Genomic DNA, 431402 nt, shown 5'->3' with positions numbered 1-431402 from the left:
CCATCACTCGGAAGATCATTTTTATTGAAAGATTCGTTTGAGTATCTAATTCTTGCGTAATGCCCAGTAGCGATCTTCTCGATATTTTTATTTTCTTTAACCCATTTGAGCATTTCTGAGAATTTGACTGATTTGTTGCAGCGCGAGCAGGGCAAAGGGGTGATTCCCTCCTCATATCCTTTGACGACATTATTGATGATTTCTTTTTGAAAGATTTCTTTCGAATCAACTATGTGATGTTTGATTCCAAGTTGATCGCATATCCCTGAAGCATCAATTAATCCATCAGAACAGCAAGAACCTTTCCCTTTCATTAGCCACAAGGTTAATCCCACTACATCCCAGCCAGCTTCACAGAGAAGAGCCGCCGTTAAGGAGCTATCTACCCCTCCGGAAAGCCCTACTACAACCGAATGATTTCCAGAAAATGTTTGCAGTCTTTTTAATGTTTTCTCGACTGTTTCTTCTGAAGTCAAATGATTTAAAACTTTTTTTGTTTCTCTTGTTTCCACATTCATGGGCATTGATAGTAGCTTTTATTCATAGTTGATTGGTTTCTTTTTGATTTTGAATTGGCCTCAATCTGATTCGGAGCATTTGATGGTTTCTTCAGAACAGATGAAAAACATAGAAAAACAAATGTTTTCTATGGGTATGCCTGTTGAAGCTCTTATGGAAAAAGTAGGGATTGGTATCTCTTCATGGATATTAGACAGACAAGGATTGATTGAAAATGGTGCCATAGTTTTAGTGGGGCCAGGTCACAACGGAGGCGATGGACTCGTTGTCGCAAGAGAACTTTATATTGCAGGAGTAAATATCTCTATTTGGAGTCCATTCCCATTAAAAAAAGAATTAACACAAAAACATTTCGATTATGCAATGCAGATTGGGATTGAAAACTTGGAGCGTAAACCAGATGCGAATTCGAATTTATTATGGATTGAGGCATTATTTGGATTAGGACAATCAAGAATTATTTCTGAAGAAATAGTTTATTTATTGAATTCGAAGAAGACATTTAGTCCTGATAAATTGATTAGTATTGATGTCCCCGCAGGATTGGACTCAGATAATGGAAATATAATATCAAATACTTCATGTAAAGCCAGCCACACATTGTCTTTGGGACTATTTAAGTCTGGGTTAATTCAAGATTCAGCTATTGATTATGTAGGTAGTTTAGAGAGAGTAGATATCGGGATTCCGGATAAGATCTTAGATGATTTGCCTGAAACCCAGCCTCTAAGGATTTCTTTTTCAGATTTGTCTACTTTTGTTTGGCCTATGCCAAGTAAAAGTAAGAGTAAATACCAGAGAGGAAGAGTTCTCGTGATTGCAGGAAGTGAGAAATATAAAGGAGCATCATCGCTTGCTTTGAATGGAGCTTTAGCAAGTGGAGCAGGTAGTGTTAGCGCTATATTGCCAAATTCAGTTTCATCTGGGCTTTGGGCTACTCACCCTGAAGTCTTATTGCTTGGAGATCTAAATACTTTTCAGAACGGTTCTTCAGATTTTTCCAAAGTTTTCAATGATGTTGATTTAAATAAGTATGACTCGATTTTGCTTGGGCCTGGATTAGGGATTGCAGAAGAAAAAGATTGTTTTGGATCTGACTTAAAGGATTTCAAAGGATTACTTGTTCTTGATGCTGATGCAATAAATCGTCTGTCGCTAACTTCGATAGGTTGGAAATGGCTAAACGATAGAGAAGGTCCTACTTGGCTTACCCCTCATCTTGGTGAATTTAAAAGGTTATTTCCTTTAATTGATTGCTCGAATCCATTGAAGGCTGGAATTGAAGCTGCAAGGATATGCGGTTCTTCGGTCTTATTGAAATGTGCTCATAGTGTCATTTGTGATCCACAAGGGAAAAGCTGGCAAATAGGACAAGTCAATTCAAGTGTTGCAAGAACTGGACTTGGCGATGTTTTGGCTGGTTTCGTTTCGGGGATGGGAGCCTCTGGGCTAGCAAGTGCTAAGCGATTGGATACTAATTTGCTTGCGGCATCAGCATTGATGCATGCATATGCAGGAGCATCTTGCTCAAGAGGGAGCACTGCAAGTGCTATTTGCACTTTTCTTGCTGAATTAATAAAAAAGGAAAGCTCTTGAAATGTTTTGAAACAAACATTTACAGGGCCTTAAACCGCCAATTTGGTGTCATTTGTTAACTAATCGTCAACAGAATCTGAAGCCTTCTTGAAACCCAGGGCCTTTTTGCAATTTATGTAGGAAAGTCTTATCACTTTGAAGTAACGGGGTCAAGAAACAATGGTTTCATCTGCACCCAAGCCTGCTGAATCTCAAAAACGACGCAGCAGTGATCCAATTAGTTGGTACCTTTCTTCCATAGGAAGAGTTCCTCTTTTAACTCCTGCTGAGGAAATTGAACTTGGTAATCAGGTTCAAACTCTTATGAGTCTCACTGAAGACGGTCAGATTAAAGAGCAGAGCAAAGAATTTACTTCTCATCAAAAAAGATTGATTCGAATTGGAAGAAGGGCAAAGGAAAGAATGATGAAAGCCAATCTTCGATTGGTTGTGAGTGTTGCGAAGAAATATCAGGGCAAAGGTCTTGAACTTTTAGATTTAGTTCAGGAAGGTTCTCTTGGATTAGAAAGAGCGGTCGAAAAATTTGACCCTACTCGTGGATATAAGTTTTCTACTTATGCCTTTTGGTGGATAAGGCAAAGCATGACTAGAGCTATTGCTTGTCAGTCAAGAACAATTCGATTACCTGTTCATTTAAGTGAGAGATTGGCGACCATTAGAAAAGTCAGCTTAGATTTAGCTCATAAGCTTGGTGCAATGCCTAGCCGAATTGAAATAGCTGAGGCAATGGAAATTGAGTTAGAAGAACTTGATTCGATTTTGAGACAAGCTCTTACTACAAGCAGTCTTGATGCACCTGTTAATGGTGATGAGGGCCGTAGCTTTTTAGGTGATCTAATAGCTGACGGCTCGGGAGAAGAACCACTTGATAAAGTTGAACAAAAAATTCATCAAGAGCAACTTGGAAGGTGGCTCAGCCATCTAAGCGAACAAGAGCAGCACGTTATTAGGCTTAGGTTTGGCTTAGAAGGTAATGAAAGACATACTCTCGCAGAGATAGGCAGATTGTTGCAGGTTACACGTGAGAGGGTTAGGCAAGTTGAGTTAAAAGCTTTAAGAAAATTGAGAAATCTCACGAGAAAACTTCCAAGTGGAATTTGAAATTTAGCTACTATAGTTTTAGTTTTCCGCCCAAATATATTTAGTTAACTCACTAGGGTCAGGCTCTGGAGCGTTTAGAGCAAATTCAACAGCATCGTTAACTTCAAGATCTATTTCTTTCTCAATATTTTTTAATTCTTCATCAGAGATTAATCCAGAGCTAGTTAAATCATTTTTTAGCTTTTTAATTGGATCTCTTTTAGCCCAGAAATCCTTCTCTTTCTCTGATCTAAGTTCATCTGGATCAGCCAAAGAATGGCCTCTGAATCTGTAAGTGAGGCACTCTATTAAAGTTGGCCCTTCTCCAGCTCTCGCTCGCTCTAAGGCTCTTTGAGTGGCTCCTCTAACTGCTAAAACGTCCATACCATCAATTTCTTCTCCAGGCATGCCAAATGCTGAGGCTTTTCTCCATATTTCAGTCTCACTGGTTGCTCTGTCATGGGCCATTCCAATTGCCCATTTATTATTTTCAACTACAAATATGATGGGTAATTTCCATAGCTGGGCCATATTTAAACATTCATAAAACTGACCTATATTGCAAGTACCATCTCCAAAAAATGCTGCAGTTACAGAATCACTATCTTCTTTAAGAGCCTCCCTTTTGTATTTGCTGCTAAATGCTGCCCCAAGGGCAACTGGAATACCTTCACCAATAAATGCATAACCTCCAAGCAGATGATGTTCTTTTGAAAAAAGGTGCATAGATCCACCTCTACCTTTACTGCAGCCTGTCTCTTTACCAAATAGCTCGCTCATAACCTCTTTTGCTGGCACTCCAGCACTTAAAGCATGAACATGATCTCTATAGGTGCTGCAAAACCAGTCATGTTTGCGTTTCATTGCTCCAATAACACCTGTACTTATTGCTTCTTGCCCGTTGTAAAGATGAACAAACCCAAACATCTTCCCTCTGTAATACATTTCAGCGCATTTATCTTCAAAACGTCTTCCTAAAGTCATATCTTTGAAAAGATTTAAACCAATTTCTCTGTTGATTTGAGCTGGTTTCGTGTTACCAAGATTGCTTAGTCTGTCAGCGTGTTCCCTTTGCTGCATAGGGTTTTGCCTGGTTTCGTCCTGGTTGTGAGACATGACTTCGTTCATATTCACTTATCAATCCTTTTTAGACTTTAAGCGTCAATGGATGCAAAATGGATAAAACCCCTTACGATGCCTAGAGCTTTTTTTCTGATTACCTAGTAGCGATTGGAATTACCTATTGATCATTTTCGCTTATTGGGGGTTAGCCCTTCTGCAAATGCTGAAGAAGTCCTCAGGGCTTTTCAGCTAAGGCTAGATCGTCCTCCCAAGCAAGGCTTTACTTATGAGGTTTTAGCTCAGAGATCTGAGTTGCTAAGACTTTCTGCTGATCTTTTATCCAATCCTGCCGAACGACAATCCTACGAACTTGCTCTTATTGAGGGTTCCTCGGGGCTTGAACTATCTTCAAATAGAGAAGTTGCTGGCTTACTTCTCTTGTGGGAATCAAATTCTTCGTTTCAAGCTTTTAAACTTGCAAAAAAAGCATTGCAACCTCCACAAGCTCCAGCCTTGGGAAGTGGTAGAGAATCGGATTTAACACTCATAGCAGCTTTATCTTGTAGAGACGCTTCTATTGAGGAACAGGCTTGCAGAAGGTACGCTTCAGGAGCTGATTTGCTTCAGGAAGGTATACAGTTATTGCAAAGGATGGGAAAGCTTGTTGAAGAAAGAAAGACCCTTGAAAGTGATTTAAAGACTTTACTTCCATACAGAATTCTTGATTTATTAAGTAGAGAGAAAGAAGACGATAAATCTCATCAGGAAGGTTTGATTCTTTTAGAAGACTTTGTGAACAAAAGAGGCGGACTCGAAGGAAAAAGAAATTCAGAAAAAATAGCAGGATTAAATCAAAATGATTTTGAGTTATTCTTTCTACAGATTAGAAAATTTTTAACTGCAAAAGAACAGTCAAAAATTTACGTAAATTGGTTTAGAAGGGGTTCGGAAGATGCTGGTTTCCTTGCCGCTTTTTCCTTGATAGCTTCTGGCTTTTCTTACAGGAAACCAGAACTCTTGCAAGAAGCTCGTAAATATCTTAGGAATATCAATGTTAATGGTTTTGACCCAATGCCATTAATTGGATGCCTAGATCTTTTGCTAGGGGATGTAAATCAAGCAGAGTCTCGTTTCAGAAGTAGTTCTGATGAGAAATTAAAAGACTGGTTAGATAATTATCCAGGTGAGACTTTGGGTGCTCTTTGTGACTACTGTAGAAATTGGTTAAAAAAAGATGTTTTAGTAGGTTTTAGGGATATTGAATTTCAAACGGTAAATCTTGATGATTGGTTCGATAGTAAAGAAGTACAAATTTATGTAGAGCAATTGGAAACAAAAGGAGCTTTAGGAATTGCAAAAGCGGGATTTTCATTCTTATCTTCATTAGCTCCTGAACAACAAATTGAGAATGATTTTTCAAAAAGCCCAGAGGAACAAGCTGACTTGCCAATGCCAGGTGGGGCTTTGGATGAAATATTGAAAGAAAAGTCTTTTAAATCACTATTACAACGTAAAGAAGGTTTCTTAATACCTGGTTTAGTTAAAAAGTTAATTGCAAAATATGATTCAACAATTGAATTGATTAAACATTCAGATTTTAAATCTTTCATATTAAAACGACCTATTTATACAAGTTCTTTAGCATTTATTTTGTTATTTATTTTTGGAATAAGCTTTGGAATCCTTACACAGAGAAAACCATCAGCAAATAATGATCTAAATAATATATCTGAGTCTAAATTTGCTAAACCCGATGATAATAAAAATAAAGATAATGGGTCAAGTGAAATAGTTAATAGTGAAGAATCATTAGATTTAAGTCAATTAATTCCTCTTACTTCACTAGCCCCCTCAAATCAAGAAATTAAATCTCTTGTTGAATCATGGCTAGCAGGTAAAGCTGATATTTTAAATGGTTCAGAAAGTCAATTTCTTTCCACTGTTGCTAGACCCTCACTGTTTAATAGAGTTATTGAACAGAGAAAGAAAGATAAATTGTTAGGACAAAAACAGATTATTGATGCAAATATAACTTCAATAAATATTGTTCAAAGATCTGACAGAAGAATTGAAGCAGATGTTGAATTAAATTATCAAGATAAAAGTATTAGTTCATCTGGTGAAATTTTATCAGAAACTGTAATTCCTTCTTTGAAGGTAAAATATATAATAGGCAAGAATAAAAAAAACTGGCTAGTAGTTGACTATATTAGTGGAAATTAAAAAATAATTTTTAAAAAATTATTTCTGTAACTCTAAGAAAATGTTTGAGGAACTGTCTAATCAATTTGAAGATGCCGTTAAGGCCTTTAAAGGTGAAGCTAAAATTTCAGAAGAAAATGTTGATGAAGCGCTTAAACAGGTTAGACGAGCTCTATTAGAGGCTGACGTTAGTTTGTCGGTTGTAAAAGAGTTTATCGAAGAAGTAAGAGTCAAGGCTATTGGTACAGAGGTTGTCAGAGGTATAAACCCTGGGCAGAAATTTATTCAAGTAGTTCATGAGCAACTAGTAAATGTCATGGGGGGTGAGAATAATCCCTTGGCAAATTCAGAGGAAAAACCAACCGTAGTTTTAATGGCTGGACTTCAGGGGGCTGGAAAGACTACCGCTACAGCAAAACTTGGATTGCTTCTTAAAGAAAAAAATCAAAAGCCATTACTTGTTGCTGCTGACACATATAGACCAGCGGCTATTGATCAATTGGTAACTCTTGGGAACCAAATAGGTGTAGAGGTTTTTAATTTAAGTTCAAATTTAAAACCGGAGGAGATTGCAAGAAAAGGCTTGGAAAAAGCTATAGAAGAAGGATTTGACACGGTTCTTGTCGACACTGCTGGGCGGCTTCAAATTGATACCGAAATGATGGGAGAGATGGTTCGGATTAAAGAGGCTGTTAGACCCCATGAAGTTTTGTTGGTAGTTGATTCAATGATTGGTCAAGAGGCTGCAGACATAACCAGAAGTTTTCATGAAAAAGTAGGAATAACAGGAGCTGTTCTTACAAAGCTAGATGGAGATTCGAGAGGGGGAGCGGCTCTTTCTATTAGAAGAATCAGTGGAAAACCAATTAAATTTATAGGTACTGGAGAAAAGGTTGAGGCATTGCAACCTTTTTATCCTGAGAGGATGGCCAGCAGAATCTTAGGGATGGGCGATGTTTTAACTCTTGTTGAAAAAGCACAGAAAGAAGTTGAAATTGCTGATGCAGAAATCATGCAAAAGAAGCTTCAGGAAGCAACTTTTGATTTTTCAGATTTTGTAAAGCAGATGAGGATGATAAAGCGAATGGGCTCGTTAGGGGGACTGTTGAAAATGATTCCTGGGATGAATAAAATTGATGATGGAATGATTAAAAGTGGAGAAGATCAACTTAGAAAAATCGAGGCAATGATTGGTTCAATGTCATTAGAGGAAAGGAATAAACCTGAATTATTGGCAGCGCAACCATCAAGACGTCGGAGGGTAGCAAGTGGCAGTGGATATAAGCCAGCTGACGTTGATAAGGTTCTGGCGGATTTCCAGAGGATGAGAGGCTTAATGAAGCAGATGTCTTCTGGAGGAGGACTACCTGGGATGGACGGAGGACTTCCTGGGATGGGAGGACTACCTGGGATGCCTTCATCCGGTGCTAATCCACATCAGTCAAGAAAAGGAAGAGGAGGGCCCGGTTCGCCCCCCCGAAGACAGCGACCAATTAAGAAAAAGAAAGGTTTTGGTGATCTCTAGAGATATCAAAAGACTAAATCAATCTCTGTGCAGTATTATTTAAATGAAGAACTTTTGAGTTCAATCCACCTACAAGTAAATCGAAGATGATCAAGCTCCGCCTTAAGCGGTTTGGTAAAAAGCGTGAATCCAGTTTTCGTCTAGTTGCCTGTAATAGCACTTCAAGGCGAGATGGTCGCCCCCTACAAGAACTAGGCTTTTACAATCCAAGAACCAAAGAAACTAGATTAGATACAGAGGCTTTAAGAACTCGACTAGGACAAGGTGCTCAGCCTACTGATGCAGTAAGAACTTTATTAGAAAAAGGAGGACTTCTTGAAAAGAAAGTTCGACCAGCTGAAGTTATAGGTAAGCAAAAACAAGAAAAAGAAAGATCAGCAAAGAAAAAAGATGCAGCAGCATCGGAAACTTCTGATTAAGAAGTTTTGATGAATATCAATAATTTCAAGAAAATTTATGTCTGAAGCAACCACTGAAGGTCGCTTTTGTATAGATCTGCCTGATCCCGACGCTGCTACTGCTTTATCAGGGACAGGTCAGTCAACACTTAACAGATTAGGAACCCTTACAGGGGCTTCATTTGCATTAAGGGGGTTGCAACTAGAAATAAAAGGAAATTCCTATCAATTGGAAAGAGCTGCAGCAATTGTTGAATTAGTAAGACCAATCTGGGAAGAAGGACAAATTGTGAATGCGGTTGATTTACATGCTGCGGCTAAAGCGTTGGATAATGGTAAAAAAAATGATCACGCCAAATCAACAAAGAAAGTTTTAGCAAGAAGTCAAAGAGGAAATCTTTTAAGACCAAGAACGATTAGACAAAAATATTATGTAGAGGCCATGGAAAATAGTGATCTTACTTTTGCGCTAGGCCCAGCTGGAACAGGCAAAACATTCTTAGCAACTGTACTAGCTGTACGAATGCTTACTGAGAGAAAAATTGAGAAAATTATTTTGACAAGACCTGCTGTTGAAGCTGGAGAGCAATTGGGCTTTTTACCTGGCGACTTGCAGCAAAAGGTTGATCCTTATTTAAGACCTTTGTATGATTCTCTCCACTCTTTACTTGGACAAGATAAAACTAATTTACTTATAGAAAAAAATGTGATTGAAGTCGCTCCTTTGGCTTACATGCGAGGGAGGACTTTAGAAGAATCTTTTGTGATACTTGATGAAGCTCAAAATACTACTCCAGCTCAAATGAGAATGGTTCTTACCAGGTTGGGTGAGAGATCTCGGATGGTAGTAACTGGCGATATAACCCAAATAGACTTGCCATGTGGACAAATGAGTGGACTTATTGAGGCGGCAGATTTACTCGAAAAGGTTGATGGGATTTCAGTTTGCAGACTTACCTCTTCAGATGTAGTAAGACATCCACTTGTTCAAAGCGTTGTTGATGCTTATGCAGAGCTAGACAAAAAAAAACGATAGGGTGATCCGCATTCACATTCATGAAGACATATTTTTTTTGTGTCAAAATAAGTATTAATAATTATCTGGTGCGTTATGCCAGCAAACAGCAATTTTCAACAGGCTATTCGTGAAGCACAATCAAGTGCACTTATTGGTCCAAATGTAGTAAACAAAGCTTTGCCTTATGTAGGCGGAGGAATGGCATTAACTGGATTAGGTGTTTTAGGGGGACTTTCTTTACAAGCAACTAGCAATCCTTTATTCGGTCCGCTATTCATAGTCGCATTCATTGCAGAGATAGTTCTATTTTTCATGGCAAGCAGCGCTGCCAATAATGCCAACAACTCTAAAGCGCTTCCACTCTTGACGGGATTTAGTTTATTAACTGGTTTTACCCTAAGTGGGATTGTTGGGTTAGCAATTCAAGTTGCAGGGATGGGTGCTATAGGTACAGCTGTGTTCGCGACTGGAATTACTTTCGTGATTGCATCTTCTGTCGGCAGAAAAATGAGTGATAACGTTGGTCAAGCTTTGCAAGGGGCAGTAGGCCTTGGATTGCTTGGCCTTATTATTGCAATGGTTTTCCAGTTTATTGGTGGTTTATTTGCTCCAGGGATGTTCGGAGGAAGTGGTTTTGAATTAATGATTGCGGGCTTCGGAACTGTACTTTTTGTAGCAATGTCTTTTGTAGATTTCTATACAATGCCAAGAAGATATAACGATGAACAGTATTTAGCGGGGGCATTGGGGATGTACCTAACTTATATAAATTTATTTGTTTTTGTTCTTCGTCTTATTATTGCTCTTCAGGGCGGTGGAAGAAGAGATTAAGTCATTTAAATTGAAATAAAAAAAGAGCCCCAGGGCTCTTTTTTTATGTCGCAACTTCAAAAATACTTTCTGATATTGCCCTGATTTGTTCTTCGTTATACTTCCATTTGTCTAGAAACTTCAAGTCCGTTCCATTCCCTTTTGTTGCTTCTAGTAAAATATCTAATCGTTTTTTTACCTGATTCGAATCTAATAGTTTTAGTAATTCAATACACCTAATCTTTATTCTCTCTGATTGGATTTCTTGTGGATCATTATTATTGCGATGTGTAATTATCATTGCTGAACTCATAGCAAGATTCTTTACGGTTAAGTCAACAACAATTTCTCCAGAACTTCTTAATTGAAAAATCAATGCATCTGGAAATCTGTCCATTAAAGCGCAATCTATAGAGAGACTCACAACAAAAAATCCTCTTGCACCCTCCACCGTTTTAATAAGCTCGCCTATTCGATCAGAAATAACTTCGTCACTTATTTCATCATTTTCCCAACTTTTGCACCAAAGCATTGATGCTTGCATAGCCTCTTTAAAAGTTGGTTTCTGTTCATTCATGGTTTTATTGCTCTTTTAGAGTAAGGCTATAGATAATCGTAGAGAAATAAAATGTCTTTGGGAGATTTAAATCAACAGGATTTTAAGTCAGGATTTATTGCTTTAATAGGTAGACCCAATGTTGGTAAATCAACTTTCATAAACAAATTTATTGGCGAAAAAATAGCAATTACATCACCCATTGCTCAAACCACTAGAAACAGATTAAAAGTAATACTTACGAATAAAAAGTCTCAAATTATATTTGTAGACACTCCTGGTATTCATAAACCCCATCATTTATTAGGTGAAAGGCTTGTTCAGAGTGCCAAGAGATCTATTGGAGAAGTAGATGCAGTTCTAGTTATTTTTGAAGCCAATCATTCTCCAGGGAGAGGAGATGCATTTATTTTGAATTTGATTAGAAATTTACAAATTCCAGTGATTGTTGCCTTGAATAAATGGGATCTTGTTCAGTCAAGTCAATTTAAAGAACGAAAGAAAGAATATTTAGACTTTTTTGAGGGCACATATTGGCCAGTTTTTTGTTGTAGCGCTCTTACAGGAGAGGGATGTAATGACTTGATTAATGAAATAGAAGAAAAACTACCTTTGGGACCACAGTTGTATCCAAGTCATATGACTTGTGACCATCCTGAGAAGTTTTTGATGGCCGAATTCATAAGAGAACAAGTTTTAATAAATACACGCGAAGAGGTTCCTCATAGTGTGGCAGTTTCTATTGATAAAATTGAAGATATGCCTTCGAAGAAAAAATCTAAAGAGAAGGAAAGAACAGGAATTCTTGCAACTATTTGTGTTGAGAAAAAAAGTCAGAAAGGAATCTTAATTGGTAAAGGGGGAAGTATGTTGAAGAAAATTGGCCAGGAATCAAGACTGCAAATTCAAACTTTAATTAATGGAAATGTCTATTTAGAGTTGTTTGTTAAAGTTGTTCCTGACTGGAGAAGTAAATCTTCTCGTTTGAATGAGTTTGGTTATGACGGGGTCTAATTTATATGAGTAAATTGAGGTTCGATGTAATAAGCCTTTTCCCAGAAGCGTTTAAAAATTTTTTTAGTCATGGACTGATAAAAAAGGCATTTGACGAGAAGATTGCATCAATTCAAATACACAATCCTCGTGACCATGCAATAGATAATTATCGAAAAGTTGATGATGAACCATATGGTGGAGGGGCAGGAATGGTCTTAAAGCCTGAACCTTATTTTTCTGTATTTGATCAAATTCCAAAGCTGAATAAAAAGAGGGTTCTTTTGATGACTCCACAAGGTAGAAAAACATCTCAATCTGATTTTTCTAGATGGTCAAAAGAAGATCAACTCATTTTGATATGCGGTAGCTATGAGGGATTTGATGAGAGAATACGTTCTTTAGCTGATGAAGAAATTTCAATTGGAGACTTTGTTCTTACCGGTGGAGAAATCCCAGCAATAACTGTTATTAATGGAGTAGTACGTCTATTGCCTGGAACTTTAGGCAGTGCAGAATCATTAGAAGAGGAAAGTCATAATGAGTTTCTTTTAGAACATCCCCAATACACACGACCCTCTGAATTCAAGGGCATGAAAGTTCCTGACCTTCTTCTAAGTGGTAATCATAAATTAATTAAAGAATGGAGGCAGAAGCAAAGAGAAATTAGGACGCAGTCCCGAAGGCCCGATTTGTTTGAGCTTTGGAAGCTCGACCAATTATCATTCGACAGGAGAATTTCATCATTAAAACCTGAAGTGAGCTTAAGAATAGGCAATGGTTATGACATGCACCGATTGGTTCCTGGTCGGCCTTTAATACTTGGAGGTGTCAAGTTAAACCATCCTGAAGGTTTAGGTCTTGATGGTCACAGTGATGCAGACGTTCTTACTCATGCAATTATGGATGCCATATTAGGGGCATTATCCTTGGGTGATATTGGAAAGTATTTCCCTCCAGATGACCCGAAATGGAAAAATGCAGATAGTTTGATTCTTCTTGAACAGGTCATGGAATTGATTGAGAAGAAAGGTTGGCAAATTCAAAATATTGATTCAGTTATTGTTGCTGAAAGACCAAAATTAAAACCTTATATTGGATCGATGAAGGAGAAAATATCTAAGAAAATAGGAGTTAACGCTGATGATGTAGGAGTTAAGGCAACTACAAATGAGAAATTAGGTGCTGAGGGAAGAGAGGAAGGCATATGTTGTCATGCAGTTGTTTTGATGAAAAAAAATGAAAAATAGTAGGAGAAAAATTTTTATCAAAAAAATACTTAGGTTTATTTTTATTAATCTGATTTTTCTTTCTACTATTTTGGGAAACGTGAAAAATATTCAAGCTGAGTCTTTATTGAAAGTGAATTTTCCAAAAGAATCTATTGTTGAACACCTTAAGCTTGATGTCCCAAAAAAATTTAAAAATGCTTGGTTAAAAGCCGAAGAAGGAAGTTGGGAGCCTTGGTTATTGAAGCAAGATGGCTTTTTAGGACGTCAACTTTTTTGGGATCCTAAAGTTGAGGAGGCAACCTTATTGATTGGTTGGGAGTCAAAAGCAGTTTGGAAAAAGATCCCTCAAGCAGAAATAAATCTTGTCCAGCAGGATTTTGAAAAGATTGCAAGAAAGGAAACAGGTGAAACAATTGGAAATCCTTTCCCATTAATTTTTGAAGGGGAATTAAATCCAGAGTAAAAATGAATCAATCAATTATTGATTTTCAGAGGCGAAGTCGACTTGGTGTCATTGAGGCCATATGGGGACAACATAAAACAATTGAACAAATTTCTGAAATATTGAAAAAATATCAACTTCAGTCTGAAACTGCTTTAGTGACAAGACTTTCTAAAGAAAAGGGAGAAAAACTTTTAGTTGAATTTCCTTCTGCAAAATTTTATGAAGTATCAGGTTGTTTAACTTTGGGGGCATTTAAGGAATCTACTTCTTCTAAGGAAGAAGTAATTATTTTGACTGGAGGAACAAGTGATGTAGGGGTTGCTTCAGAAGCTGAAATAGCTTTGAATTTGCATGGAATAAAAACTAAATTGTTGATTGATGTTGGTGTGGCAGGACTTCACAGGCTGTTAGACCGACTGGAAGAAATAAAATTAGCTAAAATAGTTATTGCTTGTGCAGGAATGGAGGGGGCTTTACCTACGGTACTTGCAGGATTAATTCCTCAGCCAATTATTGGAATTCCTGTTTCAGTTGGATATGGGATTAGTGGTGGTGGTAAAACTGCCTTGGAAGGAATGCTGGCTAGTTGTGCTCCAGGATTGATGGTAGTTAATATTGATAATGGTTATGGTGCAGCAATGGCTGCTATGCGAATTTTATTCAACTAATTTAAATTATTTTTTTCAATAGACTTTTCTGATTTTATTTCTAAAACCTGCTCTAACCATAATTTCATTGAATTAGGTAATAGCCCTTTCTCGTAACGGAATATAGCTTCAGTAAGTACGGGTGTATTTATCCATTGAATAGACTTTCTTCTCATTAAAATTCATTTCTTTATCTTAAGTTGAACTATGAAATTAAGGAGCGCAAGGGGGTGATTTGCAGTCTTAAGATTCTTCGTCATATTTGTTACCAAGTCTTGTTAGCTCATCACTATTGTTACTGGATTCAACATCTAGAAGACGAGTGACTAATTCTGATAAATCTCTTTGAGCAAGCTCTCCCGAGCTTTCCCATTTCATTGAGCGAGGTTCTGGTTGCGAAGAAGCCGACACTTCTGTAATTTAAAAATCTGTGAGGGAATCCTAACTGTTATTCGCGTGAAAAATGACCGTTGTTTACGTAAATAAGATGAAAAAAATATAAAGAAATCAGGTTTTTTGTTATTTTGATTACTGACTTTATAAATGTTTAAGATTTGGATATTGAATTATTAGCTCTTCTTCTCTCAAGGTCTCTCCTTCTCCGTCGGGTTGCCAGATAACTTCTAAGGCGATTAAGTCATTTGATGATATTGAACCTAAAACTCTCAATGCATCTTTGATGAGCTCGCTGCTTGCGGAGTTTTGTAGTTTTAAGTCATTTTTGGTCGCTACAAGAATTGTAATCGCAATGTATTCATTTGTTGAATCAGATTCTCCAGGTTTGGATTCAGTATTTGTTGATGTAGATATTTGACCAGAATAGTTTGATGTGAGTTCTGCCGTTAATTTGCTTCTTTCAATTATTGATATCCGATTAAATGTTGATTCTGCGGAGGCATATGGAACAGAACCAGTTTCTATATTTGAATAGACCCATAGTTCAGGTTTCCTAAGTAAGGAGAGTGTTGTGTCTTGAAGGACTCTTTGAAGGCCAGATGAAGTTGAGGTATTGGAAGAGGCAGCAAGATCCCTAAGGTTCACTTGTATTTCTTTTGCACTTGCAAGTAAGCCAATCTGAAACTGTATTAAAGAAACTTTTGATGGGTTTGCTGATTTCGAAACTATCGAGTTGTTACTTGAATTGGAAAAACTTGAAGAGTTTTTAAATGAATTGACAATTACACCAACGATTGACATAAGTATTAAAAATCCAAAAATCCCACCACCACCAAAGCCAAATACTGGTAATAAAAAAGGAAAACCAATACCACCACCTCTGTAGCCACTTCCATAGCCTCGAAAGTTATTGCCTCCATATCCTCCGTAATTTTGGCTTCGTGGTGAAGAAGGTGCCTGAAAACTTCCACCACCAATGCGTCCTCCACTGGCAGCTGACGCAGTGTTGGGATTAATAAATAAAAAAGAGGAAATTATTACAGAACTAATCAGGAAAGAAAAAAATCTTTTTCTTTTAAACCAGCTCAAGCGCGTAAATTTGAACACCTATTTATGTCGGGATTTATTAACTGTAGGAACCTCCACCAACAATTGTCACAACCTCTAAGCAATCGCCATTATTTATTTTTGTACTTATCCAAACTTTTGGGTTGATAATTTCACCATTCAACTCAACTACTACTAATTGAGGCTTGTAACCTAAGTTCTCAAGCAAAGGTTCCAATAGTAATTCTTCACTGGTGTTTTTAATAGTTTTAATTTCACCGTTGATTTTTAGTTGCATCTTAGTAATTTGATAAGCTCTTCAGTCTTTGAAAATGGGTCATTTGAATTAATGATTGCATTTGAAACAGCTATGCGAAGATTATTAATTTTGTTTAATTTTCTGATATTTAAGTTGTTGATCCCTCCAATAGCAAAAGCAGGTAGGAGAGTTTCACTTAATCCCTTTTTAAGGTAGTCAATTCCAATAGGATTTAGTTGTTTTTTTGTTTTGGAGGAAAATATTGGACCTATGCCAATATAGTCGCAGCATTCTTTTTCGGCATTTTTGATGTCTTCAAGGCAGTGAGTGCTTCTGCCAATGATCTTTTCAGTACCTAGGAGCTCTCTCGCGATTTTTGTTGGTATATCATCTTGCCCTAAATGAATCCCATCGGCGTCAACAGCAAGTGCGATATCGATACGGTCATTGACAATAAATAATGAATTAAATTTTTTACAAAGAGAGGCTAAGCATTTAGCTTGTGAGATTTTTTCATTATCATGTAAAAATTTTTCTCTGTATTGAACTATTTTTACACCAGCTTTTAGAGACTGAAGAACAATGTCTTCGAGATTTCTTGTGTTTGTGGTTACCAAATATACTGAACAATCTCTTAAGGTTTGTCTTTTATTTATGCCTTCTGTCGTATTAAGAACCTTTATCTCGATCTCATAAGTTTCGTATCTAATTTTGCTGGCTATTTCACAAAGATTCGGATCTGTTATTCGAGTAAATTCCTCTATTACTCTTAAAGCTTCTTGCACTCTAGATGAGTTTGCAATAAATACAGCCTCTGGGGTTGATCTTACTGCTTGTAACGGATGTGAAATTCCCATCGCTGGGTCGTTGGATGTAAGCCTTGCTTTTCGATAAATGTTGTGGTGATGTACTCCTAATTGTTGCCTCCAATCTTTGATTTGAATCGAAAAATCACTTCTTTTTAGACCAAACCTGCACCAATCTTCCATCACTCGAAGACCCTCTCTAGCTCGATCAAGGTTCGCGTCAATCAATTGAGCAATACGATTATCAGATGGAGGGGTGACAGGCATTGATTTCATGTCATCCTTTATTAGATAATATGTATTTAAATTTTATTGTGGAAAATGATTCTGAGAACAATATGACTGTGCTTATTTGGGGTGTTTTTTTGTTAGGTGGCATAGGTTTATTTGTTGTTTGGGGACTGTCTAACGCTTATCCCACAATTACTTGAATTTAGTTTTTTTTTGTCAAAATTTCTTTTGCAAAAATTGCATCTAAACTTATTTGTTTGCTAAGTTCTTCAATGTTCTTAAATTTCTTTTGAAGTCTAATTCTATGCACAGGTTCAATAATTAATTCATGCCCTAATAGGTTGATTTCTTTGTCTAGAAGATGAACTTCTACGGCTGATGAGGAGTTTGGATCAATAGTAGGCTGAGGGCCCATATTCATAACAGCTGAGAAACGTTCATTTTTGTTCCCTATGTAAGCCCATGCTGCATAAACTCCAATTGATGGAAGAAACTTTCGGCCATCTATTTTTAAATTTGCTGTTGCCCAGCCAATTTTTTTACCTAAACCTCTGCCTTTCTCAACAGTCCCTCTAAAGGTGTAAGGACGCTTTAAAAGATATTGTGCATGTTTTAAATCACCATCATTGAGTGCTTTTCGTACTCTGCTACTACTGAGTCGACCATGATTGTCTTCAAGGATTGGAATAATAGAAATTTTTATTCCTAGTGATGCACCTATCTTTTTTAAAGTAGAAATGTCACCTTCCCTATTGCGTCCAAACCTAAAATTTTCTCCAACTGCTATGTGTTTAGCATGAAGGGTTTTAACTAGAATTTCATCTATAAATGTCTCTGCACTTTTGGAAGCAAGAGTTTTATTAAAAGGAACCAAAACTAATTGTTCTATTCCTAATGGCTCGAGCAGGAATGTTTTTTCATTTGGTAAATCTAATCTTAATCTAGATTCACCAAAGAGAACCTCACGGGGGTGAGGCCAGAAACTTACAACTGTTGGTACACCAATTGGCTCTTTTAAGATAGCTTTTATTACTTTTTTATGACCTAAGTGAAGACCATCGAAACTACCTAACGCCAGCGCTGTAGGTAGTTTCGCGTTTTCAGGAGCACAGAGAGGAATCAAGATAAACGTGCAATTTTTGTGCTTAGATGGCAAATTTGTTTTATCACCTTATTCATCGTGATGGCAGATCAACGCGACTTTCAATTGCTTTCTCTAGGAATGAGAAGAATTGGTTGGCTTCGGTTCTGGATTCAAACAATTTTAGGTGTAGTGGTAGTGGGTGTTTTGTTGTTCAACAATGTTGGAAGTAGTTTAGCTAGAAACTCAGAGAGAGCATTGGGCTTAGGGCCAGGTTTGTCTCTCACGACATTGGCATTCATTTTATTGCTATTTAGCCTTTGGCAAGGGTGGTTGATAGTAAAGACTGGTAGAGCTTTAGGTAGCGAGGCTCGCCCAAGTAGAGGAGAAACAAGTCGATTACTAAAGAGAGGCTTGATTGTCGATTTGGTCGGATTGGTTTTTTCATCGGTTGGATATCAATCTTTAGCAGGAGCTTTGTTCGTGCAGGCTTCAATGCAAGCCCCTGGGATTTCCATTGGAACAGGTATGAGAGCAATGGAAAATTATCCAATTACTTCTTTGGAAATGCTTTCTGTCTTGAGTAATACCCAAGTTTTGTTTGCACATTTGATTGGTCTGATTTTTTCTTTATGGTTACTGCAAAGGATTTTTAGAAAAAGCTAATTTTTATATTAAGTTTGGCAAATCATCAAGATTCCCTCTCCAAAAAAGATCAGGTTGAATGGGGGTTAATGAGGGAGAGCATAAAGCTATTTGAGAAACATCACTTGGCCATTCTTTAGGTCCTTCTCCAGCTGATTGAAGATCTTTTACAGCTTCTCCTGCCATCCAAAAATAAGTGTTACCTCTTGGATCGACCCTGCGTATGAATTGCTCCTCATATTGTCTGATTGAAAGTCTTGTCCAAACCAAATCGCCCATTTCTTTTTCTTCACAAGGGGGAATATTTAAATTTAGGAGTAAGTTCTTTGGCCAACTTTGTTGGATTGATTTCTCTGCAATATCCAAAGCAAGTTTCCCAGCAAAACCAAAACTTTTCCATTGAAAACTGGCAATGCTTACTGCAATAGATGGGATTCCATCCAAAGTCCCCTCAAGCGCAGCAGCAACAGTGCCTGAGCAAAAAATATCAGTTCCAAGATTGGGGCCATGATTTATTCCCGAAAGGATTAGGTCTGGCTTTTGATCAAGAAGTTCATTAAGTGCGAGTTTTACGCAATCAGCGGGTGTACCACTACAGCCCCAGGCTTTAATGCCTTTCCCAAATAATTCGTCTGCTTTTTCAGCTCGTATAGGGGAATGTAAAGTTAATCCATGACCGGTTGCGGATCTTTCTTGATCTGGACAAACAACAGTAACCTTATGTCCTCTGCTCGCTGCTGATGTGGCAAGTGTTCTTATCCCTTCTGCAAAAACCCCATCATCATTACTAATTAAAATTCTCAAAGGTTTCATTTTTTAGCTATGAGTTTTTTGAACTTGGATAGGTTGCCGATTAAACTAGTACTCGAGATTGGAATTCATTGAGTTCAGCATTAACCCTAAAACAGCTCATGAATGAGCTTGAAATTCTAGAAAGCAAAGCAGCAAAAGATATATCTGCTGCTGAAAATTCTGAATCAATAGAGAAATTAAGGTTGGGTTTCCTGGGAAAGAAAGGAAAACTCTCACTTCTATTAGGAGAAATGAAAAGTCTTTCTAATGAGGAAAGACCTTTAATTGGTCAAAGAGCGAACGTTTTAAAAACTCAATTACAAGAATTAATAAAGGAAAAGCTTGAAATTTTAAAAGCTCAAGCTTTAAATCAGATATTAATAAAAGAAACTATAGATGTTACAGCGCCTCCAACAGGTATTTCTCAAGGACATCGGCACCCTTTAATAACAACTACTGAGCAAATAATTGATCTTTTCTTAGGCCTTGGTTACCAAGTCTCTGAAGGACCTGAGATAGAGAATGATTATTACAATTTCGAGGCACTAAACATTCCACCTGACCATCCGGCAAGAGATATGCAAGATACTTTTTATTTGGGAGGTGAATACCTTTTGAGAACTCATACTTCGCCTGTTCAAATTCGAAGCCTTGAAAGTAAAAAGCCTCCCGTAAGAATTGTCTCTCCTGGTCGTGTCTATCGAAGAGATGCCGTTGATGCTACTCATTCGCCTGTTTTTCATCAGATTGAAGTCTTAGCAATTGATGAAAAACTTGACTTTAGTCATTTAAGAGGAACAGTAATGGCTTTTTTAAAAGCCTTTTTTGGAGATCTTCCTATTCGATTCAGAGCTAGTTATTTCCCATTTACAGAGCCATCAGCAGAAGTTGATGTTCAATGGAGGGGAAAATGGTTAGAAGTTATGGGTTGTGGGATGGTAGATCCTGCCGTTCTAGAAGAATTAGGGATTGATCCAGAAAAATATAGTGGATTTGCTGCAGGACTTGGCGTGGAAAGATTTTGCATGGTTCGTCATGGCGTAGATGACATTAGAAAGTTATATACAAGTGATCTCAGATTTTTAGAACAATTTTAAAGTTAAATATTTTTGAATTAATTTTTAATTGTATTAAATAAATATTATTGACATTTAATTGCTAATATTGACCAATAGTTTGTGAAGCATGATCGGTGCCCCGAGTAGGACTGATCGTTAATGACGGGAAAGAGCTTGCTGTGGAGACAGCAAAAACTTTTCAAAAGAAACTAGAAGATTCTGGTTTTGAAGTTGTCAGAGTTAGTAGCGTAGGTGGATTATTAGGTTTTACAAATCCTGATCAATATATGAGTTCACAAGGATACAACTCATGTATTCCAGATGGCTTTGATTCTTCAATTTTGTTTGCCGTTGTATTAGGAGGGGATGGGACGGTATTGTCTGCAGCAAGACAAACTGCACCATTGGGTATACCTATACTCACAATAAATACAGGACATTTAGGGTTTTTAGCTGAGGCATATCTTTCAGATATAGATAAGATTTTCAAACATTTAATTGCAAGGCAATGGAATATTGAAGAGAGAACAAGCCTAGTGGTAAGTGTTATGAGAGGTGATCAATGTAGATGGGAAGCTCTTTGCCTTAATGAAATGGCATTACATAGAGAACCTATGACAAGTATGTGTCATTTTGAGATCTCTGTTGGCCGGCATGCGCCCGTAGATATTTCTGCAGATGGAGTAATTCTCTCAACTCCCACAGGCTCAACAGCTTATTCACTAAGTGCTGGAGGCCCAGTAATTACTCCTGATTGTCCGGTTTTGCAGCTTACCCCTGTATCTCCTCATTCCTTGGCATCAAGAGCTCTTGTCTTTAGTAATGAAGAGCCAGTAACAGTTTTTCCTGCCACACCAGAAAGATTAATGATGGTGGTAGATGGAAGTGCCGGCTGTTATGTCTGGCCAGAGGATAGAGTTTTAATTAGAAAAAGTGATCATCCAGTTAAGTTCATTAGACTTTCAGATCATGAGTTCTTTCAAGTTCTAAGAAATAAATTAGGTTGGGGACTACCCCACGTTGCGAAACCTGATAAAACATAAAAACTATTGAATTTCACCTTTTAAAATAAAGACAGGATTTAAAGGGGATAATCTTATATCTTCTCCAATACTTACACCTCTATATGATTGATGTTGACTAATAGATAGCTTATGTACTTTAGGCTTTAAAATCGACTCTAATTTTGATATTGATTTTAATGATATCAGTGGTATGACTATTATACAGGGACTATTTATTAGCCTCAATACTTTTTCAAGAATTAAATTTGAGTTTGAGCCACCACCTCCGATAATAACTCTATCTGGATGTAAAAGATTAGGTGTTATTTTGTTTTCTTTGAATATATTTAATGCTTCGTCTTCAATTATCAATGATGGTCTAACACCAATTCTTATTGCATTCTCTTTAATTATATTTTTACTTCCAACCCTTTTATCAATGGATAATAATTTAAGATTTGGAGATATTCTTAAGGCTTCCAAACCAATACTCCCAACGCCACTACCTATGTCCCAAATTACTCCTTGCTTTGGGAGATTAAGCTCGGAAAGAAGTTGAACTCTAATTTCTCTTTTTGTCATTAACCCAGGGCAGTCTGAATATTGAAGAAAAATAGAATCATCAATTCCAAATAAAGGTAAATCTTTTGATTTTATTAGAGGCTTTTCTTTTTCAAAAAGAATAACAAGATGCAATGGATCTAAATCTATTGGAAAATCCTGAATTGAATTAATTTTTATGATTCTTTCATTTTGGTATCCAAGTCTTTCAAAAGTCCAAAAATCATATTTCCCTTCAAGCCTAAGTGAATGCAGTAATTCATAAACCTCTTTAGCCCCCCCTCTATTTGAGTCAGTTAAAACCACAAGTGAAGAAGGCAGCTTTTTAATGACTTTTTCAAATGAAATTGGGTCTCTTCCATGAAGACTGATCCATTGTGTGTTTTGCCAAGGTTTGCCAAGTCTGGAAAAAGCTAGTTGGAAAGAGGTGGCTGCAGGCTCAAAATAAAGTTTTGATAAAGGAAAATTTTGAATTAGTAATCTACCAATTCCAAACCAAAGAGGATCACCACCAGAAAATACAATTGTTTTTTTCTTTCTTTTTTTAATAGATCTATAAATTCATTTAGTTTGTCAGTTGCAATGAACTCAAACTTTTGATTTTTTATATCTTTATTTTTTAACCAAGTTTTGAATGAATCTAAAATTCTTTGTGGTCCTGCGACTCTCTCAGCTTTAAAAATTTGTTTTTTTTTAGCTTCAAAAAAACTTTCAGCACATGAAGTATCAATTCCTATTACGTGTATCTGCTTTGACTCATTAGGCATGGTTTAAATAAATTTACGTAGAAAAATTTCTTTTTTATAGCTTTACTATTTTTTTGATGAAAATCAACTAAAACTTCAATAGTTAGTTTGAAAGTTTTGTGAATCTTAAAAAAAATGAAGCTGAGGAACACTTGGTCAGAAGATCACGACTGCATGAAATTTTGATAGCTCTGATTAAGCAACAAAAAGATTTAGAATTGATGGACGATGGTGTTCAAGCCTTTGAAAATCATATTAATCATTCAGATAAATATGACCCTTCCAAAATAATTGAACATAATCAACGTATCATTAAGAAATATCAGTCACTAGTTCGTTCTGCAATAGCATTAGATGCACTACTTGAATCAGAAGATTACGATATTAGTGATGGAAGGATTTCGTAATTTATTTCGCCTAATAATTTTTTTGCTTTTGATTTTTTGTTGTTTATTTTCTAGTGTAAATGAAATCTATGCAGATTCAAAAGTTAATTTAAATGATCAGAAAAAAGAGATTAAAAGGAGCTTAGAGAGCCTCAAGGACTTGGATTACCAAACTTGGCAAATTATCGTCTATCCAAGTTCCAAAGATTCCAAAAAATTGATTTTAAGAATTGTGGGTTATCCAGGTTCATTAAGGATTGATCATCCAACTGACTTGATAGTTAACTCCGGGCGGAAGACTTGGGATCTAAAAGACATATCAAAAAACAGTAAATTCAAAGTTGAAACTTTGAATGATTCAGCTGCAGAATTTGACCTAAGCAATTTGATAGCTCAGTTGGATAAAAATAGACCATTGAGACTCAGATTGCCTGGCTTGATAAATGATTTACCAATCCCGCCATACTTAGTAAGTGAATGGAGATCATTAGCTGAATAAAAATGATTAATTTGCCTGAGGATCAAAAAATATGGATTCCGTGGATGAGACGGTCAATCCAATTAGCTTTATTAGCAGCAGGTAAGACAAGTCCAAATCCCCTTGTAGGATCAATTGTTTTGGATTCGGGTGGAAGACTTGTTGGGGAGGGATTCCATACAGGAGCAGGGAACCCTCATGCTGAAATAGAAGCACTTTCTCAAGCGGGAAAAAAGTCGGCTAATGGAACAATCGTTGTAACTTTAGAACCCTGCTGTCATCAAGGTTTAACACCTCCTTGCACAGAAGCAATAATTAAAGCAGGTTTAAAAAGAGTTGTTGTTGGGATGGTCGATCCTGATCCTAGAGTTTCAGGAAATGGAATTTCAAGATTAAAAGACTCTGGACTTGAAGTTATTGAGGGGGTTTTGAGTCAAGAATGTGAATTAATTAATCGCGAATTTAGTTTTCGAGTTCGTAATGGACGTCCTTGGGGAATTCTTAAATGGGCAATGAGCCTAGATGGAAGAATTGGACTGCCAAATGGTAATAGCAAGTGGATAACAGATGTCCCTGCGAGGAACTCGGTTCATCAAATTAGATCTAATTGTGATGCCGTTATAGTTGGAGGCGGCACAGTACGTTTCGATAATCCTCTTTTGACTTCAAGAGGATTATCAAATCCTGAACCTTTAAGGGTCATTTTCTCAAGATCATTAAATTTACCTAAAGATGCAAAACTTTGGGATACAAAAATTGCGAGAACAATAATTGCTTATGGGCCAGAGGGTGATGAATCTTTCTTTTCTGATTTACCAGATGGTCCAGAGAAATTAAGACTAAATACGAATGATCCAGCTGAATTGCTAAATTCTCTAGCGAAAAAAGGCTGCAATAAAATTCTTTGGGAATGTGGCCCTCAATTAGCTACAAGTGCAATTAAGGCGAATTGTGTTCAGGAATTAGTTGTTTTTGTTGCACCAAAACTCTTGGGAGGAAAGTCTGCAATGAGTCCTCTGAACAGTTTTGGATTTGAATCAATCAGTTCTACCTACAAATTGCAACATTCTTTTTTAGATCGAAAAGTAGAAGATCTTTGTTGGCGACTACTTTTTTAGTGGGTTTATTTTTTAGTATTAGATATTCGTTCGGATCTCCCTCCAGTTAAACAAGTCGATTTGGCATGAAAGTTGATTAACTTAGGGGCAATTAAATTTTTGCTAATGCCAATACGACAGGACGAAAATCAACCAAATAGACGTTTTGGAATAATTAATTTAGTTCTCATAGGTTTTGGAGCGCTTCTTCTCTTTAGTAGCTTTTTCCCAAGTCAAAATACACAAGTTCCAAGAGTTCCTTATTCACTTTTTATAAATCAAGTAGATGATGGTGAAGTTAAGCGTGCATACATAACTCAAGATCAGATCAGGTACGAACTTTCCACAGTTGAAGAAGGTGCACCATCTGTTTTAGCAACAACTCCAATTTTTGATATGGAGCTACCTCAAAGGTTAGAGAAGAAAGGAGTTGAGTTTGCAGCTGCTCCTCCTAAGAAACCAAATATATTTACCACTATCCTTAGTTGGGTTGTACCACCGCTGATTTTCATACTTGTCTTACAGTTTTTTGCTCGTAGAAGTATGGGTGGTGGTGGAGCTCAAGGAGCGCTTAGTTTCACGAAAAGCAAAGCTAAAGTCTATGTTCCAGATGACGAATCAAAGGTAACTTTTGAAGATGTTGCAGGCGTAGATGAAGCAAAAGACGAATTAACTGAAATTGTAGATTTTCTCAAAAAGCCACAAAGATACACAGATATAGGTGCAAGGATTCCTAAAGGTGTTCTTCTGGTGGGACCTCCAGGTACAGGTAAAACTCTTTTATCTAAAGCAGTTGCAGGTGAGGCTGAAGTACCTTTCTTCATTATCTCTGGTTCTGAATTTGTAGAACTATTTGTTGGTGCAGGTGCTGCAAGAGTTAGGGATCTGTTTGAACAAGCTAAGAAAAAAGCTCCTTGCATAATATTTATTGATGAACTTGACGCTATAGGCAAAAGTAGATCAGGGTCTATGGGTGTTGTGGGTGGAAATGATGAGAGAGAGCAAACTCTTAATCAACTTCTTACTGAAATGGATGGTTTTGCTTCAACTGATAAACCTGTTATCGTTCTTGCCGCAACTAACCAACCTGAAGTTTTAGATGCAGCCCTATTGCGTCCAGGCAGATTTGATAGACAAGTACTTGTTGATAGACCTGACCTTTCTGGTAGAAAGACGATTTTAGAAATTTATACAAAAAAAGTTAAACTTTCTAATGAAATTGATTTAGATCGCATTGCTCAAGCAACTAGTGGCTTTGCTGGTGCTGACTTGGCTAATATGGTTAACGAAGCAGCTCTTCTTGCTGCCCGAGGCAAAAGAACTTCTGTTGAGCAAAAAGATTTAAACGAAGCAATTGAAAGGGTTGTAGCTGGATTAGAGAAAAAAAGTAGAGTTCTTCAAGATGATGAGAAAAAGATTGTTGCTTATCATGAGGTTGGTCATGCAATTGTTGGTCACTTGATGCCAGGTGGTAGCAAAGTTGCAAAAATTTCAATTGTTCCTAGAGGAATGAGTGCGTTGGGTTATACCCTTCAATTGCCAACTGAGGAAAGATTTTTAAATTCTAAAGAAGATTTACAAGGCCAAATAGCTACTCTTTTAGGTGGTAGATCTGCAGAAGAAATCATTTTTGGAAAAATTACCACTGGAGCATCAAACGATTTACAAAGAGCTACTGATCTAGCAGAACAAATGGTAGGTACATATGGAATGAGTGATATTTTGGGCCCATTAGCATATGACAAGCAGGGAGGTGGACAATTCCTCGGTGGTAACAACAATCCAAGAAGAGAATTAAGTGATGCAACTGCACAGGCAATTGATAAAGAAGTCAGAAGTTTGGTAGATGATGCACATGAAAGTGCCTTAAACATTCTTAAGAATAATCTTTCATTATTAGAAGATATTTCCCAAAAAATCCTTGAGAAGGAAGTAATAGAGGGAGATGAACTTAAAGAAATGCTTTCAAGTAGCGTCATGCCTGAAAAAGTTTTGAATTAAAACACTTGACTTTTATATCCTTTATCTCCGATAAAGGATATTTGAGGCTTATTTATGGCTTCAGTATCTTCTGGCTTAGCTTCTAAATTAACCACTTTTAGTAAGAAGAACTTTCTTTCTTCATCTGATTTAAATAGTGATCAGATTTTATCTTTATTTGAATTAGCGAAACAGCTAAAAATAGGTAATAGAAGAATAGACCTAGGGAATAGGGTTCTTGGATTGATATTCAAAAAAGCCTCCACTAGGACAAGAGTGAGTTTTCAAGTTGCAATGGCAAGGTTGGGAGGTCAGACTGTTGATTTGAATCCTCAAATCACACAACTTGGCAGAGGTGAACCGATAAAAGACACCGCAAGGGTTTTGAGTCGATATTGTGATGTTCTTGCAATTCGTACTTTTTCTCATGAAGAACTAGAAGAATATGCAGAGTGGGCAACTATCCCTGTTATTAATGCTCTAACTGATCTCGAACATCCTTGTCAGGCACTAGCCGATTATTTAACAATTCAGGAGAAATTTGGCAAGCTTAAAGGAATAAACCTTTCTTACATCGGAGATGGGAATAATGTCGCAAACTCATTGATGATATGCGGAGCAATATTGGGAGTTAATGTGAAAATTTGCTCTCCAAAAGGTTTTGAACCAGATTCTCAAATTGTAGAGAAGGCGAAATTACTCTCGGAATTTGGTTCGCAAATATCTATCTCTAATGAACCTTCAACGGCGGTAAAAGGAGCTCAAGTAATTTATACAGATGTTTGGGCTTCTATGGGGCAAGAGGAAGAGCATTTAAAGAGGAAAGAAATTTTTGAAAATTATAAAGTTGATGAGAAATTAATAGGCCTTGCAGATGAGGAAGTAATGATTTTGCATTGCTTGCCTGCTCATAGAGGAGAAGAAATAACAGAGGATGCATTAGAGAGCCGAAGTAGTCAAGTCTTTGATCAAGCTGAGAACCGTCTTCACGTTCAGCAAGCCTTGCTTGCCGTCCAGCTTGGAGGGCTTTAGGGTTGCGATACCGAGAGATCTTAGGTACATATGTATTGAAGGACATATGTACTCAATCTATTCGGATGCCAGAAGAAGCCCTAACAGCTGCCCAGCAAGAACTTTATGACTGGCTAGTAGATTTTATTGGAGATCATCATCACAGTCCTTCAATTAGGCAGATGATGCAAGCTATGGGCCTTAGATCTCCAGCACCAATCCAAAGTCGTTTAAGACATCTACAACAAAAAGGTTGGATAAAATGGCAAGAAGGTCAGGCAAGAACACTGCAATTAATAGAGGAGAGTATTTCGGGTGTTCCTGTTTTGGGTGCAATAGCTGCAGGTGGGTTAGTTGAAACTTTTGATGATGTACAGGAAACTTTAGATTTAAATTCAGTTCTTCAATTAAAGGGACTTTTCGCTTTGACGGTAAATGGAGATTCAATGATTGATTCTTTTATCGCAGACGGGGATATGGTTTTGATGGAACCTGTTTATGAACCCTCTCGCTTGAGAGACGGGACTATTGTAAGTGCAATGGTTCCTGGTTTAGGAACTACTTTGAAGCATTTTTTTCGCGATGGAAGTTTAGTTCGTTTAGAAGCTGCAAATACATCCTACGAACCTATAGAAATTGAAGCTGAACAAGTACATGTTCAGGGTAAATTAGCAGCCGTGTGGAGGAAAACGTAACTCTATTTTAAAACTAATTAAAACTATGAATGTTTTTTGACTTCCAAGAGTTGAATAAAGATGTTCTATTTTTATCTTCTCCATGAACTAAATTATCTGCTGCAGTAAATGGGCTCTCATTTGCTTGTAAAGGCTTCCTAATTAGAGCACCCAATCCTTTTGCTTCAATGTAAGTACCACCTTCCATATGTACTATTTGAAAGGTCCAGTTTTTATTCCAATATATGGAGAAAGGATTATGCATAAAAACTACTATGACTCTAAATTATCTTTTGATGGCTTTAAAGTCAGCAAAATAAATTAATTAATTAGTTAACCGGCTTATTTAAAACTTACTTTCAACATAAATTATTGCAGTTATTGCCTGATTATTTTTTATTGAAAAATTAGGACAATGAGAAAATTCTCTGGGAAATGAAACTATTGAAGTTTTAAGTTCTAAACTTTGATGCAATTGAAAAGGAATTAGATTTGCCAACTAAGAATGCAGAAGAGAAGAAGACTTGCTTAAGGTATAAAAACTAGTTTAGCTAGAAAACAGCTAGTTTCTTTGGCTGAATTGTTTTGTTTTGATCTTAAAGAGATTCATGTTTGGGATAAAATATTTTCTATTTTTTTTTTAGATCAAAACAATTCTAGAAGTATTAAAAATGGGTTTTTCCACTTTTCCACAAATTTCATAATTTAAAAAAAATCTCAACAGGGTTCATGTCAATTGAATAAGTGGATTAATTACAAAATAAAGAGTCAGCAATTAAAGCTTAGTTGCTGCAGTTGTTTTCCATGATTTTGTATCTCTTGATACATTGGAAAGTTCTTGTTAAAATTCTCGGACAAAACTTTTTGTAATATGAGGGAAACAGAAAAATGTGGAAAAGTATCATAATGTACAACTATCTCCTTAAAGAGAACTTTTTGCGTTGAAAAACGATAGATGCATCCCTTTTTATTTATAAAATCGTCTCTATTTCTTTGGTGAATTTTTGTTATGAATAATTTTTTTTAGACAACTCTTTAAAAAGTCATTAAATTTTTTATCAACGAGAAAATTTAATTCACTCAATGAAGGACCCCTTAAAATCAAGAAAAACAAAATCGACTTATGAAATTAATTGGAAGATTCGGGAAATTTTTTCAGAATCTGCTTTGACTAACTTTTGTGATGAGATGAATAATAAATACCTTTCTGTAGAAAAAAGAATGTAGCTCTTTTAACTCTTTTTTTATTTAAACTATTAAAAATAATTTATTTGTAATTAAGTTTTAATTAAATTGTATTTCTTCTCTACAAGCTTACCCATCTCCTCCAATCTAAAAAAAGATAAAGAATTAAGACTAGGCTTATAGTATAGATTAAATTTTGTTATCAAGATATATTATTTATTGAGGTTCTTACATGATAACCAGTTGGTTTGATATTAATTGAAAATCACTTTCCCTTTCTATTATTATCTCTAATGTTGGAACTTAAATCAACTATTTAAAAGTAGATAAACTTTACTCTTTTTTCAAGAAATGCCTTCCTTTTCTAAATAAGTCTTTTTAGTATTGCAAAAACGATGATAACCTTATCTTGGTTATAGATGTTCCATTCTTTTGGTAAAGAAGAAAAAGACTTTTCAAGTCTCATTTCAAGAACTCTTTGCAAGAGATTATTAATCCTTTTTCTAGACTCTCATTCCTTTTACTAAGATTTGAACATCTATCTTTTTTAAGGGCTTCATGGTCTAGCAGAAGTTTCTGCTAGAAAGCATTAAAAGCCCTTCTGTGATTAGCAATCCATTAAGCACTTTATTGTGAAAAAATTGCTATTTATCCACTATCAAGTGATTTTGACTTTATGTCTAAATCCTTGAGAAGTAGAAAACACAGTTTTCAAAACGATCTTGGGGCCATAGCTCAGTTGGTAGAGCACCTGCATGGCATGCAGGGGGTCAGCGGTTCGAGTCCGCTTGGCTCCATTCTTAATTTGAAACAATTTTGACTCAGGAAAAAGTACTTATGCACACATTCTATTTTTCTAGATCTTTGAATCTTTTGATAAATAATAATTTTTGAATTCCAGAATACCTTTTTCTCCAGATAGGTTTATTGGATAGCCACATTTTTCAATAACTGATATGGCTATTTCTTCGGCAAGTAATTCTTTATTAATATCATTAAAACCTTTTTTCTTTTTGAAAACTTGTTTGTTTTCTGCTAAAGAAAAGTCCATTGCGCTTTCCTTAGAAAGTCCAAAGCCAATAGCATTGCAAAATTTTTTTGTATATGATTGCGAAACTTTATTTATTAATTTATTATCAATACCTTCTGCAGCGGATAAGCTTTCTGTTTGAAGTAAAATTAACATTGAATATATTGTAAAAATTAAAGTAAATAGTCTAAAAAATACTTTCTTTAATGTATCTATCATGATCTATTTGGAAAATAGTAAAATAGTCTATTAAATAACATTTAGCTTTATTTTTAAAATATTTGTAATAGCCTCTAAGCCATTGGTAGAAAAAATTAACTTATAATACTTGAAATCAAATTTCTTTGAAATTGACATTTGAGAATGCTTTATTCGTTTTCAGTCCGATTCTGGTTTCTTGGTAATGAGTTTCACTACGAACCCTCTGTAATTTATGCTCTTTGCTAGTGTATAAATTGATAAAAACAAGCAACTGTGTTCGGTTTCATTTTGCCAGCTGATTTATTGAAATCAGCTTCCGTCGCTTACATACATTATTTAAGTTTTATGCTTTGCTTTGGAGCTTTGATATTTGAACGAATATCATTAAAGCCTAGTCCAAACAGAAAAGAAGCAATATCTATGGTCGTAGCCGATATTATTTATGGAATTGCTGGGGTTGCTCTTTTGGTAAGTGGGATTTATAGAGTTATAAAGTTTGGTCAGGGTTCAGAATTTTATACTCAAAATCCTATCTTTTGGACAAAGATTATTGTTTTTGCTTCTGTTGGCTCTTTATCACTTTATCCAACAATCACCTATGTTTTATGGGCAATTCCCCTTAGCAAAGGAACTCTGCCTGTAGTAACTGAAACTTTGGTCTCAAGATTAAGGTTGATAATTAATGTTGAATTGGTAGGATTTGCCTCTATTCCTTTTTTAGCAACACTTATGGCAAGAGGAGTAGGGTTAGGTTGAAAGAATTGATCTTTGAAACCTAATACAATCAATATTTAGAGATAAAAGTCTAGTTATTACATCTTCACAGAAGTACTTTTATAAGTTGTTATGGTTTGATATTGAATACGCTCTATGCTTAATCAGAACTAGACCAAAATGGCTGAGAAGTAACTCTTTTTGGAGTTAAAAATATATATTAGAATTAGGACCTTTTATTGAATTTAATTAAGTTGGTGCAATAAGTAAGGCTTTTTTTATCTCAACAATTTATCTCAACTCATCAAAATAAAGATGTATTTATCTATATCTTCCCCATGGAAATTCCAAATTAATAGTTTAGAGGAGAATTTTATCCCAATTTTTCATTATTATTTCAATCACTAAGAACTCTTGGGTTTTTTATTGGAAAATATTTCCATATCTGGAATTATCACCTCATATGATTGGTGCTTAGAGAGTTTAAATTAATTATAAAAGTAGATTTAAATTTCAAATTTTATTTGAATTTATCATCTATATTAAAAACAGGTACGTTTTTTCATAAGAGTGTTAAAAAAATTATGGTTTAAGCCTTGGAAAGGTTATTTTAATTCTTTAGCTTCTGAGAATGATATTAAATATTGTTTTCGTTTGATTTTAGGAAGGAATCCAAACAAAGAGGAATGGCCAGGTCACTCCTCTTTCGTAGGATCTGAACTTGAGCAAGTGGTAAGAGGATATTTAAATTCTTTAGAATTTAAATCTAGAGAACTTCTTAATTATGATCAGAACATAATTAATTATAAAACTAAATTTGGATTTGATATTTATTTGAATTTGCAAGATTCACTTATTGGTCAGCCAATAAGTCAAGGAGTCATTTATGAGGAAAATGTAACGCATTTTTTCACAAAAAAATTAACAGAGAATATGACATTTTTGGATATAGGAGCAAATATTGGATGGTATTCACTTCTGGCTGCTAAATTATTAAAAGATAATTGTAAAATATATGCGTTTGAACCTTTTTCTGAAAATGCAAAATTGCTTCTTGCTAGTAAATCAAAGAATAATTTTAATAGTATAAATGTTATTCAGGCTGCGGCTGGTAATCAATTTGGAACAGTAGCCTTTGGTGCATCAGGGAGTAATGGACAATGTAAGGAGTTAGCAGATCAGCCAGAGTCAGTACTTACAAGTGATACTGTCAATATGGTAAGAATTGATAATATTGTAAGAGAAAAAGTTGATCTTATAAAAATAGATATTGAAGGTGCTGAATATAATGCAATGCTGGGATCTATTGATACTATAAAGAATAGCTTGCCAATAATTTTCTCAGAATTTACACCTACTGCAATGCCTTCTATTTGTGGAATAAAATGGGATGAATACCTAAAATTTATTGTTAATTTAGGCTATAAAATATTAGTAATTGATGAGGAATTAATTCAATGTGATCATGATATAGACAAAGTATATAAGATCTTCATCAACAAAGGTACTGATCATTTAGATCTAATTTTCTATATAAATTAATTTATTTTGCTTACTTATGAGTTCAATTGATTTTTATGAAGTTAATAGATTAATCAACTATAGTTTAATTCGCAGTGCATTAATTATTAAAAAATAATATGCTAGTTTCACCTAGAAGTTGAGCTTGAGTTTCATGCAAGACTTGCACTAATTGGTGGCTTTTTACTTAATTTATATCAGGCATATTGGACTTAGATTGCTTTCCCTGAGCGTTTCTAAATCCTAAACGATGATAGAGCTTTCCCTCTTATTCTTAGGATGCATTAAAAAATTTCTAACGGCGAAGAAAATCATCATATTTCTCTTATTTTTTAATTATGCGTAGATGTTTATTCTAGTTTGGTTCCATTAAAGATTCTGAATGGTTTTAGCTTGCGCAAATCTTTATGCATATTAAGAATATTTAGTCATATCTAGAAGACATAGCACGATGGGCAGTTGCTCTTATGAGAATAGAGTAGTCTGTTGGTCTCTCTGTCGCTTGAGTACGCTCCCTGCAAGATTCGAACTTGCGGCCCACTGCTTAGAAGGCAGTTGCTCTATCCAGCTGAGCTAAGGGAGCTAGAGTAGATTTTAAGAAAAAGACAAGAAATAAAGTCTCTCTCGGAAAACCAACTATTTAAGACTACATACTGATGTAGCTAGTCACAAGGAGAATTAAGCAGACCAACAACAGTTTGGTTAGCCTCTTCCGACAATTGAATTTATTTCACATATAAAATAAAGTTCATTTCGTAAAAATTAGGCATTTGTAGATTCTTATTGGTAAATTTTTTTCTAGCTTTTTTTTATTTTTATAGGTTGAGAAATCTTTTTACTACTTCTGTTGATTAGGACTTATCTTGGATATATAGAAATAATAGAGATGATTTCAAGAAGATTAACCAAGACGCAAAAAGCTGAGATTTTAGAGGCATATAGGGCTGGAGATAATACCAATCTCATAGCAAATAACTATAATTGCACTCCTAACACAATAAATAGAACAGTTAAAACCTTATTATCAGAGACAGAATATACACTTTTAAAGAAAAACAGGGCAAAAAATAGCAGTAAAAATGAAAATATGCTTAATAATAAAACTGTAAAGGTGCAAAAGGAAGATTTAGAAAAGGCAAATTCATTAATTTCATTTAAAGAAAAAGTTGAAGAAGAAGATTTGAATATAAAAAATAATGAAGGAACTCATGTTTCTGATTTTGATGAAGTTGCTTCTTCAGGGTTTACCGATACTGAAGATTCAGACTCTGAAGATCTAAGACCTGAAAATTATGATAACGATGACAATAATCAAAATACTGATAATAACTTTGAGGAAATAGCCCCTCTGCTTTCTGGTTTTGATTTTAATTTAGAGAAGCAAAAATCAGATTATGAGATTCTTAACTACGAAAGCCTTCCTGAGAGCGTTTATATGATTGTTGATAAAAAAGTTGAGCTTGACTTACAACCTATTTCTGAGTTACCAGAATGGAGCTTTTTACCCGAGAATGAATTACAAAGAAATGCAATTTTATTATTTTCTAATCAACGTTCTGCGAAAAGAATTTGTTCAAGAAATCAAAGAGTTATTAAGGTTCCAAATACAAGCATTTTTAAACTTTCAAAATCATATTTAATTTCCAAGGGTATTACTAGATTAATACTTGAAGATTCAATAATTGGATTAGAAGATTAGTTATTATCAAAGTTAATTATCTTCATCATTAATCATTAAAACTGAAGTTAAGCCTCCAGACATTAATCCTAAAGTAAATGATGTGCCAATTAAGAAACCAATTGGAAGAGATACAGTTTTATTAATTAGAAAATCTAAACTATATTTCTTACCTAGGTTTTGTGATCCAAGGCAAAGAAAGAAAATTAATAATATTGATGTTGCAAAATTTAGAGTTAAAAGTTTTAATCTAAAAAACATTTTGAAAATTTCTCTTATTAAAATTTATATTTTAATAAGCTTTAGGTGAAACAGTTTATTTGTCAAGCTTCTTGTGTAATTTGGAATAAAGCCATTTTTTTTCATAACCTGATTCCTCTGCGATTTTGCGAGCTGCAACATTAGATTTTTCTCCTTGTTTAATTAATATATTTAGTTTAATTAATGCGTCTGATTCACTCATTCTATTTTTTTTCTTATTACTTTTTCCTCCTAGAACTATTGTAAATTCTCCTTTTGGCTTGTTTTCAAGAAAATATTTTGTTACCTGCTCAATTGTCTTCCCGATTGACTCTTCATATCTTTTTGTAAGTTCTCTCGCTATTTGGATAGGGCGTTCTTTCCCACATGACATAGACAAATCTTCTAAGAGTTTTATTAATTGATGTGGTGATTCATAGATTACTGTCGTTCTATGTTCTTGGGAAATATCCTCCAAACGTTTCTTCCTAAGGCTTTGTTTCTTTGGTAAAAATCCTTCAAAGCAAAATCTATCTGAAGGTAATCCACTTATTACTAATGCTGTAGTTGCTGCGCAAGGTCCAGGTATGCAAATCACTTCATAATTATTTGACCTGGCAGCATGAACAAGCTCTTCCCCTGGATCATTTATCCCCGGTAAGCCAGCATCACTAATTAAAGCAATACTCCCACTACTTTCAAGGATTTTTAATAATTGAGATTGACGGCTCTTAAAATTGTGTTTGTGATAGCTGAGGAGTGGAACTTTAGATTTTATTATTTTCAATAATTGTCCACTTCTACGTGTATCCTCACAGGCTATTAGTGAAACATTCTTGAGGATGGACTTTGCCCTTGGAGATAAATCGCCTAAGTTACCTATTGGCGTTCCTACTATGTAAAGAGTTCCCGGACAAGGTTCTGATCTTTCTTGTTGAAGCTGGTGATCATCGATTAAATCCATTATGACAATTGATCTTGTTGTGCCAGAAGAGGTCGAATTAACGACTTTATTGGATGAACTTAGAAAGCTTAGCTGGGCTTCAGCTGATGTTTTGATGGCATATGCGAGAGGGGAAGAACCTCCCTATGGCTTTCAAAAATCGTTAACTGTAGAAGAAGGAGGTGACGGTCCAGTATCAGCAGCTGACATGGCAGTGAATGAATTATTGATCTCTGGATTGAAGAATAATCTCTCTTTTAAAGATTGGGATATTTTAAGTGAAGAAACCTCTAAGGAAGAAACTTTTCAGCGAGACAAACATAAAAAAGATTGGTGTTGGATTCTTGACCCACTTGATGGGACAAAGGATTTTCTTCAAGGTTCTGAAAACTATGCAGTTCATATCGCTTTGATTTACAAACAAAAACCAAAAATTGGGATAGTTTTAATACCTGAAAAGAATGAATTATGGATTGGAATTATTGGGACTGGTGCATGGTTTGAAAATCGTGATGGCATTAAAAACCACTTTTCTTTTAGTGAAAGACTTGATATCACTAAATTGGTTTTAGTTTCAAGCAAAAACCATCAACAATCAATACTTAAGAATCTCCTCTCAACTTTGTGTTTTGGCGAGACAAAAAAAATAGGAAGTGTCGGTTGCAAGGTCGCCTCAATTTTGAGAGGAGAAGCGGATGTTTATATCTCTCTATCTGGAAAAACTTCACCCAAGGATTGGGATATGGCTGCCCCACATGCCCTTATTGAGGCGGCTGGTGGTATTTTTACTCATGCTGATGGAACAAATTTAATTTACAAAGATACCAACTATTCTCAGTCTGGTTGTTTAATTGCAAGTCATGGTAAATGTCATCAAAAGATTTGCCAAAAAGCTATGGAGTTTTTCTCTCTTGAAGAACCTGAATACTTGGTCTAATTATTAAGTCAGAGGGGCAACAGGAGTAGGCGTTGGCTCAGGGTAGTTGCTCATACCACCATTTTGAGAGACTCCTCTTAAAGTTAGATTAATACGTCCACGATTATCTATTTCTCTTACCCTTACGGTTACTTGGTCTCCAACTTTTACAACATCTTCAACTTTTTCAACTCTTGCTTCAGACAATTGAGAAATATGAATCATTCCTTCTTTACCAGGAAGGATTTCAACAAAGGCACCAATTGGAATGATTCTTGTAATGGAGCCAGGGAAAATCTCTCCCTCATGTACTTTTCTAGTTAAACCTTCAATAATTCTCTGAGCTTCTTCTGCGGCTGCTCCATCGTGAGATGCAATAGTGACAATTCCTCCATCTTCAATATCGATTTTTGTGTTAGTTCTTTCTGTGATCCCTTTTATTGTTCTTCCACCAGGACCAATAACCGTACCTATTAGCTCTGGATCAATTCTAAAGCTTAAAAGTCTTGGGGCGTGAGGAGAAAGGTTGTCTTTTGGAGTTTCAATTGCCTCGAGCATTTTTCCTAATATGTGAGTCCTCGCAGGAAGTGCTTGGTTAATTGCTTCCCCAATTGTCTCAATTGGAAGTCCAGTTATCTTCATATCCATTTGCAAGGCTGTGATTCCTTTTTCTGTCCCTGCAACTTTGAAATCCATGTCTCCAAGAAAATCTTCAATTCCTTGAATATCAGTTAAAATCCTTACTTCTTTTCCTTCTTTGATTAGTCCCATAGCAGCTCCACCTACAGGGGCTTTTAATGGAACTCCTGCATCCATTAGTGCAAGGGTACTTCCACATACTGAGGCCATAGAAGTAGATCCGTTTGAACTCAATACTTCGCTAACAACTCTTAAAACATAAGGGAAGGTATCTTTGGCTGGTAGTACAGGTATTAAAGCTCTTTCGGCTAAAGCTCCATGTCCAACTTCTCTCCTTCCAGGAGTTCTCATCGGCCGAGTCTCTCCTACTGAATAAGGCGGGAAGTTGTAATGATGAATGTAGGTCTTATCAGTATTAGGGTTTAAATCGTCCATTTCTTGTGCATCGCTTGGAGTTCCCAATGTTGCAGTAGAGAGAACTTGAGTTAAACCTCTTTGAAATAAAGCTGATCCATGAACTCTGTTAGGTAAAACTGCAGCATCAGCATCAATTGCTCTTACTTCGTTTAATTCTCGCCCGTCTACCCTTTTCCCTTCCTTAATTATCTGATCTCTCATTAATTTTTTCGTTAAAGCTTTATAACCATTTTCTAATAATTTGTTATTTAAGGAAAGAGATTTTCTTACAGCGTTATCTTCTTTTAACCCATCGATTTTCGCAGAAATATTTATTTTTATTTCTTCGATTTTATTATCTCTCTCTTCTTTTGTTTGATCGAAGTTTTTGAGGACTTCACTAATTGATTTTGAGCAGTTTTTATCTAAATAATTTGATACTGTTTCATCAGTCTCAGGAGCTTCAGGCATCTCTTGTTTTATGCCTGATTCTTTTAAAACTTCTTTCTGAGCATTGATTAGTTCGGTTATGGCTTCGTATCCAAAATCAATAGCTTCAATAACGTCTTGTTCTGTAAGTTGATTTGCCCCTGCTTCAACCATTACTACGCCATCTTGAGTTCCAGCAACTACAAGATCAAGATCACCTCTTTCGATTTCTCGGTAACTTGGATTAAGAACAAAATCATCTCCTAAGAGCCCAACGCGGACAGCAGCCATAGGTCCTTGGAATGGGATACCTGCTATTAATGTTGCCATTGAAGCTCCAGTTACAGCCAAAACATCTGCTGGAACTCTTTCATCTAATGAGAGACATGTTGCAACTATCTGTATATCGTCTCTCATCCAACCAGGGAAGAGAGGTCTCATTGGACGATCAATCAGTCTTGAGATCAAAGTCGCCCTCTCTGGAGGACGACCTTCGCGACGCATAAAACTCCCTGGAATCCTTCCTGCTGCGTATAACCTCTCTTCGTAATCACACATTAAAGGTAGGAAATCAACACCTTCTCGTCCTGTCGATTTTGTAGCTGTTACTAGAACTGAGGTGTCCCCACACTCAATCATTACTGAACCACCAGCCTGTGGAGCAAATCTCCCTGTAGTGAGCTTTATCTCTCTACCATCGAAGGAAACGGATTTTGTCTGACCTTGCACGTTACTTTATAGCTTTTTGTCTTTAGACATTCTTACACTTAATGGGACTAATTGAGTAAAAATCTCGATAGATTTGTTTCCTATAGGAAATATTTACGACAATTACTGAAACTATAAAACTAAAAAAAAAGTGGGAGATATGATCTTTCCCACTTAATGGTATAAATCAAATTTCTGTTAGTTTTTACCAACTTGATTTTACTACTCCAGGCAATTCTCCGTTATGAGCTCTCGATCTAAGTTGATTTCTGCATAGGCCGAAATCTCTATAAACTCCTCTAGGTTTCCCAGTCGCCCAACAACGATTCCTAATTCTATTTGGGGCACAATTTCTTGGCAAAGCTTGAATCTTCCTATGGATTTCTAGTCTTTCCATGGGGTCTTTTGCTGATTTGAACGAATCAATAAGAGTTTTACGCTTAGCTGCGTACCTTTCTACAAGTTTTTTGCGCTTTACATCACGCGCTATCATTGACTTTTTGGCCATTAAGGGGCTTATTTAACTCATTTCATACACATTTTAACTCCTTGTCTGATTGTTTTAAGGAATTGCAAGATATTTATTTTCAAATTATTTTTTTAACTTTTAATCTTCAATTGTTTTAGGTTATTGCCTGTGAACAAACTGTTGAACCAAAGATAGCTGAGTTGTATCACGGATTATCAAAACAACACTTAGTCCTACAAGTAAAACAAATCCAGATTGCATAAAAGCTAATTGAATTTTTTCAGGAACAGGCTTCCCACGGATACTCTCTAGAATTAGAAGAACAAGTTGTCCTCCATCAAGAAGCGGCAATGGTAACGAGTTTAGAACTGCAAGATTAATTGAAACCAAGGCAGAAAATAGTACTAGACCTGAACCCCCTTGCTCTGAAAGCTGAGCACCAATTTCAACAATTTTGACTGGCCCACTTAACTGCTGAGCAGTTGAAGAAAAATTAGTAATTAAACTTTTATAACCAATAACTGTTCGACTAAGTAATTCATAAAATTGTGAATTTGAGCTATTAAGTATTTCACCGATATTTTTTGCTTTCGATACTTCATTTGGAAGATTTGGTTGCAGTTGAGCTCCTATTCTTCCATTGCCTTCGTTTTCGATTGGGATAATAGAAACGGTCTCACTTTCTCCTTCATTAACTCTTTCAAAAAGTAATTCTTCACCAGATGATTTTTGAATAATATTAACTAAATTCATAATCCCCTCTTTTCCGCTTCCTAACTCTTGACCGTTCACTCTCATTATTCGATCTCCAGCAACTAATCCTGAATTAAAAGCTGGTTCATCTGGCTGTATACCCATTATTATTACACCTGGCTCAGGTTGATTAGGAATTCCTACAAAGCTTGCTTGACCAACAAGTACTATCCAAGCAAGTAATAAATTTGCTATTACACCCGCTGAAATAACAATTGCCCTTTGGTGAATTGGTCTATTTTTTAAAAGATCTGGATCATTGGGTTGAACTAGTGAATCAGATTCTTCATCAGGAAAGGACACGAATCCACCTAAAGGAAGAGATCTAAGTGAATAAGTAATTCCATTTATTTCCTTTTTCATAAGAGCCGGTCCAAAGCCAATTGAAAACCCACTGACTTTGATTTTTTGAAACACTGCTGCTAAAAAATGACCAGATTCATGAAAAAAAATCAGAAGGCCAAGTACAGCTATAGATAAGAGAACGTTCATTAATTAGATTTTGATTGAGTTATTCTGGCTGTAATTTGTTCGAACCGAAGTAAGGTATTAAGGCTTTTGGTAAATTGATACTTCCATCAGATTGTTGACCATTTTCCAAAATCGCAGCCATAGTGCGCCCTATCGCCAATCCACTTCCATTTAAAGTATGCAAAAGTATATTTTTTTTATTGTTATCTTTTGTTCGTATTGAGGAACGTCTAGCTTGAAAATCTCCACAATTACTACAACTTGATATTTCTCTAAAAGTATTTGCACCTGGAAGCCAGACCTCCAAATCATAAGTTTTTTTTGCTGAGAAACCTAAGTCTCCCGTGCAAAGCTCAACTACTCGGTAAGGTAGTTCAAGCGCTTGTAAAACAGATTCTGCATCAGATGTTATTTGCTCTAAAGCTTCTTCAGATTTTTCCGGAATAGAAAACCAATATAGTTCTACTTTATTGAATTGATGAAGTCTGATTAGACCTCTCGTATCCCTACCGTAACTACCAGCTTCTCTTCTGAAACATGGACTATAAGCCACATATCTTAATGGCAGCAAATCTTTCGAGATGATCTCGCCACGATGGAGAGATGTTATTGGAACTTCAGCAGTTGGAGTCAGCCATAAATCATCATCAGCACATCGAAAACTTTCCTCAGCAAATTTGGGTAACTGTCCAGACCCAGTAAGACTAGCTTTGTTTACAAGAGCTGGAGGAAGAACTTCTATATATCCTTTTTTGACATGTAAATCAAGCATGAAATTTATAAGAGATCTCTCAAGTTTTGCTGCTTGTTTGAAAAGGGTTACAAATCGACTTTTTGCTATTACCGAAGATCTTTCACTATCCCAAAGGTTTAATTGATTAGCAATTTCCCAATGTTCTTTTGAATTATTTTCTGAAATTGGTTCTCCCCATCTTCTTATTTCCTTATTATCTTTCTCGCTGTTTCCTTTAAGAGAATTCTTTGCAGGAAGGTTTGGTAAGCAAAGGATTTGTTCATTTAATTTATTTGAAATCGATTTTTCTTCCTCTTCAATAATTCCAACTTGTTTTTTGATTTGATTTCCCTTAATTCTAAGATTTGAAATCTCTTCAGAATCTTGAGAAAGACCTTGTTTTATCTTTTGACCAACCTCTTTCCCAATGGAATTCCCCTGAGCTTGTAAAGAACTTCTTTTCTCTTCAAGCTCTTTAAGATCTTTGCAGAATTTTTGAAGAGGTGCTAGATCAACATCCATTCCTCTTGATTTAAGCCCTTCTGAAATTAAATTAGGATTTTCTCTTAATAGTCTCTGGTCTATCACTATCTAAATTTTAAAAGTCATTTTAGCCTAATCGTTAATTGTTCCTAAAAAAAATCACGCTAGTTAAACTCAACTAAATAAAGGGCTTTTTTGATTAAATTAAATAAAAACAACAGAAAAATTCTAAAAAAGTTTTGGAGAAGAAGATCTTGCTCTTCCGCTAGATGCCCATTCTCTTAAAGATTCAAGTTGTTCTCTTGCTGTTCTAGATAAGGGCACTAGTTGACTTGTAGCGAGAATTAAATCACCTTCAACAAGTTCTCTTCCCTCTGCAAATGCAAAGTACATTGCCTCAATAACAGATTGTTCTAATTCGGCACCAGAAAATCCCTCTGTTCTATCGACAGCAGCATTTAAATCAATATTTAAATTAGGTCTTCGTTTTTGAATATGTAGTTCAAGAATGGTATGTCTTTCGTTTCTAGAGGGTAATTCCAACATGAAAATTTCATCAAATCTTCCTTTCCTCATTAGCTCAGCAGGAAGTTTATCTATTCCATTTGCAGTTGCCACAAGAAAAACAGAAGAAGTTTTCTCTGACATCCAAGTAAGAATATTTGCAAGTACTCTTTGACTCGTTCCTCCGTCACTTCTACCATCTCCACCAAAAGCTTTGTCAATTTCGTCAATCCACAATATGCAAGGGGCCATAGCTTCAGCTCTCTGAATGGTTTCTCTTGTCCGTGCTTCACTGGCTCCGACTAAGCCTGCAAATAATCTCCCTACATCAAGTCTTAGTAAGGGCATAGACCAACTATTTGCTATTGCTTTCGCTACCAGAGTTTTTCCTGTACCTTGAGGGCCTACAAGTAAAACCCCTTTAGGTAAAGGCAATCCAAAATCTTTTGCTTCTTCGGAGAAGGCTTGTTTCCTTTGGTTCAACCAATCTTTCAATATTTGTAAACCACCAACATCATTTGGAGATTTATTTGTTTTGCAATATTCCAGTACTTCGCTACGAGCAATAGATTGGCGTTTCTCTTCAAGTACTTCTATTAAATCTTCTCTGCCAATTTGACCTCTTTGGGCAAGAGCCCTAGCGGCTACTTTACGGATCCTGGCTTCACTTAACCCCCCGCATGCATTTGTAAGTTCCTTTAAAACGATTTCGTCTAATTGAGAATTACTAGCGTCAGAAATATTTGATAAAAGTGTCTTGATTTCATGTTCCTTTGGTAGTGGTAGATCAAGAATCGTTAGGTCTTCTTCTAAATCATTTGATGGGCTCCATAACCCAGAACTAATAATTATTGAATGAGGCTTTGAACGAAGATTTATGGTTAAATTTTTTAGCATTCTTAGAATTCCGGGATCTTCACAGAAATGATGGAAATCTTTTAACAAAAGGATGGTTGGAGAACTTTCATCCAGTTTTTTGAGCCATTCAAGTACTGCCATTGGTTGTCTAGAACCAATATTATTGGAATTTAGAATATTACTAATTCCTTCTATGTAATCCCAAGTTGCAAGTCTTCTTGGAGAAAGCCTTTTTGTAGAATTTCTTAAAAGGGTTTCAACTCTTTCTTCTTCATTACTTCTTATCCAAATAATTGGAGTTCTTGCTCGAATTAGTAAATCAAGTTGTTCGTCCCAATTAGACATCAGTTATAGATTTGATCTGGATAAGTCTGAATTCACATAATAAGTTGTTCCAAAATTATTTATTGCTTTTTGGTTCAAAGGGTAATCTGTCGGAATCAGAGATTAACTCTGAAGTGACAGAAACAGCAGGTTTATCTTGCTGTTTAAGTTGATCGTCAAGTATCTTTTGTAAATTGTCTGGTAGAGATTCTCTGCTAAGCAGAAATGTTTGTAACCCTTGAAAAATATTTGCTATGACCATGTATAGCAAAACACCAGCAGGCAAAGGGAAGAATAAAAACATTCCAGTAATCATTACCGGTGTGATTTTATTTGCAGTTGATTGTTGCTTGTTTACAGGCATTCCTCTTCCAGAGAGAACCTGAGAAATCACAAGTGTTAGTCCGAAACCTGCTACTAGAATGGCAATATCCCAATGAATTGCTCCATCTACATAAAAGCCAACATTACCTAATGCTTTTATAAACAAGAAACCGCTTTTAGCTGCTAGTCCAGGGATCTTTGCTTCAACAGTAGCGTCGCCAGGATTAAGAGCACTCACAGTCCCATCAGAGGATACTTTTACAAATTCTTCGCCTTTAGTGACTTTCCAAGAAGGAGAAAATTTTGATCCATTCTCATATTTCTGTAATTCGTTGACATATGAATCTCCACTCATCGTTTGTAAATTAATTTTTACTGAATCACCCGAACCGATTTTTGTGCCACCTGGAAGAGATGCAATAACAGGGAAATGATTTTTTTCAGTTATAAATATGGAGTGCTTGGCCGTTTTAAAGGGTTTAGGTTCAACAGCAGCTATTTGATCTGACGGTAAAACTTTTATGTTGACTAGATAAGGTACATCAGCAAAAGGTGATCCTCTCAAAGTTGCGAATAATGCAAAAAGTATAGGCATTTGAACAAGAAGAGGAAGGCAACCAGCCAAGGGACTTCCAAATTCACCCATTAATTTGCCTAATTCTTCCTGTTGTTTTTGAGGGTTACTTGCATAGCGGCTTTTGATCTCAGCCTGTCTTTTTTGCATTACAGGTTGAGCTATCTTCATTCTTCTCGCGCTTCTGATAGAACCAGCACTAAGAGGGAAAAGTGCTAAGCGGATAACGATTGTTAACGCGACAATGGCTAATCCATAACTTGGAACTAATCCGTAGAAAAAATCTAGGATCGGGATAAGTAGATTGTCGGAGATGTACCCGATCACGGTTATTAAGGAAGAAGGTTTGAGTTTGTTAGGCCAGTTTGCCTTAGAAGATGTGATCTTGTCTCACATTTTTGTATGGGCTCATTAGTTTGAAAAGCCTTGAACCTCTTTATCGAGTTTATTTGCAGGTGATTTTTCTATTTTTTCTAGAATGTAAGTTTCAGTTTCTCGAAAGTTTGGAAGTGATCTCATCTCAAGTCGAGCGCCATCTTTAAGAACTAAAACCATATCACCGTAAGATCCTAATCCTCTTGGAATGGCTCTGATCTCAGAAATTTGACTATAAACAACTTGAGTCTTATCACGGCCTAACCATCCACCTGTAACAGATATTCTACGAGTAGTTATCTTGTATCTAACCCACAATGCTCTAACTAAGGCTCCGAAAGTAAAAGGTAACCCAATAAGTGTTATCCCAGCCATTAAATTAATTATTAGATCACCGCTTGCGGGACCACCTTCGTAAAAAATGTCTTCGTTGAGACTATTTGTCATTTTGTTATTCCAGCCTTAATGAGTAGTTTGTCACATTCTTTCAACAGATCTCTGTTGGAGTTTTTTATGCAGGAGGGTTTCAAGGAGATAAAAGCCCAAACTTCATCCACACATTCTATTTTAGAAAGTCTGCATGACAAATGATGGTGGAATAACCGTCGAAGCTTATTCCTTATAACTGATCTTTTGCTTACTTTATTGCTAATTGATATGGCACATTTTATAGAGGGACTTAAATTTGAGTTAATTCCTCTAACTTGAAGTTTTGTATTTGCCTTTGTAACTCTTAAAACCATTGAAGGGCTGTAGAACCTTTCCCCTTCTCTATAGATGAAGTCAAAACATCTATGACCCTTGAGTCGCATGTGTTTTGGCAAAACCATTAGAAGAAACTTTTGGTGTAAGTGTCTTTTTATTTGAGAGCCTTTTGTTAGACAGTCAAACGAGCTCTTCCACGTTTTCTACGGGTTCTTACAACTCTCCTTCCAGTATGAGATCTCATTCTCACTCTGAAACCAGAAACTCTTTTCCTTTTTCTACTAGTTCCTCCAAAGGTCCTTTTTGTCATTTCTATTTATGCTCGTATTGGAGTTAGATATAAAGGTTAATTTATCAGTTCACTGTACATCTATGTTCCAAGTTCCTAAATATGTTGAGATAGGAATGTCACCACCTTTTTGAGATAGAGCTTGGATTTGAAACATACCTCTTTTTCTGGGATTGAATACTTTCATTACTACAGCGTAATTATCCTTGTTGTTTGGAATGGCTTTTTCTGGGTAGATTTCAATAATAGTTTGTTTATCATTAACTTTAATTAGAGAAGGAATGTTCTTTAAACATCGAGTCCTCGCGGTATATCCACCAACTTTTACTTTACAGAGGCTTAAATTTTTTGTTTTGATTTTTGCTTCAAAATAATCAGGGACTGCAATCGTTAATTTTTCAATGTCTTCTTTTCTTTCTATCCCCCTTAGGAAGAAGTAATAAGTCGATCTTTCATTCCTTTTAGAGGAGGATTGATAATATTTAAGTCTTTTATATCCTGGCTCAGGATCCCATTGGTATTCAAAGAATCCTGGCGATGCTGAAGCTTTTGGAGCTAAAATATAAGCCCCTGTTCCAAATAAAAAAGCTGAAAATCCAATAAAAAAACTTTTCTTGAAGGTTGAAAACAATTTTTTCTTGAACATAACTTGAATTTTTAAGTAATTTTAAGTACTTGAATATATTCAAGTACTTTTGAGATATTGAATGAATATAAGCGGTCTTTGGAAAAAAATCTGAATTTATCGATCAGGACGCAAATTTTTTGCTTTACCAAGATAAGGATTTTGGGGTATTTGATCGTTTGGTAAAAAAACGTAAGCAAGGAGGCGAATACATTTTGATAAGTCGTCTTTAACAAACATTTGCTGGCAATCTAAAAGTGCAACTTTTCCCCAGCCTGTTTTTTTTCTGGCAATAGAAGCGGGGAAACAAGCATCTAAATCTGATGTTACGGAGAAAGTAACAGAAATAATTTGATCTGGGATCAAATTATTTCTTGAAACTAATTCAACTAGTAATGCCTCAACTGCCAAAGTGATTGACTCAACAGAGTTGTTTTCACAAGTCGTTGCTCCTCTCAATGCACAAAGACAGGTGAATTCATTTTGAAAATTCATGGCTTGAATAGCCAAAGTATCTGTCCATTTCCTTCCAACTCAAGATTTAATAAATTTATAAGGTTGTGGATTAATTTCCCTCCTGGTAAAAAACCTAATAATTTCTTTTTGGTTTTACCAAAGGTTATAGGCTTTGTTTTTTTATCTAGGTTTGCAATTTTAATAGCAAGTAACTTTGCATCATTTTCGTCACCAATTTCATCTACAAGTCCAAACTCTTTAGCTTGCTCTCCAGTGAAAACTCTTCCATCCGCAAAACTTTTAACATCTTCTGGTGATAAATTTCTTCCTTTTGAAACTGCTAAAACAAATTGTTCATAACTGCTATCAATAAGGGATTGAAGTAGTTCTCTCTCTTCAGCTGATAATGGGCGATCAGGTGAAAGGATGTCTTTATAAATTCCACTTTTTACAGTTTCAAATTTAATACCAACCTTTTCTAATAATTTGGATAGGTTGTTCCCTCTTAAAATGACACCAATAGAGCCTGTTATTGTTCCAGGGTTGGCAACAATTTTTTCAGCACCTACTCCTATATAGACCCCTCCAGAGGCTGAGATATTGCCAAAACTAGCTACAACATGACAACCTTTTTCTCTTAGTCTCAAGAGGGCACTATGGATTTCTTGGCTATCACCAACTGTTCCACCAGGACTATCAATGCGAAGTAGCAAGGCTGGGAACTCTCTTTCCTCGATTTGCTTTAATGCTTTTAGAACATTTTTTCGAGTTTCTGAATTGATAGGACCTTCAATACAGATTCGTGCCATCCTCTTTTTGGATTTGCGTCTCAAGGGCCAAATCATTCAAATCATGCATAACTTTATTGATCTTAAAAAGGAGATTGCTTTCTGACCTTATGTTTGTCATTTGGAATTGGTTTTTGATGATTTTGCCGTTCGCTCTTTGGGGAACCTCAATGGCGGCGATGGCACCTTTGGTCAATGCTGCGGGACCTGAGATAGTTGCCTCACTAAGGCTTTTGCCTGCAGGCCTAGTTGTATTGGCTTCGGTACCTTTCTTGAAGAGGAGTTGGAATATTTCAAAAGATGATTTGGTGTGGTTTTTAGTATTTACTTTGATTGATGCAACCCTTTTTCAGATTTTTCTAGCTAAAGGTTTAATGGAAACTGGTGCAGGCTTGGGTTCTGTTCTTATTGATTCACAACCTTTGATGGTTGCTTTATTAGCAAGAATTCTCTTTGGCGATGCAATAAATCCAATTGGATGGATTGGATTGGTGCTTGGCTTGGTTGGCATAATTTGTCTTGGAGTCCCTACAGAGTTGCTAGGGAATTGGTTTTTGCTTGGCAAATTTGAATCAGGAAGTAATTTTTTAAGTCATGGAGAAGTGTGGATGATATGCGCAGCTACCTCGATGGCTTTAGGAACGGTGTTGATTCGATTTGCTTGTAGAAACAGTGATCCTGTTGCTGTAACTGGATGGCATATGGTTTTGGGAAGTGTTCCTCTTCTCTTCTGGCATGTGTTCGATAAGAATTGGCCGTTAGTTCCAGATTGGTCTGTTTTTGAATGGACTTTGATGTCTTATTCAAGTTTGTTTGGTAGCGCACTTGCCTATGGATTGTTTTTTTGGTTTGCAAGCCGAAAAGAATTAACAAGCTTTAGTACCCTTGCCTTTTTAACTCCTGTATTTGCCTTGATTACCGGAGGGATTTGGTTAGGCGAGAGACTTTTCCTTCTCCAGTGGATTGGAGTGGTTTTGGTTTTAATTTCCGTACTATTTGTAAGTCAGAGGAGAAGATTCTGGGGGGATAAAAACATTAATGAACAAATAAAAGAGGCTTAACTTAAGTGATAAATAATCAATTAAAACTTATTCTAGTAAGTACACCTATAGGTTATTTGGGAAGTGGCAAAGGTGGAGGAGTTGAACTTACTATTATTTCTCTGATTAAAGGATTAATTTTATTAGGCCATAAAATTACTTTAATTGCACCAAAAGGATCCAAATTACCTTTTGAAAGTGAATTACTTAAAATAAGATTAATCGATGGAATTGATCAACCTAGTTGGCAACATCAGAAGAAAACAGATCCAGTTGTAATTCCATCTAATTCAGTTTTACCAAGGTTATGGGAAGAGGTTTTAGATATATCTAATCAATTTGATGCAGTTATTAACTTTTCATATGATTGGCTTCCTTTATGGTTGACAAAAACTCAATCAACTAAAATATTTCATTTAATTAGCATGGGTTCTGAATCACTAATAATGAAAGAAATAATCAGTGAAATAAGTCAACTTTTTCCTTCTCAGTTAGCTTTTCATACGAAACGACAATCTAAAGACTATTTATTAAAAAATGATCCAATTATTGTTGGCAATGGATTTGATAAGGAAAATTATTTATTCAATGAAAATATGAATGGACCATTAGGTTGGGCTGGAAGAATTGCGCCAGAAAAAGGTTTAGAAGATGCAGTAAAAGTTGCGAATCACTTAAGTGAAAAATTATTAGTTTGGGGACTTATTGAAGATAAAGAATATGCATCAAAAATTGAAAATACTTTCGAAATAGAAATTATTGACTGGAGAGGATTTCTTCCAACGAATAAATTTCAGGAGGAATTAGGAAGATGTAGAGCGTTGATAAATACTCCTAAATGGAATGAAGCTTACGGTAACGTTATTGTTGAAGCGATGGCTTGTGGTGTTCCCGTAATTGCATATGATCTGGGAGGACCTGGGGAATTGATTGAAGATGGTTTCAATGGTTTTTTGGTTAGGCCCAATGATATTGAAGGATTGATAAAAGCAACAAAATTAATCTCAGAAATCAAAAGAAAAAACTGTAGAGATTGGTTTGAAAAAAAAGCCACTAACAAAGTTTTTGCAAAACGAGTGGAGAATTGGCTTAATAAAGGCTTAAATAAAAAAATCTCTGCAGACGTACAAGATTAGTTGAAAAGTTTAACAAACTCTTTTTCCCCAACTTTAAAACAAAGAAGACGAGGTCTTCTTTGTATTTTGTTTTTTGGATTAATAATTTTTGTTTGGCAATTAGGCTCAACAGGTTTGGTTGATGAAACACCACCATTGTTTGCAGCAGCCAGTAGAGCTATGGCAGAAACGGGCAATTGGTTCACTCCTCAAGTAAATGGGTTACCTCGATTTGATAAGCCTCCTTTGGTTTATTGGTTGATGGGGATGGGATTTTCGATCCCAGGGAATACTTCTTGGGATCCTTTAGGGACCTGGGCTGCCAGACTCCCTTCTGCTTTATCAACAATTTTTTTGATGATTGTTTTAGGGGACACAATGATGAAATACCCCCAAGAAGAAAACAATTTCAATAGAAGAACAGCAGTCGTTACTTCTCTAGTATTTGCGTTATCGCCTTTAGTAATAATTTGGGGAAGAATTGCTGTGAGTGATGCACTCCTTTGCAGCACTCTTGGAATTAGCTTGCTTTTCAAATGGAGAAGATTTGCTAATCCAGAAGGAGAAGTTTGGTGGTTGTCTTGGATCTTTTTATCATTAGCAGTTTTAACGAAAGGTCCTGTCGCCTTGGTTTTATCAGGATTAATAATTTTATTTTTTGCCTTATTTCAAAATAATTTTCTTGGAATTTTAAAAATTTTGAGGGTAATTCCAGGACTTTTTATTGTTTTTATTATTAGTTTTCCTTGGTACTTAATTGAATTATTAATAGAGGGAAAACCATTCTTAGATAGTTTTTTTGGTTACCATAATCTTCAAAGATTTACCTCAGTAGTAAATTCTCACGGGGAACCTTGGTGGTTTTTTTTAATAGTATTATGCATAGCTTCTATACCTTTTACGCCATTTTTATTGATAAGTATTTGGAGGAATGTATGCAATATATCTAATTGGTCTAGAAGGCTTATTAAAAAACCAGAGAAGTCTTTATTTGAGTTTTCATTTTTTTGGTTAATCGCTGTATTTATCTTCTTTACAATTTCAGCTACAAAGCTTCCAAGCTATTGGCTTCCTGCTACTCCTGCAGCATCGGTTTTAATATCACTTTCCTTAACGAATAATATTACAGAGGAGTTTTTAAAAACTTTGGCTTGGAAATTTACAATATTTTTATCATTAATATTTTCCATATTTCTTTTTTCTTCAAAAAGATGGATTCTGCTTATTAATGATCCTGAGATTCCCAATTTCAAAGAAGAATTATCCAATAGCTTTTTAGTTGAAAAAGCTGGATTTATTTTCCTTTTAATTGCTTTTCTAGGAATCATATTTTTTTCAAGAAAAATATATGGAAAACTATTGATTTTACAAATCCCTATAGTTGTAGCCAATTTTTTGGTTGTATTACCAACTTTTGATTTAGCAGATAGGTTAAGACAACTCCCCTTAAGGCAAGCTTCAGAATTACTTTTAAATTCTCAAAACAAAAATGAGCCTTTAGTAATGGTAGGAGCTATGAAACCCTCAATTCATTTTTATACAAATCAGGTCATCGTTTTTGAAGGTCGATCTAAAAATGCTTTCTTAAATGTTTCGGATCGACTTAAAAATGAAAATCGAAGAGGTTGGAAAGGAAGACCAATATATGGATCAAATGGATCAGAAACTGCTCTTTTACTTATTGATAAAAGATCAGTGGCAAAATATTATTGGCAAGGGCTTAATCCAAAAGTCTTAGGGTCTTTTGGTGTTTATAGCATTTGGAGACTTAAAAGAGAAGCTCTTGAAAGACGCGCTAAATCTTTGAAAATGGAGGGTGTTATTACTAATTGGAAAAATCCTAGACCCGAGAGGTTTTAAAAAACTTCAAAAATCTATTAAATAGAATTTATTAAATCTTGTTTGCTACATTTTTCAGGAATAATAACAATGCCAAGATCATCCTGAAGTCTCTCTAAATCAATTACGGAGTCTTCAGTGATTGAGCTTATTACTTCTTCAAGACTTGATCCCATATCAGTTGCCATCTCTATCAATATACGCAAAGTCTCATCTTTTAAAGAGAGATTTACGTTTATGGAAACGTTTTGGCCAGAAGAATTATTTGAGTTCATAAAGAAAACATTAAGATGCCGTCGAGCCGTTTGGGTTGGTTTCTTAAATATCTTCAGAAAATGACGTTTTTGGGGGATATTTATAATTTATTTTTTTGGAATTTTTACTCTCATCAAAAATCGACAAAAAAAGATCTTCCTAAGTAAGTACTTAGGAAGATCTTTAAGTAGTTTTTGTTTAAGGCTTAAAACATCTCGCCTTTTAGCTTCTCAGCCCATCCTGCAAGCCTTTCATCAGTCATGTCTGATTCACTGTCTTCGTCAAGAGGTAATCCGCAGAATTCTTCTCCAACAACACTTTTTGACTCATCAAAGGTGTAATCACCCTTAGAAGTGTAACCAACCATTGAAGCACCTGCTTGCTTGAAGTACCTATGAAGCTCTTCCATTGCATCGCAATAGTTTTCCGTGTAAGTAGAAGAATCACCTAAACCAAAAATCGCAACTTTCTTGCCACTGAGACTTAGTTCTCCAATGTCTTCAAGGATTGAGTCCCAAGCAGTTCCTGATCTCTCAGAGTCTGCACCAGTATTCCAAGTAGGGATTCCACAAATAACCCCATCATGTCCGGCTAGTTCACTAAGGTCATCGACGTCTGAAATATCCTTAGGAGCTTCAGCAGAGTCAAGTAAGCCGTGCAGCCTTTCCGCTATATCTTCGGTTTTACCTGTTGTTGTAGCGAAGTAGATTCCTACAGTCATGGAGCAATTTAAAATCAAGAATATTTTAAAGCAGCTTTGCACATTTAGAGTGAATTTGGTTTTTTTTAAATTTTCTTTTCCATTGAATATTGATTTTTGATACATGAAAAAGTCAAGAATTGTTTGCCTATTTATCAGGAAACTCATTTTCCATTTTGCTTTTCATGATCATCTTCATTCTTGAACCAAGTGATTCAAAGGGTTTGAAGAGAAAATGATTGAAAATTTTTAAGAAAAAAAATAAAAAACTAGATATTCTTAATCAAATAGATTCAAAATATTCAAAAATTACACAAAGTCTTATTTACAAAAGATCTTTATCTGAAAACATTTGTGGTCAAGAAATTTCAGGTCACTAAAAAAGTCAAACCCAAAAATATAGAGTTTGACTTTAGGAAGGTTTGAATTGGTTTAAATTATTTTGATTGTTGTTTATTTCTTAGTTTCAAATTGAATCTATTTATAAGTTTGGTCCCATCATTCCAAATCCACTTTGAAGTCCAAAGGAAATTATTACAAATGTGCTTATAGCTAAACCAATCAAAATAGATGTGTAAAGCCTATTTACCCCATAACCAGCTTCAACAGGGTTGAAATCAGCAACTACAAAAGATTTTTTGCTGTATTTTCCTCTATCACTAAGACCGATAGCACCAAGTGCTGAATTAGGAGTGAGTGTTCCACCTTCATCATCAATGAACCATGGTTTATTCGAGCCATTTGCATTAGTTTCTGACTGAGAAGAACCTACTGGAGATGCACTATTAATTCGACTGGAATCTTCTTTGAAAAATGTTGGAAACATATAGGTATGCCATAGACCAATAACTCCGGCCCAAGCAATCATGCTGACCCCAGCAAGTCCAAAAAGAATTTCTTTAAAACCAAATTCCATAAATAAAAACCAATAATTTATAGGCCTGCCAAAAGGCAATAAAACTACCTTATCAGAAGTAAAGCTAGAGGCATAAAGGAGTCTTTAAAGCTTCTGAAATTGGATTAATTTGTTACAGAATCCTTAGGGTCTTGTTCTTGATCAGCCTTTTTGGCTCTCATATGCCAGGATTTGTCACATAAATATCCTAGATGGATGAACACACTTAAATTATTACTGGTTCTTTCTCCAGTTATTTTTACTCTTGCCTTTGCTGATTATTGGTTGCGTAGGTGGGGAGTATTTGTCTGGGATAATGGCCCAACTATTAAAAATGAACAAGTTTGGGAAGATACTGCAATTGTTGCTGATAAAGGAAGACCAGCAGGTGGCTACCCAGTTTTCACTGTTAGAACTTTGGCCGTCAATGCATTGGGTATCCCAACTGTATTTTTCCTTGGTGCAATTTTTGCAATGCAATTTATTCGCCGCGGTGTAATAAACGCTTAACAAGTAAATTGTTATACGGTTAAACTTTTTTTTTAAAATTGAAAGCTTAAAAAGACCTAAATAAATTTAGGTCTTTTTTTATTGTTTTTCGATTTTTGGATATTTGTTACCAATAAATATTAAATTATTTCTTCAATACAAAAATAAGGAATTAATCTTATAATTATTCAAAATTTCAGTTCTTGATGGATTCAGCAAATACTGTAGTTGATTACACAACTGATCAAGAAGCAATAGCTTCGATAATTGAAGATTCATTTCCAAAAGACAGCACTAATCAGGATTTAGGAAATCCACAATCTGATGCTAATAGATTGGGATCTCGTATCTTTTTTTTATGGGTTTGGCCAATAGTCGCTATTAATAAAATTAGAAATTTATTCAATAGGATGGATTTTGTTAAACCTTATGAATCAGGTCTTAATGATTCGTATGAGGTAACTGATACAGAGACTGTTTATACAATGACCAAAGATGCTTTTGCCGGTGAAGGTGGAATGAAGTTCATGGGACTAAGATTTATGTCTATATGGGTTTTTCCTATGGCAATATTAGGAACTGTTATTGAATTCCTTTTCGTAGGACCTCTTAAGGGATCTAATCCTTTTGGTTGAGATTTAAATTAAAAAAAAAAACTATCTTTATTTAACAATAGAGATAGTTTTTTTTATCTTAATATTTTCAAACGTTTCTAAAAGGGAAAAAAGGAGTAACTTTTTTTGTTGGGTTGCTGCTTGCAATAGCTTTACCTCTAATATACATAAATAAGCCAAGAGTAATTATCATTACAGGAGGGTGCAAAGCTAAAGATTTTCCAATCAGTTGCAGTTCTTCTACAGGCATTAAATTTGTTCAATTCTTTAATAACTATAGCTTCTATATGAACACAAGAAAAATAATTTAATATATATAAAAGAATCTTTTTCTTATTTGTTTTTTATATATGAAATTTTTAAAACTAATATAGAAAAATTAAAAATAAAGGTGATTATATTGGCAACTAAAATAGGAATGGAATTGATCTTTAAGCCGTAAATAATCCAACAAAAAAGACCTGTTATGAAAAGAATTAACATAACTAACGAAACATCATCTGCCGATTTCGTTTGCCATGTTTTATATAACTGAGGCAAAAAGGCAATAGTAGTAAGTAAAGCAGCTAAAAATCCAAATAAATCTATATAATTTAAATGATTCATTTTTCTTTAGTAATTGATCAAATAATTTTGATAATAAATAAATCATCATTTAGAATTATTTTACATGAGTAGGTTTAGAATAAAAAAATTATGAATGATCAGTCTAATCTTATTTATGATCTTTTAAAGGATGAATTGGAAACTTTATTAGATGAAGATAATGAAATTAAAGAATGGAATGAAGGCCTATTAATAAAATCACTTATTCTTTTGCCAATAATAATCTTTTTAGTGGGTTTATTTATTGTGAATAGACCAGAAAAATTAACAGATATATTATTTACACTCTTTTACCCTTTAGCCCTAATATTGATTGGGTTGATACTTCTGTTTGTTATGACAAGGAAATTGAAGTAGAAGATAATAATAGAATCTTTTTACTTTAAATCTTGGTTTTTTTGTGGCCAATAAGGTAGTCCCACTGTAAGCTATTAGTAATTAAACATTAATATCCAATGGCAGGCGGACCATTATTACAACTTTGGGAAAACCTACTACCATTTGCTAAGGATCTAAGAATTCGCTTTGCAATAGCAATGCTAGGTAATATTTTAGCAATATTATTTATTTTCTCCCTATGTAAAATGTTTATTCCAGGCTTGGAAGAACAACTATTTAATTGATTTTCTAACCCAGAATTGATACATCTCCCTAAAAGAATTAGGATTTAATTTTTCAAATTTATCCCATAATTCTAAATCTTTTAAAGAGTTTTTGTCTTTATTATCTTTCTGATATTTATCTTTTATATCTTTGGAAAGAGTAAAACCTAGGAATTCCAGGTTGGATACCTTTAACATATTTTTAATTTCAATTAGTGAGTAACAATTTTCGTGACTATGAAAGCAGAGATCTCTACACATTGAGGTTGAGTAGAAATCTGACCAATTAATTATTTCATTAAACTGTTTTATTTTTCCATTAAGAAGATCATTTCGGAAGCTTCTTATTCCAGCAAGGCTTGGTTTAATATCTTTTTCTTTGATTAGTTCTCTCGCTTTTAGTATTTCTTCTCTTGCATACTTGCTATACAAACCTAACTTTAAAAAACCTTTTGGTTTTAATACATTAAATAGATTTGATAATCCCTTCGTTGGATCATTCATATGATGTAGAACACCAGAGCATTCTATTAAATCAAATCTTTTATGTAGTGCTGTCAATTCAAGTAAATCCATTTCTATAAAATCTACATTCTTCAATCCATATTCGTCGACCTTTCTCTTTGCATAGGAGATACTTGAATTACTTAAATCGATTGCTGTTATTTCACAATTACTATATCGAGATGCTTCAAGTATTTGAATCCCCGTACCACAACCAGCTATAAGTATATTTGTTTTTTTATTATTTAATTCATCTGAAATAGATTTAATTGTATTTGGATAAATCTCAGAATTAATAACTGATAAAAAGTTTAATTTGTTTTCTTTAGCATATGAATTATATCTCCATCTAGGATATGGGTTTAATTCATACTGAACTTTCACCTCCTTAGATATAAAATCTTTTATATCACCTATCTTTTTAATCCCTTTTGAAATCTTTTTTTCATCATTTAACTCTTTAATTTGTAAATTAAGCAGATGGTTAAATTCTTTGTTATTTGATCTATAAGTATTTAAATTAATTATTTTATCATTTATTGAAGATAGAGATTGGTAGCAAGAGATTATTGCTAATTTATATTCTCTATTTTTATTAATATTGATTGTCTTTTTAAGTTCTTTTAGTTTATCATTTTCTTCGGTAGATATGTAATAGACATACTCATTTAAGAAGCATTGTGATCCAAGCCCTATTATAAAGTTAAAAATACTATTACTTATTTTATCTTTGTCTGAATAGTTTAATAGAATATTCTTGCGTATATTTCCTAAAACCTTTTCCCATAATGGAGAGCAAAATATTAGTAAAGAAAGTGCTTTTACTAATTCCTTATCCTTAATTAAAATATTAAATTTATTATTCTCATACAACTTCGATTCTAAAATAGATAATTCTTCTAATATCTCTTTGGAGATAAGGCTGTTTATATTCCCAAATATTTCTCGATGAGATATATCTTTTCTATTTAATAAATTTTTAAGTAATTCTCTATTATCTTTCTCTGATATGTTTAATAATTCACCTTTTTTGATTAATTCACTTATAAGTTGATAACTTAACTCGCTATTCTTATATAATAAAAGCTCTTTTTTTGTAAGTATTAGTGATTTTTTATAATCACCAATTTGGTTGTATATTGTAGCTAGATTCAAATAACAGTTTTCTAATTTACTATCTAACTCTATTGCTATCTTTGTATGCAAAATTGCTTTTTCAAGATCTTGTTTCTCTTTGTAGCATGCGCCTAGATTTAAATGAGCGATAGCAGATTTATTATCTATTTCTAAGGCTTTTAAATAATATTCTTCTGCTTCATTATATTTATTAGAATCTTTGTTTAATAACCCTAGATTGATATAAGCATCAAAGTAATTTTTATCCAGTTCGATTGCTTTCTCAAGTGATAATTTTGACTCATCATATTTATCTAAACTTTTTAAAATCAATCCTCTAATACAATGCCCATTTGGCAGGCTTGGCTTTAATTTAATTGCTTCTTCAATTATTATTTCTGCTTTTTCTAAATGATTTAACTTATAATATAAAAAAGATAAATTTAATCTTGAGTAAATATGATTTGGAAAATTTTTAGCACATTTTTCGTATAATTTTATTGCTTTGTCATTTTCTTCTTTTTCTTCACATATGAGTGCATAATTTGAAATTATATCTGCATCAGAATAACCATTTTTTAAAAAAGCTATATACCCTTTTTCTGCTTCATCTAAATTCCCTTTAATATGATTATTGATCGATTTTGCTTTCAGATCCTTTTCTGAAAGCTTTTGGAGTTTTTTAGAAGAGCCTTTATTCTCTTTTTTCTTTTCCCCGAAACCACTCAATGATTTTTACTTAATTAATATTATTATACAAAAAGTCAATAATCTAATTATTTTAGCTTAATAATTCTATAGTTTCCAAACTGTAGTTAATAGCAATTTATTTATAGATTATGGAGTTAATACACTTTTATTAACTCTTATTACCTCCAATAAGCCCTAATTTTTTATATAATATTTTTCATATATTTTAGGATGCAAATGCCTTTAAAGTTAGGTGATCAAATACCTGATTTCTCACTCTCTGATCAACTAGGAGTTTCTAGGACGAATAAGCAAGCAAAAGGCAGGCCACTGGTTCTATTTTTTTATCCCAAAGATGATACACCTGGTTGTACGGCTGAAAATTGCGGCTTTAGAGATAAATACGATCTTTTTAAACTGTTTGGTGCTGAAGTTTGGGGGGTAAGTGGTGATGATGAAGCAAGTCATAGATCTTTTGCAGACAAAAATAAACTTCCATTTCCATTATTGTGTGACACAGAAAATTCTCTGAGAAGAGCTTTTGGAGTTCCTAAAGTTCTTGGTTTACTTGATGGTCGAGTAACTTATATTATTGATTCAAAAGGTGTTATTAGGCATATTTTTAATGATCTTTTAAATGGTCCTGCTCATGTTAATGAGGCACTTAGAGTATTAGGCGAGATAAGAAATTAATTTTTAAAATTGTTGAGTAGTTTTGTCGTAGTAATTATCTAAAAATAATCAAGATATTAGTTTACTGCTAACTTTTTTTGCTTGTAGTTTTTCTAATACAGTTTCAGAAGAGATTTTTGCAACGTCATTTAATCCGTTTGCATCAAACCAAGGAGCTGTTGCCCAATCAAAGCCTTTCCCAAAAGTATTATCTGGAGAAACAATGTACCAATGACATGCCGTGTCGGGGACGTCCACGGCGCATTTTGACCAATTATCACTCCATTGAGGTACTTGAACCCAAAGGAGAGTGGAGAAAAACAATGAAAATATTGAACTAAACATTTCTTTAGATTTTTTTTATATTAGCGCTATTTAAGCATGAATGAGGATTTTAATACTCTTTTTTTTTGCAAGATAATCAAATAATAATTATAAGTTAAACTAATTAGTCTTTCTATCATTTTTTAAGTACCTCAGGCACAGGATTTCCTGGCTCTCTTCATTCTCTCCAGAATTTAAAATCCATTCTTTGAACTCTTGATAAAGAACTGATCTATCTATTTTATTTATTTCAGTCATCCTAATTAAGGTACAGCTAAGAGTTACTGAAACAATTTCTTCAATAGAAGGGCTATTTTTCAATTTTCTTTTTTTATATTATTTAGTTAATTTACTTAAAAATCCATTCTGCCGAGTCTTTTGGTCCATGATTTTATATTCAATTTATCTATTGAATATAAATATGGAGAAATCTAAGGCATTTAATAAATATTATTTTGAAACTTTTTATTGTTCATATAGACTACGTTTCTAATCTAATGTTCAATGGAAAGAGACAGTAGAAATAAATCTTTCTTTATTTGGATAGAAGAGATTTGGGAAGAAATAGAGGTTCAATTTTATGGAATAATAGGTGCAATATTCTTCTTCGTTCTAATTTATTTTATTTTTCAACCTCTTTGGATGAGACCTGTAATTGATCTTTTTCGATAATTAAGTTACTTGTAGGGTAAATCCTCAACTAATAGAGAATTTATTACCAATTAATTTCCATACTGGCTTATCTTTCTAAACTTTTCTCTTTGGCGACTAATTCTATAAATTTCCATACAAGGGCATGTTTGTAGTCATCCTTATTAGGACAAGCCGATACTACTTCTTGCCATGAGAAATTATCTTTAACTTGATTGTCTTTTAGTGGTGAACCAAAGTCTCTTGCAAGATTAGAAAGGAAAGAGTAGCCGAGTCTTTCTGATGTGTATTTGATAATCTCATCTGAGTAACTCATATAGAGCAAGAGAGTGTCAGCTTGATAGTTATGTCTTGTGCATGCTCCTTCAGAACATCCACTACTGGCAATCTCTAAACAAGCTTTATGGTCGTAGGTTTCCTTGATTAAATCAACTAATTTTCCCATTTGATCCTTTCAGTCCACTTGTGTTATAGCTACTAAAAAAATTAATTAGGTAAACAACCAAATAATCAAACAAAATTTAGAAAATGACTAAATATTATTTTTGCTTGGATTGCGATTAGCTAAATTTACTAGTTCTTTTATAGTTTCTCAAACGAAAGCAAAAAATGAAAATGCTTAGATTCTGGTTAGGGAATAAAGCAAACTCTTATGAAAGATAATCAAAGCAAGAGAAATGATTGGAAATTTCTCTATAATTTTTAAAAATAATAATTATTTTAATCAACAAATCTTGAATATAACCATCTAAGAAATGCCCCTATGACTGGGACATTTCCAAATGTTCCAGAACAAAAATCAAAATAATCTCTATGTTCTTTAACCTTACCTTCTTCATCAAATATCAATCTGGTTGTCCCATCGTATAAAAATTCGAGACCTTTTATTTTTAACCCCATTGTCCATTCAACAAAAGCAATATTCTTATTGATGGCAATTGAGTGTGATTCTAGATAAATATCATCACATCTTTTGATTAATCCATCTTGGGCTTTGATATATGCATCAATTCCATTTTTTTCTTGGGTAGGATCTATAAATTTAACTTGCTTATTGTATAAGGACTCCCATTCTTCCCTAGATGGAGCTTTCTCTCCATAAGATAAATTGAAGAATTTTTTTAATTCTTTCTCTTTGATGAGCATTTAATTTAATGTTAATAGTTGTAATTTAGATTATTTAAATAGACATCGCGTTAAAGGAATGTGATGTAGATAACTCAGAAATAGCTTAGATTTAGAACCTATTCAATTAACTCATATGAACAAGAAGAACATTCTTATTTCTATTGGTGTCCTAGGTATAGGAATAATCCTCTATAAATTGCTTTTAGGACTTGTCCTCCCAATAGCTTTGTTTGTCTCTCTTGGATATGTTTTGAAATTTTTACTTAAGGACTCCGAGTCTGATTCGGTTAAGGAGGTTTCTCAGATTTTTACAAGCAGCGACTCCTCTTCTTCAATCGACAATATAGTTGAAATTAAACCGATTGAAGAAGATAAACCTGTTGAAGAAGATAAACCTGTTGAAGAAGATAAACCTGTTGAAGAAGATAAACCTGTTGAAGAAGATAAACCTGTTGAAGAAGATAAACCTGTTGAAGAAGATAAACCTGTTGAGGAAGATAAACCTGTTGAAGAAGATAAACCTGTTGAGGAAGATAAACCTGTTGAAGAAGATAAACCTGTTGAGGAAGATAAACTTGTTGAAGAAGATAAGCCTGTTGAAGAAGATAAGCCTTGGTAAGCCGTTAGTATTGGATAGCTTTAATCATTTCTTAAGTTTCTTTCATGGATACAAATGCAAAAAAAAGTTTTTGGGATTCAAAGCCTAATTGGTGTCAACCTTGGTCAATTATTAGCTTTGGAGTTTTAGTTCTTATTTTCAGTTTTAAACTTTTAAATAACACTATAATAACTTCTATTTTAGCTTTTTTTATTCTTGTTTGGTGGATAGTATTTTTAATACTTGCTCCGAATTCGTATCAAGTAAATAATGATAAATGATAACCATTATTTATTAATTTGTTTTTTGTAATAGCCTTAATAATAAATTATCTACTTAGATCGAAAAACAAAAAAAAGGAAATTTTAAGTTCAGTCTTTATTTCTCCTGATCACTATTTATTTTTGAAGGGAAGCCTAAGTAACCTCCTGAAAATCGCTTCCGATTTGTCCAGTAAAATTCAACTAACTCTCTTGTGGAGCTTGTTATAGGTGCTTCTCTTCCAATTTCTAGTCCGCTTGAAAGCTTTAGGCTCTTTGTCGATTCCCAGCTTGAAGTGCTTGAAGATTCCATTAGATACTCCAGTTGATTGGTTGATTAAATATGAGAAGATCGCCCTACCTCTGTAGACTGTTTCATTAATCATGCTCAGTAAATTAAATGATTTCGTAAGAGTGGGTGAAAGAAAATCGAGATTTTTCGATACGATCGAAACGCCTTCTTATAGTACATTAGTACCAATTAATGTCAATTTTTCCCCTTGATTGCTTAAAATTAACTTGGGAATTTGATTAATTTATACATATAATTTTATTACAAATTAGTGAAAATAATATCTAAAAGTAAATACAAATATGCTTTTAAAGGATGATTTAGTTATAAATATATAGATATACTATATATTTATAGAATTTATAATCAGAATAAAATATAGATTCTAGGTAAATGTAAACTTATCTATTACTAGAATCTCTTGCTCTGAGAAATCACTAGCAGATATGCAATTTATCCATTCTTTATACTCTTGTGCAATTGCTAATTGATCCCTCGGGCCGACCTCTACTGTTCTTTTTAAAATATGAGATAAACCTTTAACTAATAAATCCTCTACTCTTTTTGGATCCACTTGCATTTACTTTTTGCATGTATACTAGACTAACTTTTATTAACTTGTTTGTAAAGAGATAAAAGGCTTTGTAAGGAGAACTATTTAGGAAATATATTTATATATTAAAAATACATTATGCTGCATTAGAATTATTTTTCTTATCTATTGATGGTATAAATCCAAATTCTTCTATTTCTTCAACTAATGTAAGCTTGGTTTCTTCTTTGGTAGATTTTATATTAATAGCATTTGAATTGTTTTCTTTATTATTTTTATTAGAATCTTTGGATTCATTTTTTATACCAAAATTTTTATTCATAGATTTTTTTAGATTATTAATCATATTAATATTTATTGAATACAATGAAAATGTAATACCAATCAGTACTAGAAAAATATTATGAATAAAAAAATATGAGAAAACCAATGTCGGGGATAAATACTCTATAACCTGATTTATTTTAATCTTTTTCATAATTAGGCGACATCCTGTTGAGTTCTCTTATTTTGTCTTTCTATTAAGGTGAGATCATAGGAAGATTGTATTTGATTATTATAATCTAAATCATCAATGAATCTTGATAAAGATTTTTTATTTTGCATCCATTTACGCCGTATTCTTTTAGGTAAATCAGGCAGGTCTACTTCTTTCTTGTTAAGAGACTTTATGTATCGTTTTCTTTGTCCACTATCTATTTGCGAGCTGTAGCTCTCATTGTATTGAGAGACATGCCTTTGGCTCTCTCTTGACTCTGTAATAGCCATTAGCTCTGAAAGACTTCTGATAAATGGAATCATGCTGCATACCTCTCATTATCAAGTTTATTTAGATTATTTTTTAAACATTTTTCTTTTTTGTAGGCATTTATATAGTGTACGTCGTAAGATCCTAACCCCTCTTTCTTGGGGTTGTATAAATGGATTAATCCATTCCTAGACTTTGAATTCTTATTCATAATCTTAAGCTACTCTCCTTTGTACTTTCTTTTTGTTCGAGTTCTCTATTTTGTACAGAACTTTTGGCTTATATTTCTCTAGTAATGCCTTATTAATTCCTTTCTCTAAGTTGTGGGTCTCTTCATTTTTAGATTTAATTTGTTTAGAGATCCCAGAGCTAAAGTTGGTGCTTTTCATTTTTAATAATAGTAGTGGAGGTTTGCTTTCTTGTAACACTTCCTAGACAAGGGACTCAATTTTTTCTCTATTTGATAGTAATTTACTAAGTTTTTTATTTTCATCTTGAAGGTTATTAATGACTTTTTTGTAAGTCTCGATCTTTTCTTTCAGTGATTTAATCTTTTCACTTTCACTTTTTTGTGAGGCTTTGCTGGCTTTTTTCTTGTTCCCTTTCACCAGGATTCTTACAGTCGCTTCTGTCATTCTTTCGCCGTTCCCAACGGCATCAAATACCTTTTGCCGCTCCTTGTCAGTCACGCCTTTGCTTCCCATCAATGCTAACGATCTGGGCGTTAGTGAAGCAAGCATGTTGTCGTCTATATCAGAGCCACCTAACCAGTTTGTGTATGCACTTACGAGGTCAATAGCAAAACGTTCTGAGCAGTTGATCGCTCCTGACTTCAAGAAGGCTCTCCAGTTCCCAGGCTTGATGTTGCTCTTTATGTCGGAGAGGTTGGCCGCCACGGCTCTTAGTGATTGCCCAACGCAGCTCAGTTCTTCGTTTATTTCTGCGACAGATTCTTTGACGTACTCTACTTGTGCGGGCACCAGCCCCTTGGTGACTTCGCTGTTGAGCGGAATATTCGCTAAGTCAACCACCTCCGTGGGCGATAATTCCATGGGTTTAGCTAAATACGCATTTAATATACGCCTTGTGACGAATCGGAACAATGGATACTAATGTACTATCTTTTTGTTCTTGGCTGCACAATATTTGATTTTGCTTAAATATTTTTGATTTAGCAGAAAGTTTTTCTAATTGATAATAATTTAATTCTTTATTTTTTGTAAATAGATTTTTAAAACTTTATTACATAAGAATTACTATTGATGTTAATTCTTATGTATATCAATTTTTAAAAAAAAGTATGTAATTACAAACTATAATTCCAGCTAACAAGCTAATTACACTTGCTTCTGTTTCTCTGGCTATGTAAATGCATTTTTCTTTTTTCTCTAATGAGTAAATATACTTATTTTTAGGTTTGTCCTCATCTAAATACTCAGCTTTAAATGCTCGATAGTTGATTTAGAATCTAACTGATTTTCTTGGTTGAGCTATTTGAAAACGAGGGGTACTGGAGTTACTTCTTTGTTGTAAGCCCTGCCAAGTTAAGCTGATTACCTCTAACTCCAGTCATATCAACACTAATGTACTTTCAGGACAGCAGTACATAACACAGTCATAGCAAGGGATCTCAAACGTTGTTCTCCCTTTGTTCTCCTATTAGGTATAGTATAACTAGATCAGTTCTCCCTCATCTATATGAGCAAGGTAGCACGAGATGAAAATGGTGCACCTTTAGCCCGCGATGTCTTGGGTGGTAGATGCAAGATATATATGTTTGAAGGGCGTCCAACTTCTTGGTATTTCAAGTATCGAGTAAACAATAAAGCGAAGGGTAGTAAGTATATAGTTAGATGCTTAGATGAACTCGATGAGAAGAGAGCAATACTTAAAGCAGAGGATTTATATTTAGCATTTCAGGGAGATATAGATGAAGAGGGTGTACCAGTAAGAAGGTATAAGGTAGTTGATCTAATTAAGGAATGGATACTTTTGAATGAAGAGCGGAATAGAGCAGGGAGTATGGCTTTAACTACTCTTAGAGCTAAGGTTAGTTCACTTCAGAATGCTGGAATACTCTTTATAACCAAAGAGAAGAAGATCACATATGTAGATCAGATAAAGAGAGATACCTTTGAGAGTTTCAGTAGATGGAGAAAGAATGAAGGGTTCAAACTAATCCCTAACTCAAGAGGTAAAACCATAATTCCAAAGGATTCAACAGTTAAGAGAGATATAGTTCATCTTGCTGAATGGTTTAAATATCTAAACGATAAGGAGTACATAGATCTAAAACCTACCTTTGAAATCATTAAACAAAGGAAAGATGAATTAGATGCAAACCCACCAATACCTTTAGATCAATGGGGACATGTTCATCGTTACTTAAAGCAATGGAGTGATGAAGCAGTAAAGGAGGAAACTAAAACTAATAACTGGAGAAGGAATCACTATTGGAGAGAATTATTCAGAACACTAATTCTTGTCTTATACAATACTGGTGCTCGTCCTAGTGAATTAGTAGGGAAAGAAGAGAAGATAAGAGAAGCACAGAGTGATGGATCATACGTAATTAAAAGAGTTCTTAAAGGAGGATTACGTTGGGAGGATATAGAGATACAGGATTCATTCAATATGAATGCAGCGACAGGGAAGTATATAGATATCGTTATCACTAATCTCTTTATTCGTTATTCCAAGACAGGAGAAACACGTGATATACCTTGCAACTGTACAGAATTCCTAAGCAGATGGAGAAGACACGTTAATGAATATAGAAGACAAGTGGGATTGAGAAAGGTAACTCCAAAAGATTATGTATTCTTCAATCCTCATACTGATAAACCTTATCCCTATTCACAGTTCTCTCTAGCTTGGAGTGATCTTAGAACTAACTTATCTTTAGTATTATCTCCTGTTAGATCAGATAAGAAATACACTCTCTACTCTTTGCGCTCCTCTTACATAACTAATCAGATTGATGAAGGTAAAGACATCTACTTAATTAAGAAGATCACAGGACATAGCTTAGAGATGTTGCAACGTCACTATGATCGCTCTGATGTAAGGAAGAGAACAGCAGAAGCAGTATCTAGAACAATAGGTAAGAAGAAAGAAAAGAAAGTAATAATGTCTTTAGAGAATGTAGATGATTGGGATAAGTTAGCTTTAGATGGAACTAAACTCTCTGATAAACCGAAGGAATCACTGAAGCAAAGTAAAAATAAATCTAATCCGCTTAAGATTAAGTAGTAGACACTTAGCAATCTGAATATATTGGTTAGCAATGTGGACACAATCACGCTTTTATTTAATTGAACCCATTTAATGTGAGGATTAATGGTTACTCTTTTCACTCTCATCGCACTTCAAGTCATTCTTATTACGGTAACTAACGTCTAGATCATTCACCACAATCGAATAACTCCCTAAGCACTCAGTAATGGGTGCTTTTTCAATGTTTATATGCTATATTAGTAATGCTTAACTCACCGATACGCTCTGAGATTAAGCAAAAGGTTTAGGAAAGAAGGTTAATACATCCAATTCAAACGAGTAAGAGACAGCTCTGGTTTTAGTTCATCCACTAATTGCTCGTATTCCCAAGCTTCGCGCTTGGAACTCATTCACACACTCACTTCAAATGACTTCATCAACTCGTGTCTTATCTAAAATGCTCAAACCTGAGCTACTTAAAACCGCTGAGGGATTAGACAAGCGACTTCAAGCACAAGAGAAAGCAACTATGACTCTCTTCTATCTAAGTGCTACTGCTATTATCTCAGCATTTGTCTTTTAATAAACTCTAACCCTGCTGTCATAAGCGGGGTTTTTAATTGTCATTGATAACGCAAGACACTATTCCATATCAATAAATATAAGGTAATTTAATCGTATGAATAACAGACAAGTAAATCATGAGATAACGCTAAGTAGATTAGCGACAGATAAATTAAGAAAGGATTTAAGACAAGCACAAGATAAGAACTACGGTTCAAGCACAGGATTTGCTAATGACTTTGTTAGACAATATGTTCAACCCTTTGGACAAGAGTTAGTAAAAGCAACAGGTAAGAAAGCAAGAGGAAGAGCAACAACTAGCGCGCTCTCCTTAGGTTTCAGGAAGATGCAAGAATTATTTGAATACTTAGTTGATCCTGATTTAGTTTCTTATATCTCACTAATTACTATCTTCGATTCTTTCTATACATGTGAAGGTAGTAAACCAAAAGTACAGGAAGGATTCAAGAAGATAGGGAGAAGACTAGAAGATGAGATGCGTAATGAGTTCTACTATCAGCGCGCTCCAGACGAGGTTGTAGCAGCGATACACAAGCAGAACAACACAAAGGGTTCAACACCCAGTTACAGACGACAGGGAGCGAAACAGACAGCACAGAAGTTGCTTACTAATAAGCATGACTGGAGTAAAGAAGAACTATTCCAAGACTGGAAAGACAGCGATAGATTTCATGTTGGAGCGTTTGTCTTACACGTTGCTGAATCATTTGGAATCGTTGAATCATATCCACTTAGAACAGGTAAGAAACAACAGACTTACTACCGACTAAGCGAGCAAGTCAAAGCACAGTCAATCAAATATCAAACAGCATTAGAAGAAAGAGAAGTATTTAAGTATCCACTAATTGATATTCCTAAAGAATGGGAGTCGCAAACAGGAGCATCAAGACATAACAACTCAGGAGGATATTACCAAGAATGGTTTAGAACAAACTTAAATCTATGTAGGAGTTTCTATTCAGATACTAAGTTTGGAACTGATGCAATTAATCTACTCAACACACTAAGTAGAACTGCTTGGAATGTAGATCATACTGTCTTCAATCTTGCTTACCGCTGCTTAGAAAAGGGTTACACTATCGGTTCTTTTAATGCTGTCTTTGATCATCCTAGATTGCATGAAAGAATGCCTTCCTATCTATCAAGCAAAGATAAAAGCGATCCACTTAGAAAAGCATGGGTAGATGAAACTCATCAAATACATGTAGCGCATAGAGAAGCAATCGCTAAGAGTAGGAATACAAGACTAGCTCTTACTGTTGCTAAGCAGTTCATGAGTGAATCGCGCTTCTATTTAAGTTGGAGCTGCGATTACAGAGGTAGGATGTATCCTCAACAATCATTTCTACATGAGGATTCTTCAGACTTTGAGCGCTCTCTTATAACCTTCTCAGATGGATGCAAGTTAGATAAAAGCGGTGAAGAATATGCAGCGCAAGCAGTAGGGGAAGCATTCATAGGAAGTAAAGTTAACTATGAAGATAGAAGTAAATGGACTTATCAGAATAAAGAACTCTTACAAGCAATAGCTAATACTCCTTTAGGTTTAATAGATGAATGGAGTCAAGCAGATAAACCGTGGCAATTTCTACAACTCGCTCTGGAATGGAATCAAGTTGTATTAACTAAGCAGAAACCTTTATGGGATGTCCCAATAGGAGCAGATGCTACTAGCTCAGGGTTGCAACTTCTAAGCGCTATGAGACGCGATCCTAAGGGTATGGAATTTTCTAATCTATTTGCACCTAAGGATATAAACGATCCACCTAGAGACGCATACAAAGAGGTATTAAAGATTGCTAGACACATTGCTTACCGATCTCACAGTCATAGATGGTTAGCGGATTACTTAGAAGACAGAGCATTAGGTAAGATCATCCTGATGAAAGTTATCTATGGAGCAACGCTTCAGACTAATAGAAGAGAGATAAAAGAATATTTCATAGCTCAAGGTTTATTCCCTAACAAGATTGATTATCAAGCGGTATCAGATATTTGTTCAATACTTAGAGAAGCAAGTAAGCAAGTATTCCCAGATGCGTTTGAAGCGCTTGACTGGATTAAAGATTTATATCGGATAGCACAGAAGAATGGTAATACCTCATTTACTTGGAATACTCCTAACCTTGACTCAATCAACTTATTAAAGGTTGAGCAAGTAACTAAGAGAATCACTTCAACATATCTAGGTAAGATCACTATCCCACTAACAGAGATTAAAGAACCTGCATACAACAGAATGAAGACAAGTCTAGCTCCTGATTTTGTACATAGCTATGACTCTTGTGTTCTTAAGTCTGCTTTCCAAGATTGGAGTAAACCTTTAGTAGTAGTGCATGATTGTTTTAAAGTTCTACCTAATGATTTAGATCTAGCTAAGAAGAGAATCAGACATGGGTTTCATAATGTATGCAGCGGTGATCCATTAGCGCGCTTAGCGGATGACTTAGGAGTCACAGAGGAGCAACTACCACGCTTAGAGCAGGGTACAGGGGTGTTAGAAGAGGTTCTAAACTCTACTTATATGTTCAATTAATATATTCTCTAACGTATTTACTGGGATCTCAGCGACTAACTAGACAGTCTAATAGAGAAAGAAGCGTGAAGCGCTGCTTTTACAGGTTGATACCCTGTCTAAATAAATGAAGTCAATACTAAAACCAGTTAGGAATAGTTTGACTTGGTTGCTGAGAGCTCTAGGAACTTGAATTATATGCAAAGGGATTCAAGGTAGATCCATAATTCTCAGACTGTTAACTGACGAAATGAACAGCGTCGGTTCACCTCTACAAGATCAAGGTTTAACAGTATGTACTAAGGGGATTGCCGTCTTAACAGACGACAGAACTACTTATACATACAAGATCAAGACTATATACACCACAAGCAAAGCATTAAACTATTCAACGTTGAATAAATGACATCCGATTTAATTAATACATTTACCCCTAAGAATGATCTAGGTGATAATGATTTCAGATATGAAACTGATCTACATAACATCTTTGATACTGTACGTCCTGAAGTCTTAAAAGGTTTGGAGGAATTCAAACAGAAGACAACAGAACTAGAGATTAGGTATGGATCATTAGCATTAGAGTTTGCTGTTAACTGGTTTAACTACACAGACAAACTGACAGCAGATGAAACATATAACCAATTCAACTACAGAGCTAAGCGCTTAAGAAAACAGTTGATAGAAGGATTAAAGGAAAGAGGATTTAAACCAAGTAATGTCTATAAACTTATAGCCGCTGCAGAATTCCAAAAGCGGTTACAAGAGGGATTATATAAAGGTAGAAAGTATGGAGTTAACCAAAGGATCGCTAAGATCTATGAGTTTGTCTTAACTCTACCTATCTCTTCTCAATACCTTCTTAGCGGTATGACTGATCAAGGTATCGCTAAAGCGATGAGGTATCAGGAAGACACAAAGCAATGGGATTCAAAGACTGATTCCTTTATAGGTAAACCTTTAACGTACAAAGCATTAGAGCAACTTAAAAAGGAATACCCACTAAACACAAAAGAGACAAGAGGTAGAAAGAAGAATCCATTATCTCAACTTCATCTAGTCCCAGACAATCAAGAAGCAATTACCATTGAATCTACTGAGGTTAAAGAAGTAACTCAGGAATCTATAGCTAGAGAACTTGTGTCTCTTGCTAAGCAGTTAGATCGTGAAGTATGGAAGGATCAAAAGATTATCTCAATACTTAAAGAAGCACAGTCTGATCTATGGAACATTGCACATATAGCATCGCAACCAACAAAAGAACTAACTACTAACTAATTACTGCACCACCCACCCAATAAGTATATGAATCATTCTCAACATAGAGAGACAGTTCCACATACAGACAACATCCGCTTTTGGACAGAAGGGAAGATTACCGAGTCTGCTTACAGACAGATATCAAGACACCAAAGCGCGCGCAATCATCCCTACGCACAAGCGATGCTTGAAGAGTGGATATGTAAACCTCAATAAATTAACATTTTAATTTGCACAAACAATGAAATACACTACCAAGTCACTTAAGATTAGCAGCGCTGCACCTGCTAAGCACTTGAATCAATACCTAAAAGCTAAAGCTCCTAGAGATGATAGACATCTCTTTGCAAATAAACCCTATACAAAGCAATCTCTACTTATAAGCGCTCATGAATAACATGGATTATGTAGAACAAACCATGAGAGACGTTAGAGCGTTTGACATGGGTATGAGTTCCGATCAATACAAGAAACTAATAGATGAGGTATTTGACAGAAAGAACAATGACAAAGAAAGACAGGGAAAAAGTAAAGGAAGCATTCAGTCTTAAAGCGGATCTATCAGATCAGCAGATAAGAATGATCAGAGCTAATACAATGGGTGTCTCTTTATATGAATACGAGAAGACACTTAGAGATATAGGTATGGATGACTTTTAACGTCTTAACCTCTTTTGGTTAAGCGCTCTCGCTCACTCCGTTCGCTCGGATAACTCGCAAGCTTTAGCCGCTTGCTCGTGTTTGCGACTGTTGTCTTAGCAGCTCCCTCGCTTTAGCCGCTTCGGGGAAAGATTAATTAATGCGTAGCTCGTCCAATGAGGTTAAGACGTTAAAAGATCCTCAGACATTAAAAAAGCCGCGTCCTAAGTCCTTCGGGATATGGACGGCACGAGAAGTATGTGTTAAGGGAGAGAGGGATGGGTGTCCCAAAACCTACTAAGTGGTATTAGCTCTCCATATGGTTTTAATCTCTCCCTTAATCTTTTACGCTGCGTTATCTATATCGTCTATAGATCTCAAGAATCTTTTACGCTGAGGATTTGTTTCTGTATTCTTATTGAATGTATGTCTATTGATTTTGTTCTTAGTGAATAGACTCATCTGATCTCTATTCTCTTCCTTCATAGGTTGTATCTCTGCTACAGGTTTAGACATATAACTCCAGATAAACAGCATTACTGCTCCAGACACAATGAAGGTTAGAAGCGCTGTATGTATTGAATTAACTATTAGAAACGTAACTGCACCGAGCAAAGCATATACAACCCAATTAGGAATACTGCTCTCTACTTTCTTATCTCGATCACGAGAAGAGTATGACATGGTATTTAGTTGTAGGTGTGAGAAGTTATATCCGAATGGGTACTAACCCACTCTCATCAAGCTTTAGCTTTTGCTAACTGTGCTTCTAGCTCAACTACCTTTGCTTTGAGTTTTATATTTTCTAGCATGATGTCTGTAAATCTACCGATCTTATCTTCATCGCTTGTCTTCTTAGATACTAGCTCTGCTTTAGCTAGTAGTTCTTCCATAGTTACTGTTACTTTGCTTCTCTTCTTAAGAATCTTGTTGAGATCACCTTCAGAGAATCCATCACCTTTCTTGATCTTATTGATTGCGTGTACTCTCTGTCCTGCTTCTGCTTTGCCTATCTTCGCTAGCGTTCTTGCTGATACTTGAGATAGTGCATCTTCTGGGATGTCTGAAGCGGACAACCAAGTTTCATAAGCGTTTGCTAGATCTCTTGCGTTTCTACCGCTCATCTTCAAAGCACCTGAGTCTGTAAGTGCTACCCAATTCTTTTTCTTTACATCCTTCTTAATTTCTACCAGCGCTTTTGCTGCTGCGTATATAGCATTACCCGCTGTCGCTAGCGCTTCATTAGCACTCAGCACTCTTGTCTTTACGAAACGAATTTGACTAGCTGGTAATCCTTTTGTAGTAGCGCTGTTTAAATCCACGCTCTCCAATTCATCAATGGAGTAATCGTCTACGTATTGAGGAGTTTCTATTGCTGATGAAGTCAAGACATTAAAGTGACTGATAAAGTTCTAGCAGTTTTGGACGAGCTCGTCAAAAGAAGAACAGTTGTACTATTAGTTATGTGCTGAATTGGTTACCCTCTAAAAAAATTCCAAAAAAATAATATTATAAATCTCTGAACCCTTATATCGTATAAGCAGCGACGCAGATGTCCCCATAGTGGGGTGTTCAGATTCATATATAGGGTGTTTGATGTCCTTTTTTGTGTCCAATTCGTGTCCAGTTCTGTCCATTTCGTGTCCTAACAGCGCTCATTTGAAACTCTTTTATAACCCGATTAAGCTATAACTACGTTTTGATAGGGTGATTTATGGTTTGCGTAACTGTCATATAAGCAGTTATGCAGGTTTTTGGACACAGATTAGCGCTATTCCCATTGAGGATTAACGCGCTTCCAACCAGACGCTAATAGATCCTTCCATAAAACAATCGCTAGGTTTCTTCTCATTCTCTTTCTTGATTTAAGTAAGGGAATACCATTAGACATCAACCTTCCTCTATCTATTAATACCTTCGGATTCTGTTCCCAGCTCTCCCAATCGTAGCGAAACCTTAATATCCATCTTCCATTTGCTTCTTTAATCCAACCATCACGCTTCATCAGAGAACACGGTAGTACATATATACTAATAAATTAATGACTCAATGTGGATCGATCTGTTTGATTGTTCATGGATATTTGCGTGTCATTGATTACACAAATAGATAGGATTAGTTGAGTGAAAGAAAAGGGAGAACAAATTGAAAAACGCGATTTCGTTCTCCTTCTGTTCTTTTGACACATTGCACATCTGTTCTCCTAAGTTTGTTTTGAATCGCTGTTCTCCCCTTGTTCTCCTAAATCTGAGCTTCAAAAACATTGGGAGGACTGTATAGTGTATTTTCAGGACATAATTTCTAGCCTCAATAATTTCTGGAGTGAGAAAGGTTGTTTGCTGCTTCAGCCATATGATTTGGAGAAGGGCGCAGGGACGATGAGCCCTCATTCTTTTTTAAGAGCGATAGGTCCTGAGCCTTGGGCTGTCGCTTACCCAGAGCCCTGTCGACGTCCGACTGATGGTAGGTATGGAGACAATCCAAATAGAGCACAGCATTATTTTCAATATCAAGTTCTTATCAAGCCCTCTTTAGACGCAATACAAGAAATTTATTTATCTTCTCTTGAAGCCTTGGGGATTTCAGCTAAGGACCACGATATTAGATTCGTTGAAGATAATTGGGAATCTCCAACTTTAGGCGCATGGGGAGTGGGTTGGGAAGTTTGGCTTGATGGGATGGAAGTTACCCAATTTACTTATTTTCAACAATGTGGAGGTCTTGATTGCAAGCCTGTTTCAATTGAGATCACTTATGGCTTGGAGAGATTGGCAATGTATCTACAAAATGTTGAAAGTATTTGGGATCTTTCCTGGAATAAAAAGACTAAATATGGGGATATTTGGCTTCCTTTCGAAAAAGGTCAATGCAAGTATAATTTTGAAGAATCTAATCCAGCTAATTTAAGGAAGCTTTTTGAGATTTACGAGGATGAAGCTCATCAACTAATTGCTAAAAAGCTACCTTCTCCATGCCTTGATTATGTTCTGAAATGTAGCCATACATTTAATTTATTAGAAGCAAGAGGAGTTATATCTGTTACTGAAAGAACTAAAATTATTGCAAGAATTAGATCTTTGGCTCGTAAAGTTGCTGAAGCTTGGTTGGAAGAACGAAAGGTCTTAGGGTTCCCTCTTTGTTCAAATTAGTTATTAATACAAATTAATATGTTTGGCTTTTTAAGTAAAAAATAGTTCGTTTAATATCCAGCCGCGTATAAAAAGATACTTTCATGGGTTCTGCCTCTGGAATGTCTTAATGAATACACTAATATTAAATTGACATATTTGTGTGAGGACACAATGAAGCTTTTTCAGCGTTTGCTGGTAGCTCCTGCTGCTTTAGGCCTAATGGCACCATTAGCAGCAAATGCCGATGTTACTCCGGTATCTAACGAATCAGATCTTAGGTCTGAAGTCATTCAAGCTCGTGTTGATGGCGTTGAAGCACAACTCGGCGAAATCATGGCTGGTCAGTTCTCTTCATCTACAAAGATGAGTGGAAAGGCTGCTTTTATCACTGGTTACGTTGATGATGATGCAGAGACTAATACAGATGAGATCACTATGGAATACATGTATCAGTTAAATCTGAATACAAGTTTCACTGGTGAAGACAATCTTTATACACGTATTAAGACTGGTAACGTATCTGATCATTTCAAAGACAAAGGTCAAGGTACTTACTTAAGTGCAGCTAATGGAAACGGTAGTGTTCTTAAAGTTGATAAGCTTTGGTATCAATTCCCTGTAGGAGATTCTTTACAAGTTTGGGTTGGACCAAGGATTGAGAACTACTACATGCTAGCTAGTGCTCCATCTATTTATAAGCCAGTAACAAAGCAGTTTGCGTTAGGTGGTAATGGTTCAGCATATGGTTCTAGTACAAGTCCTGGATTTGGAATTGCATGGACACAAAATGTCGAAGATCCTTCTGAAGCAAGATTTGCTATAAGTGCTAATTACACTTCTAAAGATGGAGCAAGTTCTACAAGTGGTTTGTCCAATGATGATTCAAGAAGTTTCTTGTTAACTAAGGTTGAGTACGGCTCACCTACTTGGCAGGTTTCTGCGGCAATGGCTAACAAAAGTGCACCGACAGCTAGTTGCAATGGATATGACGCCTACTTCCATACAGCTATGGTTGGTGACAATGGTAAAACCACTGACACAACATGTACTGGTGGAGATATGACTGCTTATGGCCTAAGAGGTTATTGGAGGCCACAAGAAACAGGAGCTATTCCTGAAGTTCAAGTTGGTTATGATTTTGCTTCTTACGATGAAGCAACAGCTGGTGAGGCTGAAGACACTGCAGGATGGATGGTAGGTCTTGGTTGGAAAGACTTATTCATCGATGGGAACAGAGCCGGTGTCGCTTTTGGTTCAGCACAGGCTGCAACTTCTGTGAAAAGTGGTGGATCAGTCACTGAAGATCCTGAAGAAGACAACACACGTTGGGAAGCTTATTACACATTTAAAGTTAATGATGGTGTAAGTGTTACCCCTGCGATCTTCGGTGGATCAGATACTGGTGCTGCAAACCAGGATGTAAATGGTGCAGTTCTTCTAACTGAATTCAGGTTCTAAATTCTTAGTTAGGACTTTTTAAAACGCCCCTCTTGGGGCGTTTTTTTGTGTTTATTTATGTGCAATAAAAAAGCCCATTAAACGGGCTTTTTATATATTTTAAGCCTTTTACCAGCAATTTTCTCCCTCTCCAATAGGAATGCAAATATCAGCTTTTTTAGCTTTATCAGCAGCTTTTTGAGCTGCTTCATCAAGTTTTCCATCCTCGTCTACTTCTTGATCTGTAGTCCATTCCTTTAACCCACCCAGATCACCATGTTTTTCCCCAGCTCTTGAATTGTCAGGAATAATTGCGTTAGTCGCTAAAGCAGCTGCTGCAGCAAGGAATATTCCGATAGGTGTTTTACTTGGCATGCCATGTTTGATTTGTGTTTATTTTGGTAGGTCAAACCTTCTAAGGGAAGTTCTTTTTTTACCTCTTACTGTATAAAGTGATCGGTTTAATCTCCTAATCTTCTTAGGAGATTACTGTATGCCTGGAAAACTAAATCCAGTTCCTCGGATCTTCCATGTTTTGCGAGTAGTCCTTTTGCTCCAGCATCAAGTCCGAATAAGAAATTCCTATCGTCATTGTTTTGTACATAGCTTTGAATCCAGCCTACACATACATGACGTTCACCATCTTTGACTTCAGCAACCGAATGTAGTTGTGTACTGGGATAAATGATCATCTCTCCTGCAGATAGTTTGATTTTTTCAGTTTTATTGATCGTCTGAATACATAATTCACCACCTCTGTAATCTTCTGGCGCGTTTAGAAATAACGTAAAAGATAAATCACTTCTTCCTGAGGGCATATAAGGATTATCAATATGTGACCCATAGCTATGTCCAACTAGTGATTGAGTAAACATGACTCCATGGATAAGACTTGGTAATGTAAAACTTTTTAGAAGCGGATTTGAAATTATTTTATTAACAATAAGATCTCTAAGCTCAATTGATAATTTGGAATTTTTATCTAATTGAAAATTTGATTTGATTTTTGCGGCATGGCTTCCTGCAGTTTTTTTGCCATCTTGCCATGATGATTTCTCTGCCTTGAGGTTATTAACTATTTGAAGAGCTTCTGATTGATCGATTAGCGAATGAATTAAATATTCCATGTTTATTATCTAGATTAAATAACTATCCTAAAGTATCAACAAGATATCAATTTATACCTTAGTACGTATCAAAGTTGCGAAGCTGTATTTAGCTGTGTCTTCTTGTCTAGTCTAGGGAAAGATATTAATCCCTTCCCTAGATAGATTAATGAATTTAATTAAGCGTCTTTTTACTTCAGTAATAGCAGGAACTATATTAGCTTCTTCAAGTTTTAATCATGTAAAGGCTTCTGATAGAGAAGTAAGGATTTATTCAGGCAGACATTACAATACAGATAAGCAGATATACAAAAAATTTGCCGAAGAGACTGGGATAAAAATTCGATTAATTGAGGCTACAGGAATTTCTCTAGTTGAAAGATTGAAAAGGGAAGGTGCAAATTCTAAAGCTGATGTCATTCTTCTTGTTGATGCAGCCCGAATTAGTAATGCTGCAAAAAGTGGTCTTCTTCAGTCATATAGATCAGATCAATTAGATAAAAATGTTCCCGTCGCATATCGAGATCCTCAAGCAAGGTGGTATGCCTTAACTAGAAGGGTGAGGGTTATGGTCGCTAATCCTAAAAAAGTTGATGTTAATTTAATCAAAGATTATTCAGATCTTGCCAACCCTTCTTTGAAGGGTTTTGTTTGTGTGAGAAAAAGGAGTAGTCCATACAATCAATCTTTAGTTGCCAATCAAATTGTCAATAAAGGAGAAGCAAAAACTAAAGAATGGTTAAAAGGTATGATTTCAAATATTTCTCAGCCTTTTTTCCCTGGAGATATCGGAGTTATTAGAGCTGTGGCTCAAGGTAAGTGTGGTGTAGGGATAGTTAATCACTACTATGTTTCAAGGATGCTCGCAGGTGTTAATGGAAGAAAAGATCAAAGGTTGGCTAAAAAAGTAAAAGTTCTTATTCCCAATCCTGCTCATGTAAATGTTAGTGCAGGTGGCATTGCCAAATATGCTGAAAATAAAGAAGAAGCTATTCAGCTCCTTGAGTATCTTGCTTCTCCTAATGGGAGTAGTGGATTAGCTGGCCCAACATTTGAACATCCTTTAGTTGGTTTTAATACAACGGATGAAGTGACACAGTTTGGAGAATTTACTCCTGACAGCGTGACAATTGATCAATTAGGAGCAAATAATAAAAAAGCAATTAATCTTATGAGAAAGGCAGGTTGGGATTGAGGAATTAAGAATTAGTTTTTAATTCTGTTTATTCTTAAGAGAAAATAGAAGCTTGCCTTAAACTTATTTGAATGGAGAGGTGGCTGAGTGGTCGAAAGCGAACGACTCGAAATCGTTTGATAGATAAAACTATCCGTGGGTTCGAATCCCACCCTCTCCGCTTTTTTTATATGAACTCAATAACTTAAAAAAGAATTTAGTGAAATAATTAAAGTATTCTCTTCCTTAATTCATTTTTTTGCACCACTTACCATCTCGTGAATTTAACCATTCACTTCTTTCTTCATCTCCTAAAGACGCTGCTAATTTGTAATCTTTGCAAGCACCTTCTTCGTCTCCAATTTCATATTTAATATCCCCACGACTACTAAACCAAAAATATTTTTCTTCAGTAGGAAAATTTATTTTAATTGCTTTATTATAATTATCAAGTGCTCCTTTTAGATCGTCTAGATTTTCTTTTGCCCAACCAAGATCGTAATAGTACCAGGAATCCATTTGGCAATGAACTAAATTCTTATTCTTTGGGCATTCTGCATACCCACTTGTTCTATTTTTATATTTTAAATACAGTTCACCTGCTTTCTCATAGTCTTTTACTGCTTGGTCGAAATTTTCTAATTCTAAATTATATGAACCTCGATTCATAAAGTATAGTCCATCTTTTGGATATGCTTTTATTGCTAAATTAATATATTTAATAGCATTTTTGTAGTCTCCTAATGCATCATATTCTATTGAAATATTATTATAAGCATATTGATTCCCTGTCTCGCTATCTAATTCAATTGACTTTAGATAGTCTTTAATCGCTTCTTCACTTTTTCCTAGTTCACTATATGCATTGCCCCTGTTGTAGTACGCTGCTCCTTCTCTTGAGTACTGTTTAATCGCCTTGTTGAAATATTCTATTGCTTTTTCATATTCACCTTTATTAAGCATTCTATAACCATTTTCAAAGTTTAATTTGTATGTATTCCAATTGGTTGCTTTTACCTCTTTTGTTAATAATGCAATATCACTTGATAGAGAGAAAAAAGTGATGCCTAAATTTGAAGAAAAAGGTATAATTAAAAATGAAATTAGAAAAGCATATAAGTTTTTAGTTTTCATTGTTTAATAAATATTTCATTTGAGAATAATACCGAAATTGTTTTTTGTATATATCTTTAATGTTTTCATAGATTGAATATGGAAGATTGATTTGTTGTTAGATTTCTTGGAAGGCATTGTCATGACTTTATTCTTATGGATTGAGAACGGACTTAATTGGCAGAAACAAAATGTTGTTGGATTTTCCCTCCGATCTCGATTGATTGTTCCTCTCTATGCCTTCATCGTCTATCTTGAAAACAAATCGACAAACACCTTCTCCGTATTGATTAGAAGTTACTTCCCTCTTACATATTTTCTTGAAGACATTTAAGCTGATTTTCTTAAATGTGATTAAAATCAAGAGGATTAAGAAATGATTTGAAAAAATTAGAGGAGTCTTTATCTTTTTATGATGAAGCAATTAACTTGATTGATTTAAATGAGTATGATTGGGCCATTAAATCCATTAAAAGGAATATTGATCTTCTTGAAAGTAAAGATGAAATTGCTTTGGCATATTTAAATTGTGCTTTTTTAAGTGATAAACTGGGAGATAATCTATCCGCTATAGATGACTTCTCAAGGTCAATTTCTTTTGAAGCTGAAATAGATATTATTCATAAAAGATCTAAAGATATTTCATTTAGTGGAAGAAGTAATTCTAGATATAAAAATGGAGATTACCATGGCGCAATAGAGGATAAAAGGCAAGCAAAAAAAATTCGATTATTAGAAATTGATCAATCATTAGGATTAAATAATACTAAAATAGATTACAGAAATATTTTGTTAGGCACTTTTGTTGGAATTGATCTAGGATCCAACTATAATGCCCTAATTAAAGGTTCAAAAATACGTAGAAGTAAATATGATTTAATTTCAGATTATAAAAAAGTAATTAGTGATAAAAGAAAAGAGGAGGTGATAAAAAAACTTGAGCTTCTTAGTGATTCAAAATATAAAATCGGAGATTATAAAGGTTCTATCAAAGCTATTAGAAGGTCAGAGAAATATTATTGATTATTAATAAGTTTGATATTTTTTATTGCCAATAAGGATCACTAAAAAAATCAACATCAAGTTCTTTTTTATCTGGAACTGTTGCAATACATGCTCGTATGACTTCTCCATTAACTTCTATCTCGCATGCCCCACAGCTTCCTCCTAGGCATCCCGTAGGAATCTCCACATCTGCACAATATGCGGCTTTTAACCATTCAACTCCAGGCGCGCAATAGCTTGATTTTTTGTTAGGCCAGTTTATTTTTACATTTTTCATTTTTTAAATCAATTGATTAAAGTATCTATATTGATATTTTTTTCAAAGGCATCAGTTAGCAAATCTAATAACTTTTCTCTTTTATTACTATTATTTTCTTCGTTAATTTTCAAACTATTTAATCCTTTTTTCTTCCTTACGTTATTGATCCATTGCCTTCGCCATTCATCATTTTCGAAAATTCCATGTAAATAAGTTCCTCCAATAAAGCTTTTATCTTTTTTTTCAATTACCCACCCTAAGTTACTATTTTTAAATAAAGAAATAATATTGGAATTTTTATTGTTGATCAAATAACTTTCTCCATAATGCATCTCAAATCCTTTGATATTTTGTGAATTAGGCCATGAAATTCTTTCTTCTCTTTGAGAAGTGTGCTTGATTTCTCCAAACGTTGTTTTTATTGGAAGAAGTTTCATTCCGATATTTGAAAATGTACTTAGTTCTTTAATGCTTTCCTGCTTATATGGGTCATCTAACGATTCTCCTAGCATTTGTAATCCTCCACATATACCAAAAATATTTCCCCCATTTTTGGCATAATTTTTTATTTGATTGCTTAAACCAGTTTTATTTAAACTCTCTAAATCTTTAATTGTTTGCTTGCTTCCAGGAATTATTAATACATCTGGCTTACCTATGTCTTGCCCGGGTTCTATCCATCGTGTTTGAATAGTTGAATCGCTTAAGAAAGGGTCTAAATCAGAAAAATTACTAATTCTAGGTAATTTTATTATTGCTATTTCTATTTCTGCATTTTGATTTGTTTGTTTCCTTTCAAGTAAGTCAAGGGAATCTTCAGGAGGAAAAATCTCATTTAGCCAAGGCAAGATTCCTAAAACTGCGATTCCAGTTTCTTTTTCTATCCATGTAACTCCTTTATCGAATAAGGCTTTATCACCTCTGAACCTATTAATAATTATTCCTTTAATTAATTTTTTTTCATCAGGTTTCATTAATGCAATCGTTCCTATGATTTGAGCAAATACGCCTCCTCTTTCAATATCTGCTACTAAAATACAATTTGCATTTAAAAATTTTGCTAATTTCAAATTTGTAAGATCTTTATGTTGTAAGTTCACCTCTACAGGACTCCCAGCCCCCTCAAGAATGAGTCTTCCATCTTTTTTACTATTCAACAATATTGATAGGCCTTTTTTGATGGCTTCCCATCCTGAATCAAACCAATCTTCGTAATAATTTATCGCTTTACTAGTTCCAACACTTTTGCCAAGGTGAATTACTTCACTTGTACAATCTCCCTTTGGTTTTAAAAGCACAGGATTCATTTCGGCACTTGGCTCTAATCCTGCAGACCAAGATTGAAGCGCTTGAGAATATGCCATCTCTCTTCCTTGTGTATCAACCCAAGCGTTATTGCTCATGTTTTGGCCCTTAAAAGGTATTGGCTGTTCCCCTTTCCTTTTTAAACATCTACAAATAGCAGTAGCTATAAGAGTTTTCCCGGCACCACTAGAGGTCCCTAAAACCATTAATGGAGTATGTTTGATTTCTATGATCATCTTGGCGTTAATTGGTATTTTAGGCATGTAATTAATCTTTTTATAATCGATACTTTTTTAGTAAATAAATTTGAACTGCTTTCTATAACTTTTCTTCCTATTGGTGTAATACGAACTTTTGAAGTAAGACCTTGGCCGTCAACCTCCCTTCTTAAAACACCTATTTTAATTAATTGAAGAAATTCATTCTCTATAAATAAAGAACTATTGATAAACATAAATTCTTGATTCAAATATTTTGATTTATTCAAGAAAACATTTTGAGCACTGAGGCTCCCTTTTTGAAGGCTTTGAAAAAGAAAAAAATTAAATGGACAATTTCTTATCCCTTTCTTTGCTCTTCTAAAGATTTTTTGATCAATCAGCAACATTTAATTAAATGGATTTATTTTTAAATAGAAGATCAAAAATGATCCTAAGTATTTAAAAAATTAGTTTTCTATGTTTGTGCTTGCCTCAGCATCCAAAGCACGTCAAAAATTACTTAATCAAATAGCTTTGAAACACAGAGTTATTGTAAGTGATTTTGATGAGACACAGCTTAAGGAATTAGATCCAATTTTAAAGGTCAAGTTTTTAGCTAAGGGTAAAGCTGAAAGTGCTTTGAAAAAGTTGATAAAAGAAAATCAAGCATTGAATACTTTTGAAGCTTTATTAGGTTGTGATTCTTTGTTTGAGTTTGATGGGGAAATTTTCGAAAAGCCAATTAATAAAGAGCAATTGATATCTAGATGGCAAAGGATGTCTGGTCAATCTGGTTTTTTACATACTGGGCACTATTTAATTTCTTTAGATAATTCGAAATCTAATATAGAAAGGATTTCACAAAATAATAGTTGCGAAGGAGTTGTGAGCACAAAAATTGAATTTATGTCTTTATCAAATATTGAGATAATAAAATATGCTTCAATTCAAGAACCATATAATTGTGCAGGTGGATTTGCTATTGAAGGTTATGGAGGACTATTCATAAAAAAAATTGAGGGATGTTTTAGTAATGTTGTTGGCCTTAGCTTGCCTTGGTTGAAAACTAATTTAGAAAAATTAGGTTTATCTCAGTTGCTTTTAAATAGATAAAAAATAATAAGATTAAATATTCTTAAGCATAAAAAAAGCCCTCTATTAAGAGGACTTTTTTTATTTATTGAGGAATTTAATCCAGATCAGGCATTGAAAGAGCAGGTTCTTGTGAACGACTGATACCTTTTTCAAATCCCGCTGCAGCGGCTCTCGCACGACCAGCATGCCAAAGATGACCTACAAAAGTAAACCAACCAAGGAAAAACTGAGCGCCTGCAAGCCATTGACGCAAGTTAACGAAGTTAACTGCATTAGGCTCAGTAATGATTCCACCAACTGAATTGATAGAAGCGTTAGGAGCATGTGTCATGTATTCAGCAGCTCGGCGAACCTGCCAAGGCTGAATATCATTTTGTATTTTATCAAGACTTAATCCATTAGGACCTCTAAGAGGCTCTAACCAAGGACCTCTGAAGTCCCAAAAACGCATAGTCTCTCCACCAAAGATGATTTCTCCTGTAGGAGAGCGCATTAGGTACTTACCTAAACCAGTTGGTCCCATAGTTGAACCCACATTTGCGCCAATTCGTTGGTCACGAACTAGGAATGTGAAACTTTGGGCCTGAGATGCTTCTGCGTTTGTTGGACCGTAGAACTCAGATGGATAAGCAGTGTTGTTGAACCAGATGAAGCATGAAGCTACAAAACTAGCAACACAGATTCCACCAAGTGCATAACTTAGAAGACCTTCGCCGTTCCAGATAAAGGCTCTTCTTGCCCATCCATATGGACCAGTAAAGATATGGAAAAGTCCACCTATTATCTCAATCACACCCAGGTAAACATGTCCTCCGACAATATCTTCCATTGAGTTGACACCAACTATCCAACCTTGTCCACCCCAAGGGGTTGAAACTAGGTATCCAAAAATAACTCTTGGATCGAGAGTTGGATTAATTAGCCTAACTTCTCCTCCACCAGGAGCCCATGTGTCATATGCACCGCCTATGTACATCCAGTTAATGGACCATAGAAGAGCACCAACTCCAAGTACAACCAAATGGAAACCAAGAATGTTGGTCATTTGATTTTTGTCTCTCCAATCAGTGGAGAAAAATGGGAAATCTTCTTCAAGTTTCTCTGGCCCAGCTAGGGAGTGGAAAACTCCTCCAAAGCCAAGAATTCCAGATGCAACTAGGTGAATAACACCAGCAATGAAGAATGGCCAAACATCTGTGACTTCTCCTCCAGGACCAATGCCGTATCCAAACATGGCTACGTGAGGCATACAAATTAAGCCTTGTTCCCACATGGGTTTATCCATGGTGAAGTGACTTACTTCGAAAAGCATCATTGCACCAGCCCAGAAGACTATCAGTCCAGCGTGAGCGATGTGAGCACCTAACAGTCTTCCAGAAAGGTTGATTAGCCTTGCATTTCCTACATACCAGGCGTAACCAGTCTCCTCGAGACTTTGATTAGGGGCTTTAAGTAAACTATTAAAGGGCGTTTCCACGTGGGAGTACCTCCTCAGGGAATACAAAGTTTTCGTGTGGTTGGTCTACAGAAGACATCCATGCACGCATACCTTCATTAAGAAGGATGTTTTTAGTGTAGAAAGTTTCGAATTCGGGATCTTCAGCAGCTCTGATTTCTTGGCTAACAAAGTCGTAAGCACGAAGGTTTAGAGCTAATCCAACAATTCCAATTGATGCGGCCCACATACCTGTTACAGGAACGAAGAGCATCAAGAAGTGAAGGAAACGCTTATTTGAGAATGCAATACCGAAAATCTGACTCCAGAAACGGTTTGCAGTAATAAATGAGTAAGTCTCTTCTTCTTGAACTGGGTCGAAACCTCTGAAAGTAGTACTCTGATTTTTACCGTCAGAATAAATACTCGAATCTTCATAAAGAGTGTTCTGAACAGTTGCACCATGAATAGCGCAAAGTAGAGCACCTCCAAGAATTCCTGCTACTCCCATCATGTGGAATGGGTTAAGCGTAATGTTGTGGAATCCTTGAATAAAAAGAATGAATCGGAATATTGCTGCAACTCCAAAAGAAGGAGCGAAAAACCAACTGTGCTGACCTAAAGGGTAAATAAGGAAGCAAGCAGTAAATACTGCAATAACTGCTGAGAAAGCAAGGGCGTTATAAGGTCGGATACCAACTAGTCTTGCAATTTCGAACTGACGAAGCATAAAGCCTATAAGACTAAATGCACCGTGAAGAGCAACGAAATTCCATAGGCCACCAAGTTGGAACCAACGTGTTAAATCGCCTTGAGCTTCTGGTCCCCATAGGAATAGAAGACTGTGACCCATGGCATCGCCAGGAGTACTAACAGCAGCAGTGAGGAAATTACATCCCTCTAAATATGAACTGGCTACACCATGGGTGTACCAGGAAGAAACGAAGGTTGTACCTGTAAACCATCCACCAATAGCTAGGAAAGCTGTAGGGAAGAGAAGTAGTCCAGACCAACCAACAAATACGAATCGGTCGCGCTTTAACCAGTCATCCAGGTTGTCAAACCAACCTCGTTCTGTTGCGCTTCCAACAGCGATCGTCATGGGAGGAGCGTTGCTGAGCTTTTGTATACGTCGGAGACTTTAACAACGATGACGGGGTTTGTGGGTAAATCTTTAACCTGATGAAATCCCTTGTATTGAAATGAGATAATATAAAAGTTTTTTATTTCTATGTTGTAGGTGTTAAAAACTTAGTCTCTATAATGATTTGAAAGGTATGTGGTCCCCAATTTTACAAGCTTATGTCGACTGAATCCAATTTAAATCAATCAGAAAAAGAGTTATCTGATTTAGTTCTAGAACAAGAAATTAAAGGTTCCCGTAAGGTTTCGAACTATTTAGTTGCTGCAATGCTCAGTATTGGTGGCGTTGGATTTTTGCTGGCTTCGTTATCTAGTTATTTTGGTAGAGATCTTTTGCCTTTGGGTAATCCTTCTACTTTGATTTTTGTTCCTCAAGGCTTGGTTATGGGACTTTATGGTGTTGCAGCTTTTTTATTGGCCCTTTATTTTTGGAGATTAATTAGTATTGATTATGGTTCTGGAATAAATAGATTTGACAAAAAGAAAGGGGTTTTATCCTTATCTCGAAGAGGATTATTAAAAAACATCGAAATTGAAATACCTATTAATGAAATCAAAGCCGTTAAATTAGAAGTTAGAGAAGGTTTTAATCCACGAAGAAGAGTTTCTTTAAGAATTAAAGGAAGGAAAGATTTACCAATATCCAGAGTTGGATCTCCGAAACCTTTATTAGAATTAGAGAACGAGGGAGCTGAAATCGCTAGATTTTTAGAGGTTAACCTTGAAGGAACTTAAAAATATAATAATTAAGATTTCAGATAATTCTACTTTAAGTTATAAATTTTTCAAATCAATTTATGTCTTTTTAGTTATCAATTTTATTTTATTATCTGGATGTTCAAACTTAAAGAGAAATGAAGATTTAAACATATGTTCTTCGACTAAGTTTCCCTGCCTAACATCAAATGAATATGTCTTGTTAATTACCAATAAAGGTAAGATAAAACTAGAGCTTTTTGGGAAAACAGCTCCAATAACTGTTGGGAACTTTGTAGATTTAGTCGAAAAGGGTTCATATAATAAAACAATTTTCAATAGGGTCATTAAAAAACCTTACCCTTTCATAGTTAGAGGGGGAGGCAATAGTTTGATAGGAGATGAAAAAAAGTTTATAGATATTAAAAAAGGAAAAATAAGATATATTCCCTTGGAAATTAAATTAAAAAAGAACAATTTGCCAACATACGGAAGAGTAATTGATTCGTCTAGTCAAATAAATAATATTGAACTTAAGCATAAAAGATCATATTTATCTATGGCGAGATCTCAAGCAGTTAATTCAGCAAATTTACAATTTTATATTTTACTAAAATCCTTACCAGAACTTGATGGAAGATTTGCTGTTTTTGGAAAAGTTATAAGTGGAATGGATATTGTTGATTTAATTGAAGAAGAAGATTTTATCATTGAAGCAAAAAGAGTCGATTCTTGAAAAGAAAAATATTATTTTTTAGCTTTTAACATTTCTGTATTTACTCCCGAAGCCCTTTTAAGAGCAACTTTTCCCGTCCTGGCAATTTCTAATATTCCATAGGGCTTCAATAAGTTTTCTAGAGCAACAAGTTTGCCAGGATCTCCAACAACTTCAAGTGTAAGAGCGTTATCTGAAACATCTACAACTTTTGCTCTGAAAACTTGAACAAGATCTAAAATTTTTCCTCTATTTTCAGATGATGCAGAAACTTTTAATAGCATTAACTCTCTTTCTACAGCTGGTAGAGTCGTTAAATCAAGGACTTCTAAAACATTTATTAATTTGTTGAGTTGTTTGCTCATTTGTTGAAGTGTTGATTCGTCACCTTGAACGACCATTGTTAATCTCGATATTCCTTTGGCTTCTGCAGGGCCAACAGCCAAACTATCAATATTAAATCCTCTTCGTGCAAAAAGGCCTGCAATCCTGCTTAATGCCCCAGACTCATCTTCAACTAAAACTGAAAGTGTGTGCTTCATATCTTTTACTTAGAATTTTTTAAGTTCTTCAGCCATTTCAGAACAATTTGATTGAAATGTTTGGGTAATTCATCGTGTAGGCAATGGCCTGCTTCATTAATTACAGTTAATTTAAGCCAAGGATGGAGCTTTATTAGTTTTTTTGCTAAAAATATAGGTATCAATTTATCCTGCTTTCCCCAAATTAATAAAATTGGTGGGCGATTGGGAAGATTTTGAATCTTTTCGATAATAGATGGACCTTTTGCAGAATCTGGTCTAATGCTCATTCCAATGCACATTGCCCTGAGAGCTTTTGAGGCGTTTACTCTCCTGGCGGGGACTGTAACTATCCTCTTTAATGGAGTGTCATTTGAAATTGAGCTAAAATAGGCGCTTTGAAGAGCAATAGTAATTAATTTTGTTCTTGATATTAAATTTACTAAGCTCTTAAGTGGAAATAAATGAAAAACAATTTTTATCAGAAAACTTTTAACTCTTACAAGCCAAGTTGGAAAATAAAATTTAATTGGAGTAACAAAAACTGGCTCGGGTAGTGGTGCTGCAATAATGGTTTTTATTAACTCTGGTCTTTCAGAGAGGGTTGTAATTGCGGTTAAAGCACCTAATGAATTTCCAATCAATATAACCTTTCCGTTCTTTTTAATATCTACAACTTCATCCAGAAAAGAAGATAATTGATTTGCCCAAAATTGATTATCTAAGTGCTTTATTTTTCTTCGAAGATTTTGTGCTGATTTGCCAAAACCTATTAAATCTAGTCCAAAGACCCTAAACCCTTCTGATGCAAATATTTCTGCATTATTTCTCCAGTGATCACTACTAGCTCCAAAGCCATGAATTAGAATAATCGATGGGTTTGATTCCTTTCCAGTCACTCTGTAGTGAACCTTAAGATCTTTGTAGCTCCAATATTTAGACTCACCCCAATCTGGGGATCCAAGAAAAGTCTCTTTACTAGAAATATTTGGCTGCATTAAGTTCAGTATCCACTTTGACTTTGATTTTGATTTTGAGTTTTATTTTTAATTTCATTTTAAGTTTATTTTAAAAATTTGCTTATGCCTTTCGATTGTTGTCTGAATGTCAGGGCTTTAGGTTTTAATGGTAAATGAGTTAAATTATCTGAATGGCATCAGAAATTTTTGGAATCGCTGCAGTCTTTTGGGTTTTAATTCCCGTTGGGCTTTTAGGAGGAGTCCTTCTTTTGAAACTTCAAGGTGATTAATTTCCACAATCCTTAGTTTGTCCATTTAGGCTCCACTCTTGTAATGAATTCAACTATGCAAGTTCTGGTGATTGGTGGCACAGGAACCCTTGGTCGCCAAATAGCCAAAAACGCCATAGATGCAGGGTATCAAGTGCGCTGCATGGTTAGGAAACCAAAAGCTGCTTCATTTCTTCAAGAGTGGGGTTGTGAATTAACTCGTGGCAATTTAATCAACAAAGAAGATATTGAGTACGCTCTTGATGGTGTTGATGCTGTTATTGATGCAGCAACAAGCCGACCTGATGATCCTCGCAGCGTTTACGAAATAGATTGGGATGGGAAATTAAATCTATACAACTCTTGTGAAGAAAAAAATGTTAAAAGAGTAGTCTTTTTATCTTTGTTAGCAGCAGAAAAATATAGAAAAATACCATTAATGGATATTAAATTTTGTACTGAAGAATTATTGGCCAGTTCATCTTTGGACTACACCATCCTTCAAGGTGTTGCTTTCATGCAAGGCGTAATAGGTCAATTTGCTATTCCTATTTTAAATAATGAACCGGTTTGGATAAGTGGAAATCCTACTGATATTGCTTATATGAATACGCAGGATATAGCACGTTTTGCCGTTGCAGCTTTAGATAGGCCTCAAACAATAAAAGGAAGATTCCCTATAGTTGGCCCCAAAGCATGGAGTGCTAGAGAATTGGTGAGTTTATGTGAGAAGTTCAGTGAAAAAAGAGCAAGAGTATTAAAAGTTTCTCCAACAATAATTTCTATTGCCCAATCAGTTGTTTCTTTTTTTGAACCAACCCTAAATGTTGCAGAGAGGCTCTCTTTCTCTGAATTAAGTGGTAGCGGAGGGTTGCTAGATGCTCCTATGGAGGATACTTACACTGCTTTTGGCTTGGATCAAGCTGATTCAACGACCATGGAGGGTTATATAAAAGAGTACTACGGAGTAATATTAAAAAGGCTTAAAGATATTGGTGTTGATTTGGACATTGAAGAAAAAAAGAAATTCCCCATTTGAGCTATTGCAAAAATATAGTTAATATGTACTATTGAGGATATTCGTTTTTTGTGATGTCTATTAGTCAAATTAAGAACCTTAATAGAAGATTGGAAAATCTATCTAAGGAAGCTTCTTCTGAACTTGATAAGTTATGTGGTAATGAGTTATGGAAAAGTATTGGATTTGAAGCCTTTGATGGTTTAGCTGATGCAGGCCTAAGAGCTTCTGCGAATTATTATTATGGACAATTTCAAACTGCTCGAGAGTTGCAAGACGTTTTTAGTTAAATATACATTTATTGTTTAATTAAAGACTTTGTAGAATACAATCATTTTAGTTAATTAGTGATGCAAAAAAAAACACATGATTGAAACATCCGGCGTTATTGAAAAAGAGCAAGGCAATGGATTCTATCTTGTAACTCTTGAACAGCCCGCTGGACATCAATGCTTGTGTAGGGCCGCAGGAAAATTGACAAAATTTAGAATAAAATTGCTTGCCGGAGATAAGGTTCTTGTTGAAATTAGTCCCTATGATTTAACACGAGGTCGAATTACATATAGAGAAAGAAACGTAGGCCCTGGAGGAGGAAGACAGGGTGGAAATAGACCAGGAGGCCCAAGAAAAAGATAAACCCTTAATAGCTAGCTAATAAACTAGTTCCTCCAATGCGGATTTATATTCACTTCTGGCTTTAACCCCTTTCCATTGTTTTTTTAACTCCTTGTTTTTAAACAGATGTACAGTTGGAGTACCGCTAATTTCAGCTTGTTTAGCAATGACTTGGTCTATTTCAATATCAATTTCAACACCTATAGCTTTACCCTTTGATTCGTTAAGGACTCTGTGAAGTTGGGGCTTGAGAATGTGACAAGGTCCACAGCTACTTGATGTATATATTACGAAAAGAGGTTTATCTGTCTCATGATACAACTTTCTTAGTGCATAACTTCCCTTATGCCATGTGTTGTCTGGGTTGAAATTTTCCTCGTTACTAGTTTCTAAAGTTTTTGTTGTCTCTGCCTTTGATGGTTCTAATTCATCTCGTTTGATAAGGGTTGCTAGTTTATTTTTTGCTAGCCATCTTTCAGCTGCCAGAGCAGCTTTGCAACCACTGCCTGCAGCGGTAACACCTTGACGCCATTCAGAATCGGCAACATCTCCTGCAGCGTAAACACCTTCCAAAGAGGTCTCTGGCCTTCCAGGTTCTGTTATTAAATAACCTTTTGAGTCTGTATTTAACTGGTTGGCGAACAAAGACGTGTTGGGAGTATGTCCTATTGCATAAAAAAGACCCTTAGCTGCAATTTCATCTTCCTGGTTAGTAACTTTTCGTTTAACTTTTAATTTTTCTAGCCATTCATTGCCTAAAACATCTAAAAGCTCAGTCTCCCAATGAATAGTAATATTTGAGTTTGCTTTCACTCTATCGGCCATTGCAGCTGATGCCTTTAACTTCTTTGATCTGACTAATAAATGTACATGGCTACCATATTTGGTGAGATATTCAGCTTCTTCACATGCTGAGTCTCCTCCCCCGACTACTGCAAGTTCTTCATTCCTAAATTGAGGAGTTGCCCCATCGCAAATTGCACAGGCGCTAATACCTTTACTCCAGAATGAATTCTCGTTCTTAAGACCTAACCGATTTGCGCTTGCTCCCGTAGAGATAATTAAGGAATTAGATTTAATATTTTGAGTTGATGTCACAATAGAAAATGGTCTTTTGCTTAAGTCAATTGATATGGCATCTTCTTCAATTAGCTTTGTCCCCCATCTCAGAGCTTGAGCTTTTATTAAATCCATTAATTCTGGTCCTTGAACTCCATTTGGAAAACCTGGGAAATTTTCAACAAATGTTGTTGTCATTAATTGACCACCGGGGATTCCACCTTTTTCAAAACCAGTAATAAGCAAAGGTTGAAGATTTGCTCTTGCCGCATATATTGCTGCTGTGTATCCAGCGGGTCCTGAACCTACGATTACTAAATTCTCTGTTTTTAATTCTTTTTTCTCGGCTGGCATGCCAAAGCAAAATTAAACGTATTTATACGATATAAGAAAAAATCTTGAAAGTGTATTTAAAGAAAAAGATTGGATCATTTTTAGATTTTAAATTTATTTAAAACTAAAGTTCTAAAAGTTCATCAGCGTCAAAATTCTCTTTTTGAAAATTAGGAACTTGTAAGGTTGAGGCTTCTAGCCCCTCTGGGTAAGTGTTTATACAAGTGATCCACTCACAGAATTCTTGACTGATAGCGTAACTATCTTCATATCTTTCTACGCTATCAAGTATAGCTATTCGGCTTGCTGCCCAACAGCTTGCAATACTTATTCTCTTGTTGAAAGCAGCATTCATAATTAATCCCCAACGAGCTCACCTTGACATGCCAATGGGAGATTAACTTGTGTTTTTTGGTACAAATTTGCGTTTTGTCTGGAAAACGAAATTATCACTTAAGATTTTAGATTTCCTTTATATTTGGAACAGAAGCAATATTCTTTTGAATTTATGTTATTAGCTTTAATCGATTTAAGTTTTTATGTCAATATCTAGTGGGGTATTATTATACCGCCTCTGTATGATTTATTAACAGTTTTTCAACATCATTTATACCTTCAACTGCTGCATTCTTCGCTAATTCAAAATCTCCATTTGCTTCTTCTTCCAATGCTTTAGCAATCTTATTAGTTAACTCTTCTTTCCTTCCTTCGATCATTACTATTATTTCATTTTCTATTACTTTTCTGACAGCTTTAGATGGCAATTTGTCATCTTTTGCTTCGGCAAACGTTCCTTGTACAAGTTCTTGAATGAATAATCGATGAACCTCGCTACTTTTTAAAAAACTCTCAGTAGCGTTGATGATCCCCTCAACCAAAGCTTCGTCTGGTTCAGATTCATTATTGGCAAGTTTGAACTCCCAGTCAAGATGTTTCCGCTGCCATCCGGAGGAATGAAGACTTGGCATAACTGTCTGAGAAAAAGTGTCTACTGACATTTCGTAAATTCGTTCTGCTAGTCTTTCGCACCATTCTTTTCCGTGACTTTGTAGATTTTTTTGCATGGCTGTTCTTGGTACAGCATGCCCACCGTGATGGCTATGACAAACACCATCTGGACATTCGATCGCGGTGAGGCTCATTTTTTCTTGATCGATAACATTTTCTCATTTCCTTCATAGCCAAGAAAAACTATTAGGAAAACCTTTCTTAACTAAAAATGCTGGTATTCAAACGTTTCCTCTCCTAATCTTAAAGAGGATCAATATTTTTACTTTGGTTAGTTTCTTAATTCCCTTCGAATCAGCTTTGGGGGAAACACGCGTTTCAGCCACTCCAGAGACTGTTAAAAAGTTTTTGGGCTTGGGCTGTAAAGTATTTTTTGAAAAAGGGGCAGGAGAGGCCGCTGGTTTCTTAGATAATTCTTATTTGGATGCTGGCGCCGAATTAATTGAAAAGGAAAATAATGAGGTAAAAAAAAATGTTGACATTGTTCTTTGCGTTCAGCCTCCGGAAGAAAAATTTCTTTCACATTTAAAACCGGGCTGCTTACTCGTGGGATTATTAGATCCTTACGGGAATCAATCATTAGCCGAAATATTAAAATCCCATGAAATTTCGGCAATATCTTTGGAGTTACTTCCGAGAATTAGCAGAGCTCAATCATCAGATGCCTTATCTTCTCAGGCGAATATAGCTGGATACAAATCTGTACTTTTAGCAGCTAGTGCTCTTGATCGATATTTTCCAATGTTGATGACTGCTGCTGGTACTATTCAACCTTCAAAAGTTGTTGTTTTAGGAGCTGGGGTAGCAGGATTGCAAGCTATTGCAACAGCAAAAAGACTTGGCGCTGTTGTTTATGTGAGTGATATTCGAGAGGCGGTAAAGGAGCAAGTTGAATCATTAGGAGCAAGATTCATTGAGCTTCCAAAGATTGATGAAACCCCATCAGAATCAGGTGGATATGCAAAACAAGTCTCCAATGAATTTCTTGTCAAGCAAAGACAAGAATTAGCAAAGCAATTGTCTGAGGCTGATGTTGCTATTTGTACTGCTCAGGTGCCGGGCAAAAAAGCCCCAAAACTTATTGATGAAACGATGTTGGATGATATGCGACCTGGTTCGGTAGTGATTGATCTTGCTGTGCTTAGTGGTGGTAATTGCGCATGTTCAATGCCAGGTGAAACCATCGTTAGGAATGGGGTCAAGATTGTTGGTGCTTCAAACCTTCCTTGTTCAATACCAAATCATGCCAGTTCTTTATATTCAAGAAATTTATTGTCTCTTCTTCAACCAATGATTAAAGAGGGTAAGTTTTTAATTGATAACGATGATGAGCTTATTGTCGGTTCTTTGATTAGTAAGGATGGAGTAATACTTAAATCTGAGATTATTGAGAATGGAGGAACTAAATCATGAGTTTTTTTAGTGAAGCTCTTTGGGTGCTTCTACTTGGGAGCCTTTTGGGATTGGAGCTTATAGGCAAGGTCCCACCAACTTTGCACACTCCACTAATGAGTGGAGCTAATGCAATTTCAGGCATAACGATGCTTGCAGCTTTAACATTAATAATAAAATCAGGAGACAATTTACCTTTACTAATAATTGGATCAATATCTCTTGGATTCGCTTTATTTAATGTGATTGGTGGCTTCCTGGTTACAGACAGGATGCTTGCAATGTTTAGTCGTAAAAAAACTCGTAAATAGGATTATTTCTTATGACTTTTATTGCTCCCGTTAAGTTTGCTATTGATCTGCTGGCAGTTTTATTGCTTGCTTTAGGTATTAAAGGCCTTTCAAAAGTTAGATCAGCAAGAGAGGCAAATAGGCTTGCTGCCATTGCAATGATATTGGCTGCTTTTGGAGTTTTGCTTAACTCTCAAGGAACCATAGGCATTTCTATTAACTCTTGGATTTGGATAATTTGTGGAACTTTGGTTGGAGGCCTCTTAGGGGCTTTAACAGCAAAAAGGGTTCCAATGACTGCGATGCCTGAGATAGTGGCTTTGTTTAATGGTTGTGGTGGAATGTCATCGTTATTGGTGGCGCTCGGTGTAGCTTTGTTCCCCTCTTCAGACGGCTCAGTTAGTGCAGTGGGTGAACTTGTTAGAAATTTTTCAATAGTCGTTTCACTCTTTGTTGGATCCATTACATTCTCTGGATCAATAGTTGCAATGGCCAAGCTTCAAGGTTGGCTTTCTACACCTTCTTGGACTCAGAGTAACGCCAGGCATTTCTTTAATATTATTTGTGCGGTTCTTGCTTTGATAGGTGGTATCTATCTTTCAATCGATGGACAAAATGGTCTTTTTCTTATTGTAGTTGCTTCATCTTTGCTTGGTATCGGAGTGACTCTTCCTATCGGAGGGGCAGATATGCCAGTAGTTATATCCTTGTTAAATAGCTACTCAGGAGTTGCCGCCGCCGCCGCGGGTTTTGTTGTTGGCAGTCAACTTTTGATTGTAGCTGGCGCAATGGTTGGCGCTGCTGGATTAATACTTACTCAAGTGATGTGTGATGGCATGAACAGATCTTTGGTTTCTGTATTATTTGGAGGTGCACTTGGTGCTAGTTCTGTTGCCTCAGGAGGTGGAGGGGGAGAATATACAAATATCACTAGTTGTAGCCCAGAAGAATGTGCTCTCACCCTTGAGGCAGCAGAGAAAGTCGTGATTGTTCCTGGTTATGGTCTTGCGGTGGCTCAAGCTCAGCACACGCTAAGAGAGGTTACCAGGGTTTTAGAGACTGCCGATATTGAAGTCACATATGCTATTCATCCTGTCGCTGGAAGAATGCCTGGTCATATGAACGTTCTTTTGGCGGAAGCAGATGTTCCTTATGAGCAATTAAAAGAAATGGATGTTATTAATCCTGAATTTCCTGCTACGGATGTTGTATTAGTTCTAGGAGCTAATGATGTGGTTAACCCTCAGGCCAAGAATGATCAGACATCCCCCTTGTATGGGATGCCAGTTTTAGATGTACAAGAGGCCAGAACCGTATTTGTTGTTAAGAGAGGAATGAGTGCTGGATATTCAGGAATTAAAAATGATCTTTTTGATTTGCAAAATACTTCCATGGTTTTTGGCGATGCAAAAAAAGTTCTTGGAGATCTTTTGTTGGAATTAAAGGAGCTTGGAGTTGGAAGTAAAGGATAATTTTAAAAGAGAAGATTTACTTTCTGATTTAGGAATAAGGCCTTTTAAAGAGCGTTTACCTTGGATTGGACCTGACCTTCAGACACTACGAGATACATTTGCCTCCGATGCATTGCCTGATGTCAATTCATCGGAAATTCGTATAAATGTTCCACCTCTTAAAAGTAGAAAAACAGGAGGAGGTTCATTAGTTGCCTATTTGGATAGACCATCAAGTGTATTGAGCATTAATGGTTTAGTTCTGCTTCTGCATGGACTTGGTGGGTCCACTCGTAGAAGAGGTTTGACTAGAATGGCGAGTGCTTTGGTGCAATCAAACTTCGCTGTTCTGAAACTTAATTTGAGAGGTTCAGATCCTTGTAGGAATTTTGTCGATGGTACCTATGCTGCTGAGTGCAATAGCGATTTAATCCCTGTCTTAAAGCGAGCCAGAGAAATTTCATATCAACTAACTTCTGAGTACAAATCTGTAAAAAGGATTCCTCTTTTTGGTGCTGGGATCTCTTTAGGTGGAACTATTCTTTTAAATGCTTGTATGTGTGATGAGTCTTTATTAGATGGACTGGTATGTATTAGTAGTCCTTTGGATTTGAATGAATGTAGTACTTCTATTGAAAGACCAAGAAATTTTATTTATCAAAAATGGTTGTTAAATCGTTTGATTAGGCAAACTTTAGAAGATCCTTTTGGGATAGAAGAAAGAGAAAAGAAAGCATTATTAATAAATAAAAGAGATAAAAAAAGAAAAATAAATAACATTAGATCTTTTGATGATTTGATAACTGCTCCAAGGTGGGGATATAAAGATGTTGATGAATATTATTCGAAGGCATCCCCTTTTTTCTCTCTTATAAAAAATAAAAAATCTCTTCCTAAAACATTATTTATTCAATCCAAAGATGATCCCTGGGTTCCTTTTTTAGCTGCTAAAAAACTCATGGAAAAAATGAAATTTTATAATAATCAAAAAGCTAATAAATTTATTTTTACTCAGAAAGGTGGACATAATGGCTTTCATGGAGTTCATGGTTGTTGGGGGGATCAAGTTGTTTCAAAATGGTTTTTATCTTTGAAAACTATTTAATCTGAAAATGCAATTTTTGTAATATTTTTTTCTGAATAATCTAAGACTTCTTTTCTTGCCCAGCTGTCAATTTCAAGAATTTCTCGAAGGCTTGGATTTAGATTAAGGTCGCATTTATGTTTCTCGCAAATCGCTTCAATTACTTTTGGAATATCGATAAATTTAAATCTTTCTTCTAGGAAAAGTTCTACTGCTTTTTCATTAGCGGCATTAAGCACTGCTGGCATGGTTCCTCCTGATCTACCTGCGCAGTATGCAAGTTCCATGCATGGATATTTCTTAGTATCAGGTTCCTTGAAAGTTAAATTACCTACCTCAGTAAGCTTTAATCTTGGCCATGGCGTTTTAAGCCGATTAGGCCAACTTAAACAATACAAAATAGGGAGCTTCATATCTGGCCATCCCAATTGAGCTAAAACTGATGAATCATCCAATTCAACCATCGAATGAATGATGCTTTGTGGATGAATAATGATTTCGATTTGATCATATGAAAGACCAAAAAGATAATGCGCTTCAATAACTTCTAGTCCCTTATTCATAAGGGTTGCAGAATCTACAGTTATTTTCTTTCCCATGCTCCAATTAGGATGGCTAGTCGCATCCTCGACAGTTGCTTTTGCTAAATCTTCTGCTTTCCAATCTCGAAAAGCTCCACCTGATGCAGTTAATTGTATGGATTTAAATCCAGGAGTTGGTATTCCTGTTGAGAGCCTTGCATTGTCAGCCCATGGCGTTCCTTGTAGACATTGAAATATCGCTGAGTGTTCAGAATCAGCTGGTAAGAGCCGACTTCCACTTTTTTTTAAAGCAGGAATGACAACTGGTCCTGCTGCAATAAGAGTTTCTTTATTTGCTAAAGCCAGGTCCTTCCCTGCTTCAATAGCGGCAAGTGTTGGTAAGAGGCCAGCACAGCCAACTATTCCAGTTACAACAAGATCTGCACTTTTCCAGGCTGCTGCAGTATTAAGTCCTTCAGCTCCCGCCATCAATAAGGGCTTCTTGAATATTTTTGAATTTTTATTGAGACTATTTATTCGCCTAGTGAGTTCTGGCAAAAGCGATTCATCGGCTAGTGAAACAACTTCAGGTTGATGAGTTTCAATTTGTTTGATTATTAAATCAAGGTTCTTTCCTGCTGTTAGTGCAACAATTTTGAATTGATCAGGAAACTCTTCTGCAATTTGAAGGGTTTGAGTTCCAATAGATCCTGTTGAGCCTAAAACGCTTATGGCTTTCACATTGTGAAGTCAAGTATGACCAGTCTCCCATTTAAAGGTATAACCCAGTTATATATTTACCAGTTTCTTCTGGATTTTAATAGAGATTTATTATGCAAGAAAGGGAACAATGGAGATCAGGACTGGGATTCGCACTCGCCGCGGCCGGTAGTGCTGTAGGCCTTGGAAATCTTTGGGGCTTTGCTTATAGGTCATCTCAAGGCGGTGGACTTGCTTTTCTTATTCTTTATGTATTGGTTGTTTTAGTTGTTTGCCTACCTGTCTTAGTTGCAGAGATGGTCTTGGGGAGAAGCACTGCAAGTAGTCCTTTCCTTGCTCCAATCAAAGCTGCTGGAGAGAATTGGAAGCCTCTAGGCTGGTTATTTGCAATAGCTTCTTGTGGAATTCTTTCTTATTACGCAGTGATAATGGGATGGACAATTGATACTTTCTTCCATTCCTTATTTATCGGCCTACCCTCAGATATGACTGAGGCGGGAGAATTTTTTGGTAAAATTAGCAGTGGTAATAGTGTATTTGTAGGTCAAATAATCAGCTTATTGTTAACTGCTTTTGTTGTTGTTGCAGGCGTTCGTGGAGGTATAGAAAAACTAACAAAATGGGCAATGCCATTTTTATTTGGACTCCTTTTGTTGTTAGCTATATGGGCTGCAACTTTATCTGGGTCATGGGAAGGATATACATCATTTTTACTTAAATGGGATTCATCTCAACTTTTTGATAAAAACACAATAAGTAATGCATTTAAACAAGCTTTCTTTTCTTTAAGTTTGGGTATTGGAATTATGGTTGCCTATTCTTCATATCTAAACCGTAAAAATCATCTTCCTAAAGAAGCTTTGAGAGTTGCAACTTTGGATACTGCTGTGGGCTTACTTGCCGGGCTTATTACATTCCCTGTCGTTATGAGTTTTGGTTTGAAAGATGTTATCAGTGAATCAACTGTTGGGACTTTATTTATTGCTCTTCCAACTGGATTTGCAAATCTTGGATTGTTTGGGAGATTGATTGCTGCCGTTTTCTTCGGATTGGCCTTTATAGCTGCTATTACTTCTTCTATTTCATTAATGGAAGTACCAGTATCTTCTTTAATGGACAGGCTGAATTGGAGTAGGAAAAAGGCCGTTTGGACTTCAACATTATTGATCTTTTTGATTGGAATACCATCTGCTATTTCTACAGACTTTTTAGGCAAGTCCGATGCTATCTGTAATACACTCTTGATATTAGGTGGTCTTCTGATTTCAATTCTTTTGGGTTGGATTGTTCCAAATCGTTATGATGAGGATCTTGCAAATTCTAATTCTAATTTAAGAGTTAGAAGGTATCTAAAGTTTATGCTGCGCTGGGTGTCTCCACCAGTTATTGCTATAGGACTTTATTTAACAGTCTTATCTACAATAGATACATTTGCTTAATCTGAAATTTGTTTCCATTCAGTAACCCCTTTAGGTTTATCAATTAAATCAATTCCAATATTTTTCAAATCAGCTCTTATTTTATCAGCGAGTAAAAAGTCTTTATTAGCTTTTGCTAAGGATCTTTTCTTGATAAGTTGTTCAATTTTATTAGTGTCAAATTCAGTCTTGTTTTTTGGTTTCTCTTGATTTAAATCTACTTTTAAGCCCAGAACTCCTGCCAACTCAGAGAGTAATTCCCATTTATTAAAAACTTGATTTAAAATATCTTCGTCAACTTCATTGATATTTTTTCCTTTTAATAAATTTATACACTTTCTAATAGGTTGAGACAATTCAAAAAGTATAGATAAAGCTCCAGATGTATTTAGATCGTCATCCATATAGTTTTCAAAGTCTGATAATAATTTAAATGATTCTTTATCAAGTTTATTGTTGGCAGATCTTTTTATAGGTTGATCTAGGTTGATTTCTTTTTTAGCTTGATACTTAATTTTATAAATATAACCAAAAGAAAGGCAATTATTTAATCTTTCCCATCCTTTTGAAGCAGCTTTTAGAGCTTCTTCAGTAAAATCTAAGGGCTTTCGATAGTTAGTTTGTAAGACAAAAAATCTCAAAGTCATAGGTGAAATACCTTCCTCTAATAAAGATCTTATGGTTGTGAAATTCCCTAGTGATTTACTCATCTTTTCACCCCCAACGTTAACCATTCCATTGTGAAGCCAGTATTTTGCTAACTCTTTTCCATTACATGCTTCAGATTGAGCTATTTCATTCTCATGGTGAGGAAATATCAGGTCTGATCCACCAAGATGAATATCAATACTTTCTCCTAATTCTTCTTTAACCATTGCTGAACACTCAATATGCCATCCTGGCCTGCCATGCCCCCAAGGAGAAGAGTAACTAATCTCCCCTGGTTTGGACTTTTTCCAGAGAGCAAAATCAAGTGAATTCTTTTTACTTACTTCTTGATTTACTTTTAATCGACCTGCGGCATTATCTATCTGATTTTCAATTTCTCTACCACTAAGTTTCCCATAATTTTTATGTTTACCTACTGAAAAATAAACATCACCATTTGATGAGTAAGCTACTTTCTTTTGTTCTAATTCTTCTATGAAATTAATGATTTGATGTAGGCATTTTGTTGCTCTTGGCATGCTGCTTGGTCTAAGAATGGAAAGAGTATCCATATCTTTGTGAAATTCATCAATATTTCTTTCACTTAATTCATCAGTAGAACACCCTTCTTTCTCTGCTCGATTAATAATTTTGTCATCAATATCAGTGAAGTTTTGCACAAATTTAACTTCAAATCCTTTCCAAATTAAAAACCGTCTCAATACATCCCAATTGAGATAACTTCTTGCATGTCCAAGATGACAAAGATCATAAACAGTTACACCACAACAATATATCTTAACTTGATTAGGATTTATAGTAGTAAAATCCTCTTTCTTTTTGGATAAGGTGTTTGTGAATTTTAAGGACAATTTCTTAGATAAAAATGTGAGCAAATATTGAATTTGTCAGCAACTATTTTGCCTCCATCCAATTTACTCCAACGCCTGTTTCAACGATAAGAGGGACGCTAAGTTTTACAGCATTCTCCATAGTGTTTTGGACAAGTAGTTTTGTTTCTTTTAAATCTTTGGGATCAACTTCTAGCACGAGTTCATCATGTACTTGAAGTAGAATTTTCGCTGCTAATCCAGTTTTTCTCAAAGCGGTATGCAATTGAATCATTGCAAGCTTAATTATGTCTGCACTAGATCCTTGAATAGGTGCGTTTGCCGCGGCTCTTAATTGTTGGGCTTCCATACCTGCTCTTCTAGCAGTAGTTAAATCAATTTCATTTGGTGGGGTTCCAAGAAGTCTTCCAAGCCCATTTTTATTGAAATGAAAATACCGTCTTCTTCCAAGCAATGTTTCAACAAACCCTTGGCTTAGAGCAAGTCTTTCTTGATATTCTAAAAATTTAAAAACGGCTGGATAACGTTCTTTGAATTTGCTTAAAAAATATTTTGCTTCTATTAATGAAACACCTGTTGATCTTGCGAACCTTTGAGCCCCCATACCATAAATAACACCAAAATTAATTGTTTTTCCTATTCTTCTTTCATCGGCGTCAATAGCATCTTTTTCAAATAAAATTTTTGCTGTTAAAGAGTGAACATCTTCGTTTTTTAAATAAGCATTTTTTAGTACTTCTTCACCTGAAAGGTGTGTGAGTATACGAAGTTCAATTTGTGAATAGTCTGCGCTTAGAAGTTTCCAATCTTTTTGCGGAAGAAAAGCTTTTCTTATTCGTCTACTAAATTCAGTTCTAATAGGGATGTTTTGGAGATTTGGATTGCTACTACTTAATCTTCCAGTAGCGGTTACGGCTTGATTGAAGTCTGTATGTACTCTTCCCGTTTCTTTTTCAATAAGCTGAGGTAAAGCATCTACATAAGTATTAAGCAACTTACTTATAGTGCGATGTTCAATGATCATTTTTACTATTGGATGGTCTGATTCCAGTTTTTCCAATACACCTGCATCTGTGCTCCATCCAGTTTTTGTTTTTCTTGATTTTTTCCTATTTAAATCAAGTTTCTCAAAAAGTAATTCACCTAATTGTTTAGGTGATGAAAGGTTAAACTCACTTCCTGCAATCTTATAAACTTCTTCCTCGATGGTATCTAATGTTTTTGTTAACTCTAAAGATAAATCTTTTAGATAAGGTATATCAATAATGATGCCTGTGGATTCTATTTCTGCTAGGATCTGCTCAAGAGGTTGTTCAACTTCTTTGAGTAATTTTATTAATTTTGTACTTGTTCCTTTTAATCTATTAATATAAATAATTGCTAATTTTCTTGTTAAATAAACGTCCATCCCGCAGTACATACTCGCAGACTTAATGTCCACATAAGAGAAGTCTTCTCCTTTTTTGACAACATCAGAAAAACTTTTGGGCTTAAATCCAAATTCTCTATAAGCAATTTCGTCTAAACTATGTTTAAGAGTCGCATCAAATATGTAATCTGCAAGTAAAGTATCAATTACTACGCCATTTAATATGATTCCATGTCTCAGTAAAATCAGTCTGTCGTATTTTGCATTCTGTAGTGTTTTAGGATTTTCATTGCTAGAGAACCAATCCTGAAGTGCATATATAACTTCTTCAATCTTTAATTGATTTCTATGATTAATTTCTATTAAATCTTCTTTATTTTGATGTCCTATTGGTATATAAACTATATCTTTTAATGATTCACCAAAACAAAACCCTAAGCCTACAAGTTCAGCTTTAAAAGGATTCAAATTGGTTGTTTCGGTATCGATTGCTATTGGTTTCATCTCATCTTTATGTTTCATTATTTTCTCAACAAAATTATTAAGTTCTGCCAGATTATTTATAATCTTAGGCTCTATCTGAGGAATCTCTGTTATTTTATTAAGCCTAGTTAGTTGAATATTATCGCTCTTACTATTAGCAATCTTACTTTCTTTTGGTAAGTTTATGTTGTCTTTTTCTGATAAACCTTCTTTAGAAAATAGAGCTTTAAAAGTTGAAACTTGTTTTAATAAACTATGTAACTCAAGTTTTTCAAGGCTTTCATTTAGTTTTGATTCATTAATACCTTTTAAGTTATGTTCTATTTTTGGACTTATAGGAATTTTAATTAATATTTCTGCAAGTTTTCTTGAGAGATATGCATTATCTTTGTCTGCTTTTAGCTTTAATCTTACTGCTCCTTTTATGGCGCCTCTTTTAGCTTTTTCCCCTTCTTTCTCTAGCTCCTGGAGTGATTTATAGACTCCATCAAGATCATTGTTTTCGTTTAAAAGATTTATTGCTGTTTTTGGACCTACTCCTTTGACGCCAGGAATATTATCTGAGCTATCCCCAGTTAAGGCTTTCAGATCTATTACTTTGTTTGGATTGACGCCAAGTTTCTCCTTCACACCCTCTTCATTAATCAGTCTAGGATTTCCGCTTTTTGCATAAGGACCACCACCCATGTACAAGACTGCGATATCTCTTTTGTCATCCACTAATTGAAATAGGTCTCTATCTCCAGAAAGGATTCTGACACTCCATCCTTTATCAGCGGCATCATTGGCGAGTGTTCCTAAGACATCATCAGCCTCATATCCTGGGGCTTTGCATATAGATAGATTCAGACTTTCTTTGAGAATCTCCTCTAGTTGATCTAAATCTTGAAAAAATACATCTGGTGCTACATCTCGATTGGCTTTGTAGTTTGGATCTTCCTTGTGGCGAAATGTTGGCTCAGCAGTATCAAAAGCAATTGTGATTCCTTTAGGCTCGATAGATTTGCAATTATCTAAAAGGCTTTTTAGAAAACCATAGGTCACACTTGTAGGCAATCCTTCCTTTGTGGTAAGACCTCCTTCACCTCCTTTGCTAAAAGCATAAAAACTTCTAAAAGCTAAAGAATGGCCATCAACCAATAATAAAGTTGGCTTTTTTATTTCTTTCATGAAACATTCATTATGAGATTAAGTTATTAATTTTTCCTTTTTTTAGCCCAAGGAGGAAGATCAATGAAAATTTTGTCTCCTGGTTCTAATCCAGATATTATTGCAGTCTTGCTACCGCTGCTTATTCCTAATTCAACTTTTTTAAATTCTGGTTGATTGTTTTTGCCAACTATAAGAACTCCAGTTTTCCCCTCTTCCGTGACAATTGCAACAGTTGGGATAAGAGTGTTGATTTTGGTCGCTCCTGTTTGAAAGTTGATATCAGATGTCATTCCTAACCGTAAATCTTTAGGCCTATTGCCCAACAACAACGTAACTTCAAATGAAGTTACGTTGTTGTTTTTGATTGCACTCGGAGAAATTTTGGAAACAACGGCTTTAAAGCGCTTATCAGGAAAAGCATCTACTCTGATACTTGCTTCTTGACCTGTTTTGATTCTTCCAATATCACTCTCAGGAACTTTCGCAACTATTTCAAGCCCTTGAGAAAGTTTGACTATTGATGAACTAGTAGCCCCACCCTCTCTTGATGAAGAAGCAGAGGTAGTAGGAGTTACGAAAGCTCCAGGAACTGCGTATCTGCTAGTTATTACTCCTCTAAATGGTGCTCGTATGTTTGTCTCATTCTCTTCGACTTCTATTTGTTTGAATTTAGCTTCGCTGCTTAAAAATTTATTTTTATATTCTTCATACTCTTCTGCACTAATAGCCCCTTCATTGAAGAGCATCTTCCTTCTTAGGTAACTCGATTTTTGAGTCTCATAATTAGCCTTTATCTCGTCAATTCTAAATTCCAAGTCTCCAAAATCCATTTTTGCAATTAGATCTCCTTTCTTAACCTGATCTCCCTCCTCCACGAAAATCTCATCAAGTATTCCTTGTCTTTTTGGACTTACATTTACGCTTTTATTTGCTTTTAATTCACCACTTGCTGTTATCAGTCCAGGCAAGCTGCCGCTTTTCGCTGAAATTGTAAATTCAGTTATGTCTTTATTAGATCCATTCCCTTGTGAAAGTTTAAAACTAATTCCACCAACACTTAAGACTGAAAGTGCAATGAGGCCTAAAAATTTTTTCTTTTTGATGTTTTTCCAGATCATTTTGTGAAAATCAAGTTCTCAAGAGTTTTAGAAGTTTTGATGATGTAAAGAAAAAGTTTAAAAACTTTCCTTTGGAGATTTATAACTATATTTTCGCTGTTAAAGGGCACTATTGGGTTTAATTTAGTCAAATTAATCAGCTGGCTTCTTTCAAAGACCAATTTCAATGCTTAAGGCCGGAATTGTAGGACTCCCAAATGTTGGAAAGTCCACTTTATTTAATGCTCTTGTCGCGAATGCTCAAGCTCAAGCAGCAAACTTTCCTTTTTGTACGATTGAACCCAATGTAGGTTCTGTTTCTGTACCCGATCAACGTTTGAATTTGCTTGGTGAACTCAGTAACAGTAAACAAATTATTCCAACTAGGATAGAATTTGTCGATATTGCTGGTCTTGTTAAGGGAGCTAGTAAAGGGGAAGGATTGGGCAACAAATTCTTAGCAAACATAAGGGAGGTGGATGCAATAGTTCATGTGATTAGATGTTTTAGAGATAATGATGTTATTCATGTTTCTGGATCAGTAGACCCATTAAGAGATATTGAGATAATAAATTTAGAATTAGCGTTATCAGATTTGAATCAGATAGAAAAACGCAGAACTAGATTAAAAAAACAAATAGGTACCAATAAGGAAGCTAAGCTAGAAGATGAGGTTTTGGAAAAATTAAGCGAAGCCCTTGAAAATGAAAATGCAGTTAGGAGTGTTTCATTAACTGATGAAGAAAAAAAATTAATTAAACCATTAGGCTTGTTAACGGAAAAACCAATTATTTATGCAACTAATCTTGGTGAGGATGAACTTGCGAAGGGTAATTCCTTTTCAGAAGAAGTAAATATACTTGCAACCAAAGAGGGTTCTGAATGCGTGAAGATTTCAGCTCAGGTTGAGTCTGAGCTGATTGAATTGGGTGAGGAGGAAAGAGATGATTATTTAAATGGTTTAGGAGTTGAAGAAGGAGGTTTAATTAGTCTTATTAAAGCTACATATCGATTGCTGGGGTTAAGCACGTATTTCACTACTGGAGAAAAAGAAACTAAAGCTTGGACTATTTCTGATGGGATGACAGCTCCTCAAGCAGCTGGGGTAATTCATACAGATTTTGAAAAGGGATTTATTCGAGCTCAAACAATTTCATATAAAAAACTACTTGACGCAGGATCTTTGGCGGAAGCTCGTAACAAAGGTTGGTTAAGAAGTGAAGGGAAAGAATATGTAGTGAATGAAGGCGACGTGATGGAGTTTTTATTCAACGTATAGAAGACTATTTATACCAAGGCTTCTAAAAGGTTAGACAAAACGCTTGTCTAACCTTTTGTCTAACTTTTTGAGACGGGGAAGGTTGTTTTTTTGAGACAGGGTGTCTAAATAATCAAATATCTAGGTAATAAAACAATAATGATTATCGTTTTCATGTTCAGTGTATATTCTTATACATTGATTTATGTGCTGTATGGGCAGCAATTCGTGGCTGATTTCAGGACCGCCAGGCTGTGGCAAAACGAATTGGATTCTTAATAATCTCAAGTCACACAAAGGTCGTTGTGGTTTTTTACGTCTATCTGGTTACGGAGATATTGATCTACAGCAAGTAGCTTCTACAGATATTGACTATGCCTTTCTTAAAGATCAAATTCCTCAATTAATAGATTTATCAAGGTCCAGTTCAGACTCTATTTCGCATCAAGATGATTCTTTTATATTTATTGAGCTTCCTCAGTTTCGAATTCCTAAAGAGCTTGGTTTGGCTGGAATTGACCCGCGCGTAATCAAACAACTTGCAACTTTAAATCTCGAACCAGATAAATATCTTCATTTTGGACTTGATAGGGAATTACCCATTAATGACACATTGAATTTTAATCAAATTGAATCATGCAGGTTCAAGCTTCATCGGAATGTTTGGGATCCACCTAGTCTGAATACCTTTTGGTTCGAGCTGGTTAATGGTGCTTATGGAGATGTTTATAGAGCTAAAGCCTTGATGAATATCCCCGATGGTAGATCTATGTTTTTTAACTGGATTGTTAGCCAAAAAGGTTCGCAATTTTTACCTCTTAATACTGTCTCACCTCCTAGTGGTAGACCTACAAGAATATCTGAACTTGTTGTTCAAGGGAAAAATCTTGACTCCGTACAAATTGAATCAACTATTCAGCTTTGTCTCTTGAATGATTCAGTTTTGGAGCTTCATCAAGCCCCTCTTAGAGATACACAAATGCAGCCTAGTTATTCAACTTGACGATATGAAACACGCAGTAATTTCTTGTTTACATGCCAATCTCTCAGCAGTAGAAGCTGTGCTAGGTGATATTGATCGGCAAGGAATTGAGACGATTACATGTCTTGGCGATCTTGTTGGCTATGGTCCTCAGCCAAATGAAGTTGTTGATCTTATTAGAGATAGGAAGATAGAAACCTGTCAGGGTTGCTGGGATGAAGACATAATTGATGGTCTTGATGCTTGTGATTGCAGCTATCCATCTCAGCTTGCAGAAAGGCGAGGTCATATAGCTCATCAATGGACAACGGAGAAGTTGACTGATGAAAACAAAGAATTTCTAGCTAGTCTCCCAACCTCGATTAGAAGAGGTAGATCATTATTCGTACATGGAAGTCCCAACAGTCAGCATGAGTATCTGCTTCCAGAAATGGATGCATTCGCAGCATTAGAACGAGTTGAGATGAGTGGAGCCGATACTTTGTTTTGCGGTCATACTCATCTCCCATATGTACGTGAATTAGGGAATGGATCAATTCGCGTACATATTAAAAATGCTTCCGATCGTGAAAGAGAAGATAAAAAAATGACTTTACCTATTAGAAGAATTGTAAATGCTGGATCTGTCGGAGAACCTCGTCATGGAGGAGTAAATGCTACCTATGTTATTCATGACGATATAAAGAATAATGTTGAGATTAGAGAAGTTGCTTACGACATTGATCGAACATGTGAGGCAATTATTGAGGCTGGTCTACCCCATGTGTTTGCATGGCGTTTGAGCAACGGTTTTGAATTTGCTGAACTGGCTGAAGATGCTAGCCACGTGTGCGAACGATGATTGAACGTTGGGCACTTTTAAGTGGTCTTATGGGTGATCTTGAGACCTATGAATTGATTCAAAAAGATTTAAAAAATACTCGCGGAGATATAACTCTTTTTGTTTTAGGAGACGTTGTAGGACCAGATAAGAATTGTGATGCACTTTTAAATAGATTAGTAAATCCTCATCGTGGTGATTTGAAACCTCACTGTATCTATGGCTGGTGGGAGGAACAATTATTGGCAGAATCAGGTTACCGTGGGGAGAGAAAGGCAGATGCTTTACGACTCAATAAAGGAGACGATGCTGTCAATGCTCTTATGAATGCTGTAGATCCATATTATTTGGGATGGATATCATCACTACAATTTGGATTTGTAGAACTTGATTGTGGTTTGATTCATGGAAGTTCAAAAGATGTAGGAGACATTCTGACAATGCAAACACCTCCACTTACTCTTCTTGATCGAATTACTCGCCTTAATGTGAATAGATTATTCACAGCTAGAAGTAAACAGCAATTTCATCTTGAGTTGACTGATGCTGTAGTTGACTCAAAAGTAAAAGATTTAAATGGAAAACGAAACCAGGAACATACTCTTCCTAAACGTGCAGTGATAGGAATTGGAGCAGGGGCTAATTACACCCTTTATGACGTTGGCAGTGATCAGACTCACTTCTTAACGGTGGGTGATGTCACTAAATCCAGAGGGCGAGGGTTCGCGTAACCATTCTTTCCGAAAGAATTTTAAGGATAGTTCAGTTCAAAGACTTATTGGAATCTAAAGATGGCTCGTCTGGTTGTCTAACTTTTTAGCGTTTATGTCTAACCCTATTTTTTGACTGTAACCAACTGGTATGTTTGACGTAATGGAGTTTTTATTCAACGTCTAAGGCACAATTGTTACTAAATATTCTTGGATATTTAGTTAGAAAAAATTTTCAAATTTTTATTAATTGAATGCATAAAAAAGCTGCAAAATATTTGCAGCTTAGATTAAGAATTTTGATTTATTTGAATTATGCAAAAATCGATGGATTTTGATTCTTAACCAAATAAAGCTGAAGCTACACCAGCAACGGCTATTACAATTCCACCCCATTTAATTACAGACTGATCCTTGTCATAGGTATTTGAGACAAGAATTGCAGCGAGGAGGATTTCTACAAGGTTTTCATTGATCATGGGTCGAAGCCAGGATTGTAGTAGTTGATACTTTTTTTAGCTGGTCTTTGTTCGGCGGGCAACAAATATTAAGTACTTGTATTTTTAGATACCAGGCTAATTAATAACTTGATTCATATTCTATAAAGTTATTTGGAGTTGATATGTTTAAAAATTATCAGCCCAAAAAAGGATATGACGAGTACTTTTCTTCTGACGATTTTTTACCTAGATCATCTCTAGAGCCATTACTTTCCTCTTTAGGAGAGATGGGGTTAGATCAGTTGAACATAAGTCATGAAGTCGCAAGAAAACTTCTTCTTCGCCATGGAGCAACTTTCCGTCTAAATGATTCTGGTAACAAAGGTTCTGAAAGGATTCTGCCTTTTGACCCTCTTCCTAGAGTTATTGGTGCTTCAGAATGGTTAGATTTAGAGATAGGACTAATACAAAGACTCGAAGCAATAGATTTATTTTTAGCAGACGTATATGGAAAACAGCAGATAATTAAAGATGGGATTATTCCAAGAGATCTCATTGAGAGTTCTGATGGATGGCGACCTGAGATGAAGGGCTTTGTTCTTCCACTAGGGAAATGGTGCCATGTCTCTGGTCTTGATCTTATTAGAGATGGCAAAGGGGAGTGGTTGGTTTTAGAGGATAATCTTCGCTGCCCTTCAGGTGTTGCTTATTTCTTAGAAAATAGATTAGTTATGAAAAGGATTTTTCCAAGCCTTTTTAATGGAAGAGTTGTTAGGCCTATTGATGATTATCCTTCATATTTACTGAAATCACTTCAGGAATTAGCAGTGTGGACGGATACCCCAAAAGTTGTTCTGCTAACTCCTGGAGTTTTTAATAGTGCATATTTTGAGCACAGTTACTTAGCTCAACAAATGGGGGTTCAATTAGTAGAAGGAAATGATTTAGTTTGTCAGAACCAAAATGTTTATTTGAAAACTACTTCTGGCATTAAAAAAGTTGATGTAATTTATCGTCGAATAGATGATGATTACTTAGATCCTAAGTTCTTTAGAAAAGATTCAATGCTAGGTGTTCCAGGTCTTATTGAGGTTTTGAGAAAAGGTAGAGTCGCTATTGCAAATGCTCCTGGGACAGGGCTGGCAGATGATAAATTAATTTATACTTTCGTTCCTGAAATGATTAGGTATTATTTAAAAGAGGAACCAAGAATTAATAATGTTAAAACATATGTTTGTGCAAGAAGAAATGATCTGAACTTTGTATTAGAAAACCTTGAAAAATTAGTTGTAAAAAGTGTATCTGAAGCGGGCGGATATGGAATGTTAATTGGCCCACACTCCTCTCAAATAGATATAGATAAATTTTCAGCAAAAATAAAAGCTAATCCAAGAAATTATATAGCTCAGCCAACATTAGATTTATCTACAGTTCCATCACTTAGTGAAGGCGTAGTTTACCCCTGCCATGTTGACTTAAGACCCTATGTCCTCAGAGGCAAGAATACTTGGGTAAGCCCTGGAGGATTAACAAGAGTAGCCTTGAAAAGAGATTCTTTAATTGTTAATTCATCTCAAGGAGGTGGCTGTAAGGACACTTGGGTTGTGAGTAAATAATTAAAATGTTACTTAGTAGAGTCGCTGAATCACTTTATTGGATTAACAGATATCTCGAACGTGCAGAGAATATTTCTAGATTTGTTGAGGTAAGTGAGTCAATGGCGCTAGATTGTCCTCCTGGAAGTGCTGAACCTTGGCTACCTCTTGTCGACGCAAGTGGAGATAGAAATAAGTTTGATGAAAGTTATCTAAATAAAACTCCTAGCGATGTAACTAATTTTCTTATTAAAGACAGAGAGAATCCTAATAGTATTTTCAGTTGTGTTTGTATGGCAAGAGAAAATGCTCGTCAAATAAGAGATGTTATTACTTCTGAGATGTGGGAACAAATTAATAGTTTATATTGGAGTATTCAAGAAGGGGAGGTTATTTGGCATCAACCTGCTCAAGAACAATTATTTGAAATTAGAAGAGGTTGTCAACTATTTTATGGAGTTACTGATGCTACTTTTAGTCATGATATTGCATGGGATTTTAGTAAATTAGGAAGGTTAATTGAGAGAGCTGATAAAACTTCTAGAATATTAGATGTAAAATATTTTTTACTTTTACCAAATCTAAAAGAACTTGGAGGCGCCTTGGATGAGCTTCAGTGGATTTCCTTATTACGATCAGCGGGAGCTTATCAGATGTTTAGGATTTCTCAGCAAGGATCAATAACGCCAAATGCAATAGCTAGTTTTTTGTTGTTGGACCCTATTTTTCCAAGATCAGTTAGATTTTGCCTTGAAGGTATTAAAGAATCTTTGGGAAAGATTCAAAATTCGCCTATTTCTCAAAAGCCAAATGATCTTGAATGTTTAATCGGCTTGTTACTTTCAAAATGGAGCTTTGTAAGAATAGATCACTTGATTAAAGATGGTTTGCATGAGGCTATTGATAGTCTTCAAATTGATTTAAATAAGTTGCATGATCTTATACATGGAATTTATTTTACAAATGATAAAAGATTTGATATTGAATCTTTATAAGAATGAAAAAGAAAATAACCCATACATTGGTTTATACGTATGAAATTCCTGTATCACTTGATGAGCATTTAATTTGTCTTAAACCAAGATCTAATGGGTTTCAGAAATTATGTAATTACGAGCTTGAAATCTTCCCATCTTCACATTCTATTTTCCCTATGCTCTCAGAAAATGGAGATGATATTTTTAAAGTGGTTTTTTCTGGGTCTACAAATTCTCTTACAATAAAATCTAAAAGTGAAATAGAAACAAAGGTTCACCCAGACTTATTTCAGTTGGAAAATAACTATGACTTAAGTTTACCTTTGAAGATTGAATCCAATAATACATTGATTGGATTTATTAAAGGATGGTTCCCTAATGGTCAGCATGATCCTGCCGCTATTAAAATTGCCCAAGAAGCTTTGGCAGGAATAAATAATAATGTATTGGATTTTTTATATCAATTAATTGAATTAATTAAAGATAGAGTTAAGTATACTCCCAGGCATCTTGGACCAGCATGGACTTCTGGAAGGACTCTGAGCGAGAGGGTTGGTTCTTGTAGAGATTTAGCAATATTGTTAATGGAAACTTGTAGATGCGTAGGCATACCAAGCCGTTTCGTTAGTGGATATCAATTTATGGATCAACCTCCTAATAAATATGAACTTCATGCATGGACAGAGGTTTTTATACCTGGTTTGGGATGGAGAGGTTTTGACCCAAGTGGTTGCGGACTTATTAATCAAAATTATGTTGCTTTGGCTTCTTCTTCAATGTCTGAACTAGTAGCACCAGTGAGAGGGACTTTTGTTGGACCTTCTAAATTAAAAAGTGAACTAAATTGGAATATCGAAATTACTTAATTTATAAAACTAAAGTAACTATTTAATCTATTTTTACTAGTAAAAATAGATTAAATAGTTACTTTGTTCCTTGTTCGAAAAGGATCCTTTTCTCTTAAATTTATTGTTATTAGTAAAGAAATGATTATAGTTAGCCCAGTCATGTCTGAGGGAAAATGACTAAAAGTCAGTTTAATATAAAAATTTCAAAAGACTTATTGATTAGAGTTAAGCGTCAAGCAATGATGTCAGGCAAAAGTCTAACTGAACATGTTACTGAGTTAGTTACTAATTCCCTAAATGATAATGGTTCCCAAAATACAAATTCGTCTTCAGTTGATAAGATTAGGGATTTAGAAAAAAGGGTATTGTCTCTAGAATCAATAGTTAGGAATCGGGAATACTTAAGTCAAAAGTTAAAACCATTTACTAATTCAGAAGCCATTAATTGTACAAATTTTATGAGAGGTGTTTTTGATAAAGAATTAGAAAAAAGAAATTTTGACAATAAATCCGAGGCATTTGATGATTTTCTTAAATCAGTACAAGTTTATGAAAATCTAAACCAGTCGTTTTCTGATCGATTGAAAGAAATAATGATTAGCGATAAACCATCTCCTTGGACCGGTAAAGAACTTAATGAATTAACTGGTGATGATAAATGTAATTGCTCAATAAGAAAAGGCTTAATCAATTGGACTGGAATAACAGCATGCCCTTCACAACAAGAAATATGTGATAGAGGGGAAGAATTAATTTCTTATCTTTGAGAGGATATCAAACAGCTTTTATAAGCATTTCGCTTGTCTCCCACAATCTTTTTCTTGAAGTCTGATTTAATGCTTTTGGTGCATTTCTACATATTTTTGGAAAACCTCTGAAGTTAAATCTAGGCCCATATTGTTCTCCTCCTTTAGCAGTAGGTAATGTAGCGGCTGATATTTGAGGCAATGCACCCATTTTCGCGCTTTGAAACATTGGATCCATCAACTTATAAGCAAGTCCTTCTTGCCATGATTTATTAGCCTCAACCGACTTTGGTTGTAAATTTGTTCGTGCAAATCCTGGATGAGCAAGTAGTGAAGATGTTTGTGAATTTCTTTTTTTAAGTTTTGAATTGAGCTCCAATCCAAACATTACGTTTGCAAGCTTGCTCTGTGCATATGAAGCCCAACGATCGTATTTAAGATTCCCTTGAAGATCGTCCCATTGAATTTTTCCAAAATATTGAACTCCCGAGGTTACCGTGACTACCCTAGAATTATTATTTTTTTCAAGCATGGGTAGTAATTCCAACGTTAAACTCATATGAGCAAGATGATTAACCGCAAACTGTATTTCTAAACCTTGCTTACTCACAGTCTTAGGTGGAGCCATTATTCCAGCATTATTGATTAGCACATCTAAATAATCAAATTTATTGTTGATATATTCGGCAAATTTCTTAACGTTTTTTAAATCGGATAAATCTAATTCAACTAGTTCAATCTTTCCTGAGAAATTATATTTTAAAAGTGCTTGTTTTGATTTCTCTCCTTTATTTAAGTCTCTGCAACACATGATTACTGTTGCACCCCTTTCTAGAAGGAATCTTGAAGTTTCATAACCAAGACCGCTATTTGCGCCAGTGATTATGAATACTTTTTCGTCTTGCCTTTTGATTTCACTTAATCTAACCATAGTCTTTAAATATTTACATTATACTATAATTACCATTTTATTTAATTGTGGTAAATGAGGCTTATTTTGTTTTTATTGATTTAATATAACATAATAAGAAGTTATTTCTTATTATGCCTATAAAATGATGTCTTAAATTTGTAAAATCCTGAACTTGCATAATTCCAATATTTAAGATCTTCTTCTCTATATATATAATTAATAATTATTTTATTTTGGTTGGCATGATTATTTATCAAATCTAGATTATGTCCAACTCCTGGGTAAATAACATCAATACACCTATAACCGCGCAAAGAGCTTGCCATATAGTTTGATTTTAATATTTCTGAGTTTGGGATTAAGTTATTTATATTTTTTATTATGTCTAATTTGAATTGATGTACTTTCTCACTTAGTTCAAATCCATTATTTATAATTCCATTACTCAATATATAAACTTTTGAGTATGAATTAAATAACTTAGATCTGTTCATAATATTCATATCGTTGTCGAACATTAGAAGGATATTACTATTAGGGAAATTTCTTTGAATAGGAAGTTTATTAGAATGATGTTGATTATTTTTTATTATATTTATTTTATTCGATAAGCTAATTGGATTTTTTCTGAATCGATTAACTGTGTACTTATTGATGTTTTCTATAGATGCTAAGTAGGGCTTCTTATTTGTATGCATACCAGCTACCCATCTCCAGCTAAGGGTGTTTGATGCAGCATCCCCGTCAAATAGATGTTTCAGAAAAAGCCTTGCCCCTAGTTGCCATGGAAGCCCTAAAGTGAAAATCCAGATACTCGCAAACCACATCCTTGAGTGATTATGTAAATAGTTATTTTCTCTAAGTTCCTCTATCCATGTGTCAAAGCAATCTAAACCTGTCTTACCATTTACCGCAGAACTAATTAAGTTTGAATTACATGAGCTCTCTTTAAAATTTATATACTCAACCCATATTGATTTGTAATTTTCAAGGTAACCCTTCCAATAACTTCTCCAGAGAATTTCATCAGTATACTTTTTTTTCTTGTCAAACTTTTTTAATTTTTCAATGATATCGTATTCGTAAAGTATTCTATGAGATGTATATTTAGAAATCTGAGAAACATTAGTTCTATTTTCTACTCCGTAATCATAATTCCTTTGCTGATGATATGAACCAAGGTGATTGATAATAAAATTATCTAATAAATAATTGGCTTCTTTAAAAATATTCATCTGAGTATTAATATTGATTATTAGCTTATTATTGGAGTTTCTTTAATGCTTTTATGGCCTCTTTTATATGAGCTGGACCATTTAAAAGATCCTCAAAAATATGAATGATTATTCCATCGGAGTTGATTATATATGTTACTCTTCCTTCAATTAATCCTAACTTCTTGGGTACACCAAATTTTTTTCTAAGAATATTATTTTGGTCGCAAAGTAATGGATACTGAAGCTTATTTTTATTTGCAAATCCAAGATGACTTTGACTACTACCATTGCTTATTCCCCATACCTCAGCCCCTAGAATTTTGAAAAGATCATATTTATCTCGGAAACCACAAGCTTCTATAGTGCAACCAGGAGTATCGTCTTTTGGGTAAAAAAACAAAACTAGGGACTTACTCACTTTATTAGATGTTCTTATGTTTCCATTTTGATCTTTTAAGGAAAAAGATGGAATCTGATCACCAATTTTCAGCTTCACTATGTAAAAACCAAAATCAAATTATAGTTAATTCTTTTTTTTTCGAGAGCTTTCCTTTGGCGTAAAAACATCACCTAGACAAATATAATTGAAATTGACCAACTCTTAACATGTTAGTTGAAATTATTATGTTAGTTTAGATAAGAAATCATTAGCATTTTTTCTGTGATTCATTTTCTTATTAGGATCCATTTTTTCTAGAGTTCTTAAAATCATAGATAATCGATATTGGTCTTTGAACTTATTTTTATAGTCATCTATAAATGTCCAAAAAAGACTGTCCCAAGTCAAGCACCAATCTTCAGATTTATAGTTAGACATTTTTCGAATATAATTAGAACCAGAAATATATGGTTTAGTTGTAAATAGTCCTCCATTTGAAAATTGACTCATTCCATAAACATTTGGAACCATAACCCAATCATATGAATCTATAAATAATTCCATAAACCACTTGTAGACTTGATTTGGATGGAATCTGCATAAAAGCATTAAATTTCCAATTATCATTAGTCTTTCTATATGGTGTGTATATCCGGTTTCTAAAATATTTTGTATTGAGTCATCTAAAGGCCTTATTCCTGTTTGACCAGTGTAAAAACTAGATGGTATTGGCTTATCTTCGAAATTCCAGAAATTCCCATTTCTGAGCTCTAAACTATTTCGTTTATAAATTAATAAGATAAATTCACGCCAGCCAATAATTTGTCTAACAAATCCTTCATAAGAATTAATCCCAATATTATTGGATTGGTAAAAGTCCCAAGATTTATCTATTATTTGTCTTGGAGTAAGTAATCCAGAATTAATTAAGGGAGAAAGAATACTATGCCAAAGTGTTCTATGATTTGAATGTATTGCATCTTCGTAATCTCCAAATAAATTAAATCTTTCAATTAAAAAATTATCCAACCATTCTTCTGCATCTTTGTGAGTTATGGGATAATTAAAATTTTCATGGTTTCCATAATATTCCCCATAGTTAATAGAAACATCTTTGTTAGCTTTAGCTACAAATTTGTTTGTTTTTAAATTTGGTATTTTTGGGACTTTGATTGAACTTGGTAATTTTTTTCTATTTAGTTTGTCATAACTCCAATCTCCTCCGGTTGGAGAACCATTTTTTTCAATAAGAATATCTAGATTTTTTCTTTGATTTCTATAGAATTTCTGCATACCATAAATTTTCTTTTGATTAATTATTTCCTCAGATATACTTTTGCATGTTAAAAACATTTCACTTGTTATAATCTCTAGCTTTACATTATTTTTTAAAGAGAAATCTTTAACTCTTTTTTCTAGTGACCAATCAAAAGGTTCATAAGTAATGAAATGATTAAAACCTTTTTTTAGTAAATCATTAAGGTAATCTTCTGTTCTATTTTCCCATCTATGTTTTATATAAATTACACTATGACCTTTTCTTTTAAGCTCTTCTTCGTAATAATCCATAGTTGCTTTATGGAAAATGATTTTTTGACAATGAAATTTTTGTTTCCATTGAGAATCGCTACCGAAAAATAAGTTATCTTGGATTAAAGCAATATTTTTAATATCAGAAAATTGATTTTCTAATTTGAATAATTGGTTTGGAAAAATCAAGAATATTTTTCTCACTTTTTTTGATAATGAATTTGTTACTTCTTTTAGAATATTTAAGAAGTTAGATAATTAAAATAACTGGAATCTTTGTTAAGTGGGAGAATTATTCATTATGATTTTTTGATTTCTTCTTCTTCTTCTACATCTTTCTGAGCAATAAATGACATTTTCCCAGTTTTTAGTCCATTTTTTTCTCCATTGAAAATCTCTTAGACAAGTTGGACATTTTTTTGACAATTTAATTTTCACTTTTGGTTCGCTGACTTGAACCTGGTCTTTTGTTTAGGAAAGCCATGCTTTGATTTTCTTCCGCTAACTCTTTTTCTCCATATTTTGAAAGAAGATATTTTTAAATTCGATCGCATTAACTGAATAACTTCTTTCTCCTTTAGGTTGAATTGAAAATCGATCGCTTCAAAAGGGGTCCTATCCTCCCATGCCATTTCAATGATGCGATCAACTTCGGCTATATCAAAATGTTTAGTTATGATTTTCAATAACAATTAAGAAAATCCTACAAGGAATATTTTTAATCCATGTGTACGCATATCTCTAATGTTTTTGTTGAATTTATAAAATCCCTTTTAATCAATTTGTTTTGGATGTTTGAAATGAATTATTTGTTCTCGCACTAAGGATTGATTTTTGTTATGACAGTTCATGTTGATAGGAATTGAAGTCGAAGTTCGTTTCCCTGTCAACACTGGGAGAGTGCTTGCGCTTTCCCAGTAATCAAAAAAACTTTGTTTATAGTTAAGCATATCTTATCTGTTGTCTCGTTTTAAAACAGTGAGCTTATCTTACAGATTTTAATTGTATAGATTGTTACCATTTTCATTGTTAAGTTTTACTTATGTACGAGTATAAAATGATATTAGATTATTAATCATTGCCCGTTTCTTTGGGTTTTAGATAGTTAAAAAGTCGACTAACTTGTAGTCTGTAAAATATATATTCCCCCCTGTTTTTATATGCAGACCTATGGAAATCCAGATGTCACTTATGGGTGGTGGGCTGGTAATTCAAGGGTTACTAACCGCGCTGGAAAATTTATTGCAGCTCATGCAGGTCATACGGGCCTAATCTCATTTGCAGCGGGAGCCAGCACTCTTTGGGAGTTGGCTAGGTTTGATCCTTCAATAGCCATGGGGCATCAAAGTTCTATCTTTCTTGCTCATCTTGCATCGATTGGAATTGGATTTGACGATGCAGGTGTTTGGACTGGAGCGAATGTTGCTTCAGTAGCAATTGTCCATATTATTGCTTCGCTTGTTTATGCAGGAGGAGCTCTTTCTCATTCTCTTCTCTTTGATGGCGATTTAGCTGATGGCCCAGGACCTACTACTCAAAAATTCAAGCTTGAATGGGACAATCCCGATAATTTGACATTTATTTTGGGACACCATTTGATTTTCTTTGGGGTTGCTTGTATTGCATTCGTTGAATGGGCCAGAGTTCATGGAATTTACGATCCTGCAATAGGAGCTGTTCGACAGGTCGAGTACAACCTAAATCTAACCAATATTTGGAATCATCAATTTGATTTCTTGGCTATTGATAATCTCGAAGACGTCCTTGGTGGACATGCATTCTTAGCATTTGTTGAAATTACAGGTGGTGCTTTCCATATCGCTACGAAGCAGGTAGGCGAATACACAGAATTCAAAGGCAAGAGTATCCTCTCTGCCGAGGCTGTTTTATCTTTCTCATTGGCGGGTATTGGTTGGATGGCAATTGTTGCAGCTTTTTGGTGCGCAACAAACACAACTGTTTATCCCGAGGCTTGGTATGGAGAGCCCTTGGCTCTGAAGTTTGGTATTTCTCCTTATTGGATCGATACTGTTGATGTGAGTGATAGCACTGCATTTGCAGGTCACACCACACGAGCTGCATTGACAAATGTCCATTATTATTTTGGGTTCTTCTTCCTACAAGGTCATTTATGGCATGCAATCCGTGCATTAGGCTTTGACTTTAGGAGAGTTACAAATGCTGTAGCCGGTTTGGATAGAGCGCAAATCACTCTAAATGACTAACTAAATTTAACTCTTTTGAGACTCCAAAAAGCCCCATAAATCTTTTATGGGGCTTTTTTTTATGCATTAAAAAATAGTCTGATCTTGCACGAGGATTTTTAAAATTTGATTTGCGAGCTTCTTTAGTAAGGAAAATAAATCAATAATCGCAGCTCTTCTATTGATTAGCTGTGGCAATAAATAAAGACCTTTTACGATTTCAAGCAAATTTATTGCACTAAATGTAAGGTAGGTCGAATTTCGACTTCAATTTCCTCAATTATGCAGTCCTACGGAAACCCAGACGTCACCTACGGGTGGTGGGTTGGTAATTCTGTCGTAACAAATAAGTCAAGCCGATTTATTGGCTCGCATGTTGCTCATACAGGATTGATTTGTTTCGCAGCTGGTGCTAACACACTTTGGGAGCTAGCTAGATACAACCCAGATATTCCAATGGGACATCAAGGAATGGTGAGCATCCCACATCTTGCTTCTATTGGTATTGGATTTGATCCAACTGGAACAGTATTCGACGGAACATCAATTGCTTTTATCGGCGTATTCCATCTGATTTGTTCAATGGTTTATGCGGGTGCAGGTCTATTGCACTCTTTGATTTTTAGCGAAGATACCCAAAATAGTTCAGGTTTGTTTGCTGATGATCGTCCTGAACATCGTCAGGCAGCAAGATACAAGCTTGAATGGGATAATCCAGATAATCAGACTTTTATTCTTGGTCACCATTTAATTTTCTTTGGTGTTGCATGTATTTGGTTTGTTGAGTGGGCTCGAATTCATGGGATTTACGATCCTGCAATAGGAGCTGTTCGACAAGTCGAGTACAACTTAAACTTGACCAACATTTGGAACCATCAGTTTGATTTCTTGGCTATTGATAGTCTTGAGGATGTTATGGGTGGTCATGCATTCTTAGCATTTGTTGAAATTACAGGTGGTGCTTTCCATATCGCTACGAAGCAGGTAGGAGAATACACAGAATTCAAAGGAAAGAATATTCTTTCTGCTGAAGCAGTTCTTTCATGGTCTCTTGCTGGTATTGGTTGGATGGCAATTATTGCCGCTTTCTGGTGTGCAACCAATACAACTGTTTACCCAGAGGCTTGGTACGGAGAAACATTAGCTCTTAAGTTTGGAATCTCTCCATATTGGATTGATACTGCTGATATGACTGGTGTAGTTAGTGGACATACTTCAAGAGCTTGGCTTGCGAATGTTCATTACTATCTTGGTTTCTTCTTTATTCAGGGACATCTATGGCATGCAATACGTGCTTTAGGCTTTGATTTTAAAAAAGTTACTGATGCAATTAGTAATCTTGATGGGGCAAGAGTTACTCTCTCTGATTGATTATCTGATTCTTTCAGCATTAAAAAAGAGTCTCGTCATTTGACGAGACTCTTTTTTTTTGTGAAAAATTAAAAAACTTTTAACTTTCTTTACTTTCTTTAGTTTTTGTAGTTTTCAGGCTTAGCCCAAGGATCGATCCTTTTTGAATCATCAGAATAGTAGAAGAATTGAGAAGCTCCAAAAACTGCTCCAAGTCCACAAAGAGCTGCGGCGATATTAAATCCACCGGATGGTTTGATTAAACCAATATCTGATGGGTGTGGAAGCTGAGTGGCAAAATCAAGAAGGTGAGAAAAATCAATCATTGAGTAAGAAAATTGTTTTTATAGTTAACCCAGGTGGCCACTATGCCAAACCCGTGTTTGAAGATATTACATTAATTTGAGAACTAACATTGAAAAACAAAATTTTCTTAGTCATTTAAAACCCTTTTGCTCGAGATTTCTTCTTAGAAGGAGAAATCTCATCAACTTTTTCTTTGGATGAGGAATTTTTCTGAAAAAGATAAAAAATCACTGCTAAAAGAGAAATTCCAAGCAGAACAAACCAAATTATTGTTGCGATATAGGGAAGTCCATGAAGGTCTTGTAATTCAAGTTGTAAAGCAGATTTCATTTTTGATATTTAAATTTTTCTTGAGTATTTCCATGAAAACCTAGTTTAGTTGGGGTTTAAGCCAATTTGAAGAAAAAAAACTTTACTACTTGTTTATACGCCTTATGACTATTGGTAGTTTTTGAATTCAGCTGCCTGTAAGGTGTGCTCACCGTATTACGCCAAAAATCTTAAATCATGCAGACCTACGGAAACCCGGATGTCACCTATGGTTGGTGGGCTGGAAATGCTGGGGTTACAAACAAATCAGGTAAATTCATTGCTGCTCACATTGCTCATACTGGGCTAATTGCCTTTGCAGCAGGTGGAAGTACTCTTTGGGAACTAGCGAGATACAACCCTGAGATCCCAATGGGACATCAGAGTTCGATCTTTCTTGCTCATTTAGCTTCAATTGGTATCGGCTTTGATGAGGCTGGTGCTTGGACAGGTGCAGGAGTCGCCTCTATTGCCATCGTACATTTGGTTCTTTCCATGGTTTATGGAGCCGGAGGTTTATTGCATTCAGTGCTATTCGTTGGCGATATGCAAGATTCAGAGGTTCCTCAAGCTAGAAAGTTCAAACTTGAGTGGGACAACCCAGATAATCAGACTTTCATACTTGGCCACCATTTGCTTTTCTTTGGTGTTGCATGTATTTGGTTTGTTGAATGGGCCAGAATCCACGGAATTTATGACCCTGCAATAGGTGCTGTTCGACAAGTCGAATACAACCTTAACTTGACAAATATTTGGAACCATCAGTTTGATTTCTTGGCTATAGATAGTCTTGAAGATGTCTTAGGTGGTCATGCATTCTTAGCATTTATTGAGATCACAGGTGGAGCTTTCCACATCGCTACTAAACAAGTTGGTGAATACACCAAATTCAAAGGAGCTGGTTTACTTTCAGCAGAATCAATTCTTTCTTTCTCTCTAGCAGGCATTGGCTGGATGGCTGTAGTTGCAGCTTTCTGGTGTGCACAAAATACAACTGTTTACCCTGAAGCTTGGTATGGAGAAGCATTGATCTTGAAATTTGGTATCGCTCCTTATTGGATTGATAGTGTTGATCTATCAGGAGGTCCAGCTTTCTTTGGCCATACAACTAGAGCGGCTTTGGCAAACGTACATTATTACTTTGGATTCTTCTTCATCCAAGGTCATCTATGGCATGCTTTGAGGGCTATGGGATTTGACTTTAAGAAAGTTCTTAAAGAACCACTTCCTGCTCAACTCTATTGATTTTTTAAAAAAATCTATTTTTAAGAGAGAGGATATTTAATCCTCTCTTTTTTTTTTGCATATTTTTATCTTCTAATTTTACGGTTTTCAAAAAAATTAATTGGCTCATACAAGGTTGAAAAATTTTTGTCAAATATTGGTTAGATCTTGTGTATTTAGCTTATTTGAAAAATTAGTCGAGAATTATTCGTTTCTAAATTAAGCTATAACTAGACTTACGAAGATTGTTACTACTTCTTGGAGATTATTTCTCAGCTTAATAAAAATCGTTTTTATTATTTAAAAGGGCAAAAATAGTCAAACTAAATAACGACCTCTAACTATTTTGCACATATCATTTCAGCAGCGTGTAATCTGCACGCATATTTCGCCTGTATCGCTTAAAAATTATGCAGAGCTATGGAAATCCAGATGTTACCTATGATTGGTGGGCTGGTAATTCTGTGGTCACCAACCGCTCAGGCCGATTTATTTCCTCCCATATTGGGCATACAGGATTAATCGCATTTGCGGCTGGTGGAAGCACTCTTTGGGAACTTGCCCGCTATAACCCTGAGATCCCAATGGGACATCAGAGTTCCTTGTTTTTGGCTCATTTAGCCTCTATAGGCATTGGCTTTGACGAAGCTGGTGTTTGGACAGGAGTAGGTGTAGCTGCAATAGCTATTGTTCATTTAATCTTGTCAATGGTTTATGGAGGAGGAGCTCTTCTGCATGCCGTCTACTTTGATGCTGATCTAGAAGAAAGCGAAGTTCCTCGCGCTAGAAAATTCAAACTTGAATGGGAAAACCCAGATAATCAAACTTTCATACTTGGCCACCATTTATTTTTCTTTGGTGTTGCATGTATATGGTTTGTTGAATGGGCAAGGATACATGGCATTTACGATCCTGCTATAGGAGCAGTTAGACAAGTTAATTACAACTTGGATCTAACAATGATTTGGAATCGTCAATTTGATTTTATTGAAATTGATAGCCTTGAAGATGTAATGGGCGGTCATGCTTTCCTTGCTTTTGCTGAATTAACAGGTGCCACAATTCATATGGTTGCAGGTTCAACTCAGTGGGAAAATAAGCGATTAGGCGAATGGAGTAAGTTTAAAGGTGCTGAATTGCTCTCAGCAGAAGCAGTACTTTCATGGTCTCTTGCAGGTATTGGTTGGATGGCAATTGTTGCTGCTTTCTGGGCTGCTACTAATACAACCGTATATCCAACAGAGTGGTTTGGAGAGCCATTGAAATTACAGTTTTCTGTAGCCCCGTATTGGGTGGATACTGGTGATCTTTCTGATTCAACAGCTTTCTTTGGTCACTCAACCCGAGCTGCTTTAGTAAATGTTCATTACTACTTCGGTTTCTTCTTTTTACAAGGTCATTTTTGGCATGCTCTAAGAGCTTTGGGATTTGACTTCAAGAAAGTTGCCGATGCTATTGGTAACAGTCAAGGAGCAACTGTTAGAGTTGAAGGTGCAGGTTTTAACGGACGAGCACCAAGATAAATTCATTTTAAAATTTTAAAGATACCTCCCTTGTGGGGGGTATTTTTTTTGTCTTTTTTTAGGAAAAAAAGCTCTTTTTTGGTAAAAATTGATATAGACCATAAAGACCTCTAACTATTCTGGTAAAAACAATTCCAAAAAGTGTAATGTAGCCAAAATTTCGACTTCATTTCCTTAATTATGCAGACCTACGGAAACCCAGACGTCACCTACGGGTGGTGGGTTGGCAATTCTGTGGTGACCAATCGCGCAGGTCGATTCATAGGGTCACATATCGGACACACAGGTTTAATTTGCTTTGCGGCTGGAGGAAGTACCCTATGGGAGCTTGCTCGCTACAATCCAGAAATACCAATGGGACACCAAAGTTCCATATTCCTTGCTCATTTAGCTTCTCTTGGAATTGGCTTTGATGAGGCAGGTGTATGGACTGGAGCTGGTGTAGCAACAATTGCTATTTTTCATTTGATTTTTTCAGCTGTATACGGAACGGCTGGATTAGCTCATTCACTCTTATTTGATCCGGACTTAAAAGATGGTCCTATCCCAACCACTAAGAAATTCAAACTTGAATGGGACAACCCAGATAATTTGACATTTATTCTTGGACATCATTTGATTTTCTTTGGTGTAGCTAATATTTGGTTTGTTGAGTGGGCAAGATGGCATGGGATTTACGACCCAGCCATAGGTGAAATCAGAACAATCTTCCCTGGATATGGTGATTTTGGAATGGTTTACGGTCACCAGTTCGACTTCCTAACCATTGACAGCCTTGAAGAAGTAATGAGCGGCCATGCATTCTTGGCATTCGTTCAAATAAGTGGTGGTGCATGGCACATAGCAACAAAACAGCTAGGTGAATACACTGAATTTAAAGGTAAAGGATTGCTATCAGCAGAAGCAGTTCTCTCGTGGTCTCTTGCTGGAATTGGCTGGATGGCAATTGTTGCTGCATTCTGGTGCGCACAAAATACAACTGTTTATCCAATTGATTGGTACGGAGAGCCTTTAGCTTTGAAATTTGGAATTTCTCCTTATTGGGTAGATACAGGAGATGTTTCAGATAGCACTGCGTTTTTAGGCCATACAACTAGAGCAGCCTTGTCAAATGTTCACTATTACTTTGGATTTTTCTTTATTCAAGGTCATATCTGGCATGCTCTTAGAGCTATGGGCTTTGATTTCCGTCGTGTTGTTGGATCAGTAGCTTCTCTAGCAACAACTGAGAGTTAGTTGATTTAATCAAATTTCAATCAAAAAGCCTCATCAAATTTGATGAGGCTTTTTATTGGAAAAATATTTAATTAAAAATTACTCCGTTTTTATATCAATATTTTCGTCATCAATTGAATCTTCATCAGAAGTTTCTACTTCGCTAGTCTGGATATTTTCAGGAAAAGCAGTTACTTCGGGCTCAGCAGTTACTTCGGGCTCAGCAGTTACTTCGGGCTCAGCAGTTACTTCGGGCTCAGCAGTTACTTCGGGCTCAGCAGTTACTTCGGGCTCAGCAGTTACTTCAGGTTCAGCAGTTACTACGGGCTCAGCAGTTACTACGGGCTCAGCAGTTACTACGGGCTCAGCAGTTACTACGGGCTCAGCAGTTACTTCAGGTTCAGCAGTTACTTCGGGCTCAGCAGTTACTTCAGGTTCAGCAGTTACTTCGGGCTCAGCAGTTACCTCAGGAACAGCAGTTACTTCGGGTTCAGAGAGCACGTCAGACTGCGAGACTATTGACTCATCTTTCAGTTGAGTTGGTTCTTGATCTAATTTTGATTGAATGAGCTCATTAACTATCGAAAAAAGCTTTTTAAAATTTGAGAAAAGTTCTTTGAAATTTTCGAATATGTCCTTGAGAGTGCTTTTGATCTCTTGCGCCTTATCCCCTTTATTGAAGAAAAGCAAGGCGGAAACTACTGCTACTGAGATTAATATGAAAATAAATAGTACACCCATTTTTTTTATCAGTTAGATATCATTAAGATCGCTCTTATTTAAGTTGCTAACAAGTCTTTATTTACATTGAACAACGAAGATAGGATTTTCTTTCTTAAATCAAGCTCCTATGAGCATTGAAATTTCTTATGAATACAGCCAAGCTTACTATTTTTTTTGATGGAGGATGTCCTTTGTGTAAAAGAGAGGTTGATTTCTTGCAATCAAGAAATCAAAAGGGGGACCTAAGTTTTATTGATATAAATACTTCTGATTTTTATTTACATCTTAAATATGGAATTACCTATAAACAAGCCATGGAGAGAATCCATGCTTTGAGAAGTGATGGTTCAGTAATTAAGGATATTAAGGTTTTTCAAGAGGCTTATACTTTGATTGGATTAGGTTGGATTTATGCCCCAACAAAAATCCCCATTTTTGATAAATTTATTGAGTTTATTTATAGGATATGGGCAAAATATAGATTAATACTAACTTTTCGACCTTCTATAGAGAAATTATGTGCTGAAAAGGATTGTGAACTCTCTTAGTTATACAAATAGTTGTTTGATTTAATTAAAATTTTTTCAGCATTAATTACACAAGTTAATAAAATTACTATCCAAATGTTGAACCATTGAATCCCCAATTTGAGGCTTCAACGTCGAAAAATTCAATATAAATCCTATTTTTATTTATATTTGTTTTAGATGCAATTAACTCGCACAAAGACTTGCTCATCGAGGAAGGGTTCAATGAGCCAATTGATTTAAACTTGACAAAACAGCATGGTTCATCGGATCCAGCAAATGTCATCTTTGCATCTCTTTGGATCATCGTCATTACATAATTTTCAGGTTTTCCGGTTAAATCAGCAACCATTTTTGAAATATCTTTTTGTAGCAAATCATCATTTTCTACAACACTTTTTGAGGATGTGTTTATTTGAATGAATGGCATGAGGGAATAAGTATTTGAAAGATATTAATACTCGAATGGGAGATTGATTTTTAAAAATTTAGAAAGTTCCAAGAAGCCCTCTGCCAAAGTCATCGATAGAAATATTTTTCAAATCTTAAAAAAATAGAAAGATCTCGTTAATTCTCCTGTTAGAGCCTCAATATTCTTGATTTTCTAGTAACTTAGATTGGTCATATTGTGAAAAATGAACCAGAATTTTCAAGCCATTCTTCAAAAAACAACAGATGATAATACTTCAAATGACCAGACCTTTTTACTTGGTGGGGCTTTGATATTTTTTAATTTGTTTGTCATGTTATTTGTAGGTTTATATTGGATGAACCCTGTAATGCACGAATTTATCTCTGGAAGACCTCTTTTGTAAGAAGCATTACGTAATTCTTCTTACATTAATTTGTTTTATCAATGTACTTAAAATTGTTTGATAGGAGAGATAATTGCACTAATCAGGTGGATTATCACTTTTACTCATGAATTCTGATCATCTTTTTTCAAAACTAATCAGATACTCACTTAGTTTTTTAATAATATTTTTTTGTGTGAATCCAGTTTTTGCTGGAGCTAATGTGGCAGTTAAGGGAGAGGGTGACGAAGTTCCAAGTTATGTTCGATCTGACATCACTGGATTCGATTTTCACGGTGAAGACTTACACCTTTCCTCCATCGCTGGCGCAATGGCAAGGGATGCTGATTTCAGCAACGTTGATCTTCATGGAACAACATTAACTTTGTCAGACCTCAAAGGTTCTAATCTCAATGGTGTAGACCTAACCGATACTCTTTCGGATAGAGTTAATTTTCAGAAAACAGACCTTAGGAACTCTATTTTAATAAATATGATTGCATCTGGTAGCAGCTTTGCTGGTGCTCAAATTGAGGGAGCTGATTTCTCATTTGCGATTCTTGATAGTGAAGACCAAAGAAACCTCTGTAAAATTGCAGACGGTGTTAATCCCACTACAGGGGTATCTACTAGGGCTAGTCTTGAATGTAAGGGAGATAAACCTTCTCTGCCGGCTGCTTAATATCTAGGAATGGATTGAAAAATATTTGTTATAAAAAATAGAATTAGTTGCTATTTTATTTTTTTTTAGTTTTCTTAAGAAAAGATATTGAATTTATCGTGAAGAATTTTTGGCCACATCGATCTAAAGCAAATGGGTTTTCAATTCAAAAACTTGCTCGTAATTATCGTTTAAAGATATCCAACTCTAGAGTGTCTTCAAATGAAATTTCAGATCAACTTTTAGATGATATAAATATAATATCTATGAAAGAAGAAGGTGAAAAGATTTCGATTGCGAATCTATCTATTAAAAGAATACATTGGGCGAATAGAGATTTTTCAGAATACAAGGAGGCTGCTTGAATTTTATTTTTTTGAAGAAATATTTTTTGCATCTTGTATATTTTTAGTAAGAGGAATTGTTGATAAAACAAAAGACACGACAAATAGCAATGTAATACCAACTAGGCTCCAAAAAGTTAAGTTAGATAGCTCTAACTCTCCAAATGAGACCGTTAGATATAAATTCAATTTTAATCGACTGAAAAATTCTTATGTGATTTTAGCAATAATTATTTTTTTTTTAATGATTGCTTTTTGTCTTTTAAGATTTACACATATTTTTTCTTTCCATCATCACCTATTTTGTAAATACCTCCTTTTGGACCAACAAATAGCATTTCGCCATTAATTTTTGATTTACCAAATTTAGTTAATCTAGATCTATGAATACCTGCTTTTTCTCTAAGCTCATCCTCTGAATACCATGTACCTAATGGAATGTTTTTACAAGGGTCAAGTAAAAGAGAGTTTGTAAATTCCTCTGAAATTCTTTTTCTACGAACATTTATATTTTTGAACCTGTTCTTAAATCTCTCCATCAAACTCTTTTTATTAGAAAAATTTTTTCTCTTATTTAAAATTAATAATATATATAAAAAAAATATTATTAAAAATATTGGAATTAATTTCACTATTGATAATTATAATCTTTTCTAATTAAAGCAACTTCTAGGAATAAAGCCAGTTGATTACATATTATTTAATTGATTTCTCTTTATTTTCTTTTGATTATCAAGTCAAAGCCTAGATCAGTTTTTTTTGAAAGTATTTCTTTTTTTACAATACCTTTTTTAAATACACTGATAATTATTATTATTGATTCAAAAAAAGAGAAATAATTGAAAATATTAGTATTATAAAATTACTAGTAATAGAATTTTTATTGTTTGGTTTTGTATTTTTATTTTCTTTCTTTTTCATTTTAGTAAGGTCCGTAATGGGTTGAGCATTCAGCGCCGCAATATGCACCTATATTAATTGCTTGCTCTAAATTAAGTTTCGCTGAGAGAGCTGTCGTTACAGCTCCTGCGAAGCAGTCTCCACATCCATAGCTGTCGATCTCTTTTGAACTAGGCTTAATGGATTTGTATTTAATATTTTCAGGAAAAATTGTGCCACCTAATTTACCTTTTGTTGAAATGTATATGTCTGGTTTAGGTTCAAGTTCTTCTAGATTTATTTTTTCACCAGGATCAAGACCGCTACCAATTAAAGCGTTGATTTTTACTTTGGAATTCTTTAAGGTTTGTTCACCTGTTCGGGGTGTGGCAGAGAGGAATTTCGCTCCCCTTGCAAGTCTTATTCCTTCTTTATCTGTTGCTGTAACAAATATCCCATCGTAATTTTTCATATCACCCCAAGGTAGATTGTCAGAAGCAATTGGCTGTAATCTCTCTCCAATAACTGTAATTGCTCTTTCTCCATCTTTACTAATCAAGCTAATACCTTTTCTAGTTGGTTTCTCGCGCCAAGCTACTTTTAAATTTAAACCAAGTTTTGTAAGTCTTTCATAGCATTTTTTACCGTAATTGTCTTTGCCCAATGATGTGATTAAGTCGACAGGTCCATTTGTCAATCTTGCCATCTGAACAGCGGCGACTGCTGCACCACCTGCGGCTTCTTCAAAGGAATCTTTTGCATGCGAAATTTGTCCCGCCAATGGCAGCTGATCAACTTTTAAGAATGTTACCCATTCGACATGACCAATCACAGCTAATTTAAGTTTAGGTAGACTAAGTATTTGTTTAGGTACATCAATTTTCATTCTTAACTAACTATATTATTTCTAATATAGTTAGTTAGCTTCATGGGTAAACTATGATATTTTTTTATTCATAAAATACACGAACTTTATAATAGTTCTGATATATTATTTTTTATTAAATAAAAATTTACTATGATAAGACAGATCAACTGGTTGAAATGGGTTTATTTGTTTTTGGCTATATTAGGAGGTGTTTTACCTACACTTGCAAATATTGAATTTGCAAAAAGTTATGGACCTGCTTTTGATATTCAATTATTTATAGAGTTGGCTAATAATAATCCAGCTTCCCAGTCCTTATCTAGAGATCTTTTTATAGGCTCAACAGCAGTATTTGTTTGGATAATTTCAGAATCAAAGAGACTAGAGATGAAAAATCTATGGATTGTTGTATTAACTACATTTACAATCGCATTTGCTTTTTCAGCTCCTCTCTTCTTGTATCTAAGGGAATTAAGAATTGAAGAAATGAATAGAAATTAATTATATATAACGAGTATTTATTTTATATTCTTACAATTAGTTATTAAAATCATACAAATGAGACTAACAATTAACCATAATTGAAAGGCTGTATCGAAATTATCAATTAACTTACCAGCCAGCCATGGGACAGTTAAAGCACTAATTCCAAAACACTGAGAATATAAAGCTATTGCCGTTCCTTGAGATTTAATAGGAGAAGATTTTATAATCGCATTTGAAGCAGACGGTAAGAATATGCATAGAGCAATTGTTAGAGGTAAAAAAGCTATAAGTACTAATAAATATCCATCATTTAAGAAATTAGAAACTGTTAAAAAAATAAAACCTATTAGTAGAGAAAACAAGCATAATCTAAATTTAAAAGGTGAATTTTTATTCCTTAAAATATAACCAACTGGCCATTGAAAGATTGCAAGTAAAATAAGTTTGATTGTTACTAAAGTAGCTACTCTTTCCTCTGTAAATGGTGGCCTTATTATTCCTCCGTTTGCTAAATCTAATGGTAGGATAACTTGCAATAAACTCATTACTCCTGTCACGAATAGAGTTATTAATAATAAAGGAAATAACTTGATTATCCATTTTATATTAAATTTATTCTCTGTATTTTTATATTTGATTTCTATAGTATCTTTCATGACTAATTGATTGTTGCTTTTGCCTCTATCTATCTTCTCTCTTAGAAGATAAAAGATATATAACATGCAAATAATATCTATTAAATATATTATTTTTGTCATTTTAAAGTATGTTCCAAGAGTACCTATAAATACCCCCAAAGTTACACCAATTGCATCCGCACTTCTTGCAAGAGAATAACCTTCACTTGATTGAATTGTACTATTACAATTCAATGGCACTGCCAATTCTGCAGAAGGCCAATAAATTCCAGCTGCTGCTCCTAAAAAAAACTGACCTGAGAGATAAGATAAATAAGTTTGTGAATAAAAAAGAATAAAATCAGATAATATTGCAAGTACGCATGCAAATTTAATTGCTTTTCCATAACTAAATTTCTTGTCAAGAAAATATCCTGTACCCAGCCTTGTTGTGATACCAGCAAATGCAGCGGTAGTTATTCCACTTCCGATTTGTTCAGCTGAAAAGCCAAGATTGTTAAAGATTATCGGACTTAAATACAATACTCCTCCGGCTCCTATCGCTGTCCATAGCCGAGCCTTTATGATCAATCTTAGGGATACTGGGAATCTTTCCCAATAATTGCTAACACTAGAAGTTGAGAACAAATTCATTCATTAAAAAATTAGTTGTTCTTGGAACAGTTGGAAGCTTACTAGCACCTTCTTGTATTTATCCAAAACTTCAAGCAGCAGAGAGATTTGAGATTCATTTTGATGGAATGTCTATTCCAATTTCAATAAAAGAATTGATTGATTGGAGTAATGGTGAAGATGAAACAAATTCAGAATTAGCCAGCTGGCTTAATTTACTTGGTTTTAAAGAAAGGAAAGGTTTAGCAAAGTTTTTAAGTACCCCTTTGGTAAAAGATAAAAGTATGGCAAGACAAATTTTGAGAAGTTGGTCTGGTCGAAAACTACTTGATGAAGTAAGTGATCTGATACTTATGGATGAAGACAGCTCTGGCGAAAGGGTTTTAGATACTTTGGAAAATCTTTTAAACGAAAAGGATGAGGTGACAACTTTTGATCTTCTAAATTCACTTTCTGTTAAAGCAATTCATATTGATTTGGATGGGTGGATTGAAGTCGCAAATAATTGGAGAAGTGAATTAAATAAACAACAAAAACTCTTGTCTAACTTGGCGTCAATTAATGAAATATTAGTAAAGAGAAGTAAAAGAAATATTTTACCTTTTGAGATTAAAGAAAATGAATATGAAATGATTTCTTTAGTTGTTTCTCATAGAAATGAGCCTTTGAATCTAGAGGTTTGGAATCCTTCCTCTAGGGAGAAAACTAGGACAAATTGGGTTTTGCTAATGACAGGTTTAGGAGGCGATCGTAATCATTTTAATTGGCTTGCAAGAAGTCTTAGTCATAATGGTTGGCCTGTTGTTGTGATGGATCATCCAGGTAGTGATTCATTAGCATTAGAGGCCTTGGTGAAAGGAAGACTTCCTCTCCCTGGTGCAGAAGTTTTAACTGATCGACTTAATGATTTAGAGAGTGTCCTTAAAGCGAAAAAATCAGGAAAGATTGATATTTCAGCAGAGAATGTTGTCTTGATGGGGCATTCTTTAGGAGCGCTTACTGCTATTTTGGCATCAGGAATAGAAATAGATGATCAGCTTGAAAATAGATGTCAAAAGGTGCTTGATAATCTTTCTCTTACTAATTTATCCTCACTTTTGCAATGTCAGCTAACAGATATAACCTTGACCGAAAGAGAAAATATAGAAAACCTTTCAGCCATCGTTGGTATGAATAGCTTTGGTAGTTTTTTATGGAAGAAGAACTTAGACAATCAAATAAATATTCCTCTGTTCCTCACTGGAGGAACTTTCGATTTGGTTACACCAGCTATGAGTGAACAACTTGGACTATTGCTTGCGGTTAGCTCGAGTCCATATAGCAGAGTTCTTTTGATTGAGGGTGCTAGTCATTTTTCTCCTATTAGAGTAGAGGGGCAGATGTATCAGTCTGAGGGTAAAGATTTATTTAATTTAGGTGAATCAATTGTGGGATTTCATCCACTTTCTGTACAGAGCTTATTAGCTTTTGAGATAACTAGCTTCTTAGAGAAATTAGAAGAAAAAAAATCAATTCCTTCAAATACTAATCTAACTAAAGGTGAGCTTAAATTTCATATTTTAGATAGGGCTAAAATTGAAAAACTTCTAATTATTCAATAGCTGACCCTTGGATCAATGTATGCAATAGCAATATCTATTCCCACACTAATCATGACAACAAGGCTAGATATAATAATAACTATTCCTTGTACGACAGGATAATCTCTTTGGCTAATAGCTTCTTTAAGTCCTAGGGCAATTCCAGGCCATGAGAATGTTATTTCAATTAAAAGTGCTCCACCAATTAAAGAAGAAACAGTTAATCCAGTAATTGTCAATATTGGGAGCAGTGTATTTGGTAAAGCATGTTTAAATAATATTCTGGAGTCATTTATACCTCTACTTCTTGCAGCCTCAATATAATCTTTTTTTAAAACTTCCTCTAAATTTAATCTTAAAGACCTACTAAATATCCCACTTAATAATATCCCTAGAGTGACTGAAGGTAAAATCAGATGCTTAATAGAACTAAAAATTAATTCAATATTTTTATTTAAAATGCTATCTAAAAGTAAGAATCCAGTGACTGGGGGTGGAGGACTTTCTCCAGGGGGTAATCTTCCACCAATGGGAAACCAACCTAGTAATACAGCGAAAATAATTTGAATTAGCATCGCGGCCCAAAAAGGAGGTAGAGCATAAGTACCAATACCAAAAATTCTTCCCCAAAAATCTATTTTGCTTTCAGGTTTAACTGCTCCTAAAAAACCAATCAAATAACCCAATAGTGATGCGATTAAGATTGCAAATATTGCCAATTCGATACTTGCTGGTAGAGATTTGGAAATAATTTCTTTTACAGGTTCTTGTGTGTTTAAGGAATTTCCTAAATTTCCATGTATTAAATGATTTAAATATTCAAGATATTGATTAATTAGAGGTTTATTTAATCCAAGTTTTATTCTTAGACTTTCTCGTGCCAATTCATTAGCTCGAGTGCCTAGAATTGCATCTACCGGGTCGCCTGGTGCGATTCTCAATAATATAAAAACTAAGCTCGAAATGATCCAAAGCATAATTGGCAATAGAGCTAATCTTGCAAGGATATATTTGAAAAGTTCTTTTTTAGATGACAAAACTAGTCTCTTTTTAAGTTTTTTAGAATAATTAATCCATCTCCTGAAAATTCTGGTTTACTTATATCTTTTAACGACCAAGCTTTAGGTCTGATTAGCCAAACTGGCAAGTAGGAACTTCCTTCTTCTGCAAGTTGTTCGATTTTTAAAAAAGTATTTAATCTATTTTCCCCCTCTAATACTTCACTTTTTTCTAATTTTTCTTGTACTTTTTTATCACCCCAAAAACTTCCACTGAAAACAGCTTCTCCCTTGAGACAAGTACTATTATTTATCTGAGTACAACTTAATAAAGGAGCTAAATATGCAATCGGATCAGAAAAATCTCCAGTCCAATCTAATATAACTGCTTCAAAAGAACCTTTTGATAGCTGATCATATACTGTTGTTGATTCCACTCCATTTAAAGTGATTTGTAAACAATCAGATAAATCTCTTTTGATTTGCTCTTGCCATATAAGTGCTAGATTTTTATCAGCAGGTACGGTTGATCTGAATGTTAATGGAATATTTAAAATATTGTTTTCGCAATAGCCTTCTTTCTTTAATAATGTTCTTGCAATTTTAGGGTCGTAAGATGGCCATGGTGAAAATTCTTTCTTATAAAATTGCGGAGGAGCTATGGAATATAATGGCTCTCTAGTTCCAAAACTTACTCTCTCAGTAATTAAGTCTCTATCAATTGTATATGAAAGAGCTTTTCTTAACTTTTGATTTGATAATGGTAAATTGTTGCTTTTAAAAGTAATGTATCCAATTGATGTTGGTGCACCTTCTCCTGAATTAAGCTTATCTTTATTAGCCATGTTATTTAATGACAAACGATGCATATCAGCTATAGAATTTGATATTAAAACATCAACTTGATTGGTTTTAATAGCGCCAAAAAGAGTACTTGAATTATTGAAATTTACAAAGTCAATACCTTTGTTGAGTGGTTTACTACCCCAATATTTATTGAATGGCTTAATTATTTGTTGACTAGAACTAAAACTTTCTAAGAAATATGGACCAGTCCCTATAAAGCTTTTATTATTGAATTTATCTTTGTAATCTGAATATGAATTAGGCGATACAGGAGTTAAATTTACTGAAGTTAGAAGAGTTTTTATTGAACTTGATGGTTTTTTTAATTTTATCCTTAGAAGAAATTCATCTATGACTTCAATAGCTTCTATTTTGTCATTTAATAGATACTTTAAGGTTCCTATTTTCATAAAGCGGTCGAGACTAAACTTCATCGCTTTAGCATCGAAGATACTTCCATCGTGAAAAGTAATATTTTCTCTGAGTGGAATATCTATTAGCAAACCATTCTTGCTTACTTTTGGTATATCTATAGCTAGACTTGGGGAAAGAGTTCCTTCCTTATTTATTTTGTATAAAGTATCTCCAAGAGCGCTTAATATTTGTAGTGTCCTAAGAGTATTTGCCTGAGCAGGATCAAGGGATTCAATTTTACCTGCACTTGCAACAATAATATTTTCTCTTTTCTTATTTTGAACGCATGATAACTGGAAGATAATTAATGTAATACTTAAGACTTTTAAAATGTTTCTTATATAATTCATTTTTAACATTTATTTTATAATTATATATTAATTTCTATCTCAATTAAATCTTTATTGATTCGTAGTTACTTGTTTGATTGATATCTCGAAAACTGGAGATCCATTTGGATTAAGTGGCCATTCTCTAACCCAGCATTTTTCATAAGCATTGTCTATTCCTAATACTTGAAAAAGTTTTTCTTGATTCTTTAAATAAACACAATCTCCTTGATTAATATTTTTTTCTGTTTCCTTTCTGATTTTTTCAATTACGTTTTTAGATGTTGTCATGGTTTGGAATCGAAAAAGAAATTTAAATTAAAATTTCCTTTGTTCTTTTATATGAATAGCAACTTAATTTTGATTTGACTAGTTTTCGTGAGCTAAAGGCAACCCATGGTTGCTGCAATTCTTTTAACTTGTGACATTTTTTTTATATCTATTAGAGCCTCTTCAAGTTCTCCTTGCCTGATTTTGTGAGTAATAACTACTATCTCAGCTTCTTTATCTGTTGCGTCAAATTGAACAATTGATTCAATAGATATTTTTTTCTGTCCAAAAATAGTGCCTATTTCCCCAATTACGCCTGGACTATCTTCGGCGATTAGCCGTATGTAATTCTTTTTAGTTATTTGTTCCTTTTTTGAAACGTGACAACTTCTCCAACTTTTTGCAGATAGAAGTGGGTCTAGGTTGGATATTTTGTCTTCATTTGTAGAAAGAATACCTGCGATGTTAAGTATGTCTGCAACTACAGCTGAGGCTGTTGGACCGGATCCAGCACCTGGCCCAAAAAACATTACTTGGCCAATAGGATTTCCTTCTACAAGTATTGCATTGTTTACTCCACTTACGCCTGCTAATGGATTTTCTTCTGGAACCAATGTGGGCTCAACCCAAATAGATAATGGTTGACTCTTTGGAGGAGGTGATTGAGTTTTGTCTTTCTCTGATATTGCCAAAAGCTTAATTCCATAACCTAACTTTCTAGCGTAATTAACATCTATGGCTTGTAGTAGGTTTATGCCAGTAGTTGGGATTTCAGCTCGATTAATTGCTCCACCAAAAGCAAGGCCACTAAGAATTGCAATTTTGTCAGCTGCGTCTGATCCCTCTACATCAGCCGCAGGATCACTTTCTGCATATCCAAGCGCTTGGGCATCTTTTAAAACTTCAGCATAGTCAACTCCCTCTTTATCCATTCTGGAGAGTATGTAATTAGTTGTTCCATTGATAATGCCGCTTACTTTGGTTATCTGATTACCTCCTAAAGATTGTTTTAAAGGCTCAATTATTGGAATCCCTCCTCCTACTGCTGCTTCAATGAGGACATAAACCCCAGCGGCCTTCGCCTCATTTGAGATTTCTTCACCATGTCTTGCAATTACTGCTTTATTAGCAGTAACAACAGATTTGCCTGCTCTAAGGGCTTGGATAATTAATGATTTTGCTGGTTCTATACCGCCCATTACTTCAACAACTATTTGAATATTGGGATTATTTACTATTTCCTTTGGGTTTGTCGTAAGTATTGAATCATTGATAGATATATCTCTTTTCTTGTTGATATTTCTGACTGCAATACCAATAAGTTCAAGTTCTCCAACCAAAGGATGTCTATCTTTTGGTTGATTAATGATATTTGCAACACCCTGACCAACAGTCCCTAGGCCAAGTAAACCGATTCCAACTTTTTTCATGTTTTTTTGAGCGATGATTTTGTTTAAAGCTTATTTATTCATTGTCAGAGCTTGATATTGAGAGGTTTTTTGCTTGAGCTTTCATTTTTAGGAATATGTTGAGAAAACCATTCGCTCTCGATGGCGTTAAGCTTTTACTTAGTCCTGTCATCTCAATAAATTTCTCACTTATAGAGAGTACTTCATAAGGTGTTAGATCATTCAAACCTTTTATTAGAAAAGCTAGCAATCCTTTTGTTATGAGCGCATCCGAATATCCTTTCCATTGAATTTTTCCATTTAATAGAATTCCAAGAACATATACTTCTGAAATGCAACCTTTTACCTTAGTAGTTTCTAGGTGAAGATCTTCATCTAGCAAAGGCAAACTTTTTGCTAGCCATAATATATATTCGTATCGCCTTTTGGGATCTGAAGTTGATTGTAGACGCTCTATAAGATTATCTAATGAATCACTCCCGTAAGTATTGATGAAGGATTTTTCTTTGATTTCAATCACCTCTGCATGTCAATAATTGTACTTATCTTACTAAAGCCTAACTAATTATTTAGTTGCTTCAATTTGATGAAGACCTTTTTCACTAATCCAACCATTAAATGGCACGTCCCATCTTTCTCTAGGTAATGGTTTTTTAGATATGCAATTATTACTGATGACTACAAATGATGGAATTGAAAACCACAAATCTTTTTGTCGAAGACGATCAAAGTATCCTCCTCCGTAACCTAATCTGTAACCTTCTTGATCTATAGCTATTGCGGGCACAAATAAAATAGAAATATTATTGGGGTTAATTGCCTCTTCTCCTATTGGTGCAGGAATGCTGTTTGAATCTATCTCTAGTTGATTATTTGACCAGTGATGATAGGTGATACCTTTTGTTTTTGAACTCGAAGGTAAGGCAACTTTTTGATTGTTAATTTCTTTAATAAATCTTATGTCTACCTCGCCTTTTAATGGCCAATAAATTCCTATATATTTTCCTTCATCATGATATTTGTTTAAAAGTATATTTAATGCTGATTTGACATTTGATTTTATTTTTTCATGTATTAAAGATGAATTTGAGTTACGGATTAAATTATATTTATTTCTTTTGATTTCTTTTATTGATTTTATAGCGTCATATTTATTTTTCATAAAATATAAATTTTAAATATTGATTAAATTATTTAAGATAGATTCCAGTAAGTGCAATTGCTAGTGCATCTGCAGCATCGTCTGGCTTTGGCGGTGAAGTAAGACTGAGTTCATGCATTACAGATCTTAATACTTCATCTTTATCTGAATGACCGTAACCAGTCATAGCAAGTTTGATTTGCATTGGTGGGAATTCTTGAATTGGAAGATTGTGCTTTCCTAAAGTCATTATTATCACTCCGCGAGCCTGAACGACACTAATTGTCGTACTCGAGCGATAAAAAAAATACTTTTCTACTGCAGCATTATTTGGATTCCATTTGTTTATTATTGAGGTTAAATCATTTGAAATTTCTAAAAGCCTAGCTTCCTCTTTTTGTGTTGATTCCGTCTCTATAATCCCGCAATCAAGCATTATTTTTTTTCCTTCTATTTCATCAACGATTCCATAACCTACTCTTGCTAACCCTGGATCTATTCCTATTATTCTCACTTAGTTTATTGTTGCTAGTTCAAATTCAGATACATCATTACTTTCATTTCTTTCAAATACTTTGCAAAAAGCTTTTATTACTCTATCTCCAGAATCAACTTGTTCAAGAGGATCTTTTCGAAGTCTGTGCCTTAATGCTGTCGAAACGACACGAGCAATATCTTCTTCAGTTACCTCTTTTCTCCCTTCAAAGGCTGCAAGGGCTCTAGCTGCTCTATTTGTAACAATATCTCCTCTAAGTCCATCAACATCAAGTTCACCGCAAACTGCTGAAATTCTTAGTCTGAGATCTTCATCAATAGAAACCTCGTTAAGTAAATTTTGGGCATCAACCACTTTTTGTTGGAGCGCGTCTTGGTTCCCCTGAACCGAATCATTAAAAGATTCAGGATCATTGTCAAAGGCTGTGCGTTGGTCAACAACTTGAACGCGAAGTTTTGCTTCTCTTACTGTTCTTACTTCCACACTCATTCCAAAACGATCAAGTAACTGTGGCCTTAATTCTCCTTCTTCAGGGTTTCCTGAACCAATAAGTACGAACCTCGCTGGATGTCGAACCGAAATACCTTCACGTTCAACTGTATTCCAACCTGAGGCGGCTGAGTCTAAAAGTACGTCGACAAGGTGATCATCTAGCAAATTAACTTCGTCAACATAAAGCAACCCTCTGTTTGCTTTGGCTAGCAGTCCAGGTTCAAAAGCTCTAACACCTTCACTAAGAGCCTTTTCAATATCAATAGTTCCACAAAGCCTATCCTCAGTTGCACCTAACGGTAGATCAATCATTGGAACTTGTTTCTCGCCTTTTCGAATTTCATTACCACTGTCAATTCTCTCTCTAACATCATTGCTTTGAAGATCTGGATCATCAAGAGAGCTGTTATAGGGATCTCCTTCAACAACTTCAATAGCAGGTAATAGATCAGCAAGTGCTCTTATGGTAGTGGACTTCCCAGTGCCTCTATCACCCATTATCATTACTCCGCCAATTCTCGGATCAATAACATTTAAAAGAAGCGCTAGCTTCATTTCTTCTTGTCCAATCACTGAAGTGAATGGAAAAACTCTGCGTTTTCTAGTTGAACTCACTTTCTTAGTACTGGTATCAAGATTGTTTCATAACCAGGCCACTTTAGATTGATATGGTTCAAAAAAAAAATGATAATGAGAAGCAAAAGTTTATTAAATCAGTAAAAAATCTAATTTAGATTTGATGTTTTTTGATCTGGCGATAGAAAAGGGACCAATTCTGCCGATAAATTTCTTATCAACTCGGGTGCTCTTGGATCGTTAAAAGGACCTTGGACTATAAAACTTGCGAATACCCTAGAGTTATGAGGAGTTTGAATTAAAGCAGTATCCGAATAAGAAATTCCAATATCACCAGTTTTGTTGTGAACTAAATAACCTTTTAATGAAAGATGATAGTCAGTGTCTTTAGATTCCTTCCCTAGACCTTTTAAAATCCCTGCAGGTATTAATGTGTTTGTTTTTGATTTGCTCATTATTTCTCTGAAAATATCTCTAGAATTAACATCAAGTAGATAACCATTATCGACAAGGGCCATGGCTAAAGATAAATCTTTAGTTGACGTCATATTTGTTCCATCTAGATCAGGAAGATAGTTATTTATTTGTGTATTTTTTAATCCAATTTCTTTGAACTTTTGATTGACTATGTTGATTCCTCCTAAGCGTTTTATTAGTAAATTAGTTGCTGTATTATCACTAACTCTAACCATTTCTGTGGCTACTTCAAACACAGGAAAAATCTCACCAATATCTTGATATGCCATCCAGCCTGAACCACTTCCAATTATATCTTTTGAAAGTTGCAACTTTTCATTCCAATGTATTTCTTTTTTCTCAAGCATTCTAAGTAAAACTATAAGAATAGGGACCTTGATACTGCTTGCTGCAGATAGTTTTTTATCAGATTGTATTTCTGCATAGACTTTTTTATCTAATGATAAGAAAAAAGCACTAACATCAAGATCTGGATTTTTTATTATTAGCCTTTCCCATTGAGTAATTAATTTTTCTAGTTTTTCGAATTTATCATTGTAAAATAATGTCAAATTAGATTTTCTGGCTTTTAATTCTTTTTCAATTGACCTACTTGAGTTCGCTACTTTATTAATTTTTTTATTTAAGTTATAATTTTGATTTATTGGGCCAAAAAACCTTAGAAAACTACCAAGTAAAACTGATAAGCCTATGCTTGTTAAAAATATATTTGTTATAACTTTGAGGTGACTTTTCACTTTGAAATGAAAAAATATAAACCTGCTGCTATTTATTGTAGCTTGTTATTTTAATTAATCACTTTTATTTTTAATTTTCCATCTCGTTTGGCTAATTATTCCTCTAATTAGTGCAACTTCATCATCTTTTATCTCACCTCTTAAAAGCAATTTTTTGATTTTAGTCATTTTAGCTTTATATGTATGTTTCATTAAGAAACCAATATCAAATAGAAGACTACCTGCATCGTTAATACAATCTTCTAATTTAATTAAATTTGCAGGAGAGCTTGTTTTTGTATGTGATTTTAAAAAATCAAGCTCATTAAATTGATTGAATTGATGAAGAACAATTGCTACTGCATGTGAAAGATTTAATGATGGATAATGCTCGCTTGTATTAAGACTAATCACTTTATTTGCTTTTAGAAGCTCTTCGTTAGACAAACCTCGGTCTTCTCTACCGAAAACTAAAGCTATTGTCTCTTCTCTTTCTGATCTGAAAGCCCAGCTTAAAGCATCTTTATTTGAGTTAAGTGGAATTTCACCATGTTCTTTTCTTCCGCAAGTAGCAATAATTCTTGAACAGTCTGAAAGTGAAGAATTTAGATCCTTATATACTTTTGCTTTTTCTAATATCTTCGCACCTCTGACAGCCATCTTTTTTGCTTCAAGACCTAAATAATCGCATTTAGGAGAAACTAGTCTTAATTCATGAACACTAAAGTTTTCACATAGTCTTGCAACGCTCCCAACATTGATTGGCCCCGCAGGTTCAACAAGTACAACTTTTAGAGTTTTTTTAGTAGACACTATTTAGTTGAGTGAATGCATATATGCCAATAGATCCGCCATTGATTGAGGTTCAATTTCAAAACTTGGCATTGGGGGAGTCAATCCCCGAATAACTTGATTGATGATTTTTTTATCACTCATCTCTTGAGTCGCTTCGTGGAGGTCCGGTCCTACAAAACCTTGAGCTGAAATCCCATGGCAACCAACACAGTTTATTTTAAATAATTTGCTTCCTGATAAAGCTTCACCTTGAATAGATAAAGTTTCAGTTATGAAAGGATCTTGCTTAAAGTCTTCCATTCTCCAAAAAAGGATAAGGCATGCGACAGTGGCTATGGATAATAAGAATATTCGCCAAGAGCTAATCTTTTGGTCCTTATTAATTAATGCTTTTGATGACGGAGTATTCACGAAAACCTCTTTGACATGAAAGAATTGATACTAGTAATGATGAAAAATGCGAGCCAATGATTGAGCCTCTGCTATGTGGGATTGTTCTTGGACTAGTTCCCATAACACTATTAGGCCTTTTTGTTAGTGCATGGAATCAGTATCGTCGAAGCAGTTCAATGCCTGATTGGGAATAAGAAAAAGAAGAGAGGTGTTTCCATAAAATTTCTTTTTATTTAATTCCCAACCATTATGTATTCTTGGCATTGATTTTGACGAGCATTCACATATCAAAGTTGATGTTTTTTTAATCCATTGTTTAGTCAATAAAAGTTCTTGAGAAAGTTCATATAACCTTGATTCATATGGAGGGTCAAGAAAAACAAAATCAAATTTTTCTTCAGAGTTAGAAAAATCATTGATAAAATCAATTCTTATGTTTTTTGGTCCTTTTTTTAGAAATGAGATCAATTCACTGCATATGACTTGAATATGTATTGTCTGATCAATGGTATTTGATACATCCATAAGGTTTTTTTTGCATATTTTTACTACTCTCCTGTCTTTTTCTATTGAAAGTACCCTTTTTACCCCTCTTTGTAGCACCTCACATGCCATGGCTCCACTTCCACTGCAAAGATCTAGCCAGCTTGCTCCGTTGATTTCGGTTCCAAGAATATTAATTATTGCCTCTCTCACTTTTGAGGAGGTAGGTCTTGTCTTTTGGCTTAAAGGACTTTCTATCCTTTTTCCAGAAATAAGTTTCAATTTCCCTTTCAAGCTAAAATTTACTTTTTTTTAACCAATTAATCCAATTAAAAATAAGTTTTTGTCCTGCGACTCCTGATTTTTCAGGATGAAACTGACAGGCCCCAGTATTTTTGTACCAAACAACAGATGTAACGTCAGTTTTACCAAATTTTGTTGTGGCTACGATGTTTTCTGGTTCAAGAGGACATGCTGAGTATGAATGGACGAAATACATCCAATTTGAATCAGGATGATTTTCAAGAATAGGACATTCGTTTGTTTTGTATATTGGAGACCAACCAATGTGTGGGATTCTTTCATTTCTTTCTTGAGGCAATTTGCGAATATGACCTTTGATGACGCCTAAACCTTCTGAAGTACCTTCATCACTAGTCTCAAATAAAAGCTGCAATCCTAAACAAATTCCAAAAAGTGGTTTACCGTTATTTATCCAGTCAATTATTGAAGGTACTAGTTCCGTTTGTCTTAAATTCATCATTGCGGGATCAAAAGCACCTACTCCTGGGAGAATTAGGGCATCACATGACCTGAGTGTTTTGATATCACAAATAATATCTAAAGGTTGATTAAGCCTTTTAAATGCTTGTTGAACGGAAAAAAGATTACCCATTCCATAATCTATTAATCCAATTTTTGCCAAAAGGGTTACCTTTGAATCACTTGTATTGGGCTTTAAATTTAAATTTTATAATTTGAGATTAGAGATGTTTGGAGATTGTTCCAGAAAGAGTGGCTTTAGGAACTGCTCCAACAACAGTATCTACTTTTTGACCGCCCTTAAAGATCATCAAGGTTGGTATGCTTCTGATTCCATACTGACTAGCAACATTTGGGTTCTCATCAGTGTTTAATTTGAATACTTTTATTTTGCCTTCGAAATCTTTTGAGATCTCTTCAACAATTGGAGCAACCATTCTGCATGGTCCGCACCAAGGTGCCCAAAAATCAACCAAAACAGGCACGTCACTCTGGAGGACTTCTTGTTCGAAAGAGGAATCAGTTACTGCAGAAGCTGTGGACATACCTTGGAAGTCTTAAGAACTCAATCATAACAATTGTATTTTGCCTATAAAAAGTTTTTCTGCCATTTTTAAACGAAGTTTGAATATTTATTTGCGTTTTTTGAATAAGAAAAGCCCGAACAAGTCGGGCATTTTGTGTGTGAGGAGTGTGAGAGCAAAGGCTCTCACTACTCAATTCTAGCCCTTGTATTAAATTCTGAAATCTTTCAGTAGCTTTATTTTCCCATTCCAAGTTGCTGTGCTTTTTGATAAACCTTTCCTTCTGTTAACAAAGAAGGTGCAACAACAACTTCAACTTTTTGCATTTCTTTGAGGTCGGTAGCACCCAAAGTCCCCATAGAGGTTTTTATTGCTCCTAACAAATTGTGGGTTCCATCATCAAGTATTGCAGGACCACAAAGAATGCTTTTTAAGCTACCGGTCGTTCCAACTTTAATCCTTGTGCCTCTAGGGAGAACAGGACTTGGGGTAGCCATGCCCCAATGAAAACCCTTGCCAGGAGCTTCTTGAGATCTTGCAATTGGGGATCCAATCATAACTGAGTCAGCACCACAGGCGATGCATTTGCAAATATCACCACCAGTGATAATTCCACCATCAGCAATAATTGGGATATATTTTCCACTTTCTTTTTGAAAATCATTCCTTGCAGCAGAGCAATCAGAAATAGCAGTTGCTTGAGGAATACCAACTCCTAATACGCCTCTTGATGTGCAAGCTGCTCCAGGTCCAATGCCAACCATTACGGCTGCGGCTCCTGCTCTCATAAGTTTTAAAGCAACTTCATAGGTAACGCAATTACCAACTGCAACAGGGATGCCAATGTTTTCGCAAAGATCATTAAGGTCAAGCTTTTGACTACCCTCCTTGCCCAAGTGTTCTGTTGAAACAACTGTTGCCTGAAGAAAAAATAAGTCTGCATCTGAGTCTTTGACTAAATCTTTATATTTAATTGCAGCTAATGGTGTGCCGCTTACAGCAGCAATCCCTCCACTATTTTTTATCTCTTCAATTCTTTTTAAAATTAATTCTTCCTTTATTGGTTCCTTATATATTTCTTGCATCAAAGGAACAAATCCCTCTTTCCCAATTGATTGGATTTTGGCGAGGACTTTTTCTGGATCTTCGTATCTAGTTTGGACTCCTTCAAGATTTAAAACACCTAGGGCCCCCAGCTTAGAAAGAGCGACTGCCATTTTTACATCTACAACACCATCCATCGCACTTGCGATTATGGGAATATCTCTTTCAATCCCACCTATTTCCCAATTGGTTTTTGTGATTTCAGGGTCAACTGTTCTTCCTCCCGGTACTAATGCGATTTCATCAATCCCGTAGGCTCTTCGAACGGTTTTGGTGCGTCCTAGTTGAATATTCACACCTAAATTTTGTAAGTTCTCGTCAAACTACCAACTGAAGTGCCAAATTGAGCAAATGTTGGGAATAGATAATCAAGATTTTGCTTATTTTTCCTTTTTGATTAGATGATTTAGGAATGCTTTGAGCGAAATTTATATCATGTTTTTGTAATTGTTGATTTTGTTAGAGGTGATTTACTTTCAGATATATGGTTATTTACTTTAAAAAGTTTATTAATGCTCAGATGTTCTTATAATTGGTAAAACCCTTATATATGGCTGATCCATTGGGACCTAATAGTACTGGTCCCGGGGAATCCGATGATCGGATCATCCAGACTGATTTAAGAAACGAAATGTCGCGTTCCTACTTGGAATACGCGATGAGTGTGATTGTTGGAAGAGCTTTGCCTGATTCGAGGGATGGACTTAAACCAGTTCATCGAAGAATTCTCTATGCGATGTATGAACTTGGACTAACTAGTGATAGGCCATACAGAAAATGCGCACGTGTTGTTGGAGAAGTTTTAGGTAAATTCCATCCACATGGTGATACCGCCGTTTATGACGCTTTGGTCAGAATGGCCCAAGATTTTTCTATGCAGATGCCTTTAATTGATGGGCATGGGAATTTTGGATCTGTTGATAATGATCCTCCTGCTGCAATGAGATATACAGAATCCAGATTGCAATCTTTAACGACTGATAGCTTGCTTGAAGATATTGAATCTGAAACAGTTGATTTCGCCGATAACTTTGATGGCTCTGTGCAAGAACCAACAGTATTGCCTGCAAGAATTCCTCAATTGTTATTAAATGGTTCTTCTGGAATAGCTGTTGGTATGGCAACCAACATACCTCCACATAATTTGGGTGAATTGATTGATGGATTGATGGCTTTAATTTCTAATCCCAATTTAGAAGAATTAGAGTTGATGAATATAATTAAAGGTCCAGATTTTCCTACTGGTGGACAAATACTTGGAAGAAGTGGAATTAAGGAAACATATCTTTCTGGTAGAGGTTCAATCACAATGCGTGGAGTCGCTGAAATAGAAACTATTGAAAATCCAGGTAGACCAGATAGGGATGCAGTTATAATTACTGAGCTTCCTTACCAAACAAATAAAGCTGGATTAATAGAACGAATAGCTGATATGGTCAACGATAAAAAACTTGAAGGTATTGCAGATATTAGAGATGAAAGTGATAGAGATGGAATGAGAATTGTTGTTGAATTAAGAAGAGATTCATATCCTCAAGTTGTTTTAAATAATTTATTTAAACTTACTCCTTTACAGACTAATTTCAGTGCAAATATGCTTGCATTAGTAAATGGTGAGCCTGTTATATTGTCACTTCGAAAAATGTTGCAAGTATTTTTAGATTTTAGAGTAGAAACCATTGAAAAAAGAACTAAATATCTATTAAAGAAGGCAGAGGCTAGAGATCACATATTATTGGGATTATTACTAGCATTAGATCAGTTAGATGAAATAATTAGTCTTATCAGATCAGCTTCTGACTCGGCAACTGCTAAAAGAAAATTACAAGAATTGCATGGCTTAACAGATATTCAGTCTGATGCTATTTTGCAGATGCAGTTAAGAAGGCTAACCGCTTTAGAAGCTGATAAGATTAGACTTGAACATGAGGACTTGGTTAGAAAAATAAAAGATTTGAAAGATATTTTAAATAAGAAAGAAAGGGTATTTGAAATAACAAAAATAGAATTAAATGAAATAAAAGAAAAATACAATACTCCAAGAAGAACAAAAATTCTTGACCTTGGTGGAGGCCTTGAGGATATTGATTTAATTGCAAATGAAAGATCAGTCGTTTTATTGACCGAGACAGGATATTTAAAGAGGATGCCTGTTAATGAATTTGAAGCAACAAGTCGAGGTACTAGAGGCAAAGCAGGAACGCGAAGCCAAGGAGAGGAAGAGGTGAAAAAATTTATTAGTTGTAATGACCATGACAGCCTTCTTCTTTTTAGTGATAGAGGCGTTGCTTATGCTCTTCCTGCTTACAGAGTTCCTCAATGTAGTAGAACTGCAAAAGGTACACCTATTGTTCAATTGCTTCCAATTCCACGGGAAGAAGCCATTACTTCATTGCTTTCCGTGAGTTCTTTTGATGATGAAAACTATTTATTGATGCTTACTAGGGGGGGGTATATAAAGAGAACACCTCTTTCAGCTTTCAGCAAGATTAGAGCAAATGGATTAATTGCAATAGGATTAGAAGATGGTGATGCTTTGACTTGGGTTCGATTGGCTGAGTCTGGAGATAGTGTTTTGATTGGTTCCAAAAATGGAATGACAATTCATTTTAGATTAAATGATTCTGAATTACGCCCTTTAGGCAGATCAGCAAGAGGAGTTAAGTCAATGAATCTTAAGTCTGGAGATTCTCTTGTGAGCATGGATGTTTTATCTACTGAGTTGGCTGATCATGTCGATAAAAGTGAAGAAGAAGAACTACAGGATGAATCATCAGAGTCTGAAGGCCCTTGGGTGCTTGTTGCATCTGGAAGCGGACTGGGAAAAAGAGTCCCTGTGACACAATTTCGATTGCAAAAAAGAGCAGGAATGGGCTTAAGAGCAATAAAATTCAGAAAAGATGGAGATGAACTTGTAGGTTTAAGGGTCCTAGGTAAAGGAGAAGAATTATTATTAGTAAGTGAAAGAGGGGTAATTGTTCGAACTAGTGCAGATAAAATCTCTCAACAATCTAGAGCTGCAACTGGTGTAAGAATTCAGAAGCTTGATAATGGTGATAAGTTGTCGGAAGTTGTGTTGGTTCCTCCAGAACAAATTAATGATGATGAAGAAAAAGAATCACCCACAAGGAGAGAATCAATAAATACTGATCAAACTTCAAAAAATTGAAATTGAATAACTCTGCTGATGTATTAGTTATGGGAGCAGGACCAGCTGCTCTTTGCATCACTGCTGAGCTGGTTCAACAAGGACTGAATGTTCAGGCAATAGCTTCTAAGTCTCCTTTAGAACCTTGGCCAAATACTTATGGGATTTGGGCATCTGAACTTGAGTCTTTAAATATGCAGGAATTATTGAAATATAGATGGAAAGATACTGTTAGTTTTTTTGGAGATGGATTAAGTAAAAAGGGTAATAATTTTACAAATCATTCTCTTGACTATGGCCTTTTCAATTCTATTAATTTTCAGGAGGCTCTTCTTAAGAGATGCAATGGACTTTCTTGGCAAGTAGAAACTGTCAAAAATATTGATTTTGGTGAAAAAGAAACCGTTGTTATTTGTTCTTCAGGGGAAAAATATTTCGCTAGGATCGTTATTGATGCCAGTGGTTACAAAACTCCTTTTATTAAAAGACCTAAACATGATCACATAGCTAAGCAGGCGGCGTATGGAGTAGTTGGAAAATTTAGTGCGCCCCCCGTTGAGAAGAATCGTTTCGTATTGATGGATTTTAGATCAGACCATTTAAATGCCAACGAATTGGAAGAGCCACCTTCTTTCCTTTATGCTATGGACTTGGGAGATGGGAGTTATTTTGTAGAAGAAACCTCTTTAGCATGTGCGCCTCCAGTTTCATTTGAATCATTAAAAGCAAGGTTGAATTCACGACTATCCAATAAAGGCATTCAAATTGAGGAAATTATCCATGAAGAGCATTGTCTTTTCCCCATGAACTTGCCATTGCCTTATAGAGATCAACCTCTTTTGGCCTTTGGGGGCTCTGCAAGCATGGTTCATCCTGCTTCAGGATATCTTGTTGGATCCCTTTTAAGGAGAGCACCCTCATTAGCAAGGGAGTTAGCGAAAGTTATAAAAAAAGATCCTCTTATGCCAACATCTTATATAGCCCGAAGAGGATGGAAAACCTTATGGACATCTGAATTGGTTCAAAGACATCGTCTTTATCAGTTTGGTCTTCAAAGACTAATGAGCTTTGATGAATGTTTATTAAGATCCTTTTTTGATACTTTTTTTAAATTACCCAAGAAAGATTGGTACGGATATCTAACTAATACTCTTCCTTTGCCAAGATTATTTATTGTTATGCTCAGATTGTTTTATATTGCCCCATCTAAAGTTAGATTAGGAATGATTGGCTTGCTAATAAAAAAAATTGAAAAAACTTAGGTTTTCTTTTTCCAATCCATAGGCGAAACTAAAGGAAATATACAATCCTCTTTTTCTATTCCTTCTAAAATTTTGTTATCTATAATTTCATTGTTTTTTATTGCATTTATTAACATCCAGAATCTACTTAAATGCAAATTTATTCTTTCTCTTGCAAGTCCAGTAGTGGTTCCTGCCTTGAGAATGAAACTCCAATCTGAAGATTGACATAGTAAAAGCTCTCTTCCCGCTTGTTTAATGATTTTAATATTTGACTCTTCTATTAAACTTTCAGAACAAATACTTACCATCTCTCCCCCGGCTTTACTCCATTCATGAACAATCCATGCATTTGTCTTGTTTAACCAATAATTATGAAAACCACCTTGTCCCCAACTTGATGGAGAAGGATTGCATAATTGGATTTTGGGTGTTACTTGAAGAGCCTCTTTTAAAGTAATAAATTTAATACCCTCTTCTTTTGACTTGATAAATAAATGGGAGAGGAATTGCGGACCTTCAAACCACCAATGACCAAAAAGTTCTGCATCAAAAGGTGCGATTAATAACGGATCTATTTGCATTGATTTCTCAAGTTTTATAAGTTGTTTCTTTCTATCCTTTAAATAATTTTCTGCATCTTTTTCAACACTTTCTTTTGCTAATTGCGGGTCATATTCTTTTTTATTTTCTAAAGATGTATTTTTAGATGAAATCTTAAATAATTTTATCCCTAATGGACGTTTCTCCTTGATTCCTATCTTTTTTAGACTCTCTATTGATAAATCCCATCCCAAGTCCCTATGAAATTCTCTATAGTTTGGCTTGCCTGGATACCCATCTATTGCTGACCAAACTGGAAGAGTTGATTCACTATCTCTTCCAAAGAAAGCAACTCCTCTTCTTGTGCAAATGGGGGCATATAGACCATATCTTGGCCTAGGATCTGCATTCAACAATCCATGACCATCAAGAACAGCATATCTTAGTCCTGATTCAGCCATTAATTCATCTAAGCCTTCGTAATAGGCACATTCAGGCAACCAAATCCCCAATGGAGCACTCATAAAAAGGCGCTCATGTTCTGTTACGGCTGTTTTTAATTGAGCCCTAACGGCCTCAGGATTTTCTCTTAAAAGCGGAAGATATCCATGTGTGGCTGCACAAGTGAGAATATCAATAACATCTAATGTTTGTAATTTCTTAAATCTTCCTATCAGATCACCTTGACAGTTCTTCCAGCTATTTAGCTGGCGTTTTAAGTGCTCTTTTAAATGAAGAACTGCTTTTAGGCAGTCTTTTTCTAGGGTATTAAGAACTTCTAATCTTATGGTTACCCATTTTTCAAATCGATTTTTTAATAAATGATCTTCAAAAAGGGAAAGCAAAGTAGGCGATAAACCAATTGTGATTTTAGGTGCTTGATCTTTTGCTCTGGCGGCATTCTCTAAGGTTTCTAAAAGTGGCAAATAACATTCCACTAGAGCTTGAAAGAACCAGTCTTCCTCTAAGGAGCCAGGTTCCTCTGATCGCACGTAAGGTAGGTGGGCATGCAGGACTATGGCGAGATTGCCTTTAGTCATTAAAACTCCCAGATTGTTGGATTGGATCCATGGATACTTATACTCTTTAGCCGTACAAAAAAAGATGAACTTTAAGTTATAATCTAAAATCAGTAAAATAAGATACTCAAAAATAATTTTTTATTTGTTATTTAGTTTAATTAAAATGTGATATTCAATCTCTATCTTTTGCTATTCCATAAATAAAAAATATAAGAATATCAACTAAATAATTAGAAAATTAATAGTATTTGTAGAAATATGAGATATGTAGACTACAATTAAAACAATTCTTATAGATCTTGAAAGGTCTAATTATCTTTATATATTTCATGCTATGGCCAAGGATCCCGGCCGAGTTTTAATCTTCGATACGACTTTAAGGGATGGAGAGCAATCCCCTGGTGCGAGTCTTAATTTAGAAGAAAAGTTAGCTATCGCTCAACAATTAGCAAGATTAGGAGTTGATGTTATCGAGGCAGGATTCCCTTTCGCTAGCCCTGGTGATTTTGCTGCAGTTCAGAAAATTGCTGAAAATGTAGGGGGAGAAGAAGGTCCTATTATTTGTGGACTATCTAGAGCCTCAAAACCTGATATAAAAGCTTGTGCTGATGCAATTGCTCCAGCCCCAAGAAAAAGAATTCATACTTTCATTGCAACCAGCGACATTCATCTTGAACATAAATTAAGGAAATCCAGAAAAGAAGTTCTTGATATTGTGCCTGATATGGTTGGATATGCTAAAAGTTTTGTAGAAGATGTTGAATTTTCCTGTGAAGATGCTGCAAGAAGTGATTTAGATTTTCTTTATGAAGTGATTGAATTAGCTATATCTTCAGGTGCAAATACTATAAATATTCCAGATACAGTTGGTTATACAACCCCTTCTGAATTTGGAGATTTAATATTAAATATCAATAAAAATGTTCCAAATATAAATGAAGCGGTTCTTTCCGTTCATGGTCACAATGACTTAGGTCTTGCAGTCGCCAACTTCCTTGAGGCTGTTAAGAGTGGAGCTAGACAGCTTGAATGTACTATTAACGGGATAGGAGAGAGAGCAGGTAATGCTGCTTTAGAAGAATTGATTATGGCTCTTCATGTAAGAAGATCATATTTTAATCCATTTTTTGGCAGGCCTCCTGAATCTCCTACTCCTTTAACAGCAGTTAGAACAGAGGAAATAACTAAGTCCTCTCGTTTGGTCTCTAATTTGACTGGGATGGTAGTACAACCGAATAAAGCAATTGTTGGAGCAAACGCTTTTGCGCATGAATCAGGCATACATCAAGATGGTGTTTTGAAAAATAGGCTTACGTATGAAATTATCGATGCAAAAACAGTTGGGTTGTCCGATAATAAAATTTCTTTAGGAAAATTAAGTGGTAGGAGTGCTGTTCGAGCTAGATTAGAGGACCTTGGATATGATTTGAATAGAGAAGATCTCAATGATGCTTTCGCTAGATTTAAAGACTTAGCAGATAGGAAAAGAGAGATAACAGATCGTGATCTAGAGGCAATTGTTAGTGAACAAGTTCAGCTACCAGAAGCTTTGTTCCAGTTGAAATTGGTTCAAGTTAGTTGTGGTACTTCCCTAAGGCCTACTGCAACCGTAACTGTTATTGGAGAAGAGGGAGAGGAAAAAACCGCTGTCTCTCTCGGAACAGGTCCTGTTGATGCAGTCGTCCGTGCTTTGAATTCTTTAACTGAAGAACCTAATGAGTTGATTGAATTCTCAGTAAAGTCAGTTACTGAAGGAATAGATGCTTTAGGAGAAGTTACTATTCGAATAAGAAGGGATGGGAACCTCTTCTCTGGTCATTCTGCTGATACTGATGTTGTTGTTGCGGCAGCGCAAGCATACATAAATGCGCTTAATAGGTTAGTTGCTGCTCAGGGAAGGAAATCAATTCATCCACAACATGATTTGGCTCAGATAGATAAAAAAGGGGTTTAATAACTTAGCTTTTTAAAAAATTATCATTAAAATTTTTAAAGGTTCCGTAAATTTTTTCCAGATAAATACTGATAATCTATTAATTAAAGATTAATATGTATTGTGACGATTTGATATGTGCACATAAATGGTTTTTAAAAGAAATTTGTATCGACTTGTAGGGCTTGATGGAGCGCCTCACCATGTTCTAGATGCTCCTTATGAAAGTATTGATGCAGCACTCAAGGCTGCAAAAGTGTGGTGCAATGGTCAGGGCTTGAGTTGCAAAATCAAAGATAAAGGTATTGGTGTGCAGGTGCTTGCAGGAAATGGAACTTGGAGGACTGTTTGTTACCCATCCAATTGTTTGCAACTATCTCATGCATAAATAAATTGTTAATGCGACTCTTATGATTTTATTTAAGAGAAAAAATTTTTAAAATGGGTTTAGGAATGCGCGGATACTGGACTCTTACTTGGTTTGGTTTGATCTCAAATACACTTGCAATTCCTTTTATTGCTTATGTAGTTGGATCAGGTCCTCCTCTTCAAACTGCCAATATTACTCTTGCTATTAGTCTTGCTTGGCCAGCTGCAATAACTGGAATTGTAGCTTCAGCAGGTCTATTTGCTCAAAGAGGATGGGGTGTGATTTTATCAATAGTTGCTTTATCAATGACTCTTTCAGGAACCTTGCCTTATGGAATAATCAGATTAATTAAAGTAAATGATTTCTTTGGGATAAGTGGTTTAACTTTGTTAATAGCTTTGCTTAATTTATTAGCTTTACTCTATTGGTGCAGAAGAGGTCATAGAAGAATAAGGCTTTAACTTGTATTTGATATTTCAATAGATCTTGAAGTTGTTACCTTGAATTAAAGCTTGGATATTTTAATCTTCTGTGACGCATTCTTCTCCACACTGAGACAAAAGCTCGAAGTATTATTTCTATTTCTGCTCTCGTTAAACTACTTTCTTTTAATTGACCATCAATCTGACGAGATTGAATTATTTTTCTAACTGTTTTGCATGCATCTTTGTCTGAGGAAGAGGCGTCAAGAGCTCTTAATGCTGCTTCACACCCATCTGCAAGCATAAGTATTCCTGTTTCTTTTGAATGAGGAATAGGCCCTCTATATCTGAAACGTTTTTCAGAGGCAGAAGGATCACTCTCTCTAGCTTTATGAAGAAAATATCCCATTTTTAAAGTACCTTGATGTTCTGGGATGAAATCAGCAATAGGTGATGGAAGTCGATATCTCCTGGCAAGCTTCAATCCTTCGTCTACATGGGCTTGAAGAATATCTGCACTTTTATAGGGGTTTTTTATTTCTTCATGTGGGTTTACTCCATCTTTTTGATTTTCAATAAACCAATTAGGAGCGTGTAATTTACCTACATCATGGTAAAGAGCTCCAGTTCTTATTAAATCAACATCAGCTCCAATGACTCTTGCGCCTTCCTCTGCAAGACTTAAGATTGTTAAAGTATGTTCAAATGTGCCTGGTGCTTCTCTAGATAAACGACGAAGTAAAGGACGTTCTTGATCAGCAAGTTCCATTAATCGTGCTCTAGTAAGCAATCCAAATGTATTTTCTAATATTGGAATAATTAATATTGTTACCATTAGTATTGCACTGATAATAAGTGTCTCATTAAAAAGAGAATTAGGGTCAAAAGATAGACTATTAAAATTTAAGTTTTTCGATTTAATTACTTGATTAAAAACAAACCATTGCCCTAACAATGCGCCAAAAGGTATAAATACCGCTATTTGAAGAACTTGTGCTCGGCTTCTCATTCTTCTACCTAAAAATGCAATAAAGGCACCAGCTATACAAGCAATTATTAGTCTAACTTCACTTAATTCATTAGGAGATGATGGCCATGTCAAACTAGCAGCCGCCATCCATGCTAATGATGTAGTCGTACCTATTCCTTGAGAAAGAAGTAGTGTAGGAGGTAATATTAACTGCATAGGACTTGCTAGCGGCCCAAGCCAGTTTTTTGTTAATTGAACTACGAATAATAAAGTTAAAGATAGTAATCCATGCCTAGCCTTAAGTCTTGGCTTTTCTCTTCTCATAATCATAAGAAGTAATCCACAACTTCCCATAGATTCTGAGAAAGTAATTAACCACTTTAAGGGCCTAGGACTTCTACTTACTTTATTAAAATGTTCTAGAATATCAAATTCTTGTGAGCTTATTGGCTCTCCTTTAATAGATATAATATTGCCTTTTTTTACTTTTATAGTATTTATACCATCTTTATTAATTAGATTTTCAAGTAATATATTTGTTTTTAATTCATCAACTTTTAAATTACTTTTTTGATAAAAACTACTTGATAATATTTTTGAACCTAATGATCTGTTTGGAGAATCTTTTTCACCTAGATCGATTAACTGAAGAGAAGAAGCTTGATTAAGTTGATCATATGCGAGTGTATTAATAATTCCTTGAGAAAGCATTTTTTTTGAAGCATTTTTTATCTCTTCTTTCCATTCCTCCCATTCACTCTCTGAGACATTATCTAGCCAGATTTTCTCTGAATCTGTTGGATTGATTTTATTTAAATCTACTTCTAGATTACGATCTTTTAAAGTACGAAGTTTTTTGATTTTCTGAAAAACACTCTTTTCTAAATTATTTGATTGATTTTTATCTATCACTTGTATAAAACGTTCTTTTAATCTTTGTCTTTTTTCTTTTAAATCTTTTGAGTCTATTACCTTTGCATCTCTGGGAGCTATTTCATTGGATTGAGCAATATCTCCTGGTTTGAGATCGGGAACAGCAAGTAACTTATAACTTGAAAATATTGCTACTAATAGGCAGACCATTAGTAGAACTAACTTATCAGTTGGTGACCAAAGAAGTATTGGACGCCTGGGAGATTGACTCCCTAACCATATCCTCCAAATTTTTTTTGGACTGGGTAGTTTAGCCAAAGAATTTCTCACCTAACGCTAGGTTTAATGCGTTGATTAATTAAAACTTCATTCATTTTATTTATGCCCAAAATTTTAGATGGAAAAAAACTTGCTCAGGAGATTGAACTCATACTTCAACAGGCTATCGAATCTGGGTTGGAAGTTGCGGAACGTCCTCCTGGCCTTGCTGTCCTTAGGGTTGGTAATGATCCTGCAAGTGGAGTTTATGTCAATTACAAGGAAAAAGCATGCGATCGAATAGGTGTTAGAAGTTTTGCAAAGCATTTAAAAGAAGATATTTCATTGGAGGAACTTACAGAAACTATTGAAAGCTTGAATCAAGATAGGAATGTTGATGGAATTTTATTGCAACTTCCGTTACCTGCGCACCTTGATGAGTCTATCTTGCTTAGGAGTATTGATCCTGATAAGGATGCTGATGGTCTACATCCTTTGAACCTAGGAAGATTAATTAAGGGAGAAAAAGGCCCAAGATCATGTACACCTGCGGGTGTTATGTCTCTGCTTAAGCGAAATCAAATAAAAATTGAAGGTAAAAGAGCAGTAGTTGTTGGTCGTAGCATCCTTGTTGGTAAGCCAATGGCTTTAATGCTTGAAGCTGCAAATGCCACTGTCACTGTGGCTCATTCAAGAACTAAAGATTTACCTTCTTTGACTAGGGAGGCCGATTTACTTGTAGTAGCAGCTGGCAAGCCTCATCTGATTGGGAAAAACCATGTCAGCAAGGATTGTGTTGTTATTGATGTAGGTATACATAGACTTCCACCTGATCATGAAAATATGAAAGAGATTAAAAAGACTAAACTTTGTGGAGATGTAAAGATATTTGAAATTGAAGATAAATTAGCTGCTTATTCTCCTGTACCTGGCGGTGTAGGCCCTATGACAGTAACAATGCTATTGGCAAATACGGTTGATAGGTGGCAGAAACATTGTGGATTACCTTTAACTATTAGTCATTTACTTCCATGAATCACAATGTCCTGAGAGAATTGGGAAGAATCGATTTTTTGCATGCAGGAAGCAACCGCTTCTTTTGACTTCGCCGAGTATCTAGAGAAATCTAGAGCTCGCGTTGAAGATGCGCTAGATGCGTCTCTAGGCCCTGAAAAGCCAGAAAAATTAAGAGAATCTATGCGTTACTCTCTTTTGGCTGGAGGCAAGAGATTAAGACCAATACTTTGTCTTGCCGCTTGCGAACTTGCTGGAGGCGAAGTTGAAAAAGCACTGCCTACAGCAGTTGCTCTGGAAATGATACATACAATGTCCCTTATCCATGACGATCTGCCTTCAATGGATAATGACGATCTTCGTCGCGGGCGTCCTACCAATCACAAAGTTTATGGAGATGCGGTAGCAATACTTGCTGGAGATGCTCTATTGACCAGGGCTTTTGAGATGGTATCAATCCGTACAGAGGGAATACCACCAGAGAGACTATTGAAAATAGTAGGTGAGCTTTCTTTAGTGGCAGGGGCTCCTGGGCTGGTGGGAGGACAAGTAGTTGATCTCGATTGTGAAGGGAAAGAAGTGGATTTGGAAACCTTAGAGTACATTCATCTCCACAAAACAGGAGCTCTGCTCAAGGCATGTGTCACTTGCGGAGCATTGATTGGCGGTGCTGATGAAAAGCTTCTTGAAGCATTAAGTGTCTATGCGAAGGGGATTGGCTTGGCATTTCAAATAATTGATGACATTCTTGATGTAACAGCAAGTAGTGAAGTATTAGGTAAAACAGCAGGAAAGGATTTAATTGCTGATAAGACTACTTACCCGAAATTACTCGGTCTTGATGAATCAAGGAAGAGAGCAGATCTTTTAGTCGCCAAAGCAAAAAATGCTCTTGATCCTTGGCTTGAAAAATCAAAACCTCTTCTTGCATTGGCTGATTACATAACAAGCAGAGATAGATGAATATTAATTCAGGTGGAGAATTTCAATTTGTTTTTATTCTTGATAATGCCGTATTGGCCTGGGGATTAGCCGCATGTGGCCTTGCTCAATTTTCTAAATTATTATTTGAATTAATTTTTAAGCAAAGGTGGAGGCCGTCAGTACTCATAGAAACAGGTGGTATGCCTTCAAGTCATTCTGCTCTAGTAACAGGAACCGCTGCAGGAGTTGGACTTCAGCTTGGTTTTGATGACCCAGTATTCGCTTTGGCTTCAACAATTGCTTTTATCGTGATGTATGACGCTTCGGGAATAAGAAGATCTGCAGGCTTAACAGCAGCAAAAGTTAATCAAATTTCAAAAGAAAATTCCAACGAATTGTCTTCAGAAACTACTTTGAAAGAATCTTTGGGGCATACAAAACTCGAGGTTTTGGTCGGAAGTGTCTTTGGGCCAATTGTGGCTTTACCAGGTATTTTCTTCATTGGTTCCCCTTTGCATATTTTGCAAATGATTGGATTAGTTTCTTTGTGAAAGAAGTAAAAGCAATAGAAGATTGTGTTGTTTTAACTAAGGATCAAGAGAAATCTCTTGAATTATTCTGTGAATGGCTTAAGACCCCATATTCTTATAACCCCTTTGTAATGAAAGGCTTTGCGGGAAGTGGAAAAACATATTTATCGATGAAATTATTAAAAAAAGTAGATGAGTTAGGTTTGTGTTGGACCGTAGTAGCACCAACTCATAAAGCTGTAGGTGTATTAAGGGAGGGGTTGAAAAATGAATCTATTAAACCCACATGGTTCCCTTCAACCATTCACCGCTTGCTTCGACTTAAGTTGAAAAGACAGGCGGATGTAGAAATATGTGAAAGAACAGATCAAACCGAGAACTCTTTGGAGAATTTAGGACTCGTTTTAATTGATGAAGCATCAATGATTGATTCCAAATTATTGGAGATAACTCTTGAATGTGGAAGGTTTAACTCGACTCGTTTGGTTTTTGTTGGTGATCCTGCTCAACTCCCACCAGTGGGAGAAACTTCTAGCTCAGTTTTTTTAATGAAAAGATCTGTAAGCACTGAGCTTAGGGAAGTTGTTCGTCATCAAGGACCTGTTCTGAAATTGGCAAAAATAATTAGAGATGGGCAAATCCCTTGTAAGCAGCCACCAATAGTTCCAATTGTTAATTCTGAGAAAGGTAATGTTGGAATATTAGATAGATCAAGTTGGCTTGAAAGAGCCAAATCATCATTGAGGTTATCTTCCTTGGAGGATGATCACGATAGAGCAAGAATTTTGTGCTATACGAATCGTGTCGTTGATAATCTGGTTCCTCATGCAAGAAGAGCTATTCATGGTGAAATGGCAGATCAATATCAGGTTTTACCTGGGGAGGTTTTAATAAGCCGTAAAGCGGTAATGGTAAATGCGTCATTAAATGAGGATGAGCTTGGAGAAGAACCAGATATTTTGATTAGTTCCAATAGAGAGATGGTGGTAGAAGATGTGATTCCAAATAGTTTTGACTTGGCTTCTTTAGGAATACATCAAGATTTTGAAAATCCTTTACCTGTTATTGAGACTCAGATAGCTAAAGTTAGTTGTGATCAAAAAGAATTTTCTTTAAGGTTAATGCCTCAAATAGGTTCTAAGTCTCGTATTGATCTAGACCTTACCCTGAATGAATTGAGCAATCTTGCAAGAGTCAGAGGAAAAAAAAATAGTGCTTCGATTTGGAAACTTTTCTTTTTTATCAGAGATTCATTCGCATCTTTAGGTCCTGCCTCTGTCCTTACAATTCACAGGAGTCAAGGAAGTACTTTTGGAGAAGTGTTCATAACTTCTGACGTATTTTGGCCAAAAGATCTTGAATTTAGAAGAAGGCTTGTATACGTTGCTGTAAGCAGAGCGAGCAAAGGTGTATGGATCGTTGGTGATAATACAAGCAAGACAAATCAAGCTCTTTTAAAGAAATTATTAATCGATTAATTTAGAAAATGCTATTAAAAAAAAATAGATTTTTTTATGCATTACTTATAACACTTCTTTTCCAATTATCTAGAATAAGAGGCGAACTTGCCCAATGTAGATGTATCCAACTTGCATGAATTAAATGATTACAAAAACCTTCATTTTTAATCTCCATATTCCATCCATTGATATCCCATAGTCGATTTATTTTTGAATTATACCTTTCATTCATTATTTCCCAGCGATGAAACTCATGTCCTATTAGTTTATTGCCAGGATTAGTAATAGGACTTTTATTTTTAGTTGTTGTCTCTCTATAACCAATTTTTAAATTACCTTTTTTAGCCTTAAAAGGTAATATACCGGCCATTGAATATTCTTTCCCTTCAAGATCAAATATACTTTTACCCAAAAGCATCATTCCGCCACATTCCGCATAGATAGGAAATTTCTTTGAAAACATTCTTATTGAGTCCAGGCTTTTTTTTGAATTACTTAATTCGATTGCATATCGTTCAGGAAAACCACCAGGAATTATTAATCCTCTAGCTTCTTTTGGAATCTGTTCGTTTTCAATCGGTTTCCAAGTAATAGTTGGCATACCGTTTTCTTCTAATAATTCTTTTGTTTCTTGATATCTAAAATGGAAAGCATCATCTTCAGCGATAGCAACTGGTTGAATAAATACGGAGTCTTTCTTTGGCCGTAAGTTAATTATTTTGCTTTTATATTGTGGAGGTAATAAAAGCTTTCTAAAACTTTTGATATCTAGATAATCTTTGGCTATTGATGCCCACTTTTTAACTTTAAGTTCTAAGTCTAGAATTTCATGGGCTGGAACTAAACCTAAATCCCTTGAGGGAAGATATAAGTCTTTGCATGAAGGAATAGAACCTAATGATTTTATATTGATTTGATCAAGAACCTCCAATAATATTTTTTCATGTCTCTCAGTTTGAACATTATTAAGAACAACGCCTGCAATGTTTAATTCCGTATCGTGTTCTCTAAATCCTTTTATTAAGGCTGCTAGTGATGCAGCCTTCCCCCTAGCATCAACAATAAGGACTACTGGCAGATTTAAAACCTTAGCTAATTCGGCTGTACTACCTCTTGAACTACTGCCAATCCCATCGAATAACCCCATGACCCCTTCAACAAACGAATAATCAGTTAATCCTGCGAAATGAATAAAATTTTCTTTAACCCAAATTTCACCGGAGAGAATTAAATCAAGATTTCGACAAGCTTTGCTTGAGGCCGCGGTAAGTTGTTGAGGGTCTAAATAATCAGGCCCAACTTTAAAAGTCTGAACTGTTTTATCTATACTTTTTAACCAAGAAATTAAAAGAAGACTTAAAAGTGTTTTCCCACTATTACTTGATATCGCAGAGATAACGCATGCCATCTAATGACTAAATTTAGTTAGCTTGATTAACTAAATCAAGCATTTCTTTTGCTATTGGTGTCGCACTCGCAAGTAAAGGACTCGTATTGCCTCTACTGCTGGAAAGTAAACGAGCAACATCATTTTCTAAAGAGTTTTTTTGAATAGGAACGACTTGTTCAATAAGTTCCATTCTTGCCATACCTCCAGCTTCTAATCTCATACACTCGCCGGATTCTGAAGCAAGGATTACACAAATATCGTTTTTTTGTTTGTTTTTAGCTTTTGCAATTAATCTCAAACCAACGATCTGTCCAGGATTTATGCTTGGTTTTCCAATTGGTAGAGAGGTAATACCAACTTCAACAAGAGTTTTGTCAGGACGAAGAAAATTAACTTTCAGCTGATCTTTTTTGAGAAGATGCAATTTTCAAGTTTCCAGTTAAGACGATCGGCAATCCATGCAGCAAGTAAAAGACCTTGAACTGTCTGAGAACCCTCGATATCGATGTCAATTTTTTGTAAATTATCAAGAGAATTTCTTCTTTGAAGTGGATCAAATACCATTGCTAAGGTTTCTCTCCAACCTCTAAGACGAAGCCAATTCAGGTCATTAACAGCCTGTCCAGATTGAATTCTTTGAAGCAATAAATTTAAGCAGACCATTGGTTCTCCTAGAGCAGTATCAATAATTAATCTCCGATTAGGCAGCGCCAGAGCATTTAGGAATTTAGGGGCTTCATCAATTCTTCCATTCCACCACAACCAAGAGGGCAGTTCATCAGGGACAAGACTCTCAACTATTTCAAGACCATCATTGATTGCGGTTTTATTACCTCTTAAAACGATTACGTCGCCACAAGCTGTTTTACCTCCCCCTTCTTCAGGCAGAGGACAATATGCTGCCACCAAAGTTTCTAAATTATTTTCTTTCTCAATTGTTGGTGCAATAGTTATTAATCTTCGAGGTTGCAAATTACTAATTGAGGTGTCAATGTGTTGGCCCCTGAGGTCTTCTACATTTGTAATTAACTCTTCACATTGAATTGACGATTGAACTCTGAAGTCAAGTGGTGAAGTGCTATTAGGAAGATCTCCTTTTAAGATTATTTCTCTAGCAGCCTCTATAAGATCATTCCTTTGACTTCCTACTACGGGACCAGATATTTTTCCAGTTTTGACTAATTTTTGTTCAATCCAAGCCGGTTGCCAGACAATTAAACAAAAGGTATTGGCTCCTTTATCTCCTCGCTCATCATGTGACCAGAGTTGCTCAAGATAAGTAGGAATTTCAGCTGGTGGAAGCTGAAGAGGTGTTTGAAGCGTTAGTTGAGGAGACATTAATTTGTTTCGAATAAAAGATTTAGATTTAATTTCTTTAAGGTCTTCTCCATAGAAGCTGATCTTTCCCAATAAGTAAGTCCGATTCAGTAGGCCCCCATGTCCTTGATTCATATTGATAAACAGGTAATTCCCAGGGAGAATCCTCAATCTTCTCTAGTAGAGGGGTATAAAGACGCCAAGCAGCCTCTACTTCATCGCTTCGAGTAAACAATGTTGGATCTCCAAGCATTGCATCAGCAAGGAGTCTTACATAACCTTCATCAGATGGCTCGCCAAAGGATTCGTCATAAGAAAACTCCATATTTACAGGTCTACTTCTCATCCCAGACCCTGGTGATTTAACCTCAAAACTAAATTCAGCTCCTTCGTTTGGTTGAATCCTAAGAATTAATTGGTTTGACGTTGGACATCCTCCTGCTGCATCAAATAGGTGAACAGGAGCTTCTCTAAATGTTAGAACAACCTCGCTAAGTCTTTTGGCTAATCGTTTCCCTGTCCTTACGTAAAAAGGCACTCCTTGCCATCTCCAATTATCTATGAAAAGTTTCATAGCTACATATGTTTCGGTTGTGCTGTTTGGATTAACACCTGGTTCTTCTCTATATCCAAGTAGTGGATCTTCCTCGCTACCTCCTTTTGAGTACTGTCCCCTAACGCAACATTCCCAAGGTTTTTCTTCATTAGCAAGCTTTACTGCCTGAAGAACTTTGGCTTTCTCATTCCTTATGGCTTCTGGATCAAAATGTCCAGGTGGTTCCATTGCTGTTAGAGCAAGCATTTGAGTCAGGTGGTTTTGAACCATATCTCTTAATGCTCCAGAGGATTCGTAGTATCCAGCTCTATCTTCAACTCCAACTGTTTCAGAACTGGTAATTTGAACACTGGATATATAATTTCTATTCCAAATAGGCTCAAAAATAGTGTTTGCAAATCTGAGAACAAGAATATTTTGAACGGTTTCTTTTCCTAAATAATGATCTATTCGAAATATTTGAGTTTCTTGAGCACAACCTTGAACGAGAGAATTAAGAGACTGAGCGCTATTGAAGTCTCTTCCAAATGGTTTTTCAATTACAACTCTGCTACGTTTTGGATCTTTTAATAATCCTGCGGCAGCTAAAGCTCTACATCCACTTCCATAGAATTTGGGAGATACTGAAAGGTAAAAGGTTCGGTGGCCATGAGTTGCTCTTGACTTATCAATTATTTCAAGTCTCTCCCCAAGCTTTACGAGGTGTTCTGGTTGCTGCAGGTCTACAGGTTCATAGAAAAGATTTTGAGAAAATAGTTCCCATTCCTTTGGACTTTCTGCTATTTGAGAAGAAAGAGCTTCTTCCATTTTTTCTTTAAATATTTCATCTGTCCATGCTCTTCTTGCACAGCCTAAAACTGCAAATTCACTTGGTAATCTTCTTTGCTTAAAAAGCTCAAATAACGCAGGAACAAGTTTCCTGTGCGTTAGATCCCCTGAGGCACCAAAAATAACCAGACATTGAGGAGGAACTACTCTCTCTTGGCGAAGACCTACCCTCAATGGGTTTGTTACTGGCATGCTCATTGATAAATTCCTTGCCAATTAGATGAAAAATATAATCCAAATTGCTTCTGATCATTCCGCCTTTATCTGGTCGTATGTCAAAAACAAAGTTGAAATTTATTCTTTAAATATAGAAAAATTTTTTCTAAATTAATTAATAATTATCGCTTTCCAGACTTTCTTGTTTTTTTAATAAGTCTCAGCATGCCATCTACCAGCTTTTCTAAGTTTAGGTCTAAGTTCTGACCAGTCTAGACCTTTCGCAGCTGCTGCAGTTGTCATTGCTTCATCTATACCTGGCTCCATTCCTTTTAAGCCACATAAATAAATATGAGTTTTAGGATTTTCAATCATATTGAATATTTCTTCCGCGTGTTCAAGAACCCTGTCTTGAATATACATTCTTCCTCCCTTTGAATTCTGTTGTTCTCTGCTGATTGCTTTAGTGTATCTAAGATTCTCAGGGAATTTAGATTTGTAGTGTTCAAAATCTGCATCGTAGAGAAGATTGGCTGTTTTTGGTGCACCCATGAATAGCCAAGCTTTGCCTTTGAAATTCCACTTATGTTTTTCAATTTCAGTAGGTTCAAACATCCTTCTTAAATAAGCTCTCATTGGAGCTATCCCAGTACCTGTAGCAAGCATTATTATGTTTGAATCTTCTTCCTCTGGAAGAAGCATCTCTTTCCCTACAGGTCCACTAATTTTGACTTTATCTCCCGGGGATAAATTGCACAAATAGGTAGAGCAAACACCATTTATTGTTTCACCATCTTTTTCGTACTGAAGTTGGCGAACACATAATGAGAGTGTGTTACCTGCAAAGTTATCGCCATATCTTGTGCTTGCGATTGAATAAAGTCTTGGTCTGTGTGGCTTACCTTTTGCGTCTTCACCTGCTGCAAGTATTCCGCAACTTTGACCTTCAACATATTTGAAATCAGGATCTCCTCCAGATAAATCAAAAGTTATGTGTTGAACTTTCCCTATAGCTCCTTCTTTGAGTGCTGAATAATTTTCAGTTACTGTCCCTGTGAAAGGTGCTTTTGGTTTGTAGGTATTAACTGGTACATCTGCATGAGGTTTCTTTGCAGGTACAGCAGCTTTAGCAGGTGCGGCAGCTTTAGCAGGTGGGGCAGCTTTAGCAGGTGCGGCAGCTTTAGCAGGTGCAGCGGTTTTTTTAGAAGTAGCTGTAACTTTTTCGCTAAAAGCATTCTTGCCAGTCCTCAGCATTGCACCAAAAGAATATTGCCTGCGTATTAGGTAGAAAAAACCAATTATGATAGGAATATGTGCAAGACCACCAATAACTACCTTTGTCTCTGAGTAAGCCATAAAAACTTAAATTAGAACGTGAGATTACCAAGAAGAGGTTACATTTAGCTCTTTTATCTTGATATTGCTAATTTATTAGTTCATCTTTTTAGACCGTCACAAGATAATTCTTTACTCAGATCGAGTTATCTAAAGGGGTTTTTAGTGTTTGTGCTTTTTTTATTAACTGAATATTTTTTTTCTATGTTTGTCTTATTTGATGTTCCATTGGTCAAACATTTATATAAAGACGTGATTACCAGTAAATTAAAGCTGTAAAAAAAACTTCAATAGGGAATTGCCCAATAAGTAAGGTTTAAATACATTTTATTTATAGCCCCAAGGGGATTCGAACCCCTGTCGCCTCCGTGAAAGGGAGGTGTCCTAGGCCTCTAGACGATGGGGCCGGGTGAAGTGATAAATCACTCAATAAGTAATTGTTATCACATTTGAAAGTTACGGGCCAACCTTGCCACTCGTCAAGGCTTCTTGATCCTTATTTTGGCCACGCCATACGGGAACGGTGAAGTAGAAACATGCGCCTTCAGTTGGTTTAGAAACCACCCAGATCTTTCCACCATGGACTTCAACAATTCTTCTGCAAACTGAAAGACCAATGCCAAAGCCGATTGTCTCTTGAGAAGTTTGTGGAAGTCTGACTCGATCAACAAATATTCTTTGTTGTTCTTCTGGGGGAATTCCAGGTCCATTATCTCGAACTATTACTTCAACCCATTGATTTGTTCTGTGAAGCATTGTTATAAAAATTTCACCTTTGTCTTCGGAAAATTTCAAAGCATTTTCTATGAGGTTTAACAAAACTTGCATCATTCTTCGTTGATCTGCGAAAACAGAGGGTAAATCAGATGGTATGTCTGTATTTATTTTTATTTTGCGGTTGAGCCATAGCTTCTCAAGCTCGAGTATTGCTTCAGCAGCAATATTAGCGAGATCAACTTTTTGAGGGTTAAACAAAGTTTCCCATCTAGTACTTCCAACTTCTAACAAGTCTTTTGAGAGTAGTTCAATTTCTTCTAGCCTTCTTTTTAAGACCTCTTGAAATTTAGACATAGTGATTTGTCCGAGTTTTTGACTTTGAAGAGCTAAGCCAGCTGCCGTTAATGGAGTCCTTAATTCATGAGCAACCATTCTTAGGAGACTTTCTTGCGAATGTATTTTTTTTGTGAGTGCTTCGTTTTCTTGTCGAAGAACTAGAAGATCATCCTCAAGAAGAAGTTCTCTTTGGGTTTGATCTGATTCAATCGTTTTAGCTCTAAGATTTATTCCTACTCCGTTAATTAGCCCTTCATGTTGCCATCTTGGAACCCAAGTTTTAACCTGTGAAAAGATAGAAGTCCCAGCAAAAATCTGTTTAGGTGAAGGTTCTAATTTTATTAGTGCAGGAAGAGCTACTAATCTATATAGCTCTAGTAATTCAGGGTTATCAGAAGGATCTGAGAATTCTAAAACAACGTCAAACCCACAATCTTCTTTTTCCAAAAATTCTATTAACGAAAGAATATCTCTCCTTGTGAGATGGTGGCGAGATGCCACAAGCAACAGTTTTAACTGCCGTCTATCGTTAGCTTCGGCACTATCCACAGTGTCGAGCAATCTAAATAATTACGCATACCTTAAGGTAATGAGACTCGTTTTAGGTATTAGCTAATAATTAAGTGAATACTTCTTAAATCTCTTAGTTCCAGGAAATGGCTATTTCTCATTCATCTGGTATTGGAAGAAATAGAAGTTCTTCAGTAGGTATTGATAGACTTAGGATTGACTTTGATAGTAATTTAAGGCGATGGTTTGGTCGTAATATTGGTATTTGGCATTCTAAAAGACAATATTTTTTTGATGAAGAAAAGGCTATTAACTTGGAGATGTACATAAATGTCAGCAGGTTAATTCAAAGTGATTCGGAATTTGAAAGTTATCGGTTTAAGTGGTGGTGCGAGGATGAAAATGATTTTTTTATCAAAAGACCAACCTATAAAAGCGAAGGAGAAATAACTGCTCGACTTCAAGGTCATCAACTAATACGTGATTGTTCTTATTTATCTGATTCCTCAGCTATTTCCAACATTAGGCAAGTTGATGAACACGAATTGATATTTGAGTCAAATTACGATAATTGGCACGTATTAGAACACACTCGCTTAATAGACCAAGATAAATTTAGATCTAGAACTATTTATAGTTGGTTTAATGATAAGTTGAAAATAGTCGAAAATCACCATGAAATAAGGATTAAGAATCCCAACTGACAAGTTTAGAAAATCTATTTTGATGGACCTTAATGTATATTATATATTTAATTTGCAAGTGAAGAATTTTTAGTAAATTTTTTGCTGAATAAGATTTTTTTTATTGGCTAAAATCACTTGAGAAAAATGAAAAAATCTCCAAGAAAAACAATCTTGGCTATGTCTTTTTTTGTCGCTTCAATACTTTTATCAAGCTGTAGTTCCTCCATAAAGTCAGAATCTAACCCCATTAAAACTAGCTCTGATAAAAAGGAAGTTAATTTTAAACCTGCTAGTGATGAAGATATCTTTTTATACAGACAAATAGGAATTAGCTATCTGTGTATGGCAAGACAGATTGAAGTTGAATTTCCTAAAGCTATTTCCTTGGCAGCAAAAAATTATGCATTGCTTATTTCAAGTCGACATGGGGGACTTATTAAAGAATTAGGAAAAGAAAAAATACCAGAGAAAAATATTTATAATGGAGCGATTTTACAACTTCTTGATGGTGCAATTAAAAATTGTCCCGATATGGTACCAGAAGAGGATAAGAAGAAATTCTTAAAAACGGTTGAACAATTAAACCAAAAAAAATAGATTTAATTTTTAAATAAATTATTTAATATGTCAGCTCAGAAATCTATTAAATTATCAGACTATACTGAATATCCTTATTTAATACCAAGTATATATCTGGACTTTGATATTGGCGATGAGTATGTCGTTGTTCAATCTTCAATGATAATCAAGCCAAAGCAAAAAGTATCTTCAAAGCTTATTCTTCAGGGTAATCAAATTAAATTGTTATCAATATCAATAAATGGAAAAGAATTGAAGTTAGAAGAATATTCAATTTCTGATGAAAGTTTGATTATAGATACTCCTCCTGTGTCAGAATTTCAATTAAAAATTAGATCTCAAATAGACCCTTTTAGCAATACATCACTTGAAGGGTTGTACTTAAGCTCAGGAATGCTAACAACACAATGTGAGGCTGAAGGGTTTAGAAGTATTTGTTATCATCCTGATAGGCCAGATATCTTAAGTAGGTATACAGTAAGAATTGAGGCAGACAGGGAGTTATATCCTGTTTTATTATCTAATGGTAATGAAAAGAATTCAGGTAATTTAAAGAATAATCAGCGTAGACATGAAATTATATGGGAAGATCCTTTCCCAAAACCATGCTATTTATTTGCTTTAGTTGCTGGCAAATTAAATTCAGTATCAGATATATATTTTACAAATACGGGAAGATCGATTGATATTAAAATATATGTGGAACCAGGAGATGAAAAATATACAAAACATGCCGTAATATCTCTAAAAAAAGCAATGAAATGGGATGAGGATAATTATGGCCTTGAATATGATTTAGATGAATATAAAATTGTTGCCGTTAGGCATTTTAATATGGGAGCAATGGAAAATAAGGGACTAAACATTTTCAATTCAAAGTTGGTATTGGCTGACTCAAAGACCGCGACTGATGATGAATTAGAGAGAATAGAAAGTGTAATAGCACACGAATATTTTCATAATTGGACTGGGAATAGAATTACATGTCGAGATTGGTTTCAGCTTTCATTAAAAGAAGGCTTGACAGTTTTTAGAGATCAATCTTTCACTTCAGATCTTCATAGTGCAGGACTTAAAAGAATAGAAGATGTCTCATTTCTTAGGAATTTTCAATTTGCTGAAGATAAGAGTCCTACTTCACATGCGGTGAAGCCTAAAGAGTATATAGATATTGATAATTTCTATACAACAACAATCTATGAAAAAGGTGCTGAGTTGATAAGAATGCTTCAGCTATTGCTAGGCAAAGAAAAATTTTTTAAAGGTATTAATCTCTATATTAAAACTTTTGATGGTAGCGCTGCTACTACAGAGGATTTCATTAATTCATTAATAAAAGGAGCTTATTTAGAAGAAATAAATTGTCCTTTTGATTTAACAAAATTTCTTAATTGGTATTATAAAGCAGGTACTCCAAAAGTTTATATAAGTCAATCTTGGGATTCAAAAAATTCAATTTTGAATGTTTCTTTTGAGCAGAAAATAGATTGTGATACAACTAATAAAAATATTGAAATGGTTATACCAATTCTTTATTCTTGTTATAGTAGAAAAAAAGGTTCTATACCTATAGCTGAGGATAATTTATTTGTTTTAGATAAAAATAAAATGAGTCTACAAATTAAGACTCCCCCAGGTGAGAAAGAGGCTCCAGTTTTATCACTTTTTAGAGGTTTTTCTTCACCTGTCCTTTGGGAATCTGATTTAACTATAGATGATTATCTTTACCTTTTCTTAAATGATAATGATTATTTTTCTAGGTGGGACTCCGGTCAGTATTTGATGCGCGAAATAATTAGAACTAGGCTTTTTAATAAAGCAAATCAATCATTGGAAGATAGGTTTATTTCTGCAATTAAACAATCCATAAACTCTTTAGAAATTAATGATCCTTTTTTCTTGGCAACTCTATTAACAATACCTGGCTTCGCAGAATTGGAATCTTTACTGAATAAAGTGGATCCAATAAATATTTATAGAGAGTCATTAAAATTTCAAATTTTAATTGGTAATGAAATTCTTCAGCAGCTGAGAATACTAGCTAAAAATTTATTTGTTAAGGTTGGCCATGAATGGCCAATGGGTAAAGGAGAAAGAAAACTTTTAGGAATTGCTTGGTCTTATTTAACGCTTGCAGGCGATAAAAACGTTCAGAAGACTTGTGTTGAATCAATAAGTCATTATTCAATGACTATTTCAAGGACAGCTTTGAGTGCATTAAAGCCACTTGATAACGTTAATACTGAAAAAGCTTCTAATTTGTTTTATAACCTTTGGAAAGATAATCCAGTAGTTTTAGATTCATGGTTTGCTTATGAGGCTTCAAGACCTAATAAGCAAGGAATTGATGGTATTGAAAAATTACTATCACATTCTAAATTTGATTGGAAGGCCCCAAATTCAATAAGAGCTGTTCTAGGAGGATTTAGTAAAAACATTGAGTTATTTCATTCTCTTGATGGAGAAGGTTATTTATTTATGGCTGAGAAATTAATACAGGTAGATAAAATCAATCCAATAACGGCTTCAAGAATGGTCAAAATTTTTAGTAAATGGAAAACTTATGTAGAAAAGAATAAGGAAGGAATGTATAAATCTATATTAAAACTAAATCAAGCGAATATATCTTCAAATACAAGAGAAGTAGTGGAACTAATTTTGAAGTAAATTTAGTTAATTATCTGAACATTGAGCTAACAGAACTTTCTTCATGAATTCTCCAAATAGCTTCACCAAGCATATTTGCAACTGATAAGACCTTTAATTGTGGAAAATTTAAATTATTCGGTACTGGAATACTATTAGTCACAATAACTTGTTCAAAAAGACCTTCTTTTGAAAGTCTCTCATATGCAGGTGGAGAGAAAACCGCATGAGATGCACATGCAATAACTTTTTTTGCACCCTCTTTCCTAAGTAATTCAGCTCCGGCACAAATCGTACCTCCAGTGTCAATCATGTCATCAATCAATATTGCAGTTTTACCTGAGACTTCCCCAATCACTGTGAGGCTTTCGGCAACATTATGCCCGGACCTACGCTTGTCAATAATGGCTAGAGGTGAGTCTTCCATTTGCTTAGCAAAAGCTCTTGCTCTGGCTACACCCCCTACATCCGGTGAGACGACTACGATCTCATCAAGTTTCATTGTTGATAGATAATCAACTAAAACAGGTGAACCATATATGTGATCGCAGGGGATATCGAAATAACCTTGGATTTGCGCCGAATGCAAATCCATTGCAAGTACTCTATCTACGCCTGATTTGACAAGAATATTTGCGGTTAGTTTCGCAGTTATTGACTCTCTACCTGCAGTCTTTCTGTCCGCTCTGGCGTAACCAAAGTAAGGAATTACAGCTGTAATTTGCCTAGCAGATGCTCTCTTGCAGGCATCCACCATGATCATCAGCTCCATTAAGCTGTCATTAACAGGAGCACATGTTGGCTGTATAAGAAAAACATCACATCCTCTAATTGATTGCTGGATTTGAACATAAAGCTCCCCATCCGCAAACCTTTTTGAAACTAGAGGAACATTAGTTACCCCCATATAAGTCGCAATTTCTTTGGCTAATGCTGTATTGGATGTCCCGCTAATTAATCTGAGTCTATTAGTGTCATGCTTGAGATTAGTAGACTCAGGTTGTACTGCAGTAATAAAACTGGTCACGGTTCCACCGCAAGCAAGAAATAATATTACTAATCTACTTTATGTTGATACATGATCATCTAAAAGCTCTTTTTTATTTTTTCTTATAAAACTTGATTCTCTTCTTTGAAATGTTGAAACATTGCCCTGTCTTATGTTTTGGGTGGTTGAGTAAAAGAGATCTCATCTGAAGAATTTCCTTTTGAAAACATTAATAAGTTGTCCTCAAGTAAAGGCTTAAAGTTTATTAAGGGTGATTTTGCTAAGAATCAAGGCTAAAGAAAGCTTGATTTAGGTATATTAGGCATTTAAAGAGTTGGAATCGTTTTGAATTAAAAAATATAAATCCTAAGTTATAGTCTTCGCTTTTGTTGATGGCTAACTCTAAGTCATATTAAGCCTTTCAACTAAATAATGCTATTTGCCTCAAATATATTCACTATTTTGTTTTAACTATTGAAAAATTTTAGTTTTTCTCAAATAAATGTTTAAATTATTAATAGGTTTGTTAATATAAAATTACTAAAAATATTTTTTTGATATTTAAGAAAAAGATTTCCCATTTCACAATGGAATCCATTTTAAAATTAATAAAAAAATAGCATTATTAGTATTTATTTACTATTTTTTTGAGATAACAAAAAGTGAAATTGGAAAGAACTTCAGGAATCCTTCTTCATCCAACCTCGTTACCTGAGAGTCCAATCTGTGGTGGTTTTGGTAACTCCGCTCGGGTATGGCTTAATGAACTTGCTTCATCTGGGGTAGGCGTTTGGCAGTTTTTACCACTTGCTCCTACTGATTCATTTGGATCGCCTTATAGTTCTCCATCAAGCTTTGCTTTTAACCCATGGTTCCTTGATCAAAATGATCTATTGAAAGAAGGTTTTTTGAATAATAATATAGAAAAATATTCTTCCAAAAATGACTCTTTTGATAAGAGAGTTGATTTTCAATTAGCTAATGCAAAAGTTAAGTTCTTACGCTCTTCTTTGGTTGATTGTTGGGACAATCAAAATAGAACTATTCAAGAAGAATTTGAAAAATGGTGTTCAAGTCAATTTTGGTTAGATGATCATTCCATATTTATGGAACTTAAGATTCAAAATAATGATCTTCCATGGTGGGAATGGCCAGATAAATATGCACTTCGGGATAAGAAAGAATTAGCAATTTGGAAAAAAGATAACCAAAAAGAATTGTTAGGACATAATTTGCTTCAATGGCATTTAGACAGACAGTGGAAATTAATTAGAAGACTTGCAAAAAATCTTGGGATTTTATTGTTTGGAGACGTTCCTTTTTATGTATCAAAAGATAGTGCGGATGTATGGAGTAATCGATCGTTATTTTCTATTTTAACTAATTCAGCTACATACCTTCAAAGCGGCGTGCCGCCTGATTATTTCTCTGAGACTGGGCAGCTTTGGGGAACCCCTGTATATCGTTGGAGTAGGCACAAAGCTAGTAAATATAGATGGTGGAGAAAAAGGATTTCAAGGCATCTAGAACAGGTTGATTTTTTACGTCTTGATCATTTTCGTGCTCTTGAAGCTTTTTGGGCAGTTCCAGGTAAAGATAAAACAGCTGAGAATGGTTTTTGGTTGCCTTCCCCTGGAAAAGAAATACTTGGTTTGATCAAAAAAGATTGTAGTGGTTTGCTTCCTTTGGTGGCTGAAGATTTGGGTCTCATAACTTCAAAAGTTGAAAAGTTACGTGATGATTATGAATTAGCAGGAATGAAGATACTTCAATTTGCTTTTGATGGGAATTTAGATAATCCTTATTTGCCGGAAAACATTAAAGATGAAAATTGGATTGTTTATACCGGGACACACGATAATGCAACTTCTCTAGGTTGGTGGAGAGAAATGGATCAAGATAGAAAAGAGCAAATCAGACAAAGGTTTGGTGATTATGAGAATTTCTCTTCTTGGGAATTGATTCGAATTGGTATGGAAACTAAAGCCAAATTATTTGTAGCTCCTATGCAAGATTTATTAAATCTTGATGATAGCTCTAGATTAAATAAACCTGGCACAATAGAAAATAATTGGTCATGGAGATTATCTAGAAATGATTTGAATATTAAAGAATCTTTAAGAAGGTATGGTGATTTGGCTAAGGCAAATAAAAGATAAACTTACTGATCTTTTTGATTGTTAATTATAGCTCTATTTTTTATGATTATCTTTTCTGTAATGATCGGTTCAGTCGAAACGCTATTAATTTTTATAAGGTATCTTTGTTGACTATTAAGAGCCAATATCGATAAAAGCATAAATAAAATATATAATAAGCTTCCAATCCAGCTATTGAGAAAGTCTATATTTATAAAATTAAATTTAAATCTAGATATAGAAATAAAACTATCTCTTTGTATTAATAAACCATTTAAACTTCCTACTTCTAAATTGAGTTTTCTCTCAATACTTTTAATCATTGCAATCAAGTAGATTGTTTCTGGTAAATTTTTTTTTGATCCATTCTCAATAGCTATTAGTACATTTCTTGAGATTTTTGTCTCTCTCGATAGTTGCTCTAATGAAATCCCAGCTTTCTTTCTTTGAGTTTTAAATAAGTTAATTGCATCATGAAAATTTTTATCAGAACAAGTATTGTCTGGCTCAGATAATAAACTAGATGAGTGTTTCTTAAAGAGGAAATTTAAAGCCATAAAATGCAAATATTTTTAATTAACAATTAAATCCATTCCTTATTTAAATTATTCACATTAGAAGAATTCATCTATTTCTTTAACTGTTCCAGCTTCAACTTGATTTAATAAATCTTTGATGGCCTTCCACATGCTTGTGCCAAAAAGTATTGAGATTAATGAAGAAAATATTAGAGATTTAATAATAGAAAAGTTTAGTATGGTTAAGGCACTTATAAAAATAATGGTAAGACCCGTGAAGAATGAAAACCAACTTGATATTGTTGTAGGGTTCTCTAGTGGTATGGGAGATATCTTTTTTGTTGTCCAATTATTGAGTTTTGATTTCATAATATCTGCAAAAATTAATCCAGACATAAGACATATAAATGCACCACAAGATAGCCAAAAAATAGGATCTTCAATTGGCTTTATTTGTTGATATTCAGATATGTATTCATCTATATTTTGTAGATATGCGTCATCTAAATTAACTGCAATAAATGTGATTAAAGTTTGAATATTGATGTTTATCATGTTTTAAATTTTTATTAAATTTTTGTTATTATATTTTATAAAAATCATCTATGCAACTTGTGTGTTGTTTTGTTTTGTTAGACCTGCAGCCATCCTTAAGGGATTGAATGTTTTTCGTACTAGCTTGATTAATTGTTTCATATCTTTTGTGTCTATTCTTTCATCTTTAATTATACTCATCAGTAAGTTTTTCCTTATTAGAGAGCCCCTTGAGCTTGTTAAGAGCTTAAGACCTGCTCCTGCTACTGGAATTAATTCTTTTGCCGGGGTTTTTGAATCTTGTACTATCACATCAAATAAATTTTCTATTCTTTCAACCCTTAGATGACCATTTTGATCAAATATAACATCTAATAATATATTTATCATTTCATTTGTATCTGAAGTAAGTAATCTTTTAGCTACATAAGGATAGGCTAAGTCTATAATTTTAAAATCAGGATCTAAGCGAAGAGCAAGTCCTTCTTGGCTAATTACTGCTCTGATAATTAAAGCAAATCTTGCTGGGACTCTAAAAGGATAATCAAACATTAATTCGGAGAATTTATTGGTGATTTCTTTGAAATTAAAAGATGCAACATCTTTACCAATTGCACTTCCAAGTACTTCTTTTAATACAGGTATTAGAGGTTTGAGATCTTGTTCTTTATTGAGAAAACCTAAACTTTGAAAGTCTTTTGCTACGGAATGAAAATCATTATTGATCAAATGAACAATTGCACCAGTAAGAGTTAATCTATCTTCCTCTGAAATTGAGTCCATCATTCCGAAATCAACGTAGGCTATATTTCCTAAATCACCATTATGTCCTTGAAGAGCAAACATGTTGCCTGGATGAGGGTCTGCATGAAAGTATCCGAACTCTAATAATTGTTGTATTCCACTGATAACACCAGTTCTAATAATTTTTGATGGATTTAAATTATTTACCAACAATTCATTTCTATCTTTTAACTTTGTTCCATCAACCCAGCTTGTAGTTAGTACTTTTACTGATGATAAATGTCTTTCTACTTTTGGTATGGTAACTGACTTATTATTATGAAAGAGGGTAGAAAATTTTTCAGCATTATTAGCTTCTTTTTTATAATCAACTTCATCAAATAAACTTCTCCCAAACTCATCTATTATTTCACCTAATCCAAACCCAAGATTTAATGGAAGTATCGGGGCACTAAGAACACCAAGAATTTTTATAATAACAATATCTCTTCTAATGTTAAATATCAGAAGAGGTCTCTGAACTTTTACTGCTACCCAATAATTCATAGTTAGTTTTGCTTTATAAACCTGTCCAAGACTTGCTGAGGCTATTGGTTTAGATGGAAATTCTTCAAAAAGTTCATTAGCTGGTCTCCCTAACTCATTTTCGATAATTTCAAGTGCCTTTTCATGAGAAAAAGAAGGTAAGTTATCTTGTAAGTTTGTTAATTCTTCAAGCCAATCCTTTCTTATTAGATCTGGCCTGGTTGAAAGTGCTTGACCTACTTTTATAAAACAGGGACCCAGACCAATAAGTGTCTTAAGTAGAAATTTAGCTAGATTCTTCTGAATCTTTTCATCATTGCTTGAACCTTGAAAAATAAGTCTTGCTAACAGTAGTGATATTGCACCAACTATCTGAACAAATCTAGGCACTAATATCCACGGCCTTGAAATTAACCAGATTAAATCTCTTTTGAAATCGTATTTCATGAATCCATCATAAGTTCTTTTAGCCTCACCTCTATGAAGTTCTTTTGGTTTGCTTACTGACTAATTTAACTACATTGATTTTAGGTATTCCTTTTATTCTATGGGGCTTTTTAACTTGCTTTCTGCTGATAGAAGCGAAAATCTTTTCTTGCCAGCCCATGGAAGAGGGAAAGCACTCCCCAAAAAGGTACGAAACCTATTGAAGCTAAGACCAGGTATTTGGGATTTACCAGAGCTCTTTGAGATTGGTGGTCCGTTGATTAGAGAAGGAGCAATAGCAGAAAGTCAAAAGTCTTCTGCCTTCGAAGTTGGTGTTGATAGATGTTGGTATGGAGTTAATGGTGCGACGGGTTTACTTCAAAGCTCATTGCTTGCTCTAGCTCGTCCTGGTCAAGCTATTCTCATGCCCAGGAACATTCATAAAAGTTGTATTCAAGCATGTTTGTTTGGAGGCTTGATACCAATACTTTTTGATATCCCTTTTTTAACTGATCGAGGTCATGCAGCTGTTTTTGATAGGAAATGGCTTCAGAGGGTTTTTCAAAAAGCCAAAGAACTTAAAGAAGATATAGCGGCTGTAGTTTTAGTTAACCCCACATATCAAGGTTATTCTGCAGATATTGAATCTCTGATTAAGGAGATTCATTCACATTCTCTGCCAGTATTGGTTGATGAGGCTCATGGCGCTTATTTAATAAGCCAAATCAGGTCAGATTTACCTAAGTCAGCCATCTTTCTTGGTGCAGATCTTGTTGTTCACTCTCTTCATAAATCTGCACCAGGATTAGTTCAATCCGCAGTTTTATGGTCGCAAGGCGACAAGGTTGACCCATTTAAAATCGAAAGAAGTATTGAATTGCTTCAAACTTCAAGCCCAAGCTCTTTGTTATTAGCTTCCTGTGAAAGCTCAATAAAGGAACTTATTGAAACTAAAGGGCTAAGGAAATTGAAATACCGTTTGGAAGAAGCTGAGTTATTGAAAGATTTTTTGATTAATAAGGAGGTGCCTCTCCTTAAAAACAGTGATCCACTAAAAATCATTCTTCACACATCAAAATTCGGATTGAGTGGTATTCAAGTTGATAAAAGGTTTATTAAAAAAAGAATAATTGGTGAATTGGCTGAGCCGGGAACACTTACTTTTTGTCTTGGACTTTCTTCTCACAAGAGATTAGGAAAAAGATTTGTAAGAATTTGGAATGAAATCCTTACATCTTTTGGCCAACAAAAATCTTATTTTTTTAAAAGACCACCTTTTAGTGTGGTTTCTAAGCCATACAAGCCTTGCTCTCATTCCTGGGGGTCGAATTTTGAGAAGGTGAATTTGCACGATGCTATAGGAAGAATTTCGGTTGAGATGGTTTGCCCTTATCCTCCTGGGATACCTTTATTAATTCCAGGTGAGATTTTGGACGAAGCTCGTGTCGATTGGTTGATAGAGCAAAAATGCTTTTGGCCAGAGCAAATCTCTGATTTTGTAAGAGTTATTTCTTGATTAATAATATCTACTTATCAGCTATAATGAAATTTACTATTATTAGCGCCTTTTAAGTATGTTTTATAAAAGAAAGCTATATTTTTTTATTTGAATTAATGTTTTTAGCTGTTTCGAAAAAGAGATTATTAAGTGGACTTTTAGTTGGTGCTTTTGGCTTTTTAATAGTTTCTCTTGGTGATTGGTGGTTTTCTATCGCAATAAGTTTGATTGTTCATTTGGCTCTTCTAGAGTTCTTTCGAATGGCAGAGTTTACTGGGATAAGACCAGCTACTAAGACAACATTATTAGCCTGTCAAATATTACTTTTCTTCACTCAATTATCTTCTCTTGGATATGTTTCTATTGAAATATCAGATGCTATTTTGCCATTGTCTGGTGCCGCAATTTGTGGTTGGTTATTGTTGCAACCTGTTACTGGCTCCATTGCGGATGTAGCAGCATCAATATTCGGATTATTTTATTTAGGTTTCTTGCCAAGTCATTGGATTAAGTTAAGAAATATTTTAGAAACTGATTTAACAAATAACGTCAACTTGATTCCCACTGATTGGTCATCATCTATTACATTTGGAATGCTGATAACTTTCTCTACATGTTTTATGATTGTTGGATTTGATATAGGCTCTTATTTCGTAGGCAAGAAGTTTGGTAATCATTCATTGTCTCCAATTTCTCCTTCTAAAACTGTTGAAGGTGTTTTTGGAGGATTAATATTTTCAATATTAATAGGAGCTTTTTGTGGATATCTACTTAAATGGGAATTTGGAATATTTATTGGAATATTTATTGGCATTTTAGTAGCATTGTTTTCTCTAGTAGGAGACTTAACTGAATCCATGTTGAAAAGGAATGCAGGGTTAAAAGATTCGGGTGATTTTTTACCTGGTCATGGAGGGATACTTGATAGAATAGATAGTTATTTATTTACTCCAGCAATTGTATTTTACATAGTAATTTTATTATCACCATTAATTATTTCCTGAAACATTTAAAAACTTATAGATGCATTTGCAAAAATATTAATTAAATTATTTTCTATATGTATTTTTTCAACATATATTTTATCTTCAAGAGGGATCTGAATGATTTTAGTATAAGTTTTATTTCCTAAATAGACCTTACCTTTTTCTGTTTTAATATTAATAGCTTCTTCTTTCTTTATATTGATATTTTTATTAGAAACTTTCATTGATAATTGACCATCCCTTATTATTATATCTTCATATTTCTCTTGGTTTAATATTTTTTTGCTAATCATATTGCCAATCCAATTCCAACTCTTGGATAATAAAATTGTTCTGAGTGAATTTTGAGTTAATGAAATTTTGAAATTTATTATGGGATTATTTTCAAAATATAATTCCTTATTGCTTAAATTTAATTTTATTTTCAGTTGATTAGCTACCAACTCGAATTCATCGAATAGAAGCTCTTTATAATTTATATCTTGTGCAATGATATTAATTTTATTTATTTCACCTTTAATAATTTGAAAAGAACTGGAGACAACGTCAATTTTAAGATTACTAATCTTTTTACACTCTTTTATAACTAATATTCTTATGCCGTTTTCTAATAATTTAACAAGAATTCCTTTCTCTTGAATAAGTTTTGCAGCCATTTTATATTTTAAACTTTTCCCAAGCCTCAGCGACTAGTTTTGGTTCTTCTAAATGTGGAAGATGTCCTGAATTTGTTGCTATTTCTATGTTGGAATTATAGCTCCTGTTTATTTCATTCTTTTCATTCTTAGGAATAATTCTGTCATATTTCCCTAATATGATTTTCAGAGGTTGAGTTGGTTTTGGGAGTCCGCAATCAGATACTCCTCCATCTGCCGCAAAATCTGCCAAGGATGATTGCCAACCAGGAACTTTTAAATGTAAGGAGGCTATTTGCTCTTCTGCAGGACCAACACTATTTGTCGGATCAGCGAAGGCCTGTCTACATAAGCCTCTTCGAACAAAAGGTTGACTAAGGAAAAAGGCCCCCAAATGATTAAAGGGCCAAGGGATTTTTGGGTTTTTGCCTGCTAAACCTGCTGGTGATAAAAGCAGTAATTTATTGACTTTCTTTGGGTTTCGTCTTGCGAGTTCTAGAGCTAACGCCCCACCCATTGAGGCACCTATTAGTCCTATGGGTTGATTCTTTGAAAAATAGTTCAAAACAGAATTAAGATGCTTCATCAAATATTTAAATCCATATTTATTACCACTAGATCTAGGACAAAAGCCAAATCCATATAGGTCTGGAATTATTAATTTATTATTTTTTGCTAGAAGAGGTGTGAGACGTCTAAATTCAAGAAAACAACTATCAAAACCATGTATGAGAAGAATTTGTTTTCCTTTGCCTGTTAATACTGTTGGAAATAAATCAGATTTATTTGGTGAAATACCTTCCAGTTTAATCCATTTAAGATATTCAAATAGTTTAGTTGCTTGGTTGTCAATGATTTGATCTTGTATCTCATTAATGTATGCCTTAGTAGCATTTATTGTATCTATATTTTTATTTACATTCTGATTCAAAGCTCTTAAGTATTATTTATTTTTATTTTGGAGTTTGTATGCACTGATTGAAAACTTTGAATTGATTCTAAAAGATCTTTCTCAGTTATTGGGAAAGGTAATTGATGTATATCAGAGTTAGTATTGCATGCAAATTTACAGGCTTTACGTAGTTCATCCGAGGTCGTATTTCTAAGACAAATAGACTCAATTGAAATAGGAAGATTTAGTTGGGAGAAGAAATCTATAAGTTGTGACTTGGCTTGTTTTGGTAATTGACTGTGTGAATTTTTCTCTTCTAGGTGTAGTTGAACTAGTAAACCAAATCCAACAAGTTCCCCATGAAGTGGCTTGTTGGTATATTCAAGCTGAGTGAAGCCATTGTGGATAGGATGCGCTGCTGCTGTTCTGCATTGAGCACCTCCAAGCCCTCCAATCATTCCAGCAGTCAGTGCACATCCTTCTGCAACAGTTTCCCAAGAATTGCTTAGTGGATCTAAGAAAGCCTGAAAACCGTTTAAAAACAATTGATCTCGTAAAACACGAGCCATCTGAACTGCTTGTTGCACAAAACCGTCCTTGCTTGTACTGCTGGTTAATGATGACTCATACCATTTTGCTACAGCATCTGCCATTCCACTAGCAAGTGTTCTTGGTGGCGCGGCTCTAACAATTTTGTGATCAAAGATCAGTAAGTTTGGACAGCTTCTTAAAGTCACATCTTTTACGAACTTGCCATCGGGGGTATATACATTGGATAAAGAAGTCCATCCAGCACATGTTGAAGCACTTAGTGGAACAGTTATGCAATTAAGTCGAAGTAAATCAGCAATCAATTTCCCCGCATCAAGTACTTTCCCTCCTCCTGCTGCAATAATTCCATCACAGTTGTTGTTTTTTGAAATTAGGTATGCATTTTGGACATCTAATTCACAACAATCATGATTTAATTCGAAAGAGATTGGTTGAATACCTTTTAAAAGAAGATCTTTTTTGAATGAAGCTCTTATTCTCTTTGTAGAACTACTTCTACCTATTATTAAAGGCCTTTTGCATAATTTGGCTATTAGATCCAACGATTTAATCCAAGCTCCATCTCCCCTAACAATCTTTGAAGGTGAAATGCTGTGATTATTTATAGACATTTAACTGTTCTATTGAAAGTTATACAGAGGCACTAGCTAATTCAGGCGTTGAACTATCTTTTCCAAGATGTTTAACAATTACTTTTTTACTTTCATCAATATCAACCTCTGCTTTATCTCCGTCTTTTATCCTTCCAGATAAAACTTCTTCAGCAAGACTATCTTCCAATAGCCTCATCACTGCTCTTCTTAAAGGTCGTGCCCCATAAGAAGGATTGTATCCTTCTTCGACTAATCTTTCTTTGAAATCATCTGACACTGTTAAAGATATTCCTTTCTCTTTTATTCTCAAGAATACTTCCTTTAACATAATTTCTGCTATGTCTTTAACTTCGTCTCTAGAAAGTTGTCTGAATACAATTATTTCATCCAATCTATTGAGAAATTCAGGACGGAAATATTGCTTTAGTTCTTCATTGACTAGAGATTTTATTCGATTGTATTGAGAATCTTCTACATTCTCTCCTGAGAATTCAAAGCCTAGTCCACCGCCGCCTTTCTCTATAACTTTAGATCCAATATTAGAAGTCATTATTATTAATGTATTTTTGAAATCAACAGTTCTTCCTTTTGAATCGGTTAATCTACCTTCTTCTAATAATTGAAGGAGCAGGTTAAATACATCAGGATGTGCTTTCTCTATTTCATCGAATAAAACAACTGTATAAGGTCTTCTTCTTACAGCTTCCGTTAATTGTCCACCTTCATTGAAACCTACGTATCCAGGAGGAGAACCTATTAATTTACTGACAGTATGTCTTTCCATAAATTCGGACATATCTAGACGTATCATTGCTTCTTCACTACCAAAGAAGTAGGCCGCTAACGCTTTGGTAAGTTCAGTTTTTCCTACTCCAGTTGGACCAGAAAAAATGAAACTAGCAATTGGTCTATTTGGATTTTTGAGGCCAACTCTTGCTCTCCTGATTGCTTTTGAAACAGCTTTAACTGCTTCGTCTTGACCAATCAGTCTTTGATGTAAAGTCTCTTCCATGTTGAGAAGTTTTACTGATTCACTCTCAGTTAATTTCTGGACAGGCACACCAGTCCATGAGGCGACGATATGAGCAATATCTTCTTCATTAACAATAGGTTGGGCAATTTTTAATTCATCAGACTGAGCAGTAACTTGTTCAGAATTCTCATTGTTTCTCTCCGAAATATTATTAGGTTCAGAATTTTCATTTGATGATGTTTTTTGTCTTATGTTCTGTAAAAGATTTCTAATTTTATCTCTAAGTTCAACTTCTTTTTCCCTAAGCTCTCCAGCTTGAGTGAAATCTTGATCTCTTACTGCTTCTTCTTTACTCTTTTGTATTTTCCTTAATTCTTTATCAACTTCTTTAGCCTCTGGAGGCAATTTGGAGTTAAGTAGTCTGACCCTACTTCCTGCTTCATCTATTAGGTCTATAGCTTTATCAGGTAAAAAACGATCTGAGATATACCTATCCCCAAGATTTGCAGCAGCATCAAGAGCTTCATCGGTGATTTTTAATCTATGATGTTGCTCATATCTTTCTCGTAATCCTTTAAGGATTTCGATTGTATCTTTGATTGAGGGTTCTCCAATCATTACAGGTTGGAACCTTCGCTCTAATGCGGCATCTCTTTCAATGTGTTTGCGATATTCATCTAGAGTTGTAGCTCCAATACATTGAAGTTCTCCTCTTGCTAAAGCAGGTTTTAATATATTTGCAGCGTCAATTGCTCCTTCAGCAGCACCTGCTCCTATTAAAGTGTGAACTTCATCAATAACGAGAATCACGTTTCCAGCAGACTTAATTTCTTCCATTATTTTTTTTAGTCTTTCTTCAAACTCACCTCTATATTTTGTTCCAGCTACTAGTAAACCAATATCAAGAGTTAATACTCTTTTTTCTTCGAGTATGTCAGGAATATTTCCTTGTTGGATTCTTTGAGCAAGTCCTTCAGCTATGGCTGTTTTACCAACTCCTGGCTCCCCTATTAAGACGGGATTGTTTTTTGTTCTTCTACCCAATATTTGAATTACACGATCAATCTCTGAATGCCTTCCAACTACTGGGTCTAGCTTTGATTCACTAGCTAACTGAGTAAGATTTGTTCCAAACTCGTCAAGTGTTGAGGTTTTAGCTGATCCTTTAGAAGAACCTGCTCCTGTTGTAACTTCTGCAGTTTCACCAAGCATTCTTACAACTTGTGTTCTGACTTTTGTTAGATCAACTCCTAAATTTTCAAGAACTCTTGCAGCAACTCCTTCGCCTTCTCTAATCAGCCCAAGCAATAGATGTTCGGTTCCAATGTAATTATGACCTAGCTGACGGGCTTCTTCCAATGAAAGTTCAAGTACTCTTTTGGCTCTTGGTGTGAAGGGTATTTCTACAGCAACGAATCCTGACCCTCTTCCTATTATTTTTTCAACTTCTACCCTGGAATCTTTTAAGTTGACCCCCATCGATTTAAGAACTTTAGCAGCTACTCCAGTTCCTTCACCTATTAGTCCTAGAAGGATTTGCTCAGTTCCAACGAAATTGTGCCCAAGGCGTCTTGCCTCCTCTTGAGCGAGCATGATCACTTTTATAGCCTTTTCTGTAAACCTCTCAAACATTTAGCTTTTGCCTTTAACTATTTAACCTAATTTATCAGGGTTAAGTGTGAAATGTGTACGGTTAGGTTTTTTTTTATAAAGGGTAAATATTAAATGTTCGTTGAAAAATAATTAAAAGTATTAATTGATGCAAAGGAGTGACTATTTATTTGTTTTTTGATTTCGGTAAACCGTACTTAATTGTTGAATTTATGATTTGTTAAGAGTTTCTTTGTAGAGAATAAGAGCATCACTTCCATCTTTATAAAAATTAGATCTATTTCCTACTGTTTTGAAGCCCATCGATTTATAAAAAGCAATCGCTGGCTCGTTATTGTTTTTAACTTCTAAATACATGTGATTTGTTTGAAGTGATTTTGATCGTTTGATTAATTCTGACAATAGAAATCTTCCTAGTCCTTTCCTTTGATGCCTTGGATGAACAGCTAAAAAAGTAATTTGTAATTCATCTATTACTAACCAAGCGGAACATAGGCCTAAAAGTTTTTTTGTTCCCAAATCTATAATTCCTAGGCAAATCCTTTTAGGGTCAGTGAGTTCTCTTAACCATTGAGATTTTGACCAAAGACCATTTAAAGATTTTTGATCTAAATCAAGGCATTCATTTAAATGCATTATGTCAAGTTGAATTATTGAGAGATTCATATCTAACTATTAATTATTTAATCCCTTGTTCTTTAAAAAGAATACTAATTGGTTGATTGATCTCTAGATTGGTTAAATATTAAATAAAAATTCTATGCACGGATCAAAGGCTTTTGAACCTAAAGTGGATATAGATAGTCCAAATCGAAACATAGCTCCTATTTCTTCAGAAATTAATGAGAATGAAAAATTAGTTGTTGGTGGTTGTCAGCTTAGTGAACTCGCAAAAAAATATGGCACACCTCTATATGTCTTTGATGAGTTGTCACTTAGGACTGCATGCAAAACTTATATTTCTTCTTTGAAAAAACATTATCCTGGAGAATCACTTCCTCTATATGCTTCAAAAGCAAATAGCTCACTAGCTATTTGTGCAGTTATTGCTTCTGAGGGGTTTGGACTTGATGCAGTATCAGAAGGTGAATTACTTACTGCTTTAAAGGGCGGTGTGAAAGGGCAAGATATTGTTTTTCATGGAAATAACAAATCTCATGATGAATTGAATCTTGCCTATAAAAATAATGTCACGATTGTTTTAGATAATTATCACGATATTGAGCTGCTAAAGAATATTGCCTCTGATAACAGCCCAGCAAAGTTAATGTTGAGGTTTACTCCTGGCATTGAATGTCATACACATGAATATATTAAGACTGGACATTTGGATAGTAAATTCGGTTTTGACCCCGATGAGCTTAAGTCAGTTCTAGAAGAATTAAAAACATATAACTGGGCAAATTTATCTGGTTTACATGCACACATAGGGTCTCAAATTTTTGAGGTTCAACCCCATATTGATCTTGCTGATGTTATGGCTGATGCTTTAAAGCTTGCGGAGGAAATTGGTCACTCAATAACTGATTTAAATCTAGGTGGCGGTCTAGGAATAAAATATGTACAAGAAGATAATCCTCCTTCAATTGAAGAATGGGTTGAAGTTATTTCTCATGCTGTTGTTAAAGCTTGTAGGGAAAGAAATTTAAATTTGCCAAGATTAATGTGCGAACCTGGCAGATCTCTTGTAGCTAATTCAGGACTCACTCTTTACAAAATTGGAGCTAAAAAAATTGTTCCTGGCGTTAGAACTTATTTATCTATTGATGGAGGGATGAGTGATAATCCGCGTCCAATAACATATCAGTCTCTATATAGTGCCTGTTTAGTAGATAAACCATTAAATAAAAATCTTGAAAAAGTTACTATCGCTGGTAAGCATTGTGAGTCTGGAGATATTTTATTGAAAGATTTTCTTCTTCCGTCTTGTGAAAGTGGAGAGTTTCTTGCTGTGTTTGGAACAGGTGCATACAATTATTCAATGAGTTCCAATTACAATAGAATACCAAGACCTGCAACAATTATGGTTGGGAAAGGTTCGGCCGAATTGACTCAAAGGAGAGAACTTCCTGAAGATCTATTGCAATTAGATGTATTACCTGATCGCTTTATTCCCAAGAGTTAGGTAAGTTGAAATAACGTTGGAGTGTAGGAGTGAATTTCTGGTGGTTTATAAACTTGCGTGTTCTCCTTGATGTCTTATTTGCTTCTTCTCTTGGAGTTCTTCTTTTTACAAGAGTAAAAGAACAAAGAACATTATGGCTTTTAAGAGGCTATCTCTTCCTGGTCTCATTAGCGTGGTTCGTTCAAAGATTTGCAAATTTACCAATTACATCAAAACTTGTAGATGCTTTGGTATTAGCTTGTTCATTATCTTTGGCAATTTTATGGCAAGGAGAATTAAGGAGATTAATGGAATTATTAGGCACTGGACGATTGGCTGTGATCCTTGGAAATACTCAAAAAGAATTTAGGGCAAGTTCTAATACTTTCGCTCAATTAACTGAAGCTGCAGGTCGCTTATCACAAAATAGAAAAGGAGCATTGATTGTTGTTGATATGGGTAGTGACTTACGTCCTGAAGATTTCCTTTTCCCTGGAGTTCCCATTGACGCGCAATTGTCATCTGAATTGTTATTGAATCTTTTTGCAACTGACACCCCTCTTCATGATGGAGCGGTTTTAGTAAAGGGAAATAGAATTATTTCAGCAGGTGTGATTTTGCCCCTTTCAAGGCAAGGAATTAGTAGGTACGGAACTAGACATTTGGCGGCTCTAGGCATAACTGAAAGATTTGATCGATGTATTTGTGTTGTAGTTTCAGAAGAATCGGGTACCTTATCTTTAGCTAGTCAAGGAAGACTAGAAAGACCTATTACTAGCAGTCGATTACTTGACCTTTTGAAGGAATTGTTGGATCCTTCAAACGTGTCTGGATCTAAGTCCACCAGCATTAATTCTTCTGTGAAAACAACTTCCTCTAATATTGAATCCAAAGTTGCTAAATCAAGAGTTAATCTTGGGCAAATTAATGACAGCAAGGAGTCTTTGAATTGACTTACCCTTCTGTAATAAGCACAGATAATTCTAGAAAGGTATCCCCATTACCTAAAGATTTAGATCGTCTTCGTATGCCCAATCATATTGCGGTTATTATGGATGGAAATGGGAGGTGGGCAAAAGCAAAGGGTTTGCCAAGAACGATTGGACATACAGCTGGGGTTGAGGCTCTAAAAACTACTTTGCACTTGTGTAGTAATTGGGGCATAGGAGCACTAACTGTTTATGCTTTCTCAACTGAAAATTGGTCTAGACCTAGTGAAGAGGTGAATTTCTTAATGACTCTTTTTGAAAGTGCTCTTAAGCGTGAATTGACTAATTTAAAAGCTGAGGAAGTAAAAATCAATTTTTTGGGTGATCTTGATCCACTTCCTATTGCTTTAAAGGACTTAATAAAAGAGTCGGTTGAATCAACCTCCAACAATAAAGGTATTCATTTTAATGTGTGCACTAATTATGGGGGACGACGAGAATTAGTACGGGCTGCCCAAAAGTTGGCAGAACGTTCTGTTAAAGGTGAATTAGATCCTTCTTTAATAGATGAAAATGTATTTGCCTCTGAATTATTTACAGCTAGTGAGGTGGATCCAGACTTACTTATTAGAACTAGTGGTGAAAAAAGAATAAGTAATTTTCTTCTATGGCAATTAGCTTATGCTGAAATTCATGTTACAGATGTATTATGGCCAGATTTTAACTCCGATACTCTTACAAAGGCACTACTTGACTATCAATCTAGAAGAAGGAGATTTGGAGGTGTATAACTAATATAATTTAATATCTTTAGTTCTATGATTTTTTGTAGATTATCAGCTAAAACTATATAGCAATTAAATTTTAATATTCAAATCCTTTTATGACTCTAATCAATCCTAATATTCAGGCATCTAATAAATTCACTTTCAAAGATGAATCATACTTAGATTTTAATTCCATAAAAGGTGGAGATATTAGACATGATTGGTCGTTAAAGGAAGTAAAACAAATACTTGATCTGCCATTAATGGATTTATTGTGGAGAGCTCAAATAGTTCATAGGTCTTACAACCCAGGTTACAAAGTTCAACTTGCTTCTCTACTAAGTGTGAAGACAGGTGGGTGCTCAGAAGACTGCTCATATTGCCCCCAATCTGTGCACAACGAAACTAGTGTTGAACCTATCCCTGCTCTTCAAGTTAAGTCAGTCCTTAATAGAGCAAGGGCGGCTAAAGATGCGGGCGCAGACAGATTTTGTATGGGTTGGGCTTGGCGTGAGATCAAAGACGGAAAAGCGTTCGATTCAATGCTTGAAATGATTAGAGGTGTTAGAGAGCTTGGTCTTGAAGCATGCGTTACCGCTGGGATGATTACTGATTCACAAGCCTCGAGATTGGCAGAAGCAGGTTTAACAGCTTATAACCACAATTTAGATACAAGTCCTGAGCATTATTCGAACATTATTTCAACAAGAACATATCAAGATCGACTCGAAACATTAAAAAGAGTACGTATGGCTGGAATTACAGTTTGTTGTGGTGGGATTATTGGGATGGGCGAATCTGTCTCTGATAGAGCCTCTTTACTCAAAGTTTTAGCAACTTTAGACCCACATCCAGAGAGTGTCCCTATTAACGCTTTGGTTTCTGTAGAGGGAACACCAATGGAAGACATGTCTTCCATTGATCCTTTGGAGATGGTTCGTATGGTTGCAACAGCAAGGATTATCATGCCTAAGAGTCGAATAAGACTTAGCGCAGGAAGACAACAATTAGGTAGAGAAGCTCAGATACTATGTCTACAATCTGGAGCTGATTCTATTTTTTATGGAGATACGCTTTTGACAACTAGTAACCCTGAGGTTGAGGCTGACCGAAAGCTTTTGGCTGATGCTGGAATTAATGCGAATTTCTCTCTAGAAAAGTAGGTATGAAAACAGAGGAGAGTCTCAAGAAAGTTGAATACCAAGTCGCAGCGTTCTACAAATTTTTGTCGTTACTTGATGAAGATATTGTTTTAATTAAAGAAGAATTGTCGGAATTAGCAAAGAATAAAGAAATAAAAGGAACAACCTTAATAGCTTCTGAAGGAATTAATGGTACAGTTTGTGCTAGTGAAAATGCTATTAAGCAATTTATTGAAAGATTAAAACAATTATTAAAGATATCTGATATTGACGTTAAATATAGTTGGACTGAGAAACAGGCCTTTAGACGCTTCAAGGCTCGTAAGAAAAAAGAAATCGTCACGATTGGGCTAAAACAAATTAATCCGACTAAATCTGTGGGTAAATATATAAAAGCTGGTGAATGGAATGAGTTTTTAGAAGATCCAAATAGTGTCGTTATTGATACCCGCAATGAGTATGAAATTAAAATTGGAAACTTTGCAGGAGCTTTAAATCCTCACACAAGCTCATTTCGTGAATTTCCCGCATGGGTACAAAAGCATTTAAAACCTTTAATCGAAGAGAATCCCTCTTTAAAAATAGGAATGTATTGTACAGGTGGAATAAGATGCGAAAAAGCCACTTCGTATTTAATAGAAGAAGGCTTTTCAGATGTTCATCATCTTGAGGGTGGGATTCTTAAATATCTTGAAAATGTTTCTCCAGAAAAGAGTTTATGGGATGGTGAGTGCTTTGTTTTTGATCAACGTGTCTCTTTAGATCATGAACTATCACCGGGTTCACACACTATGTGTCATGCTTGTGGATTACCTATCTCCCCTGAGGATTTGAAAAAACCAACGTATATTAAAGGCTTACAATGCGAGGCTTGTGTCAATAAATATACAGATAGCGATAGAGCTAGATTTGCTGAAAGACAACGTCAAATTGATGAGATAATGAAACGTCTACCAGAGAATTCTATCTGGCCATCTTCATGACTATACCCAATTTAACTCTACTAGAAAAAGAAGCATATGATAGGGGCTTGTTGCTTCGAATACAAGTTAGGAGACCTCTCAATATTTGGTCGTTTAGGCTGGTCGTGGGCGAAATAATTAATAAGGATAAAATTCAACTATTGGGTGAAATGAAAGGCTGGGCATATCAAAATCCTAAAGGACTTCAGCTTGATACAATGAAGGTTGGCAAAAATGCCAACTCTAAAATAGGTGATTTGATTTGGACTGCAACTATGTCTTGGGCTTTAGAAGAAACTCCATGTAGAAGTGCGAGATTACTGGCTATTTATGATGAAAATAATCAACATAAGGTTTTACAACGTTACTTTCGTAGGCGTGGATTTAATAATGTACGTAAAGTTGGATCTTCTCCCTTGGACTTACCTTTAAGACTTGTATGGGGAGGTGCAGGTGCCTTTATGGTAGGTAATTGTGAGACAGTACTTGAAAGAAGTTATCGGAGTTGGTTGGATTAATTAAAAAATTATTATGAGACTAATGTAAGGTTTCATTTGCATGGTAACTGCTTCTTACTAATGGACCACTGTTTACTTTCTTGAAACCTAATCCCTTTGCGATGTCTGCAAAATCACTAAATTTTCTTGGTGCCCAATAATGAGAAACTGGAATATGGGCAAGTGAAGGTCGTAAATATTGACCGATGGTCAGATATTGACAGTCTACTTCTCTAAGGTCTTTTAGAGTTTGAATGATTTCATGAAATTTTTCTCCAAGACCAAGCATTATTCCTGATTTTGTGGGGATCTGGGGAGCAATTTCCCTGGCAGATTTGAGAAGATTGAGTGAGTGTTCGTAAGTAGCTCCTCGTCTGACTTCTCTTTGAAGTCTTTTAACAGTCTCAAGATTATGGTTAAAGCAAATAGGATCAGCAGAGAGAACTAGCTTAAGTCGCTCTCTTTGCTTCTTGTTATTATCCTTGTTGTCTCCACCCCAGAAATCTGGTGTTAGTACCTCTATCGCAACACTAGGATTCAATGATCTAATTGCATCCATTGTTGTCGTGAATAGACTTGCACCGTGATCAGGTAAATCATCTCTTGCGACTGCGGTTAGTACCACATATTTGAGATTCAAAACTTGAACAGCATTCGCAACTTTTTCTGCCTCAAAGATATTTATTTTTTCGGGTGACTTCCCCTTCTCTACCTGGCAAAATGCACAGCTCCTTGTACAGATTGAGCCACCTAATAAAAAAGTAGCTGTACCGGCGGCGTAACATTCGCCTCTGTTCGGACACCTTCCTTCCTCGCAAATTGTATGTAATCTGTTTTCCTTTACAAGTTTTTGAACTTTTTCTAATTGAGATGCATTGCCAATGGATGGTTTGATCCAATTAGGTAAACGTTCTTCTGGGAAGAAGCTACTGTATTTAGTGGTTTTTCGTATGGTTGTAGTCATTTTTGTTTGATGATTAATCTAAATCTCTACGTCCTTCTAAAGCACGCGAAAGTGTTACTTCATCGGCATATTCCAACTCACTTCCAACAGGAAGTCCATAAGCAATACGAGTAACTTTTGTGAAAGGTTTTAATAATCTTCCAACATAAAGACTAGTAGTATCTCCCTCAATACTTGGTGTTAAGGCAAGGATGACTTCTTTGATATCTTCTTTATCCACTCTTCTTATAAGACTTGATATTTCAAGCATTTCTGGCCCAATACCATCCATCGGAGAAATTAGACCACCAATTACATGATAAAGACCTTTGTATTCGCGAGTTCGCTCTAATGCAAGTAAATCTCTGGACTCGGCGACGACGCAAATGAGATCTTGAGTTCTTTGTTTATTTAGACAGATTTCGCATTTTTCTCCTGAAGTTAAATGATAACACTTCTTACATTGACCAACTTGACTCTTCGCATTAACTAGAGCTTCAGAAAATAGTCTTATTTTTTCTTCTGGTTGACGCAATAGATGCAAAGCTAATCTTTGAGCAGTTCTAGGGCCTATTCCAGGCAATTGCTCAAATTGATCAATTAATTTTGATAATGGTTTTGTGAATCCGTTCAGAGTTCAGAAGCAATTAACTTAAATTTAGACAGAGTTTTATCTGGGTTGCACTAATTTAAAGAAGATTACCGTCAGTTAAGTTAGAAATGTATCAAAATAGTGATGCTTGAGTCTCTTAAAATGATCAAATTTCTACGAACATCTTTTAAATCTCTTTTGGCTATGGCTCTAGTCTTGACCCTCGGAGCATGCTCTACGGGGGGAGCGGCAGGGTTGGAACCTTTTAAAAGTCAAGATGGACGTTATGGTTTCCTTTTCCCAACAGGGTGGACGAGAGTTGCTGTGGATAATGGTCCAGAGGTTGTTTATCATGACTTGATAAACTCCGATGAAACTCTTAGTCTTGTTATTTCTAAATTGGAGAATGAAGTAGATTTAGATGATTTGGGTGGAGCGGATGCGGTAGGGGAAAGACTCTTTGGTGAAAAAAATAGTAATAATCCTATTCAATTAATAGATGCCACAGAGAGAGAAGTGGATGAACGCAAATTCTATGATCTTGAATACTCTGTTGATTTAGAAGAAAATAGTAGGCACGAAATAGCTACTGTCGTTATAGATAGAGGTTATTTATATACGCTTGCTGCTAGCACCAAAGAACAACGCTGGTCAAAGATGCAAGATACTTTTAAAAGAGTAGTCAGTTCTTTTACTTTTTTCATCTAATTTAAGTATTATTTTCACCGGCTTGAATTTTCCAAAGGTAGTAATAGAAACCTTTATTTTTTAGAAGGCAAATATGTGTTCCTTTCTCGATGATTTTACCTTTATCTAAAACTATAATTTCGTCAGCATCTATTACTGTGCTTAAACGATGTGCAATAACAATTGTAGTACAACTATTTGTTATCTTCTTTAAAGATCTTTGAATCGCGGCTTCAGTTTCATTATCCACAGATGCTGTTGCTTCATCTAGTACTAATATTGGGGAGTTTTTTAAGATTGCCCTTGCGATAGCAATTCTTTGTCTTTGTCCGCCAGATAACCTTTGTCCTCTCTCTCCAACTATTGTTTTTAGGCCTTGTGGTAGTTGATTGATAAATTCAGTTGCTTCGGCAATGTCTGCCGCATTTTTAATTTTAGAATTATCAACATTATGTGATCCATAAGAAATATTTTCTTCAATTGTGCCTTGGAATAAATATGTTTCCTGGCTTACTAATGAAATGCATCGTCTTAGACTTTTTAAATCCAATGATTCAATTGAGTTTCCATCAATTTCTATTGAACCTTTACTGATTTTATAAAGCCTTAATAGCAGTTTTACAAGTGTACTTTTACCAGAACCAGTAGCTCCTACAATACCTATTTTTTTTCCAGGACTAATATCTAAATTAAAGTTGTTTATAATTTGAGATCGGCCTTGATAGGTAAAATCTACTTTTATAAATTTTATTGAACCCTGAACATTCTTAGGATCTAATTTGATTTTTCCAGGTTTAATTTTAATTGGAGTATCTATTAAATCTAAAACTCTATTTGTTGAGGCCATTGATCTTTGATAATCATCCAAAATATGCCCTAATGTTGTCAAAGGCCACAATAATCTTTGAGTAATAAATACTAAAAAACTATATGTTCCCACTGGCATTAATCCTTTCCAAGTTTGGAAGCCTCCAGCAATTAATATTGCAAGGAAAGCAAATAATATTGCGAATCTAATTAACGGTATAAATGCTGCCGATAATTTAATTGCTTTTCTATTACTTTCTTGATATAAATTACTATCCAACCTTAATCTTTCTAGTTCCCAATCCTCAGTAGCGAAACTTTTAATAGTAAGCATTCCACTTAGGTTGTTATTCAGTCTTGAGGCAAGGTCTCCAGCTCTATCTCTGACTTCACGATAACGAGGAGCAAGGTTTTTCTGAAAATTAATCGAACCCCAAAGAATAAATGGAATAGGGATGAATGCTAGAAATGCAATTCCTGGCGCTAATAAAATCATTGCACCACCAACAATAAAAACAGTAATTATTAATTGAATAATTTTATTAGCGCCTTCATCTAAGAATCTTTCTAGTTGGTTGATATCGTCATTCAGCACAGTCATAAGTCTTCCTGTATTGTCTGATTCAAAAAATGTCATTTCTAATTTTTGTAAATGATCATATGCTTTTATTCTTAAAAAGTGCTGTGTCTTTTGAGCTAAATTTCTCCACATTAATCCATATAAATATTCAAAGAATGATTCAGCTGTCCAAATCAAAAATGAAATTATTGCAAGTGCAATTAACTGAGCTGGGACAGTATTAAACCCAATAGAGCCAAGCCAAGAACTTTCTTTCCTTACTACTACATCAACAGATATACCAATTAATACAGGCGGTGCAAGATCAAAAAATTTATTTAATATAGAGCAAGCAACAGCTGAATAAATTAGAAGCTTTTGACTTTTAAGATTACTTAAAAGTCTAGTTAAGGGGTTTTTTCTTTTTGAATTTGAAGTATACATTTTATTTAGATTACTATTCTTTAGAGATTATATTTCTCAGAAGCCTTATCTCTACAGTAAATACGTGAGCTTTTTAATGAATTTCCAGAATTATATTTTTTAAAAAAGCAATCACATGTAAAATCACTAATTTCATTTATATTCTTTTTGTTCTTGTTATTAAGTTTTGATTTTAATGTTGCAATACAGAATTTATTAATAAGACTATTTTTAGTACTAATTTTTCTTTCCTGAGCCACCAAATTGATACTCATATCTATAATAAGGAACGTGATCATGCTGCTGAATAATAATTTGCTAAGCATTTTATTGATTGTTTTTTCTATTAGTCCGCTCTGTTTATTTGTAATTCCCTATTCATTACTTTGACTTTCTTTAGAGCTTGAAAAATTTTATCAGGCATTTGTTTTGGCAAGTCTACTAGGCTGTAATTTTCAAATATTCTTATTCTGCCTATAGATCTTCCTTTTAGTCCGGCTTCGTTTGCAATTGCTCCAACTAGATTTCCAGGCTTAACTCTATCTCGGTGCCCAACTTCAACCCTGAATCTGTCCATATCATCTTCAAGCCTGCTGTTATCAAAATCACCTCTTCGACGTTGTTTAAATTTATTGTCTCTTCGATCATTTCTTGTATTCCTTTGAGCTGATTGCCTGATCCAATCCTCATTCCCATTCTCAAGTAGTGCATTAAAACCGATTGCTAAATTTAATGCGGCAAGTGTTAAGTCTTTTGGATCTATATCTAATTCTTTTTCAACATTTTTTATTAATTCTTCTAAAATATTAGCCTCTTCAGGGTTATCTCTCTGTGTTGTGGCAGCTTTTACTAATTTTTCTTGTAGCTTCTTAATTCGGTTCCTATTGATTAGTTCATTGTCTGGAATATCCATTTTCTCAATTGGTTGACCTACAGCTCTTTCAAGATTATTTAAGAATGATCTTTCTCTTGGGTTAACAAAAAGAATTGCTTCACCATTTCTTCCTGCACGACCAGTTCTGCCAATTCTATGAACATATGCTTCGCGATCAAATGGCATGTCATAATTAATTACTAAACCAATTCGATCTACGTCGAGTCCCCTTGCTGCAACATCTGTAGCTACTAAGATATTTATAGAACCCTGTCTTAATCTTTCAACTGTTCGTTCCCTTTGATTTTGAGGAATATCTCCATTTAAAACGGCTACATTATATCCAAATGATTCTAATTTTTCAGCTACTACAATTGTAATAGCTTTTGTTCTAGCAAATATTATTACTCCTTCTTCTGATACAGCTTCAAGTACTCTTTGAAGTGCATTAACTTTATAAACATTTTGAACACTTATATACCTTTGCCTAATAAGTCTTTCCTTTAATTCAGTTGCTTTTATAGTTATTTCCGCAGGACTATTTAAATATTTTTTTGATAATCTTCTTATCTCAGATGGCATCGTCGCAGAGAATAAAACTAGCTGTCTTTCTTCTGGCAATTGCTCTAAAATCCACTCAACATCATCAATGAATCCCATCCTTAACATTTCATCAGCTTCATCTAGAACTAAACAACTTAAATGGCTAGTATTGAGAGTCTTTTGGCGCATATGATCCATTACTCGCCCCGGAGTCCCTACGACTACATCAACTCCCCTCCTAAGAGTGTTAATTTGATTTCGGAAATCTGAGCCTCCATATATTGCAAGTACTTTAAAATGAGGATGACCAGCTGAATATGTACGAAATGATTCAGCTACCTGCATAGCCAACTCGCGAGTTGGAGCTAGAACTAAAACTTGTGGGTGTCCAATATTTTTTTTCAGTCTTTCAAGGATTGGCAACGCAAATGCAGCTGTTTTTCCTGTACCTGTTTGAGCTTGTCCTACTAAATCTCTACCAAGAAGTAATTCAGGAATTGCAGCTTTTTGTATCGGAGTGGGTGATGAGTATCCTTGATCAGAGATTGTTTGAATTAGTTCTTCACTAAAATTAAATTCAGAAAATCCATTTTCTGGATTTTGATCACCTTCATCCAATATTTCCTCAGTAGATTCTGTGAGATCATCTTGATCTTCTGGACATGAGGAATCCTCATGTAAATCTTTATTTGTCATCTAATAATGGTTGCCTTTTTGTCCTTCAAATTAGGCAGGCAACTTCCGATCGGTTTATAACCGTGCTTTGCTGACTCGCCTTGTTAAAGGGATTATATTGTTCATTTTATCATCTCAAAAATCCTTTTAGGAATAAGTTGATCACATCATTAAAAGTCATCTTCTTTATTGGTAATTACCAGTAATTGTTTTTTTGCACGAGTTATTGCTGTATAAAGCATTCTCTTTTCATTATCATCAGAATAAAAATTTTTTAGGGTATTCTTTTCTGAAATTTTTGAGGTGCTTGGCCAAAGTAAAAGAACTTGATCAGCTTCACTTCCCTGCGCTTTATGAATTGTCATTGCATATGCGGCATCATACATATTTAATCTTGATGGGTTTATCAATCGAGTTACTAGTCTTTGCTCCTCAGAAAAAACATTAAATAAAAAACGTCTTGCCTTCCCTTTGCCAATAATCACCCCGACGTCTCCATTCGCTAAACCTATTTCAGATTGATTACTTCTAGCCATGATTGGTGTTCCCTGCTCCCAATTGTGTACTTCCTCTTCAAATGTTTTTCCTAAAAGGAATTCGTGTATTTTTTTTACACCCCAGGGCCCATATCTTTGCGGACAAAGTATAAGCAGATTATCTATGAATCTAAAGAGTTTTAGTATCTCAACTGATTGTTCTACCTCAATCATGCTTGATTGCCATGCCTCATTAGGAATATAAGTAATACAATTTTCTGTTAACTCTTTAAGTTTCTTTCTATAGTTAAAAAGAGTACTTAGTACGGGATCAGGAATACTTTTTAGGGATGAAAGGTGTTGCCTTGTATTTGATGAATGTTCTTTCATTGAAAGTAGATTCCAAAAGGCATCTACTCCTTCATCTTTTAATGTATTTCTTAATAAAGCAATATCTCCTTGGTTTCGGTATGACTTTGTTAGTTTGACTGAGTTTGATTGAAAATTTGATGTTGTTTCTTTGTCGTGCAAAATTTGCCATATACCAGCACTTCCTATTGGTAATAATTGGTTAGGATCACCTACCAAGATTATCTGACAAGATTTTGGCAATGAATCGAGCAAACCATTGATAGTTGATAAGTCAACCATTGACATCTCATCTACGACTATTAAATCTAATTTCAGGAGACGTTTAGAGTTTCTTTTGAAGCCATTTGGACTTGCTTCCAACCATTTATGCAATGTTTTAGAAGGAATATTAGAAAGCTTATCCTTTATAGGATTATCAAAATTTTTGATACCGGCTTGTATAGTATCTTTTAGTTTTTTTGCTGCTTTCCCTGTTGGAGCAGCCATTGCGATATCAAGAGTCGGATTTCTTTTTAGTGCTTGTAAAAGCATTTGCAGGATGGTACTAGTCTTGCCTGTGCCTGGGCCACCACTTAATAAGATGATTTTCTCATTCTCAACAAGGTTAACAGCTTCTATTTGTTGCATATTTAGATGTTCTAAATTCTTCGAATTAATTCGAACAGATGATTCTTTAGATAGGGGTTTAATAGGTTTATTCCTTATAAGTAACTTATGAATGGTCTCAACTATCTCATCATGTGTTCGACGCCAACTTATCAAATCTCCATTTAAAACTATTGGGGAGTTATCTCCTTTAGTCCAACCGCTTTTTAATAAGGCTTTCTTATGATAGCTGGGCCAGTCTTTATATTTAAGTTCAACATTCTTAGGGATTTCTCTCATGTCTATATAAACATCACCTCTTGATAATGCCTCCATTAATACATTTACAACATCAATTAAAGCTTCGTTAAACTCTATCGGTGGAAAATAGCGAGCCAGAGTAGTTAATAATGATTTGCTTAAGTCAGGTGAAAACTTTTTTTTAAATTGTTCTTTCATTTATGTGGTCTTTTAATCAATAAATCTAATTTTTTAATTCTTGCAAGAGGAGCAGATTCGATGATTAAGCCTGGAGTCCTTTGAGGATAATTATTTTTTTCTAAATCTCCTTTATCTGGGATTCCTCTTAAAAAAACGTAAATATAACCTCCAAGATGTTTTTGAGGTGAATACTTGGGGAGTCTCCAATTTAAAAATCTATGTAATGCAAGTAAATATATATGAGCTTGAAGTGGGTAGTGATGATGGTACATTTCTTCATCCATGTGGGACATCAAATAATTTGAGGGGCCACAAGAGAAACCATCCTCTTTTGATAGCGGACTTCCTAGCCAGTTACTTTTCCAATCTAAAACCCACCATTTAGCAATTTCATGATTTGTGTTGTCTGCAAAAACTTGGTCTATGGATCCGGTTAAGAAACCGCTGCTATAGATATTTAGATTCATTAGTTTATTTATATAATCAGGGCCATATTTTTTTTGGACATCTTCTCTAAATATTGATGATAGTTCGAGAGTATTAATTGGATTTGTTTCATGACAAATTGGAATGTCAAATTTTAATTCTTTGATTGAGCTTTTAGGGGGTAGATTTTTCAGTTTAAATTTACCTAAAGGACCTCCAAGGGGGATGGTTGCAAGTCTTTGTAATAAAATATTAATTGGTTCAATAAATGAATTACTTATATTAGCTATATTTAATTCTTCTTCTATTATAGATGAAATTTTTGGTTGATTTTTAATATCATTTAAATCTATTCTTTCAAGTATTTTATGAAGACAAGTTCCTGCTATAGGACCTCTTGGAAAACTTCCAATAGGACTCTCTTTTGACCATATTTGATCTTCTGATTTGTCAATACCATGGTTTTTATCGGTCAATAATTTATCAATTTTTTTTAGAGATAAATACTCAACATCATCTTTAAATTCAAGATCTTCATTTAACTCATCAGATAAGTATATTTGAATTGATTCATCATTTTTTTGTGATATCCATTTTGAAAAACTATACCGTCCCCAACTATTCTCAAACGTATGGTTAGGACTTACTCCAAGTGATAATTTGACCTCACTTTTAGGTTGAGTCCATGTTTTATTATTTTCTATTGATTTTACATCTTGAACATCAGCTTTTAGGCCCCTTTCCTTGAAGGACTTTTCCATCATTTCTTTTGTGTAGTCTTCTATATTGAGATTTATTAATTTAGATCCAAATAAAAATCCTGAAAGAGGGTTCCCTTCTTGACCAGCAGCCTTTGCCCAAAGGATTATTAATTGTTTTTTAGCTCTTGTAAGAGCAACGTAAGCTAACCGCTCTGCTTCATTTAATGATTCTTTTCTAATTAACTCTTGATATGAACAATATTTTTTATGCCATTTATACTTTTTAGAAATGAGTAGATTCTGTTTGTCTTTCCATAAATGACTTTTTTTGTCTGGAGGTTTTTGCCACAAGTATGGACAGATTACTATTTTAAATTGAAGTCCTTTACTCTTGTGAATTGTAATTATATTGACGGAGCTATTACTAATGGCGCTGTTTGGTTGATATTCTTCAGGTACTGGCTCAAAGGACTGGAACCGTTGACCACTAAGCCATTGAGATGCTCTTAGTGCATTGAATTCCTGTCGATTGATCTGCTCGTCTAATATCTGAGCGCTTTGATAAAGATCACCTAATAAAGTCCCTCTATCAGAAAGGTCGGCGATTGATTTTCCTTCTAGAAAGTTTGATAAACAGCCTTGTAATCCAATCTTTGGAAATGATTTAGCAAGTTCATAGAACTTCGAAGATAATGAATCAAAATCACCATTAATTTTTGATTCATTAAGTTCTTCCTTTGTCCATTGCATTAGCTCAGAACAAGCGAGTAGGGCAAGCTTTTGTTGATTATGTGGACTGACTATGCAGTTAATGAAAATCTGAAGGATTTGGGCACCCTCTCTAGTGAATATGTTTTCATTGCTTAGAAGTTGTGAAGGGATTTTTATTTTTGATAAATAGCTATGGATGTTTTTAGCTTGATCGTGTCTATTGACTAGTATGCAAATATCTGAGGGGGTTATATCTTTGGCATTATTGCTTAAAAGTTCTAACAGATACGATCCAATAACTTTCGGAATTTTATCTTCTATTTTGCTTTTTGATTCTAATTTTATTCTTTGTATGTTTTCTTTTTGATTATCATCTATTAAGTTTATTATTTTCAATGGTTCTTTTATTCCATTCAGTTTTAGTCGATCTTCTTTTGAACAAGGATTAAGTTCTTGTGTTGATAGCTTTGATTTAGTTAAACCATCAAGAAATAATTTATTGAGTACTAGAATTAGAGATTTTGTACTTCTATAATTCGCATTCATTAAATCAATTCGATCACAAGCTTCTCTGGCCTTCATATATGTATTTAAGCTTCCTCCTCTGAAACTATAGATTGCTTGCTTTGGATCTCCAATCATTAGCAATAAATGTGTTGATCGATTACCAAAGGCTTCCTTTAGTAATCTTAACTGGACTGGATCTGTATCTTGGAACTCATCGATTAATGCTACTTTATATCTTAGCTTTAGGTTTTTATAGATATTATTAGGATTGCCTTTATAATTATTACTATTTAATTTTTTTGGATCTAGTAATTTAAGTAAATCAGAGTAATTTATCAGACCTTTTTTAGATTTTCTTTTTTCAAGCTCTTTTTTGGTCCATAACAAAGCATGTTCCCAAACAAATTCACCCGGACTATCATATAAATCTCCTATAATATCAAGTATTGAATTCATTTGTTTTGAACAAGAATTAATTCCATACTTAAAATCTATTTGGTAAATATTTTTAGGATGATAATATTTACTTATAAGACTTTGATTTTGAATATCCTCATACGATGGTCTTTCTATTGATTTATACTTTTTAATCCAGTTACTTAAAAGTTCATAACGATTTTTCCTAGGCTTGGATGAGTATGGCTTTGTATCTGTAATACCTTGAGATTTTAGATCTTTTGCAATATCTATGAGACTATCTTCTAGTTGTTTTCCCTTCTCTTGCCAAATAGTTTTAAAATCTTTCCATAAGGATCCAATATAAAAGCTTAATTGATTTGAAAGACTTCCCTCTATTTTAAGTTCATTAAATGTTTGCTTGAAATTATTATTCGGATCATTATCTAATGTACTTAGAACTTGAATTAAATTATTACGATTGAAATTAGTTTTAAATATTCCTTTTAATTCTGAAATTTCTATTTCTAGTATTTGTGTTTTCCAATATTCCTCAACAATTTCATTTATTAGTGAATGTGAATCTTTTTCGATGGTTGGATTTAAATTATTACCATTTTCAATAGCTTCTCTACGAAGAGTTTTACTGCAAAATCCATGAATTGTTGTTATATCTGCATTGTCAATTCTCTCTAATGCCTCTAGTAATAGGGAGGCTATGTATAAACCTCTATCTTTAGAATTTATATTTAATTCTACCCATTCTTCTAAAACGTTGTCAATCTCATATGATTCCAAGTTTGTATTCTTTGATTCAATTATTTTTAATGCTAAAATCAGTCTTTCAATGATTTTTGCTTTAATTTCTGATGCAGTCGCGTCTGTAAAGCTAACAACTAGTATTTCGTTTATCGAATATTCTTTTTCAGTCAACAACCTTAAAACAAGGTGAGCAAGAGAGAATGTTTTACCTGTTCCCGCACTTGCTTCAATAAGACGCATCCCATTTTCTAAGGGATATTTATTAGCCTCAAATATCTTTATATTATCCATAATTATCTCATCAACATAATAATTAGTTCGAAACTTAGACTTATTTTCTCTATCAGTAATTTATTCTTATAATTTAAACGATTTATGACTAACATCTTATGATCTCCAATCTAAATAACTAATATTTTTTATAATAGCTGGTACCTCTTTGATATATTCTTTGTATTCTAGGAATTTAACTTTTAGACTTTCTTCTTCTTTTAAGGCTTTTATTTTTAAAACGTAAGCCAATGATATTAATAGAATTAGATGTATTAGACTCAATGAAAAAATACATATTCCTAACGAAATAAATAATAAACCCTTATATAGAGGATGTCGAACATCTCGGTACGAATTACTTTTTATTAGACTCGATTCACTCATCGGATAGGGCAGTGGTGTAAGATTTTCTCCTAAATCTATGAATGCCTTAATCACAATGATTAGACCTTGAACTGAAATTAGTAATCCAATAATGATTAAAGTTGTGTTTATTGAAAATGCTATGTTCTCTACCTTTGGGTAGGGAGGTAATAAATGTAGAAGGATGAGTAATATTTGGAAAAATAAATACCACTCTCCTTTTGTATTTTTAAATATACCCTGCTTGGTAAATCCCCATTTTGATAGGATAGTTTTACTATTCATTAGTAGATTGATTTTATTTCGTTTCATTTTAGTAACTAGATTATTTGCTATTTTTCAGAAGTGGTTCATAAAGACTCATTAACACTTCGTTAAATGATTCAAAATCTAAAAAGGTAGAAGCTTTACATTCTTTGCCAAAGCAAAGTTCCATTGTTAATTGTTCTCTTTCTCCTTGCATATATAAATGACCTTCCCATTTTTTTCGGAATAAATCTATCTCATTCTTATTCTGTTCGTTTTTGGCAAAGGCATAGGCCATTCCACTCTCTGGTGGTATGGGCCAACAATTCTTTCTACCTGCGGTAGCTAATTGATTTATTTTTCTGATAATTTCAGTAGCTTCTTTGGTCTGAACAGGTAATAGTTGCTTGGTTACTTCGAATTTATAATTTTTACTATAATCTATTTTTTTTGAAATTATCAGTGTTTTAGAATTAAATGAACTATTTGCAGATAAATATAAATGATTTAGCCATCCTTTCATAAGATTTTTATATTTTAAACTACCAAGTTCAATTTGTATTAAATTCCCCCCTCCAAAGTAAAATTCACCCTCTAACTCTGGCATCTCTATACTCCTCTTTGTGAGTTCTCCCGTAGAATATATTGCGGATATTAAATTATTCCATCGCTCCTCAAGAAGATCTTCCTCTATTAATCCAGAGCCTTTTGGAGGGAAGACACCTTTGCCTGAAAAGTTCTCTTCCCAATAATTTGTATTATGTTTTATGCCGTTAATCTTTCCAATATCACTATTTTCTAGTCGATATTTCAGAAGTTTATATCTTTCTAATTCTGAGAGTTCGAATAGATCATTTTCTTCAATAAGATTGGAAAACTCTTTTGATTGGATTTCATTATCTTTTAACCATGTTATTTGTGGATTGAGTAACCATTCTTTTACTTTTTCGAAGGAATTAGGTTTTAAGTTGCTTCCGTTTGGTTCTTTCCAATTTATTGGTAATGCTAGTGAGATCTTTTTGGTCGGTATTCCTTTTTCAATCCATTCTCTAGCTTCTAGATTCTTTCTATCACAACTCAAGATTTGTGAACTTTCTGTTTTTATAAAGTTTAAAGGATCAAGAGGATTTGCCGGTGGCTCAATGAGAATATCTTGAAAGGTATTAGCTCCTAATTTGATTTTTAAGTAATTAAGCCATTGTTGAATAGGACTTGGAGGGTCTATGTCTTCTCCTGTCTTTTCATCTTTGGAATTCCAAGAAAGTAAAAGATTTTGACGAGATGATATTAAAGCTTCTAACAATGAATAGCGGTCTTTGTCATATTGGTTAGGGTCCCCAAGTTCTCTTTTCCTGTCTAGAAGATTAAAACTTCTTCTATTATCTATTCTTGGAAAGGTTCTACTTTCTAGTCCCATGACGATGATGATTTGATGTGGAATTGCTCTCATCGGTTCTAAGGCACTGATCGTAATTTTTCCTGTCCTATGACCAAATTTTCCATTTGTAGAACTCAATGCTTTGGTAATAATGTCTTTGACTACCAAACAATCAACTTCTAGTTCACAATTATTTGTTATGAGACCCCAATTATTAACAATATTTAGTAGTTGTTGCTCCTCCCATGCCCATTCACCACCATCCCCAAATAAATCCTTTACGAGAGATGTTATAAGTTTTATCCATTCTTTACATGAACGCTTACTGCGAATCGCATCGATATAATTACAAAGTTTTGAGAGTATACCCCAATTTTTTATAAACTCTGCATTTGAAAGGTTCTCTGAATAAGGTGAGATATTTCTTATCCCATAAATTGGATCATCTGGTAAAACAAGTCCAAGTAGAAATCTTTCTAGACACCAACATAGGCTATGAGCTTCTTCCCCAAACCTTTCTGAGGAATCAAGTCCCCAAGTAAATCCTGCGGACTGAAGGCTTTTAGTTATGTTGTTCACTTCTTCAAAACTTACATGTTGTTGTTTTTGTAAGGCTGGATTAGTTAATAAGCTTTCAAAAACTGATGCGGTTAGACGTGATGTAGAAATCTCTAACAGATTTAACAGGAAATGTATTATACCTACTTTATCCTCTTGACTTTTATCTGTGATTACCCAGGGCAGCTGAGTAGCGTTGTGATCGATATTGTTAAATATTGAGGCAAAAATTGTAGCATAGCTATCAATTTGAGGTGTCATTATTAGAACATCTCTAGGTTCTAGCTTTTTGTCATTGGCAAAGAGCTGCAATATATGGTCTCGTATTAATTCTACTTGCCTATACCTTCCTGGAGATTTAAGGAAAAGTAGCGATTTGTCAGATTTTTCTTTAGTTAAAATATTGTCACTTTTTGTGTATAACAATTCTTGTTGCAGTTGTTCTAAGATGTTGGGCTTATTTCCTTTCTTGGCAGCGATATCTGCAGTAAGAGAATAAATATCTTCCTCATTTCTCTCTCCCAATTGATATTCTCCACTTCCCTCTAGTAACTGTTGAAATTCAGCCCCCATCCTTCCAAGGAAAGCCTCAAGTCTTGGAGATTCTAGTAACCATTGCTTGTCAGGAGGCGTATTCCATTCGTTTCTAAATTGTAGTCTTCTGGTTTCACATCTTTGCCAAAGATCATTACAAGGGGAAATCAGATAAATTTTTATATTAATTACTTTTGAGAATGCCTGAATCAGATCTATTTGCAATGGTGCTAGACTGCTAAGTCCATAAATGTATAAATTTTTTGGGTAATCTAGTTTAGAAATATTATCATTCTTTAAAAAATTGATAGCTTTTTCTGCTTGGATGCAGAAAGGATCTTTATTTATCTTTTTATATAATAAATTGAAAAGTTTTTCTTGCCAAAGGATATTTTTATTAACATTAAACCCTACCGAAACACTCTTTTTATTGTTCCCTAACCATTGTTTAATAATGTCAGGTCTGTAAAGGATGTAGTCATCAAATACTTCTGCAATGTTACTCGCTATATCCCATAATTTTATATTAATTTGCTCATTTTCTTTTTCGTTAATATTTAGCCAGGTACTAATTCCGCCTGCTTCTTTTTCTTTAATTAAGTCTGGTAATAATTCTAATATATTCCAAACAAGATGATTCTTTTCCCATGGATCATTTTCATTTGGATCAATCCCAATAATTCTCTTAACTAACCTTTTAAAATATGTTCCAGGGAAAGGGAATTTAACTAATGCATTAATATTATTAATTATAGAAAGTTTTTCACTTAGCCATCTGCTCGATGGCCATGTACTTACAATTATGTTAACTTCCTCTGTTATTTCAGGAGGATTCAATCGGAGTTCCTGTCCTAGTATATCTGCTAACCATTCAGCTTTATTACTTCGATAAATTGTTAGCAAGAGTAAGGAAGCGATTTGAACATACTTTTAAATTAGGAAGTTGTCTTTCCTTGGATTGATAATTAGGTTTTTCATTTCTTTTACAGCTTGAGATAGTCCAACTGATAGGGCCCTGGAAATAATTGTATGACCAATATTTAATTCTTCAATCCCTTCAATAGCTGCAATTGGTTCAACGTTTTGATATGTCAATCCATGGCCTGCGTTTACTCTCAAACCATATGATTTTGCTTTGGCGGTGCTTTCTTTAAGATTGGAAAATTCTAGTTTTCTTGCTTGGTTTTTTGTGACTGCATATTTGCCTGTATGCAATTCAATCCAGGCTGCCTTTACTTCGGCACAATTTTCTAACTGTGCTTCGACTGGATCTACAAAAATACTTACTGGAATATCTGCATCTGAAAGAAGTTGAATTATTTCTTTTAATTTATTTTTGTGTTTAAGAACATCAAGTCCTCCTTCTGTCGTAACCTCATCCCTGTTTTCTGGAACTAACGTAACCAAATCTGGCTTTACATTAAGTGCTATTGAAGTCATTTCTTCAGTGGCAGCCATTTCTAGATTTAGTCGAGTATGAACAGTTTCTTTTAGAAGATTTAGATCTCTATCTTGAATATGTCTTCTATCTTCTCTTAGATGAACTGTTATACCATCAGCTCCTCCTAACTCCGCTAAAAGAGCCATTGTTACTGGATCAGGTTCAAAGGTCTTACGAGCTTCTCGAACATTTGCTATGTGATCAATGTTGACACCAAGACTTGCCATGATAATTAAAAATATACTTTGATTGTATTCATCAAAATAAGGTTTAGCCGCTGGAGTAACTGCCCAGTAGGAGCATTAATAATAAAGCTTTCGGAGTTAACTTCATTACATAGCTTATCAATGAGGGTTTTTTGCCCCTTCTTCAGAGAGAAAAAAAAATATGCCTTGGAGTTGATCCTTTTTGGAGTCGCTTAGCGATGGTTGCAACGCAAGATATTGCTTTGAACAATTTTTTTCGAAGAAAAATAGTTATTGGTGGTGAGAATTTACCTTTAAGTGGCTCTGTTGTACTTGCTCCTACTCATAGATCTAGATGGGATGCTTTGATGCTGACCATGGCAGCTGGGAGAAGAATTACCAATAGAGATTGTAGATATATGGTTACGCGCTCAGAAATGAAAGGTTTACAAGGATGGTTCTTAAACAGATTGGGATGTTTTCCAATTGATCAAGGAAGACCATCTTTAACTACTCTTAGATATGCAGTGGATTTATTGATTTCAAGTCAGCAATTAGTTGTTTTCCCAGAAGGAAAGATAAATCGATTTGGCGAACCTGTAAAACTAAAAAACGGCTTGATTAGACTGGCACAACTAGCCTCTAACAAAGGTTTAGAAGTTAAAATTGTTCCAGTTGGTTTGGCTTATAGCAATGCTATTCCTAAATTTTATGGATCGACCTCAATTTGTTTCTCTAAACCAATAACTGTTTCAAGAGATTTTAAGCAATCTGCAAATGATTTTAATATTGCCCTTTATAAAAGCATGCGAAGTGCTGAACAATCGGCTTTGTTAGCTGTTGGTAGAGGGTAAGAATAATTTTTGATTTACTTAATTGATTCTAGAGCAGTTACATTGACTTTATATTCTCCTTATTCACTTTAAATTTCTTATTTGAAAATGATTACTGCAAAAGAAGTTACAATTCTAATTAAGCAATCACTTCCTGACGCTCAAATTGATGTGAAAGATATGGGAGGCGGTGATCATCTTGAAGTTAATGTCGTATCTGAGGAATTCTCTGGTTTATCTCTTGTGCAACAACATCAACTTGTTTATGGTGCGTTAAAAAATGAATTGAAAACCGAAACAATTCATGCTTTAGCTTTGAAAACCTCAACTCCTAAATAACTTTTCAGATATGGATTCCACTACTCGTTCAAAAATTGAACTCTTAATTAATTCAAAACCAATATTTGTTTTCATGAAAGGTAATAAGTTGATGCCGCAATGTGGTTTTTCAAACAATGTTGTTCAAATTCTTAATTCATTGGGAATGAGCTTTGATACTTTTGATGTACTTTCAGATATGGAAATTAGAGAAGGAATTAAAGAATATTCAAATTGGCCAACAATACCCCAAGTTTATGTAAAGGGAGAATTTATTGGAGGATCTGACATTTTGATAAGCATGTATAACTCTGGAGAATTGAAAGAAAAATTAGAAGTTGCCCTAGCCTCTTAACTTTTTGCTTTTTTGATTCTTACTTACCTAGGCTTCTTTTTGAAAAAAAAGATTATTAATATCACCATCAGGACCAATAAAGCTTGAAGGATCCATGATCCATCTATCAATTAGTGCTTCTAACTTCTCTTGATCCCTAGAGCCTAATCTGTTGCAATTCCTGAGAGAATGCAAATATCCATCTGCATATATCCTTAGTTCAGATGGACTGTGGTATCGACTTGTTAGCTCTTGACAGGCATCACAAATTGATTGGAAGTGTTTTATTGCTTCTGGAGCATCAAAAGATGTCATGGTTTGCTAAGACACAGACTATTCTTGGTAGTCAGCGTTCGGTTTGCTTTAATATCTTTTCTAGTCTAAGGGTACACTTTTCTGACTTGTGACATTAATACCTGCAGATCAACTTGCTACTGAGCAAATTCAAGGATCTTCATCAGGTTCTTCTCCTATTCAAGGAACCACCCAATCACCCTCCAAGGTGCTTGTCGTAGAACCACATCCAACTCTTAGAACTGTTCTGGTTCAAAGGCTCCGCCAAGATGGACAACTGGCCGCAGCAGTGGGTTCTGCTGAGGAGGCAGTTGACCTTTGTCGCGATCAATCGCCAGACTTATTAGTTAGTGCTGAGCTGTTGGAAAAAAGTTCAGCACTTCGACTTGCACAACAATTAGGATGTTCAGTGATTGTCCTAACTGCAAGAACAGGAGTTGAACCAGTTGTAGGTCTTTTAGATGATGGGGCTGATGATGTTTTGAGGAAACCTTTTGGCCTTGAAGAATTAGCGGCTAGGTGCAGGACTCTGCTTAAAAGAGGGAGAATTGGTTTACAAGAACGCGTCACGGTTGGTCCTCTTGAGGTTCATCTCCTTCTGAGACAAGTCACCTTGCGAGAAAAACCAGTAGAACTTAGTCCCAGGGAATTTGCCTTGTTGTGTGCCTTGTTGATGCCCCCTGGAATGGTACGAAGTCGCCATGAGCTACTTAGAATGGCTTGGCCTCCATTTAGTGGAGGACCTCGTTCGGTTGATACTCAGGTTTTAACACTTAGAAGAAAATTAGAACAAGCAGGTCTTGGTGATGGCGGTGGTATTACAACTGTTCGCCAGCAAGGATATAGGTTTAGTCTTGATAACCTACCGTCATAAATTTATTTAGATTTCATTAAGTTACTTTGGAAGTTTCCAATTGTTTATTCCCAGCTTTGTTCCAATTATGTGAGCACACGCATACCCGCTAAAAGCCACTGCATTTAACCCTTGGCCAGGAAAACAAGAATCACCAACACAATAGAGTCCTTTTATCTTTGTAGTATTAAATGTCATGGGAAGAAGACCAGGCAATCTCATTGAAGGAATTGGCCCATAACTTCCTTTATTTCTGGAAAGAAATCTTTTATGTGTTCTTGGACTCCCTATTTCCTTGTGTAAGATATTTTGACTAATGTTTGGAAATAAATTTTCTAACTTTGAAATAAGTTTATCTCCATCTTCCTTTTTCTTATCAAGATATTCTTGGTTGCTTAATCCCTCCCAACAATTCATTGAAGAAGGAGTAAATGCATGAACAATATGGCTATCTGGAGGAGCTAAAGACGGATCTAATAGAGTTGGGATAGATAGAAAAGTAACTCCTTGTTCTTGTTCCATCTCTTTCCATGCATCTAGTATCAAGTGATGACAATGTGTATTCGGAGGAATAGAATCTTTACTTACACCTAAATGTAGAGATAAAAATGAAGGAGAAGGAATATATCTATTTTTCCATTTTTTCTCGGCTGGTGGAGTTTTAGCTGTCTCTACAAGTGGTTTATCGATTCCCTGTCCACCAAATGTATCCCATCTAGTTGCATTAGAGACTATTGTTTTACCAAAAATTTCTTCACCATTATCAAGTGAAACACCTATTGCTCTTCCGTTCTCGAAAAGTATTTTTTGGACCTTAGCTTTATATCTGATTTCGCCCTTGTGATTTTCAATTCCTTTCACTAGCTTTTCTGCAATAATACCAACACCTCCTTTTGGATAGTTAATACCTCCATAATGTCTATCAGAAAAGACCATTCCAGCATTTATCATAGGTGTTAAGTCGGCGGGCATAACTGACCAGCAAAAACATTCAATATCTATAAATTTTAGAAGAGCCGGATCTTTGATATATCGTCTGGCCACGTCTCCAGCGTTAACTGGCAACCATCTCGCAAGACCCAGGCATGACAGGGGTGATTTAAAAAAAACTTTCATTAAATATCTAGGATCCTCTATAGAAAGTAAAGGCATCGAATCTAGACAATTAAATACATCCCAACAGGTTTCGTAGAAATGATTTATCCCTTTCTCTTCATGAGGAAATAAATTAATTAGCTTGGTGATAAATTTTTTATAATCTCTATCTACTGTAATTTCTAACTGATTAGGTAGATGATATGCCAATTGTGTTGGGTCAGGAATCGTTTCACATTCCTGTCCAACATCTTTTAGAGCTCGCGTTAGTAAATTCGTGTACCCTTTATCACCAAACCCAAAAATCATAGAGGCTCCAACATCAAAAGTGAATCCTTTTCTTTTAAATGAGCCACCACTTCCACCAGGGATTTTATATTGTTCCAGTACAAGAACTTTTGCACCTTTACTTGCTAGTTGACTTGCGGTTACTAATCCACCAAGACCGGAACCAATAACTATCGAATCCCAGTTGCAAGAAGCTTTATTTTTATTTGTTAATTGAGTCATAATGTGCAAGAAATTTTAAATGGTCGTGTAAGAAGAGGTTTTATCTAATAATGTTTCACTTGACTTTTTTATTTGACTTAGAGCCCTATCTCTATATTTTTTGTATCTTTCACGTTTGTTGTGAACTCTATTATCGAGTTCAGGTAGTAATCCAAAATTTGCTGGCATAGGTTGAAAGTTTTTTTTATTTTGAACTCGTAAGCTTGCTTGACTATTGCTGACAAAGTTTGTCAATGCTCCAATCATGGTAGACGATGGCAAAGTAATTGTATTTAATCCCTTTGCCAATAATGCTGCGTTAGTTCCAGCCAACCAACCTCCAGCAATAGCAGCAGCATAGCCCTCTGTCCCAGTGAGTTGTCCAGCAGCAAATAATGTTTTTCTATTAATGAACTGAAGTGTTGGCTCTAATAACTTTGGAGATTCAAGAAAAGTATTTCTATGCATTACTCCCAATCGAATAAATTCTGCATTGGACAAGCCAGGTATCATCCTGAATACACGTTTTTGCTCGCCCCATTTTAAATTTGTTTGAAAACCAACGAGATTCCATAATTGACCTGCCTTATCTTCTTGTCTTAATTGAACGACAGCATGAGCTCTTTTAAGCCTTCTGAGACTTTTGTCGTTTACATCTCCCCATCTGGGGTCCCAAAGCCCTATTGGCTTTAATGGCCCAAAACGCATAGTATCTAAACCTCTTTTCGCAAGCTCTTCTATAGGAAGGCAGCCTTCAAAAAAAGAGCTGATTCTTTTTCAAAATCCTTTAATTCAGCTTGTTCAGCTTTGATTAACTCAGAATGAAATTTCAAATATGACTCTTCATTCATTGGACAATTAACGTAATCAGCATCACCTTTGTCGTATCTACTTGCCCGAAATGCTGTTGAAAAATCAATGCTTTCACCAGTAATTATCGGACTAGCAGCATCAAAAAAATGACATTCATTTTCTCCTGTAAATCTTTTGATGTCTTCAGCTAGCGATTCGCTTGTTAAAGGACCTGTGGCCAAAATTGTTATTTGTTGAGCATTTGGTAGACACGGACATTCATCTCGAATGACTCTTATTAGGGGGTGAGAGGAAAGTTGATTTGTTATTGATAGACTGAATTTACTTCTGTCTACTGCAAGTGCTCCTCCCGCAGGAACAGAGTGTTGATCAGCTTTTGAAATAACAATAGATTTTAATTTTCTCAATTCTTCGTGTAAAAGCCCTGCAGCTCTATCACTACTGAGTGCTCCAAAACTATTACTACAAACAAGTTCTGCGAATTCGGGTGAGTGGTGAGCAGGAGATTTTTTCTTTGGTCGCATTTCAAAGAGATTTACTTTGACTCCAGCTTTGGCTATTTGCCATGCTGCTTCTGAGCCTGCGAGGCCAGCCCCTATTACTGTTACCGATGGATCTTCTGTCAAACTTTCGTTTTTTCTTTTTAAAGCTTAATTCCATAGTATTCTCATTTTCCTCAACTATTTATTAAGACTTAAAAAAAACCAAGAAAATCAATGAGGAAGGAAAAAAATTCTCTTTCAATTGTTTTTTAGTCCTCAAAAAGGAACATTAAGTCCGTTAATGCTTCTACAACGTGATATTTTTCATATTGGACTATTAGTATTGGTCTATCAGGGGTCGCTAGCTCAGTGGTAGAGCATCCGGCTTTTAACCGGCTGGTCCTGAGTTCGAATCTCAGGCGACCCATTTTTGTTAAAGACTATTATTAGATAACCTGAAGTTATTATCACTTCTTGATTTTTGAAGAATTATTTTTTTTGCACCTTTTTGATTTCCAGTTTTACATCAGTAAACGCTGGGTTGAATAGTTTTACGAATTTGATTTTTGTAGAAGATTGGCTTATCGAGAGGAAGGTTGATTTAACTATTAATGAGACAAAATGCAGAGCATCAATACCTTCACATGCAAGTTGGTTTGGAGCTAGGGTAAGACTTGGACCCAATGATGAATTGATAAAACCCATTTGGATCTCTGTAAAGACTGAACAATTACTTGAATCAAAATTAGCTAAAATCAAAGAAATTCTTTCTGATTGCAGGTCAGGACTTCTTTTCATTCCTGAAAATCTATAAAAGCCAAGTACATATGTGTTGATGAGAATATAAATACTTTCTAAAAAGAAATTTTTTTGCTGAATTAAAAAATATGTAAGTTTAATCTAGTATGAAGAAACTAACAGTGGGGGCAGCGATTGCATTGAATATATCTTTGTATGTTTGGGCTTTAATGGACTTACCATTTAAATTTTAATCAGTAAACAAAGTACATTAATTTTATTTAGATCGCTGACTTATTAAATTTCTAGGTTAAGAATAAAAAAATTTTGATTTTTTTATTCTTAAGCACTTTTTTAACTTTCATTTTTATTTGCACTATCAATCCTTTTTTTTTACCTGTAGCGGTTAAGGTCTTTATGAGGTAGTGAATGCCTCTCCGTCTCATTGAAATGGGGGTATGGTTAAGAAATCTTCTTCGATTACAAAATCAAATTCTAATTGGTTGTGGAGGTGGGCAGAACCCGAAAGCGAACTCTCAGTAATTCCAAAATCAAAAACTAAACGTTTGGCCCAGCAGGCAAAGTTGGCAAATGTTGATGCGGAGAGAGCCGTTAGTAGGGCATACCAAATTGAATTATCAAGAACTAAGGCAATTGGAGAAGCAATGTTTAAGTCTGGCAAAGCATTAAGGTTTACGCTATCAAGTTCTGGAAGGCAGCTAATTCTCAGAACACAGGCTGCGCGAAGACAATTTGAGCCTGGTTTTAGGAACAAAAAATAATTCTCAGATAGAATATAAACCTTACGAAAAATAAAAAATGCAGCTTTATGTAGTTACTTGGAAATTTGAATCATCTGAGGATCAGAATTATTCCTCGGAAGCATTTGTAGAGTATGTAGAAAGTGGAAAATCTGACGATCTTATTGATGGCTATGAGAGAATTTCATGGGCTCATACGCCACAAGATGGAACAGGAGTGATCATTTGCAGAGCTTCAAATGCATCAATTTTATTTAAGGTTTTTGGATCATGGAGAGATAAATTTGGAATGACTTGGGAGTATAAACCTGCCTTAACTACTGAAGAGTTTGTTACTTTAATAAAAGAAAAATAGATATAATTTTTTTGTATTTCTTAGATTTAACTTATTTAATAAATAAACTTCTGTCTAAAAAACTTTCAGGATCGTGCTATACAACTTAGTCTTTTAAAAGTATTTTTTGTTTTAATGATAGCTCATTTTTTATTTGCGTTGACTGCTAGTGAAATGGGTATTAGTCCGACAATTCTAGCTTTAATAGTAGTTTCATCTATCGTTTTTATTGTCGGCTTTGCAAAAAGCTCAAGAGAGAATGAATACAAGAAATTAATGGATTCATTTATTGAAAGGAAAGAGGAATCAGAGTGATTTTTGATTTATGCAAATTTAGTAAGAAGATCTTCTTACTAAATATGAATTCTCATGTCTAATAAGGCAGGATGGTAGAAGCGTAGTTTTGAAATTGGACAATTTATTATCTAAGGAGAGAATTATCTCTCCTTCTCGCGATGTTCTTGCAGGTCTTGTTGTTGCATTCGCAATGATTCCAGAGGCAATAGCTTTTTCTGGTATTGCGGGTGTTGATCCAAGAGTTGGTTTGTTTGGTGCTTTTTTACTTTCTGTAACCCTAGCAATTTTTGGTGGCAGGATGGCCATGATCACCTCAGTGACTGGTTCAACTGCTCTTTTGATGACTGGGATTGTTCAACAAGGCGAAAATATTAGCCCTGGACTCGGTCTGCAATATCTTTTGGCGGCTGGATTACTTACGGGAGCTCTTCAGATCGCTTGGGGGTATTTAAGACTTGCTCATCAGATGAGATTTGTCCCCCAACCTGTTATGGATGGGTTTGTGAACGGTTTGGCTATTTTGATCTTCCTTGCTCAATTGCCTCATTTGGGGATTGACTTGGCGCATTCTGCAAAAGTAGTTACTGCAGTTCAATTACCTGCGGTTTGGGGATTGACCATACTTACGTTGATAATTATCTATTTGCTCCCAAAAGTTACCAAGCTTCTGCCTTCAGCCTTAGTTGCAATTTTTATTTGTACTGCAATTTCTATTGGATTTAAATTAAATGTTCCAACTGTATCCAATTTAGGAATTCTTCCAAATGGATTGCCAAGCTTTGGCTTTCCAAAAGTTCCGTTTAATTTTGAAACTCTTGGTTTGATACTTCCAACAGCTCTAGCAATTTCTTTGGTAGGTCTTATGGAGACATTCTTAACTCAAGATATTCTTGATGATATGACCGATAAAAGTACAAACAAAAATGTTGAGGCTCGAGGCCAAGGTATAGGAAATATTGTTAGTTCTCTTTTTGGAGGTATGGCAGGGTGCGCTTTGGTTGGACAATCAGTTATGAATGTGGGCTATGGGGGAAGAACTCGCCTTTCAACATTAAGTTCTGGGATTTGTTTGATAGCAATGATTCTTGCTGCTAAAGATTGGGTGAATCAAATACCAATGGCAACATTGGTCGGTGTAATGATAATGATTGCAATTAATACTGCTAATTGGATCTCAATTAAAGATATACGCCGTATTCCTCGAAGTGATAGCTCAGTTATGATTTTAACTGTATTCGTAACTGTTATTACGCACAATCTAGCCCTTGGACTCTTGTCAGGTGTTGGACTTGCCGCAATATTATTTAGTAGAAAGGTTGCAAAAGTTATCAGGGTTGAGTCATCCTTAAATGGTGAAGATCACAGGGTTTATAAAGTTAAAGGCCAATTATTTTTTGTTAGTAGTATTTACTTTAGACAAGGGTTTGAACTACATGAACACCCTAAAAAAATCACAATTGATATGGCTGAAGCACATATTTGGGATCAAAGTGGTGTCACGGTTCTTGATCAAGTAATCAGGAGAATAAAACTAGGTGGCTCTAAGGTTGAAGTGATTAATTTAAATGATGAAAGCTTGAATTTATTTTCTCGAATAGGACAGGCTTCAGAAGCTGGAGGAAGAGGCGGAGAATTTAAATCTGCTCATTAAAACTCCCATTCTTATATTATTTGAAGTTTTTGTATATTTTTTGAAAAGCTTGTATCAAAGGCTTATAAGGATTCATTTCCATTTGACTAAACTTTGTAAATTTTATACTTAAGAATGTATAAGTCAGAGTATCAACTAATCAAGCCTCATAGTGGATATTCATATAAGCCATAAGTTTTACTTATGTTTAGAGTTCACTCCGCCCTCTCGGCACATTTTTATTTTAGGGAAATTGTTAAGAGAACTGGTTGTGGATTTTGAACTATTTTATGTTCTTTGTATTTGAAATTAAAGAAAAAAAATTCCACCTAGTATAAAATACCTGATGGAATTAGTTTTGGTTAAATAATCTGATTCCTTAGATAGATGTTGATTTTTTTAAAATCTAAACATTTTCTAGGTAGGAAGTTTTAGCTAATAAAGCTAAAAGACTTTTATTAATAGCTATCTTCCTAAGCTTCAGAATCAAATTTAGAAAGATTTGGCCCAGCAATTACACCAACAAGTCCAAAAAGAACAAGGGAAAATACACCGACGATTGTTGCTGAGAGACTTCCTCCTCCCAAAGCAAAGGTTAAGAATGGCAAATGAAGCATTTTTTTTTAGATGCAGGTATATATATAAACCTAAAATTGCCCAAATTTAATGAAGTTGTAGCACCTTGATAAATTCAGACATTTTTAAAAGGTTTTTTAAAGAGTTAAGCGGTAGGGAAATTGTTTGGAAACATTGAAGTTAATTCGTCTTTAGTTGCCTTGGATTCCCATTTTAACCAGTCCTTGACTCCGTTTGGCTTGACGGTCTGAGCACTTCGAGCAGCAAAAATAATTACATGAAATGGAATTACAATGGCAAAGAAGAAAAAATGGAGTAAGTACAAATCCCAAGGGATCCCCTGGTAACCGTAATCAGGGAAAAATATTGCAGTAAGAAAAGGAAGCGTCATGTTGTTCATATTTTTACTGTATTAATCATTATCCATAAAGCATAAATTCTTTCGACAAGGCAGAATATTTTAACTTCTAGAAATGCTACGGATTTTTTAAATGCATAAGATTAGGAGCTACTCCTAGCTTTTTTAAACATAGTTTCGGAATTGTAAGTTTCCTAGGAGTTATCTGAAACTATTTTATTTCCCGTTTAATTACTATTAATAAATAAATAAATTATTCTACATATATTATTCCTAAATCATATCTATGAATGCTGTAAATATTTAATCAATAAGGCTTTCTATTAATTTAACCAGTCTGAAACTAAAATATATACTTACTATTATCCATGTAGGAAGAATTATATTCCATGCCTTTTGATGTTTTAAAAGGATAATCTTGTCTAGAAGATAAGCTCCAGAGACGGGAATTAATATTAATAACGTCATCTTAAAAAAAATCTCAAGAAAAGCTAGGGCTGCTATTGGATTTATTAGCCATGCTATTAATATTCCACTAAGTAAGTAGCCCCCATATTGTCCTAGCTTCCTTATCATCATCAACAGATTCTCTCTTTTGTTAGATTTACTCATTATATCTAAATAATACTTCTAATACTACAGATATTTATTTGATGACTTATTTTTTATATTTAAGTAACAGTGTTGAGTGGTTAGAAAATTATGAATATAATCGATATGTTTATATATAATATGGTTAGATTTAATAAATCAAATTAATGCAATAGGTTAATTAGAGGGATCATTGGAATTTGGATATAATTTTTTTATAGCTTCTGCTTGATTTTTTTTCTGTTGCTTTATACGTTTTAATTCATTAATCCTTCTAACTAAAATTCCTGGAATAAACCAAATAACTATTATAACTACAAAAATGAAAATAGGATTGTTTATAGTCATATCAAGTAAAATATTCTTTACTGAAAGAAAATACATATTATTAATGAAAAATAATTGATAGTTCATTTTTATTCGATTAAATACTTTCTGGTTTATTTTTTTATGATAAGTTAATTGTTGTCACTCTTCCACTTCCCTATATTCATTCTCTAAATACAATTTTGATTCGTCAGCAATTATTTTTAGATAGTTATGATTTTTCTTTAATTCTGTAGTGTCTTTTGATTTGCTATAGTTTATTTTTATATCTTTGTTAGACCACGCCGCTTGATCTTTGAAAAGATTTCTTTTAGCAGAATATAAAACTTTTTTTAATACAAAAAAAATTGTTAAAAGAAGTATAGAAAGAAGCAGAAATATTTTCATTTTATTAGTTCTTTTTCATTAATAATAACTTCTTTCAAGGCTTTGGATGATATATGCAAAAAAAATATATAATAATATATCAGGCCATTTTTAATTACCTCTGTAAGAGGTTTGTTTTGCCTTTTTAACAGGCTAGTTTTTTAGTTTATTGATTTTTTTCTTTTATTAATTTTGACATATAAATTGCCATCACCTTAATTATTTGCTAAATATAAATATATATATTTATATTAGAAAATGTTATCTTGGCTAAATCATAGCAAAGTTATATATATATTATCTAATTTACTTGTTTTGCCTGCTACATTTATTCCAGCAATTGACTTTATTGCAAATATTTCTTTTATTATTGCCTTTATTTTTTTAGTGAATACTAATATGTTTCTATCTTTAGCATTATGTGCAGCTCTTATTATTAAAAATAATTCAAATTATAGATTTAATCTTTTATTGAAACAAAAAGGAGAGGAGCTCTCAAAGTCAGATTATGAATGTGTCTATTTATATGCTTGGTGCACGTTACTAAGATATTTTTTAATTGGACTAGCATTAAACCGAATATTTCTATTATTTAAATAACATTAACGTTTATTATTTCTTAAAAGGGTTTAAAAAACTTTTCTTAACTTGTTTTTTAGGCGGTTTAATCATTCCAGTATCTGCATTTAGTCTTCTTTTAATATCTTGAATTGTTTTTTGATGCTGCACTTCATCTCTGTCTGGATCTAAAGAGGCAAACCAATTTTGTAGATCCCAAGATTGATTACCATCTTTATCTACTTCAACTTTTACAAATCCCTCTTGACCTGAAAAGAAATAAGCACCTTCAGGAAGCTTGTTGAAATCAAATTCTCCTTCATTTTCCTTTTTGATGTTCCCCATTCTTGTCTAAAAAGCTTTTATTATTTAGATCCTATAACAGATTTTCAATAGAAGTCATTTCTTACTTTTGTGATCAATTCTTCTCTCTAAATATTTAGGAATTATAATGTTTAGTTGCTTTTAACCTTATTAGTGTGAATGATTGAAAAAATACATAATCTCTATGTGCCCTTTTAGTAAGGAATTCTCCCTTCTTGCCAAAACATTTGAGTATTCAGATTACCTCGAAGATTCTGATTGGAAATTTCAAAAGTATAATTTGGTAAATGCCTCTTGCTACTCTGATCTTTTGGAAGATACTGAGTGGGGAACAAGATCTGACGATTTAACTATTGCTTGAACTAGCTTTTATGAAGATTTTTATTCTGCGAATGTTAGTTCTGAAATGAATTCTTCGCATATCCATTCAAGTTGATGATCTTCATTTGGGTTTCTTGCTAAAACAATAATTGGTATTCGAACTTCATTGCTTTCAATGATTTTTCTATATCCAATTAAAAGTTCAGCGTATTTTTTAAATGTCCATCCGTTGTTTCCTTTGGATTTCCATTCGGAAGAATTTCTAAGAGATCGATGGAAATCTTCAATTCCGAATTCGTTCCAGCATTCTTGAATTGCAAGTAAATGATCGTGTCCTTCCTTGAGTAATTGTTGATATTGAATTATTTCAGGAGCTTCTTGAGAGTTGTCTGGCTGAAGTTCTTTTGCTAAATCATAAAGGGTAATTTTTTTGAGCTTGAACCAATCTCTATCGAAAAGAAAAACCGGAAAATTTAATGACCATATTTTCCCTCGTAAACTTTTGTATGTTTTGATGAATTCATTCATATGCTTTTGTAGAAACTTATATCGCTTTTTCATAAATACCTCCTATTATGTAATTACTTTTGGTTTTTAACTTTTGGAATTAAGTTAAAGCTTTAGAAGCATAGAGTCAAACCTTATATTTAATAAGTATAATATAGTTAGGACATATTTATTAATGTTAATGACTACAGGTAATAAGAGACCAGCCTGGCTTAACTGGCTTTACTTGGGAATATTTTTATATTCTTCTTATTTTTTATTTAATTTTTGGTCTTCAATTTTAGATAAATAATATCAAAATATATACTTGGATTTATTAAATATATTAATATTAATCTCAAACGATAAAAAATTATATATATAATTTGTTTCTATAGTTGAAAGAGACAAATAATTAAACGCAGTTTTTTTTTGATTTTGTTTAAATCATCCAGCAAATACAGGTAATCCAATTGTAGCTGTGCTGACTAGTGCTCCCGCAAAAATAAGGAAAGGAAGCAATGGATACTTTTCAATCATGTCTTTTTAAATCCTTGATTTGTTATAGGTAATTATACCATACTAAGTATTTATACCCCAGCCTGGGCTGAAGATGGTCATAATTGCTTGTCCGTTCATTCGAGGAGTGGTCCTTCTTTTTACATCTTCAATTGCCTTTTTGTAGTATCGATACTTTTTTTGATGATCGCTAAAAATTTTTATAACACGCCATTGGTCTACAGGAAATCTCTTTTTTACTTCTTCAGCAAGTCGTCTTTCCTCTTGATTTAAATCTTTTTTCTTGAGTTTGTACTCGACGTTGATCCAATCAAAGAGTTTTTCCAAATCACATGTTATTTCACCATCTCTTATCCATTTGTTGATGTACTTTTCATCACCAGCTTCAATAAAAAAGCATTTTTCGGGAACTGGTAATTTGATCTCATGTAGTAACTCAGCAAAATTTGGTATCAGTTTCACTGAATATTTAGATGTGTGTATTTGAATTATGAAAGATTTTTTCCTTTTCTGCGAAGACAACTTGGAAGATTTATATATTATTTTTTAATTCTTTTTTAGGGGTCTATTAAATTTTCCTATGAAATTTTAGAAAGAAGACAGTTTGAAATCAAATAAAAAAACTGCCTTTACTGCGCTTATTGATAGAGCAATTGAAATAAACGTTTCTTTTGCTCTTCATCTATTATAAATAACATTTTTGGAATCTTTTAGTCACTAGCTATTTATTCTTATTATTTATCACCTTATATTATATAAGGTGATAAATAATAAGAATAAATATCAATAACCTTAGATCGAATGAAAGTCAGATACAAATAATTTTATTTTTTAGTTGATTAAGTAAGGAAAAATATATAGATTTTTTTCATTCGCATCATGTCTTCATTAGATTTTAATTATTATTAGTGATTTGTCCGTAAGCCATAATGAGGCTAGGAACTACTATTGATACAAAAAATATATTTTTTAAATTAAACCTAAGCTCCCTGCGGTAAATCCAACGGCGCAAAAGAAAATAAATTCAAATAGGTCTCTGCAACCTGAGGGGATAGAATTTAATGCAACGTTAATTCGTTGAGCCATTTGACCTTGTACTCGCAGGTAAAAGAGAAACTTAAAAGATAATCTTCTTTGTTGCGACTTATTTTGAGGGGACAAACCGTATTTTTATGATTTCTATTGATTTGGACTTGATATAGGTGTAAGTAATTTGGCATTAAATGATGATTGATTAGCTTTGTTTATCATCTTCCAGTAAAACATTAAATTTTCTTGAGTTAATTCATATCGCTTTAGAATTAGTTTCTCTATTGTTTGGCTTTCAGCCAAATATTCTACCTCTAATTTGATCTAAAGATGGACCTCTCTTCTTCTCCTCCTTAGTCAGTGGAATCCAGTTCCAGTCACAACTAACAGTAAGAAGGTACCCAACAATTAAGTGCCAAATCAATATTAAAAAGGGGTGATCTAGATGAGGGGTCAAAGGACTCAATGTAAATAGATTTATCTTAGCCTTTTGAAAGAATTCCCACGAGTTTATCAACTAATACTGCTGATAAATGTTGTTTCCCTCCGCTTTAGCTTTTAAATAAAAAAAAAGGACATTACTTTCCTTGTTGGTTGTATTATTACCTTTTAATGATGATTAGTACTTTATGACTTCTAGAGTAGAGAAGTTTTATGGTTGCTAGTCAAGCTTTTTTTTGTATATATGACTAAGCTTTAGATTATTTCATGAATTTTTTGATTATATAGATCAAGATTTACCATTAAATACTTGCAGTTAAAATTCAGTGATTTTTATGCTTTAAATTACAAGGATCAATAGTAATTTATGCAATTGATCAAATTTAAAAATTAGAAATTTCCCTTTATTACTGAATTTTTCTCTGTAAATAATTTGTAAGCTGTGCTTTCTAATTATATTCAGGCATTAACTGGTACTTAGTTTAACCAAGAGTTAATTTCATTAATAAATTTTAGTTTACTTTCTCTTTGACTGAGAAATTTGGTCTAGTTTTTTAAGATCAATTTATAAGCATACAAATAGCTTGATTGGTGTTGTCCTTAAGGGTGGATTTGGAAATATTTTTGTATTCCACGTAATTAAGCACCTTTGAAGCTTTAATATTAAAGAGTTGCGGGGCGTGGCGCAGCTTGGTAGCGCGGGTGCTTTGGGAGCACTAGGTCGCAGGTTCGAATCCTGTCGCCCCGATCAGTCAGAGACAGGTTTCCCAGCCTGTCTTTTTTTAATGGGTAAATGAGACTGGGATCTCAGCGGGATCTCCCGAGTAGTTACTTGTCTTTAGTAGCAATGGTTTTGACCTCTCTTTGCTGGTTAGCCCTACCTGAACCGGCCTAGAGGAATAATGAATTTCTAGTTATGTTCCTTGAACATTGGTTATCAGTGAGCATTGATCCAATGAGAGTTAAGGAAGGTGTACTGCATAGCAACTTCCTTTTCTCGCTAAACCTTTTCTCTAATTAGAAATGACTTCAAGTGATAAGGCTGATAATCATTGGTCTGATTATTCCAGAGGCTCAAGATTTGGAAAGATAATTGCTTATGGCATTGGTGCCAAGCTCACCATTCTTGCAGGATTTCTTTTTTATATGATGGCTAATTAAAAGAAAAGGACTGAGCTAAGTCAGTCCTGAGTATTCATCTAAAAATGATTTGAACTATAGATAAGTCAATTACTTAAGATGCGTAGATTTTTTTTGCAGTAGTAACAAATTGCTCGTCTGAGAACACAGCCTCTACTTCGCACATACATCCAAAACCTTTAATCCAAGGAGCAGCGTGCTCCCACATCTTGCTGATATCAGTAGCTTCAGCGACGAAGCTACCTGTTCCATTAAGTGGGTTAGTCACACGCCAAAGAATTTTAAAACCTTCAGTTTCGTCAGCTGGGCCACCAGCTTCAAGATATTCAAGAAATTTTTCTCCTCCTGCAAATGATGATTCCTGAGTTGGAAATGCCCAGTCAAGTTTAAAAAGAGCCATTGAAGAAAAATATATTTGAATTTGATTTTTATCGAAAATCGATTGGAAAGATGCAAAAAGTCTTCCAATTAACATCAAGTAACTTTTGAGGTAGCCTTCCGACGGATAAATTTGTGTAGTATTTTCCGTCAACTATATTCTTATTTTCTATGAGAATATTTAGTGAAATTTTTAGTGATAAGTATGGATGCTCCCGTTCAACACATAAATTTATTCAATGCAATGCTTGCTTTATATGTAATTGGTTATCAAATAACCATTTGCGTTGATTGGAGTTGGATTCCTATGAATAAAGAGGATTACCAACTTCCTTATCAAGATAAATGGAGTGTTAATCAATAATGACTCCTGATATTTTTAATCAAGCAGCAGCTGAATCAAAACAATTTGGCCTTTGGCTTCCGGTAATAGGAGTCATCATTGTTTTTTTAGGAATGAATATGAGAGTTGAAATTAAAATCCAGAAAGAAGATGAATTTGAAAATAAGGATTAACTAAGTTATTTCATTCCTGTGTTTTTGATAACAATCGGCGGTCAAACGGTGGAGGACTAATCTAATTTGGGTCGTTTTCTAATCCCAAGCATCTCAGCCATTTTCCCAGTTAAAGCAAAATATCCAATCGCTCAAAGAAACAAGCTAAAAGCAATCAGATTTGGAACGATGCCACCAATAATTTCGAACTTATCAAAGAATTCCATTTATATGATCAGCTATTGAGCGAGAAACCCCACTGTAAAACTAATAAAAACAAAGCAGTGGTTACAAAGGGTGCAGCCGGGTATTGACTCTTTAATTTGTTAATCGAAAATTGTGACCATGAGAACTGACTTTCGTTAGTTCTTGTTCCCTTTTCTTTTTTGGCTTTTGGAGGTAAACCAAGTTCTCTTCTTCTTTTTGCTTCACCCATTCTGATCTAGTAAAAGCAAGATAATAAAAGATGCTTTTTCTTACTGTGACTTTAATAGATCATTCTTTTTTTAAGGGCTGTGCTGAGTTTCCCCCCTTTTAACTTCGACTGCAATCAGCAACGACAATAGTAAATACTTTAGTGGTCTCCATATAGATTTTTAATAGCTTCGGGAGTAGAAATGAATTATGGATCTTTAGGAGGTTTAGTTATGACCTGCGGAAACCCCTTCAACCATATGCTTAAAAATATTATGGTTGAAATGTTCGATTCACCTTATTTGTGGAAGATCAGGGACGATAAAGAGTTGGAGTGCCTAACGTATGGTTTTTGTTCTAAGCCTGAATCCTTCCCACGGCCTAGAAGAGTAGTCCTTTAGGAGGTTTAAATGAAATTTACTGAACTGCTTTTGATTTTCTCATCATTGTCTTTGACGTTCTTAGGCTTTTCATTCTTATAGACTAAAAGCTCGGTTGACAGTCGATTTATTTATCTTGGGGACATTAGTCCCCCTTTTTTAATGTCTAAATATAGGTATGAAACCAAAATGGTTCCAACAGATTTTTCTGCTGCAGTTGAGGGATTGCCTTTGACTACGATGCAAATTGAGCAACAAAATAAGGAAATAAGAAGAGCAGAAGAATTAATTACATCTGTAATTAATCAATTAGATGCGGAGAAGGGGATGAAGTTATTTAGTCACTCAGTACATTCAGTAACCCTTTACAGACAAATGCATACGTTGATTTTCAGGAAAAAGACTAGTACATAAAAGTAGTAGGCCTGATTTCAACAATTTCAGTCCTTTTATCAACTCCACTCAAATATATCTAGCTTTTAATTTTTAATGTCTACAAATTGGTTGATAACTGCTTTAAAACTAGAAATCCATCTATCGATTCTTGATGAAGAGGCAAGAGATTTAGTTAGTAAGTCTATTTGTTCTTCTCTCTCTTTGTATTTAAGTTCAAGTTCATTTATTGCAAAATCAAGTTTGCTGAGTTGGAGAGAGCAATCACTCTTTTCTTCCAAGTCGATTATATTTTTTTTTAATTCTTCGATATCCATAGCCCTGTAATTACTAACAATTGTTTGTAGATCATTAGCTTCTAAACTCATTTAAACAAATTTATCATCTGAATTATTCTCAAACAATATTATGAAAATGTCTATAGGGTTTTACTATGAATCCATGTAGTGATAACACGTAAAAGTATAGTTTTGATCTTTCTAATTGGCCTTTATTTTAATCATGAATTGATACTTATGTTTAATCTCTTTCTAGTATTATTCTTTGTTTAAAACGATTGAATCATTATCAAATTTCACTGCTATATCTATCTAAGCCTAAAGGTCTAATCTATGAGTTATTTCTATTTAACTGAATTAATTGAAGCGATATAATTAGTTGCTTCTTTTACATCATTTTTAAAAAGACAAAAAAAAGCCCTCTAAAAGAGGGCTTTAAAAAAATCAAGTTAAAGACTTAACCGATTGCAGGTGCAACAAGAGCTACAGAAGTAGACTCAGCAGCTGCTAGGTCAAGTGGGAAGTTGTGAGCATTACGCTCGTGCATTACTTCCATACCAAGGTTTGCACGGTTAAGTACGTCACCCCAGGTTGGTACAACCTTGCCTGAAGTATCAACTACAGACTGGTTGAAGTTAAAGCCGTTCAAGTTGAACGCCATGGTGCAGATGCCCATAGATGTCAACCAAACACAAATCACTGGCCATGAAGCCAAGAAGAAGTGAAGGCTGCGGCTGTTGTTGAAGCTTGCATATTGGAAGATCAAACGACCGAAGTAGCCATGAGCTGCAACGATGTTGTATGTCTCTTCTTCTTGTCCAAACTTGTAACCGTAGTTCTGTGAATCAAGTCCTGTGGTCTCACGGATAAGTGATGAAGTAACCAAAGAACCGTGCATTGCAGAGAACAAAGCACCACCGAACATACCTGCTACACCAGCCATATGGAATGGGTGCATCAAGATGTTGTGCTCAGCCTGGAAAACGAACATGAAGTTGAATGTTCCAGAGATTCCTAGAGGCATACCATCAGAGAATGAACCCTGACCGAATGGGTAAACAAGGAATACAGCGAAAGCTGCTGATACAGGAGCTGAGTAAGCAACACAGATCCATGGGCGCATACCTAAACGGTATGAAAGCTCCCACTGACGTCCCATGTATGCAGAGATACCAATAAGGAAGTGGAAGATTACAAGCTGGTAAGGGCCGCCGTTATATAGCCACTCATCAAGAGTTGCTGCTTCCCAGATTGGGTAGAAGTGAAGGCCGATAGCGTTACTTGAAGGAACAACAGCACCAGAAATGATGTTGTTTCCATACATGAATGAACCAGCTACTGGCTCACGGATACCGTCGATATCAACTGGAGGAGCAGCGATAAAAGCAACGATGAAACAAGTTGTTGCCGCAAGAAGGCAAGGGATCATCAATACACCGAACCAACCGACATAAATACGGTTGTTAGTGGAAGTAACCCACTCGCAGAATTGTGGCCAACCTTTGAGCAACGAAGAACGCTGCTGCTGAATGGTGGTCATGAATAAGAGCGTTAAGTATTTGCTCGGGAGAGCAATAAGAAAGATCAGAAAAAATCTGACAGACGGAATTTAGCTTCTAAATCAGATATCTAGGATGGGTAAACTCACCAGAATTTTGCCAATAGCAATTAGTAAATCTATTGGTATGAATAAAACCCTCTTATCCAATCATTGATTTTTCTTTTCTTGAGCTAATTGATAAGATTCACCTATATTAGTCATCCTTATCATTTTTGTATGAAGTATCTAATACTTCGAGAATAATAGGAGATTTTCTATTAACTTTGGATTAAGTATTGATTTCTAGTGTTACTTTTTTCTTTTTATAACCACACAGCTTTATTTACTTGGTTAGATTTTAAAATTAGCAAGTAATCAATATTCAATTGGATGTATAAAATAGGTATTTATATAAAGTAGTGAAGTGCAAATAAGACGAACATTGGTGCTAAATAGTTGTAAGTTCTATGCATGAGGTGAGATATGTCTTCTAGTTCTTCCGATAATAGTCAAAGCATAGAAGAAAGAGATGCAATTGAATTGTACTTCGCCTGTGTGACGGCTTGCTCACTTGATGATGAGGGGGTTGAATGTACAACAAGATGTGTTGAAGTTCATCTCAAGAATGAGAATTAGTAATGGTTATAAAAAATATTTCTTGCATGCTTAGCTAGTTGTAGGTATTTACTTTTAAATTAGATTATGCAAATCAAGAATTATTATGATCTAATCAATCGGCTTAGCCTTGCCAAGTTGCAGGCCATCATTTTTGCAATCGATAGAATTAAATGGATCTTGGTAAAAAGATACTATTCCCTCTTTCTCGAAAGGAAATGAATTGAAATTACTAGTTATTGGCTTTGCTTTTTCTTGTGCATGTTTTAACGGTTTTCCGCAAGACATAAATAATCCTACTTATGAATATTGTTTTTTACTCCTATCTTAATGAAAAAAAAATAGGGATTAATACGGGATTAGTTTTACTTATTTTATTTTTATCCTTATTGAATTTATTTGATATTAAGTATTTATCTTCTATATATTTTTTCAAGTTGATTCCTTTCTTATTGCAGATTAAAAATGTATTTGTAACACTCGTTGCTCTTTCTTGTAATTGGAACAATCCACCAGACGTGTAAACCTATAAAAAAAGTCCAAATAGTATTAGATCAATACTTGCCGGCTGCATTTTTTGCCTAGATAGTAGTCATGTAAGCAAGAAAGCCAACAGGAACGAAGAGTAAGGCAGCAATGGTAAAGCGAACAAATTTGCCTGTACCTGAATCTCTTGAATAATCAGTAAAATGCTTTGTGTTGTTCCACTCGGACCAATTCTTTGGGCTGTTATCAGATGATGTCATTGTTAGTTAAGCAAATACGGTAGTAACAACTTCATAAGCACCAACCAATAAAAGAAGTGCTGGAAGATTCCAGAGAACGATTAGTTTCGCAGCAGTAGTTTTGTTGATTGCAAGCATGACTAAAAGTTGGTTCTGGTTGGTTTTTAAAAAGATGAGTGAAATATAAATGGATGCTCTCAATTGGAGTGGGACGGTAGAAGTAGGGCTAACCAGTTCGGGCTATTTATACTTATGAGGGTTATCAATAGATCTAATCATTGGATCAATATCTCTCTAATTAGTTGTTGTATTTAGTGTTTGAGATTAAGAGCTCTTAAGTATTAGAAGAAGCCGTACCCGACCGTATCTTTCATTTAGAAAACTCATACTTTACATTTATTCACATCAACGCAATTCCAGTAATGACAACTTCTTCCAGTACTGCTTCTTCTCAGGTAATAACTGAGTACGGCAAGCAAAACATCTTTGGCCGTGAAACACAGCCTCAGCTTGTAGAGGACTACACCAGCTACCCAGAAGAAGCAGAAAAGACAAATGGCCGTTGGGCAATGATCGGAATGGTCAGTCTTTTGGTTTCATACTTCTCAACTGGTCAAATCATTCCTGGAATTTTCTAAACCAATAACTACTAATAAGTAACTACTAAAACAATGCAACCATCTAACAAAACAATTCTAGAAAGAAGCATCGGCAGACCAGCCATGATGGCATTCGTTCTTCTAACAGGTATCTACCTCACAACCGGTCAACTTATCCCAGGTGTCGTTTAATGACTACTCAAAACAACAACAACAGAAACATCGATCCTGAAAAGGTAACTGCAGAAAGACTTAACGGCTATGCAGCTTTGTTTGGATGCATTGCTCTAGTCGGTGCTTATGCAACAACAGGCCAAATCATTCCAGGTTTCGTGTAATGGATAAAACAAATAACTACTGGAAAACAGCCGAGCAAATGAACGGCCGTCTTGCGATGATGGGCTTCTTTGCAGCTGTGATTAACTACGGAATAACAGGCTGGATCATTCCAGGAATTGTTTAACTCTGATTTTTAAAATCTAAGAAAAAAGGTCTCTTCTCTGTCATTACGGAAGAGGCTTTTTTTATTGCTTTGGGTGCACTAGGTCGCAGGTTCGAATCCTGTCGCCCCGATCAGTCAGAGACAGGTTTCCCAGCCTGTCTTTTTTAATGCCAATTTTTGGTTGAACCCAAAGCTGAACCCAAAAGTTAGATGGAATAAGGGAAGTTAACTTGATTTAACGGACTTAGGCATAATGGAAGAATGGATCAGCTTATAAATGGCAAACTCTAATTGGCTTTCAAGGTGGGAGGAGGAACCAGTAAATTCAGATCCTCCCGAAATTGTAGAAAAAGAAGAGGAGGAGAATTGGCAAGAGACACGAGAAGCGTACGAACTTTTCAAGGTAAATCCAATTCAAAAAGAAGGAGAGTCAGAGGAGGAGTTTGCCTATCGTCGTAAATCTTGGGAATTTCAAAAAGAGGAATACCAGCAATATTGGAAAGACAAAATAAAAAATTATCCAGACGCACGAAAAATTAAAGAAGATAAGGAAAAAAGAGAGAGATTAGAAAAAGAAGAAGATGAACGACTAATGGGGCAATGTCCAACTACTCCCGAGATCCATTACGGGCCTAGAGGTGGTACATACACAAAAGAAACTAATAGTGATGGCAAGCCTTATCGGAATTATTTCTAATGAGCGGATTCGTTTACCTGATAAGAAATAAGGATCTTTATAAGATCGGTATCACTCAAAATCTTCAGCAACGTATGAAGGCTCTTAAGCCAGATGAAATTATTTCGACGTTAGCAACAGACGATTATGAGCAATTAGAAAAAGACTTACACAAAAAATATAAAGATGTACGAATACCCCAGACTGAATATTTTCGACTTACTCCCTCTCAGATAAAAGACTGCAAATATTCTTTAAAAGGTAACTTTGTTACTTCAGCAAATTTTGTCACTTCTACAGATGAAACAGACATAACAATTCTTTTATGCACTTCATTAGCAATTCTTTGGGGACCGATATTTTTTATTGGTGGTTTTTTTGACTTATTTAATTCTGGAGATTGGAAATCTGTTTACGAATGGCCAGCAGTTGCTTGGAGCCTATTTTGCGCAGCAATATTCTTTTTTCTGGGGATAGCATCATTTTTCTCCAAGGAAGAGGAGGAGGGGAAGTCGGATGTAATTAAAGGCTTCTTTCTAACTTCTGTAATAGCAATAGTTCAGTTGCTACTACTTGCTGATACTTGGACTAGCCCATTTGCTTAAGCCATAGACCACCGCCTAGCAGTAGTTGGACTTACCCCATAAATATCAGCAATCTTTTTCCAAGTCCAGCCGTAACTTCTATACCTGTTAATTCTGGTTTTCTTAGTGTCTAATGCCCAGATAATCAGCATTACTGTTAGCAAAAATAAATCAATTAGAGAAGTAAAAAGGAGCCTTTTTAGACTCCTTTAAAACAATATTTTTATAGATCTTCTACCAAACAATAGATTTAAGGTTGTTGTTCTTGCGCTAGTAAATTAGTTGCTCCACGAAAGGGCCGGAAGGATGATGCATTATCTCTCTGCGGCATCGCCGACTGTGCGCAATAAACCTCTACGAGCTATTGGACCAACAATAAAACCTCTACTAGTTAAAGAGTTCATAGCCCCTTGATGCATGCTTCCACCGTTTACGTCAGCTAGTTGATCAAGAGTGAGTTCAGTGTTTTTCATGGCTATTAAAAGAAGAAAGGTTTAGAGCAATAGGACGGAGGTGTCGGTGGGTCCGTGTCCATGTACTTACTATCTCTCCAATCAATGACTGAGGTATTGATCTGGTTCAGCTAGTCCTGTGAGGTTGGTCACAAGTGATATTTCAAGCTTTTACCTTCCTCAGACAGCAATAATGACCACTGCTACAAAGTAAAGACCATATAGGAAACATCTAATGTCAGAAGAAGAACTAAATCAAGAACTCTCTACTGATGAACTCAAAGATGTTGCTGGTGGAGCAAAGACAAAGATAAATGCCGAACAGCTTCTTGAAATTGGTTCAGGGACTTCAGTAAAGAAAGGATTAGAGGACCTAGATACTCAAGCTAAGTTTGACATCAACAATGACCAAAAGTAGCCAATCAAAGGTTCTTTCCATAGAGTTGATTGTGGGTCATCCGAAGGCTCGATAATTCTTTAGCGTTAAGCTTTAAAAGATAGGGACACCTGTGTCTCTAAGTCTTGAAATAAGCTGATATAAGATCGATTATGGCTGAATCAAGCGAAAACCAAAACAACTGAAATGGTTAACTAAAGTGTCTACAATTTTTACTTTCCTCAGACAGCAACAATAACCACCGCTAAAAAGTAAAGACCATATAGGAAACATCTAATGTCAGAAGAAGAACTAAATCAAGAGCTATCAACTGATGATCTAAAAGATGTTGCTGGAGCAGGCTTTGACCCCTCCCAATTTGACAATTCTACTTGGGCTAAAAAAGGTCATGGTAAAGGTGAAAAGCCAGGTGCAGGCTATTCTTTCAATCCTATGAAAGTTGGTATGGGTGATAGTCAATTTGAGGATCCAACTAAAGAGGCCTGGAGATTAAAGAAAAAAAGAGAAGGTAAAGGTGATGAAACTAAAAAATGATCCGTCAGATATTTCAAGCTTTTACCTTCCTTAGAAAACACCAATAACCACTGCTAGAAAGCAGAAAGTTTAGAGACGAATCTCATGTCAGAAGAAGAACTAAATCAAGAACTCTCTACTGATGACCTAAAAGATGTTGCTGGTGGAATCAGAGTTGGTGGGAATGCCAAAAATAAAAGGCGGATGAAAATTGATAATAAAGATTTTACGGATGAATCTGTAATACCTAAAGGAGGCTTTGGTTATTCTTTTCTAGGAGGTGATATAGATGGAAAAACTTTGTCGGAAGATGAAAGTCGTTGGGATGAAACAAAAAATCAATAGTTAATTAAAATTTCTCAAAGTTTTGCTCTCGAATCGGGTTACTTGGTCGCCATTGAATAATTCCCATGATGTGATCAGACAGTTTTTGTTTTCCTCTTGGATGAAATTTGAGCATATCTTTACCATTAACATTGACTAGGTAGTCATCAAGCCAGCCATCCCTTTTTAAGCGATACAAGGTGCTCCTGGACTTGTAGCCCAAGATCTTAGCGGCCTCAGCAAAGGTGCAAATGGGGTTCATGGTTGATTGGATGTGGTGTGAGCTTAATTAGTCTTAATTGCTGGTATGACTTGTTATTTCGTGATAAAATATTCAGTTTTTAGTTAACTGTCCCAACTTGAAAAGGTTATACCTACTTAAAATTCGAGCGTCGAATATCCCCTTGAACGATTCGCGAGTAAGGACCCAAGAAAAGCGTTAGAACGTAGTTAAGAAGTGTTCCAAGCATGTCACTACGTCATCCTATCTTTCATAGAACAATCCTTGCTCTCTTTTGGGATTCACAAGAAGCTGGCTATGAACACCCAACACTTGAGAATTTAGAGAGCTTTAGAGAAGAGTTAATCCAGGAACTAGAAGAAGGAATACTCCCGATCATTGAAAAACGCTGCTATCAAAATCCTTCTGTGAAACGAAATGAAGAGGAATCTGAAATCCCACAGTGTTAAAGGGGGGGGGGAGTAGGAAAAATGATTCTGTAGGTCTGTTATCTCTAGCCTCTAGATGTTCCTTTTGCTTTCATGAACTTCTATTATTCCAGTTCTCCCTTTTTAACTTTTGCTCTAATTAATTTGAGTAGTTCAATTACTCTTTTATCTTCAGGGTCAGAGTAAGGTGAGTTCCAACGATGATGACGCTGTAAAACAAATAAAGCGCAGCGAAGTTCTGTTAAAGAAGCATTAAGCGGATCCTTTAATACTTTACTTCTTGTCTCAAAAGCAGTTTCAGAGTCGCCACATACCTCATAAGCATTCATTGTTAGTGCAAATCCCATCCATGTCTCTTGATAATCAGAGGATTTATCTTCTGGATTAGGAATCTTTTCTAAATCAAGATTCTCGTTAGGAATTAATTTAATCTTCACGCGATAAAGAAAATTTCATTGTTAGAGATAAGCTGCTCCTAGTATTTCTTCTTCTGTTACTTCTCCTGTTGTAACTAGGCTTTTCATTCTTTCGAAAATCGTCATAGCAAGCTTTGGCTCCTTATTCCAAAGCGCAAATTTACGGAACTCTTTTAACTCCGAAAAGCTTAAGCTCTCAAACTCCTTGGATTTATATATCAGTAGGTGTTCCTCTATTTCACTCATTAAAGAGACCCAATCCATTTCTTAATCTTTAAAGCAATTAATTTACGCCGTTCATCTAAAAAACTCTCATAATTTAAATCTGGAGTATTGAGTATTGAAAGCGGAATGCAATTCATTTCTAGATTTCTTTCAAGCTCTGATTGGTCTGTAATGCCTCCATATCGTTTAGGACCTCCTTTGCATTGATTCAGAACCTCGGAAATGTAGACCTCAGGAGCCTTGTCGGAAATAGCAATATTAATTTCAGTTTGAGTAATTACAAAATTTGCAATTTGATTGTATTTACCACGTTGATAACCAAGTCTTTGTAGATGTTTTCTTGGAAAGAAATGATGCTTATCTCCTTGATTCTGCATCAAGCTACTAACGGTAATGTGTGATGATAAAAATCCTTGATCTCCTGCTTTAACTTGTGCTGCTTGATAAGCAATAAAGTAAGGACTATTAGAAGAGGATGTATCCATAGATTGTGGAAGCATTGCTGTCCAGTAGGTGTCAGGGAATTCAGTCTCTAAAATAGTTTCAGCAAAAGCCGTCAATCCTTGCTCATTGATTTGTCGAATATCTTGATCAAATCGACTCTCTGGACTTCCTGAATAACGTCCTTTAAGGATTGACATCGCAAACCAGCGTCTTACTAATTTCTCAAGGTCATCGGCTGGGACCTTTTGACGACGACCGACTAGATAAAAAATGTAAGCGAAGTTAACTGCATTTCTACTGCGTATAAGGTCACTAGTAATGAATCCTGCTGAGCGCAGAATCATCGTTAATCGATCGAAATGAGTTTTATTAATGAAGTTGTAGACACCTTGCTCAAGTTTTTGGAATGATTCTGCAGCGATCTCTTCTTCGTATTGACGTGTTTCGAAATTCCTTCCTGATAGTAATGCAACAAGATCTTGAAGTTTCCCTCTCCCAAACTCTGAAGTAAATGCAACCCTAAGCATGTCTGTATAAGTCGGGTCATAGATGTCATCGTTGACATCCTTTAGCCATGACATCTTTTGAAAAAAGGGAGTACTTGCAAAGACTTTATCGTTTTCACTTATCTGCGAATAACACTCTGGTGCGACAGCTAGATTGCAAAAATATTCAATAGCTTTGCGCAGAGTATTACCGCCATAACTTTCATTAACTGCAATCTTTGACATCGCAAAGTCAGCCTGTGAAAGTTCTGCTCCAGCAGAGTTAACTCTTATAAAAATCTCAGTCACAGTCTCTATATCAAGGTCTTCTGCCAGTTCAATTAATCCAACTTGATTATTTAAAATTTTTAGTAATTTTTGAATTGATTTACCAACAGTCTTTCTATCTGCTGTTGGATTCCGTTCCATATATTCTTCAATAACGTCTAATAAATCATTATCAGAATCAAACAAACTAGAAATATCTGGGACCCATTCTGAACTCTTTAGGATCGCTGGGTTGCTAACTTCAAATATTTTTTCGTCGTCAACAGCTAAAGGGTTAAATGCGATTTTGATACGAATGCTTGAATAGTTTTTGTTTATGACTTTTTGTCCAAGCAAAGCAGCCATTAAAGCTGTAACTCTTTGTTGACCATCTATAAGAATCCTTTTACCAGCAGAAGTGGATCCATCTTTTAATTTGACAGTTGGGTTCCTCCAAGCAATTAGGTATCCGACAGGGAACCCTCTGTAAAGAGAGTCCATTAAATTTCGAACTTTCGTCGAATCCCAAACAAAAGGTCTTTGAATTTCAGGTATAGCAATCTCACCACTCTTGACCCATGTAAGAAGAGTATCTATCGGATGGGGAGTAACTGAATAACGTTGACTAGACAAATGAAACTTGAATGAAGTCGAATGACTGATTAATTTTTATTCTAATAGTTCACTTTGTTGATGATCGTTAATTCAAGTTCTATTGAAATTACTTTTTAAGTGACTTGTTCTCTTCCTTGAGTTCCTTAGTCCTCTTCTCAACAGCCCATTTAATAAAAAGACTAAGTAAGTGGTGTCAGACTCCACCGCCTAGCAGTAGTAGGACTAACAACGTAAATATCAGCGTAACTTTGTTTACAGCAAGAAGATTAGTTGTACTAGATCAGCTAGAAAGGGAATAAGTAAAGGATTGAATGAAACGCCTACTACTTGCACCGCTGCTGATCGCACTTACTGGTTGTTCTAATGATCTATCAGTTAAAACAAATGTTGGTGAGAAATATATTGTTAAAAACTCCTCCGTAGAGGTTTTACCTTTTAAATGGAAGTCAACTCATAATCGTGATTACGAAATACCTTTTAACGAATTACCTAATAAACCCGATACAGCCAAATTCTATAAATGCCTAGAGTCAGCTAAAAGATTTAGTAGTCAAGCGGAAATAGATTATTTTAGTTCTAATTGTTTGATGTATGATAAAAGAATTAAGCCACAAGGTGTTTATAAAAAATTATATAAAAAAGATATTGGTAGCATTGTTTATTTTACTCCGATTTATGTTGATTTAAATGGTAATAAAATTGTATTACCTAGGGATACAGTTACTTGTTATAACCCAGAATATACAGCTAAATATAAAAGCTATATAGAAAAGATAATGCCTCCAAGGTATTCTTCGAGTAGTTGGATTACCTCGAAGGCTATTTGCAATAAATACGCCAAGTTCTAAATGAACCGCTTTTTACTACTGGCACCGCTTTTAATTGCTTTATTCGGCTGTTCAAACACTAGCTATCAATCAAGTTTTGAAGCTGAAAAAGCTTGTGAAGAATGGGCAAGCAAAAGGGAGATTTTTATCTATAAGGAAGATATTGATAATGAAGAAGTAATTAGACTATATGATTTAGGACTGGCAGAAGGACGCAAATGGGAAGAGAAATCAGTGACAAAAGAAATAAGATATTGCATGATTGATCTTGCAACAAAAAAATATTTAGGATTTGAATATAAAAATATAGATGAAAATAAAATTTATAATGAATATCAATTCAATCAAATGCAACCAGAATTGATTAAAAGATTTAGTTTTTGACTTAATAAAACGTCTATTGCGTCTATTGGGTCATAAGAAGAAAGCACCCATCTCTGAGTGCTTTTAGAACTATTTATTAATCAAGTGGGTTCTATTTACTTTTTAAATATCATCTCCATCTGTTGGCACAATTATATTTGTTTGATTTCTTGTCTTTCTTCCTCTAAAGCAATGGACACTGTCATGCAAGCCGGTTATAAATTGAGGATGAATGATTTGTTTAAAACCATCAAGTTTGGCAAAAACACCTCCACCAGCGACTTCAGCTAATTGATCAAGAGTGAGTTCAGTGTTGTTCATTGTCTTAGTTAGTTGTGAGGGTTGAATCCCTTCAATGTAGTTATTATCTCTAGAATCAATGACTCACGTATTGATCTGGTTCAGCTAGTCCTGTGAGGTTGGTCACAAGTGATATTTCAAGTTTTGACGCTCCTCAGACAGCGACAATAACCACTGCTAGAAAGCAGAAAATTTAGAGAGAAAATCTCATGTCAGAAGAAGAACTCAATCAAGAGCTTTCAACTGATGATCTAAAAGATGTTGCTGGTGGAATCAGAGTTGGTGGGAATGCCAAAAATAAAAGGCGGATGAAAATTGATAATAAAGATTTTACGGATGAATCTGTAATACCTAAAGGAGGCTTTGGTACTTTTCTAGGAGGTGATATAGATGGAAAACCTTTGTCGGAAGAAGAAAGTCGTTGGGATGAAACAAAAAATCAAAAATAGTTAAATTAAAAAATTGTGATTCAAAAAAGAAAATTTGGATAAATTTGAATAATTAAAGGTTCTTTCCATAGAGTTGATTGTGGGGCATCTGAAGGCTGGCGATTTCGTTAGCGTCGAGCTTTTAAAAATAGGGACACATTTGTCCCAAAGTCTTGAAATAGATTGATATAAAAGCGATTAGAGAGAATTAACCAGAACCATTAGTTTAGGTGTTGGTTTTGGATGCGATTACCTGTTGACGGTCTCCACTGGATGATCGAATTAATGTAATCACCCAATTTGGGCTTTCCCTTGGGTTTCATATCTAAGTGATCTTTACCTGCATAGTTAATGATGTAATCACTCAACCAGCCATCCTTTTTTAAGCGATACAAGGTGCTTCTGCTCTTGTAATTGAGCAGTTTGCTCGCCTCTGCAAAAGTACAAATGGGGGCCATAGTTAACCAAAAATAGTGTTTTTGTTAAGTGAGCTTAAATTGGTTTATTTGTTGGTATGACTTGGTAATTCGTGATAAAATATGAGGCTTTTGTTAACTGTCCCTACTTAAAAAGGTTATACCTACTAAAAATTTGAGGATCGAATCTCCCCTCTGAGAAAGTCAAGCAAAGGACCCGTTGACAAATAAATTGATCAACTCAATCCAGTCATTTCAGTAAAGAGAGCATCATTTTCATCTGAGATAGCAAAATTCATGAGAACGTCTGATCTGCTCTGTTCTTCTTTATTTAAACTTCCCACCCAATAGTTAAAACCATCTTCATCTGGTAAACGATCAAACACATTGCGATATAGCGTCGTGACATATTCTTCAGTGGTCACGTTCTCTCCATAACGACTTTTAAATTCAGCTGATCGAACAAATGATGCAGCAACAACTTTCTTTGTATTAATCCCAGAACTATAGACATTAATCCAATATTTCAAACCTTCGGCATCAGGGAATCGTTTAAAGGCAGCGTTATAGAGTTGGAACATTTCACCAGAGGGATCAGTTAATCCAGTGACTTGATCAAAGGTCGCTTTAATATCAGCAATAGCACTGACATCACGTAAGGCACTTGTTGTGTCTTCTCCAGAAAATCTCAATAAGGGATAGCCAGTGATGTCGTCATAACCAGAGTCAGTCTTGATTTCATATTTTCCATTGCCTCTGTTGTAGAACTTGTATTCATGATAATTACCGCTATAGGTTTTAACGACGTCTACTTTTGATGCTTCTACGGTTTGATCTGAGAATTGAATGTATTCAATATTTTTGAGAGTATCTGTTCCATCAGTTGTTCCTGTTGTCCTTTGGTCGGCGATTTCCAGAGTATTTGTTCCACGGGTAAAGGCGTAGTCTGAAAACTTTCCTGAGAAAGTGACAGTATCTGTTCCACCTAGACCATCGATAGCATCATTCCCAATCGTAGTTTGAATGGTGTCATCACCTGCACTTCCCGTTATAGTGGGCTTAAAGTCATTGGGATCATCAATGATCACATCATTGACGGACAGGATAAGACCTTTTTCATAAGTCTCACCACCACTATCTTTACTTTGTAGACGGATGTTGTAAGTCGATTGAGTTTCGTAGTCAGGAGAAGCTTTGATTTTTAAGGATGATCCATCAATGATGAATGCGTTGTTATCTGTATCACCATTACCATTGATGAAAGAGAAAGTATGAGTATCAGTTGCATCAGCATCGGTACTCGTGAGAATTGCAATCGTTGAGTTGGCATTGATATTTTCATCAAAGGATGATGCTGTTAGGGATATTGAGGTTGGAGCATTCAGATCATTGACTGAGAAAGTGAATGTTTTCTCATAGGATTCACCACCATTATCTAGAGTTTTGACTCTGATGTTGTAAGAAGATTTTGCCTCGTAGTCTGGAGAAGCTATGATTTTGAGTTGATTCCCATCAATGCTAAACGACGCATTATCACCTGAACCTGTACCAGTAGTTAGAGAGTAAGTATGTGTATCTGAGCTATCTGGATCAGTTGTTGATACGGTTGCAACGGTTGATCCTCCTGCAATATTTTCATTAAAGCTTGCGCTACTTAACGCAATTGCGGTTGGGATGTCATTTAAATCATTCACCGAGAGAGTGAAAGCTTTTTCAATACTTTCGCCTGCAGCATCTGTAGTTTTTAAGCGGATGTTGTATGAGGATTTTGTTTCGTAATTTGGAGAAGCTTTAATATTTAATTGATTTCCGTCAATCTTGACGAAAGAATTATCACTATCTCCAACACCATTAACTAAAGAGTAGATATGTGAATCTGAGTCGTCTTGATCAATTGTTGATAATGTAGAAACAGTTGTATAAGAATTAATGTTCTCATTAAATTGATTGCTATCTAAGACAATGTCTGTTGGAGAATCATTTAAATTATTGACTAAAAGAGTAAAGCTATTGTCAAAATTCTTACCACCACTATCGAGCGTTTTAAGTCTAATATTGTAAGAAGATTTAGTTTCATAGTCAGGAGAAGCTTTGATTTTCAAGGATGATCCATCAATTATGAATGCGTTGTTATCGGTATCTCCAGTGCCATTAATTAAAGAGTAAGTATGACTATCAGTTGCATCAGCATCGGTACTTGCGAGAACTGCAATTGTTGAGTTGGCATTGATATTTTCATCAAAGGATGATGCTGTTAGGGATATTCCGGTTGGTGCGTTGAGATCATTGACTGCGAGATTGATAGCTTTTTGATAAGTTCCTCCCTCACCATCATCAGTTTGCACTCGAATGGAATAGGAGGATTTGGTTTCATAATCAGGAGAAGCCTTAATCTTTAGGCTATTTCCAGAAATCGTAAAAGCACTGTTATCAGTTGATCCAATACCATTCACCAATGTGTAGGTATGACTATTTCCTATATCACTATCAGTTGTCGTTAAGTTTGAGACAGTTGAACCTGCTGCAATATTTTCGTTAAAGCTTGAGGATGTAATGCCTATATCTGCTGGAGTGTTGTTAGGTCCAAGGCTCCAAAGTTCTATACCATTACTACCGTTATTGTACGTAAAATAAAGAGTATCTCCAATAGCGGTCATATCGCTTAGAACCGAATTACCATTACCAGCTGTAAGGTTTTGAACTAAGACAGTACCTGCTTCTGTCCCGTCAGTCTTCCATAATTCTGTCCCGTTAGTACCATCATTAGCTGTGAAATAAAGTGTATTACCAACTCCCGTTAGATTAGAAGGATTTGAACCATCTGAGCCAGGATAGATATCTTTAACTAAGACAGTACCAGCTTCTGTGCCATCTGTTTTCCAAAGCTCTCTATTAACTGTATTGTATGAGTATCCTGTTCCTGCCGTAAAATAAAGAGTATTGCCAACAACTGTAAGTGACTGTGGAAACGAGCCATAATAATGTCCGTAGCTAGTATCAATATCTTTGACCCTGCTGTATATTGTTCCATCAGTTTTCCAAAGTTCTGTCCCTTCATAAAGTGATTGACCAGAGAAGTAAAGTGCATTACCAAATGAAGTCAACTCACTTTGTGACATGACAGGAAAGTATCCCGAACCATTAATGGGATAAGTAGCCACTTCAATGGTTCCAGATTCTGTCCCGTCAGTCTTCCATAATTCTGTCCCGTTAATACCATCATTAGCAGTAAGATAAAGCGTATTACCAACTGCGGTTAGAGAGTCTGGAAATGAGCTGCCAGATCCAGAATAAATGTCTTTAACTAGGACAGTACCTGCGTCGGTACCATCTGTTTTCCATATTTCTGTACCGTTAATACCATCATAAGCAGTAAAATAAAGAGTATTACCAATAACTGTTAGATTGCTAGGTGTTGAATGACCTGGTCGTTGATTAATATCTTTTACTAAAAGTGTTCCAGATTCTGTTCCATCTGTTTTCCATAGCTCGAAGGAGTGAGTTCCATCATCAAAACTAAAATAAAGGGTATTCCCCACAGCAGTGAGATTGTGAGGGCTAGTACCTGTTCCAAAATTTTTTACCCTTACCGTTCCCGCTTCTGTTCCATCTGTCTTCCAGAGATGTATTTGCCCAAAATCATTTTTTGCCCCGAAATAGAGTGTTGACCCTACAGACTCTAGATTTGGATCACGATTCAACCAGAAACTCGTATCTAAGGAATCGCCTACACCTGTATTGATATCTTTGACCATAACGGTCCCAGACTCTGTGCCATCTGTCTTCCAGAGTTCGTAGCCGTGAACATTGTCGTTAGCAAAGAAATAAAGGCTTGATCCAAAAGCCCCTAGAACTCTTGGACTTGAACTCCCAGAACCTAAATAAATATCTTTTACAAGCTTTGGCGAACTCATAAATATCAGTCTTTTCTTGGGAAGAGAGACTTATGATTATTAGCCAGATTGCATCTTACCTGCTGGATTAATGCTAGTAAGAATCTCATGAATAATAAATTGCTAATTCAATTCTGATTAATTATTTCTAGTCAACACTAGATTGTCTAGCTTGATACAAAGAATATATGTTTCTTAAATTAATAAATAGAATATGAAGATGGTGGGTGTTAGTAGGAAAAGTCCCAACGCCAGTTGATGAACTTCTAAAAAACAAAAAACCAACAGAGTGGATTGTTGATTCCTTCGGTGCTAAGGGTGCAGCTGTCTTGCTAGCAGGTGATAAAGGAAGTGTTAAATCTGCATTTTGTTATCGCTTAGCAGAATCAGTATCCAAAGGTGATGTATTTCTTGAGCAACTAGAAACTGTTCAGTCGAAAGTAGAAGTAGTAAGCGTTTCATGGAAGATTAATAACCAGATTCAAGTTGACGTATGCGGAAATCTTGCATTGAGTCTGTATGTCTTTGATATTGTTGTTGATTGAATTGTTGATTTTGTTTTAAATGATTTTGATAATCTTGTGAGGCAGGGCTATTCGATCCATAGTTGTTTGGGGATGTAGGAGTAAAGATGTAGTTATTTCTTTGTTGAAGTGCATTATTTAAAGGAGCCAATGCACCACTTATAGCTCTTGCTCGTGCAGCAGGATCGTACGAGTTCGTTCTGTCATCACATCTTTTTGTCGCACCACCAAGCGGAACTGCGCCTGTGCATTTTATCCATAATGATCCTCCAATCCAGGTCTCTATATCATCTTGAAAGTTCATAGCAGCTCGGTAACCTCCTCTTGTTCCATGCTGAAGCGTGATTTTTGCAGCTTTTAATTCTTTAGTCGAATCCCATGGCATTTTGAGTGGCCATAGGGAATTATTGTCTGCCTCTGTTCTTTCTTTATCCGATTCGTAAATAAAAGTGTATTGATACCACCAATACTGAGTACCCATAAAACCCCAGTTGCCAATAATTTCATATTTAATGTCTTTTATTTTTTTTAGTTCTAAACCTTTCCCCTCATTAACTGTTAATAGACCATTTTTAAATTGAATTAGGCACTCAGTCTTATCTTCTTTTGATACTTCCCCACAAAAACCCTCATAAACAGTATTAGATGGATTAAGCAGCAATTGATTACTTTTTTGCTCGGTATTAACGACCTCCTCCACGCTGACTTCAGCATCTCCAAGATCAGCCAATACAGGTAAAGAAACACCAAGAAGCAATGGAAGTATTAGTAGACGGCGCATTTAAAATTATTCTTTTAACCTTTCTAGCCGATCTAGTTCACTTCATCTTCTTGCTGTAAGCAAAGTTACTAAGCCGCTTTTACTTTGTTTGATTTTGCATAGAGATCAGTTGTTGCATCTGGAGTAAACCTTGCATAATTCTGGAGGTGTACTTCAACTGTGTGGCCCATCGCTGAGGCAATATTGGCAACTGGAAAACCCTGAGCATGGGATTGTTTGGAGTAGCGATGTCTAAATGAATATGCTTTCAAACTTTCTTTTTTAGTATTTTTTACAACGTCTTATTAATTGACTTCGAATGTGACTCCCATCACAGCAGTGATGTCTTTTTTGATTGTGCTTGTGTCGTAAGACCCCCAACTACTCACTCTTGTTGAGTTCGGTACTGTGATTTGAAATACGCCAGTATTAACCTTTCTTACACTGCCAAGTTCTGAACCCGTTTGATAGACAATAGCTTCAGCTCTTGTATGTGCATCCTTTGTAGCTTTTGCAAGCATATCTACTCGTTTGGCTGGGAGTTTTGTGTATGTAAATTCTGGTCGACTTGGCCTTACAAGAACTCCTTTACCAAGTAATTCACTCATTTGTCTATATGTTTGATCAATATTAAAAACATCATTGCTTTCAATTTCGATCCATTGAGTAGTGACCCATTTCTTAGAAATTATTTCACCTGTTTTAGGGTTTTTGTTTATTTCTTTTGAGGTTGAGGCAGGTAATAGAGCAACTGATTGGTAGTCATTGTTATTGACGTCATAACGATCTAGGAAAGTCATTGTTTTTTCGATAGATACTTTGTGTTTTTTATATGAATCAATCTGAGAATTTCCTATCGTTTCAACCTTGATGTCCCATTTTGCAAAATCACTTTCTATTCGTTCTGTACTAGCTCCAGTAACTGTGATTGTGTTCGCCGCAAGTTTTAGACCGTCAACTAAAATCTTTGATGCACTTGTAAATCCAATAAGCCCACCAATTGATAAAACTGTTGTGGCAAAAACTAGAGGAGGAGTGCGTCGAATAATTTCAAGCGCATTAAAAGGTAAAGCTCTTATGAGAGATAGAACTTTCATTGGATTCAATTGTGAGGAGTTGTATCTAGCGAAAAATCAATTCAATTAGATGAATCTCTGGCTTTCTGTGATTGACCAAGGAACTGGTATTTCGCTTCCCATCGGTACATCATTAGATGTTGTGCCGATTTGTGAGTTGGTTCCTGATTGTGCAATATCTTGATTGGGCTCGCAAGAGGTCGAATGTACTATTTTGTTTTTGCTGGCTTTAATCCAACTGGGAAATGATTTCAGCGTAAGATTTAATTAATCTCTGAAATTATTTGCGACTATCTTTTATAGAATGTTCAATAAAAGTAATATATTGATTTATTAGGAGAAATTAATTTTCTTATGAATGCTGTTGAAATCGAGGAAGAAGTCTCTTCTTTAGCAACACAACCTTTTGATGCAAATACTTTTTCTTATGATTTTTTGAGTGCCTTTGGTATTAAATCAACAACTATAAAAAAGCTGCGAACTGGTATTTCTAATAAATCTGATTTAGGAGGAATTTTATTAAGAAACAATATTCATATTTCTGTGTGTGCTGTGGGCAAAGTTAATACATCTATCTTTGCTCTTAAAGAGAGCTTAGCGACTAAGAAGAATAAGGTTAAGTATGTTTTAGCGACTGATGGTAAAGAACTTCAAGCTGAAGATCTAAATACTGGTGATTTTATTTCTTGTGAGTATTCCAATTTCCCTGATCATTTCGGCTTTTTTCTTTCTCTTGCAGGTATTTCAAGTGTTAAACAAATCAATGAGAACGCTTTTGACGTAAGGGCAACAGGAAGGCTAAACAAACTCTATGTTGAGCTGCTTAAAGAGAACCCTGATTGGGGAGCGAGTGAGAGAAGAGAGGAAATGAATCATTTTATGGCACGAATTATTTTTTGTTTCTTTGCTGAAGATACTGACATTTTTGGACCTGAGATATCTTTTACAAAAACAATAGAACAGATGAGTGAAAAAGATTCATCTAATACTTCTGAGATCATCTCAGAAGTATTTAGATCAATGAATATACCTAAAGATAGTCGCCAAGAAGCTTTGATTCCTCGATGGGCGGATGTTTTTCCATACGTCAACGGCGGGCTTTTTTCAGGTAGTTTTGAAGTGCCTTTTTTTAGCAAGATCGCTCGTTCTTATCTAATTCATATTGGGAATCTTGATTGGAAAAAGATTAATCCTGATATTTTTGGTTCCATGATTCAAGTGATCGCCGATGAAGAAGAAAGAGGTTTCCTTGGAATGCATTACACAAGTTTACCGAATATTCTTAAAGTATTGAATCCTCTTTTTCTTGATGATCTAAGAAGTCAACTTCAATCTTCTGGAGATAATGATCGAAAGCTTATTAATCTTCGCAAAAGAATATCGAAAATAAGAGTATTTGATCCGGCTTGTGGTTCTGGGAATTTTCTTGTGATTGCATATAAAGAAATGAGAAATATTGAAGATGAAGTTAATCGTCGAAGAAATGAGATCGGACGAAAGTCTGATATCCCATTGACAAATTTCAGAGGAATAGAAATAAGAAATTTTTCTACTGAAATTGCAAGACTTGCACTGATTATTGCTGAGTATCAATGTAATGTTCTATATCTTGGTCAAAAAGAGGCTCTTGTTGAGTTTCTTCCCCTTGAGGCTAATAACTGGATTACTTGTGGGAATGCTTTACGTCTTAATTGGTCAACTCTTTGTCCTAATAAAGGTAGAGATTCACAAAAACTTGGAGATAATTTATTTGATATCTCAGATGATAGAGGCGATATTTCTTTTAAAAATGATGGTGGAGAGACATACATTTGTGGGAACCCTCCGTATGTTGGTTTAAGTTCACAAACTGATGATCAGAAGGCAGACCTAAAAGCCCTTTTTGAAGGGCGATCAAAATATTTGAAATCATTTGATTATGTAATGGGATGGTTCTTTAAAGCTAATGAATATATCCAGAATAATGATTCAAAAGTAGCCTTTGTCTCTACAAACTCTATTTGTCAAGGTCAATTAGTTCCAATGTTTTGGCCACTTATTCTCAAGAATGATATTAAAATTTTCTTTGCATATACATCATTCAAATGGAGTAATTTGGCAGCCAAGAATGCTGGTGTAACGGTAGTTATCCTTGGTTTATCAAAAGAATTGAGACGTAAATATCAACTTTTTGGAATAGGTAAAGATGGAAAAACTCTTGAAAAACTTGTTGAAAATATTAATCCATATCTTGTACCCGCTAAGGATATATATATAGAGCCGATTGCCAAGAACCCGACTGATAGACCATCAATGATCTATGGCAATAAAGCTACCGATGGAGGGAACTTGATCGTCTCACAAGAAGAAGCGCGTAGGATGGTTAGGGAAGAACCTTTAGTCGAGTATTTCCTAAAACCTTATTTTGGCTCTGCAGAGTTCATTAATAATACTTCTAGGGTTTGTATATGGGTAGACGATAATGAAAGAATTGAGGCAAATCAGTTGTCATGTTTGAATGATAGATTCAATAGTGTTGCAAAATTTCGTTCGTTAAGTAAAGCAAAGGAAACTAGACAAGCAGCAGAGTTTGGATATCGCTTCCGTCAAATACAAGGGAGACCAGGAGAAACAGCAATTATTATTCCACGGGTGTCGAGCGAAATGAGAGCTTATATTCCTGTTGGACTATTGTCAAAAGGAGCGATTATCTCAGATTCGGCTTTTGCAATATATGAACCACAGTTGTGGGCTTTTGCAATTTTATCTTCTCGTCTACATATGACATGGGTTTCAGTTGTATGTGGGAAATTAGAAACTCGACTTAGGTATTCAAATACATTGGGATGGAACACCTTCCCTCTCCCTTTCTTGACAGAAAAGAATAAAATAGAGTTAAGTCGATGTTCTGAGAATATTCTCCTGGCTCGCGAAAATTATTTTCCTACTTCTATTTCTCAACTTTATGATGTTAATCAAATGCCAGATGATCTTTTAAACGCACACAAGCAAAATGATGAAGTTTTGGAACGAATTTATATTGGCCGTTGTTTTAAAAATGATACAGAAAGGTTGGAAAAGTTATTCCAACTTTATGTTAAATCAAATTCTCTCAAATACTCAAAAAATAATATTAAGGATAAATTCTAATTATGACTACTACAAAATCCATACCATCTGTATCTGTTGCATACGCTCGTACTGGAAAATCAACAAAGTCTAATGAACTAGGTATGCGTCCAATGCAGGAGCGTGCCTATTCCAAAAGAGGTGAACAATACTTACTGATTAAGTCTCCTCCTGCTTCAGGTAAAAGTCGGGCACTTATGTTTATTGCTTTAGATAAAATTCATAATCAGAATATTCGTCAGGCTATTATTGTCGTCCCGGAACGATCCATTGGTGCAAGTTTTCATGACGAACCATTGAGTAAGTTTGGATTCTTTTCTGACTGGAAGATCAGCCCTAAAAGAAACCTATGTGATGCTCCAGGTTCAGATGGTGGAAAAGTTAAAGCAGTTAAAGCCTTCTTAGATAGTGATGATTCTGTAGTTGTATTAACACATGCAACCTTCCGTTTCGCAGTCGATCAATTTGGTATTGAAGTATTTGATGATCGACTAATCGCCATAGATGAGTTCCATCATGTCTCGGCGAATCCTGATAATAAATTGGGTAATCATCTAGCAAAATTCATTACTCGTGATCGAGTTCATATTGTTGCTATGACTGGCTCATATTTTAGAGGGGATGCTGTTCCAGTTCTAAAGCCTCAAGATGAAGAAAAATTTGAGACTGTAACGTTTACATACTATGAACAACTAAATGGCTACGAGTACCTTAAACAACTTGATATTGGTTATTTTTTCTATTCAGGTCTTTACGCAGATGATATCTTGAAGGTTTTAAATCCAACAGAAAAAACTATTATTCATATTCCTTCTGTAAATTCTAGAGAAAGTACAAAAGATAAACTTCGTGAAGTGGATCACATCCTTGAAGAACTTGGCGAATTTGATGGATTAGATAAAGATACAGGCTTTACTTTGATAAAAAGAAAGGATGGAACTACTCTCAAAATTGCTGATTTGGTAGACGATGATATTACTAAACGTGAGCGGGTAATAACTTCCCTAAAAGATCCCAGCCAAAAACAAAATAAAAATCATGTAGATATTATTATTGCCTTAGGAATGGCAAAGGAGGGGTTTGATTGGATTTGGTGCGAACATGCACTTACTGTTGGTTATCGTGCGAGCCTAACCGAGGTTGTTCAAATTATTGGTCGTGCCACAAGAGATGCTCCGGGTAAAGAGAGTGCTCGATTTACTAATTTAATTGCAGAACCGGATGCTTCTGAACAAACCGTGACAGAAGCTGTTAACGATACCTTAAAGGCTATTGCGGCAAGCTTATTAATGGAGCAAGTGCTTGCCCCTTGCTTTAACTTTAAACCTAAAATTTCTAGAAGTTCACCTACCGAAGGTTTTGATTATGGAGAGGATGGATATGATCCTAATAAAACTAATGTTGGTTTTAATGAAAAGATTGGTCAGGTTGAAATAGAGATTAACGGATTAGTTGAACCTACAAGTGAGGAGGGTAAAAATGTTTGTGAGAATGATCTGGATGAAATTATTGCGACATTTGTTCAAGATCCATCAGTAGTTGAGCGTGGACTATTTGATCAAAATCTCGTACCGGAGGAATTAAATAGTCTCCAGATGGGGAAAATTGTCAAAGAAAAGTATCCTAACCTTCCAGAAGAAGATCAAGAAGCTGCACGTCAACGTGCTATCGCTAAGTTTGTTTTGACTCAAGAAGCAAAGGGAATAGGATTAGGAAAATCAACTTCAGTAGAAAACAACAAAAAAGAAATTTCTCATACCGCTTTTATTGAGGGTGTACGAAAATACGTTACTGATGTTAGAGATTTAAATATTGATTTGATTGAGCGAATTAATCCTTTTGGAGAAGCTTATTCGATTTTATCTAAGGCAATGAGTGAAGAGAGTTTGATGCAAATTCATTCAATTATCTCCTCCAAGCGTATATCTATGTCAATAGACGATGCTCGTGATTTAGCTAAACGGGCATTGAAGTTTAAGGAGGAGAGAGGTAGAAATCCCTCTATGACATCTCAGGACCCTTGGGAACGTCAGATGGCGGAAGGAGTTTCTTTCCTGCAACGGAAAGTGGCGGATGGTTCTAATGCCTGAATTAACTGACGAGGAACTTTTAGCTGCGCTGGATATAAAAGTTGAAAGCAAACCTCAGCCTTCTCTTACCTCTCTTGAAGATCATGTGATTGCAGGATTTAAAGAGATTCAGAATTTCTACAATGAATATAATCGAGTTCCAATTAATGAAGAAGGAAGAGATATTTTTGAACGTTTGTTTTCTGTTCGCCTTCAAAGAATACGGCAATTAAATGATTACTTATCTCTCTTAGAACCACTTGATCATCAAGGCTTATTGACTAAATCAGTTATAAGTCAGGATTCTGATTTGAATGAGAAAGTTGATGATCAAACTTTAATTACCAAATTAGGTATTGATAAAGTATTGGACGGCATAAATCAATTAAGACATGTTCGTTCAAGTGAAGAGAGGCGTATCGCGGAGGAGATAGCTAAGCGTGAATCATGTTCTAATTTTGCAAAGTTCAAACCAATATTCGAAAAAGTCAAATCCGAACTTGATCAAGGTATTAGAGAAACAGTTCGTTTAAGCAAAAGACCTGAGATAAATGTAGGTGATTTTTTTATTCTTGGTGGTCAGAAAACATATATTGCGAATGTAGGAAAAACATTTATGCAAGAATATGGAACAAGTGATGCTCGTCTTTACATAATTTTTGACAATGGCACTGAGAGCAGAATGTTAATGCGTTCATTGCAACGTGCTTTATCGATGGACGATGGTGCAAGACAAATTACTAATACGACCTTAGGCCCACTTTTTGCTAGTCAGCCTGAGAAAGGAGATAAAGAAAGTGGGACAATTTATGTCTTGAGGAGCATGTCAAATCATCCTGCTATTGTCGAGAATCGTGAGCTGTACCATAAAATAGGAGTAACAACAAGCACTATTAAAAAGAGAATTTCTAATGCTAAAGATGACCCTACTTTTCTAATGGCAGAGGTAGAAGTTGTTGCAAGTTATAAGCTTTTTAATATAAAACCTAAAAAACTGGAACATCTTATTCAGAAGATTTTTGGATTAGCGAAATTAGATATTCAGATTCCAGATAGATTCGGAAAACCATATTCTCCACAAGAATGGTTTATGGTTCCTCTTCAATCAATTGAAACAGCTGTTGAAAGGATCAAGGATGGAACTATTACTAGATATCGATTTGATCCTCTAACTGCAAGACTGATCGAAAGGAGTGATTCTTCTAAATAAATGTATTAAACCTCAATTTATAAGGGGGGGGGATGTAGGGAAAATGATTAGGGAGGTCCATATAAAAACTTAGGTCTTCCTTTGTTACCAGATTTTATTGGTGTTCTGCTAAGTAAACCGACTTCGAACATTTCAATTGATCTATGTCTTGCACACTCATACGAGGTGCCAATTTTTTCTTGCATCCATACTGCGTCCATGAACTACCTGAGATAAAGGGATCTAAGGGAATTTAACGGATTTAGGTGTAACGGTGCTATTACGTTCTAATTATGTTTGGCACTCGCGGGTTAAATTATTTCTGAGGTTCGAATAGTGATCAGCTATTTGAAGTAATGGGGAAAAGTGGTGCGAATCCACTGCTGTCCCGCAACTGTGATGTATCGATCTTCTTCGATACCAGTCAGAATGCCCGCCTTATTTACTATTCGACGAGGATCGACTTATGAGGTTTCACTTTTTGGTGCGCAAGTTTTCTCTTGCAGTTTTAACTCCATTATTTTTATTACTTACCTTTTTATCTAACACAGCTTTAGCTCATCATCCTTTTGGAATGGGAGAGAGTACTGATCTTTCAGCATGGCAAGCTCTTTTTAGTGGTATCGGTCATCCATTACTTGGACCTGATCATTTGCTTTTTATGTTAGGAATTGCTCTGGTGGGATTAAAGAGATCCATAAAATGGATTCTCCCACTTTTAGCTGTTGGATTAGGAGGAAGTGCACTAGTACAACTACAGCCCTTACCTGATTTACTAGCTCCTTGGGCCGAAGCACTTGTCTCTCTAACTTTGGCTGTAGAGGGCTTAATTATTCTGAATCTTGTGAGCACTAAATGGCTTTTGCCGATGTTTTCATTACATGGCTACTTACTTGGAAGCACTATCGTTGGAGCAGAACCTACACCGCTGATTGGTTACTTTTTAGGCCTTCTTCTTGCACAACTATTCTTACTTTTACTGGTCACACAATCTACTCAATCAATTATTGATAAGTTTGGATTGAATGGTCGCAATTTATTTGCAGGAATTTGGATAGGAATAGGACTTGCTTTCTCTTGGGTTGCTGTAATCCCTTAAGTCTTTTGGATGACTGTTGCTTGTAAACTAAAAGCTCGGTTGACAGTCGATTTATTAGGGGGCTAACTGCCCCCCTTTTTATTCGGCAAGAAAGTTTTACGACTTGATCTCGTTGTGAACCTCTAGAAACTCACTATCTGTAAGTACTGGAACCACTTCAATATCAACTCCAAATCCAGCACACCATGGATGACAAGATTTCCAAACGGCTTTGTGATCTGAGGCTTTAACGATTTCCCATCCGTTAGCACCTTCAGGATTTACAACTCTAAGGACGACCTCGAAACCTTCAAATTTGTCATATTCAGCACCGCCTTCAAGATATTCAGCAAATGCATCACAGCCTTTTATATGTGCTTCTTGATTAGGAAACTGCCAATGAACTACGTAAGTTTGCATTAATTAAAATTAGAAAAATTTATTACACCACAGTTTTTAAATTAATGATGTTCTTTAAAGAGGAAAATGTTGAGAAGGCAATGAGCTAAAGAAAAGATTGGAAAGCCCTACCTGAACCGAACAGCAGTTTTAAATCAATCCTTTTTATTTTTATTGCATCGAAGGGCTGGAATGTTCAACCTTGTCTCTTCGATAATTTCCTCACACAATTTTTAGTTAACCCTCCATCGTGGGGGTTTTCTATTGCAAAGCTCAAAATATACGAATTAGAGAACCTTACGAGTCAGCTTCCCTCGGTTAGGACCTAAAGCTGTTAGTTTGCTTTCTTCGTTTTTATCCAATGTTGGATGAACTTAGAGAAACAACACGCCAAACTTTTAAAACTTCAAGCCAAGGCGGATGCTTGTACATCAAGAAAAGAGGCTCTAAAAATTTTAAAAAAGTCTGATAAGGCTATCCATAAACTTTCTAGGCCATAGACTACCGCCTAACAGTAGTAGGACTTACGCCATAAATATCAGCGATTTTTTTCCAACTCCAGCAATAACTTCTATATCTGTTAATTCTGGTTTTCTTAGTATCCAACGCCAGATAAACAGCATTAGTGGAAGCAAAAAGGAGCCTTTTCAGACCCCTTTAAATAATATCTTTTGGGTATCTTCTACAACAAATAGCTTTATTCCTCTCCTTCTTGAGCGTCTAAATATCAGCACATTGGTACTTCAAGCATAAAGTTTTTTACGACATCTTTTTGAAAACTAGTTACTGGACCTGTAGTCCAAACACTTGTAGTACCTCCACTTGTCCAAATATTGGGTTTTCTATTAAATCTTCTGGTTTGCATGAACTTGCCGTAGTTGTGATCGCGTATATCCGCCCAACGTCCACCAGCAACTTCAGATAGTTGATCAAGAGTGAGTTCAGTGTTGTTCATTGTCTTAGATAGTTGTGAAAGTTGAATCCCTTCGATGTACTTACTATCTCTCCAATTAATGATTGAGGTGTTGATCTACTTCTGCTTAATCTGTGAGTTTGGTCACATGAAGTGAGCAAGGAAAAAGCACCCAATGAATGAGTGCCTTTAGATGATTTGATTGATTAATCAATTAATTATCAATGTAATCAAAAACGATTTTCACTTCTAAGTGCGTATTGTTGTTGCTTAAAGCTATCACCTCCCGCACCAGTTGTGAATGATTTGACTGAGCCACCAGCGTCACAAATCTCTTGCCATTGAGGATTTGTTTTTTTGAAATTAACGTATCCGTTCCAAGTAGTGTAATGAGGTCCACCAGCGATTTCAGCTAATTGATCAAGAGTGACTTCAGTGTTGTTCATTGTCTTAGATAGTTGTGAGGGTCGTTTCCCTTCGATGTACTTACTATCTCTCCAATCAATTACTAAGGTATTGATTTACTTCTGTTGAATCTGTGAGGTTAGTCACAAGTGATATTTCAAGGTTTTACCATCCTCAGACAGAAACAATAACCACTGCTAGAAAGTAAAGACCATAGAGAAAAATCACATGTCAGAAGAAGAAATGAATCAAGAGCTATCAGCAGATGATCTAAAAGATGTTTCTGGCGGTGTTGTTGATTTTGGTGGTAGTCAATTTAAGCCAAAAGCAAATAAGGGTTGGTGGACTGTTGATGGAGCAACTTTTAGAGGGAAATTTAAATCTTTAAGAAATCGGTTTCGTAAAGGAGGAGGCAAAGCAAATAATTTAGTTGGTCAAGAACAACAACCTTAAATCTCTTTTTTGTTAGCAGATCTATAAAGATAATATTAAAGGAGCCTTTTCAGACCCCTTTAATATTATCTTTTGGTATCGTCTACCACAGATAGCTTTATTCCTCTCCTTCTTGACGTCTAAATATCAGCACATTGGTACTTCAAGTATAAAGTTTTTTACGACATCTTTTTGAAAACCAGTTACTGGACCTGTAGTCCAAACACTTGTTGTACCTCCACTTGTCCATATATTTAGTTTCTTAAATTGAGGGTGAATGACTTGTTTAAAACCATCAAGTTTGGCAAAAACACCCCCACCTGAAACTTCAGATAGTTGATCAAGAGTGAGTTCAGTGTTGTTCATTGTCTTAGATAGTTGTGAAAGTTGAATCCCTTCGATGTACTTACTATCTCTCCAATCAATTACTAAGGTATTGATTTACTTCTGTTGAATCTGTGAGTTTAGTCACAAGTGAGATTTCAAGCTTTTACCATCCTCAGACAGAAACAATAACCACTGCTAGAAAGCAGAAAGTTTAGAGAGGAATTACATGTCAGAAGAAGAACTAAATCAAGAACTATCAACTGATGAGCTAAAGGATGTTTCTGGAGGACTTAGATCGGATCACATAGGTGCCTTAAAATCATCACATTTTGCTAATAAGGCAAAGTGGGCTAATCGCCTAACCACAGACTCAGGAGTAGAAAAACCTGGTAAAGAAGGTGGCTATACGGACAAGGGAGCAACTTGTCATGACTAGTAGTTTTCTCTCAAATTGGTTACTTGGTCATCATTGAATGATTCTGGTTAGTGTAGATATTATCGGTATACCAATAATATTTGTAGTATCAACCGATCTTGCTCGTAGAGACCGAATAAAAAACTTCGGTTTATATCCTTTTAAATTCCTTAGCGTCGAGCCATAGTAGTTATGTCCTTTGAAAGATTGCTAATGTATTCGTCATTTTTTGATGCTGTATTCTCTGACTCTTTCTTATCTCCTATGAGAACTGTTTATGTTGTCTCGGATAGTCAGTTAGAAGAACTAAAACTTAAACAACATCAAAAAGAGCTTGATAATATTGAGACTTCTCGTAAGAGACTTGAGGAGAACTATCAGGCTCGAGTCAAAGTACTTGAAGAGCGTGAGCATGAACTACAAGAAGAGCTAAAAGCTATAGCTCCAGCGAATAAAGAGAAAGAAAAACAACCTATTATTTAGTTCTCCAGTGCTTGTTTAGAACACTGTTTTGTCTTGGCCTTTTCCATCGAATACAGGGGAAGAGCTTCGCAATAGCGGTAAAGGATTGATGAATATTTCAACCCCCTACCTGCAGTCGTAAAAAGAAATCGCTTGGGGGGTGGGTCTGTGACACACATATGACATTCTAATGTTATTTGTTAGTTCCAAATCAATCTTCAGCTTTCTTTTAAGCTATATGACCTAGTGCTTGAGGATCACTAGGTCACTGGTTCGAATCCTGTTGCCCTGATCGCTCATAGACAGGTTTCCCCTCCTGTCTTTTTTAATGATTTTTTGGCTGATCAGCTGTTTGTGTCAGATATGTGTCAGGAATGAGATCAAAGCAGAATCCAAAAGTTTTATGGAATAAAGGAAGTTAAAGGATTCTCTGATATTCATATACAAAGAAGATGGAGTATGTGAAACTCTTTTGAATTATTTTTTTGTTTCATGACTAAGGGGCTTTGGCTTGTTACTACTACGGTTACTAATCCAGCTTTTGCTGAATATGTTGAAGCCTTTCAGCCTTGGGTGGAATCGGTAGGTGGTTCAGTAATTGCGAAAGATATGAAAGCCGAAACTGTTGAAGGAAAAGGTGGAAAATTAGGTGTCATTATTGAGTTCCCATCAAAACAAGCTGCGGTCGATGCTTTTAACAGTTCGGAATATCAAGAACTAAGCAAATTACGCTGGGCTAATTCAACTGATACAAATATCACCATCATTGATGGCGGAGTAACTCATTAATGAATGTTCAATTTGATTTAACTGTATTTAACGGCTACAGAAAAATGCTCTTAAGATGTTGGAACTACTTTTAAGTTCAAAATGAAAAAGGTTATTCCATTAGTTTTTGCTCTTTCAGTTATTGCTGGTCCATCTCTTGCTTGGGGTTGGGGTGAAGGGGGTTGTTCTAAAGACAAATCAAATCAAGATGCTAAGACTGAGCAATTAGAAGAAACTGACGCTTAAGTTGGAAGACCAAACAAACCAGGAAGAATTTTTAATTGAATATTTTGCTGGCATCAAAAAAGGTGAATTTTATGAGGAACCAGTCCAAGGAGAGTATCCCGATTGGTAGATTTAAATCTCGGTTGACAGTCGATTTTTTAGGGGGCAGTTAGCCTTCTATTTTTTTGGAATAAATCAACTACAGCACTTCGACTGGCTGGTAGTAAGTAATCAAACATTAGTAATCGCTATGACTGAAGAATGGAAACCAACAGCTGATCAAATAAATGGGGTAATTAGCAGCAGTTGTGAATTTATTGAAGACGAAGCCAATGACTTACTTGAAGAACTCCAATGTCCTCCCGACTACATAGCTGGAATTTTGAAATCAATTGCCAGTGATTTTGAGAGTAAGGAAAAGAAAGATGCATGAAATAGAAGAGGATCCACTATTCCTTCGTGTCAAATCCAGAGACACTGTTCTAGTTGGTGAGGATGAAATTTGCAAAGTTCTCTCATTTGTTGGAGGTGCAAGAGATCCATTAGCTCCCACGCTTTTTCAAGTCGCAAATGTAGATACAGGTGAAATTAAATTTGTGCATGGTGAAGAGGTTAGAGAGATAGTTTCCACTTACGAGCAAGAAGTACAACAAAGAATTGAATATCCGACTGAAGGACCAATAACTAATATACTTCCAACGGTTGAAAACCATGAGAAAAAAATAGGCAAAAAGAAATTGAGTAGGAATTAGACAGAACCGACAAAAAAATACCCCGCCAAAGCAGGGTAAATAAATTAACGGGCTAATTAATATCTGCGTACAGATCTTCCACGATTTTTTTTTATCTGGTGAATTTCTTTCCGGGCTTCTTAACGATGATCTTTCCAGTCTTATTATCAAATATCCAAGGCATGCGAGGAAAGTTACCACTACATGTTCCACACCATGGACGAGAGGTGCCTGCAGAAATTTCAGATAGTTGATCAAGAGTGAGTTCAGTGTTGTTCATTGTCTTAGATAGTTGTGAGGGTTAAATCCCTTCGATGTACTTACTATCTCTCGAATCAATGACTCACGTATTGATCTGGTTCAACTAGTCCTGTGAGATTGGTCACACGAGGTGAGCAAGAAAAAAGCACCCAGTTAATGAGTGCTTTTAGACGAATTGAATTATTAATTATGTAATTTTGATTTAGTTATCTTCTTGCTTTTTATTCTTTTTTTTATTCTTGTCTTTTCCACCAAATGAAGACTTAAAACTTCCAGGACTGCCGGCTTTCTCAGCAGCAACCCAGCCAATGACAACAGTTGCGAACATTGCACCTACGAGCATACTGGCAGGACATAAGCCTCCAGAAATATCTTCAAGTTCATTAAGACTTAGTTCTTGATCAAGAGTGAGTTCAGTGTTGTTCATTGTCTTAGATAGTTGTGAGGGTTGAATCCCTTCGATGTACTTACTATCTCTCCAATTAATGACTAAGGTGTTGATCTACTTCTGCTTAATCTGTGAGTTTAGTCACAAGTGATATTTCATGTTTTTATATTCCTATGTCAGCGACAATAACCACTGCTAGAAAGCAGAAAATTTAGAGAGGAATCTCATGTCAGAAGAAGAACTAAATCAAGAGATCAAAGCTCGCGTAAGTTAATTGTCTACAATTTTGAGAGGTTTACACTAGAAAACTTTCGAGCCATCGGACGATCCACATCATCCCTTCAACCAAGGACCCTGATAATCGCTTGTTATCTCAATGACTTTCCATTTCGCTGCAACATCGGGTCTAAGTTTGATGGCAACTCTCGATTAAACCATTCTCTTATCTTCATTTGATTCAGAGATTCGTTATTTGGAATTTCAAAAGTATCCCTAATCAAGCGAATTTTAATTTTTTTCCTTTTTCCTTTTTCGTTTGTTCTTCCAAGAACTAATTTTACAGGCTTATCTTTTGGTCCTTTGATTAATTCAATTACTTCTTCTATACCCACTCCTTTAGTTGATTTCCCATCTACCTCAAGAATTACGTCACCTGATTCAATATTTGCATCAGAGGCAGGAGTTCCATTAATAATTGATAGTATTGTTATTTCATAAGTTTCAGTATTTAGGAATAGATTAACGCCTATACCAGTAATTTCTTTTTTGAGCTTAAGACTTGAACTCTGGTTTGCTCTTACGCAGCCTGAATAATCTCTAGCATCGAGACAGCGTTTATGTATTTCATCATTTATTTTAGCCTGTGCAGGAGTAGGTAAAGCAATAGCAGTGAGTAGAGGAAGTAGTAAGCTTTTCATTTATTTACCTTTTAGTAATCCATAAGTACACAAAACTGGATTTGCAATTAGAACAATCCAAAACGGTGGAGGTGGACCAGCATCAACAATGACTCCTGCATTAAGAGTATTGAATACTGCAACTATTAAGAGGCAAAGCATCAATATCAATTCACCCAGTAAAACTTTCTTGGCAGATTCATGATCTCTGATGGAACTAGAAATTATCAATAAGAAAGCAATACCTATATTTGTTGCTGCAACAACATCAACAGAGCCTCTAATAAATAACAATGTTTCTGATGAGACTGATGGAGCAATGGTATCAACAGAAAAAATCAACATGTTTATTAGCAGTACACCCAATAACAAGTGAAGAGATCCAACAGTTTTTAGGATTATTTTTATTTTCATTTATTTACCAATAGCTTTTTGACTCGTACAGGTTTGATATGCCAAAGCTTTAGCAAAGTCATTTGTATCAAGTCCAAACTCTTCTAATTGTTTCGCATTAAATTTTTCAAGAACTTCAGGGACGGTATAAAGCTCTGAATATGTACGAACACACAAATTTTTATTCCTTGATTCTTGAATGACAGGATTGACCCAGCATCCAAATAGAATTAAGAATCCACCAAAAGTAACGACTCTTCTATGGTTTCTCCACCATTCATAACTGTTGAGATTTAGTGCTTTTTGTAAATCCATGAAATAAAGTTTTTTTATTGAAGGGGCAGAACTTGTTGGTTCTCACTCGGCATTAAAGCAATTCTAAAAACTAAAGACATCTTTACATGCGCTTTTGCATGGCTTTGTGCCGAGCTTATGTTTCCACTAATTCTATTTATGTGGGCATTGGATACTAAGAAAACCAGAATTAACAGATATAGAAGTTATTGCTGGAGTTGGAAAAAGATTGCTGATGTTTATGAGTCAGCCCAACAACAATGGATTTGGCATTTGGGAGAAGATGTGATTGTGGCACTTAAAAGCAAGCATCGTCCATTTGTGTCTTCTTATCGACCATCACATTTAGATCCCTCTTTTCTGTAAGAGAGCTTTTCAGTCCCATTACTGTTCGCAGATGATCAGTTAAACCCAATCATTTCTATATTTATATTTTTAGGTAGATGTGTCTAATTTGTCGGGGGCGTCTTTAACACCTGAAGTGCCTGATGTATCAATAAATACATCAGGTTGTCTGCTTTTTTACGACAATAAATTCAATCTTAATTTGTGTGAGGACACAATGAAGCTTTTTCAGCGTTTGCTGGTAGCTCCTGCAGCTCTAGGCCTTATGGCTCCAGTTGCCGTTAATGCAGATACTGCATTTTCATCAACGACCACTCTTGGTGGAAGTGCTTTTTTTACTGTTGGTTCAGTTGCAGATGGCGGAACAGATGACAAGTCAGAAGAGCTTTATATGCAGTACAAGTATGTACTTAGCATGAAATCTAGCTTCAGCGGTGAAGACCTACTTGTTACTGGTATTAAAGCTGGTAACGCATCTGGTCCATTAGCATCTATGGATAGCGCTTACGGTGGTGGTGCAGATCTTGCTGTCAAAGATCTCTTTTACTCATTCCCAGTTGGCGATCTAGAAGTAACAGCTGGTCCTTTGGTTGACCAAGATGATGTTGTTGCAGCAACAACTTCTGCTTACTCAGATGCTTTCAGACTAGGCAGCATGCCTTACTCTTTGGCTGGTAGCGAAACTGGTCCTGGAATTGGTGTTGCTTACTCTAATGACAGCGGCGTAGTTGCTTCTGCTAGCTTCGTTTCTGTTGGTGGTGCTGATTCAACAGTAGGAATCGGTGGTGACAATGGTGATGACGTAACAACTGTAACCCTTGGCTACAACGGTGACGGATTTGGTGGTGGTCTTGTAATCGCTTCCAACGACGGTGAAGCTGGAACAACTGGTTACGACACATTTGGTGGCGGTATCTATTACAGCCCTGAGTCCATCCCAGCAACTATCAGCGTTGCTTACGACACAAAGGATCCAGAAGGAACAGCTAAAGACGAAACTGACTTTTTCGTTGGTGTCGACTATGAAGTAGGTCCTGGAACATTAAGTGCTGCTTACAATTCAACTGATGTTGATGGAAGCGATACTTTTGATAGAACAGGATTTGAAGTTTCTTACACCTATGCAGTGAACGACAGCGTTACCATCACTCCTGGTTTCTTCACAGTAGAAGATACAGGTGCTGGTGATGACGACTCTGGTGTTGTTGTTGAAACAGTGTTTAGCTTCTAAACCATAAAAGCAAATCAATCCCCTCTGATGGGTAATTGAATAAATGGGACTGGCAAAAGTCAGTCCTTTTTTATTTTATGTTCTTTCTGCTTTCTCTAGCATTTGAATCATTTTCTAATGTTGTATTAATTAGGCCTTGGAAGTCACCAAAAGCTGAAGCTATACCAAACATCACTACAAAACTTAAACCAGCAATAATCGTCACTACCCAAGTACCTGTCCCCATATTGAGTGGCACGGCAAATAATGGATTAGACATTCAAAAATTAATTACTAATAAAATTACCTTAGAGAGTTTTTTTATGAAAACAAAAACTTATCAGGGTACATATATGGTTGCATGAGGTTGTACAAGGTCGCAACTTGTCACTTCCCCTCAGATCACTAATTTTCATTGCTTGACAGCATTTTTCATAATCTGTATGTTCTTATCAGACAACGCCATTTCTGGACAGTTAGCTAATGGACGGATTCCTTAGTTGTCTATTTTGATAGTTGATGCTAAATAGAAAATGCCCCTTCTAAGTAGATATTAGTAAAATAAAAATAGCTAATAACGCGATTAATTATTGAGATAGATTCATTTTCCACCATTACATTCGATAATCGCTACGACTGCTGAATTATATTTCTGCCCTAGCTTTTCCATACAATAAACTTCTGCTGTGCTTTTAATTGCTACTGGAACTTGAGTTAGAGCTAAAAGCATCAGTGCAAATCCAGTCCCTGGTGCATGAATATTTAATTTAAAACCGCTCATCCATGTTCTCTTAGACATGCGTATCAATCATTTACTCCTTGTTTATAGCTATCTCTAGGCGATAGTTAATGCATGTATTAATTTTTACCTTTAACAACATCAAAGTCATGAAAGCAGGATGAATCAACTGAAGAAACGCTTTTTAAGTTAATAATATGCTGCAAAATAAATTCTCAATGGCCTCTAACCTTTATATCGTTCATCACGAATTCAGAGCTGGTACTTCCTCTAAGTGGTGGAAAACTGCTTATGCAGCAATGGCTCCTGGTGGAGGATGGGATGAGGCTGTAGGAGCCAACAAAGAAAAAGGGTTTTTCAACCATTCAGCTAATGCTGTTACTGCAAATGGTCCTCTCTACTGTATTTGGGAAACAAAAGAAGGGATTTCCATAGAAGAATTTCAGGAATTCATTGATGGTCCTACAGGGCCTGGTTTTGGACTGAGTGCATTAATGAATATCTGCAAGCCAATAGACACATCATTAATGAACGGACAAACACCATACCCAAGAGTTTTCTCCTAAACCTGTCAAAATGAAAATGTTGACAGCCGATTGCTATCGGAACCATTGGGGCTGACTTAGGTCAGTCCTTTTTATGTGAGAAGGGAACTGATTGAGAATTTCCAGACTCTTATGTAAAGATCATGCACCAAAGATTTCCAAAAACACTACCCTTAGCGTAAATTCGTTGCGAATTAAATGACCTCACCACCAGATAGGCCTTTTGTTTACTCAGAAATCGTCACGCATACCACTTTGGAACTAATGACCAAGCTGACCGAATATTCATCTCCAGCAAAGCAAGAAGCAAAGATTGAAGCTCAGAGAAGTAACTCAGAAGAGAAGCTTTTGAGAAAACACGCCTAAAGAGAGAGCGCTGAAAAGAATGTCCAGCAGAGGAAAGTAAGGTAACGAGGCACTTACCCCCCAAATAATAATGATGCCTGATGTGAAATTAAATTCTGGTTCTGATGAGGTAGGAATGAAATTCAAAGTTATTGGAATTTCAGTAACTTTTGGCTTAAACGCTATTGTTTTTATCTGGTATTTCTTCTTCTCCGGTCTTACCTAAAAAGAATCATCATGGAAGAATGAACTTCGCTGATAACTAGGCAAGAATATTTGTTGTGATTATGTTTCTTATGTTTGGAGAAGCTCAGATCATTGGAGATATCGTTCCCAATCTGATTGCTTTTGATTTGTTCCTTGGAGCGATTGGATACTTTGCCTCAACGGGAAAAATGGCTGAGATGTTCGGCTGGAAAAACAAGAATTAACAGCTATGGAAGTTACGGCTGGAGTTAAAAAAGATTGCCGGAATTTATTGAGTAAGTCCTACGACAGTTGGGAGGTGGAGTTTGATAACTCACTAACTGCTTAATTTGCCAGAAGCTTGAAGTTCAGCTAATTCTGAGTAACCACCAATAAATTCTTCATCTATAAAAATTTGAGGAAAGCTCGAATAATTACTTCTTTTATGAAGGGAATTAAAATCATCATCATTTTCTATCACTTTTATTTCATGTGGTATTTGTAATGTTCTCAGCATCCGAACAGCTCTCGAGGACCATGGACAATTTGGAAGTATAAATATTTCAACTGTTTGTTGATTAGTATTGACTTCTTTTTTATTTATAGTCTCATCAAGAAATCCTATTAATAAGTCAGCGCCTTTAAGTATTATCGTTCCCTCCTCTAGGTGACCGGCCCATACCTTGCATTCTCCATCTGAAAGACTTATATGAAGATGACATTTGTTTGGCGATATTGTTCCATTTAAGGCTATTATTTCTAGATGATTTTCAACTGTAGTAACTTGTCCTTTCCCCGGACATTGAAATTTAGCCATAGATAAATTACCTACTACACTCAAAACATATCCAGATTTATTCTCTTTTATCGCCAGAGCTTGAAGACTATTAAGAAGATCACTTCCAGATTCAAGTTGTAATGTCTTTGGATAAATCAAATTTTAAGAATAATCCCAAAAAATATTATCCTCTTGTTTGGAAATTTTTTAGTTTATGGAGTTTTTGTAAAAATATGATTTAAGCGATAAAGTTTCATAAAACCTTTCTAGCTGATCTAGTTCATCTTATCTTCTTGCTTTAAACGAAATGTCCCTGACATATTCGGTGCACGCCCTACTGCTGTTAGGCAATGGTCTATGGCTGAAGGATAGAACAAGAAAACCCTCTTTTTAGGAGGATTAACTAAGACTGTGTGAGGAAGTTTTTTAAGGGAAAAGATTGAATATTCAATTCTTTCAGGTTCTCAAAAAAAAGTGCAGAACTAATGAACTTTTTTTGAATTTGCGAAGAGAGGACAGGATTTCGACGTCTATCCCCTGATCTTGCTTGATGATGCTTCCTTATTACGCCATCAACTTGCTATTTTAAAAAAGAACTTCTCTAATACTGATGTTCGGTTGAAGTAGAACTTTCCAAGCTTTGCTTGTTTTCTAGCCTGATTTCACTTATATTTTTAATTGAGGCCAAACCTCATCAAGACATAATTGACTTTATATAGTACGAGTTGATTAATAACCCCTTTAGTTATTGGAATTTCTAGAGGGGTTTCTTGTTGGTTATTTCTACTGCTGTTGTTGCTGCTGTATTTGCTCGAAAAAAGTAGAAGGCTTTTTGATTGTTGTCCGATATTCACAAACTATTTCAGTAACTTCCTCACCCTGAATCCAGCGGATTTCGCCAGAATCTACGTTGGCAATTTGAAAGAGTGAGGGTGCATCAGGATCACGAGAGCCGCCAACAAAAGTAAGAACTTTTCCAATTTGCTCCTTTTCATATAGAACAGCGTCCCCAGGTCTGACTTTTAAAAATAAAGGTTCATCCATAAGTTCATTCTGTCCAAATCCATCAAGCAAGGGAAGTATCCTTTTAGACCAGATTTCTAAGTCTGTTAAATAAGGATCAGTTTTTGATATGGGTGATATTGATGGAGATGATCCATATTGGTAGTTATTCAGTGTTCAACTTCGGCTCGTAGACCGCTCCATTACATAAACCAACAGCGAGTGATTCTTTTGCTTTCTTGTCCCATCCCTTTAATTGTCTTACATCCTTTTCAAGAAATTTCACTGTGTTATCTAAGCAGCGATTCCAATAAGCAGCTTGTCTTGAAACAGGTATTAATTCGATAGCTATACAAGAGACCCCTAGAGCTATGACACCGAAAAATGCTTTCTGTAATGATTCACCCATGAATGGAGATATTTAATTAATGGAATTAAAGCGCATTTATCTGAAATTAAGAATCCTTTAGAAACTTAAAAGTAACTTTGATTACAGCAAGAAGATGAATTGAATTTGATTAGCTAGAGCACAAGAAAAACAAACTTAAATGCAAGCAATACAAGGTCTTCAAAAATCTGTTTAGCTATTAATTGATGGCCTTAATAATTAGAAAACCTTCTATTGGGCCCTTTGATAATTAAATTGATGTCTGAGGAGGCAAAACTTGAAATATCACTTGTGACCAACCTCACAGATTAAGCAGAAGTAGATCAACACCTTAGTCATTAATTGGAGAGATAGTAAGTACATCGAAGGGAAACGACCCTCACAACTATCTAAGACAATGAACAACACTGAACTAACTCTTGATCAATTATCTGCAATTTCTGGTGGCAACAGGATCAAATTTAATCCAATTCGCCATCGCAGGCTTGGAATAATCACTCTTCCAGAGATCCTAAAAGATCAGTTGAAGCGCAGAGAATTAAAATTAGAAGACTTTTACGTCAATGGGAAGAAATGATCCAATGAAATAAAATGAATCTTTGCCCTGCTTTTGCGGGGTATTTTTTTGTCGTTATGAGATTGTGACGAACCTCACAGATTCATCAGAAGTAAATCAATACCTCAGTCATTGATCAGAGAGATAGTAAGTACATCGAAGGGACTCAACCCTCACAATTCTCTAAGACAATAAACAACACTGAACTCACTCTTGATCAACTATCTGAAGTTTAGGTGGGGGTGTCTTTGCCAAACTTGATGTTTTAAACAAGTCATTCACTCTAATTACAGACCACGTGGTTTTGATATTGGACTATTTTTCAAGCCTTGAGCTAGTAATAAAGCCCTGCTTCGGCGGGTTTTTTGATGGCGTATTTTACTGATTTTCTTCTCTTGCTTTCTCCATAGCTTCATAAAATTGAAAATAGGTTCTTCCTAGAGCATTAACTGTGAGTCGTCCGAAGGCCGAGCATTTGCCTGGTAGAGATATTGTCCTTTGTGAGAGAGACGGTTCGAACCCAGCTCTTCCTTTTAGCTTTTACTTTTTGCTGCTCTTTTCTTTCTTTTTTACCTTTAAAGTTTAACTGTGAGCAATCTCACAGTTAAACATGAATCTAGTCAAAACAACTCCAAGCCTTTCGAAATATTTTATGGAGGTACCGAAGGAAAATTCCTTACACAATCTTTTCGAACCATGCCAACAACAACTACTACTCTAGACTTCCTAAACTACGAAAGTCTAATTACAGGAGATGCTGATGATGATATAACTATCACTGATCATGTCACACATAGTCGGTTATATACAGGACGTGGAAATGATGCTATTTCGATTGGCGGTGAAGTTGATCACTCTGCGATAGGAACAGGTTCTGGTGCAGACTCTGTTGTTATTGGTGGTGAAGTTAATAACTCAAGAATTCACTCTGGGTCAGGCAATGACTTTCTTTCTTTTAACAGTCATGTTAATAACAGTAGAGTCTATTCTGGCTCAGGAGATGATTCAGTAGTTTTCCAAAGCAATATCAATAACTCAAGAGTACTCACTGGAAGCGGAGATGACGAATTAGTTTCAAATGGAGTTATTAATGAAAGCAATATTCATATGGGATCAGGTCAAGATTTCTTAATGTCTTATGGTGGTTTTTCCACTACTAGTATTTCAACTGGAAGTGGGGATGATAGTGCAGTAGTTGTGGGTAATATTGAGAGTAGTAGATTAGGACTAGGTAGTGGCAATGACATCCTAAATACATTTGGAGATGTTCTCGAAAGTAATATTCATAGTGGCAGTGGCAATGACACCCTTAATTTTAATGGAGACGTTTTAGATAGCGTTGTGCGTAGTGGAAGTGATAATGATTTTCTTGCCTTTAATGGTGTACTTGCAGATAGTTTTGTTGATACTGGTAGTGGAAATGATTACGTCAGCTTGAATGGTGATATACATGGTTCCGTGATAAGATTAGGGCAAGGAGATGACATTATCGACTCAAGATATTCATGCCCTGAGGACAGTTCTACTGCTGTATTTCATGGAAATAGAGGTAATGACATCTTAAACGGAGGAGCAGGGGATGAAGTAATGTATGGCGGAGCAGATGATGACATATTGGCTGGTGGTGGTGGGAATAACGAGTTATTTGGAGAAGGTGGTAGTGATTTGTTTGTTTTAGTGAGTGATGATGGGCATAGTTCTATCAAGGACTTTGAAATTGGTATAGATGAAATCATGGTTGTTGGTAGTAGCCCAGTCACGACAACATTTGATGGAACTAATACACTTTTCTTTAATGGAAGTGAGCATTTTGGAACAGTGGAAGGTGCTTTAGTGTCTGCATCAGCACCCGGCATGTTTATTTAATAGCTACTTCAAAGTAGCTTACTTAATCTAAGACCAACGACTATAATCAAGGATGAATAGTGGTATTAAAAACGCTGTAGTGAGGGCCAAGAGAAGATAAAAAAGAGGGATTGAGTCCCTCTTTTTTTTGTCTTAAATTACTTAATCATGAAAAAAGTAGGTTTAATTAGAATTCAATTAACCGAAAAAATATCGTCTACAACAAAATGATTTGTTGTTAAGTGATGGTGATGTACTGCGAAAAGCTGATCTAACCTTCTACGCAACTCAATGTGATTTAGCAGCTCAGAGAACAGATGATGTTGCATTAGCAAGAGAAGGACTTCCAATAACCGAAAGGGAAAAAACTAATGAAATAACCTTTTTCACTTTGAACTTAAAAGTAGGTTTCCATATCTTAAGAGCATTTTCCTAAGTCCGTTAAATCCCTTTAATTCCGTCATCCATCCAAAGCTCTGGTCTATTCAAGATCAAGCAAAAACCTGTTCAGGGAGGGGCTCTCACCTTCCATATGACATAAACGTCTTAAAGCCATAAAAAAGACAGGCTGGTAAACCTGTCTCTGAATGATCGGGGCGACAGGATTCGAACCTGCGACCTAGTGCTCCCAGAGCACCCGCTCTTCTCTAGTGAGAACAGTTATATTTAATCTATAACTGCAATCATAGATGGTCTACTTACCCTTGAGACAGTAAACTAACGACCACTAAAGGTTGCTTTTACCCCCAGGTGGGGGTAAAAATAAGGGATTAGCGACCTAGCGCTCCCTAATTGGCGAAAACAGTCGATCAACCAAGTTGGGTAAAAGAATTTAGGAAAGCTGTTAAAGCGTCTACCCCAAAAGGGTGGTTAGTCATGCAAGGAAAGAAAGAATCAACAAGAGTTCAAATTCGTAAAGATGCTAACAAAATTGCAGATATAACAATTCCATATGCATGGAAAGAATCAGATTGGCCTGATGCACTTTTAAGAATTAGATCAGCAGCAAAAGCTTATCAAGAATCAAACCAGAGATTAGATATAAAAACTTGCTTCAATATTGCTCATAAAGTTTCAAGCAAAACTGAAATCAACTGGGAAGAAACAATCGAGGCTTATAGGGAATTTAAAAAAGATCGTGTAAAAGATTCGACTTGGCGTAGCAAATATCACCCTGTCTTTAAGAACGTAATCAAGGCCACTAGAAATAGTTCCAAAGCATCTTTAAATGGGCCAGCACTGTGTGGGTTGCACTTAAACAATGGCAACAAGGAACACCAATAAGAAGACACATGCGCCTAGCCCTTTTTGGGTTTCTTCGGTTTTGTGTTCAGGAACAGCAGTTCGAGTCCACGTGGTTGCCCCCAGCCGTAACAGATAAAGATTTAGTTACCACTAAAAAAAGAATTGGTTATCCATTAACTGATTCGCAAATTCTTCGATTATTAGATTCTTTCCCAGTAGATGAAATTGGCAATAAATGGAGGTTTGCTTTTCAATGCATAGCTGTTTATGGCCTTAGACCTGAGGACCTCCGAACTATCCACACCCGCAATGGTGGACAAGAGATTTGGACTAATTACGAAAAATCCAGAGGTGGTAAGAAGGGAGAAAAAACAGAGGCTAGACGTTTATATCCTTTGCTGGTCCATGACATTGATGGCCCCCTTAACTGGCATCTAAAAGAACAATTAGCGTTATGTGAGAAGGAAGGTTTGAACCTTCTTCCCCTACTTGGGAAAGAAGGTAATGCTGGCGATGCTTGCAGAACTTACTTAAGTCGCAGAAAAGTTTGGGAGGCTATCAGGAAAGAAGTTTCGAGGGAAAATCAAGAATTAACTACTTACAGCTTTCGCCATAGATATGCCTACTGCGGTCATAATCGACCTAAAGCAGATGGAAGTTATAGAGCACCAAAACAAATTGCTGATGCAATGGGCCACACTTTAAACACTCACCTTTTGAGCTACTCAAGATTCCAAACAAAAGATCTTGCTAGTGCTTTTGACGAGACATCACTCCTAGTTAAAACTGCATAACAAGAAAATCCAGGCATTTAAAGTAAGCTTCATTATTTCAATTTTTGAAAGATCAAAATAAATACTGATTGCCACAAATCAATTTTTTGTAAAAATAGATACAAACATTAAGGAAAATAGATTGAACCTAAAAAACAAATTCACTTCAAAGTCATCGCAAGTTCCAATAGGAACCCAAGAGGCAAGAATAAGAAATGACCGCCAAGCTGTTTTTCAGGTTGTAAGAGATTTAGTACAGGCTCAATTTGCCCGAGGTGATGAAGAGTTAACCAAGAGACTTTGGCAGGATGTTGCAGATAGAAAGATTGACCTGGACCGTGTGATAAATCTTATGTATACCTGTTCTTTTCATGAAGATGATGAAGAAATGACCAAAGTTGATGAGACTTATCAAAAGACGGGATTGGTTGGTATGAATTAATTACTATCCCCTACGATCACACAATATAAATAAGACAAAATCTCGGACATCGACAACATTGCAGAGTCATGTCATGAATATTTTATATTTTTCTCTTTATTAGGCGATTATTTACTATCTTTATCTCGCCAATCTCGTTTCAATACATAGTCTTTGCTGTTATCTAGGTAAACCACCAGAAAACCAAATAAAAGTCCAATAAAAGCAACTAAAATCACGAGTTGATTAATTGGAGAAAGATTTGGTAAGAAATTCATTTAAAATATCTAATTATTAATTTATAGTCACCTTTCATATTTTTTTATGACTCACTTCATAAATCTTTTTTAGACCTTTCGAGGCTTTTGATTGGATGAATTTCTATTTGAAGGATGAAACCTAAGCTGATCTCTAAAATCCTCATCACCCCAGTAGTAATCATCGTAAAATGAAAATGCTGACATAGCGACACCAGCTGTAAGGAGTGCCCCAAAGATCAAAACAATATAGAGAAGAGAAGAAGAAGGAACCCAATTACCAGTTCCAGAAATAACCGCAAAAGGCATGGTCGAAAGAACAATTAAATTTCCATACAACTAGATTGGCTAAGGAAAATGTTTTTACTAGCTGAAAGAAATACCCAATTTGTATAAATTCTTATGATTGGTCAAAAAGAATACTTCCCTTGCTTGATGGATTTGGACACAATGAAAGAATGGATGAACATTTATTTTTAAAAATCAGACCGGGTGACGCTGTTCTATATGAAAAGGACCAGATTGGAAAAGTTCTTACTTTTGTTGGCGGCTCTCGTGATCCTGATGCACCCTCACTCTTTCAAATTGCCAACGTAGATTCTGGCGAAATCCGTTGGATTCATGGTGAAGAAGTTACTGACATCGTTAGCGAATATCGGACAACAATCAAAAAGCCTTCTTCGCTTTACGAGCAAATACAGCAACAGCAATAAAAAAAAGAGGCTATTTGCCTCTCTTCTGATTATTCCTTTTAATCCTGCAAAGATCGCAGTTGTCTTTGTTGGGGATGGTGAAGGGAGTAAAGAGTTTCATAAAGCCTCCTTTCTTACACCTTTTGTCTAATCCTTCTTTTCATTGGATGGGAGTAGGAAAGCACTACCCCAACCGAACATCATTACTTCAAGAGTACTCTTATGATTAACGAATCGGTGAATGGAATGTTCAACCCCTGTCTCACCGAAAAACTTTCACCCCATACCGCAATGACATCAAGTAATAATTCTTCAGCAGCTAAGTTCCTAGCTCTTTTTTGTATCCCTGCGCTAATCCTTGCATCAACTTCCATTGATGTTGTTAATTCTGTAATCGTTTAATTAGCACAATGCCTAAAAATTTTTTACCTGATTTTTACGAATCCATTCTTGAAGCTTCAGACAAAGGAGAGCTTTGGGGAATAGAAAATAGTGATTTAACCCCGCTAGAAATTCAGTTGCTTCTTTCTCATGACTTCAGTTGATAAAGATTATTCGAAAAGAAGGCTTTTAAGTTTCTTCCTTTTCTTATTTTGGGGAAAATTATATTTGCCGCTTGGTTTATTTCCTACTTAGTGCAACTCTAATTTTTCTCAACCTAATGTTGCAGCAATGTATGATTTAATTGGGAATTTTATAATTACTGCTGACCCATGGCTTGGGCGTATTCAAAGTGAGATGGATGCAAGGTATGTAGAACAGTCATCTTTGACTAATCTTTTTACTGAAAATAAATTTTGGGGTTGGGCTGGACTTCTTTCGATTTTCGTAGCGTTAGCCGCAATATTTTATTTTCAATTTCAAGCGTGGGAACAAGAAGATCAAGAACAAGAGAAACTTACTCCTAAACAAAAAGAGTTTGTCGAGTTTCTTGAGAAGGCCTCAAATCAATCAAGGGATAAGAACTAAGCCAAAGACCAGCGCCTGACAATAGTAGGACTAACTCCGTAAATATCAGCAATCTTTTCCAACTCCAGCCATAACTTCTTTATCTGTTAATTCTTGTTTTCTTAGTATCCAATGCCCACATAAATAGCATTAGAGGAACCATGAGCACAGCACAAAACCATGCGAAAGCACATGTGAATGACATTAGATTTTTAGAAATGCTTTAATGCCGAGTGAGAACCAACAAGTTCTGCGACTTCGACTTGTTCAGTTTATTTCTTTTCTATCGTCTTTCTCTTCTTCCTTCTCATTTTGATAACAGCTTAAACAAGAAGAAAGCACCCAGTTAATGAGTGCTTTTAGACGAATTGAATTATTAATTATGTAATTTTGATTTAGTTATCTTCTTGCTTTTTATTCTTTTTTTTATTCTTGTCTTTTCCACCAAATGAAGACTTAAAACTTCCAGGACTGCCGGCTTTCTCAGCAGCAACCCAGCCAATGACAACAGTTGCGAACATTGCACCTACGAGCATACTGGCAGGACATAAGCCTCCAGAAATATCTTCAAGTTCATTAAGACTTAGTTCTTGATCAAGAGTGAGTTCAGTGTTGTTCATTGTCTTAGATAGTTGTGAGGGTTGAATCCCTTCGATGTACTTACTATCTCTCCAATTAATGACTAAGGTGTTGATCTACTTCTGCTTAATCTGTGAGTTTAGTCACAAGTGTTATTTCAAGTTTTTTCCTTCTTCAGACAGCGACAATAACCACTGCTAGAAAGCAGAAAATTTAGAGAGGAATCTCATGTCAAAAGAAGAAATGAATCAAGAGCTATCAACTAATGAGCTAAAAGATGTTGCGGGTGGCGTTGTTGATTTTGGTGGTAGTCAATTCAAGCCAAAAGCAAATAAGGGTTGGTGGACTGTTGATGGAGCAGATTTTAGAGGGAAATTTAAATCTTTAAGAAATCGTTTTCGTAATGGTAAAGCTAATCCTAATTGGACCATGGATCAAGAAGGTAGTGCATACACTGCTCAAAAGGGAGATGGGTCAGGAGATGCTTGATGAGTCAAGTATGAAGTTTGCACTAATTTTTTACTACAATTAAACGTTTATTGGGTCCTTTGTAAATTAATTCGATGTGGGTTGTCCGAAGGCCCGATAATTCTTTAGCATTAAGCTTTAAAAGATAGGGACACCTGTGTCTCTAAGTCTTGAAACAAGCTGATATAAGAGCGATTAGGGCAGAATCAAGCGAAAACCAAAACCACTGAAATAGTTGACTAAAGTGTCTACAATTTTTACTTCCTTCAGACAGCGACAATGACCACTGCTAGAAAGTAAAGACCATAGAGAAAAATCTCATGTCAGAAGAAAAAAAGGATCAAGAGCTATCAACTGATGAGCTAAAAGATGTTGCGGGTGGATCTTGGACTGTTGAAGGTAATCTTTGTAAAACGACAGGATTAAAAAAAGAAAATGATTCAGTTTATCTTGGCCCTATAGGTAGCGATGGCATTTCTAAACCAAATAGTTCAGCTGCGCTTGGTCCTATAGGACATGATGGCATCGCCAGTAAAGGAAATAGAAAAGACTCCCTATGGGATTTAGAAGATGCTTAAACAGATAAAAGTACATCAATTCTGTATTAAAAAATTTTAATAACTACTAATAGCTGAGAAACTCCTACAAAAAAATCAATGGATCAAATAGTATTAGATATATTTGATCTCTTATTAAAAAAAACAAGATTTAGAGACGTTAACCTATTGTGAATTAAAAGAGTTCAGAAAATTTGCGATTTGGTCTAGAGAGAGAACTGCCAAAAAAACTTTTATAAAGGATGAGGTATTTGGTTAAAACAAATCAAGTGACTAGCCAGGAAATGGAAGGCGCCGCTTATCTCTAAACAATGAAATTTATGTTTGTGCGATGAAGAAAAAATTAATTCCTAACGAGAATCTTGATTTAGAAAAGATTCCTAATCCACATAAATTTTTATTTTCAAGTAGCAAAGCAACAGATTCCTAATTAAATTAAAAAAAAAAAACCAATGCCAATCAATCAAAATATCTTAACTCGTAGACGATTATTAAAATTATTACTGTTGGCCTATTGCGCATCGATGATGCCTCCAGTATTAGGTCGAAAATCTCAATTATTAAAAGGGAAAAATATCATCGTAATTGGTGCGGGAATTTCTGGATTAACAGCAGCAAGCGAACTTATACAAAAAGGAGCAAATGTAACCATACTGGAAGCCAACAATTACATTGGTGGGCGAATTAAAACCGATTGGTCACTTGGGAAGGATGCTCCTTTTGAAGTTGGTGCAGGATGGATTCATGGGCCTTCTCAAGACAATCCAACAAAACAATTGGCAGACAAAAGTGGTTGTAAATACTTTTTAACTAATGACGATAATATTTCGACATTCGATGCAGATGGCACTATATGGTCTGATGATAAATTTGCAGCTGTTGAAGAAAAATGGGAAAAAGCTTTATATCTTGTAGATGAAGAATTAGAACTTAATGATAGGAGAAGTTTAAGAAAGGCAATACAGGATATTTATCCTGCGGCATTAAATGATCCTGGGGTGTTATGGGCACTATCTGCATATACTGAATTTGATAAAGGAACTTCTATAGAAAAGGTTTCTGCTGTTTTTCATGACGACGATAAAGCCTTTGATAAACCAGATGTAATTATTACTAATGGATATGATTCAATTATAAAAAAACTTTCAAAAAATTTAGATATTCGATTGAATAATAAAGTCAGTGAAATTGATATATCAAATAAGGATTTTGTAAGAGTTCAATCTAATGATAAAGAGCTTAAATGTGATTCCATCATTTGCAGTGTTCCCTTAGGCATTTTGAAAGCAAAAAATATAAAATTCAAGCCTTCATTGCCTAAAAAATATATTAAAAGCATTGATAAATTGGGTTTTGGATCAGTAACTAAAATAGCAATGAAATTTAATGATGTTTTTTGGGATAAAGAAACTCAGTATTTTGGTGTAAATACAGAGATAAAAGGCCGTTGGAATTATTGGTTAAATTACCGAACTTTTAGTAGAGAAAATATTTTATTGGGATTAAGTGTTGGGGATTATGCTCTTATTGCAGACCAAATGAATGAAAAAGAAATGAAAAACGATGCAATGATCGTTTTGAGAGATGTATGGGGGCAAAATATACCTGATCCTACAGATATTCTTACAACAAGATGGTCTAAAGAAGAAAACATTCTTGGTGCATATTCTTATCCATCCCCAGGATCAACTCCTCGAGATTACAAAGTTTTATCTACACCAGTCGATGGGAAATTATTCTTTTGTGGAGAACATACAAATTTTGATTATTCTGCGACTACTCACGGAGCATATTTAAGCGGCATTCGTGTAGTCAAAGATATTGAGAAAGCAATCTTGAATTAAATTATATTAGGAATCAAATTTGTTTTTGCTTGAGATATGGAGGGACGTTGGGTACATATAGAAAAAGGTCCAGTGCAGTTACGTTGCTGGTGGAATAATCCTCAGAAAGAAAGTAAGCATGTTGTTCTTGTTCTACCAGAAGTCTTTGGTGTTAATAGTTGGTTAAGAAGCGTCGTTGATCGACTTGCAGAACAAGGTATTCCTGCTTTAGCAATGCCATTATTTGCTAGAACAGCTCCAGAGTTAGAACTTGGATATACCGATGATGATTTAGTAGAAGGGCGTCGGCATAAAGAACAAACGACGACCAGGCAAATTCTCGATGATACGACTGCTGCATTGAATTGGTTAAAACAGCAGTACAGCCAGTCAAAAATAATTGTTGTTGGTTTTTGTTTTGGTGGTCATGCAGCACTTATTACATCAACACTTCCAGAAGTCGATATAACTTTTGATTTCTATGGTGCTGGTGTTGCAACCACTAGACCAGGAGGAGGACCTCCTAGCTTGGAATTATTGAGTCAAACCTCAGGAAAATTAACTTGTATTTGTGGAACTGGTGATTCATTAATACCTGAAGCTGATCGAATATCTATCCAACAGGCTTTAAGAGAAGCAGATTCTTCTGAAGTCAGATTGAGTTATGTAGAAATTGAAGATGCTGATCATGGATTTATGTGTGAACAACGAGCAAGCTTTAGCCCCAACGCCTCCACACTTGGCTGGCAATTGTTGATGAATGAATTTAAAGAATAAGAGTGAATCATTTGGGTTCTTCTTGGACCGAGATTCATGGGTTATTTCGGATCGCAAAGTCTGGCTAGACAGCGTCTAAAAAAAGTTGTTACATTTACACTTTCTCAATAACTCTCAGACTTGTTCCCTTGCAATCATTTTCAAGGATCTGCTGGCGTTCGGTTCATACTTATTTAGGAAACGAGTCTTAGATTGAGCTGCAGCTTCTGTTAATCCTCCAGCAACATCTTTTAGCTCATCAGTTGATAGCTCTTGATTTAGTTCTTCTTCTGACATGTGATTCCTCTCTAAACTTTCTACTTTCTAGCAGTGATCATTATTGCTGTTTAAGGAGCGTCAATACTTGAAATATCACTTGTGACCAACCTCACAGATTAAGCAGAAGTAGATCAACACCTCAGTTAATGATTCGAGAGATAGTAAGTATATCGAAGGGAAACGACCCTCACAACTATCTAAGACAATGAACAACACTGAACTAACTCTTGATCAATTATCTGCAATTTCTGGTGGCAACAGGATCAAATTTAATCCAATTCGCCATCGCAGGCTTGGAATAATCACTCTTCCAGAGATCCTAAAAGATCAGTTGAAGCGCAGAGAATTAAAATTAGAAGACTTTTACGTCAATGTGAAAAAATGATCCACTGAAATAAAATGAATCTTTGCCCTGCTTTGGCGGGGTATTTTTTTGTCGTTATGAGATTGTGACCAACCTCACAGATTCATCAGAACTAGATCAACACCTCAGTCATTGATTCGAGAGATAGTAAGTACATCGAAGGGATTCAACCCTCACAACATTATTTTTATCATGACTACTTCTTACGTCATCGAAACCGTCGATCAAGAGCTTCAGTTAAGTGACCTTCAGAGCATCAACGGCGGAGTAATACCAGTAGCTGGTGCTTATGCTATTTGGGCCGTCGGTATTGCAACAGGTGCGCTGGCTAAAACCGTTTATGATATGGCTGACCGTGAAAAAATTGCTGATGCTGTTCATGACTTGATCAGTTCAGATGATAACTCTAGTCAAAAAGGTGGAAAGGGGAGAAAGGGTAGAAAGGGTGGGAAGGGTAGAAGGTGAAGAGGAGGATCTCTTTTTCATCTCGCCCCGATCAGTCATAGACAGGTCTTCCAGCCTGTCTTTTTTAATGGGAATACCCCGAAGGTCTCTCATGGGTCCCTCTTGAGTATTGACTTTTAGTAATAGCTTATTTCTTGTCTCTCCAGCCGAACATTTCAGCTATTTTTCCAGTTGAAGCAAAGTATCCAATTGCTCCAAGAAACAAACTAAAAGCAATCAAATTGGGAATGATGCCACCAATAATCTGAGCTTCTCCAAAAGTCAGAAACGTAATCACAACAAAAACCCTTGCCCAGTTATCAGCGAAGTTCATCTGAACATCATGGCAAATGACTAATGAATATGATTCTTCTCCTTAAAAATAGACATTTAGAACTTCTGATTGATCTCATAAAAAAGGACTGACCTAAGTCAGCCCAATTCACTATTTGATTTGAAATCGTAAGTTTAACCTGCATTAAAACAAGAGAAAGCACTAGTTAGGAAATTCTTGAAGATAGGTGCTTGACCTAATCCGTAAAGAAAAAAAGTTGATGAGGTCAAAGTAAAGGCAATCTTGGAGAATCTGTTTAACTTAATACTTCTCGCCGTGGTAAGAGCAGAATTCATATGTTTTAAAAATTTTCCTAAATTTAATAGCTAAATTAATTTCTGCAGTATTAATAAATACTCCTCGTACAAATTCTGTCTTTAATCCTGAATTAGCCCATAGTTGCTATCTCTTCTGCAACTTGCTTATTCCTTTGGATAACTTCTTTATCGTTGAAAACTGGCTTAACGTCCCACTCAACACCAAATTTTGCTCTCCAAATAGCAAAATGTTCAGCTACTTTTATATGGTTCTCAGCCTTGCAGGTAACAAAGACTTCCCCTGTCTGAGGAGCATGAACTCTACTAATTAGTTCAAAGCCATCGAAGTTGTCTTTTGGGGCTCCATTTGCAATGTATTGCTCGAATAATTGATAACCCTCTGATTGAGCAAATGTGTCAGGAATTAAACCGTGGACGTGGTAGTAAGCCATCAAATTGATAAAACTGAAATTAAAGGATTACATACTCCTCCCAATTTCGATGTATCAAATGGAATTAACGTGTGGGACTAAACATTTTGAATGTGCTCTTCTTAAAAAACAATCCTAAAATTAAATTGTAGTAGTTATAAAAATCTTTCATAACATGACTGTTCATCCAGATTACGAAATTAAAATCAACATAAATGAGTTGATAGAAAAAAGAATTCCTTGCTGTGATTTACTTCATCCTGATCATTGCTTAACAGAACAACAAGTTTCGGAGATAGCATATGGTGTTAGTAAGGACTTAAATCTACATGACATTTATAAACAAGTTGATCAGCACATTATGAATTATGCAACTGCGACTGGTGTTGATAATAAATCTCATTGGATAGAGCCAAATCTTCCTGATCTAGATAGGGATATGAAAGAGGAAGTGGAAATTGATTTTGAATAGTTAATTTGATTGTGAAGTCATTAATGCAATCAAACTATTAATACGCTTATATAAGAGAGAGATGTTTTGGAAAATTTTTAATGAGTGGTGACAATCAGTATGTTTCTCAGCCTTTGAAGTTCTATACAGAAGAAATGACAGAAACAAAAAGAATTGCAATAGCTCACTTAGAAAAGAAATTATTTCCTGTCAGTAACTCTGTAATTTATTTAGACCAAAAGCGCAACGAATCAAGAATTATTGAAGCTGCATAGCAATACAAAGAAGAAACATCAATAGATAATAGAGCCTTTTCACTATTGCTATTCCTTTTTTACGATTTCTCCTTTTTCATCTCTTCTTAGTAACGATTGCTTCAGCTCCTTTATCTTCGTCTTGAGTTGAGATATGTCGAGAGGAATATAGAACTTTGTGTATCGTCTTTCCTGAGTGTTAGATAATCCATCCCTACGGATTCAGCCGCAATTTTCCATGTTTATCCCTTGGTCCTAATAACGAGTGCTCGTTGTAAGTGACCAGGCAGTGGAATTTCCTTGAATGTGAACCTCCCGTTCTTTTTCTCTTTGATATGACTCGTGCTCATTTCTTTCTCTCCAGTTTTACGCGTAGATCCCAATCTGATAGCTCTTGTGTAGTCTCATCATCTTTAACTATGACCATACGAAGAGCGGTGGTTCCTATTCTGTATATTTTTTGTACTCGTTGGCGTAGACGTTCAATTTCTCTTCCTAGTCTAATTGAGCCATCTTTTTTTTTGTAGTTATTTTTTGGTTTTTTAAGTTTTTAAAAGTGATTATTAATAACAATTGATGTAAGCTTCATGGTTCGTAATTTTAAAAAGGCATTTAAAAGTAGTTAATTCTCTTGAAAACTCTTAATTTCGCTTATAACGCATTAAAAACGGCTAAAAAACATCTGAAATTTATTTCCATATCGCAACATTTCCGACGTAATCTTATTAAGCAAAATGAAGAGGGGGATTTAATTAGTCAAATGTTTTTGAAGAGTTTTCGAGTAATCCATTTAATTCTAAGAGTTCTTCTTTGGTAAATTCGCGATATTTTCCTGTTGGTACGTCTAACTTAATATTCATAATTCTTACACGCTTTAATGATTCTACTCTGTAGTCTAAGGACTCACACATTCTCCTTATCTGACGGTTAAGTCCTTGAGTGAGTATGATTTTAAATTTTTTTGGTCCCAGTTGTTTTACGAAACAATTCTTAGTTATGGTTTCTAATATTTCAACTCCATTACTCATACTTTGAATAAAGTCTCTATTAATCGGACGATTAACGCTTACGATGTATTCTTTTTCATGATTATTTCTTGCTCTGAGTATTTTATTTACGATATCTCCATCGTTAGTTAAAAAAATCAATCCCTCACTAGGCTTATCCAATCTTCCAATAGGAAAAATTCTTGTAGGATATTTAATGAAATCTATAATATTGTCCGGTTCTACTCTTCTATCGGTTGTGCAAACAATTCCTACAGGTTTGTTAAAGGCTAAGTATATTTTTTTTTGTTTCGTTGACTTTTCTATTCTTTGACCTTCAACTTTTACTTGATCACCTTCCTCGACCTTGGTACCCATTTCTGCAATTTTACCATTAATGGTTACTTTCCCTTCTTCAATTAGTCTGTCTGCGACTCTTCTAGAACAGTAACCGACTTCACTTAAATATTTATTTATTCTGGTAGCCATTTTGTCAAAGTTACCTTCAATTTCTCTTCTTAGTCTAATTGAGTTAATCTTTTTCCTCTACTTATTTTAGGTTTTTCATGTCGTAAAAAGTTCCATTTAGTTCAAAGCTGAGCAAGATAGTAATCAACAGGTTTGAATTTAGATATGACAAGCTTTTATGGTGCATACAGTTCAATTAGCTCTCTCTTCCTTTTAATCTTTGTATTTGGACTCCCTTGTTGATCGGTGGATAAGTGCTATAGATATTACCCTGGCTTATATGTTTGATTTCAGGAAAAACTATCTTCTGATTTTGATGAACTTTGATCTGACTATTTAATTTACTTATTGAGATTTTTGTATAACTTCAGATACAACGTTAGTTAAGAAAATACGGAAGTACCAACTTCATAAGCACCAACTAATAGCAGTAGTGCAGGAAGATTCCAGAGAACGATTAGTTTCGCAGCAGTAGTTTTGTTGATTGCAAGCATGACTAAAGGTTTTTTTCTGTGTGTCTAGAAGGTGTATCCAACCTAAAAAAGAGCTCTAAAGTGCTGTAGGACGGTAGAAGTAGGGCTAACCAGTTCGGGCTATTTATACTTATGAGGGTTATCAATAGATCTAATCATTGGATCAATATCTCTCTAATTAGTTGTTGTATTTAGTGTTTGAGATTAAGAGCTCTTAAGTATTAGAAGAAGCCGTACCCGACCGTATCTTTCATTTAGAAAACTCATACTTTACATTTATTCACATCAACGCAATTCCAGTAATGACAACTTCTTCCAGTACTGCTTCTTCTCAGGTAATAACTGAGTACGGCAAGCAAAACATCTTTGGCCGTGAAACACAGCCTCAGCTTGTAGAGGACTACACCAGCTACCCAGAAGAAGCAGAAAAGACAAATGGCCGTTGGGCAATGATCGGAATGGTCAGTCTTTTGGTTTCATACTTCTCAACTGGTCAAATCATTCCTGGAATTTTCTAAACCAATAACTACTAATAAGTAACTACTAAAACAATGCAACCATCTAACAAAACAATTCTAGAAAGAAGCATCGGCAGACCAGCCATGATGGCATTCGTTCTTCTAACAGGTATCTACCTAACAACCGGTCAACTTATCCCAGGTGTCGTTTAATGAAAAACCAAACTACAGAAACTCAAAGAGTAGAAGAAGGCAAAGTAATTGCTGAAAGACTCAATGGTCTCGCTGCATCTGTTGGCTGCTTGGCTCTTGTCGGTGCATACCTAACAACCGGTCAAATCATTCCAGGTTTCGTGTAATGAACAAAGAAACTAACTACTGGAAAACAGCAGAGCAAATGAATGGTCGTCTAGCGATGATGGGCTTCTTTGCTGCAGTGATTAACTACGGAATAACAGGTTGGATCATTCCAGGAATCGTTTAGTCCTTAGTTTTATAACTAATAAAAAGGCCTCTTCTCTGTCATTACGGAAGGGGCTTTTTTATTGCTTAGGGTGCACTAGGTCGCAATTTCTAATCCTGTCGCATTGATAAGTCAGAGACAGGTTTCCCAGGCTGTCTTTTTAATTCCGTTTAGTTTTTTATATCATATTTATGTTATTCGGAAGATGAGATACCTTCTCCAAGAAAGCTTCTGCTTGTTCTTAAAGACACTAGATCTTTTCAACAACTGAATTAAGGGGGATATAAATTACTTAGTAAAATAATCTTAAGATATTAAATTTACTATTAATTTCAAAGTTAAGAAGTTTATTTCATTAATTTTTGCTCTTACAGTAATTGGAATTCCATTTCTTGCTTGGGGTTGGGGTGAAGGTGGTTGCTCTGGTTCATAGGACATAGCAAATCAAGATGCTAAAACTTAGCAAGTAGAAGAAACTTACGCTTAATTCGGAAGCTAAGTAAAACAGACAGAATGTTTAATTGATATGTTTTGGAATAGAAAATGTGATTTCTATGAAGAACCAGTCAAAGGGGAGTATCCAGTTTGGTGCATTCAAAGCTTGGTTGACAGTCGATTTATCCTGGTGGTATTGGCTCCCATTTTTATGGAACAAGAAAATACTTCAACTACTACAGTCTTAGAGCCAAAGACAACAAAAAGAAAATATCCAGAAGCAAAGCTAATAGTTCTTGACGATAATTTTAATACATTTGAACATGTGGCAAATTCTCTTGTGACAATAATTCCAGGGATGAGTGAAAAAAGATCATGGGTACTTGCCGTCGAAGTAGATAGGGAAGGTTTGGCTGAAGTATGGAGAGGCCCCCTTGAACAAGCAGAGCTATATCATCAGCAACTAATCAGTAAAGGATTAACAATGGCACCAATTGAACAAACATAAAATTGCTCATCCATATGCAAACTCTCAGAAAAATAACGAAAAAACTCTTTTCTTTTGTTACTGCTCTTCTTTTATTTTTCTGTCCTGTAGCAGTTCAAGCAGAAGATATTGAGCCAATGCCCCAAGAAGAAAACGTTGAAGCACCTTCAGAAGAAGCACTAAATTATTTACTGAGTGAGGACATGTATCAAGGCACTCTTTCTTGGCAAGGCAACAAAACTTTGACCAAATTTAATTACGACAAGCCAAAGAAAAAATAGATAGGAAAGCACTACCTCAACCGAACATCAGTGTTAGTGAACTTCTTTTTGATTTATAAATAAGCATGATCGAGTAACTTCTGCAAAGACCAGTTGCGTTCAAGCTCAAGTCAGAGAAGGGGATAGTCGGTGAAATCCTATCCCTTTGCTCTTTCATTTATTCAAGGTAGTCTTCCGCTTTCCTTGATAAATACATATAAGCCTTGCATTTTCTACATACCTGGGGCTTAACCAATTCGCTTTAAGATTCCGATTAGGAGCTTTTAGTAACTATTAAAGTTAGAACCCCCCCTTTTTTAAAGGGGGGGTTCTATTGCACAACTAAAAATATACAAATTAGAGAACCTTACGAGTCATCTTCCCTCAGTTATTAACTAAAGCTGCTAGTTTAATTCTTCGTTTTTATCCAATGTTGGATGAACTTAGAGAAACAACACGCCAAACTTTTGAAACTTCAAGCTAAAGCAGATGCTTGTACCTCAAGAAAAGAGGCTCTAAAAATTTTAAAAAAGTCTAATAAGGCTCTCCATAAACTTTCTAGGCCTTAGACCACCGACTAACAGTAATAGGACTAACTCCATAGATTTTTGCAATATTGCTCCGTTTCAGCCATAAATTATTTACCTCTTAATTCTTGTTATTCCAGCCGAACATCTCAGCCATTTTACCAGTTAAAGCAAAATATCCAATTGCTCCAAGAAAAAGCCCAAAAGCAATCAGGTTGAGAACTATTCCACCAATAATTTGAGCTTTAGCAAAGAGTATCATTTTATTGATGAGGGGGTACTTTCTGTCCTCGTTTTACTTTCGCTTTTCATGTTTGATCGATATAAATAATCACACCATAAAAAATGCAAATCAAATCAAACTAGAAATAATCCCGCCTATTATTTCTAGCTTATCAAAGAACTCCATTTGTGTTTTTTATCGTCTCCAATTTGTCTTATTTAAGTTAGAGGTTTAAACAAGCAACTGCTTAGTCTAGCTCTTTATCATCTTTGTTGAATTTGAACCAACCATCTTCTTTCATTCCTCTTCTAATAGCAGTAACAAGTGCTCCAAGGAAAAAAGATCCTACTCCAGCAAAAGCTGCCAGAGTTAGTATAGGCTTAACTCCTGATACAGCTGTACTTTGAAGAGCAGGATCTAACGGATCCATTGAATTTTTGTTTGATTAGTCGTCATAAACTTTGCATGTTGAAGAAGTTGGGTGGATTGCACATTCTTCTTTCCAAAACTCCTCTCTTGTTTCAGCAGGAACTTCATAATTGAAATCATGCATTACTCGAATATCACTCAACGCATTTTTGATGATAGAAAATGGAGTTCTTAGTTTCATAAATCTCCTATTCGAATGAATATGTTCTAGTTGATTCCTTTTGATTTCAACACCTCGGCTTTTACTCAATTAATACTTATTAGTTATGCAATATGGAACATAAAAAGGGCTGACCTAAGCCAGCCCAATGGTTTCGATAGAAATCAGCACTCAATTCATTTATGAATTAAGAATCCATTGCTGCAATATCTTTACGAGCTTGCTTTTGTCTATCCTCAAAAACTGAGGGTTTGTAAGAAGTAAAAACTCCTTTCTTAAATGTCGCAAGTTGAGCTTTGTGTAGTCTTTCTGCTTTTAAGACTCTTTTTTTAGTTAGTACTAGGTTGTTCATGACCTTTTTAATTACTGGAAATCCCGTTCCCTACTTCCATGTATTGCACTCCACAAAGATGGAGCGAACGTCTATCTAAACTAACAAGCCAACCGGAACAACTGAAATGAAATTCAAGTACGGTTTCTTGGAAAGTCTTCAGAAAAACTGTCCTTAGATATCCGAACTGGTTAGCCCTACCTAAACCGAACATCAGTATTGGAGAAATCTTTTTTATTTTTAATTCAAATGCCTGAAATGTTCGGACCCTTTTTTACACCAAAAGTTTTCTTCCTCTATCTACCATGACTTCAATTAATTATTCTTCAGCAGCTAAGTTTCTTGCTCTTTTCTGCATACCTGCTCTAATTCTTGCATCAGGTTCATTATCTTCTGCTACATCTGTAATCGTTTAAAAATGTACGGAATTAACGAAGCAATTATTATCGCAAGCTTGGCTATTCCCGCTGGTTTGTTCATTGGCTTTTCAACAATCTTGGTCAACAGATTTCGTCAGTGCATGTAATGATGAAACCTAAGCGTGCCAAAATAATTAAAAAATCTTGGTTCGGCCTTGGTGAGTTTATCGGTGGTATTTTATTTGATCTTTATGCTCGTTACTAAACCATGGATCAGCGCCAAAAAGTAATGTTCTGAAAAGCTCTTTTACATCAAAGAGGGATCTAAAAGTGATGGTCTATAAGAAAGCACATATGTATATTGCTCGCTAATAACAGCAACAATTAAATTTTCTCCCATACGCCAATCATTGCAGTTGAGAAGAGTTATCTTCAACATCAACTACTTCTTGAAGGTAGCTTGATCACCCTTTGATTGATTTGAGGCCTTCCCGAGAAACTTGATAAATTCTTTTTGTTTTGGAGTAAGTCTCTTGTTTTTCTCTTGATCTTCTTGTTCCCATGCTTGAAATTGGAAATAAAATATTGCAGCAATCGCTACGAAGATTAAAAGAAGTCCAGCCCAACCCCAAAACTTATGTTCGGTAAAAAGATTTGTCAGCCCTGACTTCTCTACATATCTAGAATCCATTTCGTTTTGAATATTTCCAGTCCATGCATCAGAAGTAATTATAAAATTCCGAATTAAATTAATCATTACAGCCATCTGATTAAGAAGAATATTAAGCATAAGTCTTCTATTTGTAGAGGGTTAACTAAAGATTGTGTAAGGAATTTTTCGACGAAACCAGTTTGAACATTTCAACTCTTTGAATTTTGGTGAGCTAAGGGACAGGATTTCGCCGATGCTAGGTGGTGGTCAATCTAAGTAATTTTCTTCATGGACAAATGGTTATCGTTTTCGCTTGAGTGTCTTATATATCCTTACTTCGACTATGGATTCTTTCCCCAAAGAGACTCATAGGTATGCTTTCGCAATGGTTAAGGCAGCTAGGACAATGCCTGTAGATATGGCTGAAAAGCTAGATCATATAAAGCAATTAAGATTCAATGTTCAACTAAAGGAATTAAGAAAAAGGATCAACAGAAGGATCACTTAGAAATTAACTTTTTATTCAACTTTTTGTAGTGTTCTCCTACTCCCTACAAGCAAAAAGAAGGTTTAGAACAAAGGGCGGTAAGTAGGGCTTATGAAACTATTTATTCCTTTCACCATTCCACAAAAGGGAAACTGCGACTTGTGCAGGGTTAGAAAGAATAATCAGAAGAGGGGCAAATAGCCTCTCTTTTTTTATTGCTGCAAAAATGTATCGGAGGATGCGTCATCCTAAAAAGGCGTGCGCTACAAATAAATCAAGAGGTATCACTCCACAATGGTAAAAGAACTTAAGGTTTCTTCCTCCTTGATAACGGTTGGCGTAAGCGTGCTTATGTCTCTGGAACAGCTACAATTTTTAACTATCTAAGTAGCGGATATAATTAGGAGTGAGGTTTCATCATAAGTATGGGCTAGATCCTTCGTTTGGAATCTGGAATAGCTCAAAAAGTTAATGTCCAAATTGTGGCCCATAACATCCGCAATTTGTTTTTAGTGCTCTATAACTTCCATCTGCTTTAGGTCGATTGTGACAGCAATTGGTATATTTATGGCGAAAGTAAGAAAAGTCTCAGGTGGATAGGGTCTAATTAGATTCACAATCACGACCCAGTGAACACTGAATTGTTCAATATTTACTATTGCAGGTGAAATCTAGGAAGACTATATGAGCTAGAAGTAACTTATAATCTGAAATTATCTAGTTCCTCTACTGAGACAACAAGAGATTAATACCAAATCAAATGGGAATCTTACAAAGTACAAATAATAAAAAAGCTGATATCAGGAGAACTTATACAGAAAACAAAAATCGTGGTGCTTTCGCAGCTTTAAAAACTGATGGCTCCGTTGTTACTTGGGGGGGGTGGGGTGATGGAGGAGACAGCTCTTCTGTAACTTCAAAACTATCTAGTGGTGTAAGTCAAATATTTTCTACAACACATTCATTTGCAGCTTTAAAAAATGATGGCTCCATTGTTACTTGGGGGTGGCGTGATGGAGGGGATAGTAGTTCTGTTGCTTCTGAGCTATCTAGTGGTGTTACTAAAATTTCTTCTACAACAAGTGCATTTGCAGCTTTAAAAAATGACGGATCCGTTGTTACTTGGGGTACAGACTCTTATGGAGGGGATAGTAGTTCTGTTGCTTCTGAGCTCTCTAATGGTGTTACTGAGATTTTTTCTAATAGACATGCATTTGCAGCTTTAAAAAATGATGGCTCCATTGTCACTTGGGGGTGGTGGGCGGATAGTAGTTCTGTTGCTTCTGAGCTCTCTAGCGGTGTTACTGAAGTTTTTTCTACTGAAAATGCATTTGCAGCTTTAAAAAATGACGGATCCGTTGTTACTTGGGGGATTTACTCATCAGGAGGAGACAGCTCTTCTGTAACTTCAAAGCTATCTAGCGGTGTTACTGAAGTTTTTTCTACTGAAAATGCATTTGCAGCTTTAAAAACTGATGGCTCCGTTGTTACTTGGGGAATTAGCTCGCGGGGAGGAGACAGCTCTTCTGTAACTTCAAAGCTATCTAGTGGTGTTACTAAAATTTCTTCTACAACAAGTGCATTTGCAGCTTTAAAAACTGATGGCTCCGTTGTTACTTGGGGGACGGATTCGGAAGGAGGAAACAGCTCTTCTGTAAGTTCTCAGTTATCCAGCGATGTCTCTCATATTTACTCAAGCTGGAGTTCGTTTGCGGCTTTAAAAACTGATGGCTCCGTTGTTACTTGGGGTAGTTCTTCTTCTGGAGGGGATAGTAGTTCTGTTGCTTCTGAGCTCTCTAATGGTGTTACTGAGATTTTTTCTAATAGTAATGCATTTGCAGCTTTAAAAACTGATGGCTCCGTTGTGACTTGGGGTAGCTCTTATGCTGGAGGGGATAGTAGTTCTGTTGCTTCTGAGCTATCTAGTGGTGTTACTAAAATTTCTTCTACAGCATTTGCATTTGCAGCTTTAAAAAATGACGGATCCGTTGTTACTTGGGGTCCCTCTCCTTCTGGAGGGGATAGTAGTTCTGTTGCTTCTGAGCTCTCTAGCGGTGTCGTTGGTTTTGCAGATATCTATACTGATGACCGCTTAATTAATGATGCGACCATTCAAACAACGAGTGGAAATGATGAGATAAATGGTCTAGGTGGAACAGATACTGTCACATTCTCTGGGAAATTTTCTGATTACAGCTTTACCCGTGGAACAAATACTCTGGAAATCGCCGACCAAAGGACAACAGGAACAACTGATGGAACAGATACTCTCAAAAATATTGAATACATTCAATTCTCAGATCAAACCGTAGAAGCATCAAAAGTAGACGTCGTTAAAACCTATAGCGGTAATTATCATGAATACAAGTTCTACAACAGAGGGAATGGAAAATATGAAATCAAGACTGACTCTGGTTATGACGATATTACTGGCTATCCCTTATTGAGATTTTCTGGAGAAGACACAACAAGTGCCTTACGTGATGTCAGTGCTATTGCTGATATTAAAGCGACCTTTGATCAAGTCACTGGATTAACTGATCCCTCTGGTGAAATGTTCCAACTCTATAACGCTGCCTTTAAACGATTCCCTGATGCCGAAGGTTTGAAATATTGGATTAATGTCTATAGTTCTGGGATTAATACAAAGAAAGTTGTTGCTGCATCATTTGTTCGATCAGCTGAATTTAAAAGTCGTTATGGAGAGAACGTGACCACTGAAGAATATGTCACGACGCTATATCGCAATGTGTTTGATCGTTTACCAGATGAAGATGGTTTTAACTATTGGGTGGGAAGTTTAAATAAAGAAGAACAGAGCAGATCAGACGTTCTCATGAATTTTGCTATCTCAGATGAAAATGATGCTCTCTTTACTGAAATGACTGGATTGAGTTGATTCATGAACTATCTCTTGCTAATCGCTCTAACCACTGCACTTCTATCCCCACCCCATCACAATCAGAATCACAGACTAGTAATTCTGAACATTTGATACAAAACTTTATTGCTGAAAAACACTCAGCCTCACATAGCTATCTATATATAATATATAATATATACATCCATCGGTTGACTGCTTGTAGGTCTTAATGACTGATGTTTATACCGCCAATACAAGTACAACAGGTTCTATTTCTGTAGGTGGGACAGCGACTGGAATTATTTCATTCTGGGGTGATCGAGACTGGTTTAGAGTCAATTTAGTTGCAGGAAATGAATATCAAATTGACCTTGAAGGATCACAAACTTCCAAGGGAACTTTAAGTGATCCTTATTTAAGGGGTATTTACAATGCGTTTGGTTTATATATTTCAGGAACTATTAATGATGATGGAGGTAGTGGACGTAACTCAAGACTAACGTATACACCTACCTCGACTGGAACTTATTTCATCGCAGCCGGTGGATATGGTACAAGAATTGGTAGCTATACTCTTAGTTTAAAAATAATTGATACAACTCCTCCAATAATCGCAGTTCCCACAACTAATAATTATGAAGGTATTCCGTATTTATACATCAATGAAAATACAACGTTTGTACATACCTACGCCGCCAATGAAACGGTAACCTGGTCCCTGAGTTCAGATACTACGAGTAGTAGCGATTATACAAAATTTTCAATTAGCAGCTCAGGTGCTCTGACTTTTAATACTGCACCTGACTATGAAAACCCGACTGACTCTTTAGGAAATAATATCTATGCACTTAAAGTTAATGCTACTGACACATCTGGAAATACAACAAGCCAAAGACTTTGGGTAGATGTTACCGATGTTTCTGAAGATACAACTCCTCCAATAATCACAGTTCCCACAACAAATAATTATGCAGGTATTCCGATTTTATACATCAATGAAAATACAACATATGTACATACCTACGCCGCCAATGAAACGGTAACCTGGTCTCTGAGTTTCAATGATTATACAAAATTTTCAATTAACAGCTCAGGTGCTCTGACTTTTAATACTGCACCTGACTATGAAAACCCCACTGATTCTAATGGAAATAATATTTATTCACTTACAGTTAATGCTACTGACACATCTGGAAATACAACAAGCCAAAGACTTTGGGTAGATGTTACCGATGTTTCTGAAGATATAGTTCCACCAATAATTACTCTTCCCACAACTAATAATTTTTCTGGTGGCCGGTCTTTAGGGGTTCTAGAAATCAATGAAAACACAACGTTTGTACATACCTACACCGCTAATGAAACAGTAACTTGGTCCCTGAGTTCAGATACTACGAGTAGTAGCGATTATACAAAATTTTCAATTAGCAGCTCAGGTGCTCTGACTTTTAATACTGCGCCTGACTATGAAAACCCGACTGACTCTTTAGGAAATAATATCTATGCACTTAAAGTTAATGCGACTGATACATCTGGAAATACATCAAATATCAGGCTTTTCGTAGAAGTTACTGATGTTTCTGAAGATACAACTCCTCCAATAATCGCAGTTCCCACAACTAATAATTATGAAGGTATTCCGTATTTATACATCAATGAAAATACAACGTTTGTACATACCTACGCCGCCAATGAAACGGTAACCTGGTCCCTGAGTTCAGATACTACGAGTAGTAGCGATTATACAAAATTTTCAATTAGCAGCTCAGGTGCTCTGACTTTTAATACTGCACCTGACTATGAAAACCCGACTGACTCTTTAGGAAATAATATCTATGCACTTAAAGTTAATGCTACTGACACATCTGGAAATACAACAAGCCAAAGACTTTGGGTAGATGTTACCGATGTTTCTGAAGATACAACTCCTCCAATAATCACAGTTCCCACAACAAATAATTATGCAGGTATTCCGATTTTATACATCAATGAAAATACAACATATGTACATACCTACGCCGCCAATGAAACGGTAACCTGGTCTCTGAGTTTCAATGATTATACAAAATTTTCAATTAACAGCTCAGGTGCTCTGACTTTTAATACTGCACCTGACTATGAAAACCCCACTGATTCTAATGGAAATAATATTTATTCACTTACAGTTAATGCTACTGACACATCTGGAAATACAACAAGCCAAAGACTTTGGGTAGATGTTACCGATGTTTCTGAAGATGTAGACGATTATACCGCCAATACAAGTACAACAGGATCTATTTCTGTAGGGGGGACAACGACTGGAAATATTGAAATCGCGAATGATCGAGACTGGTTTAAAGTCAATTTAGTTGCAGGAAATGAATATCAAATTGACCTTGAAGGATCACCAACATCTAATGGAACTTTAAGTGATCCTTATTTAAGAGGGATTTACAATTCATCTGGTGTATTTATTTCAGGAACTAGTAATGACGATGGTGGTATTGGACTCAATTCAAGACTAACGTATACACCTACCTCGACTGGAACTTATTTCATCGCTACGGGTGGATATGGTACAAGAACAGGTAGCTATACTATAGGTTTAACACAAAATGATGTAACTCCTCCAATAATCACAGTTCCCACAACAAATAATTATGCAGGTATTCCGCGTTTATACATCAATGAAAATACAACATTTGTACATACCTACGCCGCCAATGAAACGGTAACCTGGTCTCTGAGTTTCAATGATTATACAAAATTTTCAATTAACAGCTCAGGTGCTCTGACTTTTAATACTGCACCTGACTATGAAAACCCGACTGACTCTTTAGGAAATAATATCTATTCACTTACAGTTAATGCTACTGACACATCTGGAAATACAACAAGCCAAAGACTTTGGGTAGATGTTACCGATGTTTCTGAAGATGTAGACGATTATACCGCCAATACAAGTACAGCAGGATCTATTTCTGTAGGAGGGTCAAAGACTGGAAGTATTGAAGTCGCGAGTGATCAAGACTGGTTTAAAGTCAATTTAGTCTCAGGAAATATATATCAAATTGACCTTGAAGGATCACCAACATCTAATGGAACTTTAAGTGATCCTTATTTAAGAGGGATTTACAATTCATCTGGTGTATTAATTTCAGGAACTAGTAATGACGATGGTGGTAGTGGACGCAACTCAAGACTAACGTATACACCTACCTCGACTGGAACTTATTTCATCGCTACGGGTGGATATGGTACAAGAACAGGTAGCTATACTTTAGGTTTAACACAAACTGGAACCATAGATGATTATACCGCCAATACAAGTACAACAGGATCTATTCCTGTAGGGGGGACAACGACTGGAAATATTGAAATCGCGAATGATCGAGACTGGTTTAAAGTCAATTTAGTTGCAGGAAATGAATATCAAATTAATCTTGAAGGAGCACCAACATCTAATGGAACTTTAAGTGATCCTTATTTAAGAGGTATTTACAATGCTTCTGGTGTATTTATTTCAGGAACTAGTAATGACGATGGTGGTAGTGGACGTAATTCAAGACTAACGTATACACCTAGCTCGACTGGAACTTATTACATTGCAGCTAGTGGATATGAAAGTAGTTATTACGATGATCTGGGTACCTATAAACTTACGATTACACAAACAACCGTAGCAGACGATTATACCGCCAATACAAGTACAGCAGGATCTATTTCTGTAGGAGGGTCAAAGACTGGAAGTATTGAAGTCGCGAGTGATCAAGACTGGTTTAAAGTCAATTTAGTCTCAGGAAATATATATCAAATTGACCTTGAAGGATCACCAACATCTAATGGAACTTTAAGTGATCCTTATTTAAGAGGGATTTACAATTCATCTGGTGTATTAATTTCAGGAACTAGTAATGACGATGGTGGTAGTGGACGCAACTCAAGACTAACGTATACACCTACCTCGACTGGAACTTATTTCATCGCTACGGGTGGATATGGTACAAGAACAGGTAGCTATACTTTAGGTTTAACACAAACTGGAACCATAGATGATTATACCGCCAATACAAGTACAACAGGATCTATTTCTGTAGGGGGGACAACGACTGGAAATATTGAAATCGCGAATGATCGAGACTGGTTTAAAGTCAATTTAGTTGCAGGAAATGAATATCAAATTGACCTTGAAGGATCACCAACATCTAATGGAACTTTAAGTGATCCTTATTTAAGAGGTATTTACAATGCTTCTGGTGTATTTATTTCAGGAACTAGTAATGACGATGGTGGTAGTGGACGTAATTCAAGACTAACGTATACACCTAGCTCGACTGGAACTTATTACATTGCAGCTAGTGGATATGAAAGTAGTTATTACGATGATCTGGGTACCTATAAACTTACGATTACACAAACAACCGTAGCAGACGATTATACCGCCAATACAAGTACAGCAGGATCTATTTCTGTAGGAGGGTCAAAGACTGGAAGTATTGAAGTCGCGAGTGATCAAGACTGGTTTAAAGTCAATTTAGTCTCAGGAAATATATATCAAATTGACCTTGAAGGATCACCAACATCTAATGGAACTTTAAGTGATCCTTATTTAAGAGGGATTTACAATTCATCTGGTGTATTAATTTCAGGAACTAGTAATGACGATGGTGGTAGTGGACGCAACTCAAGACTAACGTATACACCTACCTCGACTGGAACTTATTTCATCGCTACGGGTGGATATGGTACAAGAACAGGTAGCTATACTTTAGGTTTAACACAAATTGGAAGTACAGATGATTATACCGCCAATACAAGTACAACCGGAAAACTTACAGTTGGCAACTCAGTCTCTTCTAATATAGAAGTAGCAGGAGATCAAGATTGGTTCGCTATTACCCTTAACAGTGGAAGTGAATATTTAATTAATCTTGAAGGAGCACCAACATCTAATGGAACTTTAAGTGATCCTTATTTAAGAGGTATTTACAATTCATCTGGTGTATTAATTTCAGGAACTAGTAATGACGATGGTGGTAGTGGACTTAATTCGAAATTATCTTACACAGCAACGTCAACTGGAACTTATTATATCGCCACGGGTGGATATGGTGACGCAATAGGTACTTGTAATCTTTCCATTTCCAAAATAGGTAGAGGTAATGCAAATGATGATTTTACTAATGATACGGCTTCATCTGGATTGATTTCCATCGGAGGATCAACGACTGGAAGTATTGAAGTCGCGGGTGATGAAGACTGGTTTAAAGTCAATTTAGTTGCAGGAAATATATATCAAATTGACCTTGAAGGAGCACCAACATCTAATGGAACTTTAAGTGATCCTTATTTAAGAGGTATTTACAATTCATCTGGTGTATTAATTTCAGGAACTAGTAATGATGATGGTGGTAGTGGACGTAATTCAAGACTAACGTATACACCTACCTCGACTGGAACCTATTATATCGCGACAGCTGGATATCAAAATGAAACAGGAACCTATAAAATTTCAATCTCAAATGAAACACCAACTATCACTCCATCCTCCAATTTCAATATTGAATTTAATTATCAAGGGCCAGAAATATATAGAAGCTATTTAAATCAATCAGCAACTTTTTGGGAGAATGTAATCATTGGAGATATTCCAGCTGTTAACGACTCAGTATATGGAATAATAGACGATATTATAATAGATTTTAGAATAGGATATATTGATGGAAGTGGAGGAACTCTTGGACGAGCATCGATTTCTGAAACCCGAGAAGGTGGGGACAGGTTGCCTTACAGAGCTTGGATAGAGCTCGATACAGCTGATGTAGAGAGCATGAGGCTATCAGGCGAATTGCCTGATCTTATTAATCATGAAGTTTGTCATACATTTGGATGGGGTTTCTGGGATTTCTATAATTTAAGAAGTGGATATGACTATATAGGAGAAAAAGGAGTAAACGAGTATAGAACTTTAACGAATAATCCATCTATAACATCTGTACCTTTAGAAAACACTGGTGGAACAGGTACTCAATATGGACATTGGCGTGAAAGTATATTTAATACTGAATTAATGACTGGTTACTCAGATTCAGGAAGTAATCCACTTAGCAGACTTTCAATTGCAGCATTAGAAGACTTAGGTTATGAGGTTAATTACAGTGCTGCAGATCCTTTCACTATTAGTGCATTCTCTACGACATCTTCCATATATGAGAATTTAATACCAACTCCTAGCTCAACAATATTTACCAGTACGTCTAATATTTCTGAAAGTTCGTTCCCAAATTTTAACGGAAATAAATATATTCATCATTTCTCTGAAAGTCTAAATATCCAAGAATCACCAAGTACGATAAAACTTGATGGAGTAATTATTTGGGATTCTGGAAATATTATTCGTTTTAATGAAATCACTACTGGAAATGATTACTTAGTTGAATTAATAGGTTCTTTTGATAAGAATAATCCTTCTAATGCATCTCAATTAAAAGGTACACTAAGCAGGGTAAAGTTCTATAAAGATGAGGCGTTAAAACATGAATATATTTTTAATGACTCAAATCTCGATGTCAAAACAACTTTAGAAAATTGGTCAGGATATAATTTAGATTTGAATAATTTAATAGAAAGTCGCGCTAACAGTTCAAGCGATGACACTATAAAAAGTGGTGCAGGAGATGACATTATCATCCTAGGAAACGGGAACGATAATGTCACTGGAGGAGAAGGAGATGATCAAATATATGGAGGGACAGGTACAGATACTGCCTTTTACAGTGGAAGTTTTTCAGATTACATATTTACTCCTGGAACAAATAATCTCCAAATTAAAGACAATAGAACAATTCCCAGTAATGACGGAACAGATATTCTCACAAACGTAGAATATGTTGAATTTTTAGATCAAACACGCACAATATTGGGCAATGATATCAATAGAACACCAACGAATATAACTCTTACGTCTACAACTTTTAATGAAAATATTACTCGTAATTCCGATATTGCAACTATTACTAGCACAGATGCTAACTCATCTGATACACATACTTACTCCCTAGTAACTGGTGCAGGAGATGGAGACAATACTGCTTTCACCCTTGATGGAAACAATTTAAAAATCAACTCTTCTCCTGATTACGAAACCAAATCGACCTACAACATTCGCCTCAAAACGACTGATGCTGGTGGACTCAATTATATAAAAGCTTTTACTCTCTCCGTTCAAGACGTCAATGAAACTCCATCCAATATCAGTCTTTCTTCCTCGTCCTTCAATGAAAATATTAGTTTAAATTCAATCGTTGCAACTCTTTCAACAAGTGATGTCGATTCATCCGATACACATACTTACTCCTTAGTCAGTGGTGCAGGAGATGGAGATAATAGTGCCTTTACTCTAGATGGAAGCAATTTAAAAATTAATTCCTCTCCTGATTATGAAACTAAATCAACCTATAAAATTCGCATAAAAACGACTGATGCTAGTAATGAAACCTATACCAAATCCTTTAGTCTCTCTGTGAATGACCTCAATGAATTCACAGCAACCATTTCCGGTAGCTCTAACAATAACAATCTTACAAGCACTAGTAGTAACGACTCTATCGATGGTCTAGGTGGAACAGATACTGTCACATTCTCTGGGAAATTTTCTGATTACAGCTTTACCCGTGGAACAAATACTCTGGAAATCGCCGACCAAAGGACAACAGGAACAACTGATGGAACAGATACTCTCAAAAATATTGAATACATTCAATTCTCAGATCAAACCGTAGAAGCATCAAAAGTAGACGTCGTTAAAACCTATAGCGGTAATTATCATGAATACAAGTTCTACAACAGAGGCAATGGAAAATATGAAATCAAGACTGACTCTGGTTATGACGACATCACTGGCTATCCCTTATTGAGATTTTCTGGAGAAGACACAACAAGTGCCTTACGTGATGTCAGTGCTATTGCTGATATTAAAGCGACCTTTGATCAAGTCACTGGATTAACTGATCCCTCTGGTGAAATGTTCCAACTCTATAACGCTGCCTTTAAACGATTCCCTGATGCCGAAGGTTTGAAATATTGGATTAATGTCTATAGTTCTGGGATTAATACAAACAAGGTCGTAGCTGCATCATTTGTTCGATCAGCTGAATTTAAAAGTCGTTATGGAGAGAACGTGACCACTGAAGAATATGTCACGACGCTATATCGCAATGTGTTTGATCGTTTACCAGATGAAGATGGTTTTAACTATTGGGTGGGAAGTTTAAATAAAGAAGAACAAACCAGATCAGACGTTCTCTTGAACTTTGCTATCGCAAATGAAAATGATGCTCTCTTTACTGAAATGACTGGATTGAGTTGATTCATGAACTATCTCTTGCTAATCGCTCTAACCACTGCACTTCTATCGCCACCCCATCACAATCAGACACCAATCACTTTGGTGCAGGAGTAGTTTTCGAATTAGATCTACTTGAAATATCACTTGTGACCAACCTCACAGATTCATCAGACTTAGATCAATACGTGAGTCATTGGTTCGAGGGATAGTAAGTACATGGACACGGACCCTCCGACACCTCCGTCCTATTGCTCTAAACCTTACTTCTCACAAAACCATGAAAAGTGACTTAACTAATGAAGAACTTAGCCTTGCTGAACTTCAAGAAGCATCCGGAGGAATTGTTTGGTGGCTTGTTCTCGGACTGTGCTTGATCCCTGCAGTTGCCCACCGAAAGATAAATAATTCAGATTTGAATTCTCAAATCGAAAACAATACTCGCAATGGAAATAAATAGAAATTTCTTATTCAAACTGAATAGCTTTAGAAGCACATATAAAGTGTACTTTCATTATGAGTATTGTCTGATCTACCTCACATATTCAGCAGATTTAGACTAATTCACCACGTATTAATTTAAGAGATAGTAACTACATAGAGATAAATACAAATCATGAACAAATCTGAACTCAATATTGAGCAACTATCTGTAGTCTCTGGTGCACGATGGGCGGATATACTCGATCACAACTACGGCATGTTTATGCAAACCAAAAGATTTAATACGAGAGCAATCGTTCACCCTGAATTTAAGAAATTAAATATGAATGGGTCGCTTTCTCGTGGTGGGATATTTAAGGCAATTGAAAAGTAAATGAAATTATTTTTTAAGCATTCAATTCCTATAAAAGCATTCATTAATTGGGTGCTTTTTCTTTATCACATCTCATTAATTAGTTGACTATAAGGAGAATCCTTAGATTTAATCATATCAAGATGCTTACCTTCTTGAACGATTTCTCCATTTTTAAAGACTAGTATTTTATCTGCATCCCTAATTGTACTTAACCTATGTGCAATAATTATCTGAGTGCAACCAATACGTCTAAAAGATTGATTAATTTTAAACTCTGTTTCGGCATCTAACGCAGATGTTGCTTCATCCAAAATTAAAATACTTGGTTGACTAATTAATATTCTTGCAATTTCCAATCTTTGTCTTTGTCCACCAGATAAATTTCTACCACCTTCACTCAAAATCGTATCAAATCCATCTGGTAATTTAAGTATTTCATCTAAAATATATGCCTGCTGACAGGACTTTTTAATTAAAGAATCATTGATTTCAGTGTTCCACAATGTTAAATTATCTTTTACACTACAACCATATAATTGAATATCTTGTTGGACCAAAGCTATTGAATTAGTTCTAATTGATCTTGGGATATCTGTTAATTCATAGTTATCGAATAGAATCTTACCTTCATTTTGTTGATATAGGCCAGAAATTAACTTTGAAATAGTACTTTTTCCAGACCCACTTCCTCCTACAAGTGCAATTCTTTGCCCGGCTTCAATTTCAAGATTCAAATGATTAATTAAAGGTTCTTTTAGTGGTATATATCCAAATGTCAGATCCTTTATACTTATTTTACCAGAAAGTTTCAACCTTTCCTTTGGAAAATTATTCTGTGATTCATTTATAATTAAGTTTGGATCAGAAGGTTGTTCTAGTACATCTTCGAGTCTTAAAATTGTAGATGAAAATGTTGGTAAACCTTGTACAAAGTTGATTACACTTTCAATTCTAGATTTCAGATTAAGAGCAATAGTTTGTGCAGCTAATAACATTCCTAGAGTTAGGTCTCCAGTAAGAACCAAGAAAAATCCAACTATTATAATGAATACTTCATTAAATGTATTTAATATATTAGGAATAATTCGCAATCTTGCATTTCTCATACTTATTTCTTGATTATAATTTAGCAATCTAGTTTGATAACCTGCATACTTTTTGAAAACATCATTTTCGATTGCAGAAGCTTTAACGGACTCAATTTCTTGTACAGCTGCAATAATAACTGAGCTTGCTTTTGCCGAATCCTTGCTTATCTGTAAACTTGAATCTTTCAGAAATCTTAGGTTTAAAGCCACTATTAATGAATTAAATCCAGTTGATAAGATAATAATTAAACCTAGAATTGGACTATATAAAAATGTAAGAATTAAATAAAAAAATAATAAAAATAATCCTGTAACAAATGGGATTAGTGTAGAGGATATAAATTCTGACACAATAGTATTGTAATTAGTTCTAATCGCAATATCACCTGCATATCTTTGTGTAAAAAATTTCTCCGGTAAAGATAAGACTTTCTTTTGAAAGTTAGCTGAAAATTTCTTTGTCAACCTCTTTTCTAGTTTTCTAGTTGCTAATAACTGTATATTTTTCAAAATTGTTTGAAAAATAATTGTTATGGCCATTGCAATTAACATTGGCTTAAGCCATTCTTTCATATTATTATTAACTATTTCGTCTATATATATCTGAGAAAATATTGGGAGTATTAATTGAGGTAATATTAAAATCAATCCAGTTAAGGTAATAAATAATACGGGCCATGGCTCATATAAAAGTCGGCTAAAAATTAATGGCCAAATTGATGGAGCTTTTCCACCAGGTTGAAATTCTTTATCCGGTGAAAAAGTTAAAACAATTCCTGTATAGCTATTATCAAAATCTTCTAAAGTTACTGTCCTTGGTCCTAAAGCAGGATCATTTAGCATAACTTTATTACCTATAAAACCCTCTAAAACTAAAAAGTGATTAAATTCCCAAAAAATAATTACGGGAAGTTTAGTTTCTTTAAGTTTACTAATTCCTTTTTTAAATCCTTTTGCATTTAACCCTAAACTTCTAGCAGCCAAAATTAAACTAGCCGCATCGCTTCCATCTCTTGAAATCCCACATAATTCTCTAAGTTGGGTTAAAGGTACATATTTCGAGTAATGTTGAAGAATAATACTTAAAGAAGCAGCTCCGCATTCTGTATTTTCCATTTGGATGACAGTTGGAGTTCTAATCCAAGTCCCATTGAATTTAGCTAATTGAGTTTGTACTATTTCTGATATTTCTGATAGATAATTCATTTAAAATAAATGTTCTAATAAATACCAGACAAGTCACGAAGTAATGGAATCATATAAGTTATTGGTCTTCTTCTCTCAACAATAATACTTACATTTGTCATTGTGCCAGAGGTTAAATTTAAATCAGCACCTTTGCCCCCCCCCCAATCATACCCACTTATTGAATTAGCATCTCTATTTAATGAAGTCATGATCTGAATCATAGGTTCAGAATCAGTCATAAGTAGTTTTGAAACAACAATTTCATTACCAAAATTTGTTAATAGATCATCTCTAGTAATTGGTAACGAGTTGACTGAGATAACTTCTCCAGATATACCTCCATGCCTTTGTTTATTTGTAGTCGTTGGGGTGATCTTTACTAGTTGTCCGATTTTTATCCTTTTACCGTCTCTTGTTGGCAAAAAAGCGAAACTTTTTAAAGGAGTATCTTTATTTTCTGTAGTTAATTGAAAAATCTTATCACCGGAATTGACATATTGGCCAATTTTTACATTCGTTCCAATTATGCATCCATTAATATCCGATGTAATCATTGAATGGCTCTTAATTTGATCATCAATTTTTTGTAGATTTAATTTTTTATCGAGGATTGTTTGTTGTCTTTGATTATTATTTTTAATAATACTAGCTTTTAATGATTTAAATTCCAGTTCAATCTTCTCATAATTCATTTTACTAACAGCTCCATTCATTAAAAGATCAAAATATCTATCTAACTCTTTCTTTTTAAGATCTAATTGAGAGCTTTCTAGTTCATATTCAATTTTAGAATCTGAAGTTATTTTATTTAGGTGCCTCTTAATCTTCTTCTTTTCTATTTCAAGTTCATCTGAATCTAGTACAGCCAAAACGTCATCCTTAAATACACAATCTCCTGTTTTTACATTTACATTCTTTACTCGTGCTGAAATTTTTGGTTGAGAAAAAAATATTGTATTAGATGAATACAGTATACCCTGACCTTTTATTCTGACAGGCAACCTGCCAAAGATAGACCAAGTTAAAATAAAAGTAGAAAATCCAATTAAACTTATCAATAGTGACCAAAACCCTGGATTTAGTAATCGCATAGGTTCCTTAAGTTTTTCAGGACTAGATAATGAATCTAAAGCTTTTTTTCTGAATAATGGCATGTATTTAGATAATTATGCGATTTGTCTTTTTACAAGATTAGTAAATAGACCGTTTTTATTAATTAATTCTTGATAATTACCTTCCTCAACAACTGTTCCATTATTAATTACAAATATATTATCGGCATTTTTTATAGTAGTTAGTCTATGCGCAATAACAATTCTAGTAACATTTAGAGACTCTAGACTTCTGGTTATTGTTTCTTGCGTAGGATTATCAAGTGCACTAGTTGCCTCATCAAAAATTAATATTTGTGGTTTACCAATTAATGCTCTTGCTATTGCTAGGCGTTGTTTTTGCCCTCCAGAAAGTGTTGCACCTCCTTCAGGAATAACTGTGTATATTCCCATAGGCATTAGTTGAATTTCTTCGGTTAAAGAAACCATATGAATAGCTTCCCAAGCTTGTTCTAAAGTTATTACCCTTCCACCTGCAATACATTCAAAAATATTTCCTGCAAAAATAGATGAATTCTGACTAACAGTTCCTATTCTTTTTCTTATAAGATCTTTCCTCAATCCATTTAAATTCATACCATCAAAATAAATATTACCTTCAATTACCTTATCAAAACCTAAAAGTATTTTAACAATAGTACTTTTTCCACAACCTGAAGCACCTGTTAAAGCAACAAACTGACCAGACTTAATAGAAAGGTTTAGGTTATTAAGAACAAAAGGAGACTCTAAATTATATTGATAACGAAGATTTTCAATCTTTATATTTCCAGATAAATTTCCTGGATCATATAAATCTTGAGAGTCTTCGGGTAATTCTTTAAGAATTGGTTTCGCTCGTTCAAATATTATTGGCAAATCAAAAGATCCAACAATTAAATCAGATAGGCTAACCATTGCACCTATAAAGGTTGCAAAAGCAGAAAAGAAACCAAGTAATTGTCCGAGATTAGGTGCAATGTTATTTGAATCTAATAAGGCTTCGGAACCTAACCTGGTTATTACTATATATATAAGTAAATAACCAAGATTAGGTATTATCGACTGAAGAACCTGAGAAACTGATTCCTTTGCATCAAGTATCATTTCTATATTAATAATTCTTCTATAACTACTTGCCCACCATCTTGAAGCTTCGTATTCAGCTGAAGCAAGCCTTAACTTTGAGACTGAATTTATGATCTCTAAGTTCCGGCTTTGGGCTTCCCCTTCTAGTTCTTGTTGCCTTCTCTCAAGTGGTCTTGTTTGTAAGCCAATTACAATTGTTGGGATAATTAATATCAAAGCAATTATAATTGCTAAGAATGTTAATTTAACGCTTATTCTAAGCATGAAAAGTATATATATACTAGTTAAAGAAGCTCTAATTAATCCTCCTTCAAGTAGATTTTGAATTTCAACTCTAAGTTCATCGATTGAAAAGAAGCGTAGTTGAAGATCGCCAAAAGTATACTTTCTAAAAAACTGCATTGGTAAGGATAAGAGACGGTTTATTGATGCTATTTGAGTTTTGAAGCTACCTTTTTGTTGAGCTATTTGAATAAAACGATTTTGAGTCCACTCTAGTGATACTCTAACTATTCCAGAAAAAATAAGTATAAATGAAAGTTGAACAAGCATACTGAAGTCTCTGTCTGGCAAAGCATAATTAGTAATAAATGTGTTAAAGGTTGGAACAATTAATCCTAAAAGTGTTGACAAAAACATAAGTAATACAGCTATACGAAAACCGCCTGTAAGGAAGCCTAATGTCGTGCCTACAAGTAAACCTGAAAATCCCATACCAAATATCCATCTTGAAGCTCCTATGTCTTTACCAATAGCAAGGATAAATCCGATTAGTAATCCAGAAAACAACCCTGACAATATGAATTTTTGTGTATTAGTTGGTTTTCCATAACTGAATCTTAATAAGCCCAATGTAGTTAGATCATTAGGTTTAAAAGTTGGATAGATAGAGTAAGCTCGAGAGTTAAACCTAATATCAATGTCTCCTGTTTTATAAATTCTAAAAGGTATTTGAGAAGATAATGGATTAAGGATTAGATATCCATTAGAACATGATTTCATAGCAACTGGACAGTCATCATGGTCCTCTAAAAAAAGGAGTAAATCTCCACAGTCATTGGTAAAAGATTGATCATCTAATTCTATTTCCCTAGCAACAAGAGAATACTTATTTAATAGATATTGCAGATCATCAAAGTTTTTAGGGTCAAAGCTTAAATTATTAGAAGGTATAGAAGATTCAGAATCGTTTGAAAAAAATGATAAACATTGATGAAAGAAATTTATATTATTATCTCCTGGTTTTTTATTTTTAGATACAAGATTATCATTATAATCTAAGGTATCTAAAAGAGATGACTCTATATCATTTTTTCCCTGAGAAAGAATTCTTGATTCTTGATAATCAGTCTCAATTGATAATAATAAATTAATTAATTCATTAAGACTTTTAATATCTTTCAATTTTAATTCTTGACTTTTAGGATTATTTATATACAAATCTATCAAGCTTAAAAATATATTATTTTCACATTCATTTAACTCAGCTTGTGTTTTAAACTGATAGTCCTTTATTATTGTTTCATCTAGTGCTCTAATATATAACAATATATTATTTTCAGTCTTAATTATTGGTATTAGATCACCTTCTTTAAATTCTTTTATTACTTTTCTATAAAGAACTTCCGAAGTTTTAGATTCACGAACCTCAGCAATAATTATTAACGAGCCCTTCTCAATAAAAATGTCTTTTGATGGGAGTAATAGTATATCTCCATCTAGTATGTGTAAGGTATCCAAAATATTTAAGTGGAATAAAGCTGATTACAAAGACGATCAAAGTGATTAGAAGCTTTGGATATTGATGACATTAATTCAAGATTTAATTCATCTTCTTCAAAATCTCTTTTAATATCATAATTATGATATTCATAAAATTGAAATTCGATATCAAGCCTTTTGAGTTGATCTCTTGAGCGTTGAGAAAGCATTATTGCTAAACCTTTATAAAATCTAATTGCAAAATCAATATCCTCATAAATTTTTTCATATAAAGTATTTCTAGAAATTGCCAATATATCCATCTGTGTAATTGCTTTTATTGATGCAGAAGCATATTTCTGTTCTTCTACTAGCATAGAAGTCTCGCCCAAAAGCTCTCCTCTTTTTGAAATGCCAACTATCTTATTTTGTTCATCTACATTAATAAGAACATCTCCTTTCCCTGAGATAACTATATAAACATAATTAAGTATTTCTCCTTGATTGATTACAAAGTCATCTTTCTCAAATGTAATTAACTTGCTTTTTTGTGAAATCCAATCAATATCAATTTCATTAAGAGATGAAAATAATGAAATGAATTTTCTAAGTGGCTCTCTCTCGTCATTATATTTGCTATGTGAATATCCAATTAATTTATTTTGTGTTAATAATTGATAACAAAGCTTTATAGAAATAAGTTTATAAAAAGAGCTAGAAAGTAATTTATTCCTTGAAAATTCATTTCTAAGCAAATGAAAATCAATTTTTAATATTTCAATTTCAGATTTCGAAATGACTGATGCGGAAGGATTAGAAGCCAACATGAAGGACATTTCTCCGATCATCGCACCTTCATTTAGAGTGGAAAGTACAAGTGGATCTGAATCTTTAACTGATTTTATTACTTCTAAACTCCCTGAAACAAGTATAAATATACTGTTTAACATTTTGGATTCATTTATTAAAAAACTTTCTTTTTGAATATTAATTAATTGTGCATTTTTATTTACCCAATCAACCAAAAGTCGATCTGCTATTTTAAAAAAATTGAAATCCATCAATAGCAGAAGACAGAATTTATATATAAATAATAGTTTCCTCCCATGAGAAATCAACTATTCTTGCAATTAATTCATATAGTAAATATTTCTTCCCTTGAGGTAAGGTTATGACATGTTTATAATAAAAAATATGTATTCAATTTATGAAGCTTGATTCAAATCAATTAAAAAGTATTCCCTTGTTTTCAAAATTGAATGATGAAGAGGCAGATTTCTTACTAACTGATCACTTAACTAGTTTCATTGATGATCATCAAAATATAGTCTTAGAACAAGACTGGGGAAAAACATTATTTCTAATTGGCAAAGGGGTCGCCAAAATTAGATCTATTACTGCTGATGGAGAAGAGGTTATTTATGCAATAGCGGGTGAAGGAGATGTTTTTGGAGAAATGGCTGGTTTAGAGGATCAGACGAGATCTGCTGATGTACTATCAATTACCGCTATGACAATATATAAGTTTCCTGAAAAAAAATATTTGCAGTTAGTTAATAGCTCTCCCTTATTCTCTATACAGTTAGCAAAATATCAAGCTGGAAAATTAAGAGATTTGAATCATAGGTTTACCATCCAAAAGGGAGATGCAATGACTAGATATCTTGATGCTTTTGTCTACATAGCAAAAAAATCAACATCTTTAATCTCTTCAGATAATATTGAAATCTCCAAAGTTATGCAAAAGGAAATTGCTTCTATTGCAGGTTTATCAAGAGAAACGGCATCTAGAACACTTAGCAAACTCAAAGCTAGAAGAATTATTTTAGAAACTGAGTATTCTTTAACTATAGAAGATAAAAGTTCATTGATTAAAAGGAATATAAGCTATTAATTCTTAATTGTGATCTAGATCACAATTAATTTTGACAGAAATCATTAGTTATTAATAATAAGAGATTTATATTAGACACATATTCAATAAACTCACTATCATGACAAATACACTTACCAATTATTTTAATCTATTAATTCTTTTATTAATGTTTCATATGATTGGGGATTTTGTTCTTCAATCAACTTTAATGGCTGAAGGAAAAAATCCAGCAAAAAATAATGCGATAGATTCCATATGGTGGCTAACAGCTCATGGTGCTACTCATGGTCTATTAGTAATTCTTGTTACTGGTATTCCTCTCTTAGGTTTACTAGAAATGATTATGCATTGCTCTATAGATCATGGAAAATGTATCAAACTTTATACATTTAACACTGATCAACTTCTTCATATTATTTGTAAAATAGTGTTGTCATTCCTTGCCTTGAACCTTACTCCTACAACATTAGGGTTAATAAAATGACAATATTAAGATCAAATTTATTCTATTTTTGCTCTGTTTGTTTATTATCTATTAGCGCACATTTTGTATCTGCTAGCGATAGAAATACATTCCCAACCAGCAGAATAGGAGGTGGTACTAGAGGTGAATGTGGCTCCAGATTACTTATCCATGTTGTACCATCAGCGAATAAGTATATGCCAGATAAAAATAGACTTTTAGCTGTATATTTAGGTAAAACTAAACAAGCTAATCCTCTAATAGTCCAATTCTTATATAATAAGAATTTCGAACATGAAATGGTATTCAATAGTTTAGGAGAGTCCCTATTGATATTTAAAATTCCAAAAATAGAAAATAATATATTATGGAAATCATACTTTAAATGTTCGGATAAATACTCAGATAATATGTATAATTTTATATCTAATCATTCTAATCCTGTTTCTACCTATATTTCATCAGATAATAATATGGAAAATATAAAATATAGAAAATTTATAAATAAAGCCTACAATTCATGTGGTAATAGAATATCAAAAAAAGATTTAGAAATATTAACTAACTTAAACAAAAAAATAACTAATAAGATCTCTGAAAACGTCAAAATTATTTGCCTTTAATTTCATATATATCTATCATTCTATCTAATCCTTTTACTTTTTGTTCCCCCCACTCTGTAAAACTAATATCACTATTAATTTTTAGAACTTCTTTTTTGTTTCTCCAGAAACTAAAACTCTTACATCACTAATATTTCTTGTTTTATCAAAACTTTCTAGTCTTGATGCACAATTGATAGTCTCTCCAATAACCGCATACTCAAGTCTATCACTGGTTCCCAATGAACCTGTAGTAGCTAAACCCGAATGAATACCTATTCTAATCCGTGCTTTAGGGTAATCTTTATATTTTAAACTATCGTTTAAAGACGATAGATCTTTAATTATCATTTTTGCTGTATTAATAGAATTGAGTGCATCCTTACCTGTCCCAGAGCTAACAGGGGCACCGTATATTGCTAAAAGTCCATCACCCGTAAATTTATTAACAATACCATTATTGATAATTACCTTATCAACACAAAAACTTAGTATCTCATTTAACCAGCTAATTAATTCAGATGGTGATAAATTTTCTGATGCGGATGTGAAATCACAAATGTCTAAAAATAAAGCAGTAACAATTTGCTCCTTACCATATAATTTTCCATCCTTTATTATTGAATCTCTGCTCAACCATAATTGCTCTGCTATTTCAGGAGAAGTAGTTTGCCCAAGTAGTTTTCTTATTATCTTATGATGTCTCTGACTAGTTATACCTCTTTGAATTAAACCTAAACAACCTGGTAATAGTATTGATAATATGGGCAAAGTGGTACTAATCCAAAAACCATAAAACAATAAACTTATATTTAAAATTGAAAATAATAAAATAAATAAAACAAGTTTTATGAGAGATCTAATGATTTTCGTTGACCTTTCAACAATAACTAAGGTTATTAAAAAATTTAGGATATTAATGATTAATTTTTTATCTAGATTTAATGCTGTGATTTCAAAATTATTGGTTTCAAGTAAATTTATAAGTGAGTTTGTACGAATCGCATGAATAATTACGCCAGGAACTTGATAAAATGAATCAGAAATTATTGTTTTACTTAAGGGTACTTCATAAAAATCCTTTAAAGATTCAGCTGTACTTCCTAAAATTACTATTTTATCTTTTATATACGTAGGGTCAAAGTTATTATTAAGTATCTCATCAAGTGTATATTGTTTATAATTAAAAATAGATTTATAAGATAGCAAAGACTGATAACCTGATGAGTCTATATTAATATATCCCCCTGAATTTTTATTTAGCCACTTATTAGGATTTAAAGATTCTATCTCCCTATAAATATTGTTATTCTGTAAATATATTTCTGTTAATCTCATTGGTAGAGATACCTCTCTTTCAGATTTACTACTAACATGTAATAAATCTCTTCTTACAACTCTGTCTCTATCCAAAATTATATCATTATAAGCTATTTGTTCGTTAGGTGATTGAGGTATTGCTTCAATATTTTCTACGATACTATAAATCGAAACCAATTTTCTCGTATTGTTTATGAGATCTATTAAACATTGTTTTTTATCTCCTATTCCAATATCCCTATAAATATCTATTCCTATTGCTTTAGGTTCAAACTGATGTATTTTTTTTATAGCCTCACAAAGATATTTATCATCTATAGGCCATTTATACTTCTTTAAATCTGTCTCTGATATTCCAATAATAGATATGTGCTTATTTGGTGTAGATTTTCTAATAGATAAGGATGTTACTATATCAAATATGAGTAAATCTAGTGATTCTATGAATGGGGCTGTTGAAAATACGACTAATGAAATTATTGCTAAAAAATATAAATAACTTCTTGAAAAATCACTCTTAATTTTCATTGTTTTAGAGAATTAAAACAGGAATTTCCTACTACTAATACATTATATGATTAATTAAAATTAAGCATAGTTAAAATTTAACATATATTATTTAAAGATTAAAATTTATATACAAGTTTAGTATAAATACCATTTGACAGAAGCCAGTTATTCCAACTACCAGAATTATTTTCAGTTAAGAATTTTTCAACTAGTCCAAGTTCAATATTAATATTCTCTTTTTCAAGCAACATCTTTATTCCTCCTGAAGCCACATAATCGTTTTCTTCTTCTGGTGACGACTTATGAATTAAACCCATACCAAAGAATGGGGATACCTTAAGACTATATTTTGTATTATTCGCAATTTCTCTACTAAAACTACTTATTAAAAACCAACCACTATCGCCACTACCAATTGAGGAAGGGAGAGAACTAAATCCGTCTTCACCTCCAAAAGAGAAACTCATGTCGCTAGGCAATTTACCTAGGGCAATTTGAGAATTGAATTGGGAATTAAAACTGATCTTATTATTAAATATTTTTTCGAAATCTAGTCTAGTAATAATAGCTTTAGCCTTGGATAGTGGAATATTATCATTTCTTAGATTTTTTCTTTGATCATAAGGAGTTAAACCACTAATTGACTGGAGTAAAGATAAATTACCTTGTAAATTTATTTTTTTCCTCTTAGAAAATATGTTAATTCCAGTATCTATATAACCAGTTTGCAAGACTCCTTTATCACCTCCTCCTTTAATTAAACCTATCCTATCTTCAGAGAGAAAGCTTTCACTTTTACTTAAATTAATACCCATATAAGAATTTAATTTAAAATCTGATTTTGAAATCATCTCTTTAGTTATTTTTCCCAACCCCTGTATCTGACGAAATCTGATTTTGTTAATAGGTTTATTAGCTTCTATTAATTTTCTATTGGATATACCAAATGAGCTAGTAAAGTAAACATCTTCAAATATAGGCTTCTCGTAAATAATAAAGCTACTAAAATTTCCAATATTAAAATTAATATCAGAAGTAACTTCATTATTTAAAATTAATAAATCATTCCAATCAACTAGGTTATTTCTTTTTATAAGTAAATTTGTCCTTAATTCACCACTACCTGTTATACCTTGATTTGAAATCGATATTTCATTGTCCCATCTCTTTGAAAGTCTTTCAACATTAATATTTAAAATTGTTTTAGAAGGATCACTACCTAATGTAGATAAATCTCCACTAACATTAGAGGTGTTATTATCTTTATTGATTTCATTTATAATATTTTCTAGAGTTGGAATATGCAAAACTTTATCTATGAGTGAATTTGTTTTGTTTTTAATGTACTTTTTTAATATCTCATCATTTGATGAAATCCTAATTTCAACTAATTTCCCTTTGATTATTTCTATAAATTTCTGATTATCTTTATCAATAGAATAAACCCTACTGGTTATATATCCATCTTTAACTAAATTTGTATTTAACAGGGAAGCACAATTTAATAATGTTTCGCTTTTACCTTTTCTTTTGCATTTATTCAGCAATGATTCTATAAAAGTATCACTATAAGGAATCCATCCTTTCACTTCTGGTAACCATTGAGCTTTTGCTTCAACCACATTAATGCTATGTCCAATATTTTGATCTAGCTTCAATTTCGAAGATATTATTGAATTTTTATTAGAGGATAAGCTATTTATTTCGCTTGAAAATAGATCTGCTGCTAATAAATATGTTAACAGAAATAAATTCATATTAATTATTATTCTCTCCTAATAATATTTTGAATGATAACATATATAATATTATTAGCCAATCGAGCTTAGGAATGAAAAAAAGATATAGTTATTCTCCACATATATTAATTATTAAATCTTCTTTAATCCTGGGGTTGCTTTTTGATTTTATTCCAATATTTTCTAAGTCAAATCATAAGGTTCTGGCTGAGGGAATATCTACATCAGTTACGATTGATTCAGATGTTTTAAGGGAATTAACTAGTGATAGTGGTGATTTAAGGTTAATCAAAGGAAATTCGCAATCTAGTGAACTAATTATTAAAGCAAAGAGTGATGAATCAATAGATCTTTCAAACCTGAAATTTAAGTCTATTAATTCATTGATTTTAACAACTGGATCTTCTTTGGGTGGAGTAATATCAGTAAATTTAAATGAATCACAAATTAGTGAAATAGAAAAAGTTTCAGCGACTGAAGCTGACTCTTTAACTATTAATACATCAAATACGGGTTCTAATGCATTAAAAGGTAAAGTAATAGGTAAAAATATAGTAATCAATATTAATAATGAAGCAAATATTGATAATACAAATAATTCTTTTAATTTTAATCTGGCATCAGTTGAAAACTATATTTTTACATCAATCCCTAACATTGAAGCAAAATCTAATTTTCTTAGCAGGGTCGAATCTTCAAAAAATGATGTTTTTAAAGCGTTAAATCTTAAGAATACATTAGCAAATAATAATAGTATTTCTTCCCTTCAGAATTCTCTAGTTAATGCAAGAACTAAAATTACATCCAACAAAGATATTAAATCATCTTATTTCTTACAAGAAAAATATAACCCGGCAATACTTCATCTTGATTTGACTTTTGCAAAGGACAAAACAATTGATCAATCTAAAGATGCTTATCTAGATATTACTTTGATTCTTCCAGAAAATGACATTGTTGGAAAACGTGTGGAACTTTCAACTTCTAATTTTAAAAAATATCTAAGGAATCTATATAGCACTTTGATTTCTCAAAATGATTTAAATATTGACAACCCAAACTCTCCATCAAGAAAATTATATGAGCTATTTCTTTCAAAGATTGAGCCTATTTTAAAAGAAAATAAAATTACTACATTATTGATCTCAGTGGACAGAGGTCTGCAATCTGTCCCTTTCGCAGCATTAAATAATGGAAATTCTTTCTTTGGAGAAAAGTATTCATATGCAATTACACCATCACTATCATTAACGCCTTTAGAATATGTAAGAAATCCTAAAGGAAAACTTCTTGCATTAGGCGCCTCGAACTTTAAGAATTTATCTAATTTAGATTTTGTTGAACAGGAATTAAAAAATATACAATCCTTAAATCAAAAAGATGTATATTTTAACGAGTTATTTACACCTAAAAGGTTAATTAACAATGGCTCAAGTTCTGACTATGACCGTATTCATATAGCAAGTCATGCAGAATTCTTACCAGGAGATCCATCTAATTCTCTTATACATACAACTAATGATGTTATTTCAATGAAAAATCTTTCTGAATTTAGAATAAAGAGAAAAGATCTTCCCATTGATTTATTTGTACTTAGTGCTTGTCGAACTGCTATAGGTGATTCTCAAACTGAACTAGGGTTTAGTGGTTTAGCCTTACAGGCTTCTGCTAGAAGTGCTATAGGAACACTTTGGTACATTGATGATATTGTTACTTCTGCATACTTTGTTCAGTTATATGATTTCTTAAATCAAAGAATCCCTAAGGCAGATGCTATAAGACTAACCAGAAGTGCTTTTATTAATAAGAACATTAGAGTTGAGAACGACTCTATTCTTGGAGTCAATGGAAAGGTTCTTGTTAGCAATCTACAAACAAATGAAATTCAAAATCTTGGTAGTTCATTAAATAATCCCTATTTCTGGGCAGGAATTCAGATAATGGGTTCACCATGGTAAGGTTTAAAAAAATATATCTCTAATTTTTCGAGAATTTATAACTATAAAAAAACATGCTAGCTCTTTATTAAACCCAGCATATTTTTTATTTAAATTAAATCTAAACGTTTGTATATCTAATATTTGCGTCTAACTCTAAAAGTTGTTCAAAAGTTAATTGTAGATGTTTATTGCCCCATGGATTTCTTATATCAAAGCGCATATCTCCTGTCTCTTCATGATATCCATAGCCTATTACTGAATAGGCATGACTTTGCACGGCTGTGCTGATATCAGTCTCCCCAGCATTACTATTTGTAGCAAGACTATTAAAACCTCTAATCGTCACAACTTTATCGCTATTTACTATCTCAATAAATTCACTGAAACTTACACCTGAAATTCCACTTTCATTTAACCATTCATTGCTATAATCTAATCCAGTAACATGTGTAGTTGCAATACCAGAGTGACCCCAACCAATTCCTGAATAAGAGTTTGTTCCATCTTGGTTAATACGATCAGATTCATTAACTTGTGCATAGGCTTTTTCTGCCAAAGCAACCCACAATTCGTTGTCTCCAGCGACTGACTGCTTACCAGCATCACCATCATCTGCATAAATGTAGTTTCCAGAATCATTTGTCGCCATATTCCGATCAACTGTCACATAATCAGTTTTGCCATTAGTTGCAAATCGAACAGTCCACGTATTATCTCCATTATCAGTAAACATATCGTTGATCAATGTAGGTTTGTCATTTGCCGTTCCTGCCAATGCCCCAAGGAAATAACAAGTACCTACGCTTCCCTGATCAACATCACATGCAGAGACCCCATCCTTAAACAAGTCTCCTCCTGCTTCTTGGTAAGTTCCGCTTGCAACTGGTTTGTCAGTTCCTAGGAAATGCTTACCAATGAGTAAGTTCATATGATCATCTGAGCTATTGGCTTCTAAATTTCCAAGTGTTTCCACCTCACTATCTGAGCCTGTATACCATTGGTTACTTGTTTCATCGAATAATACTTTCTCTGCAAGGACTTGAACATGTTCACTTGCTAGATCGGTATTAATAGCCTCGTTGTAGAACGTTTGTAGATTATTAAATTCTGTTGTAGTAACATTCCCATAATCTCCAGTGCTTTTGAGAATACCAATTACATCATTTCTAGAAAGTTCATTATCGTATTTAATTGAATTTAAAGCCGCATTCTTAAGACTGCTATCTGTCAGCATTGTTTCCCAAGATGTTTCCAATGCATCTGCTTGACGAGAAATATTTAAGTCATAACAGGTGGCACCATGACTCCAGAGAGATGAACTATAGCTATAGACCCGAGCATAGTAATTACCTATATTTAACTCTTGTTCAATCGATTCATTCGATGTTCCAGAGTTATCTGACCAATCGAGCAGTGAGCCAAAATCAGAATAAAGGGCTAAGCCTACATCATTTGAAAGACCACTTAATGTAAGATCAATTGTCCCAGCTTTCCCCACTGAGAAGTTAAAGTAGTCATTTTTATCTCTTCCCCCAAAGAATCTACTTCCATAACCAATTCGACCATCAACATTCGCATCGCTGCGATAGACAATTTCGCCTATATCGACTGCTTGACTCATTGAATCTGTACGATCAAATCCATTTTTTTCATTAGCAGATGTATTCCGAGACCACCAAGAGGTGTAATTTGTATAGTTTCTATCTCCGGTGACTTGATCACGATCATAAACATCATGGTCTAAGAGATCATTAACTTCAATGATCTCTGCTGCTGTTGCACCAATATCAGAAGATGTTTTAGGGAATACAAGTTTCGACCAACTGAAAGATGAAAAACTTGAAGAAAAACCATCTGTCTTATTAGCATCAATTTCTTTAATCTCACTCAAGCTAGATGCGATTAAATTTTCTTGTTTAGCTTCTAACCCATAACTAATTGGGCTATTTGCGAAGTTAGAACTTGAATCAAATGTTGTTTGTTGATGGGCATTTAACAACTCCTTAGAGGTGTTAGTTTCAAACATGATGTTTTAAGTCGGAGAAGCATGAAGCTCCGGTAATCACACCTTCTCTATATTTCTTGACTGATATGTTGATCAATATCTAATATTCATGTGAGGTTGATCACAGTTATCCATAAAGTCTTTCCTTTCATGACTCATCAACACTAATTATTGCTGTAATAAATTATTTACAGGATTGATTGTGTGGCGTAAATATTTTTATTCATTAGATGAATCAACTTATCCCAAACTTATTAGAAGTAGACCTATCCTGGTTTTTGATTTTGACTTCAGGAATATTTTCCTTTGAAATAGTTTTATTTCATCCCTCAACGTTCAATGATGAAGGGAAGAAACCTAGCTTGTGCTGGGTATAACTCCTATTGCTTTGGCGGAAATCCATAAAAGGTAATTAATATTAAAAGTATCAATCTAAAATTTCAAGAAAGTTACAGCACAAAAGCATGATTATTATTACTTGCTTCTCTTCCAACTGACCACCTAAAGACAAGATTGCTTCCGTATAAAAAGATTTACTTTCGCGTAACAAATAAGCCATAATAAATTAGGTTCGTCTTGGTTAAGGTGTCTGATCTAATCTTCAAGGTAAATATCGAGATTGATCAAGTTCAGAAAAGTTTTAGTTGCAAGTCTGATCAGACCGTATTAGAAGCTGCTGCTGATGCAAATGTGGAGCTACCAAGTTCTTGCCTTGTAGGTATGTGTTGTACATGTGCAGCCTTTCTCAAAGAAGGTTCTGTCGATATGGATGCAATGGGGTTGAAGAGTGAATTACAAGATGAAGGCTATGTTCTTTTATGTCAGGCTTATCCCAAATCTGATTTAAAAATAATTGCGAATCAATTTGATGCGGTTTGGGATCAACGATAAATACAAATAAAATCCAAAAGTAGAATTACCAATAGTAAAAAACTTTTTACCGTAACTATCTATTGAAATTATGATATTAAAATCAAATTTACAGTTGATATAAAAAGGAACTCATCGTAATAATTTACTAAATTCTGAACATTCTTTCAGATAAAAATAGGTTCCGGAGATATCATTTTATGTTGATAATTACTTGAATCAAGCTGATATTTATAAACAAAGCTATCAACATAAAATAATTAATGGTGTTGAATTGCCGCTTATAAACTTGTTAAATTAATGTTTTGATATTCCATGATGATTCATCAATAACCTTATCTGTAATTCCTTCTCTAGATGAAAATATTTTCCATTCAAACTCTTCAAAAGTAAGAAATAAAAAGATAAAGGCCAAAATAAAATTAACAATAATAAATCTAATTGATTCTAATAAAGTCTTAAGATCAAAAATACTTCTATCACTATAGCTATATGTGGTTGTGAACGTCATATTTAAAATCATTTGGAAGTATTTTAGTAGAATAAGAAATTCTTATTACAAGTCAAGAGGGATTAAGCTAACTTAACCGCCCCACAGTTAAAGGACTTACATCATAAAAACAGAATTTTTTTTCCAGCTATAACTTCTACACCTTTTCATTCTTGTTTTTTGGTCTAATTCCCAGATAAAAATCATTAGTGAAACCGTTTGCTAATAGCACAGCTATGGCAATGCTCATTTTAAAGAAATAATTTTTGGAAACACTTTTTAAAAATAGCCTAAAGAGATGAACTTTTATACTGAAACTTTATTAGAAATATGCAATGCTTTCTATTGTTATAACTAGTTTTTATGGCTCTAGAAACAACAATATTCACGTTTAAAATTCTGTTCCGTTTGAAGAATGGGCTAAAGCTTTTGATAGTCCAGAAGTTGAGGTAATGCAAAAGGCCAATTTATTTACACCCCTATATCGTGGAGTATTAAGGATGATTCTCAGTCAGTGGTCGTAGGTCATCAAGCAGAAGAGGGATTGGCAAAAGCAATGTTTGAAGGCTTAAGAGAACCAATAGAAGCTGCAGGTCATATATGGGATACAACCGTTATTAGCAGTTACTCGGCATGTTGAAAGATAGACATCCTCATTTTTTCACTTTTGATTCTTCTTTTGAATATTTCGAGAAATTTGTTGTTGACCTCAATGAATAAGAAGGTAATTTATAAGTCAAAGAATATGAATTTATTAAAATAAATATTGAAAAGTCATTTGATAAATCAAGTTAGGATCCAAAATTTTGTTGCGGCTATCAGTACTTTGGATATGAAAGAGTGGCATGAGGCAAATTGATATTAAGATAATGCCTATACTATGAGTTCTTCAACAAATGAATAATTTAATGTCTATTTATAGGAGTAATTTTTTTCTTACGACTAACAAATACTAATGAGTAATAAGACGAAAGCAAAAGAGTTTTTTGCTACATATGATAGACAAATAAGAAAAGATATGGATTTTTGGATTAAGTATCGGCCATCTCGTTGGGGGGATTTTCTACCAGAAAAATCATTAAAGCCTTTGATTAAATTTATCAAATCAAAAAGCGGTAAGAAATTTTTTCTTATATCAGCTCTTGTCTTTAGCTTGTTATTTGTTGGAGTTATTCCAACTTTAAGTTTTATTTGGTCAAACATTTTCAGACTATCTTTGATTATCCTCGTTATCCCATTTTTTTATTGGGCCTTCGCAATTGCATCTGTATATTCTAGGGTAATATTTCATGCATTTAGTAAATATATAAGAGTCGTATTTTACAAGTTAATTGACGGCTAATTGTTGACATATCAAATAATCATGAATTTTTCTCTTTACTAAGAGCACATATAATGATGTTTGATTTCTAAGCGAAGGTAATTGATATTATTTAATCCACTGTAAGTCTTTTCAATAAAAATAGCCTATGTATGTTCTCCTAGGGGCTGGTTGATAAGAACTTTCTGCTTAACTCTATTTCCATGAAGAATCTTGACACGCCATATCTAGATCAGTTCAATAAAGTTTTGTTAAATAAATCTGTATATGGTGTTATGAAAATTTGGAATTTCATAAGTCCTTATTAAGGTTGCTTTGACTGGGTGATGGGTCTCAGTCTTTTGGTTCATAAAGATCAAGCCTCGGTATTCAAATTGAGGCTTGACCTTTGATTTCTTTGGATTGCTTTCTATGAATCTTGGATCTCTTTTTCTTAAATCAATTTCATCTGGAGTTATTACTTCAGATGAGATGAATTGGGTAACATCTAATCAACCTCGTTTTTCTAGAGTTGAAGAAGCGACAGCCTTAAAACTCGGTCGACTATTAGATAGAGGCTTGATTCAAATTGGTTGTCGTATTGCTCACAAATAAACATCCTTCGACTACGATATCTAGTCATTATCAGTAATCTTTGGATTTTTCTGATTGTTTTACGTTATTTATTCTTCTGACAACTATTTTATATTACTTTGCGATCGGGAACCGTCCGCTATATCTTCTAGTCTTTTAAAATGAGGCTTATTTTTAAATAAGCAATTTTCGGATAAATAATTTTTGGATAACCAATTTTTGAGTCTATTTTATCTGCTTGTTTTATTGTACTGATGGAATAGTTAAAAAAAAGGCTAACTGCCCCTCATGCCTGTCTCTCAACCTGTTGTATTCATCAAAAGCGTTTATTTATTCAGTTGGGACAGTCGTTTTCTTGCCTTTAGCTCCTGCTGAAGCACTAAAAACCACCATTTCTTCATCACCATTGTTTTTACAATAATGAATAGTGTCCTGAGATGAAGCGAAGCTTTCTCCAGCAACTATTGTCAGGGATTGTCCGTCACTTGTTTCACAGTAAAGAGTTCCTTTTTGTACGTAAATAATCCCAGGTTGTGGATGTAAATGAAGAGGTGTTTTAAAACCAGCTTGAGCAATTATTTTTTCAAGTTTCATTTCTGCTTGCCCTCTTGGATACTTAAAAGAATCTCCATTCCACGATTCAGTTGTACTAATAAGAGTTTCTACTACCACAGGTTCAAGCAATGCTTTCTTCTTTGGAGTACAAGCAACCATTGGGAATGCAATCCCTGCTGTTAGTGCAAGAAGTAAAAAACGGCGCATAAAGCTATATTAATACCAATACTTTATAGTTAATATAGATTAATTATGCATCACTTAAAAAAAGATTGACATAAATCAGTCCAAGTAAGTCCCATGACAATAGGCTTGGATAGTAATTAATTCAGCCAACCACACCTCTCTTTTGATAAGTCTCATCAACTTTGGTCATTTCATAATCGTCTTCATGGAAAGAACATGTGTACATAAGATTTATCACACGGTCTAGGTCAATTTCTCTGTCTGCGACATCCTGCCAAAGTCTCTTGGTTAACTCTTCATCAGCTCGATCAAATTGAGCTTGAACTAAGTCTCTTACAAGCTGAAAAACCGTTTGACGATCATTTCTTATTCTTGATTCTTGTATCCCTGTATGGAGCTTGGATGATTTTGGGATGATTTTTTTTCTGAGAGCCAATTTAGCATTTATCATATTTTGTATCTATTTTTACAAAAACAACTCATATAGCAATCAGTATTTGTTTGGATCTTTTTCAGAAGTTTTCCTGATTCAGCTGATATGAATATGGATTTTGATCTAATTCAGCTTAAAAAGAGTTTTATACAGTTGAATTGAGCTTGACATTCGATTTATCTTGGAGTAATTAGCCCTTTTTTAGAAAATATGGGAGAAGCCAAAAGAAGAAAAGATTTGGGATTGCCACCTAGAGATAAGAAGACAAAAAAGGATGTAAATAAAGCTGGTTTTATAAGCAATCTCTCAGCCAAATATCCTTTTTTGCCATTCATTCTTGGAGGCGTCCTACTGACTGTGCTTATTGTTGATCTTTTGAATTACTACAAATAAAAGGATGGATTGAACAGTTTCTTCAATTGCTTTAGCCGATCGTGATTATAAAGCTAAGTAATTTTTTCATGTACAGCAATGAAAAGAATGGTTGATCATTCAGAGCAAAATAGCTGATATGAAACAGATTAGAGATGAATTGAAGTTGACTAGATAGAGCATTGGGCATTAAGACCTATTGTCATTTTGTAGCTGTTGATACAAAAATGTTGCTCATTCCAGAAATGGAGTTTTTATCATGTCACCTAGAAAACCACTCCATGTGACTGAATATGGTGGATCAATTCATTGTATTGAGGGCTTGTCAGGAAGGATCTTTAGAGCTTGTGCGGCCAATCAATGTACTTATACTGGAGATTTACACAGTGCAAAATCGTATTTAGACTTTATTGAGAAAAATACTGTTAAATTTCTACCTTCAAGCAAAAAGAACGACAATATCCCATTTCAACGTAAAACTACTCTTAAATGGAATTCTGATGGAAGTCTCAGCTCTATTGATATGGCTAGGATATTAAGTCGTCTTGAGAAAACAAATTTGACTGAATGTGAACTTTCCTGCGAATGGGGAACTACCTCAAATAAGGAAAATTTAACGTAGTTAAAAGACTAAGAAGTAATCTATTGATATTGAGATGAATTGTTTTGTCATGATTTCTTGGAATAGTTTTTTTCTTTTTTCTAAAGCCAAGCATTTCATCCTTTTTCCCAGTAAAGCAAAGTATCCAATCTTTCTAATAGACCAAACTCCATAAGATTTGGGACTATTCTCAATTATTTAAACTTTAGCAATATAAATAATTATTCTTTGATAAGGAGGTTGTTTCTCTCCAATTTAATTTTTGGATTCTCTAAATTTTTTAAATACTGCTGAAATGCTAGTTATCCATCTACCGACTCGTGACGAAGAGCTAAGTGATTGAGTTAGAAGCTCTATTTGTTCTTGTCTTTCTTTGTACTTATGTTCTAGTTCATTTTTTGCAATATCAATGCTTTGGAATTGGTTAGAGCAATCATTATTTTCTCCCAAGTTGTCTATACTTGCTTTTAATTCTTCAATATTCATAGTCTTGTACTTGCTAGTAAGCATCTTTAAATCATCTGGTTTAGGATTCATAGAAGGTGATTTATTGATTTACTTAATCTAGCTTGTTAATGAAATATCTTGGATGGGTAAACTCACCCAGTTGTTGTTCACTAGAATTAGTAATTCTAGTGAAAAGGATAAATTCTTCTTATTTGATTAACTTAGTTATCTAGTCATACACCACGCATATTCCGAAACAAAATACATTTTTAATTTCCTCATAGTCTTTCCAGTCAATATAAATGCTAGACGGGGATTTAGTTCGTTTTTGGATCTATTATTGGAGCAACCCACCTAATTTGAAAACTAAAAAACATAGAGCAAAAATATAATAAAATCAATTTTACCTAGTTTCATCCATAACCTAAATAGTAGTCATATAAGCAAGAAATCCAACGGGAATGAATAGTAAGGCGGCAATCGTAAAGCGAACAAATTTGCCTGTTCCTGAATCTCTTGAATAATCAGTGAAATGCTTTGTATTGTTCCACTCGGACCAGTTCTTTGGACTCTTATTAGATGATGTCATTGGTTAGTTAAGAAAATACGGAAGTACCAACTTCATAAGCACCAACTAATAGCAGTAGTGCAGGAAGATTCCACAGAACAATTAGTTTTGCAGCAGTAGCTTTGTTGATTGCAAGCATGACTAAAGGTTTTTTTCTGTGTGTCTAGAAGGTGTATCCAACCTAAAAAAGAGCTCTAAAGTGCTGTAGGACGGTTGAAGTAGGGCTAACCAGTTCGGGCTATTTATACTTATCACAGTGATCAATAAATCTAATCATGTGATCAATATCTCTCTAATTAGTTGCTGTATTTAGTGTTTGAGGCTTAAAGCTATTAAGAGTTAGAAGAAGCCGTACCCGACCGTATCTTTCACTTAAAAAATCCATACTTTACATTACTTCACATCAACGCAATTCCAGTAATGACAAGTTCAACCTCATCTCAAGTAATCACTGAGTACGGCAAGCAAAATATCTTTGGCCGTGAAACACAGCCTCAGCTTGTAGAGGACTACACCAGTTATCCAGAAGAAGCAGAAAAGACAAATGGCCGTTGGGCAATGATCGGAATGGTCAGTCTTTTGGTTTCATACTTCACAACAGGTCAAATCATTCCTGGAATTTTCTAAACCAATAACTACTAACAAGTAACTACTAAAACAATGCAACCATCTAACAAAACGATCTTAGAAAGAAGCATCGGCAGACCAGCCATGATGGCATTCGTTCTTCTAACAGGTATCTACCTAACAACCGGTCAACTTATCCCAGGTGTCGTTTAATGACTACTCAAAACAACAGCAACAGAAACATCGATCCTGAAAAGGTAACAGCAGAAAGGCTTAACGGCTATGCAGCATTATTTGGATGCATTGCTCTAGTCGGTGCTTATGCCACAACCGGTCAAATCATTCCAGGTTTCGTGTAATGAACAAAGAAACTAACTACTGGAAAACAGCAGAGCAAATGAATGGTCGTCTAGCGATGATGGGCTTCTTTGCTGCAGTGATTAACTACGGAATAACAGGTTGGATCATTCCAGGAATTGTTTAGTCCTTAGTTTTATAACTAATAAAAAGGCCTCTTCTCTGTCATTACGGAAGGGGCTTTTTATTGCTTAAATCCCTTTTAATTGTTTTTAATTGATAAAATATCTTTACCGTTCATAACTATTTATGTTGATTTATGAGTAGACGTTATTAATTAATTTGTATTTGTTCAAATAAGGTCAAAAAAAAAGTTCTTAACCAGACCGTTAAGAACTTTTACTAGATCTTTTCAGTAATTTTTGAAAAAATTGTTGATAAGGCTTAAATGGATTGAATTCCATTTAGAAAATACCAGGAATGATTTGACCTGTTGTGGCGTATGCACCAAAGGCCGCAATGAAACCAAGCATTGCTGCCCAACCGTTAAACTTTTCTGCTTCAGGAGACATGGCGTTTATTAAATATAAAATAAATATAAAGACTAATTTGCTGCGGTGTGAGTTTTAGCTCGCTTTATTTGATTATGAGATTTTATTGAATCTATTAGAAAGTCTTATTTAAGCATCGAAGCTATATGCGCGGAATGCAGTCTTTTCTTGTGCTGTCTTTTTTAGCTTAGTTGCTGTTTAAATTTGTGGAGCTTGAAGTGCTCTTTGAAGCAAGTTTAAATTCGGACAGATGTGTCGCTTTTCTTTTGGCCCTTTTCTAAGTAATCGAACATTTAATTCTGTTGGACTTGTATGAATTGGCCTAGAGGACAAGAATAAATCAGCTTTGTGGAGTGATTTTTTCTTGTAGAGGTTTTTTCTGATCAAAGGAAGGTGATTCATAACGTTTCTCAGCAGAGGCAACCCTGTTCCCTGTTGCCCAAACATGCATTTCCAAGAGGAAGTCGAACGTGATAAAAGTGTAGTGGTTGATACTGTTTTATTGGATCAAGGGAAATACTAAATTTTTGGTTTCTTTTTAATCTCTTTGGGTTTTATCGTTACTATCTTTTAATTCCTTTTGGGTTCCATCGTATTTGTTTGCGATTTATATTTGAGATTTATCTAGGATAAATATATTTTCAAAACCATGAACTTGTGATGAAAGTTCGATAAATATAAAAAGAAATGCTATGGCATAACTAAGAAAACTTTTCGTACGTCTATTATGTCAACTCTATTAGATGTCAATATTAGACGTTTTGCTATTCTTTACCAACTAATTCTTCCTTAACTTCAGGGATTACTTCAGGACCTGTAAACACAGTCCATAAAAACAGAATAGTTACAGGGCATAGGACTATCTGAACTAGAGGAGCAAAGTATTTGAACGAGTTGCGTCTTTTTCCCATATTTATGAGACCCTCGCGTTGCACTTGGCATAGAGTTCAGCCGTACCGTCTGAAATGAATCTTGCATAACTTTGATGATGCACTTTTGTGGTTTGACCCATAGCAGCGGCAATGTTAGTTAGAGAAATACCAGGAGTGTGAAGAGCCTTTGCATAACGATGCCTTAATGTAAATAGGAAACAAGACTTTGTTTCATTTCTTCTAGACTATTTTTGCCTATAGGAGCGAAAATGAAAAAACATATTTTCAGGCCTAGGAAAGTATATGTTCTTGTCATCTGTTGATTCTATCTTCTTTAAGAGTCGAGCGGAATGTTTTAGTAACAGTAAGCTTCATGCTTTAGATAGATATTGGAGTATTAACAACTCACACCCCATGCATGAACAAATGCATGAAATAATTGAAAACATTTTAAATACCAGAGGTGAAAAGACTATCAAGCAGTCCAGATTGGATTTAGTTAGGAATTTTGAAAGATCTTTATCAATTTCGACCCCTATGGGTCGTTTGAGTGCAAATATAATTTCATTTATTTCATGTTTTATTATTTCTAAAGTCAATCAAACTAATTTATGAATATCTAAAATGAGTAGTCAATATAAATCTTTAATTGAAGCTAGAAATCAATGGCAGAGAGATATAAAAATGTATACGGATTTTCTTCAAGTGAAACTAAAACCTTTGAAGGTAGGTACGGTGCAGAAAAATATATTTCTATGGCTGAAAATAGATTGAAAGATATCAACTTAATGTTAAAGGAAATTGAACAAGAATGTTTGAATGATGCGTTATGACTTTTTATTCCCTATCCAGTCTTCAGGCTTTTTCATCATCCAATTCATAATTCCATCACTATCCATATTCTTTGAGCTAAGGCCAAATGCAACGATAAATAAAATGCTAAATGAAATTATTATGGCGAGTAATATGGGACTTATTCCCATTTCTGAAAGAGTAAGACCAAAAAAATATTTCATGATTTGTGAATAGAAGATTTTTTATTGGAATTCTAAAACTTAAGTGTATGAGTTTGATTATCCATGCCATAAAAGCTCAGATAATTCACTTTTTTCCATTGAGATGAATTGTTGAAACATTGTTTCTTCGTACAACCTTCTAAGTTTCTTCTCATTGGCTTTGTTTGCCATAGCCTTTCTAAATTTCTAGCTATTTGTTGATGATTAAGTTTCTGTCCCATTTGCTCAGAAAATATTTTAAGTATCCTTTTCTAGAATTAATTATTTGTTTTACTTAGAGCGTATTCAAATACTGTATTTCACATGTATCAAATTTGCTAGTTAAAAAAGAGATGAAGGCGCTAAAAATCTTTACGAATCCACTAATACCAACAAACTTGGATGCTGGAGAAATAGGTTGGGTTCATGTTGTGAAAATCAAAGAGATTGTCAATTCATATCTGCGAACATAGCAAAATACGAAAAAAAACCTCCTTTTTAGGGAGGTTTTTTAGTTCTTAGACCTGAGCTAGCAGTTGCTAGCAGAGCTAAGTCGTTAACTTGATGAAATTATATTAGTCTTTTTTAATCCTCTTCGCTTTCCACTTTCTCAGCAAGTTCTCTAAGCATCTCGGCAATTACATCTTTTGACCAACTGAACTCTTCTTTCATCCCATCCACGCAATCTAGAACAGATTCCCATGCTGCCTCATATTCTTTTGGGTCTATTTTTTCAGTCATGCCAAATAATTATTTTTTTTATTAAACCGTCTAAATCTTTTTAAGCCAAAGCCCAACTCCGATTTATCTTTAAAGGATTACGTCCTCTTTTTTTATGGGAGAAGCTAAAAGAAGAAAAGAATTGGGACTCCCTCCAAGAGAAAAACCAGTTGAATTAAAGTTACCCGTACTTGATAAAGAAAATATTCAAAAAAAGGTTAGGTCTTTTTTGTATAAAAATCCAATTGTTCCATTTGTTTTTTATGGCCTTGTACTTGGAGCTTTTGGTTGGGGGCTATATAACCTCGTAAAAGGCTATCAATTAATTAAGTCATAAACCCCTTCCCAGTAATCACAGATATTGGGGGTGTTCACTTGTCTAGTAATAGAATTCAGCATATTGGCCAGAACTCCATCAATAGTAAAAGTTTCTGGCTGACTAGGGAAAGATGGATTCCAACCTGATGAGAAATCCCCTCCATCTCCAGTATTGGTCCAACCTGTCAGTAATACTGCTAGTGAGAGAAAAAGTAAATTACGCAATGGCGTTAAACTCGTCCACATATTTAACATCGCCTAACAAATAGGCCATTGCATAACAGTGGTTGGGATATCTTGATTATATTTTTGTTGTACCTAAATAAAACTTCTTTTCCGTATCAACCACTTGAAAGTGTTTGGCCTGTCGTTATAACGAGCACAACTTGAAAAGTTTTATGGCTTTCATTTCTCGTTTAATTAACAAAAGAATCTCTAACTTAATAAGTAAATTTAATGTTTCAACTAAAATTGTTGAACAGTATGAAAACGACTACCCTCTTGACGGCATGGGAGATCATCATAGGTTCTTGCTTTAAAAAATCGATATAGGGCGCAGAGTCGAGGGTGATGCAAGATTTTGCTCAGTTGGTGCAACTGGTCTTTAAGCCTATAAAAACTCAACAGTAAAAGTAATATGATTGTTTTATGAAATACAACTGGAAAGATCTTTTAGTAGACGCTGCGATTGTGGCTGTTGTTCTTGGTTTGTTGGCTCTGATCATTGGATCATTTCCTGCAACCTTCAGCAAATTTCTTCCTTTTCTTAAATAAGCATGGATATTAACTATCACTTGCCTATTGATATTGTTCTTGTATCAGGGATACTAATGTTTGTCTTAATCGCAAGTAAATTATAAAAAGAATGATTCCAATCCTTGCATCCTCTACACAAGCGAATCTACTAATCTATTTTGGTGGAGGTGGCTTCGTTTTATTAGGTAGCTTTTTCTTTGGTCGATTAGTAACGTTCTTTTTTCCAAAAAACCCATTAATCAGAGACGGTAAAAAAGAAAAAGATCAATGAGCCTGAATTTCTTAATGTTAAACCTGGAGATACTGTTCTTGTTGGATAAGATGAGATTACGATAGATCTCTTATTTGTTGGAGGTGCAAGAGATCCAGATACTCCTATACTTTTTCAAGTCGCTAACGTTGATTCAGGTGAAATCAAATTTGTTCATGGTGAGGAAGTGAAACAAATTCTGTCTAAGCGTGAATAGAGGTTAAAAATTAATGTTTGAAGCACTCTTTTTCCAAATGCCCCTAAATAAACCTATTCCTGATTCTATAATTAATTACTGGAAAAATGTATTCAAAAATTTTCGGTTGAAATTTTGTAATCTTAAAAAAGCCAACTAGTTATGGATCCAATACAAGTCTTAGGCCAAAAGGAACTTAGGAGAGAGATTCAAGTTAAAGATGAAAATACGGCAGGTCAGTTGTTAGTTAAAAATACACATGCAGGAGAACGGTATATAAGAGGAATGTCTAAGACTGCGAAAAAGCATTATATCAATAGGAAAGATTGTCCTGTTAAAAATCATTTTCTTGGTCTACCAAGGTGGAGCAGAGAGGATGCTGTAAAAGCTTTTGATACTTATTTATGGTCCCAACATCAAAAAAATGCAATTCAGAAACCCCTCAAGGATTGGTTTAATGCCAGAGTAAAGGAACTAATGGCTGGACATAATTTAGACCTTATTGATGATATTGATTGTGTAAAAGGGAATGATGATTCTCATGGTTTTACTTTGAAAAATTATATTGAATATTTAGCTAAGGAAATTTAGTAAAGAAAGCACTTCCAAATTTTTGAGGACTTACCACAAATATGTGATCTATTCTTGGATTAATAACTGCTTACTTAATAATTCAACAAAAAAAAATAGACTTTTTAAGCTGCATGATTGGGTTTATGAATCTATTCCCATTTAGGCTTGGCTATATCAATGAAAAATTATGGGAAAGAGCTTTTAAAGGACGCTGCTCTATGGGCAATTATTTTTGGAGCACTTTCTTTGCTGGTTCTTTTCAATTACTTTGAATTGAAGGAGATTTTGAATCATAAGCTTAACTAATTCTCGATAACCCCACCTCTAAACTGTCACGTAGCTGGGTATTTGTTCTTACTTTTATAGTATCTTTCCACATTCACCTGCGAGTACAAGGTCAAATGGCTCAACGAATTAACGTTGCATTAAATTCAATCCCATCAGGTTGCAGAGATTTAGTTGAATTTGCTTTCTTCTGCGGAGTTGGTTTTACTTTTGGGAGCTTGGGTCTTATATGACTTCAACTACTAAATCAATATTTGAAGCAAGAATCAAAAAGTTCATTCCTTATTTCGTAGTTGGAAAACTTGCTATTTTTATTGGGTTTCTTGTTTACATGATGCAGGGCTAATAGAGCTTTGATTCATAAAAAAAAGTTAATTTCACGGTTAGCCCTACCTCGACCGAACCTCACTCAGACAACTTTTTAATTAACTTTTAGAGAATCCACGCATGGTTTCTCAAAAACATTCCCTCCAAAATCAAAATGACTGCTGCAACTTATAAAAAAACTGCTCTCAAAGTTTTAGTTCTTTGGAACCTTCCTGCTTTGCTTCTCTTGGCTGGTGCATTCCAAATCGGCACTTCAGTAATCGTTTAGCTTTAGGACAAGACAATGGATATGAACCCTTTCAAACCGATAATTCAACATTTTGATGAATTTTATGAAAAAATCCTTTCAATAAAGAATCCGATACAAAAATTTTATCTTAAGTACCGCTTAACCAAAGCCACCACATAATTTTTCTTGGGTTAGGATTCTCCAAAAGAATTCCATGGAGATCAAAGGATTTAATAATCATGGGTTAGATAATCTAGGTATCCATTGGATGCAGTACCTTTCAATGACGTTGATTTCTTTGCTGATTTTTATTATTTGTCTAGATAAGGCTGTTCCAAGTTTCCATCATTTTGTCTTATCTCTCTTATTCAAGCTTCAGTGCAGTGGTTTCAACTGTAATGGTGTAAAAATCAATTAATAATTAAAAGGACTTTTCTTTTTAAGCCATAGATCGTTTTGAACAAATTAGAATAAAATTATTCAATCTTATGGAATATGAGTTGAATCTTGATGACTGAACAAATTGAAGTGCTTGGACAATTTGATGTCAGAAGGGATGATGTATCTATTGAAAGTGAAACGGAACTGACTGATCAGATATCAATTGATAAAGCGAGAATAACCAATACATTTGGAGGAGATCAATTAAACGCTGCTTTGGATGCAGTAAATAATAAAAAAACATATGTCAGAGGTTATGAGAATCAAGCTAAAAAGTTTTATATCAGCAGAAAAGACTGTCCAGTACGAAATTTTTGTGAGGACTTAGCAGGGCCAAATAAAAGAGCAGAAGCAATACAAATGTTTGATGCACTGTTCTGGGGTTCATGGATTGCCTGTAATGAGATGCCAGAGCAAGCAAAAAAATGGCTAGATGCGAGAGTGAAAGATTATAAAGATGGTACAAAGATGGACTTTATATGTGATTGTCGAAAATTCAGAGGTAATGATGCTGATAAGACTCAAGCAAGCGAGATGACTAGGGCAGAATATCCATTTGATTGTCATGGTTATACCCTTAAAAAATACATTGAAGAAGAGACAAATAAATAACTGATGTTCAATAATTTATTTGCTTGTTAAAGAATTCGATACTTTATGTTTTAATACTTCTCTTGATTTTAAGAATCATCTCAATAGTTTTTTTTTTCTAATTAATTATATTTTCATATAACTATTCTCTGGTTTTTTGGAGAGCTTGATCACAGGTTCTAATCCTTCCGCCAATATCGTTCAGAGAAAGGTCTCCCTTTGCCTTTATGTCAATTCTCTAAGAAAACCACATTCCACCATTCTTGCTTGCTTCCAAGAAACACTTGTTTTGCTCGGCAATATCTTCAATTAGCTTTTTGGACTTGTGCGAATCAAGTGTTTGATTGTTGAGGGCTTTTTCTGTCACAGGCCATAGCCTTGATAGCAATGATCTTGTTCTTGCTCTAGCAAATGAAACCATAGATCAATAGTCCTATAGATTAGTGGCAGCTGATAAGCTTCCTATATTTTTTATAGCCTTAAAATGGAGATTACATATTACATATGTTATGAGATAAAGATCAGATTTTCTATCCCTTGCTTGGCTTTAGGATTTATAAATAAATGATTCTCCAGCGCTAAAATATAATTATTAGTCTCACCTCTTGAGTGTTTTAGTTTTCTTTGTCCTATGGAAACCAGCAATGGTGCTGGATGTATATGTAAGGGAGTCTTTAATCCGAATGGATTATTGACTTTTAATAGTTTTAGTTCAGCTCGTTTCTATTCTGGATATGATATTTTTAACCGCCAAGCCCACTCGATGATTGAATTAATGGAGTAACTTTTATTTTTTCTTGAGACTTTGCAGGTTCAAGAGTTATAAAAGCACTTGATATAGCTATCGCTGAAAGCAAAAGGGATTAAAGATATTCATTAATTAATTTTTAAAGTTTAAGGTTACTGCGTTTTATAGGCCTCCAAGCAAGGGTGTTAATTCTTTTGATTTATTTGTGATTGATAGGGTCTCTTTTTATAACTTTACTTAGAGCAAGAAGATGAGTTGCGAAAGATCAGCTAGAAAGGGTTAATGAAATTCTTTTTACCTATCTACCAAGACCTTAATGATTACTTTGCTGTAAGAACTAAAACTATATCTCGTATAGCTATAGCTGACATTATGGATAACAGTATGCTGATCAGATGGTATAGCAAAATTTTTGATAGTTATTTACTTGTAAAAGACTTGAAAGGTTTTGGATATTTTGAATCTGATTACTCACATGGATATGTACAGGCCACCTTTCGATTTAACAAGCTTGCATTAGAGGTAATACGCTTTCAATTAGACCTTCGTGGACTTAATAGAAGAAACACCAGAGAGATTTCTATTATTGAAGAAGCTATGAAAGGCTGATTAAATTCTCGACCGCTCTACTCTATTAGGATTGAAAGTATGAAATACCTTATATGTCAGAGCTACCTAAAGAGATGACTATTCCTACAGAAAAGCTATAAAAAAAATGTAATGCTATGTATTGCTCGGATCATTTTTTATGAATACCCTCATCATTTCAACCTTTAGCTGTACTTTTGAAGAATTTGAAAAGGAAATTACTGAGAATTTCTTCGGTTGCTTGGTGAAGGATTATGTAAGTGATTATGAGTTTGTAAAAGTAAACGACCATAAAGCACATACGTTAATTCATATCACCGATATGGATGAATTTGGAGCCTCATTAGAAAGCGATGAAGCTAAAGAGTTCGACAAAAGAAATAACTGCAAAGATGTGGTTTATTCTCTTGATCTTATTGAATAAGTAAATTCTCTGGAGTTTGAAGAGATCGTTTCTACTGGAAAAAAATTAATGAAAACAATACAAAACCTTTTCCCATTTATTGCTGCACTTGGTGTTTTCTTCTTGGCGAGTAATTCGGAGATGCAGAAAAAAATGAATCACAATTACTCAACTGAAATCGAAATCAAATCCATTCCTGTTGAGGGATTCAAACCGAATGAATGAATTCCAAAATAGCCATCTACAATTTAGGGAAGATAAGCTCCTTCTTTTGTGATTGAAACTAACGATTTAGAAGTAAAGTTCAAACTCTGTACGAGCTTTATAGTCAAAGAAGTTATCGCATTAGATCCACTAGCAAGGAGGCAATGGCTTTTTACTTACAAAGGGATTATTCAATACGCTGATTCTCATGGAAGCGAACTTACAAAAGAACAGACTGTAGGAGCAGATATTTATAGAGATCTTATAAAGCAAGTAGAAGAATTAATTAAAGAAGAAGATTTTGAAGGGCAAAATTACAACGCCTATAAAAGCCGTGATCCAGATTACGAAACTATTTACAAAAAACGTTTAAAACAAATACGAGAAGATTTTCCAATACCTGATCAATTTAAAGAGAGGACTTCATAAAAACCTCTTCAGCAAAAGCAATAAAATGGTCTATTAGCTTATACTTAGGTGATTCTTTTATTGATTCTTTTTCTTAAAGCCTTTAGTTGGTAATTAAATCTCAATTGTTTTATATGTTGCAACTTTTCGGCTAAATCGACTGGCATTGACCTTGCAGCTTTAACCAGCTCAAAAGCGTACCTATGTGTATCTTTTGTATATGAATCCATAGTCGAAGTAGGGACTTATAAACATCCTTGCAACTGAAAACAGATTTTGTCTATATAAAAAAGAAAGTTGAGTATTAACGCTGTTCGGTTGGGAATAATAATGTCCTATTTAAGTATCTAAATCATGTATATCAGATATCTGTCTCTTGCCATATCCACTATGACAGGAACTGTTCGTTTTTGTTCTTAACGCCATCAATTTGAAGATACGATCATTTTTAATTAAATATGGTTATGTCAGAAGAGCCTGAAGAAGGCCCCCTTGTACAGCAATTTTTAAAAGAAATATGTAATGGTTAGTTTTAAAGCATAAAAATTTATGTCATTCGGAGCCGAAACACCTTTTATTCTTCTTGCTCGTATTCAAGTGAAGCCCGAAAAGGTTCAAGAATATTTATTACTTGCCGCTAAAACAGATAAAGCTGTTGAGGATTCAGAACCAGGAATGTTGCATCATACTTTTGATCAAGATCCCGAGAATCCTTTTTGTTTCGTTTGGTCCGAAGTTTATAAAAATGACGAAGCTTTCCTTGCACATTTAGCAAATCCACCTGTTGGTGAATATTTACAGGGTCATGCAGAACTTGGCCATAATTTTACAGTCGAGGTTTATGGAACTGTTGGAGAAAAATGTAAAGCGGCAATGGAAGCAACTGGATTGCCATTGAAAATCTTTGAAAGCAAACTTGGTTACAGCAGGGTCTAACCAAATGGAAAGACTTTTTATTGTATGTACGTTTGATTGCTCATTTGAATACTATGAAGAAACGATTGAGAATTTCGTCAAGGAACATGGTCATGGAGTCGTTATTGATTATGACTTAAACAAAATCAATGACCATAAATCACATTCTTTTTATAACGTCACAAGCTTAGAAGCTTTTATAGAAATACTTGATACTCCATTTGCTAGGGAGTGGGACAAAGCAAACAACTGCAAAGATATTGTTTATAAGCTTGAGCTTGTTGAATAATGTTATGAACTGTTTTTTAGTACGACTTTTAATCTAAAAAATAAATCTGTTGGTTTTTATACAGGAGTATCTTTGACAAAACATATAACTAAGAACCATTGGAGAGGTAACCGTGATTAACTGTCGTGAAAACCCCTGCCAAATGTTAATTATATTTTCTAGAACATACAGGTAATTTATTGCTCATTATGACTTCAATCCCTACGTATGCTTTCCCGTCTTTCTCACCAATTCTAGTGGTTGGTTTTTTGGGTATAGCTGTTTCTCTATACACTCTTTATACCGTTAACAAGGCTTACTATAACTCGCCTTTTAGAAGTTAGGCTTGATCTTTCTAGATGAACTTTAAGTAAGAATCATGCCAAATGAATTTTACTTGTTAGATCTAGTCAAATGAAGATAGTGTGACTATTCAACACTCTTCACTCATCAAAAGTAGATATTAATCAAACATAGTCTTCAATCAATGAGTTTAATAATGGATAACACATTAAAATTGATAGAATTTCTAGAGCAAGCTCCAAATTCAAAGAAAATTATTCAGCTTATTGAATTAGCTGAATGTGAATTTTCTGTAGACATAACCAAGCAAATAAACCATCTTAAAGGTGTGTGGGAATTGAGATGGAGTAGTTCAAAGTCTCCTTTCCTAAACTATTCGCCGTTATTAGATAATCTTCAAATAATAGATCCAGAAAACGATAGAGGACTTAATTTTTTGAGACCCAAGGGTTTTTTAGGTAATATTTTGGCGACTAATATTTTGGCTGAATTGAACATTATTGATCAGAAACGCATAAATGTTAGCTTCAAAAAAGCAGGGATAATTGGACCTCAGTTATTAGGTAAAAACATAGGCCTCTTCTCAGAAATAAAAAAAACTCAAAAGGGGTGGCTAGATACAACCGTATTAACTAATAAATTGCGAGTATGTAAGGGGTATAAAGGTACAACGTTTGCATTATTAAAAAGAGAAGATCTATTAACAGCTGACTTTTTCAATTTAATCATTAATTAAATACGTCAATCATTTGTGATACGTTCATCAAAACTAGTTTGACTAAATATCTGTTATGAACCAATTCCTCAAGTTGGTAATTATTTTCTGGAATGTTTAAACTTTAGCTCTTTGAATTTGACAGCTAGGGCAATAATCAAGCTTCCTTTTTCCATACCATTTCCTCTCTATACGACTCTTGCAATCTAAACATTCATATTTATTTCTCATGAAAACAGCATGTCTATAAGATCTTTTGGACTCTCCATTCGCTTTGTTTTTGTCTGCTAATGATTTTGAGACTGTAAATCCTCCTGTTTTATAAGCTAAATGTGAGATGTTTTTGATTGAGTTTGCCCATTGAGTGATTTTCGTTTTGTCAAGGTCAAATGGCCTATCATCTGGATGTATTTTTGCATCGAATAAGATTTCTGAGCGAAGATAGTTCCCTAATCCAGCGAAGAAAGTTTGATCAAGCATTAAAGTTGAGGCTTTCTTTTTGTGGAAATTTTTAGACGTTAATCTTTCTTCTATTAACTCAAAACTACAAGATTCATTTAGGACATCGGGACCGATTTTCTTTAAGAATGGATGCTCATCCTCTTCAGAAGTTGGAATTAAATCAATATTTGTCGCCGACCACAATCTAACTGCATGTTTTTTTGTTTTTAAAACCACTCTAAGAGCTCTTGCTGATTTGACTCTTGTTGTATTTAAATTAACTGTCCATCTCCCATATAACTGATTATGGCTATACATTGACCAATCATTCTCGAATCGGATAAGCATTGCCTTCCCTTTAGTCGTTATCTCTTTGATGTTTTTGTTTTTAACTTTCTCCTCCTTTTCTCTTATCCGCTCGTAGTAGAAATTACTTTCAATAATTTCTTTACCAATTAAAGCTTTGCTAATCCTATCCGCAGCGCGTCTAATCTCTGGTCCTTCCGGCATTTAAAAATATAATCCTAAGCAGTATTCAATTTAAATGCGTTCCAATTAGAAAGTTATACAAGATTTCGATTGATTACCACCTCGAAAGACCTCGCCTTTAAATCTCACTCAAAATAATTCACTTGATTGGTGGCTATGAAATTATTCTCTTTTAAATAGCGAATGACTTTCATGATAAATATGATCTGTTTTACTCGTTGAATCAATCTTTCAACAAAATAATCATCGCACCTCCTTGCCTCCTTGCTGAAAGCAATTTGCCATTTTCTTCCAATGCAATTAGGCCAAAAAATGGCTTTTCTTTTTCTTCCGGTTCTTCCAGAGATCTGCTCAATAAAATATTTGAACCCGATTTGAGTTCGATTAGGTTTAAAAAGAATGGTAATAAAGGTTGTTTGCCTTTCAAATATCCTGAACCTGAAAACTCTATGGTTAAAAGGCCAAATTGTATGGATGCCATAACAGCAAGTTTATGTGAATGATCAGACGAGATATTTTTTTTGAACTTTATTTTCGCAGAGAAGACCCTAAGTAATGAACTGAAAAAAGAGTCTTCTTCGTCGATGTCTTTTTTCCAGACAGATATAAACTTCCAATCTCCTAGAAGCGAATCAAATTCAATTCCACTACCTTGACTCAGTACATTCTTTTCCAGTTCAATAAGTTTTTTTTTATCTGGGAGTGTGAGAGAATTTTTTCTTAATAGTTCTTCTTTGTTGGAATTTTTGAAAAGGGGTGATTTTCTTATTCCACCTTGAATCAAAAATAGAAGTGGTATTGAAGCTATTACTAATGCAGCCTCAATAATTAGAAATTTAGAAATATTCATTTGCTTAATTATTAGAGGACAAGTACTAAACAATCAATACTTTATAAATCTCTAATAGGTTTTGAAGGGAGCTAGAGAAATAGGACTTAACAGTTAAACCGTTTTTAAATGAATTTGTTAGTGCATCTCCTTTATTGTTTATTAAATCAAAAAAAAGCAAAAAAAAAAGCCCTCTAAAAGAGGGCTTTAAAAAAATCAAGTTAAAGACTTAACCGATTGCAGGTGCAACAAGAGCTACAGAAGTAGACTCAGCAGCTGCTAGGTCAAGTGGGAAGTTGTGAGCATTACGCTCGTGCATTACTTCCATACCAAGGTTTGCACGGTTAAGTACGTCACCCCAGGTTGGTACAACCTTGCCTGAAGTATCAACTACAGACTGGTTGAAGTTAAAGCCGTTCAAGTTGAACGCCATGGTGCAGATGCCCATAGATGTCAACCAAACACAAATCACTGGCCATGAAGCCAAGAAGAAGTGAAGGCTGCGGCTGTTGTTGAAGCTTGCATATTGGAAGATCAAACGACCGAAGTAGCCATGAGCTGCAACGATGTTGTATGTCTCTTCTTCTTGTCCAAACTTGTAACCGTAGTTCTGTGAATCAAGTCCTGTGGTCTCACGGATAAGTGATGAAGTAACCAAAGAACCGTGCATTGCAGAGAACAAAGCACCACCGAACATACCTGCTACACCAGCCATATGGAATGGGTGCATCAAGATGTTGTGCTCAGCCTGGAAAACGAACATGAAGTTGAATGTTCCAGAGATTCCTAGAGGCATACCATCAGAGAATGAACCCTGACCGAATGGGTAAACAAGGAATACAGCGAAAGCTGCTGATACAGGAGCTGAGTAAGCAACACAGATCCATGGGCGCATACCTAAACGGTATGAAAGCTCCCACTGACGTCCCATGTATGCAGAGATACCAATAAGGAAGTGGAAGATTACAAGCTGGTAAGGGCCGCCGTTATATAGCCACTCATCAAGAGTTGCTGCTTCCCAGATTGGGTAGAAGTGAAGGCCGATAGCGTTACTTGAAGGAACAACAGCACCAGAAATGATGTTGTTTCCATACATGAATGAACCAGCTACTGGCTCACGGATACCGTCGATATCAACTGGAGGAGCAGCGATAAAAGCAACGATGAAACAAGTTGTTGCCGCAAGAAGGCAAGGGATCATCAATACACCGAACCAACCGACATAAATACGGTTGTTAGTGGAAGTAACCCACTCGCAGAATTGTGGCCAACCTTTGAGCAACGAAGAACGCTGCTGCTGAATGGTGGTCATGAATAAGAGCGTTAAGTATTTGCTCGGGAGAGCAATAAGAAAGATCAGAAAAAATCTGACAGACGGAATTTAGCTTCTAAATCAGATATCTAGGATGGGTAAACTCACCAGAATTTTGCCAATAGCAATTAGTAAATCTATTGGTATGAATAATTTTTCCTTATCAGATAAGTTCTTTTTTACTCCTGTTGATCGGTGGATAAGTGCTATAGATATTACCCTGGCTTATATGTTTGATTTCAGGAAAAACTATCTTCTGATTTTGATGAACTTTGATCTGACTATTTAATTTACTTATTGAGATTTTTGTATAACTTCAGATACAACGTTAGTTAAGAAAATACGGAAGTACCAACTTCATAAGCACCAACTAATAGCAGTAGTGCAGGAAGATTCCACAGAACAATTAGTTTTGCAGCAGTAGCTTTGTTGATTGCAAGCATGACTAAAGGTTTTTTTCTGTGTGTCTAGAAGGTGTATCCAACCTAAAAAAGAGCTCTAAAGTGCTGTAGGACGGTTGAAGTAGGGCTAACCAGTTCGGGCTATTTATACTTATCACAGTGATCAATAAATCTAATCATGTGATCAATATCTCTCTAATTAGTTGCTGTATTTAGTGTTTGAGGCTTAAAGCTATTAAGAGTTAGAAGAAGCCGTACCCGACCGTATCTTTCACTTAAAAAATCCATACTTTACATTACTTCACATCAACGCAATTCCAGTAATGACAAGTTCAACCTCATCTCAAGTAATCACTGAGTACGGCAAGCAAAATATCTTTGGCCGTGAAACACAGCCTCAGCTTGTAGAGGACTACACCAGTTATCCAGAAGAAGCAGAAAAGACAAATGGCCGTTGGGCAATGATCGGAATGGTCAGTCTTTTGGTTTCATACTTCACAACAGGTCAAATCATTCCTGGAATTTTCTAAACCAATAACTACTAACAAGTAACTACTAAAACAATGCAACCATCTAACAAAACGATCTTAGAAAGAAGCATCGGCAGACCAGCCATGATGGCATTCGTTCTTCTAACAGGTATCTACCTAACAACCGGTCAACTTATCCCAGGTGTCGTTTAATGAAAAACCAAACTACAGAAACTCAAAGAGTAGAAGAAGGCAAAGTAATTGCTGAAAGACTCAATGGTCTCGCTGCATCTGTTGGCTGCTTGGCTCTTGTCGGTGCATACCTAACAACCGGTCAAATCATTCCAGGTTTCGTGTAATGAACAAAGAAACTAACTACTGGAAAACAGCAGAGCAAATGAATGGTCGTCTAGCGATGATGGGCTTCTTTGCTGCAGTGATTAACTACGGAATAACAGGTTGGATCATTCCAGGAATTGTTTAGTCCTTAGTTTTATAACTAATAAAAAGGCCTCTTCTCTGTCATTACGGAAGGAGCTTTTTTATTGCTTTAAAAGCGAATTTTTACTTTTTAATGATACCTCCTTTTTCCCATCTTTTATAAAGTACATACCCGATTAACAATAGAACAATCAAGAATAGGTTTTGATTAAAAATCCCTATTATTAGATAAGCAAATACCGGTAATAGTAAGAATCTTTTAGCTGAGAGCTTTTCTTCAAATGTTAAATCTTTCCATTCAAGATACCTTCTCCATTGAAAAACTCTTTTCATCTCTCTCCTTTTAGATCTTCTCCTCTTGAAAAAGCTATTAACTAAAAACTTTAGATCTTCTAGGTGGTTCATGATGATATTTCGCAAAATTTTCTATGTTACTTGTTAAGTTGGAAAATTAATAAATAAACAATTTGGTCAATAGATATTTATAGCCCTCCTTCTCTGACGTTTTAGGATTTTATTTATTTAGGATTCTCTTCCTCTCCAATAATAGAAAATATATTGAATTCCTCTTATGGTAATTATACGTTTTTGGTCAACTGTAGATTTTTGCGCAAATGGGGCCAGCTTCTTCATCTGTAAATACTGGAGTTGTTTCCCATTCTAGAAATTCAGCCCATTCAGCTGCATGCTGATAAAGTGCTTTTGGGTCTTCTGATTTAACAAGAATCCAACCTTCAAGTGATCCTGGAGCGTGATATCTACCCAACATTTCTGCTCCTTCATAAGGAGCACCTGTCGCTAAAAATTTCTCAGCACCTTTTTGGTGGTAACCAGGCTTGAATTTCCAATGCTGAATGTAAAGCATAAGTCAATTTGTATTTATGATCCTTATAAACGAATTTAGTATTTATTGCTTGTAAAGATCATCACATTTAGACACTTATCTTTTTTCTCAGGAACATCAAATCATCCCAAGCTGAGTACTTGAGAAATTTGCCTATTCTGGGTGCGGAAAGAAATATGTTTAATTAATTTATATGCTTTCTTATTTGCGTATTTTTTTACAACATCTCTTTTTTCTTTTGTATGTATGTATGTATGTTTCAGGTCTAACTGTTTAAGGACTGGATATAGGGTTAGAAACTTTGCTCATAGCCTATGATAATTTAATTGATTCAAGTGTGTAGTGATGAGATATAGCAACAATAAGAAAATTAGGTGTTAAGACGCACTTGCTTACTATGACTAATAACGTGTTAATTGTTTAACTGTTTATATTTAATGCCATCACCAGTTCTTGATGATTTCATTGATGATTGTTTTCTCAATGGAGATGATATTTGTAAATTTCAGATTTATAGATCAAGAAAATATGAGAATAGGGTCAATCCAATTGCTTCTCAAATAATAGCGTCAAAGCTCAAGAATGATTTAACTGGATTATTGTAACAATTACATGTAAAATAAAGTTAATGGTATCAAATTTCTAAAATGCCATCAAATAAAAAACAAGTCTCAGTTCCATGGGAATTAAATATTGGGGAAGATAATTATCTAAAAGAGCCTTGGATTCTTAAGAAAGGGAAAGAGTTTATTACTATTGAGACTGATAATAATAATAAAGGAAATTTTTTTCTTCAAAAAAATGATGAAAAACGTCTTTCTTTAAGTGCTTTACAAATTAAATTGACCTATCATCAACTCATTGATTTTGGTTATAAGCTTCAAAAAACAAAGAGAAAAAAAACAAAAAATAAAGCTATCACTGATGAATCAATTTGAGATTACAATTGTTTTTTTGTTAAGATTCCTCGGTCTTAAATTAGGTTGATCAACAAATTCAAATTATTTTACTCTTGGTGAACACTCTTCAAAGTGTCTTTACGTTTATTGAAAAAATACTATATCTAGATTTTATTAAAGATATATATAGATATATTTGAATGAAGATTCCCAAAGCAATTATTACCAAGCAAAAAACAATTCACAATAAATTTTCTTTTGAAAATGAGGTTGGTTTATCTTCCTATGATTTAGCCTTGATTTCAGTTGATAAAATCAGTAAGAAGAGCAAGCCTAATATTAATGACTCTTTAAAAACTTATTTTTAATCTAAGTTGGATTTTTAGTCGTTTGCTTTGCAAAGTTAGTCAACCATACCTCTTTATTGTAGTTATTTGATTTCTTTATACCTCTTATAACTACTACTTACTCATGTATGTAGTAGTTGTAACTGAATCATTACAACTTTTTATTAAAGTGAAATTAATTTAGTAAACAAAATAGGAGGGAAATATCACTATTGGGTTTTCTCTGAATTTGAATGCAATTAAATTTGCAAAAGTTAATAGTTAGGCTTCTATGATTTGAATAATTCATTGCATTTCTGCATATGCAATAACTTGCCAGATTATTCAAGCGATATTTAAGTCCAAATATATACTCCGGTAAAAAAACGGAGGTCAAAATACTCTGGCATTAAGACGGATTTACTATTTGTGTCTGTTTCTATTAAACCAGATATAGATATACAGGTACAAAAAAATAAAAGTTTAGTAGGGGATTTAAATGCTCTCTTCTTCCAAATTAATTTCATAACATGAAAAATCAAATTTCAAAAGACCAATCAAATTTTCCTGATGAGTATCGAAGGAGGTCACAAGCTGAGATGCAAAGAAGATTTGTTGATCTACAATTTAAGAGAAGTGAATTGGAAAAACAGTTGAAAACAGTTAATGAAGTTCTTTTCTCTTTGGGTCGAGAAATGGAGCAACATTTTTCATATGAGGAATTTTATAAATAGAGTCGAACTTTAAATGCGCTAATAAATACAATTGTTTTATTCCTCTGCCTATAGGATTTGAATATTACCTTTTTATATGAAATAATTCTTGATTGAATTATTTATTAATAAATATAGACTAGAGTATTTAAGTTTTTAAGAAAAGATAATTTATGTATATTTACTGTAAGATTTAGATGACTTTTTTTATTTTTTGGCTTTAGTAGATGTAACTATAGTAATAGCTAAAAATAATTATGAGTTTAATAAATAGTATAAAACATGGATTAATATGTTTATCTTTATTGTTTTCAATAATTACTTCTACCTCTTTTAAGGTATTTGCTGAAGAGATTGATTGGATAGAAGTATCTAAGATAAATAATGAATTAGTATTTATTGATCCTAATTCAATTAAATATAATAATAAAGGCTTCCTTTCAGTTATAACAAAATACTCTGAGATTAATCCAGAAGATCATAAAATTATAAATTCTGATTCTTTCTTAATGGCTTTTGATTGTGAGAATAGATTATATAGTAAACTCCCAGTAAATGGGGACCTTAAACAAGTGAAAAATTGGATAAATCCCATTGATAATAAGCTAATTAAAAAAACTATTGTTAATAGCTGTTCTTATTAATAAGTAATTCCGTAATAAAAAAAGACCTTATTATGTTTTTCAATTCATAAGGTAAGCTCACCAAGTTATAGAAAGGAAATATTTAATTGAATTTTTGATATCCCTCAGCAAAGTAGTTATGTTTGTTTTTATACCCACGATTTATGCAGCGTTATCTAATCTCCTATGAATTTAATGATGGAGAAGATCAAGAAATAGGTGGAGATATGTTGGTTAAGTGGTACGAAACAGGAGGAGTAGAGAATAGACCAGAAACCTATGAGGTCCATTCGTGGGTTTTTATGATTCAAAATGGTATCGGTCATTGTGTCGTTAGGGCGGACTCTTTAGAAACGATATGGAAACTGTGGCATCCTTGGAGGAAATTAATGGATATAACTATTCAGCCTTGTTCAGATCTAGAAGAAACTATCTCATTGATCAAACAAACCAGATCCAAGTAGACATAATTGACTTGAATATTAAAACCATACTAAAAGTATGTTTTTTTTTCATTCCTACAGGGATTATTTGTTATTGGCATGATGGTTTCCCCTTTTAAACCATTGTTCCATCTGTTTCAGAAACATTGCCGTATTTTAGAGTCTTCGTGATGTTCTTGATGCACAATTTAGTTATAGTTTTTTTATTAATTATTTCGATTTTGATAAGAGATTTCCATTCTGCCATAAAAGTTTTTTAGCGGAGTTGGTTTAATTTATTGCTTCTTAATAGTTGCTTTTTCTTTAACACAATAATTGCAGCCATTATTATTGATGCTGGTCCAGCTACATTCACCTTTTTAGATTGGTCTCTTAGTAAATCCTTTTTTGTGCAGCTAGTTATTACAGAGAGCTATGAATTCATGAACAAATTAAGTCTGAACTTTTATAGAGCTGTAAATAAATTCCGGATAATGCCATGGAGCGGTGATAATTTTTACTAAGCAATGAATAAAATGAACACGATGGTCTTTATGCTCTTCCTGAATTGAAGACAATTTATGCTTACTAATTTATTTGCTTCTGCATTTCCTTGGCTTTGGCTTGCAGGGACTGATCTTGGAATAAATCATTTTACTACTGATTTGATTCTTGTTGTTTCTTTTGCAATTTTGACAGCCCTACCCATGTCATTCCTAAGGCCAACAATTAAAAAGTGGGAACAAGCTGGAGTGAAGAGCTCTCTTTTTACGAAGTAGAATTTAGAATTTCACAGTATATTTCTCCAGGGGGTGGCATTACCACCCCTTTTTTATTGGTAATTCTTACGGATTGATTTTTTTTTCTCTATTGATTTAATAAAACAAATTAAAATATTTTATGGCAATTATTATAGCTTTCTTGAAAAATAAGTTTTTTAAAATAAAAAACAGGTTTGATGTGCAAAAAGTTCCAATGATGATGATGAAAAATCTTGAATCAATGGCTTATTTGAAGAAGATTTAAAACGAAATAATCAAGGTATAAGCCAAACCTATTTATAAGAAAGTATTGTTAATCTAGTTAAGGCTTTCGTTATGACTGCTACTGCTGATGAATCAGTAAAAGAACAGGAATTAATCTCATTTGGATTTGTAGAATCAGCTGGTGTAAATTCTATTGCTGAATTCGTCCCATCAAATTTGAATGTAATGGAAACAAATGAAGCAAAAGAAAAAAATGATTTTATCAATATCTTTATTTGTCATCTGATTTTTTATGCGGTTTTTTGCATTTCCCTTTTGATGCACATCCTTATTGATCTTGGTCTTGGATCTTTTATTAAAAATAAATTTATTAAATTTATTGAAATAACAAAAAACATTTTTGTTGAGAGAAGCCCTGCTTTCGCCTAAATAATTGCTATCAATCGATTAACTATGCCCTACAGTTAATTCGAGGCGTGTTTTTAGATTTTTGGCTAACTATTTGATGCCATAAGAGATTTGCTTCTTTTGCTAAATCCATATATTCATTTCTGCCTTTAGCCTTCTTCATTTTCAACAATGTGAATGCATACCGATATGTGAGTCTTTTAGTCATCATCTTCATGTGGTTGGATACAAGGATGTATCAAAGAATCAAAATTGATTGTATTTAATGTAACACTATGAACTTTTTCTATCGTAAAACCAATCACTGCAGTTATTTGACTAGCCACTAACTTTTCATCAGAAAATCGTTTTTACTGGAATGTGCACTTAAGGTTAAATATGTTTTTGGACTCTTGGTTTTGCTTTTTGTCATTGTTTCTATTTTCACTATTAAAACAATAAAAATTGAATTCAACTTATTTATTAAAGGGATTCGCTTATTACTGATAAAGTTGATTCTATTGATATAAATTTAAATTTGATACTCCAACAAGACATATTTCCTTCTACTAACATCACCATATAAATTTAAATTCTTATGGGAGATAAGAAGAAAAAGAAGAAGTGCAAAAAGAAAAAATGTTCTGCTTGGAAAGGTGGTAAATGTATTTGTCATGGTCAATAAAAACAGTCATAAATATCAGGTTTAATTAGCCGATACACATTTTGAGGAAAGTCAAAATCTTTTTAAAGGGAAATTAACCTAGGGTTAGCACTACCTCGACTGAACTACATTAAGAGGGATTTTGTTTTTATATTCAAGAAATATGTACTTTTTTCTTACTGCTTCTCCTTAAGCAATCTAATTTTTAAAAAATGACCTCATCTAATCGCCCTAAAAACTGGTCCGAGTGGAATAATACAAAGCATTTCACTGATTACTCAAGAGATTCAGACACAGGGAAATTTGTTCGCTTTACGATTGCAGCCTTACTCTTCATTCCTGTTGGATTCCTTGCTTATATGACCACTATCTAGATTTTTTTATATTCATACAGCTACGAAAGGATAATGAATTGTTATTTATTAGCTTTTCAACCTAGTAGTAAATGCATCACCTTCAGCAAATATTTTTTTTCGATTAATACCCGCAGGCAAAGCAAAAATTAGTACCACAGATAGGAAAACAATTAAATCCAATGGGAATCTTCCAATTCCCCATTCTGAGAAAGCTAGACCTAATATTGAGATTTGCACCATGATTTTTATCGGTTAGAAAAAATTTATATGAGAATTTTATATTTGGAATATTTGCTTAGCAAAAGTTATTGATGGATCTTGAATTCATCTGTATTGATACTAACTGCACTTCCCTAGCGTTGATATATTTCATCGCTCCACTTAACTAAAAGCTTGGATTTTGAAGCATCCTAATAAAGTGTATTTTCCTAAAACCATTAATCGGTGAATGATTTTGGTATTAAAAGAAAAGGTGGGAGCAAAGAAAAGTTGTGTTTATATATAGTTTCAGTCCATCAAATAGCTAACACTGAAGCTAATGAGTAAGAAAAAGAAGACAAAAAAAACAAATGACAAAATTGTTCAAAAAGTTGTTGAGCAAATACAACCTGAAAAAAGCAACACGCTTATTTTTGGTGGGATTTTACTTGCAATGAGTTCTATCGGACTTTTGATTTTTGTACTTAGCGATAAGGTTTTTCATTTGAGTTAAGACCTTTAATTTCTATTAATAATTGCTTATACAAGAAATATCTTTAAATTTTTCATCCATTACCAATTGCTGAGATAATTTGTTTAAACAAATTATCTGACTTAAAGAAATTTTGCTAATCCAATTCTTTATGAAAAGCAAGATATTCATCATCTTTAAGAAACAGAATAACCTCAACATCATTTCCAAACCCTTTACACCAAGGTTTCATCATTTTCAAATTGCTTTGTGATTGGACGCTTTTACAATCACCCATCCATTGGCCCCTTCGGGATTCACAACTCTGTTGATGACCTAGAAACCTTCAAATTTGTCTGATCCTCAACTATTTTAGACAAATTGAGCAAAAACCTGAGCCGATTTATATGTTTTTCTCGATCGGAAACTGCCAATGAATTAATTAAAATTGTATAAATTAGTAAGAAAAAATTATTACAACACATTTTTAAAATAAAAATTTTACTCTTTCACAATGATGTTGATAAGCAAATTTGTTTCATCAGAGCTATCTATTGAGTTTCGCTGAAAGAGAAACTGGTAGAGCAATGAGTAAATCAAACCGAACAATGTAAACCGAATAACACTCACTCACGCTTTTGTTTTTATTATTAGAGAATTATAAAAATATTTAAATTAAATGAACTACTTTAAAAGGGTTTCTCTAGAAAAAGTTTTAAAAGAGGATATTTTCTTCAATTACGTACACTATTCAATTCTTTTAGAAGATTCTGAGTGGTAATGAAAACGACTGAATTACTTTTGATATTATTTTCGTTGTCCTTTTCTTTTTTAGGAATATCTTTGCTTGTTTTTTATTAGAAACTATTCAACTTTTTTTATACAACTTCTTGTATTGGGTTAATTACTCATGTGCATTAGATTTAAAAAGTGCTTTGATATAGATTAAGAAATTAAAATCTTTGCTTTCGATTTATCAGATGGAAGACCAAATTAATGCTGCCGAAAAAAGCACATCTATTTCCGCCGAAATATGCCAATGGTCAGGAGCTATATTTGGAATTTTGTTTGGGATTGGTTTCTTTCTGACTGAAGTTCAAAAAAACGATTTAAAATCTTTACCTTGGTGGAAGCCAATCTCTGCACTTATCGCTGGAGCAGCAGTTTCTGCTCATGGTAGTAATGTTGTTAATAACAAAAGGACAGCGGAATTAACTGCTTTGTTAGTTAGATCAACTAATAGCGCATCTGAGTTGCCGATAGCAAAGTCGTCAGAATATTCTGATCTTTTAGAAGACTCTGATAATCAATAAGCCATTAAGCTATTTAGCAATTAATAGTCATTCTAAAATTTTTATAATGCTTCTCTTTTTAAATAGCGAGAAAAGAGAAACCTAAAAATGTCAATGATAATGACGAAAATATTAAAATTAGTTCAGTGTATTTCATTTGAGGCACTCTATTAATTTACTCTTTGAGGTTGTGCTTGATAAGTACAGATACCAAATTGCAAACACTCCATCTCTTCATCGCTGTTTGATGGATGCTTTGAAAAAATGAGTCTTTCAGATAGTTGCCTAAGAACAAGTCGAGCAGCATTTTCTGCGGCTTCTGTAGTCAATTGGGCAAAGCGATTTCCGTAAGACATAGGAGGTCGAAGATCCATAATTTATTTCTACTCCTACAGGGTGAATGATACCTAGAGAATAAACACTTAAGTATTTATTCTTTTTAATAATCAATAGTTAGTCTCTCGAAATTTGTATGTTTTGATAAATTACTACCCTGAAAATTTGTAATGATTTTAAGTTAGGTATACAGCATTTTAATAGTTGATGGGATTGGATTTATTTTCACCCAAAATACAACTCTTCAGGTCTAGGTGATTGAGTTTTCACAGTACAAATCCCAAACTGTAAGCATTCTTGCTCTTCATCTTTTTGCTGTTTTTCAGTTTGAATATTAGTGAAGAATAATTCTTGGATCTTTTGAATTAACGCTTTGAATGGATTAAAGGACATAATTAAGCTCCCTAAATACTCTTTAACTTTTCTACTATATTCGTGTAGCAAAAACTAGAGAGTAAACCCCAAAGTATTTATACGCCTTTACAGGGTGTGAAGAGGACGTTTTAAGTATTTAATGATGTGCCTAGATTTAACAATATATAAAGTTACAGAATGATCAAAACAATAATAAGAGCAATGTATTCTGCTTTTATTTCTATTGTCTTAATCTCAATTGTTTTGGTGGGCTGGACTTGTTTTGCTTTTATTTCCCAACCCACAAAATCTGGTGAAATAATTAATGTGATACAAGATATGTATGAAAGTCAGAAGTCAGTAATCATAGACGTTGTTGATCTTTCGAAATTACTAATAAAAGATAAAAGTGAAAGAATAGCTAGTGAAGATAATAATCTTTTAACAGAATCAGAATTTCTGACAAAGCAAGAAGAAATGTCTCTATTTGATGAGTCGTCAATTCTAGAAGATAATGGTGTTAATCCTCTCGGGATAGTTATTGAACCATCTTTGCCTGAAGTAAGCGAAGAAAATTTGCCTGAAATTAGTGTAGAACCATTAGATAGTGATCAGAGTGAGGTCTCTATGAATGAAATGGAAAAAGGAATGGACATGAATTAAGTCAGTTAAACGAACTTTCTTAAAAGGCTTTAATATTAAGTGGTTCCAATTTGTCTTATGAATAAAATTCTACCTTTAGTATTTGCCCTTTCTTTTACTACAGCTCCTGTTTTGGCATGGGGTGAAGGCGGATGCTCTTTATCTAATAAGAACAAAGCAAGTCAAGATGAGACTGTTGAGCAAGTTGATAGTTCCGATTCTACCGATCGGTAATTTCAAGAAAATGATTGACTCATTGCTAATTCGAATTGTTTCTTTCTCTCTTGCTCTTCTTCTGATTTTTTGTCCTGCGGCTGTTAATGCAGATGAAATAGATTCATCGATTATAGAATCAGATCCTACTGAAACCGTTCAAGTCCCTAAGCAAATGACAGAGAAGCAAATGAACGATCTTTTTGGCGAAGATCCCTATTTAGGCCAAACATCTTATCTTCAGTCTCCGGAGGGCTTTAGTCAAAGAGAAAAATCAAAATAATCGAACTTTTATTATCGAGAAAAGCCATAGTAAAGCGTCGAGTAAATTTGCAACGTATTAATAAAACAATGTCTTTCATTAAAAGCACTAGTTGATCCTTCGATAATGTCTTTATGTATCAAATAGTGTTTCCGTGACTGTATAAATACTTGAGTGTTCCTTCCCATAGATTTCTTAAACCAATATGAGTAGAAATTAAGCAGGTTGTTTAGATGTCTAACTATGCCATTCTCAAAGCAATTATTTCGAAATTTTTCTGGGGTTTCCCATCAAGGAAATGAAATGTCTGATTTGTTTTCTAATTACAAGCCAAAATATGATGATGATGTGATGGAGTGTTTGCAATTTGGTATCTGTTCTACACGTCCAGTCCCACCAAGGGAAATACCCTATTTTCACTTTTGAAAAACTACTTTCCTACAATTACTTTTCACTATTTATAGGACTTAATTAAGCTAATTAGACAAGGTTAGCCAGCGTAAAATTATTAAAATCAAAACAGTAGTAACTAAGGGGAATGCTGGGTAACGAGTTTTGAAATTAGCAGGAGGCCAGGGAGACCATGAAATAAGTCTTCCTTTGGGCTCTTTAAGTATCTCCTTTTTTCCTGAATTCTTTGATGTCTTTGGGGTAAAACCAAGTTTTTTGTTTTTATTTGCTTCTATCATAGCTATTTAATTTAAACAAATTTTAAAAGGTCAATTTGCATAGTGTGGCTTTGAGGGCAACTTTATTGATCTTATTTTTTGTTTTTTTTAAGATGATTGGTACACACACATATCAAGAGGTTGAATAACATTCTAATAGTTGTTTTTGTGCACTCTTCATTAAAGAAGCCTTAGCTCTAAGAATCTCTCGTGCAATGTTCAATGAGAGAAAAAGTATTGAGAGCTTTAATGCTTATCAATGTATCCGAAGTTATCTAGTAGATTTGTCAATGCAAGAGTTAATTGAACTCGCTAAAGACTATGGCATCGAAGTGGGTAAAGCTCTTCGTTGAATAAAAAATTGGAGGTTAACCCTACACGCGGTTGATAATTTCCCTTTTCAGAATGTTTATGTGATAAATCAGTAACCAAGATTTGTTAAATGAGTAGGCACAACGTTCGTGTAAAAGCTAAATACCCGCATGGCTTCATAAAGAATTTATCCAAAAGTAAAATTGACGATCGACAAGAAAATCTTCATATGTTCACCAAAGTTGTCATGGAAAAGCAAGCTTTGAGAGAGAGGTACATAAAGCTAATGAATGATGCTGAAAGAGCCGTTGGCAGGAAAGAAGCTATTTACCTTCTTAGAGATGCTGAAATTATTTGGCAAAAAATTAATAGTTGAGATTTTCTCTTTTTTACTTTCTTGAGTTCAATAATTTTTACAATTCGATCGTATTAAAAAAAAGAAATTTCTAAATCACACAAGTTAGTATTTAAAGTGTTAACTCTAGTTATAGATCTTCATTATATTCAGTCATTAGTTCAATGAGATCATCAACTATTTCATCTTCATCTTGCCCAATGATAGTTTGGGTCCCAAGGTCAAAGGTAGATTTTAAATCAGAAAGTAATTCCCTATCTTCTTGGTTTAGAGGACTTGTTTTATCGAAGTTGTGCATTATTTATATTCAGAACGATCAAAGTTGATTTCAAGTTGATTAATGTTATTTGTAAATTGATCTAGCCCCCATAACTCTCCTCTATCAGAAGCTTCAACTATTGATTCGTAGAATTCAGGAATATGTGATGACATAGTTCTAAATGGAGATGGGTGAGATGCCCGCAGAAAGTTGGTGGAAATTAATCACCCCAAAAGAAATGAGAGCGGGAATGAACCAACTAAATGGAAGAAAAATTCTGATTTTAGATTTTGTATCTTCGGACATGGTTCAAAATCAATAAGTTTATAGTGCATTAAATATTCCTTTATCGAGAGAATGATTGGTTCGGTTCCCTATATAAAAAAGTCATCCAAAGAATCTTTTTATGTTTGTTGTTCTTATTGAAGATAATTAAACTTTGGTTTAAATTCTATAGCTCAAACTTCGTAAGTTTTAAATTCTGGTGTTGATTCATGAGGAACAGCTGTAATGGGAAATCCCACCGGCTCCAAAGAATTTCTTGGGCTTGAGTCTGTCGTATTTTTTCTGTACCTCTAATGATTGTTCCTCGTAAGGTTTGTCTAAAACTGCTTGTAGTTCCATTATGAGACCATAGTCGCCTTTCTCTGCCATTTCGTATGCTGGTGTGATGAGCCATTCCCTCCATGTGTATTTTGGATTAATGCGTTTCATTTTTGCTGATATTTTATTTTGATCACCTTTTTTAATTACGTGCTCCCGCCATCTTTGCAACCAACTGATCCATTTGGTCTCAATCTCTTCTGAAATTGGTAGATAGAAGCTATCTTTCAAGTCCTTAAGTTTTTTGGGGATACTTGAAAGTTTTCGGAAAAAGATTGTGTAGTCGACCTTTGTGTGAACCATGAGTTGTAGCATTTCATTTACTAGAGGTGCGTCATAGGTGACTAAGCCTAGTTTCTTTGTCCACATGTTCTCCATTTTCTGATTCATTACCGTAGTAAATCCATCGCGGATGATATCTAGCCTATCCAGTGCCTTTGCGTTGCCGGTAAGTAGAGGTCGAATCGCCCCCCAAAACATTTGATAATTTGCTTCGGCAGCAACTTGTTGGTTAAAGAAAGCAAAATGTTCACCACCTCCTGTCCAAGGTTGGAATCTAGGATCGAAGAGTTCGCAAAAACCAAATGGACCGTAATCGAGGGTGAAACCTCCTGCAGCGCAGTTGTCACTGTTGAAATTACCTTGGCAGTAGCCTATCCGCATCCAATTAGCTACTAATGATGTGAGTCGTTCTCGGAATGAATTTGCGAGCTCAACGACTTGATCGCTAAAGCTAAGGGTCGGATCAATTTCCTCCTTGTAATTTCTTACGATTAAGTGCTTCACAATCATCTCGAGCTCTTTCATTGCATCTTGATGCTCATTGTTGCGTACTCGACGTGCAAAGAGTTCTATCTGACCTACCCGTAAAAATGATGGCGCGACTCGTGTTGAGATTGCAGCTGGTGTCTCTACCAAGATGTCTGGATCGATTGAATTGGAGTCTTTTGTATACCAAGGCCTGCGGACTGTTTCAGATTTAGAGACATACAGTGTTAGAGATCGTGATGTTGGTACTCCGAGTGATTGCATATATTCCTGCGCTAAAAACTCACGAACACTTGAACGAAGCACTGCTCGTCCATCAGCCCCTCTACAGTATGGTGTTGGACCTCCTCCTTTCAGTTGCATTTCCCATCTTTTGCCATTAAAAAGACCTTCAAATACAGAAATAGCTCTCCCATCTCCATAGCCGTTACCTGTCCCAAATGGACATTGCTGAGTATATTCAGTTCCATAGATAGATAGTGCGTAACCGGTAGCCCATCCAAATGGTCGCATCGGTGTTGTCGCAGCACTTATGTCGCCGGAGAATAGACGACGAAAAAGCTCATCTAGAGCAAGTTCCTGACTCAAGCCTAACTCGTTAAATAATATTTTACTGTGAGCGACATATTCTGGCTTTGGAATTGCTGTTGGAGTAACAGGTACATAGTGACCAGAAAAGACCTCTCTTGTTAGGTGGTCGTCACCATCATCTGTTGCCTGAGGATCAGGTTCGAGAGAATCCAATAATGAGTAGTCAGCTTTTTTTGCAAACTCTGAGAAAGTTCTAGTTGTCTGCATAGCTTTAGTACTGCCCATTTAGATCTTTTTGTAGTTGGTTAAGTCTTTAATTTGATGATTCTTTCTTTTATATTTCTAGCATAGATTCGAAGCTTTAATGTTCTTAAAATTTTTGTTTTGTACTAGCCGATAAGTCTAAAAAATGGAGAGTAAATTTTGGATTCAGTTGTTCGTTGGGAAAGTTTCAAGACATAAAACTACAGGGCTAATTCAACTCAATGTAAAAAGTTAATTCGTGTCAGCTACATTTTTAAAGAACTCACAATAAACCATTAAATCCGACTCTTTTTCTGTTTTGAGATTTAGGTCTGAAATTGCTTTAGCTGTTTCAATTCTGTAAGCATACCAATCAAGGCAAAGATTTCTTTGTCTTTGTGTCTCAGAGATTACATTTGATTTTAAGGAACTGACTCGAGAAGTGTTCTTTGTACAGCCACTCATAAATACAGCAAATACAACAAGAGAAAGAAAGTGCTTCATCTTTTAATTAATTTCGTAAGTAACTAGTGATGACGGTTGAATCATAAATGTATCCAGCTTCCTCAATTAAAGGTTTTACTTCAGGATTGGAAAACATTGCGATTGATTTACCTTCTTCAGCCTGCTCTATAACAACGGCACTACTTGGATCATCTTTATTTATCCCTCTATAAAGAAAAACAATTTTTTCTTCTTTCATAAGTTGTTTGTTTTCTTCACTGTCATATACCGCTGCCCATTGTTCAAACGGAACAGAAATCTTAAAGTTGAATACAGTTGTTTCTAGAGCCAATTATTTGATTAGATGATCATGAGCCAAACGAACATTGCATATTTTTATATAAAATTCTGTCTCATTAATCATATCTTCAACTTCTCCTAACACAATTATGATTTTTTACTGTCATCACTATTAATTTTCTAAATGACTGATTATCTAAAAAGACCTCCTTTTTTCTTTGGAGTCTTTGCCTGAAGCTGTTCTTCTACGACTAATCTTGCTTTCTTATGAGCAATTTTAGATTCAACCATTGTTGTGATTGATATCAAAAATAAGCCTCCTATTCCAATTAATTGTTCGGCTTTTGTTGGCTCTGTATCACCATTTAAGATGGCTCCTAGAATGAACCAAGCTGTAGCTGCTCCTACAGTTGCAAAGTAAGGAATCCAGCGACGTTGGTAAAGGTATCCAGCACCTAAGCCAGGAAAGAAATTTAATGTTGTCGCTACCCATCCACTGGATGTAGCAAGAATTTGTTCCTTAGAGGGATTATCCATGTAAAACTCTAAAATCAAATTATGTCGATATCAATTGTTTTCTGTGGACTGAACTTGCTGTTGTGAGTTACACCACACAATTAGAATTTAGTTTCGATTTTTTTTCAAGCGGATGACCAGACTCGAACTGGCGACATTCAGCTTGGGAAGCTGACGTTCTACCACTGAACTACACCCGCAGATCTTTAAGTTAGCGAAGTTAAATGACTACCCTATCTTTAGACACTTTCTGAAATGAGAGTCTAATCAGTTCTTTTAATGCCCATATTTCTTTTTCTGCAGTCTTTTTCTATTTCTTTTTTGATCATCTCATAAAGCGCTAATTCTTCTGGATCTTCAGAACCAAGTCCATACCCCATCGTTGCAGCAATATAAATTTTGTGTTGTCTATGAGAACTCAGACTCATTAGCTTTTAAACATTAATCAACGTAATGGGATGAATCATCTTACCTAAGATGATAACTGCAAATGTAATTTTAATAAGTCATAGCGATCTTGAAGTTGATCAATATCTTATTAAGCAGAAATGATTTCTTTTTTTCTTGATCTCTTTAAAACTGAGTAAAAAGCTAAGACACTTATCGTTCCTGATGGACCTATAAATACATGCCATATTTGTTCGCCTGAACTTGAAAGTAGAATCCCAAAGAATGTAGTAAAGATTACTCCCGTGATGGGATAAATAAAGAAGACCCAATCTTTAAATCGGTTCCACCATTGCAATATAAGTAGAATACTTATTAATACTTGAATTAAAAGAGTTGTTGATTTGTCTAGTAACCAATAAGAAAAAACCGCGGCAATTATTAACAAAATATTGCTAGTTATGATCGACTTGTTTTTCGCTACTGAAATAGTAAAGAACGATAATCCAATAGAAAGAAATGAATAAAACAGCCAATTATATATTGATGAGTGATCTACATATATCCAATCCGTAGTCGTATGATCGAACATCTCAAACATTGAAGCAAGACCTAGTGAGATAAAGGCAAAAGGTGGTAGCAGAGGAAATCTAATTTGCTTGAATCTGTTTATGGACTTAATTCCAATAAGGATAGGGATGAGAAATGCTTGTAGATGTGCTAATAACAATAATGATCTGAAGGTCAATTAAGTTAATTTGGAGCTAATACGAAATTAGCAACTTTATTGAAATCTTCCTAATACAGGAACTAATATTTTTTAAAGAAACTTACCAATGATTGAAACCGGGTTAGTTGTTTAACAGAGGAAACCCGAGGACGGACTAGGCGAATATTTGGACGTTGACCGCACATTCCAAAAATAATTAAAATGTATTTCTAAATTCAAGCTAATACTAAGATAAAAGCAACAAGTTAATTAGTCAGAAGATATGTTCTTAATTCCTCCAGACTCACTTTCAAGATTATTGGTTGTAATGGTGGCGACAGTTGTTGAGAAAATGAATTTTTTTGCGGTTTTAGACCCTTTCATAAAAACCTTTATGCAAGTTTCACTTGTCATTGGAACATTGAGTCTTGCGGGTTTGGTTTTGCTACTTAGGAAAATTGAAAAAGATCATCCAGAACGTATACGTTGGAAGTAATGAGAAAAGAAAACCAATTCAACTCCGATTCGAATTATCCAGAAAACTTTTGGCCGAAAATATTAACTCTTCTCTGTATTGGGGCTTTTATTTATTGGGTAATGACTTCTCAAAATGCTGATAAAACTCTCGATCAATATCTTTTTGACCCAATTCTCAGACTATTTGACAGAATAAAAATCAATGATTTTTCGTAAATGATTAACAGACTTATTTCAAGTGAAAGATCCAAATGGATTTTTGTGATTGGTGTGGTTGCCATTGGTGCAGGATTCACAGCAAAGAATGTGATCTCCTATCCAACTGAATGTATGAGCGAAGAAGTTGTACAAGACTTTGTTACACCTAAAGGAACTACAAGCAATTTCGCCATTTTCTAGTTTTTTTTCCTCAATAAGTCAAAAAAGCCTCTACATTTGAAGAAAGAAATTTTAAAATGTTTTTCTTTAATCCATTTTGGCCTTTAACAGCTTTAAGAATCGCTTCATTAAAAGCAACTTCAACATTACTTTTACTTCTTTTAATTAAATCAAACCTTCTTCGTTTGAAAGGTGGACTGATAGGCGGACTCGTTGCACTTACACTTATTTCTGGATTAATTGTCTCATCAACAGTTGCTGGTGGAGCTGCTTACTACATTCTTCAAAATAAGAAATCAAATGATGATGAAGTAAACATGTCTGACGATGATGTAATTAATGCTGAAGCAGTTTCAGCTTGATTTCGTTTTGCAGTTACGTGCTAAAGATGGTTAATTGCTCATAATTTACTAATTGTTTTGAACACCTCTCTAACAAATTATCTTATGTAGTTTTTTATTGTTCAACTGAATAATTATGAAAAATAAAAATTAGATTATCGAACTATCTATTGGTTTATAAACAAATTTAGAATTTCATTTTTTAAATTGTCCATCGATTTAATAATCAGGTCTGCCCCTGCTTTACTCAACTCTGCCTCATAACTTAGACGTTTCTCTCGACTTGAATCTACATGTAAATGTGGGGGAGCAATAGCGATACTGATAAATTTCTGATCAGGGATCTTAATTCGAGCATTTATTACTGTTTTAACATCTGCAACAGTATCTCCAATATATGCAATTGGAGGGTTGGAAAGGCCTAAAGGATTTTTTGAAAGTTTAGAAGATAATGAAATAAAACCTGTTGGATCAGGTTTTTCAGGCGCTTCACCCATTGCAATCAAGGGAGCATAGGCTAAGCCAAGCCTCTGCTCTAAGACGAATTTCGCTGATGGTAATTCAGCTCCACTTACGAAACCCCAACCAATTCTTCGCTGAGTTAATTCCTTAAAAAGTGTTTGTTTGACTAATAAAGTTTCATCCTTAATAAAACCTGACCATTCACTAGAGTCATGGTTTGGATCTCCACCAAAATAAAAGTTTTCAAAGCATTCAATTAATATTTTTCTAGACGGAGCTGAAAAAGAAAGATTGTTTGTTTGTACATGTCTATTAATCATCTCTAGGCTCAAATCCCAATCATTGTTCCAACAGCCTTCACTTTTTATAGAATCAATATCTTCTATCGAGGGTCTCCACCCACTAAAAAAATTTACAGTTTCTTGGATAGCCAATCGATAGCTGTTTGTTACGTCACGAATAACCCCATCTATATCAAATAAAATTAGGCCAATATTATTCATCATTGAGTTTTTCTTATGATTAAATATGTTCAATGAAATTTATTGTTTAGTTGAAGCTTAAGTTCTAATTCACGATCTTTGAGACCTTTTTCATTTTTAATAATTCGATTACCGACCCAGGCAATTCCTATTCCAATGGTTGCGGGTATACCAATTACTGAAAATCTTGTAAGGCTTTGCATTCTTTTTGCTAGATAATAAAGAAGATTTGTTTGAGTCTTCTTTGAAGTTAACAAGCAATTTCAAAAATTAAAATATTAAGTGAATTTCAACTTGTTTTGGTTCTTCTTAAATCTCTCCATAAGCAGGCCATCAAATAGAAATAACCAGCCATTGCAATTATAAAAAATGATGTCATCAGCTTTGCTCTGCAGTGGACATTTGAAAAATTGAAGCAGAACTAACTACTAAAAGCATTCCGAATAGAATTATGTGATATGGAGTAAGCATGATAAAAACTTAAACACATAAAAAATCTAACCAACGAACTAAGTCGATGTTGTAGTGCAATGCGAAGTTTTTTGGGGTGGTTACACCAATATTTGAGAATATGAGGTAAAACCATATTGAATAAATTGGAATGTAATGGTTGGTTTCCTTTTCTTAATACTAAAGCCAGTACTCTTTTTGATGTTGAAAAAATTTTTTAAGAAGCAAATGAAAGCTTTTATTATCAGTGCAATTGAGTGGCTAGTTCTTCAAACAGACAATGATTTAGACGATAAGATTCTTGCGAAGGTGAAAAGTGGAATGAAATTGGGTGTCGTTTGATCAAATGCTTAAGCAAGTGGTAAATGGATTTACAATATTGACTCCATGCAAAACATATTTATATTTTTGTTGTTAGGTGACTCTAAACTATGACTGAAAAATGTGAAACGAAGTGGTCACCCACTGAAGATCAAATCGATAACATCATTATTCCAGCAATGCAGGGAACAGCTCAGCAATACGCTAAGTATGCTAGTGAACTCCAATGTCCTCCTGCATTTATCGCACTAATGCTTCGAGATATTGCTGATACTTTTGAAGAAAATGCAACAATAGGAGACAAAGGTTGTGATTGTTGTTAAACCACCTTCAATTCGTCTACCAATCAAAAGTCAGCAAGTTAACTATCCAGTTATACCAATAAGGTATTTTGTTTGATACTTTTTTATTTGCCTATTAAGCACAAGTAACGAGGAATACCCGAACTTTTTGTGTATTGCTTGCCTTGTTCCTCGCATTGAGACATGTTTTTCATTTCTATTTTTTCTATTCCGTAAGTACTGTTTTGAAGGATCAACCAAAAACTTTCGGCTTGTACATTCATAGCTGTCAAAAACATAGCCGATAACAAAAATAATAAATTGCGTTTCATAGATCTTCTACTAATGTCCTACTCTATCCAGAATTAATTCACGTTTTTGGAGGGATTTCCTCTTTTGCACCCGAACTGGTTAGCCCTACCTGAACCGACCTTTAAGGATAGATTATTCCTAGTTATGTTCCACGTAATTGATTCAAATTTAAAAACATTTTAGCAATGACAGCAATTAATAAAATTATTGCCGCTAAGCTTTTAGTTTTAATAAACCTTCCTGTTTTGCTTTTAATAGCAGGTGTTTACCAAATAGGTTCTGCAGTAATAGTTTAATTATTGTTTTAGCTAAATATTGTTTCTAGTTATGGCCAAATGGATTCCGTCCCAAAAGCAAAAGTCAGGTTTAATAAGTAGAACATTCGAATTTTTTATTGATGAGTTAGCTGAATTGCAGGATGAACTTGATTGCCCAGATGAATTCATATGTGATTTCCTTGAGGTTGTTAAAAACCGTTGGTCACCAGATAGTTGTCATTCAAAGGCTAGGCAGCATAAAAGAGATAATCCAAGCTCCTACTGAAAATGCAAAATGAAAGTTGGCTTGTGAAAAAAGATCGAGTCTGGGCAATGAGGTTTTTAAAAGATAAACACCCTGATGAAGACGGAACTACATACATAAGGGTTCACTACGCTAGCTGCAGGCTCAGATTCCTACACGGCATTACTCCTCATGTTCAATTACATGAAAGTGAGAAGCTAACTTATGAAAAAGCAAGAGACCTATGGAGGTCGTCAGTGGAATCAGAATGGGAAGTCTCTAAGAAACCCTTATGGGAGACCTCTTAAAGCTTAAAAAAATTAGCAGAATTCTCTTTTAAGTTGATATTTAAGAAAAAATGATTTTGAAATTTGAGTATATACCACTAGATAGTTTTGTATCCAAATGAACTACACGTTCCATCCATGCATAACATAATAGTTTTTGTAGCAACCGCTACCAAAACGTTCAACTCGTTTTATTGCGAGCCGCATCTCGATTTAAGCCAAGGAACGGGGACTTAAATCAACATTCGGAGTATGGATGATGACAACTCTTCTATATCGTGGACAAAACTATGTCCAGCACAAAGAGCAAAAAGCTCAAAAGGATTGTGTTGAGCTGACTTACAGGCGTAATCACTACAACACATGCAGAAGCGATGCTAAGTCTGAGCTAAATTCCCAATTGGCTTATCGCGGTCATCGCTATCAACATTAGTTTGTTAACTCTTTTTATTAGGCCCTGCTAGGCAGGGCTTTTTTTTGCTTAGATAATTCTTGTTTGGTTGAACAGCTATTAACACGTACAAAGTTTATTTTTGTTAGCCCTCATAAATTTTGCATGTAGATGCTGTTGGATGATTACTACATTCTTTTTCCCAAAACTCATCTCTACTTTCATTGGGAACCGTGTAAGAGAAATCATGCATTGTTCGAATATCACTTAATGCATTTTTAATTATGTTCAAAGGAGTTTTTAGTTTCATAACCCTCCATATCGGTATATAGATGTTCTAATCGATATTGTTAAATTTATACACCTCGGCTTTTACTCAAGTAAAATTAACTAGTAGTCGATTAACGAATCAAGGATAAGAATTATAGGAGTAGAGGCTATGGTTAAAGCTTTACCATGTTAAGTAAATATAGTCTGTGGTTATTATCAGTCAAAAATCAATTGATTGTCTCATTTTCTAAATTGTTGTGTAGGAATGAAAAATCTTTGATTGAACCATGGTAAACGCATTTGACATCTATTTACCAATCTGGATATAAGTAATCGTCGCCTATGGGCTCTTAATAGAATTGACCAACTTCAATTCCATAAAAATATTTTGATAGTTTGGCGAAAAAATTTTGCATTTAAATAAAATAACGGTCTGTGCAGACTCAGACCGTTAATGAACTACTTCTTTCCTATATAAATACATTATTATATTTAGCGCGATAGTGAGGAATACCCAAATAATTTGTTTGAGGACAAGCTTAGTTTGTATTAATCGGAATAAGAACTGATAAAGGAAGGCGGCTCAAATTTTCTTTGGAATTTAAATAATGTATTTACTTTATTTTTTAAAAAGGAACCAAAACCCAAATCAATAAAAATATATAGAAATAGGGAATAGCAAAAAACCACATAGAAAATCAGATGACATATGAATGTGTCTATGAGATTAGATTCTTTTTCATTAGTTGTTTGTTCTTCAACATCTATCTTGGGCGACTTAAAATCACTTATTGAATTAGTAGCTATTGACTCAACCCAGCCAAACTGAGCTAGTTCTTGATCGATTATTTTTAGCGTTGAAGTCATAAATAAGAATAATTTTCAAATATTTATCTTTTTATCGTGTTAAAAATCATGTTCTAGGCCAACGTTACATTTTTTAGTTATTTATCTAATTTTGCTTGAAGACGAACACATGATTCCAGTTAATTTCTTCCATTGCATCTTTGAACTGCAAGCATGTTTGCATCCCCATGATTCTTTTCTGATCTCCAAATCTTATTTGAAGTTTGACCAATACAAGCAACTTCAGCTGCATTCTTTATTCCTACTGGTACTTGAGTTAAAGCTAAGATCATTAAGGCAAAACCTGTTCCAGGGGCATGAATATTTAACCGAAAGCTTTTGAGCCAATTTTTCTTAGGCATTGATCAAATCATTTTTAATAATCCTTTATAGCTAATTTTGTTATGTATGCTTGAGTTAAATGAAATGTCTCAAAAGCAAAAGACGAAAATTTAATTAAAAATGTTATTTCCAGAAATAGAACCTAAGGAACAAGGGATATTGAAAGTGAGCCCTCTACACTCAATTTACTGGGAAAGAAGTGGCAATCCAAATGGATCCTCTGTCTTGATTGTTCATGGAGGCCCCGGGGGTGGAAGTAGTCCTTCTTATAGAAGATATTTTGACCCAAAGAAATTCAATATCGTTCAATTTGATCAAAGAGGATGCGGTAGATCTTCTCCTCATTCAGAGTTAAAAGAAAATACGACACATCATTTAATTGAAGACATTGAAAAATTAAGACAACTCTTGAAAATTGAATCATGGCATGTCTTTGGGGGCTCATGGGGCTCAACATTAAGCTTGATTTATGCCATTCAACACACGGAAAAAGTTTTAAGTCTTACTCTTAGGGGTATATTTTTGTGCAGAAAAACCGAATTAAGTTGGTTCTATCAAAAAGGTGCAAGTGAGATTTTTCCTGAAGAATTTGATCTTTATCAGTCTGTTATTCCGCAAAATGAGAGAGGCGATTTGATTAATGCTTTCTATAAGAGATTAACCAGTCAAGATAGGTCTGAAAGAGCCAAAGCGGCACATGCTTGGACGAGATGGGAAATGTCAACAAGCTTTCTCATGCCAAAAGAATTATCCATTAAAAAAGCTGCAAATGATAATTTCTCAGATTCTTTTGCGCGTATAGAATGTCATTATTTTGTTAATAACATTTTTCTAGAGGAAAATTATATTTTAAAAAACATTACTAAGCTAAAAGATATTCCTGTTTCGATTGTTCAGGGAAGATATGACGTGGTTTGTCCCATGAGAAGTGCATGGGATCTTAATAAATCATTGCCCTCTTCAAAACTTTATGTAATCGATAGTGCAGGACACTCAATGAAAGAGATTGGAATTTCTAAAAAATTAATTGAGTTGACGAATGAGTTAGCTAATTCCTCCTCTAACCTCTAATTTTCAGTAGCTGTTACATGATCTTAATGATATTTAATTAATCCTACAACCATTAAAAATTAAAAGAAAATCGTTTAAATCCACTCATAGATTTAATCTTGCTTGCTGTCTTTTTTTAAATCGCCAATAGCTTTTACTGGGAACTTCATACCCTGTCTCCATACAGCTGTAATGATTAAAGCAATAAAGGCAATAATGGGTATGAATCTAAGTACTTCCATCGTTGATGGTTCCGCAACTAATGATTTAAAAGGATCACTAAGAGATACGGGAACGACCTCGTATGAATTTGCTAGTTCATTTAGATCTACTTGCATTTTTTTTTTTTTTTGGAGAGATTATTTCTGAACCTTATAAAAAAAAAATGCGTATTTTCTTTTGACTCGTTTGTTTGTGATTTGTATGTAAAAAATATACCTGAACAAGTAAATAAAGCTAATCCTTTAGGTGATTTTAGGTTTATTAACCCGCTTCCTTTGACTTATTGATACTCTGATAAATTCATATTTGCACATCTTTTATTATAGATATTTTATTTGGTCAACCCGGAAAAGAGAAAGAACCAAGTAAAGATAATTATATTTAGTCCAACTGTTAAAGATATTGCGATCACTTTATAAGTGTTTCCAACTTCCTCAGATTCTTGATTGAGCTTTATTCTTTTCATTTCGCTTCTTTGTCAATAAACTTCTGATTCACTCTCTGACTATAGCTATAGGATGAGAGGTGTCATTTCCCTTTTGCTTAATAACATGAATCTTTCTTTTGACACGGCTTAGATTCTTTGCCCATTAAGTTAAAACCAGTTCATGGTTACTTCATGAATTTTATATGTATTAGGAGTATTTGTATTTAAAGTGAGGATTACTGGTTTGGTGAAAAGTGCATGATAAGCATTTAGTTGATCCGGTCTCTTTGAGTCGGATTTGAAAGATCGATATCTATATACCAATTTTAATTGGCTATCTAAAATAAAAAAACAAAACCTAGCTTTAGCTTTAAAATTTATTTTTATTAAGTTTGTGTGTTTTGCACTTGATTCAACGTCAATGGATTTATTTACTGATTGATAAAAATTTTTTAGGAGCTAAAAATGAATAGTTACTGATTAATATGAACAGATCTCAAATTGCGGCCCCCCCGTTTCTAAAAGGTTCTACTGAGGTTAAAATCATTGAACGAAGTTGGGGCATTGAAAGGTGCTACGTAACACCGGATGGGGAGAAGGTTTGCACACCAGCTCCGTTTTTAACAAATCATCGAAACCTAGATTGGACTTGCTTTGCTTAAATAGTTTTCTAGTCACAAATAATTTAATAACTGTTCAAATCGAATTTTGATTTTGAAATCTTTGCTTTATTTTTTCTTAATCCGTCTTCTCCTTCTGACATCAGAAGAATTGATGCAAAACCTGTTATTAATAAAATCCCAAACATTATTACGTGATAAGGAATTAACATTTTAATTTAACTTTTTTTTGAATTTAGCTACTACCACACATCGTATGTTGTAGTGCAATGCGAATATTTTTAGGGTAGTTTCACCCATGCATTAAATTTTTTGTTGATCTTAAAATTCAAGTATCTGAAATATCCATCAACACTATGAAATTGTTTACTCCATTCAGCATTCCTAAGTCTGATATGACAGCTCTGCCGAAACGGAAAAACAAAGCTACATCCAAAAAGTCCCATTAAAACACCAACAACGTCTATGGTGCATTTGTACTTTTAACTTGTTTGCTGTTATGAAGCGAGATGGTTGGATTAGGAAAGTAAATGGAATATGGATACTTAGGTTTAGATATGATTGGGAGAGCTGGGATCAAAACCCTAAGGTTTGGATTGAGAGGGGAAGGCTTGAATCAAATGGACCCCCGCTTTTAAAAAATCGCAAGAGGATGAGAAGAGGTTTGGCAATAAAACTATGGAGGAAATTATTGTCAACTGGATGGAGACGTATTCCCCCACAGTGGGATTAATAATAAAACGATGAAGTTCTTATTATTTTCAAGTTAAATTAGCTTTTATACTTTATCTTTTCCATTTCAAAGGTAAAATCTGTCCAACATTTGATTTCGCAGACTACTTAATGTATAGATTTTGAACATCTCATCACTATTTAAAAGTAAATTCATTAGGTTGGATTTTCAAATAAACAAATAATCATGACATCGGACATTGAATACTATAAGCAACTGTCTAAAAAAGTTAGTACAAAGCAAGATAAAATTAATTTCTTTGATCAAAATCAAAAGGCATTTTACGTAGATATTTATTCTGATAGTTGGTCAAAGATGATGCTGGAATATGCTAAAGCAGAGAATCTAAGTTCAGAGCAATTAAATAAAATTGAGGAAATGAAATGGATTGAGATGCCTGAACATCTTAAGCTTTTTGCTTATGATTTCTGTATTCTTAATGGATTTGTTTTTACTGGAGTAGGAAGTAAATAATACTGATTATCTTTCGATTAAAAAATATTTAGGCGCTTGTTCATTTGATTGATTTGCCACTTGTCGTTTTAAGTAGATTGATTTTTTTATTGTAATTGCTCTAGTAATCCGTCAGATGCCTTTTGCCTCTAGGTTCATTGAGTCCTAAATAGTGCACGTACAAAGCTTTTTAATTTTTTAGAAGATGCAATTTATGTTTTCTTTTTCGTCCTTTTGCTTTTTGGCCCAAATCCGTCTTTAAAGTCCGAACCGGATTTGTTAAACCAAGCCAAGAAGACGGCAATAGATGTTCCAATTAAAGCAGCAATAACCCATTGAGATATTTCATCCATCAGCAAAAAATTTTTCTTCCAGTAGCTGAGTAATAGTAGCAAGTACCATCAGCGCCAATATAAAACATACGGTTTTTGTATTTTGACTTTGAAAATTGTTCAAGTCTTCTTTCATGCATATCGAAGTTTTTTGTATTTAACTCTGGATTTCGTTCTCTTTGTTCATTGGTTCCCTCTTCTACATTCCATGCCAATTTTCTTATGAGCCAAATTGTGGCAATAAAAAAAACAATAACTAATAAATCCATTTACTTTGCAAGAGAAAAGTTGCTAGCAATAGTCTCTCAACTCTCTCCATTTATCTAGCCCTGCTTGAAGATTCTCTATTTCAGTTTTAGAACCATTTGTTTTAAATGCTTTAATCAACGACTCTGTAGCTTCGATTCCATAGCTAGCAGCTTCTCTTTGCCTTGCACAAACTCTGTCTCTGGATCCATCTTTTAAATCTATCTCAATTTCTTTCAGTATGTTGCTTGCTTTCTCTTGTTTTTGATAAAAATCTCTTAAATACATCTCAAATTCCGACTCAGCATTAGCTGATATGACTGAAGAAAATAAGAGAACCAAGGATATTAATAATAAAGGAAATAAGCGTTTCATATTTTCATAATGGCGATCTTGCTAATCTTCACAACCTATTTATATGCAATGTTATATGGGGAACCCGAACACGCAGCACGTATCAAACATTTAGATGATGTATATATGAAATCAAATCAATTTTACCTCTCCGTTTTTTCACGTAAACCATTAGAAATGTGTTTTCTTTTTATTTATTGTGCTTCATTAGCATGCTTCGCTAGTTGATAGATATTTAGATGAACTCACCAAATGAACTATTTCAAAAACCCTTGGCAATGACATTTGCATTTTTGGTTTGTACTTTCATTACTGATTCTTTGGTGGGTAATTTAGTATGAAGATACCTTCGATCAGTTTAAAAAGAACACTTGACGTGACAATGAAGGACGCTTTCCGAAGGATAAAAGAATTAGGTGGGAAAGACAGTCAAGCATTAAGAGAGGAATACAAAGAATGGATAGACGCTAGTGAAGGCGGGAGTAAACACCCTCATGTTCTATATATGAATCAGATGGAACCGAAAAGTTAAATAGATCATTAAAAAGGGGCTTAAGTTGCCCCTTTTTAATCGTCTGACAATCTGAATTTACTAGTAGTGTTTAGATTTTAAGCAGCTAACAATTCTTCCTCCACTGGTAATGTTTGAGTTGTTGACTCATCCAATTCATCACTTCCCTTTATTTCCAGAGAAATAACGTCTCCTGATTCTAGACTCGGCTCGACATTTTGCTCAGAAGCTATTTCCAGATTGGTTTCCATTTTTACTGACGAGGTGATTTCAGATAGAACCACTTGTGCTAACTCAGCTTCTTTAACAACTTGAGACCATGGGTTAACTGTTGCTGCAATGAAGTCCCGATTTGCTTCTGTTTTGTTTCCACGGGTGATGAGTAAGAAAGGAAGGGCAACGGTAAACAGACAGAAAATGGCTAGGAAAAAGTTGGCGATGGCCATTTCTCTACCAGGTTCAAATGCTGCTAGAAGCATAAAAAGAAAAGCAATTTGTATAAAAAATCACTTACTTTTTACGCTTAAGCCATACCTTCGCAAACAAACTTAATCGAAAAATTTATTATGTTCAAAATCAATGACTTTTCAGGGGTATTTAAATTGATTTTTTGTATGTCAGTTAGTGATGTCTCTTTCTGTCATTAGACGATAAGCAAAATCATCAACTCTCTTCTGATTCACACCATTATCTCCAATTCCTACTCTTGATTCTGATCTGACTTGAATAATACCTTTTTCTGGAATTGCTTTGAGCAGTAGATCATCGGTATATCTTCTCCATTTTGTCTTCGCTTCAGCATGAATAAATGAATCAGTCTTTTCAACTATTTTTGTTCTGGCTGTTTCAGAAACTATTTTGGTTGCTTTCTTAAAAGCATTTTCTAAATCATTTACTTTAAAGTCTTCTCTCACGCAGTGCGTTACGACAACACACTCTGGCAGATCAGTTATTATTGCATTTGCTTTATGGGGGGTAATTGTGAGAAGAATAAGAATTGAAAAGAAGAAAGTTAAAAATTGATTAATCATTGATCCAAAAGATCTAGTAAATGAGTTTAAAAACAATACAAATGAATATATCCTAGGTAAAAATTAAATGTGATTTAACTCTACGATTTTTAGGGTTTTATGGCTTGAGAATTATATCTATCAAAGCTGTAAAAAAGAATTATGGATAATTATTGATAAAAAGACTTTTCTAAACCCATCTGAGCATTTTTTTAACTTGCTAATTCATTTCCCCATTCTTTGTGTTTTCTATCTAAATCTACTATTGAATTTTTTTGAGCATTAAGTATTAGTAAGCGATGAACTAGCTCGATTTTGGTTTCAGTTACCTCTTCTGAGTAAAACTTTAGAGGTTGTTCTCCAAGCAAATTGTCGCCGCTCATTAAATAAAAATTTTAAATCATTGGTTTTTTAGGACGAAATAAACTATAAGCATTGGTTTTTAAGGTTTTTTTTCTTTTTGCGTTACATCACTCTTGCTGGTTGTCCCTACCTTTACCATCCATTTAGCAAGAGTAGAAGTGGTTAAAATTTAGTTAGGTAATTTTTCCCTTTTATCGCTTTTCCTCCTGGCGGGTTCATACCAAGCTAGTTCTTCAATTTCTGTTTGATTTAGTAATGCATCCTGTTTTTCACTCTGAATTTATAGGTCTTGATTGGCCCATCCTTTTTTTTGGTCACATCATTATGTTCTGGTCTTTAACTGTAAGACTTGATTGGTCTTGGATTCCGTTAACGGATCATGAGAAACTATGCGGCTCTAAAGGTGATGCATATCGAACTCAAGTGAGTTTATTGGAGAAAACTTTTCAAAATAGCTAAGACCAAATGAAATTACTTCTTGTTTTACCAATATCCTTTTGCTTTTTATTTCCCACAAAAACGCAAGCATCAAGAACTGATCAAGTTAGTTCCGTTTGTGAAAGTTTTGCGGCTGGTAAAATTGATGCCGCAAAAACCTTAGAGGCTTTAGATCTAAATATTGATGATTTTTCAATAGGCGTGAATAATACTGCAAAAATAATTTGTTCGTAGTTTTTGAGTTCTTTTTATTATTTATAGCTATTACATTTAGATAATTATTGATCTTTGACTAAGAAATTGTGGTTGTAAAAAAAGTTGATGTTTATCCAAATAATATAGACTTCAATACTTCTGTATATTATTTATTCTTCCTTTAGTAATACTACTTACACGAAGTAGATCAAATATTCTTTAGGAACAGTATTCTTATCTGATTTTAAATGGATAGCGCATAATGAAACAGATTTATACACTTGTGAAATAATAGTTCTGTATGCAATGCACTGATGTGAAAATGCATACCCAAGTAAATGTAATTTCTAATTTTACTTAATTTTCATTCTCACTAAACAGATATGAATATCGCTCAATCATCGCCTTTGTATGAATATTGGAATTCTGCTCAAGACGATAACGATGAAAAAAAGAGATTGTTAAAGCTTAATTCAAAGGAGCCTGCTTCTAACCTTTTTAGGAACGAACCCTACAAATGGGAGAATCTCTATCAAAGTGTTCTTAATAACGTTATTAGCGGAGATGATTCATCAATAAAAGGATTGATGGTTTTGTTATCTACAATCAGTACAAGGGAGAAAGATATAGCCCTTGACTCTCTAGAGGCTTTGTTAGATAAGCGTATAATTAACAAATTGAGAAATGAAAAATATCAGGATATAAAGTCTAGTAAAAATCTTTATACTGCCTTTAGAATATTGTTGACTATTTTTATCAATCCATATGATTTAGAACTTAAAAAAGAACCAAAACATCTTTATGAGAAAACAGGAATGTTTTTTTATAAATTTAGAAAGATAATTTTATTAAATAAGTGAGATTTATATCTCTTGTCAAACATTTCAAATCTATTAAATTTAAATCTTAGAGAAGGATAACTATTGGAGAGAAAATTTTTCTATTAATTTTCTAAGTTGTTCTGTTCGAGAGTTTTTTTGTGGTCTGGCATCATCAAGTACTGCTGCACAACATAATTGCCATGATGAACCATCTTTTAATTTCAATTCTTTAGAAATATTGACTGGAGCAGAGGTCAAGGAAGTTATTTCATCGATATGCTCGAGGGTCTCCCATAGTTCACTCTCCAAGAAATCTAGTTCAACTTTTGAGAGGAGGTTTGTTGCTATAAAATCTTTGATTAAATCTGTAAGCTCTAAAGACATTTTTCAATTTAATGTAATCGACAAAACCATAGGTTTAATGGAAAGAGCAGTTAGTAAAAATTTATTTGATTTTGAGGATAGCACTTATTTAAATTATTTTTTTACGAGCTGATTTTCAAATTTTATTCTTAAAGACATAACTCAGATAACTACAATATATGAAAGAACTCACTTCCTTAAAGAAAAAATGAGTATGGAGATTACAACTGAATCTGCAAAAAAGGCGCAAAAGGAAGCTGAATGGGCATATAACAAAGCAATGGAAAAGTTTTATTACTCAATGTTGGAGGTTGTTTTCTTAAGGATTAAAAGTCACCTGTCTACGGATGGGCTAAAGAAAGTGGTGGAGATAGATAAAAAAAGAGCTAACAACGAAAATTTGGGAGTTGAATTTAGTCAAAAAACCTGGTCGGTATTAGCAGAAGCATGGACAGATGCAGAAGGTTTGGCGATGACTAAGATCGCTGAACTTTATGGGCTGGAGATATCTGATTTGGATATATCCAAAATTCAAAAGCTTGATGGTAATGATAGTTCTACAAAATGCATTACATCAAAATAACTTTGATGTACATTGAATCTGCTGAATATCTTCACCGATCGATTTGAAGTTACAACAATTAAAAAGGTTCTTGAAAGAAAGAAAAAAGCTACTCAAAAAGAAATATCTTAAGGAACTTGTTGAAAAACAACCAAACTAGCTTTGACTTGAATGGGTGGTATTTATTCCTATGTCGTATTAGTCTAGGTATATGACATATTATGCAAAGTCAAATTATATTCAATACGATGAGTGGTTTGATGACAACATTGATCCGTGCGAATTAGAGTATGAGAAGGAAAAAAAGTTCAGTGATTCTGTTCACGAGAAATTTTATAAAATGTCAAATCATAATTTAATTATCGGTGGATCGGAGTCCGTTGCAGATTTAAATAAATCTGAAAGATGCTCAGGTGGTTTTTGCTCATTAACAGATGATGAACTCAAGCAACTTTAATCAAATGTAAATTAAGAAAAATATGAATTTGAATGATCATTTTTTTATTTATTTAGAAGCGCTTACTTTTATTCTATTGTCTAAAATGTTTCTCCTTTTGTATAGAAGCAATAAATGGTTCCAACGTTCTAGAGCTTTATCTAAAAAAGATGATTGAATTATCTATATGAAATATCTATTATTATTTACTGTCTTTTTGGGCCTAAGCACTCCTTCGGGAGCAGTTACAACCCGAATGTTTAAAGTTCTAGATACTTGTGCAAGATATAGGTTGAAAGAGAAAACTGCTTTAGTCGCAATAAAAGACCTTAAACTCAAATATGAGGGTAAAGATGAAAGTGAGGCAGAGCTGTTTATCAAGTTGTATTGCTCGGTTTTTACGCCAAATGAAAATGTAGACTTTTAATTTATTTATGAGTCGTTTACTTGTTCTTCAGCATTTAGAACGCGAGCGCCCCGGATTGTTTGTCAACCTTGCTGAGGAAAGAGGATTTAGTGTTTGTACTTTTCGTTTGGATCTAGGAGACTCTCTACCAGAACTTAGGAATGGAGATTTACTTTTGGTGTTGGGTGGACCTATGGGTATAAGAGACATTGGTACTTCAACTTATCCATGGCTTGTTGAAGAAATTGGTCTAATAAAAGAAGCCTTAAATCAAGGCGTTGGGTTGATAGGAGTATGCTTGGGTGCTCAACTTTTAGCCTATGCAGCTGGTGGTGATGTTGAAATGATTCAGGATGAGGTATCCCATCAACCATTAGCTGAAATAGGGTGGGACAATATCTTTCCTCAATCACTAGAGGATAACTTTAAATTGACAAGACTTTTAAGACATCCTTTCCCTGTTTTGCATTGGCATGGAGATAGAATTTTATTGCCTAATTCTGCAGAGCTTATTGCTAGTAGTTGTAGATGTAAGGAGCAATTATTTAGTATTGGTCCATTAGCTTATGGGATGCAATTTCACGTTGAGATTGACGATGAGATGGTTGATACGTGGATTTCAGAAGATCATAAACTTATTTCTTCAGCATTAGGGGCAGACGGTCAATCCATTTTAAAACAACAACAAAAAGAATTTGGTCATAAAACATTAGATTCTAGATTAGAGTTTTTAAACACTTTATTTGACCTATTAATCTAAGTAAGATTTTTAGCCGCTTAAATATTTACTAAAATGATTGATGACTTCACACTTGCGCAGTGCAGAAAAGATAGGGAGGTTCTTCAATTAAAAATTAAAAATCTTGAGCATGGTATTAATGAAGCCGAAAAAATGATTGCTGAGTCAAATATGAATGATGAGGCATTAACTTTTTTAAGAAGGAAAGTCGCAGAATCTAATCAGGATTTAGCAATTCTGTATTTAATTCACTAAGTAATCTTCATTGGAATTTTTTATTGAAAATCGACTTTAAGATCTTCATAAAGTGAGTAAGCCGTACCCGACCGTATCTTTCACTTAAAAAATCCATACTTTACATTACTTCACATCAACGCAATTCCAGTAATGACAAGTTCAACCTCATCTCAAGTAATCACTGAGTACGGCAAGCAAAATATCTTTGGCCGTGAAACACAGCCTCAGCTTGTAGAGGACTACACCAGTTATCCAGAAGAAGCAGAAAAGACAAATGGCCGTTGGGCAATGATCGGAATGGTCAGTCTTTTGGTTTCATACTTCACAACAGGTCAAATCATTCCTGGAATTTTCTAAACCAATAACTACTAACAAGTAACTACTAAAACAATGCAACCATCTAACAAAACGATCTTAGAAAGAAGCATCGGCAGACCAGCCATGATGGCATTCGTTCTTCTAACAGGTATCTACCTAACAACCGGTCAACTTATCCCAGGTGTCGTTTAATGACTACTCAAAACAACAGCAACAGAAACATCGATCCTGAAAAGGTAACAGCAGAAAGGCTTAACGGCTATGCAGCATTATTTGGATGCATTGCTCTAGTCGGTGCTTATGCCACAACCGGTCAAATCATTCCAGGTTTCGTGTAATGAACAAAGAAACTAACTACTGGAAAACAGCAGAGCAAATGAATGGTCGTCTAGCGATGATGGGCTTCTTTGCTGCAGTGATTAACTACGGAATAACAGGTTGGATCATTCCAGGAATTGTTTAGTCCTTAGTTTTATAACTAATAAAAAGGCCTCTTCTCTGTCATTACGGAAGAGGCTTTTTTAATGGTTTTTTGTTTGATTAGCGCGTGATTAACGCAATGTAAATTAATTCAGTAATATTGATGATTATCAACTGGATGTAGTTATTACTATTTGATTCTTGTATCTAGGATCAATATATTTTCTACTTTGCAACTACCATTAAGCCACTCTCTAAACTCTTGAGCAATTGCTAGTCTTTCCCTTTTAGGTAGCTTTTGGGCTCTAATTAAGAGCAATGTCATTGAATCTGCAATCAGCTCTTCAACATTTGGCTTTTCTTGCATTTACGACTATTTACTATTTCTCTTTTAAATTATCTATCTTGTTCAATGATTACTTCAGACGTAAGGATATAAATAGAATTTACGAATACTTAACCATTAAGAAGGAAATATAAATTAGTCGTTCCACAAAGTCATATCTGACTGGCCTGAAGATCTTTGCATCCACGCTACTTTCCATTTCTCATCAATCTTTTTAAAAATAGAAGTTACTGTAGGGAGGTCATCATTTTGAGTCCCTTTATAAGTAAATTTTGAACCTAGGGTGAAAACGCACATTGCAGCATTTGAACCTAAGAGTTCAAATTTGTGCACCTTTGTGACTTCTGCGCTTTGTAATACAAGATCTCCTGAGGACCACATCTCTTGAAAACCTTTCGCGTCAATGGGATTTCCGCTTGGTCTTATAAATAAAAAGTCGGGGGTTGCATTGTCCAAAAAGAATGATCCCATTCTCTCTGTTGAGGCAAAGGCTTCTAGGATGGACAGGATTTCTTCTTTAGAAGACATTGATCAATTAAAAACAATAAACTAGGATTACAGAACTGCTCAATATTGGATGTTTTCTTTGCTATCTTTTATTGTTGTGCTAACAATATGATCCAACCCTTTCTATGGAGAAATAGTAAAATAATTGATTTTAACAAGAAAATTTAGGCAGCTTGTTCCGATAAGTCATTTGCGAAAAGAGATATAATTTCACCTTTTGGTGTTTTATAAACTCTCTCTACAATTTCGCCTTCAGTAACGATTACTTTAGTATTTATTGAACCTGAGGGCAATGTCTTAATAGCTGGTACTAGAGCTTCTTTTAAATCTGGGAACTTATCCAAATCCTTGAAGTCTTTAATTTTCTTCTTGGCAACCATTCCAATAAATAAGTCGAAGTTATTCCCCCCTTATTAACTAACTTTTCTCCACTCGTAAAGAGCTTGTATGGCTAATTAGCAATTTATAGGATTAACGTGAAAAATTAGATATGGTTTTTGGATTAGGAATTGCTTTTTTAAGCTTGTTTTCGTTGTTTTCAAACGGTTCTACCTAATGTCCACAATCAATATCATTGCAGTACTCAAAAGTAGTTATCCAAAAATTACTTGTTGTGGTAGAAATATCATTCTTCTATCTTATTGAGTCGAAAAACAATCGCGAATGATCAATTGATTTTATCAATCAACAAAAAGCGCTCTGTTGTACTAAGAATAATTTTTCCCTTTCAGTGTCTCTGTTAATTTCTACTTCTTTTTTTTATTATCAATTCTGTTTAAGAGATATTATATTAATTTATATTTTTGACCTATAGATATGATTATGAACGTTTTTCCAAAGAAAATAATGCTTTTAGGTAGCGGAGAATTAGGTAAAGAGGTGGCAATCGCAGCAAAAAGATTAGGTTGTTATGTTATTGCATGTGACAGATATAATGATGCGCCAGCCATGCAGATAGCTGATCAATTTGAAGTATTAAATATGAATAATGGTAGTGAATTAAAAGAAGTGATATATAAATGTAATCCTGATATAATTATTCCTGAAATTGAGGCTCTTGCAGTAGATGTATTAAAGGAAATCGAAAAAAAAATAACAGTAATACCAAATGCTAGAGCTACTGCGATAACTATGAATAGAGATAAAATAAGAGATTTAGCTGCTAACGAATTAAATATAAGAACTGCAAAATTTAGTTATGCGATGAATCAATCCGAGCTTAATTTTTGTGCAGATGCGATTGGTTATCCGTTATTAATTAAGCCAGTTATGAGTTCTTCAGGTAAAGGACAAAGCTTAGTTAATAATAAAAATGATTTAGTCCAGGCTTGGGATTTGGCTATTGAAAAATCAAGAGGTAAATCAAATAAAATTATATTAGAGGAATTTATTGATTTTGATTTAGAAATTACTTTATTAACTATTAGACAATTTAATGGTAAAACATTATTTTGTGAACCGATAGGACACGAGCAAAAGAATGGAGATTATCAATGTAGTTGGCAACCAGCTACATTAACTGAAAGTGTTTTAGATAAGGCTCAAAAGATAGCCAAATGTGTCACTGATAATCTTGGTGGAGTTGGTTTGTTTGGCGTTGAATTTTTTATTAAGGGTGAGGAGGTGATTTTTTCAGAGCTGTCACCAAGACCACATGACACAGGCTTAGTAACTTTGATTAGCCAAAATTTAAATGAGTTTGAATTACACCTTAGAGCTGTTTTAGGTATCCCAATTCCAGAAATAGTTTGTCATGAAGCTTCTGCGAGCAGAGTGATTTTGGCTTCCCAGAAAACTTCAAACATAGCTTTTACGGGACTTGAAGATGCCTTAAGTCAACCGAATACCGGCGTATTTATATTTGGCAAGCCGAGCTCTACTGAAGGTCGTCGAATGGGAGTAGCTGTAGCAAATGCAGAAACCATCGATGATGCAAAAATTAAAGCTGATAAAGCAGCTCAATCAGTCCAATTTATAAATGAATAATTTTAATTCAGATTGTTTATCTGATTTCATTAAGTGCAAGTCGATTTGGTTTCTATTTTTGACTGAGTTAAATTGGAATCCAAGTGCAATTAACCCTCTTGAGTTGGTCCCTGAATCTTTTTGGCCTGAAGTTACGGATCTCTTAATTGAAGCTAGATATATTGGTCAAAGCAGGAATTATTACCTCAAAGAGTCTGATAAATATATGGATTATTTAAGTAAAGGTGGTAGGCCTTTTAAAGCGGATTGAAAATCATACATATTCTTTTAACTTCTTACCAACTTCCTGTAGCCCCATAATTGTTAACATTTTTGTAACTGACCTTGCCTAACAAAACTAATTTACAAAAGATTTATGGGGATAGAGGATCCAAAACTCCGTTTATTCATTCTTCTTTTAATCAATTTAATAGTGATAGTTGTTTTTAGAAACTGGGTATTAAATAATGAGGCTTTTGTGTGGTTACTAAATGGTTTACCTTCTTGAAATCTTAAGAAAGCATTTGATTCAAACTTTCAAAATATTGCTTCATCTGGGTTTAAGTCGTTAATTACTTTGATAATTTTTGCCATATTAGGATCATTCTTTGTGCTTTAATGACTTTTTTAAGAAGAGGGAAAAGGAGGAAGATTGGTTTATTTTAAAAATGAAAATAGAGGATAAAGAATTAACTTTCTTAGTGATTTAAGGGTGTTTTTTAGTAAGAAATGCAACTATTTCGGCTAACACTACATTATTCACTGTTTTATGTATCACTAAGAACATCGTTTAAAGATAATTTCTGCTAGTGTTTAAAAACGTTCAGCTAAATAACAAGCTGCAGTAAGACTTGAGACATGGAACGGGGTCTTGAGCACTACTAGAAAGAGCAATGACTGTTCTTACTTACAGAGGTCAAGAGTACCTTCAACACAAAGAAGCTACTCCAAAAAAAGTTGTAGAACTTAGTTACAGAAGTAACGTCTACACCTCTAGGCAAGCAGAAGCTAAAAAGCAGGTGCAAGCATCCTTAACTTACAGAGGTAATACTTACCAAAAGTAATTTAAAGGTAATACAAAAGGGGGGGTGATAAATCACCCCCTTTTTTTTATGCTTATTTTCCCAATAGATAACTAGCTGAATAATAGTTTTTGTTCTATGTATTTTTGCCTGAGTTCTATTACTCTGGTTTTATGGGTGGCATCTCATGTAGAAATAAGAATGACTCCGAAATAATCACAATGATTACTCAACAGTCATGGCCTAGTTGCAAGTTGCCTAAAACTCAAAAGGCACTTGAAGCTATTTATTCAATGCTCTGGAAAAGACCAAAGGTGTTTAGATGTTATTACAGGTCAAACTAATAGCTTTATTCAAGGGAAACCGAACACGCAAATCACTTAAAAGTTTTTAAGAATAATAATTGAACCTTTTTTTTTATTAATGCAAAGATTATTTAAATCTAATAGTAGTGTGATGGCCTTGTTTATGTTTTTACCTATTACACCAAGTATTGCAGCTATTACTGTTTTTACACAGTCAGTTTTAAGTGAAAGAAGTTTTGAGTTAACATCTAGTTCTCATCATGAACAGCGAGTGGTTGATGCGACTAGATATTAATGACTAGTTTGCACTTTGAACTACCAGTAAAACTTATTACAATTTATTTTTAGCTCATTAAAGCTTTATTTAAAGTCTTATTAATTTTATCCCGAACTTAGTTTAAATACTCTTTACGTCATGAGATCAGTAGGTTACAAGTCATAAGTAACAGCTACCTTAAAATATGGTTTTAACGAAAAAGTTTAAGGCCTTTGATGACACAATCTTAGATCTGCATCCTGAGTTAAAAGAGGTTCTTAAACCTAATGATCAGTATCCAGAGCTAGAGATTCTTCTAAAAAAAAGAACTGTAAATCTACCTTCTGGGTCCTTGAATACGAAGGTAATTATTAATGATGGAGAAATTGTCGAACGCGTATTCAAGACACCCATGGGCCAAGTCGTCTCGTTATTTTCAAAACCATCAAATGTAATTCTTGACAAAGTTGCTTGATAAGTGATTTTCAACTAATCATGGTTTTTTTGATGTTAGATTCAAGCTGGAGATGATTTAAACACCTTTTATTTATACAGGTCTCTAAACCAACTTTTTTGTATAATTCTCACTATTGCTAATAGTGTAGTTAATAACATCAAGAGAAAATCATGGAAATAGCTGAAGCAATTAAAAAACGAAGGACACTTCATATCTTTTCAAAAAAACGTGTTCCTAGAGAAGTAATTGAAAAATCAATATTTGCAGCTAATCATGCACCTTGCCACAGAAGGACTTTCCCATGGCGTTTTACTAGTATTGGGATAAAAAAAAGGGAACTTCTATATCAACTACAGCTTACTCTGAAGTTTGGTGATATGACAATAGATGAATCTAGTTTGAAAAAGATAAGAGACAAAATGCTAAAGCCTTCCCATTTGCTTATCGCCACTCAAATATGTACTGATAATCAAGTTCAAAAACTCGAAGATTATGCTGCTTGTGCTTGCGCGATTCAAAACCTGTCGCTTTCACTTATTGCTGATGATGTTGGTTGCAAGTGGTCAACAGGAACAATCACTAAAGACCCTAATACCTATAAAATTGCACAAATAAACCCAAGCGAGGAAGAAATTATTGGTTTTATTTGGATTGGGTATGGGACTGAACCGCCTTTAATTAAAAGACCTTTGATTAGCACAATCTATCGAGAGAGGGATTAATTTTATTTAACTCATAGAAGAGAGAAAATGAAACTGATAAGGAAGTGTTGAGGCCACACTGAAAACAATTAGCATCATCCCTGTCTTATCTAATCGTTTCATGTTCAAAAAGGCTTTTGAATTTAACTTAATTGAAGAATCTTTTTCCCATGAGTATTTTAGGTAGGGAGAACTAGACATAACTGAGTAATAAGTTAATGAAATACAAGAACAGGGGGAATAAACTTTTTGTCATGATCAATATATGAACTAATAGAAAATATGCCAGATTCTAAATCAGGTCTTAGTCCCTGCTTAAATCCACTGAATTGCGTTTTCTTTCAAAAAGAATTTGAAGATGTTGACAAGACCTTTGATCAACTTGTCACGATTGCCCAGAAAATCCCTAGAACCAAGGTTTTAGTGAGTAATGAACATTATTGGAAAGGGGTTTGTCGTAGTTTGATTTTCAGATTTCCAGATGACTTAGAGATTTTTAAAATAGATAAGAAGATTCAAATCAAATCGGCATCAAGATATGGTGGTGGCGATCTTGGAGTTAATGGAACTAGAGTGGGAAGATTATTAACTGCTTTAGAAAAAATTCAATAGTTAGCTACCAAAACTTTCATAAAACAACCAATTTGTTGTCGTTGGGAAATATCCCAGTTATTTTTAAATAGCTTTATAAAAAAGATGAACAGAGCACAAAAATATTTTTTACATCTTCCAAAAGGGACTCATTTTGAAAAAATCATTGATACAGAATATGGGAAAGAGAATATATATGTAAGCCCAGACGGTAAAAAACATTCAATACCTATGATTCCAAATACGATTCCTTTAGGAAGTTCAATACGTGAAAATTAACAGTTAGAACAATTGTTTTTCCATCTTGTGATTTTTGTTTCTTCATAAATATGACCAGAGGCTTCAACAATAGGCTTTGTTTCCGGACTAATGAAAATGTTATATAAAACATTCTCTGGCCCTTCAAACATAACAGTTGCTCTTTTAGAGTCTCCTATACATTCACCCATATAAAAAATTTTAACATCCATTTCTTTAAACATCGCCTGCTGCTCTGGGGCATTCATATGAGTGCAATACTCTGAAAAAGTATTACTAAGCTTGAAGTCTAAAACAGTGATTTCAGTTGTCATGGAAAGTGTGAGTGAATATTAGAGGGTATATATGATTCCCACTTTACTTTTGTCCCTACAGACGTGGTTGTTTTAGCTTTCATCGTCTGGGAGGATGTTAGTTAGCTTTTTTATTTATACCGTTAGCATTTTCGATGTCTTGTAAAAGCCCTTTTGTGGCTTGGTGAAAACCATTTTTCATTAAAAACATTTGAGCTTCATCAAATTTTTGTTGTATTTTTCTTATGTACGGAGTCATCTCATTTGGTGATAAAGTCATTTTTTTTTTTGATTCTCATTTAATAATCCTCTTTATTCCAATTGATATGAAGTGGTAACTACTACAAAAAAATATTATTAGTAATAACTACTTACTCAATTAATAGAAAAGCCTGGTAGTTTTGCATATTGCATCTACAGCTTCAAACGATATAACTAAATTAAGTTGCATTGTGACATTGTTTATCTTTAAGCGCCTAAGCAACAGGTTTTCATTAAAAAAGATCGACGACAGCAAATGTTATTCAAGATGCGAAATGGAACCTTTACCTAATGAGATTTATCAAGATATAGTTGATTTTCAATCTGATGTGAATAGACCTATAGATATTTCTATTTACCGTGAATTCAAAAAGGAAGCTGCATGAGCTCCCAGCATAATTTTTTCTATAGTTCTAATTTTCTTTTATTCTATTTATCTATTGATAGGGTACTAATTTGACAACTTTGCAATTTATTTGAATAAGGCTTATTAATTTTTCCTGGAGTTATTGAATGACAGTAAAGTATAAAGAAAGAAGTATTTAAATCTTTATTGATGGATAGCTTGAAAGCAAAGTCTTTGGCTAATGAATTAAATGAATTAGCATGTAAAGGTTGCACTGAGGGATGGCTAGAAAAACACGATGGACTATCAGATCCAATTCAAGACATTAATGATTGTGCATCTCTTGGATTTATTACGCCTGAACGACAAGAGCGATTAGTTAATGAGGTGAAAGAGCTTAATGCTGGAAATTAAATAATATGAATAAAAAAAGAAATAGTCCGAGTAAGTTTTCTGTTCCTCCTTTCGCTTCAGATGATGAGATATGGATTAAAATTCTTGAACTTTTGACACCATCTGAACAGTTGGAGGCTAGCCGTTCAAAATCAGAGTTCAATGATCCGTATATTGGTGGTAAAGAGATTATTGTTAAACGCTCTGATCATTCTGATATAGCTGTTGCTTTGCTGTCTGAAGTTACGGCTGATGGTGATGAATGGGCAATATATAGAGAGCTTTAAAATGGATACTTATTCATTAATCGCATTTGTAACCCTAGTAGTATCACTTTTGATGTTGGTTTTGCTTTACCAACTATTTAGGAATTTAATTAAAAAGCAAATTGATGATCAAATGAAAGATATGATTCCGATAAAAGCTATTAGAGAAAGAATAGGAATCAGAATAAAATTGAGAAAGTAGCATAAAAATCATTTTAATTTATATTTAATTGCATCTTGACGTTTCCTTGCTTCAAGTATTTTTTTATATAACTATTATTTTGAGATATTAAATCGTATTTTCATCTCTGTTCCGCCGATGCTTTTCAATGTAAATTTGATTTTTATCTGTATTTCTTATGCTTAAAAGTTAGTAAGTAATACCGATAGAAAAAAACAAAAAGAAAGGATAGATTAAACGCAATTATTGGAGATTTTTATGAATACATTAGATACTAAGAAAATGTCCCAGGAACAAGTGGATCCAATTGAAGATTATCTTGAATGTGTTACATATTGTTCAATATCTAGCAGAGCGGAAGAGAACGATTGCCAAACTATATGCATGGAAAGGCATTTGAAAAGCTCATATTTTTGAATATCTATCATAAAACCAAACCAGATAAGTTATAGCTCCCTCAATAATTCAATAAATATTCTAATCTTAATCTCAAATTAGAGGCCTAAAGACACTGATTTGTTCTTAGTAAATTATGGTAGAAAAGCCTATGATAATAATGAGGTATAAGTATACTTGCGAACTGTTTCGCTTGATTTACACCAAATGTTTCCATATTTAATGAATGACTAGGGTATTTCTAGCTAATCCCACAAAGTTGTTGAACTAGTGAAAAGGGCAACAATCTTGAATATGTTGTCTCTAAAAATCTAATTTTGATGTTGAGGTAATAACAAAAGGTTTAAATACTTATGAAAAAAACTTTCAAAATTGCCATTTTGAATAAAATTATATAAAAAATTTTGGCTCATCCTATATCTTGGTATTGGCTTGTTGGCTTTTTTCTATGGATGATTCACAACGTCTTGGTTCTTAATCGTAAAGTCAACATCGACAAAGAACGACAAATCTCAAAGCGATTTAATGCAATTTCAAAGCTCTATCCAGAAGGTACATACATTTCACATAAATAATAATCATTAGTTGATTTCAAATAATCTCCAGCCCTTTTTAGTTGCTTTAATAATGGGGGGGCTTAGAAGTCTCTTGAGGGAAATATTCTTCAGTTTCATTTTCATATGTGTCATCTTTCTTTTTGAAGTATTCCTCTGAAGGATCGTAACAATCGTTGTCTGGATTGATTTTCTCTTTCATATTTTAATATTTTTCTTTGGCAAGATCAGTGAATCTGTAAAAAGTTCTTTATCCAGCTATCCCATTACAAATAATTCCTACTTTGGCCATTGAAAGTAAGACAAAATGATGAAAGCTAGGAACTGCTTTATCTAAGGCTATGAGAAATATAAGCAATGACATTGATGTCATTGAAAGATATTGCATCCAATGAATACCTGCTTTATCAAGTCCATTTTTGTCAAAACTTGTACTAGTCATTTTATTAAAGCTTTGGTCGGTGACCTTAACGCAAAAATTTATTTTTTGCTAGTTAATTCTTTTTCTTGTTTGATGCCTTTACAAAATTAATTAAATTTTCTGTGCTGACATTTCTATGTTTCTAAGAACTTCTTCACCTTTTTCGAAGATCGTTTTAGCGTATTCAGTCCATTTCCCCTGTCCCCAATAACGGAAACAGCTAGTTTCTAATAGCAAAAGGTATAGGAGTGCTTCTTGATAGCAATGTGTTTTTGTTAACGATGGATTGTGAACTACTAAATCGTCAAATGTTTCGTGAAAATATGAACTAAGTTTTGAAATTGGTTCTAAAACATTTTTATATCCATCTTCCCAACTCAAGTTATTAGTCCAGCTTGCTCCACTCAAAGAAAAAGATTGATCTTGCTTTTGTAATTCGTCAATTGCTTTTATAAATGTAGTTGGTGTTATGGGCCCTGATATTTTTTCCCATATTTTGTGTTGATCGATTGCTTGTATCAATGGAAAACTATCTTCATCTATATTTAATGTCTCTAAGAAGTCGAGGTATTCAGATCCGTTCATAGCAATTGTGTGACTTGTATTTGTTTTTGTACCAATTTTTTTATATGCTTGAATAAATGCTTGAGGAAATTCGTTCATCATTACTCCGCCATTTTCTCCGTCAGCTATTTGGGAAACAAGAGTGGGAATAATCTGTTGCCCTAAATTCTGTTTAGATAACCCCAGTGCTTCGTAATAAGGTTGCATTTGCCCAACAAGCTTTGTATCTGATCCTTGAGTTTTTATTAGTGAAAGAATAGAGATGGTCTCTCCATTACTACTTTGAGCTTTGAGCATATTGGGAATATATTTTTGCTCGTCTCTTAGATTAGAGCCATCTATATTTTGAACACTATGTTCTTGAACCATTACCCAACGATATCCACATTCCTTAAGAGCTTTGATTAATTGAAATAGAACATCCGGATGGTTTGGAAGATGCATCTCAGGAAGAGAGAACCCATTTACTCGACGCAATGCATCTTCTCCAAATAATGACGAAAAGTGGTGCTGCCAGGCTGTTATCTGTAATTTAAAGTCAGAAGGTGGAGTCGAAGAGGCTACAGCATGACTCCAAAAGGTTCCTAGCCATTCAACGTGTGGACGAACGGTCTCATTACACGTTAGGAGCTTTAATGATGTAAGAATATCGTTTCGACCCATTTGTTCGATTCCCCAAAGAAGATTTCCTGAGTAATCAAGCATTATTTTGGGATCATATCCTTCATCTATCAGGTTTGGAATGATTTCAGCTAGACGTTTATAGCATTGAGCAAATGGTTCAGCATTGTGATTATCTCCTTCTGAAGTGTGTTCAAACATATATTGCAAATGTGAAATGAGCTCTCCATTTTTACCTGCTGGAATTGTTGGTTGATGCATATGGAGGGCACATGCAAACCCTGAATTGACATTCTCAAATTTTGACTTTTCTTCGAATTGTCTACTATCTCTTTCCTTATTTACTAACTTATTAATTTTAAATTCAAAACCACATATCGGTGGTAAGTCTTCGTTATTCATATTAATGGTTTTTATTTTTAAAAGAATCCCTCTGAAAGGGAGTTTTCAGAATTAATCGGAGTATATACAATAAAAAATGTTTTTCGTAGATTTAATTTGTTTTAAGGTTGCATTCCATGAGAAATATTTTTCTACTCAAAGTGTTTTTTATTACCTTCTAGATAAGAACAGTCTAAATATTTTTGTTTTTCTAATATTGCTAATAAACACTAATAGATTGCAATACAAAATTTATTTTGCCAGGCTTAAAGCCAGGATTAAGCTCTCCTGGTCTACCGAATTTGGAATGTAGTAATTGAAATTGGCTTATAGAATCTGATTTGAATTTAATTGGTAATGAAATTTTTTTTGCAAGAACGGTTGGTTCAAGGCTTTCAAAAGGAACTTTGATTATTGTTGTCCCAAACCTTTTTGTTTCTATTTCTGCTACCCATCTGAGCCCACCAGGTGACTTATCTAAGAAAAATTCTCTTAAGCCAAAAATCCCGTATTTACAAGACACTCCAAATTTTAAAGTTCGACCTTTGCCTTCAATTTTTAATTCAAAACCTTGATATTTAGACAAATTCAGAAGAGGTGAAAATATTGGAGATTTGCAACTAACAAATCCTCCTTTTTCCTCAACCACCACACCTTCTAGAGAAAGTCCTTTTGAGGAAGCTCTACAAACTGCCTTGCTTGAGCCTCCCATAATAGTGTCGTTCAATGAAAACCAGTCATCAAAGTCACTAGATGACACGACCTTAGATAGCTCAGGCATTTTTTATCAACATATTTCTTACTCTATAAAATTTTTTTTTGAAATATGAGTTCAAAAATATAGATTTTGAGAGATAGATAAATATACCTCTCCAGGGCATCCAAAAATTTTAAAAGTCTTTGGGTTGATTTTTGTAATCTAGTACGGCTATTAGAGACATTTCTGTTATGAAATTATACGCTTGACTTGGCTTAGAGATTCATGCAGTGATGGTCAATCATTAAAGAGAAGGCAACAAGGAGATGATGGATTTAAGGAGCATTCTGTATCCCAAAAGCTGGCACTCTTATCGCCTTCCCAATGATTAATCATTATTTGTAATTCCTTAATTCTTTCTTTGGCGACATCAATTTTTTCAAGGACATTTGATGAAGTTTCTTTCTTCATGATTTTCCTCGCCACTATCTTTATTTATTTAACTACTAAATTGATATAAAATCTATCGATAAAATTACGGATGTATTTTTCCCTATTTGAAATTGAATAAATATTTTCATAAAAACTTTTCTATTTTGCTTATTTAAAATCTACCTTTGGTTGAAATAGAACGAATTACAAAAATTACCAATGTTATTTGTCTCAGCTTTAAAACCTGTTTTATCGGAAATCACTCTGATCTTCTCGTCTTTTCAGTTGATGAATAGTCATTCTGATTAAGGTGTATTGTTTAGTATTCCTTGCATAAATTTGATAGCTCTTTCTCTCTAGGAAAGGGAATACGACCTACTGCTATAACAATTAGAGCAAGAGCGATTACTTCTGTAAAAGCTTTATTGAGTGAGTTAGTCATTTTATTTTCTAATATTTATTTCTAATATTATGTTTTCTAGGACAATAGGTATTTTTTATATGTCTAGCTCTTTGATTAGATCCCTTTGAAATTTGGAACCAAGAATTGTATTGGCGGCCATGGCGCCACTTGCTGCAACAGGTGGTATCCCAATCCCTGGGAATGTACTTGAGCCACACAACAATAGATTTTTGATTGGAGTTTTATTCCCTGGGAAAAGCCCTTCTGCAGCTGATAAGGCTGGTCCATAACTACCATTTTTTGTATTTAAAAATCTTTGATGTGTAAGTGGTGTCCCTAGCATTTTTATTTCGATTCTTTCGTCTATATCAGGCACCAAATTTTTTATTGGTTTCCAGAAGACTGAGCACCGCTCTTCTTTTGTCCTTTCATATTCTTTTGTACCAATTTTAAGGTCCTCCCATCTGTCCCACGATTCATTGGCAGGTGTATAGCCATGAAGAATGTGTTTATTAGGCGGAGACATTGTTGGATCTAATGCTGATGGAATAGAGAGAACTACAACATTTCTTTCGGCAGTAATACCTTTTGACCAATCATCAACCCATATTGAATGGAGGGGGATATTTTCCAGACCTTCTGCATTAAAACCAAGATGTATATGAAGAAATGACTTACATTTTGGAGTCCTTGCCCTTTTTTCTTTCCAATTTTGTGATATCTCTTTTGGTATTAAATCTACAGTATTCCAAATATCTGCATTGCTAACAATATTATCTGCATATATTTTCTCACCATTCTGCAACTCTATTCCAATTGCTTTATTCCTCTTTATAATTATTTGACTAACTTTTGAATTGAGTCGAAGCTTCCCTCCAAATGAGTAAATTCCATTTAAAAGAGCATTAACGATTGATTCACTTCCTCCCTTTGGATATTCCAGGTAGGTATCTTGTTTAAACCAATCATCAAAGAGGGTTGCCATTGCTGCTGCATTAGTTTCGTCTTTAGATAAACCACTTATTAGAAAACAAAGTAATTCAACCCAATTTCTTAAAAATGGATCTTTAAGATGTTCATCAACTAAATTCCCAAATGCACCTCCTAGGTATTTAAAAGATTTCAAGTGAGAGAGTAGTGTTTTACTACGTTTTATGAGCTGAAAAACGGTGTCCTTGTTTTGATTTAGTGCTAATAAGGGAATTGCATTGGCTGCTGCACCAATTGGTTTAATCACTTGAATAAAATGTTCCCATTCTTTAATGGCATCTTTACCACTAATTGAATTGATCTGATCAAGAAATCGTCTATCTCCAACACCAATTGTGTAGTCACCCTCAGGAATCTGAACATTCCAATCCTGATATTTAATTAAATCTACTTTTTGGTTGAGAGCTTTAAGGACTTGACCTAAGGGATTTGTCGTAGGCCAAGTACCTATTCCACTCCAAAGAGAGGGACCAGATTCAAATTTATAGCCATTTTTCTCAAAACCATGAGCAGCGCCTCCTGGCTTTGAGTGAGCCTCAAGAATTAGGACTTTTTTACCTGCTTTTGCGAGTAATCCGCCGCAACATAATCCTCCAATACCACTTCCAATGACTATTACTTCTGGATTTTCCATTTATCGTTTAATTAGGTGGTTTTCTTCTTTAGAGTTTCTACAACAAATTCTTCGCGACTGCTTTAATCAAATGAATATTAAAAAACATTTTGATTAAATTTTTGTTTGGTCAAGAAGAGGAATTGATGGACGTATGTAAACAAATAATGCTCCGTGCATATCTCTGATGATTCTTAAATCTTTGTCCACATAGATAACGCTAATCTCACAATTTGGATTTTCTTTGTTCCATGGTAAAAGTTTCCATACGGTCTTTACTGGATACCACCTGTCCATGAGAATACTGTCTAAAAAAGGAATTTTTCCCAGTCCATCCACCTCTGATACTTTAGTCTTCTCTAACTCCATTGAAAGGGTTTTGTCTGTTAGTCGAAGTCCCTTTGCCAGAGTTATGACTCGACCACCAAAGGTAGGCAAAAGCTTGAACCAACCGAGGATTGGGATGGTTGTAAGTCCAAAGATAGTGGTATCAAAGGTGGAGATCATTTCCCCTTTATTAAAATTTAGATATTGACCTACTCTTCCTACTGTTGATAAACCAAATGATCCAACTTGTAAAAGATGAAGCTTGAAAAATAAATCACTTTTTGATTTGTTGTTTAATGCCTTTTCAATGGCTAAAAAAAATGGAGAGCTTCTAAATAATTCAACTGACGAGTAAATAAGCTCCCATTCACCTTCAATAGAACTCTGAGTTATTTCATCTGATAGGGGTATTAGATCTTCAACTAGTTTATTCATCTCTACTAATTTATTTTGGTACATAGGAGCAATCATTGCGTTCATCCTTTGACCTCTATCTGTTGCTGCTGCTATCTGGTAAATAAGGGCTTTGAGATCCTTCTTGTCTTTCATTTTATTGAATTGGTTAATTCGCTTTTAACTCCTTGACCTTAACTAAAATTTCCTAAAGGCCTCGAGTTTATATATAGGTTTAACAAGTAACATCTGAGCGTATCTCATTTATTTGGCCTATAACATTCATATGATTACAACTAAAACCTTACTACTGACAATATTTGTTCCCTTGGCGTGTCTTAAATTTATTGGTTTCTATAATAAAATTCTCAAGGTCTCAGAACCGTCCTTAAAACAAATAAAAGCAAAATTAGAAAGAACATTTGCAATAGATAGCTAGGTTGATTGGTTGAATTTCTGTGTTTTATGGCGATTTTTGCTTACGTTTTAGAGAAAGATTAAACCTTTAATTCCTTCTTGATAGTCATTTTCTCTTTAAATGAGGCTTTACCTAACTTTTCCCCAAACAAGACTATGACTAGTCTTTCATTCTCCTTATTCCTTGTTTTGATTTTTTTTTTATGTAAATCAATAATATACAAATGCTATTTACATCTACATGTAAATAGATTGTTCGGTTTGGATACCCACAATGTGCTAGATGTTGTACATAGGTAATTCTTAATTCAATGTCTCAATTAAGTATCAAAGTTAGCGCTAAAGGCGAAGCAATGATCGCTACTCTTCAAAAGGAAATTTTTAACCGAAGAAGAAAAAAAGTGACTGCATCACAAGTTGTTGAAACTCTTGTAGAGAGCGGTGCTAAGTCACAATCTGATAAGCGTTATGCTGCTTCTTGGAAAAACTTAATAAAGGATATTGAGAAGGCTGCAAAAGTTTCTGAGATCCATGGTAATAAGCCTGCAAATGTTAGTGCTGATGAGTGGGCTTTGATTCTCTCTCACCGTACTCGTAAGTCCTCAAGTGCTAAGAAGGTCTCAGCAAAACCCTCCGCTAAAAAGACAGCTGTCAAAAAAACTGTTGCTAAAAAGTCTGCTGTGAAAAAAACTGCAGCTAAAAAAGCAATTGCAAGCAAAGCCGTAACTAAAGCTGCTCCAGCCAAGAGTGCTTCAAAAGCAAAAGTTAAGACTTCTAAAGTTAAGACCGCAGTTAAGAAAGTAGCTTCTGCTCAAGCTAAAAAAGCAACTTCTACCGCTAAATCCGTTTCTAAAAGAACATCTAAGGCTTTAGCAGGCAGACCTGCGAAGCGATCAAGAAAAGTTAGTTCTAAAGCCGTAAACGCTTAGCTAAAAAGCCAGACCCGTAAAAGCGGCGTGAAAAGTGCAATGCTTTTCTCTGGCTGTTTTGTAAATCTGTTAATTAGTATCCCAAGCCTACATTGCCTTTTTTATAGCCTTGGCAGTAGTACTTTGCATGGTAGTAGTGGTTGGTAATATCAACTTTCTCTCCTTCAAGCCCCTCGATTCTTTTTTTTCCTAATTTTAATTCTCTTGCGGCGTGTTCCCCTGTAATTAAATCAGCGCTAAGGCGTCCGCATATATCATTAACTTTGAAGTCTTTTGCTGAAGGACCTCTGACATAGCCACCAAAAAATGCCAGAAATAATCCAAGGGTTACAAATCTTCGGTGGTTTCTCCACCATTCATAACTATTGAGATTTAGTTTCTTTTTTAAATCAATGTACATTTATATAAATGATAGATATGTTCACCTTAGGCTTTAGTCCTTTTCTTTATTGATGAAGTTCTTGATAGGTAAATATTTTAGCTTATTCACTTAGTTAATTAATTAACCCTATTCGCTTTTCAATTGATCATTTTCACCAGTTACGATTGGATTATTGGCAAATGTATTTACGAATGCTTGAGAAAATTTCAAAAGATGATTGGCAATATTTTGTCCCCTTTTTGGCTTGCACTATTTGCTTCTTTGCAACAGATTTCTTAGGAATAATTGATAAGACTTCTATTGCTTATTGGTCTGGACGTTTGTTTTATGAGCCATACAGGATTATTACATCCCATTTTTTTCATGGTGACTTTAATCATTTATTGGCAAATATCTCTGGGATCATAGTAGCTAGATATTTTCTTAAATCATTAAGCCTTCAAAGTAACTATTTCTTTTTGGCTTTTATTGTATTGATAATGCCTCTCCAAGCGTTCATTTGTTGGTGCGTAGATATTTTAGTTTATAGAAATCCTATGTCTCTAGCTATTGGATTTAGTGGAGTTTTATTTGGTATCGACGCGTTTATTCTAATGACTACAATTTATGGAAAGAAAAAATTTGTTTACATTGGATGCGAGTTAAAGAAAGATCCAAGATTACTTAAATCTATTTCAGTACTTACAGGCATTGGAATTATTTGGTCATTCCTACCTGGAATTAGCTTGTTAGGTCATATGTCTGGACTTTTGGCGGGATTTCTATTGTTTTGGCTCTAAGCAAAAAATTGATTCGATGTTATTGCTTCTTATGAAACACGTGATCATCTTAATGGTGAAAATTATAAACTCAATTTTAATTGAGTTGCCTTCACTTCACTTGATAAACTTTTGATCTTCCATTGCATTTACGCACCGCCCATTCGATTGGAGATTTTAAACTTTCTTGTTCCACGCAAATAGTCTGATAATTAGCCCATTTAGCTATTGGCCCTAGCCTTATTGCAATTAGTGCAAGGCTAAACGCACATAAAAATGCACACAACAACAACGCAATTCCAGTAAATAGATCATTAAACTTGAACTTCATTTCAGTCAGATTGAAGTTCTTATTTTTCTTTGTCTCACTCATAGTACTAATGGGATGGAATAAAATGCCTCAATATTTAAAGACTTATATACTGTTATCTCTTTTATGGTGGCATACAGAATAAAAGCTGAATGAATTTTATAGATCTATTTATTGATAGTTAACAGTTGGAAATTTTCTTAGGTTTCTTCATTTGTCTTTTCCTCATTAAACATCCTTTTCTCCCCGATCACGATGGTTAACCATCCAAGTGCTAGAAGCCATCCAGCTTGATAGTCTCCTTTTAGAAAATCAAATAGAGCGAGGGTGCTTGCAGAAATAGCAAGAGTACGAACAGCAAACCTTGCAAAGGTAATTTTCTTTTTTTTAATAGGTTTATTCATATGCCCATTTTGCAGGGGCTAACTTCGTAAAACAAATTTTGGTTGGATGAGTTATTGAAATTTATTCTTTTGAAAACATCTTGTTAATAGAATTAAATCTATCATTTCTTCTTTGTCGTAAGAAGATTGATCCTTTCCACTCACACCGCTTCCCTCTGTTAAACCTTGTAATTCTAGTTTCTTTCTAATCAATATTTTTCTTTCTGCACTTGAGAGTTTTTTAAAACGTTTTTTCCTTTCTTCAAGACTTTCACTATTGCTCATTGGATTTGTTTAATAATAATTTGTCTATTAATAATGAATTGATAATTGTTTTTACTATTTTAATTCATTAAATAATTGTTATCTAGAAGTGCATCAATGACTTTTGCTCCTCTTGATTTATTCCCAAGAGAAAGGGGATTGGCCTTATCTAGTATTGAAGCAAAGCAAGTGAGCCAACTACTACCTTCGCAAACTAGAGCTGCCTCGCAGATGTGCTTTGGTGCTTTTTCGGTGCAACCTTGAGTGCGAGAAAATTTAATAGATTCTAGTTGTGAATCAAGTTCTAATTCTAGTAATGATATCTCGTCTTTATTAATATATTCACCAGCAGCGTAGCTTTCAAGCAAAATTTGATAGTTCATTATTTAAAGAGTTTTAGAAATTTTGGGAACTAAGATCGAAAAAGTTTTTCTAAATCTTGCTTCACTTTCTCCAATTCATTTAGTTTTTTTGGGTTTGTTTTTTGCCCCCATTTATCTACTTCTCCAGTTCGACCATTTTTAATTGTCATCCTTATCCACCATAATTGAAGACTCAAGAAAATCAGAGCAAAAAAAATTAGTTCAAGAGTTCCTTGTTTCATCCCAAACTATTCTAATAAATTGAACCTTTTCTTATCGTTGTACTCATTTTTCATGTATTGATTACTCATTAGGATCAACTTCAGTGATTTTTAGATTTAAGCCAACGTAAAGAAGAATACCTCCAATAAGAGGGGTCCAAAGCCCCAATTGGTTTAAATCATGTGATTGCATAAATTCCATTTATTCTTCATCTCTTCTAATGATGATTTGGTTTGTTTTATATTCAGATACTACTCTATTAGCTATTTCAACAATAAATGAATTTGGACACCGTAAAGCCACTTGTAACTCAGCTAATTCATCAGAAATAAACTCTATACTCCTTGCAATAACTGCTTGATGTTCTTCTTTTGGTTCCCAGTCTTTAGCCATTAATTTTCTTGATAATGATCTGCTATTTCGTTAAGCATATTTGAAATATATTTTTTATTTGCAGTTGTTTGCGCTTTTATTTTTTTGCATGCGACCTTGACTTGCATCCATGCACTTTCTATAACTTCAAGTTCCTCATTTGTGGGATGCCGTTCTTCAGGAATATTAAATATGAGTCAAACCAAACATGATCCCTTTTGAGATTGCCCATCCAATACCTAGACATATTGCAACTGTAAAAAGTGTTTTTAAAAGGTCCATATCCTTTTAGTCCCTTCCAAATGCAGTTCTTAACGAACTTGAAAAATCGAATTGAACCCCATCATTAGATGAACCTAGGTTTTGAATTAGCTTTGAACTGGCAAATCTTGATTGGGTTGATGAATAAATTGATTGAGATTTTACTGCTGATGACTTTACTGCCGCTGTTCTCTTTGCTGTCGCTTTTGTTGCTGTAGCTGAGGTCATTAAAAAAATTGTATTTCTTACAACTTAGACAAACTGAGTTAAAAGGCGATAGTTGTTAACTTTTTACAATCTTAAAATCATCAACCAAGCAGGGATTGATATGAGCGCGATAATCGTACTTAAGACAACAAGCGATGTCGCTTCATCTTCATCTCTTGACGCTGCTTGGGATATTAGTAAGACAGATATTGCTGTTGGCGCAGCTGATTGAAGTACTAAAGCCTCTCGCATGACGTTGGGTAATCTGATCGCTGCGGAAATGATCAACATAACGACTGGCAATCCAACCAGTTTCATGATTAAAGCATTTTTTATGGATGTTATTTGGATTTTTATTCTTGAGAGATTTGCTTTCCTCAACCAACTTAGACGCATTCCAACGATTACAAGTGCTAAAACAATTACAACCCTTGAAGGTATCCATAGTAAGGCAGTTAATTGTTCATTCCATGGTGATGAATGAACAATTAATGCGCCAATCAGTCCTTTTACAGCAGGGCTTCTAAAGATTGCTTTTATGAAATTCTGCCAATATCTATTAGAACTCAAAACTTTTGAAGGATCTGTTAGCAATATTGGTCCGATACTCCAAATTACTAATGTCGCACCAAGGTCAAAACCTATGCTGTAAATCAAAGCATGATTTGGAAGCAGTGCTAGTGAAACTGGTATTCCGAAATACCCAGTATTTCCGAATGCACTACCTAATTGAAGAGATCTGTTTGGTATTAAGTTTTTTATACCAGGAAGACAATTTAATAGAGTCATTAAAAAGCCAATAGCTACCAGTGCTAAAGCCGCAGATTGTATCAAAGGGAATTCCAGACCAGACTTAAGTAATATCCCCATCAAGCTGATAGGAATTCCATAGCTCATTAAAGGACGAGATATCGTTAGGGATAAATCTTTTTTAAATCGTCCTAGTAAATATCCTATTAAAAGACAAGGTATTAATTCAGCTAAAAGAAAGATTATTTCCAACTGAGTAAAGCGAATATCATTTTGTTATGTTGAGTGGTCAAGATTAATTTTATGATTAATTCGTTATCTTAACTTGAGTTTATCTTTGTAAGTACTTTTCAGGTTATGGATATTTGGCTCTCTTCACTGATTGAGAAAGTTTTAATTCGTAGTTAGCTTATTTCTCCTTGTAAATACTTTTTTCTGAACAACCTAATGTTTCTCCAAAAAGAATATCTGTGCACATGGCATTACATAAAAGATAAACGACCCAACTGGTAACAGGGACTCCAATTAAATAACTAAATGGGTGCTTTACTTTGATGAATCCAACAATGGCAACGATTAGAACAACAATTAAGTTGATGATTCGTTTGAGGGTCTTTCTTGGTATCTGCATCAGCTATTTCTAGCAGAAAGTTTTCTTATTTATCTAGTTTTTACAACAACTGTTAGTCAGTTTTGTTCTGTTTGGGTATCGTTTGCCCATATTAAAGATTTTAGATGTCTTCTACTGTCACCTCAGTTTTTACTTTTAAGGTTGAAAGCACCTTTGATGAGTGGGCTGCAATCTTCGACAGCAAAGAAGCTACTAGAAGGCATAGAGAGTTTAATATTCAGCCTTTGTATAGAGGGTGTAGTGATGAAGACCCTCAAAAAATAATTGTTATACATCAGCACCCAGAGGGGAATATTGAGAAATTTATAGAAGCCAATGGAGACTGGATGGCCAGCCACAGAGTCGATTTATCTACAATGGAGAAGTCTGCTTGGACTTGGACCGACAACACAAGTGTTCAGTGTAAAGCCGCTTAATAAAAATACGGGGCGTGTATCCAAGGAATCACCAGACAACATGTTCCAGAGTTTTACTCTTGATAGCCATTCAAGTTGATTTGTAGTTGTGCATATCTAAATTTTTATGAATAGACTTATTGATTTATTATCTCTCAACTTAAAAGAATTTTTTGTATGGAGATGGTTAGTTATTAAAATTTTTCTATTGAATTAGAGAACTCTAATGGTATTGATATTATTCCAATGAATAAAATTATAATTGGGAGATTCCACAATAGAATTAGCTGAACAAACTTAAACTTGGTGAATTTGAACATAGCTAGTAATCAGTTCGCTTTAGTCCCCATAAATTTCCTTTCTCTGAAGCTTTTACAACCGCTTTGTAAATATCTAAAGTCATAAATTTAATTAAATCGGATAACCTCTAAAAGGTAACTTTTAAATAAATGACTGTTTGTAGGGAGAAATACCAAATATATAAAGTAAAATTTATTTATGTAATTAGTTTTTCTAATAATTGATTATTTTTGGACCTTGTTATTTTTAGTCTTTTATAATTGATTTAAAAAGTATTTTATCTTACATTTTTTAGCGAACATGTTCATCAAGAATTTAGGTATGACCTTTTAAGATCTAATGGTTCTCAATCTTTAACAGAATTTAGATTCGGTTTCCTGTGCAAAAATTGTTCGGTAGATTTCTTTCAGAAGTATCGTGGTTGTTTTTAGTATTTAACAAGTTGAAATTTAAAAATGTCCTCAAGACCAATTACATCCTGTAAAAGATATGCTGTTAGCTACCGAGATTTGGCTAACAAAAGACATGAGTTGGGTTTTTATGCTATTGACGCTTTTGAAGCTAGACAGCTAGCAATTGAGTTCAACAAATTTGTTCGTGAGCATCCAAATTCTATTGATAGGATTTCTCTCAGAAATAAAGTTATTTCTTGAAGTTACTGATTCTACTAACTCTTGGCTAATTAATAATATATTTCTGGAAATATTGGTTATTTAAATTCCGACTCCTAAGAAAAATCCCGTAAAAATATTCAAATTTTATCGAAAGTAACTTATTTTTTTACCCATAGAGCAAGTCCCCCACCCTTTCCCCTTGCTGATAACCATTTACCATTTGGATCGATAGCTATTAGTGCAAAAAAAGGTCTTTTCTTTTGATCCGGTGCCGGTAGAGATCTCTTCAAAATAGTCAATGAAGCTAAAGTTATTTCAATGCAATCGAAAGAAAAGGGTAATAGTGGCTGCTTCCTTTCTAAATTTGCGTAGCCGCTAAATCTCAGAGTAAGTAATCCAAATTTAATTGCGTTGGCGATAGTAAATTTCTCATCTTCTGGATTCTGTGTATCCTTCTTCAACTCTAGACTAGCTGAAAGAACCTGTAGCAAAGTACTTGAAATCGACTCTTCTGTATCTGATCCCTGCTTCCAAACTGAATTAAATTTCCAGAGTCCTAATAATGAGTCAAATTCAATGCCACTACCTTTAATTCTTGCGCTTTTTTCTAATTCTTTAAGCTTGACTAGAGAAGGAAGATCCATATTATATTCGTCCATTTCAATAAAATTTATTTATTTAGATACTTTAATCAGATATCTGACATCGAGTGGTTTGATCCTGTATTAATTTTCAGCCATGAGTATTTTTTTAGTTGATTATTGGGTGATTATCCATTTATCTATTCATATGTTTTCTTAAAATATCTAATTTTCATTATGTATCTTATGAGACTTTTAAATATTTAGGTCATAATTAGAAATCAATAAGAGCATGAGTCCTAAGTTGTGGCTAATGAATTTAAACCAAGTACATCACTCTTAACAGTAGGACTGAATTTATTTATGCTTATTTTTTTGCTGTTAGCTATTTAGTTCATAATATTCAAGCTGGACGGTGCCTATCCTTTTTGTTTGAATGGAGTGTTAATTAACTTCCCAAATGACTACCTTTAGAGAAAGAATTAATTCACATCTCCCGATAGTGCTTCAATTGTTAAGCACTGCATCCTTGGTTGTTATCGCTCTGTCTGCTATTTGTGGATCTCAATCATTGAAGAAATTGTCTTCTGCCCATGAAATGCCTAGCTCGGCAGAAGTGCATCACGATCACTGATGTTCTGATTTATAAACTGTATCTAAGGGCTTATATAAGCCCTTTCTTTTTGTCCTGATTTTATAAGAAGGATAATTGGTCGGCATTAGGTTTATTTATTGGCTCGGTTGTCCATTCTTCTGGGTCCCATTTAGTCATTAGCGGTTTTAAAGCTTTAAGGTCTTGAGCATTTTTGACTGAAGAGATCCATTCTTCTTCTAGCCCATTTGGAATAATTACGGGCATACGGTTATGAAATTGTTTGACTAAATCATTTGGCTCGGTCGTTAGAACACAACAGCTCTCTAGTTCACATCCTTCTTTGGACATCCATCTATTCCAAAGTCCACCTAACCAGAAAGTTTTAAAATCTTTTCTACGTATTACGTGACCTTTTTCTAGATATCCACTAGCTGGTATCAAACATCTCTTATGCCTCCAGCTTGCACGAAAAAGCGTCTTTTCTTCAACACTTTCTGATCTCGCGTTAAATGGCTTTGGCCTTGTGTTGTCAAAAGGGTCTTTACTCCACTCAGATATAAATCCCCAAAGCATTATGGATGTTTGTGTCTTGCCTTCATTCTTAAGAACAAGAATTGGAGAACCTGGTTTGATTAATACTTGTGGTTCATAATTTTGACTCAACCCTCTTGGTACATCTTTTTTTAAAAGATCAGGTAAATTTACGAATTTTGTTAATAGCTGATATCTTCCGCACATATCGTTAATCCTTTAGACGCTTTTTGATCAGAATCATTTTTAAAACTATTAGCGTTTTTAAAATAATGGCAAAGTTCCTTGTGTAATTTTTTTTTGACTTGAATTTCCTGAAAATAGTATTTTCGAATATTGATCTGCGTAGGCGCAGTTCTTGCAGGAAGGATTTGATTCTGGAATTTCCGACTGATTCATTAGTGCCACCATTTCATCTAGTCGACTTTCTATCCAATCATTTCTCCATTTGTAGGGAACAAGATATTCATCAAAACGCATGGTCTTATTAAATTCATCTTCATCCCTTTTTGCATTGCAAACTAGAAAATAAGACGTTGGATGAACACTAAACCCCATCCCCGAGAGCAAGTAAGCATAAAAATCCATTTGAATTTTATAGCTCTCGTGAAATGGATCCTCTAAATAATCTTTCTTATCAACTCGTCCGTTTTTAGCTTGTGATTTGTAATCCACAATGATTAATTGTTTTGTAATAGTGTCTTGCCATATATCGTCTACACCTCCAGTCAAAATTATTCCGGTATCCTTATAAGGATGAATTAGTCCTCGATGAAGTGAGTTTCTCCAGTTATCAATTTCAGGATGATCAAATGGAACAACATGAGATAGTCCATTAGATGCAAATATTCTGTGTGGAATCTGCTTCTCTCTGCAATCGTCAAATTCTTTTTTGAGTAATAGGTCAGTCGTTTCGTTGAGAGTCCAACCTGGTGTCCCTGGAGGATCAAGACCTCTTACCCTATCAAGATAAAAGCACCTTTGACACGTTAGAAAATTTGAGAATCGACCTCTACTAATTTTGAAATTTTCTTTCTGATTTGGCTTATAGAGAGAAGATTTACGACTTCGAAGGCCTGTTGCTTCAATTGGTTCTTTTTTGCTATTTCTTTTGAGATCAATCATTTTTTGTTATCACATAAAGATTTCAAATTGATTTATTCGATAGCTTCAATTTCTTTGTCGCAATTGTCTTTTTCAAATCAATTATCAGATTTAGAACCTTTTTACTTAGTTGAGAAAGATTTTTCAATTAATCGTTTTTAAACCTTTATAAGCTACTTTCCCGAAGATCTAGGTAAGGACAGACTTTTGTAGATCGTACATTCATTCAAACAACAAAAGTTTTCCACAGTTTTTATAACCTTAATAATAATGAAATCGCTCTGTAAGAGGTATTCCAATAAAAAAGACCCTAGGTATGGTGTCCTACGGGTCTGGGTGATGGGGATACTATTTCTAACCCTATTTTCTATATAAATCAACCCCCCCCTACAGATGGTGTTCATTTAAGCCTGGGGTAAAACATATGGTGGTTTAATGTTGCCTAATCTGATTGATTTGATTATTATTTTTGAAAGCTGGGTGATGGGGATCCTTCAGCAGTTTATTTTGCCCTCATGAGATGAGGGCTTTTTTATTGTTTTTTTGTTTTGTATTGACCTATACCTTTGATATTTTTTAAATAGAATTTATATCCTTGAAATATTCATCGCGTTTCAGCACTTTCCTGTTCGATTTTTGTAAGCGCAGGCGACACATATTAGATGTTTTGAAATATACGACTTGACAATAGCTATTACTTCTTGCTAGTACAAGTGTACTGCTAATGGTAAATGACTTTATCTGCTTCCCCATATGCTGTCTTTAGGGCTGATGAATGGGCATCTTCTGTAGCGCAACCTATTGGTATTGGTCAATGTTTACGACTCACCCCAAAGAAACTTTCACCGATAAGATCTTTGGTCAAGAAGAAGAGATCCAATTCCTTTAAAAAGGGGTTCTTAAAAAAACATGTTCAGCTCTCTTTTGCATGACATGTCAACATTTCAATTATTCCTGCTACAAGCATTAAAGAGCACTTTTTTCCTGTCATGTTCATCGTCGTTTTATTTTTCGTGTAGATCATTAGATTTCATGTGTCATCTTTGGATGCGGCAATTAGAGAACGAGATTGGTTGGTGTCTAGAGTGGCCTGACACCTTGAAGAGATCAACTTCTTTTAAAACATCTTTGATCAGTGTATGAGCTTTATTGACGTGCATTGACTTTGTATTAGTTTATAGCTTTTTCTTGTCCATTTTATATGGCTTTATAGTTAAGATCGAATTATTTTAAGGTGTCACTTTAAGTGATATTGATAGATATATGAAAATTTAGTAGTCGATTAACCATTGACTATTGAATTAAATACCCTATATGTGATAGATGTATTAAGAAAGTAATTATTGAGTTATGTCTCAGTTATCCATCAAAGTTAGTGCTAAAGGTGATGCCTTGATCGCTACCTTGCAAAAGGAGATCTTTAACAGACGTCGTAAGAAGGTCACTGCTTCTCAAGTCGTTGAAACCCTTGTTGAAAGTGGTGCTAAATCTCAGTCTGATAAACGTTACGCAGCTTCTTGGAAAAACCTAATTAAAGATATCGAAAAAGCAGCTAAAGTTTCTGAGGTTCATGGAAATAAGCCAGCAAATATTAGCGCTGATGAATGGGCTTTAATTCTTTCTCATCGCACACGTAAAGGCTCTGCTCCAAAAGCCGCTGCAGCTAAAAAAACCACAGCTAAAAAAGCTGTCGCAAAAAAAACAGTTGCTAAAAAGGCAACAGCAAAGAAAGTAGTAGCTAAAAAGCCAGTAGCTAAAAAGGCTGCAGCTAAAGCTAAGGCTGAGGTTCCTGCAGTTGTGAAGCCTAGTGCTGGTAGACCTGCAAGACGTGCACGCAAAGCCAGAAAAGCACCTGAAGCTGCTAAATAAAGCTTACCCAGACCGTCAGGCGGCATGAGAGGTTCAATGCCTCTCACTGGTATTTTTTGTTGATATCTTGTTTATATATGTTTGGATCTGTTTGCTCATGTATGCCTCTTTCTTTAATCAGTAATAATTAAACCTGCATTGCATAGAGCGTTGAATACCTTTTTTTTGCGCTCCATTGGTTTTTCTGTTGGCTGAAGCATATCAAGTATGGACGCAATACAACTTATTTCATAGGAACCCTGGGAAATGAGTGCTGCATCACATATTTCATTATTAGCAATTACAGGTTCGATACCAGTGAATTTCAATTTCTGAATTGATGCTTTTAAAACTTGCTCGAGATATTCTAGTTGTTCGTTATTCAAAGTCTTTCTGTCTACATAATCCATTAGAACTAATGAAGGCGTCACTACTAAATCTACAAAAAACTAATTTAACTACTTTTTAGAAATATTTTGATCTCTTTGGATTTTCTATCTTTTAGTTGTCTTTTTTATTCATATCCGCTTTATATGCATTGAGAGCCTCTTTAATTCTTCCTGGTGCAAAAGGATTTTTACCTTTTGCCTCTTTCTTTGCTTCTTGCCATGCATTGTCTATTTCTTTTTTTGCTATCGGATCGTTATTGAAATTTGTGTATAGCTTCATCAGATACCAAGTGCTTAAAACTAATAGTCCAAGACCTAATAAATACATGAGACTGTCTCGATAATTACGACAATCTAACCAATTGAATGGAAATTGCGCCTATAAATAAAAAAAATACGTATTCGCCATGCCACTTATTGTAGATCCTTCTAAAGATACGAGTAATGGAGTTGGGAAGATTTTTAGAACAATCAATATCACACTTGCCATCGCACTACCTTTGTCAGCAATTTTGGTGACTATCTTTTGGGGTTTAAAGCACGGTTTCAGTAGTTTTATTTAATTTCAATAGATAAATTATTTTTTATCCAAATAAAGTTTTAATGAGTTCCACAAAAAATTTGATGCTCCAAAATAGGATGCCTCCATAAATAAACCCTGCCAGACCAGAAGCCCAGTCATTGTAAAATTTCCACGAAATGATTATCACGAGGATTCCAAGAAAGAGTGAATATGTAGCCATTATTTTGTTGTCTCTTTCAAGAGATGTATTGTGAAAAAGTTTAGAGGTCGGTATGCCTAACTTTTGTGTTGTAGTAACCGAAGTGAGATGTATTTACCGAATCTATTGCTACGGTATGCCTCATCCCTCAAGAAATTAATTTAGGACAGAGTAGTTGTGTACTCCGAAAGAAAAGTTATGTACACTTCAATCTTCGACACTTTTTTCTCTCATGCTTTAATTGCACCTACCAGAACTGTTTATGTGGTTTCTGATAGCCAGCTTGAAGAGCTTAAACGTAATCAACGTCAAGAGGAACTCGACAACATCGAGGACTCTAGAAAAAGACTAGAAGAGTGCTATCAAGCTCGTATTAAAGTTCTTGATGAACGTCAAAATGAGATAAAAGAGGAACTTAAGACTTTGTCTTCCTCAAAGGTTAAGGCTGCCCTTAATAAGAAGTAACTGTTAGTTGGTCTGAAGAATGTGTTTCTTAGCACCTCTACTATTTAAGTTGAGGTGCTTTTTTTACTAAATGTTCAAATGATTTTTCTCAAAGCATTGCTTTGTACCTAAGTCGATGAAAGTGTTAATTGTCTGGATTCTCTTTTTGGCTTTCTTCAAGTGCCTTGTTACCTTCTTTAATGGTTGTTCTGACCCACCAAACTGAAATCCCTGTAATGGCGATGCCTAATGTCATTATTGAAATTATTGTTGAAGTCACTTGTCATAACCCTTAATTGCTTGGGTTGATTTTGCTTTTTTAAGCAGCTCACTAGATGTCAAAAATTGATTTTCCCAGATTAAAGATATTTTAATTGATGAGTCAAAAATGATTTAAGAGAAAGATGAGGATAAATTCACTTGCCATAGACCTTCTTGATGGTTTATACCGAAATCAATTGAAGAGGAAATCTATGAAACTTCAAACTTCATTTAGCGTCCCCAGAGAGAATATGGGTGACATAGGTAGAAAGCACGAGTTAGTCAAAAGAGGAATGACAGCGATCGCTTCATACTGGGAGAGAGAGTGTGCTTTAAATCCTTCCTCACCTGCATGTCTTATTTTTGATGACTAGTAGTTGATAGGACATAAGGAAATATACTTTTCTTGAGCAAATAGTTAATCTTTTACTTCTCAATGAAAAGTGTTATGAAAACTTGGTTTGGATTATTACTTTCCATATTTTTAGTAATTAGTGTTTGCTTCCAGTCAGTTGAAGCACAGCCGTTGTTAATAACAATGGATGTTGATATTGAAAATGATCAAAGTTCAATGGATTCAAAAAGTATTGATGATCTTTTAGGACCAGATACAAATTTTCCATTTGATCCAGCAAATCACAGAGATGGGTCTAATCCGATCAAAAGAATTGGCAAAATAAGCGACGAAAATTTGTAAGTAAGTATCTTTTTATTTTCTAAGTAACATTTCTAAGCGTTTTTTTTGTTCTTCAAGAGATTCGGTCTTTTCATTTCTTTTTGCTTCCATTCTATTTTTTATAGACTCATCAGCTTGTCTTGCGATACTTGCTTTCCTAAGGAAGACAAGGATTGAAATCACAGCAAATAGAAGTGCAAGTGAACCCAATGGAACTATTGTTGCGCTCATTTCTTCCATTAGTAATTACAGGCGTTATATAAACGATTCGCTTTCTGTTGATCCTCACATTTTTTTAGTTTCGTTTCTAAATCTTCCATCTCCTTTTGAGCCTGATTGATTAATTCCAATGACCATTGCCATTTTCGCTCTTTGCAATGTTGTTTTGCAGAATCCCAGTCCATGGTTGGATCGCTTTAATAATTGGTAATTTAGTCGAGCAGAACTCTTATGACTCCCAGAGGATAACAAGTTTATGAGCTAAATATTGTGTTTTTATCTTCTCTTTGAAAATTTTTGTTTGTATTAACTTTAGGCATATCGATTTAAACCCAACCTTTGATCCTCATTTTGACTCTGCCTCACTTAAGCTCGAAATATCATTTTTTATTCCATGGAAATAGCTTTTGCTTGGAGCCTTTGCCTGTCTGCCGTTGTTGTTTTGCTGTCAATTGGGCCACTAACTTATGGCCGAGTTAAAGCTGGATATTCGGCCGAGAATATGAGTGCTCCAAGAGCTTTATTTGATGAGCTCCCCGATTTTGGCAAAAGAGCTGTTTGGTGTCATCAAAATTGCTGGGAGAGCATAACTCTTCACGCTCCTGCGTGTTTACTATGTCTGATTGCCGGTGTTGTCTCTCCTGTAGCAGTGATAGCTGCGTGGGTTCACCCATTCGTGAGGTTTATTTATATTGGTGCTTATGTTGGTGATATTCCTCTTGCTAGAGGACTTTGTTGGGCATCGGGGCTTTTATGTTCAACTCTTTTGTATAAAGAGGGCTTAACTGCTTTGCTTTCTTCTTAATTGATCAACGATTAAACTTCTTGGCTTGCCAGTCTTAACAGGATTTAATCGATCAAGTACAACTGCTACTGCTGTAAACCAAGAACTTCCCTCTGGAATATTGGTTTGATTACAAATATGTTTTGGAGCTAGTTCAAGGGAGAGATTCGTATCTATTTCATTGATTACCTGTTGATAATGTTTTTCTAAAAGCTCAAGATCCTCTTTCTCGAGAATGTTGCCTGAACAATACCAATCTAGTGATGTTTTCCAATCCATTATCAGATGATACGTCTATTGTTTGATAATGTCCCATGCTTCTGAAGCACTATCGGCGTATTGAAAGATATTCATGTGCTCATCTGAGATAAGTCCGTGATCTGAAAGAAATTGAAAGTTGATCACTTTCGACCAATAATCTCGACCAAAAAGAATTATTGGAATCTGATTTTTCATTCCTGTTTGACGAAGAGTAAGTAATTCGAAGAGTTCATCAAATGTTCCAAATCCTCCTGGGAAAAAAACTGCTGCAACTGATCTCATTACAAAATGAAATTTTCGTAAGGCAAAATAATTAAATTTAAAGCAAAGCCCAGGCGTAATATATGAATTGGGATGTTGTTCGTTTGGGAGACTTATATTTAATCCTATGGATTTACAGTCGGCATCAAAAGCACCTCGATTCGCAGCTTCCATGATCCCAGGACCACCACCAGTGACAATTACATGTGAATTGCAGTGTTCTTTTTGGTTTTGTCTGGAGACAATCTTTGCGAATTCTCTGGCCGAATCGTAGTAATGAGATATCGATTGTAAATTCTTTAGACGTGTTATTTCTCTCTGTAAATCAGATGAGCTCGGATCTTTGGTGAGAGAGTTCTTCGCTAGTTCAATTCTGTTCTCTATAGAGCTTTTATCAGATAAATTTGCACCTCCAAAGACGATGATTGTTGATAAAATATTATGTTCTTCTAGGATTTTTTCTGGTTTATTAATTTCTAGAAGCATTCGCACTCCCCTCATTTCATCACTATTGAGTAACTCTCTATCTTCGTGGGCTAATTGGTAGTTGCTGGAACTAATAATTAATTCTAGATTTTTGCTGACTAGCTCTAGATCGTCACTTCTATTTTGATTATTCATCAGAAGATACCTCCTAAAGTTTTAATGCTATTAATAGTTAGATCAATTCATTAATTCCTTAAATATAAACGGTGAATAGTGAGATGCGATTGTCTACATTCCCATTGCTCTTCTAAGTTTTGTCGCCTCGTCCATTCCTTCCATAATTGTGAACGTTGCATTTACGGTGGCTGCTTTACGTAATTTAGATAACTCTTGATATTCACTGGATTCATAAGCATCTACTGCTATTCGCATAGATGGAAATTCAGTAATGACTGCAAGGTTTGAATCTTCGGTTTTTTCTTTTCCTCTTGGGTCTGTATCTTTCGCAAATACCTCCCCACCATTCTCTCTGAGCCATGGTCCAACTTTTTCGACATATTCATCAAATAATTCTTGATTAATAATTTTTGCTGTTGAGATCCAGTACCCTTTGGCTCCTTTTTTATCCATTACCTTTTAATCAATTATGAATTTAGAATAGTTGAGACTTACCTCAGTAAATAATTTTCACGTCAATGGTCTATAAGTCTAAATAAATTATTTCCATAGACTTCTTTTTTTTAAAAGATCTTCGATATTTGGCCATGCTGCAATTAGTTCCTTGAGGGCTTGTCTATTTGGAGTGTATAAAACACAGGAGAAGGCACTGATGACATAAAAGATAAACCACAATCTATTGATTGAGTAAACAGAGACAAAGGAAAAGATAAAACTACCAATGAATACAAAAAAGAGTGATCGATTTATCACTTCAAGTGGAGATCTTCTTAATCGTCTAAGCAATCTTTTTGTAGATTTTGTCTTTGAGAATCTTTGTGCCTCTATTTCTTCTTCTTTGATTAGTCTTTCATTCTCTTGATCCAAGATTTCGTTTGATCTGACAATATCCTCTATCTCTTGACTGGATAAGTTGTCTAGAGGCTCTGAATCTTTTTTTATTGCTGCCATTAGTTCAACAAACTTAATAGTTAGATAGTTATCTGTAACTACCTTACTAAAGCGAATGTTTGCGTTTTGATTAATTGCCTAGACCAGGTGGAAAAGGAAAAACTTGTTCATCCCCAAAAATATCCTCCATACTTAACTCTTCACTTTGAGAATCCATTCCTACAGCGTCTTCATCGGATTCCATTCCCATTTCATATGAGTCACCCTCTCCATAATCTTCTGGTGGTACCCAGCCTTGTAATACAGCTTCAGCACTATTCAATCCAGAGAAAACAATGAATACGAATAAAACTAATTTGATTAGAAAATTTTTCATATAACCATGCTCTCATTACTTAGGCTAATGCTTGATTAGAAGCTTGTTTAGCTTTAGGAGTTGTAAAAATACCTCTTGAATTGTCCTAATTAGATTGAGGCTTTTTTCTTTCTTATTGGCAACTGATTTTAATCAGCATTTTGTCTAACAGGTCTCATCATCCCGCCTCCATCATCATCATCATCCCCAAAACCAAAAAATAGCCATGTAATAGCAAATACAGCTAATGCTCCTGATAGCGTCAATGCTTGTAACTCGTTCAAAGCTTTTCGGCTAATTTTTCACGACCTTAGCCCTTATTTCGTTTTTTTGTTGATGAGGAGAGCTTTCTTTCTGGTTATATTGTCGAAACTTAATTTGATTACTAATGGAAGAATTAGCCAAAAGAGTGGAAGAACTTGAGCGTCGAGTCCAGCATTTAGAAGCAGTGCTGCAATACCAAGCAAGAAAAAACAAATAATCTCTGTTGCCATCTAACCAATACCTGGAATATCAAAAGGGAGTTTGTCTTCCAGTACTACTAAATATTTTTGGACTGCTGGAATACGCAGTAGAGCTAATGGAACAACAATATTTAGAACAATCCATGCTCCTCCAACTAATGGAGCCCATTTACCAGCTTTTTTAATAAAGCTCATTCCCTTCTCTTTCTCTGGAGTCTGATTCATGTTTTTGATTTATTGATTAGATCTTAGCTAGACCCCAAACTTACTATTTTTGACCAGGTGTAGTGGAAATGCAATGGGCATTAAGGCTGATTGCGTTGAGGTGCGAATAGAGCAAAGATACGTTTGTTGAGCTCAGAGGCACCATTAATGGTCGACACTCCACCTGAGTATTTAAGAGAAGCGAACTGAATTCTGGTTCCTGCTCCAACATTCTCAATGAATAAGTGGGCTATTCGTCTGATGCGACAAGGATCAATGATATAGGTGCGTCAATTCAGTCGAAACTCCTCTGCATCGTTTAGGTGCCCTAACGGAGTCAAAAAGCCTTTCTACTAGACACTTGGCCCCAGGCTGCCAAATCCAGAAGCTTCCAATAAGAATCGGTAAAGGAAAAGGGCCCCCTAGGGCCCTTTTAAAATGTCTATTTAAGTGAGTTTAATTCTTTTTACGGTTTCCCTAACTAAGACGTACGGTCCTACAGAACCATTGATGAAAAGGAAAATTTAGGATTGATGTACGTCAGGCAATCAATTACCAAGGGCGATAATTGGTTGGCTTCTGGGGAGGAGCACTGACGTTTTTTATTCAAAGAAGCAACCTTCTAAAGCTCAGTATAAAAAGAAGGTTGTCCTGAGAAGTTCAAAAAATATAAGAACAAACCACTGTTCGCCGTGTAGGAATAATTACTTAAATATCTGTTTTTTGTTTTCTCTAAAGATTAGTTGCCATCGCAATCTTCATCTTTTGGTAACTGAAGCCAACCACTGGTCCACTTTGAGTATGTTTTTAATTCCGACCATGGAACTTTTATAAGAATTTCGTTGTTGTTAACTGGAAATAGTTCTACCCACCGTTCATCTTTTTTGCCTCCATAGCTTTTAACTTCAAAATGTCGATAACCTTCTCTTTTTACGGCTGAGGTCCAAGCTGCATTCGGTGGCCATCTCATTTAGTTTCCTCTTTTCTTCAAGCCTTCACTCTTTTTTTATTTTAGTCTAAATTTATACACTTAAACCTTATCTATGTTTTATATTTTTGTAAATATAACATTTTTAATCTAGAAAGATTCCTTTAACAGATAAATCTTTTCTCTCACTTGGATCTGGATATGTGTTTTTGTATTGCCTAATAGATATAGATGTGCCGATTATTAAGACTAGAATTATTAGAAGATATTTTACTTTGTTTTTCAACTTCTTATTAAATGCTTGATTGTTCTATTGGTTGGTTTTCAACCAGGCATCAATTCTAATCATGCGTGAATCTACCGCTTGGCCCAATTAAACAGAAATTTATACTCATAATCGGTTTTACAACAAGGCCCCGAATCAAGCTATATTGATTATATCAATTAATATTGATTAATGTCATTGCCTTCGCGTCCTATGCTTTCATTGCTTTTACGTCGCAGACCTTTGATGAGCTTTGCTAAGAAGAGTCTTGTTCTTTCATCTTTAATTATTCTTGGCTCAGGAGGAAGTGCCTTTGCGGGTGCTCGACTCAGCGGAGCAGGAGCTTCTTTCCCCGCTAAGATCTACACTCGTTGGTTCTCTGACTTAGCTAAAGAAGGTGGTCCACGTGTGAACTATCAAGCTGTTGGTTCAGGTTCTGGTCGTAAAGCTTTCATTGATGAAACCGTTAATTTCGGTGCGTCTGATGATCCAATGAAAGCAACTGATATTGCAAAAGTTACTCGTGGATTAGTTCAAATCCCAATGGTTGGCGGCACTATTGCCTTTGGTTATAACTATGATTGCGATCTTAAACTTACACAAGAGCAAGCTGTTCGGGTTGCTATGGGTAAAATTACAAACTGGAATGAGGTTGGTTGCCCTGAAGGAAAACTAACTTGGGCGCATCGTTCTGATGGTTCAGGTACTACGAAGGCTTTTACAAATTCCATGCAAGCTTTCTCAAAGACCTGGACTCTAGGTACAGGTAAATCTGTCGCTTGGCCTTCTGGCGTTGGTGGAAAAGGTAATGCTGGTGTTGCTGGAGTTATTCGTAATACTCCCGGAGCAATTGGTTATGTAAACCAGTCATATATTAGAGGTGTAATTAAAGCTGCCGCTCTTCAAAATTTATCTGGTGAGTTTTTAAAACCAACAACAGAAGCAGGAACAAAAGCTCTTAATGGTATAAAACTAGATAAAAATTTAGCTGGTAAAAATCCTAACCCAAAAGCTAAGGGTGCATATCCAATCGCTACGCTTACATGGATTCTAGCTTACGAGACTGGTAATGGTAGAAATACTAAAGCCGTCCAAGAATCACTTAACTACTTGCTCAGTGATAAAGCCCAGGCTAAGGCTCCCTCTCTTGGATTTGTACCTCTTAAAGGTGATATTCTTGCCAACTCTCGTGCTGCGGTTAAGCGTATTGGTAACTAAATTAAACCTCATGCTCTTATAAAGGAGGCATTAGCCTCCTTTTTTTATTGTCATTTTTTTTTTGCTTGCTAGTAACTTCTTAACTTAAGCTTAAAAAAAGCTCTTTAATATGAAAAAAACAATCAATGAATAACTGGAAGGAAATAGTTGGATCACCCATCTGGTTGATTCCAGTTTCACTACTAGTTTTATTTATTTCGATTGAGGGATTACATCTAGCCGAGCATGGAAAACTTTAAAACGAAAGCAGCTTGGATGAATGAAGTTGAACTTGAATATGACAGAGAATCAGAGGTTCAGTAGTCCTTCTTTCCCTTGATATTTAATTTTTTTAATTGAAGGTCTTAGGAATTTTTTATGGCTTTTGTATTTGATACCGGAGGTAGTCGTAAACTAGTCAACAATGAGATAAATACAAATAGGCTTGAACACCATAAACATAGTTGCATTCCTATAGAGGCATTAGCTCCAATCATGAATAAAACTCCTGATAGGAGAGTACCAATCAGTCTCCCTGCCGCATTTGCCATGTAATAGAAGCCGACGTTTAGACTCACGTTTTCCTTGTCCGTATAAGCAAGAACCATATATGAATGTATTGATGAGTTCATTGCAAATATGAACCCAAATAATATCAATCCAGCTGTAATTGCTATTTCTGGATTGCTTTGTCGCCATAGTGCTATTGCTATTAGCGCTGGTATTGCAGTTAAGGCAGCGCTCCAGAATTGAACAGAAGAAACTCCTGGGCTTGTTTTATTTCCCCATAAATTTCTTAAAGAGGGCGCAAACGCTTGAATAAAACCATAACCAATAACCCACAATCCTAGAAAAGCTCCAATCTCAGAAAAATTCCAATTTAGATACGTTTCAAGAAAAACAGGTAGTGCAACGACGAACCATACGTCTCTTGCCCCAAAGAGAAAAAAGCGTGCAAAAGAGAGGACATTGATCCCTTGAGATTTAGAAAATAAGTCTTTAAAGATTGGTTTGTTTTTCATCTTTCCAATATCTCCAGGCAAAATTAATGTCATTAGAAATGACAGACCTAAACCGATAGCCATTAATTCAACTGCTTTATTAAATCCAAAACTTGTAAGCAAAAGTCCACCAAGAAAGAATCCAACTCCTTTGAGAGCATTTTTTGAACCAGTTAAGATAGCTACCCATTTAAATAATTGATTATTTCCACCATCTTCTTCTGAGGAGTCTGGAACGACAGTTTTGATGGCACTTTTAGCACTCATCTTATTGAGATCTTTTGCTATGCCACTAATCGCTTGAGCAACCATGACATAAATGACACTCAAAAGTTTCGACCAACCACTTGAAACGGGTATCAACATCAATAAGGCGCCGATTTGTAAAAGAGTTCCTACCCAAAGTGTTAGACGTAATCCATATCTTGCTCCTATCCAACCTCCATAGAGATTAGTGATGACGCCAAAGAACTCATAGAAAAGGAATAAGAATGCAATTTCTAATGTTGTATATCCAAGGCTATGAAAGTGAAAAATCACTAGCATTCTTAGAGCACCATCTGTCAGTGTGAATGCCCAATAGTTGGTCGTTACTATTCCATATTGTTGCAATGCAGTTAATCGCATGTTTTTATTTTTAGCCTTTTTCGAGATTTATGACATGGCAAACGAGATCTGCCATTCGACAGCTATAACCCCATTCATTGTCATACCAAATATAGACTTTCAGTTGAGTTTTATTGACCACCATGGTTGAGAGAGCATCAATGATTGAGCTTCTCGAGTCATTGACATAATCGATTGATACAAGTGGCTTTTCTTCGTAACCAAGTATTCCTTTTAGTTCTTCTTCGGAAGCTTTTTTGAACACATGATTGACTTCTTCTTGCGTGACCTCTTTTTCTAATTCAAATACAGCATCAGTTAAAGATCCATTGAGGAGAGGAACTCGAACTGCATGACCATTTAATTTTCCTTGTAATTCAGGGAATATCATCCCTATCGCTTTTGCTGATCCTGTCGTTGTTGGAATTAAGCTTTGTGATCCGCTTCTGGCTCTTCTTAAATCTGGCTTAAATGAATCGACGATTACCTGAGTATTTGTTAGGTCATGGAGTGTAGTGATGCTTCCATGCTTAATACCAAAGTTTTGATTAACGACCTTCACGACTGGTGCTAAGCAATTAGTTGTGCAGGATGCTGCTGTTACTAAGCGATGTTTATTGGGCTCATATAAATCATGATTAATACCGTAGACAATATTTAGAGCATCCTCTCCCTGTATTTCACCTTTAACAGGACATGCAACGACAACTCTTTTCATTCCAAGAGTATCGAAATATGGATTTAATGTTTGAGGGGTTTTGAATTTTCCTGAACATTCGAGAATTAGTTCTATTCCTTTTTCCTTCCATGGCACTTTTGTGAAATCACTTTCTTGAGAAAAAGATATTGGTTGACTTTCGATACTTAGGTTGTTTTGGTCGTTGCTTATTGCTTTGTTCCAACGACCATGTACTGAATCAAATTCAAGTAAATGCGCAGCTCCCTTTGCATCACCCAATGGATCGTTGATATGTGTAATCTCGATATTTTCTTTACCCCAGAGTGCTCTTAGAACAAGTCGTCCTATTCGACCGAAACCATTAATACCGATTCGCATAACGTGTAATTGAGTTGATTGAGTGAATCAATAAAGGATTATATTCCTCATATCAATTTATATTGATGTATAGAGGTTTGTCGATGCAAGCCTTTTCTGCGGTTTGTTTTATCATGTGATTATATTTTTCCTTCTGTGATGGCCACAGCGACAAAGAGCGAAGTAGTTCTTGAAAATGCAATGGCTAGGAAATTGCTAAAAGCTTTATCTGATCCATTGCGATTGCAAATCATTGAGTCTCTTTCAGGAGGAGAACGATGTGTTTGCGATTTGATCAATGAAATTGGATTGGCTCAATCGAAAATATCTTTTCATTTAAAAGTTTTAAAAGACGCAGGTTTGATTACCGATAGGCAGACTGGTAGATGGGTTTATTACCAATTGAATATTGACTCATTAAATTCTTTGCAAGATTGGATTGAACTTTTAAAAGAAAGCTCGCAACAACCATCTCAAGCTTGTAATTAAAGCAATCAATTTTAATCTAGCTATCAATTGATTTACCTCTATTCAGAATTGTTCTAATAATTTTTAGGTAATTATTTCTACCAGGTATCAATGGATACTCTTTTATGCTTGGATAGTTATCATATTCTTATTACATCAAGATTTTTTGATATGAGCAAGAAAATCTCTAAGAAAGCCAGTGCTATTAGAACAATTTCTTTAGCAGTTGGTTCTCTAAGTCTTCTGGTTATTGCTGTTTCTCAAGTTACAGGCAATGAGGCCTGCACAAGCAATGCTTATTCGATTGAAAATCAAATAAGACTTTCATGATTTAATTTTCAATCTAAATATTTATAGTGCTTGATTTTTTTAGGTGAATTTTTCAAGAGATATTTTTATTACTAGTTTGATTATTGTGGGATCCTCTTCGATTGTTGGATATTTTTACCAACTTCAAATTGCTGTTGGATATGCATTGTTTAACGTGTTGGTACTGCTTATTTGGTCAAAAATCTCATCTCGCTAAACCTTCATTCATCCCGACTCATACTTAAATTATTCTTGGTCTTGTGAAAAATCTGCTAGTTCCATTATTTTTTTAAATTCGTCCATCTCCTCATCCGAAACACCTGTTTTCTCCTGAAGTTCTTCTAATAAAGCATCTATTTTTCTTTTTATATTTTCTTCGCTCAAAATTTTTTATAAATATATGACTAATTATATATTCAATTTACCCTAAAACTGTTTAGAGAGACGACAAATTTTAGTTGTCAATAAGTACCTGTTATTTTGTTAGTCAGTTCAGGCTTGTGCCCCATCTGCTGCACGCATCATCATTCCGCCATCCATATCATCATCATCGTTATTGTCCAATATTGCTCTTCCAACTTCATAAAGAAGATAAGTCCCAATAATAATTAGAACGAAAAGGAAATTTAAATCTCCGGGGTTTGAAGCGTATGTTTGAATTTCACCCATAATTAACCTCTGTTAAATAACCCTCTTCTCTTTTGTGTTTGCTTTGCTGCTCTTGTACCACGAGATTGCTGCATTTCAGCTTTTGTAATTGGCTTACGATTTTGGAAAGTGTCCCAACCAAGTAAAGCCACAGTTCCAATGGCTCCAAAGAAAAGAACTACACCTGGTATTAAATCCATCTAGTTGAATTAAGTCCAACAAAGTTAGTGGAATTGTTATTTAGACTGTGGATAACAAATATTGCTTCAGCTAATAACCCTGATAACTTTTGCTGTGTACGGGCGCCCCCTTTACATTCCTTTACTTTTCCTTTACATTCATGCGAATTATTTGAGATTAATCTCGTGACTCCAGAAGCAGAAAAGTTTAATGGTTGGATGGCAATGATCGGCTTTATTGCTGCTTTCGGTGCTTACGCAACAACAGGTCAAATCATTCCAGGTATTTTTTAGGTTAATAAATGACTTCTAGTAACCAAGTATCTGATCAATCAATTGATCCAACTGATAATCAATCAGATGGTCAATCAATTGATCCAACAGGAATCCCAGCTTACAGTTCTGCTTCTAACCAGATCATTACTGAATACGGTAAGCAAAACATGTTTGCGACCCAGGTACAAACCCAATTAGTTGAAAACTATTCCAACTATCCTGAAGAAGCAGAAAAGACCAATGGCCGTTGGGCAATGATTGGAATGATTGCTTTACTAGGCGCTTATATCACTACTGGACAAATTATTCCTGGCATTTTTTAAATAGCTTTAGACAAATCAATCTTCATAAAAATCTAGAGATTATTCTCTAGATTTTTTTCTTCCATTCGAGCATTTAATCCATTTTTTCTAGTTTTTGCAAAATAAAAATTAATCAGCCAAAAATGCCAAAAACTAATCATGTTAGTAATAATTCCTCCATTGATCTCAGCTCGTCCAAGCATATTCAATCTTAGGGAATACGATCACTTATCATCCTTATCAATGGCGCAATTGACCCAATTGCAAGCACTGAAAACATAACAAAAATGATTATTTTTGATTCCCATTTTTCCATGAAAATGGTTTAGCTAATGATTACTTATAACTGTGGATTTTTTCTAGCTTTTGAAAAAATTAGTAATTTATTATCAATAAATCCTTTAAACAAAAAGAAGATTAGTCTTTACCGGAATTTTTACCAAAACCTGGAATAAAAGGAAATGCTTGATCATCTCCAAGATCTGGGGCAGCACTAGTTTTCGAACCATCCAAGGCATCACTCGATTCTTCGATCACAATACCCATAGAGTTATCTTCGCTCATATCAGAACCCATTTGCGCGGCTACTACAGGGTTAATTCCTGAAAAAATAGTTGTTGAAGTTATAAAAAAAGACAAAGCTAAAAAACTAGCAGCCCTAAATATTTTTTTGAGCATGGATATAAATCAGTTATATACAATCTAACGTCTCTATTCATCCGAACGTGTTAGGTCTGAATACTCAATTAATGAGATTCATTTAGATAATAGGTGTCGTAGCAATTGTTGAAACTTCGGAGAAGATAGCAACAGCCATGAATATGTAAGGAACTAATTTCATTGTTTTTGTTAATATCTATTAAGCATATATGCTCATCATCTAATCAGTGGTAGCTGATTGTACGGTTCTCGCACCAACTACCATAAGTAAATTTGTTTGTGGCTATAAAAATATCTGATAATCAATATCAATTGCTATCACTACTTTTTTGGATCGCTTTCTTAGCAAGATTCTCTAATTGATCAGGTGAAATTGGTGTCGTTTTGTTTTTTCCTTCTTTTAATCCTCTTAGTAAAGAAGTAATTATTGCCAGTCCTAAAAATGCACCTAAACTCAACCAAAAAATTCTCTCTATTAAGAGTGCTGTGGGATTACCAATTGCCTCAGTTACTTGTTCCATCTTTCGATTTGAGAAAAAAATAAGGATCAGAGCAGTTTCTCAATTTTGCCTTAATCCATCATATAAATTACATGCAGAAATTCATGGCATAAAAAAACCCTCAAGTTTGAGGGATAAGTTACTGAGAGATCCCCATCACCCAGTAATTTCAAAATATTACTCGCTGTGTACATATTGCGCAAGCTAGTAATTCCAGATATGGTCTTTTTTTTCAGATTTTTTAAACTTTCTAACACCAGATATGGTAGGGGTTGCAATTTGGATGAAAAACAGTTAAAAATAAGATCCCCATCACCCAGGCCCGTAGGACACCATACCTAGGGTCTTTTTTATTGGAATTGCTTTTTATTTAGAACTTGAAGTTATTTAGTGACTCAGGAACTGTGGAAAACATAGACAACTTGAAGTTTTTTTTTTACAAAAATATCGATAAGAAAAACATTCACTTCGTGCTAACCGTAACACTAAATATTTTTAGATCAGTTAGGTTTGGGCAAACAATTTTCTGATAAATGTCTGAGCTTCAGCTAGTTGACTCATTTCCCATCTGGAAAGCTGTTTTATGGTGCTTCTATCCTATGGCTGCTCTAGTTCTAGTAGAACTAATTTCTAGAGCGCTTCCAGACGATGATGACGATTTTGGCGGAGGAAAGATGATTCCTGCTTACCAACCTGTTCGAGCAAGATAGATTTAATCATTTGTCTGCTTCCATATTCAGCTCCGGTTGCTATCGATAGTTAAATAAATAAGTTATAAGCCATATTCTTTTGTTAAGTATTTATACTTATGTAGTTAGCTAGGTGATTATGAAAGGTTTTAATTCATTTGTTTTAGATTTTAGTGTTAGCATCCTTGATCGAATTTACGAAGGTAGACCTGTTCAGAGATTTTGGGTTCTTGAGGTAATTGCTAGAGCCCCTTATTTTGCATTCTTATCAGTTTTGCATTTACAAGAGTCGCTTGGTCTAAAGACACCTTTAAGTAACAAGCTTATGAAGGCTCATTTTTATCAAGCAATCAATGAGACGGAGCATTTAGAGGAGATGGAATCACGAAACGGCAATAGATTTTGGGTTGACCGATTTCTTGCCAGGCATTTAGTTATCTTCTATTACTGGGTAATGGTTTTTTATTACTTACTATCTCCATCAAATGCATACGATATCAATATAAAAATTGAAGAGCATGCGTATGAAACTTATGCAAAGTATTTAACCGTTAATCCAAATGATCAGAGGATACGTGAAATCGCTCAAGATGAGATCAATCATGCGAACGAACTAAAAGAAGCAATTGCTTTGATAAGTTAAGACGCCAACTTTTGGTTGATATTTATAACGATAATTTTTCTTTGTGGCTTTTAAATTATCTAAAGCAAGCATCCCCAACAATTCTGAGCTTCTCGATACGAGTAAGGTTCTCTCTCTTTAGCAATGTTTTAGGGGAAACAGCCAAGCCTAATTTTATTCTGTTTGGCAATGATTCAATTAATGATTCAATATCTGTTAAATCTTCATTAGAAGATGCAATAACATCTTTTGTGCATTCCCAACCTTTGGTCGTAATGATTTGGGGCCATATAAACCAAAGACCGCTAAATGCTCCGAGAATTAAGAAAAACAAATTTCTAATCATTGTTCAGATTTAATTGAGACTAATCTTTTGATTTGATTCTTTATTTATAGCTAAGCAATTTAGATCCTCAAGTCCAAAAACTAGTTTCTGCAGTACTCATAACTGCACCATTTTTATCATATATTTCAATATTCTCTTGTATATGTTTCCCTAAGACACTCTAAAGCTTTAATCATAACGATCGCGTTTTAAGGATTGTCGTTGCGGACACTTCTGAAAATTACTTTTTCTCCTTTGGCTGATCTGGCTGGGGTCTCTTCGTTGTAAAACTTTCTCACCCAATCAACGTAAGGTTCATTCACATCTAATTTACATACAGTTGTTTCAAGCATTAGTTGAGAAATATTGTTTTTTCTTCAATTTAAAGCTGCTACCTTGTTTGCAATAACGCATCATATTTGTGGCCCAAACTCAATAAATCTATTATCGGATATCTTTTAATATTATTTGTTAGATGAATTCTCCGTATGCCACACCAGCAATTTATGGTGTACTTTCATTGAGGTGGTCGTATTAGAAAATTTCTAAAACTACGTTAAATCGATGAAGTATTTTGAATATGCATCACCATTTGAGATGCAAAAATCGAATAAAAATATCTTTAAGTTTTCTGGGTATTCCCTCCAAGTTAGACTTTTTAACTCTTTAAGCTCCGTTTCACTAAGTTTTTTCATATTTGCGTATACGTAAAACCCGTCGTCTAAGTCTTTAGGGATATCTTCATCAACTAAGCTGGTTGATTCAATTGAATCAGTGAAAAATGCTTCCTTACATGAATCGAAAAAATCAATTTTTTGATGATCAGTTCTACATCCTTTAGCTATTCCTCCGAAAATGCTTATTTGGTCTTGTTTACTTGTTTGTTCTCTCGACATATTGATGGTTTGAGTTTAGATAAAATTCTTATACCCCAAACTTACTATTTTTGACCAGGTGTAGTGGAAATGCAATGGGCATTAAGGCTGATTGCGTTGAGGTGCGAATAGAGCAAAGATACGTTTGTTGAGCTCAGAGGCACCATTAATGGTCGACACTCCACCTGAGTATTTAAGAGAAGCGAACTGAATTCTGGTTCCTGCTCCAACATTCTCAATGAATAAGTGGGCTATTCGTCTGATGCGACAAGGATCAATGATATAGGTGCGTCAATTCAGTCGAAACTCCTCTGCATCGTTTAGGTGCCCTAACGGAGTCAAAAAGCCTTTCTACTAGACACTTGGCCCCAGGCTGCCAAATCCAGAAGCTTCCAATAAGAATCGGTAAAGGAAAAGGGCCCCCTAGGGCCCTTTTAAAATGTCTATTTAAGTGAGTTTAATTCTTTTTACGGTTTCCCTAACTAAGACGTACGGTCCTACAGAACCATTGATGAAAAGGAAAATTTAGGATTGATGTACGTCAGGCAATCAATTACCAAGGGCGATAATTGGTTGGCTTCTGGGGAGGAGCACTGACGTTTTTTATTCAAAGAAGCAACCTTCTAAAGCTCAGTATAAAAAGAAGGTTGTCCTGAGAAGTTCAAAAAATATAAGAACAAACCACTGTTCGCCGTGTAGGAATAATTACTTAACATCTATACTTTATAGGTATTATTATTTTGTTTGTTGCATTGATTAGTTATATTTATGCAAGCAATCTATTTATTATCCTAATTTTTTTATTGAAGTATACCGAAAGGCAATTACCCCTATCGGTCTTTACGGTCTCTGAGGCTGTTTGAGAGTGGTTAAATTTGCATCTGATTTTTGTTTTTTCGATGTCTAAAGAAACTTACCAAGAAATTAAAAGAATCAGTGGTGAAGAATTACAAGAACTGCTATCTAATTTGGATACTGTTTTTGATCTAGGTACTGGTACCTTATTGTGTGATAGTTATTTGGCTTCAACTGATTAGTAAGTTACTGTTTATTGCTTTTGTGTTTTTGAATTTGTTATTTGATTTTTTTCCTTTACATTTAAAAAAATCAAGTTTCCAATGAATCATTTTTTGGCAACCTATATAGATTTTGTTCAAAGTGTTGGCTTTATTTTTTTAACGACCTTGGCAATTTTTATCATAAGAAAACTATTTATTGACAATAAAAAAGACAATTACATTGATGTTGTGAAAATAAAAGTTGACGAATGAATTATTTGCTAGAACTTATAAAAATAGAAAAATGCCAAAAGCTTTTGAGGAGTTTAAATTCTCTGATGATCAAAAAAAAGGATCAGTGTCAGTATTTTGGGAGAACGTTCATCTTGCAGCTAAGGCCTTGAAGGAAGATACTAATTGCCCTAATGAGATCATTGCTAGTGGTTTAAGAGCCGTCGCGGCTGAATGGGATTAATTCTTTGGTTATCTAAACAATTAGGAGTCATTGATATCTAATTTTACTTGTTCTCGTCATTTGATTCTGGATTCTTTTTTTTACCCTCTTCTTCTTCCTTGAATTGCTTCATGGCTTTACTGCCTATCGCATCTTCTATTAATTCAAAAAACCAAGTTTTAATAGGGTTAGTCATCCTTAACGAATTAGATAGTTTGAGAATAACAAGATAGCAACGATAAACATAGCGGCTCTTCCGTGAATAACTTCTGATCTGCTTAGACGAGCAAAGATAGTCATTAATTACCGTGCTGTTATAACCTTTATATCAAGATCTCTCTGAGAATGCATGGGTAATTCTTAGGATCTTTCTTTTGTTTTAGGTTTTGAAACTTTTGATGAATTCTTATATTTTTTTGTTATCAGTCTCTTACGCTTTTCACTTTTTCATTAAATAATTGTTTCTTATCTGTGCGCGTATTAACTTTTAATGTTGTGTAAACACGTGGAGCACCTTTGCTATGAACTACCTCATGGCAATTCTTTACGCATTCAAAAACTTGATCCCATTCCCCTTCAATTGCAGTTCCATTTGGACCCAGTTCATAATTGAGCTTATGTTCCTCAATAATTGATATGCATGCCTTTATGTATGGAGATAAGGAGACACCTACACCTATTGGTACCAAGCAAAGATCTATGCTCACCCACATATCAAATTAAGAATGAAAGCAATATTTTGAAATTCTAGCTACTAATTTTTTTACTTTAGTTCTTCTTAACTAATAGCTTTGATCATTAAATATAAGTTAGGTCGGTTTTTACTAAAGTTTTTGCACGGTGATTCGTCTCGTCTCTTTTGCGATTTTATTAGAGTTGAAATAAATTGAGGTTATGGATAACAATCAAATTCAGGTTCTACCTTTTCTTATTATTACCTTTTCTATACTAATCAGCGGCGTTACTGTTGTCTTTACTTAAGTAGTTGCATTTATACTTCCTGTTATATTAATAGCTCACATTAAATCAATATTTATTTAATGAATTTTCCCACAATTGCAATTATTACTATTGTTTCTACTGTATTTTTTTATATGATCTTTTTAGTTCTTGGGGTTGGAGGTATTGCCAAAAACCGCAGAGCCCAAGGCCTTGATCAAAGTAAAAGAAGCGAAAATTAACGATATTGAAAATATTTGAGGTATTATTGTTAGTTTTAAATCAATCTTCTTAGCCTCTTCCTTTTTGACAAGTGCCTATCAAAGTTCTATTCCTTTGAGGGGATTCAACTGAGTATGTTCCATGCTTTCCATTTATTTTGTAGATATCCTTAACGCTGTTTCTATTATCTCTGTGCGTAATTGTGTACGAATTACGTCTAATCAAAGTCCTTCCTTCTTTTTTTATTCCTTTCTCGTCAATAGTAGATATCAAGCCATTTAGATTAATTGTTAGATAGCTCGTTTCCCAATCTGGTTTAATTAGAGCACCTCTATTTATTTCATATTTACCAATACATTTTAGAAAAATTACTTCCGATCTAGTTTGTTGCAATGGTACCAAGAGTACTCCTGATAACAATACGAAAATGAAACGCAACTTCTTGTATTGGAAAGAGTTAATTAAATCTTTGAAGTTAGGAATTAAAATTTGAATATTTTTATTCATATAATTATTGCATTAAATTTTGCCTTTATACAATTTTAATATAAATCCCTATTTTGTAGTTGTTTGTTTAGTTACTCACAATTTTATTTATCGAAAAAATCTAGAGTTAAAACAACTTAATCTTTCTTTCCTTTTAAAATCATTGTTAATGGGACACCCACTGTAAATAGTATGCCTATGGCTAGTATGGCCAATCCCGTTGGGGAAAAGATATCTACTCCTCCCATGACTTGTGATGCTTTTTGCGTTATGGCAATAATCATTAATTTATGGCGTATGCCCAAGGTATTGATAGCTTATTTTCTTCAAGATACTTTTGCAATTTTCTTGAATTGATTTTCAATACTAGTCCATTTGTTGGATAGCTTGTAAATAACTTACCCTCTCTCCAACATTGAAGATAGATTTCGATATCTGAAATGAAGTTTGTAAATTGAGTTTGAGGAATTTCAAAATTTAGATGTTTTAACTCTTGAAGTGATTGAAAATGATTAATTTTGCAATGATATATCTGAAAAGCGCAGAATTTAATTCTTTTAGACTGTGATTTAAAATTATGATTTTCTATAAATTCAGTTTCATTATTTCTAGTTGATAAATTTTTATCGTCATAAAGAATTCCTTGTATTTCTATTCTGTTTTTAATCAGTAGGTTTTTAGGAAAAATTTTTAGAGATCTTACACTTTCTGTTATGTCAATACTATTTTTATTAATCACCTTTTTTAATTCTCCATTGATATATTGAATGCCAATCATTGATCCAATAATTTTTGGTTCTAAAATTATTCTTGTATTCGGAAGAAATGTCTCCAACCATTCACGAATATTTCCTTGTCCTAATGATAAGAAGGCTTTTCTTCCGGAATGGTAATTAAAGATAGAGTTTTCTGGAGATATTCTTTCAAGATTCCTTTTCAGATGATTTGATACCTCCTTCTCTTCTCTCATCTTTCAGTCCTACATTTTTTCAAATTAGTTTGCCTTTTACAATGGTAGGCATATTTAATATAGATAAATTTTGTTTTTTGTAAGATCAGAAATGAGCCGATATTATTGCCCTTTCTGCTCTTCTCGTTATCAATTTCATAAAACCAGAAGTGATGGTGCTTTGATTTGTGGCCTTTGCGGTGACCAATTAGTTAAAAAGCCCTTATTAAATTCAAGACGAATTATTGGAGCAGTTGCCGCATCCGCATTTCTAGCTCCCTTACTAATAATGATAATTTTTATTATTAATGATTTTTCTAAGGAAAAACTTCCAAACAATTCCGATTCCTTAGTCCTATTAACTATTGATAATTCATTGACAATATGAATCCCGATTATCGCCTAAATTTTCCTGCCACGACAAGGAACCGTGATTCCATCGCTTCAGTTTTAAGCAATTATATTTCTCCTAATAGCTTGCTTTTAGAAATAGCTAGTGGTAGTGGAGAACACGGAGTCTTCTTTCAAAAAAAATTCCCATCAATTACCTGGCAAACTAGTGATCCCGAATTAGTGCATAGAAAAAGTATTAATTCATGGATTAGGCATGAGGGGCTTTATTCAAAAATGCCTGAACCTCTGGATCTAGATGTGGAAATGCGTCCTTGGCCTATTACTAATCGTCTTGTTGCTTTAATTAAAGGAATTGTTTGCATAAATATGATTCATATCTCACCATGGAGTTGTACAAGATCTTTGTTTGAACAATCAAAGAAATATTTAGATCAAAGTAATTTTTTGATGCTCTATGGACCTTTCTTAAGAAAAGAGAGACACACTTCGGAAAGTAATTTGAATTTTGATCAATCCTTAAAAATACAAAACCCGCTCTGGGGGCTTCGCCAATTAGAAGAAGTTAATAAACTTGCAGAAGAAAATGGATTTAAGCTAGATAAGGTTATTGATATGCCTGCTAACAATCTTTCAGTTATTTATCGCTTAAAGTAAAATTTCACACATTTTTTATTCTTTCTACTAAGAATTTCAAATATTCGGTAGATGCGATAGGAGAATAAGTCCATTACGCTTTTTTTCTTGTGGAGTTTTCTGGTCCAGATGCAATTGATAACGCTATCCAAGCTGGATTAGATCTAGATGGAAGTCCTATTCCATCAGAAATGCTTACCCTCTATAGGGATGTTATGGAAAAAGAAAATGCGCGAAAAAGAAGTGGAGTTAAGAAATCAATGCGAAACCGCATTGTTAAAACTGGATCCAAACATTTTGACCAAGACACACTAAATACACGATTAATTAAAGCTGGTTGGGATGGGTTAAAAGCTAAAGAAATTGATTTTTTTTATAACTGAGATCTGATAACAGAAAATAAATCTAATAGACTATGTGACACTAGTGTCTCACTTTTTTACTTGTTAATTCTTCCTCTTAGTCAATATTGTTTTGGCTTGAGTCTAAATTTATGTAGTCAAATTGACTGCTTCTACTAAGTTTTTTGTATCCGTTGCGCCCAAATTTCATATTCATGAGGCAAGCCGTACTTTTCGGGCTTTACGTATATTAATAATTGGTTTACATTTATTCACATACACATTTCGGATTTCATCATGACTCCAGAAGCAGAAAAGTTTAATGGTTGGGCAGCAATGCTTGGCTTCGTAGCAGCATTCGGTGCATACGCAACAACAGGTCAAATCATTCCTGGAATTTTCTAAACCAATAACTACTAACAACAATGCAACCATCTAACAAAACAATCCTTGAAAGAAGCATCGGCAGACCAGCCATGATGGCATTCGTTCTATTAACAGGTATCTACCTAACAACCGGTCAACTTATCCCAGGTGTCGTTTAATGAAAAAACAACCAACTGAAACTCCAAGAGTCGAAGAAGGCAAAGTGATTGCTGAAAGACTTAATGGTTACGCAGCATTTGTTGGATGTTGGGCACTTATCGGTGCATATCTAACAACCGGTCAAATTATTCCAGGTGTTGTGTAATGTCTGAACAAAACAACAATACCCGAAAAATCGATCCAGAGAAAATTACAGCTGAGAGACTTAATGGGTACGCAGCTCTCTTTGGTTGCATAGCTCTTATTGGTGCATATGCCACTACTGGTCAAATTATTCCAGGATTTGTTTAATGGAAAACAATTACTGGAAGACAGCTGAAATAATGAACGGCCGTCTTGCGATGATGGGCCTCCTTGCAGCTGTTATTAATTACGGATTCACAGGCTGGATTATTCCAGGTTTCGTTTAACCCTATTTTTTAATTACGATGGCTTTAAGTTATTGGCTTCGTGCAGAAGTCGACGATCTTCTCAACGAAGATACTTTTTTTGATAGCTCAGATTACTCATGTCTCTTAGAAGATACTGACTGGGCATAAACGATTATGTTTTGATAATGGAGAAAAAAACATTTCATTGTCAATTATGTAAAAAAAAGAATGCTGAAACTTGGTGGAGAATGAAGGGTTTAATTATGTGCAAGCAATGTTATGACAAACTCCAAAAAAAGCTGTGATGAATTAAATTCAATTTATTTAATTTTTAGAATTTGAAAAATTAAATTTGTTAAATTCTATATAAAGAAATTTTTTTGGATTCTAGTTATGACATGCTGAATATTTTTTTTCTCCTAACTTATTATTTTGACTGCAATTAAGTTTATATTCCCTTAACCTTTAAGTATTAATCAGGCAGGGTTGACTTTGTTTAACATCCATTACTAAAAGATCAATAGCATTTTCTAATTCTTCCTCTGTTTTAAATCCTAATACCTCTGCTGGTTCAAGTCCCAAAGAACTAAAGTCTGGTTCTATTCCAAATGGTTCAATATTCTTTATATCTCCAACTATGTCTTCTAGTTCTTCTAATTCAGTCATATTATTAATAATAGAGTTGATATTTTTTTAACAAAAAATCTATGAGACTTCAAGTTTGAAACCTTTATCTAAAAGTTGTTGATATGTGAGCCTTGCTTGAAATGCGAGGATCTCAATCGGCTCTTTATCATCTCTTTGCATGATGAAATAGTGATTGTCATCTCCTTTCCTAGCAAAAATGACAATCTCCGACCCTCTTACTAATCTCCAACAATCTTGAGATTTATGCTCAGATAATGGTCCTAAATCCCATGGAGCCTTCTCTGGATACTTCTCTCTTTTTACCCTTGGCATGTATTAAAAGTGACGATATCTTTTAGCCTACACTTATGCTCTTCAACGTCAAGAATTAGTTTTTCAATCAGGAAAAGGCCGCCAATGAATACCCCTCGTCAAACAATCGTTGATAAGTATATCTAGCCTCATATTCTTTATATGCCTTTCTATCACCGTCATTTTTTTGAATATATACATAATTATCGTCTATACGACTTCTCGTGAAGGTATAAACGATATCCGCTTTTGATAGCATCCATCTAATTGATTTGGATTGACTTTGATCGATGTTTAAATCCCATGGAATATTTTCTGGATATTTCTCTGAAAAGCTCATATGTAAAAATGCGTCTTTTAAATTTATGGTATAGAAGCCTTGTATACATGAGAATAAATACCGCTTTTGTTTAGATAATATCTATTCTTAAAAAATGTTTATTCAATATATAGATAAACTTTTTACTTTAAATTTTCGAAAAACTTAACTAGCTAAAACTATTTTCCTGCTTATCTCTTTTCATGTACCTTAATCCAGCTTTAAAATAGGACTATGACTTTAGTCTCTTTTACGGAAATTATTGTAAAACCGATAATTTATCTTTCTAGTATTTCTTTTCACTTATTCAACTTCTCTTTCTGAAATACCATCATTTACTATTAATTTTTTGATTCCTTAAGAAAAGAAGTTAATAGAAGCGACTTGGCTCTACATTTCCCTATTGATATATATATGAGATTACTTGGACTTGATAAAGATTGTTTCTCTAGCTGGTGGGCAAAATTACCAGAAGGATCAACTATTGTTGTGCAACCCAAAATTGATGGTTATGCAATCGGGCTTAGATATAAATATGGCCAATTAGTTGAGGCTTATTCTCGTGAGGATAGTGAGATTATTGAAAATATTAGGCATATTAATGCTATTCCCTTGAGTATTGATGACACTTTAAAAGTTGAAGTAGAGTTAGAGGGGATTTTATATTCTCCTTCCACAAATTCTAAAATTTCTATAGAACAAGTCCTATCAAATTCAATTTCTGAAATTGGCAATAATACCTCTCTTCTATTTTTAGCATTTCACATTTTTTGTTCAAACAGTGATGAACTCTCAGATTTGACTCAACTTCAGAACTGGGGATTTGAGGTCCCTATAACTCTAAGAACTGATGATCCTAAGCAGGTCAAAAGATGGCATTCTCAATGGATCAAGAAGGAATTGTTTTCAAATCTTCCTACCAATGGAATCGTCGCTAAATGTAATTCCTCGATGACGAAGAATATTTTAGGGGCTAGCACCTCTTATCCAAATTGGGCTTTGGCTTTAACCAGTTAAATGTTTGATTATCTATATTGATCTTCCTTGTGCATCTAATAGTTTCTTCTATTTATTTATCCTTATTAAGATTGCCAAAAAAGCATAATGAAATATTCTTTATTTAATTATCCATATTCTTCATATGACCTTTACCGATAAGCAAATGTTTGAGGCAATAGAGGCAAATGGGGATGTCAAAGATTGCTTTCAGAAAATAATTGGAGCATGCAGAGAATTAAAAAGCAAGACGGGTTGCCCTAATGATGATGTTGATCGATTTCTTGAATTCGCAATTGGTAAATGGGTCGAATCAGATTGAACAACCTTAATTTTTACAATCAAGTTGACATATTACTTTCTAATGGGAAATAGTAAGAAGAGTTATTCATTTGGTTTGTTTGAATAGATCATATTGATTATTTTTTGAGTGCAAAAATAAAGCACTTTATCTCTAAACTTCATTTAGGAGTTCTTGCTGTGGCTTTTACCACACTTTCTATTCAATTATTCCCAATCTCCAGGCATGCCTCAAGCTGGAATCGATTCTTAAGAAAAACATCTGAGACACTTAGTCAGGTCAATACGGTTAAGAAAATGAATGAGGACAGTAAGGATGTTTTAACAGTGATGATATGTAATGGTGATGTATTTGAAACCAAATTTAAGACCAACAACTAATAAAATATTGGCATGTTTTTCTAGAAGATTTTATTTACCCGCATTTTATACGAAGTACTTTCTATAGTTCTTAGTCAGATTAAAGGGAAATAATAAATCTAAAGGAAGGATTGAAAATAATTATTTCATGCTTGATACAAGGTATCTATAGATTTCCAAATAATCCAGCAATTCCTAAACGATGAATATAGATACAATTAAAATTGGAGGTATTTTGGACCGGTTCATTTTTTGTTGTAATAAGTAATTTTGTTGGGATTCATGCCTTAACAAATATTCAAAAGTAAAGCTTTATATACTGAAAGATTTGATTGTATGAACAATTCAATTCTCTCATAGCTGTCTTTATGCCAGTTTAGATTTTTTCTTATTTTATAAAATAATCTTGCTATTGCTGGAGATACAGCGCTTCCTAAAAGATAAATGATCTATCAAATCATAAATTTTAAGCGGCCAAAAAGGATCTTTCCTATAACTCAATCCCTTTAACCTTGAATAATTTTTCCATATAACCTTGAATTCCTGAGTTTAATCTAGACTGATGTCTTCCCATAACTTTTAGCTTTAATGTCTAGGACTAATGTAAATATTGTAAGTTTGTTAATTATAAGTTAGTATTATAAGTACAACCATTTATTTATCATGCTCACTGGTAAGGATTTATTAGCCAAGGTCAAAGACTTGGGAGATGTCTCAAAATCTGATCTTGTTAAAGCTTGTGGATATGTTTCCACCAAGAAAGGAGGCGGAGAACGTCTTAACTATACTGCTTTTTATGAAGCACTTCTAGAAGCTAAAGGTGTAAACCTAGCAGCTGAAAGTGCTGGTGGTATTGGTAAAGGTGGAAGAAAGCTTAGTTATGTGGCTACCGTTCAAGGAAATGGAAACCTATTGATAGGAAAGGCCTATACAGCTCTTTTAGATCTCAAGCCTGGTGATAATTTTGAGATTAAGATGGGACGTAAAGGATTTCGTTTGGTTCCAGAAGGAGAAGGTTAATCCCAAAAAAACTGATTCAAAATTTTTAGTTTTAGCCCGGAAGCATATCTTCTTCCGGGCCTTTTTTTTGCGAATTGTTCCTTGATATATTTGTCTGTTTATACATCTATAGTTTATAAACCAAGTGAGATGTATCTTTTCTATTTCTTTGCATTTTTGCTTTTTCCTTCAAGGGATAATTTCATTTTATAACTCAATTTTTTTGATTTTATTGAAATTTGTATTTTTTTCCTCTAAACCCAATTACAAATACCTTTTTGAATTATCGTTTTTTTCTATTTTCATGATTCTTTATCATGTTATTTTTTAGTATTATTGTTTTTGGATTAGTTGATTGCCCTCTTGATAAAATCTTAGGTCTTTAATTCATATGATCGATTGTATTGGAGATAATCCCTTGATGAGCATTCTATTTATAGCCTAATCCCACTTTTTAATATTCAGGTATACACTCTTTTTTATCTTGTCATTAATTTTTTATATTCACAGTATGATTTCTATTTTCGTTACCCTTATAACCTTGTACCTATCTTAGTTTCGTGTTTGATCCCCTCTATGAAGAATTTGTTACCAATTCTGCTGACCTATTGATTTATATGGTTCGACATGTGTTTATTGAGCTTCTTTTGCCATTGTCTATTTTTATTGCTGTAATGCTTACTCTCTTTTTAGATTGGAGTTGGATACCTATTTCAAGTATTGAGCGTGAGAGGGGTCATAGTCTTGAAGAAATTAAAAAGTTTTTACTTGAACAAGTGAACGTTTAAATATTTTTTAAGAGCTTTCTTACTTGTTGATTAGATTCCAGCGTTATTATTTAGATAAATAAACATCATTTTATTTTTTTGTTTTAGCTTGGATTCCGAAATATATGGATAAACCAATCAAAACAACAACTAGTAATGAAGAGCTATTCCCAATGATTTCTATAAGCATATTCAGCTTTGATTTAAAATTCTTATTTTACATATTAAACTTTTCCTAGGTATTGGATCTATTCTCTAATAAACTGATGTTACAAATGGATTAGAAAATAGTCCCTCTTTATGAGAATTTCTCAGCCATGCATTATTTACAATGTCTTGGCAAGTGGAATATGAATTATGAGCAGCTATAGAGGCTATGGGTATTTACAATTTATCTATACTATTTCTACCACTAATTTCTCTTAATCGTATTAAATGAAAAATATTCATTTATTTGAAATAAATTTCTCTTACTAACTATTTAAATATTCTTCACTCACTTGAAAATATGAAATGGGATTGAAGAAAATTTAATAATATTGACTATTTTCGCTGACTGGTTGCCATACCTTTCCTTTTAACGTCAGTGATAATCTTCTACCCCATAAAAGGAATGGAAATAAAAAATTTGTCCTCTTGTTTGAGGTGAAGATAATCCTGAGTACTTCTAACAGTGAGTCGCTTGGCTCTTTGATTTCAGAGCAAATCCAATTGATCGCATCCGCACCATGCATGATTTTCTCATCCTTGATGAGAATTGCTCCTTTGTTCAAATCATAGCCTTGGTTATAGAGTTGAGATAATAGGGCTAAATTTTTTCTTCCATCTAAAATTTCTAGTTCAGTAAGGCTGCTTTTTAATTCAAGTAATTGCGCAAAGTGATTGCAAAATGGACATTCACCATCATATATAAATAAACTTTTGTCTGACATGACTATTTATTGTTATTAGTAGTTTACATACAATTTGACTGAAAATGCGTCTAATTAACTATAAAATGGATAAGAGTTTTAAAAAATCAAGAATTAATATAATTATTTTTTTAAGTTTATTAGTTTAAGTCTCTATATAAATTTCAAATATTATTGAGTAATTTATAGATTTAGGATTCAATCACTATTTAATTAGATTGATTTGAGATAAATCATACTATTAATTGATAACGTAATTAATACTAATTTTAGGTGTGTTTTTTCTTCTCAGCTTTTGAAAACGTTACTCTTTACATTATCTTCTTGTATCTGAGGTCTTAATAATGACATAGGAAGTGCGGTTACTATTGCGAATGAAAGAACAAGAATTAAGTCTGTTGTAAAGTGACTTATACCAAGCTCTGAGTGTGCGAGAGCAAAGTTTAGTACTGACATTTTAAATAATTCAATTATTCTAATCATATTTTAGTATCTATATAAATATATATAATGTAGTAAAAATTATTGCTCAAGTAAATAATTTTATACTAATAGTTGATAACTATTTAATTAGTCATCCATATTTAAATTTTTTAATGAGTGTCCGTTTCTATAACTCACTTGTCTTGAAAATACTTTAGTATTTGCAAAGTACACATTTAGAACGCATTTGTTCATAAGGAAAACACTATGTTTAAAATCGTTGCCTATGTTCGTTATTCAAATGCGTCAATAATGCTTGATTGGCATGTCTTCATGGGCGCGCTCATCTTTTTTATACTTTGTGGGATCTTGATATTTCAAAATAAAATTTGGGAGGAGGAAGACTATTCAAGAAATAAAAAATGGTATAAATGGAAAACATCGGCCATTAAGGCAAATAAAGGTGATTTGACTGGGATTTACCCAACATCAAGAAAATAATTTTTTTAAAATCAGCTTTCCCTAAATATCTTGCATTTACTTGAATTTTATTTATAGATGGTTTTGGGGTTTAACATAATTCTTGCTTGTCGTAGTCAAACCAGATAAAAAGAGAGAATAGTTGGTTTGTCTCTTTAATTCAGATATGAATGAAATCAAATGTCCTGAATGTGGTAGTACTATCAGCATTGATGAAGATAATTACTCGAATATCATAAAGCAGGTTAGGGATCAAGAGTTTGATGAAGAATTGAGCAAAAGACTTGAACTACTTGAAAAGGATAAACAGAAATCCTTAGATCTTGCTATTCAGAATATTCGTTTACAAATGCAAAAGGCTGAGTTTGTAAACGAAAAAAAAATGCAAGAGCTTCAATCTCAGTTGATATCATCTCAAGCTGAAAAAACATTGGCTGTGAATAAAATTAAGCATACCTTCGAAAAAGAGAGAGATTCACTTTCATATTTATTGGAGAGAACTAGAGAAAAAAATGAATATGATAAAAAAGTTGCAGTTTCAAACGCCGTTACTGAATTAAAAGAAGGGTATGAAAAAATCAAAAATAACTTAGATAAAGTTGAACTACAAAGAGAATTATCTGAAAAATCTATAAAAATGAAATATGAAATTCAGTTAAAGGAACGTGATGACTTGATTGGGAGACTTCGTGATATGAAAATAAAATTGTCCACAAAAATGGTTGGTGAGTCACTTGAGCATCATTGTGAAAATGAATTCAATCGAATAAGAGCAACAGCTTTCCCTAATGCTTTTTTTGAAAAAGACAATGATGCTAGTTTTGGTAGTAAAGGTGATTACATTTTTCGTGATAGCGATACTGAAGGAAACGAAATCGTTTCAATTATGTTTGAAATGAAAAACGAATGTGATAGTACTTCTAGCAAAAAGAAGAATGAGGATTTTCTGAAAGAGTTAAATAAAGATCGCCTTGAAAAAAATTGTGAATATGCAGTTTTAGTTTCTTTATTGGAAACTGATAATGACTTATTTAATTCTGGGATCGTTGACTTTTCATATCGGTATCCAAAAATGTATGTTGTACGTCCTCAATGCTTTTTACCAATAATTTCTTTACTAAGAAATGCTTCACTTAAGGCCCTTGAGTATAAATCTGAACTAACAGCTATCAAAGAACAGAATATTGATATTACCAATTTTGAGAAAAGCCTTGAACTATTTAAGGATTCTTTTGGTAAAAATTATGCGTTAGCATCAAAACGTTTTGAAACAGCAATTACTGAGATTGATAAATCTATTAATCATTTGCAAAAAACCAAAGATGCTTTAATTGGTGCGGATAGAAATCTTAGATTAGCAAATGACAAAGCCCAAGATGTGTCTGTTAAAAGATTGACTAGAAACAATCCTACTATGAGAGAAAAATTTAAAT

Annotated in this window: 579 protein-coding genes, 7 tRNA genes, 3 pseudogenes and 1 riboswitch (2 of these 590 running past the window's edge); of the genes and pseudogenes, 298 read left to right on the top strand and 291 right to left on the bottom strand. The window is 34.7% G+C overall.

Annotated features, from left to right (window positions below; all coding sequences use genetic code 11):
• Positions 1–524 carry the 5' end (the start) of a tRNA 2-thiouridine(34) synthase MnmA gene (gene mnmA / locus O5640_RS05100; RefSeq protein ID WP_269613602.1) on the bottom strand. Its footprint begins 691 nt before the window's first position, so the window shows 524 of its 1215 coding nt (coding positions 1–524); the start codon lies at positions 522–524; its stop codon lies beyond the left edge, outside the window.
• A 76-nt stretch (positions 525–600) separates the two neighbouring features.
• On the opposite strand from mnmA, the gene O5640_RS05095 reads away from it, so the two are divergent.
• Together O5640_RS05095 and O5640_RS05090 are read left to right on the top strand one after the other, a co-directional pair.
• On the top strand, positions 601–2115 hold the full coding sequence (locus O5640_RS05095; protein WP_269613601.1) for an NAD(P)H-hydrate dehydratase: 1515 nt from the start codon (positions 601–603) through the stop codon (positions 2113–2115).
• Positions 2116–2274: 159 nt separating this feature from the next.
• The gene (locus O5640_RS05090; RefSeq protein WP_269613599.1) at positions 2275–3216 is read left to right on the top strand and encodes an RpoD/SigA family RNA polymerase sigma factor; all 942 of its coding nucleotides are present in this window, start codon (positions 2275–2277) and stop codon (positions 3214–3216) included.
• Positions 3217–3234: 18 nt separating this feature from the next.
• Here O5640_RS05090 and pdhA read toward each other — a convergent pair whose 3' ends face one another.
• Positions 3235–4311, bottom strand: a complete 1077-nt coding sequence (gene pdhA, locus O5640_RS05085) for a pyruvate dehydrogenase (acetyl-transferring) E1 component subunit alpha (RefSeq protein WP_269613598.1) — start codon at positions 4309–4311, stop codon at positions 3235–3237.
• Between the two features lie 114 nt (positions 4312–4425).
• Here pdhA and O5640_RS05080 point away from each other — a divergent pair, with 114 nt between their 5' ends.
• The 5 genes from O5640_RS05080 (at position 4426) to O5640_RS05060 (ending at position 10231) form a co-directional block, all read left to right on the top strand.
• Complete coding sequence (locus O5640_RS05080) at positions 4426–6480, top strand: IMS domain-containing protein (protein WP_269613597.1); 2055 nt, start codon at positions 4426–4428, stop codon at positions 6478–6480.
• 40 nt (positions 6481–6520) lie between these two features.
• Positions 6521–7984 carry a signal recognition particle protein gene (ffh, locus tag O5640_RS05075; RefSeq protein WP_269613595.1) on the top strand — a complete coding sequence of 488 codons (1464 nt, stop codon included), beginning with the start codon at positions 6521–6523 and terminating at the stop codon, positions 7982–7984.
• A gap of 86 nt (positions 7985–8070) precedes the next feature.
• A complete protein-coding gene (rpsP, locus tag O5640_RS05070) occupies positions 8071–8403 on the top strand; it encodes a 30S ribosomal protein S16 (protein WP_269613594.1) in 333 nt (110 codons plus the stop codon).
• Positions 8404–8440: 37 nt separating this feature from the next.
• Complete coding sequence (locus O5640_RS05065; protein WP_269613593.1) at positions 8441–9418, top strand: PhoH family protein; 978 nt, start codon at positions 8441–8443, stop codon at positions 9416–9418.
• A 75-nt stretch (positions 9419–9493) separates the two neighbouring features.
• Positions 9494–10231 (top strand): Bax inhibitor-1 family protein, encoded by a 738-nt coding sequence (locus O5640_RS05060; protein WP_269613592.1) that lies wholly within the window; start codon positions 9494–9496, stop codon positions 10229–10231.
• Positions 10232–10274: 43 nt separating this feature from the next.
• Here the strand turns inward: O5640_RS05060 and O5640_RS05055 are convergent, their stop codons facing one another.
• A complete protein-coding gene (locus tag O5640_RS05055; protein ID WP_269613591.1) occupies positions 10275–10787 on the bottom strand; it encodes a hypothetical protein in 513 nt (170 codons plus the stop codon).
• A 51-nt stretch (positions 10788–10838) separates the two neighbouring features.
• On the opposite strand from O5640_RS05055, the gene era reads away from it, so the two are divergent.
• The 4 genes from era to larB all read left to right on the top strand — a co-directional run bounded on the left by era (position 10839) and on the right by larB (position 14104).
• Complete coding sequence (gene era, locus O5640_RS05050; RefSeq protein ID WP_269613590.1) at positions 10839–11780, top strand: GTPase Era; 942 nt, start codon at positions 10839–10841, stop codon at positions 11778–11780.
• Positions 11781–11785: 5 nt separating this feature from the next.
• The gene (gene trmD, locus O5640_RS05045) at positions 11786–13009 is read left to right on the top strand and encodes a tRNA (guanosine(37)-N1)-methyltransferase TrmD (protein WP_269613588.1); all 1224 of its coding nucleotides are present in this window, start codon (positions 11786–11788) and stop codon (positions 13007–13009) included.
• Positions 13010–13088: 79 nt separating this feature from the next.
• Complete coding sequence (locus O5640_RS05040) at positions 13089–13454, top strand: TIGR03792 family protein (RefSeq protein ID WP_269613586.1); 366 nt, start codon at positions 13089–13091, stop codon at positions 13452–13454.
• A 2-nt stretch (positions 13455–13456) separates the two neighbouring features.
• The gene (gene larB / locus O5640_RS05035; RefSeq protein WP_269613585.1) at positions 13457–14104 is read left to right on the top strand and encodes a nickel pincer cofactor biosynthesis protein LarB; all 648 of its coding nucleotides are present in this window, start codon (positions 13457–13459) and stop codon (positions 14102–14104) included.
• Here the strand turns inward: larB and O5640_RS05030 are convergent.
• The 6 genes from O5640_RS05030 to O5640_RS05005 form a co-directional block, all read right to left on the bottom strand.
• Positions 14101–14259: a hypothetical protein gene (locus O5640_RS05030; protein ID WP_269613584.1), complete on the bottom strand. Its 159-nt coding sequence runs from the start codon at positions 14257–14259 to the stop codon at positions 14101–14103. The genes larB and O5640_RS05030 overlap by 4 nt on opposite strands.
• 67 nt (positions 14260–14326) lie before the next feature.
• The gene (locus O5640_RS05025) at positions 14327–14494 is read right to left on the bottom strand and encodes a hypothetical protein (protein WP_269613583.1); all 168 of its coding nucleotides are present in this window, start codon (positions 14492–14494) and stop codon (positions 14327–14329) included.
• 126 nt (positions 14495–14620) lie between these two features.
• Complete coding sequence (locus O5640_RS05020; RefSeq protein WP_269613582.1) at positions 14621–15586, bottom strand: DUF1517 domain-containing protein; 966 nt, start codon at positions 15584–15586, stop codon at positions 14621–14623.
• Between the two features lie 19 nt (positions 15587–15605).
• The gene (thiS, locus tag O5640_RS05015) at positions 15606–15824 is read right to left on the bottom strand and encodes a sulfur carrier protein ThiS (RefSeq protein ID WP_269613581.1); all 219 of its coding nucleotides are present in this window, start codon (positions 15822–15824) and stop codon (positions 15606–15608) included.
• Positions 15815–16867: a thiamine phosphate synthase gene (locus O5640_RS05010; RefSeq protein WP_269613579.1), complete on the bottom strand. Its 1053-nt coding sequence runs from the start codon at positions 16865–16867 to the stop codon at positions 15815–15817. Before O5640_RS05010 ends, thiS begins: the two co-directional genes overlap by 10 nt.
• A gap of 157 nt (positions 16868–17024) precedes the next feature.
• Positions 17025–17945 carry a bifunctional riboflavin kinase/FAD synthetase gene (locus tag O5640_RS05005; RefSeq protein WP_269613578.1) on the bottom strand — a complete coding sequence of 307 codons (921 nt, stop codon included), beginning with the start codon at positions 17943–17945 and terminating at the stop codon, positions 17025–17027.
• Positions 17946–18005: 60 nt separating this feature from the next.
• On the opposite strand from O5640_RS05005, the gene O5640_RS05000 reads away from it, so the two are divergent.
• Entirely contained in the window at positions 18006–18569 is a 564-nt protein-coding gene (locus tag O5640_RS05000) for a DUF3611 family protein (RefSeq protein WP_269613577.1), read from the top strand.
• 3 nt (positions 18570–18572) lie between these two features.
• Here the strand turns inward: O5640_RS05000 and surE are convergent, their stop codons facing one another.
• Positions 18573–19361: a 5'/3'-nucleotidase SurE gene (gene surE, locus O5640_RS04995; RefSeq protein ID WP_269613575.1), complete on the bottom strand. Its 789-nt coding sequence runs from the start codon at positions 19359–19361 to the stop codon at positions 18573–18575.
• Between the two features lie 68 nt (positions 19362–19429).
• On the opposite strand from surE, the gene pheS reads away from it, so the two are divergent.
• Together pheS and O5640_RS04985 are read left to right on the top strand one after the other, a co-directional pair.
• The gene (gene pheS / locus O5640_RS04990) at positions 19430–20437 is read left to right on the top strand and encodes a phenylalanine--tRNA ligase subunit alpha (protein WP_269613574.1); all 1008 of its coding nucleotides are present in this window, start codon (positions 19430–19432) and stop codon (positions 20435–20437) included.
• Positions 20438–20532: 95 nt separating this feature from the next.
• On the top strand, positions 20533–21441 hold the full coding sequence (locus tag O5640_RS04985) for an NAD(+) kinase (RefSeq protein WP_269613572.1): 909 nt from the start codon (positions 20533–20535) through the stop codon (positions 21439–21441).
• Between the two features lie 3 nt (positions 21442–21444).
• Here the strand turns inward: O5640_RS04985 and cbiT are convergent, their stop codons facing one another.
• Both cbiT and O5640_RS04975 read right to left on the bottom strand, forming a co-directional pair.
• A complete protein-coding gene (gene cbiT, locus O5640_RS04980) occupies positions 21445–22452 on the bottom strand; it encodes a precorrin-6Y C5,15-methyltransferase (decarboxylating) subunit CbiT (RefSeq protein ID WP_269613800.1) in 1008 nt (335 codons plus the stop codon).
• A complete protein-coding gene (locus tag O5640_RS04975; protein ID WP_269613571.1) occupies positions 22437–22730 on the bottom strand; it encodes a hypothetical protein in 294 nt (97 codons plus the stop codon). The genes cbiT and O5640_RS04975 overlap by 16 nt, the downstream gene beginning before the upstream one ends.
• 98 nt (positions 22731–22828) lie before the next feature.
• On the opposite strand from O5640_RS04975, the gene O5640_RS04970 reads away from it, so the two are divergent.
• The 6 genes from O5640_RS04970 to lexA all read left to right on the top strand — a co-directional run bounded on the left by O5640_RS04970 (position 22829) and on the right by lexA (position 28356).
• Positions 22829–23116, top strand: a complete 288-nt coding sequence (locus O5640_RS04970) for a hypothetical protein (protein WP_269613570.1) — start codon at positions 22829–22831, stop codon at positions 23114–23116.
• Entirely contained in the window at positions 23064–23594 is a 531-nt protein-coding gene (locus O5640_RS04965; protein WP_332299694.1) for a DUF3122 domain-containing protein, read from the top strand. Before O5640_RS04970 ends, O5640_RS04965 begins: the two co-directional genes overlap by 53 nt.
• Positions 23595–23596: 2 nt before the next feature.
• Positions 23597–24691: a bifunctional diaminohydroxyphosphoribosylaminopyrimidine deaminase/5-amino-6-(5-phosphoribosylamino)uracil reductase RibD gene (gene ribD, locus O5640_RS04960; protein WP_269613569.1), complete on the top strand. Its 1095-nt coding sequence runs from the start codon at positions 23597–23599 to the stop codon at positions 24689–24691.
• Between the two features lie 105 nt (positions 24692–24796).
• Entirely contained in the window at positions 24797–26671 is a 1875-nt protein-coding gene (gene ftsH, locus O5640_RS04955; protein ID WP_269613567.1) for an ATP-dependent zinc metalloprotease FtsH, read from the top strand.
• A 54-nt stretch (positions 26672–26725) separates the two neighbouring features.
• The gene (argF, locus tag O5640_RS04950; RefSeq protein WP_269613565.1) at positions 26726–27682 is read left to right on the top strand and encodes an ornithine carbamoyltransferase; all 957 of its coding nucleotides are present in this window, start codon (positions 26726–26728) and stop codon (positions 27680–27682) included.
• A gap of 65 nt (positions 27683–27747) precedes the next feature.
• Positions 27748–28356: a transcriptional repressor LexA gene (gene lexA, locus O5640_RS04945; protein ID WP_269613798.1), complete on the top strand. Its 609-nt coding sequence runs from the start codon at positions 27748–27750 to the stop codon at positions 28354–28356.
• Between the two features lie 13 nt (positions 28357–28369).
• Here the strand turns inward: lexA and O5640_RS04940 are convergent, their stop codons facing one another.
• Positions 28370–28600 carry a copper-binding protein gene (locus tag O5640_RS04940; protein ID WP_269613564.1) on the bottom strand — a complete coding sequence of 77 codons (231 nt, stop codon included), beginning with the start codon at positions 28598–28600 and terminating at the stop codon, positions 28370–28372.
• Positions 28601–30244: 1644 nt separating this feature from the next.
• On the opposite strand from O5640_RS04940, the gene O5640_RS04935 reads away from it, so the two are divergent.
• Positions 30245–30317: transfer RNA gene (locus O5640_RS04935), tRNA-Ala, on the top strand.
• A 59-nt stretch (positions 30318–30376) separates the two neighbouring features.
• Here O5640_RS04935 and O5640_RS04930 read toward each other — a convergent pair.
• Entirely contained in the window at positions 30377–30706 is a 330-nt protein-coding gene (locus O5640_RS04930) for a hypothetical protein (RefSeq protein ID WP_269613563.1), read from the bottom strand.
• A gap of 318 nt (positions 30707–31024) precedes the next feature.
• Between O5640_RS04930 and O5640_RS04925 the strand changes: the two genes are divergently transcribed.
• Both O5640_RS04925 and O5640_RS04920 read left to right on the top strand, forming a co-directional pair.
• Entirely contained in the window at positions 31025–31507 is a 483-nt protein-coding gene (locus O5640_RS04925; protein WP_269613562.1) for a DUF2214 family protein, read from the top strand.
• 528 nt (positions 31508–32035) lie between these two features.
• A complete protein-coding gene (locus tag O5640_RS04920) occupies positions 32036–33007 on the top strand; it encodes an FkbM family methyltransferase (protein WP_269613560.1) in 972 nt (323 codons plus the stop codon).
• Between the two features lie 488 nt (positions 33008–33495).
• Here the strand turns inward: O5640_RS04920 and O5640_RS04915 are convergent.
• Positions 33496–33569 (bottom strand) — tRNA-Arg (locus O5640_RS04915).
• Between the two features lie 303 nt (positions 33570–33872).
• Between O5640_RS04915 and O5640_RS04910 the strand changes: the two genes are divergently transcribed.
• Positions 33873–34685, top strand: a complete 813-nt coding sequence (locus O5640_RS04910) for a hypothetical protein (protein ID WP_269613559.1) — start codon at positions 33873–33875, stop codon at positions 34683–34685.
• Between the two features lie 12 nt (positions 34686–34697).
• Here the strand turns inward: O5640_RS04910 and O5640_RS04905 are convergent, their stop codons facing one another.
• On the bottom strand, positions 34698–34925 hold the full coding sequence (locus tag O5640_RS04905; protein WP_269613558.1) for a hypothetical protein: 228 nt from the start codon (positions 34923–34925) through the stop codon (positions 34698–34700).
• A 55-nt stretch (positions 34926–34980) separates the two neighbouring features.
• Positions 34981–35868: a 16S rRNA (cytidine(1402)-2'-O)-methyltransferase gene (rsmI, locus tag O5640_RS04900; protein ID WP_269613557.1), complete on the bottom strand. Its 888-nt coding sequence runs from the start codon at positions 35866–35868 to the stop codon at positions 34981–34983.
• Position 35869: 1 nt separating this feature from the next.
• Between rsmI and O5640_RS04895 the strand changes: the two genes are divergently transcribed.
• Entirely contained in the window at positions 35870–36784 is a 915-nt protein-coding gene (locus tag O5640_RS04895; protein WP_269613556.1) for a 3'(2'),5'-bisphosphate nucleotidase CysQ family protein, read from the top strand.
• 3 nt (positions 36785–36787) lie between these two features.
• On the opposite strand, the gene O5640_RS04890 is transcribed toward O5640_RS04895, so the two are convergent.
• From O5640_RS04890 to sppA, 12 genes are all read right to left on the bottom strand, one after another.
• On the bottom strand, positions 36788–38956 hold the full coding sequence (locus O5640_RS04890; protein ID WP_269613555.1) for a polyribonucleotide nucleotidyltransferase: 2169 nt from the start codon (positions 38954–38956) through the stop codon (positions 36788–36790).
• 184 nt (positions 38957–39140) lie between these two features.
• Positions 39141–39443, bottom strand: a complete 303-nt coding sequence (gene rpsN, locus O5640_RS04885; RefSeq protein WP_269613554.1) for a 30S ribosomal protein S14 — start codon at positions 39441–39443, stop codon at positions 39141–39143.
• A gap of 120 nt (positions 39444–39563) precedes the next feature.
• On the bottom strand, positions 39564–40649 hold the full coding sequence (gene rseP / locus O5640_RS04880; RefSeq protein WP_269613553.1) for an RIP metalloprotease RseP: 1086 nt from the start codon (positions 40647–40649) through the stop codon (positions 39564–39566).
• Positions 40650–40668: 19 nt separating this feature from the next.
• A complete protein-coding gene (gene serS / locus O5640_RS04875) occupies positions 40669–41949 on the bottom strand; it encodes a serine--tRNA ligase (protein WP_269613551.1) in 1281 nt (426 codons plus the stop codon).
• A gap of 123 nt (positions 41950–42072) precedes the next feature.
• Positions 42073–43551: an AAA family ATPase gene (locus O5640_RS04870; protein ID WP_269613550.1), complete on the bottom strand. Its 1479-nt coding sequence runs from the start codon at positions 43549–43551 to the stop codon at positions 42073–42075.
• A gap of 55 nt (positions 43552–43606) precedes the next feature.
• Positions 43607–44755, bottom strand: a complete 1149-nt coding sequence (gene yidC, locus O5640_RS04865; protein WP_269613549.1) for a membrane protein insertase YidC — start codon at positions 44753–44755, stop codon at positions 43607–43609.
• An 84-nt stretch (positions 44756–44839) separates the two neighbouring features.
• A complete protein-coding gene (locus O5640_RS04860) occupies positions 44840–45250 on the bottom strand; it encodes a PH domain-containing protein (protein ID WP_269613547.1) in 411 nt (136 codons plus the stop codon).
• Positions 45247–45633, bottom strand: coding sequence for a ribonuclease P protein component (gene rnpA, locus O5640_RS04855; protein ID WP_269613546.1), 387 nt, complete (start codon positions 45631–45633; stop codon positions 45247–45249). Before rnpA ends, O5640_RS04860 begins: the two co-directional genes overlap by 4 nt.
• A gap of 47 nt (positions 45634–45680) precedes the next feature.
• Positions 45681–45818: a 50S ribosomal protein L34 gene (rpmH, locus tag O5640_RS04850; protein ID WP_269606465.1), complete on the bottom strand. Its 138-nt coding sequence runs from the start codon at positions 45816–45818 to the stop codon at positions 45681–45683.
• A gap of 49 nt (positions 45819–45867) precedes the next feature.
• Positions 45868–46443: a DUF2808 domain-containing protein gene (locus O5640_RS04845; RefSeq protein WP_269613545.1), complete on the bottom strand. Its 576-nt coding sequence runs from the start codon at positions 46441–46443 to the stop codon at positions 45868–45870.
• Positions 46444–46539: 96 nt separating this feature from the next.
• The gene (gene aroH / locus O5640_RS04840) at positions 46540–46917 is read right to left on the bottom strand and encodes a chorismate mutase (RefSeq protein ID WP_269613544.1); all 378 of its coding nucleotides are present in this window, start codon (positions 46915–46917) and stop codon (positions 46540–46542) included.
• The gene (sppA, locus tag O5640_RS04835; protein WP_269613542.1) at positions 46914–47723 is read right to left on the bottom strand and encodes a signal peptide peptidase SppA; all 810 of its coding nucleotides are present in this window, start codon (positions 47721–47723) and stop codon (positions 46914–46916) included. The genes aroH and sppA overlap by 4 nt, the downstream gene beginning before the upstream one ends.
• A 53-nt stretch (positions 47724–47776) precedes the next feature.
• On the opposite strand from sppA, the gene O5640_RS04830 reads away from it, so the two are divergent.
• The 3 genes from O5640_RS04830 to O5640_RS04820 are packed head-to-tail and all read left to right on the top strand — an operon-like array spanning position 47777 to position 51681.
• Complete coding sequence (locus tag O5640_RS04830) at positions 47777–48727, top strand: DMT family transporter (RefSeq protein ID WP_269613797.1); 951 nt, start codon at positions 47777–47779, stop codon at positions 48725–48727.
• Positions 48728–48732: 5 nt separating this feature from the next.
• On the top strand, positions 48733–49842 hold the full coding sequence (locus O5640_RS04825; protein WP_269613541.1) for a glycosyltransferase family 4 protein: 1110 nt from the start codon (positions 48733–48735) through the stop codon (positions 49840–49842).
• Positions 49843–51681: an ArnT family glycosyltransferase gene (locus tag O5640_RS04820; RefSeq protein ID WP_269613540.1), complete on the top strand. Its 1839-nt coding sequence runs from the start codon at positions 49843–49845 to the stop codon at positions 51679–51681.
• A 17-nt stretch (positions 51682–51698) separates the two neighbouring features.
• On the opposite strand, the gene O5640_RS04815 is transcribed toward O5640_RS04820, so the two are convergent.
• From O5640_RS04815 to O5640_RS04805, 3 genes are all read right to left on the bottom strand, one after another.
• Positions 51699–51935, bottom strand: a complete 237-nt coding sequence (locus O5640_RS04815; protein WP_269613539.1) for a CopG family transcriptional regulator — start codon at positions 51933–51935, stop codon at positions 51699–51701.
• 185 nt (positions 51936–52120) lie between these two features.
• Entirely contained in the window at positions 52121–52636 is a 516-nt protein-coding gene (gene fldA, locus O5640_RS04810) for a flavodoxin FldA (RefSeq protein WP_269613538.1), read from the bottom strand.
• A 460-nt stretch (positions 52637–53096) separates the two neighbouring features.
• On the bottom strand, positions 53097–53531 hold the full coding sequence (locus O5640_RS04805; protein ID WP_269613536.1) for a hypothetical protein: 435 nt from the start codon (positions 53529–53531) through the stop codon (positions 53097–53099).
• A 195-nt stretch (positions 53532–53726) separates the two neighbouring features.
• Between O5640_RS04805 and psbF the strand changes: the two genes are divergently transcribed.
• Both psbF and O5640_RS04795 read left to right on the top strand, forming a co-directional pair.
• Positions 53727–54020 (top strand): cytochrome b559 subunit beta, long form, encoded by a 294-nt coding sequence (gene psbF / locus O5640_RS04800; RefSeq protein ID WP_269606448.1) that lies wholly within the window; start codon positions 53727–53729, stop codon positions 54018–54020.
• 185 nt (positions 54021–54205) lie between these two features.
• A complete protein-coding gene (locus O5640_RS04795) occupies positions 54206–54634 on the top strand; it encodes a hypothetical protein (RefSeq protein WP_269613535.1) in 429 nt (142 codons plus the stop codon).
• A 67-nt stretch (positions 54635–54701) separates the two neighbouring features.
• Here the strand turns inward: O5640_RS04795 and O5640_RS04790 are convergent, their stop codons facing one another.
• Together O5640_RS04790 and O5640_RS04785 are read right to left on the bottom strand one after the other, a co-directional pair.
• Positions 54702–54863, bottom strand: a complete 162-nt coding sequence (locus O5640_RS04790; RefSeq protein ID WP_269613533.1) for a hypothetical protein — start codon at positions 54861–54863, stop codon at positions 54702–54704.
• Between the two features lie 83 nt (positions 54864–54946).
• Positions 54947–55219, bottom strand: a complete 273-nt coding sequence (locus O5640_RS04785) for a SemiSWEET transporter (protein WP_269613531.1) — start codon at positions 55217–55219, stop codon at positions 54947–54949.
• A gap of 455 nt (positions 55220–55674) precedes the next feature.
• Here O5640_RS04785 and O5640_RS04780 point away from each other — a divergent pair, with 455 nt between their 5' ends.
• Entirely contained in the window at positions 55675–55842 is a 168-nt protein-coding gene (locus O5640_RS04780; protein WP_269613529.1) for a hypothetical protein, read from the top strand.
• Here the strand turns inward: O5640_RS04780 and O5640_RS04775 are convergent.
• On the bottom strand, positions 55831–58170 hold the full coding sequence (locus O5640_RS04775; protein ID WP_269613527.1) for a class I SAM-dependent methyltransferase: 2340 nt from the start codon (positions 58168–58170) through the stop codon (positions 55831–55833). The two genes, O5640_RS04780 and O5640_RS04775, sit on opposite strands and share 12 nt — an antisense overlap.
• A 198-nt stretch (positions 58171–58368) precedes the next feature.
• On the opposite strand from O5640_RS04775, the gene O5640_RS04770 reads away from it, so the two are divergent.
• Positions 58369–58824, top strand: a complete 456-nt coding sequence (locus O5640_RS04770) for a peroxiredoxin (protein ID WP_011294875.1) — start codon at positions 58369–58371, stop codon at positions 58822–58824.
• A 48-nt stretch (positions 58825–58872) separates the two neighbouring features.
• Here O5640_RS04770 and O5640_RS04765 read toward each other — a convergent pair whose 3' ends face one another.
• Both O5640_RS04765 and O5640_RS04760 read right to left on the bottom strand, forming a co-directional pair.
• Complete coding sequence (locus O5640_RS04765; RefSeq protein WP_269613526.1) at positions 58873–59148, bottom strand: hypothetical protein; 276 nt, start codon at positions 59146–59148, stop codon at positions 58873–58875.
• A gap of 99 nt (positions 59149–59247) precedes the next feature.
• The gene (locus tag O5640_RS04760) at positions 59248–59448 is read right to left on the bottom strand and encodes a hypothetical protein (RefSeq protein WP_011295138.1); all 201 of its coding nucleotides are present in this window, start codon (positions 59446–59448) and stop codon (positions 59248–59250) included.
• Positions 59449–59631: 183 nt separating this feature from the next.
• Here O5640_RS04760 and O5640_RS04755 point away from each other — a divergent pair, with 183 nt between their 5' ends.
• Positions 59632–59799: a hypothetical protein gene (locus tag O5640_RS04755; protein WP_269613524.1), complete on the top strand. Its 168-nt coding sequence runs from the start codon at positions 59632–59634 to the stop codon at positions 59797–59799.
• Between the two features lie 67 nt (positions 59800–59866).
• On the opposite strand, the gene O5640_RS04750 is transcribed toward O5640_RS04755, so the two are convergent.
• Together O5640_RS04750 and O5640_RS04745 are read right to left on the bottom strand one after the other, a co-directional pair.
• On the bottom strand, positions 59867–60223 hold the full coding sequence (locus O5640_RS04750) for a hypothetical protein (protein WP_269613522.1): 357 nt from the start codon (positions 60221–60223) through the stop codon (positions 59867–59869).
• A gap of 275 nt (positions 60224–60498) precedes the next feature.
• Positions 60499–60924: a nuclear transport factor 2 family protein gene (locus O5640_RS04745; protein ID WP_269613521.1), complete on the bottom strand. Its 426-nt coding sequence runs from the start codon at positions 60922–60924 to the stop codon at positions 60499–60501.
• A 115-nt stretch (positions 60925–61039) separates the two neighbouring features.
• Between O5640_RS04745 and O5640_RS04740 the strand changes: the two genes are divergently transcribed.
• Both O5640_RS04740 and O5640_RS10830 read left to right on the top strand, forming a co-directional pair.
• Complete coding sequence (locus O5640_RS04740) at positions 61040–61525, top strand: hypothetical protein (RefSeq protein WP_269613520.1); 486 nt, start codon at positions 61040–61042, stop codon at positions 61523–61525.
• Positions 61526–61569: 44 nt separating this feature from the next.
• Positions 61570–61785: a DUF6737 family protein gene (locus O5640_RS10830; protein ID WP_332299693.1), complete on the top strand. Its 216-nt coding sequence runs from the start codon at positions 61570–61572 to the stop codon at positions 61783–61785.
• 97 nt (positions 61786–61882) lie between these two features.
• Here O5640_RS10830 and O5640_RS04735 read toward each other — a convergent pair whose 3' ends face one another.
• From O5640_RS04735 to O5640_RS04710, 6 genes are all read right to left on the bottom strand, one after another.
• Entirely contained in the window at positions 61883–62077 is a 195-nt protein-coding gene (locus tag O5640_RS04735; protein WP_269613519.1) for a hypothetical protein, read from the bottom strand.
• Positions 62078–62441: 364 nt separating this feature from the next.
• On the bottom strand, positions 62442–62636 hold the full coding sequence (locus O5640_RS04730; protein ID WP_269613518.1) for a hypothetical protein: 195 nt from the start codon (positions 62634–62636) through the stop codon (positions 62442–62444).
• A 109-nt stretch (positions 62637–62745) separates the two neighbouring features.
• Complete coding sequence (locus tag O5640_RS04725; RefSeq protein WP_269613517.1) at positions 62746–63087, bottom strand: hypothetical protein; 342 nt, start codon at positions 63085–63087, stop codon at positions 62746–62748.
• 2 nt (positions 63088–63089) lie between these two features.
• Positions 63090–63410, bottom strand: a complete 321-nt coding sequence (locus O5640_RS04720; RefSeq protein WP_269613516.1) for a hypothetical protein — start codon at positions 63408–63410, stop codon at positions 63090–63092.
• Positions 63407–63568 (bottom strand): hypothetical protein, encoded by a 162-nt coding sequence (locus tag O5640_RS04715; RefSeq protein WP_269613515.1) that lies wholly within the window; start codon positions 63566–63568, stop codon positions 63407–63409. The genes O5640_RS04720 and O5640_RS04715 overlap by 4 nt, the downstream gene beginning before the upstream one ends.
• 220 nt (positions 63569–63788) lie before the next feature.
• On the bottom strand, positions 63789–64337 hold the full coding sequence (locus tag O5640_RS04710) for a hypothetical protein (protein ID WP_269613513.1): 549 nt from the start codon (positions 64335–64337) through the stop codon (positions 63789–63791).
• Between the two features lie 718 nt (positions 64338–65055).
• On the opposite strand from O5640_RS04710, the gene O5640_RS04705 reads away from it, so the two are divergent.
• The 6 genes from O5640_RS04705 to O5640_RS04680 all read left to right on the top strand — a co-directional run bounded on the left by O5640_RS04705 (position 65056) and on the right by O5640_RS04680 (position 71593).
• Positions 65056–66609, top strand: coding sequence for a tyrosine-type recombinase/integrase (locus O5640_RS04705; protein ID WP_269613512.1), 1554 nt, complete (start codon positions 65056–65058; stop codon positions 66607–66609).
• A 391-nt stretch (positions 66610–67000) separates the two neighbouring features.
• A complete protein-coding gene (locus O5640_RS04700) occupies positions 67001–67156 on the top strand; it encodes a hypothetical protein (RefSeq protein WP_269613511.1) in 156 nt (51 codons plus the stop codon).
• A 96-nt stretch (positions 67157–67252) separates the two neighbouring features.
• Positions 67253–69694 (top strand): DNA-directed RNA polymerase, encoded by a 2442-nt coding sequence (locus tag O5640_RS04695; RefSeq protein ID WP_269613510.1) that lies wholly within the window; start codon positions 67253–67255, stop codon positions 69692–69694.
• A gap of 381 nt (positions 69695–70075) precedes the next feature.
• Complete coding sequence (locus O5640_RS04690; protein ID WP_269613509.1) at positions 70076–70951, top strand: hypothetical protein; 876 nt, start codon at positions 70076–70078, stop codon at positions 70949–70951.
• Between the two features lie 223 nt (positions 70952–71174).
• Positions 71175–71330, top strand: coding sequence for a hypothetical protein (locus tag O5640_RS04685; RefSeq protein ID WP_269613508.1), 156 nt, complete (start codon positions 71175–71177; stop codon positions 71328–71330).
• Between the two features lie 92 nt (positions 71331–71422).
• Positions 71423–71593: a hypothetical protein gene (locus O5640_RS04680; protein ID WP_269613507.1), complete on the top strand. Its 171-nt coding sequence runs from the start codon at positions 71423–71425 to the stop codon at positions 71591–71593.
• A 324-nt stretch (positions 71594–71917) separates the two neighbouring features.
• Here the strand turns inward: O5640_RS04680 and O5640_RS04675 are convergent, their stop codons facing one another.
• The 3 genes from O5640_RS04675 to O5640_RS04665 all read right to left on the bottom strand — a co-directional run bounded on the left by O5640_RS04675 (position 71918) and on the right by O5640_RS04665 (position 73577).
• Entirely contained in the window at positions 71918–72256 is a 339-nt protein-coding gene (locus tag O5640_RS04675; protein WP_269613506.1) for a hypothetical protein, read from the bottom strand.
• Between the two features lie 56 nt (positions 72257–72312).
• Positions 72313–72960, bottom strand: a complete 648-nt coding sequence (locus O5640_RS04670) for a hypothetical protein (RefSeq protein ID WP_269613505.1) — start codon at positions 72958–72960, stop codon at positions 72313–72315.
• Positions 72961–73343: 383 nt separating this feature from the next.
• Positions 73344–73577, bottom strand: a complete 234-nt coding sequence (locus tag O5640_RS04665; RefSeq protein ID WP_269613503.1) for a DUF1651 domain-containing protein — start codon at positions 73575–73577, stop codon at positions 73344–73346.
• A gap of 274 nt (positions 73578–73851) precedes the next feature.
• Between O5640_RS04665 and glyQ the strand changes: the two genes are divergently transcribed.
• Both glyQ and O5640_RS04655 read left to right on the top strand, forming a co-directional pair.
• A complete protein-coding gene (glyQ, locus tag O5640_RS04660; protein WP_269613501.1) occupies positions 73852–74721 on the top strand; it encodes a glycine--tRNA ligase subunit alpha in 870 nt (289 codons plus the stop codon).
• Positions 74722–74874: 153 nt separating this feature from the next.
• Positions 74875–76161 (top strand): iron uptake porin, encoded by a 1287-nt coding sequence (locus O5640_RS04655; protein ID WP_269613499.1) that lies wholly within the window; start codon positions 74875–74877, stop codon positions 76159–76161.
• Between the two features lie 108 nt (positions 76162–76269).
• Here the strand turns inward: O5640_RS04655 and O5640_RS04650 are convergent, their stop codons facing one another.
• On the bottom strand, positions 76270–76515 hold the full coding sequence (locus O5640_RS04650; RefSeq protein ID WP_269613498.1) for a hypothetical protein: 246 nt from the start codon (positions 76513–76515) through the stop codon (positions 76270–76272).
• 86 nt (positions 76516–76601) lie between these two features.
• Positions 76602–77267, bottom strand: coding sequence for a Fe2+-dependent dioxygenase (locus tag O5640_RS04645; RefSeq protein ID WP_269613497.1), 666 nt, complete (start codon positions 77265–77267; stop codon positions 76602–76604).
• A 148-nt stretch (positions 77268–77415) separates the two neighbouring features.
• Here O5640_RS04645 and O5640_RS04640 point away from each other — a divergent pair, with 148 nt between their 5' ends.
• Complete coding sequence (locus O5640_RS04640) at positions 77416–78441, top strand: extracellular solute-binding protein (protein WP_269613496.1); 1026 nt, start codon at positions 77416–77418, stop codon at positions 78439–78441.
• Between the two features lie 73 nt (positions 78442–78514).
• Positions 78515–78601 (top strand) — tRNA-Ser (locus tag O5640_RS04635).
• 65 nt (positions 78602–78666) lie between these two features.
• Here the strand turns inward: O5640_RS04635 and O5640_RS04630 are convergent.
• Positions 78667–79554 carry a tetratricopeptide repeat protein gene (locus O5640_RS04630; RefSeq protein ID WP_269613494.1) on the bottom strand — a complete coding sequence of 296 codons (888 nt, stop codon included), beginning with the start codon at positions 79552–79554 and terminating at the stop codon, positions 78667–78669.
• Between the two features lie 121 nt (positions 79555–79675).
• Here O5640_RS04630 and O5640_RS04625 point away from each other — a divergent pair, with 121 nt between their 5' ends.
• Positions 79676–79867, top strand: coding sequence for a hypothetical protein (locus O5640_RS04625; RefSeq protein ID WP_269613492.1), 192 nt, complete (start codon positions 79676–79678; stop codon positions 79865–79867).
• 47 nt (positions 79868–79914) lie between these two features.
• Complete coding sequence (locus O5640_RS04620) at positions 79915–80556, top strand: hypothetical protein (RefSeq protein WP_269613491.1); 642 nt, start codon at positions 79915–79917, stop codon at positions 80554–80556.
• A 22-nt stretch (positions 80557–80578) separates the two neighbouring features.
• Here the strand turns inward: O5640_RS04620 and O5640_RS04615 are convergent, their stop codons facing one another.
• The 3 genes from O5640_RS04615 to O5640_RS04605 are packed head-to-tail and all read right to left on the bottom strand — an operon-like array spanning position 80579 to position 82709.
• Positions 80579–80815, bottom strand: a complete 237-nt coding sequence (locus O5640_RS04615) for a 2Fe-2S iron-sulfur cluster binding domain-containing protein (protein ID WP_269613490.1) — start codon at positions 80813–80815, stop codon at positions 80579–80581.
• A gap of 8 nt (positions 80816–80823) precedes the next feature.
• Positions 80824–82338, bottom strand: a complete 1515-nt coding sequence (locus tag O5640_RS04610; protein ID WP_269613796.1) for a cobyric acid synthase — start codon at positions 82336–82338, stop codon at positions 80824–80826.
• The gene (locus tag O5640_RS04605; RefSeq protein WP_269613489.1) at positions 82335–82709 is read right to left on the bottom strand and encodes an Npun_F0494 family protein; all 375 of its coding nucleotides are present in this window, start codon (positions 82707–82709) and stop codon (positions 82335–82337) included. Before O5640_RS04605 ends, O5640_RS04610 begins: the two co-directional genes overlap by 4 nt.
• A 70-nt stretch (positions 82710–82779) precedes the next feature.
• On the opposite strand from O5640_RS04605, the gene O5640_RS04600 reads away from it, so the two are divergent.
• A complete protein-coding gene (locus tag O5640_RS04600) occupies positions 82780–83415 on the top strand; it encodes a nucleoside triphosphate pyrophosphatase (RefSeq protein ID WP_269613488.1) in 636 nt (211 codons plus the stop codon).
• A 76-nt stretch (positions 83416–83491) separates the two neighbouring features.
• On the opposite strand, the gene psbC is transcribed toward O5640_RS04600, so the two are convergent.
• Both psbC and psbD read right to left on the bottom strand, forming a co-directional pair.
• Positions 83492–84874: a photosystem II reaction center protein CP43 gene (psbC, locus tag O5640_RS04595; protein WP_036905021.1), complete on the bottom strand. Its 1383-nt coding sequence runs from the start codon at positions 84872–84874 to the stop codon at positions 83492–83494.
• Positions 84858–85934, bottom strand: a complete 1077-nt coding sequence (gene psbD, locus O5640_RS04590; RefSeq protein WP_269613487.1) for a photosystem II D2 protein (photosystem q(a) protein) — start codon at positions 85932–85934, stop codon at positions 84858–84860. Before psbD ends, psbC begins: the two co-directional genes overlap by 17 nt.
• Positions 85935–86134: 200 nt before the next feature.
• Between psbD and O5640_RS04585 the strand changes: the two genes are divergently transcribed.
• Together O5640_RS04585 and O5640_RS04580 are read left to right on the top strand one after the other, a co-directional pair.
• The gene (locus O5640_RS04585; protein WP_269613486.1) at positions 86135–86710 is read left to right on the top strand and encodes a photosystem I assembly protein Ycf4; all 576 of its coding nucleotides are present in this window, start codon (positions 86135–86137) and stop codon (positions 86708–86710) included.
• Complete coding sequence (locus tag O5640_RS04580) at positions 86697–87407, top strand: peptidylprolyl isomerase (protein WP_269613484.1); 711 nt, start codon at positions 86697–86699, stop codon at positions 87405–87407. The genes O5640_RS04585 and O5640_RS04580 overlap by 14 nt, the downstream gene beginning before the upstream one ends.
• An 11-nt stretch (positions 87408–87418) precedes the next feature.
• Here O5640_RS04580 and ilvN read toward each other — a convergent pair whose 3' ends face one another.
• Both ilvN and O5640_RS04570 read right to left on the bottom strand, forming a co-directional pair.
• The gene (gene ilvN, locus O5640_RS04575; RefSeq protein ID WP_269613482.1) at positions 87419–87928 is read right to left on the bottom strand and encodes an acetolactate synthase small subunit; all 510 of its coding nucleotides are present in this window, start codon (positions 87926–87928) and stop codon (positions 87419–87421) included.
• A gap of 5 nt (positions 87929–87933) precedes the next feature.
• Positions 87934–88905 (bottom strand): alpha/beta fold hydrolase, encoded by a 972-nt coding sequence (locus O5640_RS04570; protein ID WP_269613481.1) that lies wholly within the window; start codon positions 88903–88905, stop codon positions 87934–87936.
• A gap of 152 nt (positions 88906–89057) precedes the next feature.
• On the opposite strand from O5640_RS04570, the gene petM reads away from it, so the two are divergent.
• The 4 genes from petM (at position 89058) to infA (ending at position 90789) form a co-directional block, all read left to right on the top strand.
• On the top strand, positions 89058–89156 hold the full coding sequence (petM, locus tag O5640_RS04565; protein WP_011294850.1) for a cytochrome b6-f complex subunit PetM: 99 nt from the start codon (positions 89058–89060) through the stop codon (positions 89154–89156).
• Between the two features lie 55 nt (positions 89157–89211).
• Positions 89212–90174, top strand: coding sequence for an NmrA family NAD(P)-binding protein (locus O5640_RS04560; RefSeq protein WP_269613795.1), 963 nt, complete (start codon positions 89212–89214; stop codon positions 90172–90174).
• Between the two features lie 53 nt (positions 90175–90227).
• Positions 90228–90443: a hypothetical protein gene (locus O5640_RS04555; protein WP_269613479.1), complete on the top strand. Its 216-nt coding sequence runs from the start codon at positions 90228–90230 to the stop codon at positions 90441–90443.
• A gap of 76 nt (positions 90444–90519) precedes the next feature.
• On the top strand, positions 90520–90789 hold the full coding sequence (gene infA, locus O5640_RS04550) for a translation initiation factor IF-1 (protein WP_011294847.1): 270 nt from the start codon (positions 90520–90522) through the stop codon (positions 90787–90789).
• A 15-nt stretch (positions 90790–90804) separates the two neighbouring features.
• Here infA and trxB read toward each other — a convergent pair whose 3' ends face one another.
• The 3 genes from trxB to O5640_RS04535 all read right to left on the bottom strand — a co-directional run bounded on the left by trxB (position 90805) and on the right by O5640_RS04535 (position 93302).
• Positions 90805–92181 (bottom strand): thioredoxin-disulfide reductase, encoded by a 1377-nt coding sequence (trxB, locus tag O5640_RS04545; protein ID WP_269613477.1) that lies wholly within the window; start codon positions 92179–92181, stop codon positions 90805–90807.
• A 103-nt stretch (positions 92182–92284) separates the two neighbouring features.
• Positions 92285–92515, bottom strand: coding sequence for a hypothetical protein (locus O5640_RS04540; RefSeq protein ID WP_269613475.1), 231 nt, complete (start codon positions 92513–92515; stop codon positions 92285–92287).
• Positions 92516–92723: 208 nt separating this feature from the next.
• Positions 92724–93302 (bottom strand): EF-1 guanine nucleotide exchange domain-containing protein, encoded by a 579-nt coding sequence (locus tag O5640_RS04535; RefSeq protein WP_269613474.1) that lies wholly within the window; start codon positions 93300–93302, stop codon positions 92724–92726.
• A gap of 133 nt (positions 93303–93435) precedes the next feature.
• Between O5640_RS04535 and O5640_RS04530 the strand changes: the two genes are divergently transcribed.
• The 4 genes from O5640_RS04530 to O5640_RS04515 are packed head-to-tail and all read left to right on the top strand — an operon-like array spanning position 93436 to position 97406.
• Positions 93436–94581 carry an NAD(P) transhydrogenase subunit alpha gene (locus O5640_RS04530; RefSeq protein ID WP_269613472.1) on the top strand — a complete coding sequence of 382 codons (1146 nt, stop codon included), beginning with the start codon at positions 93436–93438 and terminating at the stop codon, positions 94579–94581.
• Entirely contained in the window at positions 94578–94871 is a 294-nt protein-coding gene (locus tag O5640_RS04525) for an NAD(P) transhydrogenase subunit alpha (protein ID WP_011294842.1), read from the top strand. Before O5640_RS04530 ends, O5640_RS04525 begins: the two co-directional genes overlap by 4 nt.
• 11 nt (positions 94872–94882) lie before the next feature.
• Positions 94883–96322: an NAD(P)(+) transhydrogenase (Re/Si-specific) subunit beta gene (locus tag O5640_RS04520; protein WP_269613471.1), complete on the top strand. Its 1440-nt coding sequence runs from the start codon at positions 94883–94885 to the stop codon at positions 96320–96322.
• Positions 96306–97406 (top strand): serine aminopeptidase domain-containing protein, encoded by a 1101-nt coding sequence (locus O5640_RS04515; protein WP_269613470.1) that lies wholly within the window; start codon positions 96306–96308, stop codon positions 97404–97406. Before O5640_RS04520 ends, O5640_RS04515 begins: the two co-directional genes overlap by 17 nt.
• Here the strand turns inward: O5640_RS04515 and O5640_RS04510 are convergent.
• Positions 97403–98647: a 1-deoxy-D-xylulose-5-phosphate reductoisomerase gene (locus O5640_RS04510; protein ID WP_269613468.1), complete on the bottom strand. Its 1245-nt coding sequence runs from the start codon at positions 98645–98647 to the stop codon at positions 97403–97405. The two genes, O5640_RS04515 and O5640_RS04510, sit on opposite strands and share 4 nt — an antisense overlap.
• A gap of 92 nt (positions 98648–98739) precedes the next feature.
• Here O5640_RS04510 and O5640_RS04505 point away from each other — a divergent pair, with 92 nt between their 5' ends.
• Positions 98740–100065 (top strand): sodium-dependent transporter, encoded by a 1326-nt coding sequence (locus O5640_RS04505; protein ID WP_269613467.1) that lies wholly within the window; start codon positions 98740–98742, stop codon positions 100063–100065.
• Here the strand turns inward: O5640_RS04505 and cysS are convergent.
• The 3 genes from cysS to O5640_RS04490 are packed head-to-tail and all read right to left on the bottom strand — an operon-like array spanning position 100062 to position 105665.
• Complete coding sequence (gene cysS, locus O5640_RS04500; RefSeq protein WP_269613466.1) at positions 100062–101564, bottom strand: cysteine--tRNA ligase; 1503 nt, start codon at positions 101562–101564, stop codon at positions 100062–100064. The two genes, O5640_RS04505 and cysS, sit on opposite strands and share 4 nt — an antisense overlap.
• A gap of 43 nt (positions 101565–101607) precedes the next feature.
• Positions 101608–104565 carry a DNA polymerase I gene (gene polA / locus O5640_RS04495; RefSeq protein WP_269613465.1) on the bottom strand — a complete coding sequence of 986 codons (2958 nt, stop codon included), beginning with the start codon at positions 104563–104565 and terminating at the stop codon, positions 101608–101610.
• Positions 104566–104591: 26 nt separating this feature from the next.
• Positions 104592–105665, bottom strand: a complete 1074-nt coding sequence (locus O5640_RS04490) for an efflux RND transporter periplasmic adaptor subunit (RefSeq protein ID WP_269613464.1) — start codon at positions 105663–105665, stop codon at positions 104592–104594.
• Positions 105666–105831: 166 nt separating this feature from the next.
• Here O5640_RS04490 and ychF point away from each other — a divergent pair, with 166 nt between their 5' ends.
• From ychF to O5640_RS04470, 4 genes are all read left to right on the top strand, one after another.
• The gene (gene ychF / locus O5640_RS04485; RefSeq protein ID WP_269613463.1) at positions 105832–106923 is read left to right on the top strand and encodes a redox-regulated ATPase YchF; all 1092 of its coding nucleotides are present in this window, start codon (positions 105832–105834) and stop codon (positions 106921–106923) included.
• A gap of 193 nt (positions 106924–107116) precedes the next feature.
• Positions 107117–107905 carry a GTP-binding protein gene (locus O5640_RS04480; protein WP_269613462.1) on the top strand — a complete coding sequence of 263 codons (789 nt, stop codon included), beginning with the start codon at positions 107117–107119 and terminating at the stop codon, positions 107903–107905.
• 4 nt (positions 107906–107909) lie between these two features.
• Complete coding sequence (locus O5640_RS04475; RefSeq protein WP_269613461.1) at positions 107910–108725, top strand: metallophosphoesterase family protein; 816 nt, start codon at positions 107910–107912, stop codon at positions 108723–108725.
• Complete coding sequence (locus O5640_RS04470; RefSeq protein WP_152559077.1) at positions 108722–109435, top strand: phosphoesterase; 714 nt, start codon at positions 108722–108724, stop codon at positions 109433–109435. Before O5640_RS04475 ends, O5640_RS04470 begins: the two co-directional genes overlap by 4 nt.
• A gap of 320 nt (positions 109436–109755) precedes the next feature.
• On the opposite strand, the gene O5640_RS04465 is transcribed toward O5640_RS04470, so the two are convergent.
• Complete coding sequence (locus tag O5640_RS04465; RefSeq protein WP_269606344.1) at positions 109756–109893, bottom strand: hypothetical protein; 138 nt, start codon at positions 109891–109893, stop codon at positions 109756–109758.
• Between the two features lie 143 nt (positions 109894–110036).
• Between O5640_RS04465 and O5640_RS04460 the strand changes: the two genes are divergently transcribed.
• The 4 genes from O5640_RS04460 to O5640_RS04445 all read left to right on the top strand — a co-directional run bounded on the left by O5640_RS04460 (position 110037) and on the right by O5640_RS04445 (position 114041).
• The gene (locus O5640_RS04460) at positions 110037–111470 is read left to right on the top strand and encodes a circularly permuted type 2 ATP-grasp protein (RefSeq protein ID WP_269613458.1); all 1434 of its coding nucleotides are present in this window, start codon (positions 110037–110039) and stop codon (positions 111468–111470) included.
• Between the two features lie 5 nt (positions 111471–111475).
• Positions 111476–112444 (top strand): alpha-E domain-containing protein, encoded by a 969-nt coding sequence (locus tag O5640_RS04455; RefSeq protein ID WP_269613457.1) that lies wholly within the window; start codon positions 111476–111478, stop codon positions 112442–112444.
• A 2-nt stretch (positions 112445–112446) separates the two neighbouring features.
• Positions 112447–113292 (top strand): transglutaminase family protein, encoded by an 846-nt coding sequence (locus O5640_RS04450; protein WP_269613456.1) that lies wholly within the window; start codon positions 112447–112449, stop codon positions 113290–113292.
• 155 nt (positions 113293–113447) lie between these two features.
• Complete coding sequence (locus O5640_RS04445) at positions 113448–114041, top strand: hypothetical protein (RefSeq protein ID WP_269613454.1); 594 nt, start codon at positions 113448–113450, stop codon at positions 114039–114041.
• 7 nt (positions 114042–114048) lie between these two features.
• Here O5640_RS04445 and O5640_RS04440 read toward each other — a convergent pair whose 3' ends face one another.
• The 6 genes from O5640_RS04440 to O5640_RS04415 form a co-directional block, all read right to left on the bottom strand.
• Entirely contained in the window at positions 114049–114951 is a 903-nt protein-coding gene (locus O5640_RS04440) for an oxidoreductase (protein WP_269613453.1), read from the bottom strand.
• A 101-nt stretch (positions 114952–115052) separates the two neighbouring features.
• Positions 115053–116168, bottom strand: coding sequence for an FAD-binding domain-containing protein (locus tag O5640_RS04435; protein ID WP_269613452.1), 1116 nt, complete (start codon positions 116166–116168; stop codon positions 115053–115055).
• Between the two features lie 28 nt (positions 116169–116196).
• Complete coding sequence (locus O5640_RS04430; RefSeq protein ID WP_420063697.1) at positions 116197–116646, bottom strand: peroxiredoxin; 450 nt, start codon at positions 116644–116646, stop codon at positions 116197–116199.
• A 126-nt stretch (positions 116647–116772) separates the two neighbouring features.
• Positions 116773–118263, bottom strand: coding sequence for a cryptochrome/photolyase family protein (locus tag O5640_RS04425; protein WP_269613450.1), 1491 nt, complete (start codon positions 118261–118263; stop codon positions 116773–116775).
• Positions 118264–118338: 75 nt separating this feature from the next.
• Positions 118339–118497: a DUF2256 domain-containing protein gene (locus tag O5640_RS04420; RefSeq protein WP_269613449.1), complete on the bottom strand. Its 159-nt coding sequence runs from the start codon at positions 118495–118497 to the stop codon at positions 118339–118341.
• Positions 118494–118745 carry a TIGR03643 family protein gene (locus O5640_RS04415; RefSeq protein WP_269617281.1) on the bottom strand — a complete coding sequence of 84 codons (252 nt, stop codon included), beginning with the start codon at positions 118743–118745 and terminating at the stop codon, positions 118494–118496. Before O5640_RS04415 ends, O5640_RS04420 begins: the two co-directional genes overlap by 4 nt.
• A 474-nt stretch (positions 118746–119219) precedes the next feature.
• On the opposite strand from O5640_RS04415, the gene O5640_RS04410 reads away from it, so the two are divergent.
• Positions 119220–120284 carry a chlorophyll a/b binding light-harvesting protein gene (locus tag O5640_RS04410; RefSeq protein ID WP_269613447.1) on the top strand — a complete coding sequence of 355 codons (1065 nt, stop codon included), beginning with the start codon at positions 119220–119222 and terminating at the stop codon, positions 120282–120284.
• Positions 120285–120545: 261 nt separating this feature from the next.
• Positions 120546–121634, top strand: a complete 1089-nt coding sequence (locus tag O5640_RS04405; protein WP_269613446.1) for a chlorophyll a/b binding light-harvesting protein — start codon at positions 120546–120548, stop codon at positions 121632–121634.
• Between the two features lie 98 nt (positions 121635–121732).
• Here the strand turns inward: O5640_RS04405 and O5640_RS04400 are convergent, their stop codons facing one another.
• Together O5640_RS04400 and O5640_RS04395 are read right to left on the bottom strand one after the other, a co-directional pair.
• Entirely contained in the window at positions 121733–121939 is a 207-nt protein-coding gene (locus O5640_RS04400; RefSeq protein WP_269610939.1) for a hypothetical protein, read from the bottom strand.
• Between the two features lie 115 nt (positions 121940–122054).
• On the bottom strand, positions 122055–122249 hold the full coding sequence (locus O5640_RS04395) for a hypothetical protein (protein ID WP_269613444.1): 195 nt from the start codon (positions 122247–122249) through the stop codon (positions 122055–122057).
• Between the two features lie 177 nt (positions 122250–122426).
• Here O5640_RS04395 and O5640_RS04390 point away from each other — a divergent pair, with 177 nt between their 5' ends.
• The 3 genes from O5640_RS04390 to O5640_RS04380 all read left to right on the top strand — a co-directional run bounded on the left by O5640_RS04390 (position 122427) and on the right by O5640_RS04380 (position 126211).
• On the top strand, positions 122427–123473 hold the full coding sequence (locus O5640_RS04390; RefSeq protein WP_269613443.1) for a chlorophyll a/b binding light-harvesting protein: 1047 nt from the start codon (positions 122427–122429) through the stop codon (positions 123471–123473).
• Between the two features lie 389 nt (positions 123474–123862).
• Entirely contained in the window at positions 123863–124975 is a 1113-nt protein-coding gene (locus tag O5640_RS04385) for a chlorophyll a/b binding light-harvesting protein (RefSeq protein ID WP_269613442.1), read from the top strand.
• Between the two features lie 180 nt (positions 124976–125155).
• On the top strand, positions 125156–126211 hold the full coding sequence (locus O5640_RS04380; protein WP_269610935.1) for a chlorophyll a/b binding light-harvesting protein: 1056 nt from the start codon (positions 125156–125158) through the stop codon (positions 126209–126211).
• Between the two features lie 78 nt (positions 126212–126289).
• Here O5640_RS04380 and O5640_RS04375 read toward each other — a convergent pair whose 3' ends face one another.
• Entirely contained in the window at positions 126290–126931 is a 642-nt protein-coding gene (locus O5640_RS04375; protein ID WP_269613441.1) for a hypothetical protein, read from the bottom strand.
• A gap of 128 nt (positions 126932–127059) precedes the next feature.
• Here O5640_RS04375 and O5640_RS04370 point away from each other — a divergent pair, with 128 nt between their 5' ends.
• Complete coding sequence (locus O5640_RS04370) at positions 127060–127461, top strand: thiol-disulfide oxidoreductase DCC family protein (RefSeq protein ID WP_269613440.1); 402 nt, start codon at positions 127060–127062, stop codon at positions 127459–127461.
• A gap of 67 nt (positions 127462–127528) precedes the next feature.
• Here the strand turns inward: O5640_RS04370 and O5640_RS04365 are convergent, their stop codons facing one another.
• Complete coding sequence (locus tag O5640_RS04365) at positions 127529–127870, bottom strand: phenylpyruvate tautomerase MIF-related protein (RefSeq protein WP_269613439.1); 342 nt, start codon at positions 127868–127870, stop codon at positions 127529–127531.
• A 205-nt stretch (positions 127871–128075) separates the two neighbouring features.
• On the opposite strand from O5640_RS04365, the gene O5640_RS04360 reads away from it, so the two are divergent.
• The 3 genes from O5640_RS04360 to O5640_RS04350 all read left to right on the top strand — a co-directional run bounded on the left by O5640_RS04360 (position 128076) and on the right by O5640_RS04350 (position 129260).
• On the top strand, positions 128076–128255 hold the full coding sequence (locus O5640_RS04360) for a hypothetical protein (RefSeq protein ID WP_269613437.1): 180 nt from the start codon (positions 128076–128078) through the stop codon (positions 128253–128255).
• Positions 128256–128361: 106 nt separating this feature from the next.
• Positions 128362–128916 carry a pentapeptide repeat-containing protein gene (locus O5640_RS04355; RefSeq protein ID WP_269613436.1) on the top strand — a complete coding sequence of 185 codons (555 nt, stop codon included), beginning with the start codon at positions 128362–128364 and terminating at the stop codon, positions 128914–128916.
• A 98-nt stretch (positions 128917–129014) separates the two neighbouring features.
• Positions 129015–129260, top strand: a complete 246-nt coding sequence (locus tag O5640_RS04350; RefSeq protein WP_269613435.1) for a hypothetical protein — start codon at positions 129015–129017, stop codon at positions 129258–129260.
• 248 nt (positions 129261–129508) lie between these two features.
• On the opposite strand, the gene O5640_RS04345 is transcribed toward O5640_RS04350, so the two are convergent.
• Complete coding sequence (locus tag O5640_RS04345) at positions 129509–129871, bottom strand: hypothetical protein (RefSeq protein ID WP_269613433.1); 363 nt, start codon at positions 129869–129871, stop codon at positions 129509–129511.
• Between the two features lie 290 nt (positions 129872–130161).
• Complete coding sequence (locus O5640_RS04340; protein WP_269613432.1) at positions 130162–131004, bottom strand: PfkB family carbohydrate kinase; 843 nt, start codon at positions 131002–131004, stop codon at positions 130162–130164.
• A 132-nt stretch (positions 131005–131136) separates the two neighbouring features.
• Between O5640_RS04340 and O5640_RS04335 the strand changes: the two genes are divergently transcribed.
• A complete protein-coding gene (locus O5640_RS04335; RefSeq protein WP_269613430.1) occupies positions 131137–131487 on the top strand; it encodes a DUF2834 domain-containing protein in 351 nt (116 codons plus the stop codon).
• Between the two features lie 17 nt (positions 131488–131504).
• Here the strand turns inward: O5640_RS04335 and O5640_RS04330 are convergent, their stop codons facing one another.
• Positions 131505–132743, bottom strand: a complete 1239-nt coding sequence (locus O5640_RS04330; protein WP_269613428.1) for an MFS transporter — start codon at positions 132741–132743, stop codon at positions 131505–131507.
• Here O5640_RS04330 and O5640_RS04325 point away from each other — a divergent pair.
• Positions 132728–134323 (top strand): alpha/beta hydrolase, encoded by a 1596-nt coding sequence (locus O5640_RS04325; RefSeq protein WP_269613426.1) that lies wholly within the window; start codon positions 132728–132730, stop codon positions 134321–134323. The genes O5640_RS04330 and O5640_RS04325 overlap by 16 nt on opposite strands.
• Here O5640_RS04325 and O5640_RS04320 read toward each other — a convergent pair.
• The 11 genes from O5640_RS04320 to O5640_RS04270 all read right to left on the bottom strand — a co-directional run bounded on the left by O5640_RS04320 (position 134317) and on the right by O5640_RS04270 (position 143672).
• A complete protein-coding gene (locus O5640_RS04320; RefSeq protein ID WP_269613424.1) occupies positions 134317–135339 on the bottom strand; it encodes an ABC transporter permease in 1023 nt (340 codons plus the stop codon). The two genes, O5640_RS04325 and O5640_RS04320, sit on opposite strands and share 7 nt — an antisense overlap.
• Before the next feature lie 2 nt (positions 135340–135341).
• Positions 135342–136919, bottom strand: a complete 1578-nt coding sequence (locus O5640_RS04315) for an ABC transporter substrate-binding protein (protein WP_269613423.1) — start codon at positions 136917–136919, stop codon at positions 135342–135344.
• 42 nt (positions 136920–136961) lie between these two features.
• Entirely contained in the window at positions 136962–137180 is a 219-nt protein-coding gene (locus O5640_RS04310) for a hypothetical protein (RefSeq protein ID WP_269613422.1), read from the bottom strand.
• Positions 137181–137272: 92 nt separating this feature from the next.
• Positions 137273–138589 carry a homoserine dehydrogenase gene (locus O5640_RS04305; protein ID WP_269613421.1) on the bottom strand — a complete coding sequence of 439 codons (1317 nt, stop codon included), beginning with the start codon at positions 138587–138589 and terminating at the stop codon, positions 137273–137275.
• 34 nt (positions 138590–138623) lie between these two features.
• Complete coding sequence (locus O5640_RS04300) at positions 138624–139088, bottom strand: SufE family protein (RefSeq protein ID WP_269613420.1); 465 nt, start codon at positions 139086–139088, stop codon at positions 138624–138626.
• A 45-nt stretch (positions 139089–139133) separates the two neighbouring features.
• The gene (locus O5640_RS04295; protein WP_269613418.1) at positions 139134–139730 is read right to left on the bottom strand and encodes a 5-formyltetrahydrofolate cyclo-ligase; all 597 of its coding nucleotides are present in this window, start codon (positions 139728–139730) and stop codon (positions 139134–139136) included.
• A 28-nt stretch (positions 139731–139758) separates the two neighbouring features.
• Complete coding sequence (gene ruvC, locus O5640_RS04290; RefSeq protein ID WP_269613416.1) at positions 139759–140223, bottom strand: crossover junction endodeoxyribonuclease RuvC; 465 nt, start codon at positions 140221–140223, stop codon at positions 139759–139761.
• Positions 140224–141312 carry a magnesium chelatase ATPase subunit I gene (gene bchI / locus O5640_RS04285; RefSeq protein ID WP_269613415.1) on the bottom strand — a complete coding sequence of 363 codons (1089 nt, stop codon included), beginning with the start codon at positions 141310–141312 and terminating at the stop codon, positions 140224–140226.
• Positions 141313–141422: 110 nt separating this feature from the next.
• Positions 141423–142487 carry a serine hydrolase gene (locus O5640_RS04280; protein WP_269613414.1) on the bottom strand — a complete coding sequence of 355 codons (1065 nt, stop codon included), beginning with the start codon at positions 142485–142487 and terminating at the stop codon, positions 141423–141425.
• A gap of 54 nt (positions 142488–142541) precedes the next feature.
• Positions 142542–143279: an RNA methyltransferase gene (locus O5640_RS04275; protein WP_269613413.1), complete on the bottom strand. Its 738-nt coding sequence runs from the start codon at positions 143277–143279 to the stop codon at positions 142542–142544.
• A 3-nt stretch (positions 143280–143282) separates the two neighbouring features.
• Complete coding sequence (locus tag O5640_RS04270) at positions 143283–143672, bottom strand: c-type cytochrome (protein ID WP_269613412.1); 390 nt, start codon at positions 143670–143672, stop codon at positions 143283–143285.
• A 56-nt stretch (positions 143673–143728) separates the two neighbouring features.
• Here O5640_RS04270 and petG point away from each other — a divergent pair, with 56 nt between their 5' ends.
• Positions 143729–143848, top strand: coding sequence for a cytochrome b6-f complex subunit V (gene petG / locus O5640_RS04265; protein WP_011294783.1), 120 nt, complete (start codon positions 143729–143731; stop codon positions 143846–143848).
• Here the strand turns inward: petG and rsmD are convergent.
• From rsmD to O5640_RS04245, 4 genes are all read right to left on the bottom strand, one after another.
• Positions 143796–144419: a 16S rRNA (guanine(966)-N(2))-methyltransferase RsmD gene (gene rsmD / locus O5640_RS04260; protein WP_269613411.1), complete on the bottom strand. Its 624-nt coding sequence runs from the start codon at positions 144417–144419 to the stop codon at positions 143796–143798. The two genes, petG and rsmD, sit on opposite strands and share 53 nt — an antisense overlap.
• A gap of 13 nt (positions 144420–144432) precedes the next feature.
• Positions 144433–145062, bottom strand: coding sequence for an imidazole glycerol phosphate synthase subunit HisH (hisH, locus tag O5640_RS04255; RefSeq protein ID WP_269613410.1), 630 nt, complete (start codon positions 145060–145062; stop codon positions 144433–144435).
• Between the two features lie 58 nt (positions 145063–145120).
• Positions 145121–145444 carry a thioredoxin gene (gene trxA, locus O5640_RS04250; RefSeq protein ID WP_038653576.1) on the bottom strand — a complete coding sequence of 108 codons (324 nt, stop codon included), beginning with the start codon at positions 145442–145444 and terminating at the stop codon, positions 145121–145123.
• 215 nt (positions 145445–145659) lie between these two features.
• Entirely contained in the window at positions 145660–146823 is a 1164-nt protein-coding gene (locus tag O5640_RS04245) for a GuaB3 family IMP dehydrogenase-related protein (protein WP_269613408.1), read from the bottom strand.
• 254 nt (positions 146824–147077) lie between these two features.
• Between O5640_RS04245 and gyrA the strand changes: the two genes are divergently transcribed.
• Both gyrA and crtL read left to right on the top strand, forming a co-directional pair.
• Positions 147078–149696 (top strand): DNA gyrase subunit A, encoded by a 2619-nt coding sequence (gyrA, locus tag O5640_RS04240; protein WP_269613407.1) that lies wholly within the window; start codon positions 147078–147080, stop codon positions 149694–149696.
• Positions 149693–150937, top strand: a complete 1245-nt coding sequence (gene crtL / locus O5640_RS04235; protein WP_269613406.1) for a lycopene beta cyclase — start codon at positions 149693–149695, stop codon at positions 150935–150937. The genes gyrA and crtL overlap by 4 nt, the downstream gene beginning before the upstream one ends.
• Here the strand turns inward: crtL and O5640_RS04230 are convergent.
• Complete coding sequence (locus O5640_RS04230; protein WP_269613404.1) at positions 150934–152499, bottom strand: glycoside hydrolase family 57 protein; 1566 nt, start codon at positions 152497–152499, stop codon at positions 150934–150936. The genes crtL and O5640_RS04230 overlap by 4 nt on opposite strands.
• 316 nt (positions 152500–152815) lie before the next feature.
• On the opposite strand from O5640_RS04230, the gene O5640_RS04225 reads away from it, so the two are divergent.
• From O5640_RS04225 to O5640_RS04215, 3 genes are all read left to right on the top strand, one after another.
• On the top strand, positions 152816–154435 hold the full coding sequence (locus O5640_RS04225) for a 2-isopropylmalate synthase (protein WP_269613403.1): 1620 nt from the start codon (positions 152816–152818) through the stop codon (positions 154433–154435).
• A 127-nt stretch (positions 154436–154562) separates the two neighbouring features.
• On the top strand, positions 154563–154802 hold the full coding sequence (locus O5640_RS04220; protein WP_269613402.1) for a hypothetical protein: 240 nt from the start codon (positions 154563–154565) through the stop codon (positions 154800–154802).
• Positions 154803–154867: 65 nt separating this feature from the next.
• Positions 154868–155245: a hypothetical protein gene (locus tag O5640_RS04215; protein ID WP_269613400.1), complete on the top strand. Its 378-nt coding sequence runs from the start codon at positions 154868–154870 to the stop codon at positions 155243–155245.
• Between the two features lie 34 nt (positions 155246–155279).
• Here O5640_RS04215 and O5640_RS04210 read toward each other — a convergent pair whose 3' ends face one another.
• Positions 155280–157367 carry an HDIG domain-containing metalloprotein gene (locus tag O5640_RS04210; RefSeq protein ID WP_420063696.1) on the bottom strand — a complete coding sequence of 696 codons (2088 nt, stop codon included), beginning with the start codon at positions 157365–157367 and terminating at the stop codon, positions 155280–155282.
• A 63-nt stretch (positions 157368–157430) separates the two neighbouring features.
• On the opposite strand from O5640_RS04210, the gene folD reads away from it, so the two are divergent.
• Genes folD through O5640_RS04190 form a run of 4 tightly spaced genes read left to right on the top strand, consistent with a single transcriptional unit; the run spans position 157431 to position 161253 of the window.
• The gene (gene folD, locus O5640_RS04205; RefSeq protein ID WP_269613399.1) at positions 157431–158342 is read left to right on the top strand and encodes a bifunctional methylenetetrahydrofolate dehydrogenase/methenyltetrahydrofolate cyclohydrolase FolD; all 912 of its coding nucleotides are present in this window, start codon (positions 157431–157433) and stop codon (positions 158340–158342) included.
• Between the two features lie 42 nt (positions 158343–158384).
• Positions 158385–159284: a geranylgeranyl diphosphate synthase CrtE gene (gene crtE / locus O5640_RS04200; protein WP_269613398.1), complete on the top strand. Its 900-nt coding sequence runs from the start codon at positions 158385–158387 to the stop codon at positions 159282–159284.
• Positions 159281–159796: a divergent PAP2 family protein gene (locus O5640_RS04195; protein WP_269613397.1), complete on the top strand. Its 516-nt coding sequence runs from the start codon at positions 159281–159283 to the stop codon at positions 159794–159796. The genes crtE and O5640_RS04195 overlap by 4 nt, the downstream gene beginning before the upstream one ends.
• Positions 159793–161253: an ATP-dependent DNA helicase gene (locus O5640_RS04190; protein WP_269613396.1), complete on the top strand. Its 1461-nt coding sequence runs from the start codon at positions 159793–159795 to the stop codon at positions 161251–161253. The genes O5640_RS04195 and O5640_RS04190 overlap by 4 nt, the downstream gene beginning before the upstream one ends.
• A gap of 34 nt (positions 161254–161287) precedes the next feature.
• On the opposite strand, the gene O5640_RS04185 is transcribed toward O5640_RS04190, so the two are convergent.
• The 6 genes and pseudogenes from O5640_RS04185 to O5640_RS04160 all read right to left on the bottom strand — a co-directional run bounded on the left by O5640_RS04185 (position 161288) and on the right by O5640_RS04160 (position 168419).
• Positions 161288–162643, bottom strand: a complete 1356-nt coding sequence (locus tag O5640_RS04185; protein ID WP_269613395.1) for a cobyrinate a,c-diamide synthase — start codon at positions 162641–162643, stop codon at positions 161288–161290.
• Between the two features lie 13 nt (positions 162644–162656).
• Positions 162657–163963, bottom strand: a pseudogene (locus O5640_RS04180) (glucose-6-phosphate dehydrogenase assembly protein OpcA).
• A 37-nt stretch (positions 163964–164000) separates the two neighbouring features.
• Positions 164001–165524 (bottom strand): glucose-6-phosphate dehydrogenase, encoded by a 1524-nt coding sequence (gene zwf / locus O5640_RS04175; RefSeq protein ID WP_269613394.1) that lies wholly within the window; start codon positions 165522–165524, stop codon positions 164001–164003.
• Positions 165525–165692: 168 nt separating this feature from the next.
• Positions 165693–166838, bottom strand: a complete 1146-nt coding sequence (locus O5640_RS04170; protein WP_269613393.1) for an FAD-binding oxidoreductase — start codon at positions 166836–166838, stop codon at positions 165693–165695.
• A gap of 313 nt (positions 166839–167151) precedes the next feature.
• Positions 167152–167224, bottom strand: a tRNA-Glu gene (locus O5640_RS04165).
• Between the two features lie 49 nt (positions 167225–167273).
• A complete protein-coding gene (locus O5640_RS04160; RefSeq protein WP_269613792.1) occupies positions 167274–168419 on the bottom strand; it encodes a histidine kinase in 1146 nt (381 codons plus the stop codon).
• A 107-nt stretch (positions 168420–168526) separates the two neighbouring features.
• Between O5640_RS04160 and O5640_RS04155 the strand changes: the two genes are divergently transcribed.
• From O5640_RS04155 to pepN, 3 genes are all read left to right on the top strand, one after another.
• Entirely contained in the window at positions 168527–169084 is a 558-nt protein-coding gene (locus tag O5640_RS04155; protein WP_269613391.1) for a hypothetical protein, read from the top strand.
• Between the two features lie 126 nt (positions 169085–169210).
• On the top strand, positions 169211–169663 hold the full coding sequence (locus O5640_RS04150) for a Villin headpiece domain-containing protein (RefSeq protein WP_269613389.1): 453 nt from the start codon (positions 169211–169213) through the stop codon (positions 169661–169663).
• Between the two features lie 27 nt (positions 169664–169690).
• Positions 169691–172312: an aminopeptidase N gene (gene pepN, locus O5640_RS04145; protein WP_269613388.1), complete on the top strand. Its 2622-nt coding sequence runs from the start codon at positions 169691–169693 to the stop codon at positions 172310–172312.
• Between the two features lie 10 nt (positions 172313–172322).
• On the opposite strand, the gene O5640_RS04140 is transcribed toward pepN, so the two are convergent.
• Positions 172323–173318 (bottom strand): ribose-phosphate pyrophosphokinase, encoded by a 996-nt coding sequence (locus O5640_RS04140; RefSeq protein WP_269613387.1) that lies wholly within the window; start codon positions 173316–173318, stop codon positions 172323–172325.
• Positions 173319–173941: 623 nt separating this feature from the next.
• On the opposite strand from O5640_RS04140, the gene malQ reads away from it, so the two are divergent.
• The gene (gene malQ / locus O5640_RS04135) at positions 173942–175438 is read left to right on the top strand and encodes a 4-alpha-glucanotransferase (protein ID WP_269613386.1); all 1497 of its coding nucleotides are present in this window, start codon (positions 173942–173944) and stop codon (positions 175436–175438) included.
• A 2-nt stretch (positions 175439–175440) separates the two neighbouring features.
• Here the strand turns inward: malQ and O5640_RS04130 are convergent, their stop codons facing one another.
• From O5640_RS04130 to O5640_RS04120, 3 genes are read right to left on the bottom strand one after another with little or no spacing between them, the layout of a single operon-like run.
• Positions 175441–175974, bottom strand: coding sequence for a helix-turn-helix domain-containing protein (locus O5640_RS04130; RefSeq protein WP_269613385.1), 534 nt, complete (start codon positions 175972–175974; stop codon positions 175441–175443).
• Positions 175975–176031: 57 nt separating this feature from the next.
• Positions 176032–176490 carry a hypothetical protein gene (locus tag O5640_RS04125; RefSeq protein WP_269613384.1) on the bottom strand — a complete coding sequence of 153 codons (459 nt, stop codon included), beginning with the start codon at positions 176488–176490 and terminating at the stop codon, positions 176032–176034.
• 48 nt (positions 176491–176538) lie between these two features.
• Positions 176539–178185, bottom strand: a complete 1647-nt coding sequence (locus O5640_RS04120; protein WP_269613382.1) for an ABC1 kinase family protein — start codon at positions 178183–178185, stop codon at positions 176539–176541.
• A gap of 100 nt (positions 178186–178285) precedes the next feature.
• Between O5640_RS04120 and O5640_RS04115 the strand changes: the two genes are divergently transcribed.
• Together O5640_RS04115 and O5640_RS04110 are read left to right on the top strand one after the other, a co-directional pair.
• The gene (locus tag O5640_RS04115) at positions 178286–179680 is read left to right on the top strand and encodes a lysine decarboxylase (protein ID WP_269613381.1); all 1395 of its coding nucleotides are present in this window, start codon (positions 178286–178288) and stop codon (positions 179678–179680) included.
• 98 nt (positions 179681–179778) lie between these two features.
• Entirely contained in the window at positions 179779–180666 is an 888-nt protein-coding gene (locus tag O5640_RS04110; RefSeq protein WP_269613380.1) for a phosphatidate cytidylyltransferase, read from the top strand.
• A 5-nt stretch (positions 180667–180671) separates the two neighbouring features.
• On the opposite strand, the gene O5640_RS04105 is transcribed toward O5640_RS04110, so the two are convergent.
• The 5 genes from O5640_RS04105 to rimI all read right to left on the bottom strand — a co-directional run bounded on the left by O5640_RS04105 (position 180672) and on the right by rimI (position 186570).
• Positions 180672–181304 (bottom strand): hypothetical protein, encoded by a 633-nt coding sequence (locus O5640_RS04105; protein ID WP_269613379.1) that lies wholly within the window; start codon positions 181302–181304, stop codon positions 180672–180674.
• A 1-nt stretch (position 181305) separates the two neighbouring features.
• The gene (locus O5640_RS04100; RefSeq protein ID WP_269613378.1) at positions 181306–182214 is read right to left on the bottom strand and encodes an alpha/beta fold hydrolase; all 909 of its coding nucleotides are present in this window, start codon (positions 182212–182214) and stop codon (positions 181306–181308) included.
• 5 nt (positions 182215–182219) lie between these two features.
• Positions 182220–183338, bottom strand: a complete 1119-nt coding sequence (locus O5640_RS04095; RefSeq protein WP_269613377.1) for an iron-containing alcohol dehydrogenase family protein — start codon at positions 183336–183338, stop codon at positions 182220–182222.
• A 19-nt stretch (positions 183339–183357) separates the two neighbouring features.
• Positions 183358–185925 (bottom strand): ATP-dependent Clp protease ATP-binding subunit, encoded by a 2568-nt coding sequence (locus tag O5640_RS04090; RefSeq protein WP_269613376.1) that lies wholly within the window; start codon positions 185923–185925, stop codon positions 183358–183360.
• A gap of 189 nt (positions 185926–186114) precedes the next feature.
• A complete protein-coding gene (gene rimI / locus O5640_RS04085; RefSeq protein ID WP_269613375.1) occupies positions 186115–186570 on the bottom strand; it encodes a ribosomal protein S18-alanine N-acetyltransferase in 456 nt (151 codons plus the stop codon).
• A 94-nt stretch (positions 186571–186664) separates the two neighbouring features.
• Here rimI and lysA point away from each other — a divergent pair, with 94 nt between their 5' ends.
• From lysA to O5640_RS04055, 6 genes are all read left to right on the top strand, one after another.
• Positions 186665–188029: a diaminopimelate decarboxylase gene (lysA, locus tag O5640_RS04080; protein WP_269613373.1), complete on the top strand. Its 1365-nt coding sequence runs from the start codon at positions 186665–186667 to the stop codon at positions 188027–188029.
• Positions 188030–188058: 29 nt separating this feature from the next.
• Positions 188059–188961, top strand: coding sequence for a diadenylate cyclase CdaA (gene cdaA / locus O5640_RS04075; RefSeq protein WP_269613372.1), 903 nt, complete (start codon positions 188059–188061; stop codon positions 188959–188961).
• Positions 188958–189728 (top strand): isoprenyl transferase, encoded by a 771-nt coding sequence (locus O5640_RS04070; protein ID WP_420063695.1) that lies wholly within the window; start codon positions 188958–188960, stop codon positions 189726–189728. The genes cdaA and O5640_RS04070 overlap by 4 nt, the downstream gene beginning before the upstream one ends.
• 92 nt (positions 189729–189820) lie before the next feature.
• Positions 189821–190867 carry a biotin synthase BioB gene (gene bioB, locus O5640_RS04065; RefSeq protein ID WP_269613370.1) on the top strand — a complete coding sequence of 349 codons (1047 nt, stop codon included), beginning with the start codon at positions 189821–189823 and terminating at the stop codon, positions 190865–190867.
• Between the two features lie 2 nt (positions 190868–190869).
• Positions 190870–191829 (top strand): rhodanese-related sulfurtransferase, encoded by a 960-nt coding sequence (locus tag O5640_RS04060; RefSeq protein ID WP_269613369.1) that lies wholly within the window; start codon positions 190870–190872, stop codon positions 191827–191829.
• Positions 191826–192326 carry a hypothetical protein gene (locus O5640_RS04055; protein ID WP_269613368.1) on the top strand — a complete coding sequence of 167 codons (501 nt, stop codon included), beginning with the start codon at positions 191826–191828 and terminating at the stop codon, positions 192324–192326. The genes O5640_RS04060 and O5640_RS04055 overlap by 4 nt, the downstream gene beginning before the upstream one ends.
• Positions 192327–192345: 19 nt before the next feature.
• Here O5640_RS04055 and lipA read toward each other — a convergent pair whose 3' ends face one another.
• The gene (gene lipA / locus O5640_RS04050; protein ID WP_269613367.1) at positions 192346–193269 is read right to left on the bottom strand and encodes a lipoyl synthase; all 924 of its coding nucleotides are present in this window, start codon (positions 193267–193269) and stop codon (positions 192346–192348) included.
• 13 nt (positions 193270–193282) lie between these two features.
• Positions 193283–193882 carry a recombination mediator RecR gene (gene recR, locus O5640_RS04045; protein WP_269613790.1) on the bottom strand — a complete coding sequence of 200 codons (600 nt, stop codon included), beginning with the start codon at positions 193880–193882 and terminating at the stop codon, positions 193283–193285.
• Between the two features lie 120 nt (positions 193883–194002).
• On the opposite strand from recR, the gene psbP reads away from it, so the two are divergent.
• Positions 194003–194548: a photosystem II reaction center PsbP gene (gene psbP / locus O5640_RS04040; RefSeq protein WP_269613366.1), complete on the top strand. Its 546-nt coding sequence runs from the start codon at positions 194003–194005 to the stop codon at positions 194546–194548.
• A 1-nt stretch (position 194549) separates the two neighbouring features.
• On the opposite strand, the gene O5640_RS04035 is transcribed toward psbP, so the two are convergent.
• From O5640_RS04035 to O5640_RS04005, 7 genes are all read right to left on the bottom strand, one after another.
• A complete protein-coding gene (locus O5640_RS04035) occupies positions 194550–196337 on the bottom strand; it encodes an ABC transporter ATP-binding protein (RefSeq protein WP_269613365.1) in 1788 nt (595 codons plus the stop codon).
• Between the two features lie 325 nt (positions 196338–196662).
• Positions 196663–198429: a DEAD/DEAH box helicase gene (locus tag O5640_RS04030; RefSeq protein WP_269613363.1), complete on the bottom strand. Its 1767-nt coding sequence runs from the start codon at positions 198427–198429 to the stop codon at positions 196663–196665.
• 149 nt (positions 198430–198578) lie between these two features.
• Positions 198579–200300 (bottom strand): AAA family ATPase, encoded by a 1722-nt coding sequence (locus tag O5640_RS04025; RefSeq protein WP_269613362.1) that lies wholly within the window; start codon positions 200298–200300, stop codon positions 198579–198581.
• Entirely contained in the window at positions 200297–204076 is a 3780-nt protein-coding gene (locus tag O5640_RS04020; RefSeq protein ID WP_269613360.1) for a UvrD-helicase domain-containing protein, read from the bottom strand. The genes O5640_RS04025 and O5640_RS04020 overlap by 4 nt, the downstream gene beginning before the upstream one ends.
• Before the next feature lie 96 nt (positions 204077–204172).
• Positions 204173–204706, bottom strand: coding sequence for a methyltransferase family protein (locus O5640_RS04015; protein ID WP_269613359.1), 534 nt, complete (start codon positions 204704–204706; stop codon positions 204173–204175).
• A 40-nt stretch (positions 204707–204746) separates the two neighbouring features.
• Positions 204747–208040, bottom strand: a complete 3294-nt coding sequence (locus O5640_RS04010) for an exodeoxyribonuclease V subunit gamma (protein WP_269613357.1) — start codon at positions 208038–208040, stop codon at positions 204747–204749.
• 27 nt (positions 208041–208067) lie between these two features.
• On the bottom strand, positions 208068–208805 hold the full coding sequence (locus tag O5640_RS04005) for a pyridoxine 5'-phosphate synthase (RefSeq protein WP_269613356.1): 738 nt from the start codon (positions 208803–208805) through the stop codon (positions 208068–208070).
• Between the two features lie 131 nt (positions 208806–208936).
• Between O5640_RS04005 and O5640_RS04000 the strand changes: the two genes are divergently transcribed.
• The 3 genes from O5640_RS04000 (at position 208937) to grxD (ending at position 210269) form a co-directional block, all read left to right on the top strand.
• Entirely contained in the window at positions 208937–209617 is a 681-nt protein-coding gene (locus O5640_RS04000) for a lysophospholipid acyltransferase family protein (protein ID WP_269613355.1), read from the top strand.
• Between the two features lie 87 nt (positions 209618–209704).
• Positions 209705–209935 carry a BolA family protein gene (locus tag O5640_RS03995; RefSeq protein WP_269613353.1) on the top strand — a complete coding sequence of 77 codons (231 nt, stop codon included), beginning with the start codon at positions 209705–209707 and terminating at the stop codon, positions 209933–209935.
• Between the two features lie 10 nt (positions 209936–209945).
• Complete coding sequence (gene grxD / locus O5640_RS03990; protein WP_269613352.1) at positions 209946–210269, top strand: Grx4 family monothiol glutaredoxin; 324 nt, start codon at positions 209946–209948, stop codon at positions 210267–210269.
• 27 nt (positions 210270–210296) lie between these two features.
• Here grxD and O5640_RS03985 read toward each other — a convergent pair whose 3' ends face one another.
• Positions 210297–210563, bottom strand: coding sequence for a DUF6761 family protein (locus O5640_RS03985; RefSeq protein ID WP_269613351.1), 267 nt, complete (start codon positions 210561–210563; stop codon positions 210297–210299).
• 88 nt (positions 210564–210651) lie between these two features.
• On the opposite strand from O5640_RS03985, the gene O5640_RS03980 reads away from it, so the two are divergent.
• A complete protein-coding gene (locus O5640_RS03980) occupies positions 210652–211416 on the top strand; it encodes a response regulator transcription factor (protein ID WP_269613349.1) in 765 nt (254 codons plus the stop codon).
• Positions 211417–211437: 21 nt separating this feature from the next.
• Here O5640_RS03980 and crtH read toward each other — a convergent pair whose 3' ends face one another.
• Both crtH and trmFO read right to left on the bottom strand, forming a co-directional pair.
• Positions 211438–213000 (bottom strand): carotenoid isomerase, encoded by a 1563-nt coding sequence (gene crtH / locus O5640_RS03975; RefSeq protein ID WP_269613347.1) that lies wholly within the window; start codon positions 212998–213000, stop codon positions 211438–211440.
• Positions 213001–213015: 15 nt separating this feature from the next.
• Positions 213016–214418 (bottom strand): annotated as a pseudogene (gene trmFO, locus O5640_RS03970) (FADH(2)-oxidizing methylenetetrahydrofolate--tRNA-(uracil(54)-C(5))-methyltransferase TrmFO).
• 211 nt (positions 214419–214629) lie between these two features.
• On the opposite strand from trmFO, the gene O5640_RS03965 reads away from it, so the two are divergent.
• From O5640_RS03965 to O5640_RS03940, 6 genes are all read left to right on the top strand, one after another.
• Positions 214630–214701, top strand: a tRNA-Lys gene (locus O5640_RS03965).
• A gap of 81 nt (positions 214702–214782) precedes the next feature.
• Positions 214783–215088 carry a hypothetical protein gene (locus O5640_RS03960; RefSeq protein ID WP_269613345.1) on the top strand — a complete coding sequence of 102 codons (306 nt, stop codon included), beginning with the start codon at positions 214783–214785 and terminating at the stop codon, positions 215086–215088.
• Between the two features lie 382 nt (positions 215089–215470).
• Positions 215471–215794 (top strand): hypothetical protein, encoded by a 324-nt coding sequence (locus O5640_RS03955; protein WP_158466806.1) that lies wholly within the window; start codon positions 215471–215473, stop codon positions 215792–215794.
• A 37-nt stretch (positions 215795–215831) separates the two neighbouring features.
• Positions 215832–216128 (top strand): DUF3303 domain-containing protein, encoded by a 297-nt coding sequence (locus O5640_RS03950; RefSeq protein ID WP_269613343.1) that lies wholly within the window; start codon positions 215832–215834, stop codon positions 216126–216128.
• A 114-nt stretch (positions 216129–216242) separates the two neighbouring features.
• Positions 216243–216422 carry a hypothetical protein gene (locus O5640_RS03945; RefSeq protein ID WP_269613341.1) on the top strand — a complete coding sequence of 60 codons (180 nt, stop codon included), beginning with the start codon at positions 216243–216245 and terminating at the stop codon, positions 216420–216422.
• Between the two features lie 88 nt (positions 216423–216510).
• A complete protein-coding gene (locus tag O5640_RS03940; RefSeq protein ID WP_269613340.1) occupies positions 216511–218055 on the top strand; it encodes a SulP family inorganic anion transporter in 1545 nt (514 codons plus the stop codon).
• Positions 218056–218507: 452 nt separating this feature from the next.
• Here O5640_RS03940 and O5640_RS03935 read toward each other — a convergent pair whose 3' ends face one another.
• The 8 genes from O5640_RS03935 to O5640_RS03900 all read right to left on the bottom strand — a co-directional run bounded on the left by O5640_RS03935 (position 218508) and on the right by O5640_RS03900 (position 223955).
• On the bottom strand, positions 218508–218651 hold the full coding sequence (locus O5640_RS03935) for a hypothetical protein (protein ID WP_269613339.1): 144 nt from the start codon (positions 218649–218651) through the stop codon (positions 218508–218510).
• 104 nt (positions 218652–218755) lie between these two features.
• The gene (locus O5640_RS03930) at positions 218756–219001 is read right to left on the bottom strand and encodes a hypothetical protein (RefSeq protein ID WP_269613338.1); all 246 of its coding nucleotides are present in this window, start codon (positions 218999–219001) and stop codon (positions 218756–218758) included.
• Between the two features lie 270 nt (positions 219002–219271).
• Positions 219272–219580, bottom strand: a complete 309-nt coding sequence (locus O5640_RS03925) for a hypothetical protein (RefSeq protein WP_269613337.1) — start codon at positions 219578–219580, stop codon at positions 219272–219274.
• A gap of 156 nt (positions 219581–219736) precedes the next feature.
• Entirely contained in the window at positions 219737–219907 is a 171-nt protein-coding gene (locus tag O5640_RS03920) for a hypothetical protein (protein ID WP_269613336.1), read from the bottom strand.
• A 957-nt stretch (positions 219908–220864) separates the two neighbouring features.
• Positions 220865–221155 carry a hypothetical protein gene (locus O5640_RS03915; RefSeq protein ID WP_269613335.1) on the bottom strand — a complete coding sequence of 97 codons (291 nt, stop codon included), beginning with the start codon at positions 221153–221155 and terminating at the stop codon, positions 220865–220867.
• A gap of 360 nt (positions 221156–221515) precedes the next feature.
• Positions 221516–222016, bottom strand: a complete 501-nt coding sequence (locus O5640_RS03910; RefSeq protein WP_269613333.1) for a hypothetical protein — start codon at positions 222014–222016, stop codon at positions 221516–221518.
• Between the two features lie 507 nt (positions 222017–222523).
• Complete coding sequence (locus tag O5640_RS03905) at positions 222524–222922, bottom strand: hypothetical protein (RefSeq protein ID WP_269613331.1); 399 nt, start codon at positions 222920–222922, stop codon at positions 222524–222526.
• A gap of 862 nt (positions 222923–223784) precedes the next feature.
• The gene (locus O5640_RS03900; protein ID WP_269613330.1) at positions 223785–223955 is read right to left on the bottom strand and encodes a hypothetical protein; all 171 of its coding nucleotides are present in this window, start codon (positions 223953–223955) and stop codon (positions 223785–223787) included.
• A 649-nt stretch (positions 223956–224604) separates the two neighbouring features.
• Between O5640_RS03900 and O5640_RS03895 the strand changes: the two genes are divergently transcribed.
• Together O5640_RS03895 and O5640_RS03890 are read left to right on the top strand one after the other, a co-directional pair.
• Positions 224605–224678, top strand: a tRNA-Pro gene (locus O5640_RS03895).
• 275 nt (positions 224679–224953) lie between these two features.
• Entirely contained in the window at positions 224954–225091 is a 138-nt protein-coding gene (locus O5640_RS03890) for a hypothetical protein (protein WP_269613329.1), read from the top strand.
• A gap of 73 nt (positions 225092–225164) precedes the next feature.
• Here O5640_RS03890 and O5640_RS03885 read toward each other — a convergent pair whose 3' ends face one another.
• On the bottom strand, positions 225165–225470 hold the full coding sequence (locus O5640_RS03885) for a DUF3303 domain-containing protein (protein ID WP_038655309.1): 306 nt from the start codon (positions 225468–225470) through the stop codon (positions 225165–225167).
• Between the two features lie 162 nt (positions 225471–225632).
• Here O5640_RS03885 and O5640_RS03880 point away from each other — a divergent pair, with 162 nt between their 5' ends.
• Both O5640_RS03880 and O5640_RS03875 read left to right on the top strand, forming a co-directional pair.
• Positions 225633–225812, top strand: coding sequence for a hypothetical protein (locus O5640_RS03880; protein WP_269613327.1), 180 nt, complete (start codon positions 225633–225635; stop codon positions 225810–225812).
• Positions 225812–225964, top strand: coding sequence for a hypothetical protein (locus O5640_RS03875; protein ID WP_269613325.1), 153 nt, complete (start codon positions 225812–225814; stop codon positions 225962–225964). The genes O5640_RS03880 and O5640_RS03875 overlap by 1 nt, the downstream gene beginning before the upstream one ends.
• A gap of 214 nt (positions 225965–226178) precedes the next feature.
• Here the strand turns inward: O5640_RS03875 and O5640_RS03870 are convergent, their stop codons facing one another.
• Entirely contained in the window at positions 226179–226379 is a 201-nt protein-coding gene (locus O5640_RS03870) for a hypothetical protein (protein ID WP_269613324.1), read from the bottom strand.
• A 211-nt stretch (positions 226380–226590) separates the two neighbouring features.
• On the opposite strand from O5640_RS03870, the gene O5640_RS03865 reads away from it, so the two are divergent.
• Both O5640_RS03865 and O5640_RS03860 read left to right on the top strand, forming a co-directional pair.
• On the top strand, positions 226591–226758 hold the full coding sequence (locus O5640_RS03865; protein WP_269613323.1) for a hypothetical protein: 168 nt from the start codon (positions 226591–226593) through the stop codon (positions 226756–226758).
• Between the two features lie 168 nt (positions 226759–226926).
• Positions 226927–227151 carry a hypothetical protein gene (locus tag O5640_RS03860; RefSeq protein ID WP_269613322.1) on the top strand — a complete coding sequence of 75 codons (225 nt, stop codon included), beginning with the start codon at positions 226927–226929 and terminating at the stop codon, positions 227149–227151.
• A gap of 65 nt (positions 227152–227216) precedes the next feature.
• On the opposite strand, the gene O5640_RS03855 is transcribed toward O5640_RS03860, so the two are convergent.
• Both O5640_RS03855 and psbA (O5640_RS03850) read right to left on the bottom strand, forming a co-directional pair.
• Positions 227217–227498 (bottom strand): hypothetical protein, encoded by a 282-nt coding sequence (locus O5640_RS03855; RefSeq protein ID WP_269613321.1) that lies wholly within the window; start codon positions 227496–227498, stop codon positions 227217–227219.
• A 367-nt stretch (positions 227499–227865) separates the two neighbouring features.
• The gene (gene psbA / locus O5640_RS03850; RefSeq protein ID WP_011294225.1) at positions 227866–228948 is read right to left on the bottom strand and encodes a photosystem II q(b) protein; all 1083 of its coding nucleotides are present in this window, start codon (positions 228946–228948) and stop codon (positions 227866–227868) included.
• Positions 228949–229431: 483 nt separating this feature from the next.
• On the opposite strand from psbA (O5640_RS03850), the gene O5640_RS03845 reads away from it, so the two are divergent.
• Complete coding sequence (locus O5640_RS03845; protein ID WP_269613320.1) at positions 229432–229584, top strand: hypothetical protein; 153 nt, start codon at positions 229432–229434, stop codon at positions 229582–229584.
• A 90-nt stretch (positions 229585–229674) separates the two neighbouring features.
• Here O5640_RS03845 and O5640_RS03840 read toward each other — a convergent pair whose 3' ends face one another.
• Complete coding sequence (locus O5640_RS03840; protein ID WP_269613319.1) at positions 229675–229851, bottom strand: hypothetical protein; 177 nt, start codon at positions 229849–229851, stop codon at positions 229675–229677.
• A gap of 293 nt (positions 229852–230144) precedes the next feature.
• Complete coding sequence (locus tag O5640_RS03835; protein ID WP_156095753.1) at positions 230145–230309, bottom strand: hypothetical protein; 165 nt, start codon at positions 230307–230309, stop codon at positions 230145–230147.
• 401 nt (positions 230310–230710) lie between these two features.
• Between O5640_RS03835 and O5640_RS03830 the strand changes: the two genes are divergently transcribed.
• The 6 genes from O5640_RS03830 (at position 230711) to O5640_RS03805 (ending at position 232610) form a co-directional block, all read left to right on the top strand.
• Positions 230711–230926 (top strand): high light inducible protein, encoded by a 216-nt coding sequence (locus O5640_RS03830; RefSeq protein WP_269613231.1) that lies wholly within the window; start codon positions 230711–230713, stop codon positions 230924–230926.
• A gap of 33 nt (positions 230927–230959) precedes the next feature.
• A complete protein-coding gene (locus O5640_RS03825; protein WP_011294968.1) occupies positions 230960–231079 on the top strand; it encodes a high light inducible protein in 120 nt (39 codons plus the stop codon).
• Positions 231079–231225 carry a high light inducible protein gene (locus O5640_RS03820; protein WP_269604620.1) on the top strand — a complete coding sequence of 49 codons (147 nt, stop codon included), beginning with the start codon at positions 231079–231081 and terminating at the stop codon, positions 231223–231225. The genes O5640_RS03825 and O5640_RS03820 overlap by 1 nt, the downstream gene beginning before the upstream one ends.
• On the top strand, positions 231225–231350 hold the full coding sequence (locus O5640_RS03815) for a chlorophyll a/b-binding protein (RefSeq protein ID WP_269613318.1): 126 nt from the start codon (positions 231225–231227) through the stop codon (positions 231348–231350). Before O5640_RS03820 ends, O5640_RS03815 begins: the two co-directional genes overlap by 1 nt.
• 256 nt (positions 231351–231606) lie before the next feature.
• Positions 231607–232026, top strand: coding sequence for a hypothetical protein (locus O5640_RS03810; RefSeq protein ID WP_269613317.1), 420 nt, complete (start codon positions 231607–231609; stop codon positions 232024–232026).
• Complete coding sequence (locus O5640_RS03805) at positions 232026–232610, top strand: GIY-YIG nuclease family protein (RefSeq protein WP_269613316.1); 585 nt, start codon at positions 232026–232028, stop codon at positions 232608–232610. The genes O5640_RS03810 and O5640_RS03805 overlap by 1 nt, the downstream gene beginning before the upstream one ends.
• Here O5640_RS03805 and O5640_RS10840 read toward each other — a convergent pair.
• Together O5640_RS10840 and O5640_RS03800 are read right to left on the bottom strand one after the other, a co-directional pair.
• Complete coding sequence (locus O5640_RS10840; protein ID WP_420063694.1) at positions 232607–232741, bottom strand: helix-turn-helix domain-containing protein; 135 nt, start codon at positions 232739–232741, stop codon at positions 232607–232609. The genes O5640_RS03805 and O5640_RS10840 overlap by 4 nt on opposite strands.
• A 162-nt stretch (positions 232742–232903) precedes the next feature.
• A complete protein-coding gene (locus O5640_RS03800) occupies positions 232904–233062 on the bottom strand; it encodes a hypothetical protein (protein WP_269613314.1) in 159 nt (52 codons plus the stop codon).
• A 214-nt stretch (positions 233063–233276) separates the two neighbouring features.
• On the opposite strand from O5640_RS03800, the gene O5640_RS03795 reads away from it, so the two are divergent.
• From O5640_RS03795 to O5640_RS03785, 3 genes are all read left to right on the top strand, one after another.
• The gene (locus O5640_RS03795; protein WP_269613313.1) at positions 233277–233459 is read left to right on the top strand and encodes a hypothetical protein; all 183 of its coding nucleotides are present in this window, start codon (positions 233277–233279) and stop codon (positions 233457–233459) included.
• Positions 233460–233714: 255 nt separating this feature from the next.
• Positions 233715–233972, top strand: coding sequence for a hypothetical protein (locus O5640_RS03790; protein WP_269613312.1), 258 nt, complete (start codon positions 233715–233717; stop codon positions 233970–233972).
• Positions 233973–234056: 84 nt separating this feature from the next.
• Complete coding sequence (locus O5640_RS03785) at positions 234057–234296, top strand: hypothetical protein (protein ID WP_269613311.1); 240 nt, start codon at positions 234057–234059, stop codon at positions 234294–234296.
• A gap of 4 nt (positions 234297–234300) precedes the next feature.
• Here the strand turns inward: O5640_RS03785 and O5640_RS03780 are convergent, their stop codons facing one another.
• A complete protein-coding gene (locus O5640_RS03780) occupies positions 234301–234498 on the bottom strand; it encodes a hypothetical protein (RefSeq protein WP_269613310.1) in 198 nt (65 codons plus the stop codon).
• 245 nt (positions 234499–234743) lie between these two features.
• Between O5640_RS03780 and O5640_RS03775 the strand changes: the two genes are divergently transcribed.
• Positions 234744–234965 (top strand): carbonic anhydrase, encoded by a 222-nt coding sequence (locus tag O5640_RS03775; RefSeq protein WP_269613308.1) that lies wholly within the window; start codon positions 234744–234746, stop codon positions 234963–234965.
• Between the two features lie 83 nt (positions 234966–235048).
• On the opposite strand, the gene O5640_RS03770 is transcribed toward O5640_RS03775, so the two are convergent.
• Genes O5640_RS03770 through O5640_RS03760 form a run of 3 tightly spaced genes read right to left on the bottom strand, consistent with a single transcriptional unit; the run spans position 235049 to position 237414 of the window.
• Positions 235049–235381, bottom strand: coding sequence for a hypothetical protein (locus O5640_RS03770; RefSeq protein ID WP_269613307.1), 333 nt, complete (start codon positions 235379–235381; stop codon positions 235049–235051).
• Between the two features lie 21 nt (positions 235382–235402).
• On the bottom strand, positions 235403–235606 hold the full coding sequence (locus tag O5640_RS03765; RefSeq protein WP_269613306.1) for a hypothetical protein: 204 nt from the start codon (positions 235604–235606) through the stop codon (positions 235403–235405).
• Positions 235606–237414 carry a GmrSD restriction endonuclease domain-containing protein gene (locus O5640_RS03760; RefSeq protein ID WP_269613305.1) on the bottom strand — a complete coding sequence of 603 codons (1809 nt, stop codon included), beginning with the start codon at positions 237412–237414 and terminating at the stop codon, positions 235606–235608. Before O5640_RS03760 ends, O5640_RS03765 begins: the two co-directional genes overlap by 1 nt.
• A 293-nt stretch (positions 237415–237707) precedes the next feature.
• Here O5640_RS03760 and O5640_RS03755 point away from each other — a divergent pair, with 293 nt between their 5' ends.
• Positions 237708–238244, top strand: coding sequence for a hypothetical protein (locus O5640_RS03755; RefSeq protein ID WP_269613303.1), 537 nt, complete (start codon positions 237708–237710; stop codon positions 238242–238244).
• The gene (locus tag O5640_RS03750; protein WP_269613302.1) at positions 238245–238607 is read left to right on the top strand and encodes a hypothetical protein; all 363 of its coding nucleotides are present in this window, start codon (positions 238245–238247) and stop codon (positions 238605–238607) included.
• 102 nt (positions 238608–238709) lie between these two features.
• Here the strand turns inward: O5640_RS03750 and O5640_RS03745 are convergent, their stop codons facing one another.
• Positions 238710–238907 carry a CCRG-2 family RiPP gene (locus O5640_RS03745; protein ID WP_269613301.1) on the bottom strand — a complete coding sequence of 66 codons (198 nt, stop codon included), beginning with the start codon at positions 238905–238907 and terminating at the stop codon, positions 238710–238712.
• 188 nt (positions 238908–239095) lie between these two features.
• On the opposite strand from O5640_RS03745, the gene O5640_RS03740 reads away from it, so the two are divergent.
• The gene (locus tag O5640_RS03740) at positions 239096–239335 is read left to right on the top strand and encodes a hypothetical protein (RefSeq protein ID WP_269613300.1); all 240 of its coding nucleotides are present in this window, start codon (positions 239096–239098) and stop codon (positions 239333–239335) included.
• A 631-nt stretch (positions 239336–239966) separates the two neighbouring features.
• Here O5640_RS03740 and O5640_RS03735 read toward each other — a convergent pair.
• A complete protein-coding gene (locus O5640_RS03735) occupies positions 239967–243644 on the bottom strand; it encodes an ELWxxDGT repeat protein (protein WP_269613299.1) in 3678 nt (1225 codons plus the stop codon).
• Positions 243645–243850: 206 nt separating this feature from the next.
• Here O5640_RS03735 and O5640_RS03730 point away from each other — a divergent pair, with 206 nt between their 5' ends.
• Positions 243851–244168, top strand: a complete 318-nt coding sequence (locus tag O5640_RS03730) for an AAA family ATPase (RefSeq protein ID WP_269613298.1) — start codon at positions 243851–243853, stop codon at positions 244166–244168.
• Here O5640_RS03730 and O5640_RS03725 read toward each other — a convergent pair.
• The 3 genes from O5640_RS03725 to O5640_RS03715 form a co-directional block, all read right to left on the bottom strand.
• Complete coding sequence (locus O5640_RS03725; protein ID WP_269613297.1) at positions 244092–244928, bottom strand: hypothetical protein; 837 nt, start codon at positions 244926–244928, stop codon at positions 244092–244094. The genes O5640_RS03730 and O5640_RS03725 overlap by 77 nt on opposite strands.
• Positions 244929–244996: 68 nt before the next feature.
• On the bottom strand, positions 244997–245179 hold the full coding sequence (locus O5640_RS03720; RefSeq protein WP_269613296.1) for a hypothetical protein: 183 nt from the start codon (positions 245177–245179) through the stop codon (positions 244997–244999).
• A gap of 33 nt (positions 245180–245212) precedes the next feature.
• Positions 245213–246004, bottom strand: coding sequence for an SIMPL domain-containing protein (locus tag O5640_RS03715; protein ID WP_269613295.1), 792 nt, complete (start codon positions 246002–246004; stop codon positions 245213–245215).
• Positions 246005–246337: 333 nt separating this feature from the next.
• Here O5640_RS03715 and O5640_RS03710 point away from each other — a divergent pair, with 333 nt between their 5' ends.
• From O5640_RS03710 to O5640_RS03700, 3 genes are read left to right on the top strand one after another with little or no spacing between them, the layout of a single operon-like run.
• Positions 246338–249112 carry a class I SAM-dependent DNA methyltransferase gene (locus O5640_RS03710; protein ID WP_269613294.1) on the top strand — a complete coding sequence of 925 codons (2775 nt, stop codon included), beginning with the start codon at positions 246338–246340 and terminating at the stop codon, positions 249110–249112.
• Between the two features lie 2 nt (positions 249113–249114).
• Positions 249115–251181: a DEAD/DEAH box helicase gene (locus O5640_RS03705; protein ID WP_269613293.1), complete on the top strand. Its 2067-nt coding sequence runs from the start codon at positions 249115–249117 to the stop codon at positions 251179–251181.
• Entirely contained in the window at positions 251174–252370 is a 1197-nt protein-coding gene (locus O5640_RS03700; RefSeq protein WP_269613292.1) for a GIY-YIG nuclease family protein, read from the top strand. The genes O5640_RS03705 and O5640_RS03700 overlap by 8 nt, the downstream gene beginning before the upstream one ends.
• Positions 252371–252417: 47 nt before the next feature.
• Here the strand turns inward: O5640_RS03700 and O5640_RS03695 are convergent, their stop codons facing one another.
• On the bottom strand, positions 252418–252570 hold the full coding sequence (locus O5640_RS03695) for a hypothetical protein (protein ID WP_269613291.1): 153 nt from the start codon (positions 252568–252570) through the stop codon (positions 252418–252420).
• Positions 252571–252657: 87 nt separating this feature from the next.
• A riboswitch (cobalamin riboswitch) is annotated at positions 252658–252805 on the top strand.
• 10 nt (positions 252806–252815) lie between these two features.
• Between O5640_RS03695 and O5640_RS03690 the strand changes: the two genes are divergently transcribed.
• Positions 252816–253448, top strand: coding sequence for a HupE/UreJ family protein (locus O5640_RS03690; protein ID WP_269613289.1), 633 nt, complete (start codon positions 252816–252818; stop codon positions 253446–253448).
• 96 nt (positions 253449–253544) lie between these two features.
• Here O5640_RS03690 and O5640_RS03685 read toward each other — a convergent pair whose 3' ends face one another.
• The 3 genes from O5640_RS03685 to O5640_RS03675 form a co-directional block, all read right to left on the bottom strand.
• Positions 253545–253847 (bottom strand): DUF3303 domain-containing protein, encoded by a 303-nt coding sequence (locus O5640_RS03685; RefSeq protein WP_269613288.1) that lies wholly within the window; start codon positions 253845–253847, stop codon positions 253545–253547.
• A 706-nt stretch (positions 253848–254553) separates the two neighbouring features.
• Entirely contained in the window at positions 254554–254781 is a 228-nt protein-coding gene (locus O5640_RS03680) for a CCRG-2 family RiPP (RefSeq protein WP_269613287.1), read from the bottom strand.
• A 188-nt stretch (positions 254782–254969) separates the two neighbouring features.
• A complete protein-coding gene (locus tag O5640_RS03675; protein ID WP_269613286.1) occupies positions 254970–255185 on the bottom strand; it encodes a hypothetical protein in 216 nt (71 codons plus the stop codon).
• 187 nt (positions 255186–255372) lie between these two features.
• Between O5640_RS03675 and O5640_RS03670 the strand changes: the two genes are divergently transcribed.
• Positions 255373–255597: a hypothetical protein gene (locus O5640_RS03670; RefSeq protein WP_269613285.1), complete on the top strand. Its 225-nt coding sequence runs from the start codon at positions 255373–255375 to the stop codon at positions 255595–255597.
• A gap of 126 nt (positions 255598–255723) precedes the next feature.
• Here O5640_RS03670 and O5640_RS03665 read toward each other — a convergent pair whose 3' ends face one another.
• The gene (locus O5640_RS03665) at positions 255724–255942 is read right to left on the bottom strand and encodes a CCRG-2 family RiPP (protein WP_269613284.1); all 219 of its coding nucleotides are present in this window, start codon (positions 255940–255942) and stop codon (positions 255724–255726) included.
• 187 nt (positions 255943–256129) lie between these two features.
• Between O5640_RS03665 and O5640_RS03660 the strand changes: the two genes are divergently transcribed.
• The 6 genes from O5640_RS03660 (at position 256130) to O5640_RS03635 (ending at position 258525) form a co-directional block, all read left to right on the top strand.
• Positions 256130–256339: a hypothetical protein gene (locus tag O5640_RS03660; protein WP_269613283.1), complete on the top strand. Its 210-nt coding sequence runs from the start codon at positions 256130–256132 to the stop codon at positions 256337–256339.
• Between the two features lie 171 nt (positions 256340–256510).
• Positions 256511–256801, top strand: a complete 291-nt coding sequence (locus O5640_RS03655) for a hypothetical protein (protein WP_269613281.1) — start codon at positions 256511–256513, stop codon at positions 256799–256801.
• Between the two features lie 471 nt (positions 256802–257272).
• The gene (locus O5640_RS03650; protein WP_269613280.1) at positions 257273–257569 is read left to right on the top strand and encodes a DUF1330 domain-containing protein; all 297 of its coding nucleotides are present in this window, start codon (positions 257273–257275) and stop codon (positions 257567–257569) included.
• A gap of 81 nt (positions 257570–257650) precedes the next feature.
• Positions 257651–257794: a hypothetical protein gene (locus tag O5640_RS03645; protein ID WP_269613279.1), complete on the top strand. Its 144-nt coding sequence runs from the start codon at positions 257651–257653 to the stop codon at positions 257792–257794.
• A gap of 229 nt (positions 257795–258023) precedes the next feature.
• Complete coding sequence (locus O5640_RS03640; protein WP_269613278.1) at positions 258024–258206, top strand: hypothetical protein; 183 nt, start codon at positions 258024–258026, stop codon at positions 258204–258206.
• Positions 258199–258525, top strand: coding sequence for a DUF3104 domain-containing protein (locus O5640_RS03635; RefSeq protein ID WP_269613276.1), 327 nt, complete (start codon positions 258199–258201; stop codon positions 258523–258525). Before O5640_RS03640 ends, O5640_RS03635 begins: the two co-directional genes overlap by 8 nt.
• A 91-nt stretch (positions 258526–258616) precedes the next feature.
• Here O5640_RS03635 and O5640_RS03630 read toward each other — a convergent pair whose 3' ends face one another.
• The 5 genes from O5640_RS03630 to O5640_RS03610 form a co-directional block, all read right to left on the bottom strand.
• The gene (locus tag O5640_RS03630; protein WP_269613275.1) at positions 258617–258784 is read right to left on the bottom strand and encodes a hypothetical protein; all 168 of its coding nucleotides are present in this window, start codon (positions 258782–258784) and stop codon (positions 258617–258619) included.
• Positions 258785–258967: 183 nt separating this feature from the next.
• Complete coding sequence (locus O5640_RS03625) at positions 258968–259192, bottom strand: class IIb bacteriocin, lactobin A/cerein 7B family (RefSeq protein ID WP_269613248.1); 225 nt, start codon at positions 259190–259192, stop codon at positions 258968–258970.
• A 329-nt stretch (positions 259193–259521) separates the two neighbouring features.
• A complete protein-coding gene (locus O5640_RS03620; protein WP_269613274.1) occupies positions 259522–260070 on the bottom strand; it encodes a PDZ domain-containing protein in 549 nt (182 codons plus the stop codon).
• Positions 260071–260463: a hypothetical protein gene (locus tag O5640_RS03615; RefSeq protein ID WP_269613273.1), complete on the bottom strand. Its 393-nt coding sequence runs from the start codon at positions 260461–260463 to the stop codon at positions 260071–260073.
• Complete coding sequence (locus O5640_RS03610) at positions 260464–260757, bottom strand: Notch domain-containing protein (protein ID WP_269613271.1); 294 nt, start codon at positions 260755–260757, stop codon at positions 260464–260466.
• Positions 260758–260874: 117 nt separating this feature from the next.
• Between O5640_RS03610 and O5640_RS03605 the strand changes: the two genes are divergently transcribed.
• Together O5640_RS03605 and O5640_RS03600 are read left to right on the top strand one after the other, a co-directional pair.
• Entirely contained in the window at positions 260875–261102 is a 228-nt protein-coding gene (locus O5640_RS03605; RefSeq protein WP_269613270.1) for a hypothetical protein, read from the top strand.
• A 79-nt stretch (positions 261103–261181) separates the two neighbouring features.
• The gene (locus O5640_RS03600) at positions 261182–262312 is read left to right on the top strand and encodes a porin (RefSeq protein ID WP_269613269.1); all 1131 of its coding nucleotides are present in this window, start codon (positions 261182–261184) and stop codon (positions 262310–262312) included.
• 70 nt (positions 262313–262382) lie between these two features.
• Here the strand turns inward: O5640_RS03600 and O5640_RS03595 are convergent, their stop codons facing one another.
• Both O5640_RS03595 and O5640_RS03590 read right to left on the bottom strand, forming a co-directional pair.
• Positions 262383–262571, bottom strand: coding sequence for a hypothetical protein (locus tag O5640_RS03595; RefSeq protein ID WP_269613268.1), 189 nt, complete (start codon positions 262569–262571; stop codon positions 262383–262385).
• Positions 262572–262892: 321 nt separating this feature from the next.
• Complete coding sequence (locus tag O5640_RS03590; protein ID WP_269613267.1) at positions 262893–263072, bottom strand: hypothetical protein; 180 nt, start codon at positions 263070–263072, stop codon at positions 262893–262895.
• A gap of 176 nt (positions 263073–263248) precedes the next feature.
• Between O5640_RS03590 and O5640_RS03585 the strand changes: the two genes are divergently transcribed.
• The 3 genes from O5640_RS03585 to O5640_RS03575 all read left to right on the top strand — a co-directional run bounded on the left by O5640_RS03585 (position 263249) and on the right by O5640_RS03575 (position 264351).
• Positions 263249–263596: a hypothetical protein gene (locus O5640_RS03585; protein WP_269613266.1), complete on the top strand. Its 348-nt coding sequence runs from the start codon at positions 263249–263251 to the stop codon at positions 263594–263596.
• A gap of 177 nt (positions 263597–263773) precedes the next feature.
• Positions 263774–263941: a hypothetical protein gene (locus O5640_RS03580; protein WP_269613265.1), complete on the top strand. Its 168-nt coding sequence runs from the start codon at positions 263774–263776 to the stop codon at positions 263939–263941.
• 260 nt (positions 263942–264201) lie between these two features.
• Positions 264202–264351, top strand: coding sequence for a hypothetical protein (locus O5640_RS03575; RefSeq protein ID WP_269613869.1), 150 nt, complete (start codon positions 264202–264204; stop codon positions 264349–264351).
• A 92-nt stretch (positions 264352–264443) separates the two neighbouring features.
• Here O5640_RS03575 and O5640_RS03570 read toward each other — a convergent pair whose 3' ends face one another.
• From O5640_RS03570 to O5640_RS03560, 3 genes are all read right to left on the bottom strand, one after another.
• A complete protein-coding gene (locus O5640_RS03570) occupies positions 264444–265043 on the bottom strand; it encodes a PCC domain-containing protein (protein ID WP_269613263.1) in 600 nt (199 codons plus the stop codon).
• Positions 265044–265667: 624 nt separating this feature from the next.
• Complete coding sequence (locus O5640_RS03565; protein WP_269613262.1) at positions 265668–265958, bottom strand: DUF3104 domain-containing protein; 291 nt, start codon at positions 265956–265958, stop codon at positions 265668–265670.
• A gap of 94 nt (positions 265959–266052) precedes the next feature.
• Entirely contained in the window at positions 266053–266295 is a 243-nt protein-coding gene (locus tag O5640_RS03560) for a hypothetical protein (protein WP_269613261.1), read from the bottom strand.
• Between the two features lie 376 nt (positions 266296–266671).
• On the opposite strand from O5640_RS03560, the gene O5640_RS03555 reads away from it, so the two are divergent.
• The 6 genes from O5640_RS03555 to O5640_RS03530 all read left to right on the top strand — a co-directional run bounded on the left by O5640_RS03555 (position 266672) and on the right by O5640_RS03530 (position 271135).
• Positions 266672–266851 carry a CCRG-2 family RiPP gene (locus tag O5640_RS03555; protein ID WP_269613260.1) on the top strand — a complete coding sequence of 60 codons (180 nt, stop codon included), beginning with the start codon at positions 266672–266674 and terminating at the stop codon, positions 266849–266851.
• Positions 266852–267418: 567 nt separating this feature from the next.
• The gene (locus O5640_RS03550) at positions 267419–268696 is read left to right on the top strand and encodes a calcium-binding protein (protein ID WP_269613259.1); all 1278 of its coding nucleotides are present in this window, start codon (positions 267419–267421) and stop codon (positions 268694–268696) included.
• A gap of 211 nt (positions 268697–268907) precedes the next feature.
• The gene (locus O5640_RS03545; protein ID WP_269613258.1) at positions 268908–269111 is read left to right on the top strand and encodes a hypothetical protein; all 204 of its coding nucleotides are present in this window, start codon (positions 268908–268910) and stop codon (positions 269109–269111) included.
• A gap of 356 nt (positions 269112–269467) precedes the next feature.
• Positions 269468–269959, top strand: coding sequence for a hypothetical protein (locus O5640_RS03540; RefSeq protein ID WP_269613257.1), 492 nt, complete (start codon positions 269468–269470; stop codon positions 269957–269959).
• Complete coding sequence (locus O5640_RS03535; RefSeq protein ID WP_269613256.1) at positions 269917–270714, top strand: hypothetical protein; 798 nt, start codon at positions 269917–269919, stop codon at positions 270712–270714. Before O5640_RS03540 ends, O5640_RS03535 begins: the two co-directional genes overlap by 43 nt.
• Before the next feature lie 121 nt (positions 270715–270835).
• Positions 270836–271135: a hypothetical protein gene (locus O5640_RS03530; protein ID WP_036904025.1), complete on the top strand. Its 300-nt coding sequence runs from the start codon at positions 270836–270838 to the stop codon at positions 271133–271135.
• Between the two features lie 107 nt (positions 271136–271242).
• On the opposite strand, the gene O5640_RS03525 is transcribed toward O5640_RS03530, so the two are convergent.
• Positions 271243–271392 carry a hypothetical protein gene (locus O5640_RS03525; RefSeq protein WP_269613255.1) on the bottom strand — a complete coding sequence of 50 codons (150 nt, stop codon included), beginning with the start codon at positions 271390–271392 and terminating at the stop codon, positions 271243–271245.
• Between the two features lie 69 nt (positions 271393–271461).
• Positions 271462–271680 (bottom strand): hypothetical protein, encoded by a 219-nt coding sequence (locus O5640_RS03520; protein WP_269613254.1) that lies wholly within the window; start codon positions 271678–271680, stop codon positions 271462–271464.
• Between the two features lie 119 nt (positions 271681–271799).
• On the opposite strand from O5640_RS03520, the gene O5640_RS03515 reads away from it, so the two are divergent.
• Positions 271800–272084, top strand: a complete 285-nt coding sequence (locus O5640_RS03515; RefSeq protein ID WP_269613252.1) for a DUF3104 domain-containing protein — start codon at positions 271800–271802, stop codon at positions 272082–272084.
• Positions 272085–272266: 182 nt separating this feature from the next.
• Here the strand turns inward: O5640_RS03515 and O5640_RS03510 are convergent, their stop codons facing one another.
• Positions 272267–272437: a hypothetical protein gene (locus O5640_RS03510; RefSeq protein ID WP_269613251.1), complete on the bottom strand. Its 171-nt coding sequence runs from the start codon at positions 272435–272437 to the stop codon at positions 272267–272269.
• Positions 272438–272473: 36 nt separating this feature from the next.
• On the opposite strand from O5640_RS03510, the gene O5640_RS03505 reads away from it, so the two are divergent.
• Together O5640_RS03505 and O5640_RS03500 are read left to right on the top strand one after the other, a co-directional pair.
• The gene (locus tag O5640_RS03505; protein WP_269613250.1) at positions 272474–272608 is read left to right on the top strand and encodes a hypothetical protein; all 135 of its coding nucleotides are present in this window, start codon (positions 272474–272476) and stop codon (positions 272606–272608) included.
• A gap of 127 nt (positions 272609–272735) precedes the next feature.
• Positions 272736–273032, top strand: a complete 297-nt coding sequence (locus O5640_RS03500) for a hypothetical protein (protein WP_269613249.1) — start codon at positions 272736–272738, stop codon at positions 273030–273032.
• Between the two features lie 374 nt (positions 273033–273406).
• Here O5640_RS03500 and O5640_RS03495 read toward each other — a convergent pair whose 3' ends face one another.
• Entirely contained in the window at positions 273407–273631 is a 225-nt protein-coding gene (locus O5640_RS03495; protein ID WP_269613248.1) for a class IIb bacteriocin, lactobin A/cerein 7B family, read from the bottom strand.
• A 187-nt stretch (positions 273632–273818) separates the two neighbouring features.
• Between O5640_RS03495 and O5640_RS03490 the strand changes: the two genes are divergently transcribed.
• The 4 genes from O5640_RS03490 to O5640_RS03475 all read left to right on the top strand — a co-directional run bounded on the left by O5640_RS03490 (position 273819) and on the right by O5640_RS03475 (position 277215).
• A complete protein-coding gene (locus O5640_RS03490; protein WP_269613247.1) occupies positions 273819–274079 on the top strand; it encodes a hypothetical protein in 261 nt (86 codons plus the stop codon).
• A gap of 299 nt (positions 274080–274378) precedes the next feature.
• Entirely contained in the window at positions 274379–274636 is a 258-nt protein-coding gene (locus O5640_RS03485) for a hypothetical protein (protein ID WP_269613245.1), read from the top strand.
• Between the two features lie 431 nt (positions 274637–275067).
• Positions 275068–276459, top strand: coding sequence for a flavin monoamine oxidase family protein (locus O5640_RS03480; RefSeq protein ID WP_269613244.1), 1392 nt, complete (start codon positions 275068–275070; stop codon positions 276457–276459).
• Between the two features lie 36 nt (positions 276460–276495).
• On the top strand, positions 276496–277215 hold the full coding sequence (locus O5640_RS03475) for a dienelactone hydrolase family protein (RefSeq protein ID WP_269613243.1): 720 nt from the start codon (positions 276496–276498) through the stop codon (positions 277213–277215).
• Positions 277216–277329: 114 nt separating this feature from the next.
• Here O5640_RS03475 and O5640_RS03470 read toward each other — a convergent pair whose 3' ends face one another.
• A complete protein-coding gene (locus O5640_RS03470) occupies positions 277330–277491 on the bottom strand; it encodes a hypothetical protein (RefSeq protein WP_269613242.1) in 162 nt (53 codons plus the stop codon).
• Positions 277492–277678: 187 nt separating this feature from the next.
• Here O5640_RS03470 and O5640_RS03465 point away from each other — a divergent pair, with 187 nt between their 5' ends.
• Both O5640_RS03465 and O5640_RS03460 read left to right on the top strand, forming a co-directional pair.
• A complete protein-coding gene (locus O5640_RS03465) occupies positions 277679–277858 on the top strand; it encodes a CCRG-2 family RiPP (RefSeq protein WP_269613241.1) in 180 nt (59 codons plus the stop codon).
• A gap of 171 nt (positions 277859–278029) precedes the next feature.
• Positions 278030–278302 (top strand): class IIb bacteriocin, lactobin A/cerein 7B family, encoded by a 273-nt coding sequence (locus O5640_RS03460; RefSeq protein WP_269613240.1) that lies wholly within the window; start codon positions 278030–278032, stop codon positions 278300–278302.
• Between the two features lie 127 nt (positions 278303–278429).
• Here the strand turns inward: O5640_RS03460 and O5640_RS03455 are convergent, their stop codons facing one another.
• Together O5640_RS03455 and O5640_RS03450 are read right to left on the bottom strand one after the other, a co-directional pair.
• Positions 278430–278615, bottom strand: a complete 186-nt coding sequence (locus O5640_RS03455; protein WP_269613239.1) for a hypothetical protein — start codon at positions 278613–278615, stop codon at positions 278430–278432.
• Positions 278616–279003: 388 nt separating this feature from the next.
• Entirely contained in the window at positions 279004–279324 is a 321-nt protein-coding gene (locus O5640_RS03450) for a DUF3303 domain-containing protein (protein ID WP_269613237.1), read from the bottom strand.
• Between the two features lie 154 nt (positions 279325–279478).
• Between O5640_RS03450 and O5640_RS03445 the strand changes: the two genes are divergently transcribed.
• Positions 279479–279775: a hypothetical protein gene (locus O5640_RS03445; RefSeq protein ID WP_269613236.1), complete on the top strand. Its 297-nt coding sequence runs from the start codon at positions 279479–279481 to the stop codon at positions 279773–279775.
• Between the two features lie 80 nt (positions 279776–279855).
• Complete coding sequence (locus tag O5640_RS03440; protein ID WP_269613234.1) at positions 279856–280029, top strand: hypothetical protein; 174 nt, start codon at positions 279856–279858, stop codon at positions 280027–280029.
• 731 nt (positions 280030–280760) lie between these two features.
• On the opposite strand, the gene rluF is transcribed toward O5640_RS03440, so the two are convergent.
• Positions 280761–281483, bottom strand: a complete 723-nt coding sequence (rluF, locus tag O5640_RS03435) for a 23S rRNA pseudouridine(2604) synthase RluF (protein WP_269613232.1) — start codon at positions 281481–281483, stop codon at positions 280761–280763.
• A 754-nt stretch (positions 281484–282237) separates the two neighbouring features.
• Here rluF and O5640_RS03430 point away from each other — a divergent pair.
• The 6 genes from O5640_RS03430 (at position 282238) to O5640_RS03405 (ending at position 284059) form a co-directional block, all read left to right on the top strand.
• Positions 282238–282453: a high light inducible protein gene (locus O5640_RS03430; RefSeq protein ID WP_269613231.1), complete on the top strand. Its 216-nt coding sequence runs from the start codon at positions 282238–282240 to the stop codon at positions 282451–282453.
• A gap of 33 nt (positions 282454–282486) precedes the next feature.
• Positions 282487–282606 carry a high light inducible protein gene (locus O5640_RS03425; protein ID WP_011294968.1) on the top strand — a complete coding sequence of 40 codons (120 nt, stop codon included), beginning with the start codon at positions 282487–282489 and terminating at the stop codon, positions 282604–282606.
• The gene (locus O5640_RS03420; protein WP_269613163.1) at positions 282606–282752 is read left to right on the top strand and encodes a high light inducible protein; all 147 of its coding nucleotides are present in this window, start codon (positions 282606–282608) and stop codon (positions 282750–282752) included. The genes O5640_RS03425 and O5640_RS03420 overlap by 1 nt, the downstream gene beginning before the upstream one ends.
• Positions 282752–282877, top strand: a complete 126-nt coding sequence (locus O5640_RS03415; RefSeq protein WP_011294605.1) for a chlorophyll a/b-binding protein — start codon at positions 282752–282754, stop codon at positions 282875–282877. Before O5640_RS03420 ends, O5640_RS03415 begins: the two co-directional genes overlap by 1 nt.
• A 625-nt stretch (positions 282878–283502) precedes the next feature.
• Positions 283503–283799 (top strand): ATP-dependent Clp protease adapter ClpS, encoded by a 297-nt coding sequence (gene clpS, locus O5640_RS03410; RefSeq protein WP_269613789.1) that lies wholly within the window; start codon positions 283503–283505, stop codon positions 283797–283799.
• 14 nt (positions 283800–283813) lie between these two features.
• Positions 283814–284059: a hypothetical protein gene (locus O5640_RS03405; RefSeq protein ID WP_269613230.1), complete on the top strand. Its 246-nt coding sequence runs from the start codon at positions 283814–283816 to the stop codon at positions 284057–284059.
• A gap of 627 nt (positions 284060–284686) precedes the next feature.
• On the opposite strand, the gene O5640_RS03400 is transcribed toward O5640_RS03405, so the two are convergent.
• The 6 genes from O5640_RS03400 to O5640_RS03375 form a co-directional block, all read right to left on the bottom strand.
• Positions 284687–284827 carry a hypothetical protein gene (locus O5640_RS03400; protein ID WP_269613228.1) on the bottom strand — a complete coding sequence of 47 codons (141 nt, stop codon included), beginning with the start codon at positions 284825–284827 and terminating at the stop codon, positions 284687–284689.
• 208 nt (positions 284828–285035) lie between these two features.
• The gene (locus O5640_RS03395; protein WP_269613227.1) at positions 285036–285218 is read right to left on the bottom strand and encodes a hypothetical protein; all 183 of its coding nucleotides are present in this window, start codon (positions 285216–285218) and stop codon (positions 285036–285038) included.
• Positions 285219–285233: 15 nt separating this feature from the next.
• Positions 285234–285467 carry a hypothetical protein gene (locus tag O5640_RS03390; protein WP_269613868.1) on the bottom strand — a complete coding sequence of 78 codons (234 nt, stop codon included), beginning with the start codon at positions 285465–285467 and terminating at the stop codon, positions 285234–285236.
• A gap of 97 nt (positions 285468–285564) precedes the next feature.
• Positions 285565–285729, bottom strand: coding sequence for a hypothetical protein (locus O5640_RS03385; RefSeq protein ID WP_269613225.1), 165 nt, complete (start codon positions 285727–285729; stop codon positions 285565–285567).
• 645 nt (positions 285730–286374) lie between these two features.
• On the bottom strand, positions 286375–286506 hold the full coding sequence (locus O5640_RS03380; RefSeq protein ID WP_269613224.1) for a hypothetical protein: 132 nt from the start codon (positions 286504–286506) through the stop codon (positions 286375–286377).
• 3 nt (positions 286507–286509) lie between these two features.
• A complete protein-coding gene (locus O5640_RS03375) occupies positions 286510–286857 on the bottom strand; it encodes a hypothetical protein (protein WP_269613222.1) in 348 nt (115 codons plus the stop codon).
• Positions 286858–287062: 205 nt separating this feature from the next.
• On the opposite strand from O5640_RS03375, the gene O5640_RS03370 reads away from it, so the two are divergent.
• From O5640_RS03370 to O5640_RS03345, 6 genes are all read left to right on the top strand, one after another.
• The gene (locus tag O5640_RS03370; protein WP_269613220.1) at positions 287063–287227 is read left to right on the top strand and encodes a hypothetical protein; all 165 of its coding nucleotides are present in this window, start codon (positions 287063–287065) and stop codon (positions 287225–287227) included.
• A gap of 739 nt (positions 287228–287966) precedes the next feature.
• Positions 287967–290105 (top strand): DUF4214 domain-containing protein, encoded by a 2139-nt coding sequence (locus O5640_RS03365; RefSeq protein ID WP_269613219.1) that lies wholly within the window; start codon positions 287967–287969, stop codon positions 290103–290105.
• Positions 290106–290298: 193 nt separating this feature from the next.
• Complete coding sequence (locus O5640_RS03360) at positions 290299–298419, top strand: DUF4214 domain-containing protein (RefSeq protein WP_269613218.1); 8121 nt, start codon at positions 290299–290301, stop codon at positions 298417–298419.
• On the top strand, positions 298416–298607 hold the full coding sequence (locus O5640_RS03355) for a hypothetical protein (protein WP_269613217.1): 192 nt from the start codon (positions 298416–298418) through the stop codon (positions 298605–298607). Before O5640_RS03360 ends, O5640_RS03355 begins: the two co-directional genes overlap by 4 nt.
• Positions 298608–298675: 68 nt before the next feature.
• Entirely contained in the window at positions 298676–298855 is a 180-nt protein-coding gene (locus O5640_RS03350) for a hypothetical protein (RefSeq protein ID WP_269613216.1), read from the top strand.
• A gap of 156 nt (positions 298856–299011) precedes the next feature.
• Positions 299012–299212 (top strand): hypothetical protein, encoded by a 201-nt coding sequence (locus O5640_RS03345; RefSeq protein ID WP_269613215.1) that lies wholly within the window; start codon positions 299012–299014, stop codon positions 299210–299212.
• Between the two features lie 65 nt (positions 299213–299277).
• Here the strand turns inward: O5640_RS03345 and O5640_RS03340 are convergent, their stop codons facing one another.
• From O5640_RS03340 to O5640_RS03325, 4 genes are read right to left on the bottom strand one after another with little or no spacing between them, the layout of a single operon-like run.
• A complete protein-coding gene (locus O5640_RS03340; RefSeq protein WP_269613214.1) occupies positions 299278–301488 on the bottom strand; it encodes an NHLP family bacteriocin export ABC transporter peptidase/permease/ATPase subunit in 2211 nt (736 codons plus the stop codon).
• A 14-nt stretch (positions 301489–301502) separates the two neighbouring features.
• Positions 301503–302624, bottom strand: a complete 1122-nt coding sequence (locus O5640_RS03335; RefSeq protein ID WP_269613213.1) for an NHLP bacteriocin system secretion protein — start codon at positions 302622–302624, stop codon at positions 301503–301505.
• A 12-nt stretch (positions 302625–302636) separates the two neighbouring features.
• On the bottom strand, positions 302637–305390 hold the full coding sequence (locus O5640_RS03330) for an ATP-binding cassette domain-containing protein (RefSeq protein WP_269613211.1): 2754 nt from the start codon (positions 305388–305390) through the stop codon (positions 302637–302639).
• A gap of 5 nt (positions 305391–305395) precedes the next feature.
• On the bottom strand, positions 305396–306412 hold the full coding sequence (locus O5640_RS03325; protein WP_269613210.1) for a cyclic nucleotide-binding domain-containing protein: 1017 nt from the start codon (positions 306410–306412) through the stop codon (positions 305396–305398).
• A 146-nt stretch (positions 306413–306558) separates the two neighbouring features.
• On the opposite strand from O5640_RS03325, the gene O5640_RS03320 reads away from it, so the two are divergent.
• The 3 genes from O5640_RS03320 to O5640_RS03310 all read left to right on the top strand — a co-directional run bounded on the left by O5640_RS03320 (position 306559) and on the right by O5640_RS03310 (position 308313).
• Positions 306559–307245: a Crp/Fnr family transcriptional regulator gene (locus tag O5640_RS03320; protein ID WP_269613209.1), complete on the top strand. Its 687-nt coding sequence runs from the start codon at positions 306559–306561 to the stop codon at positions 307243–307245.
• A gap of 100 nt (positions 307246–307345) precedes the next feature.
• Positions 307346–307711, top strand: a complete 366-nt coding sequence (locus O5640_RS03315) for a DUF3307 domain-containing protein (RefSeq protein ID WP_269613208.1) — start codon at positions 307346–307348, stop codon at positions 307709–307711.
• Positions 307708–308313: a hypothetical protein gene (locus O5640_RS03310; protein WP_269613207.1), complete on the top strand. Its 606-nt coding sequence runs from the start codon at positions 307708–307710 to the stop codon at positions 308311–308313. Before O5640_RS03315 ends, O5640_RS03310 begins: the two co-directional genes overlap by 4 nt.
• 81 nt (positions 308314–308394) lie before the next feature.
• Here O5640_RS03310 and O5640_RS03305 read toward each other — a convergent pair whose 3' ends face one another.
• Both O5640_RS03305 and O5640_RS03300 read right to left on the bottom strand, forming a co-directional pair.
• Positions 308395–310140, bottom strand: coding sequence for a CHASE2 domain-containing protein (locus O5640_RS03305; protein WP_269613205.1), 1746 nt, complete (start codon positions 310138–310140; stop codon positions 308395–308397).
• A 98-nt stretch (positions 310141–310238) separates the two neighbouring features.
• Positions 310239–311879 (bottom strand): ShlB/FhaC/HecB family hemolysin secretion/activation protein, encoded by a 1641-nt coding sequence (locus O5640_RS03300; protein ID WP_269613204.1) that lies wholly within the window; start codon positions 311877–311879, stop codon positions 310239–310241.
• A 74-nt stretch (positions 311880–311953) separates the two neighbouring features.
• Between O5640_RS03300 and O5640_RS03295 the strand changes: the two genes are divergently transcribed.
• On the top strand, positions 311954–313819 hold the full coding sequence (locus tag O5640_RS03295) for a CHAT domain-containing protein (RefSeq protein ID WP_269613202.1): 1866 nt from the start codon (positions 311954–311956) through the stop codon (positions 313817–313819).
• Positions 313820–313919: 100 nt separating this feature from the next.
• On the opposite strand, the gene O5640_RS03290 is transcribed toward O5640_RS03295, so the two are convergent.
• On the bottom strand, positions 313920–315827 hold the full coding sequence (locus O5640_RS03290) for a C2 family cysteine protease (RefSeq protein WP_269613200.1): 1908 nt from the start codon (positions 315825–315827) through the stop codon (positions 313920–313922).
• Between the two features lie 555 nt (positions 315828–316382).
• Between O5640_RS03290 and O5640_RS03285 the strand changes: the two genes are divergently transcribed.
• On the top strand, positions 316383–316697 hold the full coding sequence (locus O5640_RS03285) for a 2Fe-2S iron-sulfur cluster-binding protein (protein ID WP_269613198.1): 315 nt from the start codon (positions 316383–316385) through the stop codon (positions 316695–316697).
• A 271-nt stretch (positions 316698–316968) separates the two neighbouring features.
• Here the strand turns inward: O5640_RS03285 and O5640_RS03280 are convergent, their stop codons facing one another.
• Entirely contained in the window at positions 316969–317187 is a 219-nt protein-coding gene (locus O5640_RS03280; protein ID WP_269613197.1) for a hypothetical protein, read from the bottom strand.
• A 422-nt stretch (positions 317188–317609) separates the two neighbouring features.
• On the opposite strand from O5640_RS03280, the pseudogene O5640_RS03275 reads away from it, so the two are divergent.
• From O5640_RS03275 to O5640_RS03260, 4 genes and pseudogenes are all read left to right on the top strand, one after another.
• Positions 317610–317690 (top strand): annotated as a pseudogene (locus O5640_RS03275) (hypothetical protein); the annotation flags it as partial.
• Positions 317681–317806 (top strand): DUF3764 family protein, encoded by a 126-nt coding sequence (locus O5640_RS03270; protein WP_269613196.1) that lies wholly within the window; start codon positions 317681–317683, stop codon positions 317804–317806. The pseudogene O5640_RS03275 and the gene O5640_RS03270, both read left to right, overlap by 10 nt.
• A gap of 315 nt (positions 317807–318121) precedes the next feature.
• On the top strand, positions 318122–318508 hold the full coding sequence (locus tag O5640_RS03265) for a hypothetical protein (protein WP_269613194.1): 387 nt from the start codon (positions 318122–318124) through the stop codon (positions 318506–318508).
• 390 nt (positions 318509–318898) lie between these two features.
• The gene (locus O5640_RS03260) at positions 318899–319081 is read left to right on the top strand and encodes a hypothetical protein (RefSeq protein WP_269613788.1); all 183 of its coding nucleotides are present in this window, start codon (positions 318899–318901) and stop codon (positions 319079–319081) included.
• A gap of 309 nt (positions 319082–319390) precedes the next feature.
• On the opposite strand, the gene O5640_RS03255 is transcribed toward O5640_RS03260, so the two are convergent.
• Together O5640_RS03255 and O5640_RS03250 are read right to left on the bottom strand one after the other, a co-directional pair.
• On the bottom strand, positions 319391–319822 hold the full coding sequence (locus O5640_RS03255; RefSeq protein WP_269613193.1) for a cupin domain-containing protein: 432 nt from the start codon (positions 319820–319822) through the stop codon (positions 319391–319393).
• 121 nt (positions 319823–319943) lie between these two features.
• On the bottom strand, positions 319944–320252 hold the full coding sequence (locus tag O5640_RS03250) for a hypothetical protein (protein ID WP_269613192.1): 309 nt from the start codon (positions 320250–320252) through the stop codon (positions 319944–319946).
• 192 nt (positions 320253–320444) lie between these two features.
• Between O5640_RS03250 and O5640_RS03245 the strand changes: the two genes are divergently transcribed.
• Both O5640_RS03245 and O5640_RS03240 read left to right on the top strand, forming a co-directional pair.
• Positions 320445–320627: a hypothetical protein gene (locus O5640_RS03245; protein ID WP_269613191.1), complete on the top strand. Its 183-nt coding sequence runs from the start codon at positions 320445–320447 to the stop codon at positions 320625–320627.
• 238 nt (positions 320628–320865) lie between these two features.
• Complete coding sequence (locus O5640_RS03240; protein ID WP_269613866.1) at positions 320866–321228, top strand: hypothetical protein; 363 nt, start codon at positions 320866–320868, stop codon at positions 321226–321228.
• 234 nt (positions 321229–321462) lie between these two features.
• Here the strand turns inward: O5640_RS03240 and O5640_RS03235 are convergent, their stop codons facing one another.
• On the bottom strand, positions 321463–321744 hold the full coding sequence (locus tag O5640_RS03235) for a hypothetical protein (protein WP_269613190.1): 282 nt from the start codon (positions 321742–321744) through the stop codon (positions 321463–321465).
• Between the two features lie 334 nt (positions 321745–322078).
• Positions 322079–322243, bottom strand: a complete 165-nt coding sequence (locus O5640_RS03230; RefSeq protein ID WP_269613189.1) for a hypothetical protein — start codon at positions 322241–322243, stop codon at positions 322079–322081.
• A 399-nt stretch (positions 322244–322642) separates the two neighbouring features.
• Here O5640_RS03230 and O5640_RS03225 point away from each other — a divergent pair, with 399 nt between their 5' ends.
• From O5640_RS03225 to O5640_RS03210, 4 genes are read left to right on the top strand one after another with little or no spacing between them, the layout of a single operon-like run.
• Entirely contained in the window at positions 322643–322849 is a 207-nt protein-coding gene (locus O5640_RS03225; RefSeq protein ID WP_011823186.1) for a chlorophyll a/b-binding protein, read from the top strand.
• 33 nt (positions 322850–322882) lie between these two features.
• Complete coding sequence (locus tag O5640_RS03220) at positions 322883–323002, top strand: high light inducible protein (protein ID WP_011294968.1); 120 nt, start codon at positions 322883–322885, stop codon at positions 323000–323002.
• Positions 323002–323148: a high light inducible protein gene (locus tag O5640_RS03215; RefSeq protein ID WP_269613088.1), complete on the top strand. Its 147-nt coding sequence runs from the start codon at positions 323002–323004 to the stop codon at positions 323146–323148. The genes O5640_RS03220 and O5640_RS03215 overlap by 1 nt, the downstream gene beginning before the upstream one ends.
• Positions 323148–323273 carry a chlorophyll a/b-binding protein gene (locus tag O5640_RS03210; RefSeq protein ID WP_011294605.1) on the top strand — a complete coding sequence of 42 codons (126 nt, stop codon included), beginning with the start codon at positions 323148–323150 and terminating at the stop codon, positions 323271–323273. The genes O5640_RS03215 and O5640_RS03210 overlap by 1 nt, the downstream gene beginning before the upstream one ends.
• 277 nt (positions 323274–323550) lie before the next feature.
• Here the strand turns inward: O5640_RS03210 and O5640_RS03205 are convergent, their stop codons facing one another.
• From O5640_RS03205 to O5640_RS03195, 3 genes are all read right to left on the bottom strand, one after another.
• Positions 323551–323658 carry a high light inducible protein gene (locus O5640_RS03205; protein WP_269613187.1) on the bottom strand — a complete coding sequence of 36 codons (108 nt, stop codon included), beginning with the start codon at positions 323656–323658 and terminating at the stop codon, positions 323551–323553.
• A gap of 177 nt (positions 323659–323835) precedes the next feature.
• A complete protein-coding gene (locus O5640_RS03200) occupies positions 323836–324039 on the bottom strand; it encodes a hypothetical protein (RefSeq protein ID WP_269613186.1) in 204 nt (67 codons plus the stop codon).
• Positions 324040–324401: 362 nt separating this feature from the next.
• A complete protein-coding gene (locus O5640_RS03195; RefSeq protein ID WP_269613185.1) occupies positions 324402–324548 on the bottom strand; it encodes a hypothetical protein in 147 nt (48 codons plus the stop codon).
• A gap of 626 nt (positions 324549–325174) precedes the next feature.
• Between O5640_RS03195 and O5640_RS03190 the strand changes: the two genes are divergently transcribed.
• Positions 325175–325342 carry a hypothetical protein gene (locus tag O5640_RS03190; RefSeq protein WP_269613184.1) on the top strand — a complete coding sequence of 56 codons (168 nt, stop codon included), beginning with the start codon at positions 325175–325177 and terminating at the stop codon, positions 325340–325342.
• Here O5640_RS03190 and O5640_RS03185 read toward each other — a convergent pair.
• Together O5640_RS03185 and O5640_RS03180 are read right to left on the bottom strand one after the other, a co-directional pair.
• Positions 325337–325525 (bottom strand): hypothetical protein, encoded by a 189-nt coding sequence (locus O5640_RS03185; protein WP_269613183.1) that lies wholly within the window; start codon positions 325523–325525, stop codon positions 325337–325339. The two genes, O5640_RS03190 and O5640_RS03185, sit on opposite strands and share 6 nt — an antisense overlap.
• Positions 325526–326089: 564 nt before the next feature.
• Positions 326090–326245 (bottom strand): hypothetical protein, encoded by a 156-nt coding sequence (locus O5640_RS03180; protein WP_269613182.1) that lies wholly within the window; start codon positions 326243–326245, stop codon positions 326090–326092.
• Positions 326246–326339: 94 nt separating this feature from the next.
• Here O5640_RS03180 and O5640_RS03175 point away from each other — a divergent pair, with 94 nt between their 5' ends.
• Positions 326340–326561 (top strand): DUF2839 domain-containing protein, encoded by a 222-nt coding sequence (locus O5640_RS03175; RefSeq protein ID WP_011823953.1) that lies wholly within the window; start codon positions 326340–326342, stop codon positions 326559–326561.
• Here the strand turns inward: O5640_RS03175 and O5640_RS03170 are convergent.
• Complete coding sequence (locus tag O5640_RS03170) at positions 326543–326797, bottom strand: hypothetical protein (RefSeq protein WP_269613181.1); 255 nt, start codon at positions 326795–326797, stop codon at positions 326543–326545. The genes O5640_RS03175 and O5640_RS03170 overlap by 19 nt on opposite strands.
• Positions 326798–327190: 393 nt before the next feature.
• Between O5640_RS03170 and O5640_RS03165 the strand changes: the two genes are divergently transcribed.
• From O5640_RS03165 to O5640_RS03140, 6 genes are all read left to right on the top strand, one after another.
• The gene (locus tag O5640_RS03165; protein ID WP_269613180.1) at positions 327191–327316 is read left to right on the top strand and encodes a hypothetical protein; all 126 of its coding nucleotides are present in this window, start codon (positions 327191–327193) and stop codon (positions 327314–327316) included.
• Between the two features lie 91 nt (positions 327317–327407).
• Positions 327408–327569, top strand: a complete 162-nt coding sequence (locus O5640_RS03160; protein ID WP_269613179.1) for a hypothetical protein — start codon at positions 327408–327410, stop codon at positions 327567–327569.
• Between the two features lie 55 nt (positions 327570–327624).
• Entirely contained in the window at positions 327625–327765 is a 141-nt protein-coding gene (locus O5640_RS03155; RefSeq protein ID WP_332299697.1) for a DUF3104 domain-containing protein, read from the top strand.
• Positions 327766–327906: 141 nt separating this feature from the next.
• On the top strand, positions 327907–328335 hold the full coding sequence (locus O5640_RS03150; RefSeq protein ID WP_269613178.1) for a hypothetical protein: 429 nt from the start codon (positions 327907–327909) through the stop codon (positions 328333–328335).
• A 125-nt stretch (positions 328336–328460) separates the two neighbouring features.
• Complete coding sequence (locus O5640_RS03145) at positions 328461–328589, top strand: hypothetical protein (protein WP_269613177.1); 129 nt, start codon at positions 328461–328463, stop codon at positions 328587–328589.
• Between the two features lie 1079 nt (positions 328590–329668).
• Positions 329669–330211, top strand: a complete 543-nt coding sequence (locus O5640_RS03140) for a hypothetical protein (protein ID WP_269613175.1) — start codon at positions 329669–329671, stop codon at positions 330209–330211.
• Between the two features lie 217 nt (positions 330212–330428).
• On the opposite strand, the gene O5640_RS03135 is transcribed toward O5640_RS03140, so the two are convergent.
• Positions 330429–330611: a hypothetical protein gene (locus tag O5640_RS03135; RefSeq protein WP_269613173.1), complete on the bottom strand. Its 183-nt coding sequence runs from the start codon at positions 330609–330611 to the stop codon at positions 330429–330431.
• A 609-nt stretch (positions 330612–331220) separates the two neighbouring features.
• Here O5640_RS03135 and O5640_RS03130 point away from each other — a divergent pair.
• From O5640_RS03130 to O5640_RS03115, 4 genes are all read left to right on the top strand, one after another.
• On the top strand, positions 331221–331547 hold the full coding sequence (locus O5640_RS03130) for a hypothetical protein (RefSeq protein ID WP_269613172.1): 327 nt from the start codon (positions 331221–331223) through the stop codon (positions 331545–331547).
• 139 nt (positions 331548–331686) lie between these two features.
• Positions 331687–331950, top strand: a complete 264-nt coding sequence (locus O5640_RS03125; RefSeq protein WP_269613171.1) for a hypothetical protein — start codon at positions 331687–331689, stop codon at positions 331948–331950.
• 48 nt (positions 331951–331998) lie between these two features.
• Positions 331999–332154, top strand: coding sequence for a hypothetical protein (locus O5640_RS03120; protein ID WP_269613170.1), 156 nt, complete (start codon positions 331999–332001; stop codon positions 332152–332154).
• 48 nt (positions 332155–332202) lie between these two features.
• Positions 332203–332562 carry a hypothetical protein gene (locus tag O5640_RS03115; protein ID WP_269613169.1) on the top strand — a complete coding sequence of 120 codons (360 nt, stop codon included), beginning with the start codon at positions 332203–332205 and terminating at the stop codon, positions 332560–332562.
• Between the two features lie 44 nt (positions 332563–332606).
• Here the strand turns inward: O5640_RS03115 and O5640_RS03110 are convergent, their stop codons facing one another.
• Positions 332607–332771, bottom strand: coding sequence for a hypothetical protein (locus tag O5640_RS03110; protein ID WP_269606035.1), 165 nt, complete (start codon positions 332769–332771; stop codon positions 332607–332609).
• A gap of 319 nt (positions 332772–333090) precedes the next feature.
• On the opposite strand from O5640_RS03110, the gene O5640_RS03105 reads away from it, so the two are divergent.
• The 3 genes from O5640_RS03105 (at position 333091) to O5640_RS03095 (ending at position 334763) form a co-directional block, all read left to right on the top strand.
• A complete protein-coding gene (locus O5640_RS03105; protein ID WP_269613168.1) occupies positions 333091–333477 on the top strand; it encodes a putative quinol monooxygenase in 387 nt (128 codons plus the stop codon).
• A gap of 4 nt (positions 333478–333481) precedes the next feature.
• Positions 333482–333745, top strand: a complete 264-nt coding sequence (locus tag O5640_RS03100) for a hypothetical protein (protein ID WP_269613167.1) — start codon at positions 333482–333484, stop codon at positions 333743–333745.
• A gap of 478 nt (positions 333746–334223) precedes the next feature.
• Complete coding sequence (locus tag O5640_RS03095; RefSeq protein WP_269613166.1) at positions 334224–334763, top strand: PAP/fibrillin family protein; 540 nt, start codon at positions 334224–334226, stop codon at positions 334761–334763.
• Between the two features lie 96 nt (positions 334764–334859).
• Here O5640_RS03095 and nei read toward each other — a convergent pair whose 3' ends face one another.
• The 3 genes from nei to psbA (O5640_RS03080) form a co-directional block, all read right to left on the bottom strand.
• Positions 334860–335693 carry an endonuclease VIII gene (nei, locus tag O5640_RS03090; RefSeq protein ID WP_269613165.1) on the bottom strand — a complete coding sequence of 278 codons (834 nt, stop codon included), beginning with the start codon at positions 335691–335693 and terminating at the stop codon, positions 334860–334862.
• A gap of 202 nt (positions 335694–335895) precedes the next feature.
• Positions 335896–336522, bottom strand: a complete 627-nt coding sequence (locus O5640_RS03085) for a hypothetical protein (protein ID WP_269613164.1) — start codon at positions 336520–336522, stop codon at positions 335896–335898.
• Between the two features lie 208 nt (positions 336523–336730).
• Complete coding sequence (psbA, locus tag O5640_RS03080; protein WP_011294225.1) at positions 336731–337813, bottom strand: photosystem II q(b) protein; 1083 nt, start codon at positions 337811–337813, stop codon at positions 336731–336733.
• Positions 337814–338537: 724 nt separating this feature from the next.
• Here psbA (O5640_RS03080) and O5640_RS03075 point away from each other — a divergent pair.
• From O5640_RS03075 to O5640_RS03060, 4 genes are read left to right on the top strand one after another with little or no spacing between them, the layout of a single operon-like run.
• A complete protein-coding gene (locus O5640_RS03075) occupies positions 338538–338744 on the top strand; it encodes a chlorophyll a/b-binding protein (protein ID WP_011823186.1) in 207 nt (68 codons plus the stop codon).
• Positions 338745–338777: 33 nt separating this feature from the next.
• Entirely contained in the window at positions 338778–338897 is a 120-nt protein-coding gene (locus O5640_RS03070; protein WP_011294968.1) for a high light inducible protein, read from the top strand.
• Positions 338897–339043: a high light inducible protein gene (locus O5640_RS03065; RefSeq protein ID WP_269613163.1), complete on the top strand. Its 147-nt coding sequence runs from the start codon at positions 338897–338899 to the stop codon at positions 339041–339043. The genes O5640_RS03070 and O5640_RS03065 overlap by 1 nt, the downstream gene beginning before the upstream one ends.
• Complete coding sequence (locus tag O5640_RS03060) at positions 339043–339168, top strand: chlorophyll a/b-binding protein (protein WP_011294605.1); 126 nt, start codon at positions 339043–339045, stop codon at positions 339166–339168. The genes O5640_RS03065 and O5640_RS03060 overlap by 1 nt, the downstream gene beginning before the upstream one ends.
• Positions 339169–339248: 80 nt before the next feature.
• Here O5640_RS03060 and O5640_RS03055 read toward each other — a convergent pair whose 3' ends face one another.
• The gene (locus O5640_RS03055; RefSeq protein WP_269613162.1) at positions 339249–339530 is read right to left on the bottom strand and encodes a hypothetical protein; all 282 of its coding nucleotides are present in this window, start codon (positions 339528–339530) and stop codon (positions 339249–339251) included.
• A 187-nt stretch (positions 339531–339717) separates the two neighbouring features.
• Positions 339718–339990, bottom strand: coding sequence for a DUF3303 domain-containing protein (locus tag O5640_RS03050; RefSeq protein WP_269613161.1), 273 nt, complete (start codon positions 339988–339990; stop codon positions 339718–339720).
• A 416-nt stretch (positions 339991–340406) separates the two neighbouring features.
• Here O5640_RS03050 and O5640_RS03045 point away from each other — a divergent pair, with 416 nt between their 5' ends.
• From O5640_RS03045 to O5640_RS03015, 7 genes are all read left to right on the top strand, one after another.
• Positions 340407–340574 carry a hypothetical protein gene (locus O5640_RS03045; protein ID WP_269613160.1) on the top strand — a complete coding sequence of 56 codons (168 nt, stop codon included), beginning with the start codon at positions 340407–340409 and terminating at the stop codon, positions 340572–340574.
• 42 nt (positions 340575–340616) lie between these two features.
• The gene (locus O5640_RS03040; RefSeq protein ID WP_269613159.1) at positions 340617–340907 is read left to right on the top strand and encodes a cytochrome oxidase; all 291 of its coding nucleotides are present in this window, start codon (positions 340617–340619) and stop codon (positions 340905–340907) included.
• Positions 340908–341724: 817 nt separating this feature from the next.
• Positions 341725–341928, top strand: a complete 204-nt coding sequence (locus O5640_RS03035; RefSeq protein ID WP_269613157.1) for a hypothetical protein — start codon at positions 341725–341727, stop codon at positions 341926–341928.
• A 236-nt stretch (positions 341929–342164) separates the two neighbouring features.
• Positions 342165–342551, top strand: coding sequence for a hypothetical protein (locus O5640_RS03030; RefSeq protein WP_269613155.1), 387 nt, complete (start codon positions 342165–342167; stop codon positions 342549–342551).
• 143 nt (positions 342552–342694) lie between these two features.
• A complete protein-coding gene (locus tag O5640_RS03025; RefSeq protein ID WP_269613154.1) occupies positions 342695–342994 on the top strand; it encodes a DUF3303 domain-containing protein in 300 nt (99 codons plus the stop codon).
• A 539-nt stretch (positions 342995–343533) separates the two neighbouring features.
• Positions 343534–343731 (top strand): hypothetical protein, encoded by a 198-nt coding sequence (locus tag O5640_RS03020; RefSeq protein WP_038653268.1) that lies wholly within the window; start codon positions 343534–343536, stop codon positions 343729–343731.
• A gap of 318 nt (positions 343732–344049) precedes the next feature.
• Positions 344050–344367 (top strand): hypothetical protein, encoded by a 318-nt coding sequence (locus O5640_RS03015; protein ID WP_269613153.1) that lies wholly within the window; start codon positions 344050–344052, stop codon positions 344365–344367.
• A 179-nt stretch (positions 344368–344546) separates the two neighbouring features.
• On the opposite strand, the gene O5640_RS03010 is transcribed toward O5640_RS03015, so the two are convergent.
• The gene (locus O5640_RS03010) at positions 344547–344672 is read right to left on the bottom strand and encodes a hypothetical protein (protein WP_269613152.1); all 126 of its coding nucleotides are present in this window, start codon (positions 344670–344672) and stop codon (positions 344547–344549) included.
• A 529-nt stretch (positions 344673–345201) separates the two neighbouring features.
• Between O5640_RS03010 and O5640_RS03005 the strand changes: the two genes are divergently transcribed.
• Complete coding sequence (locus O5640_RS03005; RefSeq protein WP_269613151.1) at positions 345202–345363, top strand: hypothetical protein; 162 nt, start codon at positions 345202–345204, stop codon at positions 345361–345363.
• Positions 345364–345411: 48 nt separating this feature from the next.
• Here O5640_RS03005 and O5640_RS03000 read toward each other — a convergent pair whose 3' ends face one another.
• Positions 345412–345585: a hypothetical protein gene (locus O5640_RS03000; protein ID WP_269613150.1), complete on the bottom strand. Its 174-nt coding sequence runs from the start codon at positions 345583–345585 to the stop codon at positions 345412–345414.
• Between the two features lie 298 nt (positions 345586–345883).
• Between O5640_RS03000 and O5640_RS02995 the strand changes: the two genes are divergently transcribed.
• On the top strand, positions 345884–346057 hold the full coding sequence (locus tag O5640_RS02995; RefSeq protein WP_269613149.1) for a hypothetical protein: 174 nt from the start codon (positions 345884–345886) through the stop codon (positions 346055–346057).
• 938 nt (positions 346058–346995) lie between these two features.
• Positions 346996–347328 (top strand): hypothetical protein, encoded by a 333-nt coding sequence (locus tag O5640_RS02990; protein ID WP_269613148.1) that lies wholly within the window; start codon positions 346996–346998, stop codon positions 347326–347328.
• A gap of 149 nt (positions 347329–347477) precedes the next feature.
• Here the strand turns inward: O5640_RS02990 and O5640_RS02985 are convergent, their stop codons facing one another.
• On the bottom strand, positions 347478–347681 hold the full coding sequence (locus O5640_RS02985) for a hypothetical protein (RefSeq protein WP_269613147.1): 204 nt from the start codon (positions 347679–347681) through the stop codon (positions 347478–347480).
• 187 nt (positions 347682–347868) lie between these two features.
• Entirely contained in the window at positions 347869–348036 is a 168-nt protein-coding gene (locus O5640_RS02980) for a hypothetical protein (RefSeq protein WP_269613146.1), read from the bottom strand.
• A gap of 159 nt (positions 348037–348195) precedes the next feature.
• Here O5640_RS02980 and O5640_RS02975 point away from each other — a divergent pair, with 159 nt between their 5' ends.
• The 4 genes from O5640_RS02975 to O5640_RS02960 all read left to right on the top strand — a co-directional run bounded on the left by O5640_RS02975 (position 348196) and on the right by O5640_RS02960 (position 349540).
• Positions 348196–348660, top strand: coding sequence for a hypothetical protein (locus tag O5640_RS02975; protein WP_269613144.1), 465 nt, complete (start codon positions 348196–348198; stop codon positions 348658–348660).
• A 57-nt stretch (positions 348661–348717) separates the two neighbouring features.
• Positions 348718–348873: a hypothetical protein gene (locus O5640_RS02970; RefSeq protein WP_269613143.1), complete on the top strand. Its 156-nt coding sequence runs from the start codon at positions 348718–348720 to the stop codon at positions 348871–348873.
• A 10-nt stretch (positions 348874–348883) separates the two neighbouring features.
• On the top strand, positions 348884–349135 hold the full coding sequence (locus O5640_RS02965) for a hypothetical protein (protein ID WP_269613142.1): 252 nt from the start codon (positions 348884–348886) through the stop codon (positions 349133–349135).
• Between the two features lie 222 nt (positions 349136–349357).
• Positions 349358–349540 carry a hypothetical protein gene (locus O5640_RS02960; RefSeq protein ID WP_269613140.1) on the top strand — a complete coding sequence of 61 codons (183 nt, stop codon included), beginning with the start codon at positions 349358–349360 and terminating at the stop codon, positions 349538–349540.
• Positions 349541–349590: 50 nt separating this feature from the next.
• On the opposite strand, the gene O5640_RS02955 is transcribed toward O5640_RS02960, so the two are convergent.
• Positions 349591–349803 (bottom strand): hypothetical protein, encoded by a 213-nt coding sequence (locus O5640_RS02955; protein ID WP_269613138.1) that lies wholly within the window; start codon positions 349801–349803, stop codon positions 349591–349593.
• A 421-nt stretch (positions 349804–350224) separates the two neighbouring features.
• Here O5640_RS02955 and O5640_RS02950 point away from each other — a divergent pair, with 421 nt between their 5' ends.
• Entirely contained in the window at positions 350225–350470 is a 246-nt protein-coding gene (locus tag O5640_RS02950; RefSeq protein WP_269613137.1) for a hypothetical protein, read from the top strand.
• A gap of 109 nt (positions 350471–350579) precedes the next feature.
• Here the strand turns inward: O5640_RS02950 and O5640_RS02945 are convergent, their stop codons facing one another.
• Entirely contained in the window at positions 350580–350747 is a 168-nt protein-coding gene (locus tag O5640_RS02945) for a hypothetical protein (RefSeq protein WP_269613135.1), read from the bottom strand.
• Entirely contained in the window at positions 350747–350881 is a 135-nt protein-coding gene (locus O5640_RS02940) for a hypothetical protein (protein ID WP_269613134.1), read from the bottom strand. The genes O5640_RS02945 and O5640_RS02940 overlap by 1 nt, the downstream gene beginning before the upstream one ends.
• A 23-nt stretch (positions 350882–350904) precedes the next feature.
• Here O5640_RS02940 and O5640_RS02935 point away from each other — a divergent pair, with 23 nt between their 5' ends.
• Entirely contained in the window at positions 350905–351030 is a 126-nt protein-coding gene (locus O5640_RS02935) for a hypothetical protein (RefSeq protein ID WP_269613132.1), read from the top strand.
• Positions 351031–351200: 170 nt separating this feature from the next.
• Here the strand turns inward: O5640_RS02935 and O5640_RS02930 are convergent, their stop codons facing one another.
• The 7 genes from O5640_RS02930 to O5640_RS02900 all read right to left on the bottom strand — a co-directional run bounded on the left by O5640_RS02930 (position 351201) and on the right by O5640_RS02900 (position 355248).
• Entirely contained in the window at positions 351201–352895 is a 1695-nt protein-coding gene (locus O5640_RS02930) for a protein adenylyltransferase SelO family protein (protein ID WP_269613131.1), read from the bottom strand.
• A 210-nt stretch (positions 352896–353105) separates the two neighbouring features.
• Positions 353106–353357: a hypothetical protein gene (locus tag O5640_RS02925; protein ID WP_269613129.1), complete on the bottom strand. Its 252-nt coding sequence runs from the start codon at positions 353355–353357 to the stop codon at positions 353106–353108.
• A 7-nt stretch (positions 353358–353364) separates the two neighbouring features.
• Positions 353365–353649: a DUF3764 family protein gene (locus O5640_RS02920; RefSeq protein WP_269613128.1), complete on the bottom strand. Its 285-nt coding sequence runs from the start codon at positions 353647–353649 to the stop codon at positions 353365–353367.
• Between the two features lie 140 nt (positions 353650–353789).
• Positions 353790–354134, bottom strand: a complete 345-nt coding sequence (locus tag O5640_RS02915) for a hypothetical protein (RefSeq protein ID WP_269613127.1) — start codon at positions 354132–354134, stop codon at positions 353790–353792.
• A gap of 107 nt (positions 354135–354241) precedes the next feature.
• Positions 354242–354313 (bottom strand) — tRNA-Gly (locus tag O5640_RS02910).
• Positions 354314–354376: 63 nt separating this feature from the next.
• Complete coding sequence (locus O5640_RS02905) at positions 354377–354541, bottom strand: hypothetical protein (RefSeq protein WP_269613126.1); 165 nt, start codon at positions 354539–354541, stop codon at positions 354377–354379.
• A gap of 110 nt (positions 354542–354651) precedes the next feature.
• Positions 354652–355248, bottom strand: coding sequence for a hypothetical protein (locus O5640_RS02900; RefSeq protein WP_269613125.1), 597 nt, complete (start codon positions 355246–355248; stop codon positions 354652–354654).
• 244 nt (positions 355249–355492) lie between these two features.
• Between O5640_RS02900 and O5640_RS02895 the strand changes: the two genes are divergently transcribed.
• The 4 genes from O5640_RS02895 to O5640_RS02880 are packed head-to-tail and all read left to right on the top strand — an operon-like array spanning position 355493 to position 356426.
• Positions 355493–355705 carry a hypothetical protein gene (locus O5640_RS02895; RefSeq protein WP_269613124.1) on the top strand — a complete coding sequence of 71 codons (213 nt, stop codon included), beginning with the start codon at positions 355493–355495 and terminating at the stop codon, positions 355703–355705.
• Positions 355705–355902: a hypothetical protein gene (locus O5640_RS02890; RefSeq protein WP_269613122.1), complete on the top strand. Its 198-nt coding sequence runs from the start codon at positions 355705–355707 to the stop codon at positions 355900–355902. The genes O5640_RS02895 and O5640_RS02890 overlap by 1 nt, the downstream gene beginning before the upstream one ends.
• The gene (locus tag O5640_RS02885; RefSeq protein WP_269613121.1) at positions 355903–356085 is read left to right on the top strand and encodes a hypothetical protein; all 183 of its coding nucleotides are present in this window, start codon (positions 355903–355905) and stop codon (positions 356083–356085) included.
• 56 nt (positions 356086–356141) lie between these two features.
• A complete protein-coding gene (locus tag O5640_RS02880) occupies positions 356142–356426 on the top strand; it encodes a hypothetical protein (protein WP_269613120.1) in 285 nt (94 codons plus the stop codon).
• A gap of 146 nt (positions 356427–356572) precedes the next feature.
• Here the strand turns inward: O5640_RS02880 and O5640_RS02875 are convergent, their stop codons facing one another.
• Both O5640_RS02875 and O5640_RS02870 read right to left on the bottom strand, forming a co-directional pair.
• The gene (locus O5640_RS02875) at positions 356573–357373 is read right to left on the bottom strand and encodes a TIGR01548 family HAD-type hydrolase (RefSeq protein WP_420063693.1); all 801 of its coding nucleotides are present in this window, start codon (positions 357371–357373) and stop codon (positions 356573–356575) included.
• Between the two features lie 26 nt (positions 357374–357399).
• Positions 357400–357552 carry a hypothetical protein gene (locus tag O5640_RS02870; RefSeq protein ID WP_269613119.1) on the bottom strand — a complete coding sequence of 51 codons (153 nt, stop codon included), beginning with the start codon at positions 357550–357552 and terminating at the stop codon, positions 357400–357402.
• A 678-nt stretch (positions 357553–358230) separates the two neighbouring features.
• On the opposite strand from O5640_RS02870, the gene O5640_RS02865 reads away from it, so the two are divergent.
• On the top strand, positions 358231–358443 hold the full coding sequence (locus tag O5640_RS02865) for a hypothetical protein (RefSeq protein ID WP_269610572.1): 213 nt from the start codon (positions 358231–358233) through the stop codon (positions 358441–358443).
• Between the two features lie 83 nt (positions 358444–358526).
• Here the strand turns inward: O5640_RS02865 and O5640_RS02860 are convergent, their stop codons facing one another.
• Entirely contained in the window at positions 358527–358700 is a 174-nt protein-coding gene (locus O5640_RS02860; RefSeq protein WP_269613118.1) for a hypothetical protein, read from the bottom strand.
• Positions 358701–359040: 340 nt separating this feature from the next.
• Between O5640_RS02860 and O5640_RS02855 the strand changes: the two genes are divergently transcribed.
• From O5640_RS02855 to O5640_RS02845, 3 genes are all read left to right on the top strand, one after another.
• Positions 359041–359256, top strand: a complete 216-nt coding sequence (locus tag O5640_RS02855; RefSeq protein ID WP_269613117.1) for a hypothetical protein — start codon at positions 359041–359043, stop codon at positions 359254–359256.
• Positions 359257–359258: 2 nt separating this feature from the next.
• On the top strand, positions 359259–359522 hold the full coding sequence (locus O5640_RS02850) for a DUF1651 domain-containing protein (RefSeq protein WP_269613116.1): 264 nt from the start codon (positions 359259–359261) through the stop codon (positions 359520–359522).
• A gap of 235 nt (positions 359523–359757) precedes the next feature.
• Positions 359758–359934, top strand: a complete 177-nt coding sequence (locus O5640_RS02845) for a DUF4278 domain-containing protein (protein WP_413390785.1) — start codon at positions 359758–359760, stop codon at positions 359932–359934.
• Between the two features lie 103 nt (positions 359935–360037).
• On the opposite strand, the gene O5640_RS02840 is transcribed toward O5640_RS02845, so the two are convergent.
• From O5640_RS02840 to O5640_RS02830, 3 genes are all read right to left on the bottom strand, one after another.
• Positions 360038–360202 carry a hypothetical protein gene (locus O5640_RS02840; protein WP_269613115.1) on the bottom strand — a complete coding sequence of 55 codons (165 nt, stop codon included), beginning with the start codon at positions 360200–360202 and terminating at the stop codon, positions 360038–360040.
• A gap of 509 nt (positions 360203–360711) precedes the next feature.
• Entirely contained in the window at positions 360712–361029 is a 318-nt protein-coding gene (locus O5640_RS02835; RefSeq protein ID WP_269613113.1) for a hypothetical protein, read from the bottom strand.
• A gap of 119 nt (positions 361030–361148) precedes the next feature.
• Positions 361149–361370: a hypothetical protein gene (locus O5640_RS02830; protein ID WP_269613112.1), complete on the bottom strand. Its 222-nt coding sequence runs from the start codon at positions 361368–361370 to the stop codon at positions 361149–361151.
• A gap of 100 nt (positions 361371–361470) precedes the next feature.
• Here O5640_RS02830 and pip point away from each other — a divergent pair, with 100 nt between their 5' ends.
• Positions 361471–362421, top strand: a complete 951-nt coding sequence (gene pip / locus O5640_RS02825; RefSeq protein ID WP_269613111.1) for a prolyl aminopeptidase — start codon at positions 361471–361473, stop codon at positions 362419–362421.
• A 92-nt stretch (positions 362422–362513) separates the two neighbouring features.
• On the opposite strand, the gene O5640_RS02820 is transcribed toward pip, so the two are convergent.
• The gene (locus O5640_RS02820) at positions 362514–362738 is read right to left on the bottom strand and encodes a hypothetical protein (protein WP_269610561.1); all 225 of its coding nucleotides are present in this window, start codon (positions 362736–362738) and stop codon (positions 362514–362516) included.
• A 796-nt stretch (positions 362739–363534) separates the two neighbouring features.
• Here O5640_RS02820 and O5640_RS02815 point away from each other — a divergent pair.
• The 3 genes from O5640_RS02815 to O5640_RS02805 all read left to right on the top strand — a co-directional run bounded on the left by O5640_RS02815 (position 363535) and on the right by O5640_RS02805 (position 364876).
• On the top strand, positions 363535–363711 hold the full coding sequence (locus O5640_RS02815) for a hypothetical protein (protein WP_269613110.1): 177 nt from the start codon (positions 363535–363537) through the stop codon (positions 363709–363711).
• Positions 363712–364168: 457 nt separating this feature from the next.
• Positions 364169–364402, top strand: coding sequence for a DUF1651 domain-containing protein (locus tag O5640_RS02810; RefSeq protein ID WP_269613109.1), 234 nt, complete (start codon positions 364169–364171; stop codon positions 364400–364402).
• Positions 364403–364588: 186 nt separating this feature from the next.
• Positions 364589–364876, top strand: coding sequence for a hypothetical protein (locus O5640_RS02805; RefSeq protein WP_269613108.1), 288 nt, complete (start codon positions 364589–364591; stop codon positions 364874–364876).
• A gap of 191 nt (positions 364877–365067) precedes the next feature.
• Here O5640_RS02805 and O5640_RS02800 read toward each other — a convergent pair whose 3' ends face one another.
• The 3 genes from O5640_RS02800 to O5640_RS02790 are packed head-to-tail and all read right to left on the bottom strand — an operon-like array spanning position 365068 to position 365808.
• Positions 365068–365208: a hypothetical protein gene (locus O5640_RS02800; protein ID WP_269613107.1), complete on the bottom strand. Its 141-nt coding sequence runs from the start codon at positions 365206–365208 to the stop codon at positions 365068–365070.
• A complete protein-coding gene (locus tag O5640_RS02795; RefSeq protein WP_269613106.1) occupies positions 365208–365456 on the bottom strand; it encodes a hypothetical protein in 249 nt (82 codons plus the stop codon). Before O5640_RS02795 ends, O5640_RS02800 begins: the two co-directional genes overlap by 1 nt.
• Positions 365457–365478: 22 nt before the next feature.
• Positions 365479–365808, bottom strand: a complete 330-nt coding sequence (locus O5640_RS02790) for a hypothetical protein (protein WP_269613105.1) — start codon at positions 365806–365808, stop codon at positions 365479–365481.
• A gap of 316 nt (positions 365809–366124) precedes the next feature.
• Between O5640_RS02790 and O5640_RS02785 the strand changes: the two genes are divergently transcribed.
• On the top strand, positions 366125–366319 hold the full coding sequence (locus O5640_RS02785; protein WP_269613104.1) for a hypothetical protein: 195 nt from the start codon (positions 366125–366127) through the stop codon (positions 366317–366319).
• Between the two features lie 77 nt (positions 366320–366396).
• Here O5640_RS02785 and O5640_RS02780 read toward each other — a convergent pair whose 3' ends face one another.
• The 3 genes from O5640_RS02780 to O5640_RS02770 form a co-directional block, all read right to left on the bottom strand.
• The gene (locus O5640_RS02780) at positions 366397–366777 is read right to left on the bottom strand and encodes a hypothetical protein (RefSeq protein WP_269613103.1); all 381 of its coding nucleotides are present in this window, start codon (positions 366775–366777) and stop codon (positions 366397–366399) included.
• A gap of 138 nt (positions 366778–366915) precedes the next feature.
• Positions 366916–367329, bottom strand: coding sequence for a DUF1499 domain-containing protein (locus O5640_RS02775; protein WP_219045892.1), 414 nt, complete (start codon positions 367327–367329; stop codon positions 366916–366918).
• Positions 367330–367520: 191 nt separating this feature from the next.
• On the bottom strand, positions 367521–367691 hold the full coding sequence (locus O5640_RS02770; protein ID WP_269605936.1) for a hypothetical protein: 171 nt from the start codon (positions 367689–367691) through the stop codon (positions 367521–367523).
• Positions 367692–367926: 235 nt separating this feature from the next.
• Here O5640_RS02770 and O5640_RS02765 point away from each other — a divergent pair, with 235 nt between their 5' ends.
• The 3 genes from O5640_RS02765 to O5640_RS02755 all read left to right on the top strand — a co-directional run bounded on the left by O5640_RS02765 (position 367927) and on the right by O5640_RS02755 (position 369164).
• Positions 367927–368130, top strand: a complete 204-nt coding sequence (locus tag O5640_RS02765; protein WP_269613101.1) for a hypothetical protein — start codon at positions 367927–367929, stop codon at positions 368128–368130.
• A gap of 6 nt (positions 368131–368136) precedes the next feature.
• Positions 368137–368343, top strand: coding sequence for a hypothetical protein (locus O5640_RS02760; protein WP_269613100.1), 207 nt, complete (start codon positions 368137–368139; stop codon positions 368341–368343).
• Between the two features lie 344 nt (positions 368344–368687).
• A complete protein-coding gene (locus O5640_RS02755; protein ID WP_269613098.1) occupies positions 368688–369164 on the top strand; it encodes a hypothetical protein in 477 nt (158 codons plus the stop codon).
• A gap of 60 nt (positions 369165–369224) precedes the next feature.
• On the opposite strand, the gene O5640_RS02750 is transcribed toward O5640_RS02755, so the two are convergent.
• Entirely contained in the window at positions 369225–369509 is a 285-nt protein-coding gene (locus O5640_RS02750) for an inward rectifier potassium channel (protein ID WP_219045883.1), read from the bottom strand.
• Positions 369510–369702: 193 nt separating this feature from the next.
• On the opposite strand from O5640_RS02750, the gene O5640_RS02745 reads away from it, so the two are divergent.
• The 9 genes from O5640_RS02745 (at position 369703) to O5640_RS02705 (ending at position 372649) form a co-directional block, all read left to right on the top strand.
• Complete coding sequence (locus O5640_RS02745) at positions 369703–370071, top strand: hypothetical protein (protein WP_269613095.1); 369 nt, start codon at positions 369703–369705, stop codon at positions 370069–370071.
• A 190-nt stretch (positions 370072–370261) separates the two neighbouring features.
• Positions 370262–370507 carry a hypothetical protein gene (locus O5640_RS02740; protein ID WP_269613093.1) on the top strand — a complete coding sequence of 82 codons (246 nt, stop codon included), beginning with the start codon at positions 370262–370264 and terminating at the stop codon, positions 370505–370507.
• 235 nt (positions 370508–370742) lie between these two features.
• Complete coding sequence (locus O5640_RS02735; protein WP_269613092.1) at positions 370743–370913, top strand: non-structural protein (NS2)-like protein; 171 nt, start codon at positions 370743–370745, stop codon at positions 370911–370913.
• A 7-nt stretch (positions 370914–370920) separates the two neighbouring features.
• Positions 370921–371652 carry a type 1 glutamine amidotransferase gene (locus tag O5640_RS02730; RefSeq protein WP_269613090.1) on the top strand — a complete coding sequence of 244 codons (732 nt, stop codon included), beginning with the start codon at positions 370921–370923 and terminating at the stop codon, positions 371650–371652.
• A 33-nt stretch (positions 371653–371685) separates the two neighbouring features.
• Complete coding sequence (locus tag O5640_RS02725) at positions 371686–371886, top strand: hypothetical protein (protein WP_219045872.1); 201 nt, start codon at positions 371686–371688, stop codon at positions 371884–371886.
• A 132-nt stretch (positions 371887–372018) separates the two neighbouring features.
• On the top strand, positions 372019–372225 hold the full coding sequence (locus tag O5640_RS02720; RefSeq protein ID WP_011823186.1) for a chlorophyll a/b-binding protein: 207 nt from the start codon (positions 372019–372021) through the stop codon (positions 372223–372225).
• Positions 372226–372258: 33 nt separating this feature from the next.
• On the top strand, positions 372259–372378 hold the full coding sequence (locus O5640_RS02715) for a high light inducible protein (protein WP_011294968.1): 120 nt from the start codon (positions 372259–372261) through the stop codon (positions 372376–372378).
• Positions 372378–372524 (top strand): high light inducible protein, encoded by a 147-nt coding sequence (locus O5640_RS02710; RefSeq protein WP_269613088.1) that lies wholly within the window; start codon positions 372378–372380, stop codon positions 372522–372524. Before O5640_RS02715 ends, O5640_RS02710 begins: the two co-directional genes overlap by 1 nt.
• A complete protein-coding gene (locus tag O5640_RS02705; protein WP_011294605.1) occupies positions 372524–372649 on the top strand; it encodes a chlorophyll a/b-binding protein in 126 nt (41 codons plus the stop codon). The genes O5640_RS02710 and O5640_RS02705 overlap by 1 nt, the downstream gene beginning before the upstream one ends.
• Positions 372650–372796: 147 nt before the next feature.
• On the opposite strand, the gene O5640_RS02700 is transcribed toward O5640_RS02705, so the two are convergent.
• From O5640_RS02700 to O5640_RS02690, 3 genes are all read right to left on the bottom strand, one after another.
• On the bottom strand, positions 372797–372973 hold the full coding sequence (locus O5640_RS02700; protein ID WP_269613087.1) for a hypothetical protein: 177 nt from the start codon (positions 372971–372973) through the stop codon (positions 372797–372799).
• A 114-nt stretch (positions 372974–373087) separates the two neighbouring features.
• The gene (locus O5640_RS02695; protein WP_158466735.1) at positions 373088–373480 is read right to left on the bottom strand and encodes a DUF3804 family protein; all 393 of its coding nucleotides are present in this window, start codon (positions 373478–373480) and stop codon (positions 373088–373090) included.
• A gap of 143 nt (positions 373481–373623) precedes the next feature.
• Positions 373624–373839 (bottom strand): hypothetical protein, encoded by a 216-nt coding sequence (locus O5640_RS02690; protein WP_269613086.1) that lies wholly within the window; start codon positions 373837–373839, stop codon positions 373624–373626.
• Positions 373840–374281: 442 nt separating this feature from the next.
• On the opposite strand from O5640_RS02690, the gene purT reads away from it, so the two are divergent.
• The 8 genes from purT to O5640_RS02650 all read left to right on the top strand — a co-directional run bounded on the left by purT (position 374282) and on the right by O5640_RS02650 (position 379035).
• Entirely contained in the window at positions 374282–375445 is a 1164-nt protein-coding gene (gene purT, locus O5640_RS02685) for a formate-dependent phosphoribosylglycinamide formyltransferase (RefSeq protein WP_269613084.1), read from the top strand.
• A complete protein-coding gene (locus O5640_RS02680; protein WP_269613083.1) occupies positions 375438–375695 on the top strand; it encodes a hypothetical protein in 258 nt (85 codons plus the stop codon). The genes purT and O5640_RS02680 overlap by 8 nt, the downstream gene beginning before the upstream one ends.
• A 622-nt stretch (positions 375696–376317) precedes the next feature.
• Positions 376318–376488, top strand: a complete 171-nt coding sequence (locus O5640_RS02675; protein ID WP_269613082.1) for a DUF4278 domain-containing protein — start codon at positions 376318–376320, stop codon at positions 376486–376488.
• A 381-nt stretch (positions 376489–376869) separates the two neighbouring features.
• The gene (locus tag O5640_RS02670) at positions 376870–377046 is read left to right on the top strand and encodes a hypothetical protein (protein WP_269613081.1); all 177 of its coding nucleotides are present in this window, start codon (positions 376870–376872) and stop codon (positions 377044–377046) included.
• A 166-nt stretch (positions 377047–377212) separates the two neighbouring features.
• The gene (locus tag O5640_RS02665; RefSeq protein WP_269613079.1) at positions 377213–377482 is read left to right on the top strand and encodes a hypothetical protein; all 270 of its coding nucleotides are present in this window, start codon (positions 377213–377215) and stop codon (positions 377480–377482) included.
• Positions 377483–377634: 152 nt separating this feature from the next.
• A complete protein-coding gene (locus O5640_RS02660; RefSeq protein ID WP_269613078.1) occupies positions 377635–378186 on the top strand; it encodes a nitroreductase family protein in 552 nt (183 codons plus the stop codon).
• Between the two features lie 261 nt (positions 378187–378447).
• A complete protein-coding gene (locus O5640_RS02655; protein ID WP_269613076.1) occupies positions 378448–378777 on the top strand; it encodes a DUF1499 domain-containing protein in 330 nt (109 codons plus the stop codon).
• A gap of 84 nt (positions 378778–378861) precedes the next feature.
• Positions 378862–379035, top strand: coding sequence for a hypothetical protein (locus tag O5640_RS02650; RefSeq protein ID WP_269613075.1), 174 nt, complete (start codon positions 378862–378864; stop codon positions 379033–379035).
• On the opposite strand, the gene O5640_RS02645 is transcribed toward O5640_RS02650, so the two are convergent.
• Positions 379032–379328 carry a DUF3764 family protein gene (locus O5640_RS02645; protein WP_269613073.1) on the bottom strand — a complete coding sequence of 99 codons (297 nt, stop codon included), beginning with the start codon at positions 379326–379328 and terminating at the stop codon, positions 379032–379034. The two genes, O5640_RS02650 and O5640_RS02645, sit on opposite strands and share 4 nt — an antisense overlap.
• A gap of 97 nt (positions 379329–379425) precedes the next feature.
• Entirely contained in the window at positions 379426–379587 is a 162-nt protein-coding gene (locus O5640_RS02640; RefSeq protein ID WP_269613072.1) for a hypothetical protein, read from the bottom strand.
• Between the two features lie 537 nt (positions 379588–380124).
• On the opposite strand from O5640_RS02640, the gene O5640_RS02635 reads away from it, so the two are divergent.
• Together O5640_RS02635 and O5640_RS02630 are read left to right on the top strand one after the other, a co-directional pair.
• Entirely contained in the window at positions 380125–380328 is a 204-nt protein-coding gene (locus O5640_RS02635) for a hypothetical protein (RefSeq protein WP_269613071.1), read from the top strand.
• A 5-nt stretch (positions 380329–380333) separates the two neighbouring features.
• Positions 380334–380594 (top strand): hypothetical protein, encoded by a 261-nt coding sequence (locus O5640_RS02630; protein WP_269613070.1) that lies wholly within the window; start codon positions 380334–380336, stop codon positions 380592–380594.
• A 1177-nt stretch (positions 380595–381771) separates the two neighbouring features.
• Here the strand turns inward: O5640_RS02630 and O5640_RS02625 are convergent.
• The 8 genes from O5640_RS02625 to O5640_RS02590 form a co-directional block, all read right to left on the bottom strand.
• A complete protein-coding gene (locus O5640_RS02625; RefSeq protein ID WP_269613069.1) occupies positions 381772–381906 on the bottom strand; it encodes a hypothetical protein in 135 nt (44 codons plus the stop codon).
• 48 nt (positions 381907–381954) lie between these two features.
• Complete coding sequence (locus O5640_RS02620; RefSeq protein ID WP_269613067.1) at positions 381955–382146, bottom strand: hypothetical protein; 192 nt, start codon at positions 382144–382146, stop codon at positions 381955–381957.
• A gap of 90 nt (positions 382147–382236) precedes the next feature.
• Positions 382237–383712 carry a glycosyl hydrolase family 57 gene (locus tag O5640_RS02615; protein ID WP_269613066.1) on the bottom strand — a complete coding sequence of 492 codons (1476 nt, stop codon included), beginning with the start codon at positions 383710–383712 and terminating at the stop codon, positions 382237–382239.
• A 199-nt stretch (positions 383713–383911) separates the two neighbouring features.
• Positions 383912–384472 carry a CIA30 family protein gene (locus tag O5640_RS02610; protein WP_269613065.1) on the bottom strand — a complete coding sequence of 187 codons (561 nt, stop codon included), beginning with the start codon at positions 384470–384472 and terminating at the stop codon, positions 383912–383914.
• A 213-nt stretch (positions 384473–384685) separates the two neighbouring features.
• Positions 384686–384859 carry a hypothetical protein gene (locus tag O5640_RS02605; protein ID WP_269613064.1) on the bottom strand — a complete coding sequence of 58 codons (174 nt, stop codon included), beginning with the start codon at positions 384857–384859 and terminating at the stop codon, positions 384686–384688.
• Positions 384860–385139: 280 nt separating this feature from the next.
• Positions 385140–385262: a hypothetical protein gene (locus O5640_RS02600; RefSeq protein ID WP_269613063.1), complete on the bottom strand. Its 123-nt coding sequence runs from the start codon at positions 385260–385262 to the stop codon at positions 385140–385142.
• Between the two features lie 55 nt (positions 385263–385317).
• The gene (locus O5640_RS02595) at positions 385318–386847 is read right to left on the bottom strand and encodes a phytoene desaturase family protein (RefSeq protein ID WP_269613062.1); all 1530 of its coding nucleotides are present in this window, start codon (positions 386845–386847) and stop codon (positions 385318–385320) included.
• 93 nt (positions 386848–386940) lie between these two features.
• Entirely contained in the window at positions 386941–387702 is a 762-nt protein-coding gene (locus O5640_RS02590; RefSeq protein ID WP_269613061.1) for a PAP/fibrillin family protein, read from the bottom strand.
• A gap of 572 nt (positions 387703–388274) precedes the next feature.
• On the opposite strand from O5640_RS02590, the gene O5640_RS02585 reads away from it, so the two are divergent.
• Positions 388275–388892 (top strand): hypothetical protein, encoded by a 618-nt coding sequence (locus O5640_RS02585; RefSeq protein WP_269613060.1) that lies wholly within the window; start codon positions 388275–388277, stop codon positions 388890–388892.
• Between the two features lie 73 nt (positions 388893–388965).
• On the opposite strand, the gene O5640_RS02580 is transcribed toward O5640_RS02585, so the two are convergent.
• On the bottom strand, positions 388966–389292 hold the full coding sequence (locus O5640_RS02580) for a hypothetical protein (protein WP_269613058.1): 327 nt from the start codon (positions 389290–389292) through the stop codon (positions 388966–388968).
• A gap of 173 nt (positions 389293–389465) precedes the next feature.
• On the opposite strand from O5640_RS02580, the gene O5640_RS02575 reads away from it, so the two are divergent.
• Positions 389466–390053 carry a rhomboid family intramembrane serine protease gene (locus O5640_RS02575; RefSeq protein WP_269613057.1) on the top strand — a complete coding sequence of 196 codons (588 nt, stop codon included), beginning with the start codon at positions 389466–389468 and terminating at the stop codon, positions 390051–390053.
• A gap of 91 nt (positions 390054–390144) precedes the next feature.
• Here the strand turns inward: O5640_RS02575 and O5640_RS02570 are convergent, their stop codons facing one another.
• The 9 genes from O5640_RS02570 to O5640_RS02530 form a co-directional block, all read right to left on the bottom strand.
• Positions 390145–390405 (bottom strand): hypothetical protein, encoded by a 261-nt coding sequence (locus O5640_RS02570; RefSeq protein WP_269613056.1) that lies wholly within the window; start codon positions 390403–390405, stop codon positions 390145–390147.
• Between the two features lie 137 nt (positions 390406–390542).
• Complete coding sequence (locus tag O5640_RS02565) at positions 390543–390746, bottom strand: hypothetical protein (RefSeq protein WP_269613055.1); 204 nt, start codon at positions 390744–390746, stop codon at positions 390543–390545.
• Positions 390747–390797: 51 nt separating this feature from the next.
• On the bottom strand, positions 390798–391010 hold the full coding sequence (locus tag O5640_RS02560; RefSeq protein WP_269613053.1) for a hypothetical protein: 213 nt from the start codon (positions 391008–391010) through the stop codon (positions 390798–390800).
• Between the two features lie 59 nt (positions 391011–391069).
• Entirely contained in the window at positions 391070–391372 is a 303-nt protein-coding gene (locus O5640_RS02555; RefSeq protein ID WP_269613051.1) for a hypothetical protein, read from the bottom strand.
• A gap of 29 nt (positions 391373–391401) precedes the next feature.
• Complete coding sequence (locus O5640_RS02550) at positions 391402–391593, bottom strand: hypothetical protein (protein WP_269613049.1); 192 nt, start codon at positions 391591–391593, stop codon at positions 391402–391404.
• A gap of 181 nt (positions 391594–391774) precedes the next feature.
• Entirely contained in the window at positions 391775–391966 is a 192-nt protein-coding gene (locus tag O5640_RS02545; RefSeq protein WP_269613048.1) for a hypothetical protein, read from the bottom strand.
• Between the two features lie 267 nt (positions 391967–392233).
• Entirely contained in the window at positions 392234–392434 is a 201-nt protein-coding gene (locus O5640_RS02540; RefSeq protein ID WP_269613047.1) for a hypothetical protein, read from the bottom strand.
• Positions 392435–392497: 63 nt separating this feature from the next.
• Positions 392498–393415, bottom strand: coding sequence for an AEC family transporter (locus O5640_RS02535; RefSeq protein ID WP_269613046.1), 918 nt, complete (start codon positions 393413–393415; stop codon positions 392498–392500).
• A gap of 157 nt (positions 393416–393572) precedes the next feature.
• Positions 393573–393794 (bottom strand): hypothetical protein, encoded by a 222-nt coding sequence (locus tag O5640_RS02530; protein WP_269605856.1) that lies wholly within the window; start codon positions 393792–393794, stop codon positions 393573–393575.
• A 104-nt stretch (positions 393795–393898) separates the two neighbouring features.
• Here O5640_RS02530 and O5640_RS02525 point away from each other — a divergent pair, with 104 nt between their 5' ends.
• Together O5640_RS02525 and O5640_RS02520 are read left to right on the top strand one after the other, a co-directional pair.
• The gene (locus tag O5640_RS02525; RefSeq protein ID WP_269613044.1) at positions 393899–394210 is read left to right on the top strand and encodes a DUF3764 family protein; all 312 of its coding nucleotides are present in this window, start codon (positions 393899–393901) and stop codon (positions 394208–394210) included.
• A 734-nt stretch (positions 394211–394944) separates the two neighbouring features.
• Complete coding sequence (locus O5640_RS02520) at positions 394945–395142, top strand: hypothetical protein (protein WP_269613043.1); 198 nt, start codon at positions 394945–394947, stop codon at positions 395140–395142.
• 119 nt (positions 395143–395261) lie between these two features.
• Here the strand turns inward: O5640_RS02520 and O5640_RS02515 are convergent, their stop codons facing one another.
• Positions 395262–395762: a hypothetical protein gene (locus tag O5640_RS02515; RefSeq protein WP_269613042.1), complete on the bottom strand. Its 501-nt coding sequence runs from the start codon at positions 395760–395762 to the stop codon at positions 395262–395264.
• Positions 395763–396144: 382 nt separating this feature from the next.
• Here O5640_RS02515 and O5640_RS02510 point away from each other — a divergent pair, with 382 nt between their 5' ends.
• The gene (locus O5640_RS02510) at positions 396145–396318 is read left to right on the top strand and encodes a hypothetical protein (protein ID WP_187152579.1); all 174 of its coding nucleotides are present in this window, start codon (positions 396145–396147) and stop codon (positions 396316–396318) included.
• 60 nt (positions 396319–396378) lie between these two features.
• Here the strand turns inward: O5640_RS02510 and O5640_RS02505 are convergent, their stop codons facing one another.
• Together O5640_RS02505 and O5640_RS02500 are read right to left on the bottom strand one after the other, a co-directional pair.
• The gene (locus O5640_RS02505) at positions 396379–397017 is read right to left on the bottom strand and encodes an SOS response-associated peptidase (protein ID WP_269613041.1); all 639 of its coding nucleotides are present in this window, start codon (positions 397015–397017) and stop codon (positions 396379–396381) included.
• Between the two features lie 57 nt (positions 397018–397074).
• On the bottom strand, positions 397075–397935 hold the full coding sequence (locus O5640_RS02500) for a PD-(D/E)XK nuclease family protein (protein WP_269613040.1): 861 nt from the start codon (positions 397933–397935) through the stop codon (positions 397075–397077).
• Positions 397936–399264: 1329 nt separating this feature from the next.
• On the opposite strand from O5640_RS02500, the gene O5640_RS02495 reads away from it, so the two are divergent.
• On the top strand, positions 399265–399783 hold the full coding sequence (locus O5640_RS02495; protein WP_269613038.1) for a hypothetical protein: 519 nt from the start codon (positions 399265–399267) through the stop codon (positions 399781–399783).
• Between the two features lie 113 nt (positions 399784–399896).
• Here O5640_RS02495 and O5640_RS02490 read toward each other — a convergent pair whose 3' ends face one another.
• Positions 399897–400193: a hypothetical protein gene (locus O5640_RS02490; protein ID WP_269613037.1), complete on the bottom strand. Its 297-nt coding sequence runs from the start codon at positions 400191–400193 to the stop codon at positions 399897–399899.
• A 70-nt stretch (positions 400194–400263) separates the two neighbouring features.
• A complete protein-coding gene (locus O5640_RS02485) occupies positions 400264–400431 on the bottom strand; it encodes a hypothetical protein (RefSeq protein WP_257473357.1) in 168 nt (55 codons plus the stop codon).
• 127 nt (positions 400432–400558) lie between these two features.
• Here O5640_RS02485 and O5640_RS02480 point away from each other — a divergent pair, with 127 nt between their 5' ends.
• Together O5640_RS02480 and O5640_RS02475 are read left to right on the top strand one after the other, a co-directional pair.
• Positions 400559–400714, top strand: coding sequence for a hypothetical protein (locus O5640_RS02480; RefSeq protein ID WP_269605837.1), 156 nt, complete (start codon positions 400559–400561; stop codon positions 400712–400714).
• A gap of 357 nt (positions 400715–401071) precedes the next feature.
• Positions 401072–401338 carry a hypothetical protein gene (locus O5640_RS02475; RefSeq protein WP_269613036.1) on the top strand — a complete coding sequence of 89 codons (267 nt, stop codon included), beginning with the start codon at positions 401072–401074 and terminating at the stop codon, positions 401336–401338.
• Between the two features lie 124 nt (positions 401339–401462).
• Here the strand turns inward: O5640_RS02475 and O5640_RS02470 are convergent, their stop codons facing one another.
• Entirely contained in the window at positions 401463–401597 is a 135-nt protein-coding gene (locus O5640_RS02470; protein WP_269613035.1) for a hypothetical protein, read from the bottom strand.
• Positions 401598–401790: 193 nt separating this feature from the next.
• Here O5640_RS02470 and O5640_RS02465 point away from each other — a divergent pair, with 193 nt between their 5' ends.
• Together O5640_RS02465 and O5640_RS02460 are read left to right on the top strand one after the other, a co-directional pair.
• Positions 401791–401952, top strand: coding sequence for a hypothetical protein (locus O5640_RS02465; protein ID WP_187152576.1), 162 nt, complete (start codon positions 401791–401793; stop codon positions 401950–401952).
• A gap of 74 nt (positions 401953–402026) precedes the next feature.
• A complete protein-coding gene (locus tag O5640_RS02460) occupies positions 402027–402275 on the top strand; it encodes a hypothetical protein (protein ID WP_269613034.1) in 249 nt (82 codons plus the stop codon).
• A gap of 12 nt (positions 402276–402287) precedes the next feature.
• On the opposite strand, the gene O5640_RS02455 is transcribed toward O5640_RS02460, so the two are convergent.
• Both O5640_RS02455 and O5640_RS02450 read right to left on the bottom strand, forming a co-directional pair.
• Positions 402288–402485: a hypothetical protein gene (locus O5640_RS02455; protein ID WP_269613033.1), complete on the bottom strand. Its 198-nt coding sequence runs from the start codon at positions 402483–402485 to the stop codon at positions 402288–402290.
• A gap of 8 nt (positions 402486–402493) precedes the next feature.
• The gene (locus O5640_RS02450) at positions 402494–402658 is read right to left on the bottom strand and encodes a hypothetical protein (protein ID WP_269613031.1); all 165 of its coding nucleotides are present in this window, start codon (positions 402656–402658) and stop codon (positions 402494–402496) included.
• A gap of 209 nt (positions 402659–402867) precedes the next feature.
• Here O5640_RS02450 and O5640_RS02445 point away from each other — a divergent pair, with 209 nt between their 5' ends.
• On the top strand, positions 402868–403278 hold the full coding sequence (locus O5640_RS02445) for an MAPEG family protein (protein WP_269613030.1): 411 nt from the start codon (positions 402868–402870) through the stop codon (positions 403276–403278).
• Here O5640_RS02445 and O5640_RS02440 read toward each other — a convergent pair.
• From O5640_RS02440 to O5640_RS02400, 9 genes are all read right to left on the bottom strand, one after another.
• Positions 403255–403536 carry a hypothetical protein gene (locus O5640_RS02440; protein WP_269613028.1) on the bottom strand — a complete coding sequence of 94 codons (282 nt, stop codon included), beginning with the start codon at positions 403534–403536 and terminating at the stop codon, positions 403255–403257. The two genes, O5640_RS02445 and O5640_RS02440, sit on opposite strands and share 24 nt — an antisense overlap.
• A 15-nt stretch (positions 403537–403551) precedes the next feature.
• Entirely contained in the window at positions 403552–404400 is an 849-nt protein-coding gene (locus O5640_RS02435; protein WP_269613026.1) for an LOG family protein, read from the bottom strand.
• A gap of 93 nt (positions 404401–404493) precedes the next feature.
• Positions 404494–404835, bottom strand: coding sequence for a DUF1330 domain-containing protein (locus tag O5640_RS02430; RefSeq protein WP_269613024.1), 342 nt, complete (start codon positions 404833–404835; stop codon positions 404494–404496).
• An 87-nt stretch (positions 404836–404922) separates the two neighbouring features.
• Positions 404923–405333, bottom strand: a complete 411-nt coding sequence (locus O5640_RS02425) for a DUP family protein (protein ID WP_269613023.1) — start codon at positions 405331–405333, stop codon at positions 404923–404925.
• Between the two features lie 70 nt (positions 405334–405403).
• Complete coding sequence (locus O5640_RS02420; RefSeq protein WP_269613022.1) at positions 405404–405649, bottom strand: hypothetical protein; 246 nt, start codon at positions 405647–405649, stop codon at positions 405404–405406.
• 128 nt (positions 405650–405777) lie between these two features.
• On the bottom strand, positions 405778–405912 hold the full coding sequence (locus O5640_RS02415) for a hypothetical protein (RefSeq protein WP_011294994.1): 135 nt from the start codon (positions 405910–405912) through the stop codon (positions 405778–405780).
• A 33-nt stretch (positions 405913–405945) separates the two neighbouring features.
• Positions 405946–406122 carry a hypothetical protein gene (locus O5640_RS02410; RefSeq protein WP_011294556.1) on the bottom strand — a complete coding sequence of 59 codons (177 nt, stop codon included), beginning with the start codon at positions 406120–406122 and terminating at the stop codon, positions 405946–405948.
• A complete protein-coding gene (locus O5640_RS02405; RefSeq protein ID WP_011823828.1) occupies positions 406123–406317 on the bottom strand; it encodes a hypothetical protein in 195 nt (64 codons plus the stop codon).
• A gap of 718 nt (positions 406318–407035) precedes the next feature.
• Entirely contained in the window at positions 407036–407266 is a 231-nt protein-coding gene (locus O5640_RS02400) for a TIGR02450 family Trp-rich protein (protein WP_011294554.1), read from the bottom strand.
• Positions 407267–407735: 469 nt separating this feature from the next.
• Between O5640_RS02400 and pstS the strand changes: the two genes are divergently transcribed.
• Positions 407736–408707 carry a phosphate ABC transporter substrate-binding protein PstS gene (gene pstS / locus O5640_RS02395; protein ID WP_269613783.1) on the top strand — a complete coding sequence of 324 codons (972 nt, stop codon included), beginning with the start codon at positions 407736–407738 and terminating at the stop codon, positions 408705–408707.
• Between the two features lie 344 nt (positions 408708–409051).
• On the opposite strand, the gene arsJ is transcribed toward pstS, so the two are convergent.
• Together arsJ and O5640_RS02385 are read right to left on the bottom strand one after the other, a co-directional pair.
• Positions 409052–410314 (bottom strand): organoarsenical effux MFS transporter ArsJ, encoded by a 1263-nt coding sequence (arsJ, locus tag O5640_RS02390; RefSeq protein ID WP_269613021.1) that lies wholly within the window; start codon positions 410312–410314, stop codon positions 409052–409054.
• A gap of 10 nt (positions 410315–410324) precedes the next feature.
• Positions 410325–411350: an ArsJ-associated glyceraldehyde-3-phosphate dehydrogenase gene (locus tag O5640_RS02385; protein ID WP_269613020.1), complete on the bottom strand. Its 1026-nt coding sequence runs from the start codon at positions 411348–411350 to the stop codon at positions 410325–410327.
• A gap of 138 nt (positions 411351–411488) precedes the next feature.
• On the opposite strand from O5640_RS02385, the gene O5640_RS02380 reads away from it, so the two are divergent.
• Positions 411489–411818 carry an ArsR/SmtB family transcription factor gene (locus O5640_RS02380; RefSeq protein WP_269605804.1) on the top strand — a complete coding sequence of 110 codons (330 nt, stop codon included), beginning with the start codon at positions 411489–411491 and terminating at the stop codon, positions 411816–411818.
• A 90-nt stretch (positions 411819–411908) separates the two neighbouring features.
• Positions 411909–412127 (top strand): hypothetical protein, encoded by a 219-nt coding sequence (locus O5640_RS02375; protein ID WP_219045868.1) that lies wholly within the window; start codon positions 411909–411911, stop codon positions 412125–412127.
• Positions 412128–412352: 225 nt separating this feature from the next.
• Here O5640_RS02375 and O5640_RS02370 read toward each other — a convergent pair whose 3' ends face one another.
• From O5640_RS02370 to O5640_RS02360, 3 genes are all read right to left on the bottom strand, one after another.
• Positions 412353–412490: a hypothetical protein gene (locus tag O5640_RS02370; protein WP_269613019.1), complete on the bottom strand. Its 138-nt coding sequence runs from the start codon at positions 412488–412490 to the stop codon at positions 412353–412355.
• A gap of 108 nt (positions 412491–412598) precedes the next feature.
• The gene (locus tag O5640_RS02365; protein ID WP_269613017.1) at positions 412599–412775 is read right to left on the bottom strand and encodes a hypothetical protein; all 177 of its coding nucleotides are present in this window, start codon (positions 412773–412775) and stop codon (positions 412599–412601) included.
• 2 nt (positions 412776–412777) lie between these two features.
• The gene (locus O5640_RS02360; protein WP_269613016.1) at positions 412778–412954 is read right to left on the bottom strand and encodes a hypothetical protein; all 177 of its coding nucleotides are present in this window, start codon (positions 412952–412954) and stop codon (positions 412778–412780) included.
• Between the two features lie 165 nt (positions 412955–413119).
• Between O5640_RS02360 and O5640_RS02355 the strand changes: the two genes are divergently transcribed.
• Both O5640_RS02355 and O5640_RS02350 read left to right on the top strand, forming a co-directional pair.
• Positions 413120–413227 carry a high light inducible protein gene (locus O5640_RS02355; RefSeq protein ID WP_011294533.1) on the top strand — a complete coding sequence of 36 codons (108 nt, stop codon included), beginning with the start codon at positions 413120–413122 and terminating at the stop codon, positions 413225–413227.
• Between the two features lie 149 nt (positions 413228–413376).
• Complete coding sequence (locus O5640_RS02350) at positions 413377–413532, top strand: high light inducible protein (protein WP_187146463.1); 156 nt, start codon at positions 413377–413379, stop codon at positions 413530–413532.
• A gap of 32 nt (positions 413533–413564) precedes the next feature.
• On the opposite strand, the gene O5640_RS02345 is transcribed toward O5640_RS02350, so the two are convergent.
• The 3 genes from O5640_RS02345 to O5640_RS02335 form a co-directional block, all read right to left on the bottom strand.
• A complete protein-coding gene (locus O5640_RS02345; RefSeq protein ID WP_269613014.1) occupies positions 413565–413714 on the bottom strand; it encodes a hypothetical protein in 150 nt (49 codons plus the stop codon).
• Positions 413715–413928: 214 nt separating this feature from the next.
• Positions 413929–414189 carry a hypothetical protein gene (locus O5640_RS02340; RefSeq protein ID WP_269613013.1) on the bottom strand — a complete coding sequence of 87 codons (261 nt, stop codon included), beginning with the start codon at positions 414187–414189 and terminating at the stop codon, positions 413929–413931.
• 290 nt (positions 414190–414479) lie between these two features.
• Complete coding sequence (locus O5640_RS02335; protein WP_269613012.1) at positions 414480–414692, bottom strand: hypothetical protein; 213 nt, start codon at positions 414690–414692, stop codon at positions 414480–414482.
• Between the two features lie 512 nt (positions 414693–415204).
• Between O5640_RS02335 and O5640_RS02330 the strand changes: the two genes are divergently transcribed.
• Positions 415205–415381: a hypothetical protein gene (locus O5640_RS02330; RefSeq protein WP_269605792.1), complete on the top strand. Its 177-nt coding sequence runs from the start codon at positions 415205–415207 to the stop codon at positions 415379–415381.
• 118 nt (positions 415382–415499) lie between these two features.
• Positions 415500–416003: an alternative oxidase gene (locus O5640_RS02325; protein WP_269613010.1), complete on the top strand. Its 504-nt coding sequence runs from the start codon at positions 415500–415502 to the stop codon at positions 416001–416003.
• A 55-nt stretch (positions 416004–416058) separates the two neighbouring features.
• On the opposite strand, the gene O5640_RS02320 is transcribed toward O5640_RS02325, so the two are convergent.
• From O5640_RS02320 to O5640_RS02310, 3 genes are all read right to left on the bottom strand, one after another.
• The gene (locus O5640_RS02320; RefSeq protein ID WP_269613008.1) at positions 416059–416328 is read right to left on the bottom strand and encodes a hypothetical protein; all 270 of its coding nucleotides are present in this window, start codon (positions 416326–416328) and stop codon (positions 416059–416061) included.
• 188 nt (positions 416329–416516) lie between these two features.
• Positions 416517–416660 (bottom strand): hypothetical protein, encoded by a 144-nt coding sequence (locus O5640_RS02315; protein ID WP_269613006.1) that lies wholly within the window; start codon positions 416658–416660, stop codon positions 416517–416519.
• 198 nt (positions 416661–416858) lie between these two features.
• The gene (locus tag O5640_RS02310; RefSeq protein WP_269613004.1) at positions 416859–417203 is read right to left on the bottom strand and encodes a hypothetical protein; all 345 of its coding nucleotides are present in this window, start codon (positions 417201–417203) and stop codon (positions 416859–416861) included.
• 878 nt (positions 417204–418081) lie between these two features.
• Here O5640_RS02310 and O5640_RS02305 point away from each other — a divergent pair.
• Both O5640_RS02305 and O5640_RS02300 read left to right on the top strand, forming a co-directional pair.
• Entirely contained in the window at positions 418082–418219 is a 138-nt protein-coding gene (locus O5640_RS02305) for a hypothetical protein (RefSeq protein WP_269613003.1), read from the top strand.
• Positions 418220–418484: 265 nt separating this feature from the next.
• The gene (locus tag O5640_RS02300) at positions 418485–418655 is read left to right on the top strand and encodes a hypothetical protein (protein WP_269613002.1); all 171 of its coding nucleotides are present in this window, start codon (positions 418485–418487) and stop codon (positions 418653–418655) included.
• 43 nt (positions 418656–418698) lie between these two features.
• On the opposite strand, the gene O5640_RS02295 is transcribed toward O5640_RS02300, so the two are convergent.
• Together O5640_RS02295 and O5640_RS02290 are read right to left on the bottom strand one after the other, a co-directional pair.
• Complete coding sequence (locus O5640_RS02295; RefSeq protein ID WP_269613001.1) at positions 418699–418830, bottom strand: hypothetical protein; 132 nt, start codon at positions 418828–418830, stop codon at positions 418699–418701.
• A gap of 226 nt (positions 418831–419056) precedes the next feature.
• The gene (locus O5640_RS02290) at positions 419057–419347 is read right to left on the bottom strand and encodes an MTH1187 family thiamine-binding protein (RefSeq protein ID WP_269613000.1); all 291 of its coding nucleotides are present in this window, start codon (positions 419345–419347) and stop codon (positions 419057–419059) included.
• A 327-nt stretch (positions 419348–419674) separates the two neighbouring features.
• On the opposite strand from O5640_RS02290, the gene O5640_RS02285 reads away from it, so the two are divergent.
• Entirely contained in the window at positions 419675–419815 is a 141-nt protein-coding gene (locus O5640_RS02285; RefSeq protein ID WP_269612999.1) for a hypothetical protein, read from the top strand.
• A 49-nt stretch (positions 419816–419864) separates the two neighbouring features.
• On the opposite strand, the gene O5640_RS02280 is transcribed toward O5640_RS02285, so the two are convergent.
• The 3 genes from O5640_RS02280 to O5640_RS02270 form a co-directional block, all read right to left on the bottom strand.
• Positions 419865–420188, bottom strand: coding sequence for a hypothetical protein (locus tag O5640_RS02280; protein ID WP_269612997.1), 324 nt, complete (start codon positions 420186–420188; stop codon positions 419865–419867).
• Positions 420189–420418: 230 nt separating this feature from the next.
• Positions 420419–420586: a hypothetical protein gene (locus O5640_RS02275; RefSeq protein ID WP_269612996.1), complete on the bottom strand. Its 168-nt coding sequence runs from the start codon at positions 420584–420586 to the stop codon at positions 420419–420421.
• The gene (locus O5640_RS02270; RefSeq protein ID WP_269612994.1) at positions 420565–421251 is read right to left on the bottom strand and encodes a hypothetical protein; all 687 of its coding nucleotides are present in this window, start codon (positions 421249–421251) and stop codon (positions 420565–420567) included. Before O5640_RS02270 ends, O5640_RS02275 begins: the two co-directional genes overlap by 22 nt.
• Positions 421252–421342: 91 nt before the next feature.
• On the opposite strand from O5640_RS02270, the gene O5640_RS02265 reads away from it, so the two are divergent.
• From O5640_RS02265 to O5640_RS02230, 8 genes are all read left to right on the top strand, one after another.
• Entirely contained in the window at positions 421343–421618 is a 276-nt protein-coding gene (locus O5640_RS02265; RefSeq protein ID WP_269612993.1) for a hypothetical protein, read from the top strand.
• Positions 421606–422238, top strand: a complete 633-nt coding sequence (locus tag O5640_RS02260) for a DUF938 domain-containing protein (protein ID WP_269613781.1) — start codon at positions 421606–421608, stop codon at positions 422236–422238. Before O5640_RS02265 ends, O5640_RS02260 begins: the two co-directional genes overlap by 13 nt.
• Positions 422239–422327: 89 nt before the next feature.
• Positions 422328–422600 carry a DUF4090 family protein gene (locus O5640_RS02255; protein WP_269612992.1) on the top strand — a complete coding sequence of 91 codons (273 nt, stop codon included), beginning with the start codon at positions 422328–422330 and terminating at the stop codon, positions 422598–422600.
• A 255-nt stretch (positions 422601–422855) separates the two neighbouring features.
• Positions 422856–422963: a high light inducible protein gene (locus O5640_RS02250; RefSeq protein WP_011125327.1), complete on the top strand. Its 108-nt coding sequence runs from the start codon at positions 422856–422858 to the stop codon at positions 422961–422963.
• A 20-nt stretch (positions 422964–422983) separates the two neighbouring features.
• A complete protein-coding gene (locus tag O5640_RS02245) occupies positions 422984–423103 on the top strand; it encodes a high light inducible protein (RefSeq protein ID WP_011294968.1) in 120 nt (39 codons plus the stop codon).
• Positions 423103–423249 carry a high light inducible protein gene (locus O5640_RS02240; protein ID WP_269612991.1) on the top strand — a complete coding sequence of 49 codons (147 nt, stop codon included), beginning with the start codon at positions 423103–423105 and terminating at the stop codon, positions 423247–423249. Before O5640_RS02245 ends, O5640_RS02240 begins: the two co-directional genes overlap by 1 nt.
• On the top strand, positions 423249–423395 hold the full coding sequence (locus tag O5640_RS02235) for a high light inducible protein (protein ID WP_269612990.1): 147 nt from the start codon (positions 423249–423251) through the stop codon (positions 423393–423395). The genes O5640_RS02240 and O5640_RS02235 overlap by 1 nt, the downstream gene beginning before the upstream one ends.
• The gene (locus O5640_RS02230; protein WP_269612988.1) at positions 423395–423514 is read left to right on the top strand and encodes a chlorophyll a/b-binding protein; all 120 of its coding nucleotides are present in this window, start codon (positions 423395–423397) and stop codon (positions 423512–423514) included. Before O5640_RS02235 ends, O5640_RS02230 begins: the two co-directional genes overlap by 1 nt.
• Before the next feature lie 426 nt (positions 423515–423940).
• Here O5640_RS02230 and O5640_RS02225 read toward each other — a convergent pair whose 3' ends face one another.
• The 3 genes from O5640_RS02225 to O5640_RS02215 all read right to left on the bottom strand — a co-directional run bounded on the left by O5640_RS02225 (position 423941) and on the right by O5640_RS02215 (position 424754).
• Entirely contained in the window at positions 423941–424141 is a 201-nt protein-coding gene (locus tag O5640_RS02225) for a hypothetical protein (RefSeq protein ID WP_269612987.1), read from the bottom strand.
• 39 nt (positions 424142–424180) lie between these two features.
• The gene (locus O5640_RS02220; RefSeq protein WP_269612985.1) at positions 424181–424435 is read right to left on the bottom strand and encodes a hypothetical protein; all 255 of its coding nucleotides are present in this window, start codon (positions 424433–424435) and stop codon (positions 424181–424183) included.
• Positions 424436–424502: 67 nt separating this feature from the next.
• On the bottom strand, positions 424503–424754 hold the full coding sequence (locus O5640_RS02215) for a hypothetical protein (RefSeq protein WP_269612984.1): 252 nt from the start codon (positions 424752–424754) through the stop codon (positions 424503–424505).
• Positions 424755–425117: 363 nt separating this feature from the next.
• Here O5640_RS02215 and O5640_RS02210 point away from each other — a divergent pair, with 363 nt between their 5' ends.
• The 5 genes from O5640_RS02210 (at position 425118) to O5640_RS02190 (ending at position 428176) form a co-directional block, all read left to right on the top strand.
• Positions 425118–425750, top strand: a complete 633-nt coding sequence (locus O5640_RS02210; protein ID WP_269612982.1) for an NAD-dependent DNA ligase — start codon at positions 425118–425120, stop codon at positions 425748–425750.
• 145 nt (positions 425751–425895) lie between these two features.
• On the top strand, positions 425896–426051 hold the full coding sequence (locus O5640_RS02205; protein WP_269612981.1) for a hypothetical protein: 156 nt from the start codon (positions 425896–425898) through the stop codon (positions 426049–426051).
• Between the two features lie 104 nt (positions 426052–426155).
• Positions 426156–426410: a hypothetical protein gene (locus O5640_RS02200; protein WP_269612980.1), complete on the top strand. Its 255-nt coding sequence runs from the start codon at positions 426156–426158 to the stop codon at positions 426408–426410.
• Positions 426411–427052: 642 nt separating this feature from the next.
• Complete coding sequence (locus O5640_RS02195) at positions 427053–427409, top strand: AbrB family transcriptional regulator (RefSeq protein ID WP_011293945.1); 357 nt, start codon at positions 427053–427055, stop codon at positions 427407–427409.
• A gap of 539 nt (positions 427410–427948) precedes the next feature.
• Positions 427949–428176, top strand: a complete 228-nt coding sequence (locus O5640_RS02190; RefSeq protein ID WP_269612979.1) for a hypothetical protein — start codon at positions 427949–427951, stop codon at positions 428174–428176.
• 509 nt (positions 428177–428685) lie between these two features.
• Here O5640_RS02190 and O5640_RS02185 read toward each other — a convergent pair.
• Both O5640_RS02185 and O5640_RS02180 read right to left on the bottom strand, forming a co-directional pair.
• Positions 428686–429087, bottom strand: coding sequence for a DCC1-like thiol-disulfide oxidoreductase family protein (locus O5640_RS02185; RefSeq protein WP_269612978.1), 402 nt, complete (start codon positions 429085–429087; stop codon positions 428686–428688).
• A 267-nt stretch (positions 429088–429354) separates the two neighbouring features.
• Complete coding sequence (locus O5640_RS02180) at positions 429355–429522, bottom strand: hypothetical protein (protein ID WP_269612977.1); 168 nt, start codon at positions 429520–429522, stop codon at positions 429355–429357.
• A 234-nt stretch (positions 429523–429756) separates the two neighbouring features.
• On the opposite strand from O5640_RS02180, the gene O5640_RS02175 reads away from it, so the two are divergent.
• Together O5640_RS02175 and O5640_RS02170 are read left to right on the top strand one after the other, a co-directional pair.
• Complete coding sequence (locus O5640_RS02175; protein WP_269612976.1) at positions 429757–429990, top strand: hypothetical protein; 234 nt, start codon at positions 429757–429759, stop codon at positions 429988–429990.
• Between the two features lie 145 nt (positions 429991–430135).
• Positions 430136–431402 carry the 5' portion of a DUF2130 domain-containing protein gene (locus O5640_RS02170; RefSeq protein ID WP_269612975.1) on the top strand. It continues 26 nt past the right edge of the window, so only the first 1267 of its 1293 coding nucleotides appear in the window; the start codon lies at positions 430136–430138; the stop codon falls past the right edge of the window.

The organism is Prochlorococcus marinus str. MIT 0912, from assembly GCF_027359595.1.
GTDB lineage: Bacteria > Cyanobacteriota > Cyanobacteriia > PCC-6307 > Cyanobiaceae > Prochlorococcus_B > Prochlorococcus_B marinus_C.
This window is presented reverse-complemented; position numbering and strand designations above follow the sequence as displayed.

What these genes read in the sequence shown, in the direction of transcription:
- O5640_RS02385 (WP_269613020.1), bottom strand. Translation starts at nt 411,350, where the DNA reads ATGCGAATCGGTATTAATGGTTTCGGTCGAATAGGACGACTTGTTCTA.
- grxD (WP_269613352.1), top strand. Translation starts at nt 209,946, where the DNA reads ATGGATTCCACTACTCGTTCAAAAATTGAACTCTTAATTAATTCAAAA.
- O5640_RS03655 (WP_269613281.1), top strand. Translation starts at nt 256,511, where the DNA reads ATGTCCTTTGAAAGATTGCTAATGTATTCGTCATTTTTTGATGCTGTA.
- O5640_RS02505 (WP_269613041.1), bottom strand. Translation starts at nt 397,017, where the DNA reads ATGTGCGGAAGATATCAGCTATTAACAAAATTCGTAAATTTACCTGAT.
- O5640_RS03430 (WP_269613231.1), top strand. Translation starts at nt 282,238, where the DNA reads ATGACAACTTCTTCCAGTACTGCTTCTTCTCAGGTAATAACTGAGTAC.
- O5640_RS02405 (WP_011823828.1), bottom strand. Translation starts at nt 406,317, where the DNA reads ATGAATCAGACTCCAGAGAAAGAGAAGGGAATGAGCTTTATTAAAAAA.
- O5640_RS03345 (WP_269613215.1), top strand. Translation starts at nt 299,012, where the DNA reads ATGAACAAATCTGAACTCAATATTGAGCAACTATCTGTAGTCTCTGGT.
- O5640_RS02875 (WP_420063693.1), bottom strand. Translation starts at nt 357,373, where the DNA reads ATGATGAATAATATTGGCCTAATTTTATTTGATATAGATGGGGTTATT.
- nei (WP_269613165.1), bottom strand. Translation starts at nt 335,693, where the DNA reads ATGCCGGAAGGACCAGAGATTAGACGCGCTGCGGATAGGATTAGCAAA.
- O5640_RS02955 (WP_269613138.1), bottom strand. Translation starts at nt 349,803, where the DNA reads ATGATAGAAGCAAATAAAAACAAAAAACTTGGTTTTACCCCAAAGACA.
- O5640_RS03305 (WP_269613205.1), bottom strand. Translation starts at nt 310,140, where the DNA reads ATGAAAATTAAGAGTGATTTTTCAAGAAGTTATTTATATTTTTTAGCA.
- O5640_RS04805 (WP_269613536.1), bottom strand. Translation starts at nt 53,531, where the DNA reads ATGGAATTTGGTTTTAAAGAAATTCTTTTTGGACTTGCTGGGGTCAGC.
- O5640_RS02690 (WP_269613086.1), bottom strand. Translation starts at nt 373,839, where the DNA reads ATGGTTGCCAAGAAGAAAATTAAAGACTTCAAGGATTTGGATAAGTTC.
- O5640_RS04965 (WP_332299694.1), top strand. Translation starts at nt 23,064, where the DNA reads ATGCACTACTTGAATCAGAAGATTACGATATTAGTGATGGAAGGATTT.
- O5640_RS04150 (WP_269613389.1), top strand. Translation starts at nt 169,211, where the DNA reads ATGAAAAAATCTCCAAGAAAAACAATCTTGGCTATGTCTTTTTTTGTC.
- crtH (WP_269613347.1), bottom strand. Translation starts at nt 213,000, where the DNA reads ATGACTCAATTAACAAATAAAAATAAAGCTTCTTGCAACTGGGATTCG.
- O5640_RS03830 (WP_269613231.1), top strand. Translation starts at nt 230,711, where the DNA reads ATGACAACTTCTTCCAGTACTGCTTCTTCTCAGGTAATAACTGAGTAC.
- O5640_RS03750 (WP_269613302.1), top strand. Translation starts at nt 238,245, where the DNA reads ATGAACCGCTTTTTACTACTGGCACCGCTTTTAATTGCTTTATTCGGC.
- O5640_RS03385 (WP_269613225.1), bottom strand. Translation starts at nt 285,729, where the DNA reads ATGAACAACCTAGTACTAACTAAAAAAAGAGTCTTAAAAGCAGAAAGA.
- petM (WP_011294850.1), top strand. Translation starts at nt 89,058, where the DNA reads ATGGCATCAGAAATTTTTGGAATCGCTGCAGTCTTTTGGGTTTTAATT.
- O5640_RS03365 (WP_269613219.1), top strand. Translation starts at nt 287,967, where the DNA reads ATGGGAATCTTACAAAGTACAAATAATAAAAAAGCTGATATCAGGAGA.
- O5640_RS02580 (WP_269613058.1), bottom strand. Translation starts at nt 389,292, where the DNA reads ATGTACATTGATTTAAAAAAGAAACTAAATCTCAATAGTTATGAATGG.
- O5640_RS02775 (WP_219045892.1), bottom strand. Translation starts at nt 367,329, where the DNA reads ATGATTAATCAATTTTTAACTTTCTTCTTTTCAATTCTTATTCTTCTC.
- polA (WP_269613465.1), bottom strand. Translation starts at nt 104,565, where the DNA reads ATGAAAGAAATAAAAAAGCCAACTTTATTATTGGTTGATGGCCATTCT.
- O5640_RS03110 (WP_269606035.1), bottom strand. Translation starts at nt 332,771, where the DNA reads ATGGATTCATATACAAAAGATACACATAGGTACGCTTTTGAGCTGGTT.
- O5640_RS03025 (WP_269613154.1), top strand. Translation starts at nt 342,695, where the DNA reads ATGCAGCGTTATCTAATCTCCTATGAATTTAATGATGGAGAAGATCAA.
- crtE (WP_269613398.1), top strand. Translation starts at nt 158,385, where the DNA reads ATGCAGGAAGCAACCGCTTCTTTTGACTTCGCCGAGTATCTAGAGAAA.
- O5640_RS02850 (WP_269613116.1), top strand. Translation starts at nt 359,259, where the DNA reads ATGCAAAATGAAAGTTGGCTTGTGAAAAAAGATCGAGTCTGGGCAATG.
- O5640_RS03420 (WP_269613163.1), top strand. Translation starts at nt 282,606, where the DNA reads ATGAAAAACCAAACTACAGAAACTCAAAGAGTAGAAGAAGGCAAAGTA.
- O5640_RS04845 (WP_269613545.1), bottom strand. Translation starts at nt 46,443, where the DNA reads ATGTTCAAGAAAAAATTGTTTTCAACCTTCAAGAAAAGTTTTTTTATT.
- O5640_RS02420 (WP_269613022.1), bottom strand. Translation starts at nt 405,649, where the DNA reads ATGAAAAATTTTCTAATCAAATTAGTTTTATTCGTATTCATTGTTTTC.
- O5640_RS03335 (WP_269613213.1), bottom strand. Translation starts at nt 302,624, where the DNA reads ATGCCATTATTCAGAAAAAAAGCTTTAGATTCATTATCTAGTCCTGAA.
- O5640_RS02655 (WP_269613076.1), top strand. Translation starts at nt 378,448, where the DNA reads ATGCCAGATTCTAAATCAGGTCTTAGTCCCTGCTTAAATCCACTGAAT.
- O5640_RS02905 (WP_269613126.1), bottom strand. Translation starts at nt 354,541, where the DNA reads ATGAGTCTGAGTTCTCATAGACAACACAAAATTTATATTGCTGCAACG.
- O5640_RS04625 (WP_269613492.1), top strand. Translation starts at nt 79,676, where the DNA reads ATGACTTTATTCTTATGGATTGAGAACGGACTTAATTGGCAGAAACAA.
- O5640_RS02310 (WP_269613004.1), bottom strand. Translation starts at nt 417,203, where the DNA reads ATGTCGAGAGAACAAACAAGTAAACAAGACCAAATAAGCATTTTCGGA.
- bioB (WP_269613370.1), top strand. Translation starts at nt 189,821, where the DNA reads ATGACTCTAATCAATCCTAATATTCAGGCATCTAATAAATTCACTTTC.
- sppA (WP_269613542.1), bottom strand. Translation starts at nt 47,723, where the DNA reads ATGATTTGGCCCTTGAGACGCAAATCCAAAAAGAGGATGGCACGAATC.
- O5640_RS02975 (WP_269613144.1), top strand. Translation starts at nt 348,196, where the DNA reads ATGATCAAAACAATAATAAGAGCAATGTATTCTGCTTTTATTTCTATT.
- O5640_RS02605 (WP_269613064.1), bottom strand. Translation starts at nt 384,859, where the DNA reads ATGAAGAAAGAAACTTCATCAAATGTCCTTGAAAAAATTGATGTCGCC.
- O5640_RS03525 (WP_269613255.1), bottom strand. Translation starts at nt 271,392, where the DNA reads ATGAATTTCTTACCAAATCTTTCTCCAATTAATCAACTCGTGATTTTA.
- O5640_RS02435 (WP_269613026.1), bottom strand. Translation starts at nt 404,400, where the DNA reads ATGAATAATCAAAATAGAAGTGACGATCTAGAGCTAGTCAGCAAAAAT.
- O5640_RS03800 (WP_269613314.1), bottom strand. Translation starts at nt 233,062, where the DNA reads ATGAAAAACACTGAACTCACTCTTGATCAACTAGCTGACGTAAACGGT.
- O5640_RS03995 (WP_269613353.1), top strand. Translation starts at nt 209,705, where the DNA reads ATGATTACTGCAAAAGAAGTTACAATTCTAATTAAGCAATCACTTCCT.
- O5640_RS04470 (WP_152559077.1), top strand. Translation starts at nt 108,722, where the DNA reads ATGATTGAACGTTGGGCACTTTTAAGTGGTCTTATGGGTGATCTTGAG.
- O5640_RS04450 (WP_269613456.1), top strand. Translation starts at nt 112,447, where the DNA reads ATGAAAAAGAAAATAACCCATACATTGGTTTATACGTATGAAATTCCT.
- O5640_RS03805 (WP_269613316.1), top strand. Translation starts at nt 232,026, where the DNA reads ATGAGCGGATTCGTTTACCTGATAAGAAATAAGGATCTTTATAAGATC.
- O5640_RS03195 (WP_269613185.1), bottom strand. Translation starts at nt 324,548, where the DNA reads ATGGGAAAAAGACGCAACTCGTTCAAATACTTTGCTCCTCTAGTTCAG.
- O5640_RS02185 (WP_269612978.1), bottom strand. Translation starts at nt 429,087, where the DNA reads ATGTCAGACAAAAGTTTATTTATATATGATGGTGAATGTCCATTTTGC.
- psbF (WP_269606448.1), top strand. Translation starts at nt 53,727, where the DNA reads ATGAACACACTTAAATTATTACTGGTTCTTTCTCCAGTTATTTTTACT.
- O5640_RS02720 (WP_011823186.1), top strand. Translation starts at nt 372,019, where the DNA reads ATGACAAGTTCAACCTCATCTCAAGTAATCACTGAGTACGGCAAGCAA.
- O5640_RS02980 (WP_269613146.1), bottom strand. Translation starts at nt 348,036, where the DNA reads ATGTCCTTTAATCCATTCAAAGCGTTAATTCAAAAGATCCAAGAATTA.
- O5640_RS02770 (WP_269605936.1), bottom strand. Translation starts at nt 367,691, where the DNA reads ATGAGCGGCGACAATTTGCTTGGAGAACAACCTCTAAAGTTTTACTCA.
- psbD (WP_269613487.1), bottom strand. Translation starts at nt 85,934, where the DNA reads ATGACGATCGCTGTTGGAAGCGCAACAGAACGAGGTTGGTTTGACAAC.
- O5640_RS04335 (WP_269613430.1), top strand. Translation starts at nt 131,137, where the DNA reads ATGATAAGACAGATCAACTGGTTGAAATGGGTTTATTTGTTTTTGGCT.
- O5640_RS03165 (WP_269613180.1), top strand. Translation starts at nt 327,191, where the DNA reads ATGAAATACAACTGGAAAGATCTTTTAGTAGACGCTGCGATTGTGGCT.
- O5640_RS02635 (WP_269613071.1), top strand. Translation starts at nt 380,125, where the DNA reads ATGGATAGCTTGAAAGCAAAGTCTTTGGCTAATGAATTAAATGAATTA.
- O5640_RS02285 (WP_269612999.1), top strand. Translation starts at nt 419,675, where the DNA reads ATGAATTTTCCCACAATTGCAATTATTACTATTGTTTCTACTGTATTT.
- O5640_RS04355 (WP_269613436.1), top strand. Translation starts at nt 128,362, where the DNA reads ATGAATTCTGATCATCTTTTTTCAAAACTAATCAGATACTCACTTAGT.
- O5640_RS02700 (WP_269613087.1), bottom strand. Translation starts at nt 372,973, where the DNA reads ATGCAAGAAAAGCCAAATGTTGAAGAGCTGATTGCAGATTCAATGACA.
- O5640_RS04015 (WP_269613359.1), bottom strand. Translation starts at nt 204,706, where the DNA reads ATGAATAGTAAAACTATCCTATCAAAATGGGGATTTACCAAGCAGGGT.
- O5640_RS02430 (WP_269613024.1), bottom strand. Translation starts at nt 404,835, where the DNA reads ATGGATAAAAAAGGAGCCAAAGGGTACTGGATCTCAACAGCAAAAATT.
- O5640_RS03020 (WP_038653268.1), top strand. Translation starts at nt 343,534, where the DNA reads ATGCTTACTAATTTATTTGCTTCTGCATTTCCTTGGCTTTGGCTTGCA.
- O5640_RS04005 (WP_269613356.1), bottom strand. Translation starts at nt 208,805, where the DNA reads ATGGCAAGTCTTGGTGTCAACATTGATCACATAGCAAATGTTCGAGAA.
- O5640_RS02220 (WP_269612985.1), bottom strand. Translation starts at nt 424,435, where the DNA reads ATGCCAAGGGTAAAAAGAGAGAAGTATCCAGAGAAGGCTCCATGGGAT.
- O5640_RS03325 (WP_269613210.1), bottom strand. Translation starts at nt 306,412, where the DNA reads ATGGATTTCAATTTTTTTAAAATAGCAGATCGACTTTTGGTTGATTGG.
- purT (WP_269613084.1), top strand. Translation starts at nt 374,282, where the DNA reads ATGAACGTTTTTCCAAAGAAAATAATGCTTTTAGGTAGCGGAGAATTA.
- O5640_RS03060 (WP_011294605.1), top strand. Translation starts at nt 339,043, where the DNA reads ATGAACAAAGAAACTAACTACTGGAAAACAGCAGAGCAAATGAATGGT.
- O5640_RS04090 (WP_269613376.1), bottom strand. Translation starts at nt 185,925, where the DNA reads ATGTTTGAGAGGTTTACAGAAAAGGCTATAAAAGTGATCATGCTCGCT.
- O5640_RS02715 (WP_011294968.1), top strand. Translation starts at nt 372,259, where the DNA reads ATGCAACCATCTAACAAAACGATCTTAGAAAGAAGCATCGGCAGACCA.
- O5640_RS03150 (WP_269613178.1), top strand. Translation starts at nt 327,907, where the DNA reads ATGGATCCAATACAAGTCTTAGGCCAAAAGGAACTTAGGAGAGAGATT.
- O5640_RS03735 (WP_269613299.1), bottom strand. Translation starts at nt 243,644, where the DNA reads ATGAGTTCGCCAAAGCTTGTAAAAGATATTTATTTAGGTTCTGGGAGT.
- O5640_RS02750 (WP_219045883.1), bottom strand. Translation starts at nt 369,509, where the DNA reads ATGTCTTTAGAGCTTACAGATTTAATCAAAGATTTTATAGCAACAAAC.
- O5640_RS02610 (WP_269613065.1), bottom strand. Translation starts at nt 384,472, where the DNA reads ATGCCTGAGCTATCTAAGGTCGTGTCATCTAGTGACTTTGATGACTGG.
- O5640_RS02335 (WP_269613012.1), bottom strand. Translation starts at nt 414,692, where the DNA reads ATGGAACAAGTAACTGAGGCAATTGGTAATCCCACAGCACTCTTAATA.
- O5640_RS03120 (WP_269613170.1), top strand. Translation starts at nt 331,999, where the DNA reads ATGAAAACAATACAAAACCTTTTCCCATTTATTGCTGCACTTGGTGTT.
- O5640_RS02570 (WP_269613056.1), bottom strand. Translation starts at nt 390,405, where the DNA reads ATGAGTGAGACAAAGAAAAATAAGAACTTCAATCTGACTGAAATGAAG.
- O5640_RS03860 (WP_269613322.1), top strand. Translation starts at nt 226,927, where the DNA reads ATGGTTCCAACAGATTTTTCTGCTGCAGTTGAGGGATTGCCTTTGACT.
- O5640_RS03835 (WP_156095753.1), bottom strand. Translation starts at nt 230,309, where the DNA reads ATGACATCATCTGATAACAGCCCAAAGAATTGGTCCGAGTGGAACAAC.
- ribD (WP_269613569.1), top strand. Translation starts at nt 23,597, where the DNA reads ATGATTAATTTGCCTGAGGATCAAAAAATATGGATTCCGTGGATGAGA.
- O5640_RS03380 (WP_269613224.1), bottom strand. Translation starts at nt 286,506, where the DNA reads ATGTTGAAGATAACTCTTCTCAACTGCAATGATTGGCGTATGGGAGAA.
- O5640_RS04490 (WP_269613464.1), bottom strand. Translation starts at nt 105,665, where the DNA reads ATGATCTGGAAAAACATCAAAAAGAAAAAATTTTTAGGCCTCATTGCA.
- O5640_RS03370 (WP_269613220.1), top strand. Translation starts at nt 287,063, where the DNA reads ATGGATTCTTTCCCCAAAGAGACTCATAGGTATGCTTTCGCAATGGTT.
- O5640_RS03635 (WP_269613276.1), top strand. Translation starts at nt 258,199, where the DNA reads ATGCATGAAATAGAAGAGGATCCACTATTCCTTCGTGTCAAATCCAGA.
- O5640_RS04365 (WP_269613439.1), bottom strand. Translation starts at nt 127,870, where the DNA reads ATGCCATTCATTCAAATAAACACATCCTCAAAAAGTGTTGTAGAAAAT.
- ilvN (WP_269613482.1), bottom strand. Translation starts at nt 87,928, where the DNA reads ATGAAGCACACACTTTCAGTTTTAGTTGAAGATGAGTCTGGGGCATTA.
- O5640_RS02650 (WP_269613075.1), top strand. Translation starts at nt 378,862, where the DNA reads ATGAACAGAGCACAAAAATATTTTTTACATCTTCCAAAAGGGACTCAT.
- O5640_RS03705 (WP_269613293.1), top strand. Translation starts at nt 249,115, where the DNA reads ATGACTACTACAAAATCCATACCATCTGTATCTGTTGCATACGCTCGT.
- O5640_RS04400 (WP_269610939.1), bottom strand. Translation starts at nt 121,939, where the DNA reads ATGATTGATTTTTCTCACCTTCTTGATTTTGCCACTCAGCTTCCACAC.
- O5640_RS03745 (WP_269613301.1), bottom strand. Translation starts at nt 238,907, where the DNA reads ATGAACAACACTGAACTCACTCTTGATCAATTAGCTGAAGTCGCTGGT.
- O5640_RS03695 (WP_269613291.1), bottom strand. Translation starts at nt 252,570, where the DNA reads ATGGACGCAGTATGGATGCAAGAAAAAATTGGCACCTCGTATGAGTGT.
- O5640_RS04020 (WP_269613360.1), bottom strand. Translation starts at nt 204,076, where the DNA reads ATGGATAATATAAAGATATTTGAGGCTAATAAATATCCCTTAGAAAAT.
- O5640_RS03100 (WP_269613167.1), top strand. Translation starts at nt 333,482, where the DNA reads ATGGAAAGACTTTTTATTGTATGTACGTTTGATTGCTCATTTGAATAC.
- O5640_RS03825 (WP_011294968.1), top strand. Translation starts at nt 230,960, where the DNA reads ATGCAACCATCTAACAAAACAATTCTAGAAAGAAGCATCGGCAGACCA.
- O5640_RS03445 (WP_269613236.1), top strand. Translation starts at nt 279,479, where the DNA reads ATGACTGTTCATCCAGATTACGAAATTAAAATCAACATAAATGAGTTG.
- O5640_RS03225 (WP_011823186.1), top strand. Translation starts at nt 322,643, where the DNA reads ATGACAAGTTCAACCTCATCTCAAGTAATCACTGAGTACGGCAAGCAA.
- O5640_RS04790 (WP_269613533.1), bottom strand. Translation starts at nt 54,863, where the DNA reads ATGCCTGTAGAAGAACTGCAACTGATTGGAAAATCTTTAGCTTTGCAC.
- O5640_RS03320 (WP_269613209.1), top strand. Translation starts at nt 306,559, where the DNA reads ATGAAGCTTGATTCAAATCAATTAAAAAGTATTCCCTTGTTTTCAAAA.
- O5640_RS04315 (WP_269613423.1), bottom strand. Translation starts at nt 136,919, where the DNA reads ATGTTAAAAATGAATTATATAAGAAACATTTTAAAAGTCTTAAGTATT.
- O5640_RS03930 (WP_269613338.1), bottom strand. Translation starts at nt 219,001, where the DNA reads ATGACGCTTCCTTTTCTTACTGCAATATTTTTCCCTGATTACGGTTAC.
- O5640_RS02705 (WP_011294605.1), top strand. Translation starts at nt 372,524, where the DNA reads ATGAACAAAGAAACTAACTACTGGAAAACAGCAGAGCAAATGAATGGT.
- O5640_RS04905 (WP_269613558.1), bottom strand. Translation starts at nt 34,925, where the DNA reads ATGTTTTTTAGATTAAAACTTTTAACTCTAAATTTTGCAACATCAATA.
- O5640_RS03230 (WP_269613189.1), bottom strand. Translation starts at nt 322,243, where the DNA reads ATGACATCATCTAATAAGAGTCCAAAGAACTGGTCCGAGTGGAACAAT.
- O5640_RS03310 (WP_269613207.1), top strand. Translation starts at nt 307,708, where the DNA reads ATGACAATATTAAGATCAAATTTATTCTATTTTTGCTCTGTTTGTTTA.
- O5640_RS02935 (WP_269613132.1), top strand. Translation starts at nt 350,905, where the DNA reads ATGCCCGCAGAAAGTTGGTGGAAATTAATCACCCCAAAAGAAATGAGA.
- O5640_RS02845 (WP_413390785.1), top strand. Translation starts at nt 359,758, where the DNA reads ATGATGACAACTCTTCTATATCGTGGACAAAACTATGTCCAGCACAAA.
- O5640_RS03045 (WP_269613160.1), top strand. Translation starts at nt 340,407, where the DNA reads ATGCCATCACCAGTTCTTGATGATTTCATTGATGATTGTTTTCTCAAT.
- O5640_RS02945 (WP_269613135.1), bottom strand. Translation starts at nt 350,747, where the DNA reads ATGCACAACTTCGATAAAACAAGTCCTCTAAACCAAGAAGATAGGGAA.
- O5640_RS05010 (WP_269613579.1), bottom strand. Translation starts at nt 16,867, where the DNA reads ATGAAATCAATGCCTGTCACCCCTCCATCTGATAATCGTATTGCTCAA.
- O5640_RS04295 (WP_269613418.1), bottom strand. Translation starts at nt 139,730, where the DNA reads ATGAAAAATAAATATGACGCTATAAAATCAATAAAAGAAATCAAAAGA.
- O5640_RS02560 (WP_269613053.1), bottom strand. Translation starts at nt 391,010, where the DNA reads ATGAGCAATAGTGAAAGTCTTGAAGAAAGGAAAAAACGTTTTAAAAAA.
- O5640_RS02870 (WP_269613119.1), bottom strand. Translation starts at nt 357,552, where the DNA reads ATGCAAAGCCTTACAAGATTTTCAGTAATTGGTATACCCGCAACCATT.
- O5640_RS03505 (WP_269613250.1), top strand. Translation starts at nt 272,474, where the DNA reads ATGCCTAAAAATTTTTTACCTGATTTTTACGAATCCATTCTTGAAGCT.
- fldA (WP_269613538.1), bottom strand. Translation starts at nt 52,636, where the DNA reads ATGACTGTAGGAATCTACTTCGCTACAACAACAGGTAAAACCGAAGAT.
- O5640_RS03495 (WP_269613248.1), bottom strand. Translation starts at nt 273,631, where the DNA reads ATGAACAACACTGAACTCACTCTTGATCAAGAACTAAGTCTTAATGAA.
- O5640_RS04225 (WP_269613403.1), top strand. Translation starts at nt 152,816, where the DNA reads ATGGCCAAGGATCCCGGCCGAGTTTTAATCTTCGATACGACTTTAAGG.
- O5640_RS03240 (WP_269613866.1), top strand. Translation starts at nt 320,866, where the DNA reads ATGTCACCTAGAAAACCACTCCATGTGACTGAATATGGTGGATCAATT.
- O5640_RS03700 (WP_269613292.1), top strand. Translation starts at nt 251,174, where the DNA reads ATGCCTGAATTAACTGACGAGGAACTTTTAGCTGCGCTGGATATAAAA.
- O5640_RS03055 (WP_269613162.1), bottom strand. Translation starts at nt 339,530, where the DNA reads ATGAACCACCTAGAAGATCTAAAGTTTTTAGTTAATAGCTTTTTCAAG.
- O5640_RS02320 (WP_269613008.1), bottom strand. Translation starts at nt 416,328, where the DNA reads ATGATTAGAAATTTGTTTTTCTTAATTCTCGGAGCATTTAGCGGTCTT.
- O5640_RS04610 (WP_269613796.1), bottom strand. Translation starts at nt 82,338, where the DNA reads ATGATCATAGAAATCAAACATACTCCATTAATGGTTTTAGGGACCTCT.
- O5640_RS02820 (WP_269610561.1), bottom strand. Translation starts at nt 362,738, where the DNA reads ATGCAAGTAGATCTAAATGAACTAGCAAATTCATACGAGGTCGTTCCC.
- O5640_RS03475 (WP_269613243.1), top strand. Translation starts at nt 276,496, where the DNA reads ATGGAGGGACGTTGGGTACATATAGAAAAAGGTCCAGTGCAGTTACGT.
- O5640_RS02890 (WP_269613122.1), top strand. Translation starts at nt 355,705, where the DNA reads ATGAGAAAAGAAAACCAATTCAACTCCGATTCGAATTATCCAGAAAAC.
- O5640_RS02925 (WP_269613129.1), bottom strand. Translation starts at nt 353,357, where the DNA reads ATGAAGCACTTTCTTTCTCTTGTTGTATTTGCTGTATTTATGAGTGGC.
- O5640_RS02575 (WP_269613057.1), top strand. Translation starts at nt 389,466, where the DNA reads ATGCTTGAGAAAATTTCAAAAGATGATTGGCAATATTTTGTCCCCTTT.
- O5640_RS03085 (WP_269613164.1), bottom strand. Translation starts at nt 336,522, where the DNA reads ATGAATATTTCTAAATTTCTAATTATTGAGGCTGCATTAGTAATAGCT.
- O5640_RS03260 (WP_269613788.1), top strand. Translation starts at nt 318,899, where the DNA reads ATGAATCTTGGATCTCTTTTTCTTAAATCAATTTCATCTGGAGTTATT.
- trmD (WP_269613588.1), top strand. Translation starts at nt 11,786, where the DNA reads ATGAGTAAATTGAGGTTCGATGTAATAAGCCTTTTCCCAGAAGCGTTT.
- O5640_RS03845 (WP_269613320.1), top strand. Translation starts at nt 229,432, where the DNA reads ATGTCTTCTAGTTCTTCCGATAATAGTCAAAGCATAGAAGAAAGAGAT.
- O5640_RS02695 (WP_158466735.1), bottom strand. Translation starts at nt 373,480, where the DNA reads ATGTCTTCTAAAGAAGAAATCCTGTCCATCCTAGAAGCCTTTGCCTCA.
- O5640_RS02480 (WP_269605837.1), top strand. Translation starts at nt 400,559, where the DNA reads ATGCCACTTATTGTAGATCCTTCTAAAGATACGAGTAATGGAGTTGGG.
- O5640_RS02315 (WP_269613006.1), bottom strand. Translation starts at nt 416,660, where the DNA reads ATGCTTGAAACAACTGTATGTAAATTAGATGTGAATGAACCTTACGTT.
- O5640_RS02375 (WP_219045868.1), top strand. Translation starts at nt 411,909, where the DNA reads ATGGATACTCTTTTATGCTTGGATAGTTATCATATTCTTATTACATCA.
- O5640_RS02740 (WP_269613093.1), top strand. Translation starts at nt 370,262, where the DNA reads ATGACATATTATGCAAAGTCAAATTATATTCAATACGATGAGTGGTTT.
- O5640_RS03290 (WP_269613200.1), bottom strand. Translation starts at nt 315,827, where the DNA reads ATGTTTGAAACTAACACCTCTAAGGAGTTGTTAAATGCCCATCAACAA.
- O5640_RS03795 (WP_269613313.1), top strand. Translation starts at nt 233,277, where the DNA reads ATGTCAGAAGAAGAACTAAATCAAGAACTCTCTACTGATGAACTCAAA.
- O5640_RS02880 (WP_269613120.1), top strand. Translation starts at nt 356,142, where the DNA reads ATGTTTTTCTTTAATCCATTTTGGCCTTTAACAGCTTTAAGAATCGCT.
- O5640_RS03480 (WP_269613244.1), top strand. Translation starts at nt 275,068, where the DNA reads ATGCCAATCAATCAAAATATCTTAACTCGTAGACGATTATTAAAATTA.
- O5640_RS03015 (WP_269613153.1), top strand. Translation starts at nt 344,050, where the DNA reads ATGACTGCTACTGCTGATGAATCAGTAAAAGAACAGGAATTAATCTCA.
- lysA (WP_269613373.1), top strand. Translation starts at nt 186,665, where the DNA reads ATGCACGGATCAAAGGCTTTTGAACCTAAAGTGGATATAGATAGTCCA.
- O5640_RS04095 (WP_269613377.1), bottom strand. Translation starts at nt 183,338, where the DNA reads ATGTCTATAAATAATCACAGCATTTCACCTTCAAAGATTGTTAGGGGA.
- O5640_RS02325 (WP_269613010.1), top strand. Translation starts at nt 415,500, where the DNA reads ATGAAAGGTTTTAATTCATTTGTTTTAGATTTTAGTGTTAGCATCCTT.
- O5640_RS04525 (WP_011294842.1), top strand. Translation starts at nt 94,578, where the DNA reads ATGAGTTTTTTTAGTGAAGCTCTTTGGGTGCTTCTACTTGGGAGCCTT.
- O5640_RS02615 (WP_269613066.1), bottom strand. Translation starts at nt 383,712, where the DNA reads ATGAATAACGAAGACTTACCACCGATATGTGGTTTTGAATTTAAAATT.
- O5640_RS04830 (WP_269613797.1), top strand. Translation starts at nt 47,777, where the DNA reads ATGTTTGTCATTTGGAATTGGTTTTTGATGATTTTGCCGTTCGCTCTT.
- O5640_RS03875 (WP_269613325.1), top strand. Translation starts at nt 225,812, where the DNA reads ATGACTCCTGATATTTTTAATCAAGCAGCAGCTGAATCAAAACAATTT.
- O5640_RS04770 (WP_011294875.1), top strand. Translation starts at nt 58,369, where the DNA reads ATGCCTTTAAAGTTAGGTGATCAAATACCTGATTTCTCACTCTCTGAT.
- O5640_RS02460 (WP_269613034.1), top strand. Translation starts at nt 402,027, where the DNA reads ATGAAAACTTGGTTTGGATTATTACTTTCCATATTTTTAGTAATTAGT.
- O5640_RS03245 (WP_269613191.1), top strand. Translation starts at nt 320,445, where the DNA reads ATGGGAGAAGCCAAAAGAAGAAAAGATTTGGGATTGCCACCTAGAGAT.
- O5640_RS02305 (WP_269613003.1), top strand. Translation starts at nt 418,082, where the DNA reads ATGTCTAAAGAAACTTACCAAGAAATTAAAAGAATCAGTGGTGAAGAA.
- O5640_RS03820 (WP_269604620.1), top strand. Translation starts at nt 231,079, where the DNA reads ATGACTACTCAAAACAACAACAACAGAAACATCGATCCTGAAAAGGTA.
- O5640_RS03140 (WP_269613175.1), top strand. Translation starts at nt 329,669, where the DNA reads ATGACTGAACAAATTGAAGTGCTTGGACAATTTGATGTCAGAAGGGAT.
- O5640_RS02780 (WP_269613103.1), bottom strand. Translation starts at nt 366,777, where the DNA reads ATGCTTCTAGCAGCATTTGAACCTGGTAGAGAAATGGCCATCGCCAAC.
- O5640_RS03005 (WP_269613151.1), top strand. Translation starts at nt 345,202, where the DNA reads ATGACCTCATCTAATCGCCCTAAAAACTGGTCCGAGTGGAATAATACA.
- O5640_RS02360 (WP_269613016.1), bottom strand. Translation starts at nt 412,954, where the DNA reads ATGGATTTAATACCAGGTGTAGTTCTTTTCTTTGGAGCCATTGGAACT.
- O5640_RS04750 (WP_269613522.1), bottom strand. Translation starts at nt 60,223, where the DNA reads ATGGGAAAATTAGTTGATTTAATCAAGGAAACCTACGACCATAAAGCT.
- O5640_RS02865 (WP_269610572.1), top strand. Translation starts at nt 358,231, where the DNA reads ATGACTGAAAAATGTGAAACGAAGTGGTCACCCACTGAAGATCAAATC.
- O5640_RS03595 (WP_269613268.1), bottom strand. Translation starts at nt 262,571, where the DNA reads ATGTCTAATCCATTATTTGCCGTGCCACTCAATATGGGGACAGGTACT.
- O5640_RS03950 (WP_269613343.1), top strand. Translation starts at nt 215,832, where the DNA reads ATGCAGCTTTATGTAGTTACTTGGAAATTTGAATCATCTGAGGATCAG.
- O5640_RS02565 (WP_269613055.1), bottom strand. Translation starts at nt 390,746, where the DNA reads ATGAATAAACCTATTAAAAAAAAGAAAATTACCTTTGCAAGGTTTGCT.
- O5640_RS03460 (WP_269613240.1), top strand. Translation starts at nt 278,030, where the DNA reads ATGACTACTTCTTACGTCATCGAAACCGTCGATCAAGAGCTTCAGTTA.
- O5640_RS02475 (WP_269613036.1), top strand. Translation starts at nt 401,072, where the DNA reads ATGTACACTTCAATCTTCGACACTTTTTTCTCTCATGCTTTAATTGCA.
- rseP (WP_269613553.1), bottom strand. Translation starts at nt 40,649, where the DNA reads ATGAACGTTCTCTTATCTATAGCTGTACTTGGCCTTCTGATTTTTTTT.
- O5640_RS04785 (WP_269613531.1), bottom strand. Translation starts at nt 55,219, where the DNA reads ATGAATCATTTAAATTATATAGATTTATTTGGATTTTTAGCTGCTTTA.
- O5640_RS02725 (WP_219045872.1), top strand. Translation starts at nt 371,686, where the DNA reads ATGATTGATGACTTCACACTTGCGCAGTGCAGAAAAGATAGGGAGGTT.
- O5640_RS02205 (WP_269612981.1), top strand. Translation starts at nt 425,896, where the DNA reads ATGTTTGAGGCAATAGAGGCAAATGGGGATGTCAAAGATTGCTTTCAG.
- O5640_RS02265 (WP_269612993.1), top strand. Translation starts at nt 421,343, where the DNA reads ATGAGCCGATATTATTGCCCTTTCTGCTCTTCTCGTTATCAATTTCAT.
- arsJ (WP_269613021.1), bottom strand. Translation starts at nt 410,314, where the DNA reads ATGCGATTAACTGCATTGCAACAATATGGAATAGTAACGACCAACTAT.
- O5640_RS02525 (WP_269613044.1), top strand. Translation starts at nt 393,899, where the DNA reads ATGTCTTCTACTGTCACCTCAGTTTTTACTTTTAAGGTTGAAAGCACC.
- O5640_RS04975 (WP_269613571.1), bottom strand. Translation starts at nt 22,730, where the DNA reads ATGCCTAATGAGTCAAAGCAGATACACGTAATAGGAATTGATACTTCA.
- O5640_RS02545 (WP_269613048.1), bottom strand. Translation starts at nt 391,966, where the DNA reads ATGGCTAAAGACTGGGAACCAAAAGAAGAACATCAAGCAGTTATTGCA.
- O5640_RS04395 (WP_269613444.1), bottom strand. Translation starts at nt 122,249, where the DNA reads ATGAAATCTGCTTTACAACTTGAATTACAAGACCTTCATGGACTTCCC.
- O5640_RS04390 (WP_269613443.1), top strand. Translation starts at nt 122,427, where the DNA reads ATGCAGACCTACGGAAACCCGGATGTCACCTATGGTTGGTGGGCTGGA.
- O5640_RS04455 (WP_269613457.1), top strand. Translation starts at nt 111,476, where the DNA reads ATGTTACTTAGTAGAGTCGCTGAATCACTTTATTGGATTAACAGATAT.
- O5640_RS03725 (WP_269613297.1), bottom strand. Translation starts at nt 244,928, where the DNA reads ATGCGCCGTCTACTAATACTTCCATTGCTTCTTGGTGTTTCTTTACCT.
- O5640_RS02345 (WP_269613014.1), bottom strand. Translation starts at nt 413,714, where the DNA reads ATGCTTGGACGAGCTGAGATCAATGGAGGAATTATTACTAACATGATT.
- O5640_RS04460 (WP_269613458.1), top strand. Translation starts at nt 110,037, where the DNA reads ATGTTTAAAAATTATCAGCCCAAAAAAGGATATGACGAGTACTTTTCT.
- O5640_RS03180 (WP_269613182.1), bottom strand. Translation starts at nt 326,245, where the DNA reads ATGACTGAAAAAATAGACCCAAAAGAATATGAGGCAGCATGGGAATCT.
- O5640_RS03125 (WP_269613171.1), top strand. Translation starts at nt 331,687, where the DNA reads ATGAATACCCTCATCATTTCAACCTTTAGCTGTACTTTTGAAGAATTT.
- O5640_RS02915 (WP_269613127.1), bottom strand. Translation starts at nt 354,134, where the DNA reads ATGGATAATCCCTCTAAGGAACAAATTCTTGCTACATCCAGTGGATGG.
- O5640_RS04130 (WP_269613385.1), bottom strand. Translation starts at nt 175,974, where the DNA reads ATGGCTTTAAATTTCCTCTTTAAGAAACACTCATCTAGTTTATTATCT.
- rimI (WP_269613375.1), bottom strand. Translation starts at nt 186,570, where the DNA reads ATGAATCTCTCAATAATTCAACTTGACATAATGCATTTAAATGAATGC.
- O5640_RS04125 (WP_269613384.1), bottom strand. Translation starts at nt 176,490, where the DNA reads ATGATAAACATCAATATTCAAACTTTAATCACATTTATTGCAGTTAAT.
- larB (WP_269613585.1), top strand. Translation starts at nt 13,457, where the DNA reads ATGAATCAATCAATTATTGATTTTCAGAGGCGAAGTCGACTTGGTGTC.
- O5640_RS04370 (WP_269613440.1), top strand. Translation starts at nt 127,060, where the DNA reads ATGAATACAGCCAAGCTTACTATTTTTTTTGATGGAGGATGTCCTTTG.
- O5640_RS03640 (WP_269613278.1), top strand. Translation starts at nt 258,024, where the DNA reads ATGACTGAAGAATGGAAACCAACAGCTGATCAAATAAATGGGGTAATT.
- O5640_RS02800 (WP_269613107.1), bottom strand. Translation starts at nt 365,208, where the DNA reads ATGGATGAAATATCTCAATGGGTTATTGCTGCTTTAATTGGAACATCT.
- O5640_RS03585 (WP_269613266.1), top strand. Translation starts at nt 263,249, where the DNA reads ATGGCCTCTAACCTTTATATCGTTCATCACGAATTCAGAGCTGGTACT.
- O5640_RS03560 (WP_269613261.1), bottom strand. Translation starts at nt 266,295, where the DNA reads ATGGGTGAATCATTACAGAAAGCATTTTTCGGTGTCATAGCTCTAGGG.
- O5640_RS03920 (WP_269613336.1), bottom strand. Translation starts at nt 219,907, where the DNA reads ATGACTATAAACAATCCTATTTTCATTTTTGTAGTTATAATAGTTATT.
- O5640_RS03680 (WP_269613287.1), bottom strand. Translation starts at nt 254,781, where the DNA reads ATGAACAACACTGAACTCACTCTTGATCAACTATCTGAAGTTGCTGGT.
- O5640_RS03130 (WP_269613172.1), top strand. Translation starts at nt 331,221, where the DNA reads ATGAAATTCTTTTTACCTATCTACCAAGACCTTAATGATTACTTTGCT.
- O5640_RS03755 (WP_269613303.1), top strand. Translation starts at nt 237,708, where the DNA reads ATGAAACGCCTACTACTTGCACCGCTGCTGATCGCACTTACTGGTTGT.
- clpS (WP_269613789.1), top strand. Translation starts at nt 283,503, where the DNA reads ATGGAACAAGAAAATACTTCAACTACTACAGTCTTAGAGCCAAAGACA.
- O5640_RS03870 (WP_269613324.1), bottom strand. Translation starts at nt 226,379, where the DNA reads ATGGGTGAAGCAAAAAGAAGAAGAGAACTTGGTTTACCTCCAAAAGCC.
- O5640_RS02990 (WP_269613148.1), top strand. Translation starts at nt 346,996, where the DNA reads ATGGAAGACCAAATTAATGCTGCCGAAAAAAGCACATCTATTTCCGCC.
- O5640_RS05000 (WP_269613577.1), top strand. Translation starts at nt 18,006, where the DNA reads ATGGCAGATCAACGCGACTTTCAATTGCTTTCTCTAGGAATGAGAAGA.
- O5640_RS03220 (WP_011294968.1), top strand. Translation starts at nt 322,883, where the DNA reads ATGCAACCATCTAACAAAACGATCTTAGAAAGAAGCATCGGCAGACCA.
- gyrA (WP_269613407.1), top strand. Translation starts at nt 147,078, where the DNA reads ATGGCTGATCCATTGGGACCTAATAGTACTGGTCCCGGGGAATCCGAT.
- O5640_RS03675 (WP_269613286.1), bottom strand. Translation starts at nt 255,185, where the DNA reads ATGAACAACACTGAAGTCACTCTTGATCAATTAGCTGAAATCGCTGGT.
- O5640_RS03465 (WP_269613241.1), top strand. Translation starts at nt 277,679, where the DNA reads ATGAACAACACTGAACTAACTCTTGATCAATTATCTGCAATTTCTGGT.
- thiS (WP_269613581.1), bottom strand. Translation starts at nt 15,824, where the DNA reads ATGCAACTAAAAATCAACGGTGAAATTAAAACTATTAAAAACACCAGT.
- O5640_RS02295 (WP_269613001.1), bottom strand. Translation starts at nt 418,830, where the DNA reads ATGACTAACCCTATTAAAACTTGGTTTTTTGAATTAATAGAAGATGCG.
- O5640_RS04690 (WP_269613509.1), top strand. Translation starts at nt 70,076, where the DNA reads ATGACATCCGATTTAATTAATACATTTACCCCTAAGAATGATCTAGGT.
- O5640_RS04310 (WP_269613422.1), bottom strand. Translation starts at nt 137,180, where the DNA reads ATGACAACATCTAAAAACGTAATTGAAAAAATCAGAAAGGAAACAGAA.
- O5640_RS04505 (WP_269613467.1), top strand. Translation starts at nt 98,740, where the DNA reads ATGCAAGAAAGGGAACAATGGAGATCAGGACTGGGATTCGCACTCGCC.
- O5640_RS03665 (WP_269613284.1), bottom strand. Translation starts at nt 255,942, where the DNA reads ATGAACAACACTGAACTCACTCTTGATCAACTATCTGAAGTTTCAGGT.
- O5640_RS02465 (WP_187152576.1), top strand. Translation starts at nt 401,791, where the DNA reads ATGAAACTTCAAACTTCATTTAGCGTCCCCAGAGAGAATATGGGTGAC.
- O5640_RS03765 (WP_269613306.1), bottom strand. Translation starts at nt 235,606, where the DNA reads ATGAGTGAAATAGAGGAACACCTACTGATATATAAATCCAAGGAGTTT.
- O5640_RS03605 (WP_269613270.1), top strand. Translation starts at nt 260,875, where the DNA reads ATGTTTCCACTAATTCTATTTATGTGGGCATTGGATACTAAGAAAACC.
- O5640_RS03740 (WP_269613300.1), top strand. Translation starts at nt 239,096, where the DNA reads ATGTCAGAAGAAGAACTCAATCAAGAGCTTTCAACTGATGATCTAAAA.
- O5640_RS02550 (WP_269613049.1), bottom strand. Translation starts at nt 391,593, where the DNA reads ATGAAACAAGGAACTCTTGAACTAATTTTTTTTGCTCTGATTTTCTTG.
- O5640_RS04480 (WP_269613462.1), top strand. Translation starts at nt 107,117, where the DNA reads ATGGGCAGCAATTCGTGGCTGATTTCAGGACCGCCAGGCTGTGGCAAA.
- O5640_RS04195 (WP_269613397.1), top strand. Translation starts at nt 159,281, where the DNA reads ATGAATATTAATTCAGGTGGAGAATTTCAATTTGTTTTTATTCTTGAT.
- ychF (WP_269613463.1), top strand. Translation starts at nt 105,832, where the DNA reads ATGCTTAAGGCCGGAATTGTAGGACTCCCAAATGTTGGAAAGTCCACT.
- O5640_RS02175 (WP_269612976.1), top strand. Translation starts at nt 429,757, where the DNA reads ATGTTTAAAATCGTTGCCTATGTTCGTTATTCAAATGCGTCAATAATG.
- O5640_RS03815 (WP_269613318.1), top strand. Translation starts at nt 231,225, where the DNA reads ATGGATAAAACAAATAACTACTGGAAAACAGCCGAGCAAATGAACGGC.
- O5640_RS02755 (WP_269613098.1), top strand. Translation starts at nt 368,688, where the DNA reads ATGAATATCGCTCAATCATCGCCTTTGTATGAATATTGGAATTCTGCT.
- O5640_RS03440 (WP_269613234.1), top strand. Translation starts at nt 279,856, where the DNA reads ATGAGTGGTGACAATCAGTATGTTTCTCAGCCTTTGAAGTTCTATACA.
- O5640_RS04120 (WP_269613382.1), bottom strand. Translation starts at nt 178,185, where the DNA reads ATGAAATACGATTTCAAAAGAGATTTAATCTGGTTAATTTCAAGGCCG.
- O5640_RS03630 (WP_269613275.1), bottom strand. Translation starts at nt 258,784, where the DNA reads ATGAACAACACTGAACTCACTCTTGATCAACTATCTGAAATTTCTGCA.
- O5640_RS04655 (WP_269613499.1), top strand. Translation starts at nt 74,875, where the DNA reads ATGAAGCTTTTTCAGCGTTTGCTGGTAGCTCCTGCTGCTTTAGGCCTA.
- O5640_RS04930 (WP_269613563.1), bottom strand. Translation starts at nt 30,706, where the DNA reads ATGTTAATTTTACTTCAAACAGAAAGCTTATCCGCTGCAGAAGGTATT.
- O5640_RS03490 (WP_269613247.1), top strand. Translation starts at nt 273,819, where the DNA reads ATGTCAAAAGAAGAAATGAATCAAGAGCTATCAACTAATGAGCTAAAA.
- O5640_RS04780 (WP_269613529.1), top strand. Translation starts at nt 55,675, where the DNA reads ATGGCAGGCGGACCATTATTACAACTTTGGGAAAACCTACTACCATTT.
- O5640_RS03280 (WP_269613197.1), bottom strand. Translation starts at nt 317,187, where the DNA reads ATGACGTTCACAACCACATATAGCTATAGTGATAGAAGTATTTTTGAT.
- O5640_RS02830 (WP_269613112.1), bottom strand. Translation starts at nt 361,370, where the DNA reads ATGCCTAAGAAAAATTGGCTCAAAAGCTTTCGGTTAAATATTCATGCC.
- O5640_RS02240 (WP_269612991.1), top strand. Translation starts at nt 423,103, where the DNA reads ATGAAAAAACAACCAACTGAAACTCCAAGAGTCGAAGAAGGCAAAGTG.
- O5640_RS04405 (WP_269613446.1), top strand. Translation starts at nt 120,546, where the DNA reads ATGCAGTCCTACGGAAACCCAGACGTCACCTACGGGTGGTGGGTTGGT.
- O5640_RS02745 (WP_269613095.1), top strand. Translation starts at nt 369,703, where the DNA reads ATGGAGATTACAACTGAATCTGCAAAAAAGGCGCAAAAGGAAGCTGAA.
- O5640_RS03955 (WP_158466806.1), top strand. Translation starts at nt 215,471, where the DNA reads ATGGTTAAGAAATCTTCTTCGATTACAAAATCAAATTCTAATTGGTTG.
- O5640_RS03670 (WP_269613285.1), top strand. Translation starts at nt 255,373, where the DNA reads ATGTCAGAAGAAGAAATGAATCAAGAGCTATCAGCAGATGATCTAAAA.
- O5640_RS04725 (WP_269613517.1), bottom strand. Translation starts at nt 63,087, where the DNA reads ATGAAAAAGATTAAAATAAATCAGGTTATAGAGTATTTATCCCCGACA.
- O5640_RS03400 (WP_269613228.1), bottom strand. Translation starts at nt 284,827, where the DNA reads ATGATACTCTTTGCTAAAGCTCAAATTATTGGTGGAATAGTTCTCAAC.
- O5640_RS02625 (WP_269613069.1), bottom strand. Translation starts at nt 381,906, where the DNA reads ATGAAAGAGAAAATCAATCCAGACAACGATTGTTACGATCCTTCAGAG.
- O5640_RS04765 (WP_269613526.1), bottom strand. Translation starts at nt 59,148, where the DNA reads ATGTTTAGTTCAATATTTTCATTGTTTTTCTCCACTCTCCTTTGGGTT.
- O5640_RS04555 (WP_269613479.1), top strand. Translation starts at nt 90,228, where the DNA reads ATGTCTATTAGTCAAATTAAGAACCTTAATAGAAGATTGGAAAATCTA.
- O5640_RS04360 (WP_269613437.1), top strand. Translation starts at nt 128,076, where the DNA reads ATGAACCAGAATTTTCAAGCCATTCTTCAAAAAACAACAGATGATAAT.
- O5640_RS03775 (WP_269613308.1), top strand. Translation starts at nt 234,744, where the DNA reads ATGTCACTACGTCATCCTATCTTTCATAGAACAATCCTTGCTCTCTTT.
- zwf (WP_269613394.1), bottom strand. Translation starts at nt 165,524, where the DNA reads ATGAGCATGCCAGTAACAAACCCATTGAGGGTAGGTCTTCGCCAAGAG.
- folD (WP_269613399.1), top strand. Translation starts at nt 157,431, where the DNA reads ATGCCCAAAATTTTAGATGGAAAAAAACTTGCTCAGGAGATTGAACTC.
- O5640_RS04645 (WP_269613497.1), bottom strand. Translation starts at nt 77,267, where the DNA reads ATGGAATATTTAATTCATTCGCTAATCGATCAATCAGAAGCTCTTCAA.
- pepN (WP_269613388.1), top strand. Translation starts at nt 169,691, where the DNA reads ATGTCAGCTCAGAAATCTATTAAATTATCAGACTATACTGAATATCCT.
- O5640_RS02410 (WP_011294556.1), bottom strand. Translation starts at nt 406,122, where the DNA reads ATGGCAACAGAGATTATTTGTTTTTTCTTGCTTGGTATTGCAGCACTG.
- O5640_RS02840 (WP_269613115.1), bottom strand. Translation starts at nt 360,202, where the DNA reads ATGAAACTAAAAACTCCTTTGAACATAATTAAAAATGCATTAAGTGAT.
- O5640_RS02590 (WP_269613061.1), bottom strand. Translation starts at nt 387,702, where the DNA reads ATGAAAGACAAGAAGGATCTCAAAGCCCTTATTTACCAGATAGCAGCA.
- O5640_RS02595 (WP_269613062.1), bottom strand. Translation starts at nt 386,847, where the DNA reads ATGGAAAATCCAGAAGTAATAGTCATTGGAAGTGGTATTGGAGGATTA.
- rpmH (WP_269606465.1), bottom strand. Translation starts at nt 45,818, where the DNA reads ATGACAAAAAGGACCTTTGGAGGAACTAGTAGAAAAAGGAAAAGAGTT.
- O5640_RS03235 (WP_269613190.1), bottom strand. Translation starts at nt 321,744, where the DNA reads ATGAATCCTAAACCAGATGATTTAAAGATGCTTACTAGCAAGTACAAG.
- O5640_RS03415 (WP_011294605.1), top strand. Translation starts at nt 282,752, where the DNA reads ATGAACAAAGAAACTAACTACTGGAAAACAGCAGAGCAAATGAATGGT.
- O5640_RS02180 (WP_269612977.1), bottom strand. Translation starts at nt 429,522, where the DNA reads ATGTCAGTACTAAACTTTGCTCTCGCACACTCAGAGCTTGGTATAAGT.
- O5640_RS03520 (WP_269613254.1), bottom strand. Translation starts at nt 271,680, where the DNA reads ATGCCTTTTGCGGTTATTTCTGGAACTGGTAATTGGGTTCCTTCTTCT.
- O5640_RS02235 (WP_269612990.1), top strand. Translation starts at nt 423,249, where the DNA reads ATGTCTGAACAAAACAACAATACCCGAAAAATCGATCCAGAGAAAATT.
- O5640_RS02855 (WP_269613117.1), top strand. Translation starts at nt 359,041, where the DNA reads ATGGCCAAATGGATTCCGTCCCAAAAGCAAAAGTCAGGTTTAATAAGT.
- O5640_RS02540 (WP_269613047.1), bottom strand. Translation starts at nt 392,434, where the DNA reads ATGACCTCAGCTACAGCAACAAAAGCGACAGCAAAGAGAACAGCGGCA.
- O5640_RS02365 (WP_269613017.1), bottom strand. Translation starts at nt 412,775, where the DNA reads ATGGGTGAAATTCAAACATACGCTTCAAACCCCGGAGATTTAAATTTC.
- O5640_RS02795 (WP_269613106.1), bottom strand. Translation starts at nt 365,456, where the DNA reads ATGGATTTATTAGTTATTGTTTTTTTTATTGCCACAATTTGGCTCATA.
- O5640_RS04105 (WP_269613379.1), bottom strand. Translation starts at nt 181,304, where the DNA reads ATGGCTGCAAAACTTATTCAAGAGAAAGGAATTCTTGTTAAATTATTA.
- O5640_RS02710 (WP_269613088.1), top strand. Translation starts at nt 372,378, where the DNA reads ATGACTACTCAAAACAACAGCAACAGAAACATCGATCCTGAAAAGGTA.
- O5640_RS03350 (WP_269613216.1), top strand. Translation starts at nt 298,676, where the DNA reads ATGAAAAGTGACTTAACTAATGAAGAACTTAGCCTTGCTGAACTTCAA.
- O5640_RS04385 (WP_269613442.1), top strand. Translation starts at nt 123,863, where the DNA reads ATGCAGAGCTATGGAAATCCAGATGTTACCTATGATTGGTGGGCTGGT.
- O5640_RS04185 (WP_269613395.1), bottom strand. Translation starts at nt 162,643, where the DNA reads ATGGCATGCGTTATCTCTGCGATATCAAGTAATAGTGGGAAAACACTT.
- O5640_RS04435 (WP_269613452.1), bottom strand. Translation starts at nt 116,168, where the DNA reads ATGAATATTTTTAAAGAAGCCAATTATTTATTAGATAATTTTATTATC.
- O5640_RS04155 (WP_269613391.1), top strand. Translation starts at nt 168,527, where the DNA reads ATGGCTATTTCTCATTCATCTGGTATTGGAAGAAATAGAAGTTCTTCA.
- ffh (WP_269613595.1), top strand. Translation starts at nt 6,521, where the DNA reads ATGTTTGAGGAACTGTCTAATCAATTTGAAGATGCCGTTAAGGCCTTT.
- trxA (WP_038653576.1), bottom strand. Translation starts at nt 145,444, where the DNA reads ATGTCCACAGCTTCTGCAGTAACTGATTCCTCTTTCGAACAAGAAGTC.
- O5640_RS02815 (WP_269613110.1), top strand. Translation starts at nt 363,535, where the DNA reads ATGAACAGATCTCAAATTGCGGCCCCCCCGTTTCTAAAAGGTTCTACT.
- O5640_RS04060 (WP_269613369.1), top strand. Translation starts at nt 190,870, where the DNA reads ATGAAAACAGAGGAGAGTCTCAAGAAAGTTGAATACCAAGTCGCAGCG.
- O5640_RS04055 (WP_269613368.1), top strand. Translation starts at nt 191,826, where the DNA reads ATGACTATACCCAATTTAACTCTACTAGAAAAAGAAGCATATGATAGG.
- O5640_RS02995 (WP_269613149.1), top strand. Translation starts at nt 345,884, where the DNA reads ATGAGTAAGAAAAAGAAGACAAAAAAAACAAATGACAAAATTGTTCAA.
- O5640_RS02195 (WP_011293945.1), top strand. Translation starts at nt 427,053, where the DNA reads ATGCTCACTGGTAAGGATTTATTAGCCAAGGTCAAAGACTTGGGAGAT.
- O5640_RS02485 (WP_257473357.1), bottom strand. Translation starts at nt 400,431, where the DNA reads ATGAAGCTATACACAAATTTCAATAACGATCCGATAGCAAAAAAAGAA.
- O5640_RS04715 (WP_269613515.1), bottom strand. Translation starts at nt 63,568, where the DNA reads ATGAATAAGAATTCAAAGTCTAGGAATGGATTAATCCATTTATACAAC.
- O5640_RS10840 (WP_420063694.1), bottom strand. Translation starts at nt 232,741, where the DNA reads ATGCTGATTATCTGGGCATTAGACACTAAGAAAACCAGAATTAACAGG.
- O5640_RS03650 (WP_269613280.1), top strand. Translation starts at nt 257,273, where the DNA reads ATGACTAAGGGGCTTTGGCTTGTTACTACTACGGTTACTAATCCAGCT.
- O5640_RS04685 (WP_269613508.1), top strand. Translation starts at nt 71,175, where the DNA reads ATGAAATACACTACCAAGTCACTTAAGATTAGCAGCGCTGCACCTGCT.
- O5640_RS02585 (WP_269613060.1), top strand. Translation starts at nt 388,275, where the DNA reads ATGTCTCAATTAAGTATCAAAGTTAGCGCTAAAGGCGAAGCAATGATC.
- O5640_RS02555 (WP_269613051.1), bottom strand. Translation starts at nt 391,372, where the DNA reads ATGAACTATCAAATTTTGCTTGAAAGCTACGCTGCTGGTGAATATATT.
- psbP (WP_269613366.1), top strand. Translation starts at nt 194,003, where the DNA reads ATGATCAAATTTCTACGAACATCTTTTAAATCTCTTTTGGCTATGGCT.
- O5640_RS05060 (WP_269613592.1), top strand. Translation starts at nt 9,494, where the DNA reads ATGCCAGCAAACAGCAATTTTCAACAGGCTATTCGTGAAGCACAATCA.
- O5640_RS03405 (WP_269613230.1), top strand. Translation starts at nt 283,814, where the DNA reads ATGCAAACTCTCAGAAAAATAACGAAAAAACTCTTTTCTTTTGTTACT.
- O5640_RS02965 (WP_269613142.1), top strand. Translation starts at nt 348,884, where the DNA reads ATGATTGACTCATTGCTAATTCGAATTGTTTCTTTCTCTCTTGCTCTT.
- O5640_RS04560 (WP_269613795.1), top strand. Translation starts at nt 89,212, where the DNA reads ATGCAAGTTCTGGTGATTGGTGGCACAGGAACCCTTGGTCGCCAAATA.
- O5640_RS04170 (WP_269613393.1), bottom strand. Translation starts at nt 166,838, where the DNA reads ATGGCTTACTCAGAGACAAAGGTAGTTATTGGTGGTCTTGCACATATT.
- O5640_RS04570 (WP_269613481.1), bottom strand. Translation starts at nt 88,905, where the DNA reads ATGCAGCCAAATATTTCTAGTAAAGAGACTTTTCTTGGATCCCCAGAT.
- O5640_RS04730 (WP_269613518.1), bottom strand. Translation starts at nt 62,636, where the DNA reads ATGCAAGTGGATCCAAAAAGAGTAGAGGATTTATTAGTTAAAGGTTTA.
- O5640_RS04380 (WP_269610935.1), top strand. Translation starts at nt 125,156, where the DNA reads ATGCAGACCTACGGAAACCCAGACGTCACCTACGGGTGGTGGGTTGGC.
- O5640_RS03425 (WP_011294968.1), top strand. Translation starts at nt 282,487, where the DNA reads ATGCAACCATCTAACAAAACAATTCTAGAAAGAAGCATCGGCAGACCA.
- O5640_RS04340 (WP_269613432.1), bottom strand. Translation starts at nt 131,004, where the DNA reads ATGAAAATTGATGTACCTAAACAAATACTTAGTCTACCTAAACTTAAA.
- O5640_RS03000 (WP_269613150.1), bottom strand. Translation starts at nt 345,585, where the DNA reads ATGGTGCAAATCTCAATATTAGGTCTAGCTTTCTCAGAATGGGGAATT.
- O5640_RS02350 (WP_187146463.1), top strand. Translation starts at nt 413,377, where the DNA reads ATGTTTGCGACCCAGGTACAAACCCAATTAGTTGAAAACTATTCCAAC.
- O5640_RS03935 (WP_269613339.1), bottom strand. Translation starts at nt 218,651, where the DNA reads ATGCTTCATTTGCCATTCTTAACCTTTGCTTTGGGAGGAGGAAGTCTC.
- O5640_RS03135 (WP_269613173.1), bottom strand. Translation starts at nt 330,611, where the DNA reads ATGGTTTCATTTGCTAGAGCAAGAACAAGATCATTGCTATCAAGGCTA.
- O5640_RS02670 (WP_269613081.1), top strand. Translation starts at nt 376,870, where the DNA reads ATGCAAAGATTATTTAAATCTAATAGTAGTGTGATGGCCTTGTTTATG.
- O5640_RS04585 (WP_269613486.1), top strand. Translation starts at nt 86,135, where the DNA reads ATGTCGACTGAATCCAATTTAAATCAATCAGAAAAAGAGTTATCTGAT.
- O5640_RS04740 (WP_269613520.1), top strand. Translation starts at nt 61,040, where the DNA reads ATGAACAAGAAGAACATTCTTATTTCTATTGGTGTCCTAGGTATAGGA.
- O5640_RS03450 (WP_269613237.1), bottom strand. Translation starts at nt 279,324, where the DNA reads ATGGCTTACTACCACGTCCACGGTTTAATTCCTGACACATTTGCTCAA.
- O5640_RS03580 (WP_269613265.1), top strand. Translation starts at nt 263,774, where the DNA reads ATGACCTCACCACCAGATAGGCCTTTTGTTTACTCAGAAATCGTCACG.
- O5640_RS02730 (WP_269613090.1), top strand. Translation starts at nt 370,921, where the DNA reads ATGAGTCGTTTACTTGTTCTTCAGCATTTAGAACGCGAGCGCCCCGGA.
- O5640_RS03255 (WP_269613193.1), bottom strand. Translation starts at nt 319,822, where the DNA reads ATGCGCCGTTTTTTACTTCTTGCACTAACAGCAGGGATTGCATTCCCA.
- O5640_RS04665 (WP_269613503.1), bottom strand. Translation starts at nt 73,577, where the DNA reads ATGAAGCGTGATGGTTGGATTAAAGAAGCAAATGGAAGATGGATATTA.
- O5640_RS03610 (WP_269613271.1), bottom strand. Translation starts at nt 260,757, where the DNA reads ATGGATTTACAAAAAGCACTAAATCTCAACAGTTATGAATGGTGGAGA.
- O5640_RS02630 (WP_269613070.1), top strand. Translation starts at nt 380,334, where the DNA reads ATGAATAAAAAAAGAAATAGTCCGAGTAAGTTTTCTGTTCCTCCTTTC.
- O5640_RS02340 (WP_269613013.1), bottom strand. Translation starts at nt 414,189, where the DNA reads ATGCTCAAAAAAATATTTAGGGCTGCTAGTTTTTTAGCTTTGTCTTTT.
- O5640_RS03715 (WP_269613295.1), bottom strand. Translation starts at nt 246,004, where the DNA reads ATGAAAGTTCTATCTCTCATAAGAGCTTTACCTTTTAATGCGCTTGAA.
- O5640_RS04605 (WP_269613489.1), bottom strand. Translation starts at nt 82,709, where the DNA reads ATGTTGCTGATTGATCAAAAAATCTTTAGAAGAGCAAAGAAAGGGATA.
- O5640_RS03615 (WP_269613273.1), bottom strand. Translation starts at nt 260,463, where the DNA reads ATGAAAATAAAAATAATCCTAAAAACTGTTGGATCTCTTCACTTGTTA.
- O5640_RS03790 (WP_269613312.1), top strand. Translation starts at nt 233,715, where the DNA reads ATGTCAGAAGAAGAACTAAATCAAGAGCTATCAACTGATGATCTAAAA.
- O5640_RS03250 (WP_269613192.1), bottom strand. Translation starts at nt 320,252, where the DNA reads ATGATAAATGCTAAATTGGCTCTCAGAAAAAAAATCATCCCAAAATCA.
- O5640_RS03985 (WP_269613351.1), bottom strand. Translation starts at nt 210,563, where the DNA reads ATGACATCTTTTGATGCTCCAGAAGCAATAAAACACTTCCAATCAATT.
- O5640_RS02885 (WP_269613121.1), top strand. Translation starts at nt 355,903, where the DNA reads ATGATTAACAGACTTATTTCAAGTGAAAGATCCAAATGGATTTTTGTG.
- O5640_RS04860 (WP_269613547.1), bottom strand. Translation starts at nt 45,250, where the DNA reads ATGACAAATAGTCTCAACGAAGACATTTTTTACGAAGGTGGTCCCGCA.
- O5640_RS03050 (WP_269613161.1), bottom strand. Translation starts at nt 339,990, where the DNA reads ATGCTTTACATTCAGCATTGGAAATTCAAGCCTGGTTACCACCAAAAA.
- O5640_RS03840 (WP_269613319.1), bottom strand. Translation starts at nt 229,851, where the DNA reads ATGTCTTGCGGAAAACCGTTAAAACATGCACAAGAAAAAGCAAAGCCA.
- O5640_RS03885 (WP_038655309.1), bottom strand. Translation starts at nt 225,470, where the DNA reads ATGGCTCTTTTTAAACTTGACTGGGCATTTCCAACTCAGGAATCATCA.
- O5640_RS02970 (WP_269613143.1), top strand. Translation starts at nt 348,718, where the DNA reads ATGAATAAAATTCTACCTTTAGTATTTGCCCTTTCTTTTACTACAGCT.
- lipA (WP_269613367.1), bottom strand. Translation starts at nt 193,269, where the DNA reads ATGACTACAACCATACGAAAAACCACTAAATACAGTAGCTTCTTCCCA.
- O5640_RS03810 (WP_269613317.1), top strand. Translation starts at nt 231,607, where the DNA reads ATGGCAAACTCTAATTGGCTTTCAAGGTGGGAGGAGGAACCAGTAAAT.
- O5640_RS03855 (WP_269613321.1), bottom strand. Translation starts at nt 227,498, where the DNA reads ATGAGTTTAGAAGCTAATGATCTACAAACAATTGTTAGTAATTACAGG.
- O5640_RS02640 (WP_269613072.1), bottom strand. Translation starts at nt 379,587, where the DNA reads ATGACTTTATCACCAAATGAGATGACTCCGTACATAAGAAAAATACAA.
- O5640_RS03620 (WP_269613274.1), bottom strand. Translation starts at nt 260,070, where the DNA reads ATGAAAAGCTTACTACTTCCTCTACTCACTGCTATTGCTTTACCTACT.
- O5640_RS04755 (WP_269613524.1), top strand. Translation starts at nt 59,632, where the DNA reads ATGGAAAGAGACAGTAGAAATAAATCTTTCTTTATTTGGATAGAAGAG.
- O5640_RS05095 (WP_269613601.1), top strand. Translation starts at nt 601, where the DNA reads ATGGTTTCTTCAGAACAGATGAAAAACATAGAAAAACAAATGTTTTCT.
- O5640_RS02735 (WP_269613092.1), top strand. Translation starts at nt 370,743, where the DNA reads ATGTTTAAAGTTCTAGATACTTGTGCAAGATATAGGTTGAAAGAGAAA.
- O5640_RS04535 (WP_269613474.1), bottom strand. Translation starts at nt 93,302, where the DNA reads ATGAGCCTCACCGCGATCGAATGTCCAGATGGTGTTTGTCATAGCCAT.
- O5640_RS02620 (WP_269613067.1), bottom strand. Translation starts at nt 382,146, where the DNA reads ATGACTAGTACAAGTTTTGACAAAAATGGACTTGATAAAGCAGGTATT.
- O5640_RS02510 (WP_187152579.1), top strand. Translation starts at nt 396,145, where the DNA reads ATGACTACCTTTAGAGAAAGAATTAATTCACATCTCCCGATAGTGCTT.
- O5640_RS03065 (WP_269613163.1), top strand. Translation starts at nt 338,897, where the DNA reads ATGAAAAACCAAACTACAGAAACTCAAAGAGTAGAAGAAGGCAAAGTA.
- O5640_RS04940 (WP_269613564.1), bottom strand. Translation starts at nt 28,600, where the DNA reads ATGCATAATCCTTTCTCCATATATTGGAATAAAAACTGGACCTTTCAA.
- O5640_RS03160 (WP_269613179.1), top strand. Translation starts at nt 327,408, where the DNA reads ATGATTCCAATCCTTGCATCCTCTACACAAGCGAATCTACTAATCTAT.
- O5640_RS03590 (WP_269613267.1), bottom strand. Translation starts at nt 263,072, where the DNA reads ATGAGCGGTTTTAAATTAAATATTCATGCACCAGGGACTGGATTTGCA.
- surE (WP_269613575.1), bottom strand. Translation starts at nt 19,361, where the DNA reads ATGAAACCTTTGAGAATTTTAATTAGTAATGATGATGGGGTTTTTGCA.
- O5640_RS02500 (WP_269613040.1), bottom strand. Translation starts at nt 397,935, where the DNA reads ATGATTGATCTCAAAAGAAATAGCAAAAAAGAACCAATTGAAGCAACA.
- O5640_RS03685 (WP_269613288.1), bottom strand. Translation starts at nt 253,847, where the DNA reads ATGCAAACTTACGTAGTTCATTGGCAGTTTCCTAATCAAGAAGCACAT.
- O5640_RS02270 (WP_269612994.1), bottom strand. Translation starts at nt 421,251, where the DNA reads ATGAGAGAAGAGAAGGAGGTATCAAATCATCTGAAAAGGAATCTTGAA.
- O5640_RS05055 (WP_269613591.1), bottom strand. Translation starts at nt 10,787, where the DNA reads ATGAATGAACAGAAACCAACTTTTAAAGAGGCTATGCAAGCATCAATG.
- O5640_RS04675 (WP_269613506.1), bottom strand. Translation starts at nt 72,256, where the DNA reads ATGTCATACTCTTCTCGTGATCGAGATAAGAAAGTAGAGAGCAGTATT.
- O5640_RS03395 (WP_269613227.1), bottom strand. Translation starts at nt 285,218, where the DNA reads ATGGATCCGTTAGATCCTGCTCTTCAAAGTACAGCTGTATCAGGAGTT.
- lexA (WP_269613798.1), top strand. Translation starts at nt 27,748, where the DNA reads ATGCCAGAAGAAGCCCTAACAGCTGCCCAGCAAGAACTTTATGACTGG.
- O5640_RS04870 (WP_269613550.1), bottom strand. Translation starts at nt 43,551, where the DNA reads ATGTCTAATTGGGACGAACAACTTGATTTACTAATTCGAGCAAGAACT.
- O5640_RS04375 (WP_269613441.1), bottom strand. Translation starts at nt 126,931, where the DNA reads ATGGGTGTACTATTTATTTTCATATTAATCTCAGTAGCAGTAGTTTCC.
- O5640_RS02245 (WP_011294968.1), top strand. Translation starts at nt 422,984, where the DNA reads ATGCAACCATCTAACAAAACAATCCTTGAAAGAAGCATCGGCAGACCA.
- O5640_RS02785 (WP_269613104.1), top strand. Translation starts at nt 366,125, where the DNA reads ATGAAGATACCTTCGATCAGTTTAAAAAGAACACTTGACGTGACAATG.
- O5640_RS04465 (WP_269606344.1), bottom strand. Translation starts at nt 109,893, where the DNA reads ATGATCAATGAAAACCTTGTAGAAATCCTCCTCGCTGCAATTCTTGTC.
- pip (WP_269613111.1), top strand. Translation starts at nt 361,471, where the DNA reads ATGTTATTTCCAGAAATAGAACCTAAGGAACAAGGGATATTGAAAGTG.
- O5640_RS04445 (WP_269613454.1), top strand. Translation starts at nt 113,448, where the DNA reads ATGACTAAAAGTCAGTTTAATATAAAAATTTCAAAAGACTTATTGATT.
- O5640_RS04795 (WP_269613535.1), top strand. Translation starts at nt 54,206, where the DNA reads ATGGATTCAGCAAATACTGTAGTTGATTACACAACTGATCAAGAAGCA.
- O5640_RS04220 (WP_269613402.1), top strand. Translation starts at nt 154,563, where the DNA reads ATGGTTTTTAAAAGAAATTTGTATCGACTTGTAGGGCTTGATGGAGCG.
- O5640_RS02680 (WP_269613083.1), top strand. Translation starts at nt 375,438, where the DNA reads ATGAATAATTTTAATTCAGATTGTTTATCTGATTTCATTAAGTGCAAG.
- O5640_RS02835 (WP_269613113.1), bottom strand. Translation starts at nt 361,029, where the DNA reads ATGACTTCAACGCTAAAAATAATCGATCAAGAACTAGCTCAGTTTGGC.
- O5640_RS04640 (WP_269613496.1), top strand. Translation starts at nt 77,416, where the DNA reads ATGAATTTAATTAAGCGTCTTTTTACTTCAGTAATAGCAGGAACTATA.
- O5640_RS03295 (WP_269613202.1), top strand. Translation starts at nt 311,954, where the DNA reads ATGAAAAAAAGATATAGTTATTCTCCACATATATTAATTATTAAATCT.
- O5640_RS02300 (WP_269613002.1), top strand. Translation starts at nt 418,485, where the DNA reads ATGCCAAAAGCTTTTGAGGAGTTTAAATTCTCTGATGATCAAAAAAAA.
- O5640_RS03710 (WP_269613294.1), top strand. Translation starts at nt 246,338, where the DNA reads ATGAATGCTGTTGAAATCGAGGAAGAAGTCTCTTCTTTAGCAACACAA.
- O5640_RS03040 (WP_269613159.1), top strand. Translation starts at nt 340,617, where the DNA reads ATGCCATCAAATAAAAAACAAGTCTCAGTTCCATGGGAATTAAATATT.
- O5640_RS02520 (WP_269613043.1), top strand. Translation starts at nt 394,945, where the DNA reads ATGTCCTCAAGACCAATTACATCCTGTAAAAGATATGCTGTTAGCTAC.
- pdhA (WP_269613598.1), bottom strand. Translation starts at nt 4,311, where the DNA reads ATGTCTCACAACCAGGACGAAACCAGGCAAAACCCTATGCAGCAAAGG.
- era (WP_269613590.1), top strand. Translation starts at nt 10,839, where the DNA reads ATGTCTTTGGGAGATTTAAATCAACAGGATTTTAAGTCAGGATTTATT.
- O5640_RS03455 (WP_269613239.1), bottom strand. Translation starts at nt 278,615, where the DNA reads ATGAACTTCGCTGATAACTGGGCAAGGGTTTTTGTTGTGATTACGTTT.
- O5640_RS03030 (WP_269613155.1), top strand. Translation starts at nt 342,165, where the DNA reads ATGAGTTTAATAAATAGTATAAAACATGGATTAATATGTTTATCTTTA.
- O5640_RS04215 (WP_269613400.1), top strand. Translation starts at nt 154,868, where the DNA reads ATGCGCGGATACTGGACTCTTACTTGGTTTGGTTTGATCTCAAATACA.
- O5640_RS03145 (WP_269613177.1), top strand. Translation starts at nt 328,461, where the DNA reads ATGAATCTATTCCCATTTAGGCTTGGCTATATCAATGAAAAATTATGG.
- O5640_RS02805 (WP_269613108.1), top strand. Translation starts at nt 364,589, where the DNA reads ATGACATCGGACATTGAATACTATAAGCAACTGTCTAAAAAAGTTAGT.
- O5640_RS02660 (WP_269613078.1), top strand. Translation starts at nt 377,635, where the DNA reads ATGGAAATAGCTGAAGCAATTAAAAAACGAAGGACACTTCATATCTTT.
- O5640_RS02645 (WP_269613073.1), bottom strand. Translation starts at nt 379,328, where the DNA reads ATGACAACTGAAATCACTGTTTTAGACTTCAAGCTTAGTAATACTTTT.
- O5640_RS03265 (WP_269613194.1), top strand. Translation starts at nt 318,122, where the DNA reads ATGAGTAATAAGACGAAAGCAAAAGAGTTTTTTGCTACATATGATAGA.
- O5640_RS03070 (WP_011294968.1), top strand. Translation starts at nt 338,778, where the DNA reads ATGCAACCATCTAACAAAACGATCTTAGAAAGAAGCATCGGCAGACCA.
- O5640_RS03200 (WP_269613186.1), bottom strand. Translation starts at nt 324,039, where the DNA reads ATGAATCACCTTCCTTTGATCAGAAAAAACCTCTACAAGAAAAAATCA.
- O5640_RS03660 (WP_269613283.1), top strand. Translation starts at nt 256,130, where the DNA reads ATGTCAGAAGAAGAACTAAATCAAGAACTATCAACTGATGAGCTAAAG.
- O5640_RS03925 (WP_269613337.1), bottom strand. Translation starts at nt 219,580, where the DNA reads ATGAGTAAATCTAACAAAAGAGAGAATCTGTTGATGATGATAAGGAAG.
- O5640_RS03210 (WP_011294605.1), top strand. Translation starts at nt 323,148, where the DNA reads ATGAACAAAGAAACTAACTACTGGAAAACAGCAGAGCAAATGAATGGT.
- O5640_RS03185 (WP_269613183.1), bottom strand. Translation starts at nt 325,525, where the DNA reads ATGAAATATTTTTTTGGTCTTACTCTTTCAGAAATGGGAATAAGTCCC.
- O5640_RS02950 (WP_269613137.1), top strand. Translation starts at nt 350,225, where the DNA reads ATGAGTAGGCACAACGTTCGTGTAAAAGCTAAATACCCGCATGGCTTC.
- O5640_RS04615 (WP_269613490.1), bottom strand. Translation starts at nt 80,815, where the DNA reads ATGAAAAATGTAAAAATAAACTGGCCTAACAAAAAATCAAGCTATTGC.
- O5640_RS03105 (WP_269613168.1), top strand. Translation starts at nt 333,091, where the DNA reads ATGTCATTCGGAGCCGAAACACCTTTTATTCTTCTTGCTCGTATTCAA.
- O5640_RS03340 (WP_269613214.1), bottom strand. Translation starts at nt 301,488, where the DNA reads ATGAATTATCTATCAGAAATATCAGAAATAGTACAAACTCAATTAGCT.
- O5640_RS03190 (WP_269613184.1), top strand. Translation starts at nt 325,175, where the DNA reads ATGGCAGAGAGATATAAAAATGTATACGGATTTTCTTCAAGTGAAACT.
- O5640_RS10830 (WP_332299693.1), top strand. Translation starts at nt 61,570, where the DNA reads ATGGATACAAATGCAAAAAAAAGTTTTTGGGATTCAAAGCCTAATTGG.
- O5640_RS04475 (WP_269613461.1), top strand. Translation starts at nt 107,910, where the DNA reads ATGAAACACGCAGTAATTTCTTGTTTACATGCCAATCTCTCAGCAGTA.
- O5640_RS03360 (WP_269613218.1), top strand. Translation starts at nt 290,299, where the DNA reads ATGACTGATGTTTATACCGCCAATACAAGTACAACAGGTTCTATTTCT.
- rluF (WP_269613232.1), bottom strand. Translation starts at nt 281,483, where the DNA reads ATGGCTACCAGAATAAATAAATATTTAAGTGAAGTCGGTTACTGTTCT.
- psbA (WP_011294225.1), bottom strand. Translation starts at nt 337,813, where the DNA reads ATGACCACCATTCAGCAGCAGCGTTCTTCGTTGCTCAAAGGTTGGCCA.
- O5640_RS02895 (WP_269613124.1), top strand. Translation starts at nt 355,493, where the DNA reads ATGTTCTTAATTCCTCCAGACTCACTTTCAAGATTATTGGTTGTAATG.
- infA (WP_011294847.1), top strand. Translation starts at nt 90,520, where the DNA reads ATGATTGAAACATCCGGCGTTATTGAAAAAGAGCAAGGCAATGGATTC.
- rsmI (WP_269613557.1), bottom strand. Translation starts at nt 35,868, where the DNA reads ATGGATTTAATCGATGATCACCAGCTTCAACAAGAAAGATCAGAACCT.
- O5640_RS03890 (WP_269613329.1), top strand. Translation starts at nt 224,954, where the DNA reads ATGACTTCAAGTGATAAGGCTGATAATCATTGGTCTGATTATTCCAGA.
- O5640_RS02960 (WP_269613140.1), top strand. Translation starts at nt 349,358, where the DNA reads ATGCCATTCTCAAAGCAATTATTTCGAAATTTTTCTGGGGTTTCCCAT.
- O5640_RS02760 (WP_269613100.1), top strand. Translation starts at nt 368,137, where the DNA reads ATGAAATTACTTCTTGTTTTACCAATATCCTTTTGCTTTTTATTTCCC.
- O5640_RS03510 (WP_269613251.1), bottom strand. Translation starts at nt 272,437, where the DNA reads ATGGAAGTTGATGCAAGGATTAGCGCAGGGATACAAAAAAGAGCTAGG.
- O5640_RS05065 (WP_269613593.1), top strand. Translation starts at nt 8,441, where the DNA reads ATGTCTGAAGCAACCACTGAAGGTCGCTTTTGTATAGATCTGCCTGAT.
- O5640_RS02225 (WP_269612987.1), bottom strand. Translation starts at nt 424,141, where the DNA reads ATGACTGAATTAGAAGAACTAGAAGACATAGTTGGAGATATAAAGAAT.
- O5640_RS04650 (WP_269613498.1), bottom strand. Translation starts at nt 76,515, where the DNA reads ATGCCAAGTAAAACACCTATCGGAATATTCCTTGCTGCAGCAGCTGCT.
- O5640_RS03035 (WP_269613157.1), top strand. Translation starts at nt 341,725, where the DNA reads ATGAAAAATCAAATTTCAAAAGACCAATCAAATTTTCCTGATGAGTAT.
- O5640_RS02860 (WP_269613118.1), bottom strand. Translation starts at nt 358,700, where the DNA reads ATGTTTTTGACAGCTATGAATGTACAAGCCGAAAGTTTTTGGTTGATC.
- O5640_RS03910 (WP_269613333.1), bottom strand. Translation starts at nt 222,016, where the DNA reads ATGAAAAAGCGATATAAGTTTCTACAAAAGCATATGAATGAATTCATC.
- O5640_RS04630 (WP_269613494.1), bottom strand. Translation starts at nt 79,554, where the DNA reads ATGAAAACTAAAAACTTATATGCTTTTCTAATTTCATTTTTAATTATA.
- O5640_RS02495 (WP_269613038.1), top strand. Translation starts at nt 399,265, where the DNA reads ATGTCTCAGTTATCCATCAAAGTTAGTGCTAAAGGTGATGCCTTGATC.
- O5640_RS05090 (WP_269613599.1), top strand. Translation starts at nt 2,275, where the DNA reads ATGGTTTCATCTGCACCCAAGCCTGCTGAATCTCAAAAACGACGCAGC.
- O5640_RS04695 (WP_269613510.1), top strand. Translation starts at nt 67,253, where the DNA reads ATGAATAACAGACAAGTAAATCATGAGATAACGCTAAGTAGATTAGCG.
- O5640_RS04540 (WP_269613475.1), bottom strand. Translation starts at nt 92,515, where the DNA reads ATGAATGCTGCTTTCAACAAGAGAATAAGTATTGCAAGCTGTTGGGCA.
- O5640_RS02450 (WP_269613031.1), bottom strand. Translation starts at nt 402,658, where the DNA reads ATGGACTGGGATTCTGCAAAACAACATTGCAAAGAGCGAAAATGGCAA.
- O5640_RS04700 (WP_269613511.1), top strand. Translation starts at nt 67,001, where the DNA reads ATGACTTCATCAACTCGTGTCTTATCTAAAATGCTCAAACCTGAGCTA.
- O5640_RS02675 (WP_269613082.1), top strand. Translation starts at nt 376,318, where the DNA reads ATGACTGTTCTTACTTACAGAGGTCAAGAGTACCTTCAACACAAAGAA.
- O5640_RS04030 (WP_269613363.1), bottom strand. Translation starts at nt 198,429, where the DNA reads ATGACAAATAAAGATTTACATGAGGATTCCTCATGTCCAGAAGATCAA.
- O5640_RS02445 (WP_269613030.1), top strand. Translation starts at nt 402,868, where the DNA reads ATGGAAATAGCTTTTGCTTGGAGCCTTTGCCTGTCTGCCGTTGTTGTT.
- rpsN (WP_269613554.1), bottom strand. Translation starts at nt 39,443, where the DNA reads ATGGCCAAAAAGTCAATGATAGCGCGTGATGTAAAGCGCAAAAAACTT.
- O5640_RS03785 (WP_269613311.1), top strand. Translation starts at nt 234,057, where the DNA reads ATGTCAGAAGAAGAACTAAATCAAGAACTCTCTACTGATGACCTAAAA.
- O5640_RS04230 (WP_269613404.1), bottom strand. Translation starts at nt 152,499, where the DNA reads ATGACTAAAGGCAATCTCGCCATAGTCCTGCATGCCCACCTACCTTAC.
- O5640_RS04600 (WP_269613488.1), top strand. Translation starts at nt 82,780, where the DNA reads ATGTTTGTGCTTGCCTCAGCATCCAAAGCACGTCAAAAATTACTTAAT.
- O5640_RS03175 (WP_011823953.1), top strand. Translation starts at nt 326,340, where the DNA reads ATGGGAGAAGCTAAAAGAAGAAAAGAATTGGGACTCCCTCCAAGAGAA.
- O5640_RS02530 (WP_269605856.1), bottom strand. Translation starts at nt 393,794, where the DNA reads ATGCAGATACCAAGAAAGACCCTCAAACGAATCATCAACTTAATTGTT.
- O5640_RS04720 (WP_269613516.1), bottom strand. Translation starts at nt 63,410, where the DNA reads ATGATTCCATTTATCAGAAGTCTTTCAGAGCTAATGGCTATTACAGAG.
- O5640_RS04705 (WP_269613512.1), top strand. Translation starts at nt 65,056, where the DNA reads ATGAGCAAGGTAGCACGAGATGAAAATGGTGCACCTTTAGCCCGCGAT.
- O5640_RS03205 (WP_269613187.1), bottom strand. Translation starts at nt 323,658, where the DNA reads ATGTCTCCTGAAGCAGAAAAGTTTAACGGTTGGGCAGCAATGCTTGGT.
- O5640_RS03215 (WP_269613088.1), top strand. Translation starts at nt 323,002, where the DNA reads ATGACTACTCAAAACAACAGCAACAGAAACATCGATCCTGAAAAGGTA.
- O5640_RS04330 (WP_269613428.1), bottom strand. Translation starts at nt 132,743, where the DNA reads ATGAATTTGTTCTCAACTTCTAGTGTTAGCAATTATTGGGAAAGATTC.
- O5640_RS02790 (WP_269613105.1), bottom strand. Translation starts at nt 365,808, where the DNA reads ATGAAACGCTTATTTCCTTTATTATTAATATCCTTGGTTCTCTTATTT.
- O5640_RS02400 (WP_011294554.1), bottom strand. Translation starts at nt 407,266, where the DNA reads ATGAGATGGCCACCGAATGCAGCTTGGACCTCAGCCGTAAAAAGAGAA.
- O5640_RS04520 (WP_269613471.1), top strand. Translation starts at nt 94,883, where the DNA reads ATGACTTTTATTGCTCCCGTTAAGTTTGCTATTGATCTGCTGGCAGTT.
- O5640_RS02215 (WP_269612984.1), bottom strand. Translation starts at nt 424,754, where the DNA reads ATGAGCTTTTCAGAGAAATATCCAGAAAATATTCCATGGGATTTAAAC.
- O5640_RS02810 (WP_269613109.1), top strand. Translation starts at nt 364,169, where the DNA reads ATGAAGCGAGATGGTTGGATTAGGAAAGTAAATGGAATATGGATACTT.
- O5640_RS04410 (WP_269613447.1), top strand. Translation starts at nt 119,220, where the DNA reads ATGCAGACCTATGGAAATCCAGATGTCACTTATGGGTGGTGGGCTGGT.
- O5640_RS02425 (WP_269613023.1), bottom strand. Translation starts at nt 405,333, where the DNA reads ATGGCAGCAATAAAAAAAGATTCAGAGCCTCTAGACAACTTATCCAGT.
- O5640_RS02330 (WP_269605792.1), top strand. Translation starts at nt 415,205, where the DNA reads ATGTCTGAGCTTCAGCTAGTTGACTCATTTCCCATCTGGAAAGCTGTT.
- aroH (WP_269613544.1), bottom strand. Translation starts at nt 46,917, where the DNA reads ATGAATTTTCAAAATGAATTCACCTGTCTTTGTGCATTGAGAGGAGCA.
- O5640_RS02940 (WP_269613134.1), bottom strand. Translation starts at nt 350,881, where the DNA reads ATGTCATCACATATTCCTGAATTCTACGAATCAATAGTTGAAGCTTCT.
- O5640_RS03915 (WP_269613335.1), bottom strand. Translation starts at nt 221,155, where the DNA reads ATGGGGAACATCAAAAAGGAAAATGAAGGAGAATTTGATTTCAACAAG.
- O5640_RS02600 (WP_269613063.1), bottom strand. Translation starts at nt 385,262, where the DNA reads ATGACTAACTCACTCAATAAAGCTTTTACAGAAGTAATCGCTCTTGCT.
- O5640_RS02930 (WP_269613131.1), bottom strand. Translation starts at nt 352,895, where the DNA reads ATGGGCAGTACTAAAGCTATGCAGACAACTAGAACTTTCTCAGAGTTT.
- O5640_RS04910 (WP_269613559.1), top strand. Translation starts at nt 33,873, where the DNA reads ATGATTTCAAGAAGATTAACCAAGACGCAAAAAGCTGAGATTTTAGAG.
- O5640_RS02230 (WP_269612988.1), top strand. Translation starts at nt 423,395, where the DNA reads ATGGAAAACAATTACTGGAAGACAGCTGAAATAATGAACGGCCGTCTT.
- O5640_RS04035 (WP_269613365.1), bottom strand. Translation starts at nt 196,337, where the DNA reads ATGTATACTTCAAATTCAAAAAGAAAAAACCCCTTAACTAGACTTTTA.
- rnpA (WP_269613546.1), bottom strand. Translation starts at nt 45,633, where the DNA reads ATGGTTTTGCCAAAACACATGCGACTCAAGGGTCATAGATGTTTTGAC.
- O5640_RS02380 (WP_269605804.1), top strand. Translation starts at nt 411,489, where the DNA reads ATGGCCACAGCGACAAAGAGCGAAGTAGTTCTTGAAAATGCAATGGCT.
- O5640_RS02765 (WP_269613101.1), top strand. Translation starts at nt 367,927, where the DNA reads ATGCATCCTGTTTTTCACTCTGAATTTATAGGTCTTGATTGGCCCATC.
- trxB (WP_269613477.1), bottom strand. Translation starts at nt 92,181, where the DNA reads ATGCCAGCCGAGAAAAAAGAATTAAAAACAGAGAATTTAGTAATCGTA.
- O5640_RS03485 (WP_269613245.1), top strand. Translation starts at nt 274,379, where the DNA reads ATGTCAGAAGAAAAAAAGGATCAAGAGCTATCAACTGATGAGCTAAAA.
- O5640_RS04440 (WP_269613453.1), bottom strand. Translation starts at nt 114,951, where the DNA reads ATGGTTAGATTAAGTGAAATCAAAAGGCAAGACGAAAAAGTATTCATA.
- O5640_RS03500 (WP_269613249.1), top strand. Translation starts at nt 272,736, where the DNA reads ATGTATGATTTAATTGGGAATTTTATAATTACTGCTGACCCATGGCTT.
- O5640_RS04815 (WP_269613539.1), bottom strand. Translation starts at nt 51,935, where the DNA reads ATGAACTCAAATAATTCTTCTGGCCAAAACGTTTCCATAAACGTAAAT.
- O5640_RS03865 (WP_269613323.1), top strand. Translation starts at nt 226,591, where the DNA reads ATGACCTGCGGAAACCCCTTCAACCATATGCTTAAAAATATTATGGTT.
- O5640_RS03300 (WP_269613204.1), bottom strand. Translation starts at nt 311,879, where the DNA reads ATGAATTTATTTCTGTTAACATATTTATTAGCAGCAGATCTATTTTCA.
- O5640_RS05030 (WP_269613584.1), bottom strand. Translation starts at nt 14,259, where the DNA reads ATGAGAAGAAAGTCTATTCAATGGATAAATACACCCGTACTTACTGAA.
- O5640_RS02515 (WP_269613042.1), bottom strand. Translation starts at nt 395,762, where the DNA reads ATGGACGAATATAATATGGATCTTCCTTCTCTAGTCAAGCTTAAAGAA.
- argF (WP_269613565.1), top strand. Translation starts at nt 26,726, where the DNA reads ATGGCTTCAGTATCTTCTGGCTTAGCTTCTAAATTAACCACTTTTAGT.
- O5640_RS03170 (WP_269613181.1), bottom strand. Translation starts at nt 326,797, where the DNA reads ATGTTAAATATGTGGACGAGTTTAACGCCATTGCGTAATTTACTTTTT.
- O5640_RS03075 (WP_011823186.1), top strand. Translation starts at nt 338,538, where the DNA reads ATGACAAGTTCAACCTCATCTCAAGTAATCACTGAGTACGGCAAGCAA.
- O5640_RS04895 (WP_269613556.1), top strand. Translation starts at nt 35,870, where the DNA reads ATGACAATTGATCTTGTTGTGCCAGAAGAGGTCGAATTAACGACTTTA.
- psbA (WP_011294225.1), bottom strand. Translation starts at nt 228,948, where the DNA reads ATGACCACCATTCAGCAGCAGCGTTCTTCGTTGCTCAAAGGTTGGCCA.
- O5640_RS03625 (WP_269613248.1), bottom strand. Translation starts at nt 259,192, where the DNA reads ATGAACAACACTGAACTCACTCTTGATCAAGAACTAAGTCTTAATGAA.
- O5640_RS04025 (WP_269613362.1), bottom strand. Translation starts at nt 200,300, where the DNA reads ATGAAAGAACAATTTAAAAAAAAGTTTTCACCTGACTTAAGCAAATCA.
- O5640_RS03555 (WP_269613260.1), top strand. Translation starts at nt 266,672, where the DNA reads ATGAACAACACTGAACTAACTCTTGATCAATTATCTGCAATTTCTGGT.
- pstS (WP_269613783.1), top strand. Translation starts at nt 407,736, where the DNA reads ATGAGCTTTGCTAAGAAGAGTCTTGTTCTTTCATCTTTAATTATTCTT.
- O5640_RS04745 (WP_269613521.1), bottom strand. Translation starts at nt 60,924, where the DNA reads ATGCTCATCAAAGAGAAAGAATTAAAAAAATTCTTCAATTTATCTTAT.
- ftsH (WP_269613567.1), top strand. Translation starts at nt 24,797, where the DNA reads ATGCCAATACGACAGGACGAAAATCAACCAAATAGACGTTTTGGAATA.
- O5640_RS02440 (WP_269613028.1), bottom strand. Translation starts at nt 403,536, where the DNA reads ATGGATTGGAAAACATCACTAGATTGGTATTGTTCAGGCAACATTCTC.
- O5640_RS04735 (WP_269613519.1), bottom strand. Translation starts at nt 62,077, where the DNA reads ATGGAATCTTCAAGCACTTCAAGCTGGGAATCGACAAAGAGCCTAAAG.
- petG (WP_011294783.1), top strand. Translation starts at nt 143,729, where the DNA reads ATGATTGAGCCTCTGCTATGTGGGATTGTTCTTGGACTAGTTCCCATA.
- O5640_RS02250 (WP_011125327.1), top strand. Translation starts at nt 422,856, where the DNA reads ATGACTCCAGAAGCAGAAAAGTTTAATGGTTGGGCAGCAATGCTTGGC.
- rpsP (WP_269613594.1), top strand. Translation starts at nt 8,071, where the DNA reads ATGATCAAGCTCCGCCTTAAGCGGTTTGGTAAAAAGCGTGAATCCAGT.
- O5640_RS03470 (WP_269613242.1), bottom strand. Translation starts at nt 277,491, where the DNA reads ATGTCAGAAGAAGAACTAAATCAAGAGCTATCAACTGATGAGCTAAAA.
- O5640_RS04115 (WP_269613381.1), top strand. Translation starts at nt 178,286, where the DNA reads ATGGGGCTTTTTAACTTGCTTTCTGCTGATAGAAGCGAAAATCTTTTC.
- O5640_RS02985 (WP_269613147.1), bottom strand. Translation starts at nt 347,681, where the DNA reads ATGGATCTTCGACCTCCTATGTCTTACGGAAATCGCTTTGCCCAATTG.
- O5640_RS03690 (WP_269613289.1), top strand. Translation starts at nt 252,816, where the DNA reads ATGAGGTTTCACTTTTTGGTGCGCAAGTTTTCTCTTGCAGTTTTAACT.
- O5640_RS03945 (WP_269613341.1), top strand. Translation starts at nt 216,243, where the DNA reads ATGATAGCTCATTTTTTATTTGCGTTGACTGCTAGTGAAATGGGTATT.
- O5640_RS02455 (WP_269613033.1), bottom strand. Translation starts at nt 402,485, where the DNA reads ATGAGCGCAACAATAGTTCCATTGGGTTCACTTGCACTTCTATTTGCT.
- O5640_RS04305 (WP_269613421.1), bottom strand. Translation starts at nt 138,589, where the DNA reads ATGAAAAAAGTTGGAATCGGTTTACTTGGCCTAGGGACTGTTGGTCAG.
- O5640_RS03375 (WP_269613222.1), bottom strand. Translation starts at nt 286,857, where the DNA reads ATGCTTAATATTCTTCTTAATCAGATGGCTGTAATGATTAATTTAATT.
- O5640_RS02290 (WP_269613000.1), bottom strand. Translation starts at nt 419,347, where the DNA reads ATGTGGGTGAGCATAGATCTTTGCTTGGTACCAATAGGTGTAGGTGTC.
- O5640_RS03315 (WP_269613208.1), top strand. Translation starts at nt 307,346, where the DNA reads ATGACAAATACACTTACCAATTATTTTAATCTATTAATTCTTTTATTA.
- O5640_RS03645 (WP_269613279.1), top strand. Translation starts at nt 257,651, where the DNA reads ATGAAAAAGGTTATTCCATTAGTTTTTGCTCTTTCAGTTATTGCTGGT.
- O5640_RS04110 (WP_269613380.1), top strand. Translation starts at nt 179,779, where the DNA reads ATGTTTTTAGCTGTTTCGAAAAAGAGATTATTAAGTGGACTTTTAGTT.
- O5640_RS03095 (WP_269613166.1), top strand. Translation starts at nt 334,224, where the DNA reads ATGGATAACACATTAAAATTGATAGAATTTCTAGAGCAAGCTCCAAAT.
- O5640_RS02665 (WP_269613079.1), top strand. Translation starts at nt 377,213, where the DNA reads ATGGTTTTAACGAAAAAGTTTAAGGCCTTTGATGACACAATCTTAGAT.